The 461373-nt window shown below is 42.9% G+C and carries 403 protein-coding genes, 5 tRNA genes and 3 rRNA genes (1 of these 411 cut by a window edge); 195 read left to right on the plus strand and 216 right to left on the minus strand.

Annotated features, from left to right (window positions below):
- The 5 genes from FO440_RS24675 to FO440_RS05990 form a co-directional block, all read right to left on the minus strand.
- Positions 1-1798, minus strand: the 5' portion of a protein-coding gene (locus FO440_RS24675; RefSeq protein WP_222103931.1) for a glycoside hydrolase family 97 protein. The gene continues 161 nt to the left of window position 1, outside the view; only the first 1798 of its 1959 coding nucleotides appear in the window; the start codon lies at positions 1796-1798; the stop codon falls past the left edge of the window.
- 120 nt (positions 1799-1918) lie between these two features.
- Positions 1919-3034 carry a Gfo/Idh/MocA family protein gene (locus tag FO440_RS05975; RefSeq protein WP_144247301.1) on the minus strand — a complete coding sequence of 372 codons (1116 nt, stop codon included), beginning with the start codon at positions 3032-3034 and terminating at the stop codon, positions 1919-1921.
- A gap of 33 nt (positions 3035-3067) precedes the next feature.
- Positions 3068-3928 (minus strand): sugar phosphate isomerase/epimerase family protein, encoded by an 861-nt coding sequence (locus FO440_RS05980; RefSeq protein WP_144247302.1) that lies wholly within the window; start codon positions 3926-3928, stop codon positions 3068-3070.
- A 10-nt stretch (positions 3929-3938) separates the two neighbouring features.
- Positions 3939-5477 carry an MFS transporter gene (locus tag FO440_RS05985; protein ID WP_144247303.1) on the minus strand — a complete coding sequence of 513 codons (1539 nt, stop codon included), beginning with the start codon at positions 5475-5477 and terminating at the stop codon, positions 3939-3941.
- Between the two features lie 7 nt (positions 5478-5484).
- Positions 5485-8424: a PVC-type heme-binding CxxCH protein gene (locus tag FO440_RS05990; protein WP_144247304.1), complete on the minus strand. Its 2940-nt coding sequence runs from the start codon at positions 8422-8424 to the stop codon at positions 5485-5487.
- A gap of 145 nt (positions 8425-8569) precedes the next feature.
- Between FO440_RS05990 and FO440_RS05995 the strand changes: the two genes are divergently transcribed.
- Positions 8570-9439, plus strand: a complete 870-nt coding sequence (locus FO440_RS05995) for an AraC family transcriptional regulator (RefSeq protein ID WP_144247305.1) — start codon at positions 8570-8572, stop codon at positions 9437-9439.
- A gap of 5 nt (positions 9440-9444) precedes the next feature.
- Here the strand turns inward: FO440_RS05995 and FO440_RS06000 are convergent, their stop codons facing one another.
- Genes FO440_RS06000 through FO440_RS06020 form a run of 5 tightly spaced genes read right to left on the minus strand, consistent with a single transcriptional unit; the run spans position 9445 to position 13632 of the window.
- Positions 9445-10119 carry a MarR family winged helix-turn-helix transcriptional regulator gene (locus tag FO440_RS06000; RefSeq protein WP_144247306.1) on the minus strand — a complete coding sequence of 225 codons (675 nt, stop codon included), beginning with the start codon at positions 10117-10119 and terminating at the stop codon, positions 9445-9447.
- Positions 10120-10138: 19 nt separating this feature from the next.
- Entirely contained in the window at positions 10139-10834 is a 696-nt protein-coding gene (locus tag FO440_RS06005; RefSeq protein WP_144247307.1) for a lycopene cyclase domain-containing protein, read from the minus strand.
- A complete protein-coding gene (locus tag FO440_RS06010; RefSeq protein WP_246104179.1) occupies positions 10831-11307 on the minus strand; it encodes a sterol desaturase family protein in 477 nt (158 codons plus the stop codon). Before FO440_RS06010 ends, FO440_RS06005 begins: the two co-directional genes overlap by 4 nt.
- A 7-nt stretch (positions 11308-11314) precedes the next feature.
- Positions 11315-12151 (minus strand): phytoene/squalene synthase family protein, encoded by an 837-nt coding sequence (locus tag FO440_RS06015; RefSeq protein ID WP_144247308.1) that lies wholly within the window; start codon positions 12149-12151, stop codon positions 11315-11317.
- Complete coding sequence (locus FO440_RS06020; protein ID WP_144247309.1) at positions 12148-13632, minus strand: phytoene desaturase family protein; 1485 nt, start codon at positions 13630-13632, stop codon at positions 12148-12150. Before FO440_RS06020 ends, FO440_RS06015 begins: the two co-directional genes overlap by 4 nt.
- Before the next feature lie 58 nt (positions 13633-13690).
- Here FO440_RS06020 and FO440_RS06025 point away from each other — a divergent pair, with 58 nt between their 5' ends.
- Both FO440_RS06025 and FO440_RS06030 read left to right on the plus strand, forming a co-directional pair.
- Complete coding sequence (locus tag FO440_RS06025; RefSeq protein WP_144247310.1) at positions 13691-14908, plus strand: AI-2E family transporter; 1218 nt, start codon at positions 13691-13693, stop codon at positions 14906-14908.
- A 205-nt stretch (positions 14909-15113) separates the two neighbouring features.
- The gene (locus tag FO440_RS06030) at positions 15114-16124 is read left to right on the plus strand and encodes a zinc-binding alcohol dehydrogenase family protein (protein ID WP_144247311.1); all 1011 of its coding nucleotides are present in this window, start codon (positions 15114-15116) and stop codon (positions 16122-16124) included.
- Positions 16125-16134: 10 nt separating this feature from the next.
- Here the strand turns inward: FO440_RS06030 and FO440_RS06035 are convergent, their stop codons facing one another.
- Positions 16135-16947: a S1/P1 nuclease gene (locus FO440_RS06035; RefSeq protein WP_144247312.1), complete on the minus strand. Its 813-nt coding sequence runs from the start codon at positions 16945-16947 to the stop codon at positions 16135-16137.
- 264 nt (positions 16948-17211) lie between these two features.
- Here FO440_RS06035 and FO440_RS06040 point away from each other — a divergent pair, with 264 nt between their 5' ends.
- Positions 17212-17568: a (R)-mandelonitrile lyase gene (locus FO440_RS06040; RefSeq protein WP_222103932.1), complete on the plus strand. Its 357-nt coding sequence runs from the start codon at positions 17212-17214 to the stop codon at positions 17566-17568.
- 30 nt (positions 17569-17598) lie between these two features.
- Here FO440_RS06040 and FO440_RS06045 read toward each other — a convergent pair whose 3' ends face one another.
- From FO440_RS06045 to FO440_RS06070, 6 genes are all read right to left on the minus strand, one after another.
- On the minus strand, positions 17599-20163 hold the full coding sequence (locus FO440_RS06045) for a family 20 glycosylhydrolase (protein WP_144247313.1): 2565 nt from the start codon (positions 20161-20163) through the stop codon (positions 17599-17601).
- An 86-nt stretch (positions 20164-20249) separates the two neighbouring features.
- Positions 20250-22169 (minus strand): glucosamine-6-phosphate deaminase, encoded by a 1920-nt coding sequence (gene nagB / locus FO440_RS06050; RefSeq protein ID WP_144247314.1) that lies wholly within the window; start codon positions 22167-22169, stop codon positions 20250-20252.
- A gap of 86 nt (positions 22170-22255) precedes the next feature.
- On the minus strand, positions 22256-23866 hold the full coding sequence (locus tag FO440_RS06055) for a SusD/RagB family nutrient-binding outer membrane lipoprotein (protein WP_144247315.1): 1611 nt from the start codon (positions 23864-23866) through the stop codon (positions 22256-22258).
- A 26-nt stretch (positions 23867-23892) separates the two neighbouring features.
- The gene (locus FO440_RS06060) at positions 23893-27243 is read right to left on the minus strand and encodes a SusC/RagA family TonB-linked outer membrane protein (protein ID WP_144247316.1); all 3351 of its coding nucleotides are present in this window, start codon (positions 27241-27243) and stop codon (positions 23893-23895) included.
- Positions 27244-27387: 144 nt separating this feature from the next.
- Positions 27388-28371: a FecR family protein gene (locus FO440_RS06065; RefSeq protein ID WP_144247317.1), complete on the minus strand. Its 984-nt coding sequence runs from the start codon at positions 28369-28371 to the stop codon at positions 27388-27390.
- Between the two features lie 230 nt (positions 28372-28601).
- Positions 28602-29159: a sigma-70 family RNA polymerase sigma factor gene (locus FO440_RS06070; RefSeq protein ID WP_144247318.1), complete on the minus strand. Its 558-nt coding sequence runs from the start codon at positions 29157-29159 to the stop codon at positions 28602-28604.
- Positions 29160-29353: 194 nt separating this feature from the next.
- Between FO440_RS06070 and FO440_RS06075 the strand changes: the two genes are divergently transcribed.
- From FO440_RS06075 to FO440_RS06120, 10 genes are all read left to right on the plus strand, one after another.
- Positions 29354-30166 (plus strand): hypothetical protein, encoded by an 813-nt coding sequence (locus tag FO440_RS06075; RefSeq protein WP_144247319.1) that lies wholly within the window; start codon positions 29354-29356, stop codon positions 30164-30166.
- A 289-nt stretch (positions 30167-30455) separates the two neighbouring features.
- Positions 30456-31397, plus strand: coding sequence for a collagen-like protein (locus FO440_RS06080; protein WP_144247320.1), 942 nt, complete (start codon positions 30456-30458; stop codon positions 31395-31397).
- A 319-nt stretch (positions 31398-31716) separates the two neighbouring features.
- Positions 31717-32220, plus strand: a complete 504-nt coding sequence (locus tag FO440_RS06085; protein WP_144247321.1) for a hypothetical protein — start codon at positions 31717-31719, stop codon at positions 32218-32220.
- Positions 32221-32261: 41 nt separating this feature from the next.
- Positions 32262-32906: a hypothetical protein gene (locus FO440_RS06090; RefSeq protein WP_144247322.1), complete on the plus strand. Its 645-nt coding sequence runs from the start codon at positions 32262-32264 to the stop codon at positions 32904-32906.
- Positions 32907-32940: 34 nt separating this feature from the next.
- A complete protein-coding gene (locus FO440_RS06095; protein WP_144247323.1) occupies positions 32941-33681 on the plus strand; it encodes a sensor histidine kinase in 741 nt (246 codons plus the stop codon).
- A gap of 46 nt (positions 33682-33727) precedes the next feature.
- Positions 33728-34396 carry a response regulator transcription factor gene (locus FO440_RS06100; protein WP_144247324.1) on the plus strand — a complete coding sequence of 223 codons (669 nt, stop codon included), beginning with the start codon at positions 33728-33730 and terminating at the stop codon, positions 34394-34396.
- A gap of 378 nt (positions 34397-34774) precedes the next feature.
- Positions 34775-36838, plus strand: a complete 2064-nt coding sequence (locus FO440_RS06105) for a hypothetical protein (protein ID WP_144247325.1) — start codon at positions 34775-34777, stop codon at positions 36836-36838.
- Positions 36839-37024: 186 nt separating this feature from the next.
- Positions 37025-38794 carry an SMP-30/gluconolactonase/LRE family protein gene (locus tag FO440_RS06110; RefSeq protein WP_144247326.1) on the plus strand — a complete coding sequence of 590 codons (1770 nt, stop codon included), beginning with the start codon at positions 37025-37027 and terminating at the stop codon, positions 38792-38794.
- An 85-nt stretch (positions 38795-38879) separates the two neighbouring features.
- Entirely contained in the window at positions 38880-40205 is a 1326-nt protein-coding gene (locus tag FO440_RS06115; protein ID WP_246104180.1) for a glycoside hydrolase family 71/99-like protein, read from the plus strand.
- A gap of 27 nt (positions 40206-40232) precedes the next feature.
- Entirely contained in the window at positions 40233-41003 is a 771-nt protein-coding gene (locus FO440_RS06120) for a ThuA domain-containing protein (RefSeq protein WP_144247327.1), read from the plus strand.
- A 32-nt stretch (positions 41004-41035) separates the two neighbouring features.
- Here the strand turns inward: FO440_RS06120 and FO440_RS06125 are convergent, their stop codons facing one another.
- The gene (locus tag FO440_RS06125) at positions 41036-43087 is read right to left on the minus strand and encodes a hypothetical protein (RefSeq protein WP_144247328.1); all 2052 of its coding nucleotides are present in this window, start codon (positions 43085-43087) and stop codon (positions 41036-41038) included.
- Positions 43088-43235: 148 nt separating this feature from the next.
- On the opposite strand from FO440_RS06125, the gene FO440_RS06130 reads away from it, so the two are divergent.
- Entirely contained in the window at positions 43236-43682 is a 447-nt protein-coding gene (locus FO440_RS06130; protein ID WP_144247329.1) for a DUF1569 domain-containing protein, read from the plus strand.
- Between the two features lie 38 nt (positions 43683-43720).
- Here the strand turns inward: FO440_RS06130 and FO440_RS06135 are convergent, their stop codons facing one another.
- The 3 genes from FO440_RS06135 to FO440_RS06145 form a co-directional block, all read right to left on the minus strand.
- The gene (locus FO440_RS06135; RefSeq protein ID WP_144247330.1) at positions 43721-45916 is read right to left on the minus strand and encodes an alpha-galactosidase; all 2196 of its coding nucleotides are present in this window, start codon (positions 45914-45916) and stop codon (positions 43721-43723) included.
- A 61-nt stretch (positions 45917-45977) separates the two neighbouring features.
- Positions 45978-48326, minus strand: a complete 2349-nt coding sequence (locus tag FO440_RS06140) for a glycoside hydrolase family 95 protein (RefSeq protein ID WP_144247331.1) — start codon at positions 48324-48326, stop codon at positions 45978-45980.
- 253 nt (positions 48327-48579) lie between these two features.
- Positions 48580-49479: an AraC family transcriptional regulator gene (locus tag FO440_RS06145; protein ID WP_144247332.1), complete on the minus strand. Its 900-nt coding sequence runs from the start codon at positions 49477-49479 to the stop codon at positions 48580-48582.
- Positions 49480-49673: 194 nt separating this feature from the next.
- On the opposite strand from FO440_RS06145, the gene FO440_RS06150 reads away from it, so the two are divergent.
- From FO440_RS06150 to FO440_RS06165, 4 genes are all read left to right on the plus strand, one after another.
- Entirely contained in the window at positions 49674-50690 is a 1017-nt protein-coding gene (locus FO440_RS06150) for an aldose epimerase family protein (protein ID WP_144247333.1), read from the plus strand.
- A gap of 142 nt (positions 50691-50832) precedes the next feature.
- The gene (locus tag FO440_RS06155; RefSeq protein ID WP_144247334.1) at positions 50833-52179 is read left to right on the plus strand and encodes a sugar porter family MFS transporter; all 1347 of its coding nucleotides are present in this window, start codon (positions 50833-50835) and stop codon (positions 52177-52179) included.
- Between the two features lie 13 nt (positions 52180-52192).
- Positions 52193-55501 carry a DUF5107 domain-containing protein gene (locus FO440_RS06160; RefSeq protein WP_144247335.1) on the plus strand — a complete coding sequence of 1103 codons (3309 nt, stop codon included), beginning with the start codon at positions 52193-52195 and terminating at the stop codon, positions 55499-55501.
- Between the two features lie 99 nt (positions 55502-55600).
- Positions 55601-56218 (plus strand): HAD family hydrolase, encoded by a 618-nt coding sequence (locus FO440_RS06165; RefSeq protein WP_144247336.1) that lies wholly within the window; start codon positions 55601-55603, stop codon positions 56216-56218.
- Here the strand turns inward: FO440_RS06165 and FO440_RS06170 are convergent, their stop codons facing one another.
- Positions 56219-56935, minus strand: coding sequence for a GntR family transcriptional regulator (locus FO440_RS06170; protein ID WP_144247337.1), 717 nt, complete (start codon positions 56933-56935; stop codon positions 56219-56221).
- Between the two features lie 414 nt (positions 56936-57349).
- Between FO440_RS06170 and FO440_RS06175 the strand changes: the two genes are divergently transcribed.
- The 10 genes from FO440_RS06175 to FO440_RS06220 all read left to right on the plus strand — a co-directional run bounded on the left by FO440_RS06175 (position 57350) and on the right by FO440_RS06220 (position 71608).
- Positions 57350-58183, plus strand: coding sequence for a class I fructose-bisphosphate aldolase (locus tag FO440_RS06175; protein WP_144247338.1), 834 nt, complete (start codon positions 57350-57352; stop codon positions 58181-58183).
- 27 nt (positions 58184-58210) lie between these two features.
- The gene (locus tag FO440_RS06180; RefSeq protein WP_144247339.1) at positions 58211-59356 is read left to right on the plus strand and encodes a Gfo/Idh/MocA family protein; all 1146 of its coding nucleotides are present in this window, start codon (positions 58211-58213) and stop codon (positions 59354-59356) included.
- A complete protein-coding gene (locus FO440_RS06185; protein ID WP_144247340.1) occupies positions 59353-59925 on the plus strand; it encodes a D-lyxose/D-mannose family sugar isomerase in 573 nt (190 codons plus the stop codon). Before FO440_RS06180 ends, FO440_RS06185 begins: the two co-directional genes overlap by 4 nt.
- 3 nt (positions 59926-59928) lie before the next feature.
- The gene (locus tag FO440_RS06190; protein WP_144247341.1) at positions 59929-60945 is read left to right on the plus strand and encodes a carbohydrate kinase family protein; all 1017 of its coding nucleotides are present in this window, start codon (positions 59929-59931) and stop codon (positions 60943-60945) included.
- Between the two features lie 17 nt (positions 60946-60962).
- The gene (locus FO440_RS06195; protein ID WP_144247342.1) at positions 60963-63791 is read left to right on the plus strand and encodes an FAD-binding and (Fe-S)-binding domain-containing protein; all 2829 of its coding nucleotides are present in this window, start codon (positions 60963-60965) and stop codon (positions 63789-63791) included.
- Positions 63792-63855: 64 nt separating this feature from the next.
- A complete protein-coding gene (locus FO440_RS06200; protein ID WP_144247343.1) occupies positions 63856-64536 on the plus strand; it encodes a response regulator transcription factor in 681 nt (226 codons plus the stop codon).
- On the plus strand, positions 64537-65901 hold the full coding sequence (locus tag FO440_RS06205) for a sensor histidine kinase (protein WP_144247344.1): 1365 nt from the start codon (positions 64537-64539) through the stop codon (positions 65899-65901).
- Positions 65902-66021: 120 nt separating this feature from the next.
- Positions 66022-67245: a TolC family protein gene (locus FO440_RS06210; protein ID WP_186292580.1), complete on the plus strand. Its 1224-nt coding sequence runs from the start codon at positions 66022-66024 to the stop codon at positions 67243-67245.
- 146 nt (positions 67246-67391) lie between these two features.
- Positions 67392-68369: an efflux RND transporter periplasmic adaptor subunit gene (locus FO440_RS06215; RefSeq protein ID WP_246104181.1), complete on the plus strand. Its 978-nt coding sequence runs from the start codon at positions 67392-67394 to the stop codon at positions 68367-68369.
- 101 nt (positions 68370-68470) lie between these two features.
- Positions 68471-71608, plus strand: a complete 3138-nt coding sequence (locus FO440_RS06220) for an efflux RND transporter permease subunit (RefSeq protein WP_144247347.1) — start codon at positions 68471-68473, stop codon at positions 71606-71608.
- A gap of 84 nt (positions 71609-71692) precedes the next feature.
- Here FO440_RS06220 and FO440_RS06225 read toward each other — a convergent pair whose 3' ends face one another.
- Positions 71693-72583 (minus strand): hydroxypyruvate isomerase family protein, encoded by an 891-nt coding sequence (locus tag FO440_RS06225; RefSeq protein ID WP_144247348.1) that lies wholly within the window; start codon positions 72581-72583, stop codon positions 71693-71695.
- Positions 72584-72681: 98 nt separating this feature from the next.
- Between FO440_RS06225 and FO440_RS06230 the strand changes: the two genes are divergently transcribed.
- The gene (locus FO440_RS06230; protein ID WP_144247349.1) at positions 72682-73029 is read left to right on the plus strand and encodes a hypothetical protein; all 348 of its coding nucleotides are present in this window, start codon (positions 72682-72684) and stop codon (positions 73027-73029) included.
- 157 nt (positions 73030-73186) lie between these two features.
- On the opposite strand, the gene FO440_RS06235 is transcribed toward FO440_RS06230, so the two are convergent.
- Entirely contained in the window at positions 73187-75928 is a 2742-nt protein-coding gene (locus tag FO440_RS06235) for a PQQ-dependent sugar dehydrogenase (protein WP_144247350.1), read from the minus strand.
- 489 nt (positions 75929-76417) lie between these two features.
- Between FO440_RS06235 and FO440_RS06240 the strand changes: the two genes are divergently transcribed.
- The gene (locus FO440_RS06240) at positions 76418-79000 is read left to right on the plus strand and encodes a glycoside hydrolase family 38 C-terminal domain-containing protein (protein WP_222103933.1); all 2583 of its coding nucleotides are present in this window, start codon (positions 76418-76420) and stop codon (positions 78998-79000) included.
- Between the two features lie 10 nt (positions 79001-79010).
- On the opposite strand, the gene FO440_RS06245 is transcribed toward FO440_RS06240, so the two are convergent.
- Positions 79011-79340 (minus strand): hypothetical protein, encoded by a 330-nt coding sequence (locus tag FO440_RS06245; protein WP_222103934.1) that lies wholly within the window; start codon positions 79338-79340, stop codon positions 79011-79013.
- Between the two features lie 325 nt (positions 79341-79665).
- Here FO440_RS06245 and FO440_RS06250 point away from each other — a divergent pair, with 325 nt between their 5' ends.
- The 3 genes from FO440_RS06250 to FO440_RS06260 all read left to right on the plus strand — a co-directional run bounded on the left by FO440_RS06250 (position 79666) and on the right by FO440_RS06260 (position 80647).
- Positions 79666-80094, plus strand: coding sequence for an HYR domain-containing protein (locus tag FO440_RS06250; RefSeq protein ID WP_144247352.1), 429 nt, complete (start codon positions 79666-79668; stop codon positions 80092-80094).
- A 103-nt stretch (positions 80095-80197) separates the two neighbouring features.
- On the plus strand, positions 80198-80395 hold the full coding sequence (locus tag FO440_RS06255) for a hypothetical protein (protein WP_144247353.1): 198 nt from the start codon (positions 80198-80200) through the stop codon (positions 80393-80395).
- 48 nt (positions 80396-80443) lie between these two features.
- Positions 80444-80647 (plus strand): hypothetical protein, encoded by a 204-nt coding sequence (locus FO440_RS06260; RefSeq protein ID WP_144247354.1) that lies wholly within the window; start codon positions 80444-80446, stop codon positions 80645-80647.
- Positions 80648-80790: 143 nt separating this feature from the next.
- On the opposite strand, the gene FO440_RS06265 is transcribed toward FO440_RS06260, so the two are convergent.
- Positions 80791-81183 carry a winged helix-turn-helix transcriptional regulator gene (locus FO440_RS06265; protein WP_144247355.1) on the minus strand — a complete coding sequence of 131 codons (393 nt, stop codon included), beginning with the start codon at positions 81181-81183 and terminating at the stop codon, positions 80791-80793.
- Between the two features lie 87 nt (positions 81184-81270).
- Here FO440_RS06265 and FO440_RS06270 point away from each other — a divergent pair, with 87 nt between their 5' ends.
- Entirely contained in the window at positions 81271-82146 is an 876-nt protein-coding gene (locus tag FO440_RS06270; RefSeq protein ID WP_144247356.1) for an NAD(P)H-binding protein, read from the plus strand.
- 119 nt (positions 82147-82265) lie between these two features.
- Positions 82266-83930, plus strand: coding sequence for a glutamine--tRNA ligase/YqeY domain fusion protein (locus tag FO440_RS06275; RefSeq protein ID WP_144247357.1), 1665 nt, complete (start codon positions 82266-82268; stop codon positions 83928-83930).
- 66 nt (positions 83931-83996) lie between these two features.
- Here the strand turns inward: FO440_RS06275 and FO440_RS06280 are convergent, their stop codons facing one another.
- On the minus strand, positions 83997-84875 hold the full coding sequence (locus FO440_RS06280; RefSeq protein ID WP_144247358.1) for an N-acetylmuramoyl-L-alanine amidase: 879 nt from the start codon (positions 84873-84875) through the stop codon (positions 83997-83999).
- 211 nt (positions 84876-85086) lie between these two features.
- Here FO440_RS06280 and FO440_RS06285 point away from each other — a divergent pair, with 211 nt between their 5' ends.
- Positions 85087-87300 carry a transferrin receptor-like dimerization domain-containing protein gene (locus FO440_RS06285; protein WP_144247359.1) on the plus strand — a complete coding sequence of 738 codons (2214 nt, stop codon included), beginning with the start codon at positions 85087-85089 and terminating at the stop codon, positions 87298-87300.
- Between the two features lie 84 nt (positions 87301-87384).
- Here the strand turns inward: FO440_RS06285 and FO440_RS06290 are convergent, their stop codons facing one another.
- The 10 genes from FO440_RS06290 to FO440_RS06335 form a co-directional block, all read right to left on the minus strand.
- Positions 87385-87819, minus strand: coding sequence for a low molecular weight protein-tyrosine-phosphatase (locus FO440_RS06290; protein ID WP_144247360.1), 435 nt, complete (start codon positions 87817-87819; stop codon positions 87385-87387).
- 87 nt (positions 87820-87906) lie between these two features.
- The gene (locus tag FO440_RS06295) at positions 87907-88698 is read right to left on the minus strand and encodes a S1/P1 nuclease (RefSeq protein ID WP_144247361.1); all 792 of its coding nucleotides are present in this window, start codon (positions 88696-88698) and stop codon (positions 87907-87909) included.
- A gap of 2 nt (positions 88699-88700) precedes the next feature.
- Positions 88701-89210: a fumarate hydratase gene (locus FO440_RS06300; protein WP_144247362.1), complete on the minus strand. Its 510-nt coding sequence runs from the start codon at positions 89208-89210 to the stop codon at positions 88701-88703.
- A gap of 104 nt (positions 89211-89314) precedes the next feature.
- Positions 89315-90712 (minus strand): class II fumarate hydratase, encoded by a 1398-nt coding sequence (gene fumC / locus FO440_RS06305; protein WP_144247363.1) that lies wholly within the window; start codon positions 90710-90712, stop codon positions 89315-89317.
- Between the two features lie 328 nt (positions 90713-91040).
- Entirely contained in the window at positions 91041-91349 is a 309-nt protein-coding gene (locus tag FO440_RS06310) for a GNAT family N-acetyltransferase (RefSeq protein WP_144247364.1), read from the minus strand.
- A gap of 81 nt (positions 91350-91430) precedes the next feature.
- Positions 91431-91946, minus strand: a complete 516-nt coding sequence (locus tag FO440_RS06315) for an SMI1/KNR4 family protein (protein ID WP_144247365.1) — start codon at positions 91944-91946, stop codon at positions 91431-91433.
- An 11-nt stretch (positions 91947-91957) separates the two neighbouring features.
- Positions 91958-92839, minus strand: coding sequence for a tetratricopeptide repeat protein (locus tag FO440_RS06320; RefSeq protein WP_144247366.1), 882 nt, complete (start codon positions 92837-92839; stop codon positions 91958-91960).
- A 3-nt stretch (positions 92840-92842) separates the two neighbouring features.
- Complete coding sequence (locus FO440_RS06325) at positions 92843-93859, minus strand: tetratricopeptide repeat protein (protein ID WP_144247367.1); 1017 nt, start codon at positions 93857-93859, stop codon at positions 92843-92845.
- A gap of 16 nt (positions 93860-93875) precedes the next feature.
- Positions 93876-94922: a tetratricopeptide repeat protein gene (locus FO440_RS06330; RefSeq protein ID WP_144247368.1), complete on the minus strand. Its 1047-nt coding sequence runs from the start codon at positions 94920-94922 to the stop codon at positions 93876-93878.
- Positions 94912-95910: a tetratricopeptide repeat protein gene (locus FO440_RS06335; protein WP_144247369.1), complete on the minus strand. Its 999-nt coding sequence runs from the start codon at positions 95908-95910 to the stop codon at positions 94912-94914. Before FO440_RS06335 ends, FO440_RS06330 begins: the two co-directional genes overlap by 11 nt.
- 138 nt (positions 95911-96048) lie before the next feature.
- On the opposite strand from FO440_RS06335, the gene FO440_RS06340 reads away from it, so the two are divergent.
- The 4 genes from FO440_RS06340 to FO440_RS06355 all read left to right on the plus strand — a co-directional run bounded on the left by FO440_RS06340 (position 96049) and on the right by FO440_RS06355 (position 99080).
- Positions 96049-97377 (plus strand): serine hydrolase domain-containing protein, encoded by a 1329-nt coding sequence (locus FO440_RS06340; protein WP_246104182.1) that lies wholly within the window; start codon positions 96049-96051, stop codon positions 97375-97377.
- Positions 97378-97387: 10 nt separating this feature from the next.
- Positions 97388-97720, plus strand: coding sequence for a YbaB/EbfC family nucleoid-associated protein (locus FO440_RS06345; RefSeq protein WP_394348357.1), 333 nt, complete (start codon positions 97388-97390; stop codon positions 97718-97720).
- A gap of 72 nt (positions 97721-97792) precedes the next feature.
- Complete coding sequence (locus FO440_RS06350) at positions 97793-98467, plus strand: metal-dependent hydrolase (protein WP_144247370.1); 675 nt, start codon at positions 97793-97795, stop codon at positions 98465-98467.
- Between the two features lie 16 nt (positions 98468-98483).
- The gene (locus tag FO440_RS06355) at positions 98484-99080 is read left to right on the plus strand and encodes a hypothetical protein (RefSeq protein ID WP_144247371.1); all 597 of its coding nucleotides are present in this window, start codon (positions 98484-98486) and stop codon (positions 99078-99080) included.
- Positions 99081-99138: 58 nt separating this feature from the next.
- On the opposite strand, the gene infB is transcribed toward FO440_RS06355, so the two are convergent.
- From infB to FO440_RS06375, 4 genes are all read right to left on the minus strand, one after another.
- Complete coding sequence (gene infB, locus FO440_RS06360) at positions 99139-102126, minus strand: translation initiation factor IF-2 (protein ID WP_144247372.1); 2988 nt, start codon at positions 102124-102126, stop codon at positions 99139-99141.
- A 63-nt stretch (positions 102127-102189) separates the two neighbouring features.
- On the minus strand, positions 102190-103425 hold the full coding sequence (gene nusA / locus FO440_RS06365; protein WP_144247373.1) for a transcription termination factor NusA: 1236 nt from the start codon (positions 103423-103425) through the stop codon (positions 102190-102192).
- Positions 103426-103430: 5 nt separating this feature from the next.
- Positions 103431-103901: a ribosome assembly cofactor RimP gene (rimP, locus tag FO440_RS06370; RefSeq protein ID WP_144247374.1), complete on the minus strand. Its 471-nt coding sequence runs from the start codon at positions 103899-103901 to the stop codon at positions 103431-103433.
- 123 nt (positions 103902-104024) lie between these two features.
- A complete protein-coding gene (locus FO440_RS06375) occupies positions 104025-104441 on the minus strand; it encodes a hypothetical protein (RefSeq protein ID WP_144247375.1) in 417 nt (138 codons plus the stop codon).
- Between the two features lie 69 nt (positions 104442-104510).
- On the opposite strand from FO440_RS06375, the gene FO440_RS06380 reads away from it, so the two are divergent.
- Positions 104511-106016, plus strand: a complete 1506-nt coding sequence (locus FO440_RS06380) for an NAD(P)H-hydrate dehydratase (RefSeq protein ID WP_144247376.1) — start codon at positions 104511-104513, stop codon at positions 106014-106016.
- Between the two features lie 133 nt (positions 106017-106149).
- Here FO440_RS06380 and FO440_RS06385 read toward each other — a convergent pair whose 3' ends face one another.
- The 3 genes from FO440_RS06385 to lipA are packed head-to-tail and all read right to left on the minus strand — an operon-like array spanning position 106150 to position 108440.
- Positions 106150-106977 carry an anti-sigma factor gene (locus FO440_RS06385; RefSeq protein WP_144247377.1) on the minus strand — a complete coding sequence of 276 codons (828 nt, stop codon included), beginning with the start codon at positions 106975-106977 and terminating at the stop codon, positions 106150-106152.
- Positions 106978-106986: 9 nt separating this feature from the next.
- The gene (locus tag FO440_RS06390; protein ID WP_144247378.1) at positions 106987-107535 is read right to left on the minus strand and encodes an RNA polymerase sigma factor; all 549 of its coding nucleotides are present in this window, start codon (positions 107533-107535) and stop codon (positions 106987-106989) included.
- A gap of 26 nt (positions 107536-107561) precedes the next feature.
- Positions 107562-108440: a lipoyl synthase gene (gene lipA, locus FO440_RS06395; RefSeq protein WP_144247379.1), complete on the minus strand. Its 879-nt coding sequence runs from the start codon at positions 108438-108440 to the stop codon at positions 107562-107564.
- Positions 108441-108630: 190 nt separating this feature from the next.
- On the opposite strand from lipA, the gene FO440_RS06400 reads away from it, so the two are divergent.
- Entirely contained in the window at positions 108631-109032 is a 402-nt protein-coding gene (locus FO440_RS06400; protein WP_144247380.1) for an OsmC family protein, read from the plus strand.
- A 135-nt stretch (positions 109033-109167) separates the two neighbouring features.
- On the opposite strand, the gene ytxJ is transcribed toward FO440_RS06400, so the two are convergent.
- From ytxJ to FO440_RS06415, 3 genes are all read right to left on the minus strand, one after another.
- On the minus strand, positions 109168-109497 hold the full coding sequence (gene ytxJ / locus FO440_RS06405) for a bacillithiol system redox-active protein YtxJ (RefSeq protein WP_144247381.1): 330 nt from the start codon (positions 109495-109497) through the stop codon (positions 109168-109170).
- Between the two features lie 241 nt (positions 109498-109738).
- On the minus strand, positions 109739-110233 hold the full coding sequence (gene ribH / locus FO440_RS06410) for a 6,7-dimethyl-8-ribityllumazine synthase (protein WP_144247382.1): 495 nt from the start codon (positions 110231-110233) through the stop codon (positions 109739-109741).
- Between the two features lie 107 nt (positions 110234-110340).
- Positions 110341-111018, minus strand: a complete 678-nt coding sequence (locus FO440_RS06415; protein ID WP_144247383.1) for a tetratricopeptide repeat protein — start codon at positions 111016-111018, stop codon at positions 110341-110343.
- Positions 111019-111162: 144 nt separating this feature from the next.
- On the opposite strand from FO440_RS06415, the gene recF reads away from it, so the two are divergent.
- Together recF and FO440_RS06425 are read left to right on the plus strand one after the other, a co-directional pair.
- Positions 111163-112269 carry a DNA replication/repair protein RecF gene (recF, locus tag FO440_RS06420; RefSeq protein ID WP_144247384.1) on the plus strand — a complete coding sequence of 369 codons (1107 nt, stop codon included), beginning with the start codon at positions 111163-111165 and terminating at the stop codon, positions 112267-112269.
- Entirely contained in the window at positions 112256-112546 is a 291-nt protein-coding gene (locus FO440_RS06425) for a DUF721 domain-containing protein (protein ID WP_144247385.1), read from the plus strand. Before recF ends, FO440_RS06425 begins: the two co-directional genes overlap by 14 nt.
- Positions 112547-112632: 86 nt before the next feature.
- Here the strand turns inward: FO440_RS06425 and FO440_RS06430 are convergent, their stop codons facing one another.
- Positions 112633-113052: a nucleoside-diphosphate kinase gene (locus FO440_RS06430; protein ID WP_144247386.1), complete on the minus strand. Its 420-nt coding sequence runs from the start codon at positions 113050-113052 to the stop codon at positions 112633-112635.
- A 170-nt stretch (positions 113053-113222) separates the two neighbouring features.
- Here FO440_RS06430 and FO440_RS06435 point away from each other — a divergent pair, with 170 nt between their 5' ends.
- From FO440_RS06435 to FO440_RS06455, 5 genes are read left to right on the plus strand one after another with little or no spacing between them, the layout of a single operon-like run.
- On the plus strand, positions 113223-114233 hold the full coding sequence (locus FO440_RS06435) for a DHH family phosphoesterase (RefSeq protein WP_144247387.1): 1011 nt from the start codon (positions 113223-113225) through the stop codon (positions 114231-114233).
- Positions 114234-114239: 6 nt separating this feature from the next.
- Complete coding sequence (locus tag FO440_RS06440; protein ID WP_144247388.1) at positions 114240-115208, plus strand: FKBP-type peptidyl-prolyl cis-trans isomerase; 969 nt, start codon at positions 114240-114242, stop codon at positions 115206-115208.
- 52 nt (positions 115209-115260) lie between these two features.
- Positions 115261-116253 carry an FKBP-type peptidyl-prolyl cis-trans isomerase gene (locus tag FO440_RS06445; protein WP_144247389.1) on the plus strand — a complete coding sequence of 331 codons (993 nt, stop codon included), beginning with the start codon at positions 115261-115263 and terminating at the stop codon, positions 116251-116253.
- A gap of 47 nt (positions 116254-116300) precedes the next feature.
- Entirely contained in the window at positions 116301-117068 is a 768-nt protein-coding gene (locus tag FO440_RS06450; protein WP_144247390.1) for a TatD family hydrolase, read from the plus strand.
- A gap of 33 nt (positions 117069-117101) precedes the next feature.
- Positions 117102-118121 (plus strand): asparaginase, encoded by a 1020-nt coding sequence (locus FO440_RS06455; protein WP_144247391.1) that lies wholly within the window; start codon positions 117102-117104, stop codon positions 118119-118121.
- A 225-nt stretch (positions 118122-118346) separates the two neighbouring features.
- Here the strand turns inward: FO440_RS06455 and FO440_RS06460 are convergent, their stop codons facing one another.
- Positions 118347-118664: an antibiotic biosynthesis monooxygenase family protein gene (locus FO440_RS06460; protein ID WP_144247392.1), complete on the minus strand. Its 318-nt coding sequence runs from the start codon at positions 118662-118664 to the stop codon at positions 118347-118349.
- A 310-nt stretch (positions 118665-118974) separates the two neighbouring features.
- Here FO440_RS06460 and FO440_RS06465 point away from each other — a divergent pair, with 310 nt between their 5' ends.
- Positions 118975-119328, plus strand: a complete 354-nt coding sequence (locus tag FO440_RS06465; RefSeq protein WP_144247393.1) for a nuclear transport factor 2 family protein — start codon at positions 118975-118977, stop codon at positions 119326-119328.
- 1 nt (position 119329) lies between these two features.
- Positions 119330-119899 carry a Crp/Fnr family transcriptional regulator gene (locus FO440_RS06470; protein WP_144247394.1) on the plus strand — a complete coding sequence of 190 codons (570 nt, stop codon included), beginning with the start codon at positions 119330-119332 and terminating at the stop codon, positions 119897-119899.
- A gap of 246 nt (positions 119900-120145) precedes the next feature.
- Here the strand turns inward: FO440_RS06470 and gcvP are convergent, their stop codons facing one another.
- The gene (gene gcvP / locus FO440_RS06475) at positions 120146-123055 is read right to left on the minus strand and encodes an aminomethyl-transferring glycine dehydrogenase (RefSeq protein WP_144247395.1); all 2910 of its coding nucleotides are present in this window, start codon (positions 123053-123055) and stop codon (positions 120146-120148) included.
- A gap of 161 nt (positions 123056-123216) precedes the next feature.
- Between gcvP and FO440_RS06480 the strand changes: the two genes are divergently transcribed.
- Positions 123217-123675, plus strand: coding sequence for an Lrp/AsnC family transcriptional regulator (locus tag FO440_RS06480; protein WP_144247396.1), 459 nt, complete (start codon positions 123217-123219; stop codon positions 123673-123675).
- Positions 123676-123717: 42 nt separating this feature from the next.
- On the opposite strand, the gene FO440_RS06485 is transcribed toward FO440_RS06480, so the two are convergent.
- Positions 123718-124434 carry a pyridoxine 5'-phosphate synthase gene (locus FO440_RS06485; RefSeq protein ID WP_144247397.1) on the minus strand — a complete coding sequence of 239 codons (717 nt, stop codon included), beginning with the start codon at positions 124432-124434 and terminating at the stop codon, positions 123718-123720.
- An 86-nt stretch (positions 124435-124520) separates the two neighbouring features.
- Here FO440_RS06485 and FO440_RS06490 point away from each other — a divergent pair, with 86 nt between their 5' ends.
- Positions 124521-125516 (plus strand): polysaccharide deacetylase family protein, encoded by a 996-nt coding sequence (locus FO440_RS06490; protein WP_246104183.1) that lies wholly within the window; start codon positions 124521-124523, stop codon positions 125514-125516.
- Positions 125517-125789: 273 nt separating this feature from the next.
- Positions 125790-128651, plus strand: a complete 2862-nt coding sequence (locus FO440_RS24335) for an outer membrane beta-barrel protein (protein ID WP_186292582.1) — start codon at positions 125790-125792, stop codon at positions 128649-128651.
- Positions 128652-128742: 91 nt separating this feature from the next.
- On the opposite strand, the gene FO440_RS06505 is transcribed toward FO440_RS24335, so the two are convergent.
- The 5 genes from FO440_RS06505 to FO440_RS06525 form a co-directional block, all read right to left on the minus strand.
- Complete coding sequence (locus tag FO440_RS06505) at positions 128743-129108, minus strand: response regulator (protein ID WP_144247398.1); 366 nt, start codon at positions 129106-129108, stop codon at positions 128743-128745.
- 92 nt (positions 129109-129200) lie between these two features.
- On the minus strand, positions 129201-130223 hold the full coding sequence (locus FO440_RS06510) for a hypothetical protein (protein WP_144247399.1): 1023 nt from the start codon (positions 130221-130223) through the stop codon (positions 129201-129203).
- Positions 130224-130297: 74 nt separating this feature from the next.
- Entirely contained in the window at positions 130298-130747 is a 450-nt protein-coding gene (locus FO440_RS06515) for a carboxymuconolactone decarboxylase family protein (RefSeq protein WP_144247400.1), read from the minus strand.
- Positions 130748-130819: 72 nt separating this feature from the next.
- Positions 130820-131392: a Crp/Fnr family transcriptional regulator gene (locus tag FO440_RS06520; RefSeq protein ID WP_144247401.1), complete on the minus strand. Its 573-nt coding sequence runs from the start codon at positions 131390-131392 to the stop codon at positions 130820-130822.
- Positions 131393-131406: 14 nt separating this feature from the next.
- Positions 131407-132501 (minus strand): pepsin/retropepsin-like aspartic protease family protein, encoded by a 1095-nt coding sequence (locus FO440_RS06525; protein ID WP_144247402.1) that lies wholly within the window; start codon positions 132499-132501, stop codon positions 131407-131409.
- Positions 132502-132906: 405 nt separating this feature from the next.
- Here FO440_RS06525 and FO440_RS06530 point away from each other — a divergent pair, with 405 nt between their 5' ends.
- From FO440_RS06530 to FO440_RS06550, 5 genes are all read left to right on the plus strand, one after another.
- Positions 132907-133716 carry a hypothetical protein gene (locus tag FO440_RS06530; protein ID WP_144247403.1) on the plus strand — a complete coding sequence of 270 codons (810 nt, stop codon included), beginning with the start codon at positions 132907-132909 and terminating at the stop codon, positions 133714-133716.
- 65 nt (positions 133717-133781) lie between these two features.
- A complete protein-coding gene (locus tag FO440_RS06535) occupies positions 133782-134888 on the plus strand; it encodes a ThiF family adenylyltransferase (protein WP_144247404.1) in 1107 nt (368 codons plus the stop codon).
- A 45-nt stretch (positions 134889-134933) separates the two neighbouring features.
- Entirely contained in the window at positions 134934-137075 is a 2142-nt protein-coding gene (locus FO440_RS06540; RefSeq protein ID WP_144247405.1) for a sensor histidine kinase, read from the plus strand.
- A gap of 69 nt (positions 137076-137144) precedes the next feature.
- Complete coding sequence (locus FO440_RS06545) at positions 137145-138230, plus strand: hybrid sensor histidine kinase/response regulator (RefSeq protein WP_144247406.1); 1086 nt, start codon at positions 137145-137147, stop codon at positions 138228-138230.
- A gap of 6 nt (positions 138231-138236) precedes the next feature.
- Positions 138237-138662: a response regulator gene (locus FO440_RS06550; RefSeq protein ID WP_144247407.1), complete on the plus strand. Its 426-nt coding sequence runs from the start codon at positions 138237-138239 to the stop codon at positions 138660-138662.
- Between the two features lie 9 nt (positions 138663-138671).
- Here the strand turns inward: FO440_RS06550 and FO440_RS06555 are convergent, their stop codons facing one another.
- The 3 genes from FO440_RS06555 to FO440_RS06565 all read right to left on the minus strand — a co-directional run bounded on the left by FO440_RS06555 (position 138672) and on the right by FO440_RS06565 (position 140441).
- Entirely contained in the window at positions 138672-139136 is a 465-nt protein-coding gene (locus tag FO440_RS06555) for a response regulator (protein ID WP_144247408.1), read from the minus strand.
- Positions 139137-139251: 115 nt separating this feature from the next.
- Positions 139252-139836 (minus strand): carboxymuconolactone decarboxylase family protein, encoded by a 585-nt coding sequence (locus tag FO440_RS06560; RefSeq protein ID WP_144247409.1) that lies wholly within the window; start codon positions 139834-139836, stop codon positions 139252-139254.
- A 59-nt stretch (positions 139837-139895) separates the two neighbouring features.
- On the minus strand, positions 139896-140441 hold the full coding sequence (locus FO440_RS06565) for a peroxiredoxin (protein ID WP_144247410.1): 546 nt from the start codon (positions 140439-140441) through the stop codon (positions 139896-139898).
- Positions 140442-140768: 327 nt separating this feature from the next.
- Here FO440_RS06565 and hisS point away from each other — a divergent pair, with 327 nt between their 5' ends.
- Positions 140769-142307: a histidine--tRNA ligase gene (gene hisS / locus FO440_RS06570; protein ID WP_144247411.1), complete on the plus strand. Its 1539-nt coding sequence runs from the start codon at positions 140769-140771 to the stop codon at positions 142305-142307.
- A gap of 108 nt (positions 142308-142415) precedes the next feature.
- On the opposite strand, the gene FO440_RS06575 is transcribed toward hisS, so the two are convergent.
- The 3 genes from FO440_RS06575 to FO440_RS06585 form a co-directional block, all read right to left on the minus strand.
- On the minus strand, positions 142416-143621 hold the full coding sequence (locus tag FO440_RS06575; protein ID WP_144247412.1) for a DUF1501 domain-containing protein: 1206 nt from the start codon (positions 143619-143621) through the stop codon (positions 142416-142418).
- Between the two features lie 105 nt (positions 143622-143726).
- Positions 143727-145115, minus strand: a complete 1389-nt coding sequence (locus FO440_RS06580; RefSeq protein ID WP_144247413.1) for a DUF1800 domain-containing protein — start codon at positions 145113-145115, stop codon at positions 143727-143729.
- Positions 145116-145208: 93 nt separating this feature from the next.
- Positions 145209-146588, minus strand: coding sequence for a DUF1800 domain-containing protein (locus tag FO440_RS06585; RefSeq protein WP_144247414.1), 1380 nt, complete (start codon positions 146586-146588; stop codon positions 145209-145211).
- Between the two features lie 91 nt (positions 146589-146679).
- Between FO440_RS06585 and aat the strand changes: the two genes are divergently transcribed.
- The 4 genes from aat (at position 146680) to FO440_RS06605 (ending at position 149871) form a co-directional block, all read left to right on the plus strand.
- Complete coding sequence (gene aat / locus FO440_RS06590; RefSeq protein ID WP_144247415.1) at positions 146680-147312, plus strand: leucyl/phenylalanyl-tRNA--protein transferase; 633 nt, start codon at positions 146680-146682, stop codon at positions 147310-147312.
- An 11-nt stretch (positions 147313-147323) separates the two neighbouring features.
- The gene (gene ruvC, locus FO440_RS06595) at positions 147324-147899 is read left to right on the plus strand and encodes a crossover junction endodeoxyribonuclease RuvC (RefSeq protein ID WP_144247416.1); all 576 of its coding nucleotides are present in this window, start codon (positions 147324-147326) and stop codon (positions 147897-147899) included.
- Between the two features lie 36 nt (positions 147900-147935).
- On the plus strand, positions 147936-148790 hold the full coding sequence (locus FO440_RS06600; RefSeq protein ID WP_144247417.1) for a hypothetical protein: 855 nt from the start codon (positions 147936-147938) through the stop codon (positions 148788-148790).
- 70 nt (positions 148791-148860) lie between these two features.
- Entirely contained in the window at positions 148861-149871 is a 1011-nt protein-coding gene (locus tag FO440_RS06605; protein WP_144247418.1) for a nucleotidyltransferase domain-containing protein, read from the plus strand.
- 4 nt (positions 149872-149875) lie between these two features.
- On the opposite strand, the gene FO440_RS06610 is transcribed toward FO440_RS06605, so the two are convergent.
- Positions 149876-150868 (minus strand): glycoside hydrolase family 43 protein, encoded by a 993-nt coding sequence (locus tag FO440_RS06610; protein ID WP_144247419.1) that lies wholly within the window; start codon positions 150866-150868, stop codon positions 149876-149878.
- A gap of 46 nt (positions 150869-150914) precedes the next feature.
- Complete coding sequence (locus FO440_RS06615) at positions 150915-152123, minus strand: DEAD/DEAH box helicase (RefSeq protein WP_186292583.1); 1209 nt, start codon at positions 152121-152123, stop codon at positions 150915-150917.
- 473 nt (positions 152124-152596) lie between these two features.
- Here FO440_RS06615 and rsgA point away from each other — a divergent pair, with 473 nt between their 5' ends.
- Entirely contained in the window at positions 152597-153517 is a 921-nt protein-coding gene (gene rsgA / locus FO440_RS06620; protein WP_144247420.1) for a ribosome small subunit-dependent GTPase A, read from the plus strand.
- A 4-nt stretch (positions 153518-153521) separates the two neighbouring features.
- Here the strand turns inward: rsgA and FO440_RS06625 are convergent, their stop codons facing one another.
- Together FO440_RS06625 and FO440_RS24340 are read right to left on the minus strand one after the other, a co-directional pair.
- A complete protein-coding gene (locus FO440_RS06625; protein WP_144247421.1) occupies positions 153522-154634 on the minus strand; it encodes a hypothetical protein in 1113 nt (370 codons plus the stop codon).
- Between the two features lie 181 nt (positions 154635-154815).
- The gene (locus FO440_RS24340) at positions 154816-155949 is read right to left on the minus strand and encodes a hypothetical protein (RefSeq protein WP_186292584.1); all 1134 of its coding nucleotides are present in this window, start codon (positions 155947-155949) and stop codon (positions 154816-154818) included.
- Positions 155950-156094: 145 nt separating this feature from the next.
- Here FO440_RS24340 and FO440_RS06635 point away from each other — a divergent pair, with 145 nt between their 5' ends.
- From FO440_RS06635 to FO440_RS06645, 3 genes are all read left to right on the plus strand, one after another.
- Positions 156095-157084 (plus strand): Kelch repeat-containing protein, encoded by a 990-nt coding sequence (locus FO440_RS06635; RefSeq protein ID WP_144247422.1) that lies wholly within the window; start codon positions 156095-156097, stop codon positions 157082-157084.
- A 209-nt stretch (positions 157085-157293) separates the two neighbouring features.
- Positions 157294-157863: a hypothetical protein gene (locus FO440_RS06640; RefSeq protein ID WP_144247423.1), complete on the plus strand. Its 570-nt coding sequence runs from the start codon at positions 157294-157296 to the stop codon at positions 157861-157863.
- Between the two features lie 71 nt (positions 157864-157934).
- Positions 157935-160013, plus strand: a complete 2079-nt coding sequence (locus FO440_RS06645; RefSeq protein WP_144247424.1) for an acylase — start codon at positions 157935-157937, stop codon at positions 160011-160013.
- Positions 160014-160069: 56 nt separating this feature from the next.
- Here FO440_RS06645 and ettA read toward each other — a convergent pair whose 3' ends face one another.
- A complete protein-coding gene (gene ettA, locus FO440_RS06650; RefSeq protein WP_144247425.1) occupies positions 160070-161752 on the minus strand; it encodes an energy-dependent translational throttle protein EttA in 1683 nt (560 codons plus the stop codon).
- Positions 161753-161928: 176 nt separating this feature from the next.
- Here ettA and FO440_RS06655 point away from each other — a divergent pair, with 176 nt between their 5' ends.
- From FO440_RS06655 to FO440_RS06680, 6 genes are all read left to right on the plus strand, one after another.
- Entirely contained in the window at positions 161929-163200 is a 1272-nt protein-coding gene (locus tag FO440_RS06655; protein WP_144247426.1) for a 6-bladed beta-propeller, read from the plus strand.
- A 221-nt stretch (positions 163201-163421) separates the two neighbouring features.
- Positions 163422-164705 (plus strand): 6-bladed beta-propeller, encoded by a 1284-nt coding sequence (locus FO440_RS06660; protein WP_144247427.1) that lies wholly within the window; start codon positions 163422-163424, stop codon positions 164703-164705.
- Between the two features lie 49 nt (positions 164706-164754).
- On the plus strand, positions 164755-167613 hold the full coding sequence (locus tag FO440_RS06665) for an outer membrane beta-barrel protein (RefSeq protein ID WP_144247428.1): 2859 nt from the start codon (positions 164755-164757) through the stop codon (positions 167611-167613).
- Between the two features lie 352 nt (positions 167614-167965).
- A complete protein-coding gene (locus tag FO440_RS06670; protein WP_144247429.1) occupies positions 167966-170500 on the plus strand; it encodes an ATP-dependent Clp protease ATP-binding subunit in 2535 nt (844 codons plus the stop codon).
- 129 nt (positions 170501-170629) lie between these two features.
- The gene (locus FO440_RS06675; RefSeq protein WP_144247430.1) at positions 170630-172177 is read left to right on the plus strand and encodes an NAD(P)/FAD-dependent oxidoreductase; all 1548 of its coding nucleotides are present in this window, start codon (positions 170630-170632) and stop codon (positions 172175-172177) included.
- An 85-nt stretch (positions 172178-172262) separates the two neighbouring features.
- On the plus strand, positions 172263-172739 hold the full coding sequence (locus FO440_RS06680) for a DinB family protein (protein WP_144247431.1): 477 nt from the start codon (positions 172263-172265) through the stop codon (positions 172737-172739).
- 73 nt (positions 172740-172812) lie between these two features.
- On the opposite strand, the gene FO440_RS06685 is transcribed toward FO440_RS06680, so the two are convergent.
- The 3 genes from FO440_RS06685 to FO440_RS06695 form a co-directional block, all read right to left on the minus strand.
- Entirely contained in the window at positions 172813-173028 is a 216-nt protein-coding gene (locus FO440_RS06685) for a hypothetical protein (protein WP_144247432.1), read from the minus strand.
- A gap of 133 nt (positions 173029-173161) precedes the next feature.
- Positions 173162-173572, minus strand: a complete 411-nt coding sequence (locus tag FO440_RS24345; protein ID WP_186292585.1) for a hypothetical protein — start codon at positions 173570-173572, stop codon at positions 173162-173164.
- Between the two features lie 11 nt (positions 173573-173583).
- The gene (locus tag FO440_RS06695; protein ID WP_144248220.1) at positions 173584-174144 is read right to left on the minus strand and encodes an RNA polymerase sigma factor; all 561 of its coding nucleotides are present in this window, start codon (positions 174142-174144) and stop codon (positions 173584-173586) included.
- A gap of 167 nt (positions 174145-174311) precedes the next feature.
- On the opposite strand from FO440_RS06695, the gene FO440_RS06700 reads away from it, so the two are divergent.
- Entirely contained in the window at positions 174312-174677 is a 366-nt protein-coding gene (locus tag FO440_RS06700; protein WP_144247433.1) for a CoA-binding protein, read from the plus strand.
- A gap of 83 nt (positions 174678-174760) precedes the next feature.
- Here FO440_RS06700 and FO440_RS06705 read toward each other — a convergent pair whose 3' ends face one another.
- Complete coding sequence (locus FO440_RS06705; RefSeq protein WP_144247434.1) at positions 174761-175810, minus strand: glycoside hydrolase family 130 protein; 1050 nt, start codon at positions 175808-175810, stop codon at positions 174761-174763.
- A 209-nt stretch (positions 175811-176019) separates the two neighbouring features.
- On the opposite strand from FO440_RS06705, the gene FO440_RS06710 reads away from it, so the two are divergent.
- From FO440_RS06710 to FO440_RS06745, 8 genes are all read left to right on the plus strand, one after another.
- The gene (locus FO440_RS06710) at positions 176020-178230 is read left to right on the plus strand and encodes a putative Ig domain-containing protein (RefSeq protein WP_144247435.1); all 2211 of its coding nucleotides are present in this window, start codon (positions 176020-176022) and stop codon (positions 178228-178230) included.
- 126 nt (positions 178231-178356) lie between these two features.
- On the plus strand, positions 178357-179763 hold the full coding sequence (rlmD, locus tag FO440_RS06715; RefSeq protein WP_144247436.1) for a 23S rRNA (uracil(1939)-C(5))-methyltransferase RlmD: 1407 nt from the start codon (positions 178357-178359) through the stop codon (positions 179761-179763).
- A gap of 27 nt (positions 179764-179790) precedes the next feature.
- The gene (locus FO440_RS06720) at positions 179791-180186 is read left to right on the plus strand and encodes a hypothetical protein (RefSeq protein WP_144247437.1); all 396 of its coding nucleotides are present in this window, start codon (positions 179791-179793) and stop codon (positions 180184-180186) included.
- 141 nt (positions 180187-180327) lie between these two features.
- Positions 180328-180837, plus strand: a complete 510-nt coding sequence (locus tag FO440_RS06725; RefSeq protein ID WP_144247438.1) for a phosphoribosyltransferase family protein — start codon at positions 180328-180330, stop codon at positions 180835-180837.
- A gap of 152 nt (positions 180838-180989) precedes the next feature.
- Positions 180990-182054, plus strand: coding sequence for a sensor histidine kinase (locus FO440_RS06730; protein WP_144247439.1), 1065 nt, complete (start codon positions 180990-180992; stop codon positions 182052-182054).
- Between the two features lie 47 nt (positions 182055-182101).
- Positions 182102-182752 carry a DUF47 domain-containing protein gene (locus FO440_RS06735; protein ID WP_144247440.1) on the plus strand — a complete coding sequence of 217 codons (651 nt, stop codon included), beginning with the start codon at positions 182102-182104 and terminating at the stop codon, positions 182750-182752.
- A 19-nt stretch (positions 182753-182771) separates the two neighbouring features.
- Complete coding sequence (locus FO440_RS06740) at positions 182772-183785, plus strand: inorganic phosphate transporter (RefSeq protein ID WP_144247441.1); 1014 nt, start codon at positions 182772-182774, stop codon at positions 183783-183785.
- A gap of 31 nt (positions 183786-183816) precedes the next feature.
- Entirely contained in the window at positions 183817-184518 is a 702-nt protein-coding gene (locus tag FO440_RS06745) for a DUF4197 domain-containing protein (RefSeq protein ID WP_144247442.1), read from the plus strand.
- A 10-nt stretch (positions 184519-184528) separates the two neighbouring features.
- Here FO440_RS06745 and FO440_RS06750 read toward each other — a convergent pair whose 3' ends face one another.
- The 6 genes from FO440_RS06750 to FO440_RS06775 all read right to left on the minus strand — a co-directional run bounded on the left by FO440_RS06750 (position 184529) and on the right by FO440_RS06775 (position 190001).
- The gene (locus FO440_RS06750) at positions 184529-185098 is read right to left on the minus strand and encodes a pentapeptide repeat-containing protein (protein ID WP_144247443.1); all 570 of its coding nucleotides are present in this window, start codon (positions 185096-185098) and stop codon (positions 184529-184531) included.
- Positions 185099-185112: 14 nt separating this feature from the next.
- Complete coding sequence (gene trpC, locus FO440_RS06755; RefSeq protein ID WP_144247444.1) at positions 185113-185898, minus strand: indole-3-glycerol phosphate synthase TrpC; 786 nt, start codon at positions 185896-185898, stop codon at positions 185113-185115.
- A 30-nt stretch (positions 185899-185928) separates the two neighbouring features.
- On the minus strand, positions 185929-186555 hold the full coding sequence (locus tag FO440_RS06760; protein ID WP_144247445.1) for an anthranilate synthase component II: 627 nt from the start codon (positions 186553-186555) through the stop codon (positions 185929-185931).
- A 101-nt stretch (positions 186556-186656) separates the two neighbouring features.
- The gene (locus FO440_RS06765; RefSeq protein WP_144247446.1) at positions 186657-188066 is read right to left on the minus strand and encodes an anthranilate synthase component I family protein; all 1410 of its coding nucleotides are present in this window, start codon (positions 188064-188066) and stop codon (positions 186657-186659) included.
- A gap of 223 nt (positions 188067-188289) precedes the next feature.
- On the minus strand, positions 188290-188727 hold the full coding sequence (locus tag FO440_RS06770) for a cytochrome B (protein ID WP_144247447.1): 438 nt from the start codon (positions 188725-188727) through the stop codon (positions 188290-188292).
- 83 nt (positions 188728-188810) lie between these two features.
- Positions 188811-190001: an anhydro-N-acetylmuramic acid kinase gene (locus FO440_RS06775; RefSeq protein WP_144247448.1), complete on the minus strand. Its 1191-nt coding sequence runs from the start codon at positions 189999-190001 to the stop codon at positions 188811-188813.
- Between the two features lie 597 nt (positions 190002-190598).
- Here FO440_RS06775 and FO440_RS06780 point away from each other — a divergent pair.
- The 5 genes from FO440_RS06780 to FO440_RS06800 all read left to right on the plus strand — a co-directional run bounded on the left by FO440_RS06780 (position 190599) and on the right by FO440_RS06800 (position 193697).
- On the plus strand, positions 190599-191243 hold the full coding sequence (locus FO440_RS06780; RefSeq protein WP_144247449.1) for a hypothetical protein: 645 nt from the start codon (positions 190599-190601) through the stop codon (positions 191241-191243).
- The gene (locus FO440_RS06785; RefSeq protein WP_144247450.1) at positions 191240-191542 is read left to right on the plus strand and encodes a winged helix-turn-helix domain-containing protein; all 303 of its coding nucleotides are present in this window, start codon (positions 191240-191242) and stop codon (positions 191540-191542) included. The genes FO440_RS06780 and FO440_RS06785 overlap by 4 nt, the downstream gene beginning before the upstream one ends.
- A 70-nt stretch (positions 191543-191612) precedes the next feature.
- Positions 191613-192344: a ferritin-like domain-containing protein gene (locus FO440_RS06790; protein ID WP_144247451.1), complete on the plus strand. Its 732-nt coding sequence runs from the start codon at positions 191613-191615 to the stop codon at positions 192342-192344.
- Between the two features lie 38 nt (positions 192345-192382).
- On the plus strand, positions 192383-193114 hold the full coding sequence (locus tag FO440_RS06795; protein ID WP_144247452.1) for a GNAT family N-acetyltransferase: 732 nt from the start codon (positions 192383-192385) through the stop codon (positions 193112-193114).
- 223 nt (positions 193115-193337) lie between these two features.
- Complete coding sequence (locus FO440_RS06800; RefSeq protein WP_144247453.1) at positions 193338-193697, plus strand: hypothetical protein; 360 nt, start codon at positions 193338-193340, stop codon at positions 193695-193697.
- Positions 193698-193709: 12 nt separating this feature from the next.
- On the opposite strand, the gene FO440_RS06805 is transcribed toward FO440_RS06800, so the two are convergent.
- Positions 193710-194339: a hypothetical protein gene (locus FO440_RS06805; protein ID WP_144247454.1), complete on the minus strand. Its 630-nt coding sequence runs from the start codon at positions 194337-194339 to the stop codon at positions 193710-193712.
- 80 nt (positions 194340-194419) lie between these two features.
- Positions 194420-194599: a hypothetical protein gene (locus tag FO440_RS06810; protein WP_144247455.1), complete on the minus strand. Its 180-nt coding sequence runs from the start codon at positions 194597-194599 to the stop codon at positions 194420-194422.
- 122 nt (positions 194600-194721) lie between these two features.
- Here FO440_RS06810 and FO440_RS06815 point away from each other — a divergent pair, with 122 nt between their 5' ends.
- On the plus strand, positions 194722-194907 hold the full coding sequence (locus tag FO440_RS06815; protein WP_144247456.1) for a type II toxin-antitoxin system HicA family toxin: 186 nt from the start codon (positions 194722-194724) through the stop codon (positions 194905-194907).
- A gap of 54 nt (positions 194908-194961) precedes the next feature.
- Positions 194962-195351, plus strand: a complete 390-nt coding sequence (locus FO440_RS06820) for a helix-turn-helix domain-containing protein (RefSeq protein ID WP_144247457.1) — start codon at positions 194962-194964, stop codon at positions 195349-195351.
- 263 nt (positions 195352-195614) lie between these two features.
- Here the strand turns inward: FO440_RS06820 and FO440_RS06825 are convergent, their stop codons facing one another.
- The 3 genes from FO440_RS06825 to FO440_RS06835 are packed head-to-tail and all read right to left on the minus strand — an operon-like array spanning position 195615 to position 197006.
- Positions 195615-195803 (minus strand): cold-shock protein, encoded by a 189-nt coding sequence (locus tag FO440_RS06825; RefSeq protein WP_144247458.1) that lies wholly within the window; start codon positions 195801-195803, stop codon positions 195615-195617.
- Positions 195804-195856: 53 nt separating this feature from the next.
- Positions 195857-196288, minus strand: coding sequence for a PH domain-containing protein (locus tag FO440_RS06830; RefSeq protein WP_186292586.1), 432 nt, complete (start codon positions 196286-196288; stop codon positions 195857-195859).
- Between the two features lies 1 nt (position 196289).
- Entirely contained in the window at positions 196290-197006 is a 717-nt protein-coding gene (locus FO440_RS06835; RefSeq protein WP_144247460.1) for a hypothetical protein, read from the minus strand.
- Between the two features lie 56 nt (positions 197007-197062).
- Here FO440_RS06835 and FO440_RS06840 point away from each other — a divergent pair, with 56 nt between their 5' ends.
- Both FO440_RS06840 and FO440_RS06845 read left to right on the plus strand, forming a co-directional pair.
- A complete protein-coding gene (locus FO440_RS06840; RefSeq protein ID WP_144247461.1) occupies positions 197063-197776 on the plus strand; it encodes an SAM-dependent methyltransferase in 714 nt (237 codons plus the stop codon).
- Positions 197777-199387 carry an FAD-dependent oxidoreductase gene (locus FO440_RS06845; RefSeq protein WP_186292587.1) on the plus strand — a complete coding sequence of 537 codons (1611 nt, stop codon included), beginning with the start codon at positions 197777-197779 and terminating at the stop codon, positions 199385-199387. It abuts the gene before it with no gap.
- 79 nt (positions 199388-199466) lie between these two features.
- On the opposite strand, the gene FO440_RS06850 is transcribed toward FO440_RS06845, so the two are convergent.
- The 9 genes from FO440_RS06850 to FO440_RS06890 all read right to left on the minus strand — a co-directional run bounded on the left by FO440_RS06850 (position 199467) and on the right by FO440_RS06890 (position 206084).
- Entirely contained in the window at positions 199467-200015 is a 549-nt protein-coding gene (locus FO440_RS06850) for a hypothetical protein (RefSeq protein WP_144247463.1), read from the minus strand.
- A gap of 12 nt (positions 200016-200027) precedes the next feature.
- Entirely contained in the window at positions 200028-200777 is a 750-nt protein-coding gene (locus tag FO440_RS06855; protein ID WP_144247464.1) for an intradiol ring-cleavage dioxygenase, read from the minus strand.
- A 115-nt stretch (positions 200778-200892) separates the two neighbouring features.
- On the minus strand, positions 200893-201594 hold the full coding sequence (locus tag FO440_RS06860; protein WP_144247465.1) for a LytR/AlgR family response regulator transcription factor: 702 nt from the start codon (positions 201592-201594) through the stop codon (positions 200893-200895).
- A 2-nt stretch (positions 201595-201596) separates the two neighbouring features.
- Complete coding sequence (locus FO440_RS06865) at positions 201597-202748, minus strand: sensor histidine kinase (protein WP_144247466.1); 1152 nt, start codon at positions 202746-202748, stop codon at positions 201597-201599.
- A 69-nt stretch (positions 202749-202817) separates the two neighbouring features.
- Positions 202818-203417 (minus strand): tRNA-(ms[2]io[6]A)-hydroxylase, encoded by a 600-nt coding sequence (gene miaE, locus FO440_RS06870; protein WP_222103936.1) that lies wholly within the window; start codon positions 203415-203417, stop codon positions 202818-202820.
- Between the two features lie 133 nt (positions 203418-203550).
- Positions 203551-204123: a nicotinate (nicotinamide) nucleotide adenylyltransferase gene (gene nadD, locus FO440_RS06875; RefSeq protein WP_144247467.1), complete on the minus strand. Its 573-nt coding sequence runs from the start codon at positions 204121-204123 to the stop codon at positions 203551-203553.
- 44 nt (positions 204124-204167) lie between these two features.
- Positions 204168-204539: a four helix bundle protein gene (locus FO440_RS06880; protein WP_144247468.1), complete on the minus strand. Its 372-nt coding sequence runs from the start codon at positions 204537-204539 to the stop codon at positions 204168-204170.
- Positions 204540-204567: 28 nt separating this feature from the next.
- On the minus strand, positions 204568-205137 hold the full coding sequence (gene gmk, locus FO440_RS06885; protein ID WP_144247469.1) for a guanylate kinase: 570 nt from the start codon (positions 205135-205137) through the stop codon (positions 204568-204570).
- A gap of 80 nt (positions 205138-205217) precedes the next feature.
- The gene (locus FO440_RS06890; RefSeq protein WP_144248222.1) at positions 205218-206084 is read right to left on the minus strand and encodes a YicC/YloC family endoribonuclease; all 867 of its coding nucleotides are present in this window, start codon (positions 206082-206084) and stop codon (positions 205218-205220) included.
- Positions 206085-206279: 195 nt separating this feature from the next.
- Here FO440_RS06890 and FO440_RS06895 point away from each other — a divergent pair, with 195 nt between their 5' ends.
- The gene (locus FO440_RS06895) at positions 206280-207020 is read left to right on the plus strand and encodes a hypothetical protein (protein WP_144247470.1); all 741 of its coding nucleotides are present in this window, start codon (positions 206280-206282) and stop codon (positions 207018-207020) included.
- Positions 207021-207032: 12 nt separating this feature from the next.
- Here the strand turns inward: FO440_RS06895 and rnc are convergent, their stop codons facing one another.
- From rnc to FO440_RS06910, 3 genes are read right to left on the minus strand one after another with little or no spacing between them, the layout of a single operon-like run.
- Positions 207033-207758 carry a ribonuclease III gene (rnc, locus tag FO440_RS06900; protein WP_144247471.1) on the minus strand — a complete coding sequence of 242 codons (726 nt, stop codon included), beginning with the start codon at positions 207756-207758 and terminating at the stop codon, positions 207033-207035.
- A 9-nt stretch (positions 207759-207767) separates the two neighbouring features.
- On the minus strand, positions 207768-209021 hold the full coding sequence (gene fabF / locus FO440_RS06905; protein WP_144247472.1) for a beta-ketoacyl-ACP synthase II: 1254 nt from the start codon (positions 209019-209021) through the stop codon (positions 207768-207770).
- A gap of 20 nt (positions 209022-209041) precedes the next feature.
- Positions 209042-209278 carry an acyl carrier protein gene (locus FO440_RS06910; protein ID WP_031266521.1) on the minus strand — a complete coding sequence of 79 codons (237 nt, stop codon included), beginning with the start codon at positions 209276-209278 and terminating at the stop codon, positions 209042-209044.
- 150 nt (positions 209279-209428) lie between these two features.
- Here FO440_RS06910 and FO440_RS06915 point away from each other — a divergent pair, with 150 nt between their 5' ends.
- Together FO440_RS06915 and pyk are read left to right on the plus strand one after the other, a co-directional pair.
- Positions 209429-209848: an IPExxxVDY family protein gene (locus FO440_RS06915; protein WP_144247473.1), complete on the plus strand. Its 420-nt coding sequence runs from the start codon at positions 209429-209431 to the stop codon at positions 209846-209848.
- A gap of 70 nt (positions 209849-209918) precedes the next feature.
- Complete coding sequence (pyk, locus tag FO440_RS06920; protein ID WP_144247474.1) at positions 209919-211355, plus strand: pyruvate kinase; 1437 nt, start codon at positions 209919-209921, stop codon at positions 211353-211355.
- A 331-nt stretch (positions 211356-211686) separates the two neighbouring features.
- On the opposite strand, the gene FO440_RS06925 is transcribed toward pyk, so the two are convergent.
- Positions 211687-212124 carry an SPW repeat domain-containing protein gene (locus tag FO440_RS06925; protein ID WP_144247475.1) on the minus strand — a complete coding sequence of 146 codons (438 nt, stop codon included), beginning with the start codon at positions 212122-212124 and terminating at the stop codon, positions 211687-211689.
- Between the two features lie 99 nt (positions 212125-212223).
- Entirely contained in the window at positions 212224-212610 is a 387-nt protein-coding gene (locus tag FO440_RS06930) for a hypothetical protein (protein ID WP_144247476.1), read from the minus strand.
- Between the two features lie 151 nt (positions 212611-212761).
- Here FO440_RS06930 and FO440_RS06935 point away from each other — a divergent pair, with 151 nt between their 5' ends.
- Positions 212762-213193: a DUF1801 domain-containing protein gene (locus FO440_RS06935; protein ID WP_144247477.1), complete on the plus strand. Its 432-nt coding sequence runs from the start codon at positions 212762-212764 to the stop codon at positions 213191-213193.
- 195 nt (positions 213194-213388) lie between these two features.
- Here the strand turns inward: FO440_RS06935 and FO440_RS06940 are convergent, their stop codons facing one another.
- From FO440_RS06940 to FO440_RS06950, 3 genes are all read right to left on the minus strand, one after another.
- Positions 213389-214471: an energy transducer TonB gene (locus FO440_RS06940; protein ID WP_144247478.1), complete on the minus strand. Its 1083-nt coding sequence runs from the start codon at positions 214469-214471 to the stop codon at positions 213389-213391.
- 196 nt (positions 214472-214667) lie between these two features.
- On the minus strand, positions 214668-217103 hold the full coding sequence (locus FO440_RS06945) for a M56 family metallopeptidase (RefSeq protein WP_144247479.1): 2436 nt from the start codon (positions 217101-217103) through the stop codon (positions 214668-214670).
- A gap of 2 nt (positions 217104-217105) precedes the next feature.
- Entirely contained in the window at positions 217106-217477 is a 372-nt protein-coding gene (locus FO440_RS06950; protein ID WP_144247480.1) for a BlaI/MecI/CopY family transcriptional regulator, read from the minus strand.
- 147 nt (positions 217478-217624) lie between these two features.
- Between FO440_RS06950 and FO440_RS06955 the strand changes: the two genes are divergently transcribed.
- Positions 217625-219028 (plus strand): MBL fold metallo-hydrolase RNA specificity domain-containing protein, encoded by a 1404-nt coding sequence (locus FO440_RS06955; protein WP_144247481.1) that lies wholly within the window; start codon positions 217625-217627, stop codon positions 219026-219028.
- Between the two features lie 545 nt (positions 219029-219573).
- Here FO440_RS06955 and FO440_RS06960 read toward each other — a convergent pair.
- The 6 genes from FO440_RS06960 to FO440_RS06985 all read right to left on the minus strand — a co-directional run bounded on the left by FO440_RS06960 (position 219574) and on the right by FO440_RS06985 (position 224305).
- A complete protein-coding gene (locus FO440_RS06960; protein ID WP_144247482.1) occupies positions 219574-220110 on the minus strand; it encodes a YceI family protein in 537 nt (178 codons plus the stop codon).
- A gap of 70 nt (positions 220111-220180) precedes the next feature.
- Complete coding sequence (locus FO440_RS06965) at positions 220181-221488, minus strand: carbohydrate porin (protein ID WP_144247483.1); 1308 nt, start codon at positions 221486-221488, stop codon at positions 220181-220183.
- Positions 221489-221604: 116 nt separating this feature from the next.
- On the minus strand, positions 221605-222249 hold the full coding sequence (locus tag FO440_RS06970) for an HD domain-containing protein (protein ID WP_144247484.1): 645 nt from the start codon (positions 222247-222249) through the stop codon (positions 221605-221607).
- Positions 222250-222282: 33 nt separating this feature from the next.
- On the minus strand, positions 222283-222549 hold the full coding sequence (locus FO440_RS06975; RefSeq protein WP_144247485.1) for a helix-turn-helix domain-containing protein: 267 nt from the start codon (positions 222547-222549) through the stop codon (positions 222283-222285).
- A gap of 79 nt (positions 222550-222628) precedes the next feature.
- Positions 222629-223126, minus strand: coding sequence for a hypothetical protein (locus FO440_RS06980; RefSeq protein WP_144247486.1), 498 nt, complete (start codon positions 223124-223126; stop codon positions 222629-222631).
- 3 nt (positions 223127-223129) lie between these two features.
- Positions 223130-224305, minus strand: a complete 1176-nt coding sequence (locus FO440_RS06985; RefSeq protein WP_144247487.1) for a THUMP domain-containing class I SAM-dependent RNA methyltransferase — start codon at positions 224303-224305, stop codon at positions 223130-223132.
- Positions 224306-224557: 252 nt separating this feature from the next.
- On the opposite strand from FO440_RS06985, the gene FO440_RS06990 reads away from it, so the two are divergent.
- Positions 224558-224920: a DUF3127 domain-containing protein gene (locus tag FO440_RS06990; RefSeq protein WP_144247488.1), complete on the plus strand. Its 363-nt coding sequence runs from the start codon at positions 224558-224560 to the stop codon at positions 224918-224920.
- 71 nt (positions 224921-224991) lie between these two features.
- On the opposite strand, the gene porD is transcribed toward FO440_RS06990, so the two are convergent.
- The 5 genes from porD to FO440_RS07015 form a co-directional block, all read right to left on the minus strand.
- Complete coding sequence (porD, locus tag FO440_RS06995) at positions 224992-225888, minus strand: type IX secretion system protein PorD (RefSeq protein ID WP_144247489.1); 897 nt, start codon at positions 225886-225888, stop codon at positions 224992-224994.
- The gene (gene coaBC, locus FO440_RS07000) at positions 225885-227090 is read right to left on the minus strand and encodes a bifunctional phosphopantothenoylcysteine decarboxylase/phosphopantothenate--cysteine ligase CoaBC (RefSeq protein WP_144247490.1); all 1206 of its coding nucleotides are present in this window, start codon (positions 227088-227090) and stop codon (positions 225885-225887) included. The genes porD and coaBC overlap by 4 nt, the downstream gene beginning before the upstream one ends.
- Positions 227091-227216: 126 nt before the next feature.
- The gene (locus FO440_RS07005) at positions 227217-227555 is read right to left on the minus strand and encodes a DNA-directed RNA polymerase subunit omega (RefSeq protein WP_144247491.1); all 339 of its coding nucleotides are present in this window, start codon (positions 227553-227555) and stop codon (positions 227217-227219) included.
- 7 nt (positions 227556-227562) lie between these two features.
- On the minus strand, positions 227563-228492 hold the full coding sequence (locus FO440_RS07010) for an outer membrane protein assembly factor BamD (RefSeq protein WP_144247492.1): 930 nt from the start codon (positions 228490-228492) through the stop codon (positions 227563-227565).
- Between the two features lie 107 nt (positions 228493-228599).
- Positions 228600-229451, minus strand: a complete 852-nt coding sequence (locus tag FO440_RS07015; RefSeq protein ID WP_144247493.1) for an NAD-dependent epimerase/dehydratase family protein — start codon at positions 229449-229451, stop codon at positions 228600-228602.
- Positions 229452-230188: 737 nt separating this feature from the next.
- On the opposite strand from FO440_RS07015, the gene FO440_RS07020 reads away from it, so the two are divergent.
- From FO440_RS07020 to rrf, 5 genes are all read left to right on the plus strand, one after another.
- A 16S ribosomal RNA gene (locus FO440_RS07020) occupies positions 230189-231710 on the plus strand.
- A 305-nt stretch (positions 231711-232015) separates the two neighbouring features.
- Positions 232016-232090: transfer RNA gene (locus tag FO440_RS07025), tRNA-Ile, on the plus strand.
- A gap of 95 nt (positions 232091-232185) precedes the next feature.
- Positions 232186-232259: transfer RNA gene (locus FO440_RS07030), tRNA-Ala, on the plus strand.
- Between the two features lie 244 nt (positions 232260-232503).
- A 23S ribosomal RNA gene (locus FO440_RS07035) occupies positions 232504-235378 on the plus strand.
- 252 nt (positions 235379-235630) lie between these two features.
- Positions 235631-235742 (plus strand): 5S ribosomal RNA (rrf, locus tag FO440_RS07040).
- Together the 16S, 23S and 5S rRNA genes with 2 tRNA genes alongside form the textbook arrangement of a ribosomal RNA operon.
- Positions 235743-236141: 399 nt before the next feature.
- On the opposite strand, the gene FO440_RS07045 is transcribed toward rrf, so the two are convergent.
- Positions 236142-236768 (minus strand): CGNR zinc finger domain-containing protein, encoded by a 627-nt coding sequence (locus tag FO440_RS07045; RefSeq protein ID WP_144247494.1) that lies wholly within the window; start codon positions 236766-236768, stop codon positions 236142-236144.
- Between the two features lie 370 nt (positions 236769-237138).
- On the opposite strand from FO440_RS07045, the gene FO440_RS07050 reads away from it, so the two are divergent.
- Positions 237139-240207 (plus strand): HD domain-containing protein, encoded by a 3069-nt coding sequence (locus tag FO440_RS07050; RefSeq protein WP_144247495.1) that lies wholly within the window; start codon positions 237139-237141, stop codon positions 240205-240207.
- Between the two features lie 313 nt (positions 240208-240520).
- On the opposite strand, the gene FO440_RS07055 is transcribed toward FO440_RS07050, so the two are convergent.
- Positions 240521-241591: an AI-2E family transporter gene (locus FO440_RS07055; RefSeq protein ID WP_144247496.1), complete on the minus strand. Its 1071-nt coding sequence runs from the start codon at positions 241589-241591 to the stop codon at positions 240521-240523.
- 201 nt (positions 241592-241792) lie between these two features.
- Between FO440_RS07055 and FO440_RS07060 the strand changes: the two genes are divergently transcribed.
- Positions 241793-242773: an acyl-ACP desaturase gene (locus tag FO440_RS07060; RefSeq protein ID WP_144247497.1), complete on the plus strand. Its 981-nt coding sequence runs from the start codon at positions 241793-241795 to the stop codon at positions 242771-242773.
- 77 nt (positions 242774-242850) lie between these two features.
- On the opposite strand, the gene FO440_RS07065 is transcribed toward FO440_RS07060, so the two are convergent.
- Positions 242851-243180, minus strand: coding sequence for a hypothetical protein (locus tag FO440_RS07065; protein WP_144247498.1), 330 nt, complete (start codon positions 243178-243180; stop codon positions 242851-242853).
- Between the two features lie 182 nt (positions 243181-243362).
- Between FO440_RS07065 and FO440_RS07070 the strand changes: the two genes are divergently transcribed.
- Together FO440_RS07070 and FO440_RS07075 are read left to right on the plus strand one after the other, a co-directional pair.
- Positions 243363-244385 carry an aldo/keto reductase gene (locus FO440_RS07070; RefSeq protein WP_144247499.1) on the plus strand — a complete coding sequence of 341 codons (1023 nt, stop codon included), beginning with the start codon at positions 243363-243365 and terminating at the stop codon, positions 244383-244385.
- Between the two features lie 7 nt (positions 244386-244392).
- The gene (locus FO440_RS07075) at positions 244393-245115 is read left to right on the plus strand and encodes a DUF3471 domain-containing protein (protein ID WP_144247500.1); all 723 of its coding nucleotides are present in this window, start codon (positions 244393-244395) and stop codon (positions 245113-245115) included.
- 9 nt (positions 245116-245124) lie between these two features.
- Here the strand turns inward: FO440_RS07075 and hemH are convergent, their stop codons facing one another.
- The 11 genes from hemH to FO440_RS07130 form a co-directional block, all read right to left on the minus strand.
- Positions 245125-246141, minus strand: a complete 1017-nt coding sequence (gene hemH / locus FO440_RS07080; protein WP_186292588.1) for a ferrochelatase — start codon at positions 246139-246141, stop codon at positions 245125-245127.
- A gap of 189 nt (positions 246142-246330) precedes the next feature.
- Positions 246331-247182: a 4-hydroxy-3-methylbut-2-enyl diphosphate reductase gene (locus FO440_RS07085; protein ID WP_144247501.1), complete on the minus strand. Its 852-nt coding sequence runs from the start codon at positions 247180-247182 to the stop codon at positions 246331-246333.
- A 31-nt stretch (positions 247183-247213) separates the two neighbouring features.
- On the minus strand, positions 247214-247858 hold the full coding sequence (locus tag FO440_RS07090) for a carotenoid biosynthesis protein (protein ID WP_186292589.1): 645 nt from the start codon (positions 247856-247858) through the stop codon (positions 247214-247216).
- Entirely contained in the window at positions 247837-248925 is a 1089-nt protein-coding gene (locus FO440_RS07095; RefSeq protein ID WP_246104184.1) for a glycosyltransferase, read from the minus strand. Before FO440_RS07095 ends, FO440_RS07090 begins: the two co-directional genes overlap by 22 nt.
- Positions 248925-249548 carry a 1-acyl-sn-glycerol-3-phosphate acyltransferase gene (locus tag FO440_RS07100; RefSeq protein WP_144247504.1) on the minus strand — a complete coding sequence of 208 codons (624 nt, stop codon included), beginning with the start codon at positions 249546-249548 and terminating at the stop codon, positions 248925-248927. The genes FO440_RS07095 and FO440_RS07100 overlap by 1 nt, the downstream gene beginning before the upstream one ends.
- Complete coding sequence (locus FO440_RS07105) at positions 249548-250171, minus strand: lysophospholipid acyltransferase family protein (RefSeq protein WP_144247505.1); 624 nt, start codon at positions 250169-250171, stop codon at positions 249548-249550. Before FO440_RS07105 ends, FO440_RS07100 begins: the two co-directional genes overlap by 1 nt.
- Positions 250168-250986, minus strand: coding sequence for an alpha/beta fold hydrolase (locus tag FO440_RS07110; protein ID WP_144247506.1), 819 nt, complete (start codon positions 250984-250986; stop codon positions 250168-250170). Before FO440_RS07110 ends, FO440_RS07105 begins: the two co-directional genes overlap by 4 nt.
- 146 nt (positions 250987-251132) lie before the next feature.
- The gene (locus FO440_RS07115) at positions 251133-252755 is read right to left on the minus strand and encodes an ABC transporter substrate-binding protein (protein WP_144247507.1); all 1623 of its coding nucleotides are present in this window, start codon (positions 252753-252755) and stop codon (positions 251133-251135) included.
- A gap of 171 nt (positions 252756-252926) precedes the next feature.
- On the minus strand, positions 252927-253508 hold the full coding sequence (locus tag FO440_RS07120) for an REP-associated tyrosine transposase (protein ID WP_144247508.1): 582 nt from the start codon (positions 253506-253508) through the stop codon (positions 252927-252929).
- Positions 253509-253604: 96 nt separating this feature from the next.
- Positions 253605-254372, minus strand: a complete 768-nt coding sequence (locus FO440_RS07125; protein WP_186292590.1) for a GLPGLI family protein — start codon at positions 254370-254372, stop codon at positions 253605-253607.
- Positions 254373-254377: 5 nt separating this feature from the next.
- A complete protein-coding gene (locus tag FO440_RS07130; RefSeq protein ID WP_144247510.1) occupies positions 254378-257116 on the minus strand; it encodes an outer membrane beta-barrel protein in 2739 nt (912 codons plus the stop codon).
- Positions 257117-257479: 363 nt separating this feature from the next.
- Here FO440_RS07130 and FO440_RS07135 point away from each other — a divergent pair, with 363 nt between their 5' ends.
- Positions 257480-258040 carry a hypothetical protein gene (locus tag FO440_RS07135; RefSeq protein WP_144247511.1) on the plus strand — a complete coding sequence of 187 codons (561 nt, stop codon included), beginning with the start codon at positions 257480-257482 and terminating at the stop codon, positions 258038-258040.
- Between the two features lies 1 nt (position 258041).
- Here FO440_RS07135 and uvrA read toward each other — a convergent pair whose 3' ends face one another.
- A complete protein-coding gene (uvrA, locus tag FO440_RS07140) occupies positions 258042-260858 on the minus strand; it encodes an excinuclease ABC subunit UvrA (protein WP_186292591.1) in 2817 nt (938 codons plus the stop codon).
- A gap of 380 nt (positions 260859-261238) precedes the next feature.
- On the opposite strand from uvrA, the gene FO440_RS07145 reads away from it, so the two are divergent.
- Positions 261239-261823: an RNA polymerase sigma factor gene (locus tag FO440_RS07145; protein ID WP_144247512.1), complete on the plus strand. Its 585-nt coding sequence runs from the start codon at positions 261239-261241 to the stop codon at positions 261821-261823.
- 137 nt (positions 261824-261960) lie between these two features.
- Here FO440_RS07145 and FO440_RS07150 read toward each other — a convergent pair whose 3' ends face one another.
- Complete coding sequence (locus FO440_RS07150) at positions 261961-262449, minus strand: hypothetical protein (RefSeq protein WP_144247513.1); 489 nt, start codon at positions 262447-262449, stop codon at positions 261961-261963.
- A gap of 247 nt (positions 262450-262696) precedes the next feature.
- Between FO440_RS07150 and FO440_RS07155 the strand changes: the two genes are divergently transcribed.
- The 3 genes from FO440_RS07155 (at position 262697) to recA (ending at position 264996) form a co-directional block, all read left to right on the plus strand.
- Entirely contained in the window at positions 262697-262888 is a 192-nt protein-coding gene (locus tag FO440_RS07155) for a hypothetical protein (protein WP_144247514.1), read from the plus strand.
- 180 nt (positions 262889-263068) lie between these two features.
- Complete coding sequence (gene nth, locus FO440_RS07160; protein WP_144247515.1) at positions 263069-263824, plus strand: endonuclease III; 756 nt, start codon at positions 263069-263071, stop codon at positions 263822-263824.
- A 158-nt stretch (positions 263825-263982) separates the two neighbouring features.
- Entirely contained in the window at positions 263983-264996 is a 1014-nt protein-coding gene (recA, locus tag FO440_RS07165) for a recombinase RecA (protein WP_144247516.1), read from the plus strand.
- 97 nt (positions 264997-265093) lie between these two features.
- Here recA and map read toward each other — a convergent pair whose 3' ends face one another.
- Positions 265094-265858: a type I methionyl aminopeptidase gene (gene map / locus FO440_RS07170; protein ID WP_144247517.1), complete on the minus strand. Its 765-nt coding sequence runs from the start codon at positions 265856-265858 to the stop codon at positions 265094-265096.
- Between the two features lie 185 nt (positions 265859-266043).
- On the opposite strand from map, the gene FO440_RS07175 reads away from it, so the two are divergent.
- Both FO440_RS07175 and FO440_RS07180 read left to right on the plus strand, forming a co-directional pair.
- Positions 266044-266898 carry a phosphatidylinositol-specific phospholipase C/glycerophosphodiester phosphodiesterase family protein gene (locus FO440_RS07175; protein ID WP_144247518.1) on the plus strand — a complete coding sequence of 285 codons (855 nt, stop codon included), beginning with the start codon at positions 266044-266046 and terminating at the stop codon, positions 266896-266898.
- Positions 266899-267159: 261 nt separating this feature from the next.
- On the plus strand, positions 267160-267960 hold the full coding sequence (locus tag FO440_RS07180) for a phosphatidylinositol-specific phospholipase C/glycerophosphodiester phosphodiesterase family protein (RefSeq protein ID WP_246104185.1): 801 nt from the start codon (positions 267160-267162) through the stop codon (positions 267958-267960).
- A gap of 15 nt (positions 267961-267975) precedes the next feature.
- Here the strand turns inward: FO440_RS07180 and FO440_RS07185 are convergent, their stop codons facing one another.
- From FO440_RS07185 to FO440_RS07200, 4 genes are all read right to left on the minus strand, one after another.
- Positions 267976-268770, minus strand: a complete 795-nt coding sequence (locus FO440_RS07185; protein ID WP_186292592.1) for a DUF4249 domain-containing protein — start codon at positions 268768-268770, stop codon at positions 267976-267978.
- A 4-nt stretch (positions 268771-268774) separates the two neighbouring features.
- Positions 268775-271057: a TonB-dependent receptor gene (locus tag FO440_RS07190; RefSeq protein WP_246104186.1), complete on the minus strand. Its 2283-nt coding sequence runs from the start codon at positions 271055-271057 to the stop codon at positions 268775-268777.
- Positions 271058-271290: 233 nt separating this feature from the next.
- Positions 271291-271857: a dihydrofolate reductase family protein gene (locus tag FO440_RS07195; protein ID WP_144247522.1), complete on the minus strand. Its 567-nt coding sequence runs from the start codon at positions 271855-271857 to the stop codon at positions 271291-271293.
- Positions 271858-271881: 24 nt separating this feature from the next.
- Positions 271882-272262 carry a DoxX family protein gene (locus FO440_RS07200; RefSeq protein WP_144247523.1) on the minus strand — a complete coding sequence of 127 codons (381 nt, stop codon included), beginning with the start codon at positions 272260-272262 and terminating at the stop codon, positions 271882-271884.
- A gap of 187 nt (positions 272263-272449) precedes the next feature.
- On the opposite strand from FO440_RS07200, the gene FO440_RS07205 reads away from it, so the two are divergent.
- The 5 genes from FO440_RS07205 (at position 272450) to FO440_RS07225 (ending at position 284160) form a co-directional block, all read left to right on the plus strand.
- Complete coding sequence (locus FO440_RS07205) at positions 272450-273430, plus strand: GlxA family transcriptional regulator (protein ID WP_144247524.1); 981 nt, start codon at positions 272450-272452, stop codon at positions 273428-273430.
- Between the two features lie 649 nt (positions 273431-274079).
- Positions 274080-277271, plus strand: coding sequence for a SusC/RagA family TonB-linked outer membrane protein (locus FO440_RS07210; protein ID WP_144247525.1), 3192 nt, complete (start codon positions 274080-274082; stop codon positions 277269-277271).
- A 19-nt stretch (positions 277272-277290) separates the two neighbouring features.
- Positions 277291-278997: a RagB/SusD family nutrient uptake outer membrane protein gene (locus tag FO440_RS07215; protein WP_144247526.1), complete on the plus strand. Its 1707-nt coding sequence runs from the start codon at positions 277291-277293 to the stop codon at positions 278995-278997.
- Positions 278998-279231: 234 nt separating this feature from the next.
- Complete coding sequence (locus tag FO440_RS07220) at positions 279232-282429, plus strand: glycoside hydrolase family 2 TIM barrel-domain containing protein (protein ID WP_144247527.1); 3198 nt, start codon at positions 279232-279234, stop codon at positions 282427-282429.
- Positions 282430-282630: 201 nt separating this feature from the next.
- Positions 282631-284160 carry a glycoside hydrolase family 32 protein gene (locus FO440_RS07225; RefSeq protein ID WP_144247528.1) on the plus strand — a complete coding sequence of 510 codons (1530 nt, stop codon included), beginning with the start codon at positions 282631-282633 and terminating at the stop codon, positions 284158-284160.
- A gap of 233 nt (positions 284161-284393) precedes the next feature.
- Here FO440_RS07225 and FO440_RS07230 read toward each other — a convergent pair whose 3' ends face one another.
- From FO440_RS07230 to FO440_RS07250, 5 genes are all read right to left on the minus strand, one after another.
- Positions 284394-284822, minus strand: a complete 429-nt coding sequence (locus FO440_RS07230; protein ID WP_144247529.1) for a VOC family protein — start codon at positions 284820-284822, stop codon at positions 284394-284396.
- Between the two features lie 32 nt (positions 284823-284854).
- Positions 284855-285352, minus strand: a complete 498-nt coding sequence (locus tag FO440_RS07235) for an SRPBCC family protein (RefSeq protein ID WP_144247530.1) — start codon at positions 285350-285352, stop codon at positions 284855-284857.
- Positions 285342-285668, minus strand: coding sequence for an ArsR/SmtB family transcription factor (locus tag FO440_RS07240; RefSeq protein ID WP_144247531.1), 327 nt, complete (start codon positions 285666-285668; stop codon positions 285342-285344). Before FO440_RS07240 ends, FO440_RS07235 begins: the two co-directional genes overlap by 11 nt.
- A gap of 169 nt (positions 285669-285837) precedes the next feature.
- Positions 285838-286650 carry a 3-keto-disaccharide hydrolase gene (locus FO440_RS07245; protein WP_144247532.1) on the minus strand — a complete coding sequence of 271 codons (813 nt, stop codon included), beginning with the start codon at positions 286648-286650 and terminating at the stop codon, positions 285838-285840.
- 7 nt (positions 286651-286657) lie between these two features.
- The gene (locus FO440_RS07250) at positions 286658-288337 is read right to left on the minus strand and encodes a hypothetical protein (protein WP_222103938.1); all 1680 of its coding nucleotides are present in this window, start codon (positions 288335-288337) and stop codon (positions 286658-286660) included.
- 229 nt (positions 288338-288566) lie between these two features.
- On the opposite strand from FO440_RS07250, the gene FO440_RS07255 reads away from it, so the two are divergent.
- Positions 288567-289751: a sialidase family protein gene (locus FO440_RS07255; RefSeq protein WP_144247533.1), complete on the plus strand. Its 1185-nt coding sequence runs from the start codon at positions 288567-288569 to the stop codon at positions 289749-289751.
- Between the two features lie 132 nt (positions 289752-289883).
- Positions 289884-290966, plus strand: a complete 1083-nt coding sequence (locus FO440_RS07260) for a glycoside hydrolase 5 family protein (RefSeq protein WP_246104187.1) — start codon at positions 289884-289886, stop codon at positions 290964-290966.
- 414 nt (positions 290967-291380) lie between these two features.
- On the opposite strand, the gene FO440_RS07265 is transcribed toward FO440_RS07260, so the two are convergent.
- The 3 genes from FO440_RS07265 to FO440_RS07280 form a co-directional block, all read right to left on the minus strand.
- Positions 291381-291968, minus strand: coding sequence for a hypothetical protein (locus tag FO440_RS07265; RefSeq protein ID WP_144247535.1), 588 nt, complete (start codon positions 291966-291968; stop codon positions 291381-291383).
- Between the two features lie 421 nt (positions 291969-292389).
- Positions 292390-292983: a dihydrofolate reductase family protein gene (locus FO440_RS07275; RefSeq protein WP_144247536.1), complete on the minus strand. Its 594-nt coding sequence runs from the start codon at positions 292981-292983 to the stop codon at positions 292390-292392.
- A 1066-nt stretch (positions 292984-294049) separates the two neighbouring features.
- Positions 294050-294559, minus strand: a complete 510-nt coding sequence (locus tag FO440_RS07280; protein WP_144247537.1) for a hypothetical protein — start codon at positions 294557-294559, stop codon at positions 294050-294052.
- A 293-nt stretch (positions 294560-294852) separates the two neighbouring features.
- On the opposite strand from FO440_RS07280, the gene FO440_RS07285 reads away from it, so the two are divergent.
- The 7 genes from FO440_RS07285 (at position 294853) to FO440_RS07315 (ending at position 309031) form a co-directional block, all read left to right on the plus strand.
- On the plus strand, positions 294853-298116 hold the full coding sequence (locus FO440_RS07285; protein WP_246104188.1) for a glycosyl hydrolase: 3264 nt from the start codon (positions 294853-294855) through the stop codon (positions 298114-298116).
- Between the two features lie 35 nt (positions 298117-298151).
- The gene (locus FO440_RS07290; RefSeq protein WP_144247538.1) at positions 298152-300485 is read left to right on the plus strand and encodes a GH92 family glycosyl hydrolase; all 2334 of its coding nucleotides are present in this window, start codon (positions 298152-298154) and stop codon (positions 300483-300485) included.
- A gap of 2 nt (positions 300486-300487) precedes the next feature.
- Positions 300488-302143, plus strand: coding sequence for a DUF5060 domain-containing protein (locus FO440_RS07295; protein ID WP_144247539.1), 1656 nt, complete (start codon positions 300488-300490; stop codon positions 302141-302143).
- Positions 302144-302331: 188 nt separating this feature from the next.
- Positions 302332-303573 (plus strand): Pycsar system effector family protein, encoded by a 1242-nt coding sequence (locus tag FO440_RS07300; protein WP_144247540.1) that lies wholly within the window; start codon positions 302332-302334, stop codon positions 303571-303573.
- A gap of 1 nt (position 303574) precedes the next feature.
- Entirely contained in the window at positions 303575-305605 is a 2031-nt protein-coding gene (gene ppk1 / locus FO440_RS07305; protein WP_144247541.1) for a polyphosphate kinase 1, read from the plus strand.
- On the plus strand, positions 305602-306465 hold the full coding sequence (locus FO440_RS07310) for an SdiA-regulated domain-containing protein (RefSeq protein WP_144247542.1): 864 nt from the start codon (positions 305602-305604) through the stop codon (positions 306463-306465). The genes ppk1 and FO440_RS07310 overlap by 4 nt, the downstream gene beginning before the upstream one ends.
- Positions 306466-306469: 4 nt before the next feature.
- Positions 306470-309031, plus strand: a complete 2562-nt coding sequence (locus tag FO440_RS07315; protein WP_144247543.1) for a BamA/TamA family outer membrane protein — start codon at positions 306470-306472, stop codon at positions 309029-309031.
- Here the strand turns inward: FO440_RS07315 and FO440_RS07320 are convergent.
- Together FO440_RS07320 and FO440_RS07325 are read right to left on the minus strand one after the other, a co-directional pair.
- Positions 309004-311388, minus strand: coding sequence for a GAF domain-containing protein (locus FO440_RS07320; protein WP_144247544.1), 2385 nt, complete (start codon positions 311386-311388; stop codon positions 309004-309006). The genes FO440_RS07315 and FO440_RS07320 overlap by 28 nt on opposite strands.
- Positions 311389-311509: 121 nt before the next feature.
- On the minus strand, positions 311510-312127 hold the full coding sequence (locus FO440_RS07325; RefSeq protein WP_246104189.1) for a phosphatase PAP2 family protein: 618 nt from the start codon (positions 312125-312127) through the stop codon (positions 311510-311512).
- 124 nt (positions 312128-312251) lie between these two features.
- Between FO440_RS07325 and FO440_RS07330 the strand changes: the two genes are divergently transcribed.
- The 3 genes from FO440_RS07330 to FO440_RS07340 are packed head-to-tail and all read left to right on the plus strand — an operon-like array spanning position 312252 to position 314909.
- Positions 312252-312722 (plus strand): RidA family protein, encoded by a 471-nt coding sequence (locus FO440_RS07330; protein WP_186292638.1) that lies wholly within the window; start codon positions 312252-312254, stop codon positions 312720-312722.
- Positions 312723-312730: 8 nt separating this feature from the next.
- Positions 312731-313834, plus strand: coding sequence for a D-TA family PLP-dependent enzyme (locus FO440_RS07335; protein WP_144247546.1), 1104 nt, complete (start codon positions 312731-312733; stop codon positions 313832-313834).
- Positions 313835-313838: 4 nt separating this feature from the next.
- Complete coding sequence (locus FO440_RS07340; RefSeq protein WP_144247547.1) at positions 313839-314909, plus strand: dipeptidase; 1071 nt, start codon at positions 313839-313841, stop codon at positions 314907-314909.
- 3 nt (positions 314910-314912) lie between these two features.
- On the opposite strand, the gene FO440_RS07345 is transcribed toward FO440_RS07340, so the two are convergent.
- The 3 genes from FO440_RS07345 to FO440_RS25080 all read right to left on the minus strand — a co-directional run bounded on the left by FO440_RS07345 (position 314913) and on the right by FO440_RS25080 (position 316818).
- The gene (locus FO440_RS07345) at positions 314913-315821 is read right to left on the minus strand and encodes a metallophosphoesterase family protein (RefSeq protein ID WP_144247548.1); all 909 of its coding nucleotides are present in this window, start codon (positions 315819-315821) and stop codon (positions 314913-314915) included.
- A gap of 80 nt (positions 315822-315901) precedes the next feature.
- Complete coding sequence (locus FO440_RS07350; protein WP_144247549.1) at positions 315902-316417, minus strand: ACT domain-containing protein; 516 nt, start codon at positions 316415-316417, stop codon at positions 315902-315904.
- Between the two features lie 230 nt (positions 316418-316647).
- Complete coding sequence (locus FO440_RS25080; protein ID WP_394348360.1) at positions 316648-316818, minus strand: hypothetical protein; 171 nt, start codon at positions 316816-316818, stop codon at positions 316648-316650.
- Positions 316819-316956: 138 nt separating this feature from the next.
- Between FO440_RS25080 and FO440_RS07360 the strand changes: the two genes are divergently transcribed.
- On the plus strand, positions 316957-318348 hold the full coding sequence (locus tag FO440_RS07360) for a S41 family peptidase (RefSeq protein WP_144247550.1): 1392 nt from the start codon (positions 316957-316959) through the stop codon (positions 318346-318348).
- 119 nt (positions 318349-318467) lie between these two features.
- On the opposite strand, the gene FO440_RS07365 is transcribed toward FO440_RS07360, so the two are convergent.
- The 3 genes from FO440_RS07365 to FO440_RS07375 form a co-directional block, all read right to left on the minus strand.
- Positions 318468-319388: a helix-turn-helix domain-containing protein gene (locus FO440_RS07365; protein ID WP_144248228.1), complete on the minus strand. Its 921-nt coding sequence runs from the start codon at positions 319386-319388 to the stop codon at positions 318468-318470.
- Between the two features lie 13 nt (positions 319389-319401).
- Positions 319402-320286: an NmrA family NAD(P)-binding protein gene (locus tag FO440_RS07370; RefSeq protein ID WP_144247551.1), complete on the minus strand. Its 885-nt coding sequence runs from the start codon at positions 320284-320286 to the stop codon at positions 319402-319404.
- A 95-nt stretch (positions 320287-320381) separates the two neighbouring features.
- Positions 320382-321008, minus strand: a complete 627-nt coding sequence (locus FO440_RS07375; protein ID WP_144247552.1) for a DNA-3-methyladenine glycosylase family protein — start codon at positions 321006-321008, stop codon at positions 320382-320384.
- A 153-nt stretch (positions 321009-321161) separates the two neighbouring features.
- Here FO440_RS07375 and FO440_RS07380 point away from each other — a divergent pair, with 153 nt between their 5' ends.
- From FO440_RS07380 to FO440_RS07390, 3 genes are all read left to right on the plus strand, one after another.
- Positions 321162-321911: an SDR family NAD(P)-dependent oxidoreductase gene (locus FO440_RS07380; protein WP_144247553.1), complete on the plus strand. Its 750-nt coding sequence runs from the start codon at positions 321162-321164 to the stop codon at positions 321909-321911.
- 58 nt (positions 321912-321969) lie between these two features.
- Positions 321970-322551 (plus strand): TetR/AcrR family transcriptional regulator, encoded by a 582-nt coding sequence (locus FO440_RS07385; protein WP_144247554.1) that lies wholly within the window; start codon positions 321970-321972, stop codon positions 322549-322551.
- Between the two features lie 107 nt (positions 322552-322658).
- On the plus strand, positions 322659-323837 hold the full coding sequence (locus FO440_RS07390; RefSeq protein ID WP_144247555.1) for an FAD-dependent monooxygenase: 1179 nt from the start codon (positions 322659-322661) through the stop codon (positions 323835-323837).
- An 89-nt stretch (positions 323838-323926) separates the two neighbouring features.
- Here the strand turns inward: FO440_RS07390 and FO440_RS07395 are convergent, their stop codons facing one another.
- Positions 323927-324325, minus strand: a complete 399-nt coding sequence (locus FO440_RS07395) for a response regulator (RefSeq protein WP_144247556.1) — start codon at positions 324323-324325, stop codon at positions 323927-323929.
- 243 nt (positions 324326-324568) lie between these two features.
- On the opposite strand from FO440_RS07395, the gene FO440_RS07400 reads away from it, so the two are divergent.
- Positions 324569-327247 (plus strand): GH116 family glycosyl-hydrolase, encoded by a 2679-nt coding sequence (locus FO440_RS07400; RefSeq protein ID WP_222103939.1) that lies wholly within the window; start codon positions 324569-324571, stop codon positions 327245-327247.
- A gap of 19 nt (positions 327248-327266) precedes the next feature.
- Here FO440_RS07400 and FO440_RS07405 read toward each other — a convergent pair whose 3' ends face one another.
- The 4 genes from FO440_RS07405 to FO440_RS07415 form a co-directional block, all read right to left on the minus strand.
- Complete coding sequence (locus tag FO440_RS07405) at positions 327267-328157, minus strand: helix-turn-helix domain-containing protein (protein ID WP_144247557.1); 891 nt, start codon at positions 328155-328157, stop codon at positions 327267-327269.
- 65 nt (positions 328158-328222) lie between these two features.
- A complete protein-coding gene (locus FO440_RS07410) occupies positions 328223-329041 on the minus strand; it encodes an SDR family NAD(P)-dependent oxidoreductase (RefSeq protein ID WP_144247558.1) in 819 nt (272 codons plus the stop codon).
- Positions 329042-329191: 150 nt separating this feature from the next.
- Positions 329192-329356, minus strand: a complete 165-nt coding sequence (locus FO440_RS24350) for a hypothetical protein (protein ID WP_186292593.1) — start codon at positions 329354-329356, stop codon at positions 329192-329194.
- Between the two features lie 171 nt (positions 329357-329527).
- Positions 329528-329992, minus strand: a complete 465-nt coding sequence (locus FO440_RS07415; protein ID WP_144247559.1) for a pyridoxamine 5'-phosphate oxidase family protein — start codon at positions 329990-329992, stop codon at positions 329528-329530.
- A 93-nt stretch (positions 329993-330085) separates the two neighbouring features.
- On the opposite strand from FO440_RS07415, the gene FO440_RS07420 reads away from it, so the two are divergent.
- Positions 330086-330694 (plus strand): TetR/AcrR family transcriptional regulator, encoded by a 609-nt coding sequence (locus FO440_RS07420; RefSeq protein ID WP_222103940.1) that lies wholly within the window; start codon positions 330086-330088, stop codon positions 330692-330694.
- A gap of 5 nt (positions 330695-330699) precedes the next feature.
- On the opposite strand, the gene FO440_RS07425 is transcribed toward FO440_RS07420, so the two are convergent.
- The 3 genes from FO440_RS07425 to FO440_RS07435 form a co-directional block, all read right to left on the minus strand.
- The gene (locus FO440_RS07425; protein WP_144247560.1) at positions 330700-330909 is read right to left on the minus strand and encodes a hypothetical protein; all 210 of its coding nucleotides are present in this window, start codon (positions 330907-330909) and stop codon (positions 330700-330702) included.
- A gap of 123 nt (positions 330910-331032) precedes the next feature.
- Positions 331033-332286, minus strand: a complete 1254-nt coding sequence (locus FO440_RS07430) for a sensor histidine kinase (RefSeq protein WP_144247561.1) — start codon at positions 332284-332286, stop codon at positions 331033-331035.
- Complete coding sequence (locus FO440_RS07435; protein ID WP_144247562.1) at positions 332283-332960, minus strand: response regulator transcription factor; 678 nt, start codon at positions 332958-332960, stop codon at positions 332283-332285. The genes FO440_RS07430 and FO440_RS07435 overlap by 4 nt, the downstream gene beginning before the upstream one ends.
- Positions 332961-333105: 145 nt before the next feature.
- Here FO440_RS07435 and FO440_RS07440 point away from each other — a divergent pair, with 145 nt between their 5' ends.
- Together FO440_RS07440 and FO440_RS07445 are read left to right on the plus strand one after the other, a co-directional pair.
- A complete protein-coding gene (locus FO440_RS07440; RefSeq protein ID WP_144247563.1) occupies positions 333106-333702 on the plus strand; it encodes a phosphatase PAP2 family protein in 597 nt (198 codons plus the stop codon).
- 73 nt (positions 333703-333775) lie between these two features.
- Complete coding sequence (locus FO440_RS07445) at positions 333776-334210, plus strand: PepSY-like domain-containing protein (RefSeq protein WP_144247564.1); 435 nt, start codon at positions 333776-333778, stop codon at positions 334208-334210.
- Between the two features lie 290 nt (positions 334211-334500).
- Here FO440_RS07445 and FO440_RS07450 read toward each other — a convergent pair.
- Positions 334501-334574: transfer RNA gene (locus FO440_RS07450), tRNA-Met, on the minus strand.
- 468 nt (positions 334575-335042) lie between these two features.
- On the opposite strand from FO440_RS07450, the gene FO440_RS07455 reads away from it, so the two are divergent.
- From FO440_RS07455 to FO440_RS07490, 8 genes are all read left to right on the plus strand, one after another.
- Positions 335043-335537, plus strand: coding sequence for a hypothetical protein (locus FO440_RS07455; RefSeq protein WP_144247565.1), 495 nt, complete (start codon positions 335043-335045; stop codon positions 335535-335537).
- A gap of 5 nt (positions 335538-335542) precedes the next feature.
- On the plus strand, positions 335543-335956 hold the full coding sequence (locus FO440_RS07460) for a hypothetical protein (protein ID WP_144247566.1): 414 nt from the start codon (positions 335543-335545) through the stop codon (positions 335954-335956).
- A gap of 217 nt (positions 335957-336173) precedes the next feature.
- Entirely contained in the window at positions 336174-336629 is a 456-nt protein-coding gene (locus tag FO440_RS07465; protein ID WP_144247567.1) for a hypothetical protein, read from the plus strand.
- 37 nt (positions 336630-336666) lie between these two features.
- Positions 336667-337044, plus strand: coding sequence for a hypothetical protein (locus tag FO440_RS07470; RefSeq protein WP_144247568.1), 378 nt, complete (start codon positions 336667-336669; stop codon positions 337042-337044).
- A 450-nt stretch (positions 337045-337494) separates the two neighbouring features.
- Positions 337495-337875, plus strand: coding sequence for an START-like domain-containing protein (locus FO440_RS07475; protein ID WP_144247569.1), 381 nt, complete (start codon positions 337495-337497; stop codon positions 337873-337875).
- 29 nt (positions 337876-337904) lie between these two features.
- Positions 337905-339353 (plus strand): LptF/LptG family permease, encoded by a 1449-nt coding sequence (locus FO440_RS07480; protein WP_144247570.1) that lies wholly within the window; start codon positions 337905-337907, stop codon positions 339351-339353.
- Between the two features lie 54 nt (positions 339354-339407).
- Positions 339408-341090, plus strand: a complete 1683-nt coding sequence (locus FO440_RS07485; RefSeq protein ID WP_144247571.1) for an ArnT family glycosyltransferase — start codon at positions 339408-339410, stop codon at positions 341088-341090.
- A gap of 110 nt (positions 341091-341200) precedes the next feature.
- On the plus strand, positions 341201-342403 hold the full coding sequence (locus FO440_RS07490) for a bifunctional 3,4-dihydroxy-2-butanone-4-phosphate synthase/GTP cyclohydrolase II (protein ID WP_144247572.1): 1203 nt from the start codon (positions 341201-341203) through the stop codon (positions 342401-342403).
- On the opposite strand, the gene FO440_RS07495 is transcribed toward FO440_RS07490, so the two are convergent.
- A complete protein-coding gene (locus tag FO440_RS07495; protein ID WP_144247573.1) occupies positions 342400-346959 on the minus strand; it encodes a translocation/assembly module TamB domain-containing protein in 4560 nt (1519 codons plus the stop codon). The two genes, FO440_RS07490 and FO440_RS07495, sit on opposite strands and share 4 nt — an antisense overlap.
- Positions 346960-347079: 120 nt before the next feature.
- Here FO440_RS07495 and tsaD point away from each other — a divergent pair, with 120 nt between their 5' ends.
- On the plus strand, positions 347080-348081 hold the full coding sequence (gene tsaD, locus FO440_RS07500) for a tRNA (adenosine(37)-N6)-threonylcarbamoyltransferase complex transferase subunit TsaD (RefSeq protein WP_144247574.1): 1002 nt from the start codon (positions 347080-347082) through the stop codon (positions 348079-348081).
- A gap of 109 nt (positions 348082-348190) precedes the next feature.
- The gene (locus tag FO440_RS07505; RefSeq protein WP_144247575.1) at positions 348191-348394 is read left to right on the plus strand and encodes a hypothetical protein; all 204 of its coding nucleotides are present in this window, start codon (positions 348191-348193) and stop codon (positions 348392-348394) included.
- On the opposite strand, the gene FO440_RS07510 is transcribed toward FO440_RS07505, so the two are convergent.
- Complete coding sequence (locus FO440_RS07510) at positions 348391-349014, minus strand: polysaccharide deacetylase family protein (protein ID WP_144247576.1); 624 nt, start codon at positions 349012-349014, stop codon at positions 348391-348393. The genes FO440_RS07505 and FO440_RS07510 overlap by 4 nt on opposite strands.
- A gap of 120 nt (positions 349015-349134) precedes the next feature.
- Here FO440_RS07510 and FO440_RS07515 point away from each other — a divergent pair, with 120 nt between their 5' ends.
- From FO440_RS07515 to FO440_RS07525, 3 genes are all read left to right on the plus strand, one after another.
- Positions 349135-350580, plus strand: a complete 1446-nt coding sequence (locus FO440_RS07515; protein ID WP_144247577.1) for a TolC family protein — start codon at positions 349135-349137, stop codon at positions 350578-350580.
- 21 nt (positions 350581-350601) lie between these two features.
- Positions 350602-351939 carry an efflux RND transporter periplasmic adaptor subunit gene (locus FO440_RS07520; protein WP_144247578.1) on the plus strand — a complete coding sequence of 446 codons (1338 nt, stop codon included), beginning with the start codon at positions 350602-350604 and terminating at the stop codon, positions 351937-351939.
- Between the two features lie 233 nt (positions 351940-352172).
- A complete protein-coding gene (locus FO440_RS07525) occupies positions 352173-353180 on the plus strand; it encodes an NAD(P)H-dependent glycerol-3-phosphate dehydrogenase (RefSeq protein ID WP_144247579.1) in 1008 nt (335 codons plus the stop codon).
- A gap of 46 nt (positions 353181-353226) precedes the next feature.
- Here FO440_RS07525 and FO440_RS07530 read toward each other — a convergent pair whose 3' ends face one another.
- Positions 353227-353739 (minus strand): hypothetical protein, encoded by a 513-nt coding sequence (locus FO440_RS07530; protein WP_144247580.1) that lies wholly within the window; start codon positions 353737-353739, stop codon positions 353227-353229.
- Between the two features lie 69 nt (positions 353740-353808).
- Between FO440_RS07530 and FO440_RS07535 the strand changes: the two genes are divergently transcribed.
- On the plus strand, positions 353809-355029 hold the full coding sequence (locus tag FO440_RS07535; protein ID WP_186292594.1) for a TIGR03790 family protein: 1221 nt from the start codon (positions 353809-353811) through the stop codon (positions 355027-355029).
- Between the two features lie 136 nt (positions 355030-355165).
- Here the strand turns inward: FO440_RS07535 and FO440_RS24355 are convergent, their stop codons facing one another.
- A complete protein-coding gene (locus tag FO440_RS24355) occupies positions 355166-355504 on the minus strand; it encodes a hypothetical protein (RefSeq protein ID WP_186292640.1) in 339 nt (112 codons plus the stop codon).
- A 13-nt stretch (positions 355505-355517) separates the two neighbouring features.
- Between FO440_RS24355 and FO440_RS07540 the strand changes: the two genes are divergently transcribed.
- On the plus strand, positions 355518-356606 hold the full coding sequence (locus tag FO440_RS07540; protein WP_246104190.1) for a TIGR03790 family protein: 1089 nt from the start codon (positions 355518-355520) through the stop codon (positions 356604-356606).
- Between the two features lie 5 nt (positions 356607-356611).
- Here FO440_RS07540 and FO440_RS07545 read toward each other — a convergent pair whose 3' ends face one another.
- Positions 356612-357958: an alpha-L-fucosidase gene (locus tag FO440_RS07545; protein ID WP_144247583.1), complete on the minus strand. Its 1347-nt coding sequence runs from the start codon at positions 357956-357958 to the stop codon at positions 356612-356614.
- Between the two features lie 307 nt (positions 357959-358265).
- On the opposite strand from FO440_RS07545, the gene FO440_RS07550 reads away from it, so the two are divergent.
- Entirely contained in the window at positions 358266-358610 is a 345-nt protein-coding gene (locus FO440_RS07550; protein WP_144247584.1) for a hypothetical protein, read from the plus strand.
- 342 nt (positions 358611-358952) lie between these two features.
- Here the strand turns inward: FO440_RS07550 and FO440_RS07555 are convergent, their stop codons facing one another.
- A complete protein-coding gene (locus FO440_RS07555; RefSeq protein ID WP_144247585.1) occupies positions 358953-360806 on the minus strand; it encodes a DEAD/DEAH box helicase in 1854 nt (617 codons plus the stop codon).
- A gap of 145 nt (positions 360807-360951) precedes the next feature.
- Here FO440_RS07555 and FO440_RS07560 point away from each other — a divergent pair, with 145 nt between their 5' ends.
- Entirely contained in the window at positions 360952-361185 is a 234-nt protein-coding gene (locus FO440_RS07560) for a hypothetical protein (protein ID WP_144247586.1), read from the plus strand.
- Positions 361170-361463, plus strand: a complete 294-nt coding sequence (locus FO440_RS25085; protein WP_144247587.1) for a type II toxin-antitoxin system RelE/ParE family toxin — start codon at positions 361170-361172, stop codon at positions 361461-361463. The genes FO440_RS07560 and FO440_RS25085 overlap by 16 nt, the downstream gene beginning before the upstream one ends.
- Here the strand turns inward: FO440_RS25085 and lspA are convergent.
- Together lspA and FO440_RS07575 are read right to left on the minus strand one after the other, a co-directional pair.
- Positions 361460-361972 carry a signal peptidase II gene (lspA, locus tag FO440_RS07570; RefSeq protein ID WP_144247588.1) on the minus strand — a complete coding sequence of 171 codons (513 nt, stop codon included), beginning with the start codon at positions 361970-361972 and terminating at the stop codon, positions 361460-361462. The genes FO440_RS25085 and lspA overlap by 4 nt on opposite strands.
- 8 nt (positions 361973-361980) lie before the next feature.
- Complete coding sequence (locus FO440_RS07575) at positions 361981-362448, minus strand: DUF4293 domain-containing protein (RefSeq protein WP_144247589.1); 468 nt, start codon at positions 362446-362448, stop codon at positions 361981-361983.
- Between the two features lie 116 nt (positions 362449-362564).
- On the opposite strand from FO440_RS07575, the gene FO440_RS07580 reads away from it, so the two are divergent.
- The 3 genes from FO440_RS07580 (at position 362565) to FO440_RS07590 (ending at position 365867) form a co-directional block, all read left to right on the plus strand.
- Positions 362565-363083, plus strand: coding sequence for a DUF892 family protein (locus FO440_RS07580; RefSeq protein ID WP_144247590.1), 519 nt, complete (start codon positions 362565-362567; stop codon positions 363081-363083).
- Between the two features lie 84 nt (positions 363084-363167).
- Positions 363168-363959, plus strand: a complete 792-nt coding sequence (gene truA / locus FO440_RS07585) for a tRNA pseudouridine(38-40) synthase TruA (RefSeq protein ID WP_222103941.1) — start codon at positions 363168-363170, stop codon at positions 363957-363959.
- Positions 363960-364118: 159 nt separating this feature from the next.
- A complete protein-coding gene (locus FO440_RS07590) occupies positions 364119-365867 on the plus strand; it encodes an ABC transporter ATP-binding protein (protein ID WP_144248232.1) in 1749 nt (582 codons plus the stop codon).
- Positions 365868-365978: 111 nt separating this feature from the next.
- Here the strand turns inward: FO440_RS07590 and FO440_RS07595 are convergent, their stop codons facing one another.
- On the minus strand, positions 365979-366170 hold the full coding sequence (locus FO440_RS07595) for a hypothetical protein (RefSeq protein WP_144247591.1): 192 nt from the start codon (positions 366168-366170) through the stop codon (positions 365979-365981).
- 252 nt (positions 366171-366422) lie between these two features.
- Here FO440_RS07595 and FO440_RS07600 point away from each other — a divergent pair, with 252 nt between their 5' ends.
- The 3 genes from FO440_RS07600 (at position 366423) to FO440_RS07610 (ending at position 368487) form a co-directional block, all read left to right on the plus strand.
- On the plus strand, positions 366423-367301 hold the full coding sequence (locus tag FO440_RS07600) for a cell division protein FtsX (RefSeq protein WP_144247592.1): 879 nt from the start codon (positions 366423-366425) through the stop codon (positions 367299-367301).
- Positions 367302-367394: 93 nt separating this feature from the next.
- Complete coding sequence (locus tag FO440_RS07605) at positions 367395-367649, plus strand: DUF3098 domain-containing protein (protein ID WP_144247593.1); 255 nt, start codon at positions 367395-367397, stop codon at positions 367647-367649.
- 34 nt (positions 367650-367683) lie between these two features.
- A complete protein-coding gene (locus FO440_RS07610) occupies positions 367684-368487 on the plus strand; it encodes an undecaprenyl-diphosphate phosphatase (RefSeq protein WP_144247594.1) in 804 nt (267 codons plus the stop codon).
- 391 nt (positions 368488-368878) lie between these two features.
- Here the strand turns inward: FO440_RS07610 and FO440_RS07615 are convergent, their stop codons facing one another.
- From FO440_RS07615 to FO440_RS07635, 5 genes are all read right to left on the minus strand, one after another.
- Complete coding sequence (locus FO440_RS07615) at positions 368879-370114, minus strand: RNA polymerase sigma factor (protein WP_144247595.1); 1236 nt, start codon at positions 370112-370114, stop codon at positions 368879-368881.
- A gap of 39 nt (positions 370115-370153) precedes the next feature.
- The gene (locus tag FO440_RS07620; RefSeq protein WP_144247596.1) at positions 370154-370501 is read right to left on the minus strand and encodes a YciI family protein; all 348 of its coding nucleotides are present in this window, start codon (positions 370499-370501) and stop codon (positions 370154-370156) included.
- Positions 370502-370613: 112 nt separating this feature from the next.
- Positions 370614-371342: an SDR family oxidoreductase gene (locus tag FO440_RS07625; protein WP_144247597.1), complete on the minus strand. Its 729-nt coding sequence runs from the start codon at positions 371340-371342 to the stop codon at positions 370614-370616.
- Positions 371343-371377: 35 nt separating this feature from the next.
- Positions 371378-372925, minus strand: coding sequence for a DHA2 family efflux MFS transporter permease subunit (locus FO440_RS07630; RefSeq protein ID WP_144247598.1), 1548 nt, complete (start codon positions 372923-372925; stop codon positions 371378-371380).
- A gap of 119 nt (positions 372926-373044) precedes the next feature.
- Positions 373045-373641, minus strand: a complete 597-nt coding sequence (locus tag FO440_RS07635; RefSeq protein WP_144247599.1) for a TetR/AcrR family transcriptional regulator — start codon at positions 373639-373641, stop codon at positions 373045-373047.
- 312 nt (positions 373642-373953) lie between these two features.
- Here FO440_RS07635 and truB point away from each other — a divergent pair, with 312 nt between their 5' ends.
- The 3 genes from truB (at position 373954) to FO440_RS07650 (ending at position 376830) form a co-directional block, all read left to right on the plus strand.
- Positions 373954-374670 carry a tRNA pseudouridine(55) synthase TruB gene (gene truB / locus FO440_RS07640; RefSeq protein ID WP_144247600.1) on the plus strand — a complete coding sequence of 239 codons (717 nt, stop codon included), beginning with the start codon at positions 373954-373956 and terminating at the stop codon, positions 374668-374670.
- A 64-nt stretch (positions 374671-374734) separates the two neighbouring features.
- The gene (locus FO440_RS07645; protein ID WP_144247601.1) at positions 374735-375664 is read left to right on the plus strand and encodes a bifunctional riboflavin kinase/FAD synthetase; all 930 of its coding nucleotides are present in this window, start codon (positions 374735-374737) and stop codon (positions 375662-375664) included.
- 119 nt (positions 375665-375783) lie between these two features.
- Positions 375784-376830 carry a DUF2157 domain-containing protein gene (locus FO440_RS07650; protein ID WP_144247602.1) on the plus strand — a complete coding sequence of 349 codons (1047 nt, stop codon included), beginning with the start codon at positions 375784-375786 and terminating at the stop codon, positions 376828-376830.
- A gap of 6 nt (positions 376831-376836) precedes the next feature.
- Here FO440_RS07650 and FO440_RS07655 read toward each other — a convergent pair whose 3' ends face one another.
- On the minus strand, positions 376837-377481 hold the full coding sequence (locus FO440_RS07655) for a LysE family translocator (RefSeq protein ID WP_144247603.1): 645 nt from the start codon (positions 377479-377481) through the stop codon (positions 376837-376839).
- A gap of 90 nt (positions 377482-377571) precedes the next feature.
- Here FO440_RS07655 and FO440_RS07660 point away from each other — a divergent pair, with 90 nt between their 5' ends.
- Complete coding sequence (locus FO440_RS07660) at positions 377572-378033, plus strand: substrate-binding domain-containing protein (protein ID WP_144247604.1); 462 nt, start codon at positions 377572-377574, stop codon at positions 378031-378033.
- A gap of 266 nt (positions 378034-378299) precedes the next feature.
- On the opposite strand, the gene FO440_RS07665 is transcribed toward FO440_RS07660, so the two are convergent.
- Together FO440_RS07665 and FO440_RS07670 are read right to left on the minus strand one after the other, a co-directional pair.
- Positions 378300-380381 carry a TonB-dependent receptor gene (locus FO440_RS07665; RefSeq protein WP_144247605.1) on the minus strand — a complete coding sequence of 694 codons (2082 nt, stop codon included), beginning with the start codon at positions 380379-380381 and terminating at the stop codon, positions 378300-378302.
- A 121-nt stretch (positions 380382-380502) separates the two neighbouring features.
- Positions 380503-381024 (minus strand): NADPH-dependent FMN reductase, encoded by a 522-nt coding sequence (locus FO440_RS07670; protein WP_144247606.1) that lies wholly within the window; start codon positions 381022-381024, stop codon positions 380503-380505.
- Positions 381025-381255: 231 nt separating this feature from the next.
- Here FO440_RS07670 and FO440_RS07675 point away from each other — a divergent pair, with 231 nt between their 5' ends.
- From FO440_RS07675 to lepB, 5 genes are read left to right on the plus strand one after another with little or no spacing between them, the layout of a single operon-like run.
- Positions 381256-382059: a ParA family protein gene (locus tag FO440_RS07675; RefSeq protein WP_144247607.1), complete on the plus strand. Its 804-nt coding sequence runs from the start codon at positions 381256-381258 to the stop codon at positions 382057-382059.
- Between the two features lies 1 nt (position 382060).
- Positions 382061-382981 carry a ParB/RepB/Spo0J family partition protein gene (locus tag FO440_RS07680; protein ID WP_144247608.1) on the plus strand — a complete coding sequence of 307 codons (921 nt, stop codon included), beginning with the start codon at positions 382061-382063 and terminating at the stop codon, positions 382979-382981.
- A 4-nt stretch (positions 382982-382985) separates the two neighbouring features.
- Complete coding sequence (locus FO440_RS07685) at positions 382986-383681, plus strand: DUF5683 domain-containing protein (protein ID WP_144247609.1); 696 nt, start codon at positions 382986-382988, stop codon at positions 383679-383681.
- 36 nt (positions 383682-383717) lie between these two features.
- Positions 383718-384464, plus strand: a complete 747-nt coding sequence (gene dapB, locus FO440_RS07690) for a 4-hydroxy-tetrahydrodipicolinate reductase (protein ID WP_144247610.1) — start codon at positions 383718-383720, stop codon at positions 384462-384464.
- A 34-nt stretch (positions 384465-384498) separates the two neighbouring features.
- Entirely contained in the window at positions 384499-385644 is a 1146-nt protein-coding gene (gene lepB / locus FO440_RS07695; RefSeq protein ID WP_144247611.1) for a signal peptidase I, read from the plus strand.
- 99 nt (positions 385645-385743) lie between these two features.
- Here the strand turns inward: lepB and FO440_RS07700 are convergent, their stop codons facing one another.
- The 10 genes from FO440_RS07700 to FO440_RS07745 form a co-directional block, all read right to left on the minus strand.
- Positions 385744-386838, minus strand: coding sequence for an Ldh family oxidoreductase (locus FO440_RS07700; protein ID WP_144247612.1), 1095 nt, complete (start codon positions 386836-386838; stop codon positions 385744-385746).
- A gap of 73 nt (positions 386839-386911) precedes the next feature.
- On the minus strand, positions 386912-387532 hold the full coding sequence (locus FO440_RS07705) for an IPT/TIG domain-containing protein (RefSeq protein WP_144247613.1): 621 nt from the start codon (positions 387530-387532) through the stop codon (positions 386912-386914).
- 66 nt (positions 387533-387598) lie between these two features.
- Positions 387599-389221: a bacillithiol biosynthesis cysteine-adding enzyme BshC gene (gene bshC, locus FO440_RS07710; protein WP_144247614.1), complete on the minus strand. Its 1623-nt coding sequence runs from the start codon at positions 389219-389221 to the stop codon at positions 387599-387601.
- 105 nt (positions 389222-389326) lie between these two features.
- A complete protein-coding gene (gene rimO / locus FO440_RS07715) occupies positions 389327-390631 on the minus strand; it encodes a 30S ribosomal protein S12 methylthiotransferase RimO (RefSeq protein ID WP_246104191.1) in 1305 nt (434 codons plus the stop codon).
- A 51-nt stretch (positions 390632-390682) separates the two neighbouring features.
- A complete protein-coding gene (locus FO440_RS07720) occupies positions 390683-391060 on the minus strand; it encodes a GxxExxY protein (protein ID WP_144247616.1) in 378 nt (125 codons plus the stop codon).
- A 37-nt stretch (positions 391061-391097) separates the two neighbouring features.
- Positions 391098-392063: a signal recognition particle-docking protein FtsY gene (gene ftsY, locus FO440_RS07725; RefSeq protein ID WP_144247617.1), complete on the minus strand. Its 966-nt coding sequence runs from the start codon at positions 392061-392063 to the stop codon at positions 391098-391100.
- A 118-nt stretch (positions 392064-392181) separates the two neighbouring features.
- The gene (locus tag FO440_RS07730) at positions 392182-392343 is read right to left on the minus strand and encodes a DUF4295 domain-containing protein (protein ID WP_144247618.1); all 162 of its coding nucleotides are present in this window, start codon (positions 392341-392343) and stop codon (positions 392182-392184) included.
- 80 nt (positions 392344-392423) lie between these two features.
- Positions 392424-392606 (minus strand): 50S ribosomal protein L33, encoded by a 183-nt coding sequence (gene rpmG, locus FO440_RS07735; protein WP_144247619.1) that lies wholly within the window; start codon positions 392604-392606, stop codon positions 392424-392426.
- A gap of 79 nt (positions 392607-392685) precedes the next feature.
- Positions 392686-392919 (minus strand): 50S ribosomal protein L28, encoded by a 234-nt coding sequence (gene rpmB / locus FO440_RS07740; RefSeq protein WP_144247620.1) that lies wholly within the window; start codon positions 392917-392919, stop codon positions 392686-392688.
- A gap of 125 nt (positions 392920-393044) precedes the next feature.
- Positions 393045-393245, minus strand: coding sequence for a hypothetical protein (locus FO440_RS07745; protein ID WP_144247621.1), 201 nt, complete (start codon positions 393243-393245; stop codon positions 393045-393047).
- A 91-nt stretch (positions 393246-393336) separates the two neighbouring features.
- Between FO440_RS07745 and acs the strand changes: the two genes are divergently transcribed.
- From acs to FO440_RS07765, 4 genes are all read left to right on the plus strand, one after another.
- On the plus strand, positions 393337-395238 hold the full coding sequence (acs, locus tag FO440_RS07750) for an acetate--CoA ligase (RefSeq protein WP_144247622.1): 1902 nt from the start codon (positions 393337-393339) through the stop codon (positions 395236-395238).
- 104 nt (positions 395239-395342) lie between these two features.
- Positions 395343-396116, plus strand: a complete 774-nt coding sequence (gene surE / locus FO440_RS07755; protein WP_144247623.1) for a 5'/3'-nucleotidase SurE — start codon at positions 395343-395345, stop codon at positions 396114-396116.
- Positions 396117-396153: 37 nt separating this feature from the next.
- Positions 396154-397263 (plus strand): lipid-A-disaccharide synthase, encoded by a 1110-nt coding sequence (gene lpxB / locus FO440_RS07760; protein WP_144247624.1) that lies wholly within the window; start codon positions 396154-396156, stop codon positions 397261-397263.
- Positions 397264-397681: 418 nt separating this feature from the next.
- Positions 397682-398770 (plus strand): acyltransferase family protein, encoded by a 1089-nt coding sequence (locus FO440_RS07765; RefSeq protein ID WP_144247625.1) that lies wholly within the window; start codon positions 397682-397684, stop codon positions 398768-398770.
- Between the two features lie 230 nt (positions 398771-399000).
- On the opposite strand, the gene FO440_RS24360 is transcribed toward FO440_RS07765, so the two are convergent.
- The 10 genes from FO440_RS24360 to FO440_RS07805 form a co-directional block, all read right to left on the minus strand.
- Positions 399001-399150, minus strand: coding sequence for a hypothetical protein (locus FO440_RS24360; protein WP_186292596.1), 150 nt, complete (start codon positions 399148-399150; stop codon positions 399001-399003).
- 37 nt (positions 399151-399187) lie between these two features.
- On the minus strand, positions 399188-399343 hold the full coding sequence (locus tag FO440_RS24365; protein ID WP_186292597.1) for a hypothetical protein: 156 nt from the start codon (positions 399341-399343) through the stop codon (positions 399188-399190).
- A 19-nt stretch (positions 399344-399362) separates the two neighbouring features.
- Entirely contained in the window at positions 399363-399539 is a 177-nt protein-coding gene (locus tag FO440_RS07770) for a hypothetical protein (protein ID WP_186292598.1), read from the minus strand.
- 202 nt (positions 399540-399741) lie between these two features.
- Positions 399742-400950, minus strand: a complete 1209-nt coding sequence (locus tag FO440_RS07775; RefSeq protein WP_222103942.1) for an MFS transporter — start codon at positions 400948-400950, stop codon at positions 399742-399744.
- A 628-nt stretch (positions 400951-401578) separates the two neighbouring features.
- Positions 401579-406981, minus strand: a complete 5403-nt coding sequence (locus FO440_RS07780) for an Ig-like domain-containing protein (RefSeq protein WP_144247627.1) — start codon at positions 406979-406981, stop codon at positions 401579-401581.
- A gap of 199 nt (positions 406982-407180) precedes the next feature.
- Complete coding sequence (locus FO440_RS07785) at positions 407181-409610, minus strand: TonB-dependent receptor domain-containing protein (RefSeq protein WP_144247628.1); 2430 nt, start codon at positions 409608-409610, stop codon at positions 407181-407183.
- Positions 409607-410980 carry an HTTM domain-containing protein gene (locus FO440_RS07790; RefSeq protein ID WP_144247629.1) on the minus strand — a complete coding sequence of 458 codons (1374 nt, stop codon included), beginning with the start codon at positions 410978-410980 and terminating at the stop codon, positions 409607-409609. Before FO440_RS07790 ends, FO440_RS07785 begins: the two co-directional genes overlap by 4 nt.
- A gap of 3 nt (positions 410981-410983) precedes the next feature.
- Positions 410984-412084 carry an imelysin family protein gene (locus FO440_RS07795; RefSeq protein ID WP_144247630.1) on the minus strand — a complete coding sequence of 367 codons (1101 nt, stop codon included), beginning with the start codon at positions 412082-412084 and terminating at the stop codon, positions 410984-410986.
- Between the two features lie 77 nt (positions 412085-412161).
- On the minus strand, positions 412162-413262 hold the full coding sequence (locus FO440_RS07800; RefSeq protein WP_144247631.1) for a DUF4856 domain-containing protein: 1101 nt from the start codon (positions 413260-413262) through the stop codon (positions 412162-412164).
- 95 nt (positions 413263-413357) lie between these two features.
- Positions 413358-413984, minus strand: a complete 627-nt coding sequence (locus FO440_RS07805; RefSeq protein ID WP_144247632.1) for a LuxR C-terminal-related transcriptional regulator — start codon at positions 413982-413984, stop codon at positions 413358-413360.
- A gap of 183 nt (positions 413985-414167) precedes the next feature.
- Between FO440_RS07805 and FO440_RS07810 the strand changes: the two genes are divergently transcribed.
- The 5 genes from FO440_RS07810 to FO440_RS07830 all read left to right on the plus strand — a co-directional run bounded on the left by FO440_RS07810 (position 414168) and on the right by FO440_RS07830 (position 418295).
- Positions 414168-414359: a hypothetical protein gene (locus FO440_RS07810; protein ID WP_144247633.1), complete on the plus strand. Its 192-nt coding sequence runs from the start codon at positions 414168-414170 to the stop codon at positions 414357-414359.
- 191 nt (positions 414360-414550) lie between these two features.
- Positions 414551-415474, plus strand: a complete 924-nt coding sequence (locus FO440_RS07815) for a S1C family serine protease (protein WP_144247634.1) — start codon at positions 414551-414553, stop codon at positions 415472-415474.
- Positions 415475-415809: 335 nt separating this feature from the next.
- Positions 415810-416364: a type 1 glutamine amidotransferase domain-containing protein gene (locus FO440_RS07820; protein WP_144247635.1), complete on the plus strand. Its 555-nt coding sequence runs from the start codon at positions 415810-415812 to the stop codon at positions 416362-416364.
- A gap of 146 nt (positions 416365-416510) precedes the next feature.
- A complete protein-coding gene (gene crtD, locus FO440_RS07825; RefSeq protein WP_144247636.1) occupies positions 416511-417986 on the plus strand; it encodes a 1-hydroxycarotenoid 3,4-desaturase CrtD in 1476 nt (491 codons plus the stop codon).
- An 81-nt stretch (positions 417987-418067) separates the two neighbouring features.
- A complete protein-coding gene (locus FO440_RS07830; protein WP_144247637.1) occupies positions 418068-418295 on the plus strand; it encodes a helix-turn-helix domain-containing protein in 228 nt (75 codons plus the stop codon).
- Between the two features lie 82 nt (positions 418296-418377).
- Here FO440_RS07830 and FO440_RS07835 read toward each other — a convergent pair whose 3' ends face one another.
- The 13 genes from FO440_RS07835 to FO440_RS07895 form a co-directional block, all read right to left on the minus strand.
- Positions 418378-419793 carry a DUF4419 domain-containing protein gene (locus FO440_RS07835; protein ID WP_144247638.1) on the minus strand — a complete coding sequence of 472 codons (1416 nt, stop codon included), beginning with the start codon at positions 419791-419793 and terminating at the stop codon, positions 418378-418380.
- A gap of 94 nt (positions 419794-419887) precedes the next feature.
- Positions 419888-420607 (minus strand): LytR/AlgR family response regulator transcription factor, encoded by a 720-nt coding sequence (locus FO440_RS07840; RefSeq protein ID WP_144247639.1) that lies wholly within the window; start codon positions 420605-420607, stop codon positions 419888-419890.
- On the minus strand, positions 420604-421617 hold the full coding sequence (locus FO440_RS07845) for a sensor histidine kinase (RefSeq protein ID WP_144247640.1): 1014 nt from the start codon (positions 421615-421617) through the stop codon (positions 420604-420606). The genes FO440_RS07840 and FO440_RS07845 overlap by 4 nt, the downstream gene beginning before the upstream one ends.
- 49 nt (positions 421618-421666) lie before the next feature.
- The gene (locus FO440_RS07850; RefSeq protein WP_144247641.1) at positions 421667-422074 is read right to left on the minus strand and encodes a c-type cytochrome; all 408 of its coding nucleotides are present in this window, start codon (positions 422072-422074) and stop codon (positions 421667-421669) included.
- A complete protein-coding gene (locus FO440_RS07855; protein ID WP_144247642.1) occupies positions 422071-422616 on the minus strand; it encodes a YceI family protein in 546 nt (181 codons plus the stop codon). Before FO440_RS07855 ends, FO440_RS07850 begins: the two co-directional genes overlap by 4 nt.
- Positions 422617-422643: 27 nt before the next feature.
- Complete coding sequence (locus FO440_RS07860; protein WP_222103943.1) at positions 422644-423645, minus strand: metallophosphoesterase family protein; 1002 nt, start codon at positions 423643-423645, stop codon at positions 422644-422646.
- 358 nt (positions 423646-424003) lie between these two features.
- The gene (locus FO440_RS07865) at positions 424004-424723 is read right to left on the minus strand and encodes a hypothetical protein (RefSeq protein WP_144247643.1); all 720 of its coding nucleotides are present in this window, start codon (positions 424721-424723) and stop codon (positions 424004-424006) included.
- 335 nt (positions 424724-425058) lie between these two features.
- The gene (locus tag FO440_RS07870; protein WP_144247644.1) at positions 425059-425844 is read right to left on the minus strand and encodes a hypothetical protein; all 786 of its coding nucleotides are present in this window, start codon (positions 425842-425844) and stop codon (positions 425059-425061) included.
- Between the two features lie 232 nt (positions 425845-426076).
- Positions 426077-428443, minus strand: coding sequence for an ABC transporter permease (locus FO440_RS07875; RefSeq protein WP_144247645.1), 2367 nt, complete (start codon positions 428441-428443; stop codon positions 426077-426079).
- Positions 428444-428514: 71 nt separating this feature from the next.
- Positions 428515-429267: a head GIN domain-containing protein gene (locus FO440_RS07880; protein ID WP_144247646.1), complete on the minus strand. Its 753-nt coding sequence runs from the start codon at positions 429265-429267 to the stop codon at positions 428515-428517.
- A gap of 237 nt (positions 429268-429504) precedes the next feature.
- On the minus strand, positions 429505-430128 hold the full coding sequence (locus tag FO440_RS07885; RefSeq protein WP_144247647.1) for a hypothetical protein: 624 nt from the start codon (positions 430126-430128) through the stop codon (positions 429505-429507).
- Between the two features lie 255 nt (positions 430129-430383).
- Positions 430384-431715 carry a vanadium-dependent haloperoxidase gene (locus tag FO440_RS07890; RefSeq protein WP_144247648.1) on the minus strand — a complete coding sequence of 444 codons (1332 nt, stop codon included), beginning with the start codon at positions 431713-431715 and terminating at the stop codon, positions 430384-430386.
- Between the two features lie 42 nt (positions 431716-431757).
- On the minus strand, positions 431758-435075 hold the full coding sequence (locus FO440_RS07895) for a VCBS repeat-containing protein (protein ID WP_144247649.1): 3318 nt from the start codon (positions 435073-435075) through the stop codon (positions 431758-431760).
- 516 nt (positions 435076-435591) lie between these two features.
- Here FO440_RS07895 and FO440_RS07900 point away from each other — a divergent pair.
- Entirely contained in the window at positions 435592-436683 is a 1092-nt protein-coding gene (locus tag FO440_RS07900; protein ID WP_144247650.1) for a hypothetical protein, read from the plus strand.
- 69 nt (positions 436684-436752) lie between these two features.
- On the opposite strand, the gene FO440_RS07905 is transcribed toward FO440_RS07900, so the two are convergent.
- The 3 genes from FO440_RS07905 to FO440_RS07915 form a co-directional block, all read right to left on the minus strand.
- A tRNA-Pro gene (locus FO440_RS07905) sits at positions 436753-436826 on the minus strand.
- A gap of 62 nt (positions 436827-436888) precedes the next feature.
- On the minus strand, positions 436889-438202 hold the full coding sequence (locus tag FO440_RS07910) for a metallophosphoesterase family protein (protein ID WP_144247651.1): 1314 nt from the start codon (positions 438200-438202) through the stop codon (positions 436889-436891).
- Between the two features lie 33 nt (positions 438203-438235).
- Positions 438236-439258, minus strand: coding sequence for a patatin-like phospholipase family protein (locus tag FO440_RS07915; RefSeq protein WP_186292599.1), 1023 nt, complete (start codon positions 439256-439258; stop codon positions 438236-438238).
- Positions 439259-439419: 161 nt separating this feature from the next.
- On the opposite strand from FO440_RS07915, the gene FO440_RS07920 reads away from it, so the two are divergent.
- Positions 439420-440208, plus strand: coding sequence for a DUF5995 family protein (locus FO440_RS07920; protein ID WP_144247653.1), 789 nt, complete (start codon positions 439420-439422; stop codon positions 440206-440208).
- Here the strand turns inward: FO440_RS07920 and FO440_RS07925 are convergent.
- Together FO440_RS07925 and FO440_RS07930 are read right to left on the minus strand one after the other, a co-directional pair.
- The gene (locus FO440_RS07925; protein WP_144247654.1) at positions 440205-440384 is read right to left on the minus strand and encodes a DUF3606 domain-containing protein; all 180 of its coding nucleotides are present in this window, start codon (positions 440382-440384) and stop codon (positions 440205-440207) included. The two genes, FO440_RS07920 and FO440_RS07925, sit on opposite strands and share 4 nt — an antisense overlap.
- Before the next feature lie 178 nt (positions 440385-440562).
- Complete coding sequence (locus tag FO440_RS07930; protein ID WP_144247655.1) at positions 440563-442566, minus strand: PAS domain S-box protein; 2004 nt, start codon at positions 442564-442566, stop codon at positions 440563-440565.
- Between the two features lie 265 nt (positions 442567-442831).
- Between FO440_RS07930 and FO440_RS07935 the strand changes: the two genes are divergently transcribed.
- A tRNA-Ala gene (locus FO440_RS07935) sits at positions 442832-442905 on the plus strand.
- Positions 442906-443007: 102 nt separating this feature from the next.
- Here FO440_RS07935 and FO440_RS07940 read toward each other — a convergent pair.
- Positions 443008-443559 carry a hypothetical protein gene (locus tag FO440_RS07940; RefSeq protein WP_144247656.1) on the minus strand — a complete coding sequence of 184 codons (552 nt, stop codon included), beginning with the start codon at positions 443557-443559 and terminating at the stop codon, positions 443008-443010.
- Between the two features lie 798 nt (positions 443560-444357).
- Between FO440_RS07940 and FO440_RS07945 the strand changes: the two genes are divergently transcribed.
- Complete coding sequence (locus FO440_RS07945) at positions 444358-444786, plus strand: DUF1003 domain-containing protein (protein WP_144247657.1); 429 nt, start codon at positions 444358-444360, stop codon at positions 444784-444786.
- 46 nt (positions 444787-444832) lie between these two features.
- Positions 444833-445351, plus strand: coding sequence for a hypothetical protein (locus FO440_RS07950; RefSeq protein WP_144247658.1), 519 nt, complete (start codon positions 444833-444835; stop codon positions 445349-445351).
- Positions 445352-445377: 26 nt separating this feature from the next.
- Here the strand turns inward: FO440_RS07950 and FO440_RS07955 are convergent, their stop codons facing one another.
- Positions 445378-447915 (minus strand): alpha-L-rhamnosidase C-terminal domain-containing protein, encoded by a 2538-nt coding sequence (locus FO440_RS07955; RefSeq protein WP_144247659.1) that lies wholly within the window; start codon positions 447913-447915, stop codon positions 445378-445380.
- 263 nt (positions 447916-448178) lie between these two features.
- On the minus strand, positions 448179-449420 hold the full coding sequence (gene fucP / locus FO440_RS07960; RefSeq protein ID WP_144247660.1) for an L-fucose:H+ symporter permease: 1242 nt from the start codon (positions 449418-449420) through the stop codon (positions 448179-448181).
- Between the two features lie 225 nt (positions 449421-449645).
- Between fucP and FO440_RS07965 the strand changes: the two genes are divergently transcribed.
- From FO440_RS07965 to FO440_RS07975, 3 genes are all read left to right on the plus strand, one after another.
- Positions 449646-450587, plus strand: coding sequence for a hypothetical protein (locus FO440_RS07965; RefSeq protein ID WP_144247661.1), 942 nt, complete (start codon positions 449646-449648; stop codon positions 450585-450587).
- Between the two features lie 63 nt (positions 450588-450650).
- Positions 450651-452546, plus strand: a complete 1896-nt coding sequence (locus tag FO440_RS07970) for a GxGYxYP domain-containing protein (protein ID WP_144247662.1) — start codon at positions 450651-450653, stop codon at positions 452544-452546.
- Between the two features lie 76 nt (positions 452547-452622).
- On the plus strand, positions 452623-454878 hold the full coding sequence (locus FO440_RS07975) for a glycoside hydrolase family 95 protein (protein ID WP_186292600.1): 2256 nt from the start codon (positions 452623-452625) through the stop codon (positions 454876-454878).
- Between the two features lie 241 nt (positions 454879-455119).
- Here the strand turns inward: FO440_RS07975 and FO440_RS07980 are convergent, their stop codons facing one another.
- Together FO440_RS07980 and FO440_RS07985 are read right to left on the minus strand one after the other, a co-directional pair.
- Positions 455120-455431 (minus strand): hypothetical protein, encoded by a 312-nt coding sequence (locus FO440_RS07980; protein WP_144247664.1) that lies wholly within the window; start codon positions 455429-455431, stop codon positions 455120-455122.
- Positions 455432-455661: 230 nt separating this feature from the next.
- Positions 455662-456021, minus strand: coding sequence for a VOC family protein (locus tag FO440_RS07985; RefSeq protein WP_144247665.1), 360 nt, complete (start codon positions 456019-456021; stop codon positions 455662-455664).
- A gap of 216 nt (positions 456022-456237) precedes the next feature.
- On the opposite strand from FO440_RS07985, the gene FO440_RS07990 reads away from it, so the two are divergent.
- The 5 genes from FO440_RS07990 (at position 456238) to FO440_RS08005 (ending at position 461372) form a co-directional block, all read left to right on the plus strand.
- Complete coding sequence (locus FO440_RS07990) at positions 456238-458289, plus strand: glycoside hydrolase family 36 protein (RefSeq protein WP_144247666.1); 2052 nt, start codon at positions 456238-456240, stop codon at positions 458287-458289.
- 72 nt (positions 458290-458361) lie between these two features.
- Positions 458362-458484 carry a hypothetical protein gene (locus FO440_RS24975; protein ID WP_262711483.1) on the plus strand — a complete coding sequence of 41 codons (123 nt, stop codon included), beginning with the start codon at positions 458362-458364 and terminating at the stop codon, positions 458482-458484.
- Between the two features lie 81 nt (positions 458485-458565).
- Complete coding sequence (locus FO440_RS07995; protein WP_144247667.1) at positions 458566-459516, plus strand: tetratricopeptide repeat protein; 951 nt, start codon at positions 458566-458568, stop codon at positions 459514-459516.
- A gap of 44 nt (positions 459517-459560) precedes the next feature.
- On the plus strand, positions 459561-460430 hold the full coding sequence (locus tag FO440_RS08000; protein WP_144247668.1) for a tetratricopeptide repeat protein: 870 nt from the start codon (positions 459561-459563) through the stop codon (positions 460428-460430).
- 30 nt (positions 460431-460460) lie between these two features.
- Complete coding sequence (locus FO440_RS08005; RefSeq protein WP_144247669.1) at positions 460461-461372, plus strand: tetratricopeptide repeat protein; 912 nt, start codon at positions 460461-460463, stop codon at positions 461370-461372.
- Position 461373: the final 1 nt, after the last annotated feature.

A 461373-nucleotide genomic window follows, 5' to 3' on the forward strand; every position in this document is an offset into this window, starting at 1 on the left:
ACTTACCGGCTGGTAAAAATGTAAGGTCTAAACTAATGCTCCTGGCAGTACTATTATTCATTGCCCCAACGTACCAGTTTTTCCCGCTTTGTTTCGCTATGGCGATATATTCACCGGGATAGCCCGCCAAAACTTTTGTATCATCCCAAACCGTAGGCATAGCCTTTAAAAAGTCGGCGCCGGGTTGGCCCAGGATATTTTCGGGCGCGTCGCAGTAAACCGTAAACGGGCTTTCGTAGATCACAAATTTTGACAGCTCGGCACAACGGGTATTCATTACAACTGTCGGAATCTGCTGCCTGAAATTCGCTTTGGTCACGTTTAAAAAACCGCCCGGTGTATAGTCCATTTGGCCTGCCAGCATCCGTGTAAATGGCAGGGTGGTATTGTGTTCGGGCGTTACCCGGTTAGAAAATTTAGAATACTCTTCGCCCATAACGCCCTCACGGGTTATCATGTTAGGGTAAGTGCGGATAATGCCATCAGGCTTAAATGCGCCGTGAAAATCAACCATTAAATGGTATTTGGCTGCTGCTGTAATTATACGGCGGTACCAGTTAACCATTTGCTGATCATCACGATCCATGAAATCTATTTTAACACCTGCAAGTCCCCATTGCTGATACAGTGGGAAAGCTTTTTCAAACGCGTTATTCCGGTCAACATCGGTATTGTAAAGCCATACCCAGCACTTTACATTTTTTGCCTTAGCGTAGGCCAATATCTCAGGCATATTGATCTGTTGGGCGGGCTTGGTTATATCGGCTTCAAGCTTGTTAAATTCGCCATACCACTGCCAGTCTATCAGCATATAAGGCCATTGTTGTGCCGATGCCAGGTCAATGTATTTTTTGATAGTAGGCATATCCATTTTAACATCACCGCTCCACCAGTTATCCCAGGCGCTCATGCCGGGTTTTATCCAGCTCACATCGCTTAAAGCACAAGGCGGGTTGAGATTTTGAATGATCTCCGACTCGATCAATTTACCCGGCCGGTCGGCCAGCATAATTACCCGCCAGGGCGTAAATAAGTTATCACTAAACCTTGCTTTTATCCCGTTCTCTTTTTCGCCGGGTAATGGCGCTAATTTGGTTACTAACGTTGTATGGTTTGATGCTGTGGTATCACTGCTTAATGAGCCTATATAAAAGCCGGGGTAATTATTAATATCGGCTTCGGTAATAGCCACATATTTTTTTTCGGAGGTCTGTATTAAAAACGGTAAGGCCGCTATAGTTTTATTGGTGACATAATTAATGTTGCGCGGCCAAAACTCAGACTCCTGCGAAGAATTATACCGCCCATACTCGGCAACCCAGGCCTTTGCATTACCGGCCACATTAAAGCTGGTTAATTCTTTAGTTATTTGGCGTTCAGTGTTACCCCAAAGCTGGTACCTAAATGCTACGCCATCATTGTAAGCCCTGAAAAACATTTTCATTTGTCGGTGTCGGTCGCCATTTTCCTCCAATAGCAATTCAAGCTCATTATAATGATCGGTGATTTGGCTATGTTTTGACTTTACTACCGGTTGCCATGTTTGGTTAAACTCATGTGTTGATTGGCTTACCACTTTCATCATTTTACCCATCGGCTCCTCACCCGTAAACTCAAAACCTAAGGCCGATGGATTTATAATTGATTTTCCATTATAATTAACCGCATATTGGAGTTGATCTTTATTGCTTACCGTTATTTGCAGGGCCTTATCCGGCGAATTCACCCGGTAACTTTGGGCGTACAGCGCAACATTGGTTGACAAAACGATAGCGAAAATAACAACAGCAGTTTTCATAACGATCAGGTAATTGGTCTTTCAGTTTTTTAGCATGAGGTTTGCGACATGCCTGGTCTGGTAAATTTACTTTTAATCCCGCATTTGTTTACTCAAAATTTCATTAGCGTTTTACCCGGTTTAATCTGCTAAAGTAAAATCAGGCAGATCTATCTTTTTGCCGCCATCCATAGCCGACTCATGCGCCAGAATACCTACGCAAGTGATATTGGCCGACTGCCTTGCATTAGGTAAAGGCTGGCGTTTATTTACCAAGGCCGATACAAACTCATTAACCAAATGCGGGTGCGAGCCGCCATGTCCTGATCCCTGTATGAATGAAAGATGCTGATTGCTATCCGCGTCATAAACGCCGCCTGTGGTAAAGGCCTGGATCTCTTTCGGTAATAGGTGAGCATAATCAGGTATGGTTACTTTTTCAGGTGTTTCGCCGGTGTGGATCACGGATGGCTCATGCTCTACCAATGTCCATTCAAATGTTTTTTTAGAGCCGTACACATCAAAACTTTCGCGGTATTGCCTTGCCGTGTTAAACAGCGACCGAGTAACTTCGGCAGCAAGGTCAGAATCTTTAAACTTGATATGGCAGCTTTCTATTGCAAATGGTGATCCGTATTTACTGATCAGATCTTCGTCGATACGGCCTGATCCGAAACATGAAACATATTCGGCATCAGCTTTAGCTAAGGCCAAAACCGGGCCTACGCAATGGGTAGCGTAATGCATGGGCGGTAAGCCTTCCCAGTAGCCCGGCCAGCCTGCCATTTCCTGCTGGTGCGATGCCCGTAAGAATTGCAGACGGCCCAGTTCGCCATTTTCATACAGCTCTTTTACAAATAAAAACTCCCTGCTGTAGATCACTGTTTCCATCATCATGTAGGTGAGCCCCGTTTCCTTAACGGCTTCTACTATCCGATGGCATTCGTCAACGGTAGTGGCCATGGGTACAGTACAAGCCACATGCTTACCTGCATATAATGCTTTTATAGATTGCTCGGCATGGCTTTGAATTGGGGTGTTGATATGCACGGCGTCAACCTCAGGGTCGCGTAATAATTCGTCGTAATCGGTATAACGTTTTTCTATTCCGAAGGCATCGCCTACCTGGTGCAGTTTGGTATGGTCGCGCTGGCAAATGGCATACATATTTGCATTGGGGTGATGCTGATAAATAGGGATAAACTCGGCCCCAAAACCTAAGCCTACTATGGCTACGTTAATTTTTTTATTTTCCATATCTGTAATAATATTCTGTTAAATGTTTGATTGCTACTGCGCCCATTGCTTTAAAAAGGCCAGCCCTTCTGATGCAAATTTGTCCTGGCTCGAAGCCAGTGGGTGCCAGATGCAAACCGCCTGTGCCAGTTCCTTGTTATCGGGCGTAAAACTTTCTATGGACACTGTCCCTTTATAGTTTATCGCTTCAAGCCCACGGCGGTAGGCGGCCCAATTGGTTTGGCCCGTGCCCGGCGTGCCCCGGTAATTTTCTGCAACCTGTACGTGGATCAATTTGTCACCCGCCAATTTTATCGCTTCCTCAATATCAGGCTCTTCGATGTTCATGTGAAAACCATCCAGTATCACCTTGGCAGCCGGATGATTGATATCATTAACCAATCTTATCACATCTTTTGCAGTATTCACCAGGTCTGATTCAAAACGGTTCAGCGGCTCAAGCGCTATTTCTAATCCGCGTTCTTGTGCCATGTCGCAAACTTTGCGCAGGTTTTTAACGGCAAGGTCCCATTCGGCTTTACGTTGCTCGGGCGGCAACATGCGTGCTTTTCCAACTGCCGAATACATGGGTCCTGCAAAAAAACCGGTATCCCATAAGGCACACAGATCTAAACAATCAGCTATATATTTAAAGCAGTTATCCTGAACGGCGGGGTCTTCGTTAGTAAGATCTCGGCTTGGGCCAAACGCACCGCAAACAATAGCTTTAAGGTTATATTTTGCTAACGCGATCTTTACGGCGTTGCCATCTATCAAGGCCGGATCTTCCACAGCAATTTCAACGGCGTCAAAGCCCATCGCGGCAATTTTTGGAAACAGTTCTTCTATTGACGATGTTTTAAATGGCGACGTAAATAGCCAGGTGCTTACACCGAATTTTATTGGTAATGACATAGTATTCTATTTAATAGGGTGTAGCTTCTGGTTCATCAGCCGGGTTTAATGTTACGGCTTTGTAGCCTCCCTTTGATCTGAAATAAAGGAGAAGCAACAGGAAACTAACCAGCATGATCAGCGGAAAGAAGACTATATAACGCAGCGCTTCTTTTTTTGCCGTATCGCGGATGTTAGTAACAGTTAGTTGCTCATCGGCATTTGCTGTAGATAGTTTGGCTTGATCGAGCGCTTTGTAGTCGCCAAAAAAACTGGTTTTTTGCTCGGTAACGTAGGTACTGTGTATAGCGGTTTGATGCGCTTGATCATAAGCAGAAATTTTTTGATCGACAGATTTATCCTGTATAAAACCTAAGATACCTGCACCAATAACACCTGCAGCTATCATACCCAAACCACCGGTAATATTTAAAGTTAACGCGCCACCCTTTGGAAAACGCTCGGACACCATACCCAACATAGTCGGCCAAAAGAAGGATTTACCAAGCCCGTATATGGTTGCCGCAACCAGGATCATGGTACCGGCAGAGAAAGACATGGTATATAGCCCTATCCCTGCAATTGCAGAACATATAGCCAATAATCCCGGCGAAGAGAACCTATGCGATATTGGCCCGGCAAAGAACCGCAGCACAAACATAATGGCTGATGTATAAACCAATACCCAACCCGCCTGGAAACCTATCTTATTCATTTCGGGGGTCATCAGGTCGGTTATCCAGCTATCGGTACCTAGTTCGGTAGTGGCCAGCGGGATCATGATCAGCAGCAGAACAATGAACAATGGCTGCCCGAAACTGCGGGTATAATAACCAAAACCCGCAGTTAGCAATAAGGTAATGATAACATTGGCGGTGGTCGACCAGCCAAATACCGCGCCTAATTGAAATATGATCAACGCCACAATTATCAATGCACCGCCGGCACCAACTTCCTGCAACATTTCTTTGTAAGATACACCTGCCTGTACCCGTTCATTTACCGGGAATTTCCTGGAGATCATCATTAGGGCATAAATAATCGTCGGGATCAGGATCAGCGCGATCTTATACTCCCACCGCGTATTGGCGCCCAGTAACAAGGCCATTACCCCACCCAAAACCAGGCCGCCTGCCCAGCCTGCATGAAGCATGCTGAGCCACTTGATCTTTTGTTTTGGGAACATGGTAGCAACCACCGGGTTGGCCACCGCCTCGACAGTACCGTTACCTATGGCACATATAAATGAGCCAATGTAAAGCATCCAGTAGCCACTTGCAAAAATGGTAAGCACAGCCGATGTGATATGACAGATCACCGCGAAGATCATAGCCGTTTTATAGCCGATCTTGTCAATCACCAGGCTAAAAAGTACAATACTTATCGCGAATGGCCAAAGCCCCACACCCGCTATCTCGCCAAGCTGGGTTTGGGTAAGATTAAAATCATGCCCCCATTGCGGCAAGATCAAGGCCCGTAAGATAAACCCAAAAGCAGTGGTGACAAGCGATATAAAACACGCGTAAAAAAGTTTCAGGTCGGGCTGGTTTCCAGTTTTTGCAGTTGTCATATCCGACTTATTTAATAACTTTCATAATACCGTTCATAATGCGCCAGTGCCCCGGGAACGAGCAGATGAAGGGATAATCCCCCGCATCGGCAGGTACCCTGAACTTTAACTTAAAGCTCTTTTGCGGCTCTACCAATGTTGTTGAAAACAACACTTCCGGAATTTTCGGGATGTAGTTTTGCTCGATACCCTTCGGGTCCTGCGCCAGCTTATCTGCAGCAGCGCCTACTTTGTCCAGGCTTCCTTTTTTCAGGATCAGGAAGTTATGCTGCATAAAATCAGGGTTTGAAAAGTCAACTTCTACCATACTGCCCGCCTTCACCGTAAACGTTTTAGTGTCATACTTCATTGCATTTTGCACTACCGCGATCTTTACGGTCTGGTCAACTTTGGCATTCGAAATATTGGCCCGTTCTATAGCTGCCAGGTTTGCGTTTTTAGTTTCTTCTTCAAAACCTTTTACATGCGTGGCCATGGCAATGGGGATTGCCCTGCTCAGCCAATAATCATTTGCATTTTGAGGGACTTTTTGCGCAGCCGATAAAAACTGACCCATTTCGTCATTAGCAGGCATATCTGCTACCGTTAAAAATGCGGCAAGACGTGTATTCAAATTAGCATCAGTAAGTAACCCGGCTTTTTGAATAGCAGCCATGGATCTTGCCGTTAACGGCAATACCTGCAAAGCTGCTTTGCGTACACCGGCAGATGGATGGCTCAATGCACCTTCGGCAACAGTTAGCGCCTTTTCATTCGAACCATTTAACAAGCCCAATCCGTTCAAAGTCCATAAGGCATGAATAGCCGGCGCATTAATGCCTATAGCATCTACAGACGTGTTGAGGACCAGGTCAAATAACTGCGGTGCCAGTTGTTTATAACCACCTTCAACAATTAACCGTTGCGCAGTGATGCGCCAAAACATATTATCGCTTTTTAAACCCGCCAGTAATTCGTCGGGCTTATTTTTGTCGAGCTTTGTGATAGCAGATGGCTTAGCGCCGTCATAAACTATCCGGTAAATACGTCCGTGTGTGCGGTCGCGCAGCGGATTGATATAGGCGTTACCTTTTCCGTTTTCAAAGCCTTTAGGTGTAGGGTTATGCTGGATAATAAAGTTATACCAGTCGCACACCCAAAGCGCGCCATCCGGACCGACTTCAGACTGTACGGGCCCCATCCATTCATCAGCACTGGCCAGGAAATTCCAGCCATCCTTTTCTCTAAAGCCTGAACCATCCGGCTCCAACACAGCACGGTGGACAACACGGCCTGTCGGTTCGTTCACAAAACCTATCTTGTTCCAGTATTCTTCAGGAAAATTACGCGCGGTGTATAAATTGTGCCCGGCAGCAGCAGTAAAACCATCATGTACGTCAACCTGTCTTAAGTTTTTGGTTACTACGTGCATTCCATAATGACCATCGATCTTTTTTACCGACTCCATCCCGGGCATGGCCAGTCTTTGTAAATAAGGCAGCGGGATACCCAAATAATCGCTGTGCGAGTTGTTGGCAGTAGAAATAAACACGTCAAAATTCTCCGAAAAACCAAGGCCCCAGGTATTGTTACTGGTCGACCCTAAATGCTCAAGATTTTTTCCATCCGGCGTAAACCGGTAGACCGCCTGGTTAAAATCAAACTTTTTGTCGCCAATTGTACCTCTAAATCCCGAATAGCCAACCGTGCCCCAGATCTTATTGTCCAGGCCGTACTTTAGGTTTGATGGCCCCGCATGTGTATCAAAAGTTCCCCATCCCGTGATGATCTTTTCCCGCACATCAGCTTTATCGTCGCCATCGGTATCCTTTAAAAATAAAAAATCAGGCGCCTGTGAAATTATTACCCCGCCACGGGCAAAAACGATACTTGTGGGGATATTTAAGTGATCGGCAAAGATGGTAAACTTGTCGGCCTTACCGTCGCCATTCGTATCCTCACAAATTTTTATACGGTCTTGTCCCTCATTCTTATTTTCACGCACGGTATTCGGGTAATCAATTGTTTCTAAAACCCACAGCCTGCCGCGTTCATCCCAAGCCATAGCAATTGGTTTTTCAATATCAGGTTCGGCAGCAAATAACTGCATTTTAAACCCTACCGGGATTTGGGTTAGCAATTGCGATTCGGCCGGTGACAGCGGTGCCTGCAATTTAGGCGCAGGGTTGCGGTTTTCGTAGTTTGGTATATCAGCAACCGTATATGCCGGGTTTGGTTTCTGCAACTTGTCAAGATTCTTTTCGGCTTTTTTACCAACTGCCCATACAACGCCGTTTTCCAGCATTTTTAAGAAATCCGGATTTTTCCAGGTATGCTCATCATGGCCATACGCGGTGTAAAACACGCGGCCTTTACCGTAGTTGTTCGTCCAGGTATAAGGCTCGTGGTGCGCGCCTTCTACCCGCTCGGTTATTACATGAATATCTTTATTGATCTTGGTATGTACATACGTTTCGTCCCAGGTATTAAACGCGTTCACACCTTTCATAATCGGGTGCTTTTTATCGACAACCACCATGGTAAAAGTGTCGGTTTTATGGGTGCTGAACTGGCCGCCGATCATTTTTACAACCTCGTCTGAATTACGAAAGCAGTAAGACGCGCAATGAACCGGAATAAAACCTTTGCCGCTTTTTACAAATTGCAAAAGAGCTTTTTCCTGCGATTTTGAAATAGTATCATAATTGGCATACACCATTAGCCCATCGTACTTTGCCAGCGTGGTTTCGTTCAGATCGTCGGGGTTAGTGGTATAAGTAATGTTGATGCCATCCTTAAAAAAAGATTGCTGCACGATCTCGGCAAACTTGTCTGACAAATGATGTGTAGCGGTATGCCCCAGGAACAGAATTTCTAATCGGCGGGGTGGATCGTTTTTTATAAATGTGCCTTTAATGCTTACTAATGCGGCCAGGCATATTGCCACCAGGACTATATATTTTTTCATGAAAATAATTTAATAGGTTTATACATAACCGGTGAGTTAGGTATAAACAAATATGGTTATCAAATCTTTTCCTTTTTTGTCTAATTCCGACTGTTTTTTATCATTAAATATGTAGTTTTATATTTTTTGATGCCAATAATTAATTATGAAAGCAGCCATACATAAGTCTTCCATACCTGAATCGCAGATATTTATGATCAAATACCTGGAAGATCAGTATTTCGACCCGATATGGCACTCGCATTCGGAGTACCAGTTATTTGTTCCGCTTGAAGGGACCGGTACCCGTTTTATTGGCGATAGTATTAAATCCTTTGCACCAAACGAATTGATATTAACCGGCACCAACCTACCCCATTTATGGCGCAGCGATGAGTCTTATTTTGAAAAGAATAGTCCTTTAAAAATTCGTGGGATCGTGATTTACCTGCAGGAAAGTTTACTTGGCGAGCACCTGATGGGTAAAGAAGAACTGGTACAGTTAAAGAAGCTGTTTAAAAGATCATCGCGCGGGTTGGAATTTCATGGTGATATAAAACAAAAAGTCATTACCATGATGAAGGAGCTTTTGCAATTAAAAGGATTGGATGCCTTTATTCACCTGCTTAAAATTTTAAACCTGTTATCATCAACCAAAGAATACCATTACATATCACATAACGAATACATAGACCCGTTTAAGGAGGATGAAACCGACAGGATGAGCAGTGTTTATGAATACATATTAAAAAACTATCGCAAAAAAATACACCTGAACGATCTGGCCGATCTTTTATGTATGACGCCAACCTCATTTAGCCGCTATTTTACCATGGCCAATAACAAAGGCTTCGCCAGGTTTATAAGCGAGCTTAGGGTTAAACATGCCTGTAAGCTATTAACAGAAACCGATTTGAGTATCGCCACTATTTCAGAACGGTCTGGTTTTAAAACGCTTTCAAACTTTAACAAGCAGTTTAAAGACGAAATGAAAAAGAAACCTTCTGATTACAAGAAAGAGTTTTTGGCTGTGTAAGACTTTCAGGAATCCAATAATCCTTTAAGATCTTGCTTGGTTACTATGGCTTTTTTCTCGTGAAGGGCATAATGAAAATTATCCAGTTTTTGCAGTAAATACAACAGGTTCACTTTTTCGGCAGTAGTCAGATCACCTGTGATAACTTTACTTACATCGCCAATCTCAACAAATACCCGGTACATTAATTTACGACCGGCAGGCGTTACACCCACATACTTCTCACGCTTATCCTGCGGGTTATCCCATTGGCGGATCAGCCCCGCGGCCAACAGCCGCCGTATCACTTCCATACCTGATGCTTTTTCCTGAAGGTTATAGTTGATCAGTTCAGTTTTTGATAATTGCTCATGGGTAAGCAAAATAGCCAGCGCGGTAAAATCCTCACCGCTCTGTAATGCCGTACCATCAAGCGTTTTTTTGATATATGATTTAGCATACCGGCTCATATACACAAATAACCTACCGATGCTGTTATCCAGTTGGAAAGCGGCACTTTGCGCGTACATCTCCTCGTTACCGAAACGGGTATCACTGTTTGCCGGTTCACCAAGCGGGCCGCCAACCTGATTAAGCAGAAAGCCGGCAAACTCCTGTAAGGAAATTTCGCGCCCATTATTTTCCTCCTCCAGTATTTCTACCAGGTTTAGTAATTGGTGTATGAGCGCGTATGATTTCATCTTTGTTTCAAATTAATATTCATAATAGCGGTCTCGCACTCAATCGCGATGCGCCGATAGCATTATAGATCAGCAGGTTTAACAGTATCAGCGCCATCCCATAAAAGGTATCTTCAAACGGAATGGTCAGGATCCTTAAGCCCATCATTTGCGACGGATTATACCAAACCACCGGAGCGGCCAGGCCTGTGCCTGTTAGCGGGCCATTAACCAGCATAAAGGGTACCAGCAGCACCAGGTAAGTCTGATAAAATCGTAAAAGCCAGCCAACCCTCAGTACAAACTGCGCCAGGATGATCAATATCCCCAGCACCGTAAACGCTGAAAATGTGTAAGCATACCGGTGAAAAACTATCGACATAACCAAAGAACCTGCAATAAGCAAAGCACTTAGCCACCGGGTTATACTTTTTGAAGAATACTTCAGCGGCAAACAGGCATAAGTAAATACACAGGCGTAGGGGATACAAAAAAAGAACAATACCTCTTCTAAAGGAAGGTTTCCAACATAAATACCAGTCAGGTAGTCAGGATTAAACCCCCAGACTTTTAAATTCGTGAAATACATATCCCACACAATAAAGATCAACCCACTGATACAAACCGCCGGAAAAAACGCGAACCAGTTTTTATAAAACTTAAGTTTGGGATGAAACGAGAACGCGAACGGGAAGAGCACCGAAAAAAGATCGATCAGCAGGTAAGTGTATTTCATGGCGTTTGATCTGATCTGTTTTCTTTAAAAAACCTGGACGGCACCCATAGCATTCCAAAACATTCTCCATCCTCCTTACCCAAATGCTTGTGGTGTGTTTTATGTGCCCGCCTGATAGCTTTCAGATACCGGTTATTAGAGTTTCGCAGCACCTTAATGCGTTGATGAATAAACAAGTCGTGGATAAAAAAGTAACATGCCCCGTACAGCGTGATACCCGAGCCGATACTCGTCCACACCGGCATGTGCCCGGTTGTACCCGCAAGCAGGCAAACAATTCCCGGAATAGCAAAGATCAGGAAGAAAAGATCATTATGCTCCCAAAAGCCATAGTGATCTTTGTGATGATGATCACGGTGAAGCGTCCAGAACAAACCGTGCATAACATATTTATGCGTTAGCCAGGCCACCCCCTCCATACCTATAAAAGCGGTGAAAACTATTGCGATGTAAATGAGCCATTGTACCATCATTGTCAATTTACAAAATGTTTAACTTATACCTGATCAGTGAGTCGGCCATGAGCCAGAACTTATGCCGGTTAGATACACGTACCCTTTGTGTTAAAACCTTTTCGGCCGGTACGCCGGCTATTTTATTAAAGAGCTGCCTGTAGTACACATACGCCAGATACACCCCCTTACGGCATGAACCCGGCAGTTGCCGGATACCTTTCAATGCTTCATTAAATTCCGAACGGATCTCCTGTTCTATCGTCTTTTTATCCTCATCCGAGAAATCAGACAGATCAATACCCGGGAAATAGGTGCGTCCCAACTCTTTGTAATCCGCCCGGATATCGCGCAGGAAATTGATCTTTTGAAAAGCCGAACCCAGCATCATGGCAGGCACACGCAGGCGTTCAAAATCTGTTTTATCCCCCTTTGTAAATACCTGCAGGCACATCAGGCCAACTACCTGTGCCGAGCCTAAAATATACTCCTGATAACTTTCTTTGGTATAAGTTTGTCCCGCCAGGTCCATCTCCATACTTTTAAGGAACTGCCTGATCAGGTCATGTGAAATATCATATGTGTTAACTACCTGCTGAAAAGAATTAAGCACCAGGTTTAAGCTGATGCCGCGATCAATAGCCTGGAAACACTCCCTGCTAAATTCTTCCAGCAGTACCTTTTTATCATAGTCGTGAAAGCTGTCAACAATCTCGTCTGCCAGCCGCACAAAGCCATAAATAGCATAAATGGGTTCGCGCATTTCCCGTCCTAAAAAATAAATGCCCAGCGAAAAGCTGGTACTGTATAACCGCGTCGTTTCGCGGCTGCACTTTGCTGAAAGAGTATCAAATCTTGCTTTCATTTTTTACGATTGAGGTATTTTATGAGTTGTCCCGCTGCTACCTTACCCGATATGATAGAAGGCGGCACACCAGGGCCCGGCACGGTTAATTGCCCGGCATAAAATAGGTTCTTGATCTTTTTATTATTTATTGATGGCTTTAAATTAGCCGTTTGTTTTAAGGTATTGGCCAGCCCATAGGCATTGCCTTTGTACGCGTTATAATCTGTTTTAAAATCATTAACGCAATAGCTTTTCTTATAATCCAGCCGATCACGTAAAGGCAAGCCGGTATATTTTTCAAGCCTTTCCATCAGCAGGCCAAAATACTTTTCGCGCAGGGTTTCATCGTCATTAAGCCCGGGAGCCAGCGGCATGAGGATAAACAGATTTTCGTGCCCCGCAGGCGCTACGGTGTCATCCGTTTTGGAAGGGCAGCAAACATAAAACAAAGGCTTTGTAGGCCATTGCGGTTCTTTGTAAATTTCAGTAGCATGCTGCTGCAGATCAGTTTCAAAGAACAGCGTATGGTGCGACAGTTTATCCACCCGGCATGTTACTCCTAAATAAAAGATCAACGCGGAAGGCGCCATGACCCGCTTGTCCCAATAAGCCTCGTCATAATTACGATAGCCGGGCGCTAACAACTCCTGTTCTACATAATGATAATCAGCGGCAGCAATTACGCCATCGCAGCCAATATCCTTTTTTATAGTCCTGATCGACGAGATCTTTTCATCATCTATCGTCAAACCCTTAACAGCCTCGCCGGTATGGAATTTTACACCTTGTTGCTCACACACCTTTTGCATGGCTTCGGTTACCCTGCCAAATCCGCCTTTAGGGTACCATGTTCCTAACTTCAGCCCCGCGTAATTCATCAAGCTATACAGGGCAGGCGTATTTTCAGGCATTGCACCAAGAAACAATACCGGGAACTCCATTAAAGCGATCAGCTTGGGGTCTTTAAAGAATTGGCGTACATGCTTGCTAAAGGTGGTAAACACCTGTAGCTTAAATACACCTTTAAACAGACCCCAATCGGCAAATTCAAAAATGGATAATCCGGGTTTATATACCAGTTTATCCATACCTGTGTGATATTTATAAGCGGCTTCTTTTAAAAAAAGTTGAAGTTGTTTAGCACTTCCTGACTCAATGGATTCAAACAAGGTGCATAAATCCTCAAACCCGGCCGGAATATTTAGCACATCACCAGGGCCAAATACCATGGTAAAACCCGGGTCCAATTGCTCAAGCTCGTAGAAATCTTTAGCCTGGCAACCAAAATCATTAAAGAACTTTTCAAACACCTCGGGCATCCAGTACCAGCTTGGCCCCATATCAAAAACATAGCCTTTTTCTGCAAGCTGCCGTACACGCCCACCTACCTCAGCATTTTTTTCATAGGCATCAACCCCAAAGCCTGCCTTTGCCAAATAAGCTGCTGCGCTTAAGCCTGCAAAACCGGTACCAATAACTGCCAATTTAGAATCGTTCACGAGTGTTTTCTTAATTGACAATAATAATACAATATTGTTTTATTCTATTTAAATTAGTATGTTATTATACTATTATTTTGTTGGGGGTGATAGATTTATACCCGCGATAAAACAATTATTGGCTATCGTCATTATTGTATGGTTATCAACCCAAATTAAACACCATGACCACCTCCGCGAAAAAGAGTACCCCTTTTACTTAAAAGCCACTGTTATCCTTTTCGGGCTAATCCTTTTGGTCTATGTTTTCTCCGCTTTGGGCGATATTTTGGTACCGCTGGCATTTGCCGCCTTTTTGGCCGTATTGCTTAATCCGTTGGTAAATACGCTGATGAGCCATAAAGTCCCCAAAGCTTTAGCCATTATTTTGTCTTTATTTCTGGCGGTAGCATTCCTGACGGGGTTGTTTTATTTCCTCTCTACCCAGATCGCCCAGTTCAGCGCGTCCTTCCCATTATTAAAACAGAAATTTCTTACGCTTAGCGGTTCGGTTCAGCAATGGATCTATCTTAAATTTAATGTCTCTACAGAAAAACAGCTTGCCTTTATTAAGCAGGCGCTTGATAACAGCCAGTCGCTGTTAGGGCAAACTGTTGGTACGGTGCTGGGTACGCTTAGTGTGGTGTTCCTGCTGCCGGTATATATTTTCATGCTGTTGTTTTACAAAACATTGATCCTGAATTTCTTTTTCGAAGTATTTAAAGAAAAACACAGCAGAGAGGTAGCAGAGATCCTGCGTGAAACAAAACTGGCTATTCAAAGCTATATTGTTGGCTTGCTCATTGAAATGGTTATTGTGGCAATCCTTAACTCAATCGCCTTGCTTTTATTAGGCGTAAAATATGCTATCCTACTGGGTGTTATCGGTGCTATCCTTAATATGCTGCCTTATATCGGTGGTATCATTGCTATTGCCCTGCCGGTTTTAATTGCCACGGTAACAAAAGACGGCTATTCAACCCAACTGGGTATTGTTGTGGCTAACCTTGTAATTCAATTTATTGATAACAACATAATCTTTCCAAGCTTCGTATCTGTTAAAGTGCAGATCAACGCACTTATCTCCATAGTGATCGTATTGCTGGGCAATGCACTATGGGGGATATCGGGCATGTTCCTTTCTGTGCCCTTCGTTGCGGTACTTAAAATTATTTTCGACCGGATAGACGAACTCAAACCATGGGGGAAATTACTGGGCGACAATGTACCAACCCGTTACCTCGGCAACCGCCGGAACAAAAAAACCGTCTCGGAAGAAATAGTAGATCAAAAGTAAAATACCCTGCCATTTTACCTGAAATTTTACAGCGATAAAAAATTATCAGAATATGGTTGCTAAAGTCATCAATTAGGGGCTAATTTTACCCTGAATTGGATTCTTCGAAAAATCGCCTCTTCATGACCATCTAAATGGCGGTTTATACCTATTCAATTTTGGAAAATAGCAAACCAAGGGCTTTTTGATAAAGACCGTATATCATATGAAAACACTTATTTGTAAAGAGCCTGGCAATTTAGTTTATTCGGATCTTGCTATTCCCGAACCCGCTAACGGCAATACACTTTTACGCGTACGCCGCATTGGCATTTGCGGTACAGACCTGCATGCTTTTGGCGGAACACAACCTTATTTCAACTATCCAAGGGTATTGGGCCATGAACTGGCTGCCGAAGTGGTAACGCCCGGCGGCGATTTTAAACCGGGCGATATTGTAACCCTTATCCCCTACCTTAATTGCCAAACCTGCCTGGCCTGCCGCACAGGCAAACCCAATTGCTGCGCAAATATAAAAGTATTGGGTGTACATACAGATGGCGGCATGGCTGAATATATTGAGGTACCCACCCGGTTATTATTGCCCGCACAAGGTTTAAGTTTAGATGAACTGGCTTTGGTTGAGCCTTTGGCGATTGGTGCTCACGGCATCCGGCGGGCAGGTGTACAGAAAGACGAATTTGTTTTGGTGGTTGGCGCCGGGCCGATAGGCTTAGGTGCCATGGAGTTTGCCCGCATTGCCGGCGGTAAAGTAATTGCACTGGATATTAACGATCAGCGCTTAAACTTTTGTAAACAAAAATTAAAGGTAGACCATACCATCAACGCCATTACAGATGATGTTGTGGCCCGCCTGCAGGAAATTACCGGCGGCGATATGCCTACAGTTATCATAGATGCCACCGGCAGTCAAAAGGCTATCAATAATGCTTTTCAATACATGGCCCATGGGGCAAGATTTGTTTTGATAGGCCTGCAAAAAGGCGACATTAGTTTCAGCCACCCCGAGTTTCATAAACGCGAGGCTACCTTAATGAGCAGCCGCAACGCCACCCACGAGGATTTTGACCATGTATTATCGTCAATGAAAAATAACTTGGTTGACCCGGCAAATTATATAACCCACCGGGTTAAGTTTGACGAAGTTGCCCATGATTTTCCTACATGGTCAGACCCCGTTAACGGCGTTATCAAAGTGATGGTAGAGGTAAGTTAACAGGCCCCTGTTAGCTGCCAAAATATCTTTGCAAAACATCTGCTAGCCTTACTGCCGCGTAAGACAATTGTTGTTTTGCCACCGGCACATTTCCGTCCAGGTATTTCAATGTCAGCGCCGTAGTTCCTTTTTTCTTTGGATGGCAGGCATATACGGCCGGCAGATAACTGCGCGACTGCTGCATCCAGTTTGTGGCGTTACCTTGTTTTACCGTAGTCAATTGCGCAGCGGTAAGGCCCTTGCAATAGGTTAGCAATACTTGTTGGTTAATGTGGCCTTCGTCAATCAAAACATCATCCCAAACATGGTGTAAGGTATTACCAGTCATATTATACTTTGGCGTACTAACCAATTCGGCATTACCGCCTATGTCAGATCCATAACCGCAATGCAGGGGTTGTGTTATATCGCCCATCAAGTGAAACAGTATTCGCAGGTTTTGTTTCAGGCTGTCGGCACTTAATTTTTTCTTTTGATTAAAGGCATCCATTACCCGCTGAAGATTATACACCACATCATTATGATTAGCCACCTGCGGGTAAGTTTGGTTGGCTTCCATGTTTATGAAATGCCAATTCTTCATGTATTTGTATTTGTAAATATTATTGATCCTGACAGAATCCATCCACACTGCGGCCAGATCAGAATTGTACTTTGCCCCCAGCGCGTTTAATACTTTTTGTTTGGCGGCAGGTGTGATCAATGACAGCGCAGTTTCAACAATTAACCTGTGCCCCTGGGCACCCCATGCGTACGACCGGCGGGGCAAACCAGCTAAGGTGATTAACAAAAAAAGGCAGGCAATCAGTTTCAAAGGGTTCATAACAATGGTTTAGGTATGGTTAAAGTATTTACAATTTGGGCAAGGGTAGTGGCAAACATCTGTTTTAATATTTAAATAGATGCTAATCCCCGTAACTTTAATTGTAATAAATTATTGATTTTAAGCTGTTTAAATATAGAAAAAAATCACTCTAAATTAATACTGAAAATATATCCTGAACTTTTTTAACAGATAGCTATTATTAAGCACAAAACATATTCTTCTTTGTATATATAATTCACAACATATTTAAATCAAAATCTCATGGAAATTATACGCAATGGTTCGCAACCATCAGGCAAAGGGCCGGCAGAATATTTTACAGGAACGGTACGGATAGATCCGCTTTTTAGCCCGCCCGATCCGGCCCGTGTGGCAATGGCGCTGGTTACATTTGAGCCCGGTGCCCGCACCGCCTGGCATACCCACCCATTAGGACAAACGCTGATTGTTACCGCAGGCTCTGGCCAGGCACAACGCGAAGGAGGCCCAATAGAAGAAATTAAACAAGGCGATGTTGTTTGGTTTGCACCCGGCGAAAAGCATTGGCATGGCGCCGGCGCTACAACCGCCATGAGCCACATAGCTATCCAGGAAAAAACTAAACGGGTCGCCGGTTGACTGGATGGAACAGGTAACTGATGATCAGTATCATGGATAAACAGTAGAAAACCTACCCGACCTGCCGCTATCATCAAACAACGCGATCTTTACAGTACCCTTTGCCTGGATGCCGTTATTATACAATTTGCTTTTTGCAGTTGGGATACTTCCATCGGTAGTATAACGTATGGCCAACCCCGGTAATTGGGTATTAACTATTACCTGCCCGTCTTTAACTATCGCGCCCGCCAGCGGGATACGGTAGTTAAAGCCGCCGGCATAATAGGTTAACCTTGGCAGCTCTTGTTTACCAAGCACATTTACAAATTGCGACCAAGCTTCATTGTAAATACTTTTACTCTTCAGCGTATCTGTTTCTGTAGCCCATTCAGGGTTCTTTGCCCAGGCACGTTCTGCCAATGCGGTTAGCCTTGGTAAAAGCATGTATTCCATTCGCTCCGGGCTTTGCAGGGTTTCTGCCCATAAAGCACCCTGTAACCCTACAATATTGCTTATGCCCTGCGGTGTCGGCCTTTCTTTAGTTGCAAATACTATTGCCGGGTTTAAAGTTTCGCCTAACCGGCCTTTTACCGTATTTTTAAAATAATCGTAAGGGATAAAGCTGAATGGCCGGTCAAGATCGGCATAGCTGCCCCAATAATAACCGGGCTCGTCAAAGGCCTTGTTAACAGCCATATCAAAATACGTGTTGGTTACCGGCGATAAAATAACTTTATAGCCACGGTTAGCCAACTTATAAGCCAGATCTTCCGATCCCCAGCCCAACACATTGTTCCACACTTCAAGGTGGATATTTTTATCCGCTAAAGCGGGATTAATAACAGATTGCCTGACGTTGTTTTGTATTACTTTTTCAGACCCGACTTCTTCCCATGCGGTAAGGTATAAATGATGCGCCTGCGTTATGTTATAGACTTTGGTATAGTAGTAACTCCACAGGTTATCCGTGTTTTTAATAGTGGTATCCGTACTCTTCAGCTTTAAATAAGCAGGCGATTTTTCCCATACCCCGGCAGGCACTTCGTCGCCGCCATAATGAATAGATTTAAGCGGGGCGTTTGCCTCGGTATACATCTTTTCAATTTCTGTGGTTACCGTTTCTATAAACTTATAGGTTGATGGTAACGATACATCAATCACATTATCGTTATAGTCTTGTACGGAGCTGTATATGGAGCTGTCTCTCAGGTCGTGCAGCAGGTATTCCGCCGCCTTTTCTTTTTGATTTTGCCCGATATAATATTGGTACCGTGCGTTCATTGCCACAATGGCTGCACGCGCGTGCCCCGGGCTTTCAATTTCAGGGATCACCGTAATATGTCTTTGGTTAGCGTACCTTAATATCGCTATAAAATCGGCTTTGGTATAATAGCCACTGCCGGAGGTATTGCTTGTAAACGGACCAGAACCCAATGCAGGCTGCAGGTTTTTGCTTTCATCAACCGCGTATGCCCGCTTTGCGCCTACGGCAGTAAGTTCGGGCAGCGCCGGGATCTCTAATCGCCAGCCTTCATCGTCAGTAAGATGAAAATGCAATGTGTTTAATTTGTAAAGCGCCATTACGTCAAGCAGTTTCAGGATCTCCTTTTTGGGCTGGAAATTGCGGGCAACATCTATCATCACCGCCCGGTAAGCAAAGCGGGGTTTGTCTGTTACATTAACGCCATTTATCATTATACTTTTTTGCGGACGATGCCAGGCCTGCGCAGGCAGCAATGTTTTAAGCGATTGGATCCCATAAAAAATACCGGCACCGGATGAAGCTGCGATAGTTACTGCATCATTAGTTACCTGCAATTCATAAGCCTCTGGCGTCATTGGTTTGTTGACCAGTTTAATTTGTTTAGCCGCATTTTTTATCGCACCATTTTGAATCAATAGTTTAGCAAGTTCTGATCTGAATAACGCAGCTTCTGATCTGAATTGTGGATCGGCAACAATGCTTATTGTTGCATCCAGTTTGAATTTGGCCGCGGTAGCCTGGTAGCTATCCGGTGTAGGGAATATTTTGACCAGGCTATCCGCAGGGATATCGCGGATGATCTTGTTTTGTTCAAATAATAATTCGGGCGTGCTGGCTAACACTTTGTCGGCCGGGGTACGCATTAATTGTTTGGTTTGGGTTGATGGTATCAATACCGGCTCGTTTACTGCATAGGCCTGCGCCGGGGTTTTATCCCATACCAGGTAAAACCCTCTTGGTGCGTCAGAAACATTGATCAGCCAGCTATCGGCCACCAGTGCTATTTTCAGTGAGTCATTAACTTTTACCCCACCAAAATCTTTTTCAGTCGAAAGACAATACAAACCGCCATTCACATGAGTGACACTTACATTATCTGCCGGCGAAGCAGGCACAACAGGCTCGTCCGAATTAAAATAAAGTTTCCAGCCGCTTGCCGGTAATGAAAAACCTTGTTTGGTAATTAAAGTAAGTTCGGCAAGCGCTTTTTCTTTATTGGTATAGTTGTTTTCTATTACTTCCCATTTTAACCTAAGCCCGTTAATAGTGGGATCTGCCACCTTTTTTTGAGCAAATACACTGTTAGTTGACAGGACAATAAACAATAAAACCGGCAATAAATACTTCATGGATCTGGTATTTCAAGGAAAGTTAAAAAATTAATTGACCAACACCGCCATTTTATGGCGGTGTTGGTCAATTAATTGCAAAAATGTTAAAACTTGTAGCGCACAAAGGCTTCCATCGCTTCATATTCGGCAAGGCCCAATTTGTCGTAGCAGAGGGCTGTTTCGCGGTTACGGTCTTCGGCACGCACCCAAAACTCGCGCGCGTCTTCGCCCGGAAAAACCGGCGTATCTTTTTGCGACTGATGTTTAAATATAGCGTTACGTTTGCGGATAACCTCATAAGGCGATAGAGGCACCGCCATTTCTATTTCATAAGTAGCAAACTCATGCCATGCACCGCGGTACATCCATAACCAGCAATCTTTCACCCAATCTTCGGTTGCTTTAAGGCGGTTCAACGCGGCAAGGATAATATTAAAACAAACCACATGTGTGCCATGCGGGTCGGCAAAATCACCGGCGGCAAATACCTGCTGCGGCTTAACTTTTTGTAACAGATCGACGGTCAGCTTTATATCTTCTTCGCTTACCGTATTTTTCTTGGTTTTGCCGGTTTCATAAAAAGGCAGCGCCATAAAATGGATATTCTCATCTTTTAATCCGGCGTAGCGCGCGCCCGAAATAGCTTCTGTCTTGCGGATAAAACCTTTTACATCGCGCACCTCAGGTGTATCGATCTGGTTGGGTTGTTTGGTGGCAAAAAACCGGCGCATATCGCCATAGATAGATTTCAGCTTGCTGTTATCGTCGCCGATGCTTTTGTTAAAATCGATGGCGAATTCCATGTAGCGCAATACGTCATCGTCCCAAACGGCAGTATTGCCTGATGTCTGGTAGGCTACATGCACATCATGTCCCTGGTCAACCAAGCGGATGAATGTGCCACCCATAGATATTACATCATCATCAGGGTGCGGTGAAAAGATAATCACTTTTTTAACCGCGGGCTCGGCGCGTTCAGGGCGCTGCGAATCATCAGCGCCCGGCTTACCACCCGGCCATCCGGTTATAGTGTGCTGCGCCTGGTTAAAAATATCGATGTTAATATTATAAGCCGGCCCCTGTTCGACCGCCAGCTGTGCCATACCGTGGTTGTTGTAATCATCTTCGGTTAGCTTTAATATGGGCTTGTTCACGGTTTCGGCCAGCCAGATAACGGCTTTCTTTTTTAAGATGTTGGTCCACTCGCAATCTTTAACAAGCCATGGGATATCAAAACGGGTAAGCGCTGATGCTGCACCTTCGTCTAACATAAACTCTACATGGTCTGACAGTTGCAGGTAAGTGGCCGGTACATCACCTGAGATCTCCCCTTCAACCGCTTTCTTAATAATAGCGGCCTTCTTTTCATTCCAGGCCATGAGGATGATCTCGCGGGCCTTAAAGATGGTGCCTATACCCATGGTGATGGCTTTTACCGGCACATTTTCTTTACCGCCAAAATCTCGCGCGGCATCACTGCGGGTAAGGTCGTCAAGCGTTACTATACGGGTGCCTGAGTTTGGTGCTGATCCGGGCTCATTAAAGCCGATGTGCCCGGTACGGCCAATACCCAATATTTGCAGGTCAAGGCCGCCAAGGCTGGTTATTTTATGTTCGTACTCCAGGCAAAACTGTACAACTTCGGCCTGGCTTAAAGTCCCGTCGGGTATATGGATATTCTTTTTGTCAATGTCAATGTGGTTGAACAAATTCTCGTTCATGAAGGTAACGTAGCTTTGCGCCGCGGTTGGCTGCATAGGGTAGTATTCGTCCAGGTTAAAGGTGACTACATTTTTAAAGCTTAAACCTTCTTCCTTGTGCATGCGCACTAACTCGGCATACACCCCTATTGGTGTTACGCCGGTAGCCAAGCCCAATATGGCCTGCTCATTTTTTGTTTGTTTGTCGGTAATAAGTTTAGCTATCCGTTTGGCTACGTTTATAGCAGCTATTTGCTGATTGGGGTATACCGTAACAGGTAGTTTTTCAAAACGGGTTTCTTCTAAAAGATTTAATCGGGCCATAATTATTTCAGGCAAATAAATTTATTTGTTAGCAAAAACGTAAAAAAAATCCCCGCCGTAAACAGCGGGGACCCATCAATCAAACACTATTTGGAATCCCACCAAACACGTGACGTTAGCACGTCGCCACCTTCTATCGAGTTGTGCGCCGCGTTATAATTTGCAGTATTTGATCCTGCCTCTGTAACCGGGTAAGGGAAACGGCGCGGAATTGTACCACCGGTATTATTTCCCGGATAATTAACAGGTGTTAAAACCGGGAAACCTGATCTGCGCCAGTTTGACCAGTTTTCGTAAAAATCAAGCATGGTATTAGTTAGCGCCCAATATTGCGTATTGATCATTTCTAAACCATTAGCCGATACGTAAGGATGAGCAGTCATATAGGCTTCAGCATCCGTAGAAGAAACGGCTGCAGCGGGATCATATTCGCTTAGGTAAGTCATGGCATTAACTACGCCATCATGATAATGCTGGGCAGCATTGCCACCCAGGCCGAAACGCTCGGCGGCATCAGCCCATAAAAGCTCTGATTCTGCATAAGTTAAAACAAATGTAGGGCCGTTTCTTTTTATTAATGCAGGAGCGGGTGAAGAGTAATCAGTAAATTTTGTAAAACTTGGATCCTGGCGAACATCCTGCGCAGCCACACCACTTAGGTCTTTACCGTTAGGCATACCTTTTTGCGCCGCAGCACTTGAGTTAGCAGCTGTATTTTGAGTTTTGGTAGCGTCATCAACATATAAATTGGTTACAGCTATTTTTGACAAACGCGGATCATTGTTATTTTTCAGGAAATCAATAAACGTTTTTGACCAGCGGGTATAATAGTTTTCCTGTCCCCCATCACCTAATAAGATCTGACTGTTACGGTTAACCGTAGTACGGCCACCACCTGCATCGCCAAAAAAAGCAGCATCGTCAGCATTGCTGGCCATAGTATTACCAATTGCTTTTTGAACATATGTTTTTGCTGTTGCTGGGTCAACTTTGCTTAAACGCATAGCAATACGCAACAACAAAGTATTACCAAATTTTTTCCATGACGGAATATCACCTTTGTAGTATTTATCGCCTGTAGGCTTATCAGCCGCAGGGTCTAATTGCGTAGTAGCATCAGATACTTCTTTCAACAGGTCGGTATAAATAGCCTGTTGTTTATCATAAACCGGGAAATAAGTTTTGTCATAATAACCCAGGCCGGCCTGCGAATACGGAACATCCCCGTAAAGGTCAGTAATACGCTCAAAAATAAGCGCTTTCATGATCCGGGCTATCTGGTGAAGGTTTTTATACTGTGCTTTACCGTCTGTTGATTGTACTACATCAACTATAGGCTTAACCTGTTCTGCATAAGCGCCATCGCCACCGGTTGGCGGGCCGCCCGCAAAACCCCAGTAAGCAGCGGTATAACCCGCGTTCAGAATATATTTATCGCCGGCCCAATAGCTTATAACGGTTGAAAAGCCCTGCATCATAGTAGAACAATAAATTAGATTGGCACGCCATGTGTCATAGCTAAAATCAGCGCTTCCGGAATAACCTAACTGTGCGGCTGTTAACAAGTAATTAGGGTCAAAAGTAGATTGATTATATGTAGAGGGATTGGTATTAATTTTTTGAAAATCTTTTCTACACCCCGTAGTAAATAGTACACCCGCCAAAGCAAGTGATGTATATTTTAATATCTTTTTCATCTTAATAAGATTAGTAGTAGTTAATATTAGAACTTAACGCTTAGGTTCAATCCATAGGTCCTGGTTGAAGGCACACCACCTAATTCAAGGCCGGCAGCATTAAAGCTGTAATCAGCTTCAGGATCTATATTGTCTGTTTTTTTCGACAGGTAAAACAGATTACGCGCTACCAGACTTATTGATGCCGATTTTACAGCACCATGAAATAAGTTGTTAGGTAAAGCATAACCAAATGTTACCTGGCGCAGTTTAATGAAACTGGCATTTTGAACAAAGAGGCTTGAAACGTTATTTGCAAGGGTTGAGTAATATGTTGATGCCGTGTTACCTAAGGTTTCGCGGTTGTCAAGCGTAGCTTTATGTAAACCTAATACATAACCATAGTAATCAGTAGCAGAAAATATTTTACCGCCAAACTTGCCATCAATTAAGAATGACAGATTGAATTTGTCAAAGGTAAATGAGTTATTCCAACCGGCAACCCATTTGCCATAAGCAGAACCATATGCTTTCAGATCGCCTTGCAGCGGTATACCACTGGCGTCTTTCATAATGTTGCCGCTGGCATCACGCTTATAATCAAAAGCCATGATCTGGTCAATAGGAAGACCAATTAGATCTTGGGTAAATGCATTGCCGCTGCGAGAGGTAGCAACTAATAATGAAGGTTGGCCTGCAGCTAATGAAACAACTTTGTTATTATTGATTGATCCGTTAAGGGAGGTTGTCCAGCTAAATTTCTCCGTTTTAACTGGTATACCTGTAATTAATGCTTCAACACCACGGTTTTGTAACCGGCCAATATTTAATACCGCACCACCATACCCAGAAGCAATTGATGCCGGCGCATTTACAATTTCGTCTTTTGAGTTTTTGTTATACCAGGTTACATCTAAGTTTAACCTATCAGCAAAAAAACGTAATTCTGTACCAATTTCAAGCTCTGTAGCTAATGATGCTACTAAGGTGCTGTTTGGAATATTTATATTGTCAACAATACCTATTGGGCTTGAATTTACAGAACCATTAAAGTTGTAAGCTAACTGCGTTTGGTAAGGGCTTGTCGCCTGGCCTACCTGTGCAAAACCAACACGTAATTTGCCAAAGCTCAACCAATCATTTTTTACAAATTCAGAGAAAACAAATGATCCGTTTACTGATGGATATAGCTTGTTTAACGGGTTTGTATTATTACCGGGTGTAGCCAATGATGAATACCAGTCGTTTCTGACAGATCCTGTTATGTATAAATAGCTTTTATAATCAAACTCCAGTGTTCCGTATAATGATTCTACCTCCAAATCAGAAGGTGTATATTTTGCCGGATTAGGCTGTGCAATGTTTGATATAACGTAAACATTTGGCACAATGAATCCATTACCTGTCAGATCAAATAATTCTGATTTAGTGCGACGATAGCTTCCTCCAATGTTAGGTATGATAGTTAAATCGCCCGCTTTGTAAGTTTTACCTAATAATATATCCGTATTTATATCAGAAAAATTATTGCTTTTTTCTTCTATTGAGCCTGCTGGGCGGTAAGCGGTACCTGTTGGCACAACACCTGTGTACCTGTCATTATAAGCATCTCTGCCTGCACGGCCTTGTATAAAGTATCCGTCATCGAAGCTGTAGCGTAAGCTAGCCGATGAGATTAGCCTTTCACGATTAGTATTATTGATAAATTTTTCGGCAGCAAACCATGGGTTGGTTGCAAATGTATTGCCTGAATATCCATATTCAGAGCCATCAGCGTTTACAGCTTTCTTTAGCACATTAACATCAACACTGGTAGGTAACAGTGCTACGTTAAAGTTTGAGTTGCCCGGGCCATCATTAAGGAAAGGCCTGTTATGAGCTTGTTCTAAGATATAATTGTTTCTAACGTCAATTGTTAAATGTTTGGTGATATTATAATTAGCAGTTAAATTAAATGTTTGCCTGTTTAACCCTGAATTTGGGGTGATAGCCCTGTTTGTTAAATCACTGGCTGAAAAACGGATAGAGCCCCCATCAAAGCTTTTGTTAAAAGCAATGGTATTGGTAGCTGTGCCACCGGTACGGTAAAAATTGTCGATATTATTTTTTTGTGCTATGTAAGGACGTGATACACCGTCAAACTGTATTACGTTTGAACCATCTAACTTAGCGCCCCAGCTTGACTGGCCTGATTGAAACGCGGTAAGCGCATCAGCCGGTTTAGTTCCATTTGCACCCTGGCCGTAAACGTATTGCCAGTTAGTTGAGTTTACAACAGTTTCTGCAACATAATTTGAGTTAAACTCTATGCCATTACCTTTTCCGCTTTTTGTAGTGATCAATATAACACCTGCCTTACCACGATAGCCATATAGCGCAGATGCCGCCGCACCTTTTAGTACCGATATTGTTTCTATATCATCAGGGTTAAGGTTACCAATCGCATCACCAAGGTCAGGCTGGTTATCATATTGAGAGCCTATAGCGCTATTAGGGCTATTTTCCATTGGTACACCATTAACTACATATAATGGCTGCGTGGTTTGGGTTAAGCTGGAAACACCACGGATAATAACGTTTGACGAAGAACCCGGACCACCTGCAGTGGGTGTGACGTTCAAACCGGCCACTTTACCTTCTAATGAATTCATTACGTTTGGTTCGCGGGCCTGGGTAAGCTCATCGCCCTTTACTTCCGTAACCGAATAACCTAATGCTTTACGTTCTTTTTTAATACCTAAAGCGGTTACTACAACCTCACTTAGTTGTTTCGAGTCTTCATCAAGCAAGATACTCAATGCAGCCGGCGAAGCAATGGTAACCTCTTTTTTAAGATAGCCTATATAATTAAATGTCAACACATCCCCAACATTGGCATCAATGTTAAACTGTCCGTTAACATCCGTTTGCGTGCCTGATTGGGTGCCCTTTAACATAACGCTGACACCCGGCAATGGCTGTCCGCTGGCATCTCTTACAACCCCGGTAATTTTTATGGTTGATTTTGCATCATCTGTCTTGGCAAGGCTTAACACAGGCATAGTGCTTTGGCTTTGTGCAACACCAATATAATTACCAACCAATTTAAACTGCAATTGGGTTTGTTGCTGTAATTGGGTTAATACTTCTGCAAGCGGTTGTTTGGTAATGTGCAGCGTTAAAGCCGGGATACTATTGATAATTTGAGCATCATAAACAAAAGTAACACTGGCCTGCTGTTCAATGCGTTTAAATACCTGTTTAACACTGGCTTTGTCCATGTTCAGGTTCATCTCTTGCGCGCGCGTGCCTTTTGCCGCAAATAACGCTGTACAACAAACCTGGATTCCAATTATAATTGTAGTAATGCGCATGCATTTTCGAAGTATGGGCAATAATTTGCCGTAAAAATTCTTCATATTTGTAATGGTTTAAATACTGTTATTAAACTAAGCCGCTGCTGTTTATGGGTCTCAAGCATGTATCCAGCCGGCTAATCTCATTCCGGGGGCATCTAATGTTCCCGGTTTTTTCTTTTCGTAGCTACTACGATCAAGAACAGGTTATTTTACTACTACTGTGCTGTCATTGGCCATTTTATAGTTAAAGTGTTTGGTAAAGCTTAGTATTTCCATAATGGTGTCCAGGCGTTGGTTACCCAACGTAATAGAAATACGTTCATTCAGAAGGTCTTTATTGTCTACAGAAATTTTGGTATTATATTTTTTCTCGATAGCCTTAAATACATTGGCCAGGTTTTCCTGATCAAAAACAAGCACATTTTTGCACCACAGGTTAACCACGCTTTCGCGCACAGGCTCTTTAACCAGGTATTTGGTTGCCGGGTTAATGATCACCTCTTCGCGTGCCACCAACATGATGGCAGGCTTAGCCGGCTGGCTTGGTATGGTAATACCTACCTTACCTGTAACTACACTAACCTTAGTAGTTCCCTCGCGTTTGTAAGAGCGCACATCGAATGATGTTCCAAGTACGGTAACGTTTAAGTTTTTTGTTTTTACCACAAACGGATGATCATCCATGTGTTTGATGTCAAAAAACGCGCGTCCTTCTGACAGTTCAACCTCGCGCACCTTAGCACTAAATGTTTTCGGATATTTAAATACAGACCCCGCGTTAAGCCAAACTTTTGAACCATCAGGCAATACCACGCTGATCACTTTGTTTGCAGGCGCGCTTACAATGTGTTTCTCTGCCGTAATTTCTTTATGATCAGCAGGGCGTATTACAAAAAAGCCAATTATTAATATGGCAGCTACTGATGCCGCTTGCCATAGCAGGCGTTTTACATTAAAGCTGCGGCTTATAACTTTAGGTTCGGCTTTTTCAAGCATCATCCGTTTTTGCAGATCGCGGAAAATACGTTGCTTAAGCTGCTGCTCGGTTTCGGTGGTGTTTGTGTCTACAGTTTCAACCCACCCGTTATTGGTTTCATCATACCATTGATGAAGCATTTGCTTCTCTTCAGTTGATGCTGTTCCGGCAAAATACTTTTGTGCCAGTCGTTTTAATTCATTTGTACTCATCTTGGACTTCTATAACCCTATTTAATACTATAGAGTATATACAATACCAAATACCCTTGGTGTAAAATGATTTTTTTTGAAATTAAATCAACGCGGTTGCATGTTATGCCAAATTATGGGGAGGTTTAAGCTGATAATGGCGTCGTTGTGGGTATAAATAACATGTAAACATCGGCGATCCATATTTTCAAATGGATCACTTATCTACATTTTGCACGTATTAATGGCTGTTAAAACAGAAAGTTGGCCACGTTACCCAGGTTGGCCCTGATAACCCGTAAAGCTTTGGTTAGATGGCCTTCGGCAGTTTTTTGTGAGATGTTTAGCTGCTCGGCAACGTCAGACAATGATTGATCCTGCAGTTTGTTGTATTGAAACACCAAGCGGCACTTTTCAGGGAGTTTGTTGGATAGTTCGGTGATTATCTCAAGTAGCAGTTTATTATCGATATCGGTTTCGTCTATGGCTTCGGCAGTTATCATGCCGATGATGTTTTCCTGCTGTTTGGTTTTTTTATCTTTTGATATGTAGCGGTAAACCGAGTAACGCGTCATGGCTGCCATATAGCATTTAAGAGACTGGATATTGAGTTCCTCACGTTTTTTCCACAACATCAAAAAAACATCCTGAACTATCTCTTCGGCGGCTTCGGTGTCCTTTAATAACCGGTGCGCCTGTATGTATAGTTTATCCCAATAACGGTTATAGATCTCTGTAAATGCCGGTTCATCCCCGGTCCGTAAAAGCCGGGTTAGATCGTCATCCTCAAGTAATTGAATATTACTCACAAAGTTTTATTTTAAAACGAATATAACATAAAATTAATGAATAAGCATTAGACACACATTAAATCTACACATTTGGTAGGCAAGTATAAATTAGCGTTTGTATATTTCGGTTTAAGAGATAACTTTATCTCCTGATCGCAGCTTTGGCGATTTTAAAGCGCTTAAATAGCATAAAGACCAGTTATATTATTGTTATGAATTTTTCACTTGAGCAAAAACTGCACTACACGCTGCGCCTGGGTGTGGTTATGTGTTTTGTTGGCCATGGCGCTTTTGGCATTATTACCAAACCTATCTGGTGTAACTATTTTGCCGTATTTGGCATAGGCAAAACAATGGCCTATAAACTTATGCCTATATTGGGTGGCTTTGATATTTTATTGGGTATTATCATGCTGATCTACCCGATAAGAGCAATTGCCTTGTGGCTGGTTATATGGGGGATAGTAACCGCATCGTTGCGCCCGTTATCCGGCGAACCCTTTGCCGAACTGATAGAACGCGCGGGAAACTTCGGCGCACCGTTAGCCCTGATCCTCCTATCCGGTGGGATCAACAGCTTTCGTGATCTATTTAAACCAATGAAACCTACAGTTAAAATAGATGAACCAACTCTTGTAAACGTTATCACTTGTTTGCGCATAGTCGTTTTTTTACTACTCGCAGGCCACGGCTGGTTAAACCTGATCGGTAAGAAAGGATTGCTTACGCAGTATACGAATATAGGCTTTGCTAACCCACTACAGGTTGCCCATATTGTTGGCATATTTGAAATAGCAGCAGCTTTTACTATCCTGATGCGTCCTTTAAGATCCATATTATTTATTGTGCTGGTTTGGAAAATTGCCAGTGAACTTTTTTACCCGCACTACATGGCATTTGAGTGGATAGAGCGCGGCGGTAGTTACTGCACATTATTAGCATTATGGTTTATCTCAGAAAAAGTGTCAATCAATACCTTATTCACTAATAACCGATTAAGGCTTCACTACACTGAAACTAATTAAAGAGCTTTATTAAGCGATTGTAAAACCGCCTGCAGATGCAGGCGGTTTTTTTGTGCTGTTACAGTACTTTCAAGACATATTTCAGTCATCAAATCCGCATTGATGCGTACAAACACGCATCTTTCCTGCTAATTCTACGCTCAGCATTTCGGTACTTCTACACATCCAAATCAGGTAGAAGCCCTGCCTTTTAGCATGTCGTTATTGGTCAATTTTGAATCATCAGAAAGACAAAACAAAACGCGCTTTCAACTAAACAAATTTTAAACAAAACTTAAAAATTAAGGACATGAAAAAATTAAACTACTTATTTATGCTGTTAGTAATTATAGCAGTATTTGCATCATGCGGAAAAGATGGGGCCGTTGGGCCGCAGGGTTCAACCGGAGCAACAGGCGCACAGGGAGCCCAGGGAGCGGTTGGCCCTGCAGGACCTGCCGGGGCTAATGGCCAAAACGGAAGTGTGATCTACAGCGGCATTACAGCCCCGGCGGCGACAACCGGCGCAAAAGGCGATTATTACCTTAACTCAAGCAACGGTTTGCTTTATGGCCCTAAAACTGACGCGGGCTGGGGATCAGGATTCTCGCTTGTTGGACCCGCAGGCGCTACCGGAGCAACAGGTGCTACTGGTGCAACGGGTGCTACCGGGGCAACTGGCGCAACGGGTGCAGCTGGCAACTCTGTTTTAAGCGGGGCAGGTGTACCGTCGGCAGCGTTAGGCAAAACAGGCGATTTTTACCTGGATAATACCAGCTATTTATTGTACGGACCAAAAACAGGTGCGGGCTGGGGACCGGCAACATCATTGCAAGGACCTGCAGGCACAGCCAATGTTCAATATTCAGGCTGGAACTATGCCACAAATTTTAGGGATACCACTGCTGATAACAGCGCATTACATGCTGCTGATCTGGCAGCGCCAAAACTTACACAAGCGATATTAGACAACGGGCAGGTGCAAGTATACTTTACTTTTGGTGGCGGTGTTTATGCATTACCGTATACAAGCTATGCGGGTAATAAATTAAATACTATATCGTACCTGCCTCGTTTAGGGCATTTCATTATCACCCGCTTTACTGCTGATAACTCAAATTCTGTTAACTTATCTACGCTTTTACAATACCGTTATATCATAATACCCGGCGGTGTAAAGGTTGCGGCCACCAACCATGTTGATCTGAACAATTATGAAGCCGTAAGAAAATATTACAGGATAAACGATTAAGCAATCATCATAATACTAAAACAACCATCACAATTAATGAAGGGGTGTGGCCGGCGGCCACGCCTTTTTTGTTGTATAAGTATTTTATGATATCCATCTTGTTTTTCCTTGCAAAAAAGGGTTGTAAAATAATTGTATCTGTTTATAAATCAATACGTATAAGTACGCATATTTTAAAGTGTAATTTCGCTATTAATAAAATATTATTAACCTTTACTTTATGCTACAATAAACCACGCTATTGAAAGCGTGCTTATACCTATTACTAACTGTAAAATATCAACTTAAACAATAATTAATAACTAAACCCTCCAAAATTATGAAAACTTTAAAAACCTTAATTTTAACAGGCACTATGCTTGGTATTACCTTGATGTTCTCTCAATGCAGGCAACAGCCGCCTGTTGATGATGGCTCACAACAGCAAATACCTTATAACAAAGAGAAAGCACAGGTACACATCATTTCAATTAAAACAGCGGCGCAGTATGTATCAACCTATAAGGTTGGACGGCTTGGCTTAGACAGACAGGTAAGAGACACCGGTTATCTTACTAAAAGCTTTAACCTGCCAATAGCCGAACAATTTAACCGCGACGCGATTGCAGCCTTATTAAATCAACCCGGCGCGCAAGGCATACGCATTTATTTAGGCCAGGACAGCAAAAACGGGTTTGTAAACCTGGTATTGGTAGCCACCGACGAAAAAGGCAAAGACATCACCGGCGATGACGGACAGGTTATGAAATTTACAAAAAATTCGGCACCGGCTATAGCGCTTGAGGCCGGCCAGCGTTGCCCAACTTTATGCAGCCCTAATTGATATAAATTCTGCAAATGGATAATAATGTATTAAACTTTTTAATGAGTGGATCTATACTGATACCCATCATTATAGGTGCTGTACGCATTAAAAGATTAAACAAAGTATATTATCCATTTTTTATATTTTTATTATTAGGTCTCTTATCAGAATTGGTAAGTTTTATTCTTATAGAAAAGTTTAAGACAGGTAATGCAGCAGACGTAAAGGTTTATAGCCTGATAGAGTGCTGCATCATTTTATACCAGCTATACGTATGGAAAAGCTCCGCCAAATACCGCCGGCGCTTTATTTTCATAGCTGTGGCCTGTGTTGTTTTCTGGATGATAGAACATATTGTGTTTTTAAACATAAACACATGGACCCCGTACTTTAGGGTTTTTTATGCGTTTGTAATTGTACTGTTAAGTGTGAACCAGATCAACTCGATGATGTTTAACCACGATGAGCCATTATTTAAAAACCCCAGGTTTATTATTTGCCTGGGGTTTATTATTTTTTTCCTCTATCAGATTCTTTACGAGGCAGCTTATTATATTGGATCAGGAGAATCAACCATAGCCGATAAAATTATTTTTGGGAACAGCTATAATAACTTTTTTACAAATGTGATGTATGCGGTTGCTATTTTTATTATTACTGCTAAGAAAGAAGACGTATATAATCAATACTTAAGCGAACAATAAATAGTGTATATCTACAATGGCATAATATTGCGGTATGGCAGATAAAATATTTTACACGGCTATCATCACAGCATTACTGATCGCTATCGTGATCGTTTTTTTTGTGGTATCAGTGATCCGTTATAATAAAAAATACATGCAGCTGCAAAAAGACAGGGTACAGGCGCAGATCATGATCCAGGAATTGGAACGCAAGCGCATAGCTAATGATCTGCACGATAGCCTCGGCCCCATGCTTTCTACCGTAAAATTATATATGCACAGCATATCTGTAAGTGATGATACGGATAAGGAATCGCTTGATAAGGCTTCCAGCTTTATTGACGAAACCATTAAGAACCTGCGCGAGATATCTTATAATTTACTGCCCAGCAGCCTTGCCCGAAATGACCTGCCTATGGTGGTCAGGGAATTTATATCGCGTTTAGCAAGCCGGCATCCGCTTAAAATTGATTTTGAAACTACCGAAGACACATTCGTACCAAAAGATATAGAGATCCACCTGTTCAGGATCATACAGGAAATTATACATAACGCCATTAAGCACTCGGGTGCCTCAAACCTTAAATTGGTCATTGCTAAAAAGCCCGATGGCTTGTTTTTAATATCAGAAGATAACGGCAAGGGCTTTAATCTGGATGATATCCGTGACGGATCTGGCGGGCTTGGTTTAAAAAGTATGGAGAACAGGTGCGAGATGATTGATGCTACCCTAAAAATCATAACGGCTAAAAACCAGGGTTGTAAAATTATTATAAAGATGCCCAATTCATAATTTATGCTATTTTTGGTAAAAATTTAACCCTCAAATCACCAGGCTCATGTATTATAATATCAATATTGTAATTGCTGACGACCATGAGATCTTTTTGGATGGCCTGGCGCTAATGCTATCCAAACACCAGGGCTTTAACGTTCTTGGCCGGGCGTTAAATGGCCAGCAATTGCTTGAAATTGTAAACCGCGAAAACCCGGATATTGTATTGACAGATATCCGCATGCCTATTTTGGATGGGATCCAAAGCACAAGGCAGATCCTATCAGCGCACCCCCATACCGGCATTATCGCCTTATCCATGTTTGATGAGGAAAACCTGATCATTGAAATGCTTGAGGCCGGCGCTAAAGGTTACCTGCTAAAAAATGCGCATAAAGATGAGATCATTGACGCTGTTGTAAACGTTTATCAAAATAAAAACTACTATTGCGCCCAAACATCATCAAGGCTGGCCACCATGATCGTACGCAGCAAGTTCAGTCCTTTTAACGAGCCCAAAATTGTATTGAACGACCGCGAAAAGACCATTATCCAAATGATCTGCCAGCAACAAACAACACAGCAAATTGCCGACAAGATCTACTTAAGTAAACGCACGGTTGAGGGTTACCGGGTAAAGATCCTTGAAAAGATCCAGGCTAAAAACATTGCCGGGGTTGTGATCTTCGCTCTAAAAAACAATATCATTAAAGAAGAAGATGTGCTGTATTAAAACCTGCCGGTTTTAATTATTCTTTTACCTTTTGCAGGAATGTGTTAAGACTTACTTCATAAGTTATCTGATATCGTGTTGCCTTTAAAGCCCTTTATTTAGGCTCTTTCCGGCTATATCTCCTTTTGGTCAATATCCACACCTCGCCGTATATCATTGATATACAACGCCACACGTATTAGCTCCTCTAAAATTTACGTAGAACTACGCAGTCATATCAGGTACTACTCCTCTCAAATAGGCCCTCATACCACCATAGCTTTGGGTATGCTTAAATCAGTAAACATTTAGAGCGCAGACCCGGAAGCCGAAAGGGGAAAAATGAGTAGGCAAGAAAAAATTTGACCGGTTACCCGGCCGATATAAATATTCAAGATCATGAACGAGAACGAACAACACCTTCAGATCTTAAGGAGTAGTTTCAATGCTTTACATTCCTTAAGTCATCCAACAACAGCAAAGGCTTTTGCTAATCTTAAAGAAAAAGTAGTTGCCTATTCCGGTAATACTTTTTACGAGGAGATCAGGTCTGTATCTTACAATCCTGATATACATTTGCTGGAAGCAATTATAGCTACCAAAAAAGATTATGGCTATAACGGCAATCTTTGTACAGATGGCTCATACGCATTTGTACGCTTTTATATTAACTACGGCACCGGCTGGGAAGACCAGGGATACACCGCCGTAAATGAGCACGATATACCTACCGGGGTTGATTGCAAAAAGCATCCTGAAAAGCCCTTGAGCTATTCTGCATCGCTAAAAATTGTACCTAAGGCAAATAAGTGTAGTATCCATGTATTGCCAAGGGTAAGAGCGGTACTTGAGTGGAACAAGATCCCGCCTGCCAACGACCCTAATTACACCTCGATCTGGGGCAATACGGTTGATGATTTTATCCAGATAAAACCCTATAAAGAGTTTATCATTTCAAACCCTGCATTTAACCAGTTGGTTGAGCTTACCGTATCGCACCCCAATTTGAAAATAGCCGACGCAGCAAAACTGGTTCCTGGTGGCGAGCTGGCTTTAAGCCAATCAAAATCGGCCTATGGCACACAACCGCTTGAGCTAAGCGCCCTCGCAAATTTATACAAAGAAACAGCGTTGGTATCGCCTGCAAGATATGGCTTACCATATGTGTTGCCTGTTTTAAAAAGCTATAACTCGGTTACCATTGCCAGCAGTATTGAAACCTGGAACAAACTGGGTGTCGACTTTGGCACCATCATCAATGAGCTTGAGCAAACCAATGCTGATATTGCTTATGAGCAACTTGAAAGCCTGGGCCTTGATTATAACTTAGAGCAATTTGTAGCCAGTTTCAGGGTAAAAAGGCCTATTGGTTATTCAGGCAACCTATGCAGCAGCGGCAGCCTTGAATACGTAGCATTTTGGGCCGACTGGGGAAACAATTGCAAATGGGAATACCTGGGCACCACATCTGTAAACGTGCACGATATTAACAATATCCCTAAAGAGGGGATCTCATACGCTGCTGTACTTCCGTACGATTTTAATAAAGTGCGTAAACTATGCACCCATCCTGAGGTTGTTAAGATCCGCGCTGTGCTTTCATGGAACGCAACTCCGTCAACCACAGATGCCGACGAACTGGAATATTGGGGCAACCGAATGGATGCTTATATCCAGGTTAAACCGGGTGCTAACACAAGTATAGTAGAGCCGATCTTTAATATCCTTGGTGGTATCCCGGTTGATAAGATCAGCGATGTTGACGGCTTGACCATCCCGGGTGCAAAATTCGCGCTTAACCAGGCAGCGGTTAATGACTACAGTCCGTTTGGCGGGATTGTTGTTATCCAGGGGCCATCATTTGTTGGTAAAAAATACCGCATCAAAGTAACCAATATGAGTACGCTGGCTACCTACTACATTAATAATGATTTTGTGGTTGTTGGCTGGTTAATGGTACCACCGTATGTACAGTATACTATAGTACAGGCCGATCCGGTAGATTTTTATTATAACTACCAAACGTTTGATAAAAACACCGATAACGTATTGGCCAGGTTTAGCCCGGGCACCAATGATCTGTTAAAGCTTGAGCTTGAAATTGCAGGTGTTGCAGGTGTGTTTACCAAGTTTATTCAGATGGATAATATCGCGCCGGTTATTAATTTGCAGATCGATGACCTGGGCGATTGCTCGCACTACAAGGTTGGCGATGTGATCACCGGCTCATATTCTGTAAATGATGCTCATCTGTTAAGTTATTCATTAGTGAGCAGCTTTGGTGGTTCGGTTAGCGGTACGTCTAACATTTCAGACTCGTTTGCCTTCTTAACAGCCGGCACTACATCGCCTTGCGGTAAGATCTCATTAACGGCTTACGAGAAAACTATATATGACAGCCAATGGACAAACAATTATAGCTATACCGAGCAGATCATCTGCTTGCAACAAGCTAAAAAGTGACGATAGTTTTGTTTATAGTTGATTAGTGCATCCTGCCTGGGGTATGGTTATTAAGTTAACCTCACTCCGGCAGGATTTTTTCTTTACCACCCATCTATATTAAGCCTATGCAAAAAACATTTTAATGTTGTCTATTTTTATATATTTGATAACCAATACATTAAAACCTACCAGACAAAAATTAAAATGACCAACGCTAAAGCATTGCTTTTCGCCGCATTTTTCGTTTTGCAAACTTGCGTATTTGCGCAGGCACCTGCTCAAAATTACCCGGTCGATTCTGCCTCTGTCGAACATCCCGGTGTACCAAAAGGCGAGCTTATCCAGTTAAAATTTTCCAACTCAAAAATATTCCCGGGTACTACGCGTAACTACTGGATCTATGTACCTGCCGAATACGATGGCAAAAAACCGGCGTGCTTATATGTAAACCAGGACGGCATCCAGTTTAAGGCCCCCACCGTTTTTGACAACCTGATCTATAAAAAAGAAATGCCGGTAACCATTGCTGTTTTTATTCAGCCGGGCACGGTGATGGCCGATGACGGCAATACGGCCAACAACCGCAATAACCGCAGCTACGAGTATGATAGCATTGGCGATACTTACGTCAATTTTTTACTAAATGAGCTTTTGCCCGAAGTAGAGAAACAAAAGACCAGGGATGGTAAACCCATCCTGCTATCAAAAAACGGGAACGACCGCGCTATCGGCGGTTCAAGCAGCGGCGCGGTTTGTGCGTTCACTGTGGCATGGGAACGGCCTGATCAGTTTTCAAGGATCTTCAGCTCGATTGGTACGTATGTCGGCTTCCGCGGTGCTGAACGTTATCCTACCCTGATCAGGAAATATGAGCCTAAACCATTACGCATATTTTTGCAGGATGGCACGCACGACCTTAACAATTACGTAGGCGATTGGTGGATAACCGCTCAATTGATGGAAAGAGCGTTGCAATATGCCGGTTATGAAGTGGCTCATGCCTGGGGCGAAGGCGGCCATGATGGCGTACAGGCTACCGCCATTTTCCCTGAAGCTATGCGCTTTTTATGGAAAGATTATCCCAAACCTGTTGCCAAAGGAATTTCTAAAAATGCATTTACCAGTACTATCACCATTCCGGGTGAGGATTGGGAACTGGTTGGTCAGGGCTACGGTTTTGCCGAAGGAACCGGTGTAAACGCCGCGGGAGAGGTTTTTTACCAGGATATCCCCAATGGCAAAACCTACAAAGTTGATGTAAACGGTAAACTGACACAACTTAAGATAGACTCAAAAAAGGCAGGCGGAACTGCCTTTGGCCCGGACGGAAAACGCTATACGGCGGCTACGGCCACCAACCAGGTTTTAAGCTATGATAAAGACAATAAAGAAAGCGTTGTTGCTGACGGTATTGCTTGTAACGACTTAACCGTTGCACACAACGGCAATATTTACGTAACCGCACCCGACGGTGATGACAAACCTGCCAAGATCTACCTGATCAAGCCCACTGGTGAAAAAACAGTAGTTGATGAAGGATTAAGATATGCTAACGGCCTAACGCTTAGTGCCGACCAAACACAACTATATGTTGCCGAAACTACAACCCATTGGATCTGGGTTTACCAGATTAAGCCTGACGGCACCTTAACCAATAAACAGCATTATGGCTGGCTGCATATGCCCGACAATGCAAACAATGCCGGTGCCGACGGCATGAAATGCGATCAAAATAACCGTGTTTACGCGGTTACCCGTTTAGGCATACAGGTGATGGACGAGATAGGCCGCGTAATATCTATTATACCTGTACCGCAGGGCAACGGACCTGCCAATATGTGTTTTGGCGGCCCCAATTTTGATATCATGTACGTTACCTGTAAGGACAAAGTTTACCGGCGCAAGGTTGGCGTAAAAGGGGCAAACGCATTTGCCGCGCCATTTAAACCTGTCACCGCACAGCTTGACCGTTAAACATCACCCGTAAAAATTAAGTTACCTGCCGTGTCAAAACATTATAACAGCTTTATTTGCATAATCCCATTTTAACCGTAATAATATGCCCACCTTGCTAAAATTTTTAAAGCCGATCCTGATTGTTTTATTAATTGCTGTTTTTAAGCCGGATGCTAATGCCCAAGCGCCAAAATTGCGAACGATACAAGCTAAGCACAGCAAAAAGACAATGTACCTTACATACAAAGGCCTTATTATGGCGGGTTACCAGGGATGGTTCAGGGCAGAGGGCGATGGCAGTAATTCAAGGCAATATGCTTACGGAGACGAAAATAGTTCGGGTATTGACCTGTGGCCTGATGTGCGCGAATATGAAAAAACTTATCAAACGCCATTTAAGTTGGGTAACGGCCAATCAGCTCGCTTTTTTAGCTCTTATGATCAAAGTTCGGTAGACCTGCATTTTAAATGGATGCAGCAATATGGTATTGATGGCGTATTTGTTCAGCGCTTTTTTAACAATGCAAAAAAAGAGAACAGAACGTTGAAAGGATCAACCGTTATCAGGAATGAGTTTGAGGCTGCCTCTAAATATAAAAGAGCTATCGCGGTTATGTATGATCTATCGGGCCTTGCTGCTTCGGGCGAAGACTGCTCATCAATAATAGAAGACTGGAAATACCTGGTTGATGAAATAAAAGTAACCAACCAGTCCGGCGCAAAAACCTATCTGCATGAAAATGGTAAACCAATAGTAGCTATCTGGGGAGTTGGTTTTCCTGACCGCCCTTATAACATCCGTAACATTGGCCTGGAACGCTTAATAGACTTTTTAAAGAATGACCCTGTTTATGGCGATTGCGAGATCATGCTGGGTGTACCGAATGCATGGCGTACCCTAAGGGCCGATTGCTTGCCCGATCCTTATTTACATGATATTATAAAACAATGTGATATTGTTTTACCGTGGAGCGTTCAGCGTTATTCACCGCTATTACATAACGATATGGACCGCTACCGTGACGATATCATGGATGACATGAAATGGTGTGCCGATAACAAATTAGAATATGTACCCTGTGTCTATCCCGGTTTTAGCTGGCACAATGTAAGCCGCCGCGAATTTCCGGATGATATTAAACCAGTAGGTTCTATTCCGCGCGAAGGCGGGCGCTTTTACTGGCAGATGCTGTCAACAGCTATGAAGGCCGGCGCGCAAATGCTTTACGTAGCCATGTTTGATGAGATCAATGAGGGTACTGCCATATTTAAGGTGACAGATAATCCACCGGTAATGCCTGAGGGATCGCCCACTATGTTTTTGGGACTTGAGGGTAAACCGTCAGATCTTTATTTAAAATTAACAGGCGAGGCCGCAAAAATGCTGCGAAAAGAAAAGCCACTTACCTTTAAAAAGCCACAACTTTAAAATATACTTATTAAAAATCCGGAAAATATGACAACACCATCAATCAACTTAAAAAGCATCTTCCGCCTGTCGGGCGTTATTGCTGTTATTATGCTGTTAACCGGCGCAAGCCTAATGGCAAAGCCCAAACCCAAAGTATTGGTATTTAGTAAAACCAGGGGATTCCATCATTCATCAATTGCAGTAGGCAATACCGCCATTATAAAATTAGGCGCTGAAAACAATTTTGATGTGGATACTACTACCGATGCCTCAAAATTTACTATTGATAATTTAAAGCAATATGCAGCTATTGTGTTTTTAAGCACTACCGGTATGAGTAACCAGTTGTTTACCGAAGACCAAAAAACTGCCCTGATGAAATATATAGAACAAGGTGGTGGCTATGTAGGCATCCACGCCGCAACTGATTGCTGTTACGACTGGCAGTGGTATGGCAACCTTTCTGGGGCTTATTTTAAAGGACACCCTGCGCAACAGGAAGCCATAATTGATGTGGTTGATCCGTCAAACATTGCTACCAGCTTTTTACCAAAAGAATGGAAAAGAAAAGACGAATGGTACTCGTTTAAATGGATGGCGACTGACCTGCACGTATTGCTAAAAATTGACGAAAGCAGTTACGATCAGCAAAATCCAGACCTTAAAATGGGCGACCACCCTATGGCCTGGTACCATGAGTACGATGGCGGCCGTGCTTTCTATACAGAGCTGGGCCATACAGATGAATCATACGCCGATCCGCTTTATTTGAAACATATACTTGGCGGTATAAAATACGCCATAGGTAAGAAATAGATAGTGATATTAACAGGCGAGTTAATTCAGTACTATTTCTGCAAATGACTATACGCCTCCTGCATATTATTTTTTAACAGCTGGAAATTGGGGCTCAAAGCCAGTCCTTTTTTTCCGGCTGTTATTGCATTGTCCCATTGCTGTAATTTGTTGTATGATGCGCAAATATTATTATAAGCTTCAGGGAAGTTGCTTTTCAGTTTGATGGCTTCGTAACTGGTTTCAATACACTGTTTAAACCTGCCGGCATTGTAATACAACAGGCTTAATTCTAAATATTTTTCGGCCGTTGGCGATGCTTTTATCTTTTCTGCCTCCACATCTATTTTGCTTTTTTTGTTTTTGGCTGCTTCCAGATAGCTTTTAGCGTCCGCGTTGTCCGGCGCAAGTTGCAGGGTAGCTAAGGCTTCTTTTCTTAACTCGTTCCAATTATCGGTATTTTGATAAGCTTCCATCAGCAGAGAATGCGCAAATAGATCTCCCGCCGACAAACTAATGGCTTTTTGCAGATTAGTGATAGCCTCCAGGTAATGCCCCTGGCTATTTAAAAAGCGCGCGTAAAATATATAAGAGTCAGGATAAGCGCTGCCAAGCCAAAGCCCTTTTTTAAAATAGGTCTCGGCCTCATCAATATGCCCCGTGGCCGCTTTTAAAATGGCTATATTAATGTACAAGCTAAAATAGTTGGGTAATAGTTTTAACGCGCGCTGGTAATAAATATCGGCAGTAACATAGTCCCCGGCGGCCATTTTGCTTAGACCGTAGTTCATTAATCCGCGGCCGTTTTTCGGGCTTTTTATGGCGACATCATGCCAAAGACTTTCCTCGTCATGCCAAACCTCATTACGCTGCCAGGTACCGTAGGCATAGGTGGTTAACAACAAGCCTAACAACACCGCGAATATTGTTTTATATGCTGGCAGTTGCTTTGCAATAACAGGTGCAAGTTTTTTAGCTATCAGGGCAATAGTCCAGCTTACGCTGATTAGCAATCCCACAAAAGGAAAATACATCCGGTGATCATTCAAAACCTCGCCTAATGGAACAACACTTGACGATGGCACCAATGCCAAAAAGAACCACAAAATACCAAAACTGATGGGCCGCAACAACTTCTTTTGAGACGTGATAACAGCGATAACCAACATCGCCAAAACAAAAGCCGAACCAACAAAAAAACGCCAGTCAGCGATGTCGGGCAGCAGGCCCCAATCCGAGTCGGCACTTAACGCATTCGGCACAAAAAACATGCAGAAATAATGTGCAATAACAAAAGGCTGTGTTATCAAATATTGTAATGGAGCGGTACCACCCGGCTGCCAGCTTTGGGGGGTTAACTTGTTAATCAGCCAATACATAAAAACACAGGCGACAAAAGCCGGGGCCGCCTTTTTTATAACTGCAAACACCTGTTTAAACCTGCTTGGTTTAAATATATCGGCAATGCCCAATTGTTCCTCAAAAAGAAGTAGGTAAACAAAAAATATAGGCGCGAACATGATGGACGGAGGCTTGGCAAAAGCACCGATAATTACCGGTATTAAATACAAATAAAACTTACGGCTTATTGCCGAATATTGATACAAGGCAAATGCTGCTACCACCGCGAACGTAGATTGCAGATCAGACCGTGCAATTACATAATTTATGGTTTCGGCTATGGCCGGGTGTAACAGGTAAAGCGTTGCTGCTATTATAGCAATAAGCGCATTAGTGTTATCATCATCGGATACGGTAATGTTAAACAGTTTCCGCATAAACCTGGCCATAAGTATTCCCTGTAACAGGAAAAGTATAAATGAAGACAAGTGGAAGAAAAAGTAATAATAGCCGCCGCCTAACCAATAATCAAACGCCAGCGATGTGGTTACCAACGGGCGGTAAGCCTGATTTTGTGGCAACGAGCTGCTGGTACTACCATCTGTAAAAAACAAAGGGATGTTATGAATATTACGGATGTAGGCATTGTTCTCTATCGTATGCGAATCATCAAAATGAAAGCCGTTTTGGAAATGGTTTGAATAAGTGATAGTACAAGCTATCAGCATTAAGAAAATATAAAACCTGTAAGTCTGCTTTTTCAATCAGTAAATTAATTTTATGGGGGACGAAATTATTAACGATTTATTGTTTGGAACGTCCATTTGATGGCGCATTTAACCCTTTAAATCGTCCGGAATAACCCTGTGCTTATTACGTTTTATCTGTTAAGTTTGTTATCATATTAAAGCAATGAAAACAATATTCGACAAAGAAACCCGCGACGAACTGATAACCAGGATCCAAACCCTTAATCAAAACAGCGTACCGCAATGGGGTAAAATGAATATATACCAGATGCTGAAACATTGCACCCTTTGCGAAGAGATGTATTTAGGCAAGACCGTTTACCCGCGCCAGTTTATCGGCAGGATATTTGGTAAAATAGCGTTAAAGAATTTGACTAAGGACGATGCACCCATGGGTAAGAACGCCCCAACCAACCGCAGCTTTAAAGTACAACAGATTGCTGGAAACGTATTAGACGAACGCGATAAATGGATTACCTTGATCGGGGAATATGGTAATTATAACCAACCCGAATTTGTGCATTGGTTCTTCGGGAAGATGACCAAAGAACAAGTTGGCTGCCTGGCCTACAAGCATACAGATCATCACTTAAGGCAGTTTAACAGTTAAACAAAAAGGCGGTGATTTATAGTCACCGCCCTTTTTGTTTATTGTGCGTCCAACTGCAGCACTACACTGCTGCGGCCCGAGTTAACTTTCGGGTTGATCCCCACTTTCATCAGGAAATCGCCGGTGTAAGTTTGGTTCTCGTCAACTCCCGAATTAGTACCAGGGTAAAGATTGATCTCTTTTACCTTATATTGTTTAGCGGGGTCCAGCCCTTTCAGTCGGATAGGTGCTTTGCTGCCCTCGTCATAACGGTAATTCACCAGGTAGTTAAACATAATGGCTTTGGTCTTAGCTTCATTAACATAAGCTACGGAAGCCACAGGGTTTTCGCGCGGATCAAGCAAACGGTATTGATCGCCATGCCAAACTACGTCCTTAAAACCGTTAAAGTTTGTTACTGCATTTTGAACAAATTTCAGGTCGTTTTCAGGCAATTTGCTGATAACAATATCAAAACCCAATTTACCCATTGAGGCCACATCTACACGATATTTGATCGGCAGCTTGCTCCAATCAGTCACGTGGTTTGAGCTTGCTATTGATGGATAAAAATATGAGTACTCCCATTGTATAAACACACGTTCAAGCGGGTCTGTATTATCACTTGGCCAAAATTCAGTGAAGTATTGTAGCGCATTATAATCAACACGGCCGCCACCGCCAGAGCACAGCATCATAGGCACCTTTGGATACTTGGTACGAATACGTGACAACACGTTATACAGACCTTTCATATAATCCACATAAAACTGCGACTGATCCTTTTTTAAATATGCCGAATAAGCGTTATAGATAACCGCGTTGCAATCCCATTTAATGTAAGCAAGCGCCGGGTTTTGGGTGAACAGATTATCGACGATACCATAAACAAAATCCTGCACGGTAGGGTTAGCCAGATCCAACACCAATTGATTACGGAAATAGTATTCGTCGCGCTTTGGTTGCTTAATTACCCAGTCCGGGTGTTTTTCATAAAGCTCGCTTTTAGGGTTTACCATTTCAGGCTCTATCCAGATACCGAACTTTACGCCATTATCGCCTGCCCCCTTTACCAGTGAGGCAATGCCATTTGGCAGTTTGGTTTTGGTTTCCTGCCAGTCGCCCAAACCTGAGTGGTCGCCGTTACGTGGATATTTGTTGCCAAACCATCCATCGTCTAACAAAAACATATCTACGCCCAGTTTCTTGGTATCTTTAAGTAATGCAGCCAGCTTGGTTTCATCAAAATCAAAGTAAGTACTCTCCCAGTTGTTCAACAGGGTTAAACGACTGCCGTTACCATCAAGCAATTTATAGTTGCGTGCCCAGTGCTGTAGCTTGCGGCTGGCCTCGCCTTTACCATTTGCCGATAGTACGGAAAGGAACGGCGGCGTAGTAAAGCTTTCATTAGCCTTTAATTGGTAAGCCGACGCGTAATTGTTAATGCCTGATATGATGCGCAGGTTATTTTCAGGATCAAGCTCCAGGTCGGTGCGGTAGTTACCGCTCCACTCAATCGAGCCATATAAAACAGTGCCCTCATCCTCGGTAGCCGGTTTATCCATCGATACCATAAATACCGGCGGTTGGAACAGATCGGCACGCGTGCCTAACTTGCTGTCAAGCGTTTTAATGCCATGAGTTATCTGCGAAGTTTCAGGGCGCATCTCCTTGGCCCAATCACCATGATATTGTGTTAAAAAGAATGAGCCGGCTTTCAGGTACAGATCGGCTGATGCAAACTTGTTTAAAACAATAGTTCCTTTTTCGCCATTGCGGATAGTGCTCCACTGCTCAATCACATCATCTTTAAAATATGATTTGTAATAAAGTGTAACCTCAGTATTGTACACCTGGTCTTTGAGTACGATAGAAAGTAAACTCACATCGTCGCTTACCTTATCAACCTTATGGCTAACATATTTCAAGTCGAGCGATTGGTTGCCGTCGGCATGTGTAATGGCAATGGCCGGCTCTAATAAGTTACGTGATCCCGCCGGGGCATAGGCCGAAGCCATTAGCCCTGTATAGTCATTATCTTTACCATAGGCTGCCGAAAGGTGGTTATATTCTTTGCCGTCTGCTAGTTTGGGGCCAAAGTAAATGGTGCTCAGATCGTGTTTATCATCAGCCTCTAAAACCAACGCGTTCTTGTTGGTTTCAATAGGGATGGTAACCGTTTGTGCCAGCGCGCCGCTTTTTGACAGCGCCATTAACGCCAGTGGAAGAACAACAAATGAAGATTTCAATTTCATGGTTTATATATTATATACAATATTGGGTGCAGGTTCTTATCCGCATAATTAAATAATCAGTTTAAATTAAAAGTAAACTTTTACGGCTATTAATTAACTGAATTTTACCATTAACCTTAACTCTTACTTTTTTGGCCTGCGGCGATGTTATTTTATAGCTGGTTACCTTTCCGTCTTTCCAGTCCATATCTACCGTAAAGTTACCCCGAGCCTTCAGGCCTTTAACGCTGCCCGACGCCTTCCAGCTATCCGGGATAGCAGGCAGCAGGTTAATATAGCCCTCATGGCTTTGCACCAGCATTTCTGCAATACCCGCGCAGGCGCCAAAGTTACCGTCTATCTGGAACGGCGGACCGGCTGATAACAGGTTAGGGTAAATGCCACCACCAGCCGAGTAATTTATGCCTGTTGCAGTTACCGGTTTCATCAGCTCATGGAACAACTTGAACGCGCGGTTACCGTCATGCAGCCTGGCCCAGAATAACAGTTTATAGGCTATTGACCAGCTCGGGCCATCATCGCCCCTTACGTTTAAGGTTTTCTTTGCGGCCTCGGCCAATTCGGGTGTGCCATCGGCGGTGATCTCTGATGCGGGGTAAATACCATACAGGTGTGATACGTGCCTGTGTGTCGGTTCGGTTTCGGCATAATCTTCCAGCCATTCCTGGATCCGGCCATCTTTGCTGATGATGCCTGCCGGCGGGATCTCTGTCAGTCTTTTCTTTAGCTGATCGCGGAAAGCCACGTCTACACCCAGCGTTTCTGACGCGTTGATAACGTTGGCAAACAGCTCGCGCATGATCTGGTTGTCAATGGTAGCGCCAATGCAGATACTGGCGTGGCGGCCACTGCCGTCAGGCATCATAAAGCTATTCTCAGGCGATGATGATGGTACCGTAACCATATACCCGCTTTTAGGGTCTTTAACCAATATGCTGTTGTAAAACTGCGCCGAGCCCTTCAATATCGGGTAAATGCTTTTAAGGTAAGCCTTATCGTCGGTAAATGCGTAATGATCCCACAGGTTGCTGCATAACCAGCCTGAACCGGCCTTGGTTATCCCCCATGAGGCGCTTTCGCCGGGCTCTGTCCAGCCCCAAATGTTGGTGATCACGTGGGCAACCCAGCCATCGGCATTGTAGTAGGCTTTAGCGGTACGTTCACCGTTCTTTACCATGCCGCGCACCAATTCAACCAGTGGCAGGTTCAATTCTGACAGGTTAGAAACCTCAACCGGGAAATGGTTCATCTGTACGTTCACATCCAGGTGATAATCGCCGTTCCATGGGGTATGCAGTTGGTTGGCCCAAAGCCCCTGCAAATTTGGCGGCAGCAGACCCACACGGGTACTGCAAACACTCAGGTAGCGGCCATACTGGTAAAACAGCACCGGCAGCAGTTTATCATTATCCGGGTTGTTATGAAAGCTGATCAGCCGCTGATCGGTAGTTTCATCGTCATTGCTTTTACCAAGGTCAACACTCACGCGGTCAAACAGCTTCTTGAATTTGGCTGTGTGCTCCTGTTTTAATTGGTTATAAGACTTATTCATGGCGGCACTTAAGTTCTGCGCCATTTTAGCTTTGAAGTTCGGGCTTCTAAAATCGGTAGTGGCGGATATATAGATGACAACCTCTGTAGCGTTCTTTATTACCAGGCTATTGCTTGTGCTTGTCAGCGTTCCGCCGGTTAGTTTGGCTTTAACATTGGCTATGTATTGCATACCATTGCCGTCGGTACCGTTGTCTAAGCGGCCCTCCATCTGCAAGGTGTTACCCTTGGTGCTGGTGGTTGAACGCTCGGGCCTGCTAATGTTGATATTGAAGTTCAGCTTACCCGGCTTGTCGGCGGTGAGCCTGATCACATCCACATCGCCGCTAAAGCTGGTAAAGTACTCGCGTTTGTAGGTTACGCCACCAAGCTGGTATGAGCTTTTGGCTATGGCGTTATCTAATGACAGCTCGCGCTGGTAATTGGTATATTTTGAAGCATCGGCACTGCCGTAATCAAACTGTAGATCAAGCGTGCCCAATACCTGGAAACAGCCCCATTGCCTGCCACCCGATCCCGGGCCTTTGCATACAAAGTCCTTGTCTATCAGGTTTTGCGCCTCTACGTTCTTGCCGGCCAGGAGTAGTTCACGGATCTCGGGCAGCTTCTTGTATGCATCGTAATTGTTTGCATCCTGTACCGAGCCCGACCAAAGCGTGATATCGTTCAGCACGATCTTCTCGTCGCTGATATCGCTGTTAGGCATCATCCCTAAACGGCCGTTGCCCAGAGGCAGGGTTTGCTCCCAGTTGGCGGCAGGTTTATCGTAATGCAACCTTAATGGCTGCTTTTGTGCAAACAGGCTGGCCGATGTTAATACGAAACAGAGTACAACAGGCGCTAAGTTCTTTAAGTTCATTAGTTGTGATGTTATTTTACGCAAGAAAGAAATTGGTTTATAATCAGCTTACAATTCTATAGTAAAATACAGGTTCTAAAAATAGACAAAAAGATTTTAAAGATGGACAATCGTATCTTTTGATATTGTAACAGGTGTACCAAACTGAATGTGTCCCAATGATACACTTTGATACACCCGTTTTTGTAATAAACTGAAATACAAATAATTGAATTTTCAATCCTGACCTCAAGATACAGTTTGGTACACTTTTTTATCTTGTTTTGTGAATTTTACGATATTTTAAAGGCGACATCCCTATCAGTTTGCTAAATAAGCGCGAGAAATAATACTGGTCATCAAACCCCAGCGTAGTGGCAATTTCTTTGATACTGCGGTCGGTAAAATACAGGTGCTGGCATGATGCCTGGATCTTTAACAGGTTAAAATAATTGATGGGCGATGACCCCGTTTTTTGATGGAACAACCTTGAATAATGCGATACCGAAATACCGCGCTGCGAGGCAAGGTCCTCTATCAGCAGCTTTTTCTGGATATTCTTTTTCATGTAAGCGATAGAGATACTTACCGAATCGGTATCATACGTCACCGGGTTTAACTGCTTATAATACACCAGCGAGGCAATAAAATGCTGCAGGTATAAATTGGTGATCTCCATTTCTTTTTCATGAAAGCTATGCTCCAGTATGGCGTATACCTGGTCAAATAATTTTATACGGCTCTCATCATACGGGATAGCATGTACACAGGGCGCGTCCTGTTCCGTCGATCTTTCATAGAGCGCATCGGCAGTTAAGCCGCTAAAGTGTACCCAATAAATACTCCAGGGATTAACATTGGCGCTTTTATACCGGTGCCCAACATTTTTAGGGATAATGATAAACGTATTGGGTTTAAGGTTGTAAACCTCGTCGTTCAGGTATACATCGCCCTCGCCGTCCACACAGTATAATAATATATACTGGTTGCTGCCGGTCTTTCTTTCACGGTCATGGTATATGGCTTTGGGGTAATAGCCAATGGCCGTTAAGTACAGGTTCTTTATCAGCGGGTTATTTACAATGGACCGCTTAACGTTCGGCGGCAAAACAATCATCCGCTGGCCAATAAACCCTTCCTTTATTTTTTTATTGATTTGAGTAATATTGTTCATTATAGCCCGGCTTATGTTGGCGCTGATAGTGCATCAAATGTACATTTTCAACTACTAAGATAAAAAATACCGCTTGTAACATTTTAATGTTATGATAATATTGTCCATTTAATAGTAAACTTTGTCCATTTTTAAATTTACCGGCCCCTGCTACTTTTATCAGCCGATTATAAATATTCTGTACGCAATAAATTATGAGTAAAAGCATCACCCGTAAAGCATGGGGAACTGTACATAACGAAGATATTTACCTGTTTAAGCTTGAAAACAGCACGGGCGCTTTTGTCGAGGTGACCAATTACGGCGCTACGCTGGTAAGCGTGGTTGTGCCCGATAAAAACTCGGTGCCCGGAAATGTCATTATCGGCTTCCCTAATTTGGAGGGGTACCTGGATGATAATTGTTATATCGGATCTACCATCGGCCGCTACGCCAACCGTATCAGTAATGCCCGGTTCACATTAAACGGCAACATTTATCAATTGGAAGCTAATGATGGTATCAATTCAAACCATAGCGGATCAGGCGGTTTTAACAGCAAGGTGTTTGGTTTTGAAGTAAATCCTGACGAATTGGTTTTTGTGCTGCACAGCAATGATGGAGATGGCGGTTTCCCCGGCAATTTAAGCCTGCGGGTAACTTATAAATGGAGTGATGACAATGAACTGCTGATCCATTACAAAGCGGTGAGCGACCAGGACACCTTTGCAAATTTTACCAATCACGCTTATTTTAATCTGTCAAACGGCGACCTGAACATTGCCGACCATCGCCTTGAGATCAGCGCGGATAACATCGTAGCCGCAGGCAGCAACTATATCCCGACAGGCGAAATTACACCTGCCGATGTTGCTTTTACAGGTGATAGTTTGAGGGACGGGGACGATAACATTAAAAGTGTCAATTCGTACTATATTTTAGATAAGGATAAGGTAGCCGCAAACCAGTTCGCTGCTAAATTGACGGACCAATCATCGGGCCGGACCTTAACTGTAAACACTTCTAATCCCGGCATATTTTTGTACACGGGCGACTATTTAAACAGCAAACATTTTAACCATAACAACCGCTACTGCCAGCCGTTTGAGGGCCTTTGCCTGGAATGCCAGCTTTATCCCGACAGCATGAATAAACCCGGTTTCCCATCGGCTATGCTGCCTAAACACCATATGTACAGCCAGTTTATTACCTTCAAATTCGGCCTTTTATGAGAAACCTGATCTTACGTCATAAAGCTTACCTCACTCCAAAAAATGGGCACTTTAAATTGATGTACATTAACGTCCCCGCAGGGTCTCTCAAAGAGGACCCTGCGATGCAGATAAAACCAATACAAAACCAAAATATAAACCAATGAATCAAACCAAACAGTTTAACAGCGTTTACATCATCGGCATCTCCTTCATATCAGCACTGGGCGGTTACCTGTTCGGGTTTGATTTTGCAGTGATATCCGGCGCACTGCCATTTTTACGCAAAGAGTTTGCGCTCGACCCACTATGGGAAGGTTTCCTGACGGGATCGCTGGCGCTGGGCTGTATAGCCGGCTGCCTGATAGCCGGTAACATTGCCGAAAAGTACGGCCGCAGGCCGGGCCTGATGGTAGCCGCGGCTATTTTCGCGGTATCGTCGCTGGGTATCGCTTTATCAAAAGGACTGGTATATTTTGTGGTAATGCGTTTTGCCGCGGGTATCGGTGTAGGCATGGCATCCATGCTTTGCCCTATGTACATTGCCGAGATCTCGCCCGCCGCCGTGCGCGGACGTAACGTAGCAATTAACCAGCTTACGGTGGTACTGGGCATTCTGATCACCAACCTATGTAATTATTTCTTAGCCGATACCGGCGCTGATGCATGGCGATGGATGTTTGGATTGGGTGTTATCCCATCGGCCATATTTTTATTGGGCGTGATCTGGTTGCCCGAAAGCCCGCGCTGGCTTATGAAGGCCGGCCAGCCCGAAAAAGCCAAATCGGTATTGAGCCGCATTGGCGCGGTGGCATTTGTAGACACCACTTTAAAAGCGATAGAGAAATCATTAGCCGGCGGTAACAGTAAACAAAGCTATAAAGCCGTGTTTGAAAAAAGCGTTCGCCCTGCCGTATTGGTGGGTATTACGCTGGCGGTGTTCCAGCAGTTTTGCGGCATTAACGTGGTATTTAATTATACCTCTACCATATTCGCGTCGGTAGGTTCAAGCTTAAACCAACAGCTTTTTGAAACGGTATCTATCGGCATTGTAAACCTTTTGTTTACGCTGCTGGCCATGTGGCAGGTGGATAAGCTGGGCCGCAGGCCTTTAATGTTGATCGGTTCGTTAGGTTTATCATTATTATACATCGCGTTAGCATTTCTATTACAGAGCCACGCGGCGGCCGGGTTGGTATCCATCCTGGTTTTATTAGCCATCAGTACCTACGCCATATCCATAGCACCCATAACCTGGGTGCTTATTTCAGAAATTTTCCCTAACAAGATCCGCAGCGAGGCATCAACCGTGGCCGTGGTATCGCTTTGGGGCGCCTATTTTATTCTGGTATTTACGTTCCCTATCCTGGCCAAAGTGCTGGGCACTTATGGTCCGTTTTACCTGTACGCGGTTATTTGTTTCTGCGGATTTTTATTCATCAAAACAAAAGTTAAAGAAACCAAGGGTCAGACTTTGGAAGAGCTGGAAGACAATTTAATAAGACACTAAGTAATATATTAACATGAGCGACCTGTATGTAAATATCTGGGAAGAAAAAGTAACTATCCCCACCTATGGCATTGGCAAACCCGATAAAAACCCTATGTTTTTTGAGAAACGGGTTTACCAGGGCAGCAGCGGCAAGGTTTACCCCAACCCTGTGATCGAGAAGATCTACGACGAGAAAGAAGACAAAGAATACATTGGCCTTTTTTTGGAAAATAAGTACATCAAAATGCTGATCCTGCCCGAGCTTGGCGGCCGTATCCAGATGGCTTATGATAAAATAAGGGAACGCCATTTTGTGTATTATAACCAGGTGATCAAACCCGCGCTGGTAGGTTTGACAGGTCCGTGGATCTCGGGCGGCATTGAATTTAACTGGCCGCAACACCACCGCCCAAGCACTTTTGAGCCGGTAGATTACAAGATAGAAGAGAACGCCGACGGCAGCAAAACCATCTGGACCAATGAGGTTGAACGGATGTTCCACACCAAGGGTATGACAGGTTTTACCCTGCACCTGGATAAAGCCTACATTGAAATTAAAGCCAAACTGTTTAACCGCTCGGCATTGCCGCAAACTTTTTTATGGTGGGCAAACCCGGCTGTAAAAGTTAATGACGATTACCAGTCGGTTTTCCCGCCGGACGTGAACGCGGTGTTTGATCACGGCAAGCGCGATGTATCTACCTTCCCTATCGCTACCGGAACTTATTATAAGGTAGACTACTCGCCGGGTACGGATATTTCTCGTTATAAAAATATCCCGGTGCCTACGTCTTATATGGCTATCAACTCGGCTTATGATTTTGTGGGCGGATATGAGCATGACAGCCAGGCTGGTTTATTACATGTGGCTAATCACCATGTATCACCTGGCAAAAAGCAGTGGACCTGGGGACACTCTGATTTTGGTGTAGCCTGGGACAGAAACCTTACCGACGAGGACGGCCCATACATTGAACTGATGACCGGCATGTTCACCGACAACCAGCCTGATTTTACCTGGTTGATGCCGAATGAAGAAAAGCACTTTACCCAATACTTTATGCCTTACCGCGAGTTGGGCGTAATCAAAAATGCCAGCAAGGATATTTTATTAGCGCTTAACTACGCAGACGGCAATATCGAACTTAAAGTGTACGTAACCGGCGAGCAAAAAGCGCTGAAAGTAAAGCTAAGTTATGAGGGTAAAACCCTGTTTGAAGAAGTAACAGACATTATTCCTGAGCAGGTATTTGTAAAAAGCATTAATGCCGGTAAAATAGATGAGAACCGTTTATTGTTAACTGTTACATCCGCACAAGGTAAAGAACTGTTGCGTTACGAACCGGCAGCTAACAAAGTAAATAAAATGCCCGAAGCGGCAAAACCTGCCCTGCAGCCTGAGGATGTTGAAAATACAGAACAGCTGTTTTTAACCGGGCAGCATTTAGAGCAATATCGCCACGCAACATACAGCCCGGTACCTTATTATGAAGAAGCTTTGCGCCGTGATCCTAAGGATATCCGTAACAACAATGCTTTGGGTTTATGGTACCTGCGCCGCGGGCAGTTTGCCAAAAGCGAGCCGTATTTTCGCAAAGCGGTAGAGACCGGCATTCAGCGTAACCCAAACCCGTATGACAGCGAACCGCATTATAATTTAGGACTGTCATTAAAATTCCAGGGTAAAAATGCAGAGGCTTACGAGGCTTTTTATAAAGCTACATGGAGTAACGCCTGGAAAGACAGCGGCTACTTTATGGTGGCGCAGTTAGACCTGGTTAACGGTGATTATGAGCTGGCAGCGGATCATATCCAATCGGCTATTGATCGTAATGCCAATAACAGTAAGGCTTATGTATTGCAGTCTGCCGCTTATCGCAAATCAGATAAAACAGCTGATGCCATCGCCGCGTCTAAATATGCGCTAAAGCGCGATGCCTTTAATTTGGGCGCTTTATTTGAATTATACTTTGCCGGCGATGGACAAAATCATTTGGATAATCTGCTTAAACTATCGCGTGGCTGGAGCCAAAACTTTATCGAGTACGCATTGGACTATGCTAACGCCGGCCTGTATACCGAGGCATTCGACTTACTACGCCACGCCATAGCCGGCGATGCAACCAACCCGATGGTTTATTATTACCTGGCTTATTTTAAGCAGCAATCGGGCGAAACAAACGAAGCAATAGAACTATTGAAAAAAGCAGCAGCGGCCGACTCATACCTTTGCTTCCCTGATAGGTTAGAGGATATCGCGGTGCTGCAATTGGCATCACAATTAAACCCGGCTGATGCAAAAGCGCCGTATTACTTAGGTAATTTGTGGTATGATAAACGCCAGTATGACGAAGCGATCTCTGCCTGGGAAGCCTCGGCAAAACTGGATAATAAATTCCCTACTGTTTTGCGCAACCTGGCCATAGCCTATTTCAATAAGCGCAATGAGCATGAAAAGGCCGTAGCCTATTTCGAGCAAGCCTATGCGCTCGACAGAACCGACGCACGCATCTTAAAGGAGTTGGACCAACTGTACAAACGCCTTAACATTGCACCAACAGAGCGGCTTAAATTATTAGAAGATAACTTAACCACCACCACAGAGCGTGATGATATTTACCTGGAACGCGCCGCGCTTTATAATTTCTTAGGTGACCCTAAAAAGGCTTTGCAACTGATCACCCAGAGACAGTTTCACCCATGGGAAGGCGGCGAAGGTAAAGCATCGGGTCAGTATGTTTATAGTTTGGTTGAGATCGCCAGAGAAAAACTGAATAACAAGGATTTTGGCGGCGCTATTGATCTTCTACAACAGGCGCAAACCTATCCGCATAATTTAGGCGAGGGTAAGCTATTCGGCGCGGCAGAGAATGATATATTTTATTGGCTGGGCAGCGCTTACGAGGGCCTGAACGAAACCTTACCGGCACAAAAATATTTCCGCGAAGCGACCATGGGATTGTCAGAACCATCGGCCGCCATATTTTATAACGACCAGCAGCCCGACAAAATCTTTTACCAGGGCCTCGCCTGGAAAAAGCTGGGTGATGCAGAAAGGGCAACACAGATCTTTAACAAACTGGTAGCATTTGGTAAACAACACTTAAATGATACGGTTAAGATAGATTATTTCGCCGTATCGTTACCCAACCTGTTGATCTTTGATGATGACCTGGATATCCGAAACCGGGCACATTGCTTATACATACAGGGCTTAGGCTATTTGGGGCTTGAGCAATATGACGAAGCAAGCAAAGCCTTTAACGAAGTAATGGCTTTAGATGCCGAACATTTTGGCGCTAACCTGCATTTAAAATTAGCAGTGCCGCAGGCTTTATAACAGGCTCTTCATTTAAACATAGCGATGGGTTTAAAACCCATCGCTATGTTTACAGGCATTTTACAAAACCATAGGCCAATTTTTTTAATTTTGCGGGCTATGGAAACAGCAGAACTATCTAAATACGACAAACTGGTAAACAAAAGCACGGGCCACTATAAAGCATTTTTGTATGATTGCGATGGTACCCTTGCCGACAACATGCCTGCACATGCGCTTACTTATATTAAAGTAGCGGCAGACAATGGCGTAACCATAACCGGCGAGATCATAGATGAACTGGCCGGATGGCCGGTACCTGCCGTAGTGGCCGAGATCAATAAGCGTTATGGTTCAAATATGAACCCCGAAGAGTTTGCCGAGATCCGCCAAAAGCTGTATCACGATGAGTACATCAACCACATAACACCAGTTGAGCACGTAGTTGACCACCTTAAAGCGCATGTTGGTAAGGTCCGGATCGCGGTAGTTTCAGGCGGATCACGCGAGGCGGTTGAAAAAACTTTGAACATATTAGGCATAGCCAACCTGGTTGAAACCCTGGTTTGTGCCGGCGAAACCCCACATGGCAAACCATTCCCCGACCCGTTTTCAGCAGCAGCCCAAAAATTAGGCATCGAACCAAAAGACTGCCTGGTATTTGAAGATGGCGACCCCGGCGTACAATCTGCCATAGCTGCCGGCATGGACTGGATCAGGATAGATCAGCTTTACTAATCAAAAGCTGTCTTGCAAAAAGTTTTCTTCCGTATTACAATATAAAGACGAGTAGATCCGCAGCTCTTTGTTGTTGGTTTGCAACCGCCTTTTCATGTGTACTATAGGATGCGTAGTTTTTATATTAAGTAAGGCGCTTATGTTTTTATCGGCATGTATGGCCCAGATCTTTTGTTCGCCCTCTTTTACTTCTATCTTGTAGTTATCCTTCAATATTTTAAATAAAGACCTGTTCTCCAGGTTCCTTGACGAAAAGTGCGGCAGGTCGATATTGGTGATATGGGTTTCTTCGTACAAAACAGGCACACTATTGATAAACCTTAACCTCGAAAAGAAAATACATCCTGCGTCGCTTTCACGTTCATCCAATTTATAAAAAAAATTGTCGGGCCATTCCCGTTTAATGGGTTTCTGTAAAATAGATGTAGTTAATTTCTGATCGCCAACACCCGCGGTAACGCCGCTTAATGAAAGTATGCCCAGGCCGGTTTTAGGTTCAGATACGATACTCCCCTTACCATGTTTCCTGGTGATATACCCCTGATTGGCAAGAGCAGATAGCGCCTGCCTTATGGTAACCCTTGTGGTATCGTATGATTTGCAGAGATCATTTTCTGATGGCAGCAGGTCGCCTTTTTTGTACTCCCCCTTCTCTATCAAAGACTTCAGGTCTTCAATTACTTTTTTATACAGATGCACAACTTCCTTTTTGCTCATAGATCAGGTTATGGTTAACAACAAATGTAATAAATGTTCTGTTTAAATCACTGTGGGCAAGGTTTTAAAAACTTTTTAATTTAACTTGTATATACAAGATGTTTTTTCTACGTTTGGTTATTATAAACCGTGCCGCACCGCGAATGCCGTTCAAATAAAATCAATTATGCGTCAATAGTAAATACAACAATGTTGCGGTTTTAGTGTTTTTAAAAATAATGTTTCAACAGGTATTTTGGTTTTCAAAAAAATGTGGTAATATGGAGTGCGGCATTAAACCAATTGGCAATCATTATAAACCTGATACAATATCTTAAAAAGATATGGCTTTAAATTATCCTAAAAGGAAAATTATTATATAATGCATTATCTATCACCTTGTCTACACAACCTTTAAAAATATATCTTTGAGAAATGAAGTCATACAGATTAAACAGATTATTTAACGGCCGGTCGGGCAATTGCTTTGATGTGGCTATAGATCACGGATTTTTTAACGAACACCCGTTTTTAAACGGCATAGAAAATATACAAAAAGCGGTTGACGTATTGGTAGACGCCGCGCCCGACGCTATACAGCTTACCATTGGGCAGGCGCAATATTTACAATCCATCCCCGGCCGTTATAAACCATCATTGGTTTTACGTACCGATGTGGCTAACGTGTATGGTAAAGACCTGCCGCGAGCGCTTTTCAGCAGGATGATAGAGAACCCGGTTGAGCAGGCGGTAAGGCTTGACGCTACCTGCGTGGTGGTGAACCTGTTTAGTATCCCCGGCGAGCCTGAGGTAGCGGACCAGTGTATCCAAAACATCCTTAAAATAAAACCGGTTTGCGAGCAATATGCCATGCCGTTGATGATAGAACCATTGGTTTTCCGCCCCAATACAGAAGCAGGTGGCTATATGGTAAACGGTGACCCTGAAAAGATCATTCCGCTGGTTAGGCAGGGTGTTGAACTGGGTGCCGATATTATCAAAGCGGATCCGACCGACGATGTAACCCAATACCACCGCGTGGTTGAAATAGCCGGGAACATCCCGGTATTGGTGCGAGGCGGCGGTAAAGCCAGCGACCAGGAAATTATGGACCGCACTTACGGGCTGATGCAGCAAGGCGTAAAAGGCATTGTTTATGGCCGCAATGTAATACAACACGCTAACCCGGCCGGTATGACCAAAGCCCTGATGGCTATTGTGCACGATGGCGCAAAACCTGCCGATGTAATGCATCTGTTAAACAGTTAATACCAACTTTATACTAATAAAGCATTAATGAAAACACTCAATATTGGCATTATCGGCGGTGGCCTGATGGGCAAAGAGGCGGCCAGCGCGTTTGGCCGCTGGTTCGCGCTTAATGATTTTCCGGTGAATGTTGCGCTTAAAGCGGTTTGCGATTTAAATGAACAGGTGTTAGCCTGGTACAAAAACATCCCGACGGTTGAGCTGCTGACCACCGACTATAAAGAGCTGCTTGGCCGCGCGGATATTGATGTAGTGTACGTGGCCCTCCCGCATAACCTGCATAAAGAGTTTTATTTGGAAGTGCTTGAAGCCGGCAAGGACCTGCTTGCAGAGAAACCTTTTGGGATAGGCCTCGAGGCCGCGCTGGCTATCAGGGATAAGGCTGAAGAACTTGGCCGATTTGTACGTTGCAGTTCTGAAATGCCGTTCTTACCCGGACCGCAAAGGGTTATTGAAGAAGTGAAGTCTGGCCGTATTGGCGAGATCATTGAGGTTAAGGCGGGCTTTTTACACTCGAGCGATATTGACCCAACCAAACCCATTAATTGGAAAAGGCAGGTTAAATTTTGTGGTGAAATAGGTGTAATGGGCGACCTGGGAATGCACGTGCTGCATGTGCCTTTACGATTAGGTTGGAAGCCTGAACTGGTGTACGCCAACCTGCAAAAAATAGTAACTGAGCGGCCCGACGGTAAAGGCGGCATGGCCGTTTGCGATACCTGGAACAACGCTACTTTAAATACACAGGTAACCATTGACGGCAAACAGATCCCCATGCTGTTAGAGATGAAACGCATTGCCCCCGGCGAGACCAATACCTGGTACATTGAAATATTTGGCACTAAGGGCGGTGTAAAATACAGCACCAAAGACACCAAAACCTTATGGACTTTTAAATTTGAGGGCGAACAGTTTTGGCAGCGTACCGACCTTGGTTTTAAAGGCGTACCTTTCCCGACCATAACAGGTGGCATTTTTGAGCCGGGCTTTGCCGATTGCTTTATGCAGATGCTGGCCGGTTACGTGGCCGAGCGCGAGGGATTTTTAAACAACCGTTTTGGCTGCGTAACTCCTGATGAAGCAGTGGACAGCCATTATGTATTTGCCGCCGCGCTTAAATCATTTGCCAATACTTCAGTAGAAAAAGTAGATTACCAATACCAACCGGCATGAAACGATCAGAAATAAACCAGGCGATATTAAGATCGGGCTTGTTTTTTATTAATAACGGCTGGGCGATGCCCCCTAAACCCAAATGGGATGTAACCGACTTTGGTTTAGGCGAGTTTTCAAAATTTGGACTGATACTGATCAACCTGGCCGAGGAAGCTGAATATTGCGAGAAACTGATGTATGCCGCTAAGGATCAAACCACCCCGGCACACACCCATAAAAAAAAGAAAGAAGATATTATTTGCCGTACCGGCGAATTAACAATTCGATTATGGGCGAAAAATCCGGCTGATGGGGAAACGGACGAAACTTTCCAGATGAAAGTGAACGGGCATTTTCAGACCATCCAATCAGGCGGTACCATTAATTTGAAAGCCGGCGAACGTGTTACGATCACGCCGGGTATCTGGCATGAGTTTTACCCCACGTCTGAAGAGTGTATCATCGGCGAGGTATCTACCGCCAATGATGACCTGAATGATAATTTTTTTGCTGATAAAAACATCGGGCGTTATGCCGAGATCGTAGAGGACGAAACACCTATAGTAAAATTACTAAGCGATAAATAAGCAATGAAAAACGGCATTTTAGTTGGCGGTAACTGGATAGTTGACTATGTAAAGCTCATTGATGTTTTCCCCGAGGAAGAAAAGCTGGTAAACATATTATCAGAAAGCAGCTGCAATGGCGGCTCGGCTTACAACGTGATCATGGACCTGTGGAAACTACAGGCCAATTTTCCGTTAAGCGGCGTCGGTTTGGTGGGCGATGATGATCGCGGCAACCTGATCATCAGCCATTGTAAAGACCTCGGGATAAACACCACCCAGATCCGTAAAACCGGCAATGCCCATACCTCATACACCGATGTAATGAGCGTTAAGGGTACAGGCAAACGTACCTTTTTTCACCAGCGCGGCGCTAATGCCCTTTTGGATATTGAACATTTTGATTTCTCTTTATCGGAGGATAAAATTTTTCATCTCGGTTATTTATTGCTGCTTGACCAGCTGGATATTATTGAGGCAGACGGCACCAGCCGGGCATCAAAAGTTTTAGGAAATGCAAAAAAGCATGGATTGATCACATCCGTTGACATTGTTAGCGAACGGTCTGACCGCTTTAAGGATGTGATACCATCTTCATTGCCTTATATTGATTACCTGTTTGTAAATGAATATGAAGCGGGTATGATAACAGGGGTAAAAACCATAGGCCCCGGCGGCAGCATTATTTTAAAAAGCTGTTATGACGCCGCGTTAAGGCTGTTAAACATGGGCGTAAATAAATGGGTAATTCTTCATTTTCCGGAAGGCGTAATAGCCATTAGCAAATCGGGCGACTCGCATTACCAGCCAAGCATCCAGATCCCGGCAACCAGGGTAGCGGGTGCGTCGGGTGCGGGTGATGCCTTTGCCGCAGGGGTGCTGATAGGTGTACATAATGACCAGGACATGAAAGACTGCCTTGAGCTGGGCGTAGGCGCTGCCGCGTCAAGCTTATTTGAATCTACATCGTCTGATGGTGTGCTTCCGTCTGTAGAATGCCTTAAATTAGCAGAACAATTTGGCTATCGCGAAGCCATCTAACCTATATAAACAAAAAATTGGAGTCAAAAATTGGCAAATTACTGGAGGCCATTTTACCTGCCGAACGGATAAAAACAGAGCTGATCGACCTGGTCGCGTCTGCATCCGACGCGGGCTTTTATTACTTGCGGCCACAGGCCGTGGTATTGCCAAAATCTGAAGATGAAGTTGTTAGCCTGTTCGCTTTTTCAAAACAGCATCAAATCCCTATTACATTCCGTACCGCGGGCACCAGTTTGTCGGGGCAATCCATTACAGATGGTATTTTGGTTGACCTGAGCCAGCACTGGAACAAAGTAGTTATAGAGAACAATGGCGACACCGTTAGGGTAAAGCCCGGCGCTATAGGAGCCAATGTAAATACCTATTTAAAAAAATATCAAAAGAAAATAGGGCCCGATCCGGCAAGCATTAATGCGGCCATGATGGGCGGCATCCTGTCAAACAATGCCAGCGGCATGTGCTGCGGGGTAAGTAAAAACTCTTATCATACCGTAAAATACATCCGTTTTATTTTACCTAACGGACAAATTTACAGCACCGAGATAGCTGCGGATTATACCCGTTTTAAACGGCAATCTGCCGCGCTTTACCAAACTTTAAAAGAGCTGAAGGCGCAGATTTTAAGCGATCCGGAAGTTTATGAGAAGGTCCGCAAAAAATACCAAACCAAAAACACGGTAGGCTATTCGGTAAACGCTTTTATTGATTTTGATGAGCCGATGGATATTCTGGCGCACCTGTTGATAGGCGCCGAAGGAACGCTCGGCTTTATAGCCGAGGCGGTACTAAATACCGTTGATGATTATCCTGAAAAGCTTACGGCCATGTTATACTTTAAGGATATTTATTCTGCCTGCCAGGCTATTTCGCCGTTAACCACATCCGGCGCGGCGGCGGTTGAGTTAATGGACCGGGCATCATTGCAATCAATAGAAAACATTGAGGGCATGCCAGCGGTGATCAAAACACTGCCTGATAGCGCTGCCGCTTTATTGGTAGAGTACCAGGGCAATACCCAGGCCGAACTGAAATTACAGATGGATGCCTTTTTGTCCATCGCCGATGATCTCGCACTGTTGCAAAAGGCCGAATTTACTGCTGTACCCGCAGAGCAGGCTTTGTTCTGGAAGGTACGTAAGGGAATGTTCCCGGCGGTGGGCGCGGTAAGGGCCAGCGGTACGTCGGTAATATTGGAAGACGTAGCTTTCCCGGTAGATCAGCTGGGCGACGCGATATCTGACCTGCAACTGCTGTTTAAACAACATGGCTACACCAAGGCCATTATTTTTGGCCATGCAAAAGATGGCAACATCCACTTTGTGGTTACGCAGGCTTTTGACACACCCGACGAAATAAGCCGCTACAGTATCTTCTTACAGGATGTGGTTGACCTGGTTGTTAAAAAATATAACGGCGCCTTAAAAGCCGAGCACGGCACCGGCCGCAACATGGCACCCTTCGTTGAAACCGAATGGGGCGAAACCATTTACCGGGTAATGAAAACGGTTAAACAGGCCATTGACCCTGAAAACCTGTTAAACCCCGGCGTAATTATCAATGCGGACAAGCAGGCACACATCAAAAACCTGAAGGAGCTGACACAGGTTGAAGAAGAAGTTGACCGCTGCATCGAGTGCGGCTTTTGCGAGCATAAATGCCCCAGCCGTGATATCACTCTCACCCCCCGCAAGCGTATTGTTGTACGCCGCGAATTGCTCAAACTAAAAAACCAGGGCAATAAAACACAACATGCCCAATTACTGCACCAATACCAATACGAAGGTTTAGACACCTGCGCGGTTGACGGTTTGTGCGCTACGGCCTGCCCGGTTGACATTAACACCGGCGACCTGGTAAAACGCCTGCGCCGGGAAAACCATTCGGAAACCGCTAATAAAATGGCGCTGTTTACCGCCAAACATTTTAAAGCGGTTTACAGCCTTGTAAAATTTGCATTAGGTGCCGGGGTATTGATCAATAAATTATTGGGGCAAAAAGCAATGTTCAGACTTACCAAAGGTTTGCGCAAGGTTATCCCGGGTTTCCCGCTATGGTCGGGGCAACTGGCGTTGGCCAAACCTGTTCCGGGCAATTTATTTAAGGATACTTATACCCGTTCTGTGGTGTATTTCCCGGCATGTATCTCGCGCGCTATGGGCGACCGCGAAAAAAACCAAAAAGGCGTAATGCAAACCTTTATGGATGTATCGGCCAAGGCAGGCATTAATGTGGTGATACCTGCCGATATCAAAAAAAATTGCTGCGGGCAGATCTATTCGTCAAAAGGATTTAAAGATGCTTATACCTATACCGCTAACGAAACCGTCGCCAAACTATGGCAGGTAACCGATGGCGGTAAGTTGCCGGTTGTACTGGACATCAGTTCATGTACGCAAACATTAACTCATTGCAGGCCTGCTCTGACAGATGAGAATAAGGTTAAGTTTGACCAATTGTTAATCATCGACAGCATTACCTATATCCATGATTATGTGATGCCGCAAATTAATATCAGCAACAAAAAAGAACGTATTGCCCTGCACCCGGTATGCTCACTGCAAAAAATGCCGGGACTGGAAAGCCGGTTCACAAAAATTGCCCAAAACTTTGCTGTTAAAGTTGATGTGCCTGTTTTTGCCGGTTGCTGCGGCATGGCAGGCGACAGGGGTTTCCTGCATCCCGAACTTACACGGTCTGCCACCCTGCCCGAAGCAAATGAGGTAAAAGCCAATGTTTACGATGGCTATTATTCCTCATCAAAAACCTGCGAAATAGCCTTATCTGATGCGGTGGGCGAGAATTATTATTCCATCCTGGCGCTAGTTGATGAGTGTACGGAATAGGCTACCTGCACGCGTAAAATCACCATAGTATTTAATAGGCCATTAGTATTATATTTGTTACGATATGGCTCAAATTTTTTTAGTTGAAGATGAAGAACGGGTGTCGGCCGTTACCAAAAAGGCGCTCGAAGAAAACCATCACATAGTAGATATTGTAACCGACGGCGCACAGGCCGTAAAAAAGTTCCCCATTAAGCAGTATGACCTGGTGATACTGGACATTATGCTGCCTTATTTAACTGGCATTGAGGTTTGCCGCCATATCCGCCAGAAAAACAAAACCGTACCTATTTTAATGCTCACAGCGCTGAATAGTGTTGACGATAAGGTAAAAGGCCTGAACATTGGCGCAGATGATTACCTGGTTAAACCATTCCACCTTAAAGAACTACAAGCCCGGGTTGAGGCCTTGCTCAGACGTAATACTTCTGATCATATCCCTGTTATCACACAGGGCAAAATTAGCCTGAACACCGCTAATAACACCGTTGAGCGTGAGGGTCGTAAAATAATACTTACCACCAAAGAATGCGCCCTGCTTGAACTGCTGATGCACAATAATGACAAGATACTAACCCGGCAAACCATAGCCGAAAAGGTATGGGGAATATCTTTCGATACAGGCACTAACGTGGTTGATGTTTACGTTAACTACCTGCGCAACAAAATAGAAAAAGGGTTTACAGACAAGTATATCCACACAGTAATAGGCAAAGGGTACATCTTTAAAACAGAACAGGATTAAGTGAAAATAAAGGATAGGCTTTCGCTTTATTTTACTTTGATAGGCTCGGGCATTTTGCTGGCCGTCATGCTGTCGCTTTACCTGTCTGTTTACACTATAGTTCATAATCACTTTTATTCGCAGTTAAAAGACCGGGCCAATATTGCGGCCCAGCTTTATTTAGAGGCTGATGAGATCACCCCCGATTCGTTGATACGGGTAAAGAACGGGTTCCTGAAAAACCTGCCCAATGAAGTGATCAGGCTGTATGACAGCCGTAACAGCGCCGCCTTTATCAACGACAAAAACCAATACTGGGACAGCAAAACCATTGAAGCGGTAAGACGGCACAAATACCTGCAATACACAGATAAAGATTATCAGATAGTAGGTATATACTATAAAGACAACCAGGGCAATTTTGTTATCCTGGTTACGGCAAATGATATTGAGGGGCGGCACCAGTTATCCGCTATACTTGACGCAATGATGATCATCTTCCTGGTGGTTGCGGTATTGTTATTTTCAATAAGCCGGTGGCTGGCAAAAAACACGCTCTCGCCAATTAAAAATGTGGTAAAGCAAATGCAGCTTATTAAATCAACCAACCTGCACCTGCGGGTAAATGAGGGCAGGGGCCGTGATGAGATAAGTGAACTGGCGCATAACTTTAACCGTCTGCTTGAGCACCTTGAAAACGCCTTCGAGCTGCAAAGAACTTATGTAGCCAATGCATCGCATGAGTTGCGTACACCCATAACCAGTATAATCGGCGAAGTTGAGCTGGCCCTACACAAAGAACGCAGCGTTGAAGAAAATAAAAAGACGCTACAACTGGTATTAGAAGAATCAGAAAGATTACGGGATACCATATCAGGCTTAATGGAGCTGGCCCAGGTGGATATGGAGTTCACCATTGCAGAGCAAAGCCCCGTGCGGATGGATGAATTGTTATGGGAGGTAGAATCTTACTGGGCCTATAAACTGGGCACAGGTATTCTGCAGGTTAATGTTGAGCACATGCCCGAAAACGAAATCATGCTGACCATCCCCGCCAACCACCAGTTACTTTTTATTGCATTAAACAATTTAATTGGTAACGCTTTCAAGTTTTCAAGTCAAAAACCTGTTAAGTGCAATTTTTATGCTGATGAGCAACTTATCCGCATGCAGATCATTGATTCAGGTATCGGCATCCCAAAAGACGATATCGATTTGGTTTTTAAATCATTTTACCGGGGCAACAACTCGCACAACTTTGCGGGTAACGGTATTGGCTTATATGTAACCAAAAAGATCATTCAGCTATTTAATGGCACGCTCAATATTGAATCGGTTGAGGGCGAGGGTACCAGCATTACGGTACTGTTTAACCGGGTAAATTAACATTCTAATACCATTCTAATTTTCCCCTTCTCGTTATAGTTTAATTTTGAACGTTTAAAATAAACTATGCGTTTTAAAATCGGTCTTTTTCTTATACCCTATTTTTTTTGTATCACAGCTTTGAAAGCAAAAGCACAGGCTGATACGCTTTCTTTAAATTTTCAGGATGCTGAAAAGCATTTCCTGGATAATAACCTGAGCCTGTTGGCCCAGAAATATAATATAGATGCATCAAAAGCATTGGTCAGCCAGGCAAAACTATGGGACAACCCTGTACTGAGTACAGATCAGAACATATATGATGGTGGCAGCAAAAAGTTCTTTTACCATAACACCAGTTTAGGCCAGGGCCAGGTATTTGTACAATTAAGCCAGGTATTTACCACCGCCGGTAAACGTGGCAAACAGGTACAGGTAGCCAAAGATAACGCCCAGGTGCAGGAAGCTGCTTTTAATGACTTGATGCGCAACCTGCGCTACAACCTGCAACTGGACTTTAGCCAGCTGGGCAGTTTGGTAGAACAGGATAAGGTTTACCAGGCAGAGATCAGTTCGGCATCTAACCTGGTTAACGGTATCCAGCAGGCATTTGATGCCGGTAACGTTGCCATGAAAGACCTGATACGGCTAAAGGCATTGTTATTTGGCCTTCAAAACGACAGGATAGAGAACAGCAAGCAGATCAATGATCTGCAAACCGAACTTAAAACCCTGTTAGGAACAAGTGAAACAACGTACATTACCCCTGTTATAAGTAGTCAATCAAGCCAATCGATCAAGCTGGATATTCCAGCTTTGATCGAGCAGGCTAAAACAAACCGCGGCGACTATTTATCAAATAAATACCAGTTTAACTCGGCCACGCATGATCTTGCTTACCAGAAAGCACTGGCCGCACCGGATATTACCGTAGGCCTGTCATACGACAAGAACAGCAGTTATGCCCCTAACTATTACGGTTTACAAATAGGTTTGCCGCTGCCTTTTTTTAACCGTAACCAGGGTAATATCAAATCGGCAACTTATACGCTTAAAAGTCAGGAAAGCACCATGAAGGCAAACGAGGCACAACTAAAAAATGAAGTTGTATCGGCCGTAAGGCAATATGAGTTAACGCAGGAAATGTTCTCAACCCAGCAAACCGCCTTTAACGAGCAGTATGACAAACTGTTTAACAGCATGCTTAAAAGCTTTAAAGAAAGACAGATAGGATTAATTGAATTTGTCGACTTTTTTGATACCTATAAAGACACCAAATTAAAAATATTGCAGCAGCAATATGATCTGCAAAAGGCTATTGCCGATTTAAATTTCGCCACCGGGACAACCATAATAAAGCCTTAATACTAAAATTGATAAGATACAGAATAATGAAAAGAGAAACGTTTTTGATTGGTCTCTCGGGATTAATTTTTTTAGCCGCGTGCAAACAAAAACAGCCGGAGGCTCCGGACAACAAGCAGGTATGTATAAGTGATTCATTACAAAAAATGATCACCATAGATACTGCCAGGACCAGTACAATGAAGGATGAGCTTACCCTTTCGGGCGAGGTATCAAGTGATGATAATAACGTGGTAAAGGTTTTCCCTTTTTCAAGCGGGCAGGTTGTGTCTGTTAAAGTATCACTGGGCGATAAAGTTACCAAAGGCCAGACACTGGCAATTATGCGCAGTGCCGACGTTGCCGGTAATTACACCGACCTGTCGTCTACCCAGTCAGACGTTGCAGTTGCTAAACGTCAACTTGACCAGGCAGAATCGTTATACAAAAACGGCATCTCGAGCGAGCGTGACTATACTGAAGCAAAAGAGAATTATAACAAGGCCGTAGCTGCCAACAGAAAGGTTAAACAACAGTTAACCATTAACGGCGGCGGCAATACCAGCGAGAATGGTTCATTGGTAATTAAAGCACCTGAAAGCGGGTACGTGATAGAGAAAAATATAACAGCAGGCAGCTTTATCCGCCAGGATAATGCCGGCAGCATGTTCACTATTTCAAACATGCAGGATGTATGGATCTGGGCTAACGTTTTTGAATCAGACATCAGCAAAGTAAAAACCGGTTACACCGCCAAGGTTACTACAATAGCTTACCCGGGCAAAGTATTTACCGGTAAAGTGAACGAGATCAGCTCGGTATTAGACCCTGATAATAAAGTAATGAAGGTTAAAATAGCACTGCCAAATCCGGGAATGCTGTTAAAGCCCGAAATGTTTACCAACGTTGTTGTAACAAACAGCGAAAACACGCAGGCGGTTTCAATACCGGCAAAGGCTATTGTTTTTGACAGCAGCAAAAATTATGTAGTGATCTATAACAGTAAATGCGATTTGCAGGTACGTGAGGTTAGTGTCATCAAAACGGTTGATGATGTGTCTTACATCGCGTCAGGCTTAAAACCCGGCGATAAGGTGATCTCAAAAAACCAGTTGCTTTTATATGACGCCATAACGGGCGATTAATTAAAAGCAGCAAGTATCAAGTACTTAGTATCAAGAAGATACTTTGCCTGATAACTTGCTCATGATCTCAATACCTGATACTATATACTTGATACTGAACAATGAATAGATTCATTAAAAATATAATATACTTCTCGCTAAAGCACCGCTACTTTGTGTTCTTTATGACCGCTGTATTGGTAGTTTTAGGCGTATGGAGTTACAGCAATACCCCTATTGAAACGTTCCCGGACGTAACCAATACCCAGATCATTATCATTGCACAGTGGCCGGGCCGGAGCGCCGAGGAGGTGGAGAAAATGGTTACCATACCTATGGAAACCGTGCTTAACTCGGTACAGAAAAAAGCCAACCTGCGTACAACGTCGTCATTCGGCCTGTCTTATGTGCGTATCATTTTTGATGATGACGTAGACGATGCCTTCGCCCGTCAGCAGGTATTAAGCCGGCTTGGAAATGCCGACCTGCCCGATGGTGTAAAACCAGAAGTTGAACCACCTTACGGCCCAACTGGCGAAATTTACCGCTATACCTTAAAAAGCAAGACCAAATCGCTTCATGAGTTAACCGCCATACAGGATTGGGTGCTTGACCGCCAGTTTAAATCTTTGCCGGGTGTTGCCGATGTGAACAGCTTTGGCGGCGAGGAAAAAGATTACGAGGTAAGTGTTAACCCCGCGCTGCTGCAAAAATATGGCTTGACATCGCTTGACGTTTATAACGCCATAAACCGCAGTAATATTAACGTGGGTGGTGATGTAATTGATAAAAATGACCAGGCTTATGTAGTACGCGGTATTGGTTTGATCAACAATATCGATGAGATACAGAACATCATCATCAAAAATGTAAATAACGTACCCATACTTGCCAAAGACGTTGCCGAGATCAAAGAGAGCGGCCTTCCAAGGCTTGGCCAGGTTGGTCGCGACAAGCATAATGATGTTATTGAAGGTATAGTTGTAATGCGCAAAGGCGAAAATCCATCAGAAGTGCTGGATAAGATCCGCGCTAAGGTTGTTGATCTGAATGAGCATATTTTGCCTAAGGATGTAAAGATCGACACTTTCTATGACCGTACAACGCTGATGGATTTTTGTACCGAAACGGTGATCCATAACTTACTGGAAGGTATTGTGCTGGTAACCGTTATTGTGTTTTTGTTCATGGCCGATTGGCGCACAACGCTGATAGTTGCCATTATTATTCCGCTGGCATTGCTATTCGCGTTTATTTGTTTGCGATTAAAAGGTATGAGCGCAAACCTGCTCTCGATGGGTGCTGTCGATTTTGGTATCATCATAGACGGTGCCGTGGTAATGGTCGAGGGGATCTTTGTCGCACTTGATCATAAGGCTATAGAAGTGGGCATGGAGAAATTTAACAAGCTGGCAAAACTGGGCTTGTTTAAAAATGTAGGTGCAGAGATGGGTAAAGCTATCTTTTTCTCTAAGCTGATCATTCTTACCTGCCTGATACCCATCTTCGCTTTTCAAAAGGTTGAAGGTAAAATGTTCTCGCCCTTGGCTTATACTTTAGGCTTCGCTTTGATCGGCGCTTTGATATTTACGTTAACACTGGTACCTGCTTTATCAAGTATCTTACTTAATAAAAATGTACGCGAGAAGCATAACGTTGTAGTGCTGTTTTTTGAAAACGGGGTACGGCGCATGTTTACCTACACCTACAGAAAATCAAAATTAAGCTTGCTGGTAGCTACCGCGTTTATGGCGATAACCTTCTTTTCTGCCAAATTTTTGGGTACAGAGTTCTTACCCCAGTTAAATGAAGGTGCATTATGGGTTACCGCCCAGCTGCCCATGAGTACATCATTAAACAGTTCGGTTAACCTGACCAATAAAATGCGTGCTATTCTGTCGACTTTCCCTGAAGTAAAGCAAACATTATCGCAGGTAGGGCGCACCAATGACGGCACGGACCCCAAAGGCTTTTTTAACGTACAGATCCAGGTTGACCTGTTGCCCAAAAGCCAGTGGAAACGACACATCACCCAGGAAGAGCTGATAGCAGAGATGGATAAAAAGCTGAGCCAGTTCCCCGGTATAATTTATAACTACTCACAACCCATTATAGACAACGTTGCCGAAGCGGTTGCGGGTGTACCGGCATCAATGGCGGTTAAGATCTTTGGCCCTGACTTTACCGTGCTTGATCAAAAGGCTGATTCGGTAATGAATGTGCTCAAGCATGTTCAGGGTGTTGAGGACCTTGGTGTACTGCGTAACTTAGGCCAGCCTGAATTCAGGATAGAGCTTGACCAGCGTAAAATGGCGCTCTATGGTGTATCAACTGCCGATGCTAACGCTGTAATTGAAATGGCTATAGGTGGTAAAGCGGCGACTGAACTTTACGAGGGCGAACGCAAATTTGATATCAGGATAAGATACCAGCCTGATTTTAGAAACACGCAGGCAAAAATTGAAAATCTGATGATCCCGACCTTAAGCGGATCAAAAATTGCGATCAAGGAGATTTCAAACATCACCACATTAACCGGCCCGGCATTTATTTACAGGGATAATAACACACGCTATATAGCAGTTAAATTCTCTGTCCGCGGGCGTGACCTGGGAAGTACCATTGCCGAAGCACAACAAAAAGTAGGCAACGCTGTAAAATTGGATAACGGCTATTCATTTACCTGGAACGGTGAGTTTGAAAATCAGATCCGTGCATCAAATACACTGGCACACGTGGTACCTATCTGTTTGCTGGTTATCTTCCTGATACTGTTCATCACGTTTGGTAATGTAAAAGACGCGGTGCTGGTTATCATGAACGTGCCGTTCGCGCTGATAGGCGGTATCCTGGCATTGCACATTACAGGTATTAACTTTAGTATTTCGGCAGGTATTGGGTTCATCGCGTTATTTGGTGTTTGTATCCAGAACGGGGTTATCCTGATATCGGTATTCCGCAAAAACCTGGAAGAGCACATGCCGCTGGATAAAGCTATTATGGATGGCGTAATATCACGTGTTCGCCCCGTAGTAATGACAGCGTTAATGGCAGCTATAGGCCTAATGCCGGCGGCTATCTCAACAGGTATTGGCAGCGAAACACAAAAACCATTAGCAATAGTAGTGATAGGCGGGTTAATCACCTCCACCATATTGACATTATTGATCTTACCGGTTATATATGCCTTAGTGCACCGGTTGATCCACAAGCGCGAAAATAGGAAACTGTTGGCAAAAATAGGCGCCGTAAAATCTTGACGTAAGTTAGGGTTGTTTTAATAAGCAAATTGCCCCGGTAGTAAGAGCCGGGGCATTTGTGTTTTTAGTAAAGTCAGATATATCTTAAACGTCGCAAATGGTCATTGATGCTTTAAGCGATGCTATCTGCTGATCCTGTTCGTGAACTATTGGCAAGTATTCTTGCGCGACGTAACCTTTAAAACCGGTATCCAATATGGCCTTCATTATCGCTGGGTAGAACAGCTCTTGCGTGTCATTAGGCTCATGCCTGCCCGGTACGCCTGCCACGTGGTAATGCGCCAGATATTGGTGATTAGCCTTAATGTTGGCAATCACATTGCCCTCGTCAATTTGCATATGATAAATATCGTACAGCAGCTTAAAGTTCTCTGACCCTAATTTCTTGCATAGCGTCACACCCCATTCGGTATGGTCGCATTGGTAATCATGGTGGTCAACTTTACTGTTCAGCAGTTCCATGCAAAGTACAACGCCGTGCTTTTCGGCAAGCGGTAATATTTGTTTAAGGCCGGTTGCACAGTTATCCAGCCCGGTTACATCATCCTTACCTTCGCGGTTACCGCTAAAGCAGATCAGGTTTTTATAGCCCGCCGCCGCTACTTTAGGTATCAGGTCGCTGTAGTCTTTGATCAGTTTTTCATGTTTTGCAGGATCGTTCCAGCCAAAGGTAATGGCTACGCCCGGACCGTTGCACATGGATGAAAACAAGTCGTGCTTTTTGGCTATCGCCCATTCATCAGGCCCTATCAGGTCTATGGCTTTCATGCCCATACCTTTTGCAGCACCGCAAAGTGTGTCAAGGTCTATATTCTGGAAACACCAGCGACATACAGAATGGTTGATATTGCCTTTTAATTTATGCTTTTTGTTCATTGGCGATGTAAATGCAGATAGTGTGCCCCCAACGGCAACTGCCCCGGTTCCTGCTATTATATTTTTAATAGCCGACCGGCGGTTTTGTGATGATCTCATGGATTAAAATTACGTTTTTTTGATTTAAGTTATATAAAAATTTAAATACATTAAACTCCAATATCTTAATTTTGTCTATCATTGACAAAAGTGCAAAAATGAAGAAGTGTGTTTTAGCGTCGTTACTGGTTGTTTTAATTGCTACCGCGATAGCTTATGCCGATGGCGCGAGCGGAAAGTGGTCTGGTACGATAGCGTTATTGTATGATGTCACTGTAAATATGAAGGAAGAAAAGGGTACGGTTAATGGCATTGTCAACACCGAAATTGGTGATATCCCCCTAAAAAATGGTGTGATAACCGGCAACGATATCGTATTTAAACCTTTTACCTATAATGGCTTCGCGGTATCATACGTTAAAGGAAAAATAGACGGCGATAAAATGAGTGTTGTCGTGGGTTTCCAGGGCACTACTTTTAAGGGAGTGTTGAAGCGAGTGAAATAAAGAGGGGTCATCCTGAGCCAGTCGAAGGACGAGCGTAAGGCCTTACCCGCTATACTTCGACAGGCTCAGCAGGACAGCGCGCTCTTTTATTATAACCTTATAAAAACAAGCAAGGCCCGCCAAATGGCGGGCCTTGCTTGTTTTTGATGAAGAGCTACTACTTTTCGTCCTCAAACTTTATCGCATTAAATAACAACAGCGCATCGATAGGTTTGGCTTTATCGTTTTTAAACACAAAATACAGGTCATGTATACCGGCAGTTTCTTTAACGTCGGTTTTTACCCAGTTTTGCGATTTTGGTTTGGCATCCAGTTGCTCAAAAGCAGCCTGGCCAATTAACGTGCCCGTAGGGCTGTCCGCATGTACCTCAATGGTACCGCCCGGGTTATTCTCTAAAGCGGTTGCATAAGCAGCCAGTTCCATTTGTTTAATGCCGGTCAGGTCTATCTTTTTAAACTCTACATAGCCATCTTTACGGCCTACTACGTTTGTTGATCCATCCAAACCATTCACCTTGGTAAACGCGTTTTTAATAACAGGTGCTGTTGCCGCGCCCACTACAGGGTTATGCAGTATAATGGTTGACACGGTAGTTTGTTTCGGGATGTTTTTGTTACCCCTGTCGGTGTAAGCAGCACGGATAATATAGCTTCCGTTGCCGTTATCATCGGCAGGAACTTTTGGTGTATAAGTGCCTTTTACAGGCATGGTGTTAATGTTGTTATTGGTTACATTAACAATGTAATTTACAATGGTACGCGCGTCATTAAGCGTAATGCCCGGGTGTGCCGGCATTGCGATAGGCCTGTTCCAGCGCCCGCTACCGCCGCCGCGGATAACATGTGCAAGGCGCTCTATCTCGGCATCGTTGCCTTTGTATTTGTTTGAGATATCGGTAAAGCTTGGCGCTACATTCACGGCGTTAACGCTGTGGCAGTTCTTACAATCGGCATTGCCTATTAAGGTGCGGGCAACCGCAAATTGGGTCGACGCGTCAACGCTGCTTTGCTCCTGCGCTACCTGTACGTAATCAAACCCTTCTGACGTGTAGTTGATACTCATAGACACCTGTGCAGGGGTAATAGTTCCGGCTGCAAGGCTACCGTCTTCTTTGTCAGAAACACTAACTGTATAATTGAAAGGCTTATTGTTAAAGTAGAATGAGGTATTGCTTGACAGGTCGACCTTTACCTCCGGAGCCTCATTGCCGGCTATGATCTTTACCGACTTGCTGTTTTTCGCACCGTGCGAATCCGTAACCGTTAAAGTAGCCATATAAACGCCGGCTTTTGTAAGCGTGATGGCAGGGTTAGCCGTTGGATATAGTTTTGGTTGCGCGCCTGGAGAGGTCACTTTCCAGCTGTATTTTAAAGCATCACCATCCGCGTCAGACGTTCCGGCTGATGACAGGGTTATCTTTAACGGAACAGTGCCGCCCTGCCTGTTGGTTGATGCCACAACAGTTGGCTTACGATTACCAGCGTTATATTCAATACGTACCAGTTTAGCGTTATCGCTTTTACCGAACCAAACGCTGCCATATTCTAACACATACAGGTCGCCATCCGGGCCAAATTTCATGTCGATAGGCTCGATAGGGTGATAGGTCGGCAAGAATTGCTCCATACCCAGGTAATCGCCATTAGCTTTCATGGATATAGCCATGATCCAGCCACGGGCAAGGTCTGTAGCCAGCCATTTACCTTCATAATAAGCAGGCCATGGGCGTTTTGCAGTCGGGCGGTCGGAGCGGTGATAAATAGGCCCGCCAACCGAGCTGCGGCTGCCGCTACCCACCAACGGAAACTCTGTAGATGCCGAATAAGGATAGTATATAAACGGCGGGGCAACAGGCGGCAATTCTTTTAAACCGGTGTTGTTAACCGAGTTATTGATGGGCTTTTTAGGGTCCTTAGCAGGGCCGGTATCGCCGTCAATATAGTTGTAAATAGGGTAAGCGGCATTAGGGCCAACAAAGTATGGCCAGCCAAAAAAGCCGGGCGCGCGTGCCTGGTTCAGCTCATCATAGCCTTTTGGGCCAAGGTCGCTGTCTTCGGTAGCATCAGGGCCGATATCGCCCCAGTATAACCATCCTGTTTTGCTGTCGATAGACGGTCTCCACGGGTTACGGTGGCCCATGGTGTAAATCTCAGGGCGGGTCTTAGGTGTTCCTTTAGGGAACAGGTTTCCTGCCGGGATAGTATAGCTGCCATCAGGTTCAGGGTGGATCTTTAAGATCTTACCTAACAGGCTATTGGTATTAGCTGTACCACGCTGATCGTCCCAGTGCACTTTATCAGGGCGCTCGTCGGTTGATGACGACAGCAGCGCGCCGGTATTGTTACCAACCGTAAGGTACAGGTCATGCTTGGCATCCCAGGTCATACCGCCGCCGGTATGGCAACAGGTTTCGCGCTGAGATTCAAACTCAAGCACTGTCTTTTCTGAACCTGCAACCAAGGCATCGTTCTCAAACTTCCAGCGGGTAAGCATCCATATCTTTTCTGTCGGGTGCGAGTAGAAAGTATATATAAAGTGGTTCTTGTTAAAGTCAGGATCAACAGTCAGGCCCATTAAACCTTCTTCGGCCTCGGTAACCTTGCCTTTTGCACTGGTGTATTTGGTGTTAACCGGCAGGGTGGCAATAGTTTTGGTCATTTGCGTAATAGGATCAAACAGTTTTATGGCACCTTTACGCTCGCTGATCAATACGCGGCCGTCGCTCAACACCTCGAAGGTGTTTGGCTCGTCCAGGTCGCCGGGGCGGGTAAGCGCAACAGGAGTAAAGCGGCTCTCGTCAGGCTTCCTGGGCACATCTACCATAAAGGCCAGTAACAGCCCGACAGATAAGACCAGTAATAAAGCAGTTATTTTAAATATGGGTTTATTTATAAACATAATTTTAATGGTTGTACGGGCGGTAAATATAAGGATTGCCCCTTAACACATCAACGCCTATTTGCAACACATATTGGTAAACAGGGCTTTGTAAGCAAAATGTTATGATGGTGGTAGGCTGTACCACGCGAGTGTGTGACAAGTGGAATAGTTGATATACCTGTTTTTGCAATGCATTGATAATAAAATAGTTAATTTACTAATACGGGTTTCATGATACAGTTTGGTACAGATTTAATGACTTTTAAGTTGTTTTTTTAGTGTTTGATTTCTGACAATATAGCGCCACCATATTTTTAATTAATGTTTATGTAAGGCGTATGCAAGCAGAAGGCTTGCTACATAATAAGACGATTTACGCTGTCGCTAAACTTCGACCAGTTGGGGTATTATTGATTTTCCTGATCACTAAAACAAACATTGCCCCACCATTTTTACATTGGCAAGCTGCGATAAAACATTATTTTGGCCTACCAAACAAAACCACCTATGCGCCCGGCAATCATCATCAAAATATTTTTAGCAGCAACACTCCTGTTGGGGTTTGTAAGTACCGGTTATTCACAGCAAACCGCTTACTTTATTGACGGTTACCACGGTGGTTTTTGGGGCCACTACCCGGTAAATTATACCAGCTTTATTGTAGACCAGCTAAAGGCGCACCCCGACTGGAAGATCAACCTGGAAATTGAGCCCGAAACCTGGGACATGGCAAAAGCGAAGGACGAGCAGGGCTACAAAGCTTTCCAGGCCCTGTTTGCCGATCAGTCGATAGCCGGCCGGCGTATTGAGTACGTCAGCCCTGCTTATGGCCAAAGCTATATGTACAACATCAGCGGCGAAAGCATTATCAGGCAATTGGCATACGGCATGGAAACGCTGCGCCGACATTTCCCTACGGCGGTTTTTACCACCTACTCGTCAGAAGAGCCTTGCTTTACCAGCGCCCTGCCGCAAATCTTAAAGTCATTCGGCTATAAATATGCCTCGTTAAAAAACCCTAACACCTGCTGGGGCGGCTATGCCCGCGCGCATGGCGGCGAGCTGGTAAACTGGATAGGCCCAGACGGTACAGCGCTGCCAACCGTACCGCGCTATGCCATTGAAGCGTTAAAACCCGGCTCGACCTGGGAAACCATTGGCAACAGCAACAGCAAGCTATTTATGAACGCCGCTTTTACTGCCGGCATAAAACACCCGGCCGGTTTTGTACTGCAGGATGCAGGCTGGAAAGGCGGCCCGTACCTTGGCAATGGGACAGGCGGCTACCAGCCAACGATTTATAAAACCTGGACAGATTACATTGACAACTCATCCATCAAAATACCAACAGAAAACTGGAAATTCTCGCAGGAAGATGTGCTGACCAGCCTGGTTTGGGGATCGCAGATACTACAGCGCATAGCGCAGCAGGTAAGAGAAACCGAGAACAAACTGGTAACCACCGAAAAAATTGCAGCAATGGCCTCGGTATATAAAAACGCACCATGGCCCAAAGCTGCCTTTGATGAAGGATGGACACGCCTGCTCCTGTCGCAGCACCATGATTGCTGGATAGTGCCCTATAATATGGGGCAGGGCAATACCTGGGCTGATAAGGTGGTAACATGGACAGGCATAGCTGACAAAAAAACAGATAGTATTTTGGTGGCATCAACCAATACCATTAATGGGGGTACTATATTTGAACCCGGAAAATGTATCCGTGTATTCAATACCGTAGGCGTTAAGCGCAATGAAGTAGTTTGGGTGCCTAAACCTATGGGCTGGGATGAAAACCTGGCTGTGGTTGATGATAAAGGCAATGAACTTTTAACTCAAATAAATGGAGGAGCCTTGCTATTTAAGGCAGAAGTACCGCCAATGGGTTATGCTACCTATCGTCTTCAAAAAACTAAACGAGCCACAAAAATAGGGGCTAAGGTTTTAATACAACCGGATAGCACGTTTAAGGTGGAAACCGATCTGTATACTGCCATTATAGACCCGGCGAAAGGCGGCACCATTACCAGCCTTATCGCTAAAAAATTAAATAATAAAGAATTTGTCGATCAGGCAAACGCGCGCAGGTTTAATGAGCTGCGCGGCAACTTTTTTAAAGATGGCGGCTTTAAATCGAGCGCTGCACAGCCGGCCAAGGTTACGGTAACGGAAAGCGGACCGGCAAGGGTAACGCTGCAGGTATTTGGTAACATAGCCGGTAATGTTTTTATACAGCTGATATCCTTTACACAAGGCCAGCAACGCATTGACTTTGAATTAAAAATTGGCTGGTCAAACAATCCGGGCATTGGCAACGCATACGGGCAGGATAAGTATGATGCGACATCGCTGAAAAAAGCTTTTTATGACGATCGTGATAAGTTGCTGGCGCTTTTCCCGCTAAACCTTAAAGGGCAAAAGGTTTATAAAAACGCGCCCTTTGATGTGACCGAAAGCAAACTGGACAACACCTTTTTTACCCGTTGGGACAGCATTAAGAATAACGTGGTGCTAAATTGGGTTGATGTTACAGATGCCAATAATACCTACGGCATGGCCATGCTAACCGATCATACAACCAATTACACGCATGGCGCAGATTTTCCGTTAGGGCTGGATATAGCCTACTCGGGCGTTGGTTTGTGGGGGCGCAATTATACGCTTAGATACGCAACCGACATGAGTTATGCGCTGATACCCCATACCGGTAAATGGGACAAGGCAGGCATCTGGACAGAGGAGGACAAGTTTAATGAGCCTTTGTATGCTACCGCTATGGGCAGTACTCCATCAACAGCCGACATGAACCGCTCGCTGGTAAACATAGTGGGTAATGGTTTAGAGGTTTCGTCTGTCACACGGTCGGGCAAGGACCTGCTGGTGCGTCTTTTTAATGCTGAAGGCGATGCAAAATCTAAAAAGATAATCCTTGATGCTTTTGCAGACGATATTGCAGAAGTTGATTTAAAAGGGGATGTGGTGCAAAAATTAAGCAGGAATAAAAGCGATAGTAATGCTACGAGTATAAGTATTGCTATGCCGAGGTTTGGGATTAGGACGGTTAGGTTTAGTAATGTGAGGGCTAAATAATCTTCATATATTAAAGCATAAGTAGGGTTCTTCTGTAAGCCTGTCCGCTAAACAACTTGCGCTGTATTAGGCCATTTCCGCGCATGGCTTGCCCCGGCTCAATTGCCGCCGGATGGCTGTTACTTTTGTCTTGATACAAAAGTAACCCAAAAATCAAGTCAGGACGATCGCTGCCACTCCACAGGCCAGACTCCCGGCCGCGCGCCCTGACAGGCATTTGCGTTTCTTTTTTTTGAATTTTATTCAGATAAAAAATTGTTGTTAAAAACGAAATGTCAGCAAAAAAGCTTCGGATGAGGGAAGGTAAAACAATGATGGGCTTGTGTGCTGGAACGGGCATTCGCAGGTTTTGTTGAAGCATGGGATTTGTGGGTGCGACAGCGGGGCAAAAGAGGCGCGGCCCGAGGTTTTACCTGTACTGCCGGGCAAAAGGCCATGAGCGCAAAGAAGCATCTTTGCTGACTTGATTTTTTTGTTACTTTTTTCATCAAGGAAAAAAGTAATGGGCCTTTGCGGCCAAGAGCAAGGCAAGCCATGCGCGGAAATGGCTTAATAAAGCGATTGGTAAACGTCGTCGCATTAAGACTTATGTTTTTCAAAAATATATAGTACTTTGCATTGCATAATACTATATTAAATCATAGCTTTATAAAAAATTTAAAATCATGAAATCAAAATTTATCAAAATTACGCTTGTATTGCTGCTGGCAGCATGCAGCCAATTGAGCTACGGCCAATGCGATAAGACCGTAGTTTTAAAATCGTCAAAGACAAATCATCTTGACGCAAAGGGCAATATTGAAAGCTCCAAAGACGAGAATGCCACTATTACCATTTCAAAATCGCAGGTAACTATTGTTCCGGGGGATGACGACCATACAATTTCAGGGGCTATCACCTCAAAAACATGCGAATGGCCGACAGCTTTTAAAGACGGTAAAACAGTAGTTAAAGCTAAGCTGGAAGACAACAGCGGAAATACCCAGCATTGCACCATAACTATCACTGGCGTAGCAGGTAAAATCACGCTTGTTTTTGAGGCAGAGGAACAGCCTGGGAAAAAGATAATGGTAGTGGCAGACACGTTTGAATAATAGCAGCCTCCATCCTATACGCCGGTTAAAATGTGGACGCTTTAACCGGCGTATATTTTACAAAATGTAAAAATTACCGTATCTTCAATAAACCTTAAATTATATGACCTTAGCCTTTTTTGATTTTGGTATCCTGGAAGTTTTATTGATCGTACTTGATATCATCCTTATTATCTGGGTAGCCCGGCTGGGTAAAGATACCGCCCTTGGTTATTTCGGCACCTTGTTAATTGCAATTTTCGGCTCGCCATTATTGGCGTTGATCATTATATTGATCTTAAAAACCAGGCGAAGGTCTTGATCTTAAAAAAACCGAATTTCAAAACAGATCAATTAGCCTTATAACTTTATGGTACTACATTCATCGACATTCTCCATACTGGCAATTTCTTGTTTCGCCATATATCTACTATTCATCATATGGGTGATCAAAATGGGTAAAACTACCGCCCTTGGATTTTGGGGTACTTTGGTTGTAGCAATTTTTGGCTCGCCATTACTGGCTTTAATAGTTGTTTTGATTTTAAAAAGCAGGCAGACAAGGCAGGTTTAAGCATATGCTCAGCATGTTAAAGCGTCTACGCTTTAACAATGCAACCTTGTAAGCGTCCACGCTTACACAATTATAGATAGCGTAGACGCTCTTTTTGTCACGAGTTAAAGCGCAGACGCTTTAACCGGCTAGTATTAAATATCTCAATTAAGACACTCGTCCACCATTTCAAAACTTGCCCCGGTCCGCTGGTAATCCTTCTCTGCCCAATCGACCATAGCAGCCAATACCGTCTTCAGTTCCTCGCCCGCCTCGCTTAATCTGTAAGTTACAAATGGCGGCACAACAGGTTCCGCATGGCGGATGATCAGGTTATCGGCTTCCATTTGTTTAAGGTGCTGGATCAGCATTTTTTCAGTAATAGGTGGGATGGCCCGGCGCAATTCGCTGTAACGTTTTGAGCCGTTAAGCAATTGGTAAAGTATAATAGGTTTCCAATGCCCGCCCAATTTATTCATTACATAGGTAACCGGGCATTGCAACTGGTTAGCCGTTTTATTGTGGTTTTGCGTTGAACTTTCTTTTACTGCTGTCATAATATCTACACTTACTTTTGGGTAAGTACTTGTATAAAAGTAAGTACAAATATACATTTGTCCCAACAAAAACAAAAAATAAAAATCATGAAAATCACACTTACAGGGTCAATAGGCAATATCAGCAAGCCATTGGCCGAAACTTTAATTAAAGCAGGACACACCGTAACCATCATTACCAGCAATGCAAACCGTGCCGACGAGATCAAAGCCCTTGGCGCAACCCCGGCCGTTGGTTCGGTAGAAGATGTTAACTTTTTAACCGAGGCTTTTAAAGGTGCAGACGCGGTTTACGCCATGGTGCCGCCAAACTTTAGCGCTACCGAATGGAAAAACTGGATAGCCGGTATCGGTCAGAATTATGCCGACGCGATAACCGCAAATGGTATCACCAAAGTGGTGCACCTGAGCAGTATTGGCGCTCACCTGGAAGATGGCACCGGCCCGGTAACCGGCATTCACCGTGTCGAAGAAATTTACAATAAACTGGATGGCGTTGCGATAAAACACCTGCGCCCGGGTTTCTTCTACACCAATTTTTATGCTAACGTGGATATGATCAAACATGCCGGCATTATCGGAAGCAATTGGGGAGCAGATACCCAAATGATCCTGGTACACCCTACAGATATCGCGGCAGCGGCAGCCGAAGAATTACAAAGCGCTTTTACCGGTAAAAGCGTGCGCTATGTAGCTAGCGACGAGAAAACCTCGGGAGAAGTTGCCAAAGCCCTGGGTGCAGCTATTGGTAAGCCAGAACTGCCATGGATCGAGTTTAGCGATGCTGACAACCTTGCAGGTGCCATAGGCGCGGGCCTTCCTGAAGAGGTAGCCACCAACTACACCGAAATGGGCGTATCTGTACGCACCGGCAAAATGTTTGAAGATTATTACAAACACAAACCTGCTTTAAGCAAGATAAAGCTGGAAGATTTCGCCAAGGAATTTGCAAAGGCGTTTTAACACCCCTCCCAGCCCTCCCCAATGGGGAGGGCTTTATACCCTTTCCATCTAAATAAAAGTCTCCCCTTTGGGGAGATATAGAGGGGTAATTTCGCTTAAAAATCTTATTTTTGCCGACCATGAGCGAAGAGAGATCATTAAATTTTATTGAAGAGATTGTTGAAGAGGATATAGCCGAAGGCAAGCACGGCGGCAGGGTGTTAACCCGTTTCCCGCCCGAGCCTAATGGTTACCTGCACATCGGCCACGCCAAATCCATTTGCCTTAATTTTGGGCTGGCAAAAAAATACAACGGCAAAACCAACCTGCGTTTTGACGATACCAACCCAACCAAAGAGGAAACAGAATACGTTGACAGCATTAAGGAAGATGTAAAATGGCTGGGCTTTGACTGGGCCGAAGAGCTTTACGCTTCTGATTATTTTGATAAACTGTATGACCTTGCGGTAACGCTGATCAAAAAAGGCTTAGCCTATGTTGACGACAGCACTGCCGAAGAGATAGCTGCCCAAAAAGGCACACCTACCGAACCCGGCACACCCAACCAATACCGCAGCCGCAGCGTTGAAGAAAACCTGCAACTGTTTGCCGATATGAAAGCCGGCAAATACCAGGACGGGGATAAAGTACTGCGTGCAAAGATCGACCTGGCATCGCCAAATATGTTACTGCGCGATCCGCTGATGTACCGCATCAAGCATGCCCACCATCACCGTACCGGCGATGCCTGGTGCATTTACCCGATGTATGATTTCGCGCATGGGCAGTCAGACGCTATTGAAGAGATCACGCATTCTATTTGTACGCTGGAGTTTGTGTCGCACAGGCCATTGTACGATCTGTTTATTGAGGAACTGGAGATCTTCCCGTCAAAACAATATGAGTTTGCCCGTTTAAACATGACCTACACGGTAATGAGCAAGCGCAAGCTGATGCAGCTGGTGGCCGAAAACCATGTTGAAGGCTGGGACGATCCGCGGATGTCAACCATCAGCGGTTTGCGCCGCCGGGGTTATACCGCCGCTTCTATCCGCGAGTTTTGCGACCGCATTGGCGTAGCCAAGCGCGAGAACATGATCGACTTTAGTTTGCTGGAGTTCTGTATCCGCGAGGACCTGAACAAAACCGCGTGGCGCCGTATGGCTGTGCTGGACCCTATAAAACTGATCATTACCAACTATCCCGAAGGACAAACAGAAACGCTTCACGGCGAAAACAACCCAGAGGTTGAAGGCGGCGATGGCGGCAGGGATATCCCGTTCAGCAATGAGCTGTGGATAGAGCGTGAGGACTTTATGGAAGAGCCGCCTAAAAAGTTTTTCCGCCTGGGTGTTGGCCTGATGGTACGTTTAAAGAATGCCTACATTGTAAAATGCGAGGACTTTAAAAAGGATGCCGACGGCAATGTAACCGAGATCTATTGTACTTATATCCCCGAATCAAAATCGGGCCATGATACCAGCGGCATTAATGTTAAGGGCACCATCCACTGGGTAAGTGTACCGCACGCCAAAACCGCCGAGGTACGTTTATACGATCGCTTATTTAAGGTTGAAGACCCATCAAGCGAAGAGGGCGACTTTAAGGAATATCTTAACCCTGAAAGCTTGCACATTTTACCTAATGTATACATTGAGCCCGATCTGGCCAACGCCGAACAAGGCAAAGGCTATCAGTTTATCCGCAAAGGGTACTTTACCCTTGACAAATTATCAACCGCTGATAAATTGGTATTTAACAGGACGGTGACGCTGAAGGATGGGTGGGCCGTTAAGAAGAGTTAGCAGTTTTTAGTTTGCAGTTGGCAGAATATACTACCTGCTGCAAACTGCAAACTGGCGACTGCCAACTCAATACTTCTGATAAACATTATATAGCACATTCAGATCCAACTGGCTTAGTTGCGAGGTGCTGTCATCCTGTACGAAATGGCGTTTAAAGGCTATGATGGCCGCGTTTAAGTCGGATGTATCATAGCCGATGAGGCGCAGGGCCGTTTTATAATCAAAGTTTTCGGGGGCTATTTCTAGGGCATCATCGCTCCAGTAGCCAAAGCCTTTATCGGCCAGTGTCTTCCAGGGGAATAGCGGACCCGGATCAGGCTTGCGTTTCGGTGCAAAATCCTGGTGACCAATAAAGTTTGTCGCCGGGATATTGTAGGCTTTTTTAAGCTGCGCAAGCAGCTGCAGCAGGCTTTTTACCTGCGCGTCGGTAAACGGCGATGCGCCATTGTTGTCGATCTCTATCCCCAGGGATATGCTGTTCATATCGGTAACGCTGCCCCATTTACCCAAACCTGCGTGGTTTGACCGCAAGTAATCATTTACCATGTGGTACACCTTGCCATCTTTAGCAATTACATAGTGCGCGCTGGTTTCGGTACTTTTTATGGTGAAGGTTTTGATGGTTTGCTGTACAGAATCCTGCGCGGTAAAATGTATGATGACATAATTAGCCTTGCGGATGCCAAAATTAACAGACCCGATCCATTCGGATGGCGTAGCTATCAGCCCTGTGCTGTCCATTAAAACCACGGGCTGTTGCTGCTTTACTATACTTAATAAAGAATCTGTTTTGGTAGTATAAATGCTGTCGGTAGTAAAGTGCGGGCCTTTAACAACAACTTTGGGCGCATCAGGCTTTGCATGGTTAACCTTTGGCGAACAGGATGTAGCGATAACTACAATCGATAACAAATAAATGAAAGAATAAATCCTGTAGTTAACCATTCGGCTAAATTAAATTATTAAAGCAATATTGCTATAAACTATAAATAAAAGCAAACCATTATTTATTTGCGGCCAATGGTGGTAATTTAAACAGTGTGACATTTATTATTGTTTGCATTGGCGATGTTTTGTTATGACCCGCTGCCTACCCTGATTTGCCTTTCCGCTATAATTTACCTAATTTAATAGCCATATTAAAATGTTGCCGTGTATGAAAAAACTTTTTGCGCTGGGTATAATGGGTTTGATTGCTGTTGCTGCAAATGCGCAACAAAAACCGTTGATGGGCTTTACACCGGTATCGTCTGCCAAGCAACTGCAAACCGAACAGCAATTTGACCAGGCAATAAGTGCCCCCCGTATCAACGAAACATTGAAAGACCTGTCGGCTTACCCGCACCATTTGGGCTCGCCCGGCGGCAAGGTGGTTGCAGAAAAGATCCTGAAGAAATTTAAAGACTATGGCTTTGACGCGCATTTACAGACCTATAAAGTTTTATTCCCCACACCCAAAACAAGGGTGTTAGAAATGACCGGGCCGACGAAATATACAGCCATATTAAAAGAAAGCGCTATAGCCGATGACCCTACATCAGGCCAGGAAGGCCAGCTACCAACCTACAATGCCTGGGGCGCCGACGGCGATGTAACCGGGCAACTGGTTTTTGTCAACTATGGTTTGCCTGACGATTATGAAACGCTGGCCAGTATGGGGATCGACGTAAAAGGCAAAATTGTTATTGCCAAATACGGCAAATCATGGCGCGGCATTAAACCTAAAGTTGCCTACGAGCATGGGGCTATAGGCTGCATTATTTATTCGGACCCAAAGGAAGATGGTTACTTTGCCGGGGAGGTTTATCCTAAAGGCGCTTATAAAAATGAAACCGGTGTACAGCGCGGTTCTGTAATGGACATGGTAATTTACCCCGGCGACCCGCTGACACCCGGCGTAGGCGCTACTGAAAATGCCAAACGTTTAGACCGTAAAGATGCCGCGACCATATTAAAAATACCTGTGCTTCCCATTAGCTACCAGGATGCTAAACCACTGCTTGAAGCCTTGCAGGGCCCTGTCGCCCCTGAAAGCTGGCGCGGCGCTTTACCCTTTACTTACCATGTTGGGCCGGGTGCCGCAATCGTGCATTTAAAACTCGAATTTAACTGGGACCTGGTTACCGCGTACGATGTGATCGCCAAGATTAAAGGTTCAACATATCCGGATGAATGGGTAATGCGCGGTAATCATCATGACGCATGGGTAAATGGGGCCGATGATCCGCTGAGCGGTCAATCAGCTATGCTGGACGAGGCTAAGGCCCTGGGCGACCTGCTCAAAACCGGCTGGAAACCAAAACGCAGTATTGTTTATTGTGCCTGGGATGGTGAAGAGCCGGGTCTTTTGGGGTCTACCGAATATGCCGAGGATCACGATAAAGAACTACAACAAAAGGCGGTGGTATATATCAATTCGGATGATATTTCGCGCGGGTTTTACCATTCGGGCGGATCGCACGCGTTAGAGAGTTTTATGGGTGAGGTATCCGAAAGTGTGATCGACCCCGAAACCAACGTAACCGTAGGCCAGCGCAAAAAAGCGGACGAGCTTGTAAATGCGGGATCAGTAAAAAGTAAAAGAGAGATCATGAACCGTAAAACAGACCCGATAGAGGCGCTGGGTTCCGGGTCGGACTTTTCACCTTTTTTACAGCACCTTGGTGTGCCGACGCTTGATATTGGTTATGGCGGTGAAGGCGGTGGCGGCGAATACCATTCTATTTTTGATTCGTTTACCGATCATGAACGTTTTAAAGATCCGGGATCTGTTTATGGCGCTGTATTAGCCAAAACTGTGGGGCATACCGTGCTGCGGATGGCTAACGCGAATGTGCTTCCGTTTGATTTTAGAAACCTGTATGCTACCTTAAATGGCTATAGCAGGGAGTTGGCAGAATTAGCCAGCAGCATGCGTGAAACCACAGCCATGCAAAACGAGTTGATAAAAAACAACACATATGCATTGGCTGCTGATCCGACAAAAAAACAAACAGCGCCACAGGTAAAGGCAGAAGTGCCGGTCATTGATTTTTCGGCGCTGACCGCGTCGCTTGAAGCATTAAAAGCCGGTGCCGATAAGTTGGCTGCAAGTACCGATGCTGCATCAAACATCGACCATAAAATATTAAACGAAACTATTTATAAGGCCGAGCAGCAATTGCTATCGCCGGCAGGCTTGCCGCGACGCCCATGGTATAAGCATACCATTTATGCGCCCGGCTTTTATACAGGCTATGGCGTAAAAACCATGCCCGGCATCCGCGAAGCGATAGAACAACGTAACTGGACCGAAGCCCAACAACAAATTACAGCAGTTGCTGCCGCGATTAATGCGTTGGCAAGTTACTTAGATAAGGCTGCCATGTAAAATTTGTCATTCTGAGCATAGCGAAGAATCTGCCAAGCGGCGATTGCACAGTTTACAGATTCTTCGCTATGCTCAGAATGACAACTATTTATGCTTTGCTATAAACGCCTTGCACCCTTCTTCAATCATTTTAAAAACGGGCTCAAACTGGGTATCGTCATGGTATGGGTCGGGTACAATTTTATCTACCAGTAGCAGGCTCACTTTTTTAGCGGCTTCGGCATTGGGTGCCATAGCCAGTACATTGCTCAGGTTGCTTTTGTCCATCACCAGGATCTGGTCAAAATCGTCAAAATCACTTCGCCTGAAAAGTCGACAAACCTGCTTGCTGATATCTATACCATGCTCGCGCGCGGTGCGTACAGAACGCCTGTCGGGGCCTTCGCCAATATGCCAGTCGCCTGTGCCTGCCGAGTCAATCTCCCAATCTAACCCTTCCTTATCAGCCAGATGCTGCATGATCCCCTCCGCCAGCGGCGAACGGCAGATATTACCCAGGCAAACCATTAGTATCTTCATAGTGCGGTAAAAGGTTAAAGGCAAAAGGTGTAAGGTTTGTCTGCGGAATACCCTTGACCTTTTACCTTTCGCCTTTTACCTTAATTATTATCCAAAAATTCCGTTTAAAATTCCGGCCAGCCTGATGCCGCCTTTAAGCAAGCGTTGATTAAGGATCTCCAGGTGCGAAAAATTGTATTGGTATCCTAAAGTGTCGCCCGGTTTAATTTCGTTATAAAATGCTTCTGCCAGTTGGTTCGATTCAAAGATCCATTTGCTTAACGGGTCTGCCTGCCATTCTTTGATCTCTTCTTTCGTCGGTTTGTCAATCGCCGCCGCGTACTCGGTGTAGCTTAACTCCTGGAAATTGATCAGTTCGGTATCCCAGATAGAATGCAGATTGGTTGGTTTGCTAAACCAGTTAACTTTAAAATCATTACCACCTTTATCACTGGCATGGGCGGTATGCATTGGCTGGTGGATATCCTCGGTAATGTGGATGATCATCCGCAGGTATAAAAGCTTGTTTTCTTTGCTTACGTCTTTCTTTTGGATATCGGCTATAAGTTCTTTCAACTCGGTATATGCATTAGCGCTTTTGTCGTGCTCTAAAAACTCTACCATTTCAGGGTATGCCATTTTCCTGTCGAAATCAACAAAATGCCAGTTGTACAGGTAGTTGTATTTAGGGTCAGATTTGATGAAATCTGCCCAGTTGCTGGCCATAGCAACCGACTCGCCCAAAATGGCCCTTACGGCAGCCTTTGCTTTTGATGTTAAATGATCTTCGGCAATCTGGCCCGAAATGCGGTGGCCGTTAGTTCCCCATGCCATGGTTTGCATTGGGGCGTACAATATTGCCACGCCTAAAGCTAATTTTTTTAAAAAGTTAAGTTTCATTTTTATAGCGGTTTTGGAGTACAGGTGATCTTTTTAATTAAACGTAAATTAACAGGTATAACGCTTGATGTGCTTAAAAATTGAATAAGCGAATCATTTTTTTTGATCGATTTAAAAGCTGCTTCATAAGGGCCTGAGCGGAAACAGCCCGCTTGTTTTTTCAGGCTGTAGTCAGCATTGCAAAAATTGCCTTTTATATGCAACGTATCATTAACCTGCAAATAAGTGCCGCGAATATATTCTGACCAATGCCCCGCGTTCATGCAGCTATCCATGCCCGAGTTTACCTTGCTGAAAGTGTTGATCTGGATAAATACCGAGTCGCAATTAAATTTAAAGTTATAAAGCGAATAAGTAAGCAATTGCTTTTGCTTGGCGATGCTGTCCTGCTTCCACTCGCCTTGTAAGTAGCTTTCGCCCTTGCCTTGAAGGCTGGGGTTGAAGGAACAGGCGCTTAAAGCTGAAAGCAGAAAGGTTAAAGCTAAAAGCAGGAAACTAAAATATTTAAGCATTTATAAAATATGCTTGTCATTCTGAGCATAGCGAAGAATCTGCCAAGCGGCGATTGCATGGTTTACAGATCCTTCGCTATGCTCAGGATGACAAAAGTTGTTTACTATTTCAAACTGCCTATCATATCCTCAGGCCTAACCCATTGGTCAAACTGTTCGTTGGTTAGGTAGCCCAGGCCAATAGCTGCTTCACGTAATGACGAACCTTCTTTAAGCGCTGTTTTAGCGATCTTGGCGGCAGCCTCATAACCAATATGCGGGTTAAGCGCGGTAACCAGCATCAGCGAGTTTTCAAGGTGCTTTTTAATACCGGCATAGTTAGGCTCGATACCCACCGCGCAATGGTCGTTAAACGATACGCAGGCATCGCCGATAAGGCGTGCAGATTGCAGGAAGTTAGCCGCCATAACCGGTTTAAACACGTTTAGTTCATAGTGGCCGTTTGATCCGCCTACCGATATGGTAACGTCATTACCCATTACCTGCGCGGCAACCATGGTAACCGCCTCGTTTTGGGTTGGGTTAACCTTGCCCGGCATGATGGATGATCCTGGTTCGTTATCCGGTATATGGATCTCGCCGATACCCGAGCGCGGGCCTGAAGCCAGCATGCGGATATCATTAGCTATCTTCATTAATGATACGGCTATCTGTTTTAAAGCGCCGTGGCTCTCAACAATAGCGTCGTGAGCGGCAAGGGCCTCAAATTTGTTTTCGGCAGTAATAAAAGGCAGTCCGGTAAATTGTGCTATGTATTCGGCAACTTTAACATCGTAGCCTTTCGGTGTGTTAATACCAGTACCAACAGCGGTGCCACCCAAAGCCAGCTCTGACAGGTGGTCCAACGTGTTACGCAGCGCTTTTAGGCCATGGTTCAGTTGTGATACATAGCCCGAAAACTCCTGGCCTAATGTAAGCGGCGTAGCGTCCATCAGGTGGGTACGACCAATCTTTACTACCGATTTAAAGGCTTCTGATTTTGCTGCCAAAGTATCGCGCAGTTTTTCAATACCCGGTATGGTTACATCGATCACCATTTTATAAGCGGCGATGTGCATAGCGGTAGGGTAAGTATCATTTGATGATTGCGATTTATTTACATCATCATTAGGGTGGATAAAGGTTTTACCCTCGCCCAGTTTATTGCCGGCCAATACGTGTGCACGGTTGGCAACAACCTCGTTAACGTTCATGTTTGATTGGGTGCCCGAGCCGGTTTGCCAGATCACCAACGGAAATTCACCGGCCAGCTGGCCGGCTAAAATCTCATCGCAAACTGCGGCTATCTGGTCGCGTTTGTCGGCAGGCAGAACACCAAGGTCGGTATTGGTAAACGCGGCAGCTTTTTTCAGGTAAGCAAAAGCGGCAATGATCTCCTTAGGCATAGAGGCCTCGGGACCAATTTTAAAGTTATTGCGCGATCTTTCTGTCTGCGCGCCCCAGTATTTATCGGCAGGTACCTGTACCTCGCCCATGGTATCATGTTCGGTTCTGAAACTCATTATAATAGTGGTATAATTTGCAGCCGCAAAGGTAGGCGTAAAACAGGTGGGATGTAAAATAATATTCAAAAAGTTACGGGCGTAACTCTGTCTTTCGTCTTAGCAGGATCTCTCAGTTAGTATCCTGCATTATTATTAATCTTGCAGCGCAGGGTCTCCGTTGGAAGACCCTGCGGGGACGAGGAACTTTCAGTCAAGAATATACCATTGCCACCACCCCATCCATTTCTTTAAAACCCACTCTTTCATAAAAGCCGACAATTGGTTTGCGTGTAAACAAGATGGTCATTTTAATACCGGCTTCTTCCGTGCCTTGTTTTACGGCTGCTCACAAACTGCTCCCCGCGCCCGAATTTTGTGCGTCAACTGCTACAAATATTTCCTTCAGTATAAAAATGTCGCCGCTATAATAGGGTTCAATATTTCCGATTGCACATCCTATTACAACATTATCCCGCAGGGCGATCCAACCCATAAATTTAGGGGTGCTATAATAGCAGGTTAATAACGCGGTAGCTGTTTCGATGGTCCAGTTATCGTTCCAAGGCTCGCCACTATATGCTGCGGGGTAAAATTCTGCGCATTGTTTTATCTGCTCTGCCGATGCTATTTTTTCGATAATGATATTATGATTCATTTATAACGCTTTTTAATTACGTTATAGTCGGGGCAGAAGGATAATCCTTACAAGGTAAACTTTCTCGGAAAAGACCCTGCGCTACTTAATCTTTCCCGTTCCGTCATAATTATAATCTTCAAGCGTCCAGTCAATCATAACCTCATTAATCCAGTCGATAAAACTATCATTACATATTTCAATATCATCACTACTTTCATAACTAACATCATGCTGCCAAAATGCAATCTGATAACTGTTATTTTCTACTTTAGATAATACCAGGCAATAATGATTTCCAAATCCGTCAGGCGAAAAAGGAAGAAAGTTTGTGGGCATCCAAGTTGCCATCAAAGAAGAATGTTCAGAAGTATAGACGTTATCGATAGACGACTCTCTTAAACTCTTGTCTAAGCCGTAAACTTCTGTTCCATCTAAACTAAACCCATTATGCTTTTTAAATATATATTTAAAATCAGAAGGGAGAGTGAACCCGATTTGCTTTTCCAGATCCTCTAACCGGTCATCCATTATTGCCGGGCCGAGATAAAGCATATCATCGTTGAACTTCTTCAATTCAGCTATTACAATTTCACAATCATTGATTATGTCCGTCATAACTTTATAATCTATAACCCTCTCCCCACCCCCTTAACCCAATCACTCAACCCTGCATCTTCTGTCTTTGTAGTAATTACTTTTACAAATGCAGGCACGTTGCCGCTTTGTGCCAGCTGGTAAAAGAAACCGGCATAAAATTTATCAAAAAAAGTTTTGTCGGCTTTTTTGGCGGATAGCTGCCCGGCCTGGGTAAATATGCTTTTCAGCTGAAACTCCAGCAGCGAGTTGCCGTTTAATTTTTTAGCCTGCCCGGCGGCAATTGTGGTGGCAATGATGTTGTTTAGCGCGGCAGTTTCTTTGGCATCGGCAGGCGGAGTTTTAACCGGGCCGTCGGCTTTTAAAACGCCACCTTTTAGTATACTTTGCATATTGGTTGTGGCTTCGTCAGCACGGGCGTTATTGGGCTCGAGCAATAAAAAGCTGCAAAAGGCAAGCAGCGCATTCATCCGTTTATTTTGGTGAAAACATACCAGGCCATACAAACGCTGGCTGTTGGCATGTTTAGGGTCAAGCTTTATGGCCTCAATAGCCGCGGCCTCAGCCTCGGCATATTGCTTGTTACGGAAACTGGCTATACCTAAATTAAAATACAGGTTTTGATCCTGCGGATAGGCTTTCAAACCATCCTTATAAACAGCAATGGCTTTTTCAGGCTGGTTGCTTTTATCATAAATACTGCCCAGCAAACTATAAGCCGGGTTGGTATAATTTGATTGCGTTTTAAGTACTTTCTCCAGGTAGGGTATCCCGTCACTGCCTTTGCCGGCATTTACCAAGTCGAGCGCGGTTTTGTAATTTGTCGCCGGGTCGTCGGTACTGTCCTGCGCCATAACAGGGGCCGTTACCAGCATGAATAGTATTAGGGTTATAAAAAGCCTGTTTATCTTCATTTGTTAATCTGTCACTCTTTTAGTTGATGCCAGCCATTCGTTAAAGCCTTTAATTTCATCTGGGCGGGCTTTAAGCCAGGCCAGGTTTTCGGCAGGGGCCATGCTTACGGTAATGTAGTGCGTAAAAACATCCATGTATTTTGTCTTTTCCATCGCCCCAAAAAAATCACAAAAATATTTGGTAAAGAAAGGCGAGTTAAACTTCTCCTTCTTCACATTTACTATCCTGAATACCGATGCCAGTTGCGTCCCCAATGAGTCAACCGGTTTGGTGCTTGTCAGTAACGGATCGATAGCGCTCACCGCCGCCGCGATGTCCATTTGTTGTACCCTGCTTTGCTCGTCCGTCCCTTTAATAACGATGTTACCATCATTTATGCTATAATGCAAAATATTTTTAATGTAGTTACATGCCTCTGCCGATTGTTTGGGCTGCGGCACAAGCATTAAATAATTGCACCATGCCAGTAAAGAACACTCATGCTTGCCCTGGCTGTAAGTTGCCAAAACATATAACCGGTAACTGTTTAAATGTTTCTGATTGATCTTGATCGACTCGATAGCGGCATCCTCAGCCTGCGAGTTTTTGTTTTGCCGCATGTATGAAACCCCCAGGTTATACCAAAGGTTACCATCTTTAGGGAACGCCGCTATGCCTTTGGTGTAGCAGCTTATTGCCCGGTCAAAATCACCGCGGTCGTCATAAATATTCCCTAACACGGCAAACGCGTGCGGCGATGTATTGCTATTGGCAACTTTTTCAAGTAAAGGTATCGCTTGATCGGCCTTGCCTGATGCATAAAGCGTAAATCCTTTCTCATACAGCGCATTCAGATTACCAGGGGCAATCTTTAAAGCTTCGTTATATTTAGCTATAGCCTCGTCATATTTCTGCGCGTCGTGCAGTGCGGTGCCTTGTTTAATCAGGGCATCGGCGTCGGCTTTTTTGTCTTGTGCAAAAGTTATCGCAGGCATTACCAGCAGCAGGCATACAATTATTGATCTGTAAACTTTTTGCATGGTTTATAGTCGGTCTTTAAAATGATCGTGGTGTGTTAGCCAGCCAGTTAGCCATACCGGTTAGTTGTGTCATGTTTTCTTTGCCCCATTTGGCCGTTCCTTCCCGGTCCGTATTAATGGCCATCAAGCGTGCAAATGCCGGCATATATTCTGTTTGTGCTAACTTATAATAATAATCCACAAAAAAATTATCAAAAAAAGTCTTTTCCGTTTTCTTTTCTGCCAGCTCACCGGCTAACTTAAACAGGGTTGTTAATTCATCAGTTAGCAGATCGGCACCCTGCAAATTTTTCGTTTTAGCCGCTATTGTAATCATTGACAGCCCTATATTTAAAGTAGACGTTTCTTGGGTGTCATCCGGCGAAATAGCGATAGTCGTTTTTCCGTCCTGGTTAATAGTGCCTCCGTTAAATATATTCTGGATATTGCTAAATGCAGATGCCCCGGCAGATGAAGTGCTGTTAAGTGCTATCACACTGCAAAAAGCCATTAGCGCATTAACTTTTTTGTTTTGCCGATACGTTGCCAATGCATAAACAGACAAACTACCCACATGTTTTGGATTATGCTTTATGGCTTCAATACTATTTTTTTCAGCCAGGTCATATTGGTTATTTCGCAAATAGGTAAGGCTTAAATTGAAATAGATCTGCGGATAATTTGGATTTATTTTTATCCCTTTTTCATATGTATCAACAGCTTTTACCGTTTGATGATCGGCATCATAAATACTTGCTAACAAACATAAGGCTGCAACTTTTAAATTGTCGTTATCTGATTTTATAGCCTTCTCCACAAAGGGCATAGCATCTTGCTGTTTTTTTAAGGCACATAATGAAAACGCTGTTTCATAATTAGCAAAGCCATTTTCAGGATCGGCTTTTAATACCTCGGCATATTTTTCAATGGCTTCAGCATATTTTCCCTGGTTATGCAATGTTGTGCCCTGCTTCATCAGGGTATCAGGACTTACTTTTTTTTCCTGTGCAAAAGCCGATATCGCACAAAATAATAATGCGACACCGATAATAATTTTCTTTGCCCGCATAGGATTATTGAACATCTCGTTTTTCGGTACTTAACCAGGTATTAAAAGCTTTAATATCATCCGGGTGTGCTTTCAGCCAGGCTAAATTTTCCTGGGGTGCTAAACTTACACCAATAAAGCGGGTGTATACATCCATATAATTCGAAGCGGCAATATCACCAAAGTAACTGCCAAAATATTTAGAGAAAAATGGCGAACCGTACTGATCTTCCTGCGCTTTTATGGCTTTGTAAGAAGCGGTAAGCTGCAGGGTTAACGAATCTATTGCCGTAAGATTTGTTTTACCTGATGTAGACGCAGCCACAGCCTGGGCAATGGTTTGCTGTTGCATTTTAGCAATCGGATCAACGTTGCCTGCCGGGGTGGCATGCAATATGTCTTTAATTATCTGGCAGCTTGCTAAAGAATAGCTATTTGATCCAAACATTAAAAAGTTAGACAACCCTAACAAGGCCTCAGCATTTCTGCCCTGGTGGTAAGCAGCTACTGCATAATTCTGGTAACTTCTTAAATGTTTAGGATCGGCCTTTATTGCCTCAGTGGCCGCCAGCTCAGATTGAACATAATTTTGTTGGCGCGCATAGCATACACATAAATTAAACCACAGGTTACGATCTTTTGGCCAATGTGCTATTCCCTGCTTGTAATATTCAATAGCTTTTTGAGAATCGCCCTTCATATCGTAAGCATTACCGAGTCCGGCATAAGCCTCGGCCGAGTGCAGAATAGAAACAAGCTTTTCAAAAATAACTATAGCATCATCATTTTTACCCATGGCGCTAAGTGTAAGCGCTTTCTCATAAAGCGCGGTTCGTGATTCGGGGTAAATTTTTAATACTTCTTCATATTTACCCATGGCCTCTGTGTATTTGCCTGCATCATAAAGCGCCATGCCCGCCTGCATTAATGAATCGGTATGAGTGGCCGGCCGCTCTTGCCCAAACAGGGTTACGGCACCAAAAAGCAGTATTAAAGTTAAGAGTGATCTGTAGTAATTTTTCATATTTTATGCGGTAAGGTTTATACATTTAAATTTAGTAAGGTTATTAACTAAAACAAGAAAAATGTTTAAAACTTTAATTTAAACGCGGGTTATAATTTACAATTTTCGCAGTCGTTTATTGCGATAGTATTATTATATATGAAATTATTGAAACAAAGCTTGTTTGCTTTTGCCACCGCCCTGCTTGTGATGGCATCGTGCTCATCAAAATCAGGAGACAATAGCAATTCGGCCAATGGCACACCCGATCCCGGCAAACCCCTGGACACAAAAGCTTTGTTAGCTTACAACCCCAAAAACGCCGATAAACAGATAGATGCTTTTATGCAGCACCTGCACAAGGTGGCCGGATTTAACGGTAATGTACTGGTGGCAAAAAAAGGAAAGATAGTTTACCAAAATGCCTTTGGCTGGGCTAACTACCCGCACCAGGACAGCCTGACACTCAGCTCTCAATTTGAACTGGCATCTATCAGCAAAACCATGACCTCCACCGCAATTTTGCAGTTAATGGAACGCGGCAAGCTGAAGCTAAGTGACTCTGTACAGCAGTATTTTCCTAATTTTCCATACCACGGCGTAACAATACGTATGTTGCTTACACACCGCTCCGGGTTGCCCAACTATGTATATGCTATTGATGATGTTTTCCGCAAAGAACACCGCGATCAGAAAAAAGGAGTTACCAATCAACAAATGATGGACCTGCTGGCCCAGTACAAACCTGTGCGCTATAACTTGCCCGACAAAGGCTATCACTACAACAACTCCAACTTCATGGTTCTTGGCTCTATCATAGAAAAGGCGGCGCACATGCAGTATGCTGATTATATGATGCAGAACGTTTTTCTGCCGGCAGGCATGAAGCATACCAATGTATACTCTAAGGCTACTTACGATAAGATCCCTACCAAGGTATTAGGGCATGATCGTAACAGCTGGCGGTACTCGGTAGCGCAAAACTACCTGGACGGGCCCGTTGGCGATAAAGGTATTTACAGTACTGTGGGCGATCTTTTCTTGTTCGACCGTGCGTTGCGTGCCGGAAAACTTATTAAACAGTCAACCCAGGATTCGGCTTATACTAACCGCGTTCCATTGAAAAACGGCCATTTTGGTTATGGCTATGGCTGGCATTTGTTTGAGGCACCTAACGAAAAAGTGGTTTACCACACCGGCTGGTGGCATGGCTTCCGCCACAATTTTCTGCGCGATATGAAGGAAGACGTTGTAATTATATTGCTGGATAATATGACCAATGGTAGTCTTTTGCACCTTGATGACCTGTTTAAAATGACCGGCATGCCTGTAATACGCGCAGGTGCCTATGGCCGCGACGGCGGGGAAGATGATGAACAGGTGAAGGCACCCACTATAGAGAAAAAAAAGCAGCCCGCTAAAAAACAGAAGAAAAAACCGGCAGCAAAACATACCACTGTTAAAAAGCACAAAGCGCATAAACACTAAGCAGTAAATAATGTTAAGTAAAGATAAAGGAGTAAACATGTTTGATAAACTAATGCAGGCCCAGCAAATGGCTGGCGATATTAAGAAGAGACTTGACAACATTACCGTAACCGGCACTGCCGAAAGCGGAAAGATCAGTGTTACCGCAACAGGCAACAAAACCATACAATCTATACATATCGATGCCGACTTTTTTAAGGAAGCCGATAAGGAAGAGATCGAAGAATTAATGGTGATTACCATTAATAAGGCTATGGAGCAGGCCGATAACGTAAGCCAAAGCGAAATGGCAGCCGCTACCAAAGATATGTTTGGCGGTTTAGGCGGTATGTTTGGCCAATAAGACTTAGATTTATAGGATATAAGGATTGTAAGATACTTGCATCATTTCTGCTATTTAAAACACAGCTACCATATGAAAACTACCTATTACGGACAATCGACCATTATTATTGAAACCGAAGGAAAAAAACTATTGTTTGATCCATTTATTACACCTAACCCAGCTGCAAAGGATATTGATATTCACAGCTTAAAGCCTGATTATATCCTGGTATCGCACGGTCACGGCGACCACGTTGCCGACCTGATAGAAATTCAGAAAAGCTGCGGCGCAAAAGTGATCTGTATTGCTGAAATAGCTAACTGGCTGGGCAATAAAGGTATTGAGGCGCACGGCATGAATATTGGCGGTGGCTTTAATTTTGATTTCGGGCGGGTTAAAATGGTGAATGCGGTTCACTCAAGCACCCTGCCTGATGGTTCTGCCGGGGGCAACCCCGCAGGCTTTGTAATTTATGCCGAAGGCAAAAAGATCTACTACGCCGGCGACACCGCGCTTACCTATGACATGAAGCTGCTGGAAGATGAGAATCTTGACTGGGCATTTTTACCTATCGGCGATAACTATACTATGGGTGTTGATGATGCTATAAAAGCCACTAATTTTATCAATTGCAAAAATGTTATCGGCGTACATTATGATACCTTCCCGGTTATCGCGATAGATAAAGAAGAAGCGCGCGAAAAATTTATAAAAGCCGGAATAAACATTAAATTGCCGGCTATTGGCGAAGAGATTAGTTTATAGTAAATATCCCCTGAAAGTGACCAGATCATCCTATTTATCCGCAGCATTATTTATTTGCCTGTTTCAATTAACTATCCTTAAAAAAAGTGTTGCCGCAAATTTAAAACCGGGGCATCCTAAGATAGATTTCTTTAAAGATCCTCAATATTTAAAAGGCGGATATGAAGAGATCCATTCGTTTGATCTGAGTTATAAAAGTGGCCCCCTGCCGGGCTTACGCTATGTTAAACCCGGAGCAGGTTTGGCCTACATTATATGCTACCCCAATAATTTAAAGGATTGGACAGCCCAGGTAAAGGCTATTAAAGACCGTAAGCTGCGTTATGAAGCCCAGGAGAACGAAGTAAGCAAACAGGTAATAAAGATAGCGCAGGAGCCTGCCTTACAAAGGCAATACCGCATATTTGCTTTTTTTATACCGGCAGATCATGTAGTTGAAACAAATACGAAACAAAGAAAGATCACCATGCCTAAATTCCCCTGCAATATTTCGGTTTACAAAAAAACAGCTGCGGGATGGACATTTATCAAAGAAGCTAAAATAAAAGAACTACGTGATTATGCTTATTTACTTTATAAGACAATTGATCCTCCGCAAAGCTTAAAGCCATAAACAACAAAAAATCTCCCCGGATTATCCGGGGAGATTTTTCTTTAATATAGCCTGCTTATTAAAGCTTGCGTTTAACTTCTACATTTTCGTAAGCTTCAACAATGTCGCCTACTTCAATATTGTTAAAGTTTTGGATGTTCAAACCGCACTCGTAGTTTGCAGACACTTCTTTAACATCGTCTTTAAAGCGTTTTAACGAAGCCAGTTCGCCGGTGTAAATAACCACACCTTCGCGTACTACCCTGATCTTGCTGTTACGGGTAATTTTACCATCTAACACCATACAACCTGCAATAGTACCCACTTTGCTGATCTTGAATGTTTCGCGGATCTCTACGTTAGCTACGATCTTCTCTTCAAATGTTGGAGCAAGCATACCTTCCATCGCCGCCTTGATCTCGTTGATCGCGTCGTAGATGATCGAATAAAGCCTGATATCTATTTGCTCGGCTTCGGCCAGTTTACGGGCACCGCCTGACGGACGTACCTGGAAACCGATAATGATCGCATCTGATGCTGATGCCAGCAATACGTCAGATTCTGAGATCTGTCCAACTGCTTTTGATATTACGTTAACCTGGATCTGCTCTGTTGATAGTTTCAGCAATGAATCTGCCAATGCTTCGATAGAACCATCCACATCACCTTTAACAATAACGTTCAATTCCTTGAAGTTACCAACTGCCAAACGGCGGCCGATCTCATCAAGCGTGATATGTTTCTGTGTACGTAAACCTTGTTCGCGTTGTAACTGCAAACGCTTGTTGGCAATTTCACGTGCTTCAACCTCAGTCTCCAACACGTTAAATTTATCACCTGCTGTTGGCGCACCCTGCATACCCAACACCTGTACCGGTGTTGACGGCCCTGCAGATTCAACCCTTTGGCCACGCTCGTTAGTTAATGCTTTAACACGGCCGCTGTAGCAACCGGCTAATATCGGATCGCCCACTTTTAAGCGGCCGGCCTGTACAAGTATGGTAGTTACAATACCGCGGCCTTTATCTAAAGCTGCCTCAATAACGGTACCTACGGCACGTTTATTAGGGTTAGCTTTAAGCTCTAACAACTCGGCTTCAAGCAATACTTTTTCTAACAACAGCTCAACATTTAAACCTGTTTTTGCTGATATTTCTTGTGTTTGGTATTTACCACCCCATTCTTCAACCAAAATATTCATGGCTGATAATTGCTCACGTACCTTATCGGCATTAGCGCCCGGGCGATCCATTTTATTGAATGCAAAAATAATTGGCGCACCGGCTGCCTGAGCGTGATTTATAGCCTCTCTTGTTTGCGGCATCACGCTATCGTCAGCAGCGATAACTATAATTACAATATCTGTTACCTGTGCACCCCTTGCACGCATAGCGGTAAACGCTTCGTGGCCCGGTGTATCCAGGAATGTTATTTTACCTTTATTGCCTGGTAACGTTACCTCATAAGCACCTATGTGCTGTGTGATACCGCCGGCCTCACCGCCAATTACATTGGTTTTACGGATAAAGTCAAGCAATGATGTTTTACCGTGGTCAACGTGACCCATTATGGTAACTATCGGCGCGCGTGGTACCAGGTCTTCAGGTTCGTCAGGCTGATCAAGAATAAATTCCTCATCCTGTGGTTTCACAAACTCAACCTGGTAGCCAAACTCGTCAGCAACAATACTTAGGGTTTCGGCATCTAAACGCTGATTGATAGACACGAACATACCCAGGCTCATACAGGTAGAGATGATCTGCGTAACAGATACATCCATCATTATAGCCAACTCGTTAGCTGTAACAAACTCTGTAACCTTTAGTACTTTTGATTGCGCGTCCTGCTCTAATGCCAGTTCATCGGCATTGGCTGCTACGTCGTCACGTTTTTGACGGCGGAATTTAGCACGCTGTGCAAATTTACCAGACTTACCTGCGCCGCTTAAACGTGCAAGGGTTGCCTTAATTTGGTCCTGAATATCTTTTTCTGATGGCTCTTCTTTAGGGCCGGTATTTGCCGGAGCATTACGGTTAAAGTTGTTATTAGGGCGATTGCCTTGATAACCACCACCTGTATTATTTGGCCTGTTCCTGAAATCAGGACGATTTGCGTTATTGCCGTTGTTACCGCCTCCTTGTGGTGCATTACCGCCACCCGCAGGGTTATTACCCTGTTGCTGATGGCCGTTATTGTTGCCACCCTGGCCGGGTCCCTGGTTATCTTTACGCTTACGTTTACGTTTATGGTCTGCGTTGGTATTTGATGATGATGCTACCGGGTTACGTTTTGGCGTAACAGGCAAAGTTATCTTACCAACAATATTAGGCCCGCTTAAACGCTCTGCCTTTGCCCTGATCACATCAGCATCGCCACCTTCTTCGTTGGCCGGCTCGGCCGCAGGTGCAGGTGTCACAACAGGCGCAGCAGTTACTACAGGTGCAACCGGCGCTTTTACTTCTTCAGCTTTAGGCGCTTCAGGAGCAACTTCTTTTTTTACTTCGGCTACAGGCTCAGGGGCTTTCACCTCTTCTTTAGGCTCAACCTTTGGTGCAACCGGTTCAGGTTTCGGAGCTTCCTCTTTAACTTTCTCTGCCGGTTTAGCGCCTAAATTATTAAGATCTATTTTACCTATAATTTTTACACCCGGCAATGAGTCGGTATTGCCGGTTTCTTCTGCTTTAGCAGGTTCAGGCTCAGGAGCCGGGGCAGCAGGCTGCGGTTTCTCAACCGGGGCAGGCGGCGCGGTAAAATTACCGGCGTTCTTGATCAGGATCTCTTCGTTCTCGAAATCTCTTGAACGGCGTGTTTCAAGAGGCTTGTCATTAGTGGTGACAGGCTCTTCTTTACGTATCTTGCCGATACTGATCTGCTTGGCTTCTTCCTTAATACTTTTATCAACAGCAAACTCTTTTAACAAGGCACTGTACATGTCGTTATCCAGCTTTGCCATAGGTTGTTTATCAACCTTGTAGCCTTTTGTAGCTAAAAAATCAACAATGGTACCCATACCAATGTTAAGCTCTTTTACTGCTTTTATTAATTTTATTGACTTGTCTTCTGACATTTATTGCTTTTTCTTTCTCGCTTATTTATGCAAAAATACGATTTTAATTTTGCTTAATTTTTTTTATTCAAATTCTGCCTGTAATATTGAAAGCACTTCTTTTACTGTTTCTTCTTCTAAATCGGTACGTTTTACCAATTCACCAACAGTTAACGCCAAAACCGACTTAGCTGTATCTAAACCAATACGTTTAAATTCGTCAAGTATCCAGCTTTCAATTTCGTCAGAAAATTCTTCAATATCCACGTCTTCATCATGCTCATCAGCCTCACGGTATACATCAATTTCATAACCTGTCAATTTACCGGCCAGCTTAATGTTATGTCCGCCGCGACCTATCGCTAACGATACCTGGTCGGGTTTTAAGTATACAGCCGCTGTTTTTTTCTCATCATCCAATTTAATTGATGTGATCTTAGCCGGCGATAAAGCACGTTGTATGTATAACTGAATATTGTTGGTATAGTTTATAACGTCGATATTTTCGTTTTTCAACTCGCGTACTATACCGTGTATGCGTGAACCTTTCATACCCACACAGGCACCAACCGGATCGATACGGTCGTCGTATGATTCAACAGCTACCTTAGCTCTTTCGCCAGGTTCGCGTACAATTTTCTTGATGGTGATCAAACCATCAAAGATTTCAGGCACTTCAAGCTCAAACAAACGCTGTAAAAACTCAGGCGCTGTACGTGATATAATGATCTTAGGGTTGCTGTTCAGCATATCTACCTTGTAAACAATAGCTTTTACGCTGTCGCCTTTTTTAAAGTAGTCGGCAGGTATCTGCTCTGTTTTTGGTAATAAAAGCTCGTTACCTTCATCATCCAATACCAAAGTTTCTTTTTTCCATACCTGGTAAACCTCGCCGGTAACAATTTCGCCAACGCGGTCTTTATATTTCTTAAATATCTCGTCTTTCTCTAACTCCAGGATCTTAGATACTAGGGTTTGGCGTGCAGCTAATATCGCGCGGCGGCCAAAGCTTTCTAAAGTGATCAGCTCAACATAATCATCGCCCACTTCCAGGTCCGCGTCAAGTAGTTTTGCTTCTGCCAATTCAATTTCCAGGTCATCGTCCTCACTAAATCCATCTTCCATAACCACACGTGTGCGCCAAATCTCCAAGTCACCGTTATCGGTGTTTACAATTACGTCACAATTTTCGTCAGTACCGTATTTTTTACGGATCATACTTCTGAAAACGTCTTCCAGCACGCTCATCATTGTTGGGCGATCAATGTTTTTGAAATCTTTGAATTCCTGGAATGAATCAATTAAATTAATATTGCTCATTTTTTTTACTTAAATGATATTAAAACTTTTGTTTCTGTTATTTGCTCAATCGGGATAACGCTTTCAACAAGTTCGGCCTTTTTCCCTTTTTCTTTTATTTTTTCTTCAATCATCACGGCATCTTCTGTAATTGCCGTTAAGTTACCTTCTCTTTTGCTGCCATCGGCCATTTTAATGGCCAGGTCACGACCTATGTTTTTTGTATACTGCCTGGTTAAAGTTAACGGTGTATCAATACCCGGCGACGACACTTCCAGGTTATAAGGTGTTTTTATAACATCCTCTTCTTCCAGCCTAAAACCTACGTATCTGCTTATTTGCACACACTCGGCTATCCCTATACCATTATCGCCGTCAACAAGTATGATCAATTTTCCGTTACTGTGTAATTTGGCACTAACTAAAAACAGATCAGGACGCTCAATTTCAGCGATCTTTTCTTCTACCAGTTCAACAACCCTTTTTTCAATATTCATATTCGACTTTCCTTTCCGCCGGATGCCTGATAACTATCAGGAGGTAAACTAAAAGAGGGGGCAATGTGCCCCCTCTCCCTTTATTTGATTGCAAATATAGTAAAAATTATCTAAAATCAAGTGTTACGGCTTAAAAATCAAATCGGTATAGTGCAGCTGCCCTTTGGTGGTTTTGCCCTGTACATAATCCCAGATACTTTTATTACCGGCGTAATTGTAAAAGCGGATAAAATAAAGTTGACGTTTAACAAATGATGTGTCAGGTGTGAAAATAATTGCGCTGTCTTTTAGCTGATATTTGCCGGGTTGCACGGGCTGGTAATCTTTAACATCGGTATCGGCCGGTAAGCGGTAAATAGCAAACAGGCTCTGCCAGTTTTTAATAGTGTCGCGGTCAATATCATTCAGTATTACCGGATCGATCCCTGTGATCTTTAAGGACCGGTTACTATCCGTCAAACTGATATGGATCGATGGTGCCGGTGGTTTGGCAGTACAACCCACACAAAAGATCAATATTAACAGCAGCAGTTTCTTCATTTATCGTTACCGTGTAAAATCAAATTTAGGATTATAAAACAAAAGGTATTAAGTTTAAATTTATACACTATGCTTCCATTATTAATTGCCCCGCAGATCCGCGAAGCGGACGCCCATACCATTGCCAACGTGCATATCAGTTCTGTCGATTTAATGGAGCGGGCATCAAAAGCATTTGTGGGCTGGTTCATTAATCATTTTCCTGATAAAAAAACAGTCATTGCTGTTTACTGTGGCACCGGAAATAATGGGGGAGATGGACTGGCAATAGCACGGATGCTCCACGATCACAAATATTTAAATGTGGCTGTTAAGCTGGCTCGCTATTCAGAAAAATCAACCGACGATTTTAATATAAATCTGCGCAGGCTTAATGAAAAAGACATCGGCTTGATCGAGCTGAAACCGGATATGGAGTTACCCGCCGAAAATAGCCAGATCATTATTGACGCGCTGTTAGGCAGCGGCCTAAATAACCCCCTGGCCGGCGACTATAAAAAGCTTGCTGAATATATCAACAGCCTAAATAAAACCGTAGTGGCTGTTGACGTACCGACCGGCTTTTTTACCGATGGCGAGATGGATAAAGACGCAACCGTTATTAGGGCTGACCTGGTAATCACTTTTCAGCAGCCCAAGATCAATTTTTTACTGCCCGAGTCCGCGCCGCATATTAACTGCTGGGAGGCGGTAAATATTGGGCTTGACGAAGCGTTTATACGATCGCTTAAATCGCCTTACCTGTTTGTTGAGGAAAAGGATGTTAAAAAGATGCTGAAGCCACGCCATCACTTTAGCAATAAAGGCACTTACGGACATGCCCTGTTAATTGCCGGGCAGGCCAAAACAATGGGGGCCGCGTTGTTGAGTTCGGCGGGCTGCGCTTATGCCGGTGCCGGATTAACCACCGCATGTGTGCCTGAAAGTGGCCTCATAGCTTTAAATACCTACCTGCCCGAGCTAATGGCCGTTGTTAGGAAAGCTGATGAATTGCCCGATATTGACTGGAAACAATACACCGCAATAGGCATAGGGCCGGGGTTAGGTAAAGACACCACCTCTTTAGCTTTATTAAATGATGTTTTAGATAATTCTAACAAACCAATAGTTGTTGATGCTGACGCGTTAAACCTATTAGGCGAAAACCCTGAACTGTTGAATAGATTCCCCGCAGGCAGTATTTTAACGCCGCACATGAAAGAGTTTGATCGCCTGTTTGGCAAACATGATAACTGGTGGCAAAGACTGCAAAGCAGCAGGGAGGCTGCTAAAAAGCACAATATCTACATCGTACTAAAAAATGATTATACCATAGTAGCCACGCCCGATGAAAAGGTTTATTTTAATTCGACCAGCAACGCAGCGATGGCAACGGGGGGTATGGGCGATGTGCTGACCGGCATAATTACTTCATTACTGGCACAAAAATATACACCTGAAGAAGCTTGTGTACTTGGTGTATATATCCACGGCAAGGCCGGCGACGAATTGGCGTTACCCAATCGCCTTAACGTAGTTTTACCGGGACGGCTTGCGCAGCAATTGCCTGTTACCATGGCAAAATTAATGGCATAAAAAAACGGCTGCAAGTATTATACAGCCGTTTTTCATACTTATTAACTGATCTTATAAAGAACTAATACTCGGTGTTATTTATATTAAGACACCAATAGGTCTATATTAGTTACAGTTGATTATTATTTTTATATTATAAACTTACACTGCCCGCAACCATCATTTTATCCATGGTTGGGTTAACGCTGCCGCCTCTTGGCTCAAGCGTTACTGCAAATACGGTTGGCGCGGCAACGGATTTCATCTGTTTCATGTCCGAACTATCAGCTGATGATTTATCAAACACGCCCAAGTCCACAGGTTTGCCTGCTACAATTGCCCATAGTTGGTATTGGTGTGCCTGGTCATTTTCAGGCATATTTAAGGCCGTCATATCTATCATTACCTTTTTCTTTACCGGGCTCCAGGCAACGGTCATGCCGCCTGCCGGCAAATTCTTGGTGCCTTTCAGCTTTAAAACTTTAAAGGTTGTATCCCTGAACACGCCAAGCGCGTCGTTCATATAGCTTACAGTTTTGCTGATGCGCTGATTTTGCGTGGTCATGGCAACCAGTTGCAAATTTGATTTCTGCAGCTTATTATAAACATTAAACAAGGCTACCAGACTGCCTACCAATAAGGCAATGCTTGCCGCGAAGGCATATTTATAAAAATTATTTGCCGTGGCAGTCATTACTACTACGTTATCAGTAGCTGCACTGTCTTTCTTAGTAAATGTTGCATCGTCAGCCAGGTTGGTAACCAGGCTGTTTAATATTTTATTTCTTTGATTTTCTGACGGTTCAACCGCGTTGGCTAATGCATATGATTCCAGCGCCTTCTCCACCTCACTCAGCTCCGCCTTCACAGCCGGATGTTGTTGAACCATTGCTTCTACCTGCTGCTTTTCTGCAGGAGAAACATCACCCAGAACATAGAGTTCTAAGATACCTGATTCAATAAATGCTTTTACGTCTTCCACTTTTAGACTTCAATTAAAATTTTTCCTGAGTTCAATAATTGCCATTCGCAGGCGCGTTTTAATGGTTCCAAGCGGGATGCCTAACTCGTCGGCAGCCTCAACATGCGTGTAACCTTTAAAATACACCAAATCAAGAATAGATTTTTGTTCGGGTTTGAGCTTCTGTACCAGCTCTTTAATTCCCATTAACTCGGGCTTGTATACTGTGTTTCTCTGTTCGTCAATGAAAGTTACGTTATTTTCTAACTCTTGGTTTTTGTTATGATTTTTAAAATCTTTCGATCTTAATTTGTCAATAGATAGATTGCGGGCAATGTTAACCATCCAGGTAAATAAGCGGCCTTTATCGGGGCTGTAGCTCGAGAAAGAGTGCCATATTTTCACGAAGGTTTCCTGTAAAACATCTTCAGAAGTAGCTTCATCAACAACAATCCTGCAGATAACACCATAAAGCGATGCCGAGTACATGTCGTACAGCGCTTCTACGGCGATCTTTTCACGATGCCTTAATGCCAGCACCAGTTCTTCTTCTGAAAGGGATATTTTTTTCTTACTCACAAGTTGGTGAAGATATAAAGGAATTATCAGATTTCAAATAAGTGTTTTTCAGCATGATACGATGAGCGCACCAATGGTCCGCTCTCTACATACCTAAAACCCTTATCAAGCCCAATTTGTTTGTAAAAAGCAAATTGATCCGGGTGGATCCAATCTATTACCGGGTGATGGCTGCGTGTAGGTTGTAAATACTGGCCTAAGGTCAATATATGTACACCGGCTTCAAGCAGGTCATCCATTGCTTCTAAAACATCCTCTTCCTTTTCGCCAAGGCCCAGCATAATGCCTGATTTTGTACGTAAGCCTGCTGCAGATACCTGTTTTAACGCCTCAAGACTTCTGTCGTACTTTGCTTGTATGCGCACTTCTTTTGTTAAGCGCCTTACGGTTTCCAAATTATGCGATACTACTTCAGGCCGGGTTTCTAAAACCCGCGCCAAATTATCCCATTGGCCCCTGAAATCGGGCAATAAAGTTTCTAAAGTTGTTTCAGGGCTTTCCCTGCGGATGGCATTTATGGTTTCGGCCCAGATAATAGAGCCGCCGTCTTTCAGGTCATCACGGTCAACCGAGGTGATCACACAATGCTTAACCTGCATCAGCTTAACCGAGTTGGCCACGCGGTTAGGCTCATCCGTATCAACAGCCAGCGGCCTGCCTGTGGCTACCGCGCAAAAGGAGCATGAACGGGTACAAATATTACCCAAAATCATAAATGTTGCAGTACCCGCGCCCCAGCACTCGCCCATATTAGGGCAATTACCACTCTCGCAAATGGTATGCAGCTTATGTGTATCAACCAGGCTGCGTACATGCGCGTACTCTTTCCCCACTGGAAGCTTTACCCTAAGCCAGTCTGGCTTACGTTGCTTTTGTTCAACTGGTACTACCGGTAATTCGATCATAAAAACAAAAGTAATTAAAAACCACCTAACCAAATAAGTAGGCGGCATAAATATTACAGTGTATTGATAAGCCCCCTAACCCCCTGAAGGGGGAACAAAAGTTTATTACTGTTTATGCGGATGCCGATCAAACATCTTAAATTTGTAGTTCACTAAAACAAAAATTCTCCCTTTAGGGGGTTAGAGGGCTATGGCAACTATACACACTACTTACCTTGGCGGCTTACGCACAGAGGCGACACATTTACAATCCGGAACAAAAATTATAACCGATGCACCGACTGATAACAAAGGTAAAGGTGAAGCATTTTCGCCAACTGATCTACTGGCAGAATCATTGGCCGGCTGCATGTTAACCACGATGGGTATAGCTGCCGATACGCATGGCATAGACATGGACGGGACCGAATGTGAGGTTACCAAGATCATGGCTGCCAATCCGCGCCGCGTGGCCGAGGTAGTTACCAATTTTAAATTCCCGAAAGAATATACCGATCAGCAGAAAGCTATTTTAGAAAAAGCCGCGCTAACATGCCCGGTAGCCGTAAGCCTGCACCCGGATGTGATTAAGACCGTGAATTTTGGGTGGTAGGGTTTAGTGATTAGAGATTGGTTAATTAGATATTAGGCTTGTCGCTTATTAAAACAGAAAGCCCTGCAGTTAATATGCAGGGCTTTTATAATTTTAAGCCTAATCTCTAACCTCTAATTAACCAATCTCTTTAACTTAATTTATTTCCGACAAAGTTTCCTCCACAGATATCGCACCGTGCGACTGGTCAAGAACGCATTCGCCGTCCTTAATCAAAAGTAATTGCGGCGACTCGTGGTGTACGTGGAATAATTGTGCAACTTGACTTGATATGTCACGATGTTGTATCAGGTCCAAAAAATATAAGGGCATATCCTGTGGCAGATCTTCCCAGTCTAATTCAAAGCGCCTTTTTGCCATCATACTGATAGAGCAACGGGTGCTGTGTTTAAAAATCAAACTATAACCTTGTTGCTGCTTAATCTCATTAAGCTGTTCTGCCGACTGTAATTGTATCCACGCCATAATGATGCAAAGGTAAGAATGCTCGTTCCGTTATTAGTAATTACAACGTCAAACAATTGTTTGTTTTAAGCAATCTAAAATGAAAGGTGTTTATCTGCGGCCTCTTGGGTATGAGCTATAAGCAGGGCAAAGTTTGTTGGAGCATGAAGTGATGATGCTTCCCATTGTTAACGCCAGAAGAACTATATAAATTACTTTTCTCATGTTCCTAATATCTATATTATATTCTGTTATACGTGAACTATCGCTCTAAAGTTTTAGCAAGGGCAGCCATTTTAATGGCTGTGATAGCCGCTTCATCACCTTTATTGCCATGTTTACCACCGGCACGGTCAATTGCCTGCTGTTGGTTATCGGTTGTTAACACACCAAATATAACAGGTTTTGAATACTTTATAGCAACATTGCTTAAGCCGTTGGCTACCGCGTTACAGATAAAGTCAAAATGCCTGGTTTCTCCTTGTATAACGCAGCCCAGGCAAATTATTGCATCAAGCCCGGTGTTATTTAATAAAAGGTCGGCACCACTTGTCAGCTCAAAACTGCCCGGAACGGGGTATGTTTGTATATTATCAGGAAGAGCGCCGTTAGCGATAAGGCTGTTGTAAGCACCCTGGTATAAAGCATTGGTGATCTCGGCATTCCACTCGGCAACCACAATGCCAAAGCTATATGGCGCAGCCGATGGAATTTCTGTCGCAGAAAAGTCTGATAAGTTTTTTAGCTGTGTAGCCATTTTTATTTCGGATTTCGGATTTTCAATTTCGGATTTGTATAGTCAAATCTATATAATACTTGCAATTCAATAAATTCGAAATCGCAAATCCGAAATTCGAAATCCAATTACAATTTCGCTTCAACGCGGGCTATGTACTCGTCAATGCTTTGAGCCTCTGCGCTGGTTGGGTAATCTGATTTTATTGATTTGTAAGCATCGTCAGCCGATTTATTATCGTTCTGTGCCTCATAAACCAAACCTAATTTTTTCAAATAAAGTGGCGATAAGAAATTGTTGCTTGCTTTATCAACCGCTTTTTTAAAGTATGATGCAGCATTGCTGTAGTCTTTTAACTCTACATACGCGTCGCCGGTATTGCCCAATGCTTCAGCGGCGATCATAACGTCATCGCCACGGTAGTTATTCAGGTTATCAATAGCTTTGCGGTATTCGCCTTTATTTAAATAAGCAACACCCAGGTAAAAGCAAGCCAGGTTTGCAGATTTGGTATTGCTGTAATCGGTTACAATTTTTTGAAAACCAGGATAGCCGGCATCGCCATTAATAGCTTTATCCCAATCTTTTTTAGCCCAGAAATCTTGTGCTACGTGCATTTGGTCGGCAGCTTTTGATTCGCGCGGCGCTAAATATAATTTTTGGTAAAGAACATAAACCAATATCATGGCAACTATAGCCGCAGCTATAAATAACAAGCTTTTTTGATTCTCGCGTGTAAATTTACTTACCTGCGCAAAGTTGTCATCTTTTAACTGCACAGTTGTACTCTCCTGGGTTTTTGACATTTCTATTCTAAATTAAAGTTTGCAAAACTACATTTTTTAAAAAGTTTTAGCAACAGCTTTTTATTTTAATAAATAAGCTTGTTTTATTTAATGTGCGGCAGGAAGAAAAAGCATTGCGGTAATTGCTAAATTTGGTGCTCGCTTATGTATCTAAAACAGCTGTCAGTAATTAATTTTAAAAACTATGAAGAGGCCGAGCTATCATTCAGCGATGGTGTGAACGCTTTTTTAGGTAATAACGGCGCGGGTAAAACCAATTTGTTAGATGCAATTCACTACCTGTCGTTATGTAAAAGCTACTTCAACCCTATTGATAGCCAGCAGATAAAACAAGGGGCGGATTTTTTTATCATCACCGGTGTTTTTAACAAAAATGGGCAGCAGGAGGCCGTAGCCTGTTCTGTAAAACGTAACCAAAAAAAACAATTTAAGCGCAATAAAAAAGATTACCAGCGCCTGGCAGACCATATTGGCCTGTTGCCGCTGGTTATGGTATCACCATATGATATCAGCATAATTATTGAAGGCAGCGAAGAAAGGCGTAAGTTTATTGATAATGTAATATCGCAAACAGATAACCATTACCTTGACGAATTGATAGCCTATAATAAGGTATTGATAAACCGTAACGCCCTGCTAAAGCAAATTGCCGATACGGGCAGGTATGACCCGGGGCTGATGGAGGTGTTAGATGATCAGTTGATAGCGTCAGGCAACCGCATCTTTGAAAAGCGCCGCGCGTTTATGGAAACGTTTACCGCTATATTTAACAAGCATTACCAATTTTTAAGCGATGATGCCGAACAGGTTGAACTGATCTACGAATCACAGTTATTAAATGACAGTTTTGCCTCATTACTTAAAAAGACTTTGGAGAAAGACCGTGTGCTTGAACGCACCACTGCCGGCATCCATAAAGACGAGCTGCAGTTTGCCATACATGGTATGTCCATGAAAAAATTCGGATCGCAGGGTCAGCAAAAATCTTTCCTTATAGCGCTTAAACTGGCGCAGTATAGTTTTTTAGATCAGCAAAAAGGGTTTAAGCCTTTGCTTTTGCTGGATGATATTTTTGATAAACTGGATGACCGCAGGGTAACCAAACTGATGCAAATGGTATCGAACAATGATTTTGGGCAGGTATTTATTACAGATACCAGCGATGCCCGGGTAAGTAATATATTTGATAGTATGGATGTACCTATCCGCATATTTAAAGTAAAGGAGGGGCAGGCAAATGCGCAAAGCTAACGACAAATCGCTCAAAGACGCTATTGAGCAAATGATGCAGGTTTATAAGATCAAACGCAAGTTTGACGAAACCGGTATTATAGCCTCATGGCCCAACCTGGTTGGCAAATCGGTAGCCAACCGTACCAAAGAATTATTTATCCACGATAAGAAACTGTTCCTGCGGATAGAATCATCCGTAATAAAGAATGAACTGATGATGATCAGGTCCCAGATCATCGAGAAGATCAATAACGAAGCCAAGAGCCTGTTAATAGAAGAGATCGTCTTTTTATAAAGTGTATTATTAGGCATAAAAAAAGTTTCTGGCAGCCTATTAGTTAACAGGCTATCAGAAACTTTTTATATATCTGCGGAGTTTAATTAAACTCTTTCGAAAGCTGAAAAGTAGAAGTTACCTTCTATCTCTGCATTCTCGTCAGAATCTGACCCGTGAACCGCGTTTGCTTCGATTGATTTTGCAAACAGGTTACGAATGGTTCCGACTTCAGCCTTGGTTGGGTCTGTAGCACCGATCAATTTACGGAAATCTTCAACAGCATTATCTTTTTCTAAAATAGCGGCTACAATGGGGCCTGATGACATAAAGGCAACCAGGTCGTTATAAAAACCACGCTCTTTGTGTACAGCATAAAACTCGCCTGCTTTTTCTTTAGTAAGCGCGGTTAATTTTAATGCAACTATTTTAAAGCCGCTTTTTGTGATCTTGTCTAAAATTGCACCGATGTGGCCATTGGCAACTGCATCGGGTTTAATCATTGTAAATGTTCTATTACTTGCCATTTGTGTTTAAATTGAGGCAGATGGCCTGTTAAGACACCTGTAAAATCTACCTTTTGTATATAATTCTGCAAAAGTAGGGTTTTGCAACCGAACGGTAAAGCTTTTTTAACTAATTATGAATGCTTTAATATTTATTTGTATAGCTTTGCAACTCTTTTTTAAAAAAATTGATGTTAGATATAACCTCGCTTAATAATCTATTAGCTCACCCCAAAAAAATAGTCATTACTACCCATCATAAACCCGATGGTGATGCTATGGGTTCGTCATTAGGTTTATACAACTATTTGATACAGCAGGGCCATCATACAACAGTAATTACACCAACGGATTATCCAGACTTTTTAAGCTGGATGCCGGGCAATGCCGAAGTAATTATCTACACAGAAAAAACCGATCAGTCTGCGGCTTTAATTGCTGATGCAGATCTGATCTTTTGCCTTGACTTTAACAACCTGAGCCGCATTAATGAAATGGGCGAACTGGTGCGTACGGCCAAAGCCTATAAAATAATGATAGATCATCACCTCGAACCTGAGGATTTTGATGATTACCGCCATTGGGATATTAACGCTTGCGCGGCCGCACAATTGGTGTACAGCTTCATTGTTGATGTTCTTGATAACAAAAAACTGATCAATAAAGATGTAGCTACCTGTTTGTATACCGGTATCATGACCGATTCGGCATCATTCAGGCTACCTAATACCACGTCTGCAGTGCACCGCGTGGTTGCCGACCTGATTGACGCCGGCGCTGTTAACTGGCGCATTCATGAACTGGTATATAACAGCGCCTCAGAAAACCGTTTGCGGTTTTTAGGCCATTGCTTATCTAACTGTTTAGAGGTGCTGCCTGAATTTAATACGGCAATTATTACTGTTAATAAACACGATTTAGAAAAATACGACGTTAATACGGGCGATACAGAGGGGATAGTTAACTATGCATTATCCATCGCCAGTATACGTTTAGCGGCATTTATTGTTGAGCGGCCGGACAAAGTAAAACTTTCCTTACGCTCTAAGGGCGATTTTCCTGCAAATGAGATTTGTAAATTGTATTTTAGCGGCGGCGGCCACAGAAATGCGGCAGGAGGGGTTTCGTCCGCGCCGTTGCAAGAGGTTGTAAATCAATTAAAACTAATTTTACCTGAATATAAAAAACTATTAATTCAATAATAAAAAATGAAAAAAAATCTAATGTTTTTAGGGCTTGCTGCGTTAGGATTGGCAAGTTGTAATGGTGGATACAAGAAGGGTGATAACGGAATGCTCTATAATATCTATACAGACAAATCTGGCCCTAAAGTAAAAGAAGGCGACTTTATGTTGTTAAACCTGGTTATAAAAAGCGATGCCGATTCTGTATTGTTAAGCACCTATGAGCAAGGCCGCCCTACTCCAATGCTTTTGCCAAAACCACAGTTTAAAGGTGATGTTTTTGACGCCATAAAACTATTGGCTGAAGGCGATAGCGCAACTGTAAAGATCTCTGCCGACAGCATATTCAAAAAAACCCCAAAACCACCAACATTTAAAGGTAAATACGTAATTTATGATTTAAAGGTGGTTAAATTGATCCCTAAAGGAACAATGAGCGAGCCTGTGTTTCAAAGCACGATACAAAAATACATGAAAGGCTTAATGGATGCGCAAAAAGATGCAGAGCCAGCTAAGATCAAACAATACATTGACAGCAAAAAGCTTAACTTAAACAAAACCGACTCTGGTTTATACTACGTTATTAACAAGCCGGGTACCGGAGCAAACATTGCCGTTGGCGACACTGCCGTTGTAAACTACACCGGCTCATTACTTAACGGTAAAGTGTTTGACAGCAACGTTAAAGAAGTTGCAGAAAAAGCTAAGTTAACCAACATGGCTCAAAGGCAATTTATACCTATACACCTTGTTGTTGGTATGAAAAGAGTTATCCAGGGTTGGGATGAAGGTTTATTGTTGTTAAACAAAGGTGCTAAAGCTACTTTTGTTATACCTTCAAAAATGGCTTACGGGCCACAAGGCTATGGCCCGATAGGTCCGTTTGCACCTATTACATTTGATATCGAAGTAGTAGATGTTATACATCCAAAAACACCGGCGGCGGTAGCACCGGCATTGCCTGCGGCTCCGGCGCCTACAGCTAAAAAGTAAATTACGATTAACCAAATACAGCCTTCCCCTAAACAGGGAAGGCTTTTTAATTATGAAAAAATACCTTTTATTTATTTTAGTTGCCGCGTTTGCTTTAAAGGCCAGCGCGCAGGACGATTTTCAACGCAGCCCGCAGGGCACACAGTATAAATTGCTTACCCATAACACCGGAGACAGGATTAAAGTAGGCGATGTGGTTACTTTTAACGTGATCCAAAAAACAGATAAGGATTCTGTTCTTTACAGCAGTTTTGAAGCAGGGAAGCCGGCACAAAGGCAAGTGCAACAAACCGGCGACCCGATGATGGAAGTATTGCAGTTGATGACCGTTAAGGATAGTGCCATCATCCGTATTCCGACCGATTCGATTTTTAAGGATCAGGAAGACAAGCGCCCGCCGTTTTTCCCAAAAGGCAGTAACCTGCTGTTTATTATGAAGATTGAAAAAGTGCAGTCATTAGCCGAAGCTATGGCCGATAGAGACAAGGCTATGGCGGCAGAAAAAGAAGCAGTCGTTAAAAAGCAAGCCGAAGAATCAGGCATCATTGATAAATACGTAGCCGACAATAAACTGATAGTAAAAACAACGCCATCAGGATTAAAATATAAGATCACCCAACCAAGCCTTAAACCTAAACCGCTTGCCGGCGATACCGTTTTCGTAAATTACGTTGGCCGCAGGCTAGATGGTAAAGTATTCGACTCAAGTATTGAAACTGCAGCAAAAGAAGCTAACCTGCAACAGCCCGGCCGTGTTTATGAGCCTATTAAATTTGCGCTTGGCGCACAAGGTGTTATCCCGGGTTGGGAAGAAGGTTTGCTTTTATTGAATGAGGGTTCAAAAGCCACGTTTATCATCCCATCAAAATTGGCCTATGGCGAGAGGCAGTCAGGCCCTGATCTTCCACCGTTCAGCACTTTAATATTTGATGTTGAGCTGGTAAAAGTGATACGGGTTAAGCATGCGCCGACAGTCGCACCGTCAACAACGGTAAAGAAAACAACCACCGTTAAAAAATCGGTCACAACCAAAAAGAAACAATAAGGAGAAAGCCTTTCGATTATACCGAAAGGCTTTTTTAATTTTGCAGGATGATATTAACTGACACGCATACACACTTATATTACCAACAGGATAATGAAAAACGGGCCGCACTGATACAGCGCTGCCTGGATAATGATGTCAAGCGCCTGTTCCTGCCAAATGTTGATGCCGCGTCAGTACCGCAGGTTTTTGACCTGGTAAAAGAATATCCGGAGATGTGTTTCCCCATGCTGGGGATGCACCCTTGTTCAGTTAAGGATGGCTGGGAAGAAGAGCTGGCCATTATCCGCGACAGTAAAAAAGATCATACCATATATGCCATTGGCGAGATCGGGATCGACCTGTATTGGGACAAAACCACTTTAGCCATACAGGTTGAAGCCTTTAGGCAGCAGATCAACTGGGCAAAGTCCTTAAAGCTGCCCATTGTGATCCATTGCCGCGAAGCTTTTGACGAGGTGTTTGAGGTACTGGAGCAGGAAAATGACGACGACCTGCATGGCATATTCCATTGCTTTACCGGCAATGCCGAGCAGGCGCAACGCGCCATTAACCTTGGGTTTTACCTGGGGATTGGCGGCGTAGTTACTTATAAAAATGGCGGGCTTGATAAAATTTTACCCCAATTTGATTTAAGCCATATCGTTTTAGAAACAGATTCTCCGTATCTTTCACCCGTTCCGCACAGGGGGAAACCCAATGAGAGTTCTTATTTGATCTATGTTGCTCAAAAAGTAGCAGACCTATATCAAACAGATATACAAACAGTAGCCAATATAACAACCGCCAATTCCAAACAAATATTTGGTGTGTGAGGATAAATTTAATTATCGTATAATTCTGATTTAATGAGCCAGATACTCATCATCTATACCGGTGGTACAATTGGCATGATGTCCGATCCTGTAACCAAAGTGCTCAAGCCTATAAACTTTGAGCAAATAATGGATAACGTGCCCGAACTGGAAAAGCTTAACTGTAAAATTAAAGTGCACTCGTTCGAAGAGATCATCGATTCGTCAAATATGAACCCTGAGATCTGGAGCGAGCTGGCCGGTTTGATCGAATCGCACTATGACGATGTTGACGGCTTTGTGATCCTTCATGGCTCTGATACCATGGCCTACACCGCGTCGGCATTAAGCTTTATGTTGGAGAACCTGGCCAAGCCGGTGATCTTTACCGGGTCGCAATTGCCTATCAGCGCCATCCGTACGGATGCCAAGGAAAACCTGATGACCGCCATAGAGATAGCCAATGCCAAGAAGAACGACCGTGCGCGCGTGCCCGAGGTTTGTATATACTTTGATTACAAGCTTTTCAGGGGCAACCGCTCGTTCAAATACAACTCATCCAAATTTGAGGCCTTCCGGTCTCCTAATTACCCTATACTGGCCGAGTCGGGGGTACACCTGCGCTTTAGTGTAAATGATATCAGGCGCCCCGGCGAAGAACCATTTGTGCTGCATAAAAACCTGGTGAACGAGGTAGCGGTGTTGAAGCTGTACCCGGGCATCAGCCCTACGGTAGTGGCGGCAACCTTGAATGCCGATGTGCGCGGCATAGTAATGGAAACATTCGGCGCCGGCAACACCACAACCGACCAATGGTTTATTGACCTGCTAAAAGATGCCATAGACAGCGGCAAGGTGATCCTGGATATCTCGCAATGTAAGGTGGGCACCGTAGAGCTGGGCCGTTACGAAACCAGCAAGCAACTAAAAGACATCGGTGTAGCCAATGGTTACGATATGACCTTTGAAGCAGCCGTAACCAAGATGATGTACCTGCTTGGCCAGTTAGATGATCCTAAAGAAGTAAAGCGCTTGTTAGAGGTTGATCTGCGGGGTGAGCTGACGGTATCATAAACGTGATGTTTGCCTACCCACTCATGGTGTACCACGGCGAGTGTGTAACAGTTGGAATATTTGGTACACCTGTTTTTGCAATACGCTGGTAATAAATCAGTTAATTTCCAACCTCGGACTTCATGATACAGTTTGATACACCTTTTTATAAATTTTAGGCGAATTTGGCACGTCACTCCATCCAGCGGAGACTGGAAAAAGATCAGCTAAATCATTTTGTTTGAGCTACCCTCCAAACCCGTAATCACGCTCCACCTTACAGATCCTCACTTTATAGCTGCTATACCATTTTTCGCGACCATATTTTTGTGCCATCAGGTGGTCGGCATTGGCTTTCCAGTTACGAATGGCTTCTAATGATTGCCAGTAAGAAATCGTAATACCGATCTCATTTCGGGCCGATTCGATGCCCAAATAACCTTCCTGCTGTTTGGCCAGTTCGTCCATCGCATCGTCCATGGCGGCATAGCCATTGTCGCCTTCAGTGCGGATAGAAGTAAATATTACGGCGTAATAGGGTGACTTCGGGGTTTGGGCTATCATTGTTTGATGTATAAGTGTTATGCAAATGTGCGGATTTAGAATTATTTTATGAATAGTTACGATAATCACTTCCTTTCTGTCCCGGCGTCATCGCGAACGAGCCCGCCTGCCGGTGGGCAGGGTACGAGTGTGGCGATCTCTACGCGATAGATAGCCCATAACCTATCGTGTAGAGATCGCCACGCTACGCTCGCGATGACGCATGGTTTAAATGCTGTAGGGGCTTCCAACCTTTTTTGATTTATTAAACTACTTTAATTTTATTACGGCTGTGACCCGGTTTCTTTGCTATACATTAAAACATAAGAAAATGATCACATCAGTTGAAGAAATGATTGAGCGGTACGTATCCGCATGGAATGAGCAAAGTTTGGCGGCCTATAAAACCGCGTTCGCAGAGTGTTGGGCACCCGAAGCCCTGTACACCGACCCTAATTTTGAATTGATAAAAGGCGTAGATGGCATTTCAGGCCTGGCCCAGAAATCGCTTGAAATGATCCCAAGCCGCACCTTTAAAATACTGACCCAGCCCGACTACCACCACCACGTTGGCCGGTATAACTGGCAGGGGCAATTTCCGGAAGGCGCCAGGGATGGGTTTGACTATTTTGAGTTTAATGATAAATTTCAGATCACACGTTTGGTAAGTTTCTTTAACTTGTAAAATGTTTGAATCCATTCTCGCCAATTTTGCCATGCATATTGCGCTTAACAGCGCCGAAACAGCTATTATTTGCACCAGATTGCAGCAAAAAACAGTTAAAAAGAACGCGGTTCTATTATCCGCAGGCGAGGTTTGCCGGAATATTTATTTTGTGCACTCCGGCTGCCTGCGGATCTTTAACCGTGATAAGGAAGGCGGCGAACATAACATCCTGTTTTGCCCTGAAAACTGGTGGGCTGTTGATATTGCCAGTTTTTCAGGCCAGGCCCCATCCTTTTATGCCATTAGCGCCCTTGAAGAAACGGAAGTATTTTATTTGCGCTACGCGGACCTGGAAGAATTGTATATAGAAATACCCAAGTTAGAACGCTTTTTCAGGATCCTGACGCAAAATGGATTTAATTTATTCCAGCGGCGTATCAATGCCAACCTGTCCCGCTCTGCCGAAGAACGTTATGCCATGTTCCGGAAACTGTACCCTAAATTAGAACAGCGCATAGCCCAAAAGCACATCGCGGCTTACCTGGGTATAACGCCGGTATTTTTAAGTATTATACGGAAAAAGAAATAAGTAGCTTGTGTAGCAATACCCCGAGCGTCATCGCGAACGAGGTACGAGTGTGGCGATCTCTGCGCGACAGGTAAACTGTAGACCTATCGTGTAGAGATCGCCACACTACGCTCGCGATGACGTGGTAGTGAGGGGGTGTATGAACAAAAAGGCTGATGATCATCCAATCATCAGCCTTTATCAATTATTCCATCCGCACATTTGCATATCCACGCTCCCGATAGCTATCGGGATGCACATCAAAAATCACGTTCCGTATTCCGGCGTGGTTACTTCTGTTTCTTCAAACTCGTATTCGGTTAATGGCGGGCATGAACAGATCAGCGTCCTATCGCCGTAGGTATCATTAACCCGACCTACTGATGGCCAGAATTTGTAAGCGGCCACATAAGGCAGCGGGAAGGCTGCTTTTTGGCGGCTGTATGGGCGCTCCCACTCATTGCCGGTTACGGTTGCAACCGTGTGTGGCGCGTTTTTAAGCGGGTTATCTGTTTTGTCCGACTCGCCTTTTTCTATTGCGGCAATTTCTTTACGGATAGCTATCATGGCATCGCAGAAGCGGTCAAGCTCATGCTTAGGCTCAGACTCGGTCGGCTCAACCATTACCGTGCCCGCAACCGGGAACGATACTGTCGGCGCGTGGAAACCATAGTCCATTAAGCGTTTGGCAATATCAACCACCTCAATACCTGCTGATTTAAACGAGCGACAATCCAATATCATTTCGTGCGCGCAACGGCCATGCGATCCGGTATATAACACCGGGTAATGGTTTTCTAAGCGTGCTTTAATATAGTTGGCATTTAATATGGCATAACGGGTAGCGTTGGTTAAACCATCAGGACCCATCATGGCAATATAAGCGTGCGATATGATCAGGATAGAGGCAGATCCCCATGGCGCTGCCGATACCGCGTGGATAGCTTTACCATTATCAATATCAACCACGGCATGTCCAGGTAAATAAGGTACCAGGTGTTTGGCTACGCCGATAGGGCCCATACCCGGGCCGCCGCCACCGTGAGGGATACAAAATGTTTTATGCAGGTTTAAGTGGCAAACGTCGGCCCCGATAGTTGCCGGGCTGGTTAAACCAACCTGCGCGTTCATATTCGCGCCGTCCATATATACCTGGCCGCCATTATCATGAATGATCTGGCAGATATCAATGATAGATTCTTCAAACACACCATGGGTTGACGGGTAGGTCACCATCAGGCATGAAAGATCGTCTTTATGTTCGTCAGCTTTAGCTTTCAAATCGGCTACGTCAATGTTACCATTGTCATCGCATTTAACAACAATGATCTTCATGCCGGCCATAGCTGCCGATGCAGGGTTAGTACCATGTGCAGATGAAGGGATCAATACGATATTTCGGTGATGGTCGCCGCGGTCATGATGATAAGCGCGGATAACCATTAAACCGGCATACTCGCCCTGCGCACCAGCGTTTGGCTGCAGGCTCATGGCCGCAAAACCGGTGATCTCACTTAACCAGCGGTTCAGCTCATCAAACAATTGCATGTAACCGCCTGTTTGGTCGGTTGGTGCAAATGGGTGCATGCGGCTAAACTCGGCCCAGGTAACAGGTACCATTTCGGTAGTAGCATTTAGTTTCATGGTACATGAACCTAAGGCTATCATCGAGTGGCAAAGCGACAGATCTTTAGTTTCTAAAGATTTGATATAACGCAGCATTTCATGTTCTGAATGGTGCGTGTTAAATATAGCATGTGTTAAATACGCTGATGTACGTTGCAGGTCGGCAGGGATAACGGTAGTAATATTAGCCTGTAATCCATCAAAATCAACGTCATTAATGGTTTTGCCTTTTACTTTGGCAAACAGGCGTACCAGTGTTTTTATATCCTCCGGCGATGTGGTTTCATCTACAGAGATGGTTACTATTGATCCGTTATAATTTAAGTTAACCTCGTTATTTAACGCTTCTGAGTGGATAGGGCCAACCAGATCGCCCAAGTCAAACTTAACGGTATCAAAATAATTGTCGTTAAGCTGTTTGTAACCTAAGCCCTCTAAACTTTGGCTTAACAAAATAGCCAAGCCATGCACACGTTCCGCTATCAGTTTTAAGCCTTGCGGACCATGATAAACCGAATACATACCGGCCATAATAGCCAGTAATGCCTGCGCGGTACAAATGTTTGAGGTAGCTTTATCCCTACGGATATGCTGCTCGCGGGTTTGTAGCGCCATGCGCAGAGCGTAATTGCCCGCGCTGTCAATAGTAACCCCTATGATACGGCCCGGGATAGAGCGTTTGTACTCTTCTTTTGTAGCAAAATAAGCAGCATGCGGACCGCCAAAGCCCATTGGTACACCAAAACGCTGGGTTGAACCTACCACGATATCGGCACCCCACTCGCCCGGAGGCGTTAGTAGCACCAGGCTCATAATGTCGGCTACAACCGTGGTTTTGATACCTTTTTCATGACCTTTGGCTACAAAGCCGGTATAGTTATAAACCTGTCCGTTGCCGGCAGGGTATTGTATAATGGCGCCAAACATATCGTCAGTCAGTTCAACCGTACGGTGATCGCCAATTTGCAGGGTAATGCCGTAAGGCTGTGCCCGGGTTTTTAAAATATCTATAGTTTGCGGGAAAACTTCTTCTGATACGAAGAAGGTTTTTGCATCTTCTTTTTTACGCAGCGTGTACTGCATAAACATGGCTTCGGCAGCCGCGGTACCTTCGTCTAACAACGAGGCGTTGGCAATTTCCATCCCGGTTAAATCGACAACCATGGTCTGGAAGTTTAACAGTGCCTGTAAACGGCCCTGCGCTATCTCTGCCTGATAGGGAGTGTACTGCGTGTACCATCCGGGATTCTCTAAAATATTGCGTTGGATAACGCCCGGCACAATTACATCATAATATCCCTGGCCAATATAGCTGCGGAAAACTTTATTTTTTGAAGCGGTTTCTTTTAGATCTTTAAGGTAATTAAACTCGCTTTTGGCGGCCGGCAGGTTCAGTGGTTTTTTTAACCTGATCTTTGCCGGTACTGTTTGCGCTATCAGTTCGTCAAGGGTGTCAACGCCTGTAGCTTTAAGCATTTCTGCGGTATCCGCATCGCCGGGCGCAATGTGCCTGCCCTCAAATTTCTCTTCGTACTTGGTGTTTAATTTCATGCCTGCCTCCTTAATAATTATCCCTGCCAAAGTTACTAAATAAAGATTTTTTATTACAGATAGACATTTATATTGGTAAATTTTTCTGTAAAAGTTTATATTTTTATAAAAAAAATCTTAATACACAGGCATTCATTAATAAAAGCAGAAAAATTATCCTGATGGAAACTTTAGATGAAATTGATAAAAGCATTTTGCGCGAATTGCAGAAAAACGCCAAAATCACCACGAAAGAATTAGCCTCAAAGCTTAATCTTACCATATCGCCTGTTTATGAGCGCATAAAGCGACTTGAAAACATGAAATTTATTAAGGAATATGTGGCCATTTTAGATAAAAACCTGGTCAATAAACCCTTTACCAGCTACTGCCAAGTTTCGATGCGTTACCATGAGGAATACATAGATAAATTTGAAGAAGAGATCTTAAAACTTGACGAAGTACAGGAGTGCTACCACATTGCCGGGCAGATAGACTTTTTACTCAAGATAAACGTAGGCAGTATTGACGAGTATCATGATTTTATCCGCTACAAATTATCAAAGATCAATAACATTGGTTTATTGAACAGCGCGTTTGTGCTAAAGGAAATCAAGAAGACGTATGCTTATAATATTTGATGTACGTTTGGAGACGCGAAGTATCGCGTCTCTACAAATTTATTAGACCAGTTGCCTCAAATACATCTGCACTGTATTTTCCAACCCGTAATATAAAGCATCAGAAATCAACGCGTGGCCTATGCTTACTTCTTCAAGGTTTGGTATGTTTTGGGCAAAATATTTTAGGTTGTTCAGGTCAAGGTCATGGCCTGCGTTTATGCCTAGGCCTACCTTAAGGGCGGCTTCTGCAGCTTTAATAAAGGGGGCAATTGCTGCCTCTTTACCTTGCGGGTATTGATGCGCGTAGGCCTCGGTGTACAGTTCTATCCTGTCTGTACCTGTAGTGGCTGCAGCCTCGACCATCTCAACAACCGGGTCGACAAATATGGAGACACGGATACCGGCATTTTTAAACACCGCGATGATCTCTTTCAGGTACTCCTGGTTTTTAATGGTATCCCAGCCATGGTTTGAGGTAAGTTGCCCAAGCACATCAGGCACCAGTGTAACCTGCTCGGGTTTGTTTGCCAATACCAGGTCCACAAATTTTTGTTCCTGGCAATTACCTTCGATATTGAACTCGGTAGTCACAATTTTTTTAAGCTCGAAAACGTCGTTGTAACGGATATGCCGCTCGTCCGGTCGCGGGTGTACTGTTATGCCCTGCGCGCCGAAACGCTCGCAATCTTTGGCAACCTGCACCAAATTTGGATTATTACCACCACGCGAGTTACGGAGTGTGGCAATTTTATTAATATTGACAGATAATCGGGTCATGTTTTTATCGGCTTAAAAATTCAAATATCACCATAAGTTAATTAATTGCCCAAACATTTTTAATTGCATTTAGTTGCATCAGCATCATGAGATCCCTTTTTAAATACCTGTTGATCGTTTCCCTATCATGCACATTGACCTTATCTGCCAATGCGCAAGCCAATTATTTAAAAATTACCGAATACAGGGTTTATTTCGGCTGGGCCAAACGTTTCCTGCAGGACTGGATGGTGCTGCGCCGCTTCGAAAACGCGGGCAGGCAATACATGATGTTAGTAAACCCGCAAACTCTTGAAACCAGGATAGACGAGCCAAAGGACTACCAGATCAAACCCATGACCATGGAAGAAGCGCGCAGCTTTTTTAAAAGCACACCCTACCAAAGGGCTTTGTCCAAGGCCGAAAAACAATCGGTAATGACGCAGGACGCCGGGATAGAAATGGGAATGCCAAAGGAAAGCGGCATCAGTTTAACTGCCGATCTTTGCCCATCGCACAGGCCGCTTGATAAAAAGATCTTTACCGATATATTCTCCGAATTTCAGAAAGTTGAAAAACCTGCACCTATAGCCCTGTCTATAACCGGCATATGGATGCGCCAGCACCCCGGCGACCTGGAGTGGCTAAAACAGATGGAGCGCAAAGGCGAGATCTATATCACCTGGATTAACCACTCTTTTAACCATCGCGTTAGCAAAACCCTGCCCCTTAAAGAAAACTTTTTGTTAGAGCCCGGTACGGATATTAATTACGAAGTGCTTGAAACCGAAAAAGCCATGCTTAAGAACGGGCTGCTGCCGTCGGTATTTTTCAGGTTCCCCGGATTAGTGTCAGATCAGCAACTGGTGAACCGGATAACCGATTTTGGCCTGATCCCGATAGGTACAGACGCATGGTTAGCTAAAGGGCAGCAACCGCAGGCAGGTAGTATCGTGCTGATCCACGGGAATGGCAATGAACCGGTTGGTGTGAATGATTTTATTGACCTGCTCAGGTCAAAAACCCGGGCCATAGCGCAAAAACAATGGCTGCTATATGATCTGCGTGAAAGCGTTGACGATGAGTTTGAAAGCGCCAACTAATCCATTAGTAAAAATACCGCACTTCAGGGCTAAGCAGACTGGTTTATAGGCTGTAATGTAACAATCATGGTATCATCAAAACCAAATGTGTAACAATGCTATTAAGGATAATTATTAAACGTAATATTAATTGAACATTTGTACCAAAGAGCCTTTTAGCCTTTATTATATCGATAAAACCGCGTATTATTTAAATTTATGAAGTATTTCTTTACCCCTTTAATCCTTATTTTTTTCTGCATAAGCAGCTATGCGCAATCGGGCCATAATGTAATGGGCTCCCTTATCGATTCGACAAAGCAAAGCCTTCCCGGCAGTGCTGTTAAAATAAAAACCGACCTTGGCGATAGTTCACTGGTATCAACAGATGTTGACGGTAAATTTAGCTTTTCAAATATCAAAGGGTCTAAAATAACCCTTTACCTGTCGTCTTTTGGTTACCAGGGTATTATTAAACATTATAGCTTTAATAATGCCGATACCGGTACGCTGGTTATCCCGCCGGTAATTTTAAAAAGCGAAAGCAAGCAATTAAAAGAAGTTGTAATTGTTGGCATTAACCCGGTTAAATTTTCTGAAGATACGGTTGATTATAAAATAGCAGCTTACCCGGTTCGAGCCAATGCACCCGTAGAGGATGTTTTAAAGAAGATCCCGGGCCTTGATGTTGATGCCAACGGCAACGTAACATCGCAGGGTAAAAACGTTACCAAGGTGCGCATCAATGGTAAAGACTATATGGGTGGCGATGTGCAGGCAGCTACTAAAAATTTACCTGCGGATATTTTGGAAAGCGTACAGGTAATTGATGATTACGGCGATGCGGCTAACTTAACCGGCATTAAAACCGGCGAGCCTAACAAAATATTGAACTTTACTATCAGGGCCGATAAAAACTACGGCTACTCATTACAGGCAACCGCAGGCGATGGGCGAGATATGCTGCCCGGCCAGGACGATGCCAACCGTTATTTAGGTACTGTTAATTTCTTTAATTTTAAAGGTGACAGGCAAATAACCGTATTGGGCAATTTAAATAATATCAATACCAATACCTTTAATTTCGGGAATAACGGCGGTGCGCCGGGCGGACGTCAAAGAGGCGGCGGCGGTGGCCAGGGTAACAGCAGCCTGGTAAGTAATAAAGACGGTATCACCAATGCCCGGGCCATAGGTACCAACTACCGCGACCAATGGGGTAAATACCTGTCTGTATACGGCAGCTATAGTTTCTCTGATAACTCAACCGGTACTACAACTACAAGTACAACCAGCAACAGCGGTACAAACAGGATCACCACATCTAATAAAGTATCAACAGACAATCCCATCAATCACAGGTTTACTTTCAATTTGGAGTATAAGCCGGATACCATAAATTATTTAAAGGTAACGCCAACGTTTAGCTATGGCAGCACTAACTCGTCATCAGTAGATAATGAGCTTTTAACTACCGCTGGTGTTGAAACAAAAAAATATACCACAGTTGATTTTAACAATTCGCAATCGCCGACATTTGGCCTTAACGCGTTGTATAACCACAGGTTCCCACGGCGTCATAATTTAAGCATCAACTTAAATTTAACTACGGCTCAAACTACGTCGTATGATAACCCGGTAAATACTGCGGGTACATCAAACGTGCCGGCTAACCAGCAAATTAATACCGATAACCGCACTACTACATTAGGGGCCAATGTTTCTTATTTGTTCCCTTTAGGTAAAATAACTTACCTGGAGTTTAATTACGCATTTAATCATTCTTATACATCTAATGATAAGGAAACAGATACGGTATCAAACGCCAATACTTTAAACAACTACGCTTTATTAAGCAACAATTACAATTTTACTTTTGTAACTAACAAATTTGGCTTAAACTACCGTGTTATAGCACCCAAGTATAACTACACATTAGGTATAGGCGTGCAGCCCTCTGTGTTAGACGGCCAATCTATCACCACAGGCTTGCATACGCATTCTACCGGTTTCAACGTTATCCCGGCAGCAAATTATAACTATAACTTTTCACGTAACGAGTCGTTCAACCTGAACTATAACGGATCAAGCACACAGCCAACGTTTTTACAGTTGCAACCGGTAACTGATTTTTCAAACCAACTGTATTTAACAGAAGGTAACCCTAACCTAAAACAACAGTTTACCAATAATATATCCGCGCGTTACCGTGCATTTGGTTTGGCATCTGGCAATATTTTCTTTGCTAACCTGTCTTATCAGTCGATAGGTAACTATGTAGCGTCAAACCAAATAACATTTACCAATTTTAGTAAGGCGGCTTTACAGGCCAGTACAGATCCTAATCTGATCCGTTACCAAAATACTATCCTTACCCGTTATTTAAATACTAACGGCTATTCAAATTCAGGGTTACAACTGTTCTTTTCAAAACCATGGCAAGAACGTAAGTACACCGCCGGCTTTGGTGTTTCAGGCAATTACACAATAGCCCCGGCTTTTGCAACAAGTGTTGACAGTAATAATGTATACAGCCCAATGCTTAAAAACATTGCAAAAACACTTAATCTTAGCCCTAACGCACGTTTCAGGGTAGACATTACCAACGTTATCGATGCGCAGGCAATAATAAACTATACTGTAGCTAAAACCAATAACTCTTTATCAGACCAGGCATTTAATCAAAACACCAACATCAGGGGCTTAACTTTAGGGCTGAGCGGTAAAAACTATTTTGGCAACTGGACCTTTAGCTACGATTACAGCAAGCAATACAACTATGGTTATGATATCCCGGTAACTAACCCTAACTTGTTAAGTGCATACCTTGAACGCAGGTTCCTGAAAGACAACATGGCAACCATACGGTTTGCGGTGAACGATATCTTTAACCAAAACACAGGTTTCTCTACAGTTACTACGGGCAGCAACACCGTACAAACTAATACCAACAGGCTTGGCCGCTACTTTATGCTGACCTTTGCTTTAAGGCTGCAAAAATTCGCGGGCCGTCCGCCTGCATCACCAGATGGCGGCGGATATGGCGGCGGTGATCGTCAGCGTGGCGGCAGAGGTGGCAATGGCGGTGGCAGAGGCAACGGCGGCGGCGGATTTGGCGGCGGCGGTGGAAAAGGCGTTGGTGGCGGTCCGCAATAATAATAATTTAATCACCTACATCTACCTATAAAAAGAAACCCTGCGCTGTTAAGGCGCAGGGTTTTCTGTTTTTATATGTAGTAAGCAATGGTTATGAAACCGTGCTTATTATTCTTTCCAGTTCGTCGAGGTCAAAAGGTTTGGCCAGGTATGTTTCTGCACCCGCATGGCTGGCCAGCAACTGAATATCGCTATTGGCCGAAAAATAGATCACCGGGATACTTTTTAGCGTATCCGTTTTTTTAAGGGTTTGCGTGGCAATAATGCCGCCCGCGTCAGGGATCCAGTTGTCCATCAATATCACGTCAGGCATAATGCCGGATACACGCTCGGTGATGGTGTTACAATCTGTAAAGGTGTATACTTCCCATCCTTTTTCTTCTAAAATATAGTTACAAATAGATAAAATATCCTCATCATCATCAAATATGATGATCTTCCTTTTGGTGTCGGTCATTTGTGTATACAAGTATTGCAGTGAAGCTATATATAACGGTAACAAAAAACAAATGTTTTCGGTTTTTCTTATTTTAAAATAAATTTTTTCTCTTAAAACTCAATATAAGCCAGTACAGATACCTGTTTTGAGCTGCGATTAGCATCTGTAACTATCAATGCACCTTTATTAAAAAGGGTTAAGCCTTCCCAGTTATTCTTGTAACCATCAAAAGTGGCTACCTGTTTCCATTGCAGATCTTTATAATTATGGCGCATAACAATCCTGGCGAAGGTGTTATGTTTCAGGTAGTCCGGGTTTTTATTCAAACTATCGCGCAGGCCTGGTATAATTTTTTTTATGTTGGCTTCGGGCTTGCTTACTGTTCCGTTATCAAGGTATGAGTTATAATCGCCATTGTAAAAGTAGTTTATACCATATACCTCGTCATTATTGTTGGCGGCAATATCAGTTATCCTGAAATACATAAAAGGCGTTTCTATTTTTTTAGGCTGATCTTTAAACGCTGTATCAATTAAAAAGCCGGTATTGCCCTTGGCAGATGCATTAAACTCATACATGGCCAACAGCTTGTTTTCTTTAGGCAGATAGGTAACGCTTTCAAAACCGGCATTTTCAATATAAAGCGGCCTTTTCAGCGTCACGAAATTATTGGGGTCAATACGGATCAGGTTGTTAACCGTATCTACAGACCCTTTTAAAAGGAAACAATAATCATACTTGTCGTAAGTTTCTATGGACAGATAAACCTGGTTCTTTGTGAAAGTGATGGCCTCAAAACCCTCATAATATTTTTTTACCGAGTCTGGTAGTTTATCCAGGTTTAAAACCTTTAAGGTTCTATAAGCCGAAAGGGCGGCGTCTTTACCGGCTATCACGCGGTTAATGCTGTCGGCAGCTATACTGTAAATATTAAAATCGCCGTCAAGCTTGGTTTCTTTATGGTCGCCGTATTGCGGCTCCAGGTAAACTCGGTTGTTCCATAAGACCATGCCAGAAAATTCTTCATTTACGCTGCTTATCCCGGCAGGGAAAGGAATGGTTTTATATTTAACCTGGCTATAAGCGCATAAGGTTACTGTTATAAATAGTAAAAATAAACTGATTTTACGCATAAGCCTTATTAAGGCTTAAAATTAGCAAAATAGTATGTCATTGCAGGCAAACCGCAATGACATACTATCTATTATTATGCTTCAGCCCTTTTTGGCTCCATGCGTGTGCTGATGCTGATACGGTTCCAGGCGTTGATCACGGTTATTGCCATAATAACTTTGGCCAGGTAGTGCTCGTCTAACACGCTTGCTGCTTGCTGGTAAGTTTGGTCTGATACACCGCCGTGGCTTATTTGTGTAACCTCTTCGGTAAGTGCCAATATCGCTTTTTCCTCTTCGGTAAAAAATGAAGTATCGCGCCAGGCGTTTAAAACGTAAATGCGCTGTTCGGTTTCGCCATGATTTCGGGCCTCGCGGCTATGCATGTCCAGGCAATAGGCACAGCCGTTAATTTGCGACGCGCGGATCTTTATCAATTCCCAATGTGTTTTTTTGATACCGCTGTTGGTAAGGTAGTTTTCAAGAACCATTATAGCTTTATAAGCATCGGGTTCTAATTGCAGGATATTTATTCTTTTGCTCATGATTGTATGTGTTTTTGTACAAGCAAAGTTGAGCATTAAACACTCTTCAAAAAATTAATCAGGATTAAGAAATCAAGCCTTCTTGGCGCGGATCTTACTCAGAAATTGTGGTGTAAAACCCAGGTAAGAAGCCAGCATATACTGCGGCACACGCTGCATAAACCCGGGGAAGTTCTGGCTAAAGTTGCGATAGCGTTCTTCGTCAGTATAAGAATAAATATACTCTATCCTGCGCTGCGCGGCGGCATAGGCGCGCTGTATCACTTTCCTGAAATAGGTATCTAATTGAGGTATGGCTTTGATCAGTTCTTCTTGCACATCCACACTCCAGGCAATCACCTCGGCATCCTCAATAGCCTGAATATAAAAGCGCGATGGCTTTTGGGTATCAAGGCTGTCATAGTCGGTTATCCACCAGCCTTCAAGGCCAAACTGCGTTATTTGTTCCTGCTCTTTTTTATTGATAAAGTACAAGCGCAGCAACCCTTTACTTACAAAGTAATTGAACCGGCATACTTTACCCGCTTTAAGCAAAAAGGTTTTCTTTTTAACGGTAGTTATTTTAAGCCTGCTGCAGATCAGATCAGCCTCGGCATCACTAATCACCACATATTTACGCATATGTTCAAGCAGGGCGGTGTACATTAAGCCAAGTTACGCTAATTATTCTTTAGGCCGATGCGGTGATTGGTATAATCAAGCAGGTACTCATTACTCAGGAAAAAATCGATGCTGAAAATTGTTCTGCGGTCGTTTGAGTATGATGGGTTCTGCACTTCGGTTAAATTAAGGTCGGTGCCGGTGGTGTACTGGTAGCTAAAACCCTGGTCGGTGGTAATAGAAACAACCGTATTGGCAGGCAGCGCCGCAGAATTGCTTGTGGCCGCGCTGTTCTCAATAATAGTGGTAGCAGGGGTGCCGGTATCAAACAATATGGTGCCGGGCACATTTTGCCCGTTATAAGTTATGGTTGACTTAATGTTTGGCTGATAACCTGCTATAGCATTGTAGGTAAGCGGGTGCATTATAAAATTCGACGCGTTCAGATCGTCGGACGTTAAGCCGATATATAATAAGCCCGCAGTATAAGTAGCGGTAGCGCTAAAATTTGTCGAATTAAGCATGGCTAACCTAAACCCGCTGGTAATATTATCCGGCAGTTTAAAATAACTTAAGGGACTGGCAATAGCCCTCGCTGTCGCGCTTACACCCGGCCCTACGCCAAAAACGTCGGCCGAATGGGCAGCAAGCTGCGTACCTGTATTTACGTTAACAACTTTATAATATAAAAATATGGGAATGCGCGGTGTAGTGACATTGCCGTTGCCATCGCCAATGGTTACCGGCGCGTAGGCCAGGTTACCATATTCTTTTATAGAGCCGTCAACACCACCGTAAGTTAAGGTAGCGGTTTGCGATGTTATGGTGATGCCGTTAACATTAACTGAGTCACCGGTTATTTGGAAACCGCTTGACGTGATCATCGACGCGGGGATAATTCCGCTGGCATCAATTGTCAGCCCGGTTGATCCAGTATCAAAAACCAGCCCGTAATCTGTTGTACTAACGGTACCAATTTTTGATACGGCAATAAACACGCGCCTGTTGCTGCCGCTTACCTGTTCGTATAGCCCCAGTTTAGCAAAGTTGGAAGGCTGCGTAACGGTAGGGGGCACTTTAGCATCCTTTTTACAGGAAGCTGCAAATACCAATAAGAATAGTGCCGGAAGATATTTTAGGAAATGTTTACTCATTTAGTATGATTTACGGCTATAACCTGATTTCAATTATACACAATAACGGCAATTTATACATATCTGTATAGCAGTATATTAAAAATATATTATTAACTTTATGTAAACCATCAATAATCACAGCTCATTAATTATTACTTAAATCCATAACAATCAGCAAAATACTAAAAACAAGCGCTTTAATTAAATAACATTTGCCTGTTTAATGATTTATTTGCCTGATTTTTTTGGAAATTAATTGTTAATTTTCCGTGATTAAACCTACAAGCAATACGATTTAAAGTCAATTTTGCTGATCGGATTGATTTTAAGCATATTGTACAAAGAACACTATTGATTATTTGACTATTTTAAGGCTCACCCTTTAAAATTTACACTATTGATTTGCCTTGTTAACACCAACTAATGGATGGCCTTATAAATAAAGAAAACCCGGAAGTACGACTAAGAGCGTTCAGAGCCATCGATGAACCGCAAACCTGCGCGCTTTTTATTGAAGGGCATACGCATGTATTAACAAACATTGGTGTTACTAAGGTATCATATAGTAAAAACGAATGGGTGAATAACCCCGCCGCTTTTGTTATCGTTGTTGAGTCGTTAGACGGCAAGCGTGTATTTGGCGGGGCCCGGGTGCATGTATCCGGCGGTACAGAATTGTTGCCGCTTGAAACCGCGACTTACGCTATGGACAGATCTGTATTTGAACTGGTTTGGAAATACGCGCAGCATGGCACCGGCGAGCTCTGCGGCTTGTGGAACTCGAGAGAGATTGCCGGTTATGGTGTAGGCAGTATCTTTTTGATCCGTGCGGCTGTGGCCATCTCTTACCAAATTGGTTTACAATCGCTGTTTGCGTTATGTGCCCCATATACGGTAAAACCGGTTGAGGCTGTGGGCATGCAGTTGGAGGCAAGTATAGGTAACGACGGTACGTTTTATTACCCTAAGCTTGATCTTATTGCCACGACCATGCTGCTTAGGGATGTGCCTACCTTAAGCAAAGCTTACGAGGAGGATAAGACGGCCATCATGAAGATCCGTAATAATTTAAATACGGTGCGCGAGGAAGAATTACGCGGCAAAAAGATAACTATACACTACGAAACCCAGATACCTAACCTTGATAAGTGGGATTTAAAGGCAACAATAGCCAATGCTGAAAAAAATATGCTAAATCCTAATGTCGGCAATAAAGAGTGGGATTTTCTATAATAACTAACCTAAAAAGCTAACCATTCTGCATAGTTTTGCGTATAGCTATTACTAATTTTAAACAAATGAGGAATATTGCAAGTTTATTGGAAAGCTCAGCACAACTGAAGCAAGCTTATGTGCCAATTATTTTGCGAATTGATAAACCGTCAGACAAGCAGGAATTTGACCGCCTGGTACAGGATGGCGAAGTATTATTTATCCAGGACGAAATTTACGGACAGCTACAGGAGTTGGTTAAAAGTGAGCGTCCCTCAGTAAAGATCAGTGATGACGAATACCCCGAATTGATCACCAATCATCTTGCCGGCAAAGATATAAATGAGTACGGCGTATGGGTTTATTACCCCTGGTCAAAACGCCTGGTGCATTTGTTGGATGAGGATGAGTTTGTTGAGGTGCGCACCAATCGTAACCACAACAAAATAACCCGCGAAGAACAGTTATTATTAAAAACAAAGGCGATAGGTATAGTTGGCTTATCTGTAGGGCAGTCGATAGCGTTAACTATGGCTATGGAACGCATTTGCGGCGAGTTGCGCCTGGCAGATTTTGACACTGCCGAACTGAGCAACTTAAACCGCATCCGTGCCGGGTCACACAACCTGGGCCTGAATAAAACAGTGATAGCCGCCCGCGAGATTGTTGAAATAGACCCTTTTATAAAAGTTAAGATATTTAGCGACGGCCTGCACAAGCAAAACATGGATGAGTTTTTTACCGGCGGCGGTAACCTTGACCTGTTTATTGAAGTTTGCGACGGTATAGATATTAAGTTAGACAGCCGTTTTAAAGCCAAAGAGCTGCAGATACCCGTTGTAATGGACACCAACGACCGCGGTATGCTGGATGTTGAGCGTTTTGACATTGAAAAAGACAGGGGCATAATGCACGGCTATCTTGACGCGTTTATAGAGAATAACGGCATAAAAGTAACGGATGAGAACCGCCAGGGTATTTTGATGTCCATACTTTCATTTGATTCATTATCAGAAAGGATGAAACTATCAATGGCCGAAATAGGTAAAACCATCAATACCTGGCCGCAGCTGGCATCGTCTGTAGTACTTGGGGGCGCTATTACTACCGACATTGCACGCAAGATATTATTAGGAGAGCACACGCAATCGGGACGTTATTATGTAGATCTCGACGAAATTTTTAAAATGTAAGTACATTTACTTCGTCGTTAGTACCTAACCTTATAAAAAAATACAATGCAATACTTAAAGACATCGGCTTTAGCTATCTTATTTTTAATAATAAGTACCCTTACACATGCGCAAAATGTTGTAAGCGTTAACAATACGCTAAAGCAGGGCTATTTTGGTAAAGATGTTTATTTATACCAGGATGTAACCAATAAATTAAGTTTTAGCAAAATAAGCCAGTCGCCGGCTTTGTTTAAGGCAAGTACCCTGGCCGTACCTAACCTGGGTATCAGCCCGTACAATAACTGGATAAAATTCAGGCTGATAAATGATTCAGAGCTGGATAAGGTAATATTAGACATATCTAACCCGATAATTGACGATGCAGACCTGTATATAGTTAGAGGTACGCAGGTTGACAGCGTAAAAAGCTCAAATATCCTGCCCTTGAGAAACAAACCTTACAGCCATCAATTTTACCTGTTCAATATCCCGCTTAAAAAAGGCGAAGCCGTTGACTGTTATGTTCGGCTTAAAAGCACGCAACAGATCCTTGCCCCATTAAGTTTAAAAACGGCGCAAACCATTGTCCCCGAAATTAGTACTACCGATACCCGCAGCGGCATTTACCTGGGCATTATGCTGGTGATGTTGTTGTATAACTTGTTTATTTACTTTACCACTAAGGACAAGGATTACATTGTTTACTGCCACTACATTTTTTGGGTAACGTTAACCCAAATGACCTTGCTGGGTTATTCACACCGTTTTTTATGGACAGACAATGTCTGGCTATCAAAAAACATGGTTATTTTTTGCGGAGTAATGTCTGGTGTGGCCACCATTATGTTTGCCAAGTCTTTTTTACATACCAAAGTAATTGTACCCAAGCTTAATATAGCGCTTAATGTAACTGTAGGTTTATATACCATTGCTATGATCTTGTTGTTGTCGGGCAATGGGGTTGTAGCGTTCCAGGTAGTTAATCCTACGGCAGCTATCGTTTCTATATTACTTATGGTAATTGCTACGGCTGCTTATCGTAAAAAACAGGCATCAGCTAAATTCTTTTTAATAAGCTGGTCTATCTTCTTTACCAGTATCTTGATCTTTGTATTTAAAGATTTTAATATCGTTCCGTATAACCTTTTTACGGTTCACTCGGTCGAGATCGGTTCTGCTTTAGAGGCCGTATTCCTGTCCTTCGCGCTGGCTAATAAGATCAATATTTTAAAAGGCGAAAAAGAAGCGTCGCAAGCCGAAGTGCTGCGCACTTTGCAAGAAAATGAGCGTATTGTAAGGATGCAAAACGTAATGCTGGAATCGAAAGTTGAAGAGCGTACGCATGAGTTGAACGAATCGCTTGAAGATCTGAAACAAGCTCAAAGCCAGCTGGTCGAGTCAGAAAAAATGGCATCACTTGGTCAGTTAACCGCCGGTATAGCGCATGAGATCAATAACCCAATCAACTTTGTCACCTCAAATATTAATCCGCTAAAACGCGATGTTGAAATGATTTTAGATGTAATGAGTAACATTGAGCGCGTAAGTCAGTCTGATCTATCAATAGCCGAGAAGAAAAAGCAAATAGAAGATTACAAAGAAGAAATGGACTTCGACTATTTGGTGATGGAGATCAAGCATTTAATAAAGGGCATTTACGAAGGGGCGTCGCGTACCGCCGAAATTGTTAAGGGACTTAAAATATTTTCGCGCCTTGATGAAGATGATCTGAAAAGAGCAGATATGAACGAGGGGCTTGACTCGACGTTAGTAATAGCAAATAACCTTTTAAATAACCGGATAAAAATAATTAAGGAATATGCTGAACTGCCGCTTATTGAATGTTACGCCGGTAAGCTGAACCAGGTATTCCTGAATATTTTATCAAACGGGATCTATGCTGTAGAGAAGAAATTTGGAGACAAAGAGGGTGGGGAGATCCTGATCAAAACAGAGAATGACGACGAAGATGTAACCATTACTATTGCTGATAACGGTATAGGCATGAGTGAGCAGACCATGAAGAAGATCTTTGAGCCATTTTTTACTACCAAAGAAGTAGGCGAAGGAACAGGTTTGGGTATGAGTATTGCATACAATACTATTAAGAAGCACAATGGGCAAATTATAGTTAATTCTGAAGTTGGTAAAGGCACGGAGTTTATTTTGAAAATACCTGCCATTTACGACACAAAACTTGTCTAACTTGCGTATACAAGTTTTGTCTTTTTATACTAAACCAATTAAACCTAACTGCACTTAAAAATCACAATAATGGCAGAAAAAATTAAAATACTGTATTTGGATGATGAGATGGATAATCTTACCGGTTTTAAAGCTACTTTAAGACTTGATTACCAGGTATTCACCGCAGTAAACATTCCGGGTGCCATGGAGCACCTTGAAAAGCATCCCGATATCCGGGTAATATTTTGTGATCAGCGTATGCCGGTTAAAACCGGGGTTGAGTTTTTTGAGGGGATCCGCAGTACGCACCCGTTGCCAATGCGCATATTGATAACGGCCTACACGGATATTGAAGCGGTTATTGACTCTATAAATAGGGGCAACATTTTCAGGTTTGTCAAAAAGCCATGGGCAGAGGCTGAGCTGATCTCGGCCATTGAAGAAGCCAACAAATTTTACCAGGCCAACTCTATGCTGGCTATCAAGAACGAAGAACTGCAAAAAGCTTACAGCGAGCTTGATAAATTTGCTTATAGCGTAAGCCATGATATCCGCGGGCCTTTGTCGGGTATTTTAGGGGCGATAAACGTTGCCCGCGAAATGTATGATATTGCCGAAATGAAGGAAATGCTTTTTTTAATGGAAAAATCCCTTAAAAAGCTGGACACCTACATTTTGAGCATGCATGATTATTACAGCCTGCAGCGCGGCGAGTTGCAGATTTGCGAGATAGACTTTAAAAAGATGACCGATGAGTTCAGGGATATTTACAAAGTTTTCTCAAACAGTGCCGACATCACTTTCAAAGTAAATATAAACCAGCGCGAGCCTTTTAGAAGCGATACCGTACCTTTAAAGCTGATTTTGAATAACTTATTGTCTAACGCGTTTAAGTATCAGAATAAAAATAACGACGCTAAACTGGTTGAATTGAATATTGAAGTAAATAAAGGCGTAGCAACCATTGTAGTAAGCGACACCGGCATTGGTATATTAGGCAACCACCTTGGCGAGATCTTTAACCTGTTTTACCGGGCAAGTTCGCAGGAGTCGGGGTCAGGGTTTGGCTTATACAACGTAAAAAGCGCCTTATTAAAACTAAATGGCCAGATTGAAGTTAATTCTGTTTTAAATAAAGGCACCACATTTAAGGTTACCGTACCGACCAAATAAATTTGCATGAAAGACCTATCATTCATAATTATTGATGATACCGAACTGGACCACTTTATTGCCCGTAAAGTGATAACCAATGCAAATAAAAATTTTAATGTTAAAAGTTTCCTTAACCCCTACCAGGCCCTTGAGCATATTGCCCACCCTGACTATGACGAGGGCATCAAAATTATCCTTGTATTCCTGGATATTTATATGCCCTTAATGAACGGGTTTGAGTTTGTTGAGCAATTTGAAAAGCTTGACCCAAAGATCCAGGAAAAATACTATATAGTAGCGCTTACTTCGTCTGTCGAGGTATCAGACATTAACCTGATCAGGTCTTATAAATCGTTTAAAGCCCGGGTAACCAAGCCCGTAACCGCCACCGGGTTAAACACTTTGCTTACAAAAGTAGGTAAAGAATATAATCTCGAAACGGGTGTTTGATCTTTTAGCTTACGACAATAGTTTTTGCCTTAATAAAAATTCCAGCTGGTCATTTGATGTTTCCAGCTTTTCATTCTCTTCTTTAAGCTTTAATTTTTCAAGATAAGCGTCATATGCACGGGTAATGGTCATATCCAACTCTTCTTCGTTCCATGGTTTGGTCAGGTAATGAAAGATCTTGCCTTTGTTTACCGCGTCAACAACTGCGCCCATATCGGCATAGCCGGTTAACAATATCCTCATGGGGTCCGGATGTGTTTCAATAACCTTTTCCAGGAACTCAACGCCTGTCATGTTAGGCATGCGCTGATCTGTAATGATGATGTGTACGGGTTTTTCACCAAGCATTTTTAATGCTTCATCGCCACTTATAGCAGTATAGATCTGGTATTTTATCCGGAAAGCTGCTTTGAAAGAAAACAGGTTGTTTTCTTCGTCATCTACATAGAGGATGGTTATCTTTTTTTCGGCCATGGGGGATGGTAGTTAATATCTGTTTAATCAATAACAAGCCATTGCCCATGTTGTTTAGACAAGCAATGGCCCATTATATTAAAATTAGATATAAATATCGAAAATTACAACCAAATTAAAATACAATTTTTCCGGTTGATGTAATTAATGATGCTATTCTGACAGCGTCAAAGATGCGTTCTTCGGTAGTTCCAAGCTTAATTAATGAGTCCTCGTGCGCGTTAACGCACATTTCGCAGCCATTAACAGCCGATATAGTAAGGCTCATCAGTTCGAAAAATTCTTTGCCGGTTACAGGTTTCATCATGATCTGCATGCGGATACGTGCCGGGATCTGGCTATATTTTTCTTTTTGCGTAAAATGCCTGAAACGGTAGAAGATATTATTTGATGCCAATAAAGACGCGCAGGCTGCCGCCTCGGCTATTTCTTCCTTAGTTGCACCCTGGTCTGCCGCGTATTTGTTAAAAAAGTTGGTCAGCGGTAAGTTGTTGTTGTTAACCGCCACGCTTAAACCCAGCAGCGCGCATTCTTTGGTGCTTAAATGCTCGGAAGTTAGGGTGCTGGTAAAATTTAATTTCAGGTCGCGTAAATAGCGCGACTCGCCTTGTTCAAGCAAAGTAAGGCTGGCGGTACGGTAAGCGGTATCCACGCCTATGCTTTGCAATAATTCGTTTATTGTTTCTGTGCTTTCGCTCATGATAGCTGTTTAATTATAATTAACAAAAAATCCCCGTTTTACCGGGGATCTTTAAATCATTAAACGGTTAACGTTTCCTGTCCTTTTTCCCAGTTGCATGGGCAAAGCTCGTCAGTTTGTAAACCATCAAGTACACGCAATACTTCTTTAACGTTACGGCCTACGCTCAGGTCGTTAACGCAAACCCAACGTACAATACCTGTAGGGTCAATGATGAAAGTAGCACGGTAAGCAATTTTTTCGTTAGGCTCTAAAATACCCAGCTCTTCTGCCAATGATTTTGAAGTATCAGCCAGCATCGGGAATTTCAAGTCGCGCAGGTCGTCATGATGTGTTCTCCATGCAGCGTGAACAAATTCAGAATCAGTTGAAGCGCCGATCAAACGGGTTTCGCGGTCACGGAACTCGCCAAAGTTTTTGTTAAATTCAGCAATCTCTGTAGGGCAAACAAAAGTAAAATCTTTTGGCCACCAGAACATTACTGTCCAAACGTTGTCGTCATTAACCAAAAATTCTGAAGTCAATGTTTCAAACTCTTTTCCTTTTTCTAAGCTAACTACGGCTGTTTTTGAAAATGCCGGAAATTTTTCTCCTATTGTAATCATATTATGATGTGTGTTTTTAATTTTGAACAAATATACGCCATTTGGCTGTGAAAATATATTAGTATTCTATATGTGTTATAGTTAAAATCTATAATTAAATACATATTTATAGTATTCTTAAATAATCATAAAAAAATTAACAGGATGGCAAAAACAGCTTGTTTTAAGAGTGTATAATTTAGAAATTGTTAATCGCGGCAGCTTAAAAGTAATTTTATGAAATTATACCATAGCGGTGGGTTTTAAACCCATCGCTATATAATGTAACCGGATATTCCCGTATAAGCAGAGTTTACACTATCCCCCTCTTTTTTGTACATTTGCCGCATGGCTGCTATAAAACCATCTGTACCTAAAGGTACCCGCGACTTCTCGCCTGCCGAAATGGCAAAGCGTAATTTTATTTTTGATACCATTAAAGCAGTTTTTCGCAAATATGGCTATCTGCAAATAGAAACGCCGTCGATGGAGAACCTGTCAACCCTTACGGGTAAGTATGGTGATGAAGGTGATAAGTTGATGTTTAAGATATTGGATAGTGGCGAGTACATTGAGAAGTCAAATATTCTTAAGAATACTTTAGAAAAAATTAGCAACCTTTTTAGTGAGGATCTAAAATTTAAAAGCAACATTGAAAACATGAGTCAAGAAAATGCTGAAATTTTCAAATCTCATATAGACAAGACAAAAGAAGTTATAAGCTCACAGGAATCGCACATTCTCAATATTATTAAAGAGAATTTAAATTCAAAAATGCTGACGCCTGATATTTCAGAAAAAGCCCTCCGCTACGATCTAACCGTACCTTTCGCCCGTTATGTTGTGCAGCATCAAAATGAGATCACTTTTCCTTTCAAGCGTTTCCAAGTGCAGCCGGTATGGCGTGCAGACAGACCGCAAAAGGGCCGCTACCGCGAGTTCTTTCAGTGCGACGCCGATGTGGTTGGGTCTGATTCGCTGTTGAACGAAGCCGAATTTATATTGATCTACGACGAAGCTTTAAGCAACCTGGGACTGAAAGATTTTACCATAAAAATAAATAATAGAAAAATTCTATCTGGAATAGCTGAGATTATAGGAAAAAGTGATAACATCATTGATCTGACTGTAGCCATTGATAAATTAGACAAGATCGGGCTTGATGGCGTAATAAAAGAATTGCTGGAAAGAGGCTTTACGCCCGAAGATATCGAACAGTTAAAACCGGTTATTTTATTGGAAGGTAGCAACACCACCAAACTGCAAAGCCTGCGCACCGCCTTGGCCACATCAGCAATAGGTTTAAAAGGCTGTGAAGAAATTGAAACCGTATTTAGCTATATCAATCACTTTAACTTACAAAACGCTACGATAGAGTTAGACATTACCCTTGCCCGCGGCTTGAACTATTATACCGGCGCTATCTTCGAGGTTAAAACAAACGAGGTTGCCATGGGCAGCATTGGCGGCGGCGGCCGTTATGATGACCTTACCGGTATGTTCGGCTTAAAAGGATTAACCGGCGCAGGTATCTCCTTCGGTGCCGACCGGATCTATGATGTAATGGAAGAACTTGACCTTTTTCCCGAAGATGCCAACCAAAGTACCCGGGTTTTGATCTGTTGTTTTGATAAGGACGGCGAGCTGTTTGCCTTACCGTTATTACAACAACTTCGCGACAACGATATCAATACGGAACTATACCCTGCCGGCGCCAAGATCAAAAAACAACTGGATTACGCGAATAACAAAAACATTCCTTACACAGTTGTTATCGGCAGCGATGAGATGCAAAGCGGTGCGCTTACATTTAAGGATATGACATCGGGCATACAAGAGAAACTGACTGCCAAAGAGATCATTGAGAAGTTAACGACTGGATTATAGCAACCGAGTTTGTCATTCTGAGCATAGCGAAGAATCTTATAAAAGATAGTCCGGCGTTCTAATCACACGTAGAAGATTCTTCGCTATGCTCAGAATGACAGTTGATCATTAAACATTAACAAGATCCAGCCCCGCAAAATTCTTACTTAACACCTGGCTGTTGTTTACGTCAAGCCATTTATCAAGCAGGGTGGCGTAAATATCCCTGAAATCTACCTGGTATTTTAAATCTCCGTTATCAAGCGTGGTCAGGTCGGGCGCATCGTTAAATATGCCTTGTTTCTTTAGTTTACCGCCAAACATAAATACATTGTTAGCTGTACCGTGGTCGGTGCCATTGCTGGCGTTTTGCTCAACCCGGCGGCCAAATTCAGAGAAGGTCATAACCAGTGTGTCATCCAACTTGCCCGTTGCTTTCAGATCTTTAATGAAAGCTGCCACAGCATCGCCATAAATTTTTAACTGGCGCCCCTGTTGGTTCTGCTGGCCCACGTGTGTATCAAAACCGCTTAATGAAACATAATAAACTCTTGTATCTAAACCCGAATTAATAAATTTAGATACATTTTTAAGCTGGTTACCCAAAGCCGTATTAGGGTATTGCGCGGTAACATTATAGGTCTTTGATGTCTTCTGAATATAATCTGCCGATGAATAGGTTTCGATCATGGTTTTATACAGGTAACCCAGATTATCCTCGTTCAAATTGGCATCGCCATGGTCATGCACCAGGTCTTTAAAAAAGGGCTCGCGCGTAGTTTGGAACAGTTTATTAGGGTCCTGCACCGCAATACCTTTCATCTTGGTGCCTTTCATGGCCAATGAGAGGGTATCATCCACCTCAATAGCGGTGTATGGATTCTTACAGGTCTGGCAATTTGAATCCAGGTAACGCCCTATCCAGCCGGTACTTAAAAACTGGTTGCTGTCGCTGCCTGTCTGCCAGATATCCATCGACCGAAAATGCGACCTGTCGGGATTTGGGTAACCTACCGAATTAACAATGCTCATCCACCCCTGGTCGTAGATCTCTTTTAAAGCTGACAGGTTAGGGTTAAGCCCCTGCATATCGTTAAGCGTAATTACATCAGGCTTATTGATAGCTATGGTTTTACGCTTTTGATAATAGATATCGTTACCATAAGGTATCACGGTATTCAACCCGTCATTACCGCCCGAAAGCTGAATAATCACCAGGTTTTTATGCCCGGTAATATCGCTTTTTGCAATAGCTTCCAGCGGTTTCAAAAATGCCGGCACCATAAACGCGCCTGATACTAACGCGGTGTTCTTTAAAAATTGTCTTCTTTCCATAACCTTAACCCCCCAGCCCCCTAAAGGGGGAGCTTTTGATTAATTTCTTTTTTACTATTAAGTAATTCTACCCTCTGTTGTTCCCCCTTTAGGGGGTTAGGGGGCTTAGCACAACTGATACTCCGGCGTTGATACGATCTGTATCACAACCGATTTCAAATCACCCGGCCTGTTTATTTCGTCAATTACTGTTTTATTCAGATCCGGCTCTAACATAAACCGGGCTATTTCTTCGTGCGTGGTATCCTTCGGGATATCTTTTAAAAATTTATCCCAGTCGGGTTGCGCCTGTACCCGCTTTATCACATTTAACTGCTGTTTGCGCTGCGATGCCAGGTAGGCTTCATCCTCGGGCGTAGCCTTACCTGTAAAATCTATCAGCCCCGCGTTTAATATGGTCGACGGGATCTTCATCCTGTACATCAACGACGAACTATCTATCCAGGATCTGCCGCCGGGCCAGCCGGCAACATTTGGCGGCCTGAACAGCACCTGCCCCAGTGCGCGCTGAAACTGGATCAGCACGTCAGGATTTTGATAGTTGATATAAAACTGGCGGTTTAGCCCCACCAAAAAATCAACCGGCGATTTTACCAGGTTGCCTATGTTTTTATCGTCATAAAACCAATCTGCTAAAAACATGAATTTCAGCAGCGGCGTTATCTCATAATTTTCTTTATAAAACACGTCTGCCATTTGCGCTACGTGGGCATCGTCAGGTAGTTCATTCACAAAATAACGATACAGCTTGGTGCAGATAAACACAGCGGTCTGTTTGTTTTCCGTAATGATATTCAGGATATCCTCCCCGCAAAAATTGGCGGTATTGTTTAGAAATGTTTTAATACCATCGTCATGCCCGCGGGTATTGAACTTATACGTACCGTCCTTACCATTATAGGCCCAGCCGGTAAACGCCCGTGCCGACTCTTTAACATCCTGCTCGGTATAATGTCCACGGCCCAAGGTAAAAAGCTCCATCAGCTCGCGCGCGAAGTTCTCGTTAGGGTGCCCTTTCTGATTTTGCTGGTTATTTAAAAACTGCAGCATGGCCGGCGTTTGCGATACCTGCAATAACAAAGTTTTAAAATTACCCAGGGCATAGGTACGCTCAACATTGTTTAATTGCTGCTGATAAAACGCATTACCAATATTACACGCAAAATGGTTATGCCAAAACAAGGTCATCTTTTCGCGCAACTGGGCATCGGCATTGCTAAGCTGCTTTATCCAGGCATCGTTTAATGCCTTGTCCTGCATGTTACGATCCTGGTTTAACTGCCGTTTTTCATCGTCAGTCATAGTCTTATAATCGCGCGGCCTCAGGTCGATATTTTCGGTAACGGCATTAAGTGGTTCGATTTTTTCAGAAGCCTTAAAAAGCTTGCGCACACTTTTTTTGATAGACCAGTTCTCGCGGTCATGCAGGTCCTCAAACCTGATCCCGAAACCGGCCCTGGCGTACAAATGCTTTATATGTTTTGAATTATTCATACCCCCAATAATTATTGAGTTATTGAATTATACAATTATTGATTTAGCAACTTGTTATAAAATTCAGTCATTCATTAATTCAATAAATCAGACTTAACTTAACTGATATTCCGGCGACGAAACCACTTCTATCACCATCGCTTTTATATTTGTTGATTGATTGATACTGCTCATTAACGCGTTGCTCAACTTAGGTTGTAACATAAATTCGGCAATGCTTGTTTTATTCATGCCTTTAGGGATCTCCCCTAAAAACTTGTTCCAATCAGGCTGTGCCTGTACCCGCATGTTTACATTTTCCTGCTGCGTGTGCATGGTAGCTAGAAACGCTTCGTCTTCCGGGTCAGCTTTACCTGTAAAATCTATGACACCGCCATTCAGTACTGTCGATGGTATTTTTAGGCGATACATTAACGACGAACTATCTATCCAGCTGCGTCCGCCGGGCCAGCCGGCAACATTGGGCGGATAAAACAATACCTGCCCCAATACTTTTTGAAATTGCAGCAATACTTCAGGGCGTTGATAATTAATGCCAAACTGCCTGTTCAGGCCCACGATCAGTTCGACCGGCGATTTAACCAGGTTGCCCACGTTTTTATCCCCGTAAAACCAATCTGCTGTAAAAACATATTCCAATAAAGGTTTTATCTCGTAGTTTGCATTGTAAAACACGTCAGCCATGGTGTCAACATGTGCAGGGTCGGGTGTTTCATTTACCAGGTATTTGTAGAGTTTATTGCCGACAAAACGCGCCGTTTCTTTTTTCCCGAACAGGATATCGATAATATCCTCACCCTTAAAGTTCCCGGTCTTACCCAAGAAAGTTTTCTGCCCGTTATCATGCACAAAAGGGCGAAATTTAAACTCGCCGTTACGGTCAAAACCCCAACCGGTAAAGGCCCGGGCCGATTCTTTAACATCCTGCTCAGTATAGTTACCGCGGCCAATGGTAAAAAGCTCCATCAGCTCGCGCGCGAAATTCTCATTAGGGTGCCCTTTTAAATTTTGCTGATTATTTAAAAACTGAAGCATCGCCGGCGATTTGCTGATCTCAAGCGTCATGGCTTTAAAATTACCCAGGGCATTACTGCGCTGGATATTGGCCAGTTGCTGGGTATATGCGCCCTGTTTGGCACGGCAGGCAAAATGATTGTTCCAAAACAGGGCCATCTTTTCGCGCAAAGTACCCTGGGTGGTGCTCATTTGCTTTATCCAGCCCAGGTTAAGCTCCTTTTCTTCGCGTCGCTGCTCCTGCATAAACATTTTACGGGTAGATTTGTCGCCTTTAACCACCATGCTGTAATCGACAGTGTTGTTTACAATAGCGAGTGGCTCATAATTTGCCGATGCCGCAAAAAGATCTTTTACAGCTTGTTTAACCGAATTGCCGTCGGAAGCCTTAAATTCATCGAACCCCATACCGAAGCCGGCGCGCGATGTTAAGTGTTTGATTTGCTTAAGATTGGCCATACACCTGGTGTTGTTACAAAAGGTATGATTGCTAATTTAACAAATAGTTTAATGCCGTTAGCAATTAATTAAGAACGGTTAAATTTGCCCAATGATATTCAGGCTTAATGAACGTTTATTATTCCCCGACCCTGAACTGGCCGAGCCTGACGGTTTGCTGGCTGTTGGCGGCGACCTGTCTACAGAACGTTTAGTATTAGCCTACCAAAGTGGCATCTTCCCCTGGTATAGTGATGATACGCCGATATTATGGTATTCGCCGCATGAACGCTTTGTGCTTTTCCCGGCCGAGTTGAATGTTTCGTCGAGCATGAGGCGGGTGCTCAATTCGGGCCGTTTTAAAATAACTTATGATGAATGTTTTGCTGAAGTGATCCAGGCCTGCTCGGCTGCAGACCGCCCCGGACAGGATGGTACGTGGATAACTGAGGATATGATAAATGCTTACATAAAACTTCATGAACAGGGACACGCCCATTCGGTAGAAGTGTGGCAGGACGGCGACCTGGTTGGCGGTATGTACGGCGTGGCCGTCGGCGATGTTTTTTGCGGCGAAAGCATGTTCAGTAAGGTAAGTAACGCATCAAAGACCGCGCTGATCAGCTTCATTAAAACAGGTAAGTATAAATTATTGGATTGCCAGGTGCATACAGATCATATGGAATCAATGGGGGCAAGGATGATCAGCAGAAAAGAATACATGGCTATGCTGCAAAATGGTTAACTTAGCACAGAATGCAGCAGGCAGTAAACAACAAAGAGCGGATAATTTTAGGCATTGACCCCGGTACCGCGGTTATGGGTTATGGGTTGATAAAAGAAACCGGGTCAAAAGCCGAACTGATCAGCCTTGGGGTGGTGAAGATGGATAAAATTGACGACCACATGCTGAAACTGCAGCGCATATTTGAAAAAACCGTAGCCCTGATAGACAATTACAAACCAGATTGCCTGGCTATTGAAGCGCCATTTTATGGTAAAAACATACAGGTGATGCTAAAGTTAGGCAGGGCGCAGGGCGTGGCCATGGCGGCAGCTCTATCACGCAGTGTAGAGGTTACCGAGTACTCACCGCGTAAGATCAAGCAATCTATAACCGGTAATGGTAATGCCACCAAAGAACAGGTAGCCGCCATGCTGCAAAGGCTGCTCAACTTTAAAGAAACGCCCGATTTTCTGGATGCCACCGATGGGCTGGCCGTAGCGGTTTGCCATTCTTTCCAGAAAATAAGTACCGCCAAAAGCGGAAGCAAAAAATCTTATTCGGGTTGGGATACATTCGTTAAAGACAATGCCAAGCGTATAGTTTAGCAGGATAATATTTTTCAAAGTTTGATTTTCAATAATATGCAATCAAAACTATTTAAACGCAATTTAAGCCAGCTGTATCTTTCGCTTGTTCCTGTTTTAACTATTGTTTTTGGTCTTGGTATTGGCTATGTCAGTTATAAAATCTATTTACCCATCTGGCTTATAAATGTTGTTTTAATGATTATAGCCACGTGGGTTCTTGGGGCTCATGTTATTAAAACAGGTGACCAAGAAAAGAAACATCTTGTTGCCTGCGCGCTATTTTTCATTGTGCCCACCATGCTTTCTTCCATGTTTGCCGGTTTAGGGGCACCTCCTTTCGAAAGCCCTAAAAATTGGGTGGCATCTGCAACCGAACAATTAACAAGGTATTATTTCCTCCTTGCAATGGGTGTACTAATTGCTTTTGGATATGCCATATTAAGAGAAAAGTTGAAGAATACGGCGGGTAATATTTACGCCTTGATTGGTTTCATTGCTATCCAAATTGCCATCCCGATCTTTCTTATTGATATGTCTTTTTGGGGATTTTATTTAACTAAATTGTACCGCATCATAGCGGCATCATCAACCCAAAAAACACCTGAATGGGTCTTGCCGCTTCGCAATCAGTTTTTCTATATCAATATGATGGTGGCCGCCCTTGTTTATTTAGCAACTGCAGCTTTTACTATGTCTATGAAAAAAGCAGGCTGGTTTAAGCCGGCCGCTTGTAATATTTACATTTTAATAAGCCTGTTGTTTTTTTTATTGGACGTATTGCCGCCTACCTTGCCGGAGCCATTTGCTACTTTAAATTTTGTCGTTTCCATACCTGCTATTCCTTTTATGCTGCCTTACTTCATTGGCATTAATTTATTGAGAAAGGTTGACGATAGTGCAGATGTATAATATGACCACAAAAACCTACTTCATTTCTAAAATCTCCTGCTTTGTAACCACCCTGTTACAATAGCAAAATGTGTCAATTTATTTAGATAAGGGGGCAACCTATTGCCGCATCGTTTCGTCATTACTACGTAACGAATGCACAGAATCTGTAATCATCAACGTGAACGACGCAAAAGAAAACATATTAGCTACGCTGGCCTATTTCGATATATTTAAATATCCGTTAACCGCCGGCGAGATCTACTTATTTCTGAAGAATAAATACGAGCAGCATGATTTTGATTATGCGCTCAAATCGCTGGTAGCAGGGCGTACAGTCTACCAGTTCAATAATTTTTATACCTTAAAAAACGATTACGCCTTAATTGCGCGCCGCTACAACGGCAATAAAAAAGCCGCCGAGCTGATTAAAGTCGCCGCCAAAGTTGGCGATATGCTGATCAGGTTCCCATACGTACGGGGTATCGCTATTTCCGGCTCCCTGTCAAAAAATTACGCTGACGAAAATTCAGATATAGACCTGTTTATCATCACTGCTAAAAACCGTTTGTGGATAGCGCGCACGCTGATGCACACGCTTAAAAAATTAACTTTCCTGGTAAACAAGCAGGACTACTTCTGCATGAACTATTATATAGACGAAGCGCAGTTAGAGATAAAAGAAAAAACCATCTATACCGCTATTGAAGTTGTTACACTTATCCCCTTACAGGGCGATACCATTATAGAACAGTTTTACGCGGCCAACAGTTGGACAAGGAATTACCTGCCTAATAAGATCATGCGAATCTCGTCTGCCAAGCCGTTGAAGCCGTCGCTTTTTAAGATATTGTTTGAAAAATTACTTAACAACCGTTTCGGTAATGCCATTGATGATATGCTGATGAGGGTTACAGCCAACAGGTGGGCTAAAAAAACAGAGCAGAAAAAAGTAAATTCAAAAGGGTCTGTAATGGCTATGGATGTAGGCAAACATTATGCTAAGCCTGACCCCGGGAATTTCCAGGCCAGGCTTTTAGCGCAATATGAAAGTAAAATCTCACAAATCTTAGTCGAGCCGCAAAATTTGCTGGCTAACTGATTGTCTATTTTATCACTCTTGCAGATACACCCTCGTTAGTGATCTTCACCGGCAGGATATGCCCGTCCTTGTCAAAATACATTTTATCAATACAGGTTACCCTGTGGTTACCATCGGTTTCGGTAAGGGGGCGGCGATGATAAACAATATACCACTCGTCGGTTTTCGGGATGTTGATAACCGAGTGATGACCCGCGCCGGTAGCGATAGTTGGATCTTGTTTCAGTATCACATCAATACGCTCAAACGGACCAACAGGAGAATTGCCTATGGCATAAGCAACGCGGTAGTCGGGGCCTGTCCAGCCGCCTTCGCTCCACATTAAATAATATTTACCCTTGCGTTTAAACATCACCGGGCCTTCCACATAATCTTTCGGGGTGATTGATTTGTAAGTTACGCCATCAGCCATAGGTTCAATACCGGTAAAGTCATCCTTCAACCTAACAATGTTGCAATGACCCCAGCCTCCGTAGATCATGTAATATTTACCGTCATCATCTTTAAACACAAATTGGTCTATAGGTTGTGCACCATTAATGATCTGGCCTATCAGTGGTTTGCCTAAATAGTCTTTAAATGGTCCTGCAGGGTTATCAGCAACAGCAACGCCAATACCACCCACCTGCTGGTTATTCTGAATATCGTTAGCGCCGAAGAAAATATAATACTTGCCGCCTTTTTCGGTCACGGCCGGTGCCCATAGCGCGCGCTTAACCCATTTAACATTAGCACTATCTAAAACATGCGGGTGTTTTGTCCAGTTAACCAGGTCGGTTGATGAGAAAGCATCCATATAAACCTGCTGGTTATACGGTGCTGAATAGGTTGGATAAACCCAGTAAGTTTTACCAAATATTTTGGCTTCCGGGTCGGCATACCAGCCCTGGGCTATCGGGTTACCTGATGTTTTCTTAGGCGCATCCTGTGCTACTGTAATACCTGCCGATGCCGTAAGTATTGCTAAAATTAATTTAAAACGTAAAGTACTTCTCATGTCGTAAATTTTTAAAGTCTCCTCTCGGGGGAGATTAGAGGGGGTTCTATTTTTTCTTCCAGACGCGTTTTTTGCCCCTGTTATTTCGGTTTTGATTTGGTTTCGGCTCTTGTTTTATCTCGACTATGCTTAACAAATGCTCAGGCAGCGGGTGCTGGGTTATTTTCCTGTCCATCAGTTCTTCAATGGCTTTTAACCTGCGTTCGTCACGGTGATTAACAAAAGTTATAGCGGTACCAGTAGTTGCGGCACGCGCGGTACGGCCAATGCGGTGAATATAGTCTTCGGCATCGCCGGGTACATCATAGTTTATTACCAGGTCAATACCCTCCACATCAATACCACGCGAAAGCGCGTCTGTACCGATTATGATAGGCAGCTGCTTGTTCTTGAACCTTAGCAATATCTCTTCCCTTTCCTTTTGTTCAAGGTCCGAATGGAAAGCTTCCGCTTTAAGCTGAATGCCCTTTAACTCTTTATACAACGCTTTCACAATTTCTTTCCGCGAAGCGAAAATAATAGTGCTTAAAAAATTGCCGTCTTTTAAAAGGTGCTGTAATAAAGGTGTTTTCTGCTGGTCATGCAGGCGATAGATCTGCTGATCGATACCCACAGCCGGCTGCGATATGGCGATATTGATCTGCTCGGGGTTACGCAACACCGATTTAGCAAGGTTACGGATGCGCCCAGGCATCGTAGCCGAGAACAACAAGGTTTGCCGTTCTTTAGGCAGGTAGCTTATTATCCGCATAATATCATCAGAAAAGCCCATGTCAAGCATCCGGTCGGCCTCGTCAAGTATCAAATGGTTGATCTTGTTCAGCTTTAAAATGCCCGATGTAAGGTGGGCTATCAGCCTGCCGGGTGTGGCTATGATGATATTTACATTGTTCTGTATACCACGGCGCTGCTGCTCGTAAACGTGCCCATCGCCGCCGCCAAAAACCGCTATGGAGCTTATGCCTGTAAAGTAGGCCAGCCCTTCAACCTGCTGATCTATCTGCTGTGCAAGCTCGCGGGTTGGGGTTAATATAAGGGTGCTGGTATGGTCCTTTTTTGTGCGGCCTATCTGCTCTAAAACCGGCAATAAAAATGCTGCCGTTTTACCCGTACCTGTCTGTGCGCAAGCTATCAGATCCTTGCCTGCAAGGATAAGCGGAATAGCCATTCCCTGTATAGGTGTCGGGGTGGTGTACCCCATACTTGTAATGCCTTCGGTTAGCTCGTCGTTAAAATTAAAATCCTGAAATGTCACTCTGTTTTTTTGTGTGGTACAAGATAGGTAAAATTGTTGTGCTAACAGTATTTACAGGTTATCTTGACATTGGCACTATTAATTTACACCGGCTTTCGACCTTATACCCGTAGTAAAAATTGCCATTTTTCAAGTATTGGGCATTATACCGGTAGTAAAAAATGTCATTTATCGGGCATCAGCCCTTTTGCCGGTAGTAAAATTTGCTATTTATCGGGTATTGTTACTTATGCCGGTAGTAAGTTTTTAATTCAAAGAACTGATTGTCAATTGATTGATTATTTTATCGCTTAATAGAGCCGTCCTTTTTATTTTCAGTTAATTTGAAAATGAGGAAGATTTGAAGGAAGATCAAGCCGTATCGTACAATACAAAAATACGAAAAAAGCACCGGTTTAACCACAAAGTGTTGTTGCTAATAACTCATGGCAAATTAATGAGCCATGAATTACTACCTTTGCTGTTTAATATTCATGCAGGGACTAATTACAAAATCAACCGGAAGCTGGTACCAGGTGCAGACACCTGAAGGCGACAGATATGATTGCCGCATTAAAGGCAAGTTCCGCATTAAGGGCATCACCACTACCAACCCCTTAGCTGTTGGCGATGTGGTTGATTTTGAATTGGAGCCCGAACAGCAAACCGGCGTTATCACCAACCTGCAGCAGCGTAAAAATTATATTATCCGCAAATCCATCAACTTGTCAAAACAGGGGCAGATCATAGCGGCTAATCTTGACCAGGCCCTGCTGGTAGTAACCCTGGCATCGCCGCGCACCTCACTGGGTTTTATAGACCGTTTTTTAGTTACTGCCGAAGCCTATGACATCCCCGCCAAACTGGTTTACAATAAACTGGACCTTTTTAGCAAAGAAGGGCTTGAGATACTGGATGAGTACAAAGCCGTTTACGAAAAAATAGGCTACCCCTGTTATTCTGTCTCCGCATTGGAAGGCACGAATATTAACCAGGTGCAGGAGCTGTTAAAAGATAAAGTAACCTTATTTTCGGGCCACTCGGGTGTGGGCAAATCAAGCCTGATCAATGCTCTGCTACCTGACCTTGAACTGCGCACCAGCGAGGTATCTGAGTGGAGCGATAAAGGCACCCACACCACCACTTTTGCCGAAATGTTTGAGTTGCCGCAGGGCGGTTTTATTATAGATACCCCCGGCATTCGCGAATTGGGCGTGATCGATATAGAGAAGCAGGAGCTGGGCCACTTTTTCCCCGAGATGCGTGAGCGCATGCACGATTGCAAGTTTAACAACTGCCAGCATATTAACGAGCCGGGCTGCGCCGTACTCTCCGCCCTTGAAAACGGCGAGATCGAGCTATCCCGCTATGAAAGCTACCTGAGCATTTATAACGGAAACGATACGCGGGCGTGAAGCCCTACTTTGCTGCAAGAGCAATTCCATTTATAGTGCCTATTATTGTTTGATTATCTACCTTTGTAATTACACCGTTTTTCCACCGCGAGGGATAATAATTAAAATAAGGGCCGGCAGGTACGGAATTGGGGCCAGCTGGTACAAAATATGCGCCGCAGATGTACACGTCACTGTCATGTACTGCAATACCATAAGCTGCTGCCTGATCTTGAACAATATTAATTGTGCCATTTTTCCAGTATACAGCAGAAAAGGTTCCTTGCCCGTTATCAGTTGATATGGATCCACATATATAAATATCACCATTGCTAATAGCTATGCCCTCGGCAGCTGATTCATTTTTAGTAGTAGCCAGTTTTTGGGCGATGCCATTTTTCCAACAAACAGCACTATCGAATTTTGATCCGGCAAGCGGATTGTAAGTACCGTTAGCAAATCCAACGATATATACGTCATTTCCATTTATAGCAATAGCATATGGTACAGATAAGTAAAAATCGCCATCCATGCTGGTAAATACTCCATTTTTCCAATAACAAGGTCCAATTCTTGAGTTCTTACTATCATTACTCGTGTCAAAATATCCGCATATATAAACATCATTACCATTAATGGCAATACCACTTGTGTAAGCTTCTGTGCCGTTATATGGCAGGATGCTTAATTTACCATTTTTCCAGTACGCGGGTTTGTTGTTGAATACACCAACTACATAAACGTCATTACCTTGTACTGCTATTGAAATGGCCTCGCTGTCGTTGTTGTTGTCAGCCAGGTTTACCAATGTTCCGTTTTTCCAATAACCGGCTATACGGTTGCTACCTGATACCGTGCAGCCCGTTACATAGACATCTTTTCCGGAGGTAATAACACTTTTATATTCATATCCGACTACCTGAAATGGAACTTCTGTATCGTTTTTCCAAAGTGTGACCGGATTAGATGTGATCGTATATACATCTACGCCTGTTGAACCTATTGTCCCGGTTGTTCCGGTAGTACCTGTAGTGCCTGTAGTGCCTGTATTACCCGGCTTAGGGTCATTGCTGCTTTTATTACATCCGGTTAACGCGAAAGTGGTGATTAATACCAGTGAGAGTAGTTTTATTTTCATGCAGGTTTGATGACAAGGTACCGCAAAGATACGTTATCGTGCTAAAAATCAATGAAAAAAGGCCTTGGGCATAATGATTTTAACCCGTCTGCATCGCATTAATAACTTGGAAAACGGCGGGATCGAACTATCCGCTATGAAAGTTACGTGAGCATTTATAACGATACACGGACTTAAAGCCTTATTTTGAAACAAGGGCTATTCCATATAGTTCACCAAGCTGTGACTCGGCGCCAAGTTTTGTAATTACGCCGTTTTTCCACCAGGCGGGATGATAATATACATAAGGCGTATTGTTAATATTGCTGGGAGTGGTAGTAATATATGCTCCGCCAACGTATACGTCAGTTCCTTTCACAGCAATACAATTAGTCATCGCGTTATCCTGAATAATATTAATTACGCCATTTTTCCAGTATGCGGCTGACGCAATACCGAAACTAATGCCATCAGAAACAGATCCGGATATATAAACATCGCCATTGCTGATAGCGATACCTTCGGCATCTGATTCATTTTTAGTAGTTGCCAATTTTTGGGCAACGCCATTTTTCCAGAAAACTGCGCTATCATATGTCGATGAAGCTGCCGGGCTATAAGTACCATTGGCAAATCCTACTATATATACATCATTACCATTTACAGCGATAGCCTTTGTCTGAGCCCGCCAAAAGTCGCCATCCAGGTTTTTAAATTCTCCATTTTTCCAATAACATGGTATGCTTCTATAAGGTGCATCTGATGAGCTGTGTGTACCGCTTACATAAACATCAGTGCCATTTACTGCAATGCCCTCAGCAGAACCCTCTGGTCCGATATAGGTTAACATGGTCACGCTGCCGTTTTTCCAATATACAGGTTTGTTATTAACTGTACCGGCAACGTACACATCATTACCCTGTACTGCTATAGCATTAGCTACACTTATGTTTGTGCCATCCCCCAGATTTACTATAGTACCATTTTTCCAGTAACAAGCTACATAAACACCGCTATTTTGTATTATTGTATAACCAGCTACATAAATATCCTTTCCTGAAGAAATAACAGCTGATACCTGAGACCCATTAACCGAAAAAAAAGTTGCTGCATCGTTTTTCCAAAGTGTGGGCTGGCTGACAGTGCTGACGGCATACACATCAACGCCGGTTGATCCGGTTGTGCCGCTTGTTCCCGTAGTCCCTGTTGCTCCGGTAGTACCAGTCGCGCCAGTAGTACCGGTGTTGCCAGTAGAAGGATTAGGGTTGCTTTTTTTACAAGAGACAATAGCGAGTATCGCGATCAGTATCAGGGGAAGGAGGTATTTTATTTTCATGCGGACTTAATGATAAGGTAGCGCAAAGATAAGTTTATCATGTTAAAAATCAATCAATACAGGCTTTGGGTACAAAAATTATTTATTAAGATTTGTAAAACCCGGGGCTTATTTAATTGGTTTAAAAATTATTGATCTCAGCAATATGAAAAAGTTTCTTGTTTTACTACCCGCATTGTTTCTTGCAGCTGTTGCTTTTCATAAACCGGCCGGTGGCAAATGGGAATTAGTGGCATCAACCAACACACCGCCGTCTCGCAATGAATGCGGGTTTGCTACGGTTAACAATAAAATATACCTGGTTGGCGGCGATGCCCCGGCGCAACCTGTCGGCATCTATGATCCTACAACATCAAGCTGGAAACAAGGTGCTACCGCGCCCTCGATCATGCACCATTTCCAGGCTGTCGGGCTTGGCGACAAGGTTTATGTGCTTGATGCTTTTTCTGACCGTAATTACCCCAACCAAATACCATTGGCCAATGCCTATGCTTATGATACCAAAACCGATACCTGGCAGCAATTAGCCGGGCTGACCGAAAACCGCCGTCGCGGTGGCGCAGGGGCCGCGGTTTATAAAGGGAAATTGTATTTGGTGTGCGGCATTTTACACGGGCACCATGACGGTACCAACGGCTTATTTGATGAGTACGACCCCAAAACCAATACCTGGACAAGCTTGCCCGACGCGCCGCACATCCGCGACCATAGTATGGCGGTGGTAGTAAAAGATAAGCTGTATGCTATTGGCGGTCGCAATACCAGCCTGCATGATGCTAATAATTTCATGTCTTTTTTTGATAAGGTGGTGTTGGATGTAGATTGTTATGATTTTAAAACCGGTAAATGGAGTACCCTTGCAGCCAAACTACCTATGGGCACCGGCGGCGGCAACTGCGTAAACCTGGATGATAAAATATACTACATAGGCGGCGAGCGGGCCACAGCTAACACACCCAACGGCCCGCAAAAAGACGTTTTTTACATGGACCCCGAAACAGACAAGGAATGGAAAACAGCCCCGGCTTTAAACAAAGCACGCAACGGCGTAGGCGCGGCAGTATATAACCATCAAATTTATATTGCCGGCGGCGCAAGCGGGGATATCGGTTTAGAAAGGTTTGGATTGAAATAGTTTTATAGTGTTAACGCCTCTTATTAAATCAGAATCAAAAAAAAGTGTGCCAAACTGTATCATGAGATCGGGATCAAAAATGCATTTATCTATCTTGCAGTTAATTACAAAAACAGGTGTGCCAAGTTGTATCATTAATACACTTTCATTTTGGTACAGTTGTTCTCTTTGGCATGGTAATAGCATAGCAATATCTATACTTAACCACTATGCGTACCATAACAATCCTCCGGTTTAACGTTGATAAGTTTAAAGCCGATTTGAGGCAGGGCTTTAAAAACCTGGCCCAGGGCGGGTTTAAAAAGATCTATAACCATATTGACCAACTGAGCATTAAACGAGGGGTGGACGAGATGGGCATTGAAAAGTTTGTTAACCAATGTGCCTTACTGGCAGCAGGCAGCGGCGCTGTAGCCGGCGCAGGCGGATGGGCGACTATGCTGGTGGGTGTCCCGCTGGATATGGCAAACCTGATCACCCAGCAGTTCAGGGTCACACTGGCCATAACCTACTACCAAACCGGCCGGTACGAATGGCGCTTTAACGATTTCTTTAAAATAGTTGCCGCCTCGTTAAAAGTTGATGCCAAAATGACCGTTACCAAAAACGTGATGGAAGAGGTAGCCGAAAAGCTGATGATCAACCTGGGCAGTAAAACCGCCGAAAGGCTGGTACCCATAGTAGGCGCGGTAATTGGGGGCTCGGCCAATTACTTGTTCATTAAAAGGGTAGCCAGGCAGTTGATCGGGACGGATGATATGCGGATTGTATCTTATTAAAGACTAAGCTGTATAATCAGCAGCTATCTCTCAAAAATTGCTTATTTTGGTCTGATCAATCCAGACCGATTATGAAACGCCTATCCTTATTATGCTTGTTAGCGCTTGTGCTATCAGTATCTTCTTTGCGTGCGCAACAAACCAAAATAGAATGGGATGAATGGGGCGTTCCGTATATCACGGCATCTACCGAAAAGGAATTGTTTTTTGCCCAGGGCTGGGCGCAAATGCAGGCGCATGCCAACCTGATCCTGAAACTTTACGGCATTTCGCGCGGCAAAGCCGCGGCCTATTGGGGACCGCAATACGAACAATCGGATAGGTTGATCCATAACCTGGATTTCCCGCACATTGCATCATCCTTTAACCAATCGCAAAAACCCGAAGTTAAACTGATGATGAATGCTTTTGCCGAGGGTATGAACGCCTATGCAAAAGCGCACCCCGAAGCCATAGACAAGGATAAACAAATGGTACTTCCTGTAAGTGCCTATGATATCAATATGCACAGCCTGTTTATTTTTGTAACCCGGTTTACCGGCGGCGGCGAACTTGACCAGATTGCCAACTGGCAGGATGTAGGGTCGAACGCTATGGCTATCGCGCCAAAAAGGTCGGCATCGGGCAATGCCATGCTGTTGCAGAACCCGCACCTGCCCTGGGGCGAAGAGTTTACCTGGTTTGAATCGGGCCTTAATTTAAATGGTAAATTGATACACGGCGCCAACCTGGTGGGCATGCCGGGCATCGGCATTGGCTTTAATGAAAACTTAGGCTGGACACATACCAATAACACCCTTGACAATGCTGACTCGTTCGATCTTACCCTAAAGGATGGCGGTTATTTGATGGATGGCAAAGTGCAAAACTTTACAGTGAGGCCGGATACCATATGGGTAAAACAGCTGGATGGCAAGTTATTGGCCAAGCCGTTTAAATGCTATAACTCTGCCTTTGGTAATATATTCAGGATGGGAAGCAAAAAAGCGCTGGCCATTAAAATGGCAGGCATGGATTGCCCCAACGCCTCGCTGCAGTGGTGGAAGATGGCCAACGCCGAAAACTTTGAGCAGTTTACAGCAGCACTTAAAATGCAGCAGGTGCCGTTCTGGAACATTACCTATGCCGATAAACAGGGCAACATCTTTTACCTGTTTAACGGCGAAGTACCCAAACGGGCTTACGGCACATTTGCCGATTGGGATCGTGTGATACCCGGCAACTCGTCAAAAGATATCTGGAAGGGCTATTTTACTTATGACGAATTGCCCAAGTTAAAGAACCCTGTTTCTGGCTGGTTGCAAAATACCAATGATCCGCCGTGGACGAGCACTTTACCACGTGAAATTGATAAGAACAAATACCCGGCCTACATAGCGCCGGATGAGATGACGTTCCGCACACAGCAATCGGTAAATATGTTGATGGCCGATAAAAGCATTACGTTTGAGCATTTGCTTGACTACAAACTGTCCACTCATGTTTTACTGGCCGACAGGGTGTTGGATGATCTGTTAAGCGGTATTGACAATAACTCGTCGCCCATATTGCAGGAAAGCAAAGCGGTGTTAAGCAAGTGGAACCGCAAGGCTGATGGTGACAGCAAGGGCATGCTGCTTTTTTATACCTGGGCAGAAATGTTCGATCATAATGATGATCGTAATTACACCGTCCGTTGGGATCGCGAGCATCCCAATACTACACCGAACGGTATCCTGGATAAAAAACGTGCCGTAACATTATTAGAAAATGCTGCCGACACAGTAAAAAAATATTTTGGCGACCTAAGCACCTCATGGGGAACTTACGCCCGTTTAAAACGCGGCAAATTTGACCTGCCTGCCAATGGCGTTACCGGCGAACTTGGTGTTTTCAGGGTGGCAAACGTATGGCGGCTGAGCCCGAAAATGGGGGTGGTTACGTCAGGCGACTCATACTTTGGCGTAGTTGAGTTTGGGAAAAAAGTCAGGGCCAAGGTATTGTTGAGCTATGGCAACTCATCGCAAAAAAACTCGGCACATTACGGCGACCAGCTTAAACTCTTCTCTGAAAAGCAAATGCGCGACGCTTTAGTTTACCCGGAGGATTTGCAGGGGCACGTTGACTTTACCGAATTGAGGGAGGGAGATAGTTTTGTGAAGAAGGATTAAATAAAAAAGACTTGCGAAGTTTCAAAAACTTCGCAAGTCTGACATAGATATACCGACTACACGGTCAATTTCTTATACTTGATCCTCTTAGGGCCAACATCGCCTAAGCGTTTCTTGCGGTTCTCTTCGTAATCAGAGTAGTTACCTTCGAAGAAATATACCTGCGAGTTGCCCTCGAATGCCAGTATGTGCGTACAGATGCGGTCAAGGAACCACCTGTCGTGGCTGATAATCACGGCGCAGCCGCCAAAGTTTTCCAAAGCTTCTTCTAAGGCACGCAGCGTGTTTACGTCGATATCATTGGTGGGCTCATCCAGCAGTAAAACGTTGCTTCCTTTTTTTAGAGTGATGGATAAATGCACGCGGTTACGCTCGCCACCAGACAGTACGCCAACTTTCTTTTGCTGGTCAGCACCGTTAAAGTTAAAACGTGACACATAGGCGCGTGAGTTTAACGGGCGGTTACCCACCATAATGGTTTCCAGCCCGCCGGTTACATTTTCCCAGACAGATTTATTAGGGTCAAGGTCATCATGCATCTGGTCGACATAGCCCAGGGCTACAGTTTCACCCACGCGGAATGTTCCGGCATCAGGCGTATCCTGCCCTGTGATCAGGCGGAATAATGTGGTTTTACCCGCGCCATTTGGCCCTATGATGCCCACAATACCGGCAGGCGGCAATGAGAAGCTCAGGTTATCAAACAATAATTTATCTCCATAACTTTTGCTAACGCCGTTGGCCTCGATAACCACGTTACCCAAACGCGGGCCGGGCGGAATAAACAGCTCCAGTTTTTCTTCGCGTTCCTTGGTTTCTTCGGATGCCAACTTTTCATAATTGCCCAAACGCGCCTTTGATTTGGCGTGACGGCCCTTAGGCCCCATGCGTACCCATTCCAGTTCGCGCTCCAATGTTTTCTGGCGCTTGGTTTCGGTCTTTTCTTCTTGTGCTAAGCGTTTAGCTTTTTGGTCTAACCATGACGAATAGTTTCCTTTCCATGGGATACCCTCGCCGCGGTCAAGTTCCAGGATCCAGCCGGCAACATTGTCCAGGAAGTAGCGGTCGTGCGTTACGGCTATAACGGTGCCTTTATATTGTTTAAGGTGTTGCTCAAGCCAGTCTATCGACTCGGCATCCAGGTGGTTGGTAGGCTCATCCAGCAGCAAAACATCGGGTTCTTTTAAAAGTAAACGGCATAAAGCCACACGGCGGCGTTCACCGCCAGATAGTACCGAAATTTTGGTATCAGGCTCAGGGCAACGCAATGCGTCCATGGCACGTTCCAATTTGGTATCCAGTTCCCAGGCGTTTACGGCGTCTATCTGGTCCTGCAGTTCGCCCTGGCGCGTCATCAGCTTATCCATTTTATCCGCATCGCTGTAATACTCTTCCAGTCCAAACTTTTCGTTGATCTCTTCGTATTCTTTGAGCAGGGCAGTGGTTTCGGCTACGCCTTCCTCAACTATCTCGCGTACGGTTTTTTCCGGGTCAAGCTCAGGTTCCTGGCTCAGGTAGCCCACACTGTAGCCCGGCGAAAAAACTACCTCGCCGATGTTGGTTTTATCTATCCCCGCGATAATTTTTAGCAGGGACGATTTACCCGAACCGTTTAAACCGATAACACCGATCTTGGCGCCATAAAAAAAGCTCAGGTATATATTTTTTAATACTGTTTTTTGCGGGGGATATACTTTGCTTACCCCGGCCATTGAAAAAATTATTTTTTCGTCTGCCACCTTATTAATGATTGAATTAGTGAATGATTGAGTTAGTGAATGTTTTTATAGGAAACATTGATGCAAATATGAACAATAGCAATGCCAAGTGCAAACTGAAACCTGCCGGGTATTTTACATCTTGTTATTTTTGTTTAATATTGAATTGAAAAACCAATTCTACCTAATCTATTATCATGCGCCTGCCAGTTATTGTTAACCAGTTAATTATATCATTTTGTTTTGTTGTGCTTACTACCACAGTTGTTGCACAACGCGTTATCAAAACCGATACGTCAAATTATAAAACTATCCGGATCGATCCGTCAAATGCTGCCGGTGGCAATGTGTCTGACGTTTTTGACGAGATCAGTTATATCCCATTAGAAACAACACCCGAGAGCCTCTTTGGCAGCATTTATCAATTGGAAGTAGTTGATGATTACTTTATTATACTTGACGAAAACACCAATTGTATTCTTTTATTTAACAAGAGCGGTAAATTTCATACTAAAATAAAAGGCATAAGAAATCAATGGGGGTTTGGCATAAGACGATTTTTTGTTAATCGATGGACAAAACAGATAATTTATAGCAACGATAGTTATCGCACCAAGACCTATTGTAATTTTGACGGGCAGGTAGTAAAAACAGAAAAATACAACGGGGATTATGATATCAATGCTACTAGTTTTTATTTTATCGGCCCGGATAATCTGATAAATTGCGACAGGTATAGAGATATAAATGCCAAAGATAAATATTACAAGCCTTTCTCAAGATCTTTGATCCAGTACGTAAAAGATGTGAAAACTGTGTACGCCAGCGGGATGCATTATTCAGAAACGGATGGTAAAATTAATGCAATTGGCCACGGCATAGGCCCACTGACGTATTATGGCAATGACACAACTTTGTTTTACGCTGAATTTTATAAGTATAAAATTTACACCGTAACGCCTAACACCATAAAGCTTACCTACAAGTTTATATTCCCGCTCATGTCTTCGTTGTCAACTGGTTTTTATAAAAATACGGTCTACACAGATAGTGTTTTTAGATATTTACAAGAACATAAAGACCAGATATTTGTCCTTGCTAATTGCTATAAGGCAGGCAATAACTTATTGCTTGAAGCGCATAACCTTAATTATGATAGTAAAGAAAGGCATTTGATCTACAATTTAAAGTCGGGTGGGTTAATTGCTTATGAACATATATCGCCTGATAAGAAATCATTTTTCTTACCGGTATATGTGGGTGATACGAATTTTGAAAATAATGGGCTTGCAGCCTGTGACGGCAAGTATATTTATAACAGCCTATCCTCATTAATTATGTTTAAGGCTTATGAAGATAATGAAGACAAAAATATAACCTACAACCCGGCGTTGACCGATTACTTTAAAAAGGGCAGCCGAAAAGATAATCCGGTGATACTGCAATTTAAACTGAAGGATAACCTTTAAAAGTACAGTCTGTATTTTCCACCAAATTCTAACCCGTTTATGCCGTTTGCTCGTTGGTTATTGGCCAATATGGTTTGTTAACTTACCTTGTCCTTTGATTTTTAAGCAACAAAATATATTTAACTTTTTTTAACGTGCTAAAACGGTTTCCGGATGCTTTGTTTTATGATTTTTTATTTATCATTGAAACAGATACCCCAATCTAAACCAAACCGCTACCAATGAACCTTACACAAATTGCTAAAAAGCTTATTGCCTGTTTCTTTGTGCTGCTATGTGCGGCATTATATGCTAAGGCACAAAGAATCATCCCTGTTGATTCAAGCAAAGCCCAAACCTTACGCCTCGATCCTTCAAACGCTATGGGTGGCAATGCTTCTGATTTTTTTACCGAGATCAATTATATCCCCTTAGAAACTACCGAAGAGAGTTTGTTTGGCAGTATCAGCAAGCTGGTAGTTACCGAAGATTACTTTATCATCCTTGATAACAACACGCGTTCCATCCTCCTCTTTAATAAAAACGGAAAATTTCATAAAAAAATCAGGGGTACAGAAAATGCGCCGATATGGGATTTTTCTGTAAACAGGTATACTAAGGAGATCAGGTACAGCAGGGATCAATATAAAACATATACTTTTTGCGATTATGATGGTAAAGAATTACGAACCATTAAACCCGGCGGCGAACTGGCAAAAGACGAAATTAACGATGGAAATATGCATTTTTTCGGCCCCGGGAAAGGTGTTTCGTATAAATTGCCTTACCATATAGATTCTACTTCTAAATATTATAAGTTCTATTCTAAATCACTGATCATGTTTGCTAATGAAAAGAACAAAGTTTATGCGCACGGCTTAGGTTTTGATAATAGGGAAGGATATGATAATACCATGGTAACTAAGGGCGGCATCATGCCTTTTAACACAGTTAGCGATACGGCATTTTATTATATAAGGCCATACACGTTTACCGTTTACACTATCAGGCCTGACGCTATAAAGCTTTCTTATAAACTGGTATTCCCGTTGAATGTATCGTTACCACAAAATTTTAATATTGACTCCAACTACAATAATAAACGGGCTGAGTATGTCCAAAGAAATTCTAAGCTTATTTACTACATCGCCAATTTTTATCAACTAAAAGAAAACCTGCTTTTCAGAGCCGGCAGTTATGATACTAATGACGAAGACAACCTGATTTACAACCTCAGAAGCGGGACGCTTATAGCCTTTAAACATATCCTTCAGGACGAAAAATCATATTTCCTGCCTATTTATGATAATTCAAACGGAGGGTCATCCTTTAATTACTCAGGTATTTTGGCTTGTACAGACGGTTATCTGTACACATCGGCATCATCATTAGGCATGTTCACCTATCATGAAAAATATGCCGACCAAAAAGCCAAATATCCGCCTGTGCTGGATGATTATTTTAAAAAGGGCTCACGCAAAGATAACCCGGTAATTATGCAGCTTAAATTGAAAGACAACCTGTAAAGCCGGGGATATACCAATACATCTAAACCTGTTATAACCTTTTTACTACGTGAAAAAACACCTTAAAATTATCACCATATGCTTTTTGTGTGCGCTGTTATTTAACACCGCTAAAGCCCAGGCCCCTAAAAAAGATACTATTAATGTTGGGACGGTTATTGGCTTAATGCGCGACAGCGCGCATAATTACGTTATGCAGTCCGCCACTATGGCTATTTATAAACAGCATAGCAACGATCTGGTAAGCTACCAGTTAACCAACAATTTTGGCCGTTACCAATTTAAGGATATGCCGGTAGGTATACCATTGTATGTAGTGGCTACCCATGTGGGTTATCAGTCGATAAAAAAGGAGTTTTTAATATCGCCCAAAACAAAAAGTATCGACTTGAAAACCTTAAACATGGAGCGGATAGACCTTTCGTTAAAAGAGGTTGTTATAAGGGGGCAACAGGCGCCTATGCAAATGCATGGCGATACGCTTGAATTTAATGCCAGCGCTTTCAAGCTGGATACCAATGCCGTAGTTGGCGATCTGTTGCGGGCGCTACCCGGCATAACGGTTTGGGCCGATGGTGTTATTACCGTGAACGGTAAAAAAATTAACCAGTTGCTGGTAGAGGGCAAACCCTTTTTTGGCGGCGATAATAAAATAGCGCTGGATAATCTTCCTAAAAATTCAGTACAAAAAGTACAGGTTTACCAGGATAAGAATGACCCGGACCCGATAAACCCTAAAACCAACATGAATATTGTGTTGAAGAAGGACAAAAAAGATGGACTGTTCGGCAAATTTGGTTTTGGATATGGCAGTCTTGATCATTATGCCGGTGATGGGATGCTCACCTATTTTTCGCCCAAGACACAGGTTAGTGTGGTAGGAGCTTTTAATAACGTTAATAAAATTGCCGGTAATGTAGATGAGCTGATGCGTTTTAACTCATTTAAAGGAGACGGCATAAATGACGATTATCACAGCGATTTCAGGCGGACCGGTATAAACGTATTCAGGGGCGGCGGCGCAACGTTTTCGCAGGACTTTAGTAAGGATGCTGATCCGCGACAATCATACTACAAAACCAATGATCTTAGAGGCGAGGTGTTTAGCAGCGACCTGGACAATAAAACCCTGACGCAAAGCCAAACGGTAGTTTCTTTAGGCGACAACAGCCATTTGAACCAAACATCTGATAACACGCAGCACAGTAATGATTTTAATTTACGCTCAAACGGCACTTACCAAAAACGTACGGAGCATGCAGAAATTAATGCGGATTACAGCGTAAATAATTCGCAAAGTACATCACAGGCAACGCAGAATAGTACGTCTTTAAATGATCAGACCCAGGATAAAAGCAGGAATTTTGCCCAGCAGATGGCTACACGTAACGCAACAGATGCCAGCGGATCAGTAGGTATAAATACCAACAGGTATAATAATTGGGGCACACAGAAAAACAGATCGATAGACGGAGAGTTCAAATACTCGTTTAATTTAACCCACAGCAGTGAGGATAGTAAAAATATCACCGATTTTACCGCCACTGACACCACGCAGGACAGGCATTTTAACCGTCAATACATAAAGAACATAGACGGCGGCACACATACCTTTGTAACTAATTTTAGAGATATTACGCACCTGTTTCAGCGTCGCGGAAACCAGTATTTTAAGATCGACCTTAACAATACAATAAGCCTGCACCATGAAAATGAGAATGATAAGGTAGGCGATCTGGCACCCGGCGCCGCGACTTATAGGCCCAATCAGGGTCTTACCAACGTAAGCCATTATAAAACCATTGATGACAAAGTGGGTGTTTTCTTGTCTAAAGATTTCTGGAAAACGCTTGATAACCGTTATTCTAAAACATGGCGGGTGTATGTTAACCTGCAGGATCAAATATTTGATCAGCGAAACGAGGCCTTGCAAACTTTTCAGAATATAAAAAGATCATACAGTTATTTTATTCCCGCAGCTGATTTTACCTATCGTAATGATCAGTATGGCGAGTTTTCAAAGAATTACAGTTTAGGTTATTACACGTCTGTAACTTATCCAACTATTAACCAGTTAGCGCCATTGGTTGATAACGCCAACGTATATAGCATAACCATAGGTAATAAAGGTTTAAAGCCGGCCTACAAGCATACTGCATACGCAAACTATACTTATTACGATCAGAAAAATAAGAACCCGTTAAACTATAAGATCGAGCTGTCTGCTAACTTAGTCAAAAACAATATAGCCGACAGTTCGAATTATGATGACTTAGGCCGTTCGGTACATCGCTTTATCAACACATCTGATAGCAGATCTGCTGATTATAATGGTTGGCTTGAAAAGGCCTTTAATTTTAAAGATCATCAACTACAGTTTTCAACCAACTCGGGGTATAACTACTCAGAATATACTACCAATGTGAACGGGCGAGATTACCTGACCCGGGCAAACTCGCTGAGGGCAAACGCGTCAGTGTTTTATACCTATAAGTCGATCTGGCAGGCAAGGGTGGGCGAAAACTTTGACGGATCAAAAAGCAACCAGATAGGCCTTAGCCGGTTTACCAATTATAACTGGGCAACCAATTTAGGTTTAGGCTTTGCATTACCCAGAAGCGTATTCTTTAGCACGCGTGTAGATCTGAACAATAACAAAACTTCGTCGGCAGATCATAACATTTATTACACCATCTGGAATGCCGATGTGGGTTACCGTTTCCTGAAAGGGGCAGAAGGCGAGATCAAGTTTTCATTGCTTGATATTCTGCATCACAATAAATCATTACAAAACTACATTACCGCTAACAGCCTTACTACAACTACGGCCAATGTTTTGCAGCAATATTTTATGGTTACACTGGCTTATTACCCGCGCCATTTTGGGCTGCATAAAAAGAAGGAATAGGTTTTAATCGCCAATTTTCGAAAATAGCATGCCGTTATGTCACTCCGGGCTGACTTGCCTGCCTTTTTTTCCACAAATGGGGTATTTCATTCCTCGGTTGGTTAAACTATTGGGTTTTTACTATATCAAACAGGCAGTTACCGGCGTTATCAATTAAAAAAACAGTCATACACGATTAATTTTTCAGGAATAGTGTTGCATAAAGTTTAACTTTTGATAGATTGCGCATCATAATAGTGTCTGTTTATTATGAAGGGCATAAGTTGGCAACAATATTGTTAATAAGTTAAAAAGAACTCGTCCTGATCTGTTAAAACTAATTGATATATTAGGACGTATAATAGGAGTATATATGGAAGCAAAATTTTCGCCACGGGTTAAAGATGTGATACAATACAGCAGGGAAGAGGCTTTACGCCTTGGGCATGATTATATTGGTACAGAACATCTTTTGCTTGGGCTTATCCGTGATGGTGACGGTGTAGCAATTAAGCTGCTTAGAGAACTGGCTGTTGATACGGCCAGATTGCGCCGCTCTGTCGAAGACGCTGTGAAAGGAACTATAGGAACTAATGTACATATTGGCAGCATCCCACTAACTAAACAAGCCGAAAAAGTATTGAAGATAACTTACCTGGAAGCTAAAATTTTTAAAAGCGATGTAATAGGTACCGAACATTTATTGTTATCTATTTTGCGCGATGAAGATAATATAGCATCACAGATACTGATGCAGTTTAATGTTAATTATGAAGTGTTTAAGAGCGAGGTCGAATCGCACAAAAACAATATAACTGACGAGATGCCGGGTTCATCAACCGGCGGTGATGATGATTTTAAAGAAGAAGAATCATTTAACCAGCCTAAAAAGGTATCAGACATTAAATCAAAAACACCGGTACTTGACAATTTTGGCCGTGATTTAACCCGTGCTGCCGAAGATGGTAAACTTGATCCGATTGTTGGTCGTGAAAAAGAGATCGAACGTGTATCGCAGATCCTGTCACGCCGTAAAAAGAACAACCCGATATTGATCGGCGAGCCGGGCGTTGGTAAATCTGCCATTGCCGAAGGTTTGGCATTACGCATTGTTCAGCGCAAAGTATCGCGTGTATTGTTTAACAAACGTGTGGTGACTTTAGATCTGGCATCGTTAGTTGCAGGTACCAAATACCGCGGACAGTTTGAAGAACGTATGAAAGCGGTAATGAATGAGCTGGAAAAATCGCCGGATGTGATCCTGTTCATTGACGAGATACACACCATTGTTGGTGCAGGCGGCGCTTCAGGTTCGTTAGATGCGTCTAATATGTTTAAACCGGCCTTGGCACGCGGAGAGATCCAATGCATCGGCGCTACTACTTTGGATGAATATCGCCAGTTTATTGAGAAAGACGGCGCTTTAGACCGTCGTTTTCAAAAGGTTATGGTTGAACCGGCCACACCTGATGAAACTGTTGAGATACTGAACCGCATAAAAGAAAAATACGAAGAACACCACGGTGTAACTTATACCGAAGAAGCTATACAAGCTTGTGTTACTTTAACTACAAGATATATTACCGACCGCTTTTTACCGGACAAGGCTATCGACGCTTTGGACGAATCAGGATCACGCGTTCATTTAACCAATATCCACGTTCCGCAAGAAATATTGGATATTGAGAACAAGATAGAGCTGATAAAAGTTGAAAAGAACAAAGTAGTACGCAGCCAGAAATACGAAGAGGCCGCAAAACTGCGCGATACTGAAAAGCATTTGCTGGAAGAACTTGAGCAGGCCAAATCTGCATGGGAAGCGGAAACAAAATCAAAACGTTATACAGTAACCGAAGATAATGTTGCCGAGGTAGTTTCTATGATGACCGGTATCCCGGTACAGAAAGTAGGCCAGGCCGACAGCCAGAAATTACTGAACATGTCTGAAAAGATAGGTCAGAAAATTATTGGCCAGGACGACGCGGTAAAAAAACTGGCACGTGCCATACAACGTACCCGTGCCGGATTGAAAGATCCTAAAAAACCTATAGGTTCATTTATTTTCTTAGGCCCTACAGGTGTTGGTAAAACAGAGTTGGCTAAAGAACTTGCCCGCTTTATGTTTGATACTGAAGACGCGCTGATACAAATTGATATGAGCGAGTACATGGAGAAATTCGCGGTATCACGTTTGGTTGGAGCGCCTCCGGGCTACGTGGGTTATGAAGAAGGCGGACAGTTAACAGAGAAAGTACGCCGTAAACCATACGCTGTAGTATTACTGGATGAGATCGAGAAAGCTCACCCTGATGTATTTAACATCCTATTGCAGGTGTTGGACGAAGGGCAGTTAACTGATTCATTAGGCCGTAAGGTTGATTTCAGAAATGCTATCATTATCATGACATCAAACATTGGTGCACGCCAGTTGAAAGATTTTGGGCAAGGCGTAGGCTTTAGCACTAACGCTAAAACAACACAAGCCGAACAACATTCAAGAGGTGTGATTGAGAATGCGTTGAAACGTGCTTTCGCTCCGGAGTTTTTGAACCGTATAGACGATGTGATCGTTTTCAACTCGTTAGGCGAGGAAGAGATCTTCAAGATCATTGATATTGAGTTAACCGCTCTGTTTGGTCGTGTTAACACCTTAGGCTTTAAAATTGAATTGACAGATGATGCCAAGAAATTTATTGCTGATAAAGGATACGATTCGCAATTTGGTGCACGTCCGTTAAAACGTGCTATCCAGAAATACCTGGAAGATCCAATTGCCGAAGAAATACTGAAAGGCGAACTGACCGAAGGCGATATCATGGTGGTTGATTATGATAAAGAGGCCGAAGAGATAAAAATATCTCCTAAAAAAGGCACTAATAAAAAGCCAAAACAGGAAGAGCAAAACTAAATAGAAAGCAAAATGCCCGTTGTTAAACGGGCATTTTGCTTTTAGGGCTTTCTTGTCTTCTGCCTGCGCTCTTTGGGTTACAATTGTTAATCCTTACTTTTGTCATATCCGAGATAAAAACCCGGCACCATGATCAAAGAAATAGAAATAGTTTGCCCGCCCGGGCAGCAGGACGATGCGGAAGTTTTAAAAAAGCTATCGGCTGCGGCCTTAAATATATCACCACAAAAAATTACAGGGGTACAGGTTTTTAAACGATCGATAGATGCGCGCGGCCGCCGTGTGGTTTACCGCATGCAGGTTAAGGTTTATGTTGATGAAATTTACCACCCAGAAACTTATACACAGCAATATCCCGATGTCAAGAATGCCAAACCGGTGATCATAGTCGGTGCCGGCCCAGCGGGGCTGTTTGCTGCTCTTCAATGTATAACGATGGGTTTTAAACCCATCGTTATCGAACGTGGCAAAGCCGTAAAAGAACGCCGCCGCGATCTGGCCAATATTAATAAACAGGGCCTTGTAAACCCCGAAAGCAACTATTGTTTCGGCGAGGGCGGGGCGGGGACCTATTCTGACGGTAAGCTGTACACCCGCAGTACCAAACGCGGCGATGTAAACGCCGTGCTTAAAACCTTTGTTGCCCATGGCGCGGCCGAAGATATTTTGGTGGATGCCCGCCCGCACATTGGCACCAATAAGCTTCCTCAAATCATCACCGCCATCCGTGAAACCATTTTAAATGCCGGCGGCGAAGTGATCTTCGACGCAAAAGTAACCGGACTGCTTGCCGATTTTGGTAAGATCCAAGGTGTACGATTGGCATCAGGCGATACGATAAAAGCCAACGCTGTTATCCTGGCCACGGGCCATTCGGCGCGAGATGTATTTGAAATGCTGCACCGCCAAAATATACTGATAGAAGCCAAGCCGTTCGCGTTGGGTGTACGGATCGAGCATCCGCAGGAAATTATCGACCGCGCGCAATACCATTGCGAATACCGCGGGCCGGACCTGCCGCCGTCCTACTATAACCTGGTTGAACAGGTTGACGGCCGGGGCGTGTTCTCATTCTGTATGTGCCCTGGCGGCATCATCGCCCCCTGCGCTACCGAAGCCGAAGAAATTGTGGTGAATGGCTGGAGCCCATCAAAACGGAATAACCCATTCGCCAATTCGGGTACGGTGGTTCAGATCAATATGGAAGATGTGAAAGGCAGCGATGCCGATCCGTTTAAAATGCTAAATTTTCAGCATAGCATAGAGCAGTTGGCTTATAAAGCCGGCGGTGGTAAACTGGTAGCTCCCGCGCAGCGGATGGTAGATTTTGTAAACGGTAAATTATCAATGGATCTGCCCGAAAACTCTTACTTGCCCGGCACCAAAAGTGTAGAACTGAAAGAAGTGCTACCGAAATGGATCCATGACCGCCTGCGTGGCGCCCTGCCGGTATTCGGTAAAAAGATGAAGGGTTACTATACCAACGAAGCTATACTGGTAGGGGTTGAGTCGCGCACGTCATCACCCATCAAGATCCCCCGGGATAAAGAAACTTTGCAGCATCCGCAGGTGCAGGGGCTATTTCCATGTGGCGAGGGCGCAGGCTATGCAGGTGGCATAATTTCTGCTGCTATTGACGGTATAAATTGCGCGGTAGCGGCGGGGAAAATTGTCTGAACTATGATTTTTAGGAGTAAAAGATTGCAGGATTGATAGTTAGACAAGGCATCATAAAATATTTTAAATCTTAAGAATCTTAGTCATGACTACATCAACCAAACTCATCAACGAACTCGAGAAAGTATTATCCGGGCAACCCTGGTATGGCTCGCCCATATATGATATCCTTGATGAGGTGACTTTTGAAAGCGCTTACGAGCGACAAGGCCATGCGCATACCATTGCCGAAATTATTTTGCATATGGTAAGCTGGGCCGAAGAAATTATTGACCGCCTGAACGAAAAGCCCGCATCATTACCCGTTAGCGGTAACTGGCCACATCCAGGTGACCCGGACGAGCAAAAATGGAAAATGTGGATTGAGGACCTGAAACTGGTTAACGTGAACCTGGTAAAAACTATCAGCGATTTTCCCGAAGATAAATGGGATGAACCGATCATTGACGAGCGCCCTGACGAACCGGTTACAACTTACAAGGAACTGGTATATGGGTTTATCCAGCATCAGATATACCATGCCGGGCAGATAGCTGTGTTGAATAGGGTGATTATAGGGTAAGAACAAAAGAGACGCAAAGTATTGCGTCTCTACAAAATCGCCGCTATGGTTCCCCCTTCAGGGGGTTAGGGGGCTAATACTCCAGCTCGGTACATAAGAAACCCGCGTTATTCAGCAGGGTTTCAATATAACGTGGCGACAGGTCATCTGCCACAACACGCAAAATATTGTCGCAATCTTCCAGATCGAAATTAAAGTCCTGTATTGCCTGCACCGAGGTTAACAGGGGTTGCACCTTTGTTACCTGCTCGGGCGCAGAAACGCTTGTTGAAAATATCAGTACATCCATAATTGTGAGTTTTTATTAAAAATACTACCTGTCATTTCGAACGATAGTGAGAAATCTATACACCTGATATAGCGTCAATGCATATGTATAGATTTCTCCTCGTTCCTCGTCGAAATGACAAGTGGATTAAGTTTTATTCAGTTTTTGCTTCTGTTTCTTTGTCAAACTGGTCCCAGTCGCGGTTAAATGGATGGCGGTCGTCACGTCCCCAAGGGCCGCAATTGGCGCGCTCGCGCATTTTTTGTTTAAACTTCTCCTTTTCTTCCGGGGTCATGCTTTTAAAGCGTTCTTCCATTTTACGGCGCATCCATGGTGCCCCGCCACGGTTGCCCCAGCCACGGCCGCCTTTATGGCCAAAACCGAACAGTATTTTGCACAGTATAAATATGCCCATGGCCTGCCAGAAAGTTATGGTAGCAATGTGAAATATGCCGGGTAATAGGTTGTTCCAAAGTTGCATCACCGCAAAGCTGATGAGCGATAAGAAGGCGGCTACCGCAATGGGTATGAATATGAACCTGCCTTTAAAAAATAAATTTTTCATCTTTTTTAAATTTAATATTTTGTTATCTCCTGATATAATTGTTGTAACCTGTCGCGCAGATGCAATACCGCGTACCGCTTGCGCGATACCAGCGTATTTACATTTACGCCCGTCATTTCTGATATTTCCTGGAAGGTCATATCTTCCATTTCCTGCCAGATAAATACCTGCTTCTGCTCTTCGGGCAGCTCATCCAGTGCGCTGAATAGCTGTTCCCAAAAAAGGTTGCGCACATATTCTGTTTCGGGGGTGCTGTCGTCGGGCATCAGCAGGTCCTTAAAGCCTGATGTATCATCGTCGTCATCGTCCCCGCCGGTAAACAGGTCGTCAAGTAAGGTTTCTGATTTCTTTTTATGCTTATCTGTAATTTTGTTCCTTGCCACTTTATACAGCCAGGCGCCTGTCTGCTCAATTGGCTCAGAATTTACCAGTGCGCTAAACTGGTACCACACATCCTGCAGGATATCTTCAGCATCAGCATCATTTTTCACCCGTTTACGGATAAAGCCCAGCAAATTTTTACTATACGCTTTTATGGCGCTTAGTATATGGCTGTTTCTTTCTTCGGGCATTAATGCTGTTATCAATGTATACTTGTTTTAAAGGTATAGACGATTCACCTTTAAAAACATTTTAAAAAAAATTAAATTATTTTTCGTGACCGATGTTTGACTGTCAAACCCCTTAAATATTACAGGTTGGCGCAATATTTGAAGATACGTCATAAGAGGTAATTAATATGTCTAACAAAAAAACATTGATCTTAGGCGCTACGCCAAATCCCGGCAGGTATGCTTACCTGGCAGCAAATCGTTTAAAAGGGCATGGGCACAGCATTGTTAATGTTGGGATAAAAACCGGTGAGGTGGCAGGTGTGCCTATTGAAAAGCCTGAAACCATTCATCATGATATAGATACCGTTACGCTTTATGTCGGCCCGCAAAATCAGCCGCAACTTTACGACTATATACTGAACACGCATCCCAAACGGATCATCTTTAATCCCGGAACGGAAAATACCGAACTGCAAAAAATGGCAGAGGCAAAAGGTATTGAAACGCTGGATGCCTGTACGTTGGTGTTGTTATCAATCGGGGAATATTAAGCCCCCTAACCCCCTAAAGGGGGAACAATAGCGAAGACTTTGCGTCTTTTGATCATTTTTCAGAGACACAATACTTTATGTCTCTACACACCCAACTTCTCAAATATCTCCTTAATAGAAAACTTCGCCCCGCAAACAAACTCGTCGCTTGCGCCATAGTAGATGGTAATAGTGTCCCCATCAACAACATGCCCGTTGGTAAATACTACGTTGCCAAAGAAACCGCTTAACTCGTATGGTTCGGTGGGTTTCATGATCGGGTCGCCGGTGCGGGCTATAACTTTTGACGGATCGTTAAGATCCAGCAGGAAAGCGCCCAGGCAATACTGATGCTCTTTATTTGCGCCGTGATAGATCTCCAGCCAGCCTTTGTCGGTTTTAATGGGTGCGGCACCTGCGCCTACGCGCTGACTGTCCCAGTTATCCAGCCGGGTTTTTATAATACATTTATGGTTTCCCCAGTGTACGCCATCAGGCGACTCGGCCAGCCAGATAAAATTACCGCCGATATCTACGCTGCTTGGGCGGTGCAGGCAATAATACAGGCCATTTATTTTTTCTTCAAATATGGCGCAATCCTTATTATGCGGCGGCAAGATCATGCCATGGCTTTGAAAGGTTTTCCAGTCGGTAGTGGTACGCATACCTACGCCAACGCCATTGCCGGATACCGCGGTGAATGTCAGATAATATTTATCTTCCAGTAAAGTAACCCGGCAGTCTTCAATGCCAAATGCTTGCAACATGCCGTTACCAAATAATGGCGGGTAGCCTTGGGGTTCGTAAAAATGGATGCCATCATCAGTACATAATAATCGTAGGTGGGATAAAGTGGTCAAATAATCCAGCCCCATATACTTGATCACGCGCGGATCGGTAGTGATCAGTTCGGGGTGTTCTGATGGCAGCTCTACTATCTCGGTTTTGCCCAGCTCGTTCAGTACAGGGAAAAATATGGAGCCTTCTTTTTGCACCGCATTTTCGGCCACGCGGACAATGAGCCATGTTTTGCCTTTAAATTGAAATACCCCGGGGTTAAGCAGGCAGATGATCTGTAAGCCTTCTTCGCTGGCTTTAAGGTCTATTGGCGAGAGTAATGGATTTTCAGGAAAACGTCGGGCTATGTCTTTCATATCAGCATACGGTATATGCTGATTTTAACAGTGCGGCGACCTATAAGTTTAAACATTTTTGATTTAAGCATATCGCTGGTATCGTTTGCGCTATAAGTTAGCCTTGCTATTGACAAAATATAAATATTATCTTTACATTTAACCCTCAACACGTGGCGCATTAACCGGCGTTCGTTCCAAGTATTTTAAACTTTGTAATAACAATCCTGATGAAGAAAAATTTTACTCTTTTGCTGATGTTCGCTTTGGCTTTTTTTAGAGCCGGCGCGCAAAGTATTTCATTGCAAAAAGGCTGGAAATTGTCTATTGGCGATTCGCCTGAGTGGTCATCGCCCGGCTTTAACGACAGTGGCTGGCAAAACGCCGATATATCTAAACCCTGGGAAGAGCAGGGCCATCCCAACGTTGACGGCTTTGGCTGGTACCGTATCCACGTAGTTATCCCATCATCCATAAAAGAAAAAGCATTTTTAAAAGATAGCCTGACGTTTACACTGGGCAGCATTGACGATAACGACCAGGTGTTTTTAAACGGCAAACTTATTGGCGAATACGGAGGTTTAGGCGGTACAATTGCTGAAAGCCATTACGGGCCGCGCAGTTATACAATTGCTACAAGTAATCCGGCTCTTTTATGGGATAAGGATAACGTTTTGGCTATACGTGTTTTTGACACAGGTGGTGCCGGTGGTGTTTACGGAGGTGTATATAACATACACATGACCGGTGTTATGGAGCACGTAGAATTTGATAAGAATAATGACTTTAGCTACGGCGATAAGAACACGATAGGTAAGTCTATTATACTAACAACCATAAATAAATATAATTACAGTGGTACGATATCACTTAAGGTTATTGATCCGGAAACAAAAGCTGTGATTTTAACCAAGAAAACTGACACCGCACATTTTACGGTAGGCAAGCCATTTAAATGGTGGTTTACATTTGCGGCTGCTCAAAAGAAATCATACACAGTTGTATATAATTTTACCGATAAAAAATCAGGAAAAGGGATTTCAGATAAAGAAACCACGCCTTACATATTGACACCGGCTGTAGCAAAAACGCCAAAGATTAATGGTGCTGCTATATTTGGTGCACGCCCCGGCCACCCGGTTCTGTACCTGATACCGGCTACGGGACTAAAGCCTTTAAAATATAAAGTTCAGGGCTTACCTGAAGGTTTAAAGCTTGATGCCGCGAAAGGTATTATTACCGGTACGGTAGATAAAAAAGGTTCTTATCCGTTGGTGTTTACGGTTACCAATAGTAAAGGTAGCGCCACTAAAAAATTCACATTGGCCATAGGCGACAATATTGGACTTACTCCTGCTCTTGGCTGGAACAGTTGGAACGCCTGGGGACTTAGTGTTAACGATGAGAAAGTACGTACATCAGCCCGCGAAATGGCCGAAAGATTAAGTTCTCACGGTTGGGCATATGTCAATATTGATGATGGTTGGGAGGCTGAAGACCGTGGCGTTAACGGCAAGATCGTTACCAACAGCAAATTTCCGAATATGAAAGGACTGACTGATTTTGTACACGGTTTGGGCTTACGTATGGGAATATATTCATCGCCGGGCACACGTACTTGCGGTGGTTACCTGGGTAGCTGGCAACATGAAGATGATGATGCGCAATCGTACGCTGATTGGGGAATTGATTATTTAAAATATGATTGGTGCTCATACGGTCAGATCGCACCGCAAAACCCAAATCTTGATGAAATGAAAAAGCCATACATAGTTATGCGCAAATCGCTTGATAAAACCAACCGCGATATTTTGTTCAGCTATTGCCAGTACGGTATGGGCGATGTATGGAAATGGGGTGCCGAGGCAGGCGGTAACAGTTGGCGCACAACCGGCGATATCACCGACACATGGCAAAGTATGTCAGGCATTGGGTTTAACCAGGATAGCGCTGCACCATTTGCCGGCCCCGGTCATTTTAATGACCCGGATATGCTGGTGGTTGGTAAAGTAGGCTGGGGACCGTCGCTGCATAACACCCGCCTTACTTTTGATGAGCAGTACACCCACATCAGCTTGTGGAGTCTGCTGGCATCGCCATTGCTGATCGGTTGCGATATGGGTAACCTTGATCCTTTTACATTAAGCCTGCTTACCAATGACGAGGTACTGGCTATTGACCAGGACGCATTAGCTAAAAGCGCCTGCCAGTATGCTAAAAAAGATAATACACAGATCTGGGTAAAAGAAATGAAGGATGGCAGCAAAGCAATAGGTTTGTTTAATACATCAGACAAGTATCAAACCCTTAGCTTAAGCGCTAATGACCCGGCAATAAAAGGTTATACAAAATTCAGGGACGTTTGGCGCCAGCAAAATATCCCGGCTGTAAGCGGCAAAGTTGCGCCTCATGGTGTATTGCTGGTTAGAGTATCTAAATAGTTAGTCTTGAGTCGGTAGCCTTTAGTCGTAAGTCAAAAGAAGTAAACACAACTTTTGACTTACGACTAAAGACTGTTGACTACTACCAATTTCGCACATCAAAAAATACAGTTACCTTTGCGGCAAATGAGCAGAGGAGCAAAAAACCAGGTTTTCGGGGACGTTACCATTATTGATATTGCCGAAGAAGGCAAGGGTGTAGGCAAAGCAGACGATTTTGTGTTGTTTGTTGAAAAAGCTGTGCCCGGCGATGTAGTAGACGTGCAGGTTTATCGCAGTAAGAAAAATTTTGGCGAAGCTAAGATCATTGATCTGAAAAAAGCCAGTCAATACCGTGTCGATCCGTTCTGCGAGCACTTTGGCACCTGCGGTGGCTGCAAATGGCAACATATGACGTATGATGCACAGCTGCAGTTTAAACAAAAATCAGTAGCAGACGCTTTAAGCCGCCTGGCTAAAATTGAAGTGGACGGCATGCTGCCCATTGTGCCATCTCCGGCCGACAGGTATTACCGTAATAAACTTGAATTTACCTTCAGCAATAAGCGCTGGCTATATGACGGCGAGAACCGTGAAGACGGAACGTTGAACATGAACGCGCTGGGCTTTCACATTCCCGGCAGGTTTGATAAGATCCTTGACGTGCATCATTGCTACCTGCAGGCTGATCCATCAAACGACATTCGTAACCGTGTTGATGAGTTTGCCAAGCAAAACGGCTATACTTATTATGACCTGCGCAGTCACGAGGGCAATTTGCGTAACCTTATTATCCGCACATCTACAACCGGCGAATTGATGGTTATTGTAGTTTTTGCTTACGCGGACGAAGAAGCGGTAAATAAACTGATGTCGTTTGTTGAAGCGGAGTTCCCGCAGATCACGTCGCTGCTTTATATCCTTAATGAAAAAAAGAACGATACAATTTTTGACCAGGACGTTATTGCCTGGAAAGGCCCGGAATATATCCATGAAGAAATGACCGGGATAAAATTCCGTATCGGCCCAAAATCATTTTACCAGACAAATAGTATACAAGCCCTGCGCCTGTACGAAATAACCCGCGATTTTGCCGGCTTTAAGGGCGATGAGTTGGTTTATGACCTGTACACCGGCGCCGGCACCATAGCTAATTTTGTGGCCGGACATGTGCGCGAGGTAGTGGGAGTCGAGTATGTGCCAAGTGCTATAGAAGACGCCAAAATAAACAGCGCCATCAACAATATCACTAACACAAAATTTTATGCTGGTGACATGAAAGATGTCCTGTCGGCCGAATTTGTTGCTGAACACGGCAAGCCCGATGTGATCATAACCGATCCGCCACGGGCAGGGATGCACCCGGATGTGGTAGCACGTTTAATGGAGATAGAAGCAGAAAAAATTGTGTACGTAAGCTGTAATGCAGCAACCCAGGCGCGCGACCTGCTGGTGCTGAAGGAAAAATACGATACGGTGAAGATACAGCCGGTAGATATGTTCCCGCATACACAACATGTGGAGAATGTGGTTCTTTTAAGAATCAGGAAATAAGAATTAAGAAGCAAGAAAGGAATAATAATGGAACCGGAAGAATTGCTTAATGAGGGGCGCGGTGAGGCGTCAAAACCTGCGGGCGACAGTCCACTGGTAAGTTTGCGCCGCGATTTGAAAATGTTTAGTGAATCGATACACGAAGTAGCGGTAGAGATCATGGTGGAGGGGCTATCTAAGTATCCCATCTTCGTGGCGCATCAGCATGAGTTAAAACTGGGCGAGCTGATATTAGACAGGCTTGAGCTGGGATCTGATTGGAGTATCCATGCTTCAACCCTTGAGGAGTTTTTAGAGGTAGGTATTGTTAAAGCTGAACTAAAAAAACGCTTCATTGAAAACTACAAAAACCCTAAAGATTTTATGTGTGTATTTGTAGTGGTGCCCGAAGGCGCGAATTTTGTGTTTGTGCCATATGAATAATATTTTGTCATTTCGATACGAGGTACGAATGAGAAATCTTATAAAAGCGATCCGTAGCATGGCGTTTAAGATTTCTCACTACGTTTCGAAATGACAACGCTTCTTAATTAAATTCTTTACTTTAGCGTAAGAAACGCAGCAATGGAAGACAAAGAACTACTGATACTCAACAAGCAGCAAATACAGCAAAAAATTGACCGTATTGCTTACCAGATCCTGGAAGATAATTATGATGAGCAGGAGATCATCATAGCAGGCATGCTGCCGCGCGGCGGTTTCCTGGCTACACGTTTGAAAAAAGTGCTCGACGAAATTGCGCCGTTTAAAAGTAAAGTATTAACCATTGATCTTGACCGTTTCAGCACCAGCCTTAATGCTACGGTTGATGCTGACATACAGCAGTGTAATGACAAAGTAGTTATATTGGTAGATGATGTATTAAACAGCGGCAAATCGCTGGCTTATGGTTTTGGCGTTTTTCTTGACGTTCCGCTTAAAAAATTGCGCACTGTTGTACTGGTAGACCGTAACCATAAAAACTTCCCAGTTTTTACCGATTATTCGGGCATCGCGCTATCTACCATTATCAAGCAACACATTGATGTAAAGCTGAGTGAAAATGGCGAAGAAGATGCCGTCTATTTACGGTAGGCTGAAGAAAATTATTATGCCTGCTCTTGACAAAGAATGGGATGCCTACATAGCTAAGATGCTATTTCCTAAAGCGTTTTTTCTAAATTTCTTAACTTCATTTTAACATGCACCATATTGGCTAATCAGTAAAGTTAGGTAACTTTACTTTTATGAAATTACGTGTATTGGTTTTTATAAACGCTTTGGCGGTAGCTGTTACCATCTCGGCGGTTAACTATTATTTTCAGCATAAGTTTTATGATATGGCCATAACCTTTGTGGCTACTATTATATCCAGCTTTATTGTTTTTTATTACCTGATAGAAAAATACGTTTACTCAAAGATCAAGCTGATCTATAAATTGATCCATAACCTTAAACTGGGCCGTGACCTGCGTGATGCCCTTGGTGAACACATGAGCTCTGACCCGATAAACGACGTAGAGCATGAGGTACAGGAATGGGCCCGCGAAAAGAAAACCGAAATAGAGACTTTACGTACCCAGGAAAAATTCAGGCGCGATTTTTTGTCCAATATATCGCACGAGTTTAAAACCCCGCTGTTTGCCATACAAGGTTATATAGAAGCCTTGCAGGACGATGATTTTGAGGACAGGGATATGGCCCGTCAGTTTTTGGATAAAGCATCAAAGAACGTTGACCGCCTAAGTTACCTGATCAAGGACCTTGATGAGATCTCGAAATTAGAGTCGGGCGAGTTGCCTATAAATTATACCAAATTTAAAATTAACGACCTGATCAAAGAGATCATTGAAGCGTCAGACCTGAAGGGCAAGCAGCACAATATCAAGCTGATATTTAAACAGAAATATGATGAACCTATTTTGGTGATTGCAGACCGGCAGAAGATAACCCAGGTATTGGTTAATTTAATTGATAACTCGTTTAAGTATGGTAAAGAAGGTGGCCATACTTGGATAACCCTGTTTGAGCTACATGACCAGGTATTGATAGAGGTTACCGATGATGGCATGGGCATTGAAGAAAAATACCTGCCAAGATTGTTCGAGCGGTTTTTCCGTACCGATACCAGCCGTTCACGCCAGATAGGGGGGTCAGGTCTGGGACTTGCCATAGTTAAACATATTGTAGAAGCTCACCAGCAAACCATAAACGTGCGCAGTACCGAGAATGTAGGCTCAACCTTTGGTTTTACACTGCAAAAAGTAAAGCAGAACATTCCTTTCCCGCATATTCCCATTCTGAAAAGTTAACATTAAATTAACATACGTAACACTACCTTTACCAAATATTAATCTATATGTCGTTAAATAGTATTTTCCAGTATTTTGTTCCTAAGGATAAAAAGATATTTTTCCCATTGTTTGAGCAGGCTTCCAATAACGTTGTAGTAATGGCAACAGTGCTTGTAGAAACGGTTAACAGCACCAATCCCGCAACCCGCGAAGAATTGTTTAAACAAATTGATAAGCTTGAAAATAAAGGCGACGAAATTACCCACCAGGTTTACCTGGAACTTGGTAAAAACTTTATTACCCCTTTTGACCGTGAAGATATCCACGCTTTAGCCAGTGCTATTGATGATGTGGCCGATTATATACAAGGTGCGGCCAATCGTATGAACTTGTACCGCATAGACGACTATAACGAGCATATCCGTAAACTGTCAGAACTGGTACTACAGTGCAGTTTAGATCTTGAAAAGGCAGTGCGCGAGTTAAAGGATCTGAAAAACGTACGTGCCATTGCCGATTCATGTATCCGCATAAACAGCGTAGAGAACCAGGCTGATTATGTATTTGACCGTGCTGTTGCCGATCTGTTCCTGTATGAAAAGGATGCTATCCGTTTAATAAAATACAAAGAGATCTATTCGGCGCTTGAAACTGCTACAGATATGTGCGAAGACGCCGCAGACGTAATGGAATCAATCTTAGTTAAAAACGCTTAAACAACTATTATCGATATAAATGGTTACTACCCTTTTAGTTTTTGTAGTTGCACTGGCGCTGATCTTTGATTATACCAATGGATTTCATGACGCGGCAAACTCAATAGCTACAGTTGTTTCAACTAAAGTACTAACGCCTTTTCAGGCTGTTTTATGGGCCGCTGCCTTTAACTTCCTGGCCTATTTTGTGGTTAAGGACCATAAAGTGGCAAACTTTGTTTCAAAAATTGTTTTTGAGCATTATGTGAACATGCACGTTATACTGGCGGGCTTAATTGCCGCCATCACCTGGAATTTGACTACCTGGTGGTTTGGAATACCGTCAAGCTCGTCGCATACGTTAATAGGTGGTTTTGCCGGCGCTGGTATGACCAACGCGCTTTACATGGGATCGAACGCTTTGGCTGCTGTTAGTATGCATTATATCATACCTATTATATTATACATCGTACTGGCTCCGTTCATTGGTTTGTTTGTGGGCTATGTAATAACCATTATCATATTACACATCTGCAAGAACGCGCGCCCTGCCGCTGCCGAGCGCTGGTTCAAAGTATTACAGCTGATCTCATCTGGTTTACTAAGCTTTGCACACGGTACTAATGATGCACAAAAGGTGATGGGGATATTATACCTGGCGTTAATATCATCAAAAATTATCCATAGCGGTGCTGTAATGCCCGAGTGGATCCCGCTGGCGTGTTATTCTGCCATAGCTTTGGGTACCATGTCGGGTGGCTGGAAGATTGTCAAAACCATGGGATCAAAGATCACCAAGATCACCCCGCTTGAGGGCGTGAGCGCCGAAACTGCAGCGGCCATTACCTTGGGTTTTACCGAACATTTCGGTATCCCGGTTTCAACTACACATACCATTACCGGTTCAATTATAGGCGTGGGCTTAACCAAACGCGTATCTGCAGTACGGTGGGGCGTTACCATAAACCTGGTATGGGCTTGGATAATTACCATCCCAATTTCTGCGCTGATAGCCGGCGTTATTTTTGCACTTTTGCGGATAACCGGTTATTAAAATCTAATTGATATTTTATTAATTTTATAGCATGAAAAGATCATTCTTACTGCTACTTATGTTCTTAACAGGACTAAGCATGAATAGTTACGCGCAAAAAATACCATCTACGCTTGATATGGGCAACGCGCTAAAAGAGGCGCTTCAACAAGGCACTATAAAAAGCGCTGATCAGCTATCGGCAGTAAACGGTTTTTTTGGCAATGCCGCCATCAAAATTCTATTGCCGCCCGAAGCTAAAAAGGCCGAAAAAACACTGCGTAACATAGGCATGGGCAAAGTATGCGATGATGCCATCCTTTCATTAAACCGCGCCGCCGAAGATGCCGCTGCGCAGGCCAAGCCGATATTTATTGAAGCTATTAAAAAAATGACTATCCAGGATGTAACTAATATCCTGCTGGGTAAATCTGATGCAGCTACCCAATATTTTAAAGGAGCGACTACTCCTGAGCTTACAGCTAAGTTTCAACCGGTTATTAAAGTTAGCCTTGACAAGGTAAACGCAACAAAATATTATGGCACTTTAGCAGCCAGTTATAACAAAATCCCTTTTGTACGTAAGATCAGCCCGGATATTGCCAACTATGCCACTCAAAAAGCCATTGAAGGCTTATTTACTGAAATAGCTGTACAAGAATTAACTATCCGTCAAAATATAGGCGGTGCCAGGGCTACTCCGCTGCTGCAAAAAGTTTTCGCTTTCGCGGATAAAAAAGCGGCAGGAAAATAATAGGTTTAGCTTAAACTACCTTTAAATTATATTTATACAAAAGCCCTTCAAGCCCGTGGGCCGAGAAAATGGCTTTTTTCATGGTATTTAGTTCAGGGTCGATGATATAATTAAAGGCGGTAACAAAGTTTACCGAGCTTAGATCGGTCGCGCTAAAAACAGTCCCCGATAGATCGCTTTCATCAAATACAGATCCGGTAAGAATAGCCTGGGTAAATGTCACCTCTTTTAACGAAGATTTGATAAAATACGTTTTAGGCATTTTCTTACTCATGAACGACGAGTAATCAAGCACGCACGATTCAAACCTAACCGTAAACAGAAAATCCTCGCACAAGCTAAAGTTTATACCAAGCAATTTGCAGCGTTTAAATACCAGGTTATTTAAAGTAGACCGGCCCCATTTCATCATGGACAGGTTACAATCCTCGAACTTGCAATCAATGAATTTGCATAGCGCAAATTCGCTATTTGTGAAATCGCATTTATTGAAGATGCAGTTATTGTATTCGGTTCCTCTTACTACCTGTTCGGCAAAGTTGGTCCCGTCAAAAGTTTTATCGTCGTATATCAATGGCATAAGCGAAATATTGCCTATTTCAACCCTTTAACAAACTCGCTCATCGCTAATCCGGGGTCAGCTTGTTTCATAAAGGTTTCGCCAATTAAGAAACCACTAAAGCCGGCTTGTTTTAGCTCCCTGATCACTTTGGTATTACTGATAGCGCTTTCAGATATTTTTAAAAACTCGTCGGGGATATGTTCTGCAAGGTCGAACGAAGTTTCGACAGATACGGTAAAATCGGCAAGGTTACGGTTATTTACACCTATGGCATCCAAATTAGGGTTGATGCTGCGCTCCAGTTCTTCCAGGTTATGCACCTCAAGCAGCACATTTAATCCCAGGCTTTTTGCCAGCGATGCCAGCTTGTCAATTTCCTGAGGAGTAAGTATAGCTGCTATCAGTAAAATAACATCGGCCCCTAATGATTTCGCCTCGATCACCTGGAACTCGTCTATCATAAAATCCTTACGCAAAACCGGTATGGTATTGGCCTGGCGTGCTTTTACCAGGTCGGCCTTTGTGCCCATAAAGAAGTCGGTATCTGTCAACACAGATAACGCCGACGCTCCGGCTTCGGCATAAGCTGTAGTTACCGCCTCAACGCCCACCTTATCATTAATGATACCTTTTGATGGCGACCTACGCTTAAATTCGGCAATAATACCGGTACGCGCAGGATCAAGCAAAAACTCCCTGAAAGAATAGGTTTGCCTGTTAAACAGCGCAGAAGCTTCAAGATCCTTTATTGTTGTATGTTGTTTTACAGCCTGTACTTCGGCTTTTTTGTTTAGGACAATTTTATCAAGAATATTCATAACCGGCCCGCTTTTATGCGGGTACTTAATTTAGTTGTAGACGATCTTATTTGCATCAGCTAAATTACCGTTTTTTGACGGATAAGTACCTAACCAGTTTTGCATCATTTCTTTACCAAATTCTGTTAATATTGATTCAGGGTGAAACTGTACCCCTCTTACATCATAATTTTTATGGCGCAGTGCCATAGCCGAATTATCAACCTCGTCAATGGCGGTTACTGTCAAAACATCGGGGATAGATTTTTCATCAACCACCCATGAGTGATAGCGCCCTACTTTAAACTGGTGCGGCAAGCCTGTAAACAGTCTTTCCTGCTCGTCGGTTACGGTAATTGGCGTGGCTATTCCGTGCATGGGTTGTTTAAGGTTGTACAATGTACCGCCAAACACTTCGGCAATAGCTTGCTGGCCAAGGCAAACCCCAAAAATGCTTTTGGTAGGGGCATATTTTGCAATTACTTCCAGCAGTAAACCAGCTTCTGACGGGATGCCCGGGCCGGGCGATAAGATGATCTTATCATAAACGGCAACGTCATCAATGTTAAACTGGTCATTTCTCCAAACATCGCATTTCAGGCCAATTTCATTAACCAGGTGTACAAGGTTGTACGTAAACGAGTCGTAGTTATCAATAATTAATATTTTGTTGTCCATGTTTCACTTCTCCTTCTCTTATAATTAGGGTACTTATTATACGGTAATCAGATTCTTTTGTTACAAAATTGTTACAATTCAACTCCCGATAGCTATCGGGATTATAGCTCTTCTGCCAGCTCAAGCGCTTTGCGCAAGGCGGCAATTTTGTTATTTACTTCATTTAATTCACTCTCCGCTACAGATCCTGCAACAATGCCCGCGCCCGCCTGGTAGTGCAGCGTGTTGTTTTTACTCAGGAAAGAGCGGATCATAATGGCGTGATTAAAGTCGCCATTAAAGCCCAGGTAACCGATAGCGCCGCTGTAAAAACTGCGTTTGATGTTTTCATTTTCATCAATGATCTCCATTGCACGATATTTTGGCGCGCCACTTAGCGTACCGGCCGGGAAAGTATCCGCGACAACTTTAAATGTTGGCACATCAGGCAATAATTTACCGCTTACCATGGATACCAGGTGGATCAAGTGCGAGTAGTATTGTACCTCTTTAAACGCTTTAACCTCTACGTGCTCGCAGTGGCGGCTAAGGTCGTTACGGGCAAGGTCAACCAGCATTACGTGCTCTGCAGATTCTTTCGGATCGTTTTTCAGGCTGTAAGCCAGTTCGGCATCCTTCTCGTCATCACCTGTACGTTTAAATGTACCCGCGATAGGATAGATGGTAGCTTTGCGGTTTTTAATAGTGATCTGCGCCTCTGGCGATGAACCGAAAATTCGGAAATTGCCGTAGTCAAAATAAAACAGGTAAGGCGACGGGTTGATAGAGCGTAGTGCACGGTACACGTTAAACTCGTCGCCGGTAAATTGTTTAGAGAACGCTCTCGACGGTACGATCTGGAAAACATCACCGCGATAGATATGCTGCTTCATCTTCTCAACGATGGCTATAAAACCTTCGTTGGTCAGGTTTGATTGCTCATCGGCCTTGCTCTGGAAGCTATATTCAGGGAAGTTTTTGTTCTTGATCAGGTCATGTATTTTGTCGATGCCATTGTTAGGGGCCTCGTCTTCAGGCTGATTATGGAAAATATACAGTTCGTTTTTAAAGTGGTCGATAGCGATAATGTAGCGGTAGATATTGTACTGCATCACCGGTATTTTACGGGTTTCGTCATCGCTCTCTTTTAAGCGGATAGTTTCAAAATGCTCAACCGCCTCATGGGTAAAATAACCGAACAAGCCATTAGCTGTGATCTTCAAAGGGATATCGGTAGTTTCAAAACTATTCAAGAAATCGTTGATCTGGTCGATCAGGTCAAACTCGCCTGCGGCAAGTGTTTCTTCGGTGCCGTCAGGATAGCGTTTATTCAGCTCGCCATCGTTTAAAGTTAAACCTCCAATTGATGAGCAGCAAACGTAACTGGTACTGTTTTCGCGGCTGTGGTAGTCAGAGCTTTCCAGCAATAATGAATTTGGGAAAACATCTCTTAAACGCAGGTAGATACTTACCGGGGTTGTAGTGTCGGCAAGTAGTTTTTTATATGTGGTATTGATCTTATATTTTTTCATGTTGTTGTTTGAACTATCTGTGTGAAAAGCAAAAAACCCGGCGAATGAGGGTCGCCGGGTTTTTGTATTAGGTTTACAATTGGTTAGTATCCTATGATCAAAGCGTTAGCCGGCTGCTATAATTAAATAGTGCCACCAGCTTGTATATACCTTTTTGATCATCGTGGGCACAAATTTATAAAGAAAATTGAATTACCAAATTTTTTATTAACTTTTTTTCAACTTATTTTAAGATAGAAATTTTGCCGGCAGCCAAAGCGCCAATAATTATAAGCAGTGCAATGCCATAAAACAGGGCAATTGTTTTGTGCTTGGCTTCTGGCAATACCAGCTTTTTAGACTTGCTGTGGCCAACAGTGATCAGGGCAATCGCTACGATCATCATTACCCAATGCTCAACCGTAAAGTAGCGCGTTACCGGGTCTTTCATGGTAGTGCTGTTAAATGCTACCAGCGGACTTAAAAAATACAACACAATACCTATCAGTAATTGCGTATGGGCAGATATCATGGCAAACAGATTGCTTAAACGGTTACCGTTGGTGTAGGGCCTGTTACCCAGCCAGCCCAGCAGAGCCATTAAAATGGTATAAATAAACAATACCATTACAATATACCTGAACCCCGAGTGCAGGTGCTGTACAAAACTATATGCGTTCATTTTGATGAGATTTTTTGCACGAATATACGAACACCCCTCTAAATCTCCCCCAAGGGGAGACTTTATTTCTTACGGTAAATATGCTATTCTGCAAAGCTAAACTTACCCATCAGCACCGATGGATTATCACCGACAACCAATGGCTCGCCGGCCAGGGCTTCATTGCCGAGTAAGGCAAACAATATGGCTTCTTTAGCGTCGGGGTTAATGCCTAAGGCGGCGGTATCTGCAATGGTGGTGCGGTATAGCCTTTTTTCGAGGTATTGCATCACGAAAGGGTTTTTAGCCCCGCCGCCGCTTACAAACATTTTGGCGCCTTTGGGTAAATAGGCGCGGGTAAAGTCGGCTATGGCTTTTGCGGTGAACGCGCTTAGAGTGGCTATAATATCTTTCGGGTCAATATGGCTGGTTCCCGAGCGTTCCTGGGCTTTACGGACATACTCTTCATTAAACAATTCGGGACCGGTGGTTTTGGGCGGTTTCTCGCCAAAGAAGGGGTGTTTAAGTAAGGAGTTCAACAAGCCTTCATTTACCTCTCCCGAAAAAGCAATAGCCGAATCCTCATCAAAAGCCTTGTTAAAGTAGTTACGGCTAAATACATCAATCAGTGTATTACCCGGGCCAATGTCAGAACAAAGTACCTTACTCATATCGCCGTTGACAGGTAAGTAGGTAAGGTTTGAGATCCCGCCTATGTTTATCAGTATCCTGTCTTCGCCGGCTTTGCTGCCCAGCAGCACATCGCCATATAATGCCAGCGGGGCGCCTTCGCCGCCTGCTGCCATCTGTTTCTGGCGGAAATCGCTAATGGTCAGGATCCCCGTTTTAACGGCGATGTGGTCGCCATCTCCGATCTGCAGCGACGCATTGGGATATCCCTCCTGCCTGTGCAGGCGTTTGGGAGCGTGGTATATGGTTTGGCCGTGGCTGGCTATAAAATCCACATCAGCGGTATCAATGGCCCATTGGCCAAGGGCCTGCAATACCAGTTCGGCATGGTAGTTACCGATAAAATCATTCAGGAGGCAAACTTTTTCCAGATCAACCTGCCGGCGCGAAAAAACCGACCGTACCTCGCTTTTGAAAAAATCCTGGTAAGGTATGGTCATAAACTGCAACAATTCGCATTGGGTTTGCAGGCCGCTGCCGGTAAATTGACACAGGGCTATATCCAAACCATCTAACGACGTGCCCGACATTAAACCTATACCTATCCTCGCAGGTTTTTGAGCGATGGTAAATAAATGCTGCAGATTTTTGTTGAGTTGTGCCATACGTGTTTAATTAAGATATGCGCAAGCCCCCTCTATCCCCCGGATGGGGAGATTTACAGGATGATAAAGCCCTCCCTTTCGGGGAGGGTTGGGAGGGGGCCCGCGTGTTCAAGTTAGCAAATTATACGGCCATGAGCAAATTAAAAAAGCGTTAAATCTAAATTTTAACCACACCGGCTTAGGCATTTTTGCCGGTAGTAAATTTTGCAGTTTTTCGGGCATCCGGCATTTTGGCGGTAGTAATTTTTACTGTTTTCCAGGTATAAGGCTTTATGCCGGTAGTAATTTTTGCCATTTATCGGGTATGATGCCTTATGCCTGTAGTAGGGTTTTTGGTTAAATATCTTATTATCAGTTGCTTAAATAGATATGTCAAAGAAACGGTCTGTTTTAAATTTTAAAACGAGTAAAAAACGAATGGACAGCAGATCAAAAGATCTGCATTACTGTTGAATAACCTTAAAGATAAAAGTAATACTGCGGGTAAATGGTGACGCTACCTCGTCACTTAATCGACATCTGATTTTTAAAAATCTCGAAATACAATTTGCAAAACTCATTTCTATTTCATTACTTTGAAGTGCAAAGTACTTTTATATGAAAGAAACTGAAATTCAGGATGAATTAGCGTCTATCCGCAGCTTGATGGAGCGTTCATCAAAGTTTATCTCGCTGAGCGGGTTATCGGGCATACTGGCCGGCGTGTATGCTTTAATTGGGTCGGCGATAGCCTTTGTACTTTTAGGATATGATCGTGCTGATTTTTACACCAAAGTACTTGATTACTCCGAAAATGATACTTATTTCGTTGTTTCTCCGCCGGCGAATAATTTGTTGATAGCAATAGCTGCCGCGGTATTAATTGCATCAGTGCTTACAGGAATAATTTTATCTGTACGTAAAGCAAAACGAAAGGGACAATCAATATGGAATAAAACCAGCAGGGAACTTTTATTTCATATGGCAGTACCGTTGGTTGCGGGCGGCTTGCTCATTATTATTTTTATAGCACGGGGTTATTATGGTGTAGTGGCACCGGTATCATTAATATTTTATGGGTTGTCGTTAGTAGCCGCGGGTAATTTTACTTTTAGCGGCATAAAATCACTGGGTTTATGTGAAATTATTTTAGGTTTGATAGCTGCCCTGTTTCCCGGCTACGGTTTGTACTTTTGGGCCTTTGGATTTGGCATACTGCACATTATTTACGGCAGCGTGATGTACTTAAAATACGATAGGTGAAAATACCATTTGATAAATTAGATAAAGCTTTTGAAAACCGCCTGCGCCTGCAGATTATGAGCGTGCTGGTGGCTAATCAACGGTACGATTTTAATTCGCTTAAAGAGCTGTTGGGGGTTACCGATGGTAACCTGGCATCGCATTTAAAGGGGCTTGAAAAAGAGGAATATATTTTGGTCAATAAATCATTTTTGGGGCGTAAACCCAACACAAATTATGAAGCTACAGCTAAAGGAAAAAAAGCGTTTGCAGATCACCTGGACGCGCTTGAACAATTAATAAAATCATCAAAAAGTTAACCTATATTTTTTTACCTTAACACTTTGAAATGCAAAGTACTTTTAATTAATCATTTTAATTTATTTAATCATGAACAACAGCCAATATTGGATAAACCATTTCCGGGTAAACGCCCAGGAAAAACGTGTAAACTGGGACCTTTCCCCGCAAATTACCGATGCCGAGATAGCAACCATCCTGTCATCATTACAAGCCTGGCAATTGGGCGAAACATCCGAAGGAAAACATTTAATTGCCGCGGCTACCAAATACGCCAATCATGTAGGGGACCCGGCCTATGTTGGCGCCATACGTTTGTTTATAAAGGAAGAACAGAAGCATGGCAATAACCTGGGTACTTATCTCGACCGGATAAACAAACCCCGTATAACAAAAGATTGGGGCGACAGCCTGTTCAGGAAGATCCGCTATTTTAATACCAGCATGGAGATCTGGACACTGGCCGTGATCATTGTTGAAAGCACTGCGCAGATCTTTTACCAGGCGCTTAAAGATGCTACCCAATGTACATTGCTTAAACAGATCTGTAACGATATTTTGGTTGATGAAGCTTATCATATCATCTTCCAGACAGAGCGGCTGGCCATAATTTACGACGGAAAAAGCGCGTTTTCAAAGAGCTGGCGTACCGCTGCTTATAGGTATTTCTTTTACGCCACTTCGTTGCTAGTATGGTTCGGGCATAAAAAGCTGTTTAAAGCAGGCGGCCTGACTTTTAAAAAGTATTTTAAGAAGATGCAGTATAAATATGTGAAAACGGTAAAAGCGATAACGCACTCAGAGGCAGCACTATGGGTTTAAATTTTAGTATTTTTGATTAAGCTTACTAAATTTTCCCCATGGAATTTGACATTATTAAAGCGACGGAAACAGATATAGAACCGCACAGGCGTTTGTTTCTTGCAGAAACCAAGTTTCAGTTTATTTACAACAAATGCCATGGTGCGGGCTGGGTTGATAATTACCTGTTTGAATTTGAGGAACGCGCCATTGGATATGGATCGGTGTGGGGGAAAGATAAGCGGGAGGACAGGGATACGGTATGCGAGTTCTATTTAGAGCAACCTTTTAGAAAATACGCCGGGCAGCTATTCAAGCAATTTGTAAAGGCATCGGGAGCCGGTTTTGTGGAGTGCCAAACCAATGATGTTTTGTTGGCAGGGATGGCATTCGAGTCGGCTAAAAATATTAATGCCGAGGCCATTTTGTTTGAAACTGCTTTTGATACAGACTTTGCGATTGACGGCGCACATTTTATAAAAGAGAAAAATGCTGACGAGTGGGATGCCTACAGCATACAGAAATACGGGGAAGTTGTAGCTACGGGTGGTTTTGTATGGAACTATAATTTCCCTTATATCGATATCTATTATGAGGTAAAAGAAAACTTCAGAAAGCAAGGATACGGCGCCCTGATCATGCAGGAACTTAAACGGGAGGCCTACCGGCTAAATAGGATACCTGCCGCACGGTGCAATGTAAAAAATGAGGCATCAAAAGCGCTTTTGTTAAAAGCGGGCATGCGGGTGTGCGGGTATTACCTATCTGGTTATCTTGTGATGAAAACGTGAACCCTTATATCCCGTGGAGGGTATGGCAATTAAAAGGGAAGCATGCCTAACAGATTGATAAGATCTTTTTAGAAGATCCGCGTAACCGAATTACGCATGCAGCGGCTGAATTTAAAAAGCGCTATCCAATGGATCAGGTTCCGGTTTATTCATTGGGGGCGATAGAACATCGATTAAGGAAGACACCAAGAAGGAAAAGGGAGAAAATTATTTTACCGATATCATGTCGGCCTTAAAAGAATACCGTCCGGTTTTGCGAATTCAATCGGTTAATCCAAGCGTTGTCCAGTCAGGTAATTTTATAAATGAGATATATGGCGGCTTATCAGCAAGCGGTATATCGATAGGCATCAGCGAAATATTTAAAAAATCTATTTATGATTACCAGTATACCCAGGAGGCTAGTGATGGAACAATTTTTAAGTCCGTTAAGAAGCATCCAGTTACCAAAGTACCATACCAGGAGTTTGGCCACGCGTCTGACTGTAAGCGTTACCTAATTACGCACAACTTTGCCAATGAGTATGCCGCCTTCATCAACAAGAAAAAAGGATTAGGAATCAGGGCGCTGAGTGGGGTGTAGTAAGGTATGAACCTACTCCTGCGTCTGAACTAATACATTTATAAGTTTTTGAGAATGGTCAATATCGATATAAAATCTCTTTCGGCCTGGTTGCTTATTATCGCTTGACATACCAATCAATGATGAATCGATAACTGTAAAATTTGATTGTAAATAACCAAGCAATTGCATTCCGTAATTTTGTGTTTCCTGGCTATTTGACGTAATTATCGTTACACCAACCTTGTAATCAGGCGCGATAATAGATTTCAAATAATCTTTATCCGCTTGATTTAAGGTTCGTGGAGGTAATTCATTGGTACTGTAGTTATACTGATTTACGGTACCGCCGCTCTGCCCAACTGATAAATTGCCATGGTTAACTATTCCACTTTGGCCATATTTGTCGTTATTTTCGCTCATTTTTATTTTAGTTTTTTTGGGTTTGGTATGATGGTTTACAGTTTTATCGCCTTGTATATAGTCACCTTTAACTACAATTTTAGATTTACCTGTATCGGTTTTTGGCGTTGAATGGGTCGATTCCACCTTTTTTATAGCTTCCCCATAATAATTCCATCCGAAACCGAAAATAATGGCAAGGGCACTGCATAACGGCGCGCCATACATACAAATAGTCTTCATTAATTGTAAGTTTTCCAAGTTTTCTCAATTAGACATTTAATAACAATTGACTTACCCTGCCTCATCAATCTTTGTCATTAACCCTTCATAAGTATCAGTTACACCAATACCGGATTGGTAAGAACAGCCCCCGCATTAAAAAATATATTGCATGGGTTCAACCTGTCGCTTGATGGATCCTTTTCTATGATGTGAGTAATGTTGTTTATATTGATTACGCTACGCTGTTGAAGGTTACCATTGTCCTTCAGCGTTATTACTTCAATCCATCCTTTCATAGTTTGTTTATTTGGTTAAATCTACAACTAATATGATATTATAAAAAGTATAAAATATTTTACTTTTTATTTGTTTAAAAGTATAATATTATTTACCTTTATGCCAATAAACGAAGGAGGTAATGAAATCATCAGAACTACTAAGATTAATAAAACAAGCCGGTTGGGTAGAGGTAAGACAAAGCGGAAGCCATATCATACTCAGGCATCCCAACCATAAAGAAAACCTGATTTATCCGAGCCATGGCTCAAAAGAGATAAGCACAGGATTAGCAAACAAGCTTAAAAAACAGGCGGGGCTCAAATAGCCCCACCTTTAAAATATTTAAATAACATAAATTTTAATCTACGTACACCACCACATGAATACTTTAAAATTTACAGTAGCAAAAACATCAACAGGATTTGATGCTTACTACGAAAAGAATGGAACTATTGTCGCTATAACTACGGGTGAAACGATAGCCGAATTAAAAAACAACGCTTTGGAGGCTTACAATTTATACGCTGAGGAAGCCGCAATTAAGTTAACCACGATGGATAAAATATCCTTCGAATTTGATTTACCTTCTTTCTTTGAATATTACCCAGTGATCAGTGCCCGGGCATTAAGTGCCAGGGTAGGGATCAACAACAGCTTATTATCGCAATATGTAACGGGCGTTAAAAAACCATCTCCTAAACAGGTTCAAAGGATATTAACTGAAGTGAAGAATATTGGCAAAGAGTTGAGTGAATTGGAATTGGTGTGATAGCCGCTATCTCATGAGTTTGTTGTCATTTCGATAGAGCCGTGTGGGCAGCGGGAGGCCGTGAAAGAGAAATCTTATACGGGACAAGGGGCGAAAATGCATGGCGTAGAAGATTTCTCACTCGTTCCCTACCCACCGGCAGGCGGGCTCGTATCGAAATGACATCGTAGTTTAATTGTCTCAAATCTGAAGGAAATTCTATAACGCAAAAAAGCCTTCCCGAGAACGGGAAGGCTTTTTTGTTACGATTAATAAATATAGTTTTAAGCTAATTTTACATTTACCGCATTAAGGCCTTTTTTGCCTTGTTGTGCTTCGTAAGTAACTTCGTCGTTTTCGCGAATTTTGTCAATCAGACCTGATACGTGCACAAAGATCTCTTCGCCGCTATCAGATTTGATAAAGCCGAAGCCTTTAGAGTCATTAAAAAATTTTACTGTTCCTGTTTGCATTATAATTGATTTTAAAAGTTATTGCAAGGTAGTAAAATATTTAATAACCAACACTATACCCGTAATTTCGATGTTTTTTTATGTTTTGGCGTAAATTCTATGCCGTTATTGATGATTTTCAGGGCGCTGATAAATGCCATTTTATCGGGTGGCGAGATCACCACACTGTCGTACCTGTTGTAAAAAATCTCTATCCTGTCTCCCGATAAAGCCGGGGCGCTAAGCATGGAGTTTGTTTCAACGATAGATTTAATTGACAGGATATCAATATCTGTATTGTAGAAAAAACCACAGTGAACGTTAAGTATATTACCCGTTATACTATAGCGGGTGGTGGCTATCATATGTGTAATAAAGCTTACTACCAGCAAGTTAACCATTAATGCTACCCAAAGCTGGTTGATGATGTAGTATACACACAAGCCAACAATTAAACCGCTTACCAGGGCCCACATGCCCGGCGATATTTTTGATCTGTAAACCATATCAGGCAGCGTCTGATATATATTTAACCAGGCAGCGTTTAGCCACAGGCAGCAAAGTTTGCTCAAGCGGGAAGCTAAGGTCGGTATGCAAATAGTACACTGCCGGGTTGGGCAGATGCTTGTTTTTTTTGATCAGGTGCAGCTTTATAGCCTCGGGCGTATTGGTAAGGCTTTGCTCATAAGTATCTATCAGCCGGATGTTTATGCCCCGGTACTTATCATTCTTGTCCTCAAAAATGGTGAAATGATATTCATATAAATGATTGGTGGTTTCCTTACCGTTGCGTAACGAAAAGTAGCCGTCGTAAGGCACTAAAGGCATAATACCCACCGGGTCGATATTCAGGCGGCTCTCCACAAAATCATAGATCTCTTTACCGGTTTGTATAGCGGGATCCATTTTGTACAGGGCATAGGCAATGATCTGCTCTATCTCCTGCATGGTACTGTCGTCCTCTACAATTTTTTGATAGGTAAGTTTTACCGCTGCAATATCGGCCTTGGTTAAACGTTGCGGGAAAGCGTTTTGCAGCGTGGTTTTGTTTTGCTTAAAATACAGCAGGTTATTGTAATGGAACACCAGGTCGCTCAGGTTTGGGTATAGCCTGCGCTTATCAAAATGCCGGTTTATTTCCTGCAGATAAGCCAATAAAACGTACTTTTTATATTCAAAATCTATCGAACCTTCTATAAACCAGTCAATACCCAGTGTTTTCATAAATCTATCTCCCTTACATAAGCCTTAAATTAAACAAAAATGAGCAATTTTGCAACATGCCTAACGGAACCCTTTTTTTAATCCCCGTACCGCTTGCAGAGGATGCCGCGGCTAAAACTTTTACGCCATACCTGGTTGATACCATAAACCACATCAACGAATATATTGTAGAGAACGAGAAAACCGCGCGCCGCTTTTTAAAAGAGGCAGGGCTTAAAACTCCGCAAAGCGAGCTGGTGATCCACGATTATGGTAAGCACGCGCGTGGCGCAAGTATCAAACCCTATTTTACAGGCTTACAATCTGGCAAAGATGTTGGGCTGATGAGTGAGGCGGGCTGCCCCGGCATTGCCGACCCGGGCGCAGATATTGTGGCCGAGGCGCACAAGCGCGGTATAAAGGTAGTGCCGCTGGTAGGGCCCAGCTCTATTTTGCTGGCGCTGATGGCATCGGGCTTTAACGGACAGGGATTTGCGTTCCAGGGTTATTTGCCGATTGATAAGGCGGATAGGGCCAAACGCATCAGGGAGCTGGAGGGATTGTCTGACAGGCTGAACCAAACGCAGATCTTTATCGAAACGCCTTTTCGTAATAATCCGTTGTTGGAAGAGATCCTGAAAACCGGGCATCCAAAAACCAAGCTTTGTATTGCTTGCAACTTAACCGCAGCCGACGAATTTGTGCAGACCAAAACCATCGCCGAGTGGCAAACACAAGTGCCCGATCTGCATAAAAAACCAACCATTTTTATATTATCGCGTTCAATTTAGGTGCAACTTGCTGAGCAACATACCAGTGTTTTAATAATCGGCGCCGGCCCGTCGGGACTAATCATGGCAGCCCAGTTATTGAGGCATGGCGTACAGCCGGTCATTATTGACAGTAAACAAGGCCCAACAGATCAGTCGAAAGCATTAGCGGTACAGGCACGTTCGCTGGAGATCTACCGGCAGATGGGTATAGTTGACCGAGCGTTGCAGGGTGGCACACAGGCCAATGCCATGGTGCTTAACCAGGATGGTAAAAAAGTATCGCTGCTTTCATTAACAGACGTTGGCAGGCAGCAAACACTTTTTCCATTTGTACACCTGTACCAGCAAAGCAAAAACGAACGCTTACTGCTTGACTACCTGACCGTAAACTGTTGCCCTGTCTATTGGGATACAACACTGGTATCGTTAACACAAACCACGCAACAAGTAGAGGTAGAACTGCGATCAGGAACAGAACCAACAACCCTGACCTGCGATTATGTTGTGGGTGCAGATGGCGCAAGCAGTACGGTACGCAAGAAATTAAATATCCCCTTTACAGGTGATACCTACGCTAACGAGTTTTTCCTGGCAGACCTGGAACTGAATAACGAAGAGTTAACCGGCACGCAATTAGAGTTATATTGGGGCAAGGCGGGTATGTCGGCATTTTTTCCGTTGCCCGAGCGTAATAGCTATCGTGTAATTGGTAATCTCCCAAAGGCAAGCGAAGGAAAGACGGATCTGCAGCTTGCAGAGATGCTGCCGCATTTAAATACTCTTACAGGCATGGATATTAAAGTGGTTCATGAAAATTGGTTCTCTACGTATAAACTGCACCACCGTATGGCCGATAAATTTAGGCTACAGCGATGTTTTTTGGTGGGCGATGCAGCACATATCCACTCGCCGGTTGGCGGGCAGGGTATGAACACCGGCCTGCAGGATGCTTACAATTTAGCATGGAAACTGGCAGGAGTAGTAAATGGGCAGTTAAAGGAAACCGTACTGAACAGCTACGCTGCCGAACGCATGCCTGTGGCCAAAACCCTGCTTGATACTACCGACAGGCTTTTTAGGTTCATCATATCAACCAATTGGTTCATGGTGTTTTTTAGAAAATGGATCATGTCGAACGCATCGCGATTGATCTGGAAAAGTGAGGGTTTCCGCGCGGCATTTTTTAAGCGGTTGTCGCAGATCGGTATCTCTTATCGCGACAGCATTATAAACCTGAACTTAAGCAACGCTAAAAACATTAAAGCCGGCGACCGCCTACCATACCTTAAAGTTTTTGATGAAAAGAAACAGGAAGAAACCGACCTGCATGAATGGTGCAGCAAGCCCGGTTTTACGTTGATTGTATTAGGTAAACTACAGGAGTTTGATTTGTTTACATTGGCCAAATGGATCACACAGAATTATACAACGGGCCTCAACTTTTTCTACCTGCCGCCGTCTGAAAAGAATGAGTCCGTTTTTGAAGCCTTCGAGATCAGCGAAGGGCGAAAGAAAGCGCTGATCATCCGTCCTGATCTGCACATTGGTTTTATTAACGATGTGGTTGATATAGAGATGATGGACAATTACCTGGTTAATGTGCTGGGCCTTAACAAAGCCGTTTCATAAAAAAACGCCGTGGTAAAACCACGACGCTCCAAATCAAAATATCCGCACAACTCCGTTTTGATTTGCTCTTAGGGGTATTTTAATTATTATTAGTATGTATCGGCACGTAAGTGTTGTGCGTAGATTGGTCTATGATATGAAATTCAACTATCGAAAGATTAGGCTGCAGCTTTAGCACAAATGTTTCCGCTGTTTCGCTTAATGCAACATCACCCTTTGCCAGTATCATATACTCGCCAACAATGTCACATAGCGTCAAAGTATCGGTACAATAATTAATGGCCAGCTTGTGGGCATCCCTGTCGGTCAGGTCTGATTGGATAAGCTCGAACTTAGCCACATCAAACGCTATGGCGTCGCCCAGGTTATCAACCAAGTCAGGCATGCGCTTATTTAGCTCTTCAATAAAATAAGCGGCAGCAAAGCTGATCTTATAATGTAAAGAGTTTGCCCTGCCGTCGTTTGCCTTTAGTTCGGTAAAGGTTTTAAACTTACCTTCCATATTATAAGTCTGCGATTTTAGCTTAAACTCATCATACGTAGCCTGGAAAACATTACGCTCAAACGTACTTGTCGATGATGCGTCTATCACTTGTTTATAAACCAGTTTTATCAGTGCGCGTCCCATTGTGATAATAATTTAAAGTGCCAAACCAATTGTATAAGTACCTGCATAACCGTCTGCCACGCTACCTGCTAAAGACAATGTTTCATTAGCCAGGTCGGTAGCAGAACTGCCGAATACGCTGTCGAATGCGTTGCGGGTGGAATTTTTGCCATGCGCAGAATAGAGCGTTGATACGTGTACCACGTCTGATATTGCTTCAGAAAAAGCCATTTGCCCTATCTTTTTAAGCGTACCGCTGATAAATGCCTCAAAGTGTATGTGGGTTGCCCGCCCGCTGTACCATCCCGGGTAAAATGTTGTAAATTTTAGTTGCCCATTAGCGTCGGTTGTCTGATACCCTCTCAACCATGTTTTGCCCACATAACTTTGTGTGCCTAACAAGCCCGGCTGGTTTGCATAGCCGGAGTAATATCCCTGGTTATTGCAATGCCAAATATCTATCCGTACGTTAGGCACCACGTTACAATTATCATTGGTATTAACCACCAATAAGGTTAATGTTAACGGTACCCCAGCCTGGTCTTCGGTTACATCAATCCGGTTCAGCGGGTTGTTTTTTTCGCCGCCGGCATATGGATAAGGCCCCTCTTCTTCAGTAGGGCTTACTACGCAGTTGCCTGTGGTAGTTGTTGTACCCGTAGTTGTTGATGTCCCGGTGGTGGTTGACGATGGTGTAACGGTATCTTTCTTACATGCATCCAGAATCATTGGTCCTGCAGCAGCTGCTACTACAAACGACTTTAGAAAATTTTTACGCTCCATATCCTTTAGTTTTAAATTGTTAAACCAAAGGTGCAGCGTAATTTAAATGTATTTTATCTTGTGTCGGCGAATGGCCTGTATGTGTCGATTAACAATAAAGACTCGTTACAATCAGCTATCGCTTTGCCCACTCTTTTATAAAATCGGCATAGCTATCACTTATAGGCAACTGTACATTATTGTTTAAATATGCCTTACGATTTTGGATAGACCTGATCTTGTTAACCGCTACAATATAACTGCGGTGGATCCGCTTAAACTGGTCTGCAGGCAATTTTTCCAGCACCTTTTTTAAAGGCATTAAGGTAAGTATGGGTTTACCTTCGGGCAGGTGGATCTTGATATAATCTTCCATGCTTTCAATATATTCAATATCGGCAAGGCTGATCTTTACCATGCGGTATTCTGAATACACATAGAGGCTCTCGCCGGGCGGGGTGGTTTTTATACCGTGTTTATATTGATAGTAGTCAATAGATTTATCAACCGCTTTTGAGAAACGCGAAAAATCTACAGGCTTTAGCAGGTAATCCATCGCTTCCAACTCAAAGCCCTCAAAAGCAAAATTCTTGTAAGCAGTTATAAATATAACCATCGGTTTTTGCTCAAGTGATCGCACCAGTTCAATGCCGGTAATGTCAGGCATGTTAATATCAACAAACAGCAGATCCACAGGGTTGCGGCGTAAAAACTCAACACCCGATACGGCATCCTCAAAAGTTTGTACCAGGTTTAAAGCAGGCACCCGCGATACATAAGTTTGTATCAGCGTTAGCGCCAGTGGCTCATCATCTATGGCAATACATTTTAACTGCATGATCAGGTTTCTAAAGTTAGCATAACGGTATACAGATCGCCATCATTACTGATACTTAAAACATGCCTGTCGGGATACAGGTATTCCAGCCGCTGTTTGGTGTTTTTTATGCCGATGCCATGACGGTTATTTTCAGACTGTGATGTGAAAACCTGGTTTTGACAAAAAAAGTTGACACGGTTGTCATGCACGGTAATGTGTATGCTGATAAGAAAGGGCTTATTCTTGCTTATGCCGTGCTTAAACACATTTTCAATAAAGGTCATCATGATCAATGGCGAGATCTTTTTACGCCCCGGATCGCCTGTTACCAGATACTCAATTTCAGCGTTTTTGCCGGTGCGTAAGCGTTGCAGTCCAATATAATCGCTAATGCAGTCTATCTCGCTTTGCAGCGGGACATAATCGGCCGTTACATCGTCGGTAACATACCGCATAATGTTCGACAGCTTCATGATACTGTCGGCCGTGTTCTCGTTGCCGGTAATGGCCAGCGTGTATATGTTATTTAAGGTATTGAACAAAAAATGCGGATTGATCTGCGCTTTTAAAAATGATAGCTCGGCGCTGGCCCTGTCTGCTTCGGCCTGTGCGGCTCGCTGCTCTGTAAGCTGCCATTGCTGTACTGTTTTGGTAGCGGCACTTAAAGCCATGATCATTAAAAAAATAAACAGGCTGGTGGTATCCACATGGCGCCTTTGATCAGGGCCGTTAAAATTGTTGTTCCCGCCGTGTGGCGGCATAAATTGCCCGTTAGGCGGTGGTGGCGGCATTTTGTTATTTCCGGGTGGCGGTTGCCTGAAAGATGGCGGAGGCGGGCCTGCGTGCTGCATGGTCATGTTTGCGGGCCTTTCTGCATTGTGCAGCAACCTGTCGAACGGTTCCAGAAAATATACACAGGTTAATAAAGCAAATGCAACTATGCTGTAATCAAGGTAGCGCTTTTTTAAAAAAAGACGCGGTATAAACAGGTATGCATTAACGTAGAATAGAATAATATAGGTAAAGCAAAATAACCAATAGGATGGCTTTTGCAGGATAAGCAACGGATCGCTGTTATCAGCCCCGCCGTTTATAAACAAAAGCGGGAAAGCCATAAACAACAGCCAGCCGGCTAAATGTATAATCAGCGAGAAGGTTTTAAAGCTACGCATATACAAATCAACCTATTTTATTTTAAAACAGGCAATTGTATCGGTAGTTTGCCTAAATGTATGGAGTAATCAGCCGTGAATGGTTTCGGCTTTGCCGTAGTTTTTTACCACTTGCGCCTCGTAGGCCAGGAAATCCTTCCAGCGTTTATCCACATCAATGGTAACGGCATACTTTTTAGCCAGGTTGATGAACATAGCATAGTGTGTGGCCTCGCTTATCATCAGCTCATGATAAAATTCAGATAGCTGTTTATCGTTGATGTTTTCAGACAATACTTTAAAGCGTTCGCAGCTGCGCGCCTCAATCATGGCAGAAAATAGCAGGCGGTCGATTAATTGAGCCTCTCGTCCCCCGCCTATGATGATGAACTTGCGCAGTTCATTTACATAATCGTCTTTTCGCTCGCGCCCCAGCACATATCCACGCTGTAAAATAATTTCGTGAACACGTTTAAAATGTTCCATTTCTTCCTGCACCAGATCCGTCATCTGCTGTACCAGGTCGCTCAGGTTAGGATTTTGCACAATAAGCGTAATGGCGTTACTGGCTGCCTTTTGCTCGCAATAGGCATGATCAATTAAAAGCTCTTCAATATTGCTTTCCACCACGTTTTTAACCCAGGTAGGGTCGGTAGGCAGCTGTAATTTAAGGATAGTTTTTTCGCTCACGGTGCAAAGATAACGGTTGAGTGATAAAGGTAAAAGGTAAAAGGCGAAAGGCAAAAGGTGAAAATTTTAAATTAAGGTAAATGATAAGCCTCCCATTGCAAGACCTTTTACCTTTCGCCTTTTACCTTTACCTTTATTTATACAAACTTTTACTCTCAATAAATTTTAGAACCGGGTCTGGCACAAAATATTGTACGTTTTTTTTCTCTGCTATTGATTTGCGGATAAAGGTTGCCGATAGTTCCATTTGCGGTGTCATGGTAATGGTAACCGATGGATGCGAAGCCAGCTCGGCATTTTCATAGCCGGGGCGCGGGTAAACATAAATGCGGTAATCGCGCAGTATCAGCTTGTAGTTTTTCCATTTGGGCAGGCTTACCAGGTTGTCAGACCCCATAATAAGGGCAAACTCATGCTCAGGGTACATTTCTTTTAAATGGGTAAGCGTATCAATGGTATAAGATGGCTGCGGCAAGCGTAATTCAACATCGCTCACCTGTATGTTTTGGGCGTTGTCAGTAGCCAGGCGGGCCATTTCAAGCCTGTCGTAAGTATTGATCAGGTCGCCATATTTTTTTAATGGGTTTTGAGGGGAGACAACCAGCCAAACCTTATCTAAAGTTGTGTGGTTGGCAAGATAGTTGGCAATGATTAAATGCCCGATATGTATAGGATTAAAGGAACCGAAGAGTAGTCCTATCTTCATCGTAGTTTGCAGTTTTCAGTTGGCAACTGACATTAATTATTTTATTACTCTCCGGCTCCAAACTTTCCGGGATTATTAATCATGTATTGTATTAGTTTGCCTACTTCGTCTGACAAACTGTGTAAACGGTTATAAATCTCATCTGAAATATAACCACATTCTTTTGAAAACTCAAGCCAGCCCTGGGTTTCACTGTTTTCCATGTCGGCATCTGTAAGCTTACTTATAAAATGATTTGGATATCTTCTTTTTCGGTAAGCCTCAATGGTACAAATATTAGTTGAACGCGACGATCTTCTGATTTGATCAGTAAGAGAATACGTTTCCTCTTTTGGAAATTGTTTAGTGACGCTATATATTTCCATGGCAAGGGTAAAACTTTTCTTATATAACACTAAGTCTTTATAAGTACCCATATGCCAACTGCAAACTAATAACTGCCAACTACGAAATGAAATCTCTTACCAATTGCTCAGCTTCTTCGCATGCCGTCTGAAGATCGTGATTTTTTAGGATAATATCAAATCGGGGCGCGTAATTCAGTTCTTTTTCGGCTTTGGCAAAGCGTTCCTGTAGTTTTTCTTCGCTATCTGTGCCGCGGCCAACCAGACGCTCCTTTAATACCGCTAATGATGGCGGTTGTACAAATATCGCTAAAGCCTGTCCGTCGTACTTGCGCTTAAGGTGCAGGCCGCCTTCAACATCAATATCAAATATTACGGTTTTGCCCTTCTTCCAGATGCGCTCTATCTCCGTGCGCAGGGTGCCGTAAAAAGTACCCGAATAAACCTCTTCAAACTCAACAAATTGCTTCTTGGCTATCAGGTGTAAAAATTCTTCTTTTGATATAAAATGATAGGCTTTATCGTTTTCTTCGTCGCCGCGCGGCGCCCTTGTAGTGGCTGATATAGAAAACTCAAGATCAGGAAATTTAGTAAGCAGGTGCTTAACGATGGTAGTTTTACCGGCTCCTGATGGTGCAGAAAATATAACGAGTTTTCCGTTTGTGCTCATTAGTTCATTTGTGTAATTAGTTCATTTGTATAATATTCAATAATCCAACCAATGAACTAATGAACCAGTGAACTAATGTCTTATAATACATTTAGTAGTTGTTCCTTTATTTTTTCAAGTTCCTCTTTCATGCCTACCACCAGTTTCTGGATGTTGGCATCATTGGCTTTTGATCCCAGGGTGTTGATCTCGCGGCCGATCTCTTGCGAGATAAAGCCCAATTTTTTCCCGTTGGCATCGGCATTTTTTAATGTTTCGATAAAATAATCACAATGGGTTTTAAGGCGGATCTTTTCTTCGGTGATATCCAGTTTGTCTATATAATAGATCAATTCCTGCTCAAAACGATTCTGGTCTATACCTTCGCGACCTGCGGCTTCGCTTAAAAACTGGTTCAGTCTCTCACGTATCACAGGTACACGCTTTGGTTCTTCTATCTCAACTAACTTTAAGTTTTTAAGGATAATATCTATACGAAATTTAATGTCTTGCTCAAGCGTATTGCCTTCGTCGCTCCTGAATTGTTGGAAAGCTGCCATTGCCTGGTTAAAAGTTTTTTCAACTATTTTCCATTCATCTTCTGATACCGTTTCTTCATCATACTTCACAACCTCGGGTAGGCCAAGGGCTAATTGAAGCAGGTTAGTTGCAGGCTCATTTAACTCCTCGCTAACGGCTTTTAATTGCGAGTAGTAGTTTTTCAGCAGTTCGGTATCAATACCCGCAGCTTTTACAGTGGCCGAGTTTGCCTGCTCAACATTGATTGATAGGTTTACCTTTCCGCGCTCAATTTGCTTGCTGCAGTCGTTACGCAACTGAAACTCTTTTTCAGAAAATATCTTGGGTAGACGTAAAGATAGTTCAAGAAATTTGCTGTTCAGGGATTTGATCTCGACGGTGTATTTTGTGTTACCCGAGTCGAAACTGGCAATTCCATATCCTGTCATGGATTTTATCATGCGCAAAGATAGTTTTTTTTGGAGATTGGAGATTAGTTATTGGAGATTAGAGGTTAGTGATTGGTGATAAGTTGATTTTTAACATGGTATGGCAACTAATCTCTAATCACTAACCTCTAACCACTGACTAAGAATTAACACTTTTTTACATTTCTACTCAAATACAATGTTTAAGTTTGTATATTGAATACAGTGCCAATATATAACCGGTTAAGCTTAATAGCAGTTTTTTGCCTTTGTTTTGCATGCAGTGCCTATGCGCAGAAGCTTGATGTAGTTAAAGGTGTCGTGTTTAAAAAGAACACACCCACTACCATCTCTTTTGTAACTATAACCAATTTAAATCATAAAATGCCCGATGTGCAAACCGATGAGTTGGGTAGTTTCCACATAGAAGTCGCGTTGGGCGATACCCTGTTGTTTAAAAAATCTGATTATTCTCCGCAATATATCGTGGTGCAAACCTATGTAAGCCAGTCAGTATATATGCAGCCTGTTATCCAGCTAAACCAGGTTACGATAAAAGATGTCAGCAAAAAGCAGGAGATCAATGACGCCTTGAACGACTACAAGAAAAAAGGACAGTTCTATTCATTAAACCCCAGTGTGGGATCGGTGTTGACCTCGCCCATATCAGGTTTGTATGACCTGTTTGGCAAGGCGCCGGCGCAGGCACGCAAGTTCAGGCAATATACCCAGCAAGAATTAGAGCGGATAGAAATTAACAAACGCTATAATAAACCCCTGGTAAAACAGATTACAAAAATGCCTGACGAAGACCTGGATAGTTTTATGCTGTCGTTCACGCCCAATATTGAAGATATAAGGGTTTGGAGCGATTATGATATCATAGACTATATCAAAAGATCATACGCCTATTTTGTGAAAAATAAGGAAAGCCTGAAAGTAGAAAAGTTATATTAGTTACGGACTAATTTATATCCCCAACGCTTCGCAAGCTTTTTCGGCAGCTAATTTTTCAGCATTCTTTTTACTGAACTCTTTACCTAATCCCATTATTTGCCCGTCAACACTGGCTTGTACGGTAAATAGTTTTGAGTTTTCGCCATCGCCGTTAACAATCAGGTCAAAAGAGATATCCTTGCTATGGCGCTGACACCACTCGATCAGTTTGCTTTTAAAGTTGGTTTCGGTTTGTTCAAGCGTATGGATATCAATGTGCGCCTTGATGATGTGATTCACCAAAAAATGCCGTGTAAAATCATAGCCTTTATCCAGGTATATGGCACCAATCAATGCTTCAAAAGCATCGCCAAGTAATGACCCCTGCCTGGTTGGGCCAAGGGCACGGCTATCATACTCTATCAGTTGCTCAAAGCCTAATTTGCGGGCAAGCTGGTTAAGATTGTTACGGCTAACTATTTTTGAGCGCAGCTCGGTTAAAAAACCTTCGTCCTCATAGGGATAAAGTTTAAACAGCACTTCGGCCACAACGCTGCCTAATACGGCATCGCCTAAAAACTCAAGGCGCTCGTTGCTGTTTTTTACACCCTTTTTTACGCTGGTAGCTACAGACTTATGGCGAAATGCCAACCGGTATAACGACAAATTGCCCGGCACGAAGCCGAGCAAATTCTTTAAAATTTTAACGTATTTTCTGTGTGGAGAAAGGTATAGCTTATATAACCGGTTTACAGGCATCCACTATTATTAAGCTTCGTACTTTTTAAATATTACAGAAGCATTGTGGCCACCAAAGCCAAAGCCATTGCTTTGCACAATATTAACGTCTCTTTTTTGCGCCTTATTAAACGTAAAGTTTATTTTCGGATCAAAAGTAGGGTCGTCAGTAAAGTGGTTAATGGTTGGCGGTATCATGCCATGATTTAACGCCAGTATTGATGCAATGGCTTCAACAGCGCCCGCCGCACCTAATAAGTGGCCGGTCATTGATTTTGTCGAGCTGATATTTATACGGTAAATATCGTCGCCAAATACATCTTGTATAGCTTTAATTTCCTGCGGATCACCAATTGGAGTAGATGTTCCGTGAACGTTTACATAATCAACATCTGATGCTGTAAGGCCGGCATCTTCCAAAGCTGATTTCATTACCAGCGCGGCGCCAAGGCCATCAGGGTGCGGAGCAGTCATGTGGTAAGCATCGGCACTCATGCCGCCGCCCATCATTTCTGCATAAATTTTAGCACCCCGTGCTTTTGCATGTTCAAGTTCTTCTAAAATAATGGTACCTGCACCTTCACCTGCAACAAAACCGTCGCGGTCAAGATCAAACGGGCGCGATGCCGTTGCCGGGTCTTCATTACGTACAGACAGCGCGTGCATGGCATTAAATCCGCCTATACCGGCTTCATTAATAATAGCCTCAGACCCACCGCTTATAAACATATTAGCTTTACCCAAACGGATATAGTTAAAAGAGTCTATCAGCGAATTGTTTGATGATGCACAAGCAGATACTGTTGTGAAATTTGGACCGCGCAACCCGTATTTAATAGAGATATGGCCCGGGGCAATATCAGCAATCATTTTAGGTATAAAGAACGGATTAAACCGGGGTGTACCATCGCCCTTGGCAAAGTTAACCACCTCATCTAAAAACGTTTTTAAACCACCAATGCCTGATCCCCAGATTACTCCGATACGGCTGGTATCCAGTTTAGAAAAATCCAGACCTGCGTCTTTTACTGCTTCTTCGGTGCTATACAGGGCGTATTGCACAAAAGGATCAAGCTTACGCGCGTCCTTTCTGCCCAAAAAAGCGTCTGCGTCAAAGTTTTTTACTTCGCACGCAAATTTGGTTTTGAATAATGTTGTATCAAAACTCTTAATCAAAGCTGCGCCACTTACTCCATTGATCAAAGAGTTCCAATATTCTGGAACGCTATTGCCAATAGGAGTAAGTGCCCCTAGCCCGGTTACTACAACTCGTTTAAACCCCATCTAATTGAATTAAGGAGAGCTTATTTAACGTTTTTTTCAAGGTAAGCTACGGCTTGACCTACTGTGCCGATAGTTTCAGCCTGATCGTCAGGGATAGCCACATTAAATTCTTTTTCAAACTCCATGATAAGTTCCACGGTGTCTAAAGAGTCAGCACCAAGGTCGTTGGTGAAGCTAGCCTCAGGTGTTACTTCACTTTCGTCAACACCCAATTTTTCTACGATTATAGCTTTTACTCTTGAAGCGATATCAGACATAGTATTATAGTTTAATGATTAATAATTTCAGTGCAAAGAAAAATAAAATCTATCAAATATCAAATCTAAAACTTTTTAGTTTAGTGACTAACAAAATTTTAGTTGAAAAGGTTTCAATTTGTATTTTTACCGGCGTAAATGTAATCATAATTGAATAGGAAATTTTTAAAGTTTGAGATAGATCTTGATTTTGTGCTCATCGCGGTAACAACATCACTAAAAGACTACCGGGTTTGTTATCTTATTAACAAATATTTAAACTTTAATTTCATCAAAACAGACGATCTGGCTGTTGATATATACCCCTCAATTAATCCTGTTTATTTTTCATTGTATACTTATAACTGGGAAGCCAGCGAGACAGATTTCTTTTTTATAGGTAATAAAGGCTCTGACGGATACCTGATCCCTGAAATGAAAAAGGCAGATTATTTTTTAATGATTAAAAATTATATTGACGATAATGATCTTGAAAAACTGATTTCGGCATTAAACCGCATACCTGAGATTGTCGCGGCGGTAAAGATTGATCCAAAAAAAATAAAATCACGCGAAAATCTCTTATTTTAGCGCCGAATTTTAAAAAGACTGTACAGCATTTATACTATGCTTAACCTAATAAACGGAACCCCCAATAACTATGAATATACCTTATAACCGTACTAAAATTGTTGCTACAATGGGCCCGGCCTGTGCCAAAAAAGAAACATTGTTAGCTATGATTAAAGCCGGCGTAAACGTTTGCCGCCTTAACTTTTCGCATGGAAAACCGGAAGATCATAAGAAATTTGTCGACCTGATCAGGGAAATAAACGACCAGCATAAAACCAATGTGGCCATACTTGCCGATCTGCAAGGGCCGAAAATACGTATCGGTTTGGTAAAAGATGGTGGCATACACCTGGTAAACGGTACCCATATTAATATTACTACGCATGAGTGTATAGGCGATGATAACAAGATCTATATCACTTATGATACTTTCCCGCAGGATGTACAGGCCAATGAAATTATTTTATTGGACGACGGAAAGATCCAGATGCGTGTTATTGAGACCAATAAAATTGATACTGTAGTTTGCGAAGTGGTGCACGGTGGCATTTTAACCTCGCGTAAGGGCGTTAACCTGCCTAATACTAAAGTATCTATCCCAAGCTTAACTGAAGAGGATATGGGCAACCTTAAGTACGCTCTTGAATGGGATCTTGACTGGATCGGTCTTTCATTTGTGCGTAATGCAGATGATATTACCGAGCTTAAGCAAGTTATTGCCCGTAGCGGCAAAGCAGCTAAGGTTGTTGCCAAAATTGAAAAACCCGAAGCGATTGAAAATATCGATGCCATTGTTGCCGCTACAGACGGCGTAATGGTTGCCCGTGGTGACCTGGGTGTTGAGATGCCTTTAGAAGAAGTACCTTTGCTGCAAAAAATGATCGCCAGTAAATGCCGTGCGGCATCTAAACCTGTGATTGTAGCTACGCAGATGCTGGAGTCAATGATAACCACACCGCGCCCTACACGTGCCGAGGTTAATGACGTTGCCAACTCTGTACTTGATGGTGCCGACGCGGTGATGCTTAGCGGCGAAACATCAGTAGGCGAGTTCCCGCTGATCGTTATTGAAACAATGGCTAAAATTGTTCGTAACGTTGAAGAGTTGGGTTATCCTTATAATGCTGATAAAGGTACCATATCAGATCCTACCTCACCGGGTTATTTAAGCGATGCGATATGCGAATCGGCTGTTTACCTGGCAGAACATACAAATGCTGTAGGTATTGTTTCTATGACCACATCAGGCTATACTGCTTTTGAGATATCAAGCTATCGCCCTAAAGGACGTACCTTTATTTTCACTGCAAACAAACACCTATTGAACGCGCTTAGCCTGGTATGGGGCGTACGTACTTTTTATTATGATAAAGTTGAAAGCACAGATCAAACTATTGCCGATGTAAATAATATCCTAAAAGCAGAGGGAATGGTTGCATCGGGAGACGTTGTAATTAATACGGCTTCTATCCCAATTGTTGCCAAAGGCAAAACTAATATGCTTAAAGTAGCTGTAATAGACTAATACATTTATTACATCATATAAAAAAGGGTTGAAAATTTAATTTTCAACCCTTTTCTTTTTTAGTAGATCCCTGCATGGCATACCAAATGCGATAGCCTTGCAGAACTGCTAAAATAATAGTCTAAATATAGCCTTATTACTTTCATGATGTTACCGGTTTAATTTATTGTTCTTTGTGGTATTATGACTGTGAAAATTTATAAAGGTTTAGGATGCGGGTTTTGCGCATCAGTTTGATCAGCAAATTTTAATAACTCACTTTTCGTAAAGCTATTAACGCAAAAAAGCGGCACAACTTATAAGTCATGCCGCTTTTTTTATGTTTTAAACCTTAGTGGTTCAGTCTGCCTTCTAAGCTGTCTGTCGAACTGATGCCACCTTCAGGTAAAGTGCGGTGTGGCCTGGTTAAAAAAGGCGACTCAACTGCAAAAATTCCTTTTAGCAATAAAGCCAAACCTAAAATAAAATGTGGTAAAAATACCTGGCCTGAGAAAGCGTAGGTCCACGGTAACGCTAATAAAAATGATCCCATTAAAACGTCAACAAAGTTTTGCATTTGCATAGGGAACACTTTAAGCTTGTTAAAGCCAAGCGGGTTATCGCTAAAGATAGACATGATCAGCTGTAACCAGCCCATTAAAAGCGGCATTAATAAACCTGCTGCAATAGTAACATGCGAAAATTTGAACAACCATGGCGATACAAGTAATAACAACGCTATGCTGTAATTTAAAAAACCGTAAAGTGATCTTGAAATGAAAGGTTTCATTATATATTATATTTTTAGTTCTTGTCTACGGCAAAATTAATAATTTATGCATAACATTTTTGTTTATTTTAAAAAATGCTATGTGTAAACCATTAATTGTTATGCTGTTTTTTTTACTGCTTTTGAGGCTATAAAAGCAAATAACCCAAGCACCAGTCCAAACATAATGCCAAACGCAGGCCCGTAAACCAGCATCATTTTACGCGGGTGTATGCCGGTGTACATGGCGGCCATGTCATGGTGGTGTGCAACATAGCTGTCATAAAAGAAACAGTGTACAGCGGTTATCCAGACACAGTTTACCAGGCTTACCAAAAAGCCATGTAAAAAATATTTGCCCGGTGCCGCTTTTGCAATAACGTATGCACAAAACGCGAATATGATCACCCAAAAAACAGGTTCAATTTTTTCGGGGATGAGCGATATGGTGGCAAATGCCATGATAAGGCCAAAAACGGATAGTTGAAAAATAAGTTTCCAGTTCATACATCTTATTAATTGGTTAAATAAATATAATTAATATTATATAAATAAATGATATTCAATTTGACCGCACATTATTTATACCAGCGGATAGCGCATTGAATAAGAAAAAATACTTTCCAAAAAATAAATAACCTGTATATTAATATTTAATATGGACGTACAAGAACAGATCGACGCATATATAACCAGCCAGCCTGAACAAAAGCGCAGTGATATGCAAACGCTGCATCATCATATACTTAAAGTTTTACCGGGTTGCAAACTATGGTTTGACAATGGAAAAGACAGCCAAAACAAAACGCTTAGTAACCCCAGCATAGGTTATGGATCATACACCATAAAGTATGCGGATGGCAAGACACGGGATTTTTTTCAGGTTGGTTTAAGTGCAAATACAACCGGCATTTCTGTTTATATTATGGGTATTAAGGATAAAACATTTTTGCCCCAGACTTATGGAAAAGAGATAGGCAAAGCCAGCGTTACGGGTTATTGCATCAAATTTAAAAAATTGAATGATATAAATATCAACGTACTTGAAGCAGCAATAAAGTATGGGGTCAGCGTCAGCAATGAAAATTAAATCTCAAACTAATGTGGGCTTTGGATAAGAAAATCGCGATGTCATTTCGAACGAACCTGCAGGGCTATTGCGCTTTGGTGTGAGGAGAAATCTTCTACCTATACATTTTAGACCTGTATTTTGTAAAAGATTTCTCTTTCGCGGCTTTCCCGCAGTCCACACGGATGCTCTATCGAAATGACAATTTTTGCTGTTTTAGGGTTTAGCGCCGCTTGTGCTTTCCGGATGTTTGGTTTTGATCAGGATAACCCCGTTTTTACCCTTATCGCCGTAAAGTTTTGTTGCGGCTTCATTTTTTAAAACTTCCATCGAGGCTAAATTTTCTTTTTTAAGGTCAGGCAATGGCTTATCCATGCCATACTCTACCCCGTCAACCACAAACAACGGGCTATTGGGTGCCGCGTGCAGTTTCATTAATATAGTGTCAATGCTTGTTGTCGGTAAAATAGGTTTGCCGCCCATCGGGGCATTGCCTTTGCCGTCTAATTGAAAATTAATAGGTACAGTGTAAGCTACCCGTGCCGGTTGCCCATCAGCCGTTTTGCCAGGCACCCATTTAGGCGATGCTGCTAAAACCCTTACAGCTTCGTCATTTAGCGTTTCTGATGGGCCGCGAACGGCTTTTATATCAGTTAATGAACCATCTTTCTCTACAACAAACGTACATATCACACGCCCTGCGATACCGGCGTCGTGATCGGCTTTCGGATAGCGGATGGCCTTTGTCAGGTATTTTCCAAATTCATCGAAACCTCCGGGAAACATTGGCTGATCCCCAATTCGACCGAATACCTTATCGGCGGGCTGTTGAGTAGCCCCGGGCGCAGCAGGTTCCTGGTTAGGCAAGGTAAAACTCACTGGTACGGTATAAGCTACGCGTACCGTGCGCCCATTTTGATAACCCGGCTCCCATTTGGGCGATTGCGAAAGCGCATCAACGGCTGCCTGCATAAGTGTTTCTGATGGCCCGCGTACCGCTTTTATGTTTGACAAGCTTCCGTCTTGTTCAACAACGAATGTTACAATTACTCTGCCTCCAACTTTATTATCTCTGTCGATCTTCGGGTAATGAATAGTACTGCCTAAAAACCTTCCAAACTCTTGCATACCGCCCGGAAATTGCGGCTGTTTTTCAACTACCGAAAATATTTTAGCATGTGTGGTATCGGTTAATGGTCTCGTGATGTTTTTAGCTTTACCCGGAGAAACTGCAAGCGCGAACAACGGTATTAAAATAAAAAGGCATGGGCTTGCTTTTTGTTTATTTGATAGGTTCATGATTTAGGTTTGTTTTATATAGGTATATTTTGATGATAAATATAGTAATTAGGATAATATCAAAAACAAATAAAAAAGCCCTGCGGTGTAAACGCAGGGCTTGGCTTGTGTAGTTTAACTACTATTAAGGTTTAGTATCGGTTTTGTTTTTACCAGCGACCGGCAAGGTAGAGGCTAAGGGTTGGCACTATATCATTTATTTTATATAATTTATCTTTTTTTTACCATCAACTGTTGTAATTTTAATTACACCGTCTTTGCCTCTGTCTCCGAATAATTTAATAGCTTCCGAGCCCTTAAATACTTCCATAAGTGCAATTTTGTCTTGCGGAACAATTGCCAATCCTTCTTTGGCAGACTTGATCTTAATTTCCTTGTCATCAACAAAAAATAATGGCGGCGTATTATTAGCCATAACTTCTTTTAAAGCGCCGCCATTTTTTTTGGTTGTTATTAATATTACGCCGTTTTTACCCTTATCGCCGTAGCGTTTTGTGGCGTTTTCATCTTTTAAAATTTCCATAGAAGCAATATCGTCTTGCGGAATTGTTGCAAGCGGGGCCGAACCCATTTCAAGTTCATGCCCGTCAATGATATAAAGAGGGCTTCCGACTGCGCCTAACTTTTGCGTGGTATCGCGCACAGCGCCTGTCGATGGCTTTTTATTATCACCTTGCGCTGTAAAGGCAATAGGTACAGCATAAGACACCCTTACCGGCTGATTATTCTGATATCCCGGCTGCCATTTAGGCGATCTGGTGAGCACTCTTACTGCTTCATTCTTCAATGTTTCTGACGGGCCGCGTACAGCCTTGATATCAGACAAAGTGCCATCTTTTTCAACTACGAATGTTACGATCACCCGGCCCGCAACTCCGTTATTTTTATCTTCCTCCGGATAGCGGAGATTGGTGCTGAGATATTTTGAAAACGCTTCGAGGCCGCCCGGGAACATAGGCTGTTTCTCTACTGTCGAATATACCTTGCCTTTGTCGTCTGCTGTATTGTCTGCCGGACCTATAACAAAACTTATAGGCACGGTATATTGCACCCGTACCGGTTTGTTTCCCTGCAGGCCGGGCTGCCATCTTGGCGATAGCTTTAATACACGTACAGATTCGTCCTTCATGGCTTGGCTTGGCCCGTTAAGTGCTGTAATATCTGTAAGGGTACCGTTTCTTTCAACAACAAACGTGCAGATCACCCTGCCGCTGGTACCCTTCTCCCTGTCGCTGGCCGGGTACTTAACGGTATTGCCCAGGTATTTGCCAAATGCTTCTAACCCGCCCGGAAAACTTGGTTGCTTATCAACCGTAAGGTGGATCTTGTCTTTATCATCTACAACGGCAGCTTTGACATTATCCAGGGTAAATTTTATCGGAACGGTATATAGCACACGCACCTTTTTGTTATTTTGATAACCGGGTTTCCATTTGGGCGATAACAAAAGTACCCTCAACGCCTCTTTCTTCATAGCCGCAGACGGGCCGCGTACCGCATTGATATTTGATAAAGTACCACTTGTTTCTACAACAAATGTGGCTATCACAGTACCCTGCACTTTGGCTTCGCGGTCGGCGGCCGGATAGTGAATGTTTGCACCCAAAAACTTGCCGAATGCTATTAAGCCGCCCGGAAACTGCGGCTGTGTTTCAACCTGGTTATAGATCTTAGTATCCTTTGTGGTGTCTTTAACTGCTTCGAGTTCGGGTAACGCATTGTTATTATCATTAGTGATCATGTCATTGGCGGGCATGGATAATATCGTTTCCGTCTTTTTGTTGATCACCTTTACAGCCTTGCTGTTGTTTACCGTAGCTGACGAAAATATCAGCATCAAAATAAATAAAGGTGCGGATAGCCCGTACTTTGCCAGGGCTATGCGGTGCGATTTGTCTTTTTGCATCATCATAATTCTTTGTTTTAAAAGGCTTCGGTTAAAAAATGGTGTAACAAGGTTATGGGTGTCCACTTCAAAGGTTTGACTGAGCAATAGCAGGGCATAATCGGCTTTGTCTGTGCCGGCGTTGATCACCTGCCTGTCGGCGATAAACTCGTGGATATATTTAATGGCGAAACGGTACAGGTACACAACCGGGTTAAACCAGTTAATGATCATCACCATTTCAATGATCATTACGTCTACTGAGTGCCATTGGCCGGCATGTACCTGTTCATGCTCAGCTATGATCTTTGACTGCGATGCCTTATCGCCTAAACTTATCTTCTTAAAAAATGAATATGCTGCCGATGCTGACGGTTTTTCGATCTCTTTTTTCAGGATGAGCAATTGCCAAAAAAGCCTTAATATTAGAAAAACGGTAATAGCTATATAGATGGCGTTAAATACCTGCCCCAGGGTGATGGCGTGCGTGACTTCGGGGCTTACGGTAAAATTATACACTACCGATATTGGCCCGCTATAAATAGTGTCCTGTACCTCCTGCGTGATAAACAGGTTCTTTACCCAGTCGGCCTGTATCAGCGGAATAAAGAACGACAATAGCGCCGACGCCACCAGGTACACCCTGTTCAGCTGGAAAAAGGTTTCGCGGCGTAGCAGCAGCGCGTAAAAGCCAAAAAATAATACCAGGTAAAAATTTACCAGTAATAAATAATGCCACCAGTTCATAACTATTTGTTTTTAAGTTTCTCAATCAGTTTCATGATCTCGTCGGCTTCTTTCAGGTCGATTTTTTCTTTCTTCACGAAGTAGGAGAACATATGTTTTACCGAATTATCAAAGTAGCCGTTCATCAGTTTATCCGTAGCAAAACTTTGGTATTGCTCTTTGCTGATGATGGGGTAGTACTGGTGGCTCTTGCCAAATGCATTATAGGCCACAAAGCCTTTTGCCTCCAGTATCCTGATGATGGTTGATACCGTGTTGTAAGCCGGTTTAGGCTCGGGCAAGTGTTCCATCACATCTTTTACAAAGCCTTTTTCTATCTGCCAAAGTATCTGCATTAATTGTTCTTCGGCGCGGGTTAGTTCTTTAATCTCCATGGTGTTGTGCGTTTAATTATCGGGGTTTATAATCTTTAAACGAAGTTATTAGTTATAAATGATAATAACAACTAATTTTTTAGTTTTTATTTTATTAAATATTTTTTTATCACCTTCGTTGTCCAATCTTTTACCTGAATTATACCAATGGATATAACTTTTCATGGCGCCGCCCGTAATGTAACCGGCAGTAAGCATTTAATACATTTACAGGATGGAACCGGCATTTTGCTGGATTGTGGCATGTTCCAGGGCCTGGGTGAAAACACCGAAAGCCTGAACGAACACTTTGGGTTTAATCCTAAAAAGCTGGATTACATGATCCTGTCGCATGCACATATTGACCATTGCGGACTGATACCGCGCCTGGTGGCCGAGGGATTTAACGGGCAGATCTTTTGCACATCGGCAACGATGGACCTTACCCGTATTTTGCTGATGGACTCGGCACGCATCCAGATGAGCGATGTGGAATACAGCAACAAGCATCGCGCTAAAAAAGGCTTGCCCTTGCTTGAACCTTTATATAATGAGGATCAGGCCATGGATGCCCTGCGCTTATTCAAGATAGTTGAGTACCATGAAGAATATGCCATTACACCAAATGTTAAGTTTCATTTTAGCGATGCAGGGCATATACTGGGTAGCTGCGCCGTGCACTTGGTGGTGAACGAAGATGGCAAGGAAACACACATCACTTTTAGTGGTGACGTAGGCCGCTACGGCGATCTGCTTTTAAAAAGCCCGCAACGTTTCCCGCAGGCAGATTATATCCTTTTGGAGTCAACCTATGGTGATTCGCTTCACAAAGAATTGGCACCTATTGAGGATGCCTTACTCGAGGTGATCAAACAAACCTGCCTGGTAAAAAAGGGTAAGGTAATTATCCCGGCATTTAGTGTGGGCCGTACGCAGGAGTTGTTGTACGCGCTAAACTCGCTCGAGTTAAAGGGTGTTTTGCCAGATGTGCCTTATTATGTGGACAGCCCATTATCCGACCAGGCTACACAGGTATTAAAAAATCACCCTGAAGTTTATAATAATGGCGTAAAAGAAGTTTTAAAAGTTGATGCCGATCCGTTCGCGTTTAAGGGCTTGCGTTTTGTGCAGTCGACCGAAGAATCTATCGCTTTAAATAACGACCAGCGGCCTTGTGTGATCATCTCATCATCTGGCATGGCCGAAGCGGGCAGGGTGAAGCACCATATTAAAAACAACATCGGCAACGCCAAAACCACCATTTTAATTGTGGGCTATTGCGAACCGAACTCACTTGGCGGCCACCTGCTGCGCGGCGACCACGAAGTTTACATATTTGGCGATAAGTACGAAGTTAAGGCCGAGGTACGATCCATCAAATCAATGAGCGCCCATGGCGATTACGAGGACCTGCTGCACTTTTTAAAATGCCAGGACCCTAAGCTTGTTAAAAAGATCTTCCTGGTGCATGGCGAGTACGATGTACAGCAACATTTTGCCAAAACGCTTAATCAGCATGGTTTTGCCAATGTGGAGATACCGTATCAGCATCAGAAGATAGGGTTGGAGTAGTTGAATTATAAGTCATGTTTATCGTAACGTCATTGCGAGCGATAGCGTGGCAATCTCTACACAAGCTTATCAAACGGTTTACCTGTCGCTTGGTGACGCTCATGGCCGCTAAGGCCTAGTCCTTTTTCCTTAGATGAAAAAGGGACCAAAAAATCAAGCCAATTCGATCGCTTCATCCGCACAGGCCAGACACCCGGCCCGGCGAATTGGCGGGCCTTTACGCTCTTTTTGGGATTTTGTACAAATACGAGATTATTGTTAAAAACGAAATGTCAGCAAAAAAGCTTCGGGTGAGGGAAGGTAAAACAATGGTGGGCTTGCGAGTTGGCACGGGCATTCGCAGGTTTTGCTGAAGCGTGGGGTCATGGGTGCGATAGCGGGGCAAAAGAGGCGCGGCCCGAGGTTTTACCTGGACTGCCGGGCAAAGGCCATGAGCGTAAAGAAGCATCTTTGCTGACTTGATTTTTTGTTACTTTTTGATCAAGCAAAAAGTAATAGGGCCTTAGCGGCCAAGAGCGCTACGACGCGTTTAATTTAATAAGGAGTTACTTCGCCACATCAACCTCAATACTTACCGATACCTCATTACCAACAACCATACTACTACCCCCAATACCAAAGTCAAGGCGGTTTAGCTTAAGGCCGCCTTTAAAGGTAGCGGTGTTGGCTGTAGCCGTGGTATAGGTGAAAGGTATTTCAAATACCTTGGTTTTATCTTTTATAGTAAGATTGAACTGGCCGGTATAGTTGTCGCCGCTTTTATGTTTGAACGAGATGGATTTCATGGTGATGGCGGGATATTTTGCAATATCAAAAAACTCATCGCTGCGTAGGTGGCCATCGCGCAGGTCGTTGTCGGTATTGATGGTTTTTACGTCAAGTATGGCCTCAATGGTGCTGCTGTTTAAATTATCAGGGGCAAAAGCCATGTTTAACTGCAGCCCGTTTATGGTACCACCGGTATTTACACCAAGGTATTTAACCTGAAATTTAATGTTAGATTTTAAGATGACAACTTTTTGCGCTAAGGCAATATTTACTAAGATCAATAAGGGGATAACCAGGGCGACAATACGTTTCATACTGCGAATTAACGGCGTTTATATTGTTAATGGTATGATTATGTTGATTTTTTTACATTAAGCCGATCGCTTAAAACTCCACATGTGCTCTGATAGAAAACACATTTACCGGCCCGCGGTCTTTGTTATAGGCCGGGTTTACGATAAATTGGTAATCGGGCGAAAGGAAGAATTTATGCTGATAGGCATCGATCTTATAATAAAGCTCGGCTATCATTTCTGTGCTGTAGTTTAGTTTGCCATCGCCAATAATAAAGCCATAGCCACCGGCTGCCAGGTAGCTGCGGTGCGGTGCCGATAAGCCATTGCCTATAAATGCCAACGCCAGCTCATCATTCTTGCGTTTCCATGAAGTACCTTTTAATTGCGCGCCAAAGCTTACCGAGCGGTCAATCTCTGTAAAATACCAGGTTTCGGTATGCCCGTCGTTATAGCTTAGTTTGGCAAAAACACCAAAATCATTGGTCAGGTATTGATCGGCGCTAATGCCAAATCCATATTTATGGCGACCGTAGGCCTGCGTGGTATCCACATTTGGCGCGGTCGGGCTTAACGCAAGTGCCTGTTGGTAATTGCCCATTTTGCCATTATTTAAAAACCCTAATATGCGTACCGTACCTTTTTGGTTGTTCAGCGTATACCGTTTTTCAAACTCTATGGTTTGGGTGTTAGCCTTGTTAACCTTTTGATCAATTATTGAGCCATTGGCACTGGTAGTCGAAAGTGTAAAAGCAAAGCGCAGCGTCCAGTCGGGCTGACCCAATTCGGCGTTTAAGCCCATGGCATATCCCCGCGTGTTTGCCGGGTAATCCCATGCACCATTATCCATTAAAGCCCAGTTCATAAATTGCGTACGCGGGTCATGGCTAAATTCATTACCGTCAAAGAAATCGGCCATGCCAAATTTTCCGGCAGTGATGGAGAAATAGCGCTTGCTGCGCAATCCGCCAAGTTGGTTAAGGTCGGGCTGGATGGTATCTTTATCAGCACCCCACTCAAAATTTTGCCTGAAATATAAACGGGCAATATAAATTGCAGGGGCTGTACTGCCCACCCTGAACGTTTCACCATTAGGGAAACCCGCCACACCCGTTGTTCTGCTTAAGCCTGATCCGCCGGATATTTCAGGGTTAAAATAAGCTTCAGCCCCTTTCCATAACCTGGCGCCACCGTAAAGCGTTGAGGTGAGTGAACTTTGCGTTTCAAGCCCTGTTACTAAACTATTAGCGCCGGTATATTTTGCGCTGAAAGCAGGCTTATACTGGGTAATGATAGTTTGCTGAAAGTGAAAGTTAAAATTTTCCTGCTTTAGGGTATCCTGCGCAAAAACTTTAACAGCGCTTAATATTAATAGATAGAATAGTATGTGTTTTTTCATGTTTGCCTGCCAAAGGTGAGCTATTTATGTTAAGTAAATATTAATGCCATCTATTTAGATAGTTAATTAATATTAGGCAAAGCTAATAATATTTTTAGACTTGTCTAAAAATATTATTATTTACATTCAAAATAAAATTGCTCCAGGTAATTTTCCATAAAAGCATGGCGTTGTTGTGCCAACTTTTTACCCGTTTCGGTATTCATTTTGTCTTTTAGCAGCAAAAGCTTTTCGTAAAAATGATTGATGGTTGGTGCGGTGGTATTTTTATACGCCTCTTTGCTCACGTTCAGATCGGGCTTTATTTCGGGATTGTAGATCTCCCGGCCCTTAAAACCGCCATAGCTAAAGGCCCGGGCAATGCCGATAGCGCCTATGGCATCTAACCTGTCGGCATCCTGTACAATGGCTAATTCGGGCGAGTGGAAAACAGGTTTATCAAATCCTGATTTAAAAGACATATACCTGATGATGTTTTGCACATGCAGTATAACATCAGCATCAATGTTTATACTTTGCAAATAATCGCCGGCAGTTTTAGGCCCTATTTCTTCATCCCCGTTATGAAATTTGCTGTCAGCAATATCGTGCAGCAACGCGGCCAGCTCAATGGTAAGCTGGTCGGCCTGTTCGGTCTGTGCTATCAGTTTGGCATTTGTCCAAACACGATAGATGTGCCACCAATCATGCCCACCCTCTGCGTTTTTAAGGGTGTCTTGTACAAATTTTGTAGTTTTATTAATGATAGCAGCGTGATCCATATTTGCAAATTAGTGCGTAAATATAACAAGCTGTCAGTCGGTACCGGTATTTAAAAGTTCCGATTCCGCATCATCGTTAGGAAACTCCAGCAATTCGCTGGCGGTAATTTCAAGCACCTCAGCTATTTGAAAGATCCGCTCTACAGTAATTTTTGTATATCCAAGCTCAATTTTACTATACGCATTCTGCGAGATATTAAGCTTATAAGCCAGGTACTCCTGTGTGTAATTTTTCTGTTCTCTTTTCTTTCGGATAGCCGCAGCTATCGCCTTGATCTTCAATTTTATTTTATTGCTCATACGTTGTTTAGGGGTTACACCCCTAACTACGTTTTTTTTGAGCCTTCAGATTTATTTTTTTTCGTTGAAATTTATTTTTTTACGGCGTAATATCGTAACTAATTGATACTGCGGGCAATAAAGTTGCCATGTCCAGTGGCACCTGGTCAAAAGAAACAACGGCTTTGCGTTTGCTGTAAGCGGTGTACACTGCTTTTTGCAGCGCGGGGCTACCGGTAGCAGGCGGTGTAAAGCGGATGCTGAAAGGGATTATAAAATCATGAAACTTTTCATGATCAGGGATGATCCATTTGCGGTCTGATTTTTTTAAGGCCTCAATAATAGGCGGGGTGATTGTGATATCGTCGGCGTAATAGATAATTATTTTTTTGATACTGCCTTTTTCATCGGCTGTAAATTTAAATATCGCGGTACCTGTGGTCTTATGCGATACGATCTGGTCTGATAAAACAAGGCTGTCCTTAAAAAATTTTGACATTACTTCTTTACCTCCCTGGAAAGGAAAAGCCAGTTCTTCCTGCGCCTTAGCGTAAAAGCAGGTTAATGATATAACGGCAATTAACAGTATCTTTTTCATTTGTTATATTTCTTCTTTCGGTTCGCGCTTGCTGCCTTCGTATAATTCATACTCTAATAAGCGGCAATCAAGCTTACCGTTATAAAACTCAATTTTTCTTGATGCCCGCAAACCTATCTTTTTAGCCAGGTCCGGGTTACCGGTGAAGATATACCCTTTATAACCCAGGCAATTTTTCTTCATGAAATCACCTATGCGTTTGTACGTGGCTTCAAGTTTGCTGTGTACACCCAGGCGTTCGCCGTATTCGGGGTTAAACATCACAATGCCCGGTGCCTCGGGTACGTCGGTTTCTTCAAAGTCACAAACACTAAACTCTATTAAATGTTCTACACCTGCGGTTTTTGCATTTTTTTGCGATATATCCACAGCATCCTGCGAGATATCTGTGGCTATGATTTTAAAGCCGATATCTTTCTTTGATTTATCCTTTAAAGCCCGGCGCTCTGCAAAGAAGATCTGCTCGTCATAACCCATAATGTGCATAAAGCCATAGTTCATGCGGAACAGTCCCGGGTGCTTATCAGTAGCCAGTAAAGCGGCCTCGATAGCCAGTGTGCCCGACCCGCACATGGGGTTGATGAAGGTGCTGTTCCTGTCCCAATGGGTAGCCACAATGGTTGATGTTGCCAGAGCCTCCAACATTGGCGCTTTGCCCGGTATTTTGCGGTAGCTGTGTTTGGCCAGGGTTTCGCCCGAGGTATCCAGAAATATCTCGGCTTTATCGTCCTGCCAATAAAGGTGTATCACGGTTTTATTAGCATCGGCACCAGAATTTGGGCGGATGCCTTTTACTGATTTTATCCGGTCGACAATGGCATCTTTTACCTTAACATTGGCAAAAAGCGGTGTAAGGATATGCTCGTTATTAACGTTTGATGTTACCGAGAAATAGCCCGTAAAATCTATTAATGTTTCCCACTCAATTTTTACCAGTTCATCATAAAGCTCCTGCGGAGTGGCGGCTGTAAAGCTTTTTAGCAGGTACAGTATCTGGCTGGCGCAACGCAGGTTTAAATTTAACGCGATTGTTTCGGTAACCGTGCCTTGCAGCTCAACCCCGGTTTGGAATACCCGTGTTGGGGTAAAGCCTAATTCTTCAACTTCTTGCTGCAGGTAGGGCGATAGCCGCTTATTACAGGTTATTATTATTTTACTTTCGGTGCTAAAAACAGACATTATTTGATATTCAGCAAGTTAGAAATATGTGCTAACCGCTATGTTTTTTAATATTAAGATAAGCTGCAAAAGTAGCCTTTATAAAACGTAGCCACAATATTTGTTTTTGATGGTTTTTCCGTAATCTGTAGCCAATAATAAGCCCCGGCTATTTTGGTGGAATATTTTGTTTTTAGTGTGGAAAACTTGCCAGATATTGTGCTGATTTACATTTCTTATCTGTTAACTTTACACTTTATAATTTTTTGAACTATGGAAATTAAGGGTAAGGTACATGAAGTGTTTCCGACCGCGCAGGTTACTGAAGCACTTAAAAAAAGAGAACTGATAGTTGAATACGTAGAGAATCCGCAATACCCGGAATACTTGAAATTTGAAGCTATACAAGATCGCTGCAACTTATTAGATAATGTTAAAGTTGGAGACGATGTTGAGGTTTTCTTTAATTTAAGAGGTCGCCCCTGGACCGACAAGACCGGCAAAAAGAGTTATTTTAACTCTATGCAATTATGGAAGATCAACGTATTAAGCGGTGCCGGCAGCAATGCAGCCCCTGCTTACGCGGCTCCGGCTGATATCAGCTCGGCTCCTGAGGATGACGATCTGCCATTTTAATTGCGCATAAAGACTTTTTACAAACACGTCTTTGAACATAGAAAACCCTGCCAACGGCAGGGTTTTTCTGTTTAATTTTTCTGCAATTCCTGGTATTTTATGCCGTTAGCCGGGTCGGCCTGGGTGAAGATGTTGTACGCAGCCAGGCGGGCCTGTGAGTCGGTATGCGCATATATCTGCACCAGTTCATCGCTCTTGGCACTAAAGAATACCAAAGGAAACATGGCGCCCAGCCGTTGCCTGTCAACCTGTGTCAGAGTAGGCAGCAGGTCAGAGATAGCCTTTCGGCCTTTGCTCGCATTGTCGGACATTTGGTCCAACCCGTTGCGGTGGTAATCATACAAGAAGCTGCGCAGGGGCGCGTAGATCTTGTTGTTCAGGTTCTCTGCCAGCCAGTAACGGTTGGTATTGCCGTCAAACGCTTTCCATCCCTTATAAGACGATGTTTGCGCATTGGTAACCACGGTTTGCGCCAGGTTAAAGTAGTAGGAGCCGCCATAACGCGAAAAGGTATCGTTATCCATCCCCGCTATAATATAAGCGTAAAACGCCATTACCGAACTCAGGTTAGATTGAAAGCTTTGGTCGGAATAGTCTATAGTTTGTCCATCGGTGTAGATAAAGTCAAAGTCCTTATCGTTTACAGTCAGCACGTTGGTATTATAATTTGAGTTAAAAACCGGTCGCGAAGACTGCACCTGCAATTCGCCGCTAAAGTTGCTGCCGCCATCCCAGGCGGTAACAGTAAGCACAAAATTGCAATCCAAGCGCTCTTGCGGCAGAACGGTTTCGGCAAGCCATTTATGGCCGTTCAGGAAATCCTTCATTGCCGTCTCCAGCGATTGGAAGATGCGTTTATTGGTGGTTTGTATTTTGGGAGAGAGTACGGTTATACGGGCATTAAGGTCCTGCGCGGCAACGCCGAGGCTTAAAAACAGTAAAGCTATATACAGGCCGATTACTTTCATTTTTTAAGCAGCGTAGTTATTTTCAGGCAGATATCTTTGGCTACGTCCTCCTTGCTTTTTAAATCGAAGGTAGTTTTTTGCAGATCCCGGTCTATAATGGTGATCTTGTTGGTATAGGTTTTAAACCCAGCCCCTGCATCGCCTAACGAATTGAGTACAATAAAGTCCAGGTTCTTCTTTTTCAGTTTGTCAGTAGCGTTTTGCTCTTCGTTGTTGGTTTCCAAAGCAAAGCCTATCAGCAACTGTCCGTCGTGTTTGTGGTCGCCCAGATACTTTAGTATATCGGTGGTCTTTTTGGTTTCGATGATAAGGCCATCGCCATCCTGTTTCTTTATTTTTTGTGTAGCTACGTCTACAGGGGTATAGTCGGCTACTGCTGCGCTCATCACACAAATAGAAGTATCGGGATAGTTTTGCTGGCATGCTTCCAACATGTCTGCAGCGGATGTCACATCAATGCGCTTAACAGACCGCTGCTTGCTTACCTGAGCGGATGGGCCCGAGATCAAAGTTACATCGGCACCCAATGAAGCCAACTCGTCGGCAATGGCAAACCCCATCTTTCCTGATGAGTGGTTGCCTATAAAGCGTACAGGGTCAATAGCCTCATAAGTAGGGCCGGCGGTAACCATGGCTTTAACACCTGCCAGCGGCAGTTTCTTCAGGATATCGGCAGTTAAAAAAACTACGATCTCTTCCGGCGCGGCCATACGGCCCTCGCCATATAATCCGCTTGCCAGTTCGCCGGTACCCGGCGAGATCAGGATATTACCAAAAGATTGGATCATGCTGATGTTGGCTGTGGTGGACGGATGTTTCCACATATCCAGATCCATAGCAGGGGCAAAATACACCGGGCACTTGGCAGACAGGTATACTGCCGTAAGCAGATTGTCAGTTAATCCGTTGGCCATTTTAGCCAGCGTATTGGCGCTTGCCGGGGCAATGATCATTAAATCGGCCCATAAGCCCAGCTCGACATGGTTATTCCATTCGCCTGTTTCGGCAATAAAATATTCTGTAAGTACCGGGTTCTTTGAAAGTGTAGAGAGCGTTAAAGGGGTAATAAAGTTGGTAGCATCGGTTGTCATTACCACTTGTACGTTGGCACCGGCCTTAACCAATAGCCTAACCAACAATGCCGACTTATACGCGGCAATGCTTCCGCATACGCCCAATACTACATTTTTACCTTCAAGCATAAGCCCCCTAACCCCCTAAAGGGGGAATATTTAGTAAAATTAGAAAAAACAACAGACAAAAAAACTCCCATAAGGGAGTTTAATATCAAATGCCATATACCTCCCCCTTTAGGGGGCCGGGGGCGATTAATCTTCTTTAACCGGGTTGCGGTGGTAAACTTTGCCGTCTAAAAATTCCTGAACTGCAACCAATGATGGTTTAGGCAATCTTTCATAATATTTAGAGATCTCAATTTGCTCACGATTTTCAAAGATCTCTTCTAAGTTATCATTTGATGACGCAAATTCAGAAAGCTTAGCATGCAATTCCTCTTTAACATTGTTTGAGATCTGGTTTGCCCTTTTTGACATAATTACCAGCGACTCATAAATGTTTCCTGTTTCTACATCCAGTTCGCGCAAATCGCGTGTTACTGTGCTGCTTGCAACGGCAGGTTTGTTTGCATTATTATTTGTGTTACTCATGTCTTTATTAATTTGGGATTTTCTTATGTATATCCTGGTTCTCTGATCTTTGTTGTATATATACCGAATCTTTCTTCATTAATCTGCGGGCAAGTTTTTCGTTCTCCGCCGCTTCGGCTATAATTCTTTTAGCATCGTTGATGCCGGTTTGGCTATCTTTTCTTAGTTTTTTAGAATCTGCAAGGAATGCGCTTTTAGGATATTTATCCGCAAACTGGTCTGCAAAGCTTATGGCTTGTGTATAACGCTCTTCTTGTTTATACTCACGGCTTTGGTGCGCATACTCATATTGAGCCTTGATGGTTAAATACTCCATTTCTTCGGCATATTTGGTATCCGGGTAATCGCGCAAAACATTACCGAAAGCTATAACTGCTGCCTGGTTATCGCCAATAGTTAAGTATAGTTTAGCGTTAGAGTACGCTTTCAATTCCAGCCTGTCACGCAGGTCCTGGATAAGTTTACTTGCTTCAGCTACCCTGTCGCTTTTTGGATAAAGGTTAATAAACAGTTGCAGTTTATCAATACTCTTATAAGTGTTTTCCTGGTCTAAAGAATATCCCGGCGCGTCAAGGTAATAGCAATAAGCAGTTAAAAACCTTGCCTCTTCAGCTCTTGAGTCAGAAGGATATGAGGTAGCAAACTCATTAAAGTGATAAGCTGCCGCAGTATAATCCTTCAACTTATAATTAGCCATAGCATTAAGGTAAAACAGATCGGTAGCACCATCCGTCCCGCGATAACGCGTTAGCAGGGTTTCAAATAAACCCAATGCTTTGGCATATTCTTTCTTGTCGTACAGCCTTTTGCCTTCCTGGAATTTTTTAGCATTATCATTACTTAGCTTAAGCTTATCATATTTGCTTTTACAGCCGGCTACGGCTAAAAATAACACTACTAATAAGCCAACAAATAATGGAAGTTGTTTTTTAAACATTTTGCAAAGATAAGGAATATTATAAATCAGTCAATTATTTATTTAGGCAGCTAAGATATAAGGTGTTTTTTACTATGTATATATATAGTATATAGTTTTAACATCTTTTAACCTTTAATATTGTTTAGCAGATGTCCAAATGTAAAAGTTGGCTTATAGTTTAAATATCGCGCGGCTTTGTCGTAAACGTAAACCCGGTCTATACTTCTTGGAAATTGCCAGCCATTGGCTTTATAAATTTTTGCCGCCTCAGGATAATACTTTAATATAGCCTGTTCCGGATCCTGCTTTATATTATATAAGTCGTCATGTTTAAATGGCGAGCCGCTCGAGATATTAAAGATCTCAAAATTTGAGAAGGAAGTATCCAGGGCCAGCCTTAATGCTTCGGTGCCGTCGCGTTCGTCCAATCCCCGGTATAGGCGATGATTAAGTTTCAGGTTATCATCTTCAGGTAAAAAGCGGGCCACTCTATATACTGAGGCCTGCAGGCCTTCTTTATAAAAGAAGTCTTTACATAACTGCTCTGCCGTTTGCTTAGTGATATCATAGATATCGCGCGGTCGCTCTGTAAGTAACTCGTCAACCCAAACCGCTTTTTCATGGTCTACTAAAGCATCTCCATATATAGAGGTGGTACTTGTAAACAAAAATCGGGGTATGTTATTTTTGATACAGGCGTTTAAAAGATTTAATGTTCCATCAATATTTGTTTTGACAAAAGCAGATCGCGGATAGCCCAGTTCATAATGCTTGCCATGTAAAGCTGCCGTATGTATAACAGCGTCAAAGTCACGGCAAACGGCAGTTATTGCATCAGCGTCGGTAATATCCACTAATTCGTCAGTGGTGGCCGATGGGCTAATATCTATACCATATATAGTATGCTGATGCGCCTTTAAGTGTTTTACCGTTACAGACCCTAATTGCCCGGATGATCCTGTGACCAATATTTTCATACAGTTCAAATTTATTCAATTACAGTTTTGCAGGTGTTTTTATTTTGATGCGATATTTTTTCAGGTTGATTTGCAGGGTGTTAATTGTACACCTTTATTTTTTCATACAAATCATTTGCATGGATGGAAACTATGCGTACCTTTGCAGCCCGCAAAAGAGATAGCGCGGATCGTTCTAAGAAACATAAAAAAGGTTAACAAAATATATTTTAAATATAATTTGGAGGATACAAAAACTTACTTACCTTTGCACCCCGAACAAACGGGAAATGTTCTAAAACATATTGCCCCCCCCCCCCCTCAAATTATTTTAAAATAAATTTGGGAAAGAAGAAAAAGGTTTATACCTTTGCAGTCCCAAAACGGGGGAGGCCGAAAGGCGAAAAAGCTGAAAGCGAATTTCAGCAGAGAATTGAAAAGAGTTACGATAAAAAGTAACCAACAAAACAGAAGATTTAACCTTCGAAAGAAGGTCAAAATTATAAAAGGTTCACTGCGACAGTGGCACCGAGAAAGTTCTTTTAGGAAATAGAAAATCATGTAGTAAAGCGGGCCGTTTATGAGTTGGCAGTTTGAAGTTAGTAGTCAGCAATGACTTAATGACCAATGACCAATGACGAATAAATGGTTTGCGAGAAAAAGAGGAATCGGAAGATATTGTATAAAGATATATAATACAAAGATTAGAAGATTCTGTTATTTATAATAGGGTCAGAGCAATCGAACTTAGACATTTTACAATGGAGAGTTTGATCCTGGCTCAGGATGAACGCTAGCGGCAGGCCTAATACATGCAAGTCGGACGGGATTGGAGAGCTTGCTTTCCATGAGAGTGGCGCACGGGTGCGTAACACGTATGTAACCTACCCTTGTCAGGGGGATAGCCTCTCGAAAGAGAGATTAAGACCGCATAACATTGTTTTATGGCATCATAGGACAATCAAATATTTATAGGACAAGGATGGGCATGCGGAACATTAGCTAGTTGGTAAGGTAACGGCTTACCAAGGCTACGATGTTTAGGGGATCTGAGAGGATGGCCCCCCACACTGGTACTGAGACACGGACCAGACTCCTACGGGAGGCAGCAGTAAGGAATATTGGTCAATGGACGGAAGTCTGAACCAGCCATGCCGCGTGCAGGAAGACGGCCCTACGGGTTGTAAACTGCTTTTGCAGGGGAATAAACCTCTCTACGTGTAGAGAGTTGAATGTACTCTGAGAATAAGGATCGGCTAACTCCGTGCCAGCAGCCGCGGTAATACGGAGGATCCAAGCGTTATCCGGATTTATTGGGTTTAAAGGGTGCGTAGGTGGCCTGTTAAGTCAGGGGTGAAAGACGGTAGCTTAACTATCGCAGTGCCCTTGATACTGATGGGCTTGAATGAACTAGAGGTAGGCGGAATGTGACAAGTAGCGGTGAAATGCATAGATATGTCACAGAACACCAATTGCGAAGGCAGCTTACTATGGTTTTATTGACACTGAGGCACGAAAGCGTGGGGATCAAACAGGATTAGATACCCTGGTAGTCCACGCCCTAAACGATGAATACTCGATGTTGGCGATATACGGTCAGCGTCTAAGCGAAAGCGTTAAGTATTCCACCTGGGGAGTACGCCCGCAAGGGTGAAACTCAAAGGAATTGACGGGGGCCCGCACAAGCGGAGGAGCATGTGGTTTAATTCGATGATACGCGAGGAACCTTACCCGGGCTTGAAAGTTAGTGAATAGAGCAGAGACGCTCTAGTCCTTCGGGACACGAAACTAGGTGCTGCATGGCTGTCGTCAGCTCGTGCCGTGAGGTGTTGGGTTAAGTCCCGCAACGAGCGCAACCCCTATGTTTAGTTGCCAGCATGTAAAGATGGGGACTCTAAACAGACTGCCTATGCAAATAGAGAGGAAGGAGGGGACGACGTCAAGTCATCATGGCCCTTACGTCCGGGGCTACACACGTGCTACAATGGTTGATACAGAGGGCAGCTACCTGGTAACAGGATGCCAATCTCACAAAGTCAATCACAGTTCGGATTGGGGTCTGCAACTCGACCCCATGAAGTTGGATTCGCTAGTAATCGCAGATCAGCAATGCTGCGGTGAATACGTTCCCGGGCCTTGTACACACCGCCCGTCAAGCCATGGAAGCTGGAAGTGCCTGAAGTGCGTAACCGCAAGGAGCGTCCTAGGGTAAAGTCGGTAACTGGGGCTAAGTCGTAACAAGGTAGCCGTACCGGAAGGTGTGGCTGGAATACCTCCTTTCTGGAGCAATATCTTACCTCCTTTTAAAGTAAAGCAGAACTGCTTACTGCATGATTATTTCTTAAAATAGAGATCAGTGATTAAAGATTGGAGATTAGTTGAATGCAACATTCACTAATTCACTCAATCAATAACTCACTCATTATCTATTAAACGTAAACCCAAAGATGAAGCCATCATGTGGGCCGGCCTTAAGAGCCAGGACACGGTTGGCAGTTCACAGTTGGCAGATAACAATTGGCAGTTAGCACGAAAGCGAAGCTAACCACTGCAAACTGCAAACTGACAACTGCAAACTAAAAAACAGTCCTGTAGCTCAGCTTGGTTAGAGCACTACACTGATAATGTAGGGGTCAGCAGTTCAAATCTGCTCGGGACTACAATAAGGCAATGATCGAAGGAATGAATTATTGAAATATTGAATATTAAATCATTCATTAATTCAGGCATTCACTAATTCAGACATTAATCTTTCGGGGGATTAGCTCAGCTGGCTAGAGCACCTGCCTTGCACGCAGGGGGTCAACGGTTCGAATCCGTTATTCTCCACGCTTTGTAAAGTAGGCAGTAAACAGTTTACAGTAAGCAGTTAATACTGCAAACTGAGAACTAAAGACTGCAAACTAAACAAAAAACGTTCTTTGACATATTGGAAGAAGTAAATTGAAAGAGAAAACAACAGATAGAGACAGTTGTAGGCTTTCGAGGAAGAGTTATAGCAATATAACAGGACTAAGAAACGACGACTTATCTAAATAAAAGCATACCATACGGCGCAAAAGGCGTATGAGTAGAAGAAAGTAAGAAAGGGTACACGGGGGATGCCTTGGCTCTCAGAGGCGATGAAAGACGTGATAAGCTGCGATAAGCTGCGGGGATCAGCAAATATGAATTGATCCGCAGATTTCTGAATGGGGAAACCTGACTATCTGAAGGATAGTCGCAATAGCGCGAACCTGCTGAACTGAAACATCTAAGTAAGCAGAGGAAGAGAAAATAATAATGATTTCCAGAGTAGTGGCGAGCGAAATGGAAGAAGCCCAAACCTGTTATGTTACGGCATAGCAGGGGTTGTAGGACCACAACATGACTACTAAAATGAACCGGAACGGGGTGGGAAACCCGGCCATAGAGCATGAGAGCTGCGTACGGGTAAGTAATAGTAAGATAGTGGTATCCTGAGTACCGCGAGGTCGGAGACGCCTTGTGGGAATCTGCCGGCACCATCCGGTAAGGCTAAATACTCCTGAGAGACCGATAGTGAACCAGTACCGTGAGGGAAAGGTGAAAAGAACCCCGAACAGGGGAGTGAAATAGAACCTGAAACCGTGTACTTACAAGCGGTCGGAGCACGAAAGTGTGACGGCGTGCCTTTTGCATAATGAGCCTACGAGTTACTCTTCTCTGGCAAGGTTAAGTGTTTAAGACACGGATCCGAAGCGAAAGCGAGTCTGAATAGGGCGTATAGTCAGAGGAGGTAGACGCGAAACCTTGTGATCTACCCATGGACAGGTTGAAGGTGCCGTAACAGGTACTGGAGGACCGAACCGATAAACGTTGAAAAGTTTCCGGATGATCTGTGGGTAGGGGTGAAAGGCTAATCAAACTGGGAAATAGCTCGTACTCCCCGAAATGTTTTTAGGAACAGCCTGGCGGTTGAGTTATAAAGAGGTAGAGCTACTAATTGGGTGCGGGGGAGTCAAATCCTACCAAATCCAGATAAACTCCGAATGCTTTATAATATACGCTGGAGTGAGGCTATGGGTGCTAAGGTCCATGGCCGAGAGGGAAAGAACCCAGACCATCAGCTAAGGTCCCCAAATTAACGCTAAGTTGAACTAACGAGGTCCGATTGCACAGACAGCTAGGATGTTGGCTTGGAAGCAGCCATTCATTTAAAGAGTGCGTAACAGCTCACTAGTCGAGCGATCGGGCATGGATAATAAACGGGCATTAAGCGTTATACCGAAGCTATGGATTTGCAGTAATGCATCTGGTAGGGGAGCATTCTATTTGCGGTGAAGCAGGAGGATAACCGACTGTGGAGGGAATAGAAAAGCAAATGTAGGCATAAGTAACGATAAGGCGGGAGAGAAACCCGCCCACCGAAAGACTAAGGTTTCCTGATCAACGCTAATCGGATCAGGGTTAGTCGGGGCCTAAGGTGAAGCCGAAGGGCGTAGCCGATGGACAACTGGTTAATATTCCAGTACTTTTTATAACTGCGATGCGGTGACGGAGTAGTGAAACTGACGCGAACTGACGGAATAGTTCGTTAAAGGCCGTAGGTATATGGACTGTAGTTAAGTACGCAGACCATGCTGAAAGCTGATAGTACCTTGAGCCTTCGGGTAAGGGGATAGTTCAGGTAATCAGACTTCCAAGAAAACCCGCTAAGCTTCAGGTTATAAAAACCCGTACCGTAAACCGACACAGGTAGTCGAGGAGAGAATCCTAAGGTGCTCGAGTGAATCATGGCTAAGGAACTCGGCAAAATGGCCCTGTAACTTCGGGAGAAGGGGCGCTGGCAGCAATGTCAGCCGCAGTGAAAAGGCCCAGGCGACTGTTTAACAAAAACACATGGCTATGCAAAATCGAAAGATGACGTATATGGCCTGACACCTGCCCGGTGCCGGAAGGTTAAGAGGGGATGTTAGTCGCAAGGCGAAGCATTGAATCGAAGCCCCGGTAAACGGCGGCCGTAACTATAACGGTCCTAAGGTAGCGAAATTCCTTGTCGGGTAAGTTCCGACCTGCACGAATGGTGTAACGATCTGGGCGCTGTCTCAGCCATGAGCTCGGTGAAATTGTGGTATCGGTGAAGACGCCGGTTACCCGCAACGGGACGGAAAGACCCCATGCACCTTCACTACAACTTAACATTGATATCGGATACAGGATGTGTAGGATAGGTGGGAGACTGTGATCCGGCTTCGCCAGGAGTCGGTTAGTCAACGTTGAAATACCACCCTTTCTGTATTTGGTGTCTAACTCGTCCAAGACGAGGACATTGTTTGGCGGGTAGTTTGACTGGGGTGGTCGCCTCCAAAAAGGTAACGGAGGCTTTCAAAGGTAAGCTCAGTACGCTTGGTAACCGTACGCGGAGTGCAATAGCATAAGCTTGCTTGACTGTGAGGCAGACAAGCCGAGCAGGGTCGAAAGACGGATATAGTGATCCGGTGGTTCTGCATGGAAGGGCCATCGCTCAAAGGATAAAAGGTACGCTGGGGATAACAGGCTGATCTCCCCCAAGAGCTCATATCGACGGGGAGGTTTGGCACCTCGATGTCGGCTCGTCACATCCTGGGGCTGGAGAAGGTCCCAAGGGTTGAGCTGTTCGCTCATTAAAGTGGCACGCGAGCTGGGTTCAGAACGTCGCGAGACAGTTCGGTCCCTATCTGTTGTGGGCGTTGGAAGTTTGAGTGGGGCTGACCTTAGTACGAGAGGACCGGGTTGGACAAGCCTCTGGTGAATCTGTTATGGCGCCAGCTGTATTGCAGAGTAGCTACGCTTGGAATAGATAAGCGCTGAAAGCATCTAAGTGCGAAACTAGCCACAAGATGAGACTTCCATTGAGGGTCGTAGCAGACTACTACGTTGATAGGTTACAGGTATAAAGGTGGTGACATCATAGCCGAGTAATACTAATCGCCCGAAGCTTTCTTCGTGTTGGAATAATAGGGGCAGGTTCGCCTGCCCCGACCAAAACAACAGACAGATAATAATACATCTGTTGTTTTCTCGATCTACTTACTTCTTTCAATAATATGTCATTGTTTGTTCAGTGGTTCAATAATATCAATGTTTCATTGGTACTGCCCGCAACAACAAACTAATAAATACGATATCGGTCACGGAATACGGCCATTATGTTCATACTAATGAACTAATGAACCAGTAAACCAATGAACCAAAAGCATTCAGGTGCCTATATCGGCGGTGTCCACCTCTTCCCATTCCGAACAGAGAAGTTAAGCCCGCCAGAGCCGATGGTACTGCGGTAAAACGTGGGAGAGTAGGTCGGTGCCCAATTTTATAAACCCTGTGAACTAGCGTTCATGGGGTTTTTTGTTTGAGGACCTTTTGTCCGTCATTGGTCATCAGACATTGCTTGGGATCGGCATTTCAATCACACCAGTAAAATCTGTTTCACCCGTAGTAAAAAACGGTGTTTTCCGGGTATCATGCCTCATGCCCGTAGTAAAATATGCCGTTTATCGGGCATCCGCCCCTATGCCCGTAGTAATAATTGGCATTTATCGGGTATTGCGCCTTATACCCGTGTGATGTTTTTGTCTTAATGTATTGATATTGAATTGATTAATAAATCACATCAACAAAAACGGCAATTTTCAATATTTCAAAAAACTAATTGTTTGTTGCTTCTTCGTCGTACAAAACTAATACTCACAACTCACCATTCACCACTCACTACGCTACTTTAAGCCTGTAATAGCGCTGGCTCTTTTTAATGCTGCCGCAGGTTTGCGGGCTGCACCAGGTACGGTTGCCGGCGCGGCTGGTGTCCAGGAAAAGCTGTTTGCATGCCGGGCATTGTTTAATATCGCGCCATTGGCCGCTGTTGATAAGGTTGCAGGCTTCGCGGATGATGAGCCAAAAGGGCAGGTGGATCTGTTCGTCAATATCATGCCAGTACTGTTGCAGACCGTTGATACCATTGTCATAACGCAGGTGCGGGCGTATACGTTCGACGTAATCATTAAAGCGCTCAAGCCATAAGGGGTGAATTTCTTCGCGTTTCATGAGGCTGATAAATATTTCGCCGAGCGTGGTGCGCGCGGTCATGAGTGTACCGTATGCCTTGCGTGACTCTTCTTCATAACAACGGCCTTCAAGGTCAAGCTCCATGTACCTGTCCCAGTTGATCAGGTTTGTTTGCTGGGCCCAGTGGATAAAGCTGTGGTAGTCGGTAAGCAGATCGTAGCGGCCACCTGTACGGTGGTGCCTTAGCGTGTTAATAAAATTGAGGGCGTGGTTGCCGCCGTCGGTAAGGTGCTCCGCAGGTTTACGGCGCGTTGCGCTAACTGATTGTTTCATTACAGAAATGATTTAAGTGTTAAAGAAAAATTTTAGAGAGAAGTCCGTTTCAAAGCGGGGCGATACGGCATAGGAGATGCCGGGCAATCACAAATATACAGAAAAATCTTTATTTGTAAAGATGTGTTCTTGAAGATTAGAGATTAGGCCGGTAAAATATTGTTGATTTAACACAATCTGGGGCGCTTGCGGAGTGTAGCCGTAGGCTACAGGCATAGTAATCCGATTTGCAAACTTCGGATAGCGGGAGAAGATGTTTAATTTGCTGCAAACGGGAATGGCAGTGATAATGCCAACCAAAATGGGTTTACTTGTCTTAGCTAAGTAAAAATATTATATTGCTAATATTTATTAACCTATAAAACATCACATGAGTAAAGAAGCGGTATTGAGACTTAAATCAACCCTATTATTTAAAAGTCTCTTAATCAAAGAAGCAAATGAGGGGCTCGATAATAAGCTATCAAGTAAAGTAGAGGCAATTGTTGGCGTTGTTAGCGAATTGCTTAAGCGCATCCCAGAAAATATGCCTGAGTACACGTTGCATGATTCTAACCATAGCGCTAAAATCATCGAAATAATTGGGAAATTCTTACCAGACAAAACGCTTAAACATCTTAATTCTGTCGAAATTAGTTTATTGATTTTGTCTGCTTATTTACATGATGTAGGAATGACTGCATCAAAAGATGAAAAAGAAAATATAATTGCAAATGACGTCGCTTACAAAATTTTATTTAAAACATTAGATGGAAATAAAGAAAAATATGACAATTATTTATCAATAGGTGATCATAGGTCAGCAACGTTCATAGAGGATCAAATTTTCACAGAATATTTGAGAAGAAACCACGTAACAAGATCGGCAGAATATATTGGGATGAACCTTAAGGATGGAAAGCTAGAAGTTGAAATTGATGGTATACCTTTTTGGAAACATTTAATTTCCATATGCAATGGGCACGGAGAACCTGTAAGTGCAATTAAAAATACAAAACTGTATCCTAATAATACTTTGGTCGGCGAAAAAATAATTAATGTACAATTTCTAACTCTTGTTTTAAGATTAGGTGATATTTTAGACCTTGATCCTGAAAGAACTCCAAAAATAATTTATGAATTTGCAAATCCTAAAGATCCTGTAAGTATAATAGAATGGAAAAAGCATCGATCAATAATTGGATATAGTATTTCACCGAATAAAATTTTGTTTGAGGCAGAATGTTCTTTACCTGAAGTAGAACGTGCTTTAAAGCAATTTATGGGATGGATTGAAATAGAACGCAAACAAACTATGCAACTATTAGAAGATTATAATCAACCCTCTTTACTTATTTATAAGTTAAACTTAAATGAAGAAATATTAACAGAGAGGATTCGTTCAGATGGCTCTTACCTATATAATGACCTGAAATTCGAAATTGGTTATCAGAGAGTTCTTGAATTGCTGATGGGGCAGCGATTGTATCGTAGCACAACATTTGCACTTCGAGAATTATTACAAAACAGTAATGACGCAATTACTGCACGTCAGGAAATGTACGCCGGAAAAGATGAGATATTCAACCCTGAAATATTACTTATTGTGGATGATACCACTATTACGATTGAGGACAACGGCATAGGAATGGACTTGTTAACGTTTAAAGACTATTTTTTACAGATTGGTAAAAGCTATTATTCGAGTCCTGCTTTTTATAGTAAGCACAATGAAATTGATGTAACAAGTGAATTTGGGATTGGAGTTTTGTCAGTATTTATGATAGCGACATCTTTAATTGTTGAAAGCAGGAAAGAGCCGGAAGATCCAATCAACCCTTCTAAGCCTATTCTTTTTGAAATACCAACAGCTCACAGTTACACAATACAAAGAAATAGCAACAAAATAACCGTTGGAACAAAAATTACTCTAAAGTTAAAGTCGCAAAAGCCATTTAAAACGTCTAGTATTAACAATATACTTTCACAACTAATTCCTCATCCGAAATTCCCTATAACTGTTTTGAATAAAGGTTTCAAAAGCGTGCATGAAAAGAAATTATTAAGTGATATTTTAAAAATACCACCATACAATGAAATTACTGATTTTCAAGATTATAAATTTGATGACTTAGATTATGAAAACAAGATATTTTTTACCCATAGTTTTTTGGAAATCGATTTCACTAAAAGTAATAATCCGATACTTAAAAATATTTTAGGTAAATTACAGTTAGTTAATTCGGGGATTTACAATTGGGAAAGTCGGGTTAATGGTATCTTTTCACAGAGAAATTTTGCAGTGGGAATAGTGACCGAAGAAGACGATTTTTTAATCGAACCAACAGATAATATAACTAATTTATTCCCAAGATGGCTCACTTATTATTCCACATTAAATTTTACGAAAAGTTCATGCTTATCTATAACACCAGATAGAACAGATTTAATAGTTGATGAAAAGTATGAAATGCTAAGAAATTTAATTGACGCTTTTATCATCGAAGAATTAAAAACTCATTTTAATGAATTTTTTAAAAACAACGATAAAAATGTCTTATATAGTTATATAGATTTTTTGATTGCCTCTGGTTATATAGGATTAGATTCTCGTCAAGTATTTGGAAATTTACTTTCAAACGACGCGCGAGACTTTCTTGAAGAATTTATTACGTTTCCAATAGTAACAATAGATAATCAATATATTAGGATGCCGGCCAAAGAAATAATGAAAAAGGCAACAATAAGCCACATTTCATACCCCCTTAATGAGGACCACATCAAACAACTATCACCAATGTTATCTATACCTGATTTTATAATGATTAACCGTAATCAGTTAAAACATAGTGCAGGATGGAGTCATAGAATAGAACCATTCCTATACAATTTACTTGTGGGGGGTAAAGCTTTTGCACCGCATACGGTGTTGACAAGTATGCTACCTTTATTTAAAATCGAAGCGATAAAAATAAATAATTTAGTTCGTCAATCTCTTGAACATACTTTTTGTCATAACATATTGGACTCTATCGAAAGTACTGATAAGATTTTATGTTTTCCACGGCAAAATATAGAAATGTATATGACACTTAATGCCTCTCATAGAATTCTTGTTGGACTTATAGACTCGGATGGTAAGCTAAAGAAACATGCGCGTAGAATAACGAACAAAATCCAAAATATTCTCTCAGGCAATATCGAAGATTCGATAAAAAGAATTGGCTTAAATGATGATTTATACCTTGCAAAGGTATTTCCATATGGTGACCGAACAGATTATTATTTTATGATTAGCGGATTGCTAATCAAGGATAATCAATTTTTGCCATCCCTTAATAATAGTCTGTCAAATTTGTGGGATGAGATGATATCTTTTGACCTTATAAATGCCTTAAACAAAGATCAATTTATTTTGACCAACGATGATTTCCCTAAATTTTGGTTAAAGTCTAATTGAAGTCATTCAAATTTTAGACTCTGGTCGAAGCTATCACCGCAACAATATGCGCAAGTGGTGTGTTGATAACAATGATATAAGTTTTAAGGAAGCATTGTCGTTGCAGCAAAATTTGGTTTTTGTGCAATCCCCCGCGTTAGCGATAGCAGCGGATACCGGCCTTAGCGCCTAAGGCCCCGAGCAGTATGAGCGGATAGCGCGGGCCGAAGGTAACGCCCGTGTTAGTGATCAGAGATTAGTTGATTAGTGATTAGGTGTATCTATCAAAGATTACCTGTCGAAGTAAATTACCCAACCATCAATCAACCCACCCTTACTCCAACACCCCTTTATCCAATTCCCCGGGATCATTATGCGCTATCTTTTTCACATAAAGTTCATCAACCAAAATGATCAGAATAGCCAGCAGCGGTACGGCCAGGATAATGCCTAATACGCCGGATACGGAAGCCATGATCAATTGGCTGATTAACGTGAGCGCAGGTGGCAGGTTGATCATTTTTTTCTGGATAAGTGGCGTCACAATATTGGCTACAATGGTTTGCGATGTGATGTAGATGATTGCTACCAGTATGGCCATATTAGTGCTAACGGTAAGCGCAAGTAATACGCCGGGTATCATGGCCACTAATGAGCCTATGCTGGGTACTATCTCTAACAAGCCGGTTATCAACGCCAGTATTAAAGCCACGGGCATGCCCGCAATGGTTAGCCCTGTGCCTATCAGTATGGCGACGAAGAGCATGGAGAACAACGCGCCTTTAAGCCATCCTTTTAAAGTAAGGCTTATGCGGTTTATAATGTGTTTGCCCAGTTTTTTTTTACTGTGCGGTATCAATACTAAAATCCCATCTTTATATAGTGATGGGTTAGTAGTGAAAAATATCCCCAGGAACATAATGATATACATATCGCCCAGCACACCAAATGTGGTGCTGAAAAAGCCCTGGACAGTAGTAACCAGTTTTTGCGAGTCTGTACCCGATATGCTTTGCAAAACCTTTTGACCCAATGATGTTTGCGACAGCTTTGCACGGGCGTTTGCAATGGTATGGGGCAGGGTGTTGCTCAGTTCGGCCACTTGTTCAGAAAGCTTTGTCCCCATAAACCAAAATAAGGTGCCCAGTATGATCACACTGCTTGATATACCTATGATCATGGCTGCCTTACGGTTTAGTTTGGTGCGGCGTTGTATGGCATCGCCCAGCCCGTGAAAATATACGGCAATGAGCGCGCCGGCCAGCACCATCAGCAAAATATCAAAGGCTACCCTTATTACTAAAATGCTTACTACCAGCAACGCAACTATACCTACGGTTTGCCAAACCTTCCCGGCATAGGTTAGCTCTTTTTTTTCTTCGGATTGGGTTTTACTTGTCGCCATGTTAAAATTATATTAACAATACGCCTAAGAGCTTTAAATGTTTTAATGCTTAATTAGCCTTGTTTTAATTTTGATATGTAACGTGTTGACAAAGAATGATGTAAGCCTGAAAATGTGCCGATTTGGTAATTAAAACATATCGGTAAAATTTGATGTTTATTGAGTGTTTAAATCGTTACATTTGTGAATTAATTAATTGCTATGGTATTTTTTGAAGAAAAAAGGAAAGAAGTAATGGCGCACATTGAGAAATTCATGCTCGAAAAGATGCATGAATACTTAAAGCCTATTGATACAATCTGGCAGCCAGCTGATTTTTTACCTGATTCGACAAAGGATAGTTTTTTTAGCGAGGTTAAAGAAATGCGCGAAAGCGCCAAAGGTTTATCTTACGACCTGGTGGCCGTTTTAATAGGCGATACCATTACCGAGGAAGCATTGCCTACTTATGAATCATGGCTGACCATGGTTGAAGGCGTATCAAGAAACGAAGAAGGCGGCTGGATGAAGTGGACCCGCCATTGGACCGCCGAAGAGAACCGCCACGGCGACCTGCTGAATAAATATTTATACTTATCTGGCCGTGTGGATATGCGTGCTATGGAAGTATCAACCCAATATTTAATTGCCGATGGTTTTGATATTGGCACCGGGCATGACCCATATCGCAACTTTATTTATACTTCTTTCCAGGAACTGGCAACCAATGTGTCGCACCGCAGGGTAGCATCGCAGGCTAAAAAAGATGGTGATACCTTATTGTCAAAAATGTGCGGTGTTATCGCGTCGGACGAGATGCGCCACGCAAAGGCTTATAAATATTTTATCGAGAAGATCTTTGAAGTAGACCCTAACGAGGCCATGCTGGCATTTGAAGATATGATGCGCAAAAAGATTGTTATGCCTGCGCACTTTTTACGCGAAGTAGGTTTAAAAATAGGCCAGACATTTGGCCACTTTACCGATGCTGCGCAACGCCTGGGTATTTATACCGCTATTGATTACGTTGACATTCTGAAAGAACTGATCACCGACTGGCATATTGAAAGCATCAGCGAGTTAAGTGAATCGGGTGAGAAAGCGCGTGATTATATTGTTGCTTTGCCTAACCGTTTGTTACGTATAGCCGAGCGGATGAAGAACCCGACACTTGAGTACAAATTTAGCTGGATAGCCGGGTAACACCCCTCCCCGCCTCCCGAAGGGGAGGAGTTAATGACTTGACTATTCGAGCCTCCCTTTGGGGAGATTTAGAGGGGTTATCCTTCTGTCACAAGATCGGTGCCGCGGATATCGTCGGCCAGGTCTTCAAACAGGCTGTTTAATATTGATTCGACAGTGAGCGAGTTAACATCGTCCACATAATGCTCGTTGCGTGTTATCCAGAGTTCTTGCCCTTTTATTTCTAAACGGAAAAGCGTGCCTTCATAAATTTCGGGCTGTGAGATCTCTACAGCATCACCTGCTTTCTCAATTTTAAAACTAATAGCTTCCTGGCGTTGTTCTTTGAACAGTGGATTTAATTTTTGCGTTAAATGCGCCAATAATTCATCCGGGTTAATGCGTGTATGCAGGGTTATTACTTTCATACATAAATTACAATTGAAGTGAGTTATTGTTTAAATAAGAGGGTGTCATTCTGAGCCCGTCGAAGAATGCGCGTAAAGGCCATTGCCCGCCATGGTTCGACAAGCTCACCATGACAGCCCGCGTTTAGGGATTTAATAATCACGATATAAATTAATAGGTTTGTTAAAATATCAACAGCAATATGAACTACAAATTACTGGGCCGGTCGGGCCTCAAGGTTTCAGAATTATGTTTGGGTACCATGGGCTTTGGCACAGAAGCCGGCTGGGGTGCCGATAAGAAAACCAGTTTTGAAATTATGGATGCCTTCGCTAACGCGGGCGGCAACTTTTTAGATACAGCCAATATTTATAAACTGGGCACCAGCGAAAAGATCATAGGCGAATATGTGCAGAACCACGACCGCGATTATTTTGTACTGGCCACCAAATATTCTTTAAAAGATAATATAACCAACCCTAACGCATCCGGCAATAACCGTAAAAATATGATGCGCAGTGTTGAAGAAAGCCTGCGTCGTTTAAAGACCGATTTTATTGACGTGTTGTACCTGCATATATGGGACGATATTACCCCGATAGACGAAGTTTTACGCGCGATGGACGACCTGATCCGCCAGGGCAAGGTAAACTATGCTGCCATAAGCGATACCCCTGCATGGGTGGTAGCCAAAGGCAACACACTTGCCGAACTGATGGGCTGGAGCCAGTTTATTGCTCTGCAGGTTGAGTACAGCCTGATACAGCGTACCCCCGAGCGCGAACTGATCCCGATGGCTAAACATTACGGCATGACGGTTACACCCTGGGCGCCATTGGGCGGTGGTGTGCTAAGCGGTAAATATCTGCGTGGCGAACAAGGGCGTGTAAAACCGGAAAGCAACCGTTTAAATGAACATAACGTAAACATCACCAAAACGGTGGTAGCCATAGCCGATGAGTTGGGCGTATCTGCCAGTCATGTTGCCTTGCAATGGGCCATGAGCCAGGGATTTTCGTCAATACCTATTATAGGGGCTACCAAGGTTAGCCAGTTGGAGGATAATTTAAAAACTATTGACGTTACGCTAAGCGATGCGCATTTGCAAAAGCTGGATGAAGTATCGAAAATAAACCTCGGTTTCCCGGGCGAGTTTTTCAGGGAGGATGCGGTAAAGATGAACTCGTTTGGCGGGTTTTATGATAAAGTAGAGAAACGTAAATAATCAGGTTATGAAGAAGGTCTTTTTTACAGGGATGCTGCTCATTCTGGCCATGTTTAATTGTATGGCGCAAGCCGATAGTTCGGCCAGGGCAAAGCAGATCATGAAAATTGAGCAGCAGTTAATGAGTGCTATGCCGGGTAACAAAAGCCCCTGGCTTAAATATCTTGATGATAAATGGTATATAGTAACCGAGGACGGCAAGGGTTACAATAAAACCAATTTCCTGAAAACATTTGCGCCGTTTCAGGACGGTTTTTCCGGCAAAATAAAAGTTATCAAGCCGGTATTTACCTTTTATGATAAAACGGCCATTATACATTTTGTGGCCGACGAACGCGAAAGCATTTATGGCCAGGATATGCGCACAACTTATGCGGTAGCCGATACCTGGTATTTTGGCGATAACGGTTGGAAAATGATAGCCTCGCAGATCTTCGAAGTGCCGCAGTTACCCAAGCCGGTAAAGCTTAATGCTACTATTCTGAAAAATTATGTGGGTACGTATAACCTGTCGGGTAAAAAGACGGCGGTGATCAGTCAGAAAAATGACTCGCTGTATGTTCAGAAAAATATGGGTAAGCCTGAAGCTTTATTCCCCGAAACCCCAACGGTATTTTTCAGGAAGAGCGATACCCGCGGACGCACACTGTTTGTAAAAAACAAAAAGGGCGATGTACTGATGCTGGAGCGCAGAAACGGCAACGACCTGCTTTGGAAAAGAACTAAATAGCAATAGCTATTATGCTCTTGCCATTTTCTCTAATGCGTCAATAAAGGTTGGCGAATCATTAAGGCTCTCCACCAGTTGTACATGCTCACCGCCCTGGGCTTTAAACTCGCCGCCGTATTCTTCTGTAACCTCGTAAACGGTTTCCAGGCAATCGGCAACAAAGGCGGGGCAAAATACCAACAGGCGTTTTTTACCTTCTTTGGCCAGTTCTTCAATCACCTTACTGGTGTAGGGCTGCACCCATGGGTCATTGCCCAGGCGCGATTGAAAGCACACGGTGTATTTTTCCTTCGGCAGGCCCATTTTTTCGGCAATTAACCGTGCCGTATCATAGGATTGAGCCGAGTAGCAAAATTTGTTGGTATCGTTCAACGTATCGCAACAGCCATCAACTTTAAGGCAGTAGTTGTGCGTATGATCACATTTTTGGATCTGCCTTTGCGGTAAGCCATGGAAGCTGAACAAAATATGATCGTAAGTTTCGGGCTGGTATTTTTGCGCGTTGTTGGCAAAGGTTTCGATCATTAGCTCATCATCATGGAATGAATTAACGAAAGATATATTAGGGATGGTTTGCCAGCCTTTTACCAGTTCCATCACTTTTTCCTGAACAGAGCCGGTACTTGCCGAAGCATATTGCGGGAACAAGGGGATAACTTTGATGTCGCTTACCAAAGCATCTTTTAAGCGCTGCAAAGCCGACTCGATAGACGGGCTCTGGTAACGCATGGCCAGCTCAACCTGGTATTCGTCGCCCAGGCGTTGTTGTAATGCCTGGTGCTGTAATTTGCTGTAATGCAGCAAAGGCGAGCCGGTTTCTTTATCCCAAATAGCCTGATAAAGTTTGGCTGATTTTGGCGCTCGGAAAGGAACAATGATCCCCTGAACTAAAACAGTACGCACAAACGGGTTAACATCAATAACCCTTGCGTCCATTAAAAATTCGTTTAAATATTTCCTTACATCAGCAGTACTCGGGCTATCAGGCGTACCAAGGTTAACCAGTAAAATTCCTTTTTTCGACATCGGCAGCAAAAATAACAAAAAACCCCCTAACCCCCTAAAGGGGGAATTTATTTACAAATAGATTAAAAAAGGAATTAGCAATGTCAAGTGAAATATTTATCAATGAAATAGTAGGCTCAGCGCCGACGGCTCATACATTTTGTAAAAAAAATGGCGTTTCAGAAACTCCCCCTTCAGGGGGCAGGGGGGCTAATACGTTTCCAGCTCGGCCTTAACCTGTTCCATCAGCCACATTGGGGTGGATGTAGCGCCGGCTATACCAACCGTATCGCCGGGGGCAAACATGCCGGGCTCAACTTCATCGGTTGATGATACGAAGAATGTATTGGGGTTATGCTTGCGGCAAACTTCAAACAATACTTTTCCGTTTGATGATTTTTTGCCGGACACAAAAACGATCTTGTCGAAACTTTTTGCAAAAACGGGCAGATCCTTGTCGCGGTTTGATACCTGGCGACAAATGGTATCGTTGGCGTTAAGTTCATAGCCGCGCGCGGTAAGCTCGTCCTTTACCTTGTAAAACTTCTCCATGCTTTTGGTGGTTTGGCTGTACAGGGTAATGTTTTTTGGCAGCTCTATATCATCCAGTTCGGCAAGGTCGGCAAAAACTACGGCCTCGTTATTGGTTTGTCCCTGCAGGCCTATCACTTCGGCATGGCCGTGCTTGCCAAATATCAATATCTTCTCTTTAGCGTCGAACGATGTTTTTATGCGGTTCTGCAATTTTAATACTACCGGGCATGAGGCATCAATTAAAGTAATATTGTTGGCTAACGCGGTGCGGTAAGTATCGGGTGCCTCGCCGTGCGCGCGGATCAGCACTTTTTCATTATGGATGTTTTTCAGATCCTCATGATCGATAATGCGCAGGCCCTGTGCTTTAAGCCTTTCTACCTCTTCCTCGTTATGTACAATATCACCAAGGCAGTACAGGTAGCCGTCTTCGCTCAGGATATCTTCGGCCATGTCAATAGCATAAACAACCCCGAAGCAAAATCCCGAGTCTTTATCGATAGTAACCTTTAATTGATACGCGCCCATTGTGTTGCAAATTTACGGCATTAGTATGGTTTTATTGCAAGGCCGCAAAAAATATAAATTGACATACCAGCAATGTTGGCCCCGCGATGCCCTGTTTCTTAAAGTTAAACTTTTCGAACACAAAAAGCAAGGCAACACTTGTAATAAACCAGCACCCGTAATTTTGAACCGGGACATAATTGCCGGCCCAATGCCAGTAATTTAACCGAATAGCCACAGGTTCTATAAAATAATCAAGCATAACCAATACCAATGCCCCAAGTATTATACGTATCCACATAGACTTGATGCGCGAATGTTGTAAAGAAACTCCTGCTGAATAGATCAGCAAAAACCAATTGATCCCCATAATTAAAGGGATACCCGAAAAGCTTACACCAAGTGTAGGGCCATAGGTATAACTGCCAAAAAGCTGACTGGTATTTACACCGATCCACTCCAAAGCAAATCCTGCGAAAAATAGCAATACAAAAAAATAAATGATCTTGCTGCCAAACTGGTTATGGCTAAAAAACAACACCACCGTCATTAGCAATAAATGAAACGGAACCAGCAACAGGAACAGCGGTTTGCTTACCAACAGGTATAAGCCAACCAGGCCCACCGCGTGAAACAGGATGATCAGCCTGACAGCTATGATATTGCGTCGCCGGATTATATTTTTCGGCCTTTCCATGTCATGGTTTTGGTTAAAAATCTTTGTATAGCTAAAAATGCCACCACGGTAAGGCTGAACATTTGCGCCGGGTGCAGCGCGATATTGTACCATGCGTTTTGCCCGGCCGACAGCGATATCATAACCCGGGTAAGCACTATTAATCCGAACATAAATAATATCAGCTGCAGGTTAAGTGTCATGATCACGATCATGGGCCCGCCGATGATCAGCAGGATATAAATTAAGAACCACAGGACATTGTAGTTAAACGCGGCAAGGAAATTTTTGCTGAAACCGTTTATCGCGTCATTGTAGTTTTTATACATGCGGCAGTTGATCATTCCGTTGGCCAGCAGCGCTTCGCCGGTATAGCCTTTGGCTTTTACCAGCCGCATGATCTCCACATCCTCAACCACTTTGTTTTTTACCTGCTCGTGCCATTGGTGCTTGCGGTAAACGCAGGCATCAAACAACATAAACTGGCCGCTTGCAGCAGCTACAGTATAATTTTTAACCAGGAAAATTAAACGTAAGGGCAGTAAATTAAGCAGGATATAGTGCATTAGGGGCACTACCAGTTTTTCGCCGGTGGTGACCATTTGCTGGTTGGCAAACAGGCTTAATAAGCCCAGCTTGTTTACATACATGCGGTGTACGGCACTATTGATGAGGCCAACACTTATGTTTTCATCTGCATCAATAAACAGCAGGAAGTTTCCTTTTGCCTGCGCTGCCAACTGGTAGCAGGCGTAATTTTTACCCAACCAGTCATGCGGCAGTTCCTCGCCTTTTATAACACTGAAGTTTGCATTTTTCTCTGCAAAAGCGGTACAGATTTTATAAGTATCGTCGGTCGATCCATCATCTAAGATCAGTACTTCATAATGCTGATAGTCCTGGTCTTTGATGGACTGCAGCAGTGATAGAATATTGTCGGCCTCATTACGCACCGGTATCAATATCGATACCAGGTCTGTATAAGGCCGGTTTACGCGCCGTAATTTCGGATCAGAAATAAAATTGAACAGCGTTACCACAAACCTCAGAATGATAAAAAAGAAAGTAACGGCAATGGTAATGATCACTATTTAACTATTTGTATTTGTTGTTGACGGCTTTTTGTATAATGTTGCTGGTAAGCCTGCTGTAAATCTGATATCGTATTAAAATTATTATCGGTTACAGATACTAAATGAACGTTGGCTACCGGTTTTAAATTATCAAAATTCTCCATAAAGGTAGCCGCAAAGATCAATTGAAAATTGCCCGCCGCTTTTTTTATGACCTGTATGATACCTTTTTCAAATTCCACCTCGGTAATAAGATTAGAATACAGTTTCCCTTGCGGAAAGATAAGCACCAGGTTCTTTGGTTCACGCAATAATTCAGCTGCAAAATCAAGCGAATTAACCATGTCCCTGGTTTTTTTATTGATAGAAAAGCCGCCCGCGTATTTTAAAAAAGGTTCTTTTAACGCGGTACTCTCCAGCATCATTATATGAAACTTCTTTTTTAATAATTTACGGTTTACCCGGAATAAAATAATTGTATCCCAAACGCTGAAATGGTTGGCTACCAATAAAACCGATTTGCTGCTGTCAACCGCTATATCATTAAAATTGATCTCTTTAAAATGGCGGATGGTTAACCAATGAACATAAGTATGCACCATCCATTTAAAAAGCCTATTTTTTTTTGGGTAGATCATTAATGCGCTACATTTATTTGATCTTTTAATGCCTGATGATGGAAGGCGTTAATTTTGGCTGTTAGCTCATCAAAAGATAGCTCTCCCGCCAGACCGCAATCATACAAATGAAAAAATACGGACGGTTTCAGGCTCTCAAAATAATCTATCAGCGCGCACGAGTAAACTATCTGGCAAGGGCCTTTAATATTTTTTATCAGCCGTTCAATACCTTTTTCAACTGCTATTTCGGTTGTATGGTTTGAGATGAGTTGCCCCTGCGGAAATACTACCACCAGGTTTTCGCTGTCATTCAGCAAATTGGCGGCATACTGTAAAGATTTGATCATCTCGCGCGATGTCCTGTCGATAGAAAAACCGCCGAACAGGTTAAGTAGCATCCGCTTGCGCAAATGGTCTTCCTGCATCATGATGTACAACTTGCGGTCAAGGTGCCAGTAAGCCAGGTAATTGCCCCATAAACCATCCCACCAGCTAAAATGGTTGCATAGCAATAGCACCGAATGGCCATCTTTAGGCTTAAAGGGAGTAACCACCAACCGGTTAAAGTAACTGCGCATCCTGAAACGCATATAGCGGGCAAACCAGTTGCTGAATAATGTTACGCGGCGTGCAGGTATCATGCGGGTAAATTTACTAAATAATCATCCAACGCGGGCGTTACCAGCCAATGGCCCAAAGGTGCTTCATGTACATCGGCATCTGCCAGTAAATTAATAAAAGGCATGGCCGCCGTTTTGGGGAACAATTGATCATGCTTGCCAAATATCAGCGTGCATTTAATTTTATGCTGATTGATGAGATGGGCTATTTTAACCACATCGGGCTTTAGCCACTTAATTAAATTTAATGTGTAATAAACGTCGAGCCGTTTTTGTTCGGTATCCATTTCGCTATAAGCAATTTTGTACAGGCTTTCGTCAATAAAATGTACTTTATACAGGCTTTTAAGCAGGGTTGGTGCCAGCCATTTGTTTTTGGTAACCCTGTTAAACAAGAATTTGCCCCAGGCTTTATTGGTTAAAATGTCAAAACCTTTGTACACCGCCAGTCCATCGGGGGCCATCAGGATCAGGTCGTCTATCAGGTCGGCATATTCTTCAACCAGTATCAGGGCTAAGTTTGCGCCAATTGAATACCCCATTACCGAAAAACGCTGACGCCCGTACAGCCTAAACCATTCTTCTACGTATTGGCGAACCATGGCTTTGGGCATACCGGCAAGGATCTGCGCTTCGGTCCAGTTATCCAAACGGCTTTCGCCATGAAAAAAATGATCTATGCCATAAACATGGTAATCCTGTAAAACAGATTGCTTAAGTACATGAAACTGCCTGCCCGTCATACCGTAACCATGAAAAGCCAGCATGGGCTTTTTACCCTCGCCATATTCATGAAAATGCACCGTACCCAGATCAGTAATTTGTAAAAAGCCCATTGCGGCAATATTAAGGATTATTGACTAAGATAGACTAAGATTTGTTGGATTAGCGGATGATAGGATTGAACTATAATTTTAACAGTGCTGATTATTATGATTTTATAGCGCAATAGAAATCCTAAAATCCGCTAATCCTATAAATCTTAGTCCTTTTTTACGCGTTTCAACGTCAACAAATTCTGTGCGTTTATGCTGTACCCGGTAATATTATTCTGGTACAGGTTTACCCGCTTGTCATAATACAGTACCACAACAGGGGCATTGGCCATAATAATATTATCCATTTTACGGTAAAGGGCGTAGCGTTCCTCATCGCTTTTTACATTGTACGCCTGCTCAAAAAGTCTGTCAAATTCAGGATTATTAAACCCGGTATAGTTAGGGCCAAAAGGGATCTTATTTTTTGAGTAGAACAACGACAGATAGTTTTCGCCGTCGGGATAGTCAGCTATCCAGGTGCCGTTAAAAAAGTTGATGCCGTTTTTGGCCACCAATTCGCGCAGACTGGCACCTTGTGTAACTTCTATTTTGGTTTTTATCCCGGCACGTTCCAGTTCGCCCTGTATGTATTCAACCAGGTTGTGGTAGGCTACGGTAGTAGTAAGGGTGATGAGCGGCAGATTCTTGCCATCGGGATAACCTGCTTCGGCCAGTAAACAGCGCGCTTTTACAGGGTCATAAGTATAACCTTGTATATCTTCACCAAAGCCGGGCATGCCTTTGGGCACAAAACCCTGGTAGCCGGGTGTGCCTAAGCTGTTGCGCAGGTATTTGATCAGCTTTTGCTTATCTATTGCGTAGTTGATGGCCTGCCTTATTTTCAGGATCCGCAGGGGCGATTGTTTGACTATCGGCAATGTGGTATCCACCAGCATCCCCAGGTAAGTAGTGTTTAAATACGGGCCGGTGCTGAGGATAAATTGCCCCTTGTATTTCCGGGTGATCTGACCGGATTTGGTCAGGATATCATCGCGGTAGCTGCCGTCAATATCATTAAAGAAGTCAAGGTTCTTTTTGATAAACTCCATGAACGATGTTTGCTTATCATCAATAAATGTGGCACGTACCGCGTTCAAATAGGGCAGTTGCCGGCCGTCATTATCTTTCTCCCAGTATTTTTCATTTTTAAGCAGAACCAAAACCTCGCCTTCCTTCCAATACCTGAACTTAAAGGGGCCGGTACCGACCGGGTGACTGCGAAAATCCTTACCATAAAAATCGACCACCTCATGCGGTACCACCGAACAATATTGCGCGGTAAGCATGCTGATAAAAGGGGCGAAGGGTTGCTTTAAAGTGATTTGAAAGGTGCTGTCATTTAACGCACGGAAAGCCTCTTTACCGGTTATTTTATCACTAAAGATCCATGAGCCTGATGAGGCTACTTTTGGGTCTATCAGCCGGTTAAAACTGTATACAAAATCGGCGGCAATTACCTTGCGGCCCTTGCCGTTTTTAAAATGCGCGTCGTCCTGGAAACTGACATCGTTACGTAAGTGGAATGTATAAACTTTGCCATCGGCAGAGATCTCCCAGCTTTTGGCAATACAAGGCGAAGTTTTTAAACTATCATCTATCTGTACCAGGCCATTATAGATCTGGTTATCCATCCAGATGGTATTATGGTTACGACAAAAAGCAGGATCAAGCGAAGTAAGGCCCTCGTCAAGATTGATATTGAATACGGTTTGATGGTTGTTATTTGCAGCCGGTTTGCATGAATTTAACAGCACTAAAATACAAAGGCAGCCAAACAGTTTATTCATTGTAGCTAAGATAGCTAATTAACGAATGATTGAATTGATGAATGACTGATTTGACTTTAGGATGGTTGTTTTGTGTGATGGGTTGCGATATAATCGAAAGATCAGATTAAGCACTCGTTGCAAACGAGCGCAAGATATTATAACAAACTTGCGCTCGTTTGCAACGAGTGCTTAACGTGTGTTAACGTTTGCAACGTAAAATCCTAAATCCAACAATATAACATCAATTATTCCGTCTTCGCCGGCGTAATTAGCAGCCGAACTATAAATATAATGTTCGGGCTCTAAAACTATTCCGGCGGTTACCGGATTATCATGAATATAATTTAATTTTTGAACTAAAATTTCAATCCTGTCGCAGGCAATGCCATGATAGCCGTCTTGCCATACCTTATAATCTTGTATACGGTTGTTATATTTTGCGTGGTACTGAAACCGGTATAATATCCAGTCTCGCCGGCTTTCATTTTCAGTTTGAATTAGTTGAATGATTTTTTTGTTGGTATGTTTTTTAAAATCCCGGATAATATCAGATAGTATGACAGGTTGCTGTGCTGACACTAACAAATGTAAATGATTTGTCATCAAGCAATAAGCATAAAGCTCTAATCGCTTGTGTTGCTGGCAATATGCCAAAGAATCAATAATTAATTGCTTATATGCAGGTCTGGTAAATATGTCTACCCAATCAACAATTGTAAAGGTTACAAAGAATATATCTTCAGAATTTCTGACACGGTATTGGTGTGACATGGCTACGGTTTAGGCTAAGGTAATTGTTTTGCGATGCAATCGCAAAACCAAGTTAAGCACTCGTTTATAAACGAGCGCAAGGACTACAAAATGATGTTATAAAGAAAAGCCTCTGATAAAATAACGCCCAACTTCGCCCCAGCGGCTTTGCGCATCTGTCAAAACCTTTAGCATCTGTTGATAGTTGACCACGGTCCCTTTTTTAGGCGGAACCAACTTCTTTTCGTCGATTGCTATGGTGGTTACTTTTGTGGCTACCCAGATCACATGTTCATGCGGTAATGAAACCTTCAGGATCATGCCCGGCAAACCGGTAAAGGATTCAGGTCCTCCGGGTACATGGATATCTTCGGCATAAAAAGCAACCACATAAACCGAGTCTAAGATCAAACCATTAGCCCGGCGGCAGTTGTAACCTGCAACGGTTTGGGTTTCGTCGGTAATTTTCCATTTTATTTTACGCAGGGTGTCTTTGATCAGGAAGGTGCGCTCATAAAAATCTTTTTGAGTGGTGGTAGTACCGTGAGCAAAGTCCGAATATACCGTATTCAGTTGGTCGGCAATGGGGGCATCATAATACCACTGTATAGCTTTGCCGGGAATGGGCGTAAATAATGAACTGTTTGCATTAAAGATGAGTGTACTTTTATAAGTCAAAAATTGCGGCTCGTTTTTTTGGTATTGTTCGTAATAGCCTTTGTTAGCCGCATTATCTGCTGTCGCTTTATTTTTCATAATGGCAAACATATTTTGCGTTTTTTCAAACTCAATAGTACCGCCGGTTACAAATTGCTTGTTTTGGGCAAATGCCAAACCGCTTTGGAGCGCAAAAAACAAGAGTGTGATTTTAATAAGGTTTTTCATAAAGATCATGGTTTTTGAGGTTGTGCCAGTTTGCCAAATTTGCTGAAGTCCCAGGTAACGGTTAGCAGGAAAAACCGCTTGATCACCATATCGCGCGATTCGGTAAAACTATCCGATGTATTGGTACGACTATAGCCCGTGTTTTGGTTCAGCAGGTCATTGCCGGTTAGGGTGATCTTAAGGTTTTCTTCTTTCAGGAAAGCCTTGCCGAAATAAGCTTTTAACAAAAACTTTTTAAGGGCGGTGGGATAGACGCGGTTGGGCGCATTGTAATTGTAATCGCCATCTGTACCGATAAAGAAGTTGAGTGGCAGCTTGTTATATTGATGGAATTCCAGCTCGTAACTTTTATAATTGTTTGCCAATTGCGTTAAGTTTGCCTGGTTATTGGTAATAGATGCAGTAAGGTTAACACTGTATGAATAGTTGGTAGCGCCGAGCCTTATTGGCAGATTAACGGCGTAATTGATATTGTGGTTTTTGCTTAGCTGGTTATTGATCAGGTTATAGCTGTTGTTTCCTGAAATATTGATATTTGGAAGCAGCAAAAGCGAAGAACCTTTAGGATGACCATAAATTTCTAAATAAGTATTCCAGGTATTAGGGTGTTTGCCGCTAAGGTTTGAATACTGGTAGGTATTTACCCCGGCCGAATCTGTCATACGGTTACTTACAATGGCGTTGCTGGTAAAATTATAATTTACCCTTAGGTTTATCCCCTGGTCGTTAACGGCCTGGTACACCCGGTAAAAAAAGCTGAACGCGTTTGAAAATGATGGCTTAAGTAACGGGTTGCCGATGGTGATATTTAAAAGATCGCTGTTTTGACGCAAAGGTTGGATCTGGTTAAATGAAGGTGTTTGGGTTTGCCCGTTATACCAGAAGTTAATGGTTGCAGCTTTTGAGAACCGGTATAAAAAATCGACATGCGGCCTAAAAACGGTAAACTTGCGCGTAAGCACGGTATCAAATATATTATCAGTTTGTTTTTGCTGCAAACTGCCTAACTGGCCATTTAACCCTGCTGAAATTATTTCAGAACTGTATCTAAGCGCTGCATAATAATTGTGTGTGGCGTTTGTAGTTGAGTAATCATTACTATATAACAGATCAGGTACATCATAAATACCGGAAGCAGATCTGTTAAATGATCGCTGATTATTCCTTGAATTGTTGTTTGAGAAATTCATACCGAAACTTAATGCCAGTTTTTTTACAAGTGGCTCGGTGTATAAGAAATTACCGTAAACATACCTGCTGTTGTAATCAGATGGTTTATACTGATCTGTTTGAGTGCTACGGGTACTATCTAAATTGCCGCTGTCATTATAGTAATTTAATTTTGACTTGAGATAATCGTTAGATTTTGAATCGTTAAAAGACAGGTAGCCGTAGGTAGAGAACGTTCGCCCCGGTTTTTTAAAGCGCAGATGATAGTCAGCACTATATTCGCCGCTTTTATAGTTGTAATTGCTGCTGTTATGTGTAGTATTATTATTTAATAGGATACCATTACCACGTATGGTAGTAGTATTGTTATCTGAAACTGACGATGCATTTGACGTGCTGTTAGAGGCCGTGACATCAAGCGTAGATACCGAATCTAATTTAGTACTAAATCGCGCATCCAGGTTTTGCCTGAAATTGTGCGAATGCGAGGTGCTGTTGCTGTTGGTGGTGTTAAAACCATCAGGCAATGTAATTTTTGACTGCGAGCTTCCCTGCCTGTCTACATCTAAGCCACCCAGTTTGTAAGTAGCATTTAACGACTGCTTGTCTTGATTCCATTTGCCATCATAATGCACACCGCCATCGCGGGCGACCGGGATACCCACACCGTTAAAAGAATAATCAGAAAAACCACCGCCGTACTTGCTGTTGTCGCCGCCGCCCAGGCCCACGCTGCCTGTATTAGCGGTGTTACCATAAACGGCGATCTTCTCTTTGGGCGAGAACTTATTGGCCATGACCTGCCCGGCATAGCGTTTATCATTACCTGCGCCTGCATCGGCTTTGCCAAATACGCCCCGTTTTTTATCTTCACGAAGCACCACGTTTATGGTTTTTACCTTCTGTCCGTCGTCCATACCGCTTCTCTTAGCTTGTTCGGTTTTATCATCGTACACCTGGATCTTCGATACCATATCTGCCCGTACATTTTTAGTTATCAGCGCCGGGTCATCGCCAAAAAACTCCTCTCCATCAACCAGCATTTTTTGTACTTGTTCGCCCTGAAATAAAATCACACCGCTTTGGTTAATGCGCATACCGGGCAGCAGTTTTAGCAGGTCTTCAACCTTGGCGTTTTTTTGCGTTGCGTAAGCTGCTGCGTTAAACTCGGTAGTATCGCCCTTTAGTTTTATGGCGACGACCTTGGCTTTTATGATAACGTCTTTTAACATCCTTGATTTTAAGATCATGGCTATGTCGCCAAAGTCTTTCTGCGGATTTGCTGCATTGAGCGAAAACGCTGCGCTATAGTCTACAAATTCAGGATAGGTTACAAGCAGTAAAAATTTACCCGCGGGCAGTTTGGATATGCTGAAGTTGCCCTTATTGGTGTAGGTGTATTTTTGCAGAATGGAGTCTTTATCTGATAATACGGTAACCGTAGCACCGTCAAGCTGTGTTTTTGAGGCCGTATCAATAATGGCCCCTTTAATAGTATAATCGCCCGTTTGTGCTGATGCCGAAAGCACGCAAAAACAACAACAAAAGGCAATTAGTGTGACAAGGTTTTTCATAAGGTTGGTTTATTACTGCAATATACAACTATGTTTTTAGTTAACAAGTCATTTGTTATTTTTCTGACTTTGCGTAGCTTGGTAAAGCATTGTTGATATATACTGGTTTATAGTGTTGTAGACTACGTTTAAAAAAAATGGTTACACCGTTTATAAATTTTTTGAGCAATAAATTTGATGAGGAGTAATTCTGGCGATCAATCACAGCATTGATCCAGGGTGATTCACTCCACAAAAAAGGCTCAAAAACAACCATTTTTGAGCCTTTGATAATCAATAAGATATTATGGAAATACAAAGGCAGCCAAACAGCCGACTTGTTTAATATTTATTCAGTTATTATATTGCTTAGTAATATTCAAGATGGCCACAAAAGAAGAACTTCAGGAAAAATATGCTACGTTAACAACAAGTCAGTTAATGCAGATTTTAGATAGGAAATTTGATTATACTGAACTTGCAATAACCGTTGCAATAGAAGAGCTTGCAAAAAGAAGTCCATCCGAAGAAGATATAAAAACATATAAAGAAGAAACATTAGATGTATTAAACGTCTTTATTGTAAAAAACATTGAAGAAGATTTAAGCACTTGGCAAAAAATGCTGTTTTACTTGTTTTGGATTCCGATATTAACGTTTGCGTTTAAGCGCAATTATAGGGAAGACGGCTATATACTAAAGCTAAGGCAAGCCAATTATTATTCTTTTGTAGGATTTATAGCTCTTATATTATCTGCCATCGTGTCAATGCCTTTAAATTTATCAAGCTTTGGAGAAATTGCCGTCTGGATGTTGGGCTTTTTTCCGGCATATTTATTTGACGAATATTTTAATCGACAACAACAGATCAAAAGATTAAAAAAAATATTTAAAGTAGAAGAAGCTGATCAAATAGATGAAAGCGAAAGCGATAAAGATGAATAAATCAAAACCGCTCCGCCAAAAACTTACCCGTATAGCTATCCTTCACTTTTATCAGGTCTTCAGGCAAACCTTCAAACACCACTTTTCCGCCACGGTCGCCGCCTTCGGGGCCTATGTCTATAACCCAGTCAGCGCATTTTATTACGTCCATATTGTGTTCAATAACAATGATGGTATTGCCATGATCCAGCAATGCGTCGAATGATTTTAGCAGTTTTTTAATATCGGCGAAATGCAGGCCGGTGGTAGGCTCGTCAAAAATAAAGAGTGTTTTATGCGGATTGTTACCCTTAACCAGGAACGATGCCAGCTTGATGCGCTGCGCCTCGCCGCCCGAGAGCGTGTTTGACGACTGCCCCAATTGTACATAACCCAATCCTACCTCAAACAAGGGTTTTATTTTGGCAATGATCTTTGGTTCAGAAGCGAAAAACTCCAGCGCTTCTTCAATGGTCATACTCAATACATCGCTTACATTTTTGTCATTGTAAGTAACGTCAAGAATATGCTGTTTAAAGCGTTTACCCTCGCAGGTTTCACAGGTTAAAAAGATGTCGGCCATAAATTGCATCTCTATCTTCACCTCGCCTTCGCCCTGGCAAACATCGCAGCGGCCACCCTCAACGTTAAAAGAGAATGCCGACGGTTTTAGCCCTGCGGCTTTGGCAGCCGGGCGTGCAGCGTACAGGTTACGGATCTCGTCCCAGGCCTTAACATAAGTAACCGGGTTTGAACGCGACGAGCGGCCTATAGGGTTTTGGTCAACCAGTTCCACCTGTTCTATTTTGCCGTAATCGCCTTCAATGGCATCATAGCTACCGGTTTGCTCGCCGTTGTAATTACCCAGCGTTTTTTGCAGGGCAGGGGCCAAAATGCGTTTCACCAAACTGGTTTTACCCGATCCTGATACACCTGTAACGGCCGTAAACACACCCAGCGGGAATTTAGCGGTAACGTGTTTCAGGTTGTTTTCGCGCGCGCCCTTTATCTCAATAAAGTCGTTCCATTTGCGTCGGCTTGCGGGTATGGCTATTTCTTCCTTGCCGCTCAGGTATTTGCCTGTAAGGCTGTGCTCGTCTTTTATAATTTCGTCATAAGTGCCGCTAAATATCAACTCGCCGCCATGCGTGCCGGCAGCAGGGCCAATGTCTATAATATGGTCGGCAGCTTTCATGATCTCCTCCTCGTGTTCAACCACCAGTACGGTATTACCAACGTCGCGTAATGATTTTAAAACTGTGATCAACCGCTGGGTATCGCGCGGGTGCAGGCCAATGCTTGGCTCGTCCAACACATACACAGAGCCTACTAAACTACTGCCTAATGAAGTAGCAAGGTTAATGCGCTGCGACTCGCCGCCCGATAAAGTATTTGATAAGCGGTTAAGCGTTAAATAACTTAAGCCCACATCATTTAAAAAGCTTAAACGGTTGGTGATCTCGGTTAATAAACGCTTGCCCACTTTAACATCGGTTTCATTTAAAGTAAGGTTCCTGAAAAAATCAAGCGCCTTATCCAACGGCATTAATACCACATCAGTTATCGAGTGGTCGCTTATCTTAACATAGGTAGCGTCGTGGCGCAGACGGCTGCCCAAACAGTCGGGGCAGGTAGTTTTACCACGATAGCGTGACAGCATTACCCGGTATTGAATTTTATAGGTTTGCGCCTCCATCTCCCTGAAAAATTCATCAAGGCCGCGGAAATATTTGTTACCGGTCCATAACAGTTTTTGCTCTTTAGCAGTAAGCTGATTGTATTGCCTATGTATAGGGAAATCAAACTTGAGCGAATGTTTTACCAGTTCGTCGTTCCATTCACGCATTTTTTCACCACGCCACGGGGCAATAGCACCTTCGTAAATGGTTTTGCTTTTATCGGGGATAACCAGGTCCTCATCTATGCCGATCACTTTACCATAGCCTTCGCAACGTTTGCAGGCCCCATAGGGGTTGTTAAAGCTGAAGAAATTTGGTGTAGGTTCTTCAAACTTAATGCCATCCAACTCAAACCTGTCGCAAAAGAAACGTTCTTTTTCTTCGGTAGCGTCAGGTTCCTGGTAACGTACATAGCAATCACCCTTGCCTTCAAAAAACGCGGTTTGTATAGAGTCGGCCAGGCGGCTGGCGGTTTCGTCGGTAGTATCTTTAGTTACACGGTCAATAACAATCCTAAGTCCGTGCTCAGTAGTTAATGGCCCGTCATTTAAGCTTTCGTCTTCAAGTAGAGATTCAATACGCGAAATCTTGCCATCATATTCAACCCTCACAAAGCCTTTTTGCATCAGCACGGCCAGTTCTTCTTTTAAACTGCGGTTGTTATGCGGGTAAAGCGGGCATAATATGGTAGCCTGCGTATCGTCCGGCAGGGATAATATAAAATTGATGACATCGGTAACCGAATCTTTTTTTACTATACCGCCTGATATCGGCGATATGGTTTTACCGATGCGCGAAAAAAGCAGCTTTAAATAATCATAGATCTCGGTTGATGTACCAACAGTCGACCGTGGATTTGACGTGATCACTTTTTGCTCAATAGCGATAGCAGGGGCAATGCCTTTTATATAATCAACATCGGGCTTGTTCATGCGGCCCAGAAACTGGCGGGCGTATGATGAAAGGCTCTCCACATAGCGGCGCTGGCCCTCGGCATATAAAGTATCAAAAGCCAGGGATGACTTGCCCGAACCCGACATACCGGTTACTACAACCAGCTTGTTTTTGGGTATGGCAACATCCAAGTTTTTGAGGTTATGCACCCGGCTGCCTTTTATAATAATATGTTTTTGAGGATCTTTATCTGCTTCTTTGATCATTGCGTATGTTTTGTTAGTCCATGGTCCATAGACTATAGTCGATGGTTAGGATGATTAAATCATGGTCTATGGACTATCGACCATGGTCTTTTTTAAATTACTGTTAATTAGCATTAAACCTTTTAAACTTGAAAAAGTCTAACCGTATATAGCCAATAATTGAACACCATTTTTTGAAAGGGCAAAAATCCTAAAATAATTAGCAGTATCCAAATAACATTGCAATTGCGGCGAATATTATGACACAAAAAAATTATTTGCTTTTTAGCTTGGAAATTGTTTTATTTGAGGTAACATTTTTTTAACCCCTGAGGAAAATCTATATCGATTAAAGCTATACTTAACAATTTAATTAAACTAAATTAAAGTAAACGCTTTATATGGATTTTCAATTGCAAAGTGATCAGGATCTAATCCATCTGTACATTAACGGCGACGAGAAAGGATTAGTGGAATTGATCCGCCGGTATCAAACCAAAATTTACACCTCTATTTACCTGCTTGTTAAGGACGAATACCTTGCCGAAGATATTTTCCAGGATGCCTTTATAAAAGTGATCAACACGCTCAGGGCCGGTAAATACAACGAAGAAGGTAAGTTTTTACCCTGGGTAACCCGTATTGCCCATAACCTGGTTATTGACCATTTCAGGCGGGAGAAACGGGCGCCTATGGTGAGCAATGGCGATGATTTTGATATTTTTGAGGTACTTGGTAACTATGATGAAAGCACCGAGGACCGTATGGTACGTGAACAAACCCATAAAGATCTGAAAACACTCATACAACTTTTACCATCAGAACAAAAAGAAGTATTGATTATGCGCCACTTTGGCGACATGAGCTTTAAGGAAATTGCCGACATTACCGATGTAAGCATAAACACCGCACTTGGCCGTATGCGCTACGCGCTTAACAACCTGCGTAAAATGATGCAGGCCAAAGAGCTGAGTTTAAAGAACTAATATTAAACAATGTGATTTTTAAGGTTACCCTTGCCGTTTGGTAGGGTAACCTTTTTTTTGACCTCACCCCAACCCCTCTCCGAGGGAGAGGGGCTTTTTAATTTAAGTCCTCTCCTTTGGAGAGGATTTAGGAGAGGTTATTTAGTCTTTTGAAAAGTATAAATAATATAAGCCGTTGTATTACCCAGCGCGATAGGCGATTTTAAAACCATCACCTGCCCATCGCTTTGTGCTATATTAAGTTGGTAACCTTCGGTTACGTTTTTGGCTTTATCGCCCTGGTAGATCTTTTTAAACTGGAAGATCGGGTTGCTTTTATCAGCGGTATTATAACTCCAGAATATGGTTTGCGATGTGCCGTTTTGCAGTGTATAAATACCGTCGCCGCTGTTGGTTAGCTGCCAGGTGCTGTTTTTAAAATCGCGTGGAGGTGCCTGGTTAAAAACATCCTGTACAGCGTTAGGCAGCAAGCCGTCATATTTAATATCGGTTAATGTCCAGGTGCCAACAATGCGGGCACGCGATGCACCCGTAGCCTTAGCCGGCAAACTCTTAACGGTATTACAAGCCTGGAAAATAAAAGCAAGGGCTAAAACAGTAAATGTAAATTGGAGTATCTTTTTCATATTATAATATATCTTCTGCAAAACTATACATAAATCCTGCCAAGATTAATAAGTTGTGTTGTGCAAAGGTAAGCTATCAGCAAATCAATTTACTTAACCCTATACTTAAATTATCCGCGTTTCGTTTAAAGATGTGTATGAAAATTAAACTCAAAAGAAAAATTTCATTTAATTTTCATTTAGATAAAATAAACGAAACGGTGTTGCGTTATATACCGTATAATCTAAAAAACACAGACAATAGCTTATGGGTGAAACCTTTACTTTAAACACATTCACTAACCAAAACGAAGTGGAAAAATCAAGCACGAAAGAAAACCTGGAAGGCGACGATTTGATGTTTTATCATTCGTTACGCGCAGACCTTGAACTTTTGCAGAAAAAGCCAAAACTTCAAACTATCCACTCCATTCTTGATTATTCAAAAAGCAAGCGGTAGTTTTTGTTAGTCGACAGTATTAAGCCTTGAGTCGAAAGTCAATATGATTTTTACTCAGGGCTTTTTTATTACTTTTGATTTTATTATTTAAGTCTAAAGCCGATAGTTCAAAGTCCTAAGCCATTTATTTATTATAAGGATCAGGACTACAGACTGAGGACTTAAGACTCCAAAAAAAGTATGCTCAGACAAGAACGCTACCGTCATTTTGTTGAATATTTTTCGAAGAACCAGCCTGAAGCGGAAACCGAGCTGCATTACACAAACCCGTATGAGCTGCTGGTTGCGGTGATCCTGTCAGCACAATGCACAGATAAGCGTATTAACCAGGTAACACCGGCCTTGTTCGCACGTTTCCCGGATGCCGAAAGTTTGGCTGCTTCAACGCCCGACGAGGTGTTTACCTACATCCGCAGTGTAAGTTATCCTAACAATAAAGCTAAACACTTGGTGGGCATGGCTAAAATGCTAACTGGTGATTTTAACGGTGTGGTTCCGTCTGATATTGATCAGCTGCAAAAGCTGCCGGGCGTGGGCCGTAAAACTGCTAATGTTATCGCGTCGGTAGTATATGATGTGGCGGCTATTGCTGTAGACACGCACGTTTTCAGGGTGGCCGACAGGATAGGCTTGACCACCAATTCCCGTACGCCTTTGGCTGTAGAGAAACGGTTGGTTAAATACCTGCCTAACGATACCCTTGCCATTGCGCACCACTGGTTGATCTTGCATGGCCGGTATATCTGCGTAGCACGGACACCTAAGTGCGAAATTTGCCCCCTTACCTGGTTTTGCCGCTATTATGAGCGCAACCATACTGAAACCGCCCTGCTTAAGGCCGAAGCGCAAAAAGTTAAAAAAGCCAAAGAAGCCAAAAAGAAAAAGGCGCTTAACGCTATCAGCAAGGAACTAAAAAAACGGAGTGTGGATAAATGATGGTTGATTGATGTTTGCCGGATAGCTAAGTTTACATTCAAATTAAAAGCCTTGTCATTTCTGCCTGTCACTTGGATGAAATAGAATAAGATAAAAAATTACTAAAATAATTAGTATTATTAAAAATAACTATTATATTTGCTAAAGATATTATTAAGATGAGCAACGCAGATAAACTAAAAGCATTACAACTTACACTGGATAAGTTGGAGAAATCATACGGAAAAGGTACCATCATGAAGCTGGGCGATTCTGTAATTGAACCTACCGAGGTTATATCAACCGGGTCTTTAGGGCTTGACATCGCTTTGGGCGTTAATGGTTTGCCAAAAGGCCGTGTTATTGAAATATATGGTCCTGAATCATCAGGTAAAACTACATTGGCTATTCATGCCATTGCCGAAGCGCAAAAGAAAGGTGGCATTGCCGCATTTATTGACGCGGAGCATGCTTTTGACCGTTTTTATGCTAAAAAGCTGGGTGTTGATGTTGAGAACCTTTTAATATCTCAGCCGGATAACGGCGAGCAGGCATTAGAGATCGCTGATAACCTGATCCGCTCAGGCGCTATTGATATTTTAGTTATCGACTCGGTTGCCGCACTGGTACCGAAGGCCGAAATTGAAGGCGAAATGGGTGATTCGAAAATGGGTCTGCACGCGCGTTTAATGTCGCAGGCATTGCGTAAACTAACCGGTACTATCAGTAAAACCGGGTGCTGCTGTATCTTTATTAACCAGCTGCGCGATAAAATTGGTGTTATGTTTGGTAACCCTGAAACTACTACCGGCGGTAATGCTTTAAAATTCTATGCTTCGGTACGTTTAGATGTACGCCGGATCTCACAGATCAAAGATTCTGACGAAGTATCTGGTAACCGCGTTAAAGTTAAAATTGTTAAGAATAAGGTTGCGCCGCCGTTCCGTATTGCCGAGTTTGACATTATGTTTGGCGAGGGGATCTCAAAAGCAGGCGAGATCATTGACCTGGGCGTTGAGCACAATATCATTAAAAAAGCAGGCTCATGGTTTAGCTATGGCGATACCCGCCTTGGCCAGGGCCGCGACGCTGTTAAACAATTGATATTGGATAACCCTGAATTGATGGATGAACTGGAAGCAAGAATTAAGTCGGAAGTTACCGGTGATAAACTGGTAGTTGAAACAGAATAATTATATAGTTTTTTTATAAATGATAAAGGCCCCTTCGTTTTGGAGGGGCCTTTTTTGTTATCAATATTTGGCGTTACGTATTGTGGGTACAATAATATTATTCCCAGATGCCGTTCTTCGCGGTAAAGATCACAGGCTGGCCGCCTGTTACCATAATGGTATGTTCGTGCTGCGCAACAAAACCACCTTTGTTGCCGCTCAATGTCCAGCCATCGGCCTGGGTTTCGGCAATGGTCGACCGTGTTGAAATAAATGTCTCTATCGCCACTACCGAATTTTTTTTGAAACGTTCAACATTATACCTGTCGCAATAGTTGGCTATTTCATGCGGTTCTTCATGTAAGCTACGGCCTACACCATGCCCGGTAAGGTTTTTAATTACCGTATAGCCGGCTTTTTTGGCTTCAGTTTCAATCAATCTGCCAATCTCAGAGATCCTGACACCGCCTTTAATATTACTGATGGCTTTCTTTAAGATCTCTTTTGATGCTTCTACCAATTTGCCATGGCCGTGAATGTCGTCGCCCAATATAAATGAGCCACCGTTGTCGGCCCAAAAGCCATTTAACTCTGCCGATACATCGATATTTACCAGGTCGCCTTCTTTCAATATTTTATCCGCAGATGGTATACCATGCGCTGCTTCTTCATTTACACAGATACACGTATACCCGGGGAAATCATAGGTTAGCTTAGGCGCAGAACGTGCGCCCATTTGTGCCAGCAATTCGCCGCCATACTCATCAAGCTCTTTTGTAGAAATGCCCGGTTTGGCAAACTCGCGCATCTTTTTAAGCGTTATGGCAACTGCATCACTTGCCTGTTGCATTCCAATTTTTTCGTCTTCGGTAGTTATAGACATTTTAATGTTTTTATCAGCAGCAAAATTAAGCAATTAATAGAATAAGCTCGTCTGTAGGTTGTCATACTCATTATAGCTTATGCGAGTTTGTTAACATTAAGAAGTGTGAACTTAACTAATTCTTAATCTTTATTTCAAGCTGTACTTATATGTGACCGATAGCTTTGTATTAACAAAATTTAGCAATGATACTTAAAAAGCGGACTGCCATTTTTAAGCTGCAATTACTAAAAACAACCCTTTTTGTTTTAATGCTTTCTGACCCCTTTACTGCGAGTTGCCAGTCTACGCCATTACCTAACGCTTTTGCCCATAACGACTACTCGCACAAACGCCCGCTTTTTGACGCGCTTGATAATGGCTACACCAATATTGAAGCCGATATATTTTTAAAGGATAATGAATTTATAGTAGCACACATCAACCCATATTTTAAACAGGGCCGTACACTTGAGCTGCTTTATCTGAAACCTTTAATGGACATTATCACTAAAAATAAAGGGCAGGTATATAATGGTTATGATAGCCCGGTTACTTTATTGGTCGACATTAAAACAGATGCCGAAAGAACTTACCGGGCACTGAAACCTTTGCTTGAAAAATATAAGTCGATACTAACACGGTACGAAGATGGCATGGTTTATCCAAAACAGGTTACTATTGTGTTGTCAGGTAACAAACCCTATAGAAGCATCACTACCGAAACCCGTCGTTTAGCTTTTATAGACCAAGATCTGAAAGCGACCGGTCAAGACACCAGTAGCACAAACATATATGCCATGGCCAGTTGTAAATACTCCAGGTTGTTAAGATGGAATGGCGAAGGCATGATGCCTGCTGACGAAAAACAGTTGCTTGAAAATTGTGTAATAACAGCTCACAAATACGGCAGAAAGGTCAGGTTATGGGCATCGCCTGAAAATTTAACGGTATGGCAACAATTGCTAGACTGCGGGGTTGACCTGATCAATACAGATAAACTGGCAATGCTGAAAAACTTTTTACTATCGGCAAAAACACTATATGCAAAAGCTAACTGAACGCGCCGGTTGTTTGATCAATAAGTTAATTGATCCCAATATTTTGCTCAAAATTTTTTACTGCCTGTACCAGGTTCTGTAACATAATTTTAACGTTTTGCGTAATCAGGTTAAGCCGAGATTAGAACGAGATTAAATTTTTTGGAATGTTATTGATTGTCATAGTATAGTCATACATTTATAAAAAGTAACAAAAATAATACGCAATAAATGTTAATTCCCCTGGTTAACTTTTCCCCTAAAAAGGCATTATTTATTTTAATGTTTTTTGTGTCCCCGTTCCTGGTAAAGGCACAGTGTATTGCACTCCCTAACGCTTTTGCACATAACGATTACCGTCATAAACGCCCGTTGATAGACGCTGAAACAAACGGTTATACCCATATTGAGGCGGATGTATTCCTGCATAAAAACAAACTGGTAGTTGCGCATATCAACCCTTATTTTAAGGGTAAGCGCACGCTCGAAAATTTATACTTGATACCTTTACAAGAACAGGTAAATAAAAACAACGGCTATGTTTATGCAGGCCTTGAGCAGCCTGTTACCTTAATGATTGACATTAAGACCGATGCCAAAAAAACCTACGCCGAATTAAAAACTATTCTTGAAAAATACAGGCCCATATTGTCAAGCTATGATACAGGCAAAGTATCGTTGCGCGCGGTTACTATCGTGCTTTCGGGCCACAAGCCATATGATATTGTAAAAGGCGAACAAAGCCGCCTGGCTTTTATTGACGAAGACCTGCGTAAGGTTGACAGGGATACCATAGCTAACGTATCGAAAATGGCCAGCTGCAAATATTCAAAATTGTTAAAGTGGAAAGGTGCAGGTAACATATCTGAGCGAGAAAAAAGACGCCTTTGTAATTATGTATCAATAGCTCATAAAAATGGCGAGCAGGTACGTCTGTGGGCATCGCCTGATAACAAAGCTGTTTGGAACGAGATATTGAGTTGCGGCGTGGATCTGATCAATACCGATAAACTGGTAGCTTTAAAGGAGTTTTTACTATCAAGACCAAATCAAACCACAACTACTGCTACATTACCAAACTGAGTTTCTGCTTAAGGCTTAAGGGATAATTATATCCTTATAATCAGTGGTATGTGCGCTAAAATAGCCTAACACGCTTTTGTCGTTAAAATTAGTTACCGGATTACTTGGAGTTGTTGAACTAAAATCATTTGTCTGCTGCAGGCTAAGCGTATACCAATAGTTATAGATGATCGGGTCGATACACTGCATTTCAATATGTACCTGGTCGCCGCTTTTAAGTTTAATATCATCTTCATAAAGCAGTTGCTGCACCGCTCGTCCGTTATTTAAATAATCATTTTTGGCAAACACTTGTTTTACCTGTACGCCATTTATCGTCAACACAAAATAGTACTGATTGGTTTCTGCTAACGGATCCTGGTAGAATACAATGATGGTTTTTGTTACTTGCTGACCAAAATACTGTAGGGACAATGCTACCGAATCAATACTAACCTTGTCTGGCATGGTTGAAACCGCCGTATAAGTTTTAGTGTTGTATTGTACCTGCAATGTGTACTGTTGCTTATGTTTGCCCAAGAGTATAGACGAGTAATAATTGCCTGGCGTGCGTTCTGTCAATCTATAGAACGTGCCACTCTGATCAATTAAATTAACCAACGCCCCTGTTACCGCCGGGAAGTTATTTGAATTGTCTATAGCAACAGATTTGGTAATGCTTACAAATTGCGGTTTTGATTCGTCGGTGATATTACCCTCAATAACCAATTGAGGGTCTGCGTTTTTTAAATTAAGATCTATCACCTTTTTGCATGAACCAATGACCATGCAAAGCAAAATTATAACCGTTAATTTATACCTGTTTTTCATACAATTAATAGGTAAAGTTATACGTAACTGACGGTACCTGGCCAAATAAACTTGTTCTGACCGCCTGCGTACGCGACGCGTCATTCGGGTCATCGCGGAAAGTAATGGTATATGGATTTTTGCGGTTATACACATTGTATAGCCCAAACGTCCAGCTGGAGTGAAAGCGCTTGTGCGGTTTCCCTTCAATAGTAGCGCCCAAATCAAGCCGGCTATATGGGGGCAACCTGTCACCGTTCCGCTCGCTATAATACAGTGTAGTGAGGCCGCCAATAGTGTATTTTCCGTGCGGATAAGTTACGGCGTTGCCTGTGCCATAAATAAATGTACCTGACACTGTCCATCGGCTGCCTAATTTATAGATGCCCACTATTGATACATCATGCGTTCTGTCTTGCGTAGCCGGAAAGTAGTTGCCATTGTTTATGCCATTAAACTGGTTTTCGGTTTTTGAAAGCGTGTAACCTACCCAGCCGGTTAAATTACCGTAACGTTTCTTAAAAAATAATTCTACTCCGTAAGCGCGTCCCCGCCCGTAAACCAGTTGCGATTCAACATCCTGGTTGACTATAAGCTGCGCGCCGTCTTTATAATCGATCTGGTTTTGCAGCTGTTTGTAATAAATTTCTGACGAGAACTCGTATTGATTGTTCGACAAATTTTTAAAGTAACCAAAAGCAACCTGGTCAGATATGCCGGGTTTAATATTATTGCTGCTCATTACATATAGGTCGGATGGCGAACTGGCTGTAGAGTTTGATATTAAATGAATGTTTTGTGTGTTACGATTGTAAGAGATCTTTAATGAACTTTGCTGACCTAGCTCATAACTGGCAGAAAAGCGTGGTTCGGGGATGATATAGCTTTTTACTATACTGCCGGCATTATAATTTGTCGTTGAAACAAGCTGATTTTCGGCGCTATAGGTGTTAAACTCACCCGGGCCTATTAATGCAAATGCTGAAAGCCTGATACCGTACAAGAATTTTAATCTGCTGGCAGGCTGCCATTCGTCTGATACGTAAGCGGCAGATTCAATACCATTACGGTTTTGAATGGTTTGCGGGTTTACTTCAGAACTTGCAGACGAAGTGATATTACCCGGCGATATGGTATGATGCGTAACATTAACGCCAAAATTTAGCGTGTTTTTGCCTGAAAAGAAATACTCAAAATCTTCCTTCAGGTTAAAGTCACGTATTCTTGAAGTAACTTTAAAATCATTGTTGTCGTCAAAATTTTGCACCATAAAGTTATAATCGCTGTAAATAAGCGATGTATTTAAGAATAGCTTACTATTAAAAATATGGTTAAGGCGCAATGTGGCGGTTTGATTACCCCAGTTTGTGCCAAAATTGTTTTTTATACCCAATACGTCTTTGCCAAGATATCCCGACAGGTAAATGGTGTTTTTACTGTCGATATGGTAGTTGGCTTTGGCATTGATATCGTAAAAATAAAGGCTTGATCCCTTGGTAGTTGTGTCGGTAGATAGCTTTAAGAAAAGATCCGCGTAGGTTCTGCGGGCGCTGATCATAAATGAACCCTTGTCTTTAACAATGGGCCCCTCAACTTTAATGCGTGATGAGATGAGCCCTATACCCCCCTGTAGCGTAAAATCTTTAGCATTGCCATCCAACATTTTAATATCAAGCACAGATGATAGCCTGCCGCCATATTGCGCGGGCATACCGCCTTTGTACAGGCTTACATCTTTTATAGCGTCTGAATTAAATGTAGAAAAGAAACCAAACAAATGCGACGCGTTGTATACAACAGCCTCATCCAACAGGATCAGGTTTTGGTCAGACCCGCCGCCCCGCACATAAAAACCCGAATTGCCATCGCCAACTGATTTTACACCCGGCAATAGTTGTATGGTTTTTAAAACATCTTTCTCGCCAAATATTACCGGCACATTGTTTACCTGGCTCAGATCAAGCCGGCTTAAACCCATCTGCGGGTTTTCTACATTTTCGTTTTTGTGTGTATTACCGCTAATGGATACTTCTTTAAGTGTATTGCCGCTGTTCAATAAAATATTTAACTGCGTATTTGCATTCAGTTTTACAGGCCGGCTAACGGTATCATAACCAATATAGCTGATAACTAAATTATAATCTCCTTCGGGCGCGGTTAAAGAGTAAAAGCCGTAGGCATTAGTTGCCGCCCCGGTTTGCTGTAATTCCTGTAACCTCACGGTAGCGCCTATCAGTGTTTCGCCGGTGGCGGCATCTTTAATGGTTCCGTTAATGGTGTATTGTTTCTGGGCACGTACCTCAGGCATTAATATAACTGATAATAGCAGGACAAAAATAAAGGGTAAGAATTTGCGCATATATAAGTTATTCCGTCAGTCCTGAATCTCCAAATAAGTAAAATAAAGGCGGCGTAATTGGTACGGGTACCCAAAGATATTACTCTTGGTATTGTATAACGCAGAAAAACCACAAATAGCGTACCGCATTAAAACAATATAAGTACGGCTAAAAGCGTATGACGGTTGTTTAGGCAGATAAATTAACCCCGGGCGCTATATCTAAGTATGATAACCCCCGAAGATAGCGGGTTAGACTGAAGCAGTTTTAGTGTATGCTTGTTTTTAAACAGGGCGATACCCCGGCTAATGGCAACGGGATATAACCAAAGCAGGTATTGATCTGCAAGATCGTGCTTGATAAGGTATTGTACCAGCTTGTAGCTGCCATAAACAATAATATCCTTGCCGGGCTGTTGTTTCAGTTTAACAATTTCGCGGTGGATGTTTTTTTTAATGAGCTGCGAGTTGGCCCATGGTAACGAGTTTAAAGTTGTTGAACAAACAACTTTACGGTAGCTGTTCATCATTTCGGCATAGGCAAGATCATCGCGCGATAGCGAAAAAGCGGTACTTACAGCGGGCCAGTAACCGGCCATTGCGCTGTAAGTATTCCGCCCTAATAATATCGTGTCGGCATTGTTTAATTGTTCGGCCAGGATCTGGCTCATGTCGTTGGTCCAGTTTTGCAGGTGCCAGTCAAGCTCACCGTCAGGCCCTGCTATAAAGCCGTCCAGTGTAACATTCATTGAAATAATTATCCGCCGCATGCTGCTCCCTCCTATACGATAAGCCTAAGCCTGTTTGGTTAAAGCCAGTTTTTTATGATAATAAATGTAAGCCGCTGCAGCCAGTGCTACAAAAAGCAGCGTACCATACCAGGGGCCTTCAGGATTAGGGATGCAGTAAAGCGAATAGGTTGCAGCTATCAGATCAAAAGTTAAACCGGCATACGCCCATTCTTTGATCCTTGGGAAGCCGGGGATAAGGATAGCAATTGCCCCCAGCATTTTAGCCGCACCCAAAAAAGGAATAAAATAAAGCGGGTAGCCCATAATTTCATGCATACCGTGGATGGTAGCTTTGGCACCAATTACCCCCGGTATGCCCGAGCCAAACATTACAATGGCAAAAAGGATATTAAATACCCAGTATAAAATTTTTGTAGTTTTCATGATGTTGTGAGTTTTTTGTTTTAATAGTTCTGGTTAACGATACAAATGTATAGCGGCAAAATAAGTTAGGCAGTGTGGAGTTGAGACATTGTTAGGGGTGATTTGAGACATCGTGCTTTTTCTTCATTCGGTTTTATTAGATTTGAGTTATGGTGCCTTCAGATAAGCCGGGTATCGTACAAGTAAAATGAAACACATATCCATATTAGTGCCTTACGATGCTGTTCCGGCAGCTATTGTCGACCCGCGTTATATGTTTACTACCATTAACCATTTTTTAGCTGAAATGGGTAAAGAACCGGTTTTTGATGTGCAATTGGTAGGGCTTGCACAGCAGGTGCAGTTGGTTAACAATGCCTTTGCTGTAAATACGGATAAACTATGCAGCGATATTGAAAAAACCGATATAGTGATCATCCCCGCGCTTGCCGGTGATATTAAAATCAGCCTGGAACGCAATAAGGAACTCGTGCCCTGGATCATTAAACAATATGAAAACGGGGCAGAAATTACCTCATTATGTATTGGCGCTTTCCTGTTGGCCGAAACCGGTTTGCTGAATGGTAAGGAATGTTCAACCCACTGGCTTTTCGCAAACGTCTTTAGGGAGATGTTTCCCGAAGTGATCTTGACTGATGGCAGCATCATAACCGAAGGCGACCGGCTAAACTCAAGTGGTGGTGCAGCCTCATACTGGAACATGCTGCTGCGCATTATTGAAAGATATGCGGGCCGCGAAATGGCTATCCGGGCATCAAAGTTTTTCGCCATCGAGATAGACCGTAAGAGCCAGTCGCCGTTCATTATGTTTAACGGCCAGAAAAAACACGAGGACGAACCCATTAAAAAAGCGCAGGAATTTATTGAAGAGAACCTTGCCGAAAAAATATCTATTGAAGACCTGGCCACCCGATTTGCCATTGGCCGCCGTCATTTTATCCGCCGTTTTAAAAAAGCCACCAACAATACCCCGGCCGAATACATACAGCGTGTAAAAATAGAAGCCGCCAAAAAACACCTGGAAAATACCCGCAAAAACATTAACGAAGTAATGTACGATGTTGGCTACACCGATGTTAAAACGTTCAGGACCGTATTTAAAAAAATAACTGGCTTATCGCCGATTGATTATAAGCACAGGTATAACCGGGACGGGGCGGTTAACTAACCAAATTATATTCTTTTTTACTTTATTGATCTTCCTTCAAAAACTGCACAACAACGTGCGGCCTAACCTGCTATTGCTCAAAAATTTAAGTTAAATGCAATGGAGTGAATTTCCTTTTGCAACATCTATTTAATCAATGGTGAATTTTTAAAATAAATATTATTTAAAATTAATAAAAACCACATTGGGTGAAATCTGTTTAAGAATCACAGGTTAACCAATTTTCCTGCAGAGCAAATATTTTTTAATGCAATTATGTTCCCCTATGGGATAGATACGCAATTGTTTTAAACTGCATAAACAAGCAGCAGTATTTGCCCGCCCAATGCAGTAAACCAAAGTGTCCTCAATTAATCCCTAATTATTTAAACTATTTGACCAACCGGTTAATAGGTATTCATGCATTCGCAGCTTTTAACCGTGTTGTTTTTAACAGCAGTTCACCTAAGCAAGGCCTTATTATGGCCGGATTATGTGCCTGCACCAATCGACCCTTTCAACCCTAACGGCTAAGGGGAATTTAATAAGCTAATTAGTTTAAATCAGTATAAATGTTAATTAATAAACAACTATTAATCAATGAATTAAAATCAATTGTAATGTTATGTAAAGTCAACTATTATCCTACTTATGTTTAATTAAAACAATTATGAAACAGAATTTTATTGAAAAAATACCCCTTACTAAACCACGGTATTTAGGTAGTATTATACTTTTATTTATTGCAAGTTTAAGCTTTGCTAAAAATCATCACAATCATGTTAATACCCCTAAGTTAGCTGCCGGTAAAAATGCCGCGGCTATAACTGTAAAAGGTAAAGTAACCGATGCCACAACAGGCGAAACCCTGTTAGGTGTATCGGTAAAAATTAAAGAAACCGGTGAAGGCGTTGCAACCGATGCCAACGGTACCTATTCTATCAGCGCAGAGCCTACCGCAACCCTGGTTTTCTCATACCTGGGATACCAGCCGCAGGAAATTGCTATCCAAAACAAATCTACAATCGACGTTAAACTTACCGCCGTTAATAAGGCTTTGAACGAGGTTGTTGTTATTGGTTACGGAACTGCTAAAAAGATCTCGTTAACGGGCGCGGTTGACGGTGTATCCGGTGATAAAGCGGTTGCCGGCCGGCCTGTTAGCAGCGTCACGCAGGCGTTACAAGGCGAATCACCCAACCTGATCATCCAGCAAAAAGGAAATGATCCGACAGGTCAGGCTGGAAATTTTAACATCAATATCCGTGGTACCGGTACCACCGGTAATAATGACCCGTTGGTGGTTATCGACGGGATTATCGGCGGTGATATCAACACCTTGAACCCAAGCGATATTGACAATATTTCGGTGTTAAAAGACGCGGGATCGGCAGCTATTTATGGTTCACGTTCGGCAAACGGCGTTATTTTGGTTACTACTAAAAAAGGAAAGTTAAACACTCCACCGAGAGTAACCTATAACGGCATTTATGGCGTACAGACGCCTAAAATTCAATTCCACCCGGTTGATGCATGGGTGAACGCCGAAGATAAAAATATGTCCTTAGCCAATTCGGGCAGGCCGCCGCAATATAGCCAGCAGCAAATTGACTCGATAAAAGCAGCCGGCAATGGCGACTGGCGGTTAGAAACCATTTTACACAATGCGCCGCAAACCAATCAAAATGTGTCTATCAGCGGCGGTTCGGCAACTAATACTTACCTGATGTCTTTTGGTTATTTTGACCAGCGCAGTTTTTTAGAACAAAGCTTAATTAACGGTAATTATGGTATCAGGCGTTTTAATTTCCGTTTAAATGAAACTGCTACATTAGGCAAATTTAACACCGCGTGGAACTTATCGTACGCAAAAACGCAGACAAATAACCCCTATAACGATGTTATCGGCGATGCTTTACGCGCGCCGTTAACCGACAGTTTCCAGGATTCACAGGGTCGTTATATTACCGGCTTTGTAACCAGTAACCCACTTTACCTTTTAAGAAACGGTGGCTTTATTTACAACAATAATGATGAGATAAACGGCAGCTTTACTGCAGGCTATCATATTACACCTTCATTCCAGATCAGGGCGGTGTTTGGCGGTACTGTAAAATCAAACTCGCAATTGCAGCGCGGGGTGCATTTGCAGTATTATCCGTCTGGCGAGTCGAACACAGATTCACCTACAGCCAATATCGATTCAAAATCGCTGGCAACCAATACCAACTTAATTGGCGAGTACACCAAAACACTGGGTAAACACGATATCAATATTTTGGTTGGTTTAGCTAATGAATCATATATAAACGAAGGTAACGAAGTCAGGAAAACATTAACCGACTCGTTATTGGGTGGTATAACCAATACCACACTGGTTGATAAAGGCGCTTCGATCAATTCGGTTTCCAATACCCAGGAAACTACATTGAACTCAGTTTTTGGCCGTTTCTCTTATTCGTACAACAACAAATATTACGTTGATGGAACGTTCAGGGCTGATGAGTCATCTAACTTTCCAAAAAACGGGCGTTGGGGATTCTTTCCGTCAATAGGCGCTTCATGGCGCGTGACTGAAGAAGACTTCATGAAAGATTATAAAGACCGTTATGGTGATTTAAGATTGCATGCCAACTACGGTATTTTAGGTAATCAAAACGTGGCGGCTTATCAGTACACCACTAACTACTTAATTAACTCTACGGCTGCCTATGCTTTTAACAATAGCCCGGTAGCAGGTTACACAGAATATCTTGCAAACCCCGGTTTGACGTGGGAAAAAGCTGCGACCTTTGATATAGGTGCCGATCTGAGTTTCTTTAAAGGTAAATTATTGATAGACGCTGATTATTACAATAAAATAACCAGCGACATATTGGCCCCACGGCAGGATATTCCATCTATATACGGCGGTAATACTGTAAATAATAATAGCCTGTTTACAGCAGTTGTACCAACTTATAACATATCAAAGGTACAAGACAGAGGCTGGGAGTTAAAAGTAACCTATAATACCAGGGGCGAGTTGTTTGGACATAACCTTACTTTCAGCATATCAAATGCTACCAGTAAGTTATTGGCATATAGCTTCAACCAAACAGAAAACGTTTTCCAGCGCGAGGAGTTTGAGTTTGTAAGGCGTGTAGGTTACCCTATCACAGTTTACCAGGGTTACAAAACAAATGGTTTGTACCAGTCGCAGGCCGAGGTTGACAGCTACCCGCACTTTGCCAATTACAGCACCTCAGACCTGGCACCGGGCGACTGGAAGTTTGTGGACAAAAATGGTGACGGTAAAATTGATGCCAACGATAAATTCATCCTGGGCGATCCGTTCCCGCATTATACGTTTGGCTTAAACTATGTTATCACTTATAAAAACTTTGACGCTACCATATTTATACAAGGTGTATTAAAAAGACAAGAGTTAATTCGTGGCGAGTTAATTGAGCCTTATCACTTTAGCAATTACGGCGGTACGGTATATGACAGCTCAAGCGATTTCTGGACACCAACAAATACCGGTGCTAAATATCCGCGCCTTGCCGAAAATGGTACCCCTGCAAACAACAACAATTTCCGTACAGGGTCTGACATGTATTTGTTTAACGCGGCTTATGGCAGGTTAAAAAATCTGCAGATAGGTTATTCGTTCCCAACTGCTATGTTAAATAAAGTGAGCATCCAGAAGGCAAGGATCTATTTCACTGCCCAGAACCTGCTGACTATTTCGCCATTAAAGTTTACAGATCCTGAAGGAACAGAATTTGGTAATAACCTGGATAACACCGTGGGCGCCGATACACCAAGAGGGTATCCGCTGGCTAAATTTTACGGTATAGGTTTAGACTTAACTTTTTAACAATTAAAAAATTAAAATCATGCGTTTAAGTTTTATAAACAGATCAAGTATCATCATCATATTTGCTGCTGCCGCGTTTGCAAGCTGTAAAAAGATCGACCTCACCCCAAGGGACAGGTACACTGATGATGAATTTTGGAATATCAGCGCCAATGCAAACGTCGCGCTCGATAACTGCTACAACCAGCAGATAAGCGGCGGCTATCCTAATTCAAGTTCGGCATCGCAGGCATATTTTTATAATGAGGCACTATCTGATAATGCCTATTGCCCGCTGGATGTAAACGTAGGCACACCGACAGAAATATCAAGTGGTAATGATGCCAACTTTAACCCGGGCATAAACCGTGTAAAGTATGAGTGGGGCAGTTATTACGCTAATATCAGGTCATGTAACCTGTTTTTAGAGAACATTGACAGGAACAAATCATTAGGGGCGCCACTTATTGCCCGGATGAAAGCCGAAGCCCGTTACCTGCGCGCGCAAGCCTTATTCAGGCTGACCAATTTTTATGGTGATGTGCCATTGGTTACACACGTATTGAGTATTGATGAATCAAAATCAATTAAACGGACGCCTAAGGCAGATGTGGTTACTTTTATATTAAATGAATTGGATTCCTGCGCGGCGGTATTGCCTACCCGCGATGTGCAGGCAGCGAGTGACCGTGGCCGCATTACCAAAGGTGCCGCGCTGGCCATGAAGGCAAGGGTGTTGTTGTACAATAGTCGCTGGGCAGAATGCTCTGCAGTGTGCGAGGACCTGATGAATAACCAGGCAGCCAATGGTACGTATTCACTGGTGCCAAAATTCACGGATATTTTTGCTACGAATAATAAATATAACTCAGAAGTTATAGCCGACCTGGAATACGAAGCGCCCGACCGTGTCTGGACAGACTGGGGCGATTTTGGTCCGTTTTATACCGGGCCCAATGCAACCGCGTCAACCAACAGCAACTTAGTGCCAACCCAGGACCTGGTTGAAAGTTACCTGACACTGGATGGCAAGGCTATAACTGATCCTGGTTCAGGTTATGATGAAAATAATCAATATGTAAACCGCGATCCGCGCCTGGGATACACAGTTGTTTATAATGGCTACCAATGGGTAAATAACCTGGGCACCACGCAAACAATTTATATTAAACCGGGCAGCACCCCAAGCGGCGGAATTACTAAAAATGAGTACAACAACTCAACCGGTAACTTTACCAGCTCAGGCTATTTCTGGCGTAAATATTATGACCCGACAGCGGTTGGTGGTACATTTCAATTTGGTGAGAACATAATCATTACCCGCTGGGCCGAAGTATTATTGATGGAGGCAGAAGCCAAAACAGAGCTGGGCCAAATGACCCAGGCAGTTTGGGACGCTACCATCAAACCTTTGCGTACAAGGGCCGGCTTTACCAATCCGCTGGCATTGAATTACCCGGGCAATACTTCCATGAGCATGATTGACCAGGTTAGGAATGAGCGCCGCAGCGAACTGGCCTTCGAGTCGTTACGTTATGACGATATCAAACGCTGGAAAATTGCCGAAACGGTACTGAATCACCCGGTAGGCAACGAGGTGCGTGGTGCTAAGTTTGCCGCCAACAGTACCGCCTACATTAAACTGGTGGTAAGGCTGTTTAACCCGGCAAAACATTACCTGTGGCCGGTGCCTACAGAAAGCTTACAAACCGACCCTTCTTTGCTTCCGCAAAACCCGGGCTGGTAATTAAATTGATATTATTTTTAAAAGGCCGTCTTATAAGAAATTATGAGGCGGCTTTTTTATTTTTATATAGGAATCACTTTAGCCCGTTGCGGTAACGTTTGCATAAAAATCAAGTAAAAAAGTCGTTGAAAAAATCTACTTTTAAGGCCGATACCAAATGAATCCGCTAAACGCAATTGCATTACAAAGCAGCACTTGCATTACAACCCAACAAATTAACTATTATTGATAATTATGAACAAAGTCTTATTTAAAAAAGAAGTTGTAGTCTTATTACTGATACTTATTTTCAGCCATAAAATAAGCTTCAGTCAAACAGTATCTCCAACCAGTTTTCTGTCGGCAACAGATACTGCATTTGTACCTAAAGAAATTGAGGATCCCGAAAATATCGGCATAAACAAAGAGCCAAATCATGCTACTTTAATGCCTTACAGTAATTTGGTTGAAGCATTAAAGGCTAACCGCCGTGCATCATCATTGGCTATCAGCTTAAATGGCATGTGGAAATTTAATTGGGTTGACTGGCCGCAGAAACGCCCGGTTAATTTTTATAAAACTGATTATGACGTATCAAAATGGAAAGATATTAAAGTGCCGTCGTCTTTCCAAGTACAGGGTTACGGAACGCCCGATTATAGCAACTTTACGCTGATCTTCGATAGCGATTACCCGAGGGTAATGACCGAGCCCACCAATAAAAAATATACCACCATGCACGAGCGTAACCCGGTTGGCAGCTACCGCCGCGATTTTGACGTGCCTGCAAACTGGAACGGCCGCCGTATATTTATCACCTTTGATGGGGTAGATGCCGGTTTCTTTATATGGGTGAATGGCAAAAAAGTAGGCTACAGCGTAAATAGCCGTAACGCCGCCGAGTTTGACCTGACCAAATATGTACATCCCGGTAAAAATATGCTGGCTGTTGAGGTTTACCGCTTTGTATCGGGCAGCTATTTAGAGAACCAGGATATGTGGCGCCTGAGCGGCATTTTCAGGAATGTGACCTTATGGAGCGCCCCGCAAGAACATATCCGCGACTTCTTTATCAAAACCAAGCTGGATAAACAATATAAAGATGCCGACCTGAATGTATCTACCAAAGTTAAGAACTACAGCAGCAAAGCAGTGCCTGCCCGTGAGGTAACAGTAAAACTGTACAATGGCAGCGTACCTGTACCGGGTGCCGAAGTTAAAAAAGCTGTACCCGCACTAAAGCCGGGCGAAGAAGTAACAGTTGAAACTACCTTCCATGTAAATAACCCGCAAAAATGGACTGCCGAAACGCCTAAACTATACACCACGGTAATTACCTTAAACAGTGGTGAAAGCGCTATTGAAACCTTGTCGGCGCGTACAGGTTTCCGCGAGATCGAGATCAAGGGACGCTTGTTCCTGGTTAATGGTACGCCTATAAAATTGAAAGGTGTTAACCGCCACGAGAATTGGCCTGATGATGGCCACGCTATTACCGAGGAGCAGATGGTGCGCGATATTGTGCTTATCAAACAAACCAACAGTAACCACGTACGTACCTGCCACTACTCTGATGACCCACGCTGGTACGAGCTATGCGACGAGTATGGTATTTACCTGGTTGCCGAAGCAAATGTGGAGTGCCACGCGCAGCAAAACCAGTTTAATGAAGAGCCTACTATCAAAGCGGCCATCATTGAGCGTAACGTAGCCAATGTCGAGAATTTTAAGAATCATCCGGCGGTTGTGATCTGGTCCTTAGGTAACGAGTGCGGCCGTGGCGGGTCAAACTTCAGGGCAGCGTTAAAAGCCATAAAAGCCATTGACGACAGGCCGACGCATTACGAAGGCTTTGGTATTGGTGACGATAAAAACCCGGCTGATATTGACAGCCAGATGTACACCGGCATTGATGGTGTTGAAGAACATGCAAAAGATGATAAATTGACCAAGCCGTTCTATTTATGCGAATATGCGCACGCTATGTTCAATTCGATGGGCTCGGTGGACCTTTACAATGACTTGTTTGACAAATACCCTAATTTATTGGGTGGCGCTATATGGGAGTGGCAGGATCAGGGGATTTACAATAACCGCGACCCTAAGCACCCTATCACAGCATTTGGCGGTGGTTTTGGCGAATATCCTACAGACCATTATTTTATCCATAAAGGTGTAGTATTTTCAGACAGGACACCTAAACCGCACTTCCCTGAGTTGAAACATGCTTACCAATGGATCACCATTAAGGCAAAAGACCTGGACAAAAAGCAATTCACCATTAAAAACCGTTACCAGTTTATCAACCTTAACGGCTTAACCGCTAAGTGGGAAGTAAGCGAAAATGGTACAACCATATCATCAGGCCCGATAAATGTCGGCCTGATCAATCCCGGCCAGGAAAAAGATATCACTTTACCTTATACCATCAGCCCTAAACCGGGTGCCGAGTATTTTGTAAGGATCTCGTTTGATTTAGGTTCTGATAAACTTTGGGCCAAAAAAGGCTTTGAAGTAGCCGAGCAGCAATTTGAACTGCATACACCTGTACCTGCAATACCTGCCCAGTCGCAGGGCGATAAGTTGAGCCTGAACGATTCAAAAAATACCATCAAAGTAAAAGGTACTGATTTTAGCCTTGAATTTGACAAAGCTAAAGGTACCTTCACCAAAATAGAAAAAGGTGGTGACAATATATTACAAGAAAACGGCGGCCCTATGCTGCATCTATGGCGTGCCCCGCACCAGATAGATGATATGTGGGCATATCGCGACTGGGTAAAATATGGCCTGAAAGATCTGGCCTGGACGGTTGATGAGGTTAAGAGCACACAGGTTGCCAAAAACATAGTGCAGATAAGCGCGAGCCTTACCGGCACCGGTAAAGAAGGCTTTGTTACACACCATAAGGTAGTTTATACCATTAACGGTAACGGCGAGATTAAAGCAGACAACAATGTAGACTTTAGCGACCCTAAATTGGTACTGGCCCGCATTGGTGTACGTTTATTCCTGAACAAGGACTTTGACCAGTTTGATTATTTAGGCCGAGGCCCGATGGAAAATTATAGCGACCGGAAAAAAGGATCGGACATTGGGCATTATGCAAGCAGCGTGCTTAAACAAATGACCGGCTATGAAAAACCGATGGACCAGGGTAATCACGAAGATGTACGTTGGGCAAACCTTACATCGGCAAAAGGTACAGGTGTAAGTATTAAGCAGGTAGACTCGGTGTTCCAGGTAGAAGCATTGCCTTACAGCGATGAAGATATGGACAAAACCGAATACAAGATAGACCTGCCAAAAAGCTCGGGTACTGTTTTAAACATCAGCCATAAAACGTTGGGCGTGGGCTCAAACGGTTGCGGGCCAAGGCCATTAGAACCCTACCGGGTTTATGCCAATGCAACAAGCTTTAGCTACAAAATTGAGTTGACTAAAAAGAAATAAAGTTTGCTTATAACGTTTTGATTTAATTGAAACGTTGTATATACAACTTGATTAAACAGAAAAAGGCGCTATCAGCGCCTTTTTCTGTTGATATGACTTCATAATTATATTACAATACCCTATCTTTAAAAGCCAAACGTGTAACCGCACGCCCGGACAAACCTGTTTAAATTATAAGTTTTACTAACCCTGATTTAAAGAATGTTGCGTAAAAAACTGATCGTGATGATGTTTTTATTGCCTGCAATAAACGCATTTAGCCAGAAAAAAGTAGTGCCCACACCGCAATGGAGACCGCGCTACCATTTTACTCCCGAAAAAAACTGGACGAACGACCCTAACGGGCTTTTGTTCTTAAACGGCGAGTTTCAATTATACTACCAGCATAACCCGTTCGAAAATAAATGGGGCCACATGAGCTGGGGCCACGCCACCAGTAAAGACCTGATCCAGTGGAACTACTTGCCGGTTGCCATCCCCGAAGTAGTAACCAAAGACACTACCACCTGGATCTACTCAGGATCGGCAGTTGTGGATAAGAATAACACCAGTGGTTTCGGTACCACAGAAAAGCCACCTATTGTTGCCATTTTTACTGCCGACCAGCCCAAGCAACACAAAGAGTCGCAGTTTATAGCCTACAGCAATGATAACGGCATGAGCTATAAAATGTATAGCGGTAACCCGGTTATTGATCTGAATAAAAGCGATTTCAGGGATCCTAACGTGTTTTGGAGTGAGCAAAGCAAACAATGGGTTATGACGGTATCCATGGTTAATGAGCATATGGTACGTTTTTACGGCTCAAAAGACCTGAAAACATGGACAAAACTAAGTGATTTCGGCCCGGCAGGTTATACCAAAAATGGCTGGGAATGCCCGTCGTTATTGCCGTTGACGGTTGATGACGATCCTAAAAAGATCAAGTGGGTATTGTTTGTATCATCGGGCGGCGACCATGGCCCGCTGATCCAGTATTTTGTGGGCGATTTCGACGGCACTACATTTAAGGATGATAACAATGGCGAAAAAGTATTACCTGTTGATTACGGCGATGCCTTTTACGCGGCGATAGCCTGGCGCGATGCTCCGCAAAATAAAAAGATCTTATTGGGCTGGATCCAGGATGGCCGTAAAGAAACTTACCCATGGAAAGGGCAGATGTCTATCCCGCATGATCTGTCATTGCGTACTACCGATAACGGCTTACGATTAAGACAACTGCCATCATCCATCGCAACCCAAAACCTTTCAAAGTATGCTACAGGAAAAACGCTGCTGAAAAAGAATTTAAAAATTGAAGATACCCGTATCAGCCTGAATAAAGAAAGGCCATTCTCGGGCAACTCTTACTGGATAGACGCGGAGTTTGATGTGAGCAAGGCTAAAAAGACCGGTTTTTATATTGTTGAAAACCCCGACGTTACCAAGAACATCATTGTGGCTTACGACTCTGAAAAAAAACAATTATATGTTGATTGTGGCAACGCGGAGGCAGGCAACAAATCGCGCGAAAACCTGATCCAGGCCGCCCCTATGAAAGATGAGAACGGCATCATTAAGATCCAGATACTGGTTGATAATTCATCGCTTGAAGTGTTTGGCAATGACGGCGAGAAAGTAATCTCCACCATGATATACCCTGATATTAACGCAACCTCATTATGGGTGTTTACCGAAGGTAAATCGGTATTGAAAAATTTAAAGCTCTGGGATTTTAGCCAGAAATAATTTTGATGATAAATTGAAAGAGAAGAGGCTGCCCCGAAAGGGCAGCCTTTTGTATAACAGACGCAATCAAATTCCCTCCCCGGGGAGGGGTGCGGCTGACAATGTAGTGGAAGGGAGGGGTTTGAACGACCTTGCATTACCGTAACCCCTCCCTACACCTCCCGTGGGGAGGGAATCGCACAACCCTTGTTGTTAAAGGGGCTTTTGCACATTTACAGTACTAACCTTGTCCCTTAAATCCCCGCGTCAAACTCAATGATCCATTCAATGCCATATTTATCCCTGAACATGCCGGCATAGGTTCCCCATGGGCTGTCGCCAATTGGGCCTTCCACTTCTCCGCCTGCCGATAATCCGTTAAATATATGTTGGGCTTCCTCGCGGCTTTCGGCACTTACATATATTTTAGACCGGTTTTCATTTTCGCTCACCGGCCCCAAAAAGCCGGGGACATCGTTAGCTATCAGTACATTGTTTTTACCAAGCGGCAAGCCTATATACATTATTTTATTTGCCTCGTCATCGGGTACCTGGAAATCCGGTCCTGATAGATCTTTAAAGCGGGTGATCTTTGTAAACTCGCCGCCAAAAACTGATTTGTAAAAAGTGAATGCTTCTTCGGCATTGCCATTAAAGTTGATCCAGGGATTAATTGCTCTCATGATTTTTATTTTTAAGTTTATTTTTCTGCTTATTATTTCTGTGATAAAGTAGTTAACAGGTTTTCCAGGTTTGTTAAAGTCATGGTAAATCCTATCTTGAAACCTTCCAGTAATTTTTCCAACCGCTCAAATGATTCGTTGTAAATGACGATATATACTTTGGTTATGCCATCTTGCTCGCTAAAATTATAGTCCCACTCAGAACCGGGCAGCTCCCTGTTTTCGTCTTTGTCAGAAAAGGCGTTGTACATCTTAAAATTGGTTTTCGGCGTAATAGATGTAAACTCCTGTACCGACCAACGCTCCTGTCCGTCAGGGCTTATCATTGCGTAAAACCTGCGCCCGCCCACTTTAAAATCCATGTACTTGGTTTTAGCGCGCATAGGTGCGGGCGCTCCCCATTGGTCAAGTAGTTCGGGCTTGGTAAAGGCATCCCATACTAAGGAAAGCCCGGCATCAAACTCCCGGGTTATATATACCGTTTGCGCCGCTTTGTCAACATTAAAATCAAATAGCAGATCATTTTTCATTTTTCTGTGTTTTAAGAGTGGATAATACTTTGTCGAGTTGATTGAACTGAGTTTCCCAGCCCTGCCTGAACTGAGCTAACCAATGGTCAAATTCCTGCATTTTCTTAGCATTAAAATGATAATAGATCTCCCTGCCCAAATGTTCGGGCTTGATCAGGTCGCATTCGTGCAATACCTTAATATGCTTTGATACCGCCTGCCGAGTCATATCAAATTTTTCGGCCATGGCGTTTGGGGTTAGGGCCTGTATTGCAATTAAAGTTAAAATGGCCCTGCGAGTCGGATCGGCTATGGCCTGGAATATATCTTGCTTCATCTTCTAAAATATGCAACTTTTGAGTTGTGAATATAAATGCAACTTTTGGGTTGCGCAAATTTATTTGAAAATTATTTTTCTTGAGGAACAGGAATTGAATAGGAGAGCCGCGTATTAGTGTTAACAAAAACGCCCCATATATCAATATGAGGCGTTTTTGTAGTTTTTGTTATTTCAGTTTTTTGATCCACATATTCCTGACGCGGATCTTGGTGATGGATTCGATCTCTATCCCGATATAGCCCGATTGGTTGTTTGACGATTTAGGATCGTCATCGATCATCACCGCCATAACCTGCCCGTTAATGATATGGATACAAACACCGCCACGGGCTATCACGGTGTATTGATTCCAGTCGTCTTTTTTTACAAATTTAGCCAGGTCCATAATGTCGCCGATATTACCCATCAGGCGTTTTGATTTGGTGCTGAACCCCTCAACCACCTGCCCGCGCCAGGCCAGGATGCGCATAGGGGTATTCTCTGAATAGAACTGCCCTGTCCAGTATTTAGCAGATGGCCAGAAATCTGCCTGCGGGCCGGTCATCATCCAGTTTAAATTAACCGGGCCAACGTTGGCGGTTACATTATCAGCAATAGGGATACGCCATGGTACGCCGGTTTGGCTGCGGTATTGAATGCCGCTGCCGCCTTCGCCATCTACCTTGATCTCAAACTTCAGCGTAAAGTCTTTTGCTTTCATGCCGCGATAAACCAGGTAGCTGTTACCGCTCGGGTTCTTCTCGCTCGATTCGCCTACTATTGCGCCATCCTCAACCCGCCAGAATTTTAAATTGCCGTCCCAGTCCTTTAACGTAGCGCCGTCAAATAACGAAACATAGCCCTCGTGGTCGTTAAAATCCAAAGGTGCAGGTTGCGTAAACGGGTCGTTATAATACTTTTGTTTTGCAGGCTTTTTTTGCGCGGATACGGTGGTACCAATCGCAAGCAGGCAAAATAGGATGGCGTGTTTTGTTTTCATGATATTATTATTTTATATCAGCCAGGTTTAACACTATGGTATTCATTTGTGGCTTTAACCTTAGGACAGAACCATTGTCCGGCTGTGAAAAATTACCTTTCAGTGCCTTTAACGTATAGTTGGTATCCTCAAACTTACAGGTTAGCGCTGACGCGCCGATATTTTCGAACGGTAATTTAGCGCCCGTTGTAGCATGCAGATCGAAATACCAATCGATTTTAGTTTTGCTTAGCAAGTTCATTTTGATCCGGCTTTCGGCAAGGTCAATTTCAAGCGAACCTTTTATGGTGCTTAGCGGCCATGATATATGCAGCGTTCCGTTTTGGGTTTTGCTGAATTTAGGGTCGCCGCCTTCCAATAAAACTTCTTTGCCATCAATCAGCGCTTTAACGCGTAAGCCGGCTAAATCGTTAGGCTTGCTCCATATATAGCCATCAACAATGGGCAGGGTAAAAAATACGCACTCGTTTGATGTTACCGGCTGCGTTTCGTAAACCGACGGGAACTTCTCATCAAACAAATGGATATCGCGGATGCGCAGGTTATTATGTTCCCAAAGGATGTTGATGCGGTAAAAGCGGCTGTTGTACCAGGCCGTTTTCAGGTCGCTGCCCTCAATGTCTTTACTCACTGTAAACGAAGTAGGCGGCGTAACCGGGAATTTCTTTTTAAACCAGGTGCCCGATTGTTCCATGGTTTCAACCTTTACCTTATGCTCATTGCGCAGTTTGGCTATCAAAGGCATCTGGATCTCGAAACCTTTTTTCATGGCATCCCAGGTGAATGAGTTTTCCTGGCCGGCCTGGGTATAATTAAAGTTAACCGAGTTGTCATCCGTTAAGGCCTTAAAGAACCAGTTAACCCAACCCGCGTCGCCGCCACCGAAATTGTAAACCGGCTCAAGCGTGATCACCCCCTGGCGGGACGAACTGATACCGGTATCATACTGCCGCACCGGGTCGCTGCCCAGCATCCTGAAGATAGGCACGGGGATCTGCTGATCGGCATGTTGCGCCGGCATGTATGAGTTGATCTTGCTGGGGTAATAAGCCTGGTTCCAGTAGCCGCCCCATAGGGTATAGCCATCGGTACCATATTGGTCCTTACAATTAGCGGATGCAATGATATGATACTTTTTGTACATATAATTCAAACTATAAGCATCAATAAACCATGATGCCACAGACTTTGGATAATAGCCGAATATTTTTTTAAAATCCCTGAAATAAACATCAATGATCTTCTCGCGCTCGGCAGGCGTATAACCGGTTGAAAAACCAATGTTAGCACGCCAGTCCCACGGGTAACGGCCACGCCATTTCATGCCCGCGTTCTCAACCAACGGCTGAGGGATCTCCCACCAGGCGCCAATTTCAAAACTGCCTTTGGGCAAACCGGCCAACAGGGTTTGATAGCGTCTATCCATCAGTGCATCATATTGCAGCAGGAATGTACCGCCCAAATGATATTTCTTCATGATCTCCACCTGCTTTACCACGGTTTGGTACAACACGTCTTCGGTTATCTTTTCATCGCGCGGCTCAAGCAGGCGGATAAAATTTACAATGTTGACTATTTTGGGTGCGGACTGTAACGTTTTTACACCCTGTGCAGATGCGAAAAGGCTACCCAGGCACAACAGTCCCGTCAGCAGTTTTTTACTGGTTTTATTAAAATTTTTGATCATAAGTATAGCGATGAATAGCTAAGTATATAAATTGGATAAGCAAACATAATATAAGCGGGATGATTAGCCATCCTGTACTGTCTTGACAGCGAAAAAGGTGGGTGTCATCCTGAGCCTGTCGAAGGGTGAGCGTAAAGGCCTTTGCCCTCATGCTTCGAGGGCCTCAGCATGACATCCATCCCTCGTACTCTCAACAAAACTCCGTAATATTGGGTACCAAATCCACTCCATGAAAACGTTCGAACTGACCGTGTTGCCGCTGCTATTATTTTTTGCGATAAGCAGCCAGGCGCAAACTACTAAACCTTCAATTGGCGGTATCCGTATAGCCTGGGATAATAGTACGCTGAGGAAAGTATCGGCTGCCGGCGGTGGTTACGCGCGAATGATAAAACTGGATGATGGATCATTGATATGTGTTTATGAGGCCGCCGGAAGTACGGTTTGTGTCAAGAGTACTGATGATGCAGGGACATGGTCGCAGCCAACGGTAATTGCTCCAAGAACTGACGGTGTGAGCATGGCCGTACCTGATATATTGCAGCTTAAGGATCACTCCTTGCTTGTCGGCTACAACCCGAGGCCACGCGGTAATGATACTTCCAAACACTTCGCCATAAAAACAAAAAAGAGTTATGACGGCGGCCAAACCTGGACCGACGAACGAACACTTTACCAGGCCGATTCAAAATTTGAGAATGGGTGCTGGGAGCCATCGGCCATACAATTACCTAACGGGGATATCGAGCTGTTTTTTGCAAATGAAAATCCTTACCGGCAATCAAACGAGCAATGTATCTCTATGGTAAAATCAAAGGACGGCGGCCTTACATGGTCGGCAGCCAAAACAACCAGTTTCAGGCCGCATTCGCGGGATGGTATGCCGGTACCTTTTTTACTGCAGAATGGTAAGGAGATGGTTTATTCGATAGAAGACAATGGCTTCAAAAACTTTAAGCCTACCATCATCCGCAGTACCTTAAAAGACGATTGGGCAAAACTTGTAGGTGCCGGTGATGCAAACCGCAACTTTGCACTTGCCGATAAAGTGCCGGATAGCTTGTACCTGGGCGCGCCTTATCTGCGGCAGCTAAAAACCGGCGAAACTATCCTTTCATACCAGGGCACCGAGGACCGCATCAATAACATGAACCATAGCGAAATGAAGGTGGTAATTGGTGACAGCGAGGCCCGTAATTTTGGCCACAAAACAGTGCCGTTTGATATTGCAGGCGATAAGTCGGGGTTGTGGAATAGCCTTAGCGTGTTGGATGATAACACCATTATAGCACTAACCAGTACAAGCAGTTTTTCTGATCATCATGTGGCAGAGGTTTGGATGATCAAAGGCCATGTTATACGGGAGCCATCTGTCAAAACATCGCATACAAACACAAAAGGTAAACAAAACTAATTCGCTTAAACCAATTTTATTAGCGCACAGGTTTAGGCTACACCGAAAATATTTCATCAAATGATGCAAATAAACCTTTTACATGGTGCACACTTAAACTATATTAGGGGCCGATAAATAATACCAATTATAATGAAAGCAATAAAAAGGATAGTATTAACCGGAGCCATGTGCGCAATGGCGGCATTGTCGGTTAACGCGCAGTCAAAAACTGCCGGGGCAGAAAAGATCTGGTCGGCAGCCAAAGCTAACCAATGGTACAGCCAGCACCCCTGGATAGCCGGGGCTAACTTTATACCCAGCAACGCCATCAACCAGTTAGAAATGTGGCAGGCCGAAACGTTTGATCTGAAAACCATCGACCGCGAGCTGGGCTACGCCGAAGGCATTGGCTTTAATACCATGCGTGTGTTTTTGCACAGTGTTGCCTACACGCAGGACCCAAAAGGTTTTAAATCGCGCGTTGCCGAGTTTTTGGCTGTTGCCGATAAGCACCACATTCAGCCTATCCTGGTGTTTTTTGATGATTGCTGGAACAACGACCCAAAACCGGGCAAACAACCTGCGGTTAAACCAGGTGTACACAACTCAGGCTGGATGCAGGACCCGGGCGTACCGGCGCTTAAAGACCCTAAAGAAATGGGCATATTGGAGCATTACGTAAAAGACGTATTAACCACCTTTGCGCACGACAAACGTGTTTTACTGTGGGATCTGTTTAACGAGCCGGGCAACAGCGGTAAAAAAGAATCGTCATTACCATTGCTGCAAAATGTATTTGCCTGGGCGCATGAGGTACGTCCTGATCAACCGGTGTCGGCTGGTTTATGGGACTGGACATTTGAGAAGCTGAACACTTACCAGGTTGAAAACTCTGACGTGATCACCTATCATAATTACGACGAAGAGGCAGCACACCTGCGTGTGGTACAACTGTTAAAAACACATGGCAAACCATTGATCTGTACTGAATACATGGCGCGCCCGCGTAACAGTACTTTCGGTACGGTAATGCCAATGCTGAAAAGAGAGAATGTTGGCGCTATTAACTGGGGCTTTGTAATGGGTAAAACCAATACCATTTATGCATGGGATACCCCGATGCCGGGCGGCGAAGAACCAAAGTTATGGTTCCATGATATCTTCCGCCAGGATGGTACGCCTTATAAAACTGACGAAACTGACCTGATCAAAAAACTGACATCAGAGAAATAACTGCAGACTACGTTGTCTTTTATTTGCGCCCCTCTTTTGCATTTGCGGAAAGAGGGACGTTTGTTTCTGATCTCCCTAAATGCTGGCGCAAGTATGCCGTGGACTTGCAGGTAACAGGTGTACCAAACTGAATGTGTCCCGGTGATACAGTTTGGTACACCTGTTTTTGTAAATATCTGATAATTAAAAAACTAATTTTATAAAGTCGATCTCATGGTACAGTTTGGTACAGATTTAATGACTTTTTTTGGAAAAAATCAAGGACAAGGAATGACAAAATAGTGCCACCATGTCAAACTAAAATGTTTTAAGCTTTTAGTTTACTGTTGTTTTTTGGGCGCAAGCAGAATGCTTGCCGCATTTTAGGTCGAAGCTGAAAGCTTCGACCAGTATGTGTTGCCAAAATAAAAAAGCTTATTTCTTGAAAGACACCATTGAGGAAGCATTGTATAATTCTTTTTCAATATCGATTTTTGTATGTTGACGTGTAAAGTAATATATCTCAACGATGCCCCGGTACTTTTTATTTATGGTAACAGCTTTTGCAATTTTATAATCATCCATGTAGAGGTTTGTGCAGTCCATGTAAAATTCGACACCGGCATCGGCATTAAATGGTTTTAATTTTGCTTTATCGAATAGCATATAGCTATGATTTACGCTGTCGACTCTGTACTTGAAATTAATCATCCATACCGTGTCAGGGTCGTAATTTTTCCAATCCGGCCGTAGGCCTTTCATAAGAGCTCTATCACTTTCATAAGTGGCAGAATCTCTTTGTATAAACGCAATAGTTATAACAACACTGCTGTCTTTTTTTATAAACGCAAAGTTAGGGTTGCTTCCAGAAAGGACCTCCTTATTAGGAGCGATACAATTAAAAAAAGTCCAGGGATCCTTTATTTCATTGTAACCTTTTGGGCAAGCAACAGTAATAGCTTGCTGTGCCTGGACCGAATTAAATAAAAAGCTTAAAATTAAAATCTGCAGGTAACGGATCATACATAATTGACTGTTTAAAATGTCAACATGAAGTTAGCGTTTAAGTTAACATTTCATCAATCACTAAGTTTACATAATAAATTTCAGCTTGCGGTGTACGATATATTGAACTAATCTTAAATCCGTTGCTTGTTGGTGACAACACCAACAAGGGCGTGAAGTAGACCATGGCCTTGTAACCAGTCGCCGCCCGGATGATCTGCCTGCATTCAATAAAAAGTTGATCGAAGAAATTGCAGAGGGCTTGCATCATGAGGTATAAGCCCCTAACTCCATGAAGAGAGGATGAATAGCAAATCTTTAATCAATAACGAATCATGAATTTTGAATACCGAAGAAAAACACTTCGGAATTTAAATTCATGATTCGTTATTATTTTGAAACTGATTATCGTTTTACAGATCATCTGCCATAAAAAACCTTATTCGCCAACAGTACCGGTTTTTACTTCGCCGGCCCGTTTATAATTGGCCATGATCACGCCGCTTGGGGTACTTGTGCTTTCAATCAGGGTAAACGCTGCAGGCATAGCGTTATCACTAAACAGCTTTTTGCCTTTCCCCAATATCACCGGGTGAATATTAAGCCAGAATTCGTCCACCAGGTCATGTTGTAAAAGCAACTGTACCAATTGGCTGCTGCCCCAGATCTTAATATCCGGTCCGTTTGAATTTTTAAGATCTTTAATAGCTTCTATATTGTTCAGGAACACACAGTTTTGCCAGTCGGATTGAGTTTTGGTGGTAGATAAAACATATTTTGTAACCTCGTTAACGCCGGGCCAATGTTGGGCATGCTCAGGCCAGTAAGATTCAAAAATGTCAAAGGTATGCCTGCCCAGTAAAAGGTCGGCGCGCACCAGTTGTTTCTCCATAACTTTCCCGGAAACTTCGTCGTTATAGGTCGCGGTCCAGCCGCCATATTTAAAGCCTCCTGACGGATCTTCCTGCGGGCCGCCCGGTGCCTGCATTACACCATCTAATGTAATGAATGATAAAACGGTTATTTTTCTCATCTGATTTTCCTCCTGTTGTAATTTAGTTGATCAATACAAATCTCTGCAATGATGCCATAAGGCGTACGGTGCATATGCGACTAATAACAGGGTTAAATGCGACAACCAACAAAAACCAGTAGTTATACCGTGATTAATATTTACTTAATAGTAAATTTTTGCAAACAAAATTACACTGAGATTTTTTTTACTATAAAAAGCATTCATTAACCTTTGCCATTTCGTCGTATGGAAGTGATTTATAACGACCTTTTAACAAGATTGAAAGATAGAGCCTGCGAGGTTCACCACCAAAAACCACACATCGAATTTATAGACAACAGATTAAACCTCTTGTGTTGTTGCGATGATTTTAAACTGGTAGTTTACAAGGAAATAATAGAAGTTCTTAGCCGACATCAAAAGCGAAAGAAGATAGGAGTTTTGCGAAAGGTTGAATAATGACATTTTGAGAATAAGTCATTATACACCAAATAGAGAGCCTACTTAAATGCCCCTGCATTAATGCAGGGGCTATGAGCAGAGCAATTAATACCCCTATTAACAACACAAACGCTCATTTTTTTAAGAGGGAAAACAAATATAAGGTTTTAATAATTAACGTACTTTCAAAACTAAAAGCTGTTATATATGTTTTGTTAGTTAAAGTAAACTGGGGTTCGTCAAAATCTTCTGTTTTATAGCTGGGCAATCGCTCGGCTATTTTTTTTCTGATTTTTTTTTGACTTTAAATCAAAAAGAAAAATAATGCCCCGTCCGTATCGCACATAAGGGGCAATCCCAAGTATTGAACCCGTATTGTGATACGGATTGAAAATCAAACATAATAATAAACTATTTAATAACTATAGAAAAAACCGTTGGCTGTGGTCTAACACGTATATAGTTACCTGACAACACCAACAAGATGCAAAGGCTGGCGCAAGTATGCAGCGCAGGCCTGTGAGGCGGGGGTACTTGTGTCTTAAATAAATTTTTGGATAAAGGCATAAGTAGCTTTGTACCATTGCCAACCCGACATACTTGCGCCAGCTTGAGGTTGATAACGCCGATCACAAGCTGAAAGTTATTTAGCTTTTAGAGCTATTGCCCTAAAATATAATACATCGACTAACTTGGCTAAGCCAAAGATGCAGACAACTTCAGCAACAAAAAAACTAACATTATAAGATATCCTTATTACTGAACTAAACCAATTAGAAAAAAAGCTTCCAGGCGCCATTACTGTCCAAGAATATTTTAGCGCTGATGATACAATAAAAGCAATAGCAGAAGCGAGAAATAATTCGCCACTATTCTGTACATCAATGTGTATTTTCTTATACTTAGTAGGATCTAAAAGTTTAAAATACGAAAAGCAAACCGATGCTAATGCAATTAACATTCCGAATCCCACATTGCTAAGATTAATGGTCTTATTGTCAGTACCACTGAAATATATAAACAATGCAATTCCTGAACTAATTGTGAATAGCCAAAAAGTAAAAAACATTAAATACCATGCAAGGGTTTGAAGCGCACTTCGTTTTGGATTTGCGTCAGGGTGAATATATTTATTTAAGTCTTCAATTTCCATTTTCGGGTTAAAGTAATTAGGTGTACTGGTTAATTCGTTTATGGATTAAATATAATAATATTAATTCGTTAGAGATAAGTCAATGAATGTCTCTATAATAATATTATCAGTTGATCAGGTTATGTAGAGATTGCTTCGTTCCTCGCAGCAATGACGGCTTGGAGAGAGTCAAAGCTAGGTCATGACAGTACAGGATGGATTATCATTTCCTTAACATTATGTTTGGTAAACTGTAATTTACCAGGATTATGGTGTTATTGTAAACCAATTAAATTCTTAATAAATAATAAATCATGAGCTTAAACAAGGCCGCATTGCTTAGATCTTTTTTTGTTTGTCTGTTGTTTTCTGCGGGTTTTACTACCGGCAGCAGGGCGCAGGTTAAAGCCGTACCTAACTCGGCAATGACCAATTTTAAATCCATCGAAACCGGGTTTATCACCGTTCCTGATAATATCCAAACCAGCGTGTACTGGTACTGGCTGTCAGACAATATCTCAAAAGAAGGCGTGATCAAAGACCTTGAAGCCATGAAACGGGTGGGCATTAACCGCGCCTTTATCGGCAACATCGGTATTGACGATATGCCCTTTGGCAAGGTAAAGATCTTTACACCCGAGTGGTGGGACATTATCCACACCGCCCTAAAAACGGCCACCCGCTTAAATATAGAGATAGGCCTGTTTAACAGCCCGGGCTGGAGCCAGTCGGGTGGGCCATGGGTTAAGCCGGGGCAGGCCATGCGCTACTTAACTTCGTCGCAAACCATGGTAAAGGGGCCGCTGGCGTTTAATAAAATGCTGGACAAGCCTGTGCCGGTTTTCCAGGATGTAAAGGTGATAGCGTATCCCGTGGCTGATGGTTTCGGCCAAAGCATCAGCGATCTGAAGCCCACGCTGTCATCCGTGCCGTCGGCCGAGTCGTTAAATAACCTGATGGACAATGACGAGGCTACCAGCGTAAAAATTCCGCGTGGTGCGCCCTTCGCGTTAAGCATCAGCACGCCGCAGGCCTTTACCGCCCGCAGTATCCTGTTTACCCCGGCTCATGAGGGTTTAAGCTTTGAGGGCGAGATCCAGGCTAAGGTGAACGGCGAGTTTACCACTGTTAAGCATTTCTCGGTTGATCGTGGCAATACGGCCTTGAACGTGGGCTTTTCGCCTTATGGTCCTGCCGCTATTTCTATCCCGGCCACTACCGCTACCGATTTCAGGGTAGTGTTTAACCGCGTGTCTGACAACTGTAAGATCGCCGAGATCAAGCTGTCGGCTACGCCGATGGTAGAGAACTACATCGAAAAAACAGAAGCCAAAATGTGGCAAACCCCGCACCCGTTCTGGGATGCTTACCAATGGGTACCGCAGCCGGTGGTTGATAATGATAAATATGTGGTCGACCCCGCCAAGGTGATAGACATTTCAAAATACATGGCTGCCGACGGTACCCTGAACTGGAACGTGCCTGCCGGCAACTGGATCATTGAGCGCAGCGGCATGACGCCGACCGGCGTGAAAAATTCACCTGCTACGCCTGAGGGCACAGGGCTGGAAACCGATAAAATGAGTACCACCCATATTGCCGCTCACTTTAACGCGTTTTTAGGTGAGATCATGAAACGCATCCCTGCCGAAGACCGCAAAACCTGGAAGGTTACGGTTGAGGACAGCTACGAAACCGGCGGCCAGAACTGGACCGACGAGCTGATCAATGAGTTTAAGCAAACTTACCATTACGACCCGGTGCCGTTTATCCCGGTGATGCAGGGCAAGGTGGTGGGCAGCGAAGACCAGTCCGACCGTTTCTTATGGGACTTGCGCCGCCTGATAGCTGATGATGTATCCTACAAATACGTGGGCGGCCTGCGCGACATCAGTCATCAATATGGACTTACCACCTGGTTAGAAAATTACGGGCACTGGGGCTATCCCGGTGAGTTCCTGCAATATGGCGGACAGTCGGACGAGATAGGCGGCGAGTTTTGGAGCGAGGGCGACCTGGGCGATATTGAAAACAAAGCGGCTTCATCATCGGCACATATCTACGGTAAAACCAAGGTGTCGGCCGAGTCATTTACCGCTGCCGGCGACGCGTTTGCAAGATACCCTGCCATGTTTAAAAAGCGCGGCGACCGTTTCTTTACCGAAGGCATTAACAACACGCTGTTACACGTTTACGTAGAGCAGCCCGAAGATAAGCCGGTGGGCCTGAACACCTGGTTCGGGGTTGAGTTTAACCGACTAAACACCTGGTTCTTTGATATGGATGTATTCTTGAAATATTCTAAGCGGTGTAACATGATGCTGCAGCAAGGCATCTACGTAGCCGATGTAGCTTACTTTATAGGCGAGGATGCCCCGAAAATGACCGGCGTGGTTGACCCGGCTTTGCCGCAGGGTTACTCATTCGATTATATTAACGGCGAGGTGATCAAAACACGCATAACCGTTAAGGATGGTAAACTAACCTTGCCAAACGGCATTAACTATAGCATATTGGTATTGCCAAAGCTGGAAACTATCCGCCCGGAATTGCTTGCCAAACTAAAGGACCTGGTAGCACAAGGCGCGGTTATATTAGGGCCTAAGCCAAGCAGGTCGCCAAGTATGCAGGGTTACCCGCAGGCTGATAAACAGGTGCAATCACTGGCGGATGAGCTTTGGGGTAAGATAGATGGTACTACTGTTAAGGTGAATCATTACGGCAAAGGAATGGTGCTTTCGGGCATGGATATGCAGCAGGCGCTTGACCTGGTTAAGGTGGTGCCTGACGCCAAAGTAACACAAAGCGATTCGATTCTGTTCATTCACCGCGCGGCAGATGGCGGGTCGATCTATTTTGTATCCAACCAAAAAACAAAAACGGTAAATATCTCACCTCAGTTCAGGATCAGCGGCAAACAACCCGAACTATGGAACGCGGTTACCGGCGATATCCGCAGCCTGCCGTCTTATTACCAGGCCAACGGTACAACTACCGTTCCGTTAAAACTGGCGCCTTATGAAAGCGCTTTCATTGTATTCAGGAAAGATGGGGTGAAGAAAGATACCAGTCGTTCAAACTATCCGCAGGCAAGCAAAAGCATCGCCATAAATAAACCATGGACAGTAAACTTTGATAGCAAAATGCGCGGCCCTGCAAAACCGGTAGTGTTTGAAACGCTGACAGATTGGTCGAAGAGTAACAATGATAGTATAAAGTACTATTCAGGAACGGCTTTTTACCATAATAAGTTTAATATAGCTACTTTAGCAAAAGGAACCAATTATATACTCGACCTGGGATTGGCCCGGGCCATTGCAAAAGTTAAGGTAAACGGCATTGACGTTGGCGGTGCATGGACACCTCCTTACCAGTTGGATATTACCAGGGCGCTAAAACCCGGTACAAACACCATTGAGGTAAAGGTGGTGAATACATGGGTTAACCGTTTGATAGGCGATAGCAAACTGCCTGTCGAGCAAAGAAAGGCAACGGCAATAGTAATGCCTAACATGGGTAGAGGCTTAGAGTCGTCGGGATTATTGGGTCCGGTAAAAGTATCGTTAGTAAAATATTAGCGCTGTTGCGTTAATAAGGATAAACCCCAATTACCATGATATCTATAAAAAGATCTCTGTTGATTGCCGGGCTTTTGGGCCCGGCGTTTTTACCGGTTAACGCACAACAAAACAAACAACCCGTTGATTATGCCGACCCGCTGTTGGGTACGTCCGAATCGCGCTGGATGCTGAACCCCGGTGCAACCATGCCGTTTGGTATGGTACAGCTTGCGCCCGATAACCAGGAGGCGGTTTGGAAATCAGGGTATGAATATTCTATTAACAATATTGGCGGGTTCAGTCATATCCACTCGTGGACTATGGCCGGCTTGTCTGTAATGCCAACCGTTGGCGTATTAAATATTAAGCGCGGATCGGCCGATAACCCTACTACAGGTTGGACAACCGGCTATCGCTCGCGCATTTATAAGGAAACCGAGAAAGCAAGCCCGGGTTACTATGCCGTTAAACTGATGAACGGCGATATCACGACGGAACTTACCAGCACCACGCGTGCCGGTTTTTTCAGGTTTAGCTATCCTACAGACCTGGACGCGCACATACTCTTTAACCTGGACGTTCCTTTTGAAAACACCGCCGAGATCCTGGATGCCAAATTCACCAAAGTAAGCGATACTGAAATAGAAGGCTACTCGCACCAGAAATGGGGCTGGCAGGAATATACCGTACACTTTGTGGCGCGCTTTGATAAACCCATGAAAGGCTTTGGCTGCTGGCAGGGGGATAAAATTTCAAAAGACGTTAAAGAACTATCGCGCAAAGGTAAAATGGGTGCTTATGCTGATTTTAAAACCACAGCCGGCGAAGTAATTCAACTACAGACCGCTATATCACTGGTTAGTATTGAACAGGCGCGCCTTAACCTTAAAACCGAAATGGATCCGTTTAAGTGGAGTTTTGACGCGGTACATAACAACGCCCGCACGGTTTGGAACAACCTGTTAGGTAAAATAAAGATTGAAGGTAGTACAGAGGAAAATAGGAAGAAGTTTTACAGCAACCTGTACCGCTCGTATGTGGCGCGCACTACCTGGAGCGATGTGAATGGTAAGTGGATAGACCCTAATGAGGTAGAGCGGCAATCAAAACCTGATTCGCCCATCCTTGGATCAGACGCGTTTTGGAATACCTTCTGGAACCTGAACCAGCTATGGACCCTGGTAAACCCGGATGTCGCCAGTAAATGGACACGCTCTTTCTTGGAGATCTATAAATACGGCGGCTGGCTGCCCAAAGGCCCGGCGGGTATAGAGTACTCGGGTATTATGGAGGCCGAGCATGAGATCGCGCTGATCACCAGTTCCTACCAGAAAGGCATCCGCGATTTTGATACTAACTTAGCTTTTGAGGCGATGATGCACCAGCAAACTACACCAGGCGTGGTAACTCCCGAGGGCGGATTTGCGGGCAATAAATATTATAAATCATACCTTGAGCTGGGTTATGTACCAACCGAAGACGGGCAGGTATCAAACACCTTAGAATATGCTTATGACGATTGGTGCGTGGGCCAATTTGCCAAAGCCATAGGCAAAACCAAAGAGGCCGATATGTTTATGAAACGTGCGGATAACTTTAAAAATGTATGGGACCCATCGGTGAAATACATCCGCATGAAACACCGCGACGGCACCTGGGAGAAAAACTGGAGCCCGCTTTGTTGTACGGCGTTTGACGGCCCCGGCTACCTTGAAGGCAATGCCTGGCAATACAGCTTTTTTAAACCGCATGATGTTCAAGGTATCATTAACCTGATGGGTAAGGACGAGTTTAACAACCGCCTTGACTCGGGTTTTGTAAAATCATCAAAATTTAATTTTAACGCCGATGGCGATATGTATGACCTGGTGCCGGTAAACCACGGCAACCAACCAAATATGCAGGCGGCCTGGCTGTTTAATTATTCGGGTAAACCCTGGCTAACCCAAAAATGGACAAGGGCCATTATGGATCAGTACTACGGCTCAACACCGTATCATGGCTGGTTGGGTGACGAGGACGAGGGCCAGATGGGGTCATGGTTTGTGATGGCGGCAATGGGTTTATTTGAAACCGATGGCGGCGCATCGATCAAACCATTTTATGAGATAGGCAGCCCGCTGTTTCCTAAAGTTACCATTACCTTGGATAATCATTATTATAAAGGGAAAACATTTACCATTGAGGCGCAGAATACATCCAAGGTGAATAAATATATCCAGTCGGCTACATTTAACGGTAAACCGTTAAACAAGCCGTGGGTTTATCACCAGGACGTAGTGAACGGCGGTAAACTGGTGTTAATAATGGGCCCAAAACCAAATATGAATTGGGGCAGCAAGCCCGGCGATGCGCCGCCGTCAATGTCGGCAGCTACTAATAACTAAATATGAAAAATAAGATCTACCTGGCAACCGCTTTATTATGCGCGGCAATTTCGGTTCATGCGCAAACCATTAATACCGTAAAACAGATCACTGCAAAACCACAGCTTTATACCAAAACAGAATTTGATATAGCGCTAACTGCCGATTGGCAAAATCCATACTTGCAGGAAGATGTAGCGCTGGATATGGTACTGCATACGCCATCAGGCAAAAAACTGGTATTGCCCTGTTATTATGAGTCGGGTGACAGCGGCAAGCAATCACTTTGGAAAGCCCGTTTTGCGCCGCAGGAAAAAGGGAAGTACACTTATACTTTTGAGTTTAGCAAGGCAGAGCATGTAGCATCGCGATCAAAAGAGGGCTCATTTATTGTTGGCCAATCAGGTAAAAGCGGTTTCCTTCACTTAAAAAATAACTGGGAGTTTCGGTTTGATAACGGCAAGGCTTTCCGTGGCATCGGCGAGAATATTGGCTGGGAATCGCGCAAGAGCGACGACTCTAAATTTTTCAGCGAACTGCATCAAAAACCTAAGTATGATTACGAATACATGCTGCCCGCGCTGGCAAAGCATGGCGGTAATTTTTTCCGCACCTGGATCTGTCAATTTAATTTGCCCTTAGACTGGCACCGCGATTTTAATAGCAACCGTTATGAACCGTCGGACGCTTACTATAACCCCAGCGCCATCAAAAAGATCGACCGCATGTTCAACTTATGCGATTCGCTGGGTTTGTATGTAATGCTGACATTGGGTACAGGCAATTACAATATCCATGATGGCGGCTTCTCGCCATCGGCTGCTGATTTTTTTGTGAACCCCAAATCAAAGCAGCGTTATAAAAACCGGCTGCGCTATTTCGTAGCCCGCTGGGGATACAGTACCAGTGTTGGCGCCTGGGAGTTTTTTAATGAGGTGGATAATGTACAGTTCGGCAATAGAAATAAACCCATCAGTGCTGACTCGATTGTTAACTGGCACGATGAGATGAGTACTTATATAAAAAGCATTGACCCGTACAATCACCTCACCACTACCAGTATTTCGCACCGCGACCTGAAAGGTTTGAACTCGTTGCCGCACATGGATTTTAACCAGAAACATATTTATAAAAACACCACCGCAATTCCGCAGGCAATTATCGATTACGAGAAAAACTTCAACAAGCCTTATGTAATTGGCGAGTATAGTTATGAATGGGACTGGTCGAAAAACTTTGATGATTTTGCGGGTGAAATGGACAGCGACTACAAGCGCGGCTTATGGTATGGCTTATTCAACCCGACCCCGATATTGCCCATGAGCTGGTGGTGGGAGTATTTTGATAATCGTAAAACAGATGAATATTTGAAAAAGATCCGCCAGATATCTGACCGGATGCTGGCTGCCGCAAACGGTTCTTTTGAGAAAATCCCGGTAACCCCATCAGCAGAAGGTATCATAACCTATGGCGTTAAATGCGGTGGTAAAACATTTGTTTACGCTTATAATCCGTCATCAACAGAAAAAAAGACCAGCCTGGCTTTTGATCTTAAAGGCAAGCCGGTTAGTGCCGAAATATTTGATTGTGAAAGCGGGGAAACTAAAAGAACAACCGCGCCAAATGATATAGTACTACTGGCGAAAAGCGATGTGATATTGATTGTCAACGGGAAATAGAGGTTATTAGTCAATTTTTTTGCTGCGCTGTAACATCAAAGTGTATTAATGTGGATAACACTTTTAATGCCATTTTAAGGTAAGGATAGTGTGTCGTTATTTGCAATTCTGCTAAAATGGGGTTGCCTGTTAAAAAACATATGTATTTTAACAGTAAATTTGGATAACACTACACTAAACACCGCCCAATGGAATATCAGCAATTGTTAGAGGATGTAAAGCAATATGTATTAAACTATTTCGATACGCATCATGACCCCGAATTGTTGTATCACGATCTTAACCACACCAAAAGTGTTGTTGCTGCTGCTACCCGCATAGCCAACCATTATCAATTAAGCGACGAGGATTTTTTTATTGTAATGGCCGCCGCCTGGTTTCATGACACAGGCTATTTTGCCGACAGAATGAACCACGAAGCCAACGGCTCAAAACTGGCTGCCGAATTTTTGACACAAAACAAAGTTGACGCATCAGTTATAGAAAAAGTGGATGGCTGCATCATGGCCACAAAAATGCCGCAGCACCCCACCGGCCTGCTGCAGGAAATTTTATGCGACGCGGATCTTTTTCATTTAGGTACCGATGATTTTTCTGATAAAAATAAAGGGCTGCGTAAGGAGATAGAAACGGTAAAACATATTGAAATAGACAAACAACACTGGCGGCAAAAAAACATCGAATTGTTAGAGTCGCACACCTATTTCACGGATTATGCGCGGTTGTTACTTACTGACCAGCAGGCGAAGAACCTGCGTAAACTCAAGGAAAAGCAGGAAGAAGCTGCCAAAGAGAAATCAGCTGAAGTAACCCCGATTCAAACAACTACCCAGCCCATACCTGAAAAAACAGAAAAGCCGGAGAAAAAGAAAAAAGGCGACCGCCCCGAAAAAGGCATTGAAACCATGTTCAGGATCACATCGGGCAATAACCAGCGTCTGAGCGATATGGCCGATAAAAAGGCGCATATATTGATTACGGTAAACTCTATTATCCTGTCTGCAATAATAAGTTTGGTGTTAAAGAAACTGGACGAGAATAACTTTTTAGCTATACCCAGTTTTATACTCCTTGCGGTGAGCTTGTTATCTATGATCTTTTCTATTCTGGCTACCCGTCCGTCAATCCCCAAAGGAACTTTTACCCATCAGGATGTTGACAATAAAACGGTTAACCTCCTGTTTTTTGGCAATTTCTATAAAATGGGGCTGGAAGATTACACCTATGGTATGGAAAAGGTAATGAACGATACCGCTTTTTTATACGGCACACTGATCAAAGATGTGTACTCGCAGGGCGTTGTGCTTGGGCGCAAGTATTTGCTGTTAAGGGTGGCATATAACATTTTTATGTTTGGGCTAATATTGGCTGTAATTGCATTTGTGGTATCTACAATTTTTCAAGACACCGCGCCCGTAATTATTAAATAATATGGCGTACCAGTTTTTTGACAGGGACCTGAGCTGGCTAACTTTTAACGGGCGCATACTTGACCTCGCCGGTCAGGATAATGTGCCGTTAATGGAGCGTATTAACTTCATGTCCATCTTTTCGTCAAACCTTGATGAGTTTTACCGGGTGCGTATGCCTGTGCTACAGGCTATGGATAAGCTGGGGCAACTGACATCGGCCACCAACGAAATTGAAGATCCGTTAACATTGGCGCAACAACTAATAACGGCGCAACAGCAACAGTTTGGTAAAATATTTGCCGGGCAAATTATACCGTTGTTAAAAAAGAATAACATCTATTTACTTGTTAACGAACCATTGCCCGCAGCATTGGCCGACAGGATAAATGATTACTTATTTAGCCAGGTAATGGCGTTTTTACAACCGGCCGAACTGTCGGATAAAAAGCAATTCTTCCCGCAAAACAATGAATTGTATTTTTTAATTATGCTGGAGGATAGTGACGGAAAAGAAAGGATAGTTGTTCTCAACATCCCGTCAGATCAACTGCCAAGATTTTATAAGATAGACGAAGGCGGTAAAACGTATGTCCTTTTTCTGGATGATATCATCAGGTATAACCTGGGTAAGTTATTCAGAAAAGATATTGTTAAAGGATGCTATTCGTTCAAAATAACCCGTGATGCCGAGCTTGACCTGAAAGACGAGTATCCCGGCGATATCTCTGAACAAATACAAGATCAGCTGAAAAAACGCGACCTGGGGATAGCTACCCGTTTCCTGCACCAGCCCGGTATCCCATTGCGGATACTGCAATTGTTATGCAATAACTGGGGTATCGAATCATCAAACATGGTAGAGGGTGGTAACTACCATAACCTGAAAGATCTTTTTGGTTTCCCTGTTAGCTTGCCCGCTTTGCGATATGACAAGTGGCCTACGATATATAACCGCCTCAGCGCGGATGAACTTATCTTTGATCAGATTGAAAAAAAAGATGTATTGATCAATACGCCTTATCAATCGTACGATACCATTCTGCGTTTTTTTAACGCGGCGGCGCTTGATGAAACCGTCGAAGAAGTATATGTGACCCTATACCGCGTTGCCCGCGATTCGCGCATTGCCAATGCCTTGATCAACGCGGCATCTGCCGGGAAAAAAGTAACCGTATTGGTTGAGTTAAAGGCCCGGTTTGATGAAGCCAATAACATCAAATGGGCCAACCGTATGAAAAACGCCGGCGTTGATATTGTTTACAGCGTTACTGCCTTAAAGGTACATGCCAAAGTTGCTATGGTAAAACGCAGGATAAACGGACGGGTAAAATATTACGGGCTGCTTGCCACCGGTAATTTTAATGAAAATACAGCCGCGTTCTACACCGATCATATTTTAATGACGGCCAATAAAGATCTTTTACGCGAAATAGAATTGCTGTTTATTTTCCTGGCGAAACGGGAAAAACCCACATCGCCTGATCTGATAAATTTTGAGCACTTACTGGTTGCGCAGTTTAATTTGCAGGACCGTTTTTTAGCGATGATAGACCGCGAGATGAGCAACGCCGCGAAAGGTTTGCCTGCGTCCATCACTATCAAGTTAAATAATTTAGAAGAGCAATTACTGATCAGTAAACTTTATGATGCGTCGCAGGCTGGGGTAAAAATATCATTGATTGTGCGCAGTATTTGCTGTCTGGTACCCGGCGTTAAAGGGATGAGCGAAAATATCACCATAAAAAGAATTGTGGACAGGTACCTTGAGCATGGCCGTGCCTTTATATTTCATAACAACGGTACGCCCGAAGTTTACCTTGGCTCGGCCGACTGGATGAACCGTAATATTTACCGGCGTATTGAGGTTTGTTTCCCGGTTTATGATGAACAACTGAAAACCGATATTATTAATATCATTAATATCCAACTGGCAGATAATGTGCAAGCCGTTATGCTGAATGAAAAACTGCAAAATGTACCTGTTAAAACAACCGAACCTGCCATACAATCGCAGCGCGAAGTTTATAATTATTTAAGTACCCGGACATGAAAAAAGTAAATAGCATAACATTAACCGTTTTTCTATCGCTGGCAATCATGGCGGGCATTTCTTGTATCGAGCAAAAGCCATATAACAGCCCTCCGGGGTACGACTTAAATAACCCCATCAAATATTTTATGCCGGAAAGCCTGACCGAAATATCAGGCATCGCTTTTCATCACGGTAAAAACGATACCATTTATGCCGAGCAGGACGAAGCGGGCAAAGTGTATTATTTTAAGCAGGGCGATAAACAGGTAACTAATGTTAAATTTGGTAAACCGGGCGATTTTGAAGATATAGCCATTTTAGGCGAGCAGGTTATTATGCTGCGCAGCGACGGGGTGTTATTTGTTTTCCCGTTTAAAGAAATGCGCGGAGGCAATGTTCAAAACATACTGAAATTTAACGAAATTTTGCCGCAGGGCGAATACGAAGGTTTATATGCCGATGAACAAGCCGGCCAGGTTTACGTAATGTGCAAGCATTGCAGTATGGACAATACCGCTAAAACTAACACCATTTTCGCATTCAACCTGTCGCCAAACGGCACAATAAAACAGGCGGCCCAATATTCACTTAATGTAAGGGATATTGAGGCGCAGCTGGGTCAAAAAAGAATAGCGTTCCACCCATCCGCGATAGCTAAAAATAAAAACACGAATGAATGGTATATCGTATCGTCGGTCAATAAAATAATAGTTGTTACCGACGCTAACTTTAAAGTAAAAATGGTTTATCCTATCAACCCGTCATTGTTTATACAGCCCGAGGGGATAGCTTTTGATAGTCAGAATAACTTATACATCAGCAACGAGGGCGACAAAATAACGCCGGGCACGGTATACAGGTTTAATTATAAAAAATAGGCTTATGGCTTTATACAAATACTTAACAATTGTTTTTTTTATAGGCTTATCGGCGCAGGGTTTTTCGCAAGGTAAAAGCGATAGTATTAGGATAGCTGTAGAGCCGTCGTATAACCAGGTAAGCAAAACGCACCAGTTTTTATTGGGCGATAATTACCGCAAGCTATGGGCCACGCCTGTAACCTTAAGGATCTTCCATTTAGCGAAAGAAAAAGGAGGGCTTACCATCTTACAGCCCGGTGGCGGTATGCAAACCAAATCATTGCGCCTGCAGGACCCGACAGGGCAGGAATGGGTATTACGTACCATCCAAAAATATCCGGCTAAAGTGTTGCCTGTAAACTTACGCGAAACCATTGCTAAAGATATTGTGCAGGACCAGATCTCGGCCGAGCATCCCTTTGGTGCCTTGACCGTGCCAACCCTTGCCGGTGCTTTAGGTGTACCGCATGCCAACCCGGAGATTGTTTATGTACCCGATGATCCGGCTTTGGGCAGCTATCGTAAAGATTATGCCAACCAGGTTTTTTTATTTGAAGAACGCGAGCCGCTTGATGCCAGCAAGACAGACAATACCGGCAAAGCCCAGGATAAATTACTGGATGATAATGATAACCGCGTAGACCAGAAATTGGTGTTGAGGGCGCGGTTATTGGATATGCTGTTGGGCGATTGGGACCGCCATGAAGACCAATGGCGCTGGGAGCGTGATAAAACGGATACGGGCATAGTTTACAAACCTGTACCACGCGACAGGGACCAGGTTTATTATTATTCAAAAGGCGTTTTTCCGTGGGTAGTTTCAAGGTATTTGCTGATGGCAAAGTTCCAGGATTTTCATGAGCGAATTCGTTCTATTAACCGCTGGAACCTGAATGCGCGCAATTTTGACCGCTACTTTTTAAACGGTTTAAGCCAGCAGGATTGGGAAGAGCAAATAGCCTATGTGCAAAAAACACTGACTGACGATTTAATTAACCAGGCAATGCGGAAAATGCCCGATGTAATTTATCAGTTAAGTGGCCAAACCATAGCTCAAAAATTAAAAGCCAGGCGCAATGTGTTGAAAGAGCAGGCGTTGAAATACTATCGTTTCCTGTCGCAAACTGTAACGGTGAGCACCTCAGAAAAACGCGAGCACTTTGATATTACCAACTTACCCGGAGGGCAGGTAAGCGTTAAAATAAACAAGACAAAAAAAGACGGTACGCTTGAGCAGGTAATGTACCAGCGCGTTTTCGACCCCAAAGTTACCGGCGAGATCAGGCTTTACAGCATGGGTGGCCCTGATGTATTTGCCGTGCATGGCAACGCGCATTCGCCAATAACGGTAAGGATGATAGGCGGTGATACTAAAGATAAGTTTGAGATAGATAGTGACATTACCAGCCGTGGCAACCGTTACATCTATGACATCCCTGGCCAAAAAAATAAACTGCCAACCGGCCAGGCTAAGGTTAATATCACGGCGGATACATCGTTAACCAATTTTCACCGCCTGGGTTATAAATATAGCTTTGTAGAGCCACTATTATTGGCCAATTATAATAAAGATTATGGCTTTCAGTTGATAGGTAATATCGTTTACGAAAAACAAGGGTTTGGCAAAGAACCATATGCCTTTAAGCAAAACCTGGTGGTAAGCTACGGGTTTGGAGTAAGCTCGTTGTTACTGCATTATACCGGTGATTTTAAAAAGGCGGTTGGAAATAACGACCTTGTTGTTAATGTGCTGAGCAAGGGCCCTAATTATACCAGCAACTTTTTCGGGATAGGCAACAATACCACTTTTGTTGACGAGGGCACAAAAAAGATCCATTACTACCGCAATGTATATGGTTACATGAACCCTGATGTAAGGCTTAAACATACCTATGACCAATGGACGGTTACAGCCGGTGTTGCCGCGCAATACTATACCGGGGATATTGATGATAACCATAACCGACTTTTAAACGATTACGATGCCTTGCATCCTAATGAACACGTATTTACTACCCAAAGCCAGGCAGGTTTGGTTGCAGGTTTCAGCGTTGATACGCGCGATAAAAGTATTTTCCCGCACAGGGGCATATACTGGAATACCAATTTTACCGGCATGAAAGCCATTAACAACAATGCGCATAGTTATGGCCAGGTACTATCAGAATTTAGTTTCCTGTTAAACCCGGATAAAGACTCGGTATTGGTAATTGCAAACCGCACCGGCGGCGGCACCACCTTAGGTAACGCGGCTTATTATCAGCAATTAAAATTGGGCGGTAACCAAAATCTACGCGGCTTTTACGACTGGCGTTTTACCGGTAAAAGTATGGCTTACAATAATTTTGAAGTCAGGTTAAAGCTGTTTGATTTTGCATCGTATTTGCTGCCCGGAACATTGGGCCTGGTTGGGTTTGACGATGTAGGCAGGGTTTGGACTCCCGGCGAGACGTCAAACACCTGGCATAACGGCTATGGCGGCGGTTTTTATTTTGAACCCGCACAGTTGATACTGATACAAGGGGTAGTAGGTTTTTCAAAAGAAGGCGCTTATCCTTATATATCTGCCGGTTTCAGGTTTTGATGCAATTGTTTGTACAGGTGATCATAACTTGATGTGCGTTGAGCCAACAGGTTTTGATTATGGATCAGCCCTACACGTAAAGCTTTTAGCCCGGCAACGCCCTGCAGCTCTTCAACCTCAAAATGTTCAACATCGTCGGCCAATACACCCGCATTTTGCAGGATGGCTATGTAGTTAAGGTATTCTGCTTCCTCTTCGGCTTTTGCGTAGATGATGGTTATTTTACCTTGCTTGGTAATGCGTTCGTCAGTGCCATTAATATGCGCTTTATCTATCCGTTTTTTGATCACCTCGTAGCGGATATTGTAAGCGCCATCCACATCAAAGTGTTTCTCATCCATCCGGAAACGGATAGCGATAGGTGTGCTGAAAACCAATATTAACGAAGTAACCCCCAGTTGATAAGGCAAAATGCGTTTCAGGTCATACTGCTCGATTTCCATTTCGGCAATTACCCTTAACTGCCACAAACGCAGACGTTGCAAATGTTCTAATGTAAACGCTTTATCAGGCGCAATAGTAGCACCGATATACATATTGTGTTCAACTCCGTCGGTTTTAAACCGCTCGAAGTAATGCGGGTAAAACTCCTGGATCTCTGCCTGCCGGTTATCCAGAATGGTAGCCAGTTTTTGGTTGATCAGCGATAAAGTTTTATCGTAGTTGCGGCGGTTAGCATGAAATTGGCCGGTTAACGCGTCAGACTGTTTAAAGTAATCGTCAATTTTTGCTTTAAGCGATCTGTTTGCGGTTACGGCATATAAAACCGGGTGGACCTTATCCTCAATATGATGCTGAATAAACTGCTCAGTATCAGCGCGGATGCTTTTACTTAGTTCGGCAGCAAAAGTTTTAAGATCGAACAATATTTTTTCGAGCGATGTTTGTGTGCCGGTTTTATCCAGCTCTTCCAGGATCAGTATCAGTTGATTTAATTGATTGCTCAAATCTGTACTTACACTTAGATTGCGGGTTACGGATGACTCGCTGATATCAACCTGCCCATATAAAGGATATACGTCTTTAAACTTGATCTCTTTAAGCGCATAAGTCAGCCCGCCGTTTGCCGATTCAATAAAGTTTTGTGCCTCTCTCCTGAATTTCCAGTAAACGCTTGGGTGCAAGGTTGTGTAATGCTCCTGAATGACCGCCTGCACCCTGTTTTGCATTTCGTGCATCTTGCGGTCTATGGTATCAATTAAAAAAGGCATTACAATTTCGAGTTTGTTGGCGGTAACGCTGTTAAGCTCACGGCTGCGTGGCGATACCAACTCCAGTATCCCGAATAAAACACCCTCTTTTATAACAGGTGCCAGTATAAAACTTTGAACGCCCTGGTTCTTAAAATGCTGGCCAAGGTCATTACCCGGATTTTGCTGGATATATTTATTTACATCGCTAACCGAGAAGTAAGAACTTTCACGTATAACACATTGATAAGATTGGCCGCAAAGCAATTCTTCACCAGTGTGGGCTTCCTGGTATGGCAGTAAAAAACTTGGCAGATCAGGCCCGAAACGCGAATGGATAAATTTGCGCTCGCCACTATCAAACAAAGTAAATCCAAGACGCAAATCAGAGATATCAAACATCGACCTGAAAATAGAGATCAGGTTCTTTTTAACATCAGGTGCCGAGTAATTGCTTAATAAACTGGTTTTTAATACAGACAACGCATTTTCTGTAGTCACGTCTATAAGCGTCATCAAACCAAATCCTTTAATAATATAACTGCCCGGCGGGAATTTCTCTTTCCACAGGTCGATGTTACTGTAATTGTCCATCAACTCGTTAATTTCAACAGGCGTTAACTTAAGCGCTTTCTCTGTAGGAAACAGCTCGAGGAAATCGGCATTATACAAAATGCGGTAATGTTTAATGACCCCATTGGCAGTTGGGATGTCAAAAAACATAGGTTTTTTAAAATCGAGTTTAGTGCCGTAAAGGCTGTTTAAAATAATACAGCAGCTTAATACGTACAATTGCAGGTCGTCAAAATCACGGATGTTGATCTCGAACGCATCACCCGCGTCTTCCAGGATCCGTTTAAATCTTTGGGTATGGTTAAATATTAAGCCCTGGTAGGGGATGCTTACCGCCTTTATCTCGTTTAATGTTAGCGATTCAGGAAACAACTCTTTCATCAGATCATGGATCAGTTCTGCATTTTCCGAGAGTTGTTTTTCGCTGGTGATACCATCTTTTAACTCCGGATGTTGCGCTACCCGTTGCAGCAATTGTTTGGCGCGTAAGCCTTTCCATCCCGTATCGGTTGCCGCAGTTTCTTCCAGCCCCTCAATTATTTTATAGAAGGAAAGTTCAAGCCGGAAGGGTTTATCTGCAAATTGCGGAAACATAAGTGGATGCGATTGGCTGCAAAATTACTAAAAATATAGCGTTAAGGGTTAATATACAGCTTTCTGACGATTTTATGAGCGAGTTTATACACTCAAATTACAAAATGTCACAAAGCAAAAATTATTTTGCCTTTAAAAAAGACATAGATAATGCCGAACCTACGCCAAGCGCGGCGCCTGCGGCAACGTCGGTGGGATAATGCTCGCCCAGGTACATGCGCGAGTAGCTTGTTGTTCCCGCCCATAAGAATGCAGGTGCTATAACATACCATTTAGGATAAGCCATTGACAAAGCCGTAGCTGTAGCCATGCTACTCGACGTATGCCCTGATGGAAACGACGTTCCGCTGGCTCGATAAACCGGTGTAATGCTGATGTTTTGTATAAAAGGCCTTGGGCGTTTTACAATATGTTTTAGTAACAGGGTAAGGCCGTAAGATAATGCGGTGCTGCTGGCTACAAACGCCGCGTTTTCGCGCATGCCTTTATCGTTGTTGATAGTGCCTGCAACCAGTAAACCTGCGGGGACACCAATATTGCCATAAAGTAAATTTTTACTTAAAAACAGCATGATGCCGGTTTGCTCAGGGGTGCGTCGGTTTTGCAGGTCGATCATTACGCGGTCATCAAACTGTTGTAACTGCGATTGGGCAAGAGTCTGTTTGCAAATCGATACGATAAAGATCAGCAGGATAAAAAAACCTTTTGAAAATGTACCGGTATGCGATCTTTTAGACACGATGGCAAGATACTAAATTATGTAATCAGGATACAGCATGTAATATAATTTGACAGGTACAATGCAGAATTATCTTGTAAAATGCATTAATTTCAAGGCGTAATATCAACTCATAAAATTATAGCTGAACATGCTTACTCCTGACGAAAATTTTGCACAAACCGGTTTAAATCTTCCGCCGGCGCCATCACCGCTTGGTGTTTATAAACCATACCTGATTGATGGTAAATACCTGTATGTATCGGGCCATGGGCCGGTTAATGATGATAAGAGTTTAATTATTGGCCGCATTGGCGATACCATTACTATGGAAGATGGTAAACTGGCGGCGCGCCAGGTGGGCTTGACTATCTTATCTACCATAAAAACTAATTTGGGTAGTTTAAATAAGGTAAAGCGCGTTATTAAAGTTTTGGGTATGGTTAATTGCACGCCCGATTTTGAAAAACATCCCTTCATTATTAACGGCTGCAGCGAATTGTTTGCACAGGTTTGGGGAACCGAAAACGGTATCGGCGTGCGCAGCGCGGTAGGTTTTGGCTCATTGCCTGACAATATCCCTGTTGAGATAGAGGCCCTGTTTGAATTAGAATAATTAGAGCTATGGCAGAATGGTTTGAAATCTCAGATGTCGACTTGCTGGATACCCCGGCATTGGTAGTTTATCCCGACAGGGTAAAACATAACCTTGCTGTGGTTAAAAACAGCATCGACAACACAGACCGTTTAAGACCGCATGTAAAAACACATAAGTGCAAAGAGGCAGCGTTGTCAAATATGGCTGCCGGCATTAACAAGTTTAAATGCGCTACCATTGCCGAGGCCGAAATGCTTGGGATGTGTAAAGCACCTGATGTATTGCTGGCTTATCAGCCGATAGGCCCCAAAGCAGATCGCTTTATTAAATTAATAGAGCAATACCCTGATACACGATTTTCATGCCTTGTAGATAATTACCCCTCCGCAAAGTATTTAAATCAGTTGGCAGAAGAAGCGTTGGTTAAGATTGATGTCTATATCGATCTGAATGTGGGCATGAACCGTTCGGGCATTGCGCCGCAGGATGCTTTTGATCTTTACGGGGAATGTAGATCGCTGCAATCCCTTAATGTGATAGGATTACATGCTTACGACGGGCATATTCATGACCATGACCTAAGCATCCGCACTGAAAAATGTAATGCTGCCTTTAAGCCGGTGAAAGACCTAGTACAACGCTTGCGGTCTGCCGGTTTTGACCCGGTAATAGTGGCAGGCGGCTCACCGACTTTCCCGATACATGCCGCCAAAGCGGATATTGAATGCAGCCCCGGTACGTTTATTTATTGGGATGGGGGATATGGTAACGCTTTTAAAGAGCAGGCTTTTTTTACAGCCGCGTTGGTGGTTAGCCGTGTGGTATCCCTGCCTGACGAAACTAAAATATGTTTGGACCTGGGGCATAAATCGGTAGCGTCAGAAAACGTGTTGGATAAACGTGTAACATTTTTAAACGCCCCCGAATTAAAGCCTGTAAGCCAAAGCGAAGAGCACCTGGTTTTAGATGCGGGCGAAGGTCATAACTATAAAGTGGGCGACGTATTATACGGATTACCCCACCACATTTGCCCGACGGTAGCTTTATATGAGCGGGCAATTACTATTGAAAATAATAAAATTAGCGGCGAGTGGCATACCATAGCGCGCGACCGTAAGATCAATATTTAAAACCATGTTTATTGTAGATGCCCACCTTGATTTGAGTATGAACGCGCTGGAATGGAACCGCGACCTGACGCAACCGGTTGCAGCCATTAATGCCCGTGAGGTGGGTTTGACCGATAAACCTGACCGTGCTAAAGCGGTAGTATCCCTGCCCGAATTGCGCAGTGGTAATATTGGTTTGGTAGTAGCTACGCAAATTGCAAGGTATGTTGCTCCGGATAATTTATTGCCCGGCTGGCACTCGCCCGAGCAGGCCTGGGCGCAAACGCAGGGGCAACTGGCCTGGTATAAAGCCATGGAAGATGCCGGCGAAATGGTACAGGTAAATGATCTGGTTACGCTTGACAAGCATGTAAAACTTTGGACCGATTGCGGGGAAAATACAAAGAAACCTATTGGTTATATTTTAAGTCTTGAGGGCGCCGACTCATTGGTAACCGTAGGTCATTTGGAACGATCTTACCAGTCTGGTTTAAGGGCTGTTGGTCCTGCTCACTATGGTCCCGGCAGATACGCGCAGGGTACAGACGCTACCGGGTTTATGGGGCCAAATGGGCATGAGTTGTTAAAAGAAATGGAGCGGCTTAATATCATCCTTGATGCTACTCATCTATGCGATGATAGCTTTTGGGAAGCGCTTGATCATTTTAACGGTCATGTTTGGGCCAGCCATAATAACTGCCGTGCATTAGTAAACCATAACCGCCAGTATAGTGATGAACAGATCAAAGCGCTGATAGAGCGGGGTGCAGTGATCGGTGCCGCGTTGGATGCCTGGATGATGGTGCCCAACTGGGTACGGGGCGAATCAACGCCTGAAGGTATGAATTGCAACCTAGAAGTAATGATAGATCATATAGACCATATTTGCCAGATAGCCGGTAACGCGCTGCACGTGGGCATAGGCTCTGACCTGGATGGCGCCTTTGGCCGCGAGCAATGTCCGTATGACCTGGAAACTATTGCCGACCTGCAAAAGGTTATCGGATTATTAGCAAAACGCGGTTATACCACCACGGATATCGAAAATATGATGAACGGCAACTGGCTGCGATTTTTAAGAAAAGCCTGGGCTTGATTATTAAACCTGGTAATTAACGTATCGCTCATCAAACGTGCCATCGGCATACAGGTCTATTATTCCGTATCCGGGCGCGGTTTCACGTTTATTGCCTTTCCACCAGGCACCGCTTACCGCGCCGTTACAAATAAAGGTTACGTTGTTATACACCACTTTATCGCGCAGGTGGATGTGCCCGCTAAGGCATAGTTTTACGTTGGGGTGCTTATAAAACAGGTTAATTATTTTAGCGGTATCGGTATGCATATCGCCGCCAAGCATTACCCATTTGTTTACAATATCATCATCCACCAGGTTTGTAGCAGTAAGGATAGGGATATGCGACAGTACCAATACCGGCATATCGGCGGGTGTGTTTTTTAGCTGATCTTCCAGCCATGCAAATTGTTCATCGCCCAGCTTACCAATATACCAGGTATTATCAATATCCAGGTGTACGCTGTCAAGCAGGATAAACTTCCAGCCATTTTGGGTAAAGCTATAATAAGGTTTGGCAAGGCCAAGTTGGTCCATAGAGTAGTGCTTACCATAGGTAGCCTGTCCTTTGGTATCTTCGTTCCACCAGATGTCATGATTACCCAGGCAATAATGAATAGGTAAACTGCATTCGTTTTTCATAATGCTTTTTACCAGGCTCCATTGATTATTAAGGGTATCCATATTTTCCTTATTCATGTCAAAAACAACATCGCCGCCGTTTAAGATAAGGTCGACCTTTGGCGTTTGTTTTTGCAGGTGATGCAGGCATTGGGTAAAAAGAGCGGGCGCGTTCAAATCGTTTTTAAGGTGCACATCGGTAATATGGGCAACCCTTAATACCGGCTTTTTAACAGGTTCTTTGGCCGCAAAAATAAACGACGGCAATAATAATGCTCCCCCAATGTTTTTGAGGGCTGATCTTCTTTCCATGGTAACTTCAGACTTTTAGGTAATCTAATTGGCGAAGCTAAAATAACATTAAAAATTAACGGCTAAATTATTGTTAACAATTATGTCGACCATAGATCTAACGTGGCCAGGCTCTCTTCTATGATAAGCCCGCTTTTGCAGAAGCCCAATAAATGCGGGCCATCAAGTTGACTGTATAGTTCTGACAAGTCCTTATCCGATCCCGTTTTACAGATCACCAGGCTATCTTTAGCTGCGCTGCTTAATGTGGCGCCATATTTTGCCATCAATGTCCATAATTGCTGGTTTAATGCATCAATGCCGATCCTGTAAAATCCTGTTTTTCGCAAACCCTCGCCTGCCGGGTAAGCATTTACCGAATGTACCTCCACTATTTTTTTAAGTTTTTCTGTAAAAGGTAACAGCGCGTAAAATGGAACTTCAGCTTCCAATGTTACCAGTACAATATCGCTGATGTCGGTACGTGCTACATTCAGGCTTTGAACGTGATAACTGCTGCGATTAAAGTAGATCATGATCTGTCCTATCAGGCCTTTTTTGTCTTCGGCATAAATGGAGAAAATAAACTGGTCTGTTGGTTTTGCTGGCTTTTTCATTTTTTTTGATCATAAAAAAAGCCCCCCGGTTGTCCGGGAGGCTTATGTATCATTTGGTTAATTAAATACAATCAGAACACTCCCGGCGATAGCGGAATCAGAATAACAAGCACAATAATGACATTCAGCAGGTTTAAGGCCGGCTGTATCTTGTCAACAATGTATTTATAGTTACTTGTCATTACAGGCACAAGATAAGATTATTAATTAGCTTATCGACACAAAATATTTCAATTAAAAGATTGCCTGAACTCCAAAGGCGAAAAATTAGTTTTTGTCTTGAATAATTTACTGAAAGATTGCGGATGTTCATCGCCCAGCTTACCAATATACCAGGTATTGTCAATATCCAGGTGCACGCTGTCAAGCAGGGTAAATTTCCAGCCATTAGACAGCAGCATTTGTCCGTGTACTTTGGTTCTACCCGGATTTTGGCCTGAATAAACAAGCTGGGTGTATCAATCAAGTTACTTTGCGCAAAGAGCGTTTGTTTGAGTATACTTTTATATTTGATTAAATATTATACTTAAACTCAATTGATGAAAGCTACTTTTATTAAACAAACAGGCAGGGCAATTTGTGTAGCAACAGTATTGTTGTTAGGCAATAGCCTTAGTACGTTTGCACAAACCGTTAGCGATGCCGATGCTCACGAAATAGTAACCAAACTTGGCGACAGACTGGTTGACGTATATCCGTTCCCCGAAATAAGTGAAAAGTATAAAGCCGACCTGCTTAAAAATGAAGCTGCCGGCCACTACCACAGTTTAACCGAAACCGAGCTGGCTGCAAAATTAACAGCCGATATGCGCGCTACCCACAAGGACGTACACTTGCGTGTAAGCCGTAACGAAGAAAGCTATAAAAACATGACCGAACCACGCGGTAACAGACGAGGCGGTGCCCGTACATCAGAAGATAACTCGAATGAAAGAGCAAACTACGGCTTTAAACGTGTGGAGATTGACGGTACAACCTCAACCGCCTATGTTGAAATTCCAGGTCCGTTCCTGGCATCGGAGGAAGCACTTGACATAGCCGCTGCCAGCATGAATATGTGTGCTTTCAGCAAATATGTAATTCTGGATGTTAGGCATAATCCGGGTGGTACCGGGCAAATGGGCCGCTTTTTGGCTTCGTATTTTTACCCTACCGGACGCGAGCAATTTTATTTGAACGGATTTTATAAAGACCGTACCCGCGACGAGCAGGAGTGGACTTACACTTATGTACCGGGCAGACACATGCCTGATGCTAAAGTTTACATCCTTACCAGTCGTGGCACAGGGTCGGCATCTGAAGGTTTTGCTTATGCGATGCAGCAATTAAAACGGGCCACCATTGTTGGCGACACCAGCGCAGGAGCAGGCATAGCCGGTGGCAATGTTGCGCTAAAAAACAACCTGGTTGCTTTTGTGCCGGTAAAAATGGTTGTTGGTCCGCATGATAATCATGGCTGGGAAGGCACGGGGGTAATACCTGATGTTGAAACAGGTAAAGACGATGCGCTGGCTGCAACCCACAAATTGATCTTACAGGATATCCTGGCAAACTCTGTTGATACCCTACAGAAAGCAGCCGCACAATGGGTGTTAGACGATAGTGGTATAGCTTCCAACGCCGCAACCAACATGAAAGCAAAATACGGCGATTTGGTTGGTAAATACAGCAGCAACATTACCATTACCTATATTAAAGGCGATTTACTGTGGAACCGTGTTGAGCCGGGCAAACCAACTGAAAGCTACCCGCTAAAAGAAGTTAAGCCGGATGTTTTGGTTGCCGTAGGTTTAAATGCCAACATCGGGCCTAACGTGTCGCGTATATACATTAATCGCGACGCAAAAGGTAAAGTAGAGAGCCTTACCCGCAAAACCCTTGGCGGTAATGGCCGTATATCAACTACCGGCATGCCGATCAAAAAAGTTTAACACAAATAAGTTTATCTATCGAAAGAACGGCCCCGTATGTCCGCAATTCTGTATTTATAGTTGCTTGCCATTACAGGCACATAACAAGATTATTAATTATCTTATCGGCATAAAATATTTCAATTAAAAGATTGCCTGAACTCCAACGGTGAAAAATTGGTTTTGGTCTTAAATAATTTACTGAATGATTGCGGGTGTTCAAAGCCCAGGTTGTAAGCAATTTCACTTACAGATAAAGTGGTGGTTGATAGTTTTTCTTTTGCTTTGTCTATCAGTTTTTGATGGATATGTTGTTGGGTATTAAGCCCGGTAAGCACCTTTAATAATCCGCTCAGATATCCCGGCGATACGTTTAATTCTCCCGCAATATAAGTTACGCTGGGCAGTCCGTTTTTTGCGATCCGGTCATCTTCAAAGCAGGCTGCCAATAGCTCTTCTAAACGGGCGAGTATTTGATGGTTATTTATTTTGCGGGTAATAAACTGCCGCTCATAAAACCTTTTTGCGTAGGTGAGTAACAGCTCGATCTGCGCTATCATTACATCCTGCGTAAACTTATCTATGTTTGCATGGTACTCTTGCGCTATGTTTTGCATCATGCCCAAAATCGTAGCCTCTTCCTTATCTGACAGGAACAGGGCTTCGTGCACCGAGTAATCAAAAAAATCATACTGCTTTATCATTTTTGCCAAAGCGGTGTTCCATAAAAAATCAGGATGGATAAGTAATAACCACCCTGATCTTTTTGGTACGGTCCCCGGTTTGGCCTGGATGCCAAAAACCTGTCCCGGCGCAATAAAGAACATAATGCCCTCATCAAAATCATATTGCTGCTGGCCGTATTTCATTTTGGCGTTGAAATCCCTTTTTAACGAGATAGAATAAAAGTCAAACAGCAAACTTGTAGGTGTATCATCAAACGGGTGAGTTATTTCTTCCAGGTTGATCACACTGATGAGCGGGTGCTCGGGTTTAGGTAAACCCATTACCTGGTGATACTCGCTGATGGTTTTGATCCGTAAGGGCTGGTTGGCTTTCATCATTACAATATCGTTATTTCGCGTTAAATGCCGCTGCAAATTCTTTGGCAAAATCTTCTGTCTTTACATTGCCTAACACGGGTTTATGCAGATAGTAATCCTCATTGATCAAGCCGGTGTGGCAGGCAGCAAACATTTCAACCATGGTGGCTGCTACGTGCGGCGCCATGCCGTACGACTCATACGCTTTTTGCATTTCGTCATCAGAGATCGTCACCCATTTCAGGTCTGGTTTGCCAATGGCCTCGCCTAAAATTTGAGCTATCTCATTACAGGTGCGTTCATCGCTGGCGGCGTAAACAATTTTATTGCCGGTGGTTTTTGCTTCTATTTCTGACAAAGCAGTAGCAGCTATATCTTCCGGCGATACCAACACTACCCGGTCATCGCCACCATAGTTTGCGACCATAACTCCGGCAGATTTTATCATGCCTGCAAAGCGATGCAAATTGTAATAAATATACGTAGCACGAACAAACGTAAGCGCTTCAAGATCGAGCTTGAGCAGTTCGTTTTCGATATAATGATGCAGCTTGATCAAACCCACGCCCTTTTCTAAATGCGCACCATAGCTGCTGATATAAACCACACGTTTTACGCCTGATTGGCGGAGAGCCATAATGTAACTATCGGCTACCTTGCGGCTGTACGCTACCGGGTCAGGCGCAGCATTATGCGGCGGGATCATTGCATGTACAACATCGGCACCTGTAAAAGTCGCGGTTAAAAAATCGACATCATCTACCGAACCGATGGCAGCTACAGCCCCTAATGCCTCAATATCTTTTTTCCTGTCGGGATTGCTGCTGATAACAACAACCTCATGGCCCTTCTTTACTAATTCTTCCGTCAGGGGCTTGCCAATGTGCCCTAATGAACCTGTTACTATAATTTTCATGATATCTGTTTTTTGATAACACAAAATTCAATAACAGTAAAGAAACAGGCCTAACCAAATCTGCGCTTGTTGTAGTCAAAACGCACATGCAGTTGCTAACCTGTAGTTTTTGTGCTTTGTTGCTGATTGATCCACTGCCACAAGTGTACGCAGAGATACGTACGGTAAGGGCTCCATTGTTCTGACAGGGTAATAATATCTGCCCTCAATTTTTTCCGGTCTGTTTTATCCAATCCAAACAGCATGGCCATGGCATTTTGGATACCAAGATCATCAGGGATAAAAATATCTTCCCTGCCAAGGCTAAACATCAGCAATATATGAATGGTCCATTTGCCTACACCTTTTATAGTGCCCACATATTTATAAATGTCGTCATCGTTCATTGCCTTTAGCTGTTCCAGATCTAAGCCTTGGTCAATGGCAAATTGTGCTACATTTTTAATGTAACCCGCTTTTGCTGCGGAAAGGCCGATAGCCCTGAATTGTTCCACAGGCGTATCAATAACCTGTTGCGGGGTAGGTTCAAGCCCACCATAGATATTTATGAACCGCTTATAAATTACATCTGCCACTTTGGTTGATAGTTGCTGGTTCATGATAGAGGTATACAAAGCCAGGGGGATATTTGCCTTTTCTTTTAACTCATAAGGAATGCTGTTTTCAAACAGTTTAGCTAACAGCGGATCGGCGGACAGTCGGAGGTAATAAGCAGAATTCATTTTTAAATATCGGTATTTATCCTGATGTCAAAATAGGAACAGATCAATTTGTCATCAAAAACTAATAATTGATTTTAATTGGAACGATTGTTCCGTTATGATATTACATTTGCGGAATGATTGTTCCAAATATAAAAACAATTAACATACAATATGAAAAAGTTATTAAATAAAGTAGCAGTTATAACAGGCGCATCAAAAGGTATTGGTGCAGGTATTGCAAAAATTCTTGCTGAAGCCGGAGCGTCAGTAGTAGTTAACTATGCATCAGCCAAAGCCGGTGCAGACAAAGTTGTTGAAGAAATAGTTGCAGCCGGTGGTAAAGCCATTGCTGTACAAGGCGACGTGTCAAATACGGCTGACGTAACCCGTTTGTTTGACGAAACAAGCAAGGCTTTTGGACCGGTAGATATCCTGGTAAACAATGCCGGTATCTATAAATTTGGCGCTATTGAAGAAATTAACGAAGACGATTTTCACAGCCAGTTTAACACCAACGTATTAGGCTTGTTGTTAACCACCCAGGGTGCAGTTAAAAACTTTAATGCCGATGGTGGTAGTATTATTAATATCGGATCGGTAGTGAGCAGCATTACGCCTCCGGGGAGTTCTATTTACACCGCTACCAAAGGTGCTGTTGATGCCATAACCCACGTTTTGGCTAAAGAGTTAGGCCCTAAAAAGATCCGTGTTAACTCAATTAACCCGGGCATGATTGAAACTGAAGGTACACATACAGCAGGCTTTATAGGCAGCGATTTTCACGCAGAAGCAGAACGCACCGCACCATTAGGCCGTATAGGTCAGCCTGATGATATTGCTTCAATTGCGGTGTTTTTAGCCTCTGAAGATTCGCGTTGGTTAACCAGCGAAACGTTGTTGGCTGGCGGCGGTATCCGCTAATTATAAAAATTTAAGTAAATTGAATAGCTTTGCTGTAACAAGCAAAGCTATTTCTGTTATGGCAAGGACGAAGGATTTTGATGAAGCTGAAGTGCTTAAAAAAGCGGTAAACCTTTTTTGGCTAAAGGGGTACAATGCTACGTCCATGCAAGACCTGGTAGATGGCCTGGGCATTAGCCGGTCAAGCTTGTATGATACCTATGGCGACAAGCACACGCTATTTATCAAAGCTCTTGAAAGTTACGAAAGCACCAACTCCGGCCAGATGTGTAAGATCGTCAACTCTGATCAGTCTGCAAAAGAAACGATCCGCAAATTATTGGAAATGATCGTAGGCGGGTTATTGGATGATCAGTCGCACAGAGGATGTTTCATGGTGAACGCCGAAGTGGAAGTTGCACCGCATGATGCGGAGGTGAATAAAATCATTTGCACCGCTGACCAGCAGGTGGAAGAAGCTTTTTACGAAGTGATAAAAAAAGGCCAGGACAATAACGAGATCAAAAATACCGGTGATGCAAGAGCTTTAGCAAGGTTTGTATTTAATACCGTGAAAGGTTTGCGTGTAACCGCAAAATCGACAAATGACAAAGCCGTTTTTGAAGACGTGATCACAACGACGCTTTCTGTGCTTGATTAACCTTCTCCAATCTATTTACCGCCAAAAATCTGTCGCTTACCGATTTGCCGGGAGGTTTAGCCTTTTCATGATTGCCGCCATCGTAATTGCCAGATAGTTTTGGCGTTATGAAGGCAAAGAAAATTCTTATTTCAGGGGCAAGTGTTGCCGGGCCGGCGCTTGCTTTTTGGCTCAATAAATATGGGTTTGAGGGTACTATTATTGAACGTGCGCCGGGCATCCGACCGGGTGGCTATGCCATTGATTTCCGCGGGCCTGCAATGCAGGTTTTAGAACGGATGAATCTTGTTAAAGAGATAAAAAAATATGAAACCCGAGCGGGCAATATCACTATAGTAAATAAGAACAATAAAAAATTGGCCGCTATGCCTGACGGCTTTACCAGCGGCGAACTGGAGATCATGCGCGGCGACCTGGCCAATGTATTTTACGAAGCTACTAAAGCCAATACCGAATACCTTTTTGATGACAGCATTACCGCCATACAGGAAGATGCTAATGGCGTAACCGTTAGCTTTAACCGTAGCGAAAGCCGCCGGTTTGACCTGGTAATTGGTGCTGATGGATTGCATTCTAACGTAAGAGCTTTGACTTTTGGCGATGAGTCACAATTTATGCACCACCTGGGGATATATTTCGCCATTTTTAGTACACCAAACTTTATGCAGCTTAAAGACATGGCGGGTTTATATTACGGCACTTTAGGCAAACGGGTGGGTGTATTCAGCGCGAATAACGATACTGAAGCCAGGGCCAGTTTTTATTTTGCTTCTCCGCAGATCGCCTATAATTATCGTGATATCGCGCAGCAAAAAGAAATGATTCGCAGGCGCTTTATGGGCGAACAATGGCAGGTGCCGCAATTGTTAAAACTCATGGATGAAGCACCTGATTTTTATTTCGACTCCGTAAGTCAGATCAGGATGGATAGGTGGCAAAAAGGCAGGGTAGTATTATTAGGCGATGCAGGTTACTGCGCTTCGCCCATGTCGGGCATGGGTACCAGTATGGCGGTGATAGGCGCTTATATTTTAGCGGGAGAATTGATGGCTGCAAATGGCAGCCATGTTATCGCTTTCAATAAATATGAAACTATGATGCGCCCATTGGTTTCGGCTTGCCAGAAATTAGCTGAAGGCGCTGAATGGTTTGTGCCGCAAACCAAATTCAAACTTTGGATGAGCAGGCAGATCTGGAAAATATTGCCCTACACGCCATGGAAAAATATGATGATTGAAATGCCGTTAAAAGCGGCAAACGCTATCTCTTTGCCGGATTATAATTAATAGTATAAAGTACGGTAATAGATTTAAAGTTTACTCTTGCCTGTAAATCTTATAAATAGGGATGAGTAAAATCAGTATATAAGCTTATTTTAATTTTCTTTAGCTTTTTGGGCTATCGCTTTTAACTTATCAATAGTTACAGGTTTGATCAGGTATTCTTCAACAAATGAGTAAGCGCCTGCCTGCGTCCTGTCTTCTTTTCTAACAGAAGTAGTGACCACGTAAATGGTTATCTTTTTACTAAGGCTGCCTGCCAGTGTATCGTATTCGCTCAAAAATGACCAGCCATCAACAATAGGCAGGTTAATATCTACAAATATCACATCGGGCAGTTTATCACTTTCGTCCTTGTGCTGGCGCAAATAATCCAAGAGTTGTTCGGCTTTATAATAATGCTGTATCTGGCTATAAGAATCGGTATTAGCGTGCGCGTAATCTATAATTTGATGAAAAATGGAATCATCATCCAATACAATTAAAGTAGTCATTTATATTATAATATGGGTTAGGCCTTATTGGTTTGCAACGTAAATTTGGGTAAAAATACTAAACAGGTCAAATATATCGCTTATTTCATATAAATGATACAAATCATATTCCTCACGGTATTAAGAAAAACGCTCATAACATCCGTTTGAACAGCTTATATATTTTACTTATCGACAGCATAAAATATACTTAGCAGATATTTAATTGTATTTTAGAAAAGTGCTGACCAATACAGTTTACCTGTGGCACCTGTAACCTACAAGAAAAAGTATTTATATATGTCGCCAATAAAAGATATTAAACGCCGTGATTTTATAAAAGTTTCGGGTATGCTTACTGCCGGCCTGGTTGTTGCACGCGTACCGGCAATTGCAGGTACGAAAGGGCTGAGCGCTTTATACCAAAGAGGCGCAGTAACTACATACTTTAAAAGCAAAAACGAATTGCAATACATAGGTATGCCTGTCGGCGGTATTAATTGCGGCACAGTTTACTTAGGCGGCGACGGGCGTTTATGGCTTTGGGATATCTTTAACAGTAACCAGGAAGGCATTGAACCCAAAGTTGTAGACTGGGGCTATAAAGTACAGGATAAAGGGACAAAAGTTACTTCGCGAGACGGGGCCTGCTATATCCAACCGTCAAAGGATATCCGCCCGCTGGAACAAGGTTTTGCTATCAGGATCAATTACCAGGGCACTACCATCGTTAAACGATTCCATTACGATGACTGGGACGAGATAAAATTTGAAGCAACATATCCGGCGGCAATTATTCACTATATCGATGCAAAACTGCCGTTGACTATAAAGCTGACAGCATTTGCTCCATTTATTCCGCTGGATGAAGATAATTCTAATATTCCGGTAACCATTCAATCATTCGAGTTGAAAAATACGGGCACAACGCCAATGGAAATTGAAATAATAGGCTGGCTTGAAAATGCGGTCAACAAATTTTCAATGACAAAGGCTGATGACGGAAAACGGATCAATAAGGTTTTCAATACAAAAACTCATGTTTCGGTAAATGCATCTTTTGCCGCGACGGACTTAGCAAAGGCTAATAATACAGGAGATGCAGGGTCAATGTGCCTTTCTTTTATAGGTACGGATGCTGTTGGGATTCCTTCTTTTCAGCTGCCTTTTTCTGCGGATAATTTTCATGTAAGCAAAACTGATGAGGCTAGTGTGAATGCTGACGAAAAATTAATTGGAGGAATTGGTTCATCGGCAAAAATATCGCCCGGTAAAACGATTAAAAAAGATTTCGCCATTAGCTGGCATTTCCCTAACGTAGGCGAACGCATTAATGTACCCGATGCCCGGACCGGCCATTACTATCTGAATAAATTTAAAGATGCCCCTGCAGTGGCAGATTACGTAGCTGCTCATTTTTCTTTTTTATCCGGACAAACGATTTTATGGAAAAACACCTGGTATGATTCAAGCTTGCCGCATTGGTTCATGGAACGGACCTTTTCAAATATATCAGCATTGGCAACTACTACGTCGCACCGTTTTAAAACCGGGCGGTCATGGGCTTGGGAAGGTGTTGGCGCATGCGAGGGAAATTGCACACACGTATGGCAATACGCGCAAGCTATTGGTCGAATATTTCCGGCTATCGAGCGGGATAACCGCCAACGTGTGGACCTGGGGATATCTTTACAGCCTGACGGCGGGATCTGGTTCAGGGGCGAGTATGATAAGCGCCCGGCAATTGATGGCCAGGCCGGAAGGGTTTTAGGCTGCCTGCGCGAACACCAGATGAGTGCCGATAATACATTTTTAAAAACCAACTGGCCGCAAATTAAACGCGCTACCCAATTTATAATTGACCAGGACAAAAACGGCGACGGCATGACAGACACGCCGATGGAAAACACACTGGACGCTGTTTGGGACGGAGAAATAGCCTGGATAGTAGGATTGTGCATTGCCGCTGTAAAAGCGGGCGGGGTCATGGCTCATGAAATGAATGACAATAGCTTTGCTGATCGTTGCAATGAGTACGTAGCAAAAGGCTCAAAGAATATGGATGCTGTTTTATTTAACGGCGAGTATTACATCCACCGCCCGGATGCGGTTAAGGGCCGAAGCGGAATTGGGTCATACAATACCTGCCATATAGACCAGGTGCTGGGCCAAAGCTGGGCATGGCAGGTTGGGCTGGGCCGTATAAATAATAAGGATAAAACGATAAGTGCACTAAAGGCACTCTGGAAGCATAATTTTATGCAGGATGTCGGTCCGTTTGAAAAACAGCATTCGGGTTGGCGCCCTTACGCGTTGCCCGGTGAAAGCGGTATGGTAATGAACACCAATCCCCTGAAAGAAGCCAATCCTTACGGCGAATCTGCAACCTGGCAAATGGGCTACTTTTATGAGTGCATGACAGGTTTTGAGCACCAGGTAGCCAGTCACCTGATGGCTGAAGGCATGACGGACGAGGCTTTGATTTTAACCAAAGCGGTTCACGACCGTTATCACGCCTTTAAGCGAAATCCGTTTAATGAAATTGAATGCAGCGACCATTATGGCCGGGCAATGGCAAGTTATGGCACTTTTATAACTGCCTGCGGTTTTGAATACCACGGCCCGAAAGGGTTTATCCGCTTTGCGCCGAAATGGGACAAGAAAAACTTTAAAGCCCCGTTCACCACGGCAAAGGGTTGGGGTACTTACCGGCAAAAAGAAACTGCCGGTGTACAAGAGCACGTTTTAGAACTCAAATACGGATCATTGCAACTGCAAACTATCAGCCTGGAAAAATGGAATGTTAAGCAGCAAAAGGGTAAAGTAATGATAGGGGCACAATCGATTGCAGCCAATTTTGAGCAGCAAGGTAATAATGTACTGGTAACTTTGTCAAAGCCCGTACATCTTCAAACTAACCAATCTTTAAGGATCTTTATATGATATAATTTTGGCTGATGTGTTAGTTAGCTAACTGCTTTTTAAACTGGTTAGGGCTTATACCAGTTTCTTTTTTGAACAGCCTTGAAAAATACGGCAGGTTTTCAAAACCAAGGTCGTATGCTATTTCAGATACGCTCTGATCATCAACTTTCAGGCGGTTCTTGGCTTCATTCACCAGGTAAATATGTATCAGGTCCATGGCGGTTTTGCCGGTTTCCTGTTTTAACAGATCGCTCAGGTAACGGGGGGATAAATTAAGTTGCGATGCCAGCATGTTTACCGTAGGCAGGCCCTGGTTAAGAAACAATTCATTTTTGAAATAGGCAGCCAGTGCATTATTGAATTTTGATACCGTTTTACCTGAAAGATCGGTGCGGTTTATAAACTGTCTCTTGTAAAAGCGTTGCGAGTATTTCAGCATGGAATCAATATGGGCAAGTATAATATCGCGGCTATACTCGTCAGTATTATTGCGGTATTCTTCATCTATTTTATGATAAAGGTCCCACATGATCTCTTCTTCGCGCGGCGACAGGTGCAGCGCTTCATTTGCCTCGTAATCAAAAAAGGCATACTTGTTCATCTCGGTGTGTAGTGAGTGGCCATGCAGGAAATCCTCATGAATAAAAATAATAAAGGCATCCTCTTCATACTCCACACCTTGAAACTCAATGATCTGCCGGGGTTTTACAAATATCATGCTGCCGTTATCATGATCATATTTGGTGCGCCCGTACATAACAACGCCCGACTTTAGCTTTTTAAACCCGATCATATAAAAATCAGATGTAAACTCGCGGCCGCCCAGCATACAGGTTTTCATACATCTGTATACGCTGAACAAAGGATTCTCGGGCATAGGGAAGCCGCTATAACGGTGCATATCGGCCAGGTTTTTAAAATGTTGCATAATCTTACAAGTTATACAAATCTACACCTAAATACGGTGTAGATTTGTCAATACAATACCATTAATTACTTGCCATGGGCAGCAGTAGATACCTCGCTCCAGTTATCCCACTCGGCAAAACGGCTTTCATAATTTGGTTTGATCCATGGGTAAGCGTATTTACCAAGCAATAAACGCAACGGAGGGTTTTCGCTATCGATGAGTTTCAATACCGCTTCTGTAGTTGCTTCAGGTACTCCCCACATATCATCAGGCCTGCCGGTGCTTGATGCTGCCCTTAATTCATCATATTCAGGCATGGATACCGACTGTGCAGACGAAGCGCCCGACCAATCGGTTGCAAAGCCGTTTGGCTCAACCAGGGTAACATTAATACCAAATCCTTTCACTTCGGTAGCCAATGTTTCACTCAGTCCCTCAACTGCAAATTTGGATGCATTGTATAATCCTAATGAAGGTATAGTGATCAGCCCTAACACACTTGAAAGCTGGATAATGTGGCCATGTCCCTGCTCGCGCATTACAGGTAGTATTGCCTGTGTCAGCCATAATAAGCCAAAGAAGTTGGTTTCGATCTGTTCACGGGCTTCCTGCTCGGTTGCTTCTTCAATTGCACCGAATAAACCGTAACCCGCGTTATTGATAAGTACATCAATACTGCCGAAATGTTCTTTTGCTTTAGCAATAGCTGCAAAGCCTGCAGCGCGGTCGGTTACATCCAGTTGCAGCGGTAAAACGTTATCGCCATATTTACTAACCAGGTCGTTAAGCGGATCCAGGTTGCGTGCTGTTGCTATAACCTTATCGCCTCTTTGAAGCAGGGCTTCGGCCCATAATTTACCGAGGCCACGTGAGGCACCGGTAATAAAAATTGTCTTTGCCATTGTTTTGTTTTTAAATGTTAAGACAAATGTAGAGAGGCTATTGCGACACGTTTTATACAGAAGTAGCTAACAATGATACATTTTTACGTAGACGCTGATAAAGCGTAATCGTATAGTCATAATGGGCGAAACAGTCGATCATCATAGTGCTTATCTTCTCCGCTCCTTATCGGCAAATTTATTCAATTCGTTGTCCAGCTCGGGCGATTGGTAGATCTTGTAAATAATAATAGCCAGGGTACCTATCAGCAGGGTTGGCAGAAGCGAAAGCCGTCGCGGTTGTCGCCGGTATGGGTTGGTAATGTAATTTTCCATCGTTTTGCAATCAATCTTTATCATAATAACAGCTGATAAAGGCTGATTGTTGACGGTATTTGGAATTGCTTTACAACCTAGGGTAATATGTCATCTTGTATCCATCTTTGCAAGCAGAATGCTTGCTCAATTTTAGGTAGAAGTTTTTAAACTTCTACCAGTGGTGCTGTTTTACACATTACCAAATGGGGGCTTATCCCATTCCTGCCCACGGTCAACCATTGGCCTTAGGTCAGTTATAGTGCAGCTAACGGTTGCCTGTAGTTCGGCCGCCTTTTCATCACCGTGTCGTTCTCGTATTTTGTTTTTTATTCCCTCAAATTTTTCGCTGCTATTGTCTATATCATCAACTTTAGCATAAATTCTGACACCCTCATAGTCTCTTGCGCGTTCGGCAGGGGTGTAAACCATCAAACAAACAGCATTGTTATCACGGATATTATCAAGCGTACGCGATACCGGGTCGCTGATCTCAAATTCAACATTTCCGCCGCTTACCACCCTGGGCGTACCCATAATGGCAATGCTCGGCTCACCGTTTTTATTGGCGGTACACAGTAATTTATCATGACGAGTGTTGAAAAAGCCAGCCAGTGAGGCGATGGTTTCCTCAGTCAATTCATTTGGTTTATTCATAGCAGCGATTATTTGTATTAGATACACTTTGTATCTAATACAAATGTAATTGTTTTTGTTTTAAAGTTCAAAATGTATCTTATTTTTACAAGAATGATGGGTGAACCAAAAAACAGAAGGCGCGGCGATGAACTATTAGAAAGTTTATTTGCATCGGCTTTTAAATTAATTAACGAGCAGGGACATACTAACCTGTCTTTTAAACAACTGGCAGCAGCTGCCGGCACAAGCCGTACTGTTTTATACCGCAGATGGCCAACTATCCTTAACTTGTTGCAGGATGTATATATTCATAAAGCTAAAAAGCTATTTGACGGCAGTTTTTTTGACGAACTGCAAGATACCGGCAGTTTGCGCAACGACCTGATAGAATTACTGTCGCTTTATCAGCGGATTCAGTTGGAGATAGGCATTGATATCATTAATAACTATTATCACATCAGGCTACAGGACAAGGAACATGATAAAAGACCGGCAGCTCATGACTTGGCACGTGAAAAACATTTGCAGGCAGTGCGCCGGATACTGGACCGTGCAGAAGCGCGCGGCGAGCCGATCAGAAATATCAGCCAGTTAACACTAATGCTACCTTATGATCTGATCCGTATTGAAAACCTGGTAAGGCCCGGAAACCTTGATAACGACCGTATTGAAAACCTGGTAGATGAGGTATTGCTCCCGGCATTTGTATCTAAGGAGTAATAAACCTACCGCATAAACCAATGCAGATAACCGCAACTGCTGCATACAAAACAGGTGGCGGTGCTATCAGTCCACTCCAGGTTTAAAAATGTACGTACCGGCGAGTGAAGCTGCTCATTGCGGGTATGAAAAGTGTTATTGCTGCAAAACATGCAAATTAGTTGCTTGTCGCCTATCTCGTAGCGTTTTGGCTCATCAGCGCTAAATAATCCCATTGTGATAAAAGTTTAATACAGGCAAATAACAAATTATTTTCCGGAGTTTTCATACCGGGCAAACTTTGGCATGGCCTGTTTCGTACCGCTACTAGGGATGTATTTTGCTAAACAATTCTATGTTTATTTAAAATTAACGGTAAAGGTGTGTAAATGATCTTCAAAACTGTACTGCAGCCTAAAGCCGTTATTTTCGCAGATCTGCCGTGCAAGGGTAAGCCCAAGTCCGCTGCCTTCAGAGTCTGACGCTTTTTGGAAGCGCCTAAAAATAGTACTCGCGTCAAGCGCATCAAATTTGCCGGTATTTTGAATGATGAGCGCTTGCTGATTCAATTTAACTGTTACAACGCCGCCGGGGCGGTTATGCCTAATGGCGTTACCCAATAAATTACCTAATAAAATATCCAGTAGCGTTTTACTCATAAACAAGGTAACATCGGTCAGTTCAGTATGTAACCGTAGTTCTTTATTGTAAGCCAGATCCTGGAATTCGCTGCAGGCGGTTTCAATGGTTGCCCTTACGTCAAGCGCTTCCTGATCATTGATGAGGTTGTTTTCTATTTTGGTTAATAAAAGCATCACCTTGTTTAACCGGGTAAGTTTACCCATGGTACCATACATATCCCCGATGAGTGTACCCTGCTCATCATTTAACCCTCCTGTTTGGATCAAGGTATCCAACTTGGAATTCATAACCGCAATGGGGGTCATCAGTTCATGCGCTGCGTTTTCAACAAATGTCTTTAATTCCTGGTAGTCTTGTTTAACCCGGGTTGACATTGCCGATATTTCTTCGTTCATATCCCGAAACTCTTCTATCCCGGTAGTTAATGGCGTAATGCTGTTTTGATCGGTTACGTTAAATAGTTTGATCTGTCGCAGCATATCGTAAAAGGGCTGCCACAAGTTACGGATCACAAGGCGGTTAATAGTTATCAGCGCTATAATGAGCAAAAGAATAATACCCAAGGTAATCAAAAAGATCAAACGGATTAATTCTTCGGTTTCTACTTTTGATTCAATAATATGAATACTGTAATTAACACCATTTACCCGCACCCAGCTTTGCAGGCCACGCGCGGCTTCCTGCTCTTTTTCTTTATCGTCCCAAAATTGGGTATTACTGAACTGCCTGGGCATTGTATCCTGCCCTATATTTTTAAACAGGATCTTAAGGTCTTCTGATTTGAAAACTTCAGGCAGGTTATGATTAAGTTTAACGTGCTCAAAAATTTCGTTTTCCTCGACAACCAGGTCCTTATCTACCTGGTCGGTCAGGATATAGCTGATGGTAAAGTAATAGATAAAGCCAGTAACAATGATCACCAGTATGGTAGTCAGCAAACTGATGCGGTTGTATTTATCAAGTAACTTCATCTGTCGTGCAGCTTATAGCCCATGCCATAGGCAGATTGAATATAGTCTTTACAACCGGCATCAACCAGTTTTTTCCGCACGTTTTTTATGTGAGAATAAATAAAATCAAAGTTATCAGAGATATCTATACCATCCCCCCAGATATGTTCTGCCAGCGCGTTTTTTGAAACCACTTTACCTTTGTTGACAATAAAGTATAAAAGCAGAGCATATTCTCTTTTGGTAAATTTAATAGGATGATCGCCCACAGTCACTGTTTTAGCCTGCAGGTCCATTTCAATTTCATTGAATACCAGCAGATGGTTGCCATCATAAGATTTGCGCCGGACTATGGCCATTACACGCGCCAATAATTCAGACAGGTGAAAGGGTTTGGTCAGATAATCGTCTGCTCCCAGGTGTAGTCCCTGTAACCTGTCATCAAGTGAGTTTCGCGCAGATACGATCAGTACGCCGTCGGGGTAACGGATGCGTTTTATCTCCTGGAGAATATCCAACCCGTTTCCGTTTGGCAGGGTAATATCCAGTATGATACAATCGTAACGATAAAGATTGATCTTTTGCAAAGCTGACGGATAGTCGCCTGCCGTTTCACAAATATTTCCCGCGGCCGTAAAATAATCACGGATACTGTCCCTTAACCCGGGCTCGTCTTCGATAACAAGTAATTTCACTTCTTTTTAAATAACAAAGCTATCGCGCAAAACTGTAGGAATTCTGTGTCTTTTAAAAGTCAAGAGCTTTCAAAATACCCCGGACTCTGTCATTTCTACAGAATTAATTCAGATTGTTTGACTGTATTGCGAAAAAATAAATATAATGAATAAATATTGGCTGATATTGCTGTTGTTTTTTTGCGCTTACAAAGTACAAGGACAATCGCTTGACCTGCGCCTGTTAGAACATATTAACGGCCCTGTTTCAGGTGCCGACGGAACCTGGCGCGATGTTTCAAAAAGCGTTTATGTAACTGGTTTATTAACCCCTGTTACCATGCTTACAGTAGGTTTGGCAAACCATGATAAAGAGCTCGAGATAAAAGCGGTAGAAACCGGAACAGCAATATTTTTGGCAGAAGGTGTAACGGTCGGGTTGAAGTCGATCACCAAAAGGGAACGGCCTTACCTTGCCTATCCAAATTTGATCACCGGTAAATCTAATTCTACAGATTATTCTTTTCCTTCCGGGCATACCTCGGTAGCATTTGCTACGGCTACTTCACTTAGCCTTGCATATCCAAAATGGTATGTTATCGCTCCTTCGTTTCTTTATGCCGGCAGTGTTGGCTATTCGCGAATGTATTTGGGCGTACACTATCCCAGCGATGTACTGGCCGGCGCGCTTGTGGGTGCGGGTACTTCTTTCCTTTCATGGGAGTTACAAAAGCTGTTGAATAAAAAGTATCATTATCATTAATTATCCCAATTTTCTCCAGTTTGCGGTCAGAATAAATTCAGAATCAGCCTGTAAACTTGAAGAAAAACGAATCATGAGAAAATCAATTTTTTATGTCGCGGCAGCAGGATGTTTCCTGTTTAACGCTGAAGCAATGGCACAGAAAGTAAAAAGCAGCCTGGTGCCCACAGCTGCTACCGCTGCTTTAGCCGGTAAATATCCGGCTGCCACTAAAGTAACCTGGGAAAAAGAGAAGGGCAATTTTGAAGCCAATTGGGGTGGTAAATCCGGCGAAGATATGTCGGTTACTTTTAGCCCGACCGGTACTTTTATTGAGCAGGTGCAGTCCATTAAAGTAGGTGAATTACCAGCCGGCGTGGCCAAATATGTTAAAGAAAAGTATAAGGGCGCTAAGGTTACCGAAGCCGGCAAAGTAACTGATGCTGCCGGAAAAACCATGTACGAAGCCGAAGTAAAAGGCAAAGATTTTGTATTTGACGAGCAGGGCAATTTCCTTAAAATAGATTAATACCCTCTTTTTTGATAAACTATGAAAACCCGCTTGCATAGCGGGTATTACCGCCTGATATTGGCAATCAACATATAAATATCATTACACTGCTAAAGATGCATTTCTTGAATAAAGGCGTCGAGTTTCATTTCAACATGGTTTGAGATCTATTATTCAAGATCTTTCATTTTAGTTGGGTGGAGCCCAGCATCGAACTATTCGGATAGTGGGGCAATCTGGGTTAAAGTAGTTTTTAAGGTAAAAAAAATGGGCAAATCAACTAAAAAAGCTGATTTGCCCATTATGTGTAGCGGGGAGCAGGATCGAACTGCCGACCTTAGGGTTATGAATCCTACGCTCTAACCATCTGAGCTACCCCGCCGTGGGTTATTAATTTGATAATCAGCCTTTTATGAGCTGATATGTAAGGGCGTTTTTTATCAACCAAGCCTGTTAACGGTTTTGTTAACGGTTGCGCCCTTTCCGGTGCGTGAGCGCAAAGATAAGAAACGTGAGTATAATATTAGAACATTTTTGATTTTTGTTATAATGCTACTAATTATGTAGTGTTATTTAAGATACAAGTGTATCCTAATAATACTAAAGTCAGGCTAGGAATTTAAGTATGCTTTAAACTTTCAAATGATCTATGTGATTAATTGTCAAATACTTTCGAAGAAAACCGATCAGAGATTTATTTTAAAATATTTGTATTTTAAAATCGCTATATATATATTTATTAATATTAACCACGGGTTCATAGCAAATTTTTATCAAATTATAAGTGGTCAAAATTTACTGTATTAAATCAGATAAATTTTCAAATTCTTAAATTTAATGTCTAAAAAATATGTACTACAATAAAATAATCAGCGGTTTTTTAATTGGAAGCTTTTTGGTTTTGACAAATTCGTGCTCTAAAGTCACTTGGGCAAGCTTCACTACATCTAAGGAAAATATTGAATATATTCCAAAGCTTTTGGATGCCTACTTACAAAGCCCTCCACTGAAAAATGTAAGAATCTTTGAATATAATAAAGAGAAATATATGGGATTATTTATTATCAATAAAATAAATTTAGTTAATAAAAGAAATTTAATGCCCAATTCTACAGTTTTTATGCCTGATAAAGAAAAATTTTCAAAGCTTGTTGGAGGCACGACAACACGTAGCAAAATTGGGAGCTATAATTTAATTCAATATACCCCTTCCCTAGGAGAAGAAGAAATTGTTACGGCACATTTTATAATGGAAGCCGTAAATAATATAAGAAAAAATAATTTAATAGAAGTCTATTCTAATACAACATCGTCCATAACAAACTATTTTATATTATATAAATAATTGCCATGCTCTACTCAAGAATTTTTAAAATATTAATTGTAATAGTAACACTACCATTTTTGGGCTGTTATACCGCTGCAAAGTATAGTTATCCCTTAACAGAAAATAATGTAGCCATTATCAAAGATACATTTTTTAAGAATGATACTGAGTATCCTTGGATCATAGTTGATTCAATAAAAACCGCAAATGAGTATATTTTGAAAGGCTATAGAACGGTGGGAATAAATATAAAATTAAATGTTCAGGCTGCAGGAAAGCAGGATTTTATAGGATATATTAGAGTGACAAACTTGCTGTTTTTTAGGCAATTTAAAATGGAAAAACATTTTCTCGCGGTTCTCGGTCAAAATCTTTCTAACAAAACCGAAATCGAAAACGCCTCAAAAAAGGTCTTAAATGAAAAAATAAAGCAATGAGATTTTAATATGTTGACAATATTTTGTGTAAAATTATTATTGCATGGATCACAAGCTTAAAATACGCCATTCAAATTTAACCAGTTTATTTACATCGCTGTATTGCATACCATTTAAATAGAAATATTTGAAAATATCTAATTTACCAAATTGAATTATTAAAATATTTAATAAGTACCTATTTCCTAAACAATGACTTTACGTCAATCATAATTATATGAAATTAGTTACCAAAACAAGAAATGATGAAGGCGGCTTGAGTAGTACATTTTATGAAATTCCTAATAGCACAGTTGCTGGAGGTGCAATTATTTTGACCATTATTCAAACGTTGGCAACACTATTAGGAAGCTACCTAAGTAACATTCCCAAACAACAAAACGATCAAGCGTTAAATCGATTGAGAGAAAAAAACTTTACAGTTCAAGTTCTTCAAAGAGTATTAGAAAATCCCGATTCAATTAACCGATCAAATTCTTTACAATTATTAATAAGCGCTGGGGTCTTGCAAGATTCAGAAAATAAAATTTTGGAAATCGCTAAAGTTCCTTCTCGTATTCCAAAATGGCAAATACATCCTTTAGAGCCAGTTTTTGGCAACATTGGATCAGATTTAAAATCGGACCAAGTATTACCTCAAAATAAATCAATTAACAATGATTCTATTAAATAAACACTAATAATAATTATAAACACTTAAACTTTAAAACATGGAAAAAAAACTAGACTTATCAGTAAAACAAACTTCTGGCTTCAAAGAAGTTGAACTTTCTGCAAAAGAAACTGAGTATCTTAATCAAATTTACGAAGTCATGCTTATTAATTCAACTGATTTTGTAGTTAAATTAGTGAGCGTAAATGGTGGCCCTTTTATTCCAACTATGAATATTGGAAGAACTTGTCAATCCGAAGACTATCAGAATTGTGCATCAGGTGGACATTATCAACCATTATGTACTGTGAATTGTGGAACTGACGTTAAGATTGCAGTTAGGTGGCAAAACGCAGGCAAATGGTGTGAGGCACATTGGGACTCTTTCTTTGCTAACTGTAGTTATAGGGGTGGGATAATACAATTAATTCCTTAAAGTTTCAAATTACGACCATCAAAAATACTTTAAACAAGGCTGGCCTTCAGCATCAATCTTCTAATAATTGCATTAATCTGAATGTTGAAGGCCAGCTTTGTTTCACAAAGCACATATTGCTACCCATGGAAATACAAACTTTATTTTATAAATGGGATAAAAAGGAATATACAGAAAACTACATCCTTACTCGCAACGAACTCAACGATTTTGACAAACTGCAAACGAGTATTAATCCAAGCTACAAACAGTTATATGATTGTATCCAAATTCAGATAATCCGAAAAATTCAAACCGATCGACCTTAGGGTTATGAATCCTACGCTCTAACCATCTGAGCTACCCCGCCGGGTGGTCTCCCTCTAAAAAAGGTTTGCAAATATAGGATAAATTCGTTTCCTTTAGAAAAAATGTTAATATTGTGGCTTAAGCCTGAATTATAAACCCCCTATGTCTGAAAAGAAGAAGTTTGTTATTGAGTATGAAATAAAATCGTCGCCACGAATATTGTATACTTTTCTGAATGAGCCCAACGGGCTTAACCAATGGTTTGCCGACGAAGTTAACGTACGTGACCAGGTTTATACATTTACCTGGGATGGCGAACAGCAAAAAGCTAAATTACTGGCTATCAAAGAAAATAAGCTGGTAAAATTTAAGTGGGAGGATGATGAGCCGCAATGTTATTTTGAAATGGAAATATTGCAGGACGAATTAACCAATGATGTTGCTTTAAGCATTACAGACTTTGCCACCGAAGAGACTATCGGCGAGCGCAAACTGATCTGGGATAACCAGATCCAATACCTTATTAGCGTACTGGGCGCATAAAAGCTTTATTTTTTCGTTAATTTTGTAACGTGAAAAAACTGCACCTTTTATTGATCAAGTCTTTTATAAGGCCATTCATTGTGACCTTTATGATCGTAATGTTTGTGCTGTTGATGCTGTTTCTGTGGAAATACATTGACGACCTGATAGGAAAAGGCTTTGAGTGGTACGTTATTATGGAGCTGATGCTCTATGCTTCGGCTACAAACGTGGCTATGGCGCTGCCTCTGTCTGTACTGCTGTCGTCTATTATGACCTATGGTAGCCTTGGCGAAAATTATGAACTCGTTGCTATTAAATCGGCAGGTATATCCTTAACCCGGGCAGTTGCGCCTATGTTTATTGTGGTAATTATTTTAAGCGTGGCGGCATTCTTTTTTTCGGAGTACATGTTGCCCAAGGCCAATCTTAAATACTATTCGTTATTGTGGGATGCAAGGGAACAAAAATCTGCCAATTTTTTGCCTGAAGGTGTGTTCAGCAATAGTTTCCCCAATTATACCATTAGGGTAGAAAAGAAGGACGACGACGGCCAAACGCTGCATGATGTTACCGTTTATTCAAAAAGTACAGATAATACTCCCCCTTTTGTTTTAAAATCAAAAACAGGGAAAATGTACCGTTCTAACGATAATCGTTACCTGATATTGGAGTTTCAGGACGGGATACGATATGAAGAAAGCCCGGGTGGCTCAACCTTTAACCCCGACCCGCGTCAAAAATTTACCCGGTGGCGTTTTAAATATGCACGCTACAAACTTGATCTGAAAGGTCTTGCATTTAACCGTACCAGCGAAAGCAGTTTTAAAAGCGCTTTCCAGATGATGGATACCAAGCAGCTGAAGGATACCATGAAACAGATGCAGCACCTGATAGATAGCAGCGCTAACCTTAATTTAGGGTTTGTAAGGGGTTACATGAAATACTACTCAATACCTGCAAAGCCATTTACAAGTACAATTAAAGGATACACCAAATATAATAGGGGTATTATGAGTGATGCCATGGATGCGCAAAAGCAGGCTTATCTTACAAGCGCTTTGAGCGAGGCCAGATCTATCCAGGACCTGCTAAAACAGCGTTCAGACCGCTTGGATGATTTTGTGAAAAGTTTTAGGAGCGCGTTTGCACAGTACCAGGTAAAATTTACGCTGTCTGTATCATGCCTGGCTTTGTTTTTAATAGGCGCGCCAATGGGGGCAATTATCCGCAAAGGCGGTTTAGGCTTGCCTGTAGTGATCTCTGTTATTTTTTTCCTGATCTTTTATATCATCAAAACCATTGGCGAGAAAGCGGCTCACGAGGGTAACCTATCGGGCATAGCCGGGGCATGGATCTCTATATTGGTAATAACGCCCGTGGGGATATTCTTGTCGTACAAGGCTTCAACAGATTCTACTTTATTTGATGCAGAATCATACAAACGGTTTTTTGAAAAGCTGTTCAGCGTTTTTAAAAAGAAACAGGATCTAAAATAACCCAACCCGGTTGCTAACCGGTAACTGCTTATAACCTTTTGCAATAGTGATCAAATGCAATTAAATCAGCCAGCAAAACCTTTGGGGATAAACGGGGCCTGGTGGCTTTTGGGGTTGATATTGGTTGTAAACCTTGTACAAAGTATCTTCTCGCCCTTATTAAATGACGAGCCTTATTACTGGCTGTACGCGCAATACCCCAGCTGGGGATATTTTGACCACCCGCCTATGGTTGCGTTCCTGATCAAATTAGGTGGTTCGTTATTCGCAGGTGAGATAGGCGTAAGGTTATTGAGCGCCGTGTTAGGCAGCTTGACTTTTTTTCTGTTGTACAAGCTTATTGAGGGCGAAACAGGCAAGCCAATTAATTTTAAACTGGCAGCACTTTTATTGCTGTCATCTTTATTTTTAAATCTTTATTCATTTTTGGCTATTCCGGATACGCCGATGCTGTTTTTCGGGGTACTGTTTCTGTATGCTTACCGCAGGTATTTAAAAGCGGATGATTTTTTAAATGCGCTTATACTTGGCGTGGTAACAGCCTTATTGCTGTATTCAAAATATCATGGCATATTACTGGTAGGATTTACCGTATTGTCAAATATCAGGCTGGTTCTTAAGCGGTCGTTCTACCTGGTTTTTATCGTAGCGATAGTGTTATATATCCCGCATATTTATTGGGAGTTTCAGAACGATTTTCCAACTATCCGTTTCCAGTTTACCGGGCGGGTTAATGCTTTTAATATCCAGCATGTACTAAGTTACCTGGGCGAGCAGGCCGCCGTTACCGGGCCATTGTTCCTGCTTGTTTTTAGTATTTTATATCGGCCTGAAAATCAGTTTCAGAAGGCACTTAAATATAATGTAATTGGCGTTTTTATCTTCTTTTTATTCTCGTCGTTTAAAGAGATGGTAAATGTACACTGGACAGCAATTGCCTTTCCGGGGATGCTTTGCCTGGCTTATTTGTACATTGAGAAGTTAAGATCCGGCAAAAAGATCATCTGGGGGCTCTTGGTCTTCAACCTGGCAATTGTGCTTTTTTTCAGGGTGAATATGATCTTTAATATCTTCCCGGTATCAAACTTTAACGACCGAAACCCGCGTGTAATGGCATCGGTATTAAAGGCAAGATCAAACGGCTACCCGCTGGTGTTTGCAGATATGTACAATGATCCATCTTACTACAGGTTTTATACGCATGATGATTGTTTCGCTGTAAATAATGTCTGGTATAAAAAAACGCAGTACAATTACCTGCCCGGTTTAGAGCAGCAATTTCAGGATAAAACGGTAAGCTATGTTTCGTATGGGGCTATCAATCCGTCGAGTCAGAAAGTGACTATCCCTAAAGGGAAAACCTATTATATAACTACCCTGCCCGGTTTTGTATCGTTTAATAATATTAAGGTAGATGTCGTTAAAGCTGCTGATCTTAAAGCATCGGCCGAAGGCACCATCCCCATAACAATAACCAACAAACTAACTGCGCAACAGCAACAATTCTTTAAACGTAAAGGTGCTTACCTTGTACTAACGTTGATTAATAATAAAACCCAGGCACCGTTTTACTTTAAATATGACAAGCCGCTGGATATAAACAGTACTAAGCCGCTTGATTTCAGGTTTAAAGCACCGGCCGAAAAAGGTGAATATCACTACATCTTTTCAATGGTAACGCCGGGCCATATCAGCACGGGTTTTAACAGCAATATTTATAATTGCCGTATTGAATAGGGCATAATCCCGTTATATATTACACAGCGAAGACTTGATTTTTTTTATTATGAGTTAACTTTGCTATAGTAAGCTACGTATAGTTAATACAAGCTGTAAAATTTACAAAAATGCTAAATACCATACCAGAAGCTATTGAAGCTATAAAAGCAGGTAAAATTATAATTGTTGTTGATGATGAAGACAGGGAAAATGAGGGTGATTTTTTAATTGCCGCGCATTACGCCACGCCCGAAGCCATAAACTTTATGGTACATCACGGGCGCGGACTGGTTTGCGCGCCAATTACGCAGCAGCGCGCTACCGAGCTTGAGCTTGATCTGATGGTTAGCAACAATACCACATCGCACGAAACTAATTTTACGGTTTCTGTCGATCTGCTGGAAGGTTGTACTACGGGCATCTCTGCATCAGACCGGTCGAAAACTGTAATGGCGTTGATCGATCCTGCTACAAAGCCAGAAGACTTGGGAAGGCCGGGACATATTTTTCCGTTAATAGCTAAAAATGGTGGCGTACTGCGCAGGGCAGGGCATACAGAAGCAACCATTGACCTTGCTGTACTTGCGGGCCTTGAACCTGCCGGGGTGATCTGCGAGATCATGACTGAAAATGGCGAAATGGCGCGCCTGCCCGAATTGTTGCAAATGGCCAAAGATTTTGATCTTAAAATTGTATCGATAAAAGACCTGATCGAATATCGTTTGGTTACAGAGACCCTGGTTAAAAAAGAGGTTTCTGTAAACCTGCCTACCGAGTGGGGCGATTTTGAAATGATAGCTTATACCCAGCTTAATACAGGCGAAAACCACATGGCGCTTGTAAAAGGCACCTGGGAGCCCGACGAGCCTATATTGGTACGCGTACACAGCTCGTGCGTTACCGGCGATATCTTCGGGTCATGCCGTTGTGATTGCGGCCCGCAATTGCACAAAGCAATGGAGATGATAGAGAAAGAAGGTAAAGGCGTTATTGTGTACATGAACCAGGAGGGCCGTGGCATAGGTTTGGTAAATAAATTAAAAGCTTATAACCTGCAGGAAAACGGGTTTGATACCGTTGAAGCCAATATTAAATTAGGTTTTAAAATGGATCAGCGTGATTATGGTATCGGCGCGCAGATACTGCGCAGCCTGGGTGTTTCAAAAATGCGCCTCATGAGCAACAACCCTAAAAAACGTGCCGGGCTAATTGGTTACGGATTGGAAGTTGTTGAAAATATCCCTATCGAAATTGCATCAAACCCGCATAACGAGGCCTATTTAAAAACCAAGCGCGATAAAATGGATCACTCCATCATGCGCGAACATTAATCTTCGTCATCTTTTTTAGCAGGCTGCACAGGTACCACTGGTGTGGTATTTGGCGCGGTAGGTATGCCGTTGGATATTGGTGTTGTAATAGGCGTAGGTAAAGGATTTACCGGCTTGGTTGTATTCGATCTGCGCCTTCTGAAAAAGTTTCTTACAAACTCTCCAAACGTGTCAAAATCGCGCTGGTAAACCAAACCGATACCATTTACATATTGCACCGAGTATTGATCAATTGTAGTAAGCGTGTTGTTCAGCGCACGGTATGAATAGCGGGCAGTAAGCGTACCGTCACTCCTGATCAGGTATGATGCCTCGAAATCCTTAGTTAAGCTGGCAAAGTTTGAGTTGAGCAGGGTAGTGCTGTTGTCAAACAGCGTGCTGCTGCCTGTGGTATTAAACAAACTGCCGTTAAGTATTAAACGTTCTTTAAAGAATTTTAACGACGCGCTGGCATCATTAAATGACCGTATGTTAAGGTCGAGATTTTTTATAACATTTGATTGCGCTATCAGGCTGTTCAGCTTATTAAACGCAAACTCGCTCACCGCGTTACTGGCCGTACCCACCACCTGGTTGGTTAAGTTGTTACTGCCTGCGCCTGATGCAAAGCTGCGGGTTACAATAACACTTAATGCCTGGCGGTTACGGTTGTTGTTATCAGCAAGGTAGGTGGCAAGGTCATCTTTGATTGACGGGTCGGTAGGGAAATTAAAGTCAAAGCTGATATCCGGATGGATCAGGGAATTGGTGATCAACAATTCAGCCTGTACCAGCTCTGTATTTGAACCTTTAGGGCTGGGGAAACCTGCCGCATCATACAGCGGCTTAACCTCGGCCCGTACCTCGTAAGTAGCCCTTAGGTTGATCTCGGCATTACTTGGGTTACCCGTCCACCGGATAGTACCGCCCTGGTTTACCGTAAAGTTTTTGCTGATGAAGTTTTTAGCCGTAAAATCAAACTTACCTGACGTAATGGTAAACTCCCCGAACATATCAAAATCGCCCAAACTGTTAATGCGCAAGCTTAGGTTTTTTGATTGACCGCTACCTTGCAGAACCCCGTAATCCGTAGTGATCTTTACCACAGTCTTTTCATCAACCGTTAGGTCAAAATTAAGGGTGACACCATTAAATGCTTTTGACTTATCTGCCTTAACCGTAGTAGTATCATTATGGCTTACAAACTTTATAAAGTCATAATCACTTACGGTTGATGACGTGTTAAGCGGAATATTAAATACCGTGCCCGCCTGTGTTGACGCGGTGATATTGATATTCATGTTATCGATCGGCCCGTTAAACTTGAACGAGCCGGTGCCAAACGCGGTACCGAAATAAAGGTGGTTATCTTTAAAGGTAGTATTCAGCGCCATCAGGTTATTGGCCTTAAGCTCGACATTAAGCGTAGGATTAGAGAAATTATTCAGGTCGACCTCGCCGTTAACTATGCCCTGCCCTTTGTAGATATCCTTTAATACCATATTGTCGATATGGATAACACTGTTTTTTACACTCAATTTATCATTAACTGTATAGGCTGTTTTCAAATAATTTACCGTGAGGCCTGTGTTGGCTAAAGTAATATCGCCATTCAGTTCAGGTTTGGTTAATGATCCCGTTAACTTCAGATCTGTAGACAGCGTGCCTTTAAGGTTTGATACCAGGTCCTTAATAAACGGTTCAAAAATAATAGCCTCTGTTTGGTTCATCTTTACATCAAAATCCAGCTTATCCTCAGTTCCTTTACCCAGGTAATAGGCCCCACCGATGTTTAAAGTTTCAAGCCCTCGGTTTAGTATGTTTACGTTTACGTTAGCCCTGCTGCGTTCATTATCAAGGTTTGATACCACTTTAATATTACCTACTAAAGTCTGGTTCATTTTAAACGAATCGATATTAACATGCGCATCAACTCCCGGCGATTTTAAAATAGAGCTAAACATGATATCACCATTCATGGTGCCGTTTAACGCTATGCCTGCCGATTTAGAAAGCTCATTAAACGTCATCATCCTGAATTTGATAAATGAGAGTTTTAATTTATCAGCCGGGTTGTCTGAAATAAATCCGTCTATGCGGGCTTGCTGTTCGCCGTTTGAAAGCTCAAAACCCGAGATCTGCGTTTTGCCATCCAGCAAACGGATCCTTACCTGCTCTTGCAAACGCCAGGTTTGGTGCTCAATGATAATATCAGATGGCAGCAGTTTCAGCTTGGCGGTAGTGTCCCTACCAAACTCCACAAGTCCGTACAGATCCAGTTGGTTGGTCGCATCTTTATCGGCCAGTTTTATGTTGAATTTCAGGCTGTCTTTGTTAATGAAGTTGGTAATGTCAACGTTCTTGATGAAAAGGTCTTTGGCCAGGTCAATCTGTTTTAAAGATAAGTTGATGCCTAAGTTGTCATCGCTGGTGCTTTCGTCCAGGATGAAATCATGAAACACAATTTTTTTGTAGATAAAGGTTTTGATATAACCGTTGACGGTAGCCGTTTTATTGACCGAATTAAAATTACCGTTAAAAGTGCCCTGATCGGGTATTTTAAGGTCGGGCAAGAAGATAGCCGTAAGCGGGTCAAGATTTTTTATCTGCAGCTTTAGCTCAAAGTTTTGCGGCTTTGGTGGGGTGATATCTGTTTGTAACGACGGGATATATTTCTTGGCGATAGTTTTGAAATATGATGGCAGGGTGGCCAGGTCATAACTGCCTTTTATGCTGCCGTCAAGCGCGTCTGATCGCAAGGCTATCAACCGAGAATCGCCTTTACCCGTTGCCGAGAAATACACCGAATCAAGCAAATAATTATTTCGCGGGTCGATGATCCTGATGGGCGACAGCATGACATGGCCCTCAAAGTTCTTCAGGTCGTCGCCAGAGAATTTTGTTTTTAGCTGCGCGCTGATCGTAATGGTATCGCCGGTAAGTTTTAGCACATGCAAGTTGGCATCCTGCACGTTGGCAGCAATATTATACACCGGTAACGCCGGGTTAAGGTCAAGGCTGCCATTGCCGTCAAATTTTATGTTTTTATCGTTGATGGTTAGTTTGGCATCTATCTTTTTACCAATGTAAGTACCGTTTACGGCAATATTTTGATAATTGTAGTTTTTAAAGTTAAAGTAGCTGATGTTGGCGCTTACGTTTTCATCCATGTTCTTTAACGCATCGCCGCTGCCTTTTACGTTGGCTTTAAAGCTTGTGCGGCCTATGGTTTTCTCACCCAGTAAACCGCCCAGGTCAAAGTTAAGTGCACTGACCGTGCCTGCATAAATAGGCGTGCCTGCCTTATTTATTTTAAGCTTAAAATCAGGATCGAATCGGCCTAATTGCGTTTTAAACGTACCGGTAACCGCGAAGTCGTTTTGTGAGCCGGCAAATTTTCCGTTAAAGTTGATGTTGCCAAACTTGCCTAAAATATCGGGCGCTACCGCTTTTGGATCGCCGGTAAAATGCCCGTATAAATAATCAAGATCTTTTTTGTTGGTAGCTATCTGGTCAAACTTCAGGTCCAGGAAGGTATGGTCCCAGTCAGGCAGTCCCTTCAGGTTAAAATCGCCTTTTATAAATGTGGCTTGCCCTGCGGTAACGGTAAGCTCTTTGGCTTTTAGGTTGTTAACTATACCTTGTATGCGCCCATCGACACCCAATTCAAAGTTCACTTTTTCAAGTCCGCTGGTAAAAAACGCGATATCGGTTGATGAAATATGCGACGACCTGAAATTGCCATCCATATAAACTTTGCTGGTAAATTCGCTAAAATCATCAAATGATTTAAACTTCATATCCAGGTAGTTTTTTAGCAGCGATCTTGGCGTTTGTATCAGCAGGTGTTTTGCCAGTATGCGGTTCGAATCGACAGTGGTAAGCGCGGTAAAGTTTTTTAAGTAAAAGCCGCCTTTTTCTTTCAGCGTTAAATGGTGCACATCGCCCTTAAACAGGTGGTGCGTAATATCCATATTATTTACTACCACACCAAAGTTGTGTACATCAAGGTCGTCAAAATTGATGCCGTTAACCACCTCATTGCTGAGCATATTTTTATACCTGAAATGGAAATTGTTGATTACCACTTTTTCAAAAATTGTGGTCCACGGTTTACCAGGCGCTTTTTTGGTAGTGTCTTTTGATTTTAAACTATCTAAAATAAAAGTAAGGTTAGAAGTAGAATCTTTTTGTTTTTTTAGATAAACAGAGCCGTTATCCAGTTGGATCAGTTGAAAGTCAATTTTATGCGCTTTGATACTGCTGAATAATGAGAAGCCATTAAGCTCGACAGTTAGTTTGGGAGTTCGAACCAGGGTGTCTTTTTGTTTATCAAGCACATAAAAATCTTCAAGCACTACAGACGAAAAAGGCTTGATGTACAGGCTCTTGACATTAACCTCGGTGCCGAGTTTTTGCGACAGGTATTTGGTGGCTTTTTTTGCCGCCCAGGTTTGCACCGGTTTATACTGAAATAACAGCACCAATATGCTCACCGTTAGTAGCAGGAACAATACTATACTTAGGGCTATTTTTAGTGCTTTTTTAATAACTTTGTTCTTTAATTCAGAATTCAAAAGTAAAAATTCAAAAACACGCAAAGTGTTTTACTTTTTGAATTTATAGTTTAGTTTAATTATTTATTTTGATCGTTAGGGTCTTTTTTGACTTTTAACTTTTGATTTTTGACTTGTACCGTGCCTGTAATATTAGCCATTGAATCTTCATGCGATGATACCTCTGCCGCTGTTTGTGTGGATGGTGTTGTGTTAAGCAATGTTATTGCCAACCAAACCATACACGAAGCTTATGGCGGTGTTGTGCCCGAGCTTGCCTCGAGGGTTCATCAGCAAAATATTGTTCCGGCTGTACAACAAGCGTTACAGAGGGCAAAAGTAAGCAAAAATGATGTGGATGCGGTAGCTTTTACACGCGGTCCCGGACTTTTAGGGTCATTGCTTGTCGGTGTATCATTTGCCAAGGCCTTTGCGCTGGCAAAAAACATCCCTATTATTGAAGTTAACCACATGCAGGCGCATGTTTTGGCGCATTTTATTGGTGATAACAAGCCTTCGTTCCCTTTTTTATGCCTTACCGTATCGGGCGGGCATACCCAGATAGTTTTGGTAAAAGACTATTTTGACATGGAAGTGGTTGGCCAAACGCTGGATGATGCCGCGGGCGAGGCCATGGACAAAACCAGTAAGATACTGGGCTTGCCGTATCCCGGAGGGCCGCTGATAGATAAACACGCGCGCCTGGGTAACCCTGAAGCCTACAAATTCCCCGAGCCACAGATCCCCGGGTTTGACTTTAGCTTTAGCGGGCTAAAAACGTCGATTTTATACTTTATAAGGGATAATGTCGCTCAAAACCAGGACTTTATCGCGGAAAACATCAATGATATTTGCGCATCGGTAGAGGGACGTATCGTTAGTATATTACTAAACAAATTAAAAAAGGCCGCCGACCATTATGGTATAAAAGATATAGCTTTGGCAGGTGGGGTATCGGCCAATACCGGCTTAAGGCTTGGTTTAAAAGAAATGGGCGCCAAATACGGTTGGAACTGTTTTATCCCCGAAATGCAATACTGTACAGATAACGCAGGCATGATAGCTATAGCGGGGTACCATAAATACTTAAAAGGTGAGTTTGCCGAACAGAGCGTTGCGCCTTTGGCAAGGATGCCATTTTAGCCCCCTAACCCCCTGAAGGGGGAACAATTATTACTATTTATAATAAAGCTTATATGAAACAAATTATAATATTCACTTTTAACTCCCCCTTTAGGGGGCTGGGGGGCTTATGAGTATCCCTTCTTTAATTTTCTGGATAATATTTGTTATACCGTTAGTGGCATTTTTAGCATGGCTGATCCGCCAGGATAAACGCAAAGGCTGGATAGGTTTAATTGTGCTTGCAATTATTGTTGTTGGCGCTATTGCTTATACTATTGTGAAGAATGATGGGAAACCTACTGATAATACGGTTCAGTCAAGCGGGAATTAAAAGTCGATTGACTTAAATTTATAACCCTTATTACTCCAATATTCCATTGCTTTTGGTAACGCGTATTCCAACCTGTCAAAAGCTTTCAGACTATCATGAAAAAGTACGATATCGCCTGCAACGGTGTTTTTTATCACATTATCCAAGCATTTTTCGGGCTGCACGTCGGTATCGAAATCCGCGCTTAACACGTTCCACATTATAAGTTTCAGATCTGGTTTAGCCTGTTTCAGTAATTTAGCCTGCGATCTTTTAACGCGTCCGTAAGGTGGTCGAAAAAGGTTGCTGTCCATTAGCTTATCAGCCATTAAAAAATTATCAAGGTATGTTTGGTCGTCCGTTTCCCAGCCTTTAAGGTGGTTGTAGGTATGGTTACCTATGGCATGTCCATCAGCTTTTACCTGTTCAAATACATTAGGGTGCTTGCAGATGTTGTCGCCAATACAAAAGAACGTGGCCTTTGCATCATACTGTTTTAAAATATTTAATACAAACGGTGTAACAATGGGTATAGGTCCATCGTCAAAAGTGAGATAAATGCAGCGGCCGGCTTTGTTCAGGTCCCAGGTTAATTGGGGATACATCAGCTTAAGCAACCAGGGAGTTTTAACCAGGTACATTTATCAGTTTAGAGATTTTAAGAGTGAGATTTAAAAAAAATCACTTAATTAGTATTTTATCAGCAAGCTCAAATCTACCAATCTCAAGGCTAACATCTCAATTATTGTACGAATAAGTTTATGACGAAAAATAGATCAAGCCTGTTAAGGGTTTTAAGTATCCTGCTTACTATGGTAGTAAGTTTTAAGGCTAGCGCGCAGGAAAAAATAACCCTGCAAATGGCGGTAGACCGTACGCTTGCTAATAACCTTACCATTAAACAGGCGCAGGTTACTGAAGCATTGGGCAGTGCCGATTTGCAACAGGCAAAAAACAATTTATTGCCTAGCTTAAATGCCAGCACACAAGGTGGTTATTACTTTGGACGCAGCCAGGTAGCAGGTGCTTTTACTTATACTTCATCTACCTCATTAAATATTAATGGCGATGCACAGTTACAATTTACATTGTACCAGGGCGGGCAGTTACGCAACCAGATTATCCAGAATAAGCTATTACTTGATGTAAATAAAAGCAATACCAACAAGATCAAGAATGACCTGGTACTAAATGTAGTAACCGATTACCTGCAGATATTAACCAATCAGGACCTGGTAACAGCCGCTAAACAACAAATTGACTTGGCTAATCAAACCCTCGAAAAGTCAAATATCAGCTTTAAGGTGGGTAACCAAACCCTGGCAGATCTTTCGCAGGCTAAGGCGCAGCTATCAACCGCAAATTTAAACCTGACTACCGCGCAGAACCAGCTTGATCTATCCATATTGATATTAAAACAATATATGGAGATGAACCCATATACGGACATTATTGTTGAGCGCCCCGACATCAGCAAGCTGACCGATATTAAAACAGTCTATGACGCTACCGAGGTGATCAAAACCGCCTTAAACATCAATCCGGATATCCACCTGGCAGAGGCACAACAGAAGACTTACGCACAGGCCATTAAGTTGGCTAAGGGATATTATTATCCGACGGTTAGCCTGTATGGTGGTTTGGCTTCCAGCTATTCGAATCAATTAAATAGAAAATTAATCGGCGCGACTGTACCTGCGTATGAACAGATAGGTGTAGTGCAGGGTACAACCACAGCGGTATTATCACCGATACCTGTTTCACAACCCATATATGGGCCCTATTCAGCTTTCAACCAAATTGGCGATAACTTTAACCAAAGTATTGGCCTTAGTATCCAGATACCGATATTTAATAAGTTCAGCAATAATACCGCGGTTAAAAAGGCGCAACTGAATTTACAAAGCGCGCAATTGAATACACAGATTGCCAAAAATAATTTAAGCAAGACCATTATTCAGGCGGTGCTTGATTTGCAATCGGCAGAGAAACAGTACCAGTCGGCATTGCAAACTTACCAAGCAAATAAAGATGCCTTGAATGTTACCAAGCAACGGTATGATGTAGGTTTGGTAAACTCGCTTGATTACAATACGGCTGTTACCAATTTTAACAAATCAGAAAACGATATGATCGAGGCCAAGTATAGTGTCGTGTTCAGAAGCAAAATAATTGACTATTACCTGGGTAATACCATAACACTTTAAATAAAAAATCCTGAAACCATCATGGGAAAAACTACAAAATATATTCTGATAGGCGTTGGCATAGTGATCGTCTTGCTGCTTATAGGCAAGTTTACGGGGCTGATAGGCAAGTCTGATAAAACACAGGTTGCAACAGAAAAAGCTGCCGAACGCGATATTAACGAAACCGTATCTGCCAGCGGAAAGATCAAACCACACGTTGAGGTAAAGATCAGCCCCGAGGTATCGGGCGAGGTGGTTGAGCTGCCTATTAAAGAAGGCGATGTGGTTAAAAAAGGCCAACTGATCTGTAAGATCAGGCCTGATATTTTAAAATCGGGCTATGAAAGGGCCGTGGCATCTTACAACTCGCAAAAAGCCAGTGTAGGTAACTCAAGCCAGATGTTAAAACAAGCCGAAGCCACTTATACCAACCAAGCTGCTATTTATAAACGCAGTAAAGAACTATACGACAATAAAGTGCTTACCGCTGCCGAGTTTGATAATGCTAAGGCCAGTTATGATGGTGCTAAGGCTGCCTTAGAGGCTGCAAAGCAAAATGTTATAGGCTCGCAATATGGGTTGGCACAATCGTCGGCCAGTGTTAAAGAGGCGCAGGATAATTTGTACAAGACAACTATTTATTCGCCTGTTGACGGGGTTGTTTCCAAGCTGTCGATAGAAAAAGGCGAGCGTGTTTTAGGTACTGCCCAGTTTGCCGGTACCGAGATCATGACCATATCTGACCTGAGCCAGATGGATGTGAACGTGGATGTAAACGAGAACGACATTAACCGCATTGTAATTGGCGATTCGTCAAAGATCGAAGTAGATGCTTTCCTGGGTAAGAAATTTAACGGGGTGGTTACAGAGATCGGCAGTTCGGCTAACGTGGTAGGTACTACAGCCGACCAGGTAACCAACTTTACCGTTAAGGTACGGATCGACCCAAAATCATATAATGACCTGTTGAAAAAGACCAGCACTAACCCATCGCCGTTCCGCCCGGGTTTGACTGCCACGGTCGATATCAATACCAATCATACCAGGGCGTTGTCTGTGCCGATACAGTCGGTTACCACGCGCGAGGATAAAAAGCCGGATGCGAACAGTAATTCGGCAAAAAACAATGTTAAGACAGCAAACAGCGCGGTGGCTAAAGAGTACGTGTTTATTTACAGCGCAGGTAAAGTTAAACAGGTGCAGGTAACCACCGGTATCCAGGACGATATGTATATACAGGTATTGACCGGCCTTAAAGCCGGCGACGAAGTGGTATCTGCCCCATACCCGGCCATTTCTAAAACATTAAAGGATGGCGCCGAGGTTGAAAAAGTAGATAAATCAAAACTGTTTACCGATAATAAGGACGGTAAGTAGATGTGCAGACGCGTGGATGTGCGGATATGCAGATAAGATAATGATGAGGCTGACCGATAGTTGGCCTTTTTTAATACCGGGCTGTCACCCTGAGGCACTCGAAGGGTGAGCGCAAAGGCCTGCCCGCATGTTTCGATAGCCTCAACATGACACCCCTCGTTTCATAACACATTTGCATATCTGCACATCAACCTTAACTTTGTGCTGCCAGTAAGCCTGGCGATAATTATTTGATGCAAGATAAAAACAACAAAATACTGGTTGTTGGCGGGGGTAGCTGGGCTACGGCCAATATTAAAATGCTTACCGATAACACCACCCCGAAAGAGATTTTTTGGTGGATGCGTAACCCGCAAACGGTTGAGCATGTGCACAAATTTGGCCATAACCCTAATTACCTGAGTTCGGTTGAAATAAAGGTGCCTGCCGCGAATGTCTCGTCAGACCTTAAAACGCTGATAGCGCAGGCGGATATTATTTTGCTGAATGTGCCCGCCGCTTTTTTGAAGGAAGCTTTAGCCGATATCACCCCGGACGATTTTGAAGGCAAGAAGATCGTATCGGCCATAAAAGGTATAGTGCCTGATGAGAACCTGATCATAGGCGAGTTTCTGAACAGGAAGTATGATATGTCGTTCAATAACTTCGCGGTGATCAGTGGGCCATGCCATGCCGAAGAAGTTGCATTAGAGAAATTATCTTACTTAACCATCGCGTCGGGTGACCCGACCCTGGCTGCCGATTTTGCCGCAATGCTGAACACTCGCTATCTTAAAACCATCGTTTCTGATGATATTTACGGTACCGAATATGCCGCGGTACTGAAAAATATCTATGCTATAGCCGGCGGCATTTGTCATGGTGTTGGCTACGGTGATAATTTCCAGGCGGTGCTCATCTCGAACGCTATCCGCGAGTTAATGCGCTTTGTTGACGCCGTACACCCTATTACCCGCGATATTAAGGAGTCGGCCTACCTGGGCGATCTGCTGGTTACCGCTTACTCGCAGTTTAGCCGTAACCGTACCTTTGGTAATATGATAGGGAAGGGCTACACTGTTACCTCGGCACAGTTAGAAATGAACATGATTGCCGAGGGGTACTACGCCGTAAATTGCCTGCACGAGGTTAATAAACAATATAACGTAAGCATGCCCATAGTTGAGGCGGTTTATGCCATATTATATCAGAAACGCTCGCCGGCAAGCGAAATGAAAAAGCTGGCCGAACAGCTAAATTAAGATATTATCGGTTATCATAATGATTTGTAAGCTTATAGGACTATCACTACAATAACGGTGGTGGCGGAGAAAGTGTCACTTGCGTTATTTTAGTTTGAAAAATATGATGGCCCTTTAGTATTTTGATAATAAGATCAAAAGAAACGGACCGGCTAATCCCTGCAAAATCACTATTCGATGGTTCTTCGAGCCAGGTAATGTTGAATGATAATATGGATTTCAGTGCGGTTTCCATCGCTTCAAATTCATTAATGTCAATTGTTGAGTCTGCCGCTGTTAAAAAATCCACCTCTTTTATTTTTCCGTCGAATGATAACCAAAATGATGTTGAAAGTCTTTCTTTTTTATCTTCCAATTCCTGTAGCCTTTCTAAGCCCAAGGCTTGTCCAAATGCATTAGCGGTGCTTTGAAATTCAAATTTGTCGTCAATTTGATATTTTGTATGATTTGCCGGCGCATAAAACAACGTGTTCTCCATATTACTTACCCACAAATTACCAAAATCATCCGTGCGGGTATTGTAAGATGAGTGTTCTGATTTGACTATATTAGCTTCCATAATAGCTATTAGATGATACTTATAAAGATAAAGCTATTTAATTATGTACCTAACACACCTGATTTATTTATGAAAGTATATACCGTTGCCCTTTTTGTCATTTTTGGGGGGCTTACACGCATAGCTCACGCGCAAAATGGTAAGTTAACCAATAGGGTATTGGTTGTGAAAAATGTCAATAGCCCTATATCTATAGCCGTTGCAGACGATTATATGAAACGCCGCGCTGTTACCAATTCGTTAACAATCCAATGCCCTGATGGCGCTGTTAATAAGGATGCAGAAACCATTAACTACCCGGATTATGTTACCGCTATTGAAACTCCGTTGCTGGCTTATCTCAAAAAGCATCCAAATATTGATTTTATTGTTTTTACCAAGGGCGTACCTATACGGGTGCGCAATACGCCGGGTAAGCCTTATGGGGGCGTATGTGCTTTAGATAGCCGGGTGGCTACTCTTGGCTATGATAAAAGCGCCGCTTCAAGCGTGATCAATGTAAGCGATCCGGCTTATAACGCCACTTATGTTGGCACGGCCTGGGCCAATAAGTTTTTTAACAGCCAGGTTCGTTTTAGCCATAAAGCCTTTGGCGGTTACCTGGTAACGCGACTTGATGGTTATACCCAGGCCGATGCCATGGCCGTCACTACGCGATCATTAGCGGCAGAAAAGAATTTAAAGGACGGAATTAAAAACGAAGGGCCTATCCTGCTGGACGCCTGTTCTGATTTTGGATATCCTAACAGGGCGGCGCAACCTTATACACTGATCCCGACAGGTTATAAACCGGGGCAAAGTATCGCCATTATTAAAGAAAGCGCCTACGGCGAATATAATTCGGATATGAGTGTAGCGTACAATTACCTCAGATCAAAAAATATCCCGGCGCTGTATGATACTACGGTTAACTTTATTGGCGGTAAGAAAAATCTTGCAGGCTACATTTCATGGGGCAGTAACGATACCCATTACCAGGCCACTGCGTACAATACCCTGAACTTTGCACCGGGCGCGCTTGCCGAAACAGCGGTGTCTACCAGCGCGCGGACATTTTTGCCAACCACAGGCGGGCAGTCGTTAATTGAGGACCTTGTTGCGCAGGGCATAACCGGCGTTAAAGGTTATACCGACGAGCCATTATTGCAAGGCATAGCTTCGCCAAGTATCCTGTTTAACCGCTATACCCAAGGCTGGACACTGGCAGAAAGTTTCTACGCCGCGTCGCGATTAGAGGGCTGGATGGGCATAGTAATAGGCGACCCGATATGTAGGGCGTACGGAGAATGAGAAGATAATTGAATTTTATTGTTTATTCAGAGATTCAGTTTTTATATATCTTCAATCTGGTTTAATAAGCTCTACAAGAGCTAGCGAAAATATTTTTGTAGTTTTTAAAATGAATTGGATTAAAAGTGCAAAATAATTACTTCCATTTTGTGCTTTTATAGATGCCTCCTAACACATATATCAAATGCTTCCTCTGTCGCTCCCGCAAGCGTTCTCGCCTGTGGCGGCGTGCAGCTATAAGATTATTATAATTATTGTTAGTTTTATAAATGTAAGTTTCAAGAAAAACAATAATAATGTAGTGTATGCAAACTAAAATTTTATTATTTCTCCTCGCATCTTTAACGATGTCATGTTCAAAGCAGCATTCAAGTTCAAAAGCAACTGCACCTGCAACTGGAACTGAGCAAAACCCGTCACTAATTAGTAGAGTTTTAGTGGTAAAAAATGCAAATAGCCCTATTTCCGTCGCCATAGCAGATGACTATATGAAACGCCGTGGGGTTACCAATTCTATAAGTATCAATTGTCCGGATGGCGCTGTAAGCCAGTATCGGGAAACTATTGCTTATCCTGATTATGTTACCGCTATCGAAACGCCGTTACTGGCTTATCTTAATACCCATAGTAATATTGATTTTATTGTTTTTACCAAAGGTGTACCCATGAGGATAAGTAATGTGCCGAATAAGCCTTATGAGGGTGACTGTTCGTTAGATAGCCGGGTGGCCACCCTTGGCTACGAAAAAAACGCAGCCTCAAGTGTGGTTAATGTGAGTGACCCCAATTATGGCTCTACTTACGTCGGGACAGCCTGGGTCAATAAATTTTTTAACAGCGAAACCCGGTTCAGCCATAAAGCCTTTGGCGGTTATATGGTTACCCGGCTTGATGGCTACACGCTGGCCGACGCTATCGCCGTCACCACGCGTTCATTAGCGGCAGAAAATAATTTGAAGAACGGAGTTAAAAACGAGGGCCAGATCTTGCTGGATGCCTGTTCTGATTTCGACTTTCTGAATAAGGCCGCACAGCCATACACTTTACTTCCGGCAAATTATAAGCCAGGCCAAAGCCTCACAATTGTAAAAGAAAGTGCTTATGGCGAATATAATTCAGACATGGGTGTAGCTTATAATTATCTCAAATCAAAAAATATCCCTGTACTGTATGATACTACGGCTGATTTTATTGGCCATAAAAATAACCTTGCCGGTTATGTTTCATGGGGCAGTAATGACGGTCATTATAGCGCGGCCAATTACAATTCACTATATTTTTCACCCGGGGCCATTGCAGAAACTGCGGTATCTACCAGTGCACGTACATTGTTACCAACTACCGGCGGGCAATCGCTGATTGAAGACCTTGTAGCGCAGGGCGTAACCGGCGTTAAAGGCTATACCGACGAGCCCTTATTGCAGGGGATAGCCTCGCCAAGCATCTTATTTAACCGCTACACCCGTGGCTGGACCCTGGCCGAAAGTTTCTACGCCGCGTCGCGCTTAGAAGGCTGGATGGGCATAGTAATTGGCGATCCGATATGTACGGCGTATGCTTCTTCGTCAAACAAATAACTGATCTACGAAACCACTATTGGCGCACCGCCGATCATTTCTTTTGATGCATTGTCGCCCAGTTCAAGTGTAATGATGGTATCGATATTGTCTTGCTGGGCGGGTGGTAAAGTGATAGTTAAGTATTTACCATCACGTGTAAGTGCCGGTTTGTTTTGCGGATTGGTAAGGTTGCCGCATTTTAAAATTTTAGCTTTCAAATCAGGTAAGCGTAATTGATTACCGTTCCATTTGGCAATGTGCAGGTACACTTTGTTCTCTTTAAAGGTAGCGCCGCCCCACTGGTCGTTTTTATACGGTCCGCCTTTAGTACCATAAATACTTTCCCCATATTTTTTTAACCAGGTACCCATCTCTGTTAACCTGTTGGCCTGGTCGGCAGGAATGATCCCGGTTGCGTCTGGGCCTACATCCAGTAAAAGATTACCGTCGCCGGTAGCGCAATTGATAAGCCCTTTAATGCATTCTTCATAAGAGCGGATCTTACCATCCGGGCGATAAGACCAGCCGCCGCCATCGGGCGTTGCCACAATAGACATACAGCTTTCCCATGGGCGTGTATTTTGAAAGCTGCCTATGTTTTGTTCAGGGGTGTCCCAATCGCCAACGTAGGGTGCCGGCTGTTTATTATAGTCACCAAGTACGGCAAGCCTGTTATTCATAACAATGTTGGGTTGTAGTTTTTTCACCAGGTCAAATGTTTCGCTTATGTTCCAGAAATTTACCAGGTCGCCTTTGCCATAACTATCCCACCAAATAATGTCAACCTTGCCATAGTTGGTCAGCAGTTCTTTCACCTGGCCGTTCATGTAGCTTACATATGCTTTGTTATCACCAATGCCATATTGTGGATTATGCCAATCGCGCGGCGAATAATAGATGCCAAACTTAATACCGGCTTTGTGGCAGGCATCGGCTAACTGTTTTATAACATCTTTTCCATAAGGAGTATGCATGATCGAATAGCCGGTAAGTTTGGTGTCCCACATACAAAAACCACCATGATGCTTTGCGGTGAAAACTATATATTTCATACCTGCCGCTTTTGCCAGGTTAACCCATGCGGTCGCATTAAAGCTTGTCGGGTTAAATTTTTCATACAGATGATCATAAACGGGATCTTCTACATAACCTGCCGGATCACCGAAAATATCTAAAGGTTTTGATCCTTTACGCGACCAGCTGATCTCTGTACCGGCAATGCTCGACATATCCCAATGGATAAACATACCAAACCGGGCATCTGTAAACCATTTTAATTGTTGCTTTTCTGTTGCAGCAGTGCTGTTTTGTCCTTTTGCTGTAAGCGATACGGATATCAGAATGATCAAAAATGCGGTGATTTTTTGCATAACAACTCCTTGTAGATTTATTGGCTGTAATAATTGGATAGATAAATAAACGAATAAATTATTAATAATCACCTCATTGATCGCACGAAACCGGAAAATTAGCGATGAGAGATTGGCTGTGGTTTAGGGGATAAGATCTCTTAAAAAGTCGCAGGTATATAGCAATCACAATAGGGCAAGTGTAGCATGTTTTAATTAAACACTGATTAAAAAAATATACACTCTAACAGTAATAGGTTAAAATACAACTGTAAAAATCTATTGGCAGTAAAATTGTAATACAAAGCCTACACAACAAACAATACCCATGAAAACTAAAAATAAATTCACAATCGCTTTATTGTCTGCAGGGATCTTCTCTGTGACATTGGTAAATGCCCAGGATCATAGCGTGGGTCATAAAATTGGTAGTGCCGCAAAAGATGCGGGCCATGCAACCGCAGTAGCTGCAAAAGATGTAGGCCATAAAACATCAGAAGTAAGTGTAAAAGGCGCCGCCGCCGTTACCGGTAAAAGGTATAAAAACCACTGGGCGCCAACCGGCGAATTGGTATATATTGACAAGCATTCGCGCTATTATTATGTTGATAAACGCGGTCATTATCAATACCTGAAAAAATCTGAATTAAGAACTAAACCTTTAAAACACTAAAAGGTCATATACACACAAACTACCATCTGCATTATGAAAACATATGCATTAATAGCCGTGCACGTACTTACTGCTATCTTGCTTTTAAGTATGTCGTAATTTAAAGGATTTGACGAAAGTCAAAATAAAGATCAAAAACCGGTTTTCACAATTGTTCGCCGGCTTTTGGTCTTTTTTTGTTTACGATAATTACTCCCAAAACAAAAGCCCCTCCGATTAATCGAAGAGGCCCTGTAACTAAAACTAAACTAAAAACTATTTTTTTGAGTGATCAGAGGTTAGTTAATCAGAGATTAGTCAAATTGGGTCTAACTAATCTCTGATCTCTAATCACAAATTAACTTAAAACCTGCGTCTGCGTTCCGGGCGATCTTCACGGCGTTTGCCTGAAAAATCGCGGAAACCGGCGTTGTTAGGATTGCTGTTACCTCTGTAACCGCCTTCGCGACGCTCGCCACCACCACCACCACTACGGTTGTAGCCACCGCCACCTTCGCGACGTTCGCCACCACGGTAACCGCCTTCACGACGGTCGCCACCACTACGGCTGGTGCTTGTACCTTCGCCTGATACTTCTATCCTTACTTCACGGCCTTTAAATTCAACACCTTTAAAAGCTTCCATCACTTTTGCAGACTCATCATTAGGTACTTCAAAGAAAGAGTAAACACCCTTAACATCTATTTTACCTACTGTACGGCCGCTAATTTTGGCATTGTTGCAAATGTAACCTAACAGGTCGCCACGGTTAAATTCATCAACAGAACCTAAGTTTATAAATAAACGGGTATATTCTGATTTGCCGCCAAAATCACGTGGTGCGCGATCTCCGCGTTCGCCACGGTCACGGTCAAAACGACCTTCTTCAACAGGAGCGTTCAGATCAGGCGCGTTTTTGTAATAATCTAAGAAGCGGTTAAACTCGATAGATGCAAAACGTTTAATGAAATCTTCTTTAGTAAGATCTTTAAACTCTTCCATAATGCGCGGAAGATATTGTTCTATCTGCTGCTCATTAACCTCAACGTCATGTATTTTATGTACGATAGAGAATAATTGTTTTTCGCAAACGTCAAAACCTGTAGGGATATCAGCTTTAACAAATTTTTTGCCTATGCTTCTTTCTATTTGGCGGATCTTGCCTAATTCTTTAGCGTTGATGATAGAGATAGATACACCTGTTTTACCGGCACGTGCTGTACGGCCACTACGGTGGGTGTAATTCTCAACCTCGTCAGGTAATGAATAGTTAATAACGTGTGTTACGTCGTTAACGTCAATACCACGTGCGGCAACGTCAGTAGCAATTAATAATTGCAGGTTACGCTCGCGGTAGCGTTTCATTACTTTATCGCGTTGTTGTTGTGACAGGTCACCGTGTAATGAATCGGCATTGTAACCATCTTTCATTAACGCTTCGGCAATGTCCTGAGTTTCGATCTTGGTACGGCAAAATACAATACCAAAGATATCGGGGTTAAAATCAACAATGCGTTTAAATGCGGCGTACTTATCACGGGCACGTACAATGTAGTACTCGTGCTCAATGTTAGCGTTGCCGGTGTTTTTAGTACCCATGGTAAGCTCAAACGGCTCATTCATGTACTTTTTAGCTATGCGCCTAACTTCGGCCGGCATAGTTGCAGAAAACAACCATGTTTTCTTGGTTTCCGGTGTAGTAGACAGGATACTGTCAATATCTTCCTGAAAGCCCATATTGAGCATTTCATCAGCTTCATCCAATACTACAAATTTTACCTGTGTAAAATCAATAGCCTTACGGTTGATGATATCAAGCATACGGCCAGGTGTAGCAACAACAATTTGTACACCACGACGGATCTGGCGTAACTGGTCAGAAATACTGGCTCCGCCATAAACGGCAACAACGTTAACGTTGTCCATTTTTTTGGAGTAGTTCTTTATGTCATTAGCAATTTGCAAGCAAAGCTCGCGTGTTGGGCATAAAACAAGTGCCTGTGGATGATTTTCTTCGAAATCCAACAGTTCTAATAGTGGCAGGCCAAAGGCAGCAGTCTTACCGGTCCCGGTTTGGGCTAATCCGACAAAATCGTTGCTGCCTGTTAACAATACCGGGATTGACTGTTCCTGGATTGGTGTAGGGTTTTCGAACCCTAACTCAGAGATGGCATTAACAATATCATGACGGATTCCCAGATTTAAAAATGGGTTCATGATTTAAAATAACGTATTTGGCTACATCGCCAAATCGGGCGCAAAGGTAGGGTTTATTATTGAGTATTGCAAGTGTGCATTATGTTTAAAAAAATAGGTTTGTGAAAGAAGTTTTTTTAATTTTATGTTTAATAGATAAGTTGTTATGGATATTCAGGCTGAAAAATTAGATTTAATAAGGTGGCTTACGGAAGTGACTGAACCATCGGTAATTAAAAGTTTTATAGCTTTAAAAGAAAAAGAGCAGAACGATTGGTGGGATGATATAAGCGAAATAGAAAAAGAACAAATTGCAGAAGGCTTGGCTCAGGCCGATAGGGGCGAGGTAATACCTCATAAAGAAGTGATGGCTAAATATCAAAAATGGCTTTCGAAATAGTCTGGACCAAGCGGGCTGTAAAGGGATACGATAACATAATAAATTATCTCGAAAGTAATTGGTCGGACAGAGAGATTTCAAGATTTGTAATTGAAACCAATAGGTTTTTTGAAAGCTTGATGCTGCATCCCGAGTTATTAAGGAAGTCTGTCAGGCACAAAAATCTTCACAGAGGCCCAATAAATCCGCTTACGATATTAACCTATCGTATCAAACCACGCAAAAAGCAAATCGAACTTATTAATATCAGGGGCGCTAGACAAAAGCCGTTGCCCTAAACATTATCCGGCTTTAACAGCCCTTTATTCTTACTGTTATAAACAATAAATAAACCGATAACACCTGCGGTAATATACATATCGGCTACGTTGAAAATGCCGGTGCGGAGGTCGCTGATACCCATGTTCATGAAATCGGTCACGTGGCGATCGTACGCAATGCGGTCGATGATATTGCCAAGCCCGCCGGCTATGATCAGTGTAAAAAGAAATAATTTAAACGTGGTAAAGTTGTTGATCTGCCTGATCACGTAAATAAATAATGCGATCATTATTAACAACGGCACTATGCTTAGCAGCCAAAAACTTGCGGCTTTGGGTAAGTCGTCGCCAAAGCTTAGGGCCGCGCCGGTATTCTCTACATACTCAAAACGAAAGGTATCATGAAAGTATGATTTAGGCTCTGCATACATTAAATGTTCTTTGGCCAGTTGCTTGGTTATACGGTCTATACCAATAAACGCCACGCACGTAAGGCTGAACAGTACTATTTTTTGCCAGGTTTTCATATTGGAAATTAACGCAGTCTGTCAGCAGAACGTACCAGCTTCTCGTCTTTTTGTATGGATTTTTGCGCCAGTACGATCAATAGCAGGCTTAATGAGAGTAAAATAATGCCGATACCGAAATTACTCATATTAACATAAGCGGTACCAATAACATTCTTAACCGCCTGCGACACCCAGTAGCTATACCCAATTATAATCAGTAATAAGCCATAGCAAAAGTAGATCTGCTTTTTGCGGTTCTTGTAAAAAAAGATGGTAGCAACAGGCAATAGCGCAACTAATGCCGTGCCTATGCTAAGCAGTGTGAAGAAATCCGTGTGGACGGATTGCCCGTTCACATCCTGGAAAATGCCTGTTACCATAATGGTTACCGGCTTACCGTTTACATAAACGCCGTGTACCAGCGGAAAAAGAAACAGGGCCGCCAATACCAGCCCGGCAAATAAAAGATATATAGTTTGGATACGTTGTAACATGATAGATAAAATATGTGGCAAATATAATTGCGGCTTTTGATATAATTATCATGCAGGCAGTACATTATTATATTATAAATAAAATCGTAGCTTTAGGGTACTAATTAGTACAGTACATGGCCGATACCCCTGGAGCTTCAATCTCTCCGAAAGATGTGAAGATTGAAGACAATCACCTGAAACGAATTTTTCTTGAACATTTAAACGGCATTTACTTCGGTAAACAGCACCTGCTTGAATTTTTTAACGAGATCGAAATAATCGCGTCGCTGCAGCAGTTAAAATTAGCTGTTGACGAGTTGCGCAACGACACCAATAACCAGATCCTGCAGATGGACGAGATCTACCGGTCTGTCCATAGTGCGCCCGCAAAAACAAGTGTGCTGGGGATGAAAGCCATGACGCTGGAAGCCTATTTGTCGGTCATAAAATCAGGCAAGACACCCGCCGAACGTGATGTGTTCATCTTATTTTATATCCAGATCATTGAGGGTATTGAAGTAACCTATTTTAAAGTTTTAAAAAACCTGGCCAAATCAATCGGATATAGTAACACCTTCCTTGATCAGCCTTTTGATACGGCGGTTGAGAATAAGTTTCTGTTTGAAACTATTTACAAGGAATACATTTCTTAGAGATTAGAGGCTGGAGATCAGAGATTAGGTATAATGCTTTAACTAATCTCTGATCACTAATTAACTAATCACTATTTTTGCCCGATGGCAAAAATGAGGCGCTACTTTATTGAACTCTCTTACGACGGTACCAACTACCATGGCTGGCAAACACAGCCTAATGCGGTTACTGTGCAGGAGGTATTGGATAAAGCGCTATCGACCGTGTTGCGTGAGCCTATTGAAACGGTTGGTTGCGGCCGTACGGATACCGGGGTACATGCTAAAGAGTTTTTCGCGCATTTTACCCCCCAGCCCCCTGAAGGGGGAGCTTTTGACGGGCATGTTTTGACTACAATGGATCGTAGTTTAAATTCGATCCTGCCTCGTGATATTGCTGTAAAGAATATTTTTGAAGTAGATGACGAGATGCATGCGCGCTTTAGCGCCACGCTGCGCTCATATCAATATCATATCCATTTTAATAAAGATCCGTTTAAAAATAATTACTCGTGGTTGCTGCGTGATGAGCCAGATCTGGAACTGATGAACCAGGCGGCTAAGATCATGATGGAATATACCGATTTTAGCTGTTTCAGCAAATCAAATACGCAGGTTAAAACCAACAACTGCAAAATAAACAGGGCCGAATGGTTAAAGACCGATGATGGCAGTATCATCTTCCATATCTCGGCAGATCGCTTTTTGCGTAACATGGTACGAGCTATAGTGGGCACCTTACTTATGGTGGGCAGGCAAGAGATGGCCCCCGAAGCGGTACGAAATATCATTGAAAGCAAAAATCGCAGCAATGCCGGCACTTCTGTACCTGCATGCGGGTTATATTTAACGGAGGTGAAGTATCCGCCCCCTAACCTCCTAAAGGGGGAACAATAGTTACAAGTTTGAATTGTTTTAAAATTAAGCACTACCTTTGATTTAGTGAGCGACGATAAAGAAAAAGATCCTAAAAAAGATACTTCAAAAGTACCCCCTTCAGGGGGCGGAGGGGGCGTAACCGGTAAGGCATTCGACTGGAAATTACTTAAACGGGTAATGCATTACGTTAAGCCGTATAATACCACGTTTGTGGTGTCCGCGTTTTTAACCGTGTTTTTGGCCGTAAGTGCCCTGGCCCAGCCTATCCTGATCAAACAAACGCTTGACGATCATATCATGCTGAATGATTATAACGGCCTGCTGTTTATGGTCGAGCTGATGATCGGCCTGCTGATTATCCAAACTGTGGCCCAATATTATCAAACGTACTTAACCAACGCGCTTGGCCAGTCGGTGATCCGTGATCTGCGGATAGATATTTTTAATCATATCACCAGTCTGCGTTTAAAGTACTTTGACCGTACCCCGATAGGTATGCTGATTACCCGCACGGTTTCTGACCTGGAAACCATTGCCGATATTTTCTCGGAAGGATTGATATCCATTATCGGCGATTTGCTGCTGGTGTTTGTGGTTATTATTTATATGCTGGTGCAGGATTGGAAGCTGGCGCTGATCACCCTGATACCAATGCCGTTTTTGTTTGCATCAACTTACGTTTTTAAAGAGGCTATTAAATCGTCTTTCCAGGAGGTGCGTACACAGGTTGCGCATTTGAATACTTTTTTAGCCGAGCATATCTCGGGCATCAGCATCATTCAAAACTTTGCACGCGAAGAGCAGGAGATGCGCAAGTTTAAAGCTGTCAACTTAAAATATAGGGATGCCAACATTCGGTCTAACTGGTATTACTCTATATTTTTCCCGGTGGTCGAGATCTTGTTTGCCTTGTGTATTGGTTTGTTAGTTTGGTATGGCTGCAAACGCATCCTGTCCGACCAGCAGCTGGCGTCGCTGTCTGCATCAAATAAAATTATTACGCCCGGTGTAATAACCGAGTTTATTTTATTGCTGAATATTCTGTTCCGTCCTATCCGCCAGCTGGCAGATAAATTTAATACGCTGCAAATGGGTATGGTTGGTGCCGACAGGATCTTTAAAGTTTTAGATACTGATGAAGTAGCCGTTAACACCGGTACGTTAAGACCGGAAAGGTTACATGGCGAAATAGCTTTTAAAAATGTATGGTTTGCTTATAATGATGAAAATTGGGTGCTAAAGAACATCAATTTCCATGTAAAGCCCGGCGAAACTTTGGCGCTGGTGGGTGCTACCGGCGCAGGTAAATCATCTACCATAAACATCCTGAACCGTTTTTATGAGATAGGGAAGGGTGAAGTGGAGGTTGATGGCGTAAACATCATGAAATATGATGTGAACTATCTGCGTTCGCAAATTGCAACGGTGATACAGGATGTGTTTTTGTTTACAGATACCATTGCTAACAACATCAGCCTGAATAATGAACAGATAAACCGTGAGCAGATCATCGCGGCAGCAAAAGATGTGGGCGCGCATGACTTTATTGAGCGCCTGCCCGGCGGTTATGATTACAATGTGATGGAACGCGGTGCTACCTTATCTGCCGGACAGGCACAGCTGATCTCCTTTATCCGCGCGCTGGTTTATGACCCCGCAATTTTAGTATTGGACGAGGCTACTTCATCCGTAGATACAGAAACCGAAATATTGATCCAAAACGCCATTAACAAGCTGATGCAAGGCCGTACGGCCATAGTTATCGCTCACCGTTTGTCGACCATCCAAAACGCCGACAAGATCATCGTATTGGATCACGGCGAGATCAAAGAAATGGGTACTCACCAGGAACTGCTGCGCATTGAACACGGCTACTACCGCAAACTGTACGATCTGCAGTTTAACTCGACGGGGATAGCGCGTTAGTTGGCAATTTGCAGTGGGCAGTTGTCAGTTAGCAGTGAACAGTTATCAGCAGGCAATTTTACTTTGTATTAAACTTTATTAGCTGCCCACTGCAAACTAAAAACTGCCAACTCAACCCTTACCCGGCCCTACGGGTTGCTCTTCCTTTTCGTGCTTATTGGCGATGTCGCCGCCGTGCGGATTTTTTGCATCGTATTCTTTGTCGGCTGCGCGCACTTTGCTTTTGCCGCCGTTATCGTTTGGCCTGTGGGTTGGTGTATCCGCAGGCGATGCTTTATCTGTTGAGTTTGCTGGCTTTGTCATAAGGTAATAACAGGTGGCAAACGGTTTTGTTTATTAACCGGCTTGTCATTTCGAACGAGGAACGAGGAGAAATCTTTTACGCTTTACTACTAAGCACTTGTTTAAGTTTTCTCGCTATGCTTAAAATGGCAGCAAAGCCAAGATAACAAAGGCGTTAAATTATGTTAAACTCCCTCTAAAACCCAATTAATAAAATATAAACTTTTACCTTTAGGCAGGGTTTCTTAATTTCGCAGAAACTAATAGCATGCTATGGAAGAATTTGAAGTAAGCGAATCGGCAAATAAAACAAAGACCATTTACATATCAACCGTATTTGGTATAGCTATGGTATTGCTGATGATTGGTTTACTGGGCCTGATACTGGTGCATGCTAATAACCTGTCGCGTTACGTAAAAGAAAATATCGTCCTTAATATTTTTGTTGACGATGCCGCTCACGAAACCGACGTACGTCAGTTACAAACCCAACTGGAAAGTAACCCTGCTGTTAAACAGGCTATTTACGTAAGTAAAGAACTGGCCGCCCGCAATCTGCAAAAAGACCTGGGTGAAGACTTTGTGAAATTTTTGGGCTATAACCCCTTGTCTCAATCGCTGGATGTTTACCTGAATGCCGATTATGCCAATAATGCCAAGATCACTAAGTTTAAGGATCAGCTGCTAAAAAATCCATTGGTAAAAGAGGTTAAATACCAACAGTCGCTGGTCGACCAGATGAACGCCAATTTAACTTCGATCACACTGGTAATTTTAGCCTTTACCGGCATATTTGTAGTAGTATCTGTAGCGCTGATCAATAATACCATCAGGCTGGCAATTTACTCACAGCGGTTTTTAATTAAGTCGATGCAATTGGTAGGGGCGACTAAAGGATTTATCCGCAAGCCGTTTTTATTATACGGATTATGGCATGGTTTGTTAGGCGGCTTAATTGCCGTAATTATATTGGTAGGCACATTGTACCTGGCTAATGTAGAGATACCCGACCTGGTGATATTGCAAAACCGTACCGAGTTTGGTATTGTGTTTTTAGGCGTAATCGGTCTCGGTATATTTATATCAGCCTTTAGCACCTACCTTGCGGTAAACAAATTTTTAAGATTAAAAATATACGATTTATACAGATAAGCGGTCAATGATTTCGGATTTCGGAAGTTCAATTTCTGATTTGTTTCAGATGTCATCGCTCAATCACTAATTCAATAATTCACTCATTAAGATATGGCAAAGACCACTCAACCGGCAGCAAAAGCAGCAACAAAAACACAGGCAACTACACCTGTTAAATTTATATTCGAAAAAAGCAATTACACCTGGTTCATCATCAGCATAGCTGTTGTGGCATTTGGTTTTGTACTGATGTCTGGCACTACTGATATTTACAGCACTACCAAAATAGTTATAGCCCCGATAGTTGTATTGGCCGGTTTCGGTATTGGATTTTACGCTATCTTGAAAAAGCCCGAGACGAAGTAGTATTTTATAGCTTTACCACAAACCTTACCCCACAATGAATATTATTCACGTAATCGTCCTTGCAATAATTGAAGGACTGACCGAGTTTTTGCCGGTGTCGTCAACAGGGCACCTGGTAGTTGCCAGTGCTTTAATGGGCATAGGCAAAGACGAATTTGTTAAACTTTTTGAGATCGTTATCCAGTTAGGCGCTATCCTGGCGGTAGTGGTGTTATATTTTAAAAGATTTTTTCGCTCTATTGATTTTTATGTAAAGCTGGTCATTGGCGTTATCCCTGCGGTGATCTTTGGGTTGCTGCTGAAAAAGAAAATAGATATGCTTTTAGAAAGCCCACTAATTGTGGCTGTTGCTTTTGTTGTGGGCGGTGTTATCCTGTTGTTTGTTGACGAATGGTTCAATAAACCAACCATTGACGACGAAAAGCAGATCTCGCATTTGACAGCGCTTAAAATCGGCTTTTTTCAATGCCTTGCCATGGTGCCGGGTGTATCGCGCTCTGGTGCTTCAATAGTTGGTGGTATGACCCAAAAGCTAAGCCGCAAGGCCGCTGCCGAGTTCTCTTTCTTTTTAGCCGTACCTACCATGTTTGGCGCGACAATAAAAGACTTGTACGATTTTTATAAACATAATACGATAAGCGCTGCCGAGATGCACCAGGACATAGTGACCTTACTAATTGGCAGTGCAATAGCATTTGTTGTGGCATTGTTAGCCATTAAATCATTCATTACATTTTTAGAGCAAAAAGGCTTTAAGCTTTTCGGTTTTTACCGCATACTTGCAGGCATAGTTATTATTATATTGTACTATTCTACAAACGTACTGCACACAGTTTAAGACACTTATAAAAATATTGAAAGAGCGCCTTGTTGTAAAACAGGCGCTCTTTTTTATGCGTAACCATGTGTATGTAACAAACGTGTTATGTGTACAATAAGCTACAATTTTTTTGTTCGGCACAACGTTTGTATACTGTTATTCAACAACACGATCTAACGTAATGTGCTGATTGATGAAATTCAAAAAGCATATCTTTCTCATATATTGGTTTATAATTGGTTAGTAAGAGCTCCTGCCCATCAGGAGCTCTTCTTTTTGCCCCCTAACCCCCTAAAGGGGGAATTAATAGCAAAGTCTTTTACTAATACCGAATCATGAATTTTGAATACAGAATATAGAAGTGGATGCTTTTGTTCATTATTCTTTATTCGACATTCGGTGTTCGATATTAGTTTTCCAACTCCTCAATATTCTTTTTGATCCGGTTCTTTTCAGCTTGATTTTTTGTGAGCTTTAAGGCGGATTGTAAATGTTGCAGGGCTTTTTGCTGATCAATGCCTGTGTACAGGTGGGCCAGTAATGAGTGGTATAAATGATTATCTGCCAGTTGGGTTAGTTTTTCGGCCTCAATAATGGCCTCTGCTTTTCCCCTGGCTTTGGCCAAGGCGTAGGTGCGGTTAAGTGCTGCCATGGGCGAGTATTCAAGTATAAGTAGCTTGTTGTATAGCTGTAAAACATTGTCCCATTTTTCGGGGCTATCCTGCTTTTGGGTGTGCCAGTAGGCAATGGTAGCCTCTATATGGTAACGGGTTAATTGCGGGCCTTTGGCGCCGCGAACCAGGTAATAAGTGCCGCGCGATATCAGTTCATCATTCCACAAGCTGCTGTCCTGGTCATCGTAAAGAATGATCTCGCCATCCTTATCCATCCGTGCGTCAAACCGCGAAGCATGAAAACACATCAATGAAAATAAGGCGTTTACAATGGGCAGATCGGTAGCGTGATTTTGGATCAGCAAATAATTTAAACGCATGGCCTCAAGGCACAGTTCCCTGCGCAGGTTAGTATTGCCGCTGCTTGAATAATAGCCCTCGTTAAATAGCAGGTACAAAGTAAGCAGTACTGTATCCAACCGTTTGTTTATCTCTTTACTATCCGGGAACTCGATCTTGACGTTTTGTTCACGTAATTTCTCCTTCGCCCTGAAAAGGCGTTTGTTGATGGTTTCTTTGTTGGATAAAAAAGCGTCGGCAATTTCATCTATCCCAAAACCGCAAAGAATGCGCAACGCCAAACCTATCTGCGCTTCGGCTGGGATCAGGGGCTGGCAAATGGCAAACATCATTTGCAACTGGCTGTCATTTATGCTTTCTTCGGATAGATCTATCTCAACATCTTCGGTTTGCTGAATTTCATTTTTTATCTGGGTGGCAACCTTTTCATTGAAAATGGCATTATGCTTTAAATAGTCCTTCGCCTTATTTTTGGCTACGGTGTAAAGCCATGCGGCCGGGTTATCTGGTAACCGGGTTTTACCCCATGTCTCTGAGGCCAGCAAAAAAGTATCGCTGGCAATATCTTCGGCTATCTGGATATGCTCAAAACCAAACAGGCGCGCCAGTACGGCAATTATTTTGCGATACTCGGTCCGGTATAAATGTGGTATAAGCTGATCTTGTTGCATAATATAAGTAATGCCCCTGCAATTGCAGGGACATTAAATTTAGCGCTGCATAGGTAAAATTTGCCTTACCTCGACATTGCCGCCTGTGGCTAATATCGGGCAGTCTTTTGATAGCTCGGCAGCCTCTTCAAGCGAAGAAGCGCGGATCACGATGTAGCCGCCTATGGATTCTTTAACTTCCACATAGGGGCCATCGGTAATGATGCTGCCCGGTTTAACTACTTTACCGTCGGTAGCCAATCGGTTGCCGCTGTCGGCTAATTTGTTTTGGGCAGCAAGGCTACCCATCCAGTCTTGCCATGGTTTAGTAACTTCCTGCATTTGTGCAGGTGTTAATTGCGCGTCGAAGTTGGCATCGCGTCTGAAGATCAATAAGAAGTCGTTCATTTTATTTGAGTTTAGTGATTAAAAACTAATGACGATCCATCCATTTAAAACTGGACAGATCGCCATGATTTTTTTATAACTCTATAAAATGAAGTTAGAAAAAATATTAGTGTTATTGGTTAATGGCATTAAAAGCATCAACCGGCGACAGACTGTAAATTTGAGCTGTATTACCTACGTGGATCTCATATGTGTCGTTTTCAAACGCATTGATCAGGTCGTCGGCAACCTGGCTTGGCGGGATACCGTTTTCGCCGCCAATATCTTTTGAAAAATCAGTATTTACCAACGGCGGCATCAATTCAAATACTTTGATCCCGGTTGTTTTTGCCAATTCAAAACGCAAAGACTGAGTGTACGAATGTAAAGCTGCTTTACTAGCCGAATAAGTTGGCAGGGTACTACGTGGTGTTAATGCCAGTATGGATGTAACGGTAACGATAGCAGCTTCTGGCGATGCGGTTAATGCAGGCAAAAGTTGATCGGTTAAGCTCAATACCGAAAAGAAATTGGTGTTAAATTCGTCAATCGCTATTTGTGTCGAGTTGGCATTTTGGCCAAGCTTATATACAGAAGCATTACCCGCGTTGTTGATCAGGATATCCAATCCGCCAAAATCTGCGGTAATGGTGGTTACTAATTTTTTTACGTCGTCGGGATTATTAATATCGGCAACAATAGGGGTAACATTAGCAAGGCCTTCTGCAGCTTTTTGCAGTTTATCGGCAGTGCGGCCGGTTATAATAACTTTATTGTTTTTGGCACTTAATTGTTTGGCTATTTCTAAGCCTATGCCTGAACCACCACCGGTTACCAGCACTGTTTTGTTTGTAATATTCATTTTGTTGTTTATTTAAATTGATTTAACAATTATGATTAATGGTCATTCAATACCAGTTTTGGCGGCCCGGCTTTGCGTTTCATTACCAGTAAAAGCAGAGGCAGTGCCAAGGCAAATAATAAGCCTATCAGCATATAAGAATCTATATAACTTAATAAGGTTGATTGCTTTACCACAGTTACATCTACCATTTTTATAGCTTTTTGATGTGCGTCTAATAGCCCTATACCTTTATGTTGAAAATAGCTGGTGAAACGGTTTACTCTTTCTGTTACCTGGGGATTACCGGCTGTGATATTGCTGATCAGGTCAACCCTGTGCGATGCTGTTCTGCGGGTAGAGTAGGTAGTGATGGCAGAGATACCGAATGAACCACCCAACTGCCGCATCATGTTGTTTAAAGCTGTCCCCTGCGGCATATCTTTAGCGGGCAAACTTGATACGGCCAACGAGCTTAATGGTACGGTTAACAAAGCCATCCCAACCGCGCGGAAGATCAATCGTGTGGTAATATAACTTGCAGATGTATCAAGGCTGATCTGCGACATAGACCAGTTAAAGAATATAAAACTGATAAAGCCGACTAAAATCACAATAACCGGCGATACACCGCTCTGCAGGATCTTCCCCGTAAATATCAGCGCGAACACAGCTATGATGGCGCCGGGTAATAAAAGTAAACCGGTTTCTGTAGGGGTAAAGCCCAGCAATCTTTGCGCTATTACCGGCGTTAAAAATATCGAGGTAAACATACCCACTCCGGTTATAAAGGTTAATATGGCAGCAACACTTAATGATTTACTTTTAAGCACCCGTAAGTCGACGACAGGATTTGGAGTATGCAACTCCCATAAAACAAAAGCGGTAAGGCTGATCACGGCTATTATGGTAAGCGCTAAAATGTACCCTTTGGCAAACCAGTCTTCTGCCTGACCGCGCTCTAATACAGTTTGTAATGATCCAATACCAATGGTGAGCAGGATAATGCCTGTCCAGTCAATACCGCCGGCTTTGGCTTTTACTGTAGGTTCGGCTAATAAAAAGTAGCATGAGGTCGCTGCGGCTATCCCTATGGGGATATTAATGTAGAAGATCCATGGCCACGAAAAATTTTCCGTAATGTAACCACCCAGAGTAGGGCCAATGGTTGGTCCGATAAACACGCCTATGCCAAATAAAGCGCTAGCGGTGCCGATCTTCTCTTTCGGAAATTGCTCATATACCACTGCTGCTGAAACAGAAAGCAGCGCGCCACCGCCTAACCCCTGTAAAAACCGGAACAAAACCAGTTCGCTAATGCCCGACGCGTTACCACACATAAACGAACAAATGGTGAACAGGATGATAGACCCTATATAATAATTACGCCTGCCCAGTTTGGTGCTTAAAAAGCTGGTCATGGGTATAATGATCACGTTTGCTATTGCGTATGACGTAATTACCCAGGCGGTATCCTCAAGCGTTGAACCAAGGTTGCCGCTCATGTAGGATAGGGCCACGTTTACGATGGAGGTATCTATCAGCTCCATTATAGCGGCGCAGATCACAGTAATTATTAGTACTTGTCTTTTTAGCGGGCTCATTTTTATTTTGTACCGATTGGTATATTTTAAGTTGTGCGTTTAACTATTTATTCTTTGTTTTGATAGTGCAATGTTAAATCATAAAAAATACCGATTGGTATATTTTATGTCAAATTTTTTTATTTCTTCATTTGGTCTATAAGCAATTTTACAGTAGCCAGGATATGTTCAAGATTGGCTTTACTACCGGTTACCTTACCTATCATAATACCACCCTCAATTAATGCAATGATGGAGAGGGCCGATTGATTAACATCAACATCAGCCTTAAATTCGCCTGCGGTAATACCGCCCTGTATTAGCTCTACAATGTTTTTCTTCCACCTGATTATGGCTTTGGAAGCTTTATCTTTTAGCAGATTGTTGGTGTCGTCGGCTTCAATTGCTGTGTTTAATATGGCACAGCCACCACGTTCTGCCAAGATAGAATCGCTGTAAACTTTGGTATAAACCAATAGCTTATCGTGATAAGTAGTTTCCTGATCGATTAACTGCTGGATCTTTTCCCTGACGCGGAGGGTGTTAAAATCAAAAACCGCAAGTGCCACATCTTCCTTGCTTTCAAAATTACCATATATGCTGCCCTTGGTAAGGCCGGTAGCCTCGGTAAGGTCAGACAATGACGTACCCGCATACCCTTTCTTATTGAAAACAACCGCGGTTTTTTCAATAATGAACTGGCGCGTACGCTCTGCTTTTGATGACTCTTTATCCACGATGCAAATATACCAATTGGTATTTAATTGTGTGTTTTTATTGTGTCATAATTGACTAAGATTTTTAAGATAGAAGGATTGTAGGTTGAATAAACGCGGTGGACTCACCCCGACTTAGCTTCGCTCGTCGACCCTCTCTTCGCCTTCGGCGGAAAGAGGGCAATTGTTCAATAGTAAATATAAATAGTGATAGCCTTTTTACCGCTTGCGGAAGAGAGGGCAGGTCCAGCGACGCGTAGACGGGGTGAGTAATTGCTCGCGCCCAAACAACCAAGCATAATTATTACCTTTGCAGCAACAAAAACGTACACATTGGATAACGCACAACCAAAAAATAAAGAATTTGATTTTGCCGCAGGCGAATTGCTGCTGGTGAATAAACCTTACCAATGGACAAGTTTTGATGTGGTGGGTAAACTGCGTAATTCATTTAAACCGCTAAAACTAAAAGTGGGCCACGCCGGCACGCTTGATCCGCTTGCTACGGGGCTGCTCATTATCTGCACCGGTAAGATGACCAAGCAGATAGATACCTTCCAGGCCGAAGAAAAAGAATATACCGGCACCATGGTGCTGGGCGCTACCACGCCATCGTACGATATGGAAACCGAAGTTGACGAAACTTTTGATACAAGCAACCTAACCGACGACCAGATACGTAATGCCTGTAAACAATTTATGGGCGATATACAACAATACCCACCTGCACACTCGGCCATAAAGGTTGATGGCGAACGTTTATATGAAAAAGCCCGCCGCGGCGAAGAGGTTGAACTTAAACTACGTGCGGTAACCATCAGCGAATTTGAGATAACACGTATTGAATTACCCGAAGTCGATTTTCGCGTGGTATGCAGCAAGGGCACTTACATACGGTCGTTGGTTAATGATTTTGGCAGGGCACTTAACAATGGCGCATACCTCTCAAAACTTACCCGCACCCGCAGCGGCAACTTTAAACTAACAGATGCCTGGGAGGTTATGGAACTGGTAAATGTTATTCGAGAACGTAAAGTAATGAGTGAATGAGTGATTTTTGAATGAGTGAATTCAAACTTTGCACAAATTCGAAATTGAACATCCGACATCCGAAATGAAAATATACCATCATATTGATGAATTTAAGCCGGTTAAAAATGCCGTTGTTACCATCGGCACTTTTGATGGCGTACACCTGGGGCACCGTAAAATAGTATCGCGCATAAAAGAACTGGCAGATGCCTGCGATGGCGAAACCGTTATTTTAACCTTCTTTCCGCATCCGCGGATGATCCTGCATCCTGAGGATGAAAATATAAAGCTGATCACTACCATCAATGAAAAGGCGCAGCTGTTAGAGCAATTAGGTGTCGATCATTTAATTATTACACCATTTTCCAGGGATTTCTCCAACCAAAGCGCCGAGGATTATATCCGTGATGTATTAGTCAACAAGATCGGTACAAAAAAAATTGTGATAGGTTATGATCACCGCTTCGGTAAAGACCGCCGTGGCGGATTGAGCGATTTGCTGCACCTCTCGCCCATTTATGGTTTCGAGGTGATAGAGATCCCTGAGCAGGATATTAACGAGGTAGCAGTAAGCTCTACCCGCATCCGTGAAGCATTACTGGCTGCAAATATTGAACTGGCCAATACGTTTTTAGGTTACCCGTTCTTTATTACCGGCAAAGTGATCCGCGGCGACCAGATTGGCCGGCAGATAGGTTATCCTACCGCTAACATCCAGATCGAGGAAAAATACAAGCTGATCCCCGCCGATGGCATTTTCGCGGTTAAGGTACAGCATGATGGCACCGAATATAAAGGCATGGCCTATATCGGCAGCCGCCCCACCATTAACGGCATGACGCGTAATATCGAGGTTAACTTGTTCGACTTTAGTAAAGAGATCTATAACGAAACCATCCGCATGGAGTTTCACTATTTTGTGCGGGGCGATGTTAAGTTTAACGGCTTAGACGAGTTGAAAGTACAGATAGCGAAGGATAAGGAAGATGTTTTGCAGTTGCTTGGTCAATAGTCATTGGTCATCAGTCATTAGATTTTATTATATTAAGTTCTTGAACTTTAATTAATAGTTTTGTTAAGTAAGTAAATCATTGTCATTGAATATCACTAATGACTAATGACAAATGCCCAATGACCAAACTAAACATCGATAAAGCCGAAAGTGAGTTTTTGAATAAAACCATTGCCCACTGGGAAAAAGAAAATCTGGTGAGCGATGAGCAGGCTGAAAACCTTCGTACATCATACGAGGTAAAAGGCTTTGACTGGATGCGGCTGGCAAAATATTCGTTTTGGATAGCGCTCATTTGCGGCGGCGCATCGTTCGCGTTCCTCATCGTTAATGATGCTGTTGTAAACTGGCTCAAGCATTTATATTATACCCCAGATATTGTCATCAGTATCATATCAGCTATTGCTGCTGCCTTGTTGTTTTACTGGGGCCGTCGCAGAGAACGGATTTATCCTGAAATGATCTTTAGTAATGAAGCCGTAATATTTACCGGCATATTATTCACCGCCTGCTGTATAGCTTATTTGGGTAAAGCGTTAGACCGGGGGTCGGGCCATTATTCTTTATTGTTTTTGCTATCGGTTTTTGTGTATGGCTTTTTAGGCTGGCGGATGCGGTCGCGCCTGATATGGCTGTTCGCGCTGGTTTCATTAGGTAGCTGGTTCGGCACAGAAACCGGTTTCCAAACCCATTGGACGGATTATTTCCTGGGGATGAATTATCCTTTGCGCTTCGTACTTTTTGGCGTGGTGCTGGTTAGCGCCTGCGCGGTTTTAAAAAAACGCAAGTGGTTTGCCTATTTCTGGGAGCATACTTACGTATCGGGCTTGTTGTACCTGTTTATGTCGTTGTGGTTGCTCAGCATTTTTGGTAACTACGGCAACCTTGATAAATGGTACCAGATCAAACAGATCAGCTTATACTATTGGGGCATTATCTCCATGGGCGTAGCCGGGTTATTCCTGCTCTACGGCTTAAAAACCAAGGATGATATTGCCCGCGAGTTTGGCATAACCTTCCTGATCATTTTTATCTACACCAAATACTTCGAATACTTTTGGGATAACACTAACCGCACTATTTTCTTCGCCATCCTTGCCGGTTCGTTTTGGCTTATAGGGCGAAAAGCTGAGAAGATTTGGAATTTGAAGAGTAGAAATTCTTAGCGTTAATTAATTTTTCTGTTGAATAGCAGCTTTTGGCTTCACCGCCAGGTACACCCTTTTTACCAAATGATATCCCGCGAAAGCGAAAAATAAAATAGCGATAGCGGTATTGATAACCCTGGTGCTCAATGCAAATTTACTCTGGATATACTGGGCAAAACGGGCATATAAAAAAAGGCATAAAAAAGCTCCGGCTGCAGAGCCAATACTAAATATTATTAAAGCGACATTGCCGTCCAATATCCATTCGTGTGTTATCAGGTAAGTGCCGGTAATGATCCAGAAAGGTACCTGCATAGGGTTTACAAACCCCAGGATAATGCCATGTTTAATACTGGCGTGCTCACTTTGTTTAGCTTGGGGCGGTTTTTTACGGTTTAGCCAGGTAATTATTCCCAACACTAAAAATAAAGCAAACATTACCCAATCAATCACCACATCAAGGTGTACCTGTGCAGACAGCCATTTGGCCGCGTGCATAATAAAAAAGGTAAAAAAAAGCTCAACGCATGAAAAAGCGATAATAAACTGCATGGCTTGTTTAATGCCACGGTTTATGGTAATGCGTACTACGGTAAGGTTGATGTTTCCGGGTGGGATATAACCTATAAAATTGGCTATCAGCCCCAGGAAGAAAGTCAGAAAAATCATTAACCCCAAAGATATACAAATGCGCAAATATGCCGTTGCGAGAATGATGTTATTAAATTATTAAATCAAATCTGCACCTTTGTAAACCGTATGACAGCATTAACAGAAGAACAACAAGAGCGCATAGACCTGATCAGACACAAGCTGAAGTTTGTTGAACAAAGACCCACAGTTGCCTGCATAACAGCTTTAGACCCATTAATATTATCAGGTGTTAAGGTTGATGAACTGGCCAATATTGCGGGTGGGGCTGCAATAGCAGGGGATGAACAAACTTTGTTAGAGCTTAACCCTGATGTGATCATCCTGATGCCTGTTGATTACTCCATTGCAGAAAGCATGGGGCATATTGATGAGTTGTTGCAGATATTTGGTTTTGTAGACCTGAAAGCGATAAAAAGCAATCGCCTTTATATTGCTGATGCCTCCCGCTTTTTTGAAGATTCGCCCGAAAAATGGGTCGAATCTGTAGAGTTACTGGCAGAGATCATCAATCCCAAACAATTTATTTTTGGATACGAGGGTGACGGATGGATAAGGTTTACTGTCTGAATTATAAGCGGGCTGCCCGTGATGAAGTTCAGCATTAACTAAATGTTTTCAGGGTGATTCACTCCCCAAAAAAAGGTCAAAAATAGCTGTTTTTGAGTCGTTGATAATCAATAAGATAACGTTCAATTATACTTAAAATATCCTGACTTATATGGTGATTCAAAAGTGATTCACTGAAATTGTTAAAATGTTTATTTTCAATATGTTGAGCTAAAAATGTGATTCAAGTGATTCATATTTAAAGTGAATCACTTTCTCTTTAAATACTAAAACCTGATATTAAATCCTGCATAATAATTGCGTAATGCCGATGGGTTAAAAAAGCGGTTTCCCACGGCGTCCAGGTCATCGCCCAGGCTATACTTTTCGTTCAGCAGGTTATCAATGCCGCCAAATATTTCCAGTCTTGATTTGTCGCTTAGTTTATGTTCCCATCCAATTTTGGTTTGTACCAGGTCATACTTTGGCGCATAAAAGGTATTGGCCTCATTTAGCGGGATGCGGGCCGTATGATTATATTGGACATACAGGTAAAAGTGTTCCGGAAATTTTACCTGTACGCTGGCTACGCTTACGTCGCGCGGTACGCCGGTTAGCTCATTACCCGCATAGCTCTTGGTAGCGTCGCTGTAATTGCCAAAAGTAAATTTGCTGATGGTTAACGACTCGCCGATCTGAAGCCCTCTGATAAATCCGGTTTCGCGTTGTTTGATCAGCCAATCGGTAAAATACAATTCCAGGCCCGGTTGTTTGATGTCGCCCGAGTTGGTGTAATATTCTGTTTCCTGCGCGGTTAGCCTGCGCACAATGGCATTATTTAAACGATAGTAAAAGGCGGACACGTCAAACAGCATAGTTTCATCATTATTGCGCAGGCGGAAACCGGTTTCATAGTTCCAGCCGTATTGTGCCTGTAAAGATGTGTTGATGATATTGTTTGACGGGCGAATTTCGGCTGAAGTTGGCGTAGAATATCCACGGCTTACCGATGCACGCCATACAAAGTTGTCGTTTATTTGGTAAGACAATGCCAGGCGCGGCATAACCTGCGGCGAGAAGGTTTGTTTGGTGAATGATGTCTGCTTACGCGGATAAACGTTCCTGAAATCATAGCCATAAAAGTTTAAACTTGCCGCGGCTTCTATGTGTAAACGATCATATAGTGTTTCTTCGTAACGGGCAAAGAAAAAATGCTGGCCTGTATTTACTTTGTCCAGGCTTTGGGCGGTATCACGCACGCCTGCCCGGTTGCCATAGTCGTTATTATCTGCATTGGTTTGCGACCATTCCATACCTACGTTAGCTTTCCAGTTAAAATTGTCTTTAGGTGTGCCGGTAAATTCAAAATAGGTACGCATACCATAAGTACGTTCATAACGTTGCTCGTAGTTGGTAATAAACGGATTGGTAAAGTTTACATACGTTCCATATACCGCGAATATATTGCGGATGTTATTAGTAATATGCCACTCATTCACTGCGCCGCCGTAAGTCATTTTATTGGTAATGCTGGCATGCTGTGCAATAGAACCGGGTACGGCCGGGGTTGAAGGCCTTGCAGCGGTTGGATCGGCAGCGGCCTGCGCCTGGGTTAACCCGCCCGGTGTTTCATAACTCAGGTCAGAATAAAAGCCCAGTACCTTTAAAGAATTATTATTACCGTAAGTCAATTTATCGCTTGCCTGGAAGTAGTTGCGATACATATCGCTATGTACCCTGTAACCGTGAGCTGTTTGATACGACTGGTTAAAATTGAACTGGTTATTTTTTGATACGTTTTGCAGGCCAACGTTTTCATGCACCAACCCGTATGAACCGCCCGACAGTCCAGCGGTTACAAAATTGGTACTATCATAACGGTTAACCGGGCTGATCAAAACCACACCGCCCGAGTTTGCACCGAACAAACTGCCGTCAGGCCCCTTTAATACTTCAATACCTTGTACACTGTTAAAATCAATGGCGTTTAAATAGGTATTACCACCTGCATCGGTAAGCGGCAACTCGTCGTAGTAAATCTTAACATCCCGTATCCCAAATGGCGACCGCAGCAAACTACCCCTTACAGACAACCGGTAACTGCCTGGCGAACGCTCTTCCATCCGTACCCCCGGCACGGTATTAACGGCTGATACCAATGAAATATCAGGCTGTACTTTTAACTGTGCCGGAGATATTACACTTACAGATGCCGGCACACTCAACATAGGCTGATCTGATAAATAGCCCTTAACGGTTACCGTTTTTAGTTTAGTGGTATCGGTCTTTGAATTGTTGTGTTTGTTTTGAGCATTGACGGCAACGCCTATTGTCAGAAATATTATTGTAATGGGGAGAGTTTTAAACACGCTGTATCATATTAGGTTAAAACAAAAATAGCCCTTTATTAATATAAAAAGCTATTGTATTTGTAAGATGTTGGATACGTGATCAGATTGCGGTAATGTGTTATTAGTAAATCAGGATGATCTAAAACTTAATAAATTTCTCTATCTGCTCATCGGTAAACTTCAGGGTATCTTCTTTAAACAGGTCGCTGTATTCATTAAACTCTGATTTAATATTGGCGATATGCAGTTTTAGCGGCATAATGTTTAAATGTACATAATGGCATACACCTGTAAAATGATCGATACCGCGTATGTTGCCGTATTTGCCTGATGATACGCCAACTAACGCTGCTTTCTTTTCATAAAAACTACTGGGAAAAGAACATGCATCAATAAATATTTTCAACGCGCCGGGAAAACTGCCGTTATATTCGGGGATGATAAATATAAATTTGTCGGTAGCGTCAACAATGTCCTGAATTTTTTGAAATTCGGGGCTGCGTTTTCCGTACAGGTCTGTTTCTAATATATTGGGAGGTAGTTGAGCTAAGGATATCAGTCCGGCCTCAATGCCTTTTTCAAGTAATTTTTTTTGATAATAACGCGCCACTTTAAGTGTCGAACTTCCGGGGCGGTTGGTGGAGGATATGATAGTGATCATTAATGACTGAATTACAGAATTATTGAGTTATTGAATTTAAAAATGATAAAATCAGTAATTCAATAACTCAATAATTCACTGACTAAATTGTTTGTAAATTGCCAAAAACTGTGGATTTTGGCGTTATTTAAATATATATCTTAGCGCTTGGTAAAAAGTTTTCCGAAGGTAGAAATTTATATTTCTATTTTTCGTTGTTAATACACCCGTTATAAAATTTGGAGAGATAGAATGAGTAAAATTATTGCTTTAGCCAATCAAAAAGGTGGTGTGGGTAAAACTACATCGTCAATTAACCTGGCTGCAAGTTTAGCCGTATTAGAATACAGAACATTATTAGTTGATGCTGATCCGCAGGCCAATTCAACATCAGGCATTGGTTTTGACCCGCGCAATGTTAAGAATAGCATCTATGAATGCATTATCAACCAGATCGATCCGCACGAAGCTATTATAAAGACCGAAACACCTAATCTTGACCTGTTGCCGGCGCATATTGACCTGGTAGGTGCAGAGATCGAGATGATCAACCTGGAGAACCGTGAGTATAAAATGCAGGAGGTATTCAGCAAAGTACGCGACGAATATGATTTTATCATTATTGATTGTTCACCATCATTAGGCTTAATTACCATTAATGCCTTGACCGCTGCCGATTCTGTGATCATCCCGGTACAATGCGAATACTTCGCTTTGGAAGGTTTGGGTAAATTGTTAAACACCGTTAAGATCGTACAAAATAGATTAAACCCGCAATTAGAAATTGAAGGGATATTGCTGACTATGTATGATGTAAGGCTGCGCCTGTCAAACCAGGTGGTTGAAGAAGTGAGGACCCACTTTGAAGACATGGTATTTGATACCATTATACAGCGCAATACCCGTTTAAGCGAGGCGCCAAGCTTTGGTGTATCAGTAATTATGCATGATGCTACCTGTAAAGGCGCTATAAACTACCTTAATCTGGCCCGCGAGATCATCCGCAAAAATGGTTTGTTGAAAGACGAAGTAAAGGCAGAAACAGAAATAGTATAACATGAGCGCAGAGAAAAGAAACGCATTGGGCAAGGGATTAAGCGCACTGTTAAATGATTCTGAAAATGTACTTCCCTATAAAAAACCTACCGGCAATAATACGCAGGTAAGCACATCGCCCGAGGTTAACAGCCTGGGCTCGGTAAATGAGATAAAAATAGCCGAAATAGAGGTTAACCCTTTCCAGCCACGTACTGATTTTGATGAGCAGGCATTGGCTGACCTTTCGGCTTCTATAAAATTACAGGGGCTTATTCAGCCTATTACAGTGCGTCGCGTAAGCGCGCATCAATTTCAGTTGATATCAGGCGAACGTCGTCTGCGGGCATCAAAATTGGCGGGGTTAACAAATATCCCTGCTTATATACGCACCGCCGACGATCAGCAAATGTTGGAAATGGCGCTGATTGAGAACATTCAGCGCGAAGACCTTAACGCAATAGAGGTTGCTTTAAGTTTTCAGCGTATGCTTGATGAGTTGGACCTGAAGCAGGAAGAGCTTGGCGAACGGGTAAGTAAAAACAGGTCGACAGTGACCAATTACTTAAGGTTATTAAAACTACCACCAACCATACAGGCATCCATACGTGACGGTGAGATCAGCATGGGCCATGCACGCGCTTTGATAACGGTGAATGACCCTACACAACAATTATATATCCATAAGTATATCATTCAGCAGGGTTTATCCGTTCGTAAGGTAGAGGAGATGGTTCGCGACCTGCAAAAGTCGCGCACAAAAAAGGAAGGCAAACAACCTGAACCTATATCGTTTCAATTGCAAAAGATACAGGACGACCTGGCATCAAAGTTTAGCACACAGGTTAAATTGAAGATAGGCAGCCAGGGAAAAGGCGCTATTGAAATTCCTTTTTTATCAGAAGATGATCTTGCCCGCATCCTCGAAATGTTGGATTGGTAAAAACATGCAGAGATATATTTTAATAATTTTCTTATTAACCGGGTTCGCTTTTTCTGCGTTTGCACAAAATCCTGTATCACCAACTAACCCTGCATCGCCGCTTAAAAAAAGTAAAGCAGATAGTTTGCAGGAAAAAAAGGACTCGCTTAAGTCAAAACCCTTTGTTCCTAAAATTGGCGGTATAAAAATTTACCACCCGGATAGTACCCACAGCCCAAGTAAAGCATGGCACCGGTCTGTATTTGTACCCGGTTGGGGCCAGGTATATAACCATCAATATTGGAAGGTGCCGGTTATCTATACCGGATTAACTTTATTAGTAGTGATGTACCGCTTTAACCAGTCAGCCTACACCGAAGATTTAGCCATAGCGAAGTACCGTGAAAGAGGAACCAGCCCAAATCCCGGCGATAAATATTATGCCCTATACCAGGCGTATACCGGCTATAATGATCAGTCAATTAACGACGCGGTAAGAGGATATGCACGTTATCGCGACTTAAGCGTATTGCTTTTTGCTGCTGCCTGGGGCATCCAGACCATTGATGCTTATATCGATGCCAAGTTTAAACATTCTTACTCGATGGATACAGACTTTAGTGTAAAGGTTGTGCCTACGCTTATTAATCAGCAGGTTAATGTGCAAAGTTTTAGTGGCGCATTTATTCCGGGTTTAAAAGTTACCTTTACACTCCGATAAAGAGGCTTATATTTGCCTTGCCATAAAAACAATAAAATGAAGATCGCATTATTAGGTTACGGCAAAATGGGCAAGATCATTGAAAAGATCGCGCTTGACCGTAAACACGAAATCGTATTAAAAATAGATTACGATAACCAGCACGAACTGACTATTGAAAATCTGCAAAAAGCAGATGTAGCTATTGAGTTTAGTACGCCCGCAACCGTATTAGGAAACATAGACCTTTGCTTTAACGCGGACACACCCATTGTAGTTGGTACAACCGGCTGGCACGAGCAGCTAAGCGAAATAAAACAACGTTACCAAGGCAGCGAAAAGGCATTTATGTATGGCACCAACTTTAGTGTAGGCGTAAATATATTTTTCCATATTAACAAGGTATTAGCTAAGGTTATGAACCAGCAGCCTTATTATGATGTACAGGTTGAAGAGATCCACCATACTCAAAAATTAGATTCGCCCAGTGGCACAGCCATAACACTTGCCGAAGGCATTATTGATAACCTGGATGATAAAAAGAACTGGGTTAATGTTTTAACAGATACTAATAACCCTGCCGATGCCAGCACAAAGGTTGAGGATGTGTTGATAGAGTCATACCGTATTGATAGCGTACCGGGTACGCATACCGTTATTTATGATTCGGAAGTTGATACCATCGAGATAAAGCATACCGCCCACAACCGCAACGGGTTTGCACTAGGCGCGGTTTTAGCAGCCGAGTGGGTTAAGGATAAGAAAGGCTTTTTCTCTGTGGCCGATATGTTTGATTTATCGTAATAATAAATTACTTTACCACAATATTTAAAAGATAATGAACTGGAAATTCTGGAACAAGAATAAAACAAATACAAAGGCCAAAGCAAAAAAGAAGACCAAAACCCGCGAGTGGGTTGATGCCGTTGTATTTGCCGTAATTGCCGCTACGCTGATAAGGACCTTTTTTATTGAGGCTTATACCATACCCACCCCATCAATGGAGCGCTCATTACTGGTTGGCGATTTCTTGTTTGTAAGTAAATTAAATTACGGCCCGCGTACACCTATGACGCCTATAGCGTTTCCGTTTGCACACCATACCATGCCGCTGATCAATACCAAAGCATATTGGGATGGCCTTGAGTTAAACTATCACCGCTTGCCGGGTTTTGGCGAGGTTAAAAGAGGCGATGTGGTTGTTTTTAACTACCCGATGGATGCAGATTCGCCGCTTTACAGGCCTGTTGACAAACGCGAAAATTATATTAAACGCTGCCAGGGTATAGGCGGTGATACTTTAAGTGTTGTTAATGCACAAGTTTATGTAAATGGAAAGCCGGCATCAAATCCGCCGGAGAGCCAGTTGGATTATACAGTGACAGCTGCTACACCATTAAATCCGGATGTTGAAGATCAGCTTCACATAAAACGCTATAATGGGGAGAATTCATATCCTTTCATGACTAAAGATGCTTACAATACGCTAAAAGGTTATACAGGCGTTACTATTACACCGAATATTCGCAAGCCCGGCGAACCCGACCAGGTATATCCTACAAATCCAAGTCACCCTGTGGGCCCGCCTAATTTGATGTTGCCGGGTAAACAGCATGATTATAAATGGAACGTAGATAATTACGGCCCAATCATTATCCCTAAAAAAGGGTGGACCGTTAAACTGGATAGTGTTACTTACCCGTTGTATGAACGTTGTATCAGCGTTTATGAAAATAACAAGGTACAGATAGTAGGCAAAGACATCCTGATAAATGGTGTAAAGACAGATAGCTACACCTTTAAAATGAACTATTACTGGATGATGGGCGATAATCGCCATGATTCTGACGACTCGCGCTACTGGGGTTTTGTACCAGAAGACCATATTGTAGGCAAGGCACTATTTGTTTGGATGAGTATAGATGATGATGCCTCTTTCTTCAGCAAAATAAGATGGAGCAGGTTATTTAAGGTGATTCATTAAGCGCCCAGCCCCCTGAAGGGGGAGCTGATTAGCATACGAAAAAGCGGCTTGGTTATTTACCAAACCGCTTTTGTTTTATATACGTATTGGGATATGCTCTTAAAATTTCCCCTTCAGGGGGCGGAGGGGGCTAACGTTTAGCCTCTGCGCCAACTCATTCAAATCCTCAACAACAGCGTCAACCAACGGAATCCCGTTTTTTCTCCTGTCTATTTCTGCTTCATATTCCGGTTCGCCGGGAATAATTACTTTTTGGTCCGGGTTAATGGCTGAGGCTGATTTAAATCGCGATACCCAGTTATCCAAATGATCTTTAAACTCATTAACCGGCCTAAAGCCGTCAACACGCATGGCGCCTAAAAAGTGGCCTATACCTGTCCCAACAGGATCAGCGGGCGGTTCTAAAAAAGAAACAAAAGGCGGTACCCATGGCCCGTAATTAGCGCCTGATAGTACTGCCGACAAAATATCAACAGTGGCACTCAATCCAAATCCTTTATGACTGCCATGCTCTCGGTCACTGCCTAAAGGAAGTAGCGAGCCGCCGCTTTTTAAGGCGTGCGGGTCGGTTGTGTAATTTCCTTCTGCATCCTGAATCCATCCTTCGGGAACTTGTTTGCCTGATCGTTGTGCTATTTCCAGTTTACCATTGGCTGCCGCCGAAGTAGCCATATCAACCACCACCGGCGGGTATTTGCCTGTCGGGAAAGCGTAGCACATGGGGTTAGTACCTAACATCCGCTCGTTTGAAAAAGTTGGTGCTACCAGCGGACTGGCATTGGTCATAGCAAAACCGATCATGTCTTTTTGCACCGCCATTAAGGCGTGATAGCCCGCTATACCAAAATGATTTGAATTGCGGATAGATACCCAGCCCGAACCGTATTGTTCGGCCTTTTTTATGGCTACCTGCATGGCAAAGGGTGCTACCACCAAACCCAGGCCTGCGTCGCCATCAATGGTAGCGGTTGTAGGGGTTTCATGTACTATCCCGATGTTAGGGGTAGGGTTGATACGTTGCTTTTGCCATAGGCGCACATAGCCTGTTAATCGGGCTACGCCATGCGAGTCTATCCCGCGCAGATCAGACAATAGTAAAACATCAGCTGCAAGCAAAGCATGTTCTTTGCTGCAGCCCATTGCCAGGAAAATATTTTCAGTGAAAGTTCTTAAGGCAGATTCTGATACAAGCATCTGCAAAGATAACAAGCAGCAATTAAGCTGTGTTTGTTATTTCAGGGTTATTTTTATGATTCTATTAATAGTATTACGGTATATAATTAAAAACCGGGCCATAAAGGGTAATGCCTGATACAATAAGCTTAATAGGCGCTGTGCCTGCATCAGAAGGAACTATAAACGTTATTTGGGTAGTGGTAGCATCGGTAACTTTGGCATCCTTCCCATTTAATGACACCTTATTATTAGTTGCGGTAGCGCTAAATCCGGTACCCGTGATTTTTACAACTGTACCTGCTCCACCTGAGTTTACATCAATTGACGTTACACTTATATAAGTAAAAGCTGGCCCGGTAATAGTAGCGCCGCCATTTACTGAAATGGTTATGGCTCCTGTTCCGGCATCATTGGGTACATTTACTTCTAACTGGGTGGAAGTTGCTAACGTAACGTTTGCAGCTTTACCGTTAAAATATACTTTGTCTTCTGATTGTGCCGAACTAAAATTAGTTCCTGATATAATAACCAGGGTATTATATGTGCCGGCACTAACACTGATAGAAGTTATTGTAGGTGTATTGTCAGTTTGCGTACCATTATTACTGGGATTGGGGTCTCCGCTTTTTTTTGAACAGCTTGTTGTAATTAATACGGTTGCGATGAAAAGTATGCTTAAAGCACGGCTTAATTTTGTGTAATTGATGATCATGTGGTAAGGCGTAATACTACCGTAAATATAATTAAAATTTTAAATTATATTTATGATTTTTCAGTCTTATGCTTCAGTCAGCACCGAAAACTCAAAATCCAGCGGCTCAAAATTGCGGATCAGTTCATTAATAAATTGCTGGCCCCACTTAACATAAAGGAGACCAAAGTTTTCATTACGTTCCTGTAGACTATCTTTTGGGAAAAGCTCATCTTTAATTTGTTCTATCTGCTCTAAGCGGGTATGGTAATTATTTCGCTCGGCTTTAACCAGTTTCTTTTCCAGGTTATCTATGGCTTTTTTTAACCGTGCCTGAATGGCTTCTGTCGACGGGCCCAGGGTTGGGTCGATCTTAGCGGCTTTTTCTTTAAGATGGGTAAAGAGACCGGTCAATTCTTTCCACTCAGTTTGCAGGGATAAATTATGCTCGCTGTGTCTTTTTATCCAGATATTTTTTAAGATATCGGTTGGCTTAAACAGATCGGCCGGAGTAAGTTCCATGCGTTTTATTTTAGCTGCCGATTCTTTTCGCACTACTAATCCCGAATTACGCAAGATCAGTATCGGGAAATCAATTTGATAATGATCAAAGTTTGATTTTAATTCAAGCCAGTAAACCACCTCGGCACCGCCGCCAATGTAAGCTATGTTGGGTAAGATACATTCCTGGTATAAGGGCCGCATCACTACGTTAGGGCTAAACCGTTCGGGATTTAAAGCTATCTCTTGTTTAAGTTCGGCCTCTGTAAAAGTGATATCCGTATTTAATACTTTGTACAGGTTATCTTCAAAAACCAAACGCTCGCGCAAATGACCTTTCAGGTAAAAGAAATTGATCTCGCGCGGGTTAACCTGAATATGTACGCCCTGCTTTACCAGTTCTTCGTTGGTTGTGGTGATATTTTTAAAGCTGTTTTGCTCAATAATATCCCGCTCAATAATAGGGGCGAATTGCTTTTTTAATTGCTTGTTATCTGCATCGATTATGATCAGGCCGTATTGCCCAAATAAAGCGTTCACCATATAGCGCGTCGCGTCTGCCAAACGGTCAAAGCGAGTATAGGCAGTTTCAACAATGGCGGCAAGCTCGGGGCCGTGATGTTCCATCCCCAAAACACCTTTGTATTGATTAAGGGCTTGTCGCATGGTTTCGGGGTGGATGCGTCCTGTTGCCCCGGTAGCTTCAAACCACCAGTGAACTTTTTTACCGCCGATGGTAGTATAATTGATCTCGGCAAAGTCATGATCTTCTGATGCCATCCAATATACCGGCACAAAATTTTTATCCGGAAATTGCGCTTTTAACTGTTGTGCAAGCTTAATAGCACTAACTATTTTATAAATAAAATAAAGCGGACCGGCAAATATATTTAATTGATGGCCTGTTGTAATAGTATAGGTATCGGGCAGCCTCAAACGCTTGATATTTTGCTGAACGGGCTGCGGAATTGAAAATTCAGGATCCCAGATGCGGGCATATTTTTCAATCAACTGGTATTGATCATCCAGTGTATCAGCCAATAGTTCCCTATCGGCAACAACTTTTTTATGTTCTAAAAAATCAGCGAAGCCATCAAAAGTGGGGCGGTGGCTATAAAATGTTTTTAATTCCGGTTTATCTTCCAGGTAGTCAATAACCGTTGGGGAAAAGGCCCCCGTTTCTTTATAGCTTATACAGGCAACGTCCATTTTTTATTTCGAATTTCGGATGTTCGATTTCGGATTTACTTTATCGTTTACATCTTTTAGAAATCGAATTTAGAGTTTAATATTATAAAATAAACTAACAGGCGCTTATTTTACAATATGTCCATAAAGGTCAAAATCTTCGGCAGTATCAATCTTTACATTTACAAAGCTGCCTACAGTAGCATAATCAATTGCGGCGTCAATTAGAACTTCATTATCCACCTCGGGCGAATCATATTCGGTACGGCCAACAAAATATTGACCATCTTTTTTATCGATCAGCACTTTATAAGTATTGCCAATTTTCTCCTGGTTTTTCTCGAATGAAATTTCCTGTTGGATCTCCATGATGGCATCAGCGCGTTCCTGTTTTACTTCTTCAGGTACATCATCTATCAGGGAGTGCGCGTGCGTTTTTTCTTCGTGCGAGTAAGTGAAACAACCCAGCCTGTCAAACTTGGTTTCTTCAACCCATTGCTGCATTTCTTCAAAGTCGCGTTCGGTTTCACCCGGGTAACCGGTTATCAGCGTGGTGCGCATGGCAATGCCCGGCACGCGGTCGCGAATTTCATTTACCAGGTCGATAGTTTTTTGTTTGGTGATACCGCGGCGCATTGATTTCAGCATATTATCACTGATGTGCTGCAACGGCATATCCATATACTTACAGATATTATCGCGCTCATTCATCACATCCAGAATCTCCATCGGGAAACCGGAAGGATAAGCATATTGCAGCCTGATCCATTCAATGCCGTTCACATCAGAAATGCGGCGCAGCAATTCGTCCAGGTTACGTTTGCCGTACAGGTCAAGGCCGTAATAGGTCAAATCCTGCGCAATTAATATCAGTTCTTTTGTTCCGTTTTTGGCAAGTTTTTCTGCAGCTTTAACCAGGTCCTCAATAGGTGTGGTTAAGTGTTTACCACGCATCAGCGGGATAGCACAAAAAGAGCAGGGACGGTTGCAGCCCTCGGCAATTTTAAAGTATGCGAAATGCGAAGGAGTGGTTAACAGGCGTTCGCCAATCAACTCGTGCTTATAATTCGCGCCGATAGAAGTTAACAGATTTTGCAGATCATTAGTGCCAAAGTAAGCATCAACATTGGTGATCTCTGCTTCAAGCTCGGGTTTATAACGTTCAGACAGGCATCCGGTAACTATCACTTTACCCACTTTGCCTTGGTCTTTAAGCTCACTGTATTGTAAAATGGTATCTATTGATTCCTGTTTGGCATTGTCAATAAATCCGCAGGTATTAATAACAATGATATCATCCTTACCAACCTTCTCAGCTTCATGCACCACGTCAAATAGGTTACCCTTAAGCTGACCCATCAGGATCTCAGAATCGTAAGTATTCTTTGAGCACCCAAGAGTAACTACATTTACACGTTGTTTAGATTTCACCGATTTATATTTTGATTCCACAGATTATTCTTTTTTAATTTCGCCGATTAGTTACACCGAAAACCTTTTCACTTCACAACTTGGATTGCCGAAATTAATTAGCAACCCTACTTTTACTTTACTTGCCTTTAAATATGATAATAACTGACTTTGAAAAAGTTTAGGGATAAATCCAGTTACTGATTTAAGTTCAACGATGACCTTATTCTCAATGAACAGGTCGCATCTGAATTTCCCGACAAATTGTTCATCAAAATAAACGTTAAATTCTTTTTCTATTTCAAAGCTTAGGTCTTCTTTTGCTAATTGATGCTGTAATGCTTTAGCATAAATCTTTTCAATAAATCCCGGACCCAAAGAACTATGAACTTTATAGCAACATCCAATAATTTTTTGAGTTAAAACATCATTTTCATAGTCGTTCGACATAATCGGTGAAATCAAAAATCAATCGGTGAAATCATCGCTATTGTTTAAATAGCGAATCCACAAACGCTTTCCGATCAAACAACTGTAAATGATCCATGCCTTCGCCAACCCCTATATATTTTACCGGTATTTTAAACTGATCTGATATGCCTATCACCACACCGCCTTTTGCTGTACCATCAAGTTTGGTCAGCGCCAGCGCGTTAACAGCAGTGGCCTCGGTAAATTGTTTGCATTGTTCTATGGCATTTTGCCCGGTTGATGCATCCAGCACCAGCAAGATCTCGTGCGGTGCACCGGGTACTACCTTTTGCATAACGTTTTTGATCTTGGTCAACTCGTTCATCAAGCCTACCTTGTTATGCAAACGGCCTGCAGTATCAATAATTGCTACATCATCGCCCGTAGCAACTGCCGATTTTAAGGTATCAAACGCTACAGATGCCGGGTCAGAACCCATAGCCTGCGCTACAACCTTTACACCCACACGTTCGCCCCAAAGTTTGATCTGATCAACCGCCGCAGCGCGGAAAGTGTCGGCCGCGCCCAATACTACCTGGTTGCCGGCCTCTTTTAATTTATGGGCCAGTTTTCCAATAGTGGTGGTTTTACCCACACCATTAACACCTACTACCATAATTACATAAGGCTTATGGCTGCCATATTCAAAGCTCGAAAAATCGTTACTGTTATTTTCAGCAAGAAGCTGCTGGATCTCGTCGCGCAGTAAACCATGCAGGTCAGACGTGCTTACGTATTTATCGCGGGCAACTCGGGCCTGTATACGGTCAATGATCTTTAGCGTGGTTTTTACACCAACGTCTGATGTTACCAATACTTCTTCAAGCTCGTCAAGCACGTCATCGTCAACGGTTGATTTACCGGCTATTACTTTGGTGATTTTAGAAAAAAAGTTATCCTTGGTTTTTTCTAAACCGGCATCAAGCACCTCTTGTTCTTGTGGTGTGCTTTCCTTTTTCTTAAAAAAATCAAATAGTCCCATGGTGTTTATATATGCAGTATGCTGTTAAAGCAAATGTGCAGATTTAAATGTTCCGTTAACAAAAAAAGCCCTCTCGTGTAAACAAGATGGCTTTAATATTATATAAGGATATTCCCGGTTATAATTTTCCGGCAATCGCATCCTTAACGAAGTCGTTAGCTACGATTTGCTCTTTGAATGAGTAAGCACCTGTTTTAGGAGACTTAGTCATGGTTATAACTTTTGAAAACTCTTTGCCTTTACCGGCAACTTTCAGGGTTGCAACTACTTTCTTTGCCATTTCTTTATTTGTTGATGGTTGTAAGTTTTATGTTGTAAGCGGCACATCATGCAACTCGCAACTTAAAGCCCGCAACTAAATTATTTAATCTCTTTATGAACAGTTACTTTTCTTAAAACCGGGTTGAATTTTTTCATTTCCAGTCTTTCGGTTGTGTTCTTTTTGTTCTTGGTAGTGATGTAACGAGACATACCTGGCAAACCAGTTGCTTTATGCTCTGTACACTCTAATATTACCTGAACTCTATTACCTTTCTTAGCCATCTCTTTATTGATTATTGGATTACTGAATTATTGATTTGGCGAAGTAAATTACTCACCAATCTCTATTCACTAATCTCTATTATATGTATCCTTTTTTTACAAACTTGTTAATACAAGCAGTTATTCCGTTTTTGCTGATAGTTTTAACAGCTGATGTAGATACCTTTAAGGTTATCCATTTATCTTCTTCAGGGATGTAAAACTTTTTAAGCTTAAGGTTTGGATGAAACCTGCGTTTAGTTTTGCGGTTTGAGTTAGAAACGTTGTTACCAACTATTGACGCTTTTCCTGTTAGATCACAAATTCTTGACATGACAATTGTTTTTAAAACCCTTTTATTAAAGGGATTGCAAATATCAGGATTTAAAGTGAAATAGACAATAGTGTTTTTAAAATATTTGAAAAAATATCACGTATTGGCAAAAAGGCACGGTTTGACTATTCTACAGGTGTTGGTTTTCTTATTTTTAAATAGATGATACGGCCGGTTATAGCTGCAGCCATGCCTAAACAAAAGCATAGCCAAAGTTTTAGATCTAAATTGATTAGGCCGCCAAGCAAAGTTATAAATGGTGCGCTTGCTATGCCTATAGGTATATAGATCTCTAAAAAATACTTCCTTTTAAATAGGCCTGTCATTGTACTAAATTAGCACAATTCTCTCAAAGTGCATTTTTTCATTTACACATGCGACTAAAATCACTAATTTACACGCACCAATTACCCAATTATGAAAATTACATCATTTGACCATTACAAAGAAGTTTATAAACATAGTGTTGACCAGCCCGAAGATTTTTGGGCCGGTATAGCCGATAGCTTTTTATGGAAAAAGAAATGGGACAAGGTTTTAGAGTGGAACTTTAAAGAACCAAATATTAAATGGTTCCAGGGCGCTAAGTTAAATATTACAGAAAATTGCTTGGACCGCCATTTGGAAACATTGAGGGACAAACCGGCAATAATCTGGGAACCAAACGACCCGAAAGAAGATCACCGTGTGTTAACCTACAGGCAGTTATATAAAAAAGTTTGCCAGTTTGCCAATGTGCTTAAAAACAACGGCGCTAAAAAAGGCGACCGCATTTGTATCTATATGCCAATGGTGCCTGAGTTGGCTATTGCTTTATTGGCCTGCGCCAGGATAGGGGCTATCCATTCGGTTGTATTTGGCGGATTTTCTGCCCAGTCAATTGCCGACCGCATCCTGGATGCCGAATGTAATATAGTGATTACTGCCGATGGCGGTTTCCGTGGTAATAAGGAGACTCCGTTAAAATCCATCATTGACGATGCTTTGGTACGTTGCCCATCTGTACAAAAAGTAATTGTATTAACCCGTACTCGCACCCCGGTGGCCATGATAAAGGGCCGTGATGTTTGGTGGGAAGACGAAATAAAGAAAGTAGAAACACAGGGTATTAAAGACTGCCCTGCCGAAGAAATGGATGCCGAGGACATGCTGTTCATCCTTTATACTTCCGGCTCAACCGGTAAGCCTAAGGGCGTAGTACATACCTGCGGCGGCTATATGGTTTACGCGGGTTACACTTTTGATACAAGTTTTCAATATCAACCTAATGAGGTGTATTTCTGTACGGCAGATATCGGTTGGATAACCGGGCACTCATACATTGTGTACGGACCGTTGTCGCAGGGCGCCACCTCGTTAATGTTTGAGGGTATACCTACCTGGCCCGATGCAGGCCGTTTCTGGGATATTGTAGATAAGTTTAAAGTCAATATTATATATACCGCGCCAACGGCCATCCGCTCATTAATGAGTTTCGGCGAGGAACCTTTAAACGGTAAAGACTTAAGTTCATTAACCAAGTTAGGGTCGGTAGGTGAGCCTATTAATGAAGAGGCCTGGCACTGGTTTGACGAGAAAATAGGCCATGGCCATTGCCCGATAGTGGATACTTGGTGGCAAACAGAAAATGGTGGCCACATGATCACCCCGATTGCCGGCATTACCCCGTTAAAACCGGGCTATGCCAGCCTGCCGCTGCCGGGTGTACAGCCGGTGTTGGTCGACGAGAAAGGAACTATCATAGAAGGCAACGAAGTTAGCGGCAATTTGTGTATCCGTTTCCCATGGCCGGGAATGCTGCGTACCACCTATGGTGATCACGAACGTTGCCGCCAAACTTATTTTGCAACTTATCCTGATATGTATTTTACCGGCGATGGCTGCTCGCGCGATGCGGATGGCTATTATCGCATTACCGGCCGCGTGGACGATGTGCTGAACGTATCAGGACACCGCATTGGCACTGCCGAGGTTGAGAATGCAATTAATATGCACAGCACCGTAGTCGAATCGGCAGTAGTAGGTTACCCGCACGATATTAAAGGACAAGGCGTTTACGCATTCGTAGTAAGCCCTAATATGCATGATGATCCTGAACTTACCCGTAAAGATATCATGATGACTGTAGCGCGGATCATTGGCGCCATTGCCAAGCCGGACAAGATCCAGTTTGTTAGCGGCCTGCCAAAAACACGTTCAGGTAAGATTATGCGCCGGATACTGAGAAAGATAGCCGAAGGCGATACCAGCAATTTAGGCGATACGTCTACACTACTTGATCCGGCAGTGGTTGAGGAGATCAAGGCGGGAGCGTTGTAAGGGAATAAGGAAGCAAGAGTTAAGAGCCGGGAGTCAAGACACAATTTATCTTGATTCCTGGCTCTTGTTTCTTGACTCTCATTCCAAACTCGTAATTTCGCCCAATGACAAACTCCAAACCAAATATCCTTGTAGTAAACGACGACGGCATCACCGCGCCGGGTATCAAAGCCCTGATGCATGTAATGAAAGAGATCGGTCGCGTAGTAGTTGTAGCGCCCGACAGCCCGCAATCAGGTATGGGCCATGCCATTACTATCGGTAAACCACTAAGGTTAGACAAAGTTGATATTTACGAAGGCATAGAAATGTACAGTTGTTCGGGCACCCCGGTTGATTGTGTGAAGGTTGCCGTTACCAAGATCTTCAAGGGCAAAAAGCCTGATCTGTGCGTTTCTGGCATCAATCACGGATTGAACAACGGTATCAATGTGCTGTATTCAGGTACCATGTCAGCAGCAGTTGAGGGTGCTATCGAGGGTATCCCGTCCATCGGTTTTTCTTTAGATGATTACACCTGGCAGGCCGATTTTAGCCACACCTTAAAATATATCAAAGAACTTGCTTTACAGGTTTTAGCCAATGGCTTGCCTACCGCTACTTTATTAAATGTAAACTTCCCGGCAGGAGGACATATAAAAGGCATCAAGATCTGCCGGCAAGCTAACGCCAAATGGGCCGAAGATTTTGACGAACGCATGGACCCTTACAAACGCCCGTATTACTGGATAAGCGGTGTTTTCCAGGTGAATGACAATGGCGAGGATACCGACTCATGGGCGCTTGATAACCATTATGTATCTGTAGTGCCTATCCAGTTTGATATGACCGCGCATCATGCTATCCCGGTTTTAAACAGCTGGAAGTTTGACGTTTAATTGTACTTTTGGCTATGATCACTCATAACCCAGCACAATGAAATACTACCTGGTGGCCGGCGAGGCTTCGGGCGATCTGCACGGGGCCAACTTAATGAAAGAACTGAAGAAGCTTGATCCGCAAGCTGAATTTCGTTTTTTTGGCGGCGACCTCATGCAGGCCGAAGGCGGTACTTTAGTTAAGCATTATGCCGATATGGCCTTTATGGGTTTCTTTGAAGTAGTGGCCAACCTGCGCGCCATATTGAAGAACCTGGCTTTTTGCAAGCTGGATATAGCCAATTACCATCCCGATGTTTTGATCCTGATAGATTTCCCGGGGTTCAATTTAAAGATAGCCGCCTTTGCCAAAGAAAATAACCTGCCGGTTAACTATTATATCTCGCCCAAAGTTTGGGCCTGGAACCAGAAGCGGGTACTCAAGATCAAAAAGGTAGTTGATCACCTTTTTTGTATCCTGCCGTTCGAGGTTGATTTTTATAAAGAATGGGGCATGGAGGTTGATTATGTAGGTAACCCTTTATTAGACGTAGTTTCTGCATTTACGCCCGATGTAGGCTTTTTACAAAAGCATAAACTCGCCGGTAAAAAGATAATTGCCCTGTTACCAGGCAGCCGCAAGCAAGAGATCAACTATTTACTGCCGGATATGATCGCCGTGGCAGATCAATATCCGGATTGCCAGTTCGTAATTGCAGGGGCGCCGTCTTTTAATGCAGATTATTATCAGCAATATTTAAAAGGCAGGCCTATCCCAGTTTTGTTTAATGCTACTTATGATATTTTGAGCAACGCCCACGCCGCGGTAGTGGCATCGGGCACTGCTACTTTAGAAACCGCCTTGTTCAACGTCCCGCAGGTAGTGGTTTATAAGGGAAATCCCATCTCTATTTCTATTGCCAAGATCGTAGTTAAGCTCGAATACATCTCGTTGGTCAACCTTATTGTAAACAGCGGTATTGTTAAAGAACTGATCCAGCAGGATTGTACTCCCGGAAGTATTGCAGCAGAACTGGATCCTATCCTAAACGACCCAACTTACCGCCAAACCATGCTGGACAATTATGATCAACTCGATCAAAAAATGGGCTTACCCGGTGCGTCGGCCAAAACTGCAGCTTTAATTGTAAAGTACAATTCCAAATAAATTATTACCGGCAAACTGTTTAATACCGGTAGTAAAAAATGTCGTTTTTCGGGTATCGGTGCTTATGCCGGTAGTAAAAAGAGGCGTTTTTCAAGTATCTGGCTTGATGCCGGTAGTAAAAAATGCCATTTTTCGGGTATCAGGGCTTTTACCGTGTTATGATTTTTGATTATCTGGTTGATAATCAAGTTTTTGTATGATTAAAAATTGAAAATACCGTGTTTTTCAGAGCGAGAAAAAAAATATCCTAAAGAACTTTTTGAAGGGAAGCCGCCTAAGCAGATACAAACAAATATACGAAATTTCAAGGGCCAAAAAAAGCACATTAATGCCACCCTCATCAAAAAAGCGTCATTGCAATGAAGTGGTGGGGTTATGCAACTAAATTGCTATCATTGCGGCACCAATTAAAATATTAATGAGTACAACACCCAATCCGGAACTCTTAAAAACCAGGCAACATTTCCAGATCTTAGATGGTTTGCGCGGCGTAGCTGCAGTAACCGTAGTGATATTCCACTTTATGGAGATTGCCCAGCCCGATTATGAAAAAAGTTTTGTTGGCCATGCTTTCCTTGCTGTAGATTTCTTTTTCTGCCTGTCGGGTTTTGTAATTGCGTATGCTTATGATACCCGGATAAAAGAAATTGGCTTTTCAACCTTTGTAAAGCTGCGGCTCATTCGCCTGCACCCATTGGTAATTATTGGGTCAATAATTGGTTTGCTGTGCTGGTTGTTTGATCCGTTTAGCGATCTGCATACCAAATATGGTGCGGCCAAAGCTGTCATAATGTTTATCACATCTTGTTTAATGATCCCGTACCCTGTCATTCGCGAGCGGTACTTTAATCTGTTTCATTATAATCCGCCAAGTTGGTCGTTATTTTGGGAATATATTGCCAATATATTTTACGCGCTTGTTTTAGTTAAACTGCGTAATAAAATACTTTGGGTGCTGGTGGTTATCGCTGCAGGCCTAATCATTTTTGAGGCAAGCAGGTCGGGTAACTTAAGCGGCGGCTGGGGCGGCGATAATATACCTGCCGGCTTTATCCGTGTATTTTATTCTTTTCTGGCAGGGATGCTGGTTTACAGGTTGGGTTGGATCCTTAAAACGCGGCTTGGGTTTTTATCGGTAAGCATTTTGCTATTGGCTGTGTTGACATCTCAATACTCAAACAAATGGAATTTCATATCAGAACCGCTCATCGTGATATTTGTACTGCCTTTTTTAGTGTCGCTGGGAGCAGGGGCAACATTACGGCCGGTTTTTAACCACATTTGCAAATTCTCGGGCGAGTTATCCTATCCGCTTTATATGGTGCATTATCCTTTTATATGGATATTTTTTAGCTATATAGAGAAATGTAAACCTGCAGTAAATGAGCTGCTGATAGTAATACCTGTATCCGTAGTATTATTGGTCGTATTTGCCTGGCTGATTATGACTTTTATTGATGTGCCGATCAGGAAATATTTGAAAAGAAGAATGGAGAGGAGTTTGTAAAAAAAATCAATATCTTTTGTAAGTCGTCATTGCGAACGAGGAACGAGTGTGGCAATCTCTGCGCGACAGGCGGATAGTAAGTAGAGTATATCTATCGTGTAGAGATTGCCACGCTATCGCTCGCAATGACGTGGAGATAATTCTTTACGCAAAATAGCGCCTTGCAAAATTGCAGGGCGCTATCGTTTCCATAGGTAGTAGATTTTTATAGGTAGATGTGTATATGTTGATCAGGCCGCTTGTTGTGCAGTTGCCTGGTTGTTGCTGGTAAACTGACCTCTTTTTTTGAAAGCTTTTAGGTCTGCCATTAACAGGTTTTTTAATTCGTTATCGTAACGGATAAGTAATTTGCTGGTTGCCGGTTTTTGTGAAGCTTTCATAGGTAGATGTCTTTAAGGGGGTGAATGTTTTTATGGTTTACGCAACAGACAGTTGCTCATTAGTTATCACTTTTAAAAATTGATTTTTAGCTGCTTTCAGCATTTTCAGATCATTCATTATGATCTCTCTTAACTCGTTGTCAAACTTGGCTACTAATTTACTTACGGCCGGTCTTGGGTTGTGGGTTTTCATAATGTATGTTTTAAATGTCTTATTGTTCTTTTTTTGTTTCCTTATCATCTGTTAAATTATCGTGGCGGCGCTTGGCTTCTTTGTACTGTCTAAGTAACTGTTCCTTGTCGCGCTCGTCGGTTGGCTTTGCAGGATCTGCGGGGTTTTCCCATTCCTTTTCTTTAGCCTCTTCCGGTTTCTTGTTTTCAACAATCATAACAAATAACTGATGGTTGATAAGTACTATTCCAAACAAATGCCAAGATTTTAAAACAGGCGAAGAAAAGTCACCGATAAATCAGAAATAATTTACAATAGCGTGTAAAATGCTTATTTACAGCAGTTTGAATTATTGTAATAAAAACGTGATAAGCGTAAAAAGTGTATAGAAAAACAGAACACTAATTTTTTACCGGTACTCAGGACTGTACAGTTGTAGCCTTATGCTGTATCTTTTTGCGGTTAAGCAGGTGCATGATCAACGCGATTGCCGATAAAGCTACACCCAATATACATACACCGTTCCACTGGTAACTGTGCCATAGCTGGGTTGCTATAAAAGTACCCAGCGCTCCGCCAATAAAATAAGTAACCATATATATGGTATTGATCCTGTTCCGCGCCTCGGGCCTGGTAGCAAAAATAATGGCCTGGTTTGAGATATGCGTAGCTTGTACGCCCATATCCATTAATACAACACCGATAATTAACCCTGCCATGCTATGGCCCGAAAAAGCGAATACTACAAATGATACTATAACCAACACCAGGGTAAAGGTTGATAAATGGTACGGGTCCATTTTGTCGCTTAGCCTGCCCATTGCACCAACAGCTAAAGCGCCAAACGCACCCACCAGGCCAAACAAACCGGCAACATCACTGCCCAGATTGAAATTTTGTTTCAATAAAAAAGTAAGTGTGCTCCAAAATGCGCTAAAACAGGCAAAACATAACGCACCGCGTAAAGAAGCTAAACGTAAACGGGGCTCTTCTTTAATTAAATGCACCAGGGACAGCATCAGGTTTTTATAGCTGCCTTTATATTCGGGCTCAACCTCGGGCAATAAAAAGTAGATCAATGCCCACATGATCAGCATCAGGGCTGCCGCCATGTAAAACATGCTGCGCCAGCCGAAGTGTGCAGCTACCAAACCGCTTACCGTACGCGACAGTAAGATGCCTATAAGCAGGCCGCTCATTACAAAAGCTATTTTTTTACCACGCTCATGCGGATTAGCCAGGTGTGCAGCCATGGGTATCAGCAATTGCGGTATCATGGACGAACAGCCAATAAAAAAACTGGCTATTAATAATATATTGATATTTGGCGCTGCCCCGGCTAACACTAATGAGATCACTACAAACGCAAAATCGATCAGCATCAATTTTTTGCGTTTGAACATATCTGCCAGCGGAATGATAAAAAACATGCCTAACGCGTACCCAATTTGAGTAAATACCGATACCTGCCCGGCTTTACCGCTATTTACATTAAAAGTATGGCTAATGTCAACCAGTAAGGGTTGGTTGTAATATAAATTTGCAACCACCAGGCCGGTAGTAATAGTCATTACCCAAAGCGTGGTAGTAGTTAAATGAGGTGTTTCTTTTTTGGTAGCCGCAGGCATATTAAATATTTTGACTGCAAAAATGTAAAAGCATTTTAATATTGATGTTTGCCGCAAGTAATATTATTTAACAGCTCAGTCCATGTGTTAAATTATTGTTATTAAAATATTATCAATAGAAAAATTTGATCGTGGTAATTATCTGAATTATTAATTTTTTAATTAAAAAAGATAAAAAATCGCCATAAAATGTAAAAATTAGATTGATTGCATGTAAATTTTTGATGATTTTTAAGAAATTAATGGTTTTTAGAGTCTAAAAATGCGGTAAAAAAAATTTTTAAGTCGAAAATGCCTGAGATGTCTTAAAAAATTACAAAAATCTATTCCAATTAACACAATGTTAATGTTTAAGTGTATAATTTGATAATATGATAGGTGTAGATATCGTTTTTACAAAAAAATTACAAAAATAAATTTGCACAGTAAAAAAGTAAGTGTTACCTTTACACCATGCAAACGAGATAACAACTCAACCGCATATTGAAATAGTCTTCTCATAATTTAGGTTTATAATTGGTTTAGTAAAGGCCCCTGCCCATCAGGGGCCTTACTTGTTTTATACCTTAACCTATTTGCAGTCAAAAAGATAAGTTTGATACCTTTAAATTAATTGCTGTAGTAATAGTTATTTTACAAGTGTAACATAACCCGAGAAAGTTTTGAAAAAGAATTTTGGATCTATAACATAGTAATAGGTGCCAAATGGCAATGGCTTGCCATCATACATGCCGTCCCATGGTTTACTGTAACCAATGCTGTGATAAATTTTTTGGCCGCTCCTGGTAAATATACTAACGTCGGCTGCGGTATAGGCTATTAAGCCCTGTATATCCCACAGATCATTAATACCATCGCCATTAGGTGTAAAGGTATTCGGTATAATAATAGGTGGTGCAACCCTTACTGTAACACTACTGCTTGCAACACAACCCAGGCTATCGGTTACTGTTAAGGTATATACCCGGTCAACATCGCCGGTTACTGTAGGGTTTTTAAGCGTATTATCGTCAAGCAGAGTATTGGGCTGCCAGTTGTAAGTCACTTTAGGGTCGCTAACTGTAGGCGTTAACACAACCGTATTTCCTTTTAATACAAACTTAGTATCGCCGGCACTAACAGTAGGCGGTGGTAAGAAAGTTAGCTTTACCGTATCTGTAGGATAATAGCATGGGTCTGTATTGTTGGCTTTAAGTATGAGTTGAATAGTGCCGCTGGCAATATCGGCAGCGCTTGGATTATAAACAGGACTTGCGCCTCCGTTTGCCTGTGCTGCAGATGGGCTAAAGGTACCTGTGCCCGAAGTGGACCACGTGCCATCGCCGGCCATTAATATTTTACCGCTTAAAGGCACAATAGTGGTCTGTGAGCATATAGGCTGGTCAGGTCCGGCATCCGTGCCCGGTAGCGGGTGAAATTCAATAACGACATCATCTGTTGATATATCGCAGTTGTCGGCACTGGTTGATGATAGTGTAAGCGTTACAGAGCCTGCCAAAACATCAGCTGCCGACGGGTTATAGATTCCTTTTAAATTTGCCGGATCGGGTAGTACACCATTACCCTTGGTAACAGACCATTGGCCGGTTGTTGTACCGCCTGATACGCTGCCATCAAGTTGTACAGCTGTGGCAAGCTGGCAAACGGTTTGATCAGGCCCTGCGTTTGCCACGGGTAGTGCATCGATAGCTACATCAACAGTTGAAGACACACTTGAACAATCATTTGATACTATAGTTAAAGTATAAGTACCGGCATTAGCTACAGTAGCATTATCAATAGTTATAGTTGGATTTGGTGATGACGATGTAAAGCCATTTGGGCCGGTCCACGAGTAAGTACCACCAACGGGAGCTATTGTAGAGGTACTTAAAGTTATTGTCTTGCCTGTACATACCGGGCTATTGGAGGTAGCCTTTGGTGTTACCGGTTGCGGATTGACTGTTACGATGTAAAGAAAAGGAACGTTTTGACAGCCGTTAGTAATTGTGTAGATTAGATAATATACGTTGACAGGTTTAAGGGTAGTGTTGATTAAAGTTTCATCAATGACGTTTGAAACTTTACCGGGTTCTGCGGGATTGCTTATACCGTCAAAAGCTTTCCTGCTCCAGCCATAAACAGCAGAGGGTACTGTCGAGGTAATTACATAATTTTCCGGTACGCCGCTGCAGGCGGTATTTTTTGGTGCGCTTGTTATAGTAACTGTTGGGTTTACAGTTACCCTAAGTCTGTATGTTGAGCCCTGGCAATTGCCGTTAGTATAAGTAAAGTCATAAAATACGTCTATCGGCGCGGCAGTGTTATTAAATAAAGTCTCACGTATAGAGTTACTCACCTGGCCCTTTACAGGCTGGTTTGTAATGCCTGCCACGGCATCGCGGCTCCAGGTTGCAAGAGTACCTGCACCCGGCGTATTAAAAGTAATGGTGAAAACAGGGCTGCCTGCCGGTGCGGCGACGCCACTACATACTATTGGATGCGAGGTAGTGGTATCATTGGTAACTATAGGTGTAGGATAAACCGTAACCACGTAGTTAACAGGCGGACCGTCACAACCATTTAAGTGGGGAGTAATAATATAAGTTACATTTACCGGGACGGTAGCTGTGCTTATTAAAGATTCTGTAATAGAGGATGCGGGTACATTAGTTACCGCCGGGTTATTGATGTTAGTTGTTAAATTACGTGTATAAGTGAACGTAGTGTTTTGCTGATCTGCCGTGATGGTATAATTTAATGCATTACCACTACAAACATTATCTATTAGCGGGCTTGTTACATTTGGTAAGGCGCTTATATTTACATCAACCCTTGTGCGTGTAGCACTGGCACAACCTGTGCTGTTGACCGACTCTACATAATAAGTAGTGTTGGCTGTTAAAATTCCGGTAGTTAGGGGTGTTGTTATATTAGAAGCAAAGGCGCTACCACCTGTAGGTACAGTATACCAGCTATACCCCCCCGTTGAACCATGTGCTGTAATTGTAGCCTGTGTGCCGGGACATATGGCCGCAACCGGATCAACTGTCGGCGGGTCAGGCAATGGGTTAACGGTTACTTGGAAAGCTGTACGGGTGCTGGTTACACCGGCAACTGTTGCCTGTACGTAATAGGTGGTAGTAATAGTTGGCAATATGGGGTAATTAGCACCTGTAAATAAAAGAGTGCCTGCTGTAGGGGCGTCATACCATTTTAATGTAGCGCCTGCCGCTGCTGTTGCAGTTAATGTAACAGGCGTTCCCGCACATATAGGTAATGTCGCTGGTGTAGCATTAACCCCAGGGGGTGCAGGTTGCGGGTTAAATCTAATAAAGACGGTATTGCTGTTTATTAAACAAGGCGCGGCTGGTGCAGTAAGCGTAAGTGTAACGCTGGTTTCACCTGGACCAGGAGTATACACTGCGTTTAGCGCGGTAGTGCTTGAAAAAGATCCGGTGCCGCCGCTCCATGTTCCTGTTGCGCCGCCAGGTACGCTGCCTGCCAACTGTACCGGGGTACCTGTTGCAACAATTTGATCGGGGCCGGCATTTACATTTGCTGTTGGCGTTACAGTTAATGTAGCTGACGAGGCAGCTGTTGTGCAACCAACTATACCGTCTATGGTATTGGTTATGGTGTATGTGCCGGGTTTACTGTTTGACAAATCAACATAACCTGCAGTTGGGTCACTAAAAACTAAGCCTGCGGGACTTGCTGTAAAAACCCCTGCGCTACCGGTTGGATTTGTGTAAACAGGTTTAGGCACGCCGCTGCAATAAGTATCCGGACTGTAAGAAAAAGCAGGATCAGGGCTGGTAACAATGTTGATGGTCCGGGTGGTTATTGCACAGCCATTAGTGTAGGTTACCGTATATGATCCTAAAGGTGTGGCAGTGACATCTATTCTTCCGGTAGCAAGATTGATCACTAAACCGGCAGATGCGCTGAAGGCACCGCCGGGCGCATTTATAACCGGCACAGGGTTTATACCGCCAAGCTTGCAATAAGTGCCCGATGCATAAGAAAATTGATTGCCTGAAAGTACGGTAACTGTAACGGGTTTGCGTTCGCTTTCGCAGGTGCCGTTAGTAGCCGATACATAATAAGTTGTTGTTTTTGATAATGTAGCCGTAGTATAAGTGCTGCCATTTCCTCCTGTAAATATCGGGGTAGGGTTGGTTGCATCAGCATACCAGAATATGTTAGTTGCCCCTGTACTCGTAGCGGTTAGCATAGCTTTACTGCCCGAACATATACTGGTAGCGCCGGTTATAGTTGGCTGGGGTGGCAAGGCGTTTACAGTTGCCGTTACCGCCTTTCGCGGGCTTAAACAACCGTTAGCATCGGTGGTTTGTACGTAGTAAGTTGTGGTATTGGTTAATGAGGATATAGACAATGTGCTATTACCGCTAAGCTTTGTGCCTCCGGTTGGGGCATCGTACCATTCTATACTTACACCTGTGCCGATAGCCGTAAGCGTAACCGGTGATCCTGCGCAAACAGCCGGCGGGCCTATAGCAGTTGGAGCAGCCGGCGGGGCGTTAATGTTTACCGTTACCGGTGTACGGGTGCTGCTGCAACCGTTAACCGTAGTTTGTACATAATAAATAGTAGTTGCAGTAAGTACGGGCGTAGTAAAAGTTGATGGGTCCGTAGCGGGATTAACCAATGGAGTACCACCTGTAGACGTAGTGTACCAATTAAATGTGGCGCCTGCGGGGCCGGTGGCAGTTAAGGTTGCTACGTTGTTTGAGCAAATTGTTACATTAGGAACCACCGGTGCAGCCGGGGCAGGGTTTACAAGTATGTTTATAGGTTTTCGCCCGCTAACACACCCGCCGGCGCTTACAACTTCTATATAATAGGTTGTAGATGCAGTTAAATTACTAATTGTATAAGTGTTACCGGTTGTAAACGGGTTGAAACTGTTAGCGGTAGCATACCATCTATAGGTACCGTTGGCTGGTGCGGGCAGATTTATGGTTAGCGGAGTGCCAAAACAGCCGGAAACATCTGTAAGTACCGGATCTGCAGGAATTGGGTTTATAGTAACAGTTACAGCGGTTCTTGAGCCTATACAATCGCCTACTGTGGCTTGTACATAATAAGTTTTACTTGAGGTTAACGCAGGTGTAGTAAAATCAGGGCTTGAAATTAATGACGTACCGCCTGTTGGTACATCAAACCAATCAAATACAGCATTAGTTGGTCCGCTGGCATGCAGCGTAGCGCCAGAGCCAGAACATGTGCTTACTCCCGGTGCATTTGGCGGGGCCGGCGAGGTGATAACAGTAGCCGTAGCAGTTGTTGGTAAGCTAACGCAGCCTGCGGTTATACCTATAACATAATACTTTGTAGTAACAAAAAGTGAAGGCGTTGTAAATGTAGCGGTTGTACTTAAAGGTGTACCTGTACCTGCCGGATTATCATACCATCTGTAATCTCCGGCGCCTGATGCGGTTAAAGTTACAGAAGAACCCGCGCAGGTTGAGGCCGTAGTTACACTCGGTCCGGATATGGGGAAAACATTAACTGCTGTGCGTGAACTGGTACAGCCATTAACTGTAGTTTCTACATAATAGGTTGTTTTTTGGGTAATTACGTCTGTTGTAATGGTGGCGCCCGTGCCTTTAAGATTACCACCCGTGGCAGCATCATACCACTGGTAACTGCCTGTTGATCCGCTGGCAGTAAGGGTGGTAGTAGTGTTAGGGCAGGTAATAGCATCAGTTGCCGTTGGCGCTGCCGGCGTAGGATTAGCAATTAACGTAATGCTTTTACTTACACCCGGGCAGCTTCCGTTTTGGTCGGTTACGGTAACGGTGTAAGGTATACCGGTTTTATTAGCGCTTATGGTTTGTGTTGTCTCACCAGTACTCCATGCATATTTGTAAGGAGGCGTACCGCCCGAAACATTCGCCGTTAAAACCGCGGCAGTGCCATTACAGATTGAGGTTGTTGATGCTGTCAAATTTACAGTCACTGTACATTGGCCGTATATCCGGGCAGAAAACACCAGGAGAAGAAAAAACAGCAGTTTGTACTTCATACTAAACAACAACTAATAAGGCGTAAAAATTCACAAATAATAATATCAGCTACTAAAACCTAAAAATCAATACGGTAGAGTATTTAGATCTGTTGGTTATTAAACATTAGTCGTTATACGAATAACCCGGTAATAAAGGTTTACCCTTATTTTGTTTATTTGCAAAAATAGCTACGGATCACTGTAATAATTAACAAATTTACAGTTTTACCTGCAAAGTTATATAATATCCTCTGGCATCGGCAGGAATTATGCCCGGCCCCGGATAGCTTTCTGCACGCCGGGTAAAGTAGCGTTTATCAGCCAGGTTATTACATGATCCAAGTATGGTGAATGTATTGTTAAATTTATAGCTGGCAGAAAGGTCCATAACGGTATAGGCCGGGATTATCCCGATGATCCCGTCAGCAGTGGGGCTTGGCGCATTTGTGGCATCGCCATACTGCATACTGGTATATGATACCTGGTAGCTGGCGGTAAATTTACTTTGACGAAAAGTTAAACCGCTTTTTAACACAACATCAGGTGCAAACTCTACTATCTTGCCATCAAAAGAATGATCTTTTGAACTGGTGTATTTAGCATCTATCAATGCCAGATTGCTAAATACAGATAGTTTGGTATCTGATACATTGCCGGTTATAAAATGAAGAAACTCCAGTTCGGCAAATGATTCTAAACCGATATTTCTTGAAGCGCCAATGTTGGTACGATAACGAAATGTATTGAAACTAGCGTCCGACTCTTCTTTGCTGCCTATTCTGTTATCGTAATGGATCATAAATAAGCTAACATCATAATCCAATACGCCGTCTATATTACCTCGGATCCCGGCATCGGCTGAATAACCGGTTTCATCCTGTAAATTAGGATCAACCTTTAAGCCCGGTATAGCTGAATTCAGGTCATTAAAGTTAATGGCCCTATAGTTTTGCGATATGTTGGCATACAATTGTATGGCTCGGTTTTGGTAATAACTAAACCCTAAACCACCAATTAAAAAATGCCTGTTGCTGTTCTTATTGTCGACACTGTCTTTACGATAATAAATATTTTGGGCCTGATCTTTCCTTACGTCTACAAAAGATCCGGTAGCTTTGGTAATTACATTCTCAAACCGTAAGCCAGGGATAACACTAAATTTAGGCGTTATGCGGAATATATTCTCGGCAAAAAAGGCAAGGTTGTAATTAGGGAACTTGTAATGCGAGTAGCCATTTACATCATCTTCAGACGTACCATAGGTAAAATCGTTACTGTTACCTGTTGATGCATTATTGCCAAACCCCTGCTGCCGGTCGGTGTGGCCGTTATAATATCTTACCCCAACCAACAAGTTTTGCGCGTTACCGCCTAATTTATAAGTGTACAGTAAACGGCTTTCGTTGCCATAATTTTTATAATGATCTACATAAAGGTTTCTGTCGCCGTTAACGTTGGTAACATTGCTGTAATTAATTTGCCCCACAGCATCCCTGCCTGCATACAAACCAAAAAAGCGCGAGTTAAATTTCAGGTTATCATTGATCTTATAATCGACAATTGCTGCCCCTAAATTCCAGTTTACCTTAAACCAGTTGCGCGCCCTGGTAGATTGACGCGGATCATCATAAAATTGATTATCTGTTAACCCGCCCGGCTGTTGCTCAAGGTAGTTCATGTAGGTGTACTGCAAGGTAATGGCAAACTTATCGCTTGCCTTATAAGTTACAGAAGTATAGGCAGTATTATCATTAAAATGCCCGTTTGGCCGCCATCCGTCGCCTTGTTTATGCTGGTAGTAGGCATAGTACTGCACTTTTCCCGTTGTGCCGCCAATGCTTGTAGCAGTATTAAAGAAATTCCATGATCCGGCAGTTTCATTAGCAGTTATTTCAAAGGGTTTATCTGTTGCCCCTTCTCTCAATTTAAAATTGATGATACCGCCAAATTGTGTACCATATTGCAGTGATGACGCCCCGCGCAATATTTCTATCCGGTCTGTTAACTCGGCAGGAGGGGTATAGTAACTTTCAGGGTAGCCCAAAGCATCCGCGCTGATATCATAGCCATTTTGACGTGTATTAAAGTTTGTTACCCGGTTAGGGTTTAGTCCGCGGCCGCCTATGCCCAACTGGATCCCCGCGCCATCGCTTTCCCAGATGTTCAAACCTGCAACTTTCGAGTAGATCTGCCGGGTATTGTTGGTTGCTTTGTTGGCGGTGATATCGTCCAATACAATCACCTCGCTTTTTTTGCCGGCGGTAATGGTGGTGCCTTCAACGGCTTTCATCCGCGTAACGCCGAATGTTTTTTCTTTAGCGGTTTTTACATCAACGTTTTTAAGCTCCTGTACGTCATCTACCAAAATAATATTGACGGTTATATCATGTTCAACGCTGATGTTGTGCGTAGCCGGCTTATAGCCAACCGCAGTTGCCGTTAATGTGTAACGGCCTTTTGATATGCTTAACTGAAAATTACCGGCGGTATCGCACCGGGTGGCATACGATGTGTTTTTTAACCGTACACTTGCGTTTGGTACGCCCTCGCCCGCTGTAGTTTTAACTGTGCCGTTTATGGTTAAGTTTTGCGCGGATAATCGGAAAACGCTGATCAATAAGAAAGAGAGTATATATAGATATTTCATTGTTGTGTGCTATTAAATGGAATGATCCATTTTTTATGGTCCAGCAGTGTTTCCTGTTCTTTGGCAAGGTTTACGGTGCTGTCAATATATAAGCGGCTGCCGCTGCCGTTTAAGGTTACATAACTATCGGCGGTTACTATGGGGTTGTTGATCCCCTTTTTTTGATATTCGGCGGCCAGGTGATGCGCAAACTGCAAGATCATGTCCGGCTGTGTAGCCATCTGGCTTTCCTGGAAAGTGGTTAAATATTGTGAGTTGATGATCTCTGATCGTTTGCCTGTTTTGGAGTCTTTTACATAAAAAAATATGGTGCCGCCTTTGTCCATCAGCATTACGCGCCATGAAAAGCGGTAGCCTTCTTCCGTCCAGTATAATTTACCGGGGTACAGCATAAACCTGAATGGCAACAGCAGTTGTATGATAAAGTGCAGGGCCAATACCGTATAAATAAATTGTGTTTTAAATACAGGCAGATGATAATCTTTATTTGAAGTATAATGCTTGCTTTTGGGCAAAAAATGTGTTAATAAATTGACTATACGGATATGTGTTTTTTCTGAAAAGAAAACAATGGTAACACATATCATGATGTATGGGAACATGCCTATCTTAAACAATACCGCTGTTGACAGGTGGAAGATAATGACCAGTGCATAGGCCCATTTACGGTATCGGCCATCTAACAGCAAAAAGCCGATAAAGAGGTCGAATATCGCCCCAAACCAGCTAAAGGCGTAGGCTACCCATGTTTGTGTGAGTAAACCGCCTATAACAGGCATTTGGCTGTTGGCCGGTAGCCAGATCTTAAGCGGCATAGCTGCTATGAGCCAGTCGTAATTTAATTTTGAGATACCCGCGAAAAAGTAAACCAGTACCAGTTGCATCTTAAATATATTAATGGTCCATGCCGGTACGCGGGTTACAGCAATTTTAGGCCTTAACTTGGTATCGACAGAAAAATAACGATGAGCAGGTACCCAGATCATTAAAAAAGCCATTACACTTATAAAGTAGTAATGGTTTAAATAGGTGGTTTTATCAAGCAGCTCTACATAAGTAAAGCATAAAAAGAAAGTAATGATTGCCGCCCTGTAAAACAAACCGATGGTTACCATTATTGCTGCTACGGTCAGTATAGCAAACAACACGTACATACCCGCGCCGGCAGGTGGTTTTACCCAGTCAAACCCGTAAAAAGTAAAATGGAATTGCGGTTTTATGTAGAAAGCGTAGACCCACCCCTTTAGTATAAACCTGATGGTGCTAACAAGCATAATGCTCCCAAATGCTATCCTGAGGACAGAAAGGGGAGCAATATGTACTTGCGCTTTTACAAGCGATGAAAAATTAAGCTTTACAGAACCGGGCATTGTTTAGTCTCCGTCGTTATCGCCGAAAGTAATAGCAATGCCTAACGCTTGTGTCATGTCTGTTTTTAACATCACTGTTAATTTTTGCAGCTCGGTATAACTTGCGGTTACTGCGGTAGGGTTGCTAATAATGTTTGCAGATAATGGGTCGGTTAGACCTTGTAATTTTGTTGCAGCGGCGCTGAACTGTGTTTGTATACGGGTATTAAGCGCAGTGTTGTTTGCAGATATCAAATAGTCGTCAAGCCCTAAGCCTGTAGCGCCGTTATATAGATTTTGTATCGCACTCAAATGCAGTTCGGTTAATTGCAAAGATATTTTTGAATAATAGGCCTGAACTTTTTCAGGGAAAGTAGTACCCATTGATTGCGTACCTGCCGGGATACCTATCTCGTAATTTTTCAGGATCTCGTAATCATAGATCAGTTGGTTAACCAGTTGACCGGTCGAGCTGCTTACGTCAGTCCCGGTGGCATTTAAAAAGGTAGTTTTATAACTGCCGTTCCAGGCTGCCAATACGGTTGTGGCGTTTGTTTTTAACTCGGCAGATAAAGCGGCAAGATAAGTTTTGCGGTTTGCTGCTTTACTGTCAGTTGTGAACTGGGCCAGGATAGCGGCGTTATCCGCGCCGGTGCCAAATAACAAATAATCAAGCGCGGGCAAACCTTTTGCAGCAAGGTTGGCCAGCAATAATGGGTTATAAGTTCCTGAATTTATGTTGGCAGTTATTTGCGTTACACTAACCGGGTAAGTATTGGTATTTACACCCAGGCCAGCATCCTGCGCAGGGCCGAAATTATACATGGATGTTGACTGCCATTGTTTGTAAGCAGCTATAAAGCTATTTTGTAAAGCAGTTAAATTACCGGCAGTAGGCGTAGTGTTAAATGTGGTGACCGCTGCATCAAGGCTGACGGTAGCATCATGGTATGATGTGTAAGCCGGAATGATAATGTTACTGCTGATATTTACTAGCATGGCTTTACGATCAAACGATGAGCCGGTGTTGGTGTTTTTTGATCCGCCGTCTGATGATTTTGAGCAGGATTGGATCAGTAAAAAGGTAGTAGCGGCTGTTAATGCCAGGTAGATGATCTTTTTCATGGTTTGCTATTTACAGTAAAACCATCCGTACGTTTTAAGGTGCGGATGGTTAACTTGATTAATGTTTTCTTATTTAATTATAATATGTCCTTCACGCTGTCAAAATCATATTGTTTAGCAACAGCATCTCTTATGGCGTTAACGTCAGTTAATGTCAGATCGTAAAAGGTTTTCGGGAACAGCGCCAGGAAAGCAGCTATCTGCGCGTCGGTAACTACTTTCTTAGGGTTGTATTTTAATGAGTTAACAAATCCGTAGCACTCAGATAAACGGCTATTTCTTGCCATGTTATCGCTGATAGATTCTTTAACTTCCTTAACTTCCTGTAAAGCGGCAGCACCGGTTAATTTTTCCATTGCTGTGATAATGATCTTAGCTTGTGCAACAAATACAGGTTTGTCTTTAGCGCTGATTGCTGCACGGCCTTTTAAGAAAGCATCCATCAGGATCTTGTTGGCTTTAAAGCCAGAGTCGACCTGTGTGCTGTAGCTACCCCAAAGTTTAGCGCCGGTTTTGTTGGTAGGGAAATCAACAGGAACGCCCCAGTAACCAAAAGCAAGGTCCCAGGCATGCTCCATTGCTGTCGAACCATTAACTACAGTAGTGTTGTCAATGGTTTGATTAACAACGTTATCCATAGTAGTAACTATCTGGTAAGTAATTAAACCGCCCATAAAGTTTTTGTTAAATACTTGCGCGTAGTTAACACCAAGGCTTGTTAAGGCATATTTAGATGCAGCGTTGGCAGAACTTGCACCAACACCTGCTACACCACGGCTTGCCGCTGTTGAAGCTGCCGCGCTTGCTTTAGCCAGGCTGTCAATAAAGTTACTTGCATCTGTTTTAAATGCAGGTGCAAACTGATCATTAAGCTGGATACCTGAAGTATTGTAAGCCGCAGTTGTAAAAGGTGCACCTGTATTGGTAAGCATGGCTTTTGCTTTTGCAGCATCAAAAGTACCGGTAAGCGCGTTTTTCATTAACGTTGAAATTTCTGTGTACATGCCCAGGCGGGTTGTAGCGTCAGCAAAATTTGCGTTGTCGAAATTGTATGTTGTTGGTACGGTATAAACCGGCGCCGGATCAACCGGGGTAGGCGTTTTGTCGTTTTTACTGCAACCGGTTATCACCGAAGCTGCAATGGTTAAGGCACAGGCTATTGATAGATATTTTTTCATGATGTTTTGATTTTGTTTATCTGTCGCAAAAGTACCTTCACCGATTATAGTGGACAATACCCCCTCGGGGGTAATTTGTAATTAGTCTAAATAAATTAATATTTTTGTAAAAGGGCGGATAGCTCGGCTGTGTTTTTAAAGGTAAAGCCCAGCTTTTTGATGATGTTTTTACGATGGGTCTTAATGGTATGGATACTCAGAAAAAGTCTTTCGGCAATATCTTTATTGGTTAAACCGTCAGCTATCAGGCGAATAAGTTCACTCTCACGCGATGATAATTGGGGCAGGGTATCATCTTTTTCGGCAATCAGTTTATTGCCGAAAAGTGTTTCAAAAGTGTTTTTGCAGAAAAATTGTTCACCTTTGGCTGTCGAGTAAATGGCACGCACCAATTCTTCGCGGCTGCATTCTTTAAAGACATAGTTTTTAATACCAAGATCGATCAATTGCAATACTTCAGTGCGATCATGCCGGTTTGATAAAATTAAGATCCGAGTAGCCGGGTATTTTGCCTGTATGGCTTTAACATGATCAACAGTAAATTTTTGATTATAGTTAGGATCAAATATAATAACACGGGGTTGATGTTTATTGATCAACTCATCCAGCTCGATAAAATGCATTGCATTGCCCGCAATATTCATATCTAAAATATCGGCCAGCATAGCTTTTATACCCTCGCGGGTCAAGATCTGATTATCGGCAAGTAAAATATCAATCAATGTTATTTAGTCTAATTCTAATTAATGATACGCAAAAGTAATAAACGTAGTTGCCTGGCAAAGAAAATAAACCTTTAAATGATACTTTTGCCGAAATATTAGAAATGTTTGACCGTAGGCTAAAAAATGATTATGTTAGTAACAAAATCGGGGTCATCTTCGTAAAACGCAAAAAAAAGCAAAATGAGTGCATTTGTCTTAATCATAGAAATTTTATTTAGCATAGCTGTATTCCTGCTTATTATAGTAATGATACTGGCCGGATTAAAATCGTTGAAGAAAGACTATTTTCCCGACTGGAAATTCCTTGATTATTTTAGCGTAGGATACGTTGAATACCTTTACGCTAAATTCTTTAAAAAGGATAGTAAATAATCCCTACCCTCTTCCTTGTAATTCTCTATTTCTCAATTTTGGATGTAATATGCGTCAAAAAAATGCAGGTATTACACGGTTTTCGTCAATAAAATTTAATAAAAGCAGACAAAATAGCAGGTAAATTATCCCCTCCGACCATTTTATCAAAAGGGCTCATATTTTGATGGATCACCTTTGAAAGGATATTTATGGATCTCTATTCGGAGACTATTATTAGCGCGGTTGAGAAAGTCGAGACCGCGGTTGTTAAAATTGAAATATTTAAAAAACAGGGAGAGAAAGAAGTTCCCGCCGGCACAGGTTCGGGATTTATGTTCTCGTCTGACGGTTACCTGTTCACCAACAGTCATGTAGTGCATGGGGCGGCCGGCATAAAAGTAAAGATGCATGACGGCGTTACCCACAGGGCAACGTTTATCGGCGAGGATCGCGAAACCGACCTGGCCATACTTAAAATCTCGGGCGCAAGCTTTATCCCGGTTAAATTTGGCGACGGCGATCATTTACGCATAGGGCAACTGGTTATTGCCATTGGTAATCCCCTGGGCTTTCAGCATACCGTTACTGCCGGTGTGGTAAGCGCGCTGGGCCGCACACTTGAAGGACAAAACGGCCGGATGATGGATAACATGATCCAGACAGATGCAGCTTTAAACCCGGGTAATTCGGGCGGTCCATTGATCAATGCCGATGGGGAAGTGGTGGGGGTAAATACCGCTACCATTAATGGCGCGCAGGGCCTTTGTTTTGCCATCAACATCAATACGGCAAAAGATATTGCCAGTCAGTTGATTCGTTTTGGCAAAGTTAAACGGGCTTACCTGGGCGTGGTTTTACAGCAGATTGACCTGGTGCCAAAACTGAGAACGATACACGAGATTCATAACACAAAGGCGCTATTCATATCTAAGGTAGCTGCAAAAAGCCCTGCCGAAAAAGCGGGGATCCTGGATGGTGATATTATCTACTCGTTTAATAATCAGATTATAGAAACGTCCGACCATTTATTTAAGCAGCTTTCGGAAGATAAGATAGGTCAGTTTCAATATATCGGCATTTTAAGGGATAGCCACAAAAAAGAATTCAGGATCACCCCGGCGCAGAAGAATTGATGGTGATTACTTAGCCCATAGTCAGGCCCGGCGGTTGCACTTTATAAACCTTTTTCAATTACTTTTATGGTTTAAATCAGACCGGTTTGAACGAAGAGATCAGAAATAAAGAATTGCTTTTAGCGCACATGAGTTCGGCCTTTGCCTTAACGGCCGGGAGATAGAAGAACTGATATTGCTGTTTGCCGAACGGATGTATAAGTTTTATAAATAGCGTAAGTTCAGGATAAGTGTATTCTTAAAATAATAGTAAGGGAATGTTCAATTTCCCAAAACCATCCACCATACCGCCTGTAGTATTATAAGGTAAATTATATAACCTTAATTAAAATATTATGGCAACGCTAAGCAATAAAAAAGTAGCCATCCTTACCGAAGAAGGATTTGAGCAGGTGGAGTTAACAAGCCCGGTTGAGGCTTTAAAATATGCTGGTGCTACGGTACATGTCATATCGCCCCAAGGCGGTAAAATAAAGGCATGGGATAAAACTGACTGGGGCATTACCGTAGATGTAGACAAAGAACTAAGCGAAGTAAGCCCCGACGATTACGACGCGCTGGTATTACCCGGCGGTGTACTTAACCCCGATAAATTAAGGCAGAATAAAGACGCGGTAGCTTTTGTGTCGGCTTTTTTAGATGAGGGTAAACCGCTGGCTGCCATTTGCCACGGCCCGCAAATGCTGATAGAAACCGGTATGATCAAAGGCCGCAAACTTACCTCATACCCATCGCTGCAAACCGACCTTAAAAACGCGGGTGCCCATTGGGTTGACGAAGAGGTGGTGGTTGACAATGGCCTGATAACCAGCCGCCGCCCTGCCGATCTGCCTGCATTCAATAAAAAGGTGATCGAGGAAATTACAGAAGGAGTGCATCACGAGGTGTAGGCCGGTCGTTACTCTGAGTTGGGGTGTCATCCTGAGCTCGTCGAAGGATAGCGGGTAATGGCCTTACGCACGTGCTTCGACGGGCTCAGCATGACAACGCTTTTTTTACAGAAATGACGTTGGGCATAATCATTACCTTTGCCCTTATGCCTTCAAAAAAAGCCATTGTAATAGGTGCGGGGATAGCCGGGATAGCGGCAGCCATCCGGTTGGCTGTTAAGGGTTATGCTGTATCAGTTTTTGAGGCTAACGTCACGCCCGGTGGTAAACTGGCCGAAATAAAAAAAGATGGCTTTAGGTTTGATGCCGGGCCGAGTTTGTTAACGCTGCCTGGGTATATTGACGAGTTATTTGCACTGGCCGGAAAAGATCCTTCACAGTATTTTAAATACCAAGAATTGGATATCATTTGTAAGTATTTTTACGAGGATGGCACCCGCTTAACCGCTTATGCCGACGAGGCAAAGTTTATAAAAGAAATAACTACCATCACCGACGAACCTGCCGCATCGCTGAAAAAGCAACGCGCAAACAGCAGCAAGATCTATGAATTAACTAACCCTGTTTTTTTAGAACGGGGCTTTAGCGGGCTGAATAGTTTATTTAATAAAGAAGCGTTAAAAGCCCTGGTAAACCTGCCCAAGTTGGATACAGCGCGCACCATGCACCGGGCAAATCAAAGTTTTTTTAAAGATAAGCGGCTGGTGCAGTTTTATGACAGGTATGCCACCTACAATGGTTCAAACCCCTATACCGCGCCGGCTACGCTAAACGTGGTTCCGCACCTGGAACAGCAACTTGGTGCCTATTTCCCCCAAGGGGGCATGTACAGCATTATTAACACACTTGTAAAGCTGGCGGAAGAATTGGGGGTAAAATTTCATTATCAGTCGCCGGTTGACGAGATCGTTTTAAATAATAAAGTTATACTGGGGGTAAAGGTTAAAGGCGAGTTGATTAATGCCGATATCGTAGTATCAAACATGGATATCTGGTTCACCTATAAAAAGCTGTTAAAAGATCATCCAAAGCTTCATCCGCAAAAAACATTACAACAAGAGCGCAGCAGTTCGGCATTGGTGTTTTACTGGGGGATAAATACAACGTTCAATGAGCTCGATCTGCATAACATTTTCTTTAGTGCCCATTATAAAGCCGAGTTTGACCACATCTGGAAAGAAAAAGATATTTACCACGACCCGACCGTTTATCTCAATATTAGTTCAAAACTAAATCCTGACGACGCGCCGCGCGGCTGCGAGAACTGGTTCGTCATGATCAACGTACCCGCCAATACCGGGCAGAATTGGGACGGCCTGACAACCCAAGCCCGAAAAAATATCCTGGCTAAATTATCCCGATTATTGAACCGGGATGTAACTCCGCTCATCATCAGCGAAAGCATATTAGATCCCCGCGGTATTGAAAGCAAAACCTCATCTTACCAGGGATCGATCTACGGTACCAGTTCAAATAGTAAGTACGCCGCGTTTATGCGTCACGCCAATAAATCGGGCCAGGTAAAAGGCCTTTATTTTTGCGGCGGCAGTGTGCACCCGGGGGGCGGTATTCCGCTTTGCCTGCTGTCGGCAAAGATCGTAAGCCAGTCGGTTGGCCGGTAAAAAAAATTACAATCTTAATCTTATTAAACTAAAAACTGTAGGCTAAAAACATTCGTAAATACATGAAAATGTGTTAAAACCATGTACAACAAGAGTGCCATAGCAGCTAACATCAGAAGGGTAAGAATGCATAAAAACTACTCGCAGGAATATCTGGGTTTAAGGCTTCATATATCGCAAAACGCGTACAGTAAAATTGAAATAGGACAATCAAACATTACCCTGCAACGCATCTTTGAAATTGCCGAAGTATTTGAGGTTGATGTTTGCGAACTGATTGACGTACAAAGGCCGTTTGTCGTTCGGTAATTCTCAGTATGCTTTTATAGCAGCACACCCCACCCGGTAGAAGTGTGTGCCTCCAAAACGTAAATTCGACAAAATTATTTACTTACTTAACGTTGTATGCCTGGCCATTAATATACAAGCTTGTATTCGGGAACATTTTTACAATTCGGTCTATTTCGGGCTGTTGTGTTGTTCCGTTAAGCGTAAGGTCATCTATTTTAATTTGTCCTAATTCATCAGGTATCCTGATATTGCCAAAAAAATTGATGACCAACTTCTTTATCGGGCCTATCATCCATGTTTCAGGCGGTACATTATCTACCTTTAAGTTTACAACCCCATTATTGTTTAATGTGGTTAACTTGTCTATTAATGCCTGCCTGAAAGGGTCTTTTTTACGGATCATCCAACCGATACGTGGTTTTAGCCCATACGTTTTTACATTCTGATCAAGCCCGACAAACCCCGCCCATAACTCTAAAGATGTTTTTTTTAAGTGAGCCGGGTCGGTGGCGTCTGTGTAATCAAGATTTACTTTCAAAAATTCATTGGGCAGCATTTGTCCACTCAGGCTTAACTCTTTTAAATCCAATTTACGTCCCTTTTTATCGTACGGAAAAAATTTGACTATCCAGCCATCAACCAAATCAATGTTTGGGCCACAACTCATTTTTTTGGTATGATATTTAAACATGGCCTGCCAAAACTTTTTATCTGCTTTGCCTTTTGATGCTTGTATAAATTGTTTTAATATAGGTTCCAACTCATCAATCCACCAATCCAGTTGGTATTTACGGATAGCTTCTGTTTTATTCAAAACGCTTTCCCAGTCTTTCGTAGTGCCTTCAAGTGTTATTTGCGGAATACCACAGCCACTTATAAATAAATTGTAATTAAAAAACGATTGCACCGCGTTCATTAGTGTAATTTGAGATGCAATTTTAGTATCAAGCGTTGTTGTACTAAAGTTAGACGTCATTGCTGTTGTTAATTCCCTGCCGGTGAATGTGGCGATCTGACTATCAAAACTTGCAAATGCTTTTTCCCAGTGACTGCCCGGACTAAGCATGTCGTGATCTGATGTGTACGCCAAGGTTTTTTTTCCTTCAAAATTTACTAATAGATCACGTAATAGTTCTGCGTTGTTGTTGACATGGTTTGCAAATCCCTGGCTTATTAAAAGCCAGATCATATCAGGCGATAGGGTAAACGGATGGTGATCGGCGTAAGCAGCGTACATCCCCTCAAAAAATGGATGAAAGCCGCGTGCTACCAATTTTTCAGGAATATTGCTTTTGGTTACAATATTAGATTGACCATCGGTGTTTTGCTTGCCCGGATCGCCGGGTAACTTTCGGTCTTCCTTGATCAGCTTTTCTAAAATATCGTCATAACTTTCGGTAGCAAATATTTTAGTCTTAGGTGCACTTAATTTTTCCACCTTAAAGGTTATACCTTTTTGAGCAAATATATTACAGGTAAATATTACCGATAAAAATAGCAGGACGGACTTTTTCATGGCTGACAGGTTTAAATTGGTTGATTTAAAATTACTATAATTTTAAATCAACACAAATCGTCAAATTGAAAAATTCGCGATCTTTATGGAGTACTTACCTTTTAAAAAACCTGCCCCGCAAGATCTGCTTGATGGCATCGTCATAAAAGCTTTGGCCAATGGTTATTTTTGTTATAGCTAAATCTAATATACTGCCTTCAATATTATTGATTTTATCTATATTAACAATATAGCTTTTATGCACCTGCAAAAACTTGTCAGCAGGCAGCTTTTCCTGGATGCCTTTTATGGTTAGGTAAACAACCAGTTTTCTATTTGTTGTGTACAGTGTTACGTAATTAGCCATAGCCTCTATGTAGACCAGGTCGGCATAATTTACGCGCTCAATTTTATTGTCGCACTTCACGTAAAAATATTCATCGGTGCTTTTTTCCGGTAGATTTTGTTTCTGCTCGAGCGTTTTTAATTTAAGCGCTTTTTGTGCTGCCTTGATAAAGCGGTCTAACGAGAAAGGCTTTACCAGGTAATCAATCACAGCCATTTCAAAACCATCCAGCGCGTATTGCCCGTATGCCGTGGTCATGATCACCATAGGCAGGTTATTAACAGACTTCAGAAATTGAAAGCCATTCATTTTTGGCATATTCACATCCAGAAATATCAGGTCTACGTCAAGCTCGTTCAATAGCCCCGTCGCTTTTACCGGGTTCTCTGCAGCGCCAACCAGTTTCAGAAAGTCGGTTTCCTCAATATATTCCTGCAACAGTTTGCGGGCAATAGGCTCGTCGTCAATGATAAGGCAATTCAGTATCATAGGTCTGATAAAGTTAAAGTAACCTCGTAATAATCGTCCGTATTGATCAGCGTAAGCTGGTGTTTATCGGGGTATAAGATCTCCAGCCTTCGCTTGGTATTGGCAATGCCGAGGCCCGATGATTTTTCGGTAGTGTTAATAAATGGCTCTTTGGTGTTATATATCTTAAACGTAAGTTGCCCGTTATCATATTTAAGACAAATATCAACCCGGTTCTCTTTACAATCATTAAAGCCGATATATTTAAAGGCATTCTCAATAAAGGTAATGAACAACAGCGGCGCCACCATGATCTGCCCGTTAACGTCGGCATTAAAATCTACTATGACGCGCTCGTCCATACGCCCCTTCTGTATGGCTATATAGTTTTTAATGTAATTGATCTCACTGTCCAGCTCAATTTGCTCTACATTACATTCATACAACTGGTAGCGCAGCATCTCTGAAAACACCAGCAGCATATTACGCGCGTCTTTATTTGATTTATCAATATGCCCGTAAATAGAATTGATAGAGTTAAACAGAAAATGCGGATTAAACTGCGCCCGTAAAAAATTAAGCTCATTAGTTGCTTTTTCTTTTTCTATCTGCTCGATGTAGATCTGCGAGCGGATCTTTTCGGCCACCATTTTGGCAGCCAGGATACAGATCACCCAAAAAAGGATATTGATAAACGAATCAAAGAAGATAGATACATAATTGAATTGCGGATGCGCTACCTTAAACACGTAAGTAACCACAAACATGGATACCGGGATACGGATCAGCGCTGTAATGATTATCCCCGACAGGAAAAATATACCAAACGCAACGTACCGTTGTTTATTGAGCAGTTGCGGAATGGTATATAATGCGTTAAAGTAATAATTTACAGATATAAAGGCCAGGTAACAAAACTGTATGGTAATGGTATGGGTTAGCACCAGCGCGCCATTTCTGAAAATAAAGATCCAGAAAAAGTAGGCCAGCAGCCAAAATGCTAAGTGATATATGAGTTTATTGACTTTCAAAAATTAATTGTTTACAAAGGTAAGTTACCAAAACCTTTCAAATTTATAATTACTCCGTACCATCCGGAAATGCCTGGCCCTTATGGCAGGTGTTGCAGGATACAACCATAGCGCTGCTGCCAATTTTAGGATGCTTTACATGCAGGTATTTTTTATTGATACCAAGGGTCATGCGCATCATTTCACGGGTTATTTCCTTTTCGGGTTTGGCATCGCTTGCAAAATCAAGCCCGCGGCCATTTTTATTGTTAGCGTGGCAAAAACTGCAATTTACACCCAGCGCGTCCTGGAAATCATCAACCATCATACTTTGTAATTCTTTCGAGCTAATATTTTTTGGCAGCACCTTTAAATTGGTATAATGCACAGGTTCGGGATCTTTTAAAGCAGCGGCTGCGGTTACGGTTGCCGTAGCCGCCAGCGCTGCTATTACTATAAATTTTTTATTCAGTTTCATGCCGCAGGGTGATCTTTCTTAGCGGTTACATTGATCATTACTTCCAACTCGTCAGACACGGTGCTTGTGCCGCCCACGCCAAAATCTTTTCGTTTTATTTTAAACGATCCCTTAAACACATAGCCATCTGCTGTTGCGTTTGCCGAGAAAGGGAACGTTATTGGTTGCGTTTTACCTTTAATAGTTAATTGTCCGTTCAGCATATAGGTATCGCTTTTATTGGTAGGCAAAATTTTTGTCGATGCGAGGCGGATAACCGGGAAATTCTTCACGTCAAAAAAACTGCTGCCTTTTAAATGTTCGTCGCGCAAGCTGTTATCTGTGTTAACAGTAGATGCGTTGATGGATACATCAAACGTGCTGACGGCAAGGCCTTGAGGGTCGAAATTGATCGAACCCTCAAAACCAGAAAACGAGCCGTCCACATCAAACCCCAGATTTTTGATTGTAAACTTTAATGTTGATGCCTGCTCAACCGGTTTAAGCTGTGCGTGGCAAAGTGTAGCGGCAAATAAGAATATTAAGGTGGTGATTGTTTTCATTGTGATTTTTATTTTATTATCTGCCGTTTATGATGCAATTAACGGGGTGTCGGTAATTGCCAGTGAGTGATTATGTTCAACGTAGTTAACAGCGGTTAATCCCAGCATGGTGCGCAGTTTTTCGGCAGGTACTTTCATTGGTCCCGGCGCAGGCGCGGTGCCTGGTGCAGGTTGCGGGAAAGCTGTTGAGTTTGCGGTATGGAAGGTAATATTACCCTCAACCTTTTGTATGGTTTGATGGATGTGCCCGTTTAATACCGACACCGAGCCAAAGCGTTTTAGCAAAGCCAAAGCTTGCGCGCTATCATCAGTTCCCCAGCCCCATTGCGGGTAAATGGCCCAAAGCGGTATGTGTGCAAATACCACGATAGGTGTGCTGTTTGATAGCGGTTTCAGGTCATTCTCCAGCCATTTTAGTTGTTCGGGGCCTATGTAACCCAGGCCGCCGTCTACGTGGTTGGTTACGTTAACTAATCCAATAAAATGTACGCCGTGCGAGTCAAAACTATACCAGCCGTCGCCCAAGGTGCCTTTTCCGTAGCGCTCCAAATAAAGCTTACCGTTATCTGTTACGTCATGCTCGCCGGGTACATAAAATATTTTTTCTGTTTTTACAGACTTTAAAGATTGTTCAAGTGTGTCAAATTCTTCAGCTTGTGCCAGGTGAGACAGGTCGCCGGTGTGTAATACAAATGACGGCGCGCTGGGCATATTGTTAATTTTAGCTATGGTAGCGTTTAAGGTGCCTACCACATCAGTGTTGGCCGGTTTGTTAAAGCCAATGTGGCTGTCGCTGATCTGCACGAAACTAAAGTCAGACGCGGGTACTACCAGGCCTTTTTTTAGTCCGCCGGTGGTTTTATCTATCATCTGGCTCATGCCATATGATTTTAAAATACCGCCCGACATCATCCAGAGTACGCCGGTGCCGGCCCAGGCCATACATTCTAAAAATCCGCGGCGGTCAATGCCGTCATTGTTCTCTTCGGGAGTAGAGTGATCATGGTTATGAAAGTGGTGCTTCATCATATTTATTTTTAAGTGACTGAAATAATTATGATACGAAGGAAGAAAAAGCCGCGCTCTGGCTATAATATTTTACATCAACAGGGAAAATTACTTGATGAACAAGGTAAATGCACAGGTATATAAATGAGCGGGTATACCCGTTAATACGGTTTTATTTGAGTAATAGGATAAAAAGGTTTCGTAAGCAGAAAAAATGCGTATAAATACCTGTTTTTCAAATAAAAACGCTAGTACAAAGCGTATTGATTATTATTGTAATGCCCTATGCCTTATCACAATTAGCTTATAGGGGTTAAAGCAAACAAGAAACGCCCCGGGTATCCGGGGCGTTCTGTTTGTTAAATTATAGGGATAATTTTTATTGTTGGGCGTAATAGCCTGTAACTAAATCAATATTGTAAACCAAAGTACCCATGGTTAAGGTTGCTTTGTTGCCACCTATAAATTTAAAGATTCCTTTATAACTAAATTTACCATAGTTTGATGAGCCTGTTATAACTGCTGATGCTGTACCGCTAATTAAGATACCGCCAGGTTTGGTAAATAATACGTTGCTGCTTGTTAGCGTAACATTACTTGTACCGTAATATTTTTGGCCTCCTAAGGTAGTAAATGAACCTATACGATTGTAAGTACCGCTAACAGTGTATTGAGTTGCTGTTGAAGCTAAACCGGTAATGGTAATTTTTGATGTTCCGTAATCGGTTGATTTAAGTTTTGGAGCAGTAAAGCTGCCTTTAAATGTAATGTTATCTACAACGTTAGTACCAATGTTATCTGCTGTACAATTTAAGGTACGTGCAAATTTATAAAGAGAACTGTAAGTAATAGAATTTGCAGTTCCTGCAGATGCAAGACTGTCAGCAACTGTAGTTCCGCATTTTTGATACAGCGTATTAGGATCTATCGCGTTAATGGTTTTGCCACCATCTGTGCTGATATTATTCATTGATATTGCACTTGATGCTTCGCTGTTGGCTACCGAAGCAAAACCGTATGTACTGCCGGCCATTGAACTAACAGCCAGGTCAACTGCTTGGTCTTGTGTTAAACCTGCGTTGCTGTCGTCTGTTTTCATGCCGGATTCATCCTTTTTACATGAAATTGCAAATAATATAAATGTTACAACTAAAAGGAGTCTTGACGTTTTCATCATTTTCTGGGGGGATTTAATTTTCACTCTAACTATTTTTCACTCTAAATATTAAACGTATTAACTACGTAGACCCACTTATACGGTATCGATTTTGGTTTTGTTGTCATTAAAAAAAGTTTTTTATGTTATTAATATGTTATCACACAATAACTTTCATGTTTATGGCCTTACAGATCAATTTGCCCATAATAACAAACGCCCCGGTTTTGCCGGGGCGCTGTCATTTTTGTAGGTAGATGATGTATCGTTGTTGATCTTTATTGCTTAGTGTAACTGCCGGTAAGTAAATTCACTATATAAACGGTGGTGCCAACAGTTAATGTAGCTTTGTTATTGCCGTTAAAAACCAGCGTTCCGGCAAAGCTGAATGTGCCCGAATGCGCGGTGCCTGATATAGTAATGGTGGCAGTACCGCTTGCAATAGCGCTGCCCGGTTTGTTTAAAACTATATTGGTGGCTACAATTTCAACATCGCTGCTGCCACTGGCTTTGTTGCCTACTTTTGATGTAAAAGCACCCTTACGGCTGTAAGTACCGTTTACTGTATAACTGGCAGCACTGGGTGCTAAGCCGGCTATAGTAATGTTTGATGTTCCGGAGTCATTAGAACTAAGGCGCGGGCCGTCAAAACTGCCTTTAAATGTTATGGCGTTGATCAGGTTATCAGGCACGTTGTTGGTATTACAATTTAACGTGCGCGAGAATTTGTAAAACGAACTATAAGTTACAGATGCAGTGTTGCCCGAAAAATCAATACTGTCGGCAATAGTAGTACCGCAAGCTTGATGTGCCGAATTTGTAGAGGTAGAGTTAACGGCTTGCCCACCTGTGCTAATTGAATTAAAAGTTTGTGCATTGGCGCCAACATTGTCGGCTACGCTGGCAAAGCCAAATGAGTTTACAGAAATTGCACCTACAGCCATATCAACGGCTTCGTCGCTGGTTACAGCTGATTTTGTGTTGTTGTCGCTTGTTCCGCTTTTTTTACAGGATACGGCAAATATTAACAGCGGAATAATTAATGTGAATTTTAACGCTTTCATAATTTTTAAGGGGGTTATAATTTACGATTATGTTTCCCCTATGACAGGGTTTAATGGCAAAGGTTTATTTTATGTAAAAATTTTTTTAAGATGTTGTGACAAAGCTCAATGGCATCGGTGTTGAACTTTAATAAGTACATATATTAAAACCGAAAGCAGGGTTGCATCCATCAGGATTGATGGGGCCAGTTAGTGTTGATGTGGTTAGATAATATTGATAAATATGCCTAGCTCACTCTGTTTTTAAACTCTTTACCGGATTTACAATGGCTGCTTTTACAGATTCATACCCAATGGTAAGCCAGGCAATAAACAGGGCTGTTATTGACGAAATGAAAAATATTAACCAGCTAACGTTTATGTGATAAGCAAAGCCTGACAGCCACCTGTTGGCTGCGTACCATGAAAGTGGTATTGCTATGGCTATAGCGATCAGGATCAATCTGGTAATACCTGAAGACAATAAATATACAATGCTTGGCACCGATGCGCCTAACACTTTACGCACACCAATCTCTTTAGTTCGCTGTTCGGTCATAAATGCCGATAAACCGTATAAACCAAGGCTTGATATAAAGATACCCAATATCGCAAACAGGTTAAAAATATTACCCATCTGCTGTTCGCCTTTATAAAGGTTATTCAGGTCCTGATCAACAAAATCAAATTTAAACGGATAAAGCGGGTTAAGGTTCTGGCATATTTTCCCAAGGTCCTTTATAGTTGCCTCTGTTTGTCCGGGCTTTGTCCTTACAACTATATAACCGCCGTCTTTGTAGTATGTCAAAACCAAGGGCTGTATGGATTGCTGGATGGGCTTGAAATTAAAATCCTTTAAAACACCCACAATTGTGCCTGTATTATTCCTAAATGTCAGCTTTTTGCCAATTGCTGCGTCTGCGGTCAGGCCCATCATGGCAGCCATTTTTTCATTAACCATGAAATTGTTCGAGTCGGCCCTGAATGACTTTGAAAAACCTCTGCCGGTTTTTACGTTCATCTTAAATACATTCACAAAATCCTCGTTAACAGCAAGTGTGGGCATAAATACCTGGGCTTTGGGGTCCTTGCCGGCCCAGTTTACGTCAAGTGTCCAGTCTTTAAGGTCAGTTGGCAGGTCGGAGATAATGGTAAAATCATTGGTGAGCGGATTTTGTGCCAGTTCATTTTTCAGCGCCTGCTGATTGCTTGCTAAAGCGCCGTTGGCAGGAATGTACAAAAGGTTAGCTTTTTCAAATCCGGGGTTCCTGTCCCTGATAAATTTAAGCTGGTTATAAATAACCACAGTACCTACCAGTAATATAATGGAGATCATAAACTGGGTTACAACCAGCACATTGCGGAACAATAAATTGCCGCCCATTGATTTTACATTACCCTTAAGCACCTTAACCGGGTTAAAGCCCGAAAGGAACAAGGCCGGGTAACTGCCTGCAATGAGCCCGGTTAATAAAGCAATACCAAAAAGGCTTAGCCTAAGGGTGGTATCGGCTATATTAAGCGTGAGATTTTTGCCTGCTAAATCATTAAACGCAGGCAGAGCAATATTGACTATTGTGATCGCCAGTAATAGTGAGAGAAAAGAAATGAATACAGATTCGGTTAAAAACTGGATGATCAATTGACCGCGCACCGCACCTGCCACCTTGCGCAACCCTATCTCTTTAGCCCGGCGTGCCGACCGCGCAGTGGCAAGGTTCATAAAATTGATACAGGCAACAACCAATATCAAAACAGCGACAATAAAAAAAATATTTACGTACAGCGCGTTGCCGTGCCCGGGCAGATCATATTTGATCTCGGGAGCTAAATGGATCTTTGCTAAAGGCTGCAATTGGTAAGTAACTTTTATGTCGCTGCGTACGCTGTAGTAAATTTTGTCTATTTGCTTTTCCAGCCTTGCTAAGTTTACAGCTGTAGGGTCAAAGCTCTTATCCAATTGAAGATAGGAGTAGAAGTTAAAGTTGCCCCAGGCATTTTCTTTCAGATCATTCACATAGGGCGTAATTGTAGCCATTGACACAACAAAATCAAATTGTAGGTGCGAGTTACCGGGTACATCAGCTAAAACCCCGGTTACCGATACATTGATACCCTCATATAGTTTTAATACCTTACCTATCGGATTTTCGTTCCCAAAATATTTTTTTGCTGTGGATTGGGTTATTAAAATGCCATCCGCGCGTTTTAACGCCGTAGCACGGTTGCCCTCAACCATCGGGAAGGAAAAAATATCCATGAAACTTGGGTCGGCAAAGGCTACATGCTTTTCTTCAAATTTTTTATTACCTGATGTTACCAGCGTTGAAGATGGAAACACCATACGGACCGTGTTTTTGATAACCGGTAGTTGCGCTTTCAATCCGGCGGGCATACCGGCAGGGGTTGTCGCCGCTTTTGAATCGCCAAAATCGCAGGTTAGCTCATAGATCTGAGCCGCGTTTTTATGAAACTTATCATAGCTTAATTCATTTTTAACCCAAAGCAGAATAAGCACGCTTGATGCCAAACCTACAGCTAAGCCTGTGATATTGATAAAAGAACTGGCTTTGTCTTTTATTATATTTCTGTAAGCAAGCTTAAAATAAGTTTTAAACATTGTTATGGGTTTTAATTGATTTATTAGGTTACGATGTTTCTGAAATATATATTAAAAATACGTTCTTATTGTCAGTCAACTTTTTTTATTTGTGTAGAGCCTGATGTTGAAATTTTTGCAAGCTGCGCATTACCCTTATATAAAACTTCGCTGCTGCCTGATGCTGCTACTTCAAGGCTTTGTGCTGCGCTGATCTCTAACCTGCTGGAGCCGGAAATAGATAACGCGCACTTATCGCTCTTTACGCCGAATGCCCTGATATTGCCGGAACCGGCTACACTTATAGATGAGTTTTGCACCTGTCCCGAAGCTATCGCAACATTACTCGAGCCGGCCAGGGATAAATCAAAGTCCTTAGCTTCGATATCCGCTAACTTCATATTTCCGCTACCGCTACAGCTCACGTTTAAGCGCTTTGCTTTTATCGGTTTATCGGCTACAATGTTTCCCGAGCCGCCATTACTAAGCCTGAAATTGTCCGCAGCGAGGTCCGACTGGCAAGTTAGATCCCCCGACCCGGACTTTTCAATACTTTCGAGCTTTTTATAAGTGATGTAAATGATTGCACGGATATTCCGTTCATTGTCCGCGGTGCGAACCTTCAAAATACCATCCTTTACTTCTGTAAGAATTTTTGCCGGATCGCCCTCTTTAGGCTCTATTTTAACCTGTTCTTCATTTCCGTAATTAATGAAGACGTTAAAGCTTCCGCCCACCCTAACCTGGTTAAAAGGATCTACCTTGCGGGTTTGTGTTTCCTGTGCGATGCAGAAGGCTGGCACCAGCATGATTGCCAGCACTATCAGATTTTTAATTGTTCTCATTTTTATGTATTTCGGTAGATACAGTGAATGTTGTGCCAATAAATATCTATTTTATTTTCAGTGTGTTATTATGCTTGCTATATCGTCGAGCGTTCGTTTTCGGACAGTTGGCGTACGGTGACGTACATAGGTTAAGCGTAATAATTATTATGTAAAAACACTATAGACGTTAAACGTCGGCAGCAGAAAAAACAATCAAACAATCGTGCCCAAAACCTGGGTTAGGCCATATTTCAGTTAAAACTTATAAGCAATCCGGGCATTCATAGTAATACTCGGGGCAGGCCCGTTAAAAGGTTTATTAAATTCGAAGTTTAAATTGAGCTCACGCGGCTCTATCAAAATAGCATTAGGATCAACCAAGCCTGATTGCGTGACCTTCCTTAATTCGCCTCCGAAACCGGCATAAAAGTCAAATACAAAACGCCTGGCAAGCAATTGCACGCCATACTTAAGATTTCCGGCAATAAATCTTTTGTGAATGTCAACATTGTCGTTGTACGCAGGAGAACTCGCAGATGTATCTGCTGCAAATACCATATTGGCTTTATAGTCTGCTTTCAAATAGACCATATTGGCAGCTATATACATCCTGAAGGAAGAACGCTTAGTTGGTAAGAAATATTTCTGTTCCAGATCCAGTCGCCAGCCTTTGTAATCGGTAAAATCGCTCTTAGGTAACAACGCATTTGACATACGCGCTACAGCGACAAGAGTTGCAAAGTTATTATGGTAGCTTCGCTGGTAGCCGAGTTCAAATCCCGGGTTTATAGGGTCAACAATACGCAATGGTGTAACAATAATCTGATTCGGGTAACTGTCTGTTTTAACTTGTGCAAATGTGACGAGGCCACTCAGCATTATGATAGTAAGAAAAATGAACTTGATGGGGTTAGGTTGCATGGTATATTATAGTCATCTAAGATAATAATAATCGATAAATCATAGTGGTGATGGTGGCCCTGTTAATTATAAAAAGACTTGTCCTGACCGAGATACAATGACGTGAAAAAGCCCTGTCTAAAAGACAAGGCTTATATAACTGCTGGGATGGAAGTATTCGAGCGGACGACCCCCGGCAACCCTTGCTGGCGCGATACTCCCCTGGTTTTTTACTTATTCAGCAGGTTTAAATTTATGGTCCTTCAGCTTTGCAACAATAAAATTGCCAACATCGGCACCTAATGTATACCCGTTATTTACAGAATCCATAAAGTGGATCCCGCCCCAGTACCTGCTGATCGCGGCTTCCTGTGATGCCTGTTTGAAAGAGGTAAAACTTCTTTCTTTTACGCCGTATTTTTCTTCTACAGAATCTGTGTATTTATAGTTGTCGCCAAAATAATAAGTCAGTATGGTTGCTGCTGTTGATGATATATAACTGTGACCGCTCAAATATTCGGGGAATGGCGGTGTCTGCAAAAATGGTTTCCACAACGGATCGATCAATTTGCGAATTGCCGATTCGGGGCGGATCCTGTTGCTGCGGTATTTTTCGTCCCAGCAGCCAATAAAGCTATCTGTAAGGCCGAAAGTTAACATGCTGTAAACCTCCATAGTTTTAGAGAAGCTTAATTTTGATTGCTGGCAGGCAATACCTGCTATGCCCATCCAATGCGCCCCGGGAGAGATCTTTTTCAGGCCCAGCATCAAATGGCCTTTAGTATCCACCGCAAAGGGGTTACAATCCCAAAAGGCGGCTATTTTCTTGTGGTCCTCGGTAAGATTTTTACCTCCGTCTACATAATTGCTATCCAGCATTTTGCAGAAGAGCGAGTTCTTGTCTTTTGAATACGGAACGGGTCGTACAGGTATAAATTGCGAACTGGTATCTATAATAAATGTCCGTACAGTTCTGAAATAAGGCTCGACCGGTGCAAAAAAGGCTGGCGGGGTGGGGTACCAGTAGCCCTCGCCAACCAGTGGGGTATAGCGCGGATAATTGCTGATACGGTTATAACGGTCTTTTTTTGCATAAGCCAGAACTTGTTTGGCAATTTGTACCGCGTATGATTGTGAATGTGCGATGACATCATCAGAGAAACCGATCTTGCGGCACGAGTCAAGCAACTTTGCTTCAAAATCTGCAAATTTCTTGCCAGATGGCTGCATTTTTTTTGCAGTCTCTGCCATAGCCAGCAATGCACTTAACTGGTAAGCGTATTCGCCCGAGTCCAAGGGTTTTTTAATGTCGGGGAATTTATTGAGGAGGCCTTTTAGTGGAACAACCTTTTTGTCATTCAGCGCCAATACGGTGTAACCTGATATGCAAGCATATGAATAGAACCTTGCCGCCAATGGCGGATTGGTAACATCATGCATCATATAGGCCGTCATCTGGTCCAGCACCTTTTGAATGTCTTTGTTAGTCAGCTGGGGATAGGTTTCTTTCTTTTTGCACCCTAACAGAAAGATCAGCAGTGCGCAGAAAATAGCTATGCGTTTCATAAAATAGTATATACGTGTTATTAGTTTGTTATGCTTGTTTTATTATTTACCGAACTGAAATGCCCGCATTTTTTGCTGATTGATACCTATAAGCAAGGTGTTGTTTAAAGTGATCACGCTCCGCACATCGCCTTTCAATCTTAAATTGCTTTGCATTTCGGGCACGTAGCTAAAGCCGCCTTTACCATCGCCTTTAAGTAGCACGCCATGGTTGGCATCATACTTACCAAAACGGATCCGCGACTGATAGATGTTGCCACAAAGTAAAAGGTCCTTGTGCCCATCACCATCATAATCAAGCGATGTAATAGTATATACTGGTGCATACTGCGCCTGTATTGGCAAAGGCATTTCCTTATATTTACCGCCGGCGGTGCCTTCAAAATAAGCGGTTTTTAAATAATTGGCCTTCAGTGTTTTTGCACCCTTCATTTCGTCCTCGGTAAATACATCTTTCAGGGTTGCATCCGCGTAGCTTTTATAATCAGGGAAACGTGCGCGCATAATGCTCATCTGGTCCAGCAGTTCATCGCGGGTTAAATAAGGATAGCTTTTGCCCTGGATATAGAAGCACAGTATAGGGTCAATAGCGCCATTGTCGTCAAAATCTTTGTAGCATAGTTCGGCAGGTTCCGCATCGCTTACCTTGCATTGGCTGTTAAGGCCCAGGTTGCCTACAACAAGATCTGGTTTGCCGTCGCCATTAAGGTCTTCAACTTTCAGGCTGTTCCACCAACCGTTATATTCTTTATCAAAATATTTATCGGTTTGGTTGGCCAGTTTACCGCCCTGGTTTATAAATACGCTTATCGGCATCCAATCGCCCACCAATACCAGGTCGGCTTTCTTATCACCGTTCATATCAAGTATCGCCGCGTCTGTAACCATCCCGATATGTTCAAGCTCAGGCGCTATGGTTTTTATCTGGTCGGTAAAATGGCCTTTACCATCATTGATCAATATAAAACTCTTTGGCGCTTCAGGATACCTGGATCCGGCATTACGGCCACCCACAAAAAGATCTGGTTTGCCATCGCCGTTGATATCGCCCACCCTTACACAGCTTTTGCTTACCAGCATGGCCGGTAAAGTACCCTGCGCTTTAACCAGTTTACCTTTACCATCGTTTAGGTATAACCTGTCCTGAAATAACGGATCATTATCCTTGAAACTGGCATAGCCGCCACTTACTACATAAAGGTCTAAGTACCCGTCGCCATTGGCATCAAAAAATACGGCATCAGCATCCTGGCTGTCCTTATCGGCCAAAAAAGGTTGCTCGTCTTTAATAAACTTGCCGCCCTTTTGCTGGATGTACAAAGCCCCCGGCGTATGTACATCACCACCCACAAACACATCTTCCAGCCCGTCACCGTTAACATCGCCTTTTGCCATACACGGACCCACGAAAGACAGCGCGTTCACCAATAATGGCTGGCGTTTGTAGTCATTGATCTGGTTGGGTACCTGTTCTGCCGCCACAGGCGATGGGATCTCTTTGAACACAGGTGCTACCGGGGCAGGTTTACGGTAAATATCTTTAGCATCCTTTTCATAAAAGGTAAGCAGGCGGTCTGCGGCTACTTTGGTTACAACCTGTTGTTTGCCGCTTAACCAAACAACGCGGATAGAATCTGCTTCTTTATTCTTTCCTAAGCCAAAATGCAACTGTGCTGATACGGTTGATAAATAACCTTTGGCAGGCATTTGCTCTATAACCTGTAATTTGCCTTTGGTGTATACGGTGACTTTGGTGCCAAGTCCATCGGTGTTTTTACCGGCACCTTTCAGGTTTATCCTGAGGTAATGTTCGCTCTTGTCGCTTTTATTTTCATATACAAAAGCAGATCGGTTAATGTTGTTTACCACCAGGTCAAGGTCGCCGTCATTGTCCAGATCTGCGTAGGCTGCACCATTACTGTTTGATGGCAAGGTCATGCCCCATGCCGCGCTTTTGTCGGTAAAGGTTAAGTCGCCGTTATTTTTAAATATATAGTTCTTTACGTCAGACGATGGCATATTGCTAAGCATGTCAAGCACGTGCTTAGGTTCAATCTCGCCATTAATGCTTTTAAAATAATTCTCGTTGTATTTAAGCACATCCATATTGGTAAAATCACGCATATAACCATTGGTAACATACAGATCCTTCATGCCATCATTATCATAGTCGGCAAATAAGGGCGCCCAGCTCCAGTCTGTATTTGATATGCCGGCCAATTGCCCTATCTCGCTAAAGGTGCCGTTGCCGTTATTCATATGCAGCATATTGCGCATATACTGGTAATAAAAGCCATTGCGCAGGTTGATATTGAACGACTCGTAATTATCCATACCGGCCAGTAATTTCTGGCGCTTATTATCTTCAGGAAGCATATCCAGAGTAAATATGTCAGGCAGGCCATCGTTGTTAATGTCGGTAATGCTGTTACCCATCGAGAACAGGGTGATATGATCCAGGGTGGTGGTCATCTTATCGGTAAAAGTGCCGTCGCCATTGTTAATGTACATAGCATCAGGCACAGAATAGTCATTAGATAAATAAATATCCGGGAGGCCGTCGCCGTTGATATCCGCTATGGCAGCAGCGAGGCCGTAAGACAATGTCGACATATTAAGCCCGGCCTTTTTAGTAACATCAGTAAAATGCCCGTTGTCATTCCTGTATAACTTAGTACATACCTGCGGGTCATCCTGCTTTTTTAATTGCTGGATATTCACGTCATCAAGTTCATGCATGATCTTGGTATTCTCATTCACCAGCAATAGGTCAAGGTCGCCGTCTTTATCATAATCAAAGAAATAGGCCTGTGTGCTGTAAGCTGTATCTGCAAGGCCATAACTTTCCGCCTCGTCTTTAAAAACGGGTATCCCATGCGCATCCAGCCCCTGGTTAATAAATAGCTGATTCTTGCGGTTGGCACCCGGACCTCTGCCTGAATAGCATTGGAAAATGTCTGGCTTACCATCACCGTTAACGTCCACAATATTTACACCTGTTTTCCAGCCATTTTCGCGGCCGGCAACACCGGCTTCGGCGGTAATGTCGGTAAACTTCATATTACCGCGATTCAGGTATAGTTTATTATCGCTCATGTTGCCCGAGAAATAAATATCGTCCAGGCCATCGTTGTTCAGATCGCCTATGGCAACGCCGCCGCCGTTATAAAAAGCCTGATAATTCAGGATGTTTTTTTCAAAGTTCTCGGTGATGACATTATTGAAGAGGATGCCTGTTTTGGATGAGTCTAATAAAGTAAATAGCTGTTTTTCGGGCACCGCGTTTGATTGATCTTTGTTAGATCGACCGCATGCGGATAGTAAAACAATACAAATTGCACCTAAGTAAAATTTTGTCATAGAATGGCTTTAGTAATTAAGATTATTTATTTGAATTACCGTGAAAAGCTAATAACCACCCAATTTTGAAAAACGAAGCAGACGTAAAATACCCTGAACGGCACAATAGGTTCATTAGGCAAATCCGCTTATATAATTTTTATCAGTTTTATTGGTTGAGAATTGGCATTCCCCGAACGTAAATTCAAACACAAGGTAATGCATTTTTTACAAAGAAACAGCATGATTAGTCTGTTTTTTTTATGGGGATGTCGTTTTAAATCTGTATAAAAATTTATCTTTTATTGCGATGATATATAAAAGTGTATTAAATTAGCACCGCATCTATTAAGTGCAAACCAATTATTGCCACTTTGGCGAAATCAATTCCGGATAGCATTACACTGTCATTTATGTGATATGGCCTATCTGTGATTTCTTCTTTCGGTAAGAGTTTTACAGCTTTATAATGCACCTGATTAATACAAGAAACATTAATAAACTATTTTATAAAACCACTTATTGCAACTTTTTTAAATGAAAAAACTTTTACTTACTTCATTCTTATTTGCCAGTTTATTATCGGCAAAAACTTTTGCCCAAGGCTGTGTGGCCATACGCAGCACAGGCGGTGTTTGTTCAATGCTTGAACACCCCGACAGTACTAACGAAAATGGCGCCTGGATCTTTAATTCAAACAATCGCTATTTTCGCTCATACAAACACTTTATCGGCCGGCAGGAGCAAAAACAGCGTATTGCCGCAGGTACCAATGTTATCAACCACTCTTACACACAGGATATGGCATTGACCCGCGTATTTAACAGCCGTTGGTCAGCCGCCATTGATATACCGGTTCTTGCCAATACCAGGTCGTCGCTTTATGAGCATGGGGGTAGCAAACGTGCGCTGACCTCTTCTTTCGGCGTGGGCGATATCAGGGTGTCAACTTATGCATGGCTGCTTGACCCGGCTAAAGTAAAAAACTTTAACGTGCAGCTTGGCCTGGGTATTAAATTTGCGACAGGCGCCTACAACTACCAGGATTATTTTAGAAATACCGGCCCGAACGGATCAAGCTTGTTAGGCCCTGTTGACCAGTCAATACAGTTAGGTGACGGCGGGACAGGCTTAACTTTAGAGGTAAATACTTTTTACCACTTATCATCAGCTTTCAACCTGTATGGCAATTTCTACTATTTATCTAATCCACGCCAGGTTAATGGTACATCAACGGCTCGTGGTGGTGTAGCAAGCGCTGCTAATATTGCCAATACCAGCGATGTAATGAGCGTACCTGACCAGTATATGGCCCGCGCAGGTGCAAGTGTGAAAGTAAACAAATTTACTTTTTCTGCCGGTGTAAGAGACGAGTGCTTACCGGTACATGACCTTATCGGCGGCAGTGACGGCTTCAGAAGACCGGGCTACATCATATCGGCCGAGCCGGGAGTAACTTACGAGTTTAAAGGTGTAACTATATACGCTTTGGCACCATGGGCCTTGATACGTGACCGTACACAAAGTGTACCTGATATTTTGAAAACACAACAAACAGGTACTTACACCCACGGCGATGCCGCCTTTGCTGATTATGTGATCAATGTGGGCATTGGTTTTAAATTATAAGCGCTTAAAATAAAGAGTTTGAAATAACAAAAGCCTTTAGGTTATACCTAAAGGCTTTTGTTATTTCAGTCGGGATGGCGGGATTCGAACCCACGACCTCCAGCACCCCATGCTGGCGCGATACCGGGCTACGCTACATCCCGAACGTGTTGGGGTTACAAATATAATAACGCGTACTATTTGGTCAAATAGTAATTGCAAGTAATCAGGGATGCGGTTCTTTGGTGATCGCGTCGCTTAAATAACCGCCGAAAAGGCTTAACTGTAACTCGGCAGGCTGGTCGCCATTAATGGTAAAATCATTGATGGACGTCCCGTTCAACGCACCTGTGGTGTTGTCGATGGTCCATTTTTCTTCCAGCACCTTGCGGCCGGCTTCGCCCAGGTTGTTATCGTCAAAATAACTAATGGTCATGGTGTTGGCCTGCAGCGTCATTATCAGGTAGCCATTATACCCAAGCGGGATGTTGCCGTTAAGCACCTGCCGCCTCCGCGAATCGTACAATACCAGGTTACGGTTCTCGCCGCTGGCAGGGTTATTATTGCGGGGCCGTTTTACGCCGCCGTCGGTGGTGTAAAGTTCAACCGGCATACCGCTGTTGCCAATACAACGCGCAAACAGGTTGCCGCCGTTGCTCATTTTATTTGGCCCGTAAACAGAAAAATAATGCTCATGCCCCCACAGCCAGATAATGTCACGCCCGGCAGGCAACAGCGAAGCAATGTATGCAGCAGGTTTAGGGAACTCCGATTCGAACGCCGAAAAGCATTGGTGATGCGACAGGATAATGATACCCCGGTTATCATCGCTTAGCTTTACCGTGTTTTGCAGCCATGTTTTCTGTTCGGGTGTAAGGTCAAGGTCGGTATTTGGGGTAAGGCCTAATAATCCCGTTAAAGAGTCGTAGCCTGTATCTAAACCTATAATGCGCCAGTATTCGTTCTCTAAAGTAAAAAAGCTGGCTTGTTGTACCTGTGTTGGTGCTTCCTGATCAGGCGCGTAGGCACCCATATAGGGCAGCAGTTGGGTGAAATAGCTTTTGCCGCTCGAGTACATTTCATGATTGCCTATCATGGCGAAGCTGCCGAGTGTTCCGTAGGGCCAGGTACCGCCCTGGTCGGTATTAAAATTTTCGGCTATCTCCTTGTCATTTCCCACATAATAGGTATCACCAAGGTGGATGCTGTAATCCTGGATACCGGCTTGTTTGGCCACCAGTTGCGACTCGGCAGTGTACGATGCCCAATCGCTCAATATCGCTATGCTGACAGGTTCGGTCGACGGTTTGGCTATCTTAAAGATCCCCGTATTGTCGCCGCTGTAAACAGGGTAAGGCTTATACTTTGCCTGGCAAACGCTGCCTACATTTTTTAAAAACCAGGTCAGTTTGTTCTCTTCAACCAGGCCATCCATATTATACAACGGGACAGGCTTTGCAACGCTGTCATTAATAGCACTCAACTGGTTTGATAACGAGGACCGGTTAAGGCCTACCAAGTCACTTTGATTTCTTAGCATCTGATCACGATTAAGTGGTTTATGTCAAGTTTCTTACTCAAATACCACAGGGTCCTCGCCTTGCAGCAATACAGTTATGATGTCATCCATTTCGGCACAGTTTTGCGCGGTATCTGTGCCTACCTGCAGCAGAGCCTGGATATTTTGATCAGAGGCATCGTCCATCTGCGGATTGGCTGTACCCAGGCTTGATGGTTGGATCCGTACATAATTTGCCTGGTGGTTTTGTGCCGAAAACATTTTGATCATGTGGTAATTGGTCACCTCGGCCGCGCCCGACATCATGATATCGATAACCGGTTTTACCCAGCCTATCTCGCCCCAGCCTTTTGCTTTTTCATAACTATATGGCGCATCCTGGCTGCCTGTGCCGATAGATACCACATACATATCCTTGGCAGTAGGGCTACCTACCGAGTTCCTGACCTCAGAATAAGCGCAAAGCGATGGGTTATTGGCAAAAACACCGCCATCTACACAGGCATAGCTTTGACCGCTGATAGAAGTGATCAGTTCTGTTTCAAAATAAGTTGGCGCAGCGGATGTTGAACGTGCCACCTGGCGCACATAAAAATCGGCCACATCACCTTTTAGCTTTTGATCATGCTGGGCAAAAAACTTGGTTTCGCGGTTTTGAATATCGTAGCTGGTAATGATGCAGGGTTTTAGCAACTGGCTCAATTTAATATCACCAAAATATTCCTGGAGGCAGCTCTCAATACCTGCTGCAGCATATTTTTCTTCCACCACACCACCAATTGATCTGAGTTTATGCCAGATAGTAGAATTAAAGATTTTGTCGCCATTTTTTACATAAAGGTCTACCGCTTCCTTGGCCGAGAACCTGGCCTTCTTTGGATCGTCAGCCGATGGGCATAATAAGATACAGGTTAAAATACCACCAGTACTGGTGCCTGCAAAAAAATCGAAGTATTCTGCTATCCGCGCATCCGGATTGCCTGTTTTTTCCTGCAGTTTGGCCTCTAAAGCTACCAGTATTTGTCCCGGAATGATGCCGCGGATACCGCCGCCATCTATCGATAAGATTTTTTTCATTTTTATTATTGGGTGATTGGTTTGAATTGGTTAAAGCGGGTTCACGTTGCCCCCGGCAGAAAGAACGTATTGCTTATGGGGTTGATAAAACCCGCCATAAAGTATTGTGTCTCAATTCAAAGTTAAATAGAATATATATCTTTAGCTATTAAAAAATCATAATGGCCGCAACTACAATTGATGATATTATTACGTCGCTTCAAAATATAATTGCGCAGTGCACTGCCAATAACAGCAGGTTAGGTTACTTCGCTACGTTATATTTAAAAGTTACCCAAAGCGTAAAGGACGGCATAGCTGCGGGGCAGTTTCAGGATGGCCCGAGGATGGAGAAACTGGATGTTGTTTTTGCCAGCAGATATCTGACCGCTTATGAGCAATATCAAAATCATCAGCAGCCTACACAGTCGTGGGCTATAGCTTTTGAGCAGGCCGAGAAATCGTCCATATTGGTTTTGCAGCACCTGCTGTTGGGAATGAATGCCCATATTAATCTTGACCTGGGTATAGCAGCGGTGGAGGTTTGCGGCGATGATCCGCTGACATCTTTACAGCAGGACTTTGATTCTATCAATACCATCATATCCGCGCTAACCAATGAAGTGTTGTTTGAGCTTGGGCAGGTTTCGCCGTTATTATCGCTGCTTGGGTTGCATGCATCTGATAATAATTCGGCGCTTATCCAGTTCAGCATAGGCAATGCCCGCGATGGTGCCTGGTGTTTTGCCGAAGGGCTTATTGCAAAAAAAGGAACTGAATACGATCAATATATTGCCGACAGGGATACTACGATCACCAAATTAGCCAAAAGCCTGATACACGGTACAGGGTTTTTTATGAACGCCACACTTTGGCTGATCCATATTTTTGAAAAGAGAAACCCCGCAGCAGTTATAAAAGTGCTTAATGAGTATCAGAAAAAGAAGATCGTAATAGCTAAAGCTGATTAGTTGCTGTAAACGTGTTTTTTCTCGTTTACCTCAATAATTTTGGCAGAGATACCAACTTCGCCGGTTGACTTTAACTCGTCAGCAGATACACCGTATTTTTTCAACCAATACTCATCATTGTAAGCATCGCGTATTTCCATTACGTCCCGTTGTTGTTTTTTTACGTTATTTTCCATGACTTTACTATTTAAAGAAGATAACAAATCTAAATAGCGCATATAAAGTTATGGTTGGTTTAATGTTAAGTAAATGTTAAGTGCGTTAATTGACTATAAACTGACAATTGTTTTAATAGGTTTTGAAAGGAATATCTAAGATTTTATTTACTCCTGTGTTGGATGTGCTAAATTATTCTCATTTCAGCACCATGATTGATTTATCCGTTATATTTTTAATAACCTCATCAAGTTCGTAAGCCGAGATCAGCAGGTATTCAAGCGCCTCGTCTCTGTCGCTGTCTGTTAACTTTGCATCTTTAATTAGTTGTACAATAGCCATGATCCGTGTAAGCGGGGCACGGATAATATGCGATTGCATCCACGATATTTCTATCAATTTCTCGTTTAACGATTTCAACATTTGTTCTTTCTGATGCTGCTTTGTTATATCCTGCATGGCGCCTACCATACGGGTGGCCTTGCCTCCGGCATTGCGTATAATAACGCTTTTATCAATTACATAGGCGCACGTGCCATCTTGTTTAATGTAGCGGTATTCGTCATGCCAATTAGTTTGCTGACTGTTTATGGCTTTGCCAATACCTTCCAAAACGCGGTCAACATCTTCCGGGTGAATGTGTGCAGCGATGGTTTGCTTGTCGCCGGTACCCGAGCCCTCGTCATAACCAAAAATAGTTTTATAACCTTGCCCCCATGAGATTATTTCGGTTTGCAAATCCCAATCCCAGATAGCGTCGGAAGTAGCTTCGGTTGCATAGACATATTTTTCGTTACTTTCTTTAAGCAATTCCTCGCGTTGAAAGTTTTCTAAAATAACATGTAAAATGCGACACGCTCTTTTAATGGTATTTTCTTCATATTCGCTGGGTGCACGCACCTCGTGAAAGTAATTGGCAAAGGTAGCCATCACATTGCCGCTCTTGTCAAAAATCGGCGCCGACCAGCAAGCCTTCAGGCCGAAACGGGCGGCGAGCTCTCTATAATCGGCCCAACGCGGGTCATTGGCTATATCGGTAACTATCACCTTTTGGCGGGTAAAGGCTGCTGTACCGCAAGAACCTGCGTTGATCCCAATTTTGCAGCCTTCTACGGCATCCAAAAAATCTTTAGGCAAACCCGGTGAAGCCAGCGTGAACATCTGTGAGTTTTTTACCTGTTGCATAGAACATAACATACCGGGATGAATTTCTTCAATGCCCGATAAGTAACTCATCAACACACTATGTCGGTTCGAATCCTGCTTCATGTTTATTTGCAGTACCTTCGTCTCCAGTTTGTCCAGTTTTTGATAGTACAGGCTTTCGGTGATATCGTTTGCTACCACCATCAGAGCATCGGTATTTTTAAATAGAAACCTTGCGCCCCATATTTCAACCTGTAGCTTTGTTTTATCTTTACGCTGATGGATAAACGTGCCCGGATAAATAGTTCCTGCGCCCCAGTCAACCACATTTCTTGCAGCCATTAAATTCGGAATTTCCTCAGGCGGGCGCAGGTCCATGGCCGTCATATTCAAAAACTCTGAGCGCGTGTAACCGTATCGTGTCAGTGCCGCGTCGTTAACATCAAGTATTTTCAGCGTTTTAAAATCATACACCCATTTAGCCAGGGGGCTCGATGTAAAAAGTATCTGATATACCTCTTCAGAGTTTTTTAATTCCTCTTTTGCCTTCATCGTGGCCACCAGGTCGGTGGTTTCATTACAGATCACTAACACGCCTTCCGTTTTGCCTGATTCGCCGTTCACCGGGCTGTAGTTAAACGTACAATACACATCCTCCATTTTACCATTGCGAAAGATCGGGATCAGCTGGTCCACGCTCCAGGTGGCTTCGCCGCCATTCATTACCTGATCAATTAACGGCTTAATTACGGGCCATACCTCGTGCCAGCAATCTTCGCCGCGCTGACCCAAAGCAGTAGGGTGTCTACCGTCTTTATCCAGACTGGGTCTGAAAGCATCGTTATAAAACTGAATAAGTTCAGGCCCCCACCATAAAAACATCGGATATTTGGAATTAACGATGATGCCCAGTGTTGTAAGCAGGCTTTGAGGCCAATCATCGGGGCTGCCTAAAATCGTGTCCTCCCAATCGAAACCGCATATTAGCTGGCCCATCTCTCCGCCGTTTTTTAAGTAACGGTTAAGTAGTTGATATGTGAGGTCGGTTTGTCGCATTTAACAAATTGTGAAATTCGTAGAAATAACATTTAAAGTTAAAAATATAATCCGGCTTTAGTAATTTAAAACATTTGTATTAGTCGTAAAGCGATGGGCTTGATTAAGGGATATATATTTCCTATGTGATTAGATGTAGCCATCTTAAGTTTTTATTATGATTAAATTAACGATCAAACCATTTGCTGATTAATAAATTTTGCTATTTTTGCCGTCCGTTCGCGATAGACAGTACAACTGCTAATCGAAAACTGCCACCTTAAAAGGGGGATTAGCTCAGCTGGCTAGAGCGCTTGCATGGCATGCAAGAGGTCATCGGTTCGACTCCGATATTCTCCACCTGATAATCAGCCACTTGCAAATATTTGTAAGTGGCTTTTTTGTTAAAGGTAATGCCTGACCGACGTTTAATAGCATTCAAAACAATTCATTAATGCAGAGTTATGGAGTGATTGTGGGAGTGTGCTGGCTATCCACATTGTTATTTTCTGCGATTAGCGTTCTTCGCCACGTCCTTTTTTTCAACGTTATCACTACTTCAAATTTAATCGCAACAATTTCTGGGTTGTTAACTGAAAGTTCATAACTTAAACTAGTTAATGTTTTTGCCCTTAATACGTGGTTCATATGTTTGCCAGAGTCATTGATCCGGCCTTTTCCATCTTTAATAAAGTACCTAGTCTTTTCAATGACTTCAGGAATATAAAAAACGTTTACATAGACTGTAGGGTTATAAACAGTGTAATCGCCAATATTTTTGATTTCTATGTCGAGAAAATGCCTTTTATTCGTACCGCTTAACCTAATCATTTTATGTTTTATCTGAAATTCAATTTTAGAAAGAAAAAGGTGTCCCTTGAAAAATCTCAGATAAGCGGCTATTGCTCCCGTGATGATAATCAACAACTTACTAATTTCCAAGAGAAAGCTTACGGTTTGCTTATTATTGGTAAGCATTACTTCATTTAATATGTTAGCCTTTAATAAGGCCACGATACCCAAAACAATTACAACAAGAATGATTGTAAATGTTATAGGGTCTAAAACAGCTTCTATTAAATTACAGGTAGTTAGTACTCATTTAAGTTTCATCAGACAGGCTATGTCGCCGGAACATTCAAATGTTTCGTTTCTGTAAAAGCACCTAGTTTTCTTTAAATAAAGTTCGGTCATGGAAAGACTGGTATGGCGGTTTGCTTTCATAATTTGAGCCAACGTCCAACCGCTGTTGTGTTTTTTGATATTACTCGTATGTTTAAATGAATACAAATCGTAACCCTTGTTTTGAAGTTTTTCGCTATCCTTCAAATATGGATTTTCTAGCGATTCTTTCTAATCTATATTTTTAAAAGAGGTGATTAATATGGTGTATTTATTCCAACCTGAAGTTCGCCAACTATATTGGTGGTAGAACCTACTAAAAAATGTTCAGGATTACAATTTGCTAAATCCAACTTCTCTAATTCTTTCATGAAATTTTCTACAAATTCCACAGTTTGGCTTTTTACATTCGTGGTGCTTTTCTTTACTGATGCTCTTATAGTAATTATCCCTTTCTTTAAGTCTATATCCTTGACTTTTAATCCCCGAATCTCACCAGGTCTACCCGGGATATTGATTTTTTAGATAATTGGTATTTGTATACAAGGGATTGCCTCAAAAGGGGCAGCCCCTTGTTATTTAATAACTTAACATACCAGGGCAAACATTCTATAGCGCTTTTTATATATTTACGGACATAGAACACCTTATTGTTAAATACCCCGATCATTTAAAATCATCTCTCTTAAAATGGAAAATCACAGAAAAGTAAGTATTAAAAACTGGTATAAAAAGCATATTGAATCCAGCGATTTTGGCGAGCGTTTGGCCGATTCGGTTGCCAGTGGCATGGGCTCGTGGCGGTTCATTATTATCCAAACGCTAATAGTAGCGGCTTGGATGGTGTTAAATGTTGTGGCCTATACGCAGCATTGGGACCCATACCCTTATATTCTGCTCAACCTGCTTTTTTCTACACAGGCAGCCTATGCGGCACCGATTATTATGATGGCGCAAAACCGCCAAAGCGACCGCGACCGTGCCCAGGCCGACGAAGATTTCAGGACAAATGTGGAAGCCAAAAAAGAGATTGAGGAGCTCCAAATAAAACTAAATGCCATTGAAATTGATAAACTGGATAAAATCCTGGCCTTGCTTGAAAAAATGGATAAAAAATAAAACGGTAATAAATAGTACCGATATTTATTAATTTAAATGTTGTGATATGTATCTAACCAAATTTGCATTAGTGTCATGGCTTATAATTACAAATTTTGGCCATATATCAATCGGGTATAAAACAAACCAGGTTACAATTACCCCGGCCAAACTGTTTACCCAGTCAGAGGCCGACAAAATCATGGGTTCTGCTACGCATTTAACAGACAGTGTTTCAAAAAAAGAGGCGTTGCAATCTTCGTATTTATGTGGTTACAAAGCGGACAGTAAAGATCAGAAAACCGGCAAAATTGGAACGGTTTACTTTTTGTTTGAAGCATATAATGATATTGCAGGTGCCAAAAAAAGATTTTCGGATGTCTATCTTTCTAATCGCGCTAACGGGGCACAGGCTGTTGATCATTTAGGCGATGAAGCGCTTTACCATACCGACAATCAAAATTTTGACCTGATGATGGTGCGAAAAGGAAAGTATGTATTTAACATAAAAATCAATACCAGGACAAGTACAAGCAGCCTTGCTGAGTTGAAAATCGTTGTGAAAAAGATCACCGATCATATTTAAGTAAAACCAGTTTCTTTATGTACAGATCACTTATCCTTATCAAAAAATATCCCGCTTAATACCGCCTTACTATTTGGCGACATATTGATCCTGAATTTAACCGGTCCGTTATAGGCATAGGTTAGGTACACACCTCCTGTGCAGCTCTTAATCATCTTTGCAGGCGCTATTATATTTGATGTTTCAGCATCAAACATTTCAACTTCAATAGGTTTTGTTGTGTTGTCCCAATCCAGGAAATAGAGCGATACCCGGTAATTATGTTCGCCTTTTACGGCGATGGTTGACGTGAAAGTGTAACCTATCTGATCGCCGTCCATGGCATATAAACCGGCAGCCGTTCTGGGGTAGCCGTTGGTAGGGTCGGGGGCCAATGCCCGGCGGTCGTTAGTTTTTGAAGCGTTGGTCAGGTTAAGCGGCAGGCCGTTGCCTTTTACCTTGTAGTAGTTTACAGAAGTAACATACGGTGGTAAGGCCGTTTTGTCCTTCCCGTCGCCATTATAGTTGCACAACACATAACCATCCTTGCCGTAAATGCCTCCCCAATTGCCGCCGGTTTTTGAATCCATACTTATGTATTTAGCAGCATAAGACGCAAAGGGTTCAATATATTTAGGCGTAGCGCCATTGTAATCGACAACAAACTTATACTTGCCGGGTTGCGCACCGGTGAGGTAAACAAAATCAGCGTCCTCGCTGGCCCCGCCAAAACTATCAATTGGGTGGTACCTGCCATCCCATAACAACACCCCATTTACTTTTATACTGCGGATGTTTTTCTCCACCTTCGGAATGCCGATCCGGCCGATTGTGCCTGTCGGTACAGATATACTACATATCCCGGTAGCAACATTAAAGTCCGCACTGATATCACCATACAGTGTATGCGTTTTGCCAGAAACATAAGTAAGCGTGCGACCCAAATGCGGTAATATGTTAAACGTAGTGAAACCGGGCGAGGTGGGCTTTATACCCAGTACTTCTTCACTTAGCCATTTGGTTACACCTGCGCCCCAGGGATGACACAGGCTGGTAAAGCCGCACTGATTGGTAGGCACAGGCCCGTTCGTGCCAACCATCGCGTTCCATGACGGGCGGTAATCTTCAAAAAAGGTAGTGCCCCCATATTTTATCTGCCCGCCCCACAGATCTCGGATCGAGATTAAAGCATCGTCATATTTATTCATCAACGCAAACGCCTGAATCACAAAATATTCATTAAATGGCGAGTAAGAGATGCGGTTCACCTTATCGGTAAAGCTCTTGGCATAGATCGCTTTCTTCTCATCAATATTTAGAAGTCCCGTAGTCACTGCATCAGCGCCCGCGTGCAGGCCGAAGTCTTTATACCAGGCTGCATCTTTCTTCAGGTTGGCCATTTCTTCGGTAGCGTATTTATTGTATTTGTCTTGCAGATCTGCCCGGCCGCAAGCAGCCATGGCCGCAGCAAACTCTTTCCACGCACGGATGGAGAGCATTTTGTAAGCGTTCTGCGGTTCGGGCAGATTGGGGTGTTCAAACCCTGCGCCCAAGCGTTCATCCCAGCCATAGTATTCAAGGTTGGGATTGGTGTCGTAAACTTTATAAGCGTCGTCCAGTTTAGCGCAGGCATTATCGGTATACTTTTTTAGGGTTAGCGAGTCACCGGTATATTTGTAGTAATCTACCAGGCTCAGCACCCAATAAAGCGCATAACTCCTGATACCATTACTTTGGCCCGATGTATAATCGATGTTCTTCTTCACAAAATCATAATTAGCAAATGCCACCATTGATGCAGCCTGCGCGGGGTGGGCATCGCCCGTCCAAGAGAACCTGTCGCCGCGGTTCATCAGTATCGCGCCTAAATAATCTTTAAGCAGGTTTAGTTTCACGGTGTACGCGCCGGTATACCAGATCCGCGTCAACAGTGTATCGCTGCATGAAAAGCTGCCTTTATAGTTAGTGGGCCTTACCTGGCAAACCAAACGCACGGCAGTGATATGCCAGGTCTTAGAAAATGACCGCATATGGATCCAGCCAAACCGTACGCCTTCATACAGGTCAGGATTCAATTCAAGCCGATACGTATTGCCATGTTTTTTGGGCGATAACGTTTTGGGCGGATAGTTTGACGAATAGTTGGGTGGCTGGTTATATTCGCTGATACTCATTTGTACACTGTCCTGCAGATCAGGGCTGTCAAATTCAAGCAAGGCCGCATTGGTTTGGCCGAAATCGAAACGGATATCGCCCTTGCCGTTTACTACTATAGTGCCGGTCTTTTTAAAACCGCTCATATTAAAGCTATGCGGATTTGATACCGACCAACTGACCGGCGATAAAGTATAGCTTTCTAACCCATCGGTAGCCTTTGGGCCGGCCCAGGTATAATTGAAGATCGGGTCTGGCGAGTGCGGGTTTAATTGCCCGGCCTTTTTAGCAGAGATAGGCGGATAACCGGTGATCTGCGCATACGCCTGCTGCCAGCCGAATCCTGATAACAGGACAAGGATCAGACAAAAAGCACGTTTGAGACTTGCTTTTGCATACAGGTGTCCGAACGCACGTGCCAGGTAATTCATGAATAAATAATTAAGGCGGTTATACAAAGGTCTTGCTAACGAAAATACATGCTTACGTGCAGTAATGTATGATTAGATATATTCTATTTTTTGTACTTTTTGATATTTAATATCGCAGCCATACTAAAACTTAGCTTAGAGATATAGGTCGCGTTTTGTTGAACACATTCCGGTATTTGTTGGTGACAACACCAACAATGTCAAAAACAAAAGAACCCGGACCAAACTGGCCCGGGTTCTTGGTTATGAATGCTTTAAATCGATTATCGTTTAGCTGTTTTAACCTTATAAAACTTAAAGCCGAATAAAAAGATCACCGCGTAGCAAATAATTGGCAGGTAATATGCCTGTGCCACATTGTGGTTAGCAACCTGTCCCATAACGAAAGGGAATAAAGCGCCGCCCACAACACCCATCGCGATAAACGATGATGCTTGTTGCGTATGGCTGCCCAGGTTCTTTAGTCCTAAACTAAAGATGGTTGGGAACATGATGCTGAAGAAGAAGTTGATCATCAGCAATGCGATGTATGATGGCCAGCCCAGGTGTTGTGCAACTATGATACACATCAATATATTGCCGCCTGCAAAAATGGTTAACAGTTTATTAGGCGCTATTATCGTCATTAACGAAGTGCCTACAATACGGCCCAATAACATCATGCCCATAAACAAGCTCATAAAGTATCCTGCTTTTTCATCGCTAAAGTGCATAATATTTACACCATAGTTAATAAAGTAGGCCCAGGTACCTGCTTGTGCAGCCACGTTAAAAAACTGCGCAACGCAGGCCCAAACAAAATGGCTATGTTGAAATAAACCCTTTTGCGGGGCGACGTCAACATTTAATGCTTCCGGATCATTTGACTCGGCAGCCGCATGAGGATCAACCAATGCCGGGATCTTTAAAAATGCAAACACAAGAGCCAGCAGCAATACAACAATGCCAATAGCTACATATAAAGTTTTTACCGATGTAAGGTCGGTTGATTTAACCGTATCGCCGCTCAACAAGAAAAATGCGCCGATAGTTGGGCCGATGATAGTACCAACCGCGTTAAATGTTTGCGCGAAGTTTACACGCAGGTCGCTTTTACGTTGGTCGCCCAATGCAGCTGCAAAAGGGTGTGCAACGGTTTCAAGCGTAGCCATGCCGCAACCTACTATAAATAAGGCTATCCTGAAAAAGGTGAACGAAGCCGCGTTGGCTGCGGGCACAAACAGAAACAAACCAAGTGCAAATAAAACCAGGCCTAAAATTACGCCGGCTTTATAGCCAAATTTTTTCATGAAGAAACCTGCGGGGTAACTCATGATAAAGTAAGCGCCAAATACAGAGAACTGGATCAATCCGGAATCTGCTATTGAAAGATTTAATACGTTTTGAAAGTGTTTGTTTAATACATCACTCATAGAGTGCAGTACACCCCACATCAGGAATAGCGAGGTGACAAAAATAAAGGTGACGACGAATTTCTTCTCGGTAAAAGCTGCTTTTTGGCTCATTTGTTTGATTGTTAATTTATATTGGCCGCAACATTCTTGCTGCAGCTTAGTGCATTACTAAATATTATAAAATCTGTTTAATAGCTTAATTGGTTAGTATACTTGCGGGTTGGCAATTATTTTTATTGTAGCCAAAAAAACAAATTTTATCCGTCAAATCATAATTATTGCGGTATTAATACCATTTTTATTGTTTATGATCAAAATGGAAACAGTCAACCCTTTATGAGAAATATTCTTTATATTTTGTTGATGCTTATTTGTTTGGGATGCTCGGCCGGAAAAGTAAGCCGGTCAAATCAGCAAGTAGCGGTAATTACTGATCCTGCTTTTGCAAATGGTATTAGCGTTATCGGTAGTAATTCATCACAACCCAATGTTACAGATACCATCTATCCGTTTGGCAAAACTAAAGGCAAACCATCATGGCGCGTGGTGCAATGGGCAAGCCGTTTTGTTTTAGGTGGTGATAAACCTGTTGTAGATCATGATACGGTTATATACCAGAATGCCGGTAAGCGGATAACCTTTCTGAAAAAAGGCAGGCACACCATCATCGGCTTAGAAGTTAAAGGCTCGGCCGAATATACCTCACCACGAAAAAATAACCAGAGCTGGCCGCATTTATTACTTGAACAGCAGTACGCCACACCCATCGAGCTAAGCCATGTACAGCATCTTAACTATAGCATACAGGCAAAACTACTTTATGCTATTGATCATTTAGGCGATGCCTATAACCCAGGCCTGCATACAGCACAAATTACCCTGTTTATGTCCATACAGAATTTAAATCCAAGTTCGGCAGGGTATAGGGATTACTTTTGGTTTGGCTTGCCTTTGTATGATTATCGCTACCCTGAAATTGCGCCTTACGGTGCCCAGGATATGGGAAAAGACGATGCAACAAAGAAATTTATATCCGCTGTAAGCAGTGCAGAACTGTATGCCGGTACTATGCACAATAAGCAATGGATAGCTATTAACAAGGATGTTTACCCCATGCTTGTAAAAGCTTTTAATACCGCGCAGCAACGTGGTTTTTTAAAAGGGAGCAAATTAAGCGATATGGCTATAGGCGAGATGAATGTGGGCTGGGAAATTCCGGGGACGTACGATGCGGGCATCCTGATAAAAGATCTGAAGCTTACAGCAGGTTTAAAATAGCGGCATGGCGTATAATTACTTACAAATACTACATTTGTTGATAACCAATTATATGATCTACTGATGAAAAAGAGCTTGCTTGTTATGGCGCTGATTGCCATTAGCTTTAATTCTATTTTCGCACAGCCAAAAAAGCTGCCGCCAGTTGGCATGATAGACCTGGGTTTTACCCTTCAATTTAAACAGGGCGATCAGCAGTCTATCAACAACGCCTGGGATTATACCCACACCGTGGCTTCGTTGCAAGGTATTGTAAACCGTACCGTACCGCAATTGTATGTCTTCCTGGTAAAAAACGGAAATGCCGATATCGACCGTTATTGGTGGAACAAGTACCGCGCGCCCGGCAAGTGGCTCAGCAAGCGCGACACCATAGTTTATAAAAACGTGGTAGACCTGATATCCGCTTACAAAAACAAGATCAAAGGCGCTGTGGTGTATGATCCTAACGTACCTGCCACCAGCAACGTAGCTTCATCTATCGCCGGGGGGGACGACCTGATCGTGATCCGTTATGATACCAACCCAAACAGTCTTTATTCACAGATCATAACCGGCGGGCCAAAGATCCCGGTGCGGGTAAGCCTGATCAATGCTGATGGCTCGTCGTTGTTTACGGGTAAAGGCACTATCCCCGGAACCGGCCGTGCATCAAGCGGATCTGCCAAGAATGATGCCTACCTATGGTTTTTAGAGAAGTACATGAAACCGGGTAAGGTCAACACCAAATACGGCGCTTATTATATCGATCAGCAATGGTTAAAGGATCCCTTTCTGGCTAACCCTAATCACCATACGCTGTCAAACCATGACTTTTTCATCAGCCGCAAAGGTTTCTTTTTCGACCTAAGCCCCTGGGTCGACGAAGCCGCTACCGACGACCCAACGCAAAAGCCCGGCACCGATGCTAATACGCTTAAAGAGATCCTGCTTACCGCTTACAATCAAAACAAAGGCAAAGATTATACTTACCTGGGCGGCTTCCCGCCGTGGGCATTTAAATATACCCAACACGCCAAAGGCCGGCACGAGGATGTAGCGACCGAGTGGGAGTATTCTCGCATTATCAGCGCCTATAATGCCTTTAAAGATGCCGATGCCATTGGTTACGGCGCACTGGCAAATGCCTCGTTCTGGCAGCACTTCCCGCTCAAGAAGGAGTATAAACAAAACTGGGTAACCCCTGCTGAACTACAGAAGAAAGGCTATCTGACCGCCGATGACAAGATAGATTATAAAGGCCGCAACTTCGTGGTATTTTATGTGGGCGATTATGATGCATCGTCGTGGGTATCGCAAACTACACCTACCTTATGGGATGATGAAAACCGTGGTAAAGTGCCCATGATGTGGTGCATCAGCCCGGTACTGGCAGAGCGTGTGCCTATGGCTTTGGACTATCGCCGTGAAACCGCCAGCCCGAATGATTACTTCGCTGCCGCGGATAACGGGGCCGGCTACCTGATGCCGGGTATGCTGCAGGCCCCGAGGCCATTGTCAGGTCTGCCCGATGGGCTGGATGCCTGGGTGGCGCATAACAAACCATACTACAAACAATGGGGGCTAACCATAACCGGTTTCATTATTGACGGGCAGGCACCACCGCTTAACCAGCACGGGCTTGATGCCTATGCCGCTTTTAGCCCCAACGGTATTGTGCCGCAAAAGGTACCGCTTACCCTGCTGCATGGCGATATGCCGGTGATCCGGTCGGATGCGGATGTGAACGAGGACCCGGCAGAGGCCGCTAAGATCATTTACAATCGCATCCATGACAGGAAGATCCCGTTCCACTGGTTCAGGAATATATTGAAAAGCCCGTCATGGTATGTGCAGGTAGTGGCCGAGCTAAAGAAGCTTGACCCTAAAATTGAATTGCTTACCGCGCCGGATTTCTTTGAGTTATACCGTATCTACCTTAAAGCAAACCCGGATGCCGCGCAGGGCAAAATAAAGTAATGAAATGCCCGAAAAGTTGATTAATCCAAAATCGTATTGGGTTAGTTTTGAAGCACCATTATATCAACTTACAAACATGAAACTATTCAACATTAAGTTCATCAGTATAGGTATGGCCCTGCTGCTTTGTCTGATCCAAACAGAACGGACAGCGGCACAAAAGATGTGGGACAACCGCCCCGCCAAAGAATGGATGACCGATGCTTATCCCATAGGTAACGGCCGAATAGGCGGGATGGTTTTTGGCGGTATTGACCATGAACGGATCCAGTTTAATGATAACACGCTCTGGACAGGCGATGAGCATGACCGTGGCGCTTACCAAGCTTTCGGTAACCTGCTTATTGACTTTAGCGGGGCCGATACCAAAGACGTTCCGGCTGATTACCGCCGCGAGCTCGATCTCTCAAGATCTGTCAGCGAGATTAGCTACACTAAGGACGGTGTGAAATACAAGCGCGAATACTTTTGCAGCTTCCCCGATAAGGTAATGGTTTTAAGGTTTACCGCAAGTAAAAAGGGTGCTCTATCAGGTGTGCTGCACTTAACCGATGAGCATGGCACCCAGCCATCAGTTAACGGCGACCGCATACAGTTTGCCGGGAAGTTAAATAACGGTATGGCTTACCAGGCCACCGCGCTGGTAAAGTTGGAGAACGGTAAAAGCGCTACCGAAGCCGATCCTAAAGGCGGACAGCAGATAAAGATAACTGATGCGGATGCCATCACCATATTGTTTACCGGTGCTACCGACTTTAACAACAACCGCGCTACAAACTGGCGCGGCGAAGCACCCGCTACCAAAATAGAAAAGGTTTTAAAAGAAGCTTCGGCCAAGCCATATGCTGTCTTGCTGAAAGACCATATTGCCGATTACCAAAGCCTGTTTGGCCGTGTGCATTTAAACCTGGGCACAACACCGGCTGCAGCCATGGCTCTGCCGACCAACCAGCGGCTGGTTAATTATAAGAAGACGTTCGACCCGGAGTTAGAGGCCTTGATCTTCCAGTACGGCAGGTACCTGTTGATCAGCTCTTCAAGAAAGGGCGGCCTGCCTGCAAACCTGCAGGGCTTGTGGAACGAAAGCAACAACCCGCCATGGGGTGGCGACTACCATACCAACATCAACATACAGATGAACTACTGGCCGGTGGAGTCAACCAACCTGTCTGAATGCGCTTACCCGTATCTTGACCATATCAACGCGATACGTGAGATCAGGAAGATCAACACCCAAAAGGAGTACCCGGGCGTGCGCGGCTGGACCTTGCGGACTGAAAGCAACCCCATGGGCGGCGAAAGCTACTTGTGGAACACCCCCGGCAGCGCGTGGTACGCGCAGGCGCTTTGGGAACACTACGCCTTTACCAAAGACACCAAATACCTGAAGGACTTTGCTTACCCCATCATCAAGGAGATCTCTGAGTTTTGGGACGACCACTTAAAGCACCGGGCAGACGGTACACTGGTATCGCCGATGGGCTGGTCGCCGGAGCATGGGCCTACAGAGGATGGCGTGACCTATGACCAAATGATCGTGTATGACCTGTTCACCAATTACATTGAGTCGGCGGATATATTGGGGATCGACAAGGCTTACCGCGACCATATTGCCGACCTAAAAGATCACCTGCTTAAGCCTAAGATAGGCAAGTGGGGTCAGCTGCAGGAATGGGAAACTGATCGAGACGACCCGAAAGATACGCACCGGCACGCATCGCATTTGTTTGGCTTGCACCCTGGTAGGCAGATCAGCACCATAAAGACGCCGGAGCTGGCCAATGCGGCAAAGGTTAGCTTGCTGGCACGCGGCGATATCTCGACAGGCTGGTCAATGGCGTGGAAGATCAACTTCTGGGCCCGCCTGCAGGACGGCAACCATGCGCATACCATTATTAGCAACTTTATAACCCCGGTTGGCGGCAACGGGATAGACTATAACAACGGCGGCGGTATCTACGCCAACCTGTTATGCGCGCACCCGCCGTTCCAGATTGACGGCAACTTTGGCTATACCGCCGGCATTGCAGAGATGCTATTACAAAGCCAGACCGACGAGATCCAGCTATTGCCTGCTCTGCCAAGGGCATGGGCCACCGGCAGTGTGCAAGGCCTAATGGCCCGTGGCGACTTTGAGGTTACCGACATGCAGTGGAAAGACGGCAAGCTTACCAAACTAACCATCAGATCAAAAGCAGGGGGCGAGTGTAAACTCAGGGCCTTAAGCGCGTTGAAACCCGCAGCGGCAGGCGTTACAGCTACCAAAGCCAACGAAGGCTTCAAATACAGCTTTAAAACAGAGGCGGGTAAAAGCTACAGCTTTACCAATTAGGCACTCGTCGCAGACGAGCGCAAGCTGACATAACGGTGTGCCAAATTGAATGTGTCCTGATGATACACTTTGGTACACTGTTTTTTATAACCTGCTTAAAATAAGGTAGTTGATTTTGTGAATCTGATTTCATGATACAGTTTGGCACACTTTTCATGACTTTTGCGTCATTTTTTGGGTGGCTGTTTCCTGACAATATGATGTCACCAATAATGTCACCGGATATTTTAGCTGATCCAATTCAGATTGAAAACCAAAGAGCGATAGGCATTATAATAGCAAGTAACAGCCACCAATAAAATTTCTTTGGGCCTTTATCAAAACAGGAAAAGATTAAAATTATGCTGGCAAATAAAATCGCCGTGAAGGAAAGAAAAAGTATACCATACATAACTCCTTCGCCCCAGGCTAATTTTTCGCCCCCATGTATTTGAGGGAGCGCTCGCGTAAACCGCCATTTTGCAATAATAACCAAATACGCAAAGCTAATGTAAAGTAAGTAGATAGCTATCGAGATAGGATGCCGCTTAACAATTTGCCAAAATATTTTCATAGCGCTTATATTAATCTTTAATACAGATCGCTTAATAAAGTAACCCTGTATTATAGGTATTTGGTCTCAGCAGGAGAGTCCTTAAGTTTGCTTTCACATGACCCCACTCGCGCTGATTTATAATCAGTGCTTAATATGGCGCAGCAATTATATCGCGTCACAGACGCTAAACAAGTTAAGCATTACTTACAGACGGGCGCAAAGTGGATCTATAGCTTTCAAAATCGACTTCACGCATCTCCATGCAAACTGATCCTATTACCGTCAGGATCAATCACAGCGGCGAATAGCCCCCACGGAGTTTTTTCGGCAGGCCCTGCGGCTATCCCTTTTTCAGCCAGGTCACTTATATCTTTGTGGATATCGTCTGTTTTAATTACAAAACCGTTAATACAGCCGGCCGGCATATTTTCAAACCACGTTACCAGTGTAATACTTGGGGTTTTGCTGCCGGGCAGGCAGAGCTGTATCCATTTTTTATCACCCTCAAAAGGCGCCTCAACTACTATTTCAAAACCTAAAGCCAGGTAAAATGCTTTGGCGCGCGCCTGGTCTGTAACCGGAATGGAAATAATCTCTATTGATTTCATAACAATGCGTTCTTTAAACTAATTTAAAGATAAAAACGGAATATTAAATATTGAACCTGTAAGGACGAAAATCAGCAGCTAAAATTGGTTTTATTAAAAAAAGTACTACATTAGTTTTTGGGTTGTGTATACAAGCTAATGTATTTGTATGCCGGTATGTAAACCTGTTTCCCCGATGGCCGGTTAAGCCCAATATAAACCAATAATAAACTTAAAATGCGTTTAAAAAACAGTGTATTAAAACTTGTAGTACTACTGCTTTTACCTATTGGCCTGTCTGCACAAATGACGCAACGGGTAGACGGTATTGTAGATGTGCAAAAATGGATCAGCAATTCATTTGCTAAAGCAAAGGTGCCCCCTTTTTCGTTTGTTTACAACGGCAAACCATCTGCATCCTTTATCACCAAGTGGGATTACAAGCTGCAAAAAATGCAAACCGATGATGAGGGGGTAATTAAATACCAGGTTTCTTATACCGATAAGCTGACCGGTATGCAGGTAAAATGCCTGGTAAGCGGTTATAAAGATTTTCAGGCGGTTGAGTGGGTGCTTAATTTCACCAATACATCCTCAAAAAATTCATCGGTGTTAGAGAAAGTAAACGTGCTTGATCTCGCGGTTAATTACAATCGGCCGGGTAATTTTAATTTGTTGCATGCTAACGGTAGCAATGCCGCACGTGCCGATTTTAGTCCGAAACTAACACCTTTTGAACCGGGTAAGCAGCAATATTTTTCGCCGGCAGGCGGCCGCTCGTCAGACGATACTGCTTTTCCGTTTTTTAATGTTGAGTCGGCAAACAAAGCAGGTATAGTTTTAGGCATCGGCTGGACGGGCACCTGGTTTGCCGATTTTGTGCAAAAAGATACAAAAACCTTATGGATGGCAACCGGTATGAAAAATATGAAGCTGTTTCTTTATCCCGGCGAAAGCATCAGGACGCCAAGTATTAACATGCTGTTTTGGCAAGGCGATGACCCCATGGCGGGTAATAACAAATTGCGCCAGTATATACTTAAATATCACTCGCGTAAAATAAACGGCAAATTTGCAGAATATCCTTTATCGGGCGGCTTTGCATGGGGCGACCCGCCGCCATGTAATGAATACAGTTGTTTGACCGCGGATTTTGCCATTGCTGTAATTAACAGGTATAAGCAATTTAATATAGTGCCCGAGGTGTTTTGGTTAGATGCCGGCTGGTATACCGGTAGCGGCGGCCCCGATTACAGCGGCGGCAATTGGTACACCTCTGTAGGTAATTGGACGGTTGATACTGTGCGTTTTCCGCACGGCTTAAAACCCGTGTCGGACGCGGCACATAAAGTAGGATCAAAATTTATGCTTTGGTTTGAGCCTGAGCGTGTAGTAGCCGGATCAATGTTTGATAAGCTGCACCCGGAATGGATGCTTAAGATCCCTAACAGCCGCCAATATCTTTTTGACCTGGGGAATAAAGAAGCCTGTAAATGGCTGAGCAATTATATAGCTAAAATGATAGAGGATAACGGCCTTGACTATTATCGCCAGGATTTTAACATGCATGCCGACCCGTATTGGGAGGCTAATGAAGAACCCGGGCGTACGGGTATCAGGGAGATAAGGCACATTGAAGGCTTGTATGCTTTTTGGGATTTTTTATTAGCTAAGTTCCCTAACCTTTTAATTGACAATTGTGCCAGCGGGGGCAGGCGTTTAGATATGGAGACCACATCGCGCAGTGCACCGCTTTGGCGTACCGACTATAATTACGGCGAAACTACCGGCTATCAAAACCATACATACGGCTTAAACTTTTGGCTGCCCCAGCACGGAACCGGTATTTATGCAACCGATAATTATAATGCGCGCTCCAGCATGAGCAGCGCTATGGTTATCGGCTGGAAAATTAACAGCAACACCGTAACCATACCAGATATGCAAAGGGTAATTGCGGATTATAAAGCTATTCGCCCTTATTTTTATGAAGATTATTACCCCTTAACCGGCCTGGGCGATCTAACCGGCGATAATGTTTGGGTTGCCTATCAATTACATAAAAAATCAGACGAAACAGGGCTGGTGTTTGCATTCAGGCGCGGAAAAGACGCGCCTAAAACCATTGTGGTAAAGCTGTCGGGATTAAACCCGGCTGTTGATTACGAATTAACTAATGCCAACGATGGGTCAAAATTCATAAAATCAGGTAAAGAACTTAAAAACGGTATTGAACTGCAATCGGCAGATGCACCGGGATCGATATTGTTAAAATACAAGGTTAAGTAAAGCACGGTTTTCTTGATGGAAAACAAATTCAATCTGATAAGTATTATACTATAACTATAAAACGATACAATTATGAAAAATAAGTTTTTACGCCTGTTATTGCTTGGAGCAGTGGTAGGCACCTTAGTTACCAGTTGTGGTCCGCCGCGTAAATTAGCACCACCACCGGCCCCTCCGGGAGCACCGTCACATTAATAACAACAATAACAACGTCCGCCTAAAATATTTTAGGTGGACGTTTTGTTTATAAGCTGTTTTAGGTAACTTTATTTAACCATGAAACGCCTTATCCTGTCATTGATGCTTACCTGCTTTGTAATTACTGCAAGCGCACAAACTGCAAACGTTGACACTGCTTTAAAATTTGATAATTCAATTATGGCCTATGAAAAACACTGGGTAGTTTTGAAGAAGCCTGTTGCCTATTCATGTTACACTTTTGGATATGTTTATATTGACAAATACAAAGGTTTTATGTTTAAAGAGGCAGGACAGTTTGAAATAGGTAAAAAGAATAGATACGTACTTAGATACGGTAAAAAAGATATATACACGTTTAGCCCCGGTAATAATGACCAGGACTCTGTTACCCGGGTGATTCGATTCATGGATACCTTAGGTGGCCAAAATGTAAGAATTATGCCACCGCCACATGCTGCAATTTTGCCGCCAAAACATTTTAAAGAATTAAAAATTGAAGCCGAACCCATTTGGGTAAAACCTTATTATGTTTATACTGATACGCTTGACCATAATTACCGCTGGGGCTGCTTTCATGTCGAAGAAACCGATAGAGATACCGGAATAGGTTATTTAGAAAAAGTTTACCGGGTATCGCCCCATTACAAAGGGGTAAAGATCCCGATGGATCATGCTTATTGGATCAGTCGTCAGGGAATTGAGCTTAAGCTGGCGCCCGCCTATGTTGTAAAAGGGCAATATGATAGGGCTATTACCATATTAAACAAAGCGATACAGAATGATCCGAAAAATTTGGCTTTCTATTATGAATTGGGAATGGCTTATAGAGACAAATCAGATTGGTTGAATGCAATTGAGGTTTATCAGCAAGCGATAGCACAGATATCCGCTGATAAATCATCATTTAAAAGTTTGATGGCCGGTTCTATAAGTTACTCATTTGCCCAGCTTAATCGCGATCAGGAGAGTAAATACTGGCATGAAAAAAGCCTTGAATATAGCCCTTGTCCAAGTTGTATTCCTTAAAGAAGTGTTCTATTATAGCCTGTTTTGATTAACTTTATTTAACCATGAAACACCTTATCCTGTCATTACTTATTACCTGCTTTTTTGTTAAAGTAAGTGCACAAATTGCAAATGTTGACACATCGCTAAAATTCAGACAGCTCTTCGTCAATTGCGAACGCAGATGGGTAGTACTACCCCAAAAAAGCGATACTGCCAAAACCTATGCGTACGGCTATATTTACATTGATGAATATGCCGGGTTTACGTTTGATTTACAGGGTATGTTTAGTGTTGATGATAAGGGAAGATATGTTAACAAATCTTCTGTGTTTCCAAATAAGGCTTCCTATAAATATCGCTTGCCGGCAAATTGGTTTCGTGTGGCCTTGTTATCACCAAAACATTTTGAAGAGTTAAAAATTGAGCCCGAACCGGATTGGGTTAAGGCGTACTATAAATATACCGATACTGTACAACATAATTTTAGATTGGGATTTGTTTATAACGCCGTAGACCAATGCGCCCTTGCGTTACCTTATTTAGAGCGTGTTTACAAAATTGATCCGCATTATAAGGGGTTGGGGTTTGAAATGGCCTTTGCCTATAATGGCTTAAATCGTTTTGATGAGGCGATCAAAGTGTTAGAGCCGTCAGTAAAAAGTGATCCTAAGAACTTATTCCTTTATAAGGAATTGGGGTATGCCTATGCACATAAACGCCTTTTTGATAAGGCTATTACGGCTTACAAGCTTGGCCTGCAACTAACAGCGGAAGGACAATCTGAAGAAAAAGGCGAAATGGCAGCTAATATGGCAGATGCCTACAAAAATCTTGGGAACCAGGAGGAATATAGAAATTGGATGATAAAAGGTAAATCATATGTGCCTCCTACGTCACCTAATTATAAAAGATTTGTTAATGCAGGCTTTTAGTTAATAAGTTTTCGGTAACTTTAAGTAACCATGAAAAACCTTATCCTGTTATTGATGCTTTTTTGCATTGCTTTTCAAGTAAATGCGCAGCGATTAATATGGAATGACGCAAATATTACTTACGATAAAGGCTTTGTTGATGGCGAAAATCATTGGGTAATAATGCCGCGAAGCAATACTTCTGAGGCCTATCCTTTTGGATTTTTATATATTGATCCGGAGGTGGGTTTCGTTTTTCAGCAGGCCGGAGTTTTTAAAATAGATAATCAAAAAAAGTATTTACTGGATGAGGCCTCAACAAAAGTTTTGTATCCCAGGAAAATGCTAAGCCCCGGCAGATTTGTTTCCTCGATCACCATCTGGCGTTTTGCTTTAGTTTCTGATGAGCATTTTAATGAATTGAATATAAAACAATCTGAACCTGACTGGGTAAAACCTTATTACACTTATACAGATACGTTAGCTTATAATTATAGCCAGGCATGTATTTATGCCAATTCACGTTATATAGAAACAGCAATTGATTATCTGCAAAAAATATATAAAGTAAACCCGCATTATATAGGGTCTAAACAAAAGGTAGATTTTGGCTATTACCTGGGCAGCCCGGGTGTCGAGCTTAAACTGGCCTGGGCTTACAACTCCATAGATCAACCTGATAAAGCTATTGAAATTTTAAAATCGGCGATCGCGTTCGACCTGAAAAATCCATTCTTTTATATTGTCTTAGGTTTTTCTTACGACCAAAAAGAAAATTGGGAAACGGCGATAGATACTTATAGACATGGCCTGCAGCTTATGGGTAAAGAGAAATCCGAATTGAAAAGCAATTTCGCCTACGGCATATCAAATGATTATCACGCGCTTAAAAACGACGACGAACGCAAAAACTGGCGCGCAAAAGGCGACGAATATAATCCATGCCCGGGTTGTGTTTATTAAA

The organism is Mucilaginibacter corticis, from assembly GCF_007558865.1.
Taxonomy (GTDB): Bacteria; Bacteroidota; Bacteroidia; order Sphingobacteriales; family Sphingobacteriaceae; genus Mucilaginibacter; species Mucilaginibacter corticis.

Excerpts from the sequence above, each read along its gene's own strand:
- FO440_RS05975 (WP_144247301.1), bottom strand. The coding sequence starts at position 3,034 with ATGGAAAATAAAAAAATTAACGTAGCCATAGTAGGCTTAGGTTTTGGG.
- FO440_RS05980 (WP_144247302.1), bottom strand. The coding sequence starts at position 3,928 with ATGTCATTACCAATAAAATTCGGTGTAAGCACCTGGCTATTTACGTCG.
- FO440_RS05985 (WP_144247303.1), bottom strand. The coding sequence starts at position 5,477 with ATGACAACTGCAAAAACTGGAAACCAGCCCGACCTGAAACTTTTTTAC.
- FO440_RS05990 (WP_144247304.1), bottom strand. The coding sequence starts at position 8,424 with ATGAAAAAATATATAGTCCTGGTGGCAATATGCCTGGCCGCATTAGTA.
- FO440_RS05995 (WP_144247305.1), top strand. The coding sequence starts at position 8,570 with ATGAAAGCAGCCATACATAAGTCTTCCATACCTGAATCGCAGATATTT.
- FO440_RS06000 (WP_144247306.1), bottom strand. The coding sequence starts at position 10,119 with ATGAAATCATACGCGCTCATACACCAATTACTAAACCTGGTAGAAATA.
- FO440_RS06005 (WP_144247307.1), bottom strand. The coding sequence starts at position 10,834 with ATGAAATACACTTACCTGCTGATCGATCTTTTTTCGGTGCTCTTCCCG.
- FO440_RS06010 (WP_246104179.1), bottom strand. The coding sequence starts at position 11,307 with ATGATGGTACAATGGCTCATTTACATCGCAATAGTTTTCACCGCTTTT.
- FO440_RS06015 (WP_144247308.1), bottom strand. The coding sequence starts at position 12,151 with ATGAAAGCAAGATTTGATACTCTTTCAGCAAAGTGCAGCCGCGAAACG.
- FO440_RS06025 (WP_144247310.1), top strand. The coding sequence starts at position 13,691 with ATGTTATTATACTATTATTTTGTTGGGGGTGATAGATTTATACCCGCG.
- FO440_RS06030 (WP_144247311.1), top strand. The coding sequence starts at position 15,114 with ATGAAAACACTTATTTGTAAAGAGCCTGGCAATTTAGTTTATTCGGAT.
- FO440_RS06035 (WP_144247312.1), bottom strand. The coding sequence starts at position 16,947 with ATGAACCCTTTGAAACTGATTGCCTGCCTTTTTTTGTTAATCACCTTA.
- FO440_RS06040 (WP_222103932.1), top strand. The coding sequence starts at position 17,212 with ATGGAAATTATACGCAATGGTTCGCAACCATCAGGCAAAGGGCCGGCA.
- FO440_RS06045 (WP_144247313.1), bottom strand. The coding sequence starts at position 20,163 with ATGAAGTATTTATTGCCGGTTTTATTGTTTATTGTCCTGTCAACTAAC.
- nagB (WP_144247314.1), bottom strand. The coding sequence starts at position 22,169 with ATGGCCCGATTAAATCTTTTAGAAGAAACCCGTTTTGAAAAACTACCT.
- FO440_RS06055 (WP_144247315.1), bottom strand. The coding sequence starts at position 23,866 with ATGAAAAAGATATTAAAATATACATCACTTGCTTTGGCGGGTGTACTA.
- FO440_RS06060 (WP_144247316.1), bottom strand. The coding sequence starts at position 27,243 with ATGAAGAATTTTTACGGCAAATTATTGCCCATACTTCGAAAATGCATG.
- FO440_RS06065 (WP_144247317.1), bottom strand. The coding sequence starts at position 28,371 with ATGAGTACAAATGAATTAAAACGACTGGCACAAAAGTATTTTGCCGGA.
- FO440_RS06075 (WP_144247319.1), top strand. The coding sequence starts at position 29,354 with ATGAATTTTTCACTTGAGCAAAAACTGCACTACACGCTGCGCCTGGGT.
- FO440_RS06080 (WP_144247320.1), top strand. The coding sequence starts at position 30,456 with ATGAAAAAATTAAACTACTTATTTATGCTGTTAGTAATTATAGCAGTA.
- FO440_RS06085 (WP_144247321.1), top strand. The coding sequence starts at position 31,717 with ATGAAAACTTTAAAAACCTTAATTTTAACAGGCACTATGCTTGGTATT.
- FO440_RS06090 (WP_144247322.1), top strand. The coding sequence starts at position 32,262 with ATGAGTGGATCTATACTGATACCCATCATTATAGGTGCTGTACGCATT.
- FO440_RS06095 (WP_144247323.1), top strand. The coding sequence starts at position 32,941 with ATGGCAGATAAAATATTTTACACGGCTATCATCACAGCATTACTGATC.
- FO440_RS06100 (WP_144247324.1), top strand. The coding sequence starts at position 33,728 with ATGTATTATAATATCAATATTGTAATTGCTGACGACCATGAGATCTTT.
- FO440_RS06105 (WP_144247325.1), top strand. The coding sequence starts at position 34,775 with ATGAACGAGAACGAACAACACCTTCAGATCTTAAGGAGTAGTTTCAAT.
- FO440_RS06110 (WP_144247326.1), top strand. The coding sequence starts at position 37,025 with ATGACCAACGCTAAAGCATTGCTTTTCGCCGCATTTTTCGTTTTGCAA.
- FO440_RS06115 (WP_246104180.1), top strand. The coding sequence starts at position 38,880 with ATGCCCACCTTGCTAAAATTTTTAAAGCCGATCCTGATTGTTTTATTA.
- FO440_RS06120 (WP_144247327.1), top strand. The coding sequence starts at position 40,233 with ATGACAACACCATCAATCAACTTAAAAAGCATCTTCCGCCTGTCGGGC.
- FO440_RS06130 (WP_144247329.1), top strand. The coding sequence starts at position 43,236 with ATGAAAACAATATTCGACAAAGAAACCCGCGACGAACTGATAACCAGG.
- FO440_RS06135 (WP_144247330.1), bottom strand. The coding sequence starts at position 45,916 with ATGAAATTGAAATCTTCATTTGTTGTTCTTCCACTGGCGTTAATGGCG.
- FO440_RS06140 (WP_144247331.1), bottom strand. The coding sequence starts at position 48,326 with ATGAACTTAAAGAACTTAGCGCCTGTTGTACTCTGTTTCGTATTAACA.
- FO440_RS06145 (WP_144247332.1), bottom strand. The coding sequence starts at position 49,479 with ATGAACAATATTACTCAAATCAATAAAAAAATAAAGGAAGGGTTTATT.
- FO440_RS06150 (WP_144247333.1), top strand. The coding sequence starts at position 49,674 with ATGAGTAAAAGCATCACCCGTAAAGCATGGGGAACTGTACATAACGAA.
- FO440_RS06155 (WP_144247334.1), top strand. The coding sequence starts at position 50,833 with ATGAATCAAACCAAACAGTTTAACAGCGTTTACATCATCGGCATCTCC.
- FO440_RS06160 (WP_144247335.1), top strand. The coding sequence starts at position 52,193 with ATGAGCGACCTGTATGTAAATATCTGGGAAGAAAAAGTAACTATCCCC.
- FO440_RS06165 (WP_144247336.1), top strand. The coding sequence starts at position 55,601 with ATGGAAACAGCAGAACTATCTAAATACGACAAACTGGTAAACAAAAGC.
- FO440_RS06170 (WP_144247337.1), bottom strand. The coding sequence starts at position 56,935 with ATGAGCAAAAAGGAAGTTGTGCATCTGTATAAAAAAGTAATTGAAGAC.
- FO440_RS06175 (WP_144247338.1), top strand. The coding sequence starts at position 57,350 with ATGAAGTCATACAGATTAAACAGATTATTTAACGGCCGGTCGGGCAAT.
- FO440_RS06180 (WP_144247339.1), top strand. The coding sequence starts at position 58,211 with ATGAAAACACTCAATATTGGCATTATCGGCGGTGGCCTGATGGGCAAA.
- FO440_RS06185 (WP_144247340.1), top strand. The coding sequence starts at position 59,353 with ATGAAACGATCAGAAATAAACCAGGCGATATTAAGATCGGGCTTGTTT.
- FO440_RS06190 (WP_144247341.1), top strand. The coding sequence starts at position 59,929 with ATGAAAAACGGCATTTTAGTTGGCGGTAACTGGATAGTTGACTATGTA.
- FO440_RS06200 (WP_144247343.1), top strand. The coding sequence starts at position 63,856 with ATGGCTCAAATTTTTTTAGTTGAAGATGAAGAACGGGTGTCGGCCGTT.
- FO440_RS06215 (WP_246104181.1), top strand. The coding sequence starts at position 67,392 with ATGATCACCATAGATACTGCCAGGACCAGTACAATGAAGGATGAGCTT.
- FO440_RS06220 (WP_144247347.1), top strand. The coding sequence starts at position 68,471 with ATGAATAGATTCATTAAAAATATAATATACTTCTCGCTAAAGCACCGC.
- FO440_RS06225 (WP_144247348.1), bottom strand. The coding sequence starts at position 72,583 with ATGAGATCATCACAAAACCGCCGGTCGGCTATTAAAAATATAATAGCA.
- FO440_RS06230 (WP_144247349.1), top strand. The coding sequence starts at position 72,682 with ATGAAGAAGTGTGTTTTAGCGTCGTTACTGGTTGTTTTAATTGCTACC.
- FO440_RS06235 (WP_144247350.1), bottom strand. The coding sequence starts at position 75,928 with ATGTTTATAAATAAACCCATATTTAAAATAACTGCTTTATTACTGGTC.
- FO440_RS06240 (WP_222103933.1), top strand. The coding sequence starts at position 76,418 with ATGCGCCCGGCAATCATCATCAAAATATTTTTAGCAGCAACACTCCTG.
- FO440_RS06245 (WP_222103934.1), bottom strand. The coding sequence starts at position 79,340 with ATGCCCGTTCCAGCACACAAGCCCATCATTGTTTTACCTTCCCTCATC.
- FO440_RS06250 (WP_144247352.1), top strand. The coding sequence starts at position 79,666 with ATGAAATCAAAATTTATCAAAATTACGCTTGTATTGCTGCTGGCAGCA.
- FO440_RS06255 (WP_144247353.1), top strand. The coding sequence starts at position 80,198 with ATGACCTTAGCCTTTTTTGATTTTGGTATCCTGGAAGTTTTATTGATC.
- FO440_RS06260 (WP_144247354.1), top strand. The coding sequence starts at position 80,444 with ATGGTACTACATTCATCGACATTCTCCATACTGGCAATTTCTTGTTTC.
- FO440_RS06265 (WP_144247355.1), bottom strand. The coding sequence starts at position 81,183 with ATGACAGCAGTAAAAGAAAGTTCAACGCAAAACCACAATAAAACGGCT.
- FO440_RS06270 (WP_144247356.1), top strand. The coding sequence starts at position 81,271 with ATGAAAATCACACTTACAGGGTCAATAGGCAATATCAGCAAGCCATTG.
- FO440_RS06275 (WP_144247357.1), top strand. The coding sequence starts at position 82,266 with ATGAGCGAAGAGAGATCATTAAATTTTATTGAAGAGATTGTTGAAGAG.
- FO440_RS06280 (WP_144247358.1), bottom strand. The coding sequence starts at position 84,875 with ATGGTTAACTACAGGATTTATTCTTTCATTTATTTGTTATCGATTGTA.
- FO440_RS06285 (WP_144247359.1), top strand. The coding sequence starts at position 85,087 with ATGAAAAAACTTTTTGCGCTGGGTATAATGGGTTTGATTGCTGTTGCT.
- FO440_RS06290 (WP_144247360.1), bottom strand. The coding sequence starts at position 87,819 with ATGAAGATACTAATGGTTTGCCTGGGTAATATCTGCCGTTCGCCGCTG.
- FO440_RS06295 (WP_144247361.1), bottom strand. The coding sequence starts at position 88,698 with ATGAAACTTAACTTTTTAAAAAAATTAGCTTTAGGCGTGGCAATATTG.
- FO440_RS06300 (WP_144247362.1), bottom strand. The coding sequence starts at position 89,210 with ATGCTTAAATATTTTAGTTTCCTGCTTTTAGCTTTAACCTTTCTGCTT.
- fumC (WP_144247363.1), bottom strand. The coding sequence starts at position 90,712 with ATGAGTTTCAGAACCGAACATGATACCATGGGCGAGGTACAGGTACCT.
- FO440_RS06310 (WP_144247364.1), bottom strand. The coding sequence starts at position 91,349 with ATGAATCATAATATCATTATCGAAAAAATAGCATCGGCAGAGCAGATA.
- FO440_RS06315 (WP_144247365.1), bottom strand. The coding sequence starts at position 91,946 with ATGACGGACATAATCAATGATTGTGAAATTGTAATAGCTGAATTGAAG.
- FO440_RS06320 (WP_144247366.1), bottom strand. The coding sequence starts at position 92,839 with ATGAAGATAAACAGGCTTTTTATAACCCTAATACTATTCATGCTGGTA.
- FO440_RS06325 (WP_144247367.1), bottom strand. The coding sequence starts at position 93,859 with ATGCAAAAAGTTTACAGATCAATAATTGTATGCCTGCTGCTGGTAATG.
- FO440_RS06330 (WP_144247368.1), bottom strand. The coding sequence starts at position 94,922 with ATGTTCAATAATCCTATGCGGGCAAAGAAAATTATTATCGGTGTCGCA.
- FO440_RS06335 (WP_144247369.1), bottom strand. The coding sequence starts at position 95,910 with ATGAAAAATTACTACAGATCACTCTTAACTTTAATACTGCTTTTTGGT.
- FO440_RS06340 (WP_246104182.1), top strand. The coding sequence starts at position 96,049 with ATGAAATTATTGAAACAAAGCTTGTTTGCTTTTGCCACCGCCCTGCTT.
- FO440_RS06345 (WP_394348357.1), top strand. The coding sequence starts at position 97,388 with ATGTTAAGTAAAGATAAAGGAGTAAACATGTTTGATAAACTAATGCAG.
- FO440_RS06350 (WP_144247370.1), top strand. The coding sequence starts at position 97,793 with ATGAAAACTACCTATTACGGACAATCGACCATTATTATTGAAACCGAA.
- infB (WP_144247372.1), bottom strand. The coding sequence starts at position 102,126 with ATGTCAGAAGACAAGTCAATAAAATTAATAAAAGCAGTAAAAGAGCTT.
- nusA (WP_144247373.1), bottom strand. The coding sequence starts at position 103,425 with ATGAGCAATATTAATTTAATTGATTCATTCCAGGAATTCAAAGATTTC.
- rimP (WP_144247374.1), bottom strand. The coding sequence starts at position 103,901 with ATGAATATTGAAAAAAGGGTTGTTGAACTGGTAGAAGAAAAGATCGCT.
- FO440_RS06375 (WP_144247375.1), bottom strand. The coding sequence starts at position 104,441 with ATGAAGAAACTGCTGCTGTTAATATTGATCTTTTGTGTGGGTTGTACT.
- FO440_RS06380 (WP_144247376.1), top strand. The coding sequence starts at position 104,511 with ATGCTTCCATTATTAATTGCCCCGCAGATCCGCGAAGCGGACGCCCAT.
- lipA (WP_144247379.1), bottom strand. The coding sequence starts at position 108,440 with ATGATCGAATTACCGGTAGTACCAGTTGAACAAAAGCAACGTAAGCCA.
- FO440_RS06400 (WP_144247380.1), top strand. The coding sequence starts at position 108,631 with ATGGCAACTATACACACTACTTACCTTGGCGGCTTACGCACAGAGGCG.
- ytxJ (WP_144247381.1), bottom strand. The coding sequence starts at position 109,497 with ATGGCGTGGATACAATTACAGTCGGCAGAACAGCTTAATGAGATTAAG.
- ribH (WP_144247382.1), bottom strand. The coding sequence starts at position 110,233 with ATGGCTACACAGCTAAAAAACTTATCAGACTTTTCTGCGACAGAAATT.
- FO440_RS06415 (WP_144247383.1), bottom strand. The coding sequence starts at position 111,018 with ATGTCAAAAACCCAGGAGAGTACAACTGTGCAGTTAAAAGATGACAAC.
- recF (WP_144247384.1), top strand. The coding sequence starts at position 111,163 with ATGTATCTAAAACAGCTGTCAGTAATTAATTTTAAAAACTATGAAGAG.
- FO440_RS06425 (WP_144247385.1), top strand. The coding sequence starts at position 112,256 with ATGCGCAAAGCTAACGACAAATCGCTCAAAGACGCTATTGAGCAAATG.
- FO440_RS06430 (WP_144247386.1), bottom strand. The coding sequence starts at position 113,052 with ATGGCAAGTAATAGAACATTTACAATGATTAAACCCGATGCAGTTGCC.
- FO440_RS06435 (WP_144247387.1), top strand. The coding sequence starts at position 113,223 with ATGTTAGATATAACCTCGCTTAATAATCTATTAGCTCACCCCAAAAAA.
- FO440_RS06440 (WP_144247388.1), top strand. The coding sequence starts at position 114,240 with ATGAAAAAAAATCTAATGTTTTTAGGGCTTGCTGCGTTAGGATTGGCA.
- FO440_RS06445 (WP_144247389.1), top strand. The coding sequence starts at position 115,261 with ATGAAAAAATACCTTTTATTTATTTTAGTTGCCGCGTTTGCTTTAAAG.
- FO440_RS06450 (WP_144247390.1), top strand. The coding sequence starts at position 116,301 with ATGATATTAACTGACACGCATACACACTTATATTACCAACAGGATAAT.
- FO440_RS06455 (WP_144247391.1), top strand. The coding sequence starts at position 117,102 with ATGAGCCAGATACTCATCATCTATACCGGTGGTACAATTGGCATGATG.
- FO440_RS06460 (WP_144247392.1), bottom strand. The coding sequence starts at position 118,664 with ATGATAGCCCAAACCCCGAAGTCACCCTATTACGCCGTAATATTTACT.
- FO440_RS06465 (WP_144247393.1), top strand. The coding sequence starts at position 118,975 with ATGATCACATCAGTTGAAGAAATGATTGAGCGGTACGTATCCGCATGG.
- FO440_RS06470 (WP_144247394.1), top strand. The coding sequence starts at position 119,330 with ATGTTTGAATCCATTCTCGCCAATTTTGCCATGCATATTGCGCTTAAC.
- gcvP (WP_144247395.1), bottom strand. The coding sequence starts at position 123,055 with ATGAAATTAAACACCAAGTACGAAGAGAAATTTGAGGGCAGGCACATT.
- FO440_RS06480 (WP_144247396.1), top strand. The coding sequence starts at position 123,217 with ATGGAAACTTTAGATGAAATTGATAAAAGCATTTTGCGCGAATTGCAG.
- FO440_RS06485 (WP_144247397.1), bottom strand. The coding sequence starts at position 124,434 with ATGACCCGATTATCTGTCAATATTAATAAAATTGCCACACTCCGTAAC.
- FO440_RS06490 (WP_246104183.1), top strand. The coding sequence starts at position 124,521 with ATGAGATCCCTTTTTAAATACCTGTTGATCGTTTCCCTATCATGCACA.
- FO440_RS24335 (WP_186292582.1), top strand. The coding sequence starts at position 125,790 with ATGGGCTCCCTTATCGATTCGACAAAGCAAAGCCTTCCCGGCAGTGCT.
- FO440_RS06505 (WP_144247398.1), bottom strand. The coding sequence starts at position 129,108 with ATGACCGACACCAAAAGGAAGATCATCATATTTGATGATGATGAGGAT.
- FO440_RS06510 (WP_144247399.1), bottom strand. The coding sequence starts at position 130,223 with ATGCGTAAAATCAGTTTATTTTTACTATTTATAACAGTAACCTTATGC.
- FO440_RS06515 (WP_144247400.1), bottom strand. The coding sequence starts at position 130,747 with ATGAGCAAAAGAATAAATATCCTGCAATTAGAACCCGATGCTTATAAA.
- FO440_RS06520 (WP_144247401.1), bottom strand. The coding sequence starts at position 131,392 with ATGTACACCGCCCTGCTTGAACATATGCGTAAATATGTGGTGATTAGT.
- FO440_RS06525 (WP_144247402.1), bottom strand. The coding sequence starts at position 132,501 with ATGAGTAAACATTTCCTAAAATATCTTCCGGCACTATTCTTATTGGTA.
- FO440_RS06530 (WP_144247403.1), top strand. The coding sequence starts at position 132,907 with ATGGATGGCCTTATAAATAAAGAAAACCCGGAAGTACGACTAAGAGCG.
- FO440_RS06535 (WP_144247404.1), top strand. The coding sequence starts at position 133,782 with ATGAGGAATATTGCAAGTTTATTGGAAAGCTCAGCACAACTGAAGCAA.
- FO440_RS06540 (WP_144247405.1), top strand. The coding sequence starts at position 134,934 with ATGCAATACTTAAAGACATCGGCTTTAGCTATCTTATTTTTAATAATA.
- FO440_RS06545 (WP_144247406.1), top strand. The coding sequence starts at position 137,145 with ATGGCAGAAAAAATTAAAATACTGTATTTGGATGATGAGATGGATAAT.
- FO440_RS06550 (WP_144247407.1), top strand. The coding sequence starts at position 138,237 with ATGAAAGACCTATCATTCATAATTATTGATGATACCGAACTGGACCAC.
- FO440_RS06555 (WP_144247408.1), bottom strand. The coding sequence starts at position 139,136 with ATGGCCGAAAAAAAGATAACCATCCTCTATGTAGATGACGAAGAAAAC.
- FO440_RS06560 (WP_144247409.1), bottom strand. The coding sequence starts at position 139,836 with ATGAGCGAAAGCACAGAAACAATAAACGAATTATTGCAAAGCATAGGC.
- FO440_RS06565 (WP_144247410.1), bottom strand. The coding sequence starts at position 140,441 with ATGATTACAATAGGAGAAAAATTTCCGGCATTTTCAAAAACAGCCGTA.
- hisS (WP_144247411.1), top strand. The coding sequence starts at position 140,769 with ATGGCTGCTATAAAACCATCTGTACCTAAAGGTACCCGCGACTTCTCG.
- FO440_RS06575 (WP_144247412.1), bottom strand. The coding sequence starts at position 143,621 with ATGGAAAGAAGACAATTTTTAAAGAACACCGCGTTAGTATCAGGCGCG.
- FO440_RS06580 (WP_144247413.1), bottom strand. The coding sequence starts at position 145,115 with ATGAATAATTCAAAACATATAAAGCATTTGTACGCCAGGGCCGGTTTC.
- FO440_RS06585 (WP_144247414.1), bottom strand. The coding sequence starts at position 146,588 with ATGGCCAATCTTAAGCAAATCAAACACTTAACATCGCGCGCCGGCTTC.
- aat (WP_144247415.1), top strand. The coding sequence starts at position 146,680 with ATGATATTCAGGCTTAATGAACGTTTATTATTCCCCGACCCTGAACTG.
- ruvC (WP_144247416.1), top strand. The coding sequence starts at position 147,324 with ATGCAGCAGGCAGTAAACAACAAAGAGCGGATAATTTTAGGCATTGAC.
- FO440_RS06600 (WP_144247417.1), top strand. The coding sequence starts at position 147,936 with ATGCAATCAAAACTATTTAAACGCAATTTAAGCCAGCTGTATCTTTCG.
- FO440_RS06610 (WP_144247419.1), bottom strand. The coding sequence starts at position 150,868 with ATGAGAAGTACTTTACGTTTTAAATTAATTTTAGCAATACTTACGGCA.
- rsgA (WP_144247420.1), top strand. The coding sequence starts at position 152,597 with ATGCAGGGACTAATTACAAAATCAACCGGAAGCTGGTACCAGGTGCAG.
- FO440_RS06625 (WP_144247421.1), bottom strand. The coding sequence starts at position 154,634 with ATGAAAATAAAACTACTCTCACTGGTATTAATCACCACTTTCGCGTTA.
- FO440_RS24340 (WP_186292584.1), bottom strand. The coding sequence starts at position 155,949 with ATGAAAATAAAATACCTCCTTCCCCTGATACTGATCGCGATACTCGCT.
- FO440_RS06635 (WP_144247422.1), top strand. The coding sequence starts at position 156,095 with ATGAAAAAGTTTCTTGTTTTACTACCCGCATTGTTTCTTGCAGCTGTT.
- FO440_RS06640 (WP_144247423.1), top strand. The coding sequence starts at position 157,294 with ATGCGTACCATAACAATCCTCCGGTTTAACGTTGATAAGTTTAAAGCC.
- FO440_RS06645 (WP_144247424.1), top strand. The coding sequence starts at position 157,935 with ATGAAACGCCTATCCTTATTATGCTTGTTAGCGCTTGTGCTATCAGTA.
- FO440_RS06655 (WP_144247426.1), top strand. The coding sequence starts at position 161,929 with ATGCGCCTGCCAGTTATTGTTAACCAGTTAATTATATCATTTTGTTTT.
- FO440_RS06660 (WP_144247427.1), top strand. The coding sequence starts at position 163,422 with ATGAACCTTACACAAATTGCTAAAAAGCTTATTGCCTGTTTCTTTGTG.
- FO440_RS06670 (WP_144247429.1), top strand. The coding sequence starts at position 167,966 with ATGGAAGCAAAATTTTCGCCACGGGTTAAAGATGTGATACAATACAGC.
- FO440_RS06675 (WP_144247430.1), top strand. The coding sequence starts at position 170,630 with ATGATCAAAGAAATAGAAATAGTTTGCCCGCCCGGGCAGCAGGACGAT.
- FO440_RS06680 (WP_144247431.1), top strand. The coding sequence starts at position 172,263 with ATGACTACATCAACCAAACTCATCAACGAACTCGAGAAAGTATTATCC.
- FO440_RS06685 (WP_144247432.1), bottom strand. The coding sequence starts at position 173,028 with ATGGATGTACTGATATTTTCAACAAGCGTTTCTGCGCCCGAGCAGGTA.
- FO440_RS24345 (WP_186292585.1), bottom strand. The coding sequence starts at position 173,572 with ATGAAAAATTTATTTTTTAAAGGCAGGTTCATATTCATACCCATTGCG.
- FO440_RS06695 (WP_144248220.1), bottom strand. The coding sequence starts at position 174,144 with ATGCCCGAAGAAAGAAACAGCCATATACTAAGCGCCATAAAAGCGTAT.
- FO440_RS06700 (WP_144247433.1), top strand. The coding sequence starts at position 174,312 with ATGTCTAACAAAAAAACATTGATCTTAGGCGCTACGCCAAATCCCGGC.
- FO440_RS06705 (WP_144247434.1), bottom strand. The coding sequence starts at position 175,810 with ATGAAAGACATAGCCCGACGTTTTCCTGAAAATCCATTACTCTCGCCA.
- FO440_RS06710 (WP_144247435.1), top strand. The coding sequence starts at position 176,020 with ATGAAGAAAAATTTTACTCTTTTGCTGATGTTCGCTTTGGCTTTTTTT.
- rlmD (WP_144247436.1), top strand. The coding sequence starts at position 178,357 with ATGAGCAGAGGAGCAAAAAACCAGGTTTTCGGGGACGTTACCATTATT.
- FO440_RS06720 (WP_144247437.1), top strand. The coding sequence starts at position 179,791 with ATGGAACCGGAAGAATTGCTTAATGAGGGGCGCGGTGAGGCGTCAAAA.
- FO440_RS06725 (WP_144247438.1), top strand. The coding sequence starts at position 180,328 with ATGGAAGACAAAGAACTACTGATACTCAACAAGCAGCAAATACAGCAA.
- FO440_RS06730 (WP_144247439.1), top strand. The coding sequence starts at position 180,990 with ATGAAATTACGTGTATTGGTTTTTATAAACGCTTTGGCGGTAGCTGTT.
- FO440_RS06735 (WP_144247440.1), top strand. The coding sequence starts at position 182,102 with ATGTCGTTAAATAGTATTTTCCAGTATTTTGTTCCTAAGGATAAAAAG.
- FO440_RS06740 (WP_144247441.1), top strand. The coding sequence starts at position 182,772 with ATGGTTACTACCCTTTTAGTTTTTGTAGTTGCACTGGCGCTGATCTTT.
- FO440_RS06745 (WP_144247442.1), top strand. The coding sequence starts at position 183,817 with ATGAAAAGATCATTCTTACTGCTACTTATGTTCTTAACAGGACTAAGC.
- FO440_RS06750 (WP_144247443.1), bottom strand. The coding sequence starts at position 185,098 with ATGCCATTGATATACGACGATAAAACTTTTGACGGGACCAACTTTGCC.
- trpC (WP_144247444.1), bottom strand. The coding sequence starts at position 185,898 with ATGAATATTCTTGATAAAATTGTCCTAAACAAAAAAGCCGAAGTACAG.
- FO440_RS06760 (WP_144247445.1), bottom strand. The coding sequence starts at position 186,555 with ATGGACAACAAAATATTAATTATTGATAACTACGACTCGTTTACGTAC.
- FO440_RS06765 (WP_144247446.1), bottom strand. The coding sequence starts at position 188,066 with ATGAAAAAATATAAGATCAATACCACATATAAAAAACTACTTGCCGAC.
- FO440_RS06770 (WP_144247447.1), bottom strand. The coding sequence starts at position 188,727 with ATGAACGCATATAGTTTTGTACAGCACCTGCACTCGGGGTTCAGGTAT.
- FO440_RS06775 (WP_144247448.1), bottom strand. The coding sequence starts at position 190,001 with ATGGCACAACTCAACAAAAATCTGCAGCATTTATTTACCATCGCTCAA.
- FO440_RS06780 (WP_144247449.1), top strand. The coding sequence starts at position 190,599 with ATGAAAGAAACTGAAATTCAGGATGAATTAGCGTCTATCCGCAGCTTG.
- FO440_RS06790 (WP_144247451.1), top strand. The coding sequence starts at position 191,613 with ATGAACAACAGCCAATATTGGATAAACCATTTCCGGGTAAACGCCCAG.
- FO440_RS06795 (WP_144247452.1), top strand. The coding sequence starts at position 192,383 with ATGGAATTTGACATTATTAAAGCGACGGAAACAGATATAGAACCGCAC.
- FO440_RS06800 (WP_144247453.1), top strand. The coding sequence starts at position 193,338 with ATGTCGGCCTTAAAAGAATACCGTCCGGTTTTGCGAATTCAATCGGTT.
- FO440_RS06810 (WP_144247455.1), bottom strand. The coding sequence starts at position 194,599 with ATGAAAGGATGGATTGAAGTAATAACGCTGAAGGACAATGGTAACCTT.
- FO440_RS06815 (WP_144247456.1), top strand. The coding sequence starts at position 194,722 with ATGAAATCATCAGAACTACTAAGATTAATAAAACAAGCCGGTTGGGTA.
- FO440_RS06820 (WP_144247457.1), top strand. The coding sequence starts at position 194,962 with ATGAATACTTTAAAATTTACAGTAGCAAAAACATCAACAGGATTTGAT.
- FO440_RS06825 (WP_144247458.1), bottom strand. The coding sequence starts at position 195,803 with ATGCAAACAGGAACAGTAAAATTTTTTAATGACTCTAAAGGCTTCGGC.
- FO440_RS06830 (WP_186292586.1), bottom strand. The coding sequence starts at position 196,288 with ATGGTTTACAGATCAAAAATATCGCCGGGCATGTGGGCCCTGGTAAGC.
- FO440_RS06835 (WP_144247460.1), bottom strand. The coding sequence starts at position 197,006 with ATGAAAACACTGGGTATTGACTGGTTTATAGAAGGTTCGATAGATTTT.
- FO440_RS06840 (WP_144247461.1), top strand. The coding sequence starts at position 197,063 with ATGCCTAACGGAACCCTTTTTTTAATCCCCGTACCGCTTGCAGAGGAT.
- FO440_RS06850 (WP_144247463.1), bottom strand. The coding sequence starts at position 200,015 with ATGGGACGCGCACTGATAAAACTGGTTTATAAACAAGTGATAGACGCA.
- FO440_RS06855 (WP_144247464.1), bottom strand. The coding sequence starts at position 200,777 with ATGGAGCGTAAAAATTTTCTAAAGTCGTTTGTAGTAGCAGCTGCTGCA.
- FO440_RS06860 (WP_144247465.1), bottom strand. The coding sequence starts at position 201,594 with ATGCAGTTAAAATGTATTGCCATAGATGATGAGCCACTGGCGCTAACG.
- FO440_RS06865 (WP_144247466.1), bottom strand. The coding sequence starts at position 202,748 with ATGCGTAGCTTTAAAACCTTCTCGCTGATTATACATTTAGCCGGCTGG.
- nadD (WP_144247467.1), bottom strand. The coding sequence starts at position 204,123 with ATGAAGATAGGACTACTCTTCGGTTCCTTTAATCCTATACATATCGGG.
- FO440_RS06880 (WP_144247468.1), bottom strand. The coding sequence starts at position 204,539 with ATGGGTACTTATAAAGACTTAGTGTTATATAAGAAAAGTTTTACCCTT.
- gmk (WP_144247469.1), bottom strand. The coding sequence starts at position 205,137 with ATGAGCACAAACGGAAAACTCGTTATATTTTCTGCACCATCAGGAGCC.
- FO440_RS06890 (WP_144248222.1), bottom strand. The coding sequence starts at position 206,084 with ATGACAGGATATGGAATTGCCAGTTTCGACTCGGGTAACACAAAATAC.
- rnc (WP_144247471.1), bottom strand. The coding sequence starts at position 207,758 with ATGCCTGTAAACCGGTTATATAAGCTATACCTTTCTCCACACAGAAAA.
- fabF (WP_144247472.1), bottom strand. The coding sequence starts at position 209,021 with ATGGGGTTTAAACGAGTTGTAGTAACCGGGCTAGGGGCACTTACTCCT.
- FO440_RS06910 (WP_031266521.1), bottom strand. The coding sequence starts at position 209,278 with ATGTCTGATATCGCTTCAAGAGTAAAAGCTATAATCGTAGAAAAATTG.
- pyk (WP_144247474.1), top strand. The coding sequence starts at position 209,919 with ATGAATATACCTTATAACCGTACTAAAATTGTTGCTACAATGGGCCCG.
- FO440_RS06925 (WP_144247475.1), bottom strand. The coding sequence starts at position 212,124 with ATGAAACCTTTCATTTCAAGATCACTTTACGGTTTTTTAAATTACAGC.
- FO440_RS06930 (WP_144247476.1), bottom strand. The coding sequence starts at position 212,610 with ATGAACTGGAAACTTATTTTTCAACTATCCGTTTTTGGCCTTATCATG.
- FO440_RS06935 (WP_144247477.1), top strand. The coding sequence starts at position 212,762 with ATGGACGTACAAGAACAGATCGACGCATATATAACCAGCCAGCCTGAA.
- FO440_RS06940 (WP_144247478.1), bottom strand. The coding sequence starts at position 214,471 with ATGAACCTATCAAATAAACAAAAAGCAAGCCCATGCCTTTTTATTTTA.
- FO440_RS06945 (WP_144247479.1), bottom strand. The coding sequence starts at position 217,103 with ATGAACTGGTGGCATTATTTATTACTGGTAAATTTTTACCTGGTATTA.
- FO440_RS06950 (WP_144247480.1), bottom strand. The coding sequence starts at position 217,477 with ATGGAGATTAAAGAACTAACCCGCGCCGAAGAACAATTAATGCAGATA.
- FO440_RS06955 (WP_144247481.1), top strand. The coding sequence starts at position 217,625 with ATGGATATAACTTTTCATGGCGCCGCCCGTAATGTAACCGGCAGTAAG.
- FO440_RS06960 (WP_144247482.1), bottom strand. The coding sequence starts at position 220,110 with ATGAAACGTATTGTCGCCCTGGTTATCCCCTTATTGATCTTAGTAAAT.
- FO440_RS06965 (WP_144247483.1), bottom strand. The coding sequence starts at position 221,488 with ATGAAAAAACACATACTATTCTATCTATTAATATTAAGCGCTGTTAAA.
- FO440_RS06970 (WP_144247484.1), bottom strand. The coding sequence starts at position 222,249 with ATGGATCACGCTGCTATCATTAATAAAACTACAAAATTTGTACAAGAC.
- FO440_RS06975 (WP_144247485.1), bottom strand. The coding sequence starts at position 222,549 with ATGAGCAATAAAATAAAATTGAAGATCAAGGCGATAGCTGCGGCTATC.
- FO440_RS06980 (WP_144247486.1), bottom strand. The coding sequence starts at position 223,126 with ATGAAAAAGATACTGTTAATTGCCGTTATATCATTAACCTGCTTTTAC.
- FO440_RS06985 (WP_144247487.1), bottom strand. The coding sequence starts at position 224,305 with ATGTCTGTTTTTAGCACCGAAAGTAAAATAATAATAACCTGTAATAAG.
- FO440_RS06990 (WP_144247488.1), top strand. The coding sequence starts at position 224,558 with ATGGAAATTAAGGGTAAGGTACATGAAGTGTTTCCGACCGCGCAGGTT.
- porD (WP_144247489.1), bottom strand. The coding sequence starts at position 225,888 with ATGAAAGTAATCGGCCTGTATATAGCTTTACTGTTTTTAAGCCTCGGC.
- coaBC (WP_144247490.1), bottom strand. The coding sequence starts at position 227,090 with ATGCTTGAAGGTAAAAATGTAGTATTGGGCGTATGCGGAAGCATTGCC.
- FO440_RS07005 (WP_144247491.1), bottom strand. The coding sequence starts at position 227,555 with ATGAGTAACACAAATAATAATGCAAACAAACCTGCCGTTGCAAGCAGC.
- FO440_RS07010 (WP_144247492.1), bottom strand. The coding sequence starts at position 228,492 with ATGTTTAAAAAACAACTTCCATTATTTGTTGGCTTATTAGTAGTGTTA.
- FO440_RS07015 (WP_144247493.1), bottom strand. The coding sequence starts at position 229,451 with ATGAAAATATTGGTCACAGGATCATCCGGGCAATTAGGGTCTGTAACG.
- FO440_RS07045 (WP_144247494.1), bottom strand. The coding sequence starts at position 236,768 with ATGAAACAATCAGTTAGCGCAACGCGCCGTAAACCTGCGGAGCACCTT.
- FO440_RS07050 (WP_144247495.1), top strand. The coding sequence starts at position 237,139 with ATGAGTAAAGAAGCGGTATTGAGACTTAAATCAACCCTATTATTTAAA.
- FO440_RS07055 (WP_144247496.1), bottom strand. The coding sequence starts at position 241,591 with ATGGCGACAAGTAAAACCCAATCCGAAGAAAAAAAAGAGCTAACCTAT.
- FO440_RS07060 (WP_144247497.1), top strand. The coding sequence starts at position 241,793 with ATGGTATTTTTTGAAGAAAAAAGGAAAGAAGTAATGGCGCACATTGAG.
- FO440_RS07065 (WP_144247498.1), bottom strand. The coding sequence starts at position 243,180 with ATGAAAGTAATAACCCTGCATACACGCATTAACCCGGATGAATTATTG.
- FO440_RS07070 (WP_144247499.1), top strand. The coding sequence starts at position 243,363 with ATGAACTACAAATTACTGGGCCGGTCGGGCCTCAAGGTTTCAGAATTA.
- FO440_RS07075 (WP_144247500.1), top strand. The coding sequence starts at position 244,393 with ATGAAGAAGGTCTTTTTTACAGGGATGCTGCTCATTCTGGCCATGTTT.
- hemH (WP_186292588.1), bottom strand. The coding sequence starts at position 246,141 with ATGTCGAAAAAAGGAATTTTACTGGTTAACCTTGGTACGCCTGATAGC.
- FO440_RS07085 (WP_144247501.1), bottom strand. The coding sequence starts at position 247,182 with ATGGGCGCGTATCAATTAAAGGTTACTATCGATAAAGACTCGGGATTT.
- FO440_RS07090 (WP_186292589.1), bottom strand. The coding sequence starts at position 247,858 with ATGGAAAGGCCGAAAAATATAATCCGGCGACGCAATATCATAGCTGTC.
- FO440_RS07100 (WP_144247504.1), bottom strand. The coding sequence starts at position 249,548 with ATGATCTACCCAAAAAAAAATAGGCTTTTTAAATGGATGGTGCATACT.
- FO440_RS07105 (WP_144247505.1), bottom strand. The coding sequence starts at position 250,171 with ATGATACCTGCACGCCGCGTAACATTATTCAGCAACTGGTTTGCCCGC.
- FO440_RS07110 (WP_144247506.1), bottom strand. The coding sequence starts at position 250,986 with ATGGGCTTTTTACAAATTACTGATCTGGGTACGGTGCATTTTCATGAA.
- FO440_RS07115 (WP_144247507.1), bottom strand. The coding sequence starts at position 252,755 with ATGAATAAACTGTTTGGCTGCCTTTGTATTTTAGTGCTGTTAAATTCA.
- FO440_RS07120 (WP_144247508.1), bottom strand. The coding sequence starts at position 253,508 with ATGTCACACCAATACCGTGTCAGAAATTCTGAAGATATATTCTTTGTA.
- FO440_RS07125 (WP_186292590.1), bottom strand. The coding sequence starts at position 254,372 with ATGAAAAACCTTATTAAAATCACACTCTTGTTTTTTGCGCTCCAAAGC.
- FO440_RS07130 (WP_144247510.1), bottom strand. The coding sequence starts at position 257,116 with ATGAAAAACCTTGTCACACTAATTGCCTTTTGTTGTTGTTTTTGCGTG.
- FO440_RS07135 (WP_144247511.1), top strand. The coding sequence starts at position 257,480 with ATGGCCACAAAAGAAGAACTTCAGGAAAAATATGCTACGTTAACAACA.
- uvrA (WP_186292591.1), bottom strand. The coding sequence starts at position 260,858 with ATGATCAAAGAAGCAGATAAAGATCCTCAAAAACATATTATTATAAAA.
- FO440_RS07145 (WP_144247512.1), top strand. The coding sequence starts at position 261,239 with ATGGATTTTCAATTGCAAAGTGATCAGGATCTAATCCATCTGTACATT.
- FO440_RS07150 (WP_144247513.1), bottom strand. The coding sequence starts at position 262,449 with ATGAAAAAGATACTCCAATTTACATTTACTGTTTTAGCCCTTGCTTTT.
- FO440_RS07155 (WP_144247514.1), top strand. The coding sequence starts at position 262,697 with ATGGGTGAAACCTTTACTTTAAACACATTCACTAACCAAAACGAAGTG.
- nth (WP_144247515.1), top strand. The coding sequence starts at position 263,069 with ATGCTCAGACAAGAACGCTACCGTCATTTTGTTGAATATTTTTCGAAG.
- recA (WP_144247516.1), top strand. The coding sequence starts at position 263,983 with ATGAGCAACGCAGATAAACTAAAAGCATTACAACTTACACTGGATAAG.
- map (WP_144247517.1), bottom strand. The coding sequence starts at position 265,858 with ATGTCTATAACTACCGAAGACGAAAAAATTGGAATGCAACAGGCAAGT.
- FO440_RS07175 (WP_144247518.1), top strand. The coding sequence starts at position 266,044 with ATGATACTTAAAAAGCGGACTGCCATTTTTAAGCTGCAATTACTAAAA.
- FO440_RS07180 (WP_246104185.1), top strand. The coding sequence starts at position 267,160 with ATGTTTTTTGTGTCCCCGTTCCTGGTAAAGGCACAGTGTATTGCACTC.
- FO440_RS07185 (WP_186292592.1), bottom strand. The coding sequence starts at position 268,770 with ATGAAAAACAGGTATAAATTAACGGTTATAATTTTGCTTTGCATGGTC.
- FO440_RS07190 (WP_246104186.1), bottom strand. The coding sequence starts at position 271,057 with ATGCCTGAGGTACGTGCCCAGAAACAATACACCATTAACGGAACCATT.
- FO440_RS07195 (WP_144247522.1), bottom strand. The coding sequence starts at position 271,857 with ATGCGGCGGATAATTATTTCAATGAATGTTACACTGGACGGCTTTATA.
- FO440_RS07200 (WP_144247523.1), bottom strand. The coding sequence starts at position 272,262 with ATGAAAACTACAAAAATTTTATACTGGGTATTTAATATCCTTTTTGCC.
- FO440_RS07205 (WP_144247524.1), top strand. The coding sequence starts at position 272,450 with ATGAAACACATATCCATATTAGTGCCTTACGATGCTGTTCCGGCAGCT.
- FO440_RS07210 (WP_144247525.1), top strand. The coding sequence starts at position 274,080 with ATGAAACAGAATTTTATTGAAAAAATACCCCTTACTAAACCACGGTAT.
- FO440_RS07215 (WP_144247526.1), top strand. The coding sequence starts at position 277,291 with ATGCGTTTAAGTTTTATAAACAGATCAAGTATCATCATCATATTTGCT.
- FO440_RS07220 (WP_144247527.1), top strand. The coding sequence starts at position 279,232 with ATGAACAAAGTCTTATTTAAAAAAGAAGTTGTAGTCTTATTACTGATA.
- FO440_RS07225 (WP_144247528.1), top strand. The coding sequence starts at position 282,631 with ATGTTGCGTAAAAAACTGATCGTGATGATGTTTTTATTGCCTGCAATA.
- FO440_RS07230 (WP_144247529.1), bottom strand. The coding sequence starts at position 284,822 with ATGAGAGCAATTAATCCCTGGATCAACTTTAATGGCAATGCCGAAGAA.
- FO440_RS07235 (WP_144247530.1), bottom strand. The coding sequence starts at position 285,352 with ATGAAAAATGATCTGCTATTTGATTTTAATGTTGACAAAGCGGCGCAA.
- FO440_RS07240 (WP_144247531.1), bottom strand. The coding sequence starts at position 285,668 with ATGAAGCAAGATATATTCCAGGCCATAGCCGATCCGACTCGCAGGGCC.
- FO440_RS07245 (WP_144247532.1), bottom strand. The coding sequence starts at position 286,650 with ATGAAAACAAAACACGCCATCCTATTTTGCCTGCTTGCGATTGGTACC.
- FO440_RS07250 (WP_222103938.1), bottom strand. The coding sequence starts at position 288,337 with ATGATCAAAAATTTTAATAAAACCAGTAAAAAACTGCTGACGGGACTG.
- FO440_RS07255 (WP_144247533.1), top strand. The coding sequence starts at position 288,567 with ATGAAAACGTTCGAACTGACCGTGTTGCCGCTGCTATTATTTTTTGCG.
- FO440_RS07260 (WP_246104187.1), top strand. The coding sequence starts at position 289,884 with ATGAAAGCAATAAAAAGGATAGTATTAACCGGAGCCATGTGCGCAATG.
- FO440_RS07265 (WP_144247535.1), bottom strand. The coding sequence starts at position 291,968 with ATGATCCGTTACCTGCAGATTTTAATTTTAAGCTTTTTATTTAATTCG.
- FO440_RS07275 (WP_144247536.1), bottom strand. The coding sequence starts at position 292,983 with ATGAGAAAAATAACCGTTTTATCATTCATTACATTAGATGGTGTAATG.
- FO440_RS07280 (WP_144247537.1), bottom strand. The coding sequence starts at position 294,559 with ATGGAAATTGAAGACTTAAATAAATATATTCACCCTGACGCAAATCCA.
- FO440_RS07285 (WP_246104188.1), top strand. The coding sequence starts at position 294,853 with ATGAGCTTAAACAAGGCCGCATTGCTTAGATCTTTTTTTGTTTGTCTG.
- FO440_RS07290 (WP_144247538.1), top strand. The coding sequence starts at position 298,152 with ATGATATCTATAAAAAGATCTCTGTTGATTGCCGGGCTTTTGGGCCCG.
- FO440_RS07295 (WP_144247539.1), top strand. The coding sequence starts at position 300,488 with ATGAAAAATAAGATCTACCTGGCAACCGCTTTATTATGCGCGGCAATT.
- FO440_RS07300 (WP_144247540.1), top strand. The coding sequence starts at position 302,332 with ATGGAATATCAGCAATTGTTAGAGGATGTAAAGCAATATGTATTAAAC.
- ppk1 (WP_144247541.1), top strand. The coding sequence starts at position 303,575 with ATGGCGTACCAGTTTTTTGACAGGGACCTGAGCTGGCTAACTTTTAAC.
- FO440_RS07310 (WP_144247542.1), top strand. The coding sequence starts at position 305,602 with ATGAAAAAAGTAAATAGCATAACATTAACCGTTTTTCTATCGCTGGCA.
- FO440_RS07315 (WP_144247543.1), top strand. The coding sequence starts at position 306,470 with ATGGCTTTATACAAATACTTAACAATTGTTTTTTTTATAGGCTTATCG.
- FO440_RS07320 (WP_144247544.1), bottom strand. The coding sequence starts at position 311,388 with ATGTTTCCGCAATTTGCAGATAAACCCTTCCGGCTTGAACTTTCCTTC.
- FO440_RS07335 (WP_144247546.1), top strand. The coding sequence starts at position 312,731 with ATGGCAGAATGGTTTGAAATCTCAGATGTCGACTTGCTGGATACCCCG.
- FO440_RS07340 (WP_144247547.1), top strand. The coding sequence starts at position 313,839 with ATGTTTATTGTAGATGCCCACCTTGATTTGAGTATGAACGCGCTGGAA.
- FO440_RS07345 (WP_144247548.1), bottom strand. The coding sequence starts at position 315,821 with ATGGAAAGAAGATCAGCCCTCAAAAACATTGGGGGAGCATTATTATTG.
- FO440_RS07350 (WP_144247549.1), bottom strand. The coding sequence starts at position 316,417 with ATGAAAAAGCCAGCAAAACCAACAGACCAGTTTATTTTCTCCATTTAT.
- FO440_RS25080 (WP_394348360.1), bottom strand. The coding sequence starts at position 316,818 with ATGCTGCTGTCTAATGGCTGGAAATTTACCCTGCTTGACAGCGTGCAC.
- FO440_RS07360 (WP_144247550.1), top strand. The coding sequence starts at position 316,957 with ATGAAAGCTACTTTTATTAAACAAACAGGCAGGGCAATTTGTGTAGCA.
- FO440_RS07365 (WP_144248228.1), bottom strand. The coding sequence starts at position 319,388 with ATGAAAGCCAACCAGCCCTTACGGATCAAAACCATCAGCGAGTATCAC.
- FO440_RS07370 (WP_144247551.1), bottom strand. The coding sequence starts at position 320,286 with ATGAAAATTATAGTAACAGGTTCATTAGGGCACATTGGCAAGCCCCTG.
- FO440_RS07375 (WP_144247552.1), bottom strand. The coding sequence starts at position 321,008 with ATGAATTCTGCTTATTACCTCCGACTGTCCGCCGATCCGCTGTTAGCT.
- FO440_RS07380 (WP_144247553.1), top strand. The coding sequence starts at position 321,162 with ATGAAAAAGTTATTAAATAAAGTAGCAGTTATAACAGGCGCATCAAAA.
- FO440_RS07385 (WP_144247554.1), top strand. The coding sequence starts at position 321,970 with ATGGCAAGGACGAAGGATTTTGATGAAGCTGAAGTGCTTAAAAAAGCG.
- FO440_RS07390 (WP_144247555.1), top strand. The coding sequence starts at position 322,659 with ATGAAGGCAAAGAAAATTCTTATTTCAGGGGCAAGTGTTGCCGGGCCG.
- FO440_RS07395 (WP_144247556.1), bottom strand. The coding sequence starts at position 324,325 with ATGACTACTTTAATTGTATTGGATGATGATTCCATTTTTCATCAAATT.
- FO440_RS07405 (WP_144247557.1), bottom strand. The coding sequence starts at position 328,157 with ATGCAACATTTTAAAAACCTGGCCGATATGCACCGTTATAGCGGCTTC.
- FO440_RS07410 (WP_144247558.1), bottom strand. The coding sequence starts at position 329,041 with ATGGCAAAGACAATTTTTATTACCGGTGCCTCACGTGGCCTCGGTAAA.
- FO440_RS24350 (WP_186292593.1), bottom strand. The coding sequence starts at position 329,356 with ATGGAAAATTACATTACCAACCCATACCGGCGACAACCGCGACGGCTT.
- FO440_RS07415 (WP_144247559.1), bottom strand. The coding sequence starts at position 329,992 with ATGAATAAACCAAATGAATTGACTGAGGAAACCATCGCCTCACTGGCT.
- FO440_RS07420 (WP_222103940.1), top strand. The coding sequence starts at position 330,086 with ATGATGGGTGAACCAAAAAACAGAAGGCGCGGCGATGAACTATTAGAA.
- FO440_RS07425 (WP_144247560.1), bottom strand. The coding sequence starts at position 330,909 with ATGGGATTATTTAGCGCTGATGAGCCAAAACGCTACGAGATAGGCGAC.
- FO440_RS07430 (WP_144247561.1), bottom strand. The coding sequence starts at position 332,286 with ATGAAGTTACTTGATAAATACAACCGCATCAGTTTGCTGACTACCATA.
- FO440_RS07440 (WP_144247563.1), top strand. The coding sequence starts at position 333,106 with ATGAATAAATATTGGCTGATATTGCTGTTGTTTTTTTGCGCTTACAAA.
- FO440_RS07445 (WP_144247564.1), top strand. The coding sequence starts at position 333,776 with ATGAGAAAATCAATTTTTTATGTCGCGGCAGCAGGATGTTTCCTGTTT.
- FO440_RS07455 (WP_144247565.1), top strand. The coding sequence starts at position 335,043 with ATGTACTACAATAAAATAATCAGCGGTTTTTTAATTGGAAGCTTTTTG.
- FO440_RS07460 (WP_144247566.1), top strand. The coding sequence starts at position 335,543 with ATGCTCTACTCAAGAATTTTTAAAATATTAATTGTAATAGTAACACTA.
- FO440_RS07465 (WP_144247567.1), top strand. The coding sequence starts at position 336,174 with ATGAAATTAGTTACCAAAACAAGAAATGATGAAGGCGGCTTGAGTAGT.
- FO440_RS07470 (WP_144247568.1), top strand. The coding sequence starts at position 336,667 with ATGGAAAAAAAACTAGACTTATCAGTAAAACAAACTTCTGGCTTCAAA.
- FO440_RS07475 (WP_144247569.1), top strand. The coding sequence starts at position 337,495 with ATGTCTGAAAAGAAGAAGTTTGTTATTGAGTATGAAATAAAATCGTCG.
- FO440_RS07485 (WP_144247571.1), top strand. The coding sequence starts at position 339,408 with ATGCAATTAAATCAGCCAGCAAAACCTTTGGGGATAAACGGGGCCTGG.
- FO440_RS07490 (WP_144247572.1), top strand. The coding sequence starts at position 341,201 with ATGCTAAATACCATACCAGAAGCTATTGAAGCTATAAAAGCAGGTAAA.
- FO440_RS07505 (WP_144247575.1), top strand. The coding sequence starts at position 348,191 with ATGAGTATCCCTTCTTTAATTTTCTGGATAATATTTGTTATACCGTTA.
- FO440_RS07510 (WP_144247576.1), bottom strand. The coding sequence starts at position 349,014 with ATGTACCTGGTTAAAACTCCCTGGTTGCTTAAGCTGATGTATCCCCAA.
- FO440_RS07515 (WP_144247577.1), top strand. The coding sequence starts at position 349,135 with ATGACGAAAAATAGATCAAGCCTGTTAAGGGTTTTAAGTATCCTGCTT.
- FO440_RS07520 (WP_144247578.1), top strand. The coding sequence starts at position 350,602 with ATGGGAAAAACTACAAAATATATTCTGATAGGCGTTGGCATAGTGATC.
- FO440_RS07525 (WP_144247579.1), top strand. The coding sequence starts at position 352,173 with ATGCAAGATAAAAACAACAAAATACTGGTTGTTGGCGGGGGTAGCTGG.
- FO440_RS07530 (WP_144247580.1), bottom strand. The coding sequence starts at position 353,739 with ATGGAAGCTAATATAGTCAAATCAGAACACTCATCTTACAATACCCGC.
- FO440_RS07535 (WP_186292594.1), top strand. The coding sequence starts at position 353,809 with ATGAAAGTATATACCGTTGCCCTTTTTGTCATTTTTGGGGGGCTTACA.
- FO440_RS24355 (WP_186292640.1), bottom strand. The coding sequence starts at position 355,504 with ATGGCGACGGAAATAGGGCTATTTGCATTTTTTACCACTAAAACTCTA.
- FO440_RS07540 (WP_246104190.1), top strand. The coding sequence starts at position 355,518 with ATGAAACGCCGTGGGGTTACCAATTCTATAAGTATCAATTGTCCGGAT.
- FO440_RS07545 (WP_144247583.1), bottom strand. The coding sequence starts at position 357,958 with ATGCAAAAAATCACCGCATTTTTGATCATTCTGATATCCGTATCGCTT.
- FO440_RS07550 (WP_144247584.1), top strand. The coding sequence starts at position 358,266 with ATGAAAACTAAAAATAAATTCACAATCGCTTTATTGTCTGCAGGGATC.
- FO440_RS07555 (WP_144247585.1), bottom strand. The coding sequence starts at position 360,806 with ATGAACCCATTTTTAAATCTGGGAATCCGTCATGATATTGTTAATGCC.
- FO440_RS07560 (WP_144247586.1), top strand. The coding sequence starts at position 360,952 with ATGGATATTCAGGCTGAAAAATTAGATTTAATAAGGTGGCTTACGGAA.
- FO440_RS25085 (WP_144247587.1), top strand. The coding sequence starts at position 361,170 with ATGGCTTTCGAAATAGTCTGGACCAAGCGGGCTGTAAAGGGATACGAT.
- lspA (WP_144247588.1), bottom strand. The coding sequence starts at position 361,972 with ATGAAAACCTGGCAAAAAATAGTACTGTTCAGCCTTACGTGCGTGGCG.
- FO440_RS07575 (WP_144247589.1), bottom strand. The coding sequence starts at position 362,448 with ATGTTACAACGTATCCAAACTATATATCTTTTATTTGCCGGGCTGGTA.
- FO440_RS07580 (WP_144247590.1), top strand. The coding sequence starts at position 362,565 with ATGGCCGATACCCCTGGAGCTTCAATCTCTCCGAAAGATGTGAAGATT.
- truA (WP_222103941.1), top strand. The coding sequence starts at position 363,168 with ATGGCAAAAATGAGGCGCTACTTTATTGAACTCTCTTACGACGGTACC.
- FO440_RS07590 (WP_144248232.1), top strand. The coding sequence starts at position 364,119 with ATGCATTACGTTAAGCCGTATAATACCACGTTTGTGGTGTCCGCGTTT.
- FO440_RS07595 (WP_144247591.1), bottom strand. The coding sequence starts at position 366,170 with ATGACAAAGCCAGCAAACTCAACAGATAAAGCATCGCCTGCGGATACA.
- FO440_RS07600 (WP_144247592.1), top strand. The coding sequence starts at position 366,423 with ATGGAAGAATTTGAAGTAAGCGAATCGGCAAATAAAACAAAGACCATT.
- FO440_RS07605 (WP_144247593.1), top strand. The coding sequence starts at position 367,395 with ATGGCAAAGACCACTCAACCGGCAGCAAAAGCAGCAACAAAAACACAG.
- FO440_RS07610 (WP_144247594.1), top strand. The coding sequence starts at position 367,684 with ATGAATATTATTCACGTAATCGTCCTTGCAATAATTGAAGGACTGACC.
- FO440_RS07615 (WP_144247595.1), bottom strand. The coding sequence starts at position 370,114 with ATGCAACAAGATCAGCTTATACCACATTTATACCGGACCGAGTATCGC.
- FO440_RS07620 (WP_144247596.1), bottom strand. The coding sequence starts at position 370,501 with ATGAACGACTTCTTATTGATCTTCAGACGCGATGCCAACTTCGACGCG.
- FO440_RS07625 (WP_144247597.1), bottom strand. The coding sequence starts at position 371,342 with ATGAATATTACAAACAAAACAGTGCTGGTAACCGGTGGTGGTTCAGGC.
- FO440_RS07630 (WP_144247598.1), bottom strand. The coding sequence starts at position 372,925 with ATGAGCCCGCTAAAAAGACAAGTACTAATAATTACTGTGATCTGCGCC.
- FO440_RS07645 (WP_144247601.1), top strand. The coding sequence starts at position 374,735 with ATGAAAATATACCATCATATTGATGAATTTAAGCCGGTTAAAAATGCC.
- FO440_RS07650 (WP_144247602.1), top strand. The coding sequence starts at position 375,784 with ATGACCAAACTAAACATCGATAAAGCCGAAAGTGAGTTTTTGAATAAA.
- FO440_RS07655 (WP_144247603.1), bottom strand. The coding sequence starts at position 377,481 with ATGATTTTTCTGACTTTCTTCCTGGGGCTGATAGCCAATTTTATAGGT.
- FO440_RS07660 (WP_144247604.1), top strand. The coding sequence starts at position 377,572 with ATGACAGCATTAACAGAAGAACAACAAGAGCGCATAGACCTGATCAGA.
- FO440_RS07670 (WP_144247606.1), bottom strand. The coding sequence starts at position 381,024 with ATGATCACTATCATATCCTCCACCAACCGCCCCGGAAGTTCGACACTT.
- FO440_RS07675 (WP_144247607.1), top strand. The coding sequence starts at position 381,256 with ATGAGTAAAATTATTGCTTTAGCCAATCAAAAAGGTGGTGTGGGTAAA.
- FO440_RS07680 (WP_144247608.1), top strand. The coding sequence starts at position 382,061 with ATGAGCGCAGAGAAAAGAAACGCATTGGGCAAGGGATTAAGCGCACTG.
- FO440_RS07685 (WP_144247609.1), top strand. The coding sequence starts at position 382,986 with ATGCAGAGATATATTTTAATAATTTTCTTATTAACCGGGTTCGCTTTT.
- dapB (WP_144247610.1), top strand. The coding sequence starts at position 383,718 with ATGAAGATCGCATTATTAGGTTACGGCAAAATGGGCAAGATCATTGAA.
- lepB (WP_144247611.1), top strand. The coding sequence starts at position 384,499 with ATGAACTGGAAATTCTGGAACAAGAATAAAACAAATACAAAGGCCAAA.
- FO440_RS07700 (WP_144247612.1), bottom strand. The coding sequence starts at position 386,838 with ATGCTTGTATCAGAATCTGCCTTAAGAACTTTCACTGAAAATATTTTC.
- FO440_RS07705 (WP_144247613.1), bottom strand. The coding sequence starts at position 387,532 with ATGATCATCAATTACACAAAATTAAGCCGTGCTTTAAGCATACTTTTC.
- bshC (WP_144247614.1), bottom strand. The coding sequence starts at position 389,221 with ATGGACGTTGCCTGTATAAGCTATAAAGAAACGGGGGCCTTTTCCCCA.
- FO440_RS07720 (WP_144247616.1), bottom strand. The coding sequence starts at position 391,060 with ATGTCGAACGACTATGAAAATGATGTTTTAACTCAAAAAATTATTGGA.
- ftsY (WP_144247617.1), bottom strand. The coding sequence starts at position 392,063 with ATGGGACTATTTGATTTTTTTAAGAAAAAGGAAAGCACACCACAAGAA.
- FO440_RS07730 (WP_144247618.1), bottom strand. The coding sequence starts at position 392,343 with ATGGCAAAGAAAGTAGTTGCAACCCTGAAAGTTGCCGGTAAAGGCAAA.
- rpmG (WP_144247619.1), bottom strand. The coding sequence starts at position 392,606 with ATGGCTAAGAAAGGTAATAGAGTTCAGGTAATATTAGAGTGTACAGAG.
- rpmB (WP_144247620.1), bottom strand. The coding sequence starts at position 392,919 with ATGTCAAGAATTTGTGATCTAACAGGAAAAGCGTCAATAGTTGGTAAC.
- FO440_RS07745 (WP_144247621.1), bottom strand. The coding sequence starts at position 393,245 with ATGACAGGCCTATTTAAAAGGAAGTATTTTTTAGAGATCTATATACCT.
- acs (WP_144247622.1), top strand. The coding sequence starts at position 393,337 with ATGAAAATTACATCATTTGACCATTACAAAGAAGTTTATAAACATAGT.
- surE (WP_144247623.1), top strand. The coding sequence starts at position 395,343 with ATGACAAACTCCAAACCAAATATCCTTGTAGTAAACGACGACGGCATC.
- lpxB (WP_144247624.1), top strand. The coding sequence starts at position 396,154 with ATGAAATACTACCTGGTGGCCGGCGAGGCTTCGGGCGATCTGCACGGG.
- FO440_RS07765 (WP_144247625.1), top strand. The coding sequence starts at position 397,682 with ATGAGTACAACACCCAATCCGGAACTCTTAAAAACCAGGCAACATTTC.
- FO440_RS24360 (WP_186292596.1), bottom strand. The coding sequence starts at position 399,150 with ATGAAAGCTTCACAAAAACCGGCAACCAGCAAATTACTTATCCGTTAC.
- FO440_RS24365 (WP_186292597.1), bottom strand. The coding sequence starts at position 399,343 with ATGAAAACCCACAACCCAAGACCGGCCGTAAGTAAATTAGTAGCCAAG.
- FO440_RS07770 (WP_186292598.1), bottom strand. The coding sequence starts at position 399,539 with ATGATTGTTGAAAACAAGAAACCGGAAGAGGCTAAAGAAAAGGAATGG.
- FO440_RS07775 (WP_222103942.1), bottom strand. The coding sequence starts at position 400,950 with ATGCCTGCGGCTACCAAAAAAGAAACACCTCATTTAACTACTACCACG.
- FO440_RS07780 (WP_144247627.1), bottom strand. The coding sequence starts at position 406,981 with ATGAAGTACAAACTGCTGTTTTTTCTTCTCCTGGTGTTTTCTGCCCGG.
- FO440_RS07785 (WP_144247628.1), bottom strand. The coding sequence starts at position 409,610 with ATGAAATATCTATATATACTCTCTTTCTTATTGATCAGCGTTTTCCGA.
- FO440_RS07790 (WP_144247629.1), bottom strand. The coding sequence starts at position 410,980 with ATGCCCGGTTCTGTAAAGCTTAATTTTTCATCGCTTGTAAAAGCGCAA.
- FO440_RS07795 (WP_144247630.1), bottom strand. The coding sequence starts at position 412,084 with ATGAAAAAGATCATCTACCTGGCATTAACAGCCGCTACTACCTTTTTA.
- FO440_RS07800 (WP_144247631.1), bottom strand. The coding sequence starts at position 413,262 with ATGAAAAAATATCTATCAATAGCCTGTGCCTTAACCATTGCAGCTTCG.
- FO440_RS07810 (WP_144247633.1), top strand. The coding sequence starts at position 414,168 with ATGAGTGCATTTGTCTTAATCATAGAAATTTTATTTAGCATAGCTGTA.
- FO440_RS07815 (WP_144247634.1), top strand. The coding sequence starts at position 414,551 with ATGGATCTCTATTCGGAGACTATTATTAGCGCGGTTGAGAAAGTCGAG.
- FO440_RS07820 (WP_144247635.1), top strand. The coding sequence starts at position 415,810 with ATGGCAACGCTAAGCAATAAAAAAGTAGCCATCCTTACCGAAGAAGGA.
- crtD (WP_144247636.1), top strand. The coding sequence starts at position 416,511 with ATGCCTTCAAAAAAAGCCATTGTAATAGGTGCGGGGATAGCCGGGATA.
- FO440_RS07830 (WP_144247637.1), top strand. The coding sequence starts at position 418,068 with ATGTACAACAAGAGTGCCATAGCAGCTAACATCAGAAGGGTAAGAATG.
- FO440_RS07835 (WP_144247638.1), bottom strand. The coding sequence starts at position 419,793 with ATGAAAAAGTCCGTCCTGCTATTTTTATCGGTAATATTTACCTGTAAT.
- FO440_RS07840 (WP_144247639.1), bottom strand. The coding sequence starts at position 420,607 with ATGATACTGAATTGCCTTATCATTGACGACGAGCCTATTGCCCGCAAA.
- FO440_RS07850 (WP_144247641.1), bottom strand. The coding sequence starts at position 422,074 with ATGAAACTGAATAAAAAATTTATAGTAATAGCAGCGCTGGCGGCTACG.
- FO440_RS07855 (WP_144247642.1), bottom strand. The coding sequence starts at position 422,616 with ATGAAAACAATCACCACCTTAATATTCTTATTTGCCGCTACACTTTGC.
- FO440_RS07860 (WP_222103943.1), bottom strand. The coding sequence starts at position 423,645 with ATGATGAAGCACCACTTTCATAACCATGATCACTCTACTCCCGAAGAG.
- FO440_RS07865 (WP_144247643.1), bottom strand. The coding sequence starts at position 424,723 with ATGAAAACAGACGACAGCAACGCAGGTTTAACACAAGACCAAGCAGTT.
- FO440_RS07870 (WP_144247644.1), bottom strand. The coding sequence starts at position 425,844 with ATGAAAGCGTTAAAATTCACATTAATTATTCCGCTGTTAATATTTGCC.
- FO440_RS07875 (WP_144247645.1), bottom strand. The coding sequence starts at position 428,443 with ATGTTTAAAACTTATTTTAAGCTTGCTTACAGAAATATAATAAAAGAC.
- FO440_RS07880 (WP_144247646.1), bottom strand. The coding sequence starts at position 429,267 with ATGAGAACAATTAAAAATCTGATAGTGCTGGCAATCATGCTGGTGCCA.
- FO440_RS07885 (WP_144247647.1), bottom strand. The coding sequence starts at position 430,128 with ATGCTGAGTGGCCTCGTCACATTTGCACAAGTTAAAACAGACAGTTAC.
- FO440_RS07890 (WP_144247648.1), bottom strand. The coding sequence starts at position 431,715 with ATGAAACGCATAGCTATTTTCTGCGCACTGCTGATCTTTCTGTTAGGG.
- FO440_RS07895 (WP_144247649.1), bottom strand. The coding sequence starts at position 435,075 with ATGACAAAATTTTACTTAGGTGCAATTTGTATTGTTTTACTATCCGCA.
- FO440_RS07900 (WP_144247650.1), top strand. The coding sequence starts at position 435,592 with ATGAAAAAACTTTTACTTACTTCATTCTTATTTGCCAGTTTATTATCG.
- FO440_RS07910 (WP_144247651.1), bottom strand. The coding sequence starts at position 438,202 with ATGCTAAGAAATCAAAGTGACTTGGTAGGCCTTAACCGGTCCTCGTTA.
- FO440_RS07915 (WP_186292599.1), bottom strand. The coding sequence starts at position 439,258 with ATGAAAAAAATCTTATCGATAGATGGCGGCGGTATCCGCGGCATCATT.
- FO440_RS07920 (WP_144247653.1), top strand. The coding sequence starts at position 439,420 with ATGGCCGCAACTACAATTGATGATATTATTACGTCGCTTCAAAATATA.
- FO440_RS07925 (WP_144247654.1), bottom strand. The coding sequence starts at position 440,384 with ATGGAAAATAACGTAAAAAAACAACAACGGGACGTAATGGAAATACGC.
- FO440_RS07930 (WP_144247655.1), bottom strand. The coding sequence starts at position 442,566 with ATGCGACAAACCGACCTCACATATCAACTACTTAACCGTTACTTAAAA.
- FO440_RS07945 (WP_144247657.1), top strand. The coding sequence starts at position 444,358 with ATGGAAAATCACAGAAAAGTAAGTATTAAAAACTGGTATAAAAAGCAT.
- FO440_RS07950 (WP_144247658.1), top strand. The coding sequence starts at position 444,833 with ATGTATCTAACCAAATTTGCATTAGTGTCATGGCTTATAATTACAAAT.
- FO440_RS07955 (WP_144247659.1), bottom strand. The coding sequence starts at position 447,915 with ATGAATTACCTGGCACGTGCGTTCGGACACCTGTATGCAAAAGCAAGT.
- fucP (WP_144247660.1), bottom strand. The coding sequence starts at position 449,420 with ATGAGCCAAAAAGCAGCTTTTACCGAGAAGAAATTCGTCGTCACCTTT.
- FO440_RS07965 (WP_144247661.1), top strand. The coding sequence starts at position 449,646 with ATGAGAAATATTCTTTATATTTTGTTGATGCTTATTTGTTTGGGATGC.
- FO440_RS07970 (WP_144247662.1), top strand. The coding sequence starts at position 450,651 with ATGAAAAAGAGCTTGCTTGTTATGGCGCTGATTGCCATTAGCTTTAAT.
- FO440_RS07975 (WP_186292600.1), top strand. The coding sequence starts at position 452,623 with ATGAAACTATTCAACATTAAGTTCATCAGTATAGGTATGGCCCTGCTG.
- FO440_RS07980 (WP_144247664.1), bottom strand. The coding sequence starts at position 455,431 with ATGAAAATATTTTGGCAAATTGTTAAGCGGCATCCTATCTCGATAGCT.
- FO440_RS07985 (WP_144247665.1), bottom strand. The coding sequence starts at position 456,021 with ATGAAATCAATAGAGATTATTTCCATTCCGGTTACAGACCAGGCGCGC.
- FO440_RS07990 (WP_144247666.1), top strand. The coding sequence starts at position 456,238 with ATGCGTTTAAAAAACAGTGTATTAAAACTTGTAGTACTACTGCTTTTA.
- FO440_RS24975 (WP_262711483.1), top strand. The coding sequence starts at position 458,362 with ATGAAAAATAAGTTTTTACGCCTGTTATTGCTTGGAGCAGTGGTAGGC.
- FO440_RS07995 (WP_144247667.1), top strand. The coding sequence starts at position 458,566 with ATGAAACGCCTTATCCTGTCATTGATGCTTACCTGCTTTGTAATTACT.
- FO440_RS08000 (WP_144247668.1), top strand. The coding sequence starts at position 459,561 with ATGAAACACCTTATCCTGTCATTACTTATTACCTGCTTTTTTGTTAAA.
- FO440_RS08005 (WP_144247669.1), top strand. The coding sequence starts at position 460,461 with ATGAAAAACCTTATCCTGTTATTGATGCTTTTTTGCATTGCTTTTCAA.